At 70.8% G+C, this 450,203-nt stretch carries 416 protein-coding genes, 11 tRNA genes, 3 rRNA genes, 1 other RNA gene, 14 pseudogenes and 2 riboswitches (1 of these 447 running past the window's edge); of the genes and pseudogenes, 222 read left to right on the top strand and 223 right to left on the bottom strand.

The window, feature by feature from the left end; genetic code table 11:
- Positions 1 to 64: the final stretch of a hypothetical protein gene (locus tag OG978_RS23535; protein WP_326770139.1), read on the top strand. The gene continues 641 nt to the left of window position 1, outside the view; only the last 64 of its 705 coding nucleotides appear in the window; its start codon lies beyond the left edge, outside the window; it ends in the stop codon at positions 62 to 64.
- A gap of 67 nt (positions 65 to 131) precedes the next feature.
- Here OG978_RS23535 and OG978_RS23530 read toward each other — a convergent pair whose 3' ends face one another.
- Together OG978_RS23530 and OG978_RS23525 are read right to left on the bottom strand one after the other, a co-directional pair.
- Positions 132 to 2,489 carry an outer membrane protein assembly factor BamB family protein gene (locus OG978_RS23530; RefSeq protein WP_326770138.1) on the bottom strand — a complete coding sequence of 786 codons (2,358 nt, stop codon included), beginning with the start codon at positions 2,487 to 2,489 and terminating at the stop codon, positions 132 to 134.
- Between the two features lie 164 nt (positions 2,490 to 2,653).
- A complete protein-coding gene (locus OG978_RS23525; RefSeq protein ID WP_326767109.1) occupies positions 2,654 to 3,499 on the bottom strand; it encodes a VOC family protein in 846 nt (281 codons plus the stop codon).
- Between the two features lie 345 nt (positions 3,500 to 3,844).
- On the opposite strand from OG978_RS23525, the gene OG978_RS23520 reads away from it, so the two are divergent.
- Positions 3,845 to 4,492 (top strand): TetR family transcriptional regulator, encoded by a 648-nt coding sequence (locus OG978_RS23520; protein WP_124717053.1) that lies wholly within the window; start codon positions 3,845 to 3,847, stop codon positions 4,490 to 4,492.
- A gap of 120 nt (positions 4,493 to 4,612) precedes the next feature.
- Here OG978_RS23520 and OG978_RS23515 read toward each other — a convergent pair whose 3' ends face one another.
- Together OG978_RS23515 and OG978_RS23510 are read right to left on the bottom strand one after the other, a co-directional pair.
- A complete protein-coding gene (locus OG978_RS23515) occupies positions 4,613 to 5,098 on the bottom strand; it encodes a nitroreductase family deazaflavin-dependent oxidoreductase (RefSeq protein ID WP_326767108.1) in 486 nt (161 codons plus the stop codon).
- Complete coding sequence (locus tag OG978_RS23510; protein WP_326767107.1) at positions 5,098 to 6,336, bottom strand: acyl-CoA dehydrogenase family protein; 1,239 nt, start codon at positions 6,334 to 6,336, stop codon at positions 5,098 to 5,100. Before OG978_RS23510 ends, OG978_RS23515 begins: the two co-directional genes overlap by 1 nt.
- Positions 6,337 to 6,521: 185 nt before the next feature.
- Here OG978_RS23510 and OG978_RS23505 point away from each other — a divergent pair, with 185 nt between their 5' ends.
- Positions 6,522 to 7,691, top strand: coding sequence for a thiolase C-terminal domain-containing protein (locus tag OG978_RS23505; RefSeq protein WP_326767106.1), 1,170 nt, complete (start codon positions 6,522 to 6,524; stop codon positions 7,689 to 7,691).
- Positions 7,692 to 7,744: 53 nt separating this feature from the next.
- On the top strand, positions 7,745 to 8,425 hold the full coding sequence (locus OG978_RS23500) for a pyridoxine/pyridoxamine 5'-phosphate oxidase (RefSeq protein WP_326767105.1): 681 nt from the start codon (positions 7,745 to 7,747) through the stop codon (positions 8,423 to 8,425).
- A 55-nt stretch (positions 8,426 to 8,480) separates the two neighbouring features.
- Here OG978_RS23500 and OG978_RS23495 read toward each other — a convergent pair whose 3' ends face one another.
- Positions 8,481 to 8,675, bottom strand: coding sequence for a ferredoxin (locus tag OG978_RS23495; RefSeq protein WP_326767104.1), 195 nt, complete (start codon positions 8,673 to 8,675; stop codon positions 8,481 to 8,483).
- A 44-nt stretch (positions 8,676 to 8,719) separates the two neighbouring features.
- Entirely contained in the window at positions 8,720 to 9,916 is a 1,197-nt protein-coding gene (locus OG978_RS23490; protein ID WP_326767103.1) for a cytochrome P450, read from the bottom strand.
- A 214-nt stretch (positions 9,917 to 10,130) separates the two neighbouring features.
- Here OG978_RS23490 and htpX point away from each other — a divergent pair, with 214 nt between their 5' ends.
- From htpX to OG978_RS23470, 4 genes are all read left to right on the top strand, one after another.
- A complete protein-coding gene (gene htpX / locus OG978_RS23485; protein ID WP_326767102.1) occupies positions 10,131 to 11,060 on the top strand; it encodes a zinc metalloprotease HtpX in 930 nt (309 codons plus the stop codon).
- Between the two features lie 60 nt (positions 11,061 to 11,120).
- Positions 11,121 to 11,705, top strand: coding sequence for a PspA-associated protein PspAB (gene pspAB, locus OG978_RS23480; protein ID WP_326767101.1), 585 nt, complete (start codon positions 11,121 to 11,123; stop codon positions 11,703 to 11,705).
- A 57-nt stretch (positions 11,706 to 11,762) separates the two neighbouring features.
- Positions 11,763 to 12,350 carry a DUF1707 SHOCT-like domain-containing protein gene (locus OG978_RS23475; RefSeq protein ID WP_326767100.1) on the top strand — a complete coding sequence of 196 codons (588 nt, stop codon included), beginning with the start codon at positions 11,763 to 11,765 and terminating at the stop codon, positions 12,348 to 12,350.
- A gap of 113 nt (positions 12,351 to 12,463) precedes the next feature.
- Entirely contained in the window at positions 12,464 to 13,168 is a 705-nt protein-coding gene (locus tag OG978_RS23470; protein WP_326767099.1) for a hypothetical protein, read from the top strand.
- A gap of 25 nt (positions 13,169 to 13,193) precedes the next feature.
- Here OG978_RS23470 and OG978_RS23465 read toward each other — a convergent pair whose 3' ends face one another.
- Together OG978_RS23465 and OG978_RS23460 are read right to left on the bottom strand one after the other, a co-directional pair.
- Positions 13,194 to 13,613 (bottom strand): Zn-ribbon domain-containing OB-fold protein, encoded by a 420-nt coding sequence (locus OG978_RS23465; protein WP_326767098.1) that lies wholly within the window; start codon positions 13,611 to 13,613, stop codon positions 13,194 to 13,196.
- Entirely contained in the window at positions 13,610 to 14,062 is a 453-nt protein-coding gene (locus tag OG978_RS23460; RefSeq protein WP_326767097.1) for a DoxX family protein, read from the bottom strand. Before OG978_RS23460 ends, OG978_RS23465 begins: the two co-directional genes overlap by 4 nt.
- Positions 14,063 to 14,264: 202 nt before the next feature.
- Between OG978_RS23460 and OG978_RS23455 the strand changes: the two genes are divergently transcribed.
- The gene (locus tag OG978_RS23455; RefSeq protein ID WP_326767096.1) at positions 14,265 to 15,452 is read left to right on the top strand and encodes a flavin-containing monooxygenase; all 1,188 of its coding nucleotides are present in this window, start codon (positions 14,265 to 14,267) and stop codon (positions 15,450 to 15,452) included.
- 30 nt (positions 15,453 to 15,482) lie between these two features.
- On the opposite strand, the gene OG978_RS23450 is transcribed toward OG978_RS23455, so the two are convergent.
- Both OG978_RS23450 and OG978_RS23445 read right to left on the bottom strand, forming a co-directional pair.
- Positions 15,483 to 15,749 (bottom strand): hypothetical protein, encoded by a 267-nt coding sequence (locus tag OG978_RS23450; RefSeq protein ID WP_326767095.1) that lies wholly within the window; start codon positions 15,747 to 15,749, stop codon positions 15,483 to 15,485.
- A 49-nt stretch (positions 15,750 to 15,798) separates the two neighbouring features.
- On the bottom strand, positions 15,799 to 16,209 hold the full coding sequence (locus OG978_RS23445; protein WP_442817739.1) for a hypothetical protein: 411 nt from the start codon (positions 16,207 to 16,209) through the stop codon (positions 15,799 to 15,801).
- A 162-nt stretch (positions 16,210 to 16,371) separates the two neighbouring features.
- Between OG978_RS23445 and OG978_RS23440 the strand changes: the two genes are divergently transcribed.
- On the top strand, positions 16,372 to 18,603 hold the full coding sequence (locus OG978_RS23440) for an acetate--CoA ligase family protein (RefSeq protein ID WP_326767094.1): 2,232 nt from the start codon (positions 16,372 to 16,374) through the stop codon (positions 18,601 to 18,603).
- An 82-nt stretch (positions 18,604 to 18,685) separates the two neighbouring features.
- Complete coding sequence (locus OG978_RS23435; RefSeq protein ID WP_326767093.1) at positions 18,686 to 19,525, top strand: enoyl-CoA hydratase/isomerase family protein; 840 nt, start codon at positions 18,686 to 18,688, stop codon at positions 19,523 to 19,525.
- 13 nt (positions 19,526 to 19,538) lie between these two features.
- On the opposite strand, the gene OG978_RS23430 is transcribed toward OG978_RS23435, so the two are convergent.
- On the bottom strand, positions 19,539 to 20,102 hold the full coding sequence (locus OG978_RS23430; RefSeq protein WP_326767092.1) for a Uma2 family endonuclease: 564 nt from the start codon (positions 20,100 to 20,102) through the stop codon (positions 19,539 to 19,541).
- 79 nt (positions 20,103 to 20,181) lie between these two features.
- The gene (locus OG978_RS23425; RefSeq protein ID WP_326767091.1) at positions 20,182 to 21,003 is read right to left on the bottom strand and encodes an SDR family NAD(P)-dependent oxidoreductase; all 822 of its coding nucleotides are present in this window, start codon (positions 21,001 to 21,003) and stop codon (positions 20,182 to 20,184) included.
- Between the two features lie 184 nt (positions 21,004 to 21,187).
- Between OG978_RS23425 and OG978_RS23420 the strand changes: the two genes are divergently transcribed.
- Both OG978_RS23420 and OG978_RS23415 read left to right on the top strand, forming a co-directional pair.
- Positions 21,188 to 22,615, top strand: coding sequence for a sensor histidine kinase (locus tag OG978_RS23420; RefSeq protein ID WP_442817738.1), 1,428 nt, complete (start codon positions 21,188 to 21,190; stop codon positions 22,613 to 22,615).
- A gap of 40 nt (positions 22,616 to 22,655) precedes the next feature.
- The gene (locus OG978_RS23415; RefSeq protein ID WP_326770136.1) at positions 22,656 to 23,342 is read left to right on the top strand and encodes a response regulator transcription factor; all 687 of its coding nucleotides are present in this window, start codon (positions 22,656 to 22,658) and stop codon (positions 23,340 to 23,342) included.
- Here OG978_RS23415 and OG978_RS48360 read toward each other — a convergent pair.
- A pseudogene (locus OG978_RS48360) lies at positions 23,295 to 24,026 on the bottom strand (phosphatase PAP2 family protein); the annotation flags it as partial. The gene OG978_RS23415 and the pseudogene OG978_RS48360 sit on opposite strands and share 48 nt — an antisense overlap.
- 254 nt (positions 24,027 to 24,280) lie before the next feature.
- Between OG978_RS48360 and OG978_RS23405 the strand changes: the two are divergent.
- Complete coding sequence (locus tag OG978_RS23405; RefSeq protein WP_326770135.1) at positions 24,281 to 24,895, top strand: flavin reductase family protein; 615 nt, start codon at positions 24,281 to 24,283, stop codon at positions 24,893 to 24,895.
- A gap of 38 nt (positions 24,896 to 24,933) precedes the next feature.
- Here OG978_RS23405 and OG978_RS23400 read toward each other — a convergent pair whose 3' ends face one another.
- Entirely contained in the window at positions 24,934 to 25,818 is an 885-nt protein-coding gene (locus OG978_RS23400; RefSeq protein ID WP_326770134.1) for a LysR family transcriptional regulator, read from the bottom strand.
- Positions 25,819 to 25,923: 105 nt separating this feature from the next.
- Between OG978_RS23400 and OG978_RS23395 the strand changes: the two genes are divergently transcribed.
- Positions 25,924 to 26,667, top strand: coding sequence for a DUF6585 family protein (locus OG978_RS23395; protein WP_326767090.1), 744 nt, complete (start codon positions 25,924 to 25,926; stop codon positions 26,665 to 26,667).
- Between the two features lie 21 nt (positions 26,668 to 26,688).
- Here OG978_RS23395 and OG978_RS23390 read toward each other — a convergent pair whose 3' ends face one another.
- Positions 26,689 to 28,023: an MFS transporter gene (locus tag OG978_RS23390; RefSeq protein WP_442817737.1), complete on the bottom strand. Its 1,335-nt coding sequence runs from the start codon at positions 28,021 to 28,023 to the stop codon at positions 26,689 to 26,691.
- 185 nt (positions 28,024 to 28,208) lie between these two features.
- On the opposite strand from OG978_RS23390, the gene OG978_RS23385 reads away from it, so the two are divergent.
- Entirely contained in the window at positions 28,209 to 28,541 is a 333-nt protein-coding gene (locus tag OG978_RS23385; RefSeq protein WP_326767088.1) for a hypothetical protein, read from the top strand.
- On the opposite strand, the gene OG978_RS23380 is transcribed toward OG978_RS23385, so the two are convergent.
- Both OG978_RS23380 and OG978_RS23375 read right to left on the bottom strand, forming a co-directional pair.
- A complete protein-coding gene (locus tag OG978_RS23380; RefSeq protein ID WP_326767087.1) occupies positions 28,498 to 28,935 on the bottom strand; it encodes a ribosomal maturation YjgA family protein in 438 nt (145 codons plus the stop codon). The two genes, OG978_RS23385 and OG978_RS23380, sit on opposite strands and share 44 nt — an antisense overlap.
- Positions 28,932 to 30,164: an MFS transporter gene (locus OG978_RS23375; RefSeq protein WP_326770133.1), complete on the bottom strand. Its 1,233-nt coding sequence runs from the start codon at positions 30,162 to 30,164 to the stop codon at positions 28,932 to 28,934. Before OG978_RS23375 ends, OG978_RS23380 begins: the two co-directional genes overlap by 4 nt.
- 187 nt (positions 30,165 to 30,351) lie before the next feature.
- On the opposite strand from OG978_RS23375, the gene OG978_RS23370 reads away from it, so the two are divergent.
- Positions 30,352 to 31,335, top strand: coding sequence for a GlxA family transcriptional regulator (locus tag OG978_RS23370; RefSeq protein ID WP_326767086.1), 984 nt, complete (start codon positions 30,352 to 30,354; stop codon positions 31,333 to 31,335).
- A gap of 12 nt (positions 31,336 to 31,347) precedes the next feature.
- Here the strand turns inward: OG978_RS23370 and OG978_RS23365 are convergent, their stop codons facing one another.
- The 3 genes from OG978_RS23365 to OG978_RS23355 all read right to left on the bottom strand — a co-directional run bounded on the left by OG978_RS23365 (position 31,348) and on the right by OG978_RS23355 (position 34,567).
- Positions 31,348 to 32,397: a Zn-dependent alcohol dehydrogenase gene (locus OG978_RS23365; RefSeq protein ID WP_326767085.1), complete on the bottom strand. Its 1,050-nt coding sequence runs from the start codon at positions 32,395 to 32,397 to the stop codon at positions 31,348 to 31,350.
- A complete protein-coding gene (locus OG978_RS23360) occupies positions 32,394 to 33,590 on the bottom strand; it encodes an acyl-CoA dehydrogenase family protein (protein ID WP_326767084.1) in 1,197 nt (398 codons plus the stop codon). The genes OG978_RS23365 and OG978_RS23360 overlap by 4 nt, the downstream gene beginning before the upstream one ends.
- A gap of 62 nt (positions 33,591 to 33,652) precedes the next feature.
- Positions 33,653 to 34,567 (bottom strand): SDR family oxidoreductase, encoded by a 915-nt coding sequence (locus OG978_RS23355; RefSeq protein WP_326767083.1) that lies wholly within the window; start codon positions 34,565 to 34,567, stop codon positions 33,653 to 33,655.
- An 83-nt stretch (positions 34,568 to 34,650) separates the two neighbouring features.
- On the opposite strand from OG978_RS23355, the gene OG978_RS23350 reads away from it, so the two are divergent.
- On the top strand, positions 34,651 to 35,577 hold the full coding sequence (locus tag OG978_RS23350) for a cyclase family protein (RefSeq protein WP_326767082.1): 927 nt from the start codon (positions 34,651 to 34,653) through the stop codon (positions 35,575 to 35,577).
- Positions 35,578 to 35,603: 26 nt separating this feature from the next.
- On the opposite strand, the gene OG978_RS23345 is transcribed toward OG978_RS23350, so the two are convergent.
- From OG978_RS23345 to OG978_RS23330, 4 genes are all read right to left on the bottom strand, one after another.
- Complete coding sequence (locus OG978_RS23345) at positions 35,604 to 36,143, bottom strand: ATP-binding protein (protein WP_326767081.1); 540 nt, start codon at positions 36,141 to 36,143, stop codon at positions 35,604 to 35,606.
- 517 nt (positions 36,144 to 36,660) lie between these two features.
- Positions 36,661 to 37,614 carry an acyl-CoA dehydrogenase family protein gene (locus OG978_RS23340; RefSeq protein WP_326767080.1) on the bottom strand — a complete coding sequence of 318 codons (954 nt, stop codon included), beginning with the start codon at positions 37,612 to 37,614 and terminating at the stop codon, positions 36,661 to 36,663.
- A 7-nt stretch (positions 37,615 to 37,621) separates the two neighbouring features.
- Complete coding sequence (locus OG978_RS23335) at positions 37,622 to 38,785, bottom strand: acyl-CoA dehydrogenase (RefSeq protein ID WP_326767079.1); 1,164 nt, start codon at positions 38,783 to 38,785, stop codon at positions 37,622 to 37,624.
- Between the two features lie 7 nt (positions 38,786 to 38,792).
- Entirely contained in the window at positions 38,793 to 39,998 is a 1,206-nt protein-coding gene (locus OG978_RS23330) for an amidohydrolase family protein (RefSeq protein WP_326767078.1), read from the bottom strand.
- 144 nt (positions 39,999 to 40,142) lie between these two features.
- Between OG978_RS23330 and OG978_RS23325 the strand changes: the two genes are divergently transcribed.
- Positions 40,143 to 41,681 (top strand): class I adenylate-forming enzyme family protein, encoded by a 1,539-nt coding sequence (locus OG978_RS23325; RefSeq protein ID WP_326767077.1) that lies wholly within the window; start codon positions 40,143 to 40,145, stop codon positions 41,679 to 41,681.
- A gap of 35 nt (positions 41,682 to 41,716) precedes the next feature.
- Here OG978_RS23325 and OG978_RS23320 read toward each other — a convergent pair whose 3' ends face one another.
- Entirely contained in the window at positions 41,717 to 42,238 is a 522-nt protein-coding gene (locus OG978_RS23320; RefSeq protein WP_326767076.1) for an EF-hand domain-containing protein, read from the bottom strand.
- Between the two features lie 79 nt (positions 42,239 to 42,317).
- A complete protein-coding gene (locus tag OG978_RS23315) occupies positions 42,318 to 42,692 on the bottom strand; it encodes an STAS domain-containing protein (protein WP_326767075.1) in 375 nt (124 codons plus the stop codon).
- A 277-nt stretch (positions 42,693 to 42,969) separates the two neighbouring features.
- Between OG978_RS23315 and OG978_RS23310 the strand changes: the two genes are divergently transcribed.
- Entirely contained in the window at positions 42,970 to 43,548 is a 579-nt protein-coding gene (locus tag OG978_RS23310; RefSeq protein ID WP_326767074.1) for an RNA polymerase sigma factor, read from the top strand.
- Positions 43,545 to 44,921, top strand: coding sequence for a zf-HC2 domain-containing protein (locus OG978_RS23305; RefSeq protein WP_326767073.1), 1,377 nt, complete (start codon positions 43,545 to 43,547; stop codon positions 44,919 to 44,921). Before OG978_RS23310 ends, OG978_RS23305 begins: the two co-directional genes overlap by 4 nt.
- Before the next feature lie 41 nt (positions 44,922 to 44,962).
- On the opposite strand, the gene purU is transcribed toward OG978_RS23305, so the two are convergent.
- A complete protein-coding gene (gene purU / locus OG978_RS23300; RefSeq protein ID WP_326767072.1) occupies positions 44,963 to 45,841 on the bottom strand; it encodes a formyltetrahydrofolate deformylase in 879 nt (292 codons plus the stop codon).
- A gap of 28 nt (positions 45,842 to 45,869) precedes the next feature.
- Positions 45,870 to 46,316 (bottom strand): SCO4402 family protein, encoded by a 447-nt coding sequence (locus OG978_RS23295; RefSeq protein WP_326770132.1) that lies wholly within the window; start codon positions 46,314 to 46,316, stop codon positions 45,870 to 45,872.
- 174 nt (positions 46,317 to 46,490) lie between these two features.
- On the opposite strand from OG978_RS23295, the gene OG978_RS23290 reads away from it, so the two are divergent.
- Complete coding sequence (locus tag OG978_RS23290) at positions 46,491 to 47,771, top strand: ABC transporter substrate-binding protein (protein ID WP_326767071.1); 1,281 nt, start codon at positions 46,491 to 46,493, stop codon at positions 47,769 to 47,771.
- A 49-nt stretch (positions 47,772 to 47,820) separates the two neighbouring features.
- On the opposite strand, the pseudogene OG978_RS23285 reads toward OG978_RS23290, so the two are convergent.
- Both OG978_RS23285 and OG978_RS23280 read right to left on the bottom strand, forming a co-directional pair.
- Positions 47,821 to 49,382 (bottom strand): annotated as a pseudogene (locus tag OG978_RS23285) (hypothetical protein).
- A gap of 160 nt (positions 49,383 to 49,542) precedes the next feature.
- Positions 49,543 to 50,925, bottom strand: coding sequence for a transcriptional regulator (locus tag OG978_RS23280; RefSeq protein WP_326767070.1), 1,383 nt, complete (start codon positions 50,923 to 50,925; stop codon positions 49,543 to 49,545).
- 353 nt (positions 50,926 to 51,278) lie between these two features.
- Between OG978_RS23280 and OG978_RS23275 the strand changes: the two genes are divergently transcribed.
- The 3 genes from OG978_RS23275 to OG978_RS23265 all read left to right on the top strand — a co-directional run bounded on the left by OG978_RS23275 (position 51,279) and on the right by OG978_RS23265 (position 54,469).
- Positions 51,279 to 51,950 carry a bifunctional DNA primase/polymerase gene (locus OG978_RS23275; RefSeq protein ID WP_326770131.1) on the top strand — a complete coding sequence of 224 codons (672 nt, stop codon included), beginning with the start codon at positions 51,279 to 51,281 and terminating at the stop codon, positions 51,948 to 51,950.
- Positions 51,951 to 52,049: 99 nt separating this feature from the next.
- Positions 52,050 to 52,820 carry an ABC transporter ATP-binding protein gene (locus OG978_RS23270; protein ID WP_326770130.1) on the top strand — a complete coding sequence of 257 codons (771 nt, stop codon included), beginning with the start codon at positions 52,050 to 52,052 and terminating at the stop codon, positions 52,818 to 52,820.
- Complete coding sequence (locus OG978_RS23265; RefSeq protein WP_326767069.1) at positions 52,817 to 54,469, top strand: transporter; 1,653 nt, start codon at positions 52,817 to 52,819, stop codon at positions 54,467 to 54,469. The genes OG978_RS23270 and OG978_RS23265 overlap by 4 nt, the downstream gene beginning before the upstream one ends.
- Positions 54,470 to 54,524: 55 nt before the next feature.
- Here the strand turns inward: OG978_RS23265 and OG978_RS23260 are convergent, their stop codons facing one another.
- Together OG978_RS23260 and OG978_RS23255 are read right to left on the bottom strand one after the other, a co-directional pair.
- The gene (locus tag OG978_RS23260; RefSeq protein WP_326770129.1) at positions 54,525 to 55,418 is read right to left on the bottom strand and encodes an alpha/beta fold hydrolase; all 894 of its coding nucleotides are present in this window, start codon (positions 55,416 to 55,418) and stop codon (positions 54,525 to 54,527) included.
- 756 nt (positions 55,419 to 56,174) lie between these two features.
- On the bottom strand, positions 56,175 to 56,867 hold the full coding sequence (locus OG978_RS23255) for a metal-dependent transcriptional regulator (RefSeq protein WP_326767068.1): 693 nt from the start codon (positions 56,865 to 56,867) through the stop codon (positions 56,175 to 56,177).
- A gap of 219 nt (positions 56,868 to 57,086) precedes the next feature.
- Here OG978_RS23255 and OG978_RS23250 point away from each other — a divergent pair, with 219 nt between their 5' ends.
- On the top strand, positions 57,087 to 57,842 hold the full coding sequence (locus tag OG978_RS23250; RefSeq protein WP_326767067.1) for an SIS domain-containing protein: 756 nt from the start codon (positions 57,087 to 57,089) through the stop codon (positions 57,840 to 57,842).
- A gap of 41 nt (positions 57,843 to 57,883) precedes the next feature.
- On the opposite strand, the gene OG978_RS23245 is transcribed toward OG978_RS23250, so the two are convergent.
- Both OG978_RS23245 and pdxH read right to left on the bottom strand, forming a co-directional pair.
- Complete coding sequence (locus OG978_RS23245; RefSeq protein WP_326767066.1) at positions 57,884 to 59,242, bottom strand: PAS domain-containing protein; 1,359 nt, start codon at positions 59,240 to 59,242, stop codon at positions 57,884 to 57,886.
- A gap of 371 nt (positions 59,243 to 59,613) precedes the next feature.
- Positions 59,614 to 60,240 carry a pyridoxamine 5'-phosphate oxidase gene (pdxH, locus tag OG978_RS23240; RefSeq protein ID WP_326770128.1) on the bottom strand — a complete coding sequence of 209 codons (627 nt, stop codon included), beginning with the start codon at positions 60,238 to 60,240 and terminating at the stop codon, positions 59,614 to 59,616.
- Positions 60,241 to 60,460: 220 nt separating this feature from the next.
- Between pdxH and OG978_RS23235 the strand changes: the two genes are divergently transcribed.
- Together OG978_RS23235 and OG978_RS23230 are read left to right on the top strand one after the other, a co-directional pair.
- Positions 60,461 to 61,570 carry a citrate synthase 2 gene (locus OG978_RS23235; RefSeq protein ID WP_326767065.1) on the top strand — a complete coding sequence of 370 codons (1,110 nt, stop codon included), beginning with the start codon at positions 60,461 to 60,463 and terminating at the stop codon, positions 61,568 to 61,570.
- Between the two features lie 355 nt (positions 61,571 to 61,925).
- Complete coding sequence (locus OG978_RS23230) at positions 61,926 to 62,570, top strand: hypothetical protein (protein ID WP_326767064.1); 645 nt, start codon at positions 61,926 to 61,928, stop codon at positions 62,568 to 62,570.
- A gap of 69 nt (positions 62,571 to 62,639) precedes the next feature.
- On the opposite strand, the gene OG978_RS23225 is transcribed toward OG978_RS23230, so the two are convergent.
- Genes OG978_RS23225 through OG978_RS23215 form a run of 3 tightly spaced genes read right to left on the bottom strand, consistent with a single transcriptional unit; the run spans position 62,640 to position 63,565 of the window.
- The gene (locus OG978_RS23225; RefSeq protein WP_326767063.1) at positions 62,640 to 63,227 is read right to left on the bottom strand and encodes a hypothetical protein; all 588 of its coding nucleotides are present in this window, start codon (positions 63,225 to 63,227) and stop codon (positions 62,640 to 62,642) included.
- A gap of 15 nt (positions 63,228 to 63,242) precedes the next feature.
- On the bottom strand, positions 63,243 to 63,422 hold the full coding sequence (locus tag OG978_RS23220; protein WP_326767062.1) for a DUF397 domain-containing protein: 180 nt from the start codon (positions 63,420 to 63,422) through the stop codon (positions 63,243 to 63,245).
- A complete protein-coding gene (locus tag OG978_RS23215) occupies positions 63,419 to 63,565 on the bottom strand; it encodes a hypothetical protein (RefSeq protein WP_326767061.1) in 147 nt (48 codons plus the stop codon). The genes OG978_RS23220 and OG978_RS23215 overlap by 4 nt, the downstream gene beginning before the upstream one ends.
- Positions 63,566 to 63,654: 89 nt before the next feature.
- Here OG978_RS23215 and OG978_RS23210 point away from each other — a divergent pair, with 89 nt between their 5' ends.
- On the top strand, positions 63,655 to 63,819 hold the full coding sequence (locus OG978_RS23210; RefSeq protein WP_326767060.1) for a hypothetical protein: 165 nt from the start codon (positions 63,655 to 63,657) through the stop codon (positions 63,817 to 63,819).
- A 62-nt stretch (positions 63,820 to 63,881) separates the two neighbouring features.
- Here OG978_RS23210 and OG978_RS23205 read toward each other — a convergent pair whose 3' ends face one another.
- The 8 genes from OG978_RS23205 to OG978_RS23170 form a co-directional block, all read right to left on the bottom strand.
- The gene (locus OG978_RS23205; RefSeq protein ID WP_326767059.1) at positions 63,882 to 64,475 is read right to left on the bottom strand and encodes a TetR/AcrR family transcriptional regulator; all 594 of its coding nucleotides are present in this window, start codon (positions 64,473 to 64,475) and stop codon (positions 63,882 to 63,884) included.
- A complete protein-coding gene (locus tag OG978_RS23200) occupies positions 64,463 to 65,200 on the bottom strand; it encodes an enoyl-CoA hydratase family protein (protein WP_326767058.1) in 738 nt (245 codons plus the stop codon). The genes OG978_RS23205 and OG978_RS23200 overlap by 13 nt, the downstream gene beginning before the upstream one ends.
- Positions 65,201 to 65,288: 88 nt before the next feature.
- Positions 65,289 to 66,893, bottom strand: a complete 1,605-nt coding sequence (locus tag OG978_RS23195) for an AMP-binding protein (protein ID WP_326767057.1) — start codon at positions 66,891 to 66,893, stop codon at positions 65,289 to 65,291.
- A 50-nt stretch (positions 66,894 to 66,943) separates the two neighbouring features.
- Positions 66,944 to 68,104 (bottom strand): acyl-CoA dehydrogenase family protein, encoded by a 1,161-nt coding sequence (locus tag OG978_RS23190; protein ID WP_326767056.1) that lies wholly within the window; start codon positions 68,102 to 68,104, stop codon positions 66,944 to 66,946.
- Positions 68,101 to 70,050 (bottom strand): ATP-binding protein, encoded by a 1,950-nt coding sequence (locus OG978_RS23185; protein WP_326770127.1) that lies wholly within the window; start codon positions 70,048 to 70,050, stop codon positions 68,101 to 68,103. Before OG978_RS23185 ends, OG978_RS23190 begins: the two co-directional genes overlap by 4 nt.
- A 44-nt stretch (positions 70,051 to 70,094) precedes the next feature.
- Positions 70,095 to 71,702 (bottom strand): acyl-CoA carboxylase subunit beta, encoded by a 1,608-nt coding sequence (locus OG978_RS23180; protein WP_326767055.1) that lies wholly within the window; start codon positions 71,700 to 71,702, stop codon positions 70,095 to 70,097.
- The gene (locus OG978_RS23175; RefSeq protein ID WP_326767054.1) at positions 71,699 to 73,423 is read right to left on the bottom strand and encodes an acyclic terpene utilization AtuA family protein; all 1,725 of its coding nucleotides are present in this window, start codon (positions 73,421 to 73,423) and stop codon (positions 71,699 to 71,701) included. The genes OG978_RS23180 and OG978_RS23175 overlap by 4 nt, the downstream gene beginning before the upstream one ends.
- On the bottom strand, positions 73,420 to 74,229 hold the full coding sequence (locus OG978_RS23170; RefSeq protein WP_326767053.1) for a TIGR03084 family metal-binding protein: 810 nt from the start codon (positions 74,227 to 74,229) through the stop codon (positions 73,420 to 73,422). The genes OG978_RS23175 and OG978_RS23170 overlap by 4 nt, the downstream gene beginning before the upstream one ends.
- Positions 74,230 to 74,695: 466 nt before the next feature.
- Between OG978_RS23170 and OG978_RS23165 the strand changes: the two genes are divergently transcribed.
- Positions 74,696 to 75,655, top strand: a complete 960-nt coding sequence (locus OG978_RS23165; RefSeq protein ID WP_326767052.1) for an AfsR/SARP family transcriptional regulator — start codon at positions 74,696 to 74,698, stop codon at positions 75,653 to 75,655.
- 46 nt (positions 75,656 to 75,701) lie between these two features.
- Here OG978_RS23165 and OG978_RS23160 read toward each other — a convergent pair whose 3' ends face one another.
- The 8 genes from OG978_RS23160 to OG978_RS23125 all read right to left on the bottom strand — a co-directional run bounded on the left by OG978_RS23160 (position 75,702) and on the right by OG978_RS23125 (position 84,730).
- Positions 75,702 to 76,583, bottom strand: a complete 882-nt coding sequence (locus tag OG978_RS23160) for an ABC transporter permease subunit (RefSeq protein WP_326767051.1) — start codon at positions 76,581 to 76,583, stop codon at positions 75,702 to 75,704.
- Positions 76,580 to 77,533 (bottom strand): ABC transporter ATP-binding protein, encoded by a 954-nt coding sequence (locus OG978_RS23155; RefSeq protein ID WP_326767050.1) that lies wholly within the window; start codon positions 77,531 to 77,533, stop codon positions 76,580 to 76,582. Before OG978_RS23155 ends, OG978_RS23160 begins: the two co-directional genes overlap by 4 nt.
- 87 nt (positions 77,534 to 77,620) lie before the next feature.
- Positions 77,621 to 78,136, bottom strand: a complete 516-nt coding sequence (locus OG978_RS23150) for a multidrug transporter (protein ID WP_326767049.1) — start codon at positions 78,134 to 78,136, stop codon at positions 77,621 to 77,623.
- Between the two features lie 52 nt (positions 78,137 to 78,188).
- Positions 78,189 to 80,336: a peptidase domain-containing ABC transporter gene (locus OG978_RS23145; RefSeq protein WP_326767048.1), complete on the bottom strand. Its 2,148-nt coding sequence runs from the start codon at positions 80,334 to 80,336 to the stop codon at positions 78,189 to 78,191.
- Positions 80,333 to 80,845 carry a hypothetical protein gene (locus tag OG978_RS23140; RefSeq protein WP_326767047.1) on the bottom strand — a complete coding sequence of 171 codons (513 nt, stop codon included), beginning with the start codon at positions 80,843 to 80,845 and terminating at the stop codon, positions 80,333 to 80,335. The genes OG978_RS23145 and OG978_RS23140 overlap by 4 nt, the downstream gene beginning before the upstream one ends.
- Positions 80,839 to 84,153, bottom strand: coding sequence for a type 2 lanthipeptide synthetase LanM family protein (locus tag OG978_RS23135; RefSeq protein WP_326767046.1), 3,315 nt, complete (start codon positions 84,151 to 84,153; stop codon positions 80,839 to 80,841). The genes OG978_RS23140 and OG978_RS23135 overlap by 7 nt, the downstream gene beginning before the upstream one ends.
- Before the next feature lie 88 nt (positions 84,154 to 84,241).
- The gene (locus OG978_RS23130) at positions 84,242 to 84,484 is read right to left on the bottom strand and encodes a mersacidin/lichenicidin family type 2 lantibiotic (RefSeq protein WP_266689336.1); all 243 of its coding nucleotides are present in this window, start codon (positions 84,482 to 84,484) and stop codon (positions 84,242 to 84,244) included.
- A gap of 24 nt (positions 84,485 to 84,508) precedes the next feature.
- Positions 84,509 to 84,730: a mersacidin/lichenicidin family type 2 lantibiotic gene (locus tag OG978_RS23125; protein WP_030709583.1), complete on the bottom strand. Its 222-nt coding sequence runs from the start codon at positions 84,728 to 84,730 to the stop codon at positions 84,509 to 84,511.
- 733 nt (positions 84,731 to 85,463) lie between these two features.
- Between OG978_RS23125 and OG978_RS23120 the strand changes: the two genes are divergently transcribed.
- The gene (locus tag OG978_RS23120; RefSeq protein WP_326767045.1) at positions 85,464 to 85,589 is read left to right on the top strand and encodes a hypothetical protein; all 126 of its coding nucleotides are present in this window, start codon (positions 85,464 to 85,466) and stop codon (positions 85,587 to 85,589) included.
- A gap of 28 nt (positions 85,590 to 85,617) precedes the next feature.
- Here the strand turns inward: OG978_RS23120 and OG978_RS23115 are convergent, their stop codons facing one another.
- Both OG978_RS23115 and OG978_RS23110 read right to left on the bottom strand, forming a co-directional pair.
- Positions 85,618 to 86,046, bottom strand: coding sequence for a DUF3592 domain-containing protein (locus OG978_RS23115; protein WP_326767044.1), 429 nt, complete (start codon positions 86,044 to 86,046; stop codon positions 85,618 to 85,620).
- 82 nt (positions 86,047 to 86,128) lie between these two features.
- Complete coding sequence (locus tag OG978_RS23110) at positions 86,129 to 87,106, bottom strand: EamA family transporter (protein ID WP_326767043.1); 978 nt, start codon at positions 87,104 to 87,106, stop codon at positions 86,129 to 86,131.
- Positions 87,107 to 87,256: 150 nt separating this feature from the next.
- On the opposite strand from OG978_RS23110, the gene OG978_RS23105 reads away from it, so the two are divergent.
- Positions 87,257 to 88,159, top strand: coding sequence for a LysR family transcriptional regulator (locus tag OG978_RS23105; protein ID WP_326767042.1), 903 nt, complete (start codon positions 87,257 to 87,259; stop codon positions 88,157 to 88,159).
- 348 nt (positions 88,160 to 88,507) lie between these two features.
- Here the strand turns inward: OG978_RS23105 and OG978_RS23100 are convergent, their stop codons facing one another.
- Positions 88,508 to 89,398 carry an IS5 family transposase gene (locus OG978_RS23100; protein WP_326767041.1) on the bottom strand — a complete coding sequence of 297 codons (891 nt, stop codon included), beginning with the start codon at positions 89,396 to 89,398 and terminating at the stop codon, positions 88,508 to 88,510.
- 51 nt (positions 89,399 to 89,449) lie between these two features.
- Positions 89,450 to 89,977 (bottom strand): sugar O-acetyltransferase, encoded by a 528-nt coding sequence (locus tag OG978_RS23095; protein ID WP_326767040.1) that lies wholly within the window; start codon positions 89,975 to 89,977, stop codon positions 89,450 to 89,452.
- Positions 89,978 to 90,091: 114 nt separating this feature from the next.
- Here OG978_RS23095 and OG978_RS23090 point away from each other — a divergent pair, with 114 nt between their 5' ends.
- The gene (locus tag OG978_RS23090) at positions 90,092 to 91,021 is read left to right on the top strand and encodes a LysR family transcriptional regulator (RefSeq protein WP_326767039.1); all 930 of its coding nucleotides are present in this window, start codon (positions 90,092 to 90,094) and stop codon (positions 91,019 to 91,021) included.
- 265 nt (positions 91,022 to 91,286) lie between these two features.
- Here OG978_RS23090 and OG978_RS23085 read toward each other — a convergent pair whose 3' ends face one another.
- On the bottom strand, positions 91,287 to 94,118 hold the full coding sequence (locus OG978_RS23085; protein WP_326767038.1) for an FAD-binding and (Fe-S)-binding domain-containing protein: 2,832 nt from the start codon (positions 94,116 to 94,118) through the stop codon (positions 91,287 to 91,289).
- A 306-nt stretch (positions 94,119 to 94,424) separates the two neighbouring features.
- On the opposite strand from OG978_RS23085, the gene OG978_RS23080 reads away from it, so the two are divergent.
- From OG978_RS23080 to OG978_RS23045, 8 genes are all read left to right on the top strand, one after another.
- Entirely contained in the window at positions 94,425 to 95,963 is a 1,539-nt protein-coding gene (locus tag OG978_RS23080) for a sensor histidine kinase (protein WP_326767037.1), read from the top strand.
- Positions 95,960 to 96,403, top strand: a complete 444-nt coding sequence (locus OG978_RS23075) for a roadblock/LC7 domain-containing protein (RefSeq protein ID WP_326767036.1) — start codon at positions 95,960 to 95,962, stop codon at positions 96,401 to 96,403. The genes OG978_RS23080 and OG978_RS23075 overlap by 4 nt, the downstream gene beginning before the upstream one ends.
- Positions 96,400 to 96,765, top strand: coding sequence for a DUF742 domain-containing protein (locus OG978_RS23070; protein ID WP_326767035.1), 366 nt, complete (start codon positions 96,400 to 96,402; stop codon positions 96,763 to 96,765). Before OG978_RS23075 ends, OG978_RS23070 begins: the two co-directional genes overlap by 4 nt.
- Positions 96,746 to 97,399 (top strand): GTP-binding protein, encoded by a 654-nt coding sequence (locus tag OG978_RS23065; protein ID WP_326767034.1) that lies wholly within the window; start codon positions 96,746 to 96,748, stop codon positions 97,397 to 97,399. The genes OG978_RS23070 and OG978_RS23065 overlap by 20 nt, the downstream gene beginning before the upstream one ends.
- On the top strand, positions 97,396 to 98,676 hold the full coding sequence (locus OG978_RS23060; RefSeq protein WP_326767033.1) for a cytochrome P450: 1,281 nt from the start codon (positions 97,396 to 97,398) through the stop codon (positions 98,674 to 98,676). Before OG978_RS23065 ends, OG978_RS23060 begins: the two co-directional genes overlap by 4 nt.
- The gene (locus OG978_RS23055) at positions 98,673 to 99,881 is read left to right on the top strand and encodes a cytochrome P450 family protein (RefSeq protein WP_326767032.1); all 1,209 of its coding nucleotides are present in this window, start codon (positions 98,673 to 98,675) and stop codon (positions 99,879 to 99,881) included. The genes OG978_RS23060 and OG978_RS23055 overlap by 4 nt, the downstream gene beginning before the upstream one ends.
- A gap of 96 nt (positions 99,882 to 99,977) precedes the next feature.
- On the top strand, positions 99,978 to 101,096 hold the full coding sequence (serC, locus tag OG978_RS23050; RefSeq protein ID WP_326767031.1) for a phosphoserine transaminase: 1,119 nt from the start codon (positions 99,978 to 99,980) through the stop codon (positions 101,094 to 101,096).
- A gap of 150 nt (positions 101,097 to 101,246) precedes the next feature.
- Positions 101,247 to 101,858 (top strand): Uma2 family endonuclease, encoded by a 612-nt coding sequence (locus tag OG978_RS23045; protein ID WP_326767030.1) that lies wholly within the window; start codon positions 101,247 to 101,249, stop codon positions 101,856 to 101,858.
- On the opposite strand, the gene OG978_RS23040 is transcribed toward OG978_RS23045, so the two are convergent.
- From OG978_RS23040 to OG978_RS23030, 3 genes and pseudogenes are all read right to left on the bottom strand, one after another.
- Positions 101,859 to 102,266, bottom strand: a complete 408-nt coding sequence (locus OG978_RS23040) for a DUF4259 domain-containing protein (protein ID WP_326770126.1) — start codon at positions 102,264 to 102,266, stop codon at positions 101,859 to 101,861.
- Between the two features lie 63 nt (positions 102,267 to 102,329).
- Positions 102,330 to 102,836 (bottom strand): annotated as a pseudogene (locus OG978_RS23035) (GNAT family N-acetyltransferase); the annotation flags it as partial.
- Positions 102,837 to 102,840: 4 nt separating this feature from the next.
- Entirely contained in the window at positions 102,841 to 103,833 is a 993-nt protein-coding gene (locus OG978_RS23030; RefSeq protein WP_326767029.1) for a WD40 repeat domain-containing protein, read from the bottom strand.
- 58 nt (positions 103,834 to 103,891) lie between these two features.
- Here OG978_RS23030 and OG978_RS23025 point away from each other — a divergent pair, with 58 nt between their 5' ends.
- The gene (locus tag OG978_RS23025; RefSeq protein WP_326767028.1) at positions 103,892 to 104,578 is read left to right on the top strand and encodes a GDSL-type esterase/lipase family protein; all 687 of its coding nucleotides are present in this window, start codon (positions 103,892 to 103,894) and stop codon (positions 104,576 to 104,578) included.
- A 21-nt stretch (positions 104,579 to 104,599) separates the two neighbouring features.
- Entirely contained in the window at positions 104,600 to 105,232 is a 633-nt protein-coding gene (locus OG978_RS23020) for a histidine phosphatase family protein (RefSeq protein WP_326767027.1), read from the top strand.
- 12 nt (positions 105,233 to 105,244) lie between these two features.
- On the opposite strand, the gene OG978_RS23015 is transcribed toward OG978_RS23020, so the two are convergent.
- Together OG978_RS23015 and OG978_RS23010 are read right to left on the bottom strand one after the other, a co-directional pair.
- Positions 105,245 to 105,865, bottom strand: coding sequence for a helix-turn-helix domain-containing protein (locus OG978_RS23015; RefSeq protein WP_326767026.1), 621 nt, complete (start codon positions 105,863 to 105,865; stop codon positions 105,245 to 105,247).
- A 46-nt stretch (positions 105,866 to 105,911) separates the two neighbouring features.
- Entirely contained in the window at positions 105,912 to 106,502 is a 591-nt protein-coding gene (locus tag OG978_RS23010) for a TetR/AcrR family transcriptional regulator (protein WP_326770125.1), read from the bottom strand.
- 502 nt (positions 106,503 to 107,004) lie between these two features.
- On the opposite strand from OG978_RS23010, the gene OG978_RS23005 reads away from it, so the two are divergent.
- Positions 107,005 to 107,754, top strand: a complete 750-nt coding sequence (locus tag OG978_RS23005; protein ID WP_326767025.1) for a class I SAM-dependent methyltransferase — start codon at positions 107,005 to 107,007, stop codon at positions 107,752 to 107,754.
- A 31-nt stretch (positions 107,755 to 107,785) separates the two neighbouring features.
- Here the strand turns inward: OG978_RS23005 and OG978_RS23000 are convergent, their stop codons facing one another.
- A complete protein-coding gene (locus OG978_RS23000) occupies positions 107,786 to 108,400 on the bottom strand; it encodes an acyl-CoA-like ligand-binding transcription factor (RefSeq protein WP_326770124.1) in 615 nt (204 codons plus the stop codon).
- Between the two features lie 111 nt (positions 108,401 to 108,511).
- Between OG978_RS23000 and OG978_RS22995 the strand changes: the two genes are divergently transcribed.
- Positions 108,512 to 109,447 (top strand): oxidoreductase, encoded by a 936-nt coding sequence (locus OG978_RS22995; RefSeq protein ID WP_326767024.1) that lies wholly within the window; start codon positions 108,512 to 108,514, stop codon positions 109,445 to 109,447.
- A gap of 109 nt (positions 109,448 to 109,556) precedes the next feature.
- On the opposite strand, the gene OG978_RS22990 is transcribed toward OG978_RS22995, so the two are convergent.
- Entirely contained in the window at positions 109,557 to 110,207 is a 651-nt protein-coding gene (locus OG978_RS22990) for a hypothetical protein (RefSeq protein ID WP_442817736.1), read from the bottom strand.
- 120 nt (positions 110,208 to 110,327) lie between these two features.
- Positions 110,328 to 110,912 (bottom strand): cysteine hydrolase family protein, encoded by a 585-nt coding sequence (locus OG978_RS22985; protein ID WP_326767022.1) that lies wholly within the window; start codon positions 110,910 to 110,912, stop codon positions 110,328 to 110,330.
- 9 nt (positions 110,913 to 110,921) lie between these two features.
- Here OG978_RS22985 and OG978_RS48355 point away from each other — a divergent pair.
- Positions 110,922 to 111,131 (top strand): annotated as a pseudogene (locus OG978_RS48355) (SUKH-3 domain-containing protein); the annotation flags it as partial.
- 92 nt (positions 111,132 to 111,223) lie between these two features.
- On the opposite strand, the gene OG978_RS22980 reads toward OG978_RS48355, so the two are convergent.
- From OG978_RS22980 to OG978_RS22970, 3 genes are all read right to left on the bottom strand, one after another.
- Positions 111,224 to 111,841, bottom strand: coding sequence for a hypothetical protein (locus tag OG978_RS22980; protein WP_326767021.1), 618 nt, complete (start codon positions 111,839 to 111,841; stop codon positions 111,224 to 111,226).
- A 465-nt stretch (positions 111,842 to 112,306) separates the two neighbouring features.
- Positions 112,307 to 114,418 carry a serine/threonine-protein kinase gene (locus tag OG978_RS22975; RefSeq protein WP_326767020.1) on the bottom strand — a complete coding sequence of 704 codons (2,112 nt, stop codon included), beginning with the start codon at positions 114,416 to 114,418 and terminating at the stop codon, positions 112,307 to 112,309.
- Positions 114,419 to 114,642: 224 nt separating this feature from the next.
- Positions 114,643 to 115,146 carry a hypothetical protein gene (locus OG978_RS22970; protein ID WP_326767019.1) on the bottom strand — a complete coding sequence of 168 codons (504 nt, stop codon included), beginning with the start codon at positions 115,144 to 115,146 and terminating at the stop codon, positions 114,643 to 114,645.
- A 262-nt stretch (positions 115,147 to 115,408) separates the two neighbouring features.
- On the opposite strand from OG978_RS22970, the gene OG978_RS22965 reads away from it, so the two are divergent.
- A complete protein-coding gene (locus OG978_RS22965) occupies positions 115,409 to 117,646 on the top strand; it encodes an N-acetylmuramoyl-L-alanine amidase (protein WP_442817846.1) in 2,238 nt (745 codons plus the stop codon).
- A gap of 127 nt (positions 117,647 to 117,773) precedes the next feature.
- The gene (locus OG978_RS22960) at positions 117,774 to 118,769 is read left to right on the top strand and encodes an aldo/keto reductase (protein ID WP_326767018.1); all 996 of its coding nucleotides are present in this window, start codon (positions 117,774 to 117,776) and stop codon (positions 118,767 to 118,769) included.
- A gap of 102 nt (positions 118,770 to 118,871) precedes the next feature.
- On the opposite strand, the gene OG978_RS22955 is transcribed toward OG978_RS22960, so the two are convergent.
- Positions 118,872 to 119,399 (bottom strand): PadR family transcriptional regulator, encoded by a 528-nt coding sequence (locus OG978_RS22955; RefSeq protein WP_326767017.1) that lies wholly within the window; start codon positions 119,397 to 119,399, stop codon positions 118,872 to 118,874.
- Positions 119,400 to 119,503: 104 nt separating this feature from the next.
- On the opposite strand from OG978_RS22955, the gene OG978_RS22950 reads away from it, so the two are divergent.
- Both OG978_RS22950 and OG978_RS22945 read left to right on the top strand, forming a co-directional pair.
- On the top strand, positions 119,504 to 120,283 hold the full coding sequence (locus tag OG978_RS22950) for an alpha/beta fold hydrolase (RefSeq protein ID WP_326767016.1): 780 nt from the start codon (positions 119,504 to 119,506) through the stop codon (positions 120,281 to 120,283).
- A gap of 43 nt (positions 120,284 to 120,326) precedes the next feature.
- A complete protein-coding gene (locus OG978_RS22945) occupies positions 120,327 to 120,665 on the top strand; it encodes a hypothetical protein (RefSeq protein ID WP_326767015.1) in 339 nt (112 codons plus the stop codon).
- 127 nt (positions 120,666 to 120,792) lie between these two features.
- Here the strand turns inward: OG978_RS22945 and thpR are convergent, their stop codons facing one another.
- The 3 genes from thpR to OG978_RS22930 form a co-directional block, all read right to left on the bottom strand.
- The gene (thpR, locus tag OG978_RS22940; RefSeq protein ID WP_326767014.1) at positions 120,793 to 121,368 is read right to left on the bottom strand and encodes an RNA 2',3'-cyclic phosphodiesterase; all 576 of its coding nucleotides are present in this window, start codon (positions 121,366 to 121,368) and stop codon (positions 120,793 to 120,795) included.
- Positions 121,365 to 122,732, bottom strand: coding sequence for an MFS transporter (locus OG978_RS22935; RefSeq protein WP_326767013.1), 1,368 nt, complete (start codon positions 122,730 to 122,732; stop codon positions 121,365 to 121,367). The genes thpR and OG978_RS22935 overlap by 4 nt, the downstream gene beginning before the upstream one ends.
- 95 nt (positions 122,733 to 122,827) lie before the next feature.
- Entirely contained in the window at positions 122,828 to 123,268 is a 441-nt protein-coding gene (locus OG978_RS22930; protein ID WP_072485764.1) for a MarR family winged helix-turn-helix transcriptional regulator, read from the bottom strand.
- A gap of 145 nt (positions 123,269 to 123,413) precedes the next feature.
- Between OG978_RS22930 and OG978_RS22925 the strand changes: the two genes are divergently transcribed.
- The gene (locus OG978_RS22925) at positions 123,414 to 123,629 is read left to right on the top strand and encodes a ribbon-helix-helix protein, CopG family (RefSeq protein WP_072485765.1); all 216 of its coding nucleotides are present in this window, start codon (positions 123,414 to 123,416) and stop codon (positions 123,627 to 123,629) included.
- Here the strand turns inward: OG978_RS22925 and OG978_RS22920 are convergent.
- Positions 123,622 to 125,076, bottom strand: coding sequence for an NCS2 family permease (locus OG978_RS22920; protein WP_326767012.1), 1,455 nt, complete (start codon positions 125,074 to 125,076; stop codon positions 123,622 to 123,624). The two genes, OG978_RS22925 and OG978_RS22920, sit on opposite strands and share 8 nt — an antisense overlap.
- 189 nt (positions 125,077 to 125,265) lie before the next feature.
- Between OG978_RS22920 and OG978_RS22915 the strand changes: the two genes are divergently transcribed.
- Together OG978_RS22915 and OG978_RS22910 are read left to right on the top strand one after the other, a co-directional pair.
- Complete coding sequence (locus OG978_RS22915; protein ID WP_326767011.1) at positions 125,266 to 125,544, top strand: DUF2530 domain-containing protein; 279 nt, start codon at positions 125,266 to 125,268, stop codon at positions 125,542 to 125,544.
- Between the two features lie 99 nt (positions 125,545 to 125,643).
- Positions 125,644 to 128,142 carry an HAD-IC family P-type ATPase gene (locus tag OG978_RS22910; protein ID WP_326767010.1) on the top strand — a complete coding sequence of 833 codons (2,499 nt, stop codon included), beginning with the start codon at positions 125,644 to 125,646 and terminating at the stop codon, positions 128,140 to 128,142.
- A 53-nt stretch (positions 128,143 to 128,195) separates the two neighbouring features.
- Here OG978_RS22910 and OG978_RS22905 read toward each other — a convergent pair whose 3' ends face one another.
- The 4 genes from OG978_RS22905 to OG978_RS22890 all read right to left on the bottom strand — a co-directional run bounded on the left by OG978_RS22905 (position 128,196) and on the right by OG978_RS22890 (position 134,800).
- A complete protein-coding gene (locus tag OG978_RS22905; RefSeq protein WP_326767009.1) occupies positions 128,196 to 128,969 on the bottom strand; it encodes a DUF5707 domain-containing protein in 774 nt (257 codons plus the stop codon).
- A 154-nt stretch (positions 128,970 to 129,123) separates the two neighbouring features.
- Positions 129,124 to 130,011: a DUF5707 domain-containing protein gene (locus OG978_RS22900; protein WP_326767008.1), complete on the bottom strand. Its 888-nt coding sequence runs from the start codon at positions 130,009 to 130,011 to the stop codon at positions 129,124 to 129,126.
- A gap of 190 nt (positions 130,012 to 130,201) precedes the next feature.
- Positions 130,202 to 133,414: a sacsin N-terminal ATP-binding-like domain-containing protein gene (locus OG978_RS22895; protein ID WP_326767007.1), complete on the bottom strand. Its 3,213-nt coding sequence runs from the start codon at positions 133,412 to 133,414 to the stop codon at positions 130,202 to 130,204.
- Between the two features lie 450 nt (positions 133,415 to 133,864).
- A complete protein-coding gene (locus OG978_RS22890) occupies positions 133,865 to 134,800 on the bottom strand; it encodes a DUF3027 domain-containing protein (RefSeq protein ID WP_326767006.1) in 936 nt (311 codons plus the stop codon).
- A gap of 434 nt (positions 134,801 to 135,234) precedes the next feature.
- On the opposite strand from OG978_RS22890, the gene OG978_RS22885 reads away from it, so the two are divergent.
- Genes OG978_RS22885 through OG978_RS22870 form a run of 4 tightly spaced genes read left to right on the top strand, consistent with a single transcriptional unit; the run spans position 135,235 to position 138,774 of the window.
- Positions 135,235 to 136,662, top strand: a complete 1,428-nt coding sequence (locus tag OG978_RS22885; protein WP_326767005.1) for an MFS transporter — start codon at positions 135,235 to 135,237, stop codon at positions 136,660 to 136,662.
- Between the two features lie 27 nt (positions 136,663 to 136,689).
- Positions 136,690 to 137,169 (top strand): DUF2771 domain-containing protein, encoded by a 480-nt coding sequence (locus OG978_RS22880; RefSeq protein WP_326767004.1) that lies wholly within the window; start codon positions 136,690 to 136,692, stop codon positions 137,167 to 137,169.
- 50 nt (positions 137,170 to 137,219) lie between these two features.
- Complete coding sequence (locus OG978_RS22875; protein WP_326767003.1) at positions 137,220 to 137,924, top strand: futalosine hydrolase; 705 nt, start codon at positions 137,220 to 137,222, stop codon at positions 137,922 to 137,924.
- Positions 137,905 to 138,774, top strand: a complete 870-nt coding sequence (locus OG978_RS22870; protein ID WP_326767002.1) for a 1,4-dihydroxy-6-naphthoate synthase — start codon at positions 137,905 to 137,907, stop codon at positions 138,772 to 138,774. Before OG978_RS22875 ends, OG978_RS22870 begins: the two co-directional genes overlap by 20 nt.
- Before the next feature lie 31 nt (positions 138,775 to 138,805).
- On the opposite strand, the gene OG978_RS22865 is transcribed toward OG978_RS22870, so the two are convergent.
- Positions 138,806 to 139,189, bottom strand: a complete 384-nt coding sequence (locus OG978_RS22865; protein WP_072485776.1) for a cold-shock protein — start codon at positions 139,187 to 139,189, stop codon at positions 138,806 to 138,808.
- A 244-nt stretch (positions 139,190 to 139,433) separates the two neighbouring features.
- On the opposite strand from OG978_RS22865, the gene OG978_RS22860 reads away from it, so the two are divergent.
- The 5 genes from OG978_RS22860 (at position 139,434) to OG978_RS22840 (ending at position 145,231) form a co-directional block, all read left to right on the top strand.
- Positions 139,434 to 139,658 (top strand): hypothetical protein, encoded by a 225-nt coding sequence (locus tag OG978_RS22860; protein WP_326767001.1) that lies wholly within the window; start codon positions 139,434 to 139,436, stop codon positions 139,656 to 139,658.
- Positions 139,659 to 139,961: 303 nt separating this feature from the next.
- A complete protein-coding gene (locus tag OG978_RS22855; RefSeq protein WP_326767000.1) occupies positions 139,962 to 140,375 on the top strand; it encodes a DUF6507 family protein in 414 nt (137 codons plus the stop codon).
- A 5-nt stretch (positions 140,376 to 140,380) separates the two neighbouring features.
- Positions 140,381 to 142,654, top strand: a complete 2,274-nt coding sequence (locus OG978_RS22850; protein WP_326766999.1) for a hypothetical protein — start codon at positions 140,381 to 140,383, stop codon at positions 142,652 to 142,654.
- The gene (locus OG978_RS22845; RefSeq protein WP_326766998.1) at positions 142,651 to 143,664 is read left to right on the top strand and encodes a hypothetical protein; all 1,014 of its coding nucleotides are present in this window, start codon (positions 142,651 to 142,653) and stop codon (positions 143,662 to 143,664) included. Before OG978_RS22850 ends, OG978_RS22845 begins: the two co-directional genes overlap by 4 nt.
- Before the next feature lie 88 nt (positions 143,665 to 143,752).
- Complete coding sequence (locus OG978_RS22840) at positions 143,753 to 145,231, top strand: DUF6177 family protein (protein ID WP_326766997.1); 1,479 nt, start codon at positions 143,753 to 143,755, stop codon at positions 145,229 to 145,231.
- Positions 145,232 to 145,596: 365 nt separating this feature from the next.
- Here the strand turns inward: OG978_RS22840 and OG978_RS22835 are convergent, their stop codons facing one another.
- The 3 genes from OG978_RS22835 to OG978_RS22825 form a co-directional block, all read right to left on the bottom strand.
- Positions 145,597 to 145,791 carry a DUF397 domain-containing protein gene (locus tag OG978_RS22835; RefSeq protein ID WP_326766996.1) on the bottom strand — a complete coding sequence of 65 codons (195 nt, stop codon included), beginning with the start codon at positions 145,789 to 145,791 and terminating at the stop codon, positions 145,597 to 145,599.
- A 105-nt stretch (positions 145,792 to 145,896) separates the two neighbouring features.
- Positions 145,897 to 146,076 (bottom strand): DUF397 domain-containing protein, encoded by a 180-nt coding sequence (locus OG978_RS22830; RefSeq protein ID WP_326766995.1) that lies wholly within the window; start codon positions 146,074 to 146,076, stop codon positions 145,897 to 145,899.
- A gap of 11 nt (positions 146,077 to 146,087) precedes the next feature.
- Positions 146,088 to 146,939, bottom strand: coding sequence for a helix-turn-helix domain-containing protein (locus OG978_RS22825; RefSeq protein WP_326766994.1), 852 nt, complete (start codon positions 146,937 to 146,939; stop codon positions 146,088 to 146,090).
- A gap of 196 nt (positions 146,940 to 147,135) precedes the next feature.
- Between OG978_RS22825 and OG978_RS22820 the strand changes: the two genes are divergently transcribed.
- A complete protein-coding gene (locus OG978_RS22820) occupies positions 147,136 to 147,615 on the top strand; it encodes an ATP-binding protein (protein ID WP_326766993.1) in 480 nt (159 codons plus the stop codon).
- Between the two features lie 46 nt (positions 147,616 to 147,661).
- Here the strand turns inward: OG978_RS22820 and OG978_RS22815 are convergent, their stop codons facing one another.
- The 4 genes and pseudogenes from OG978_RS22815 to OG978_RS22800 all read right to left on the bottom strand — a co-directional run bounded on the left by OG978_RS22815 (position 147,662) and on the right by OG978_RS22800 (position 149,659).
- A complete protein-coding gene (locus OG978_RS22815; protein WP_326766992.1) occupies positions 147,662 to 147,880 on the bottom strand; it encodes a hypothetical protein in 219 nt (72 codons plus the stop codon).
- A 111-nt stretch (positions 147,881 to 147,991) separates the two neighbouring features.
- Positions 147,992 to 148,081 (bottom strand): annotated as a pseudogene (locus OG978_RS22810) (IS5/IS1182 family transposase); the annotation flags it as partial.
- A gap of 67 nt (positions 148,082 to 148,148) precedes the next feature.
- The gene (locus tag OG978_RS22805) at positions 148,149 to 148,970 is read right to left on the bottom strand and encodes an isocitrate lyase/PEP mutase family protein (RefSeq protein ID WP_326766991.1); all 822 of its coding nucleotides are present in this window, start codon (positions 148,968 to 148,970) and stop codon (positions 148,149 to 148,151) included.
- 74 nt (positions 148,971 to 149,044) lie between these two features.
- Entirely contained in the window at positions 149,045 to 149,659 is a 615-nt protein-coding gene (locus OG978_RS22800) for an HAD family hydrolase (protein ID WP_442817735.1), read from the bottom strand.
- A gap of 152 nt (positions 149,660 to 149,811) precedes the next feature.
- Between OG978_RS22800 and OG978_RS22795 the strand changes: the two genes are divergently transcribed.
- The 4 genes from OG978_RS22795 to OG978_RS22780 all read left to right on the top strand — a co-directional run bounded on the left by OG978_RS22795 (position 149,812) and on the right by OG978_RS22780 (position 153,822).
- Entirely contained in the window at positions 149,812 to 150,822 is a 1,011-nt protein-coding gene (locus OG978_RS22795; protein ID WP_326766989.1) for a FecCD family ABC transporter permease, read from the top strand.
- Complete coding sequence (locus tag OG978_RS22790; RefSeq protein WP_326766988.1) at positions 150,819 to 151,901, top strand: FecCD family ABC transporter permease; 1,083 nt, start codon at positions 150,819 to 150,821, stop codon at positions 151,899 to 151,901. Before OG978_RS22795 ends, OG978_RS22790 begins: the two co-directional genes overlap by 4 nt.
- A complete protein-coding gene (locus OG978_RS22785; RefSeq protein WP_326766987.1) occupies positions 151,898 to 152,764 on the top strand; it encodes an ABC transporter ATP-binding protein in 867 nt (288 codons plus the stop codon). Before OG978_RS22790 ends, OG978_RS22785 begins: the two co-directional genes overlap by 4 nt.
- A gap of 74 nt (positions 152,765 to 152,838) precedes the next feature.
- Complete coding sequence (locus OG978_RS22780) at positions 152,839 to 153,822, top strand: ABC transporter substrate-binding protein (RefSeq protein ID WP_326766986.1); 984 nt, start codon at positions 152,839 to 152,841, stop codon at positions 153,820 to 153,822.
- Positions 153,823 to 153,936: 114 nt separating this feature from the next.
- Here the strand turns inward: OG978_RS22780 and OG978_RS22775 are convergent, their stop codons facing one another.
- Complete coding sequence (locus tag OG978_RS22775) at positions 153,937 to 155,016, bottom strand: hypothetical protein (protein ID WP_326766985.1); 1,080 nt, start codon at positions 155,014 to 155,016, stop codon at positions 153,937 to 153,939.
- A gap of 270 nt (positions 155,017 to 155,286) precedes the next feature.
- On the opposite strand from OG978_RS22775, the gene OG978_RS22770 reads away from it, so the two are divergent.
- The 3 genes from OG978_RS22770 to OG978_RS22760 all read left to right on the top strand — a co-directional run bounded on the left by OG978_RS22770 (position 155,287) and on the right by OG978_RS22760 (position 160,166).
- Positions 155,287 to 157,755, top strand: coding sequence for a helicase C-terminal domain-containing protein (locus tag OG978_RS22770; RefSeq protein ID WP_326766984.1), 2,469 nt, complete (start codon positions 155,287 to 155,289; stop codon positions 157,753 to 157,755).
- 127 nt (positions 157,756 to 157,882) lie between these two features.
- Positions 157,883 to 158,425 carry a hypothetical protein gene (locus OG978_RS22765; RefSeq protein ID WP_326766983.1) on the top strand — a complete coding sequence of 181 codons (543 nt, stop codon included), beginning with the start codon at positions 157,883 to 157,885 and terminating at the stop codon, positions 158,423 to 158,425.
- Positions 158,426 to 158,522: 97 nt separating this feature from the next.
- On the top strand, positions 158,523 to 160,166 hold the full coding sequence (locus OG978_RS22760; RefSeq protein WP_326766982.1) for a DNA repair helicase XPB: 1,644 nt from the start codon (positions 158,523 to 158,525) through the stop codon (positions 160,164 to 160,166).
- 18 nt (positions 160,167 to 160,184) lie between these two features.
- Here the strand turns inward: OG978_RS22760 and OG978_RS22755 are convergent, their stop codons facing one another.
- On the bottom strand, positions 160,185 to 160,379 hold the full coding sequence (locus OG978_RS22755; protein WP_326766981.1) for a hypothetical protein: 195 nt from the start codon (positions 160,377 to 160,379) through the stop codon (positions 160,185 to 160,187).
- A gap of 436 nt (positions 160,380 to 160,815) precedes the next feature.
- Here OG978_RS22755 and OG978_RS22750 point away from each other — a divergent pair, with 436 nt between their 5' ends.
- The gene (locus OG978_RS22750; protein ID WP_326766980.1) at positions 160,816 to 162,909 is read left to right on the top strand and encodes a HelD family protein; all 2,094 of its coding nucleotides are present in this window, start codon (positions 160,816 to 160,818) and stop codon (positions 162,907 to 162,909) included.
- A gap of 121 nt (positions 162,910 to 163,030) precedes the next feature.
- On the opposite strand, the gene OG978_RS22745 is transcribed toward OG978_RS22750, so the two are convergent.
- The gene (locus tag OG978_RS22745; RefSeq protein WP_326766979.1) at positions 163,031 to 163,720 is read right to left on the bottom strand and encodes a copper homeostasis protein CutC; all 690 of its coding nucleotides are present in this window, start codon (positions 163,718 to 163,720) and stop codon (positions 163,031 to 163,033) included.
- Positions 163,721 to 164,047: 327 nt separating this feature from the next.
- Here OG978_RS22745 and OG978_RS22740 point away from each other — a divergent pair, with 327 nt between their 5' ends.
- From OG978_RS22740 to OG978_RS22730, 3 genes are all read left to right on the top strand, one after another.
- A complete protein-coding gene (locus OG978_RS22740) occupies positions 164,048 to 166,252 on the top strand; it encodes a heavy metal translocating P-type ATPase (RefSeq protein WP_442817845.1) in 2,205 nt (734 codons plus the stop codon).
- Between the two features lie 347 nt (positions 166,253 to 166,599).
- A complete protein-coding gene (locus tag OG978_RS22735; protein WP_326766977.1) occupies positions 166,600 to 167,247 on the top strand; it encodes an HD domain-containing protein in 648 nt (215 codons plus the stop codon).
- Positions 167,248 to 167,348: 101 nt separating this feature from the next.
- The gene (locus OG978_RS22730; protein WP_326766976.1) at positions 167,349 to 168,620 is read left to right on the top strand and encodes a Cmx/CmrA family chloramphenicol efflux MFS transporter; all 1,272 of its coding nucleotides are present in this window, start codon (positions 167,349 to 167,351) and stop codon (positions 168,618 to 168,620) included.
- Here OG978_RS22730 and OG978_RS22725 read toward each other — a convergent pair.
- Together OG978_RS22725 and OG978_RS22720 are read right to left on the bottom strand one after the other, a co-directional pair.
- On the bottom strand, positions 168,609 to 168,890 hold the full coding sequence (locus OG978_RS22725; RefSeq protein WP_326766975.1) for a DUF4031 domain-containing protein: 282 nt from the start codon (positions 168,888 to 168,890) through the stop codon (positions 168,609 to 168,611). The genes OG978_RS22730 and OG978_RS22725 overlap by 12 nt on opposite strands.
- A complete protein-coding gene (locus tag OG978_RS22720) occupies positions 168,887 to 169,255 on the bottom strand; it encodes a hypothetical protein (protein WP_326766974.1) in 369 nt (122 codons plus the stop codon). Before OG978_RS22720 ends, OG978_RS22725 begins: the two co-directional genes overlap by 4 nt.
- 121 nt (positions 169,256 to 169,376) lie before the next feature.
- Here OG978_RS22720 and OG978_RS22715 point away from each other — a divergent pair, with 121 nt between their 5' ends.
- The 3 genes from OG978_RS22715 to OG978_RS22705 all read left to right on the top strand — a co-directional run bounded on the left by OG978_RS22715 (position 169,377) and on the right by OG978_RS22705 (position 172,964).
- Positions 169,377 to 170,294 carry a MurR/RpiR family transcriptional regulator gene (locus tag OG978_RS22715; protein WP_326766973.1) on the top strand — a complete coding sequence of 306 codons (918 nt, stop codon included), beginning with the start codon at positions 169,377 to 169,379 and terminating at the stop codon, positions 170,292 to 170,294.
- A gap of 84 nt (positions 170,295 to 170,378) precedes the next feature.
- Complete coding sequence (murQ, locus tag OG978_RS22710; RefSeq protein WP_326766972.1) at positions 170,379 to 171,344, top strand: N-acetylmuramic acid 6-phosphate etherase; 966 nt, start codon at positions 170,379 to 170,381, stop codon at positions 171,342 to 171,344.
- 66 nt (positions 171,345 to 171,410) lie between these two features.
- Positions 171,411 to 172,964, top strand: coding sequence for a PTS transporter subunit EIIC (locus OG978_RS22705; RefSeq protein WP_326766971.1), 1,554 nt, complete (start codon positions 171,411 to 171,413; stop codon positions 172,962 to 172,964).
- A 66-nt stretch (positions 172,965 to 173,030) separates the two neighbouring features.
- Here the strand turns inward: OG978_RS22705 and OG978_RS22700 are convergent, their stop codons facing one another.
- The 3 genes from OG978_RS22700 to OG978_RS22690 all read right to left on the bottom strand — a co-directional run bounded on the left by OG978_RS22700 (position 173,031) and on the right by OG978_RS22690 (position 174,299).
- Positions 173,031 to 173,636 carry a Uma2 family endonuclease gene (locus tag OG978_RS22700; protein ID WP_326766970.1) on the bottom strand — a complete coding sequence of 202 codons (606 nt, stop codon included), beginning with the start codon at positions 173,634 to 173,636 and terminating at the stop codon, positions 173,031 to 173,033.
- Between the two features lie 191 nt (positions 173,637 to 173,827).
- The gene (locus OG978_RS22695; protein WP_326766969.1) at positions 173,828 to 174,061 is read right to left on the bottom strand and encodes a hypothetical protein; all 234 of its coding nucleotides are present in this window, start codon (positions 174,059 to 174,061) and stop codon (positions 173,828 to 173,830) included.
- Entirely contained in the window at positions 174,051 to 174,299 is a 249-nt protein-coding gene (locus OG978_RS22690) for a hypothetical protein (protein WP_326766968.1), read from the bottom strand. Before OG978_RS22690 ends, OG978_RS22695 begins: the two co-directional genes overlap by 11 nt.
- Positions 174,300 to 174,412: 113 nt before the next feature.
- Between OG978_RS22690 and OG978_RS22685 the strand changes: the two are divergent.
- Positions 174,413 to 175,068: pseudogene (locus tag OG978_RS22685) on the top strand (helix-turn-helix domain-containing protein); the annotation flags it as partial.
- Positions 175,069 to 175,070: 2 nt separating this feature from the next.
- Positions 175,071 to 175,160: a DUF397 domain-containing protein gene (locus OG978_RS22680; RefSeq protein ID WP_442817734.1), complete on the top strand. Its 90-nt coding sequence runs from the start codon at positions 175,071 to 175,073 to the stop codon at positions 175,158 to 175,160.
- On the opposite strand, the gene OG978_RS22675 is transcribed toward OG978_RS22680, so the two are convergent.
- The 3 genes from OG978_RS22675 to OG978_RS22665 all read right to left on the bottom strand — a co-directional run bounded on the left by OG978_RS22675 (position 175,147) and on the right by OG978_RS22665 (position 176,672).
- Positions 175,147 to 175,497, bottom strand: coding sequence for a transcriptional regulator (locus tag OG978_RS22675; RefSeq protein WP_326766966.1), 351 nt, complete (start codon positions 175,495 to 175,497; stop codon positions 175,147 to 175,149). The genes OG978_RS22680 and OG978_RS22675 overlap by 14 nt on opposite strands.
- Positions 175,494 to 176,003, bottom strand: a complete 510-nt coding sequence (locus OG978_RS22670; protein WP_326766965.1) for a hypothetical protein — start codon at positions 176,001 to 176,003, stop codon at positions 175,494 to 175,496. The genes OG978_RS22675 and OG978_RS22670 overlap by 4 nt, the downstream gene beginning before the upstream one ends.
- Before the next feature lie 114 nt (positions 176,004 to 176,117).
- Complete coding sequence (locus OG978_RS22665) at positions 176,118 to 176,672, bottom strand: M23 family metallopeptidase (RefSeq protein ID WP_326766964.1); 555 nt, start codon at positions 176,670 to 176,672, stop codon at positions 176,118 to 176,120.
- Between the two features lie 227 nt (positions 176,673 to 176,899).
- On the opposite strand from OG978_RS22665, the gene OG978_RS22660 reads away from it, so the two are divergent.
- A complete protein-coding gene (locus OG978_RS22660; protein WP_326766963.1) occupies positions 176,900 to 178,510 on the top strand; it encodes an adenosine deaminase family protein in 1,611 nt (536 codons plus the stop codon).
- Positions 178,511 to 178,604: 94 nt separating this feature from the next.
- Here OG978_RS22660 and OG978_RS22655 read toward each other — a convergent pair whose 3' ends face one another.
- Complete coding sequence (locus OG978_RS22655; protein WP_326766962.1) at positions 178,605 to 179,189, bottom strand: TetR/AcrR family transcriptional regulator; 585 nt, start codon at positions 179,187 to 179,189, stop codon at positions 178,605 to 178,607.
- A gap of 112 nt (positions 179,190 to 179,301) precedes the next feature.
- Between OG978_RS22655 and OG978_RS22650 the strand changes: the two genes are divergently transcribed.
- Both OG978_RS22650 and OG978_RS22645 read left to right on the top strand, forming a co-directional pair.
- On the top strand, positions 179,302 to 180,492 hold the full coding sequence (locus OG978_RS22650; protein WP_326766961.1) for a cytochrome P450: 1,191 nt from the start codon (positions 179,302 to 179,304) through the stop codon (positions 180,490 to 180,492).
- Between the two features lie 5 nt (positions 180,493 to 180,497).
- A complete protein-coding gene (locus tag OG978_RS22645; RefSeq protein WP_326766960.1) occupies positions 180,498 to 180,716 on the top strand; it encodes a ferredoxin in 219 nt (72 codons plus the stop codon).
- Between the two features lie 76 nt (positions 180,717 to 180,792).
- On the opposite strand, the gene OG978_RS22640 is transcribed toward OG978_RS22645, so the two are convergent.
- The 4 genes from OG978_RS22640 to OG978_RS22625 form a co-directional block, all read right to left on the bottom strand.
- Entirely contained in the window at positions 180,793 to 183,057 is a 2,265-nt protein-coding gene (locus tag OG978_RS22640) for an ABC transporter permease (RefSeq protein ID WP_326766959.1), read from the bottom strand.
- Complete coding sequence (locus OG978_RS22635) at positions 183,054 to 183,722, bottom strand: ABC transporter ATP-binding protein (protein ID WP_326770122.1); 669 nt, start codon at positions 183,720 to 183,722, stop codon at positions 183,054 to 183,056. The genes OG978_RS22640 and OG978_RS22635 overlap by 4 nt, the downstream gene beginning before the upstream one ends.
- 79 nt (positions 183,723 to 183,801) lie before the next feature.
- Entirely contained in the window at positions 183,802 to 184,008 is a 207-nt protein-coding gene (locus OG978_RS22630) for a hypothetical protein (protein ID WP_326766958.1), read from the bottom strand.
- Positions 184,009 to 184,470: 462 nt separating this feature from the next.
- Positions 184,471 to 184,935: an RICIN domain-containing protein gene (locus OG978_RS22625; RefSeq protein ID WP_326766957.1), complete on the bottom strand. Its 465-nt coding sequence runs from the start codon at positions 184,933 to 184,935 to the stop codon at positions 184,471 to 184,473.
- Positions 184,936 to 185,378: 443 nt separating this feature from the next.
- On the opposite strand from OG978_RS22625, the gene OG978_RS22620 reads away from it, so the two are divergent.
- The 3 genes from OG978_RS22620 to OG978_RS22610 all read left to right on the top strand — a co-directional run bounded on the left by OG978_RS22620 (position 185,379) and on the right by OG978_RS22610 (position 189,117).
- On the top strand, positions 185,379 to 186,302 hold the full coding sequence (locus OG978_RS22620; RefSeq protein ID WP_326766956.1) for a hypothetical protein: 924 nt from the start codon (positions 185,379 to 185,381) through the stop codon (positions 186,300 to 186,302).
- Between the two features lie 82 nt (positions 186,303 to 186,384).
- Positions 186,385 to 187,626 carry an esterase/lipase family protein gene (locus OG978_RS22615; RefSeq protein ID WP_326766955.1) on the top strand — a complete coding sequence of 414 codons (1,242 nt, stop codon included), beginning with the start codon at positions 186,385 to 186,387 and terminating at the stop codon, positions 187,624 to 187,626.
- 156 nt (positions 187,627 to 187,782) lie between these two features.
- Positions 187,783 to 189,117: an alpha/beta hydrolase family protein gene (locus OG978_RS22610; RefSeq protein ID WP_326766954.1), complete on the top strand. Its 1,335-nt coding sequence runs from the start codon at positions 187,783 to 187,785 to the stop codon at positions 189,115 to 189,117.
- 101 nt (positions 189,118 to 189,218) lie between these two features.
- Here OG978_RS22610 and groL read toward each other — a convergent pair whose 3' ends face one another.
- The 4 genes from groL to thrC all read right to left on the bottom strand — a co-directional run bounded on the left by groL (position 189,219) and on the right by thrC (position 193,444).
- The gene (gene groL / locus OG978_RS22605) at positions 189,219 to 190,841 is read right to left on the bottom strand and encodes a chaperonin GroEL (RefSeq protein WP_326766953.1); all 1,623 of its coding nucleotides are present in this window, start codon (positions 190,839 to 190,841) and stop codon (positions 189,219 to 189,221) included.
- A gap of 327 nt (positions 190,842 to 191,168) precedes the next feature.
- Positions 191,169 to 191,375 carry a cold-shock protein gene (locus tag OG978_RS22600; RefSeq protein ID WP_003967346.1) on the bottom strand — a complete coding sequence of 69 codons (207 nt, stop codon included), beginning with the start codon at positions 191,373 to 191,375 and terminating at the stop codon, positions 191,169 to 191,171.
- A gap of 422 nt (positions 191,376 to 191,797) precedes the next feature.
- Positions 191,798 to 192,076, bottom strand: a complete 279-nt coding sequence (locus tag OG978_RS22595) for a MoaD/ThiS family protein (protein WP_114245832.1) — start codon at positions 192,074 to 192,076, stop codon at positions 191,798 to 191,800.
- Between the two features lie 30 nt (positions 192,077 to 192,106).
- Positions 192,107 to 193,444, bottom strand: coding sequence for a threonine synthase (thrC, locus tag OG978_RS22590; protein ID WP_326766952.1), 1,338 nt, complete (start codon positions 193,442 to 193,444; stop codon positions 192,107 to 192,109).
- Positions 193,445 to 193,461: 17 nt separating this feature from the next.
- Positions 193,462 to 193,588: riboswitch (SAM riboswitch) on the bottom strand.
- Positions 193,589 to 193,741: 153 nt separating this feature from the next.
- Here thrC and OG978_RS22585 point away from each other — a divergent pair.
- A complete protein-coding gene (locus tag OG978_RS22585; protein ID WP_326770121.1) occupies positions 193,742 to 194,698 on the top strand; it encodes a glucosyl-3-phosphoglycerate synthase in 957 nt (318 codons plus the stop codon).
- 54 nt (positions 194,699 to 194,752) lie between these two features.
- Positions 194,753 to 196,156, top strand: a complete 1,404-nt coding sequence (locus OG978_RS22580) for an alpha,alpha-trehalose-phosphate synthase (UDP-forming) (protein WP_326766951.1) — start codon at positions 194,753 to 194,755, stop codon at positions 196,154 to 196,156.
- A 177-nt stretch (positions 196,157 to 196,333) separates the two neighbouring features.
- Here the strand turns inward: OG978_RS22580 and otsB are convergent, their stop codons facing one another.
- From otsB to OG978_RS22565, 3 genes are all read right to left on the bottom strand, one after another.
- Positions 196,334 to 197,191, bottom strand: coding sequence for a trehalose-phosphatase (gene otsB / locus OG978_RS22575; RefSeq protein ID WP_326766950.1), 858 nt, complete (start codon positions 197,189 to 197,191; stop codon positions 196,334 to 196,336).
- A gap of 98 nt (positions 197,192 to 197,289) precedes the next feature.
- Positions 197,290 to 197,547, bottom strand: coding sequence for a DUF3263 domain-containing protein (locus tag OG978_RS22570; protein ID WP_326766949.1), 258 nt, complete (start codon positions 197,545 to 197,547; stop codon positions 197,290 to 197,292).
- A gap of 1 nt (position 197,548) precedes the next feature.
- Positions 197,549 to 198,046, bottom strand: coding sequence for a hypothetical protein (locus OG978_RS22565; protein WP_442817733.1), 498 nt, complete (start codon positions 198,044 to 198,046; stop codon positions 197,549 to 197,551).
- Positions 198,047 to 198,276: 230 nt separating this feature from the next.
- Between OG978_RS22565 and OG978_RS22560 the strand changes: the two genes are divergently transcribed.
- From OG978_RS22560 to OG978_RS22540, 5 genes are all read left to right on the top strand, one after another.
- Positions 198,277 to 199,185 carry an SIS domain-containing protein gene (locus tag OG978_RS22560; protein ID WP_326766948.1) on the top strand — a complete coding sequence of 303 codons (909 nt, stop codon included), beginning with the start codon at positions 198,277 to 198,279 and terminating at the stop codon, positions 199,183 to 199,185.
- Between the two features lie 119 nt (positions 199,186 to 199,304).
- Complete coding sequence (locus OG978_RS22555) at positions 199,305 to 200,237, top strand: ROK family protein (RefSeq protein ID WP_326766947.1); 933 nt, start codon at positions 199,305 to 199,307, stop codon at positions 200,235 to 200,237.
- Entirely contained in the window at positions 200,237 to 201,391 is a 1,155-nt protein-coding gene (gene nagA / locus OG978_RS22550) for an N-acetylglucosamine-6-phosphate deacetylase (RefSeq protein WP_326766946.1), read from the top strand. Before OG978_RS22555 ends, nagA begins: the two co-directional genes overlap by 1 nt.
- Positions 201,392 to 201,561: 170 nt before the next feature.
- Positions 201,562 to 202,524 (top strand): 1-phosphofructokinase family hexose kinase, encoded by a 963-nt coding sequence (locus tag OG978_RS22545; protein ID WP_326766945.1) that lies wholly within the window; start codon positions 201,562 to 201,564, stop codon positions 202,522 to 202,524.
- 59 nt (positions 202,525 to 202,583) lie between these two features.
- Entirely contained in the window at positions 202,584 to 203,435 is an 852-nt protein-coding gene (locus tag OG978_RS22540; protein WP_326766944.1) for a class II fructose-bisphosphate aldolase, read from the top strand.
- Between the two features lie 375 nt (positions 203,436 to 203,810).
- Here the strand turns inward: OG978_RS22540 and OG978_RS22535 are convergent, their stop codons facing one another.
- Positions 203,811 to 204,764, bottom strand: coding sequence for a CBM35 domain-containing protein (locus OG978_RS22535; protein ID WP_326766943.1), 954 nt, complete (start codon positions 204,762 to 204,764; stop codon positions 203,811 to 203,813).
- Positions 204,765 to 204,916: 152 nt separating this feature from the next.
- The gene (gene cdgB / locus OG978_RS22530; protein WP_326766942.1) at positions 204,917 to 206,560 is read right to left on the bottom strand and encodes a diguanylate cyclase CdgB; all 1,644 of its coding nucleotides are present in this window, start codon (positions 206,558 to 206,560) and stop codon (positions 204,917 to 204,919) included.
- Positions 206,561 to 206,955: 395 nt separating this feature from the next.
- On the opposite strand from cdgB, the gene OG978_RS22525 reads away from it, so the two are divergent.
- The gene (locus OG978_RS22525; protein WP_124717219.1) at positions 206,956 to 207,462 is read left to right on the top strand and encodes a flavin reductase family protein; all 507 of its coding nucleotides are present in this window, start codon (positions 206,956 to 206,958) and stop codon (positions 207,460 to 207,462) included.
- Positions 207,463 to 207,521: 59 nt separating this feature from the next.
- Here the strand turns inward: OG978_RS22525 and arfB are convergent, their stop codons facing one another.
- The gene (arfB, locus tag OG978_RS22520) at positions 207,522 to 207,956 is read right to left on the bottom strand and encodes an alternative ribosome rescue aminoacyl-tRNA hydrolase ArfB (RefSeq protein WP_093540299.1); all 435 of its coding nucleotides are present in this window, start codon (positions 207,954 to 207,956) and stop codon (positions 207,522 to 207,524) included.
- Positions 207,957 to 208,139: 183 nt separating this feature from the next.
- Here arfB and OG978_RS22515 point away from each other — a divergent pair, with 183 nt between their 5' ends.
- Positions 208,140 to 208,715 carry a TerD family protein gene (locus tag OG978_RS22515; protein ID WP_266913805.1) on the top strand — a complete coding sequence of 192 codons (576 nt, stop codon included), beginning with the start codon at positions 208,140 to 208,142 and terminating at the stop codon, positions 208,713 to 208,715.
- 299 nt (positions 208,716 to 209,014) lie between these two features.
- The gene (locus tag OG978_RS22510) at positions 209,015 to 210,595 is read left to right on the top strand and encodes a M4 family metallopeptidase (RefSeq protein WP_326766941.1); all 1,581 of its coding nucleotides are present in this window, start codon (positions 209,015 to 209,017) and stop codon (positions 210,593 to 210,595) included.
- Positions 210,596 to 210,620: 25 nt separating this feature from the next.
- Here OG978_RS22510 and OG978_RS22505 read toward each other — a convergent pair whose 3' ends face one another.
- The 4 genes and pseudogenes from OG978_RS22505 to OG978_RS22490 all read right to left on the bottom strand — a co-directional run bounded on the left by OG978_RS22505 (position 210,621) and on the right by OG978_RS22490 (position 214,227).
- On the bottom strand, positions 210,621 to 212,030 hold the full coding sequence (locus tag OG978_RS22505) for a M1 family metallopeptidase (RefSeq protein ID WP_326766940.1): 1,410 nt from the start codon (positions 212,028 to 212,030) through the stop codon (positions 210,621 to 210,623).
- Between the two features lie 89 nt (positions 212,031 to 212,119).
- Positions 212,120 to 213,271: pseudogene (locus tag OG978_RS22500) on the bottom strand (hypothetical protein).
- Between the two features lie 243 nt (positions 213,272 to 213,514).
- Complete coding sequence (locus tag OG978_RS22495; protein ID WP_326766939.1) at positions 213,515 to 214,072, bottom strand: GlcG/HbpS family heme-binding protein; 558 nt, start codon at positions 214,070 to 214,072, stop codon at positions 213,515 to 213,517.
- An 11-nt stretch (positions 214,073 to 214,083) separates the two neighbouring features.
- Positions 214,084 to 214,227: a hypothetical protein gene (locus tag OG978_RS22490; protein ID WP_326766938.1), complete on the bottom strand. Its 144-nt coding sequence runs from the start codon at positions 214,225 to 214,227 to the stop codon at positions 214,084 to 214,086.
- 69 nt (positions 214,228 to 214,296) lie between these two features.
- Here OG978_RS22490 and OG978_RS22485 point away from each other — a divergent pair, with 69 nt between their 5' ends.
- The 3 genes from OG978_RS22485 to OG978_RS22475 are packed head-to-tail and all read left to right on the top strand — an operon-like array spanning position 214,297 to position 216,827.
- Positions 214,297 to 215,658: a sensor histidine kinase gene (locus OG978_RS22485; protein ID WP_326766937.1), complete on the top strand. Its 1,362-nt coding sequence runs from the start codon at positions 214,297 to 214,299 to the stop codon at positions 215,656 to 215,658.
- Complete coding sequence (locus OG978_RS22480) at positions 215,655 to 216,284, top strand: response regulator transcription factor (RefSeq protein WP_326766936.1); 630 nt, start codon at positions 215,655 to 215,657, stop codon at positions 216,282 to 216,284. The genes OG978_RS22485 and OG978_RS22480 overlap by 4 nt, the downstream gene beginning before the upstream one ends.
- Before the next feature lie 45 nt (positions 216,285 to 216,329).
- Positions 216,330 to 216,827, top strand: coding sequence for a hypothetical protein (locus OG978_RS22475; RefSeq protein WP_326766935.1), 498 nt, complete (start codon positions 216,330 to 216,332; stop codon positions 216,825 to 216,827).
- Positions 216,828 to 216,852: 25 nt separating this feature from the next.
- Here the strand turns inward: OG978_RS22475 and OG978_RS22470 are convergent, their stop codons facing one another.
- On the bottom strand, positions 216,853 to 217,533 hold the full coding sequence (locus OG978_RS22470) for a pentapeptide repeat-containing protein (RefSeq protein WP_326766934.1): 681 nt from the start codon (positions 217,531 to 217,533) through the stop codon (positions 216,853 to 216,855).
- A gap of 112 nt (positions 217,534 to 217,645) precedes the next feature.
- Between OG978_RS22470 and OG978_RS22465 the strand changes: the two genes are divergently transcribed.
- Positions 217,646 to 218,851, top strand: coding sequence for an NAD(P)-binding protein (locus tag OG978_RS22465; protein WP_326766933.1), 1,206 nt, complete (start codon positions 217,646 to 217,648; stop codon positions 218,849 to 218,851).
- 109 nt (positions 218,852 to 218,960) lie between these two features.
- On the opposite strand, the pseudogene OG978_RS22460 reads toward OG978_RS22465, so the two are convergent.
- Together OG978_RS22460 and OG978_RS22455 are read right to left on the bottom strand one after the other, a co-directional pair.
- Positions 218,961 to 219,452 (bottom strand): annotated as a pseudogene (locus OG978_RS22460) (GNAT family N-acetyltransferase); the annotation flags it as partial.
- Between the two features lie 180 nt (positions 219,453 to 219,632).
- Positions 219,633 to 219,818 (bottom strand): annotated as a pseudogene (locus tag OG978_RS22455) (aminoglycoside phosphotransferase family protein); the annotation flags it as partial.
- Positions 219,819 to 219,851: 33 nt separating this feature from the next.
- Between OG978_RS22455 and OG978_RS22450 the strand changes: the two are divergent.
- From OG978_RS22450 to OG978_RS22435, 4 genes are all read left to right on the top strand, one after another.
- Positions 219,852 to 220,526: a rhomboid-like protein gene (locus tag OG978_RS22450; protein ID WP_326770120.1), complete on the top strand. Its 675-nt coding sequence runs from the start codon at positions 219,852 to 219,854 to the stop codon at positions 220,524 to 220,526.
- Positions 220,527 to 220,590: 64 nt separating this feature from the next.
- Positions 220,591 to 222,000: an NAD(P)/FAD-dependent oxidoreductase gene (locus tag OG978_RS22445; RefSeq protein WP_326766932.1), complete on the top strand. Its 1,410-nt coding sequence runs from the start codon at positions 220,591 to 220,593 to the stop codon at positions 221,998 to 222,000.
- A gap of 182 nt (positions 222,001 to 222,182) precedes the next feature.
- The gene (locus tag OG978_RS22440) at positions 222,183 to 223,820 is read left to right on the top strand and encodes a 5-guanidino-2-oxopentanoate decarboxylase (protein WP_326766931.1); all 1,638 of its coding nucleotides are present in this window, start codon (positions 222,183 to 222,185) and stop codon (positions 223,818 to 223,820) included.
- Positions 223,817 to 225,052 (top strand): Glu/Leu/Phe/Val dehydrogenase dimerization domain-containing protein, encoded by a 1,236-nt coding sequence (locus tag OG978_RS22435; protein WP_326766930.1) that lies wholly within the window; start codon positions 223,817 to 223,819, stop codon positions 225,050 to 225,052. The genes OG978_RS22440 and OG978_RS22435 overlap by 4 nt, the downstream gene beginning before the upstream one ends.
- Before the next feature lie 434 nt (positions 225,053 to 225,486).
- Here the strand turns inward: OG978_RS22435 and OG978_RS22430 are convergent.
- Positions 225,487 to 225,560 (bottom strand) — tRNA-Thr (locus OG978_RS22430).
- A gap of 179 nt (positions 225,561 to 225,739) precedes the next feature.
- On the opposite strand from OG978_RS22430, the gene OG978_RS22425 reads away from it, so the two are divergent.
- The 3 genes from OG978_RS22425 to OG978_RS22415 all read left to right on the top strand — a co-directional run bounded on the left by OG978_RS22425 (position 225,740) and on the right by OG978_RS22415 (position 228,259).
- Positions 225,740 to 226,876, top strand: a complete 1,137-nt coding sequence (locus tag OG978_RS22425; protein WP_266913842.1) for an ABC transporter ATP-binding protein — start codon at positions 225,740 to 225,742, stop codon at positions 226,874 to 226,876.
- Positions 226,877 to 227,100: 224 nt separating this feature from the next.
- Positions 227,101 to 227,514: a hypothetical protein gene (locus tag OG978_RS22420; RefSeq protein ID WP_326766929.1), complete on the top strand. Its 414-nt coding sequence runs from the start codon at positions 227,101 to 227,103 to the stop codon at positions 227,512 to 227,514.
- Positions 227,515 to 227,548: 34 nt separating this feature from the next.
- Positions 227,549 to 228,259: a nucleotidyltransferase family protein gene (locus OG978_RS22415; protein ID WP_326766928.1), complete on the top strand. Its 711-nt coding sequence runs from the start codon at positions 227,549 to 227,551 to the stop codon at positions 228,257 to 228,259.
- A gap of 86 nt (positions 228,260 to 228,345) precedes the next feature.
- Here OG978_RS22415 and OG978_RS22410 read toward each other — a convergent pair whose 3' ends face one another.
- The 7 genes from OG978_RS22410 to OG978_RS22380 all read right to left on the bottom strand — a co-directional run bounded on the left by OG978_RS22410 (position 228,346) and on the right by OG978_RS22380 (position 235,449).
- On the bottom strand, positions 228,346 to 229,977 hold the full coding sequence (locus tag OG978_RS22410) for a DoxX family membrane protein (protein ID WP_326766927.1): 1,632 nt from the start codon (positions 229,975 to 229,977) through the stop codon (positions 228,346 to 228,348).
- A 140-nt stretch (positions 229,978 to 230,117) separates the two neighbouring features.
- Entirely contained in the window at positions 230,118 to 231,074 is a 957-nt protein-coding gene (gene rlmB / locus OG978_RS22405) for a 23S rRNA (guanosine(2251)-2'-O)-methyltransferase RlmB (protein WP_266730848.1), read from the bottom strand.
- An 83-nt stretch (positions 231,075 to 231,157) separates the two neighbouring features.
- Positions 231,158 to 232,561 (bottom strand): cysteine--tRNA ligase, encoded by a 1,404-nt coding sequence (gene cysS, locus OG978_RS22400; protein WP_326766926.1) that lies wholly within the window; start codon positions 232,559 to 232,561, stop codon positions 231,158 to 231,160.
- An 81-nt stretch (positions 232,562 to 232,642) separates the two neighbouring features.
- Positions 232,643 to 233,047 carry a PPOX class F420-dependent oxidoreductase gene (locus OG978_RS22395; protein WP_326766925.1) on the bottom strand — a complete coding sequence of 135 codons (405 nt, stop codon included), beginning with the start codon at positions 233,045 to 233,047 and terminating at the stop codon, positions 232,643 to 232,645.
- Between the two features lie 304 nt (positions 233,048 to 233,351).
- Positions 233,352 to 233,855, bottom strand: coding sequence for a 2-C-methyl-D-erythritol 2,4-cyclodiphosphate synthase (gene ispF, locus OG978_RS22390; protein ID WP_326766924.1), 504 nt, complete (start codon positions 233,853 to 233,855; stop codon positions 233,352 to 233,354).
- The gene (ispD, locus tag OG978_RS22385; protein ID WP_326766923.1) at positions 233,845 to 234,591 is read right to left on the bottom strand and encodes a 2-C-methyl-D-erythritol 4-phosphate cytidylyltransferase; all 747 of its coding nucleotides are present in this window, start codon (positions 234,589 to 234,591) and stop codon (positions 233,845 to 233,847) included. The genes ispF and ispD overlap by 11 nt, the downstream gene beginning before the upstream one ends.
- Before the next feature lie 375 nt (positions 234,592 to 234,966).
- Entirely contained in the window at positions 234,967 to 235,449 is a 483-nt protein-coding gene (locus OG978_RS22380; protein ID WP_006380568.1) for a CarD family transcriptional regulator, read from the bottom strand.
- A 671-nt stretch (positions 235,450 to 236,120) separates the two neighbouring features.
- Between OG978_RS22380 and OG978_RS22375 the strand changes: the two genes are divergently transcribed.
- Positions 236,121 to 236,744, top strand: coding sequence for a DUF461 domain-containing protein (locus OG978_RS22375; RefSeq protein ID WP_326766922.1), 624 nt, complete (start codon positions 236,121 to 236,123; stop codon positions 236,742 to 236,744).
- 109 nt (positions 236,745 to 236,853) lie between these two features.
- Here OG978_RS22375 and OG978_RS22370 read toward each other — a convergent pair whose 3' ends face one another.
- Both OG978_RS22370 and OG978_RS22365 read right to left on the bottom strand, forming a co-directional pair.
- Positions 236,854 to 237,534, bottom strand: coding sequence for a response regulator transcription factor (locus OG978_RS22370; protein WP_072487966.1), 681 nt, complete (start codon positions 237,532 to 237,534; stop codon positions 236,854 to 236,856).
- Complete coding sequence (locus tag OG978_RS22365) at positions 237,531 to 238,802, bottom strand: sensor histidine kinase (protein ID WP_326766921.1); 1,272 nt, start codon at positions 238,800 to 238,802, stop codon at positions 237,531 to 237,533. The genes OG978_RS22370 and OG978_RS22365 overlap by 4 nt, the downstream gene beginning before the upstream one ends.
- Positions 238,803 to 238,999: 197 nt before the next feature.
- On the opposite strand from OG978_RS22365, the gene phoU reads away from it, so the two are divergent.
- Together phoU and OG978_RS22355 are read left to right on the top strand one after the other, a co-directional pair.
- Positions 239,000 to 239,677 carry a phosphate signaling complex protein PhoU gene (gene phoU / locus OG978_RS22360; protein WP_326766920.1) on the top strand — a complete coding sequence of 226 codons (678 nt, stop codon included), beginning with the start codon at positions 239,000 to 239,002 and terminating at the stop codon, positions 239,675 to 239,677.
- Between the two features lie 210 nt (positions 239,678 to 239,887).
- The gene (locus tag OG978_RS22355; RefSeq protein ID WP_177328251.1) at positions 239,888 to 240,037 is read left to right on the top strand and encodes a hypothetical protein; all 150 of its coding nucleotides are present in this window, start codon (positions 239,888 to 239,890) and stop codon (positions 240,035 to 240,037) included.
- An 83-nt stretch (positions 240,038 to 240,120) separates the two neighbouring features.
- On the opposite strand, the gene OG978_RS22350 is transcribed toward OG978_RS22355, so the two are convergent.
- Entirely contained in the window at positions 240,121 to 241,461 is a 1,341-nt protein-coding gene (locus OG978_RS22350) for an MDR family MFS transporter (protein WP_326766919.1), read from the bottom strand.
- Between the two features lie 204 nt (positions 241,462 to 241,665).
- On the opposite strand from OG978_RS22350, the gene OG978_RS22345 reads away from it, so the two are divergent.
- Complete coding sequence (locus tag OG978_RS22345) at positions 241,666 to 242,424, top strand: phosphoglyceromutase (protein WP_326766918.1); 759 nt, start codon at positions 241,666 to 241,668, stop codon at positions 242,422 to 242,424.
- Positions 242,425 to 242,557: 133 nt separating this feature from the next.
- Here OG978_RS22345 and OG978_RS22340 read toward each other — a convergent pair whose 3' ends face one another.
- Entirely contained in the window at positions 242,558 to 243,235 is a 678-nt protein-coding gene (locus OG978_RS22340) for a GAP family protein (protein WP_326766917.1), read from the bottom strand.
- Between the two features lie 457 nt (positions 243,236 to 243,692).
- Between OG978_RS22340 and OG978_RS22335 the strand changes: the two genes are divergently transcribed.
- The 3 genes from OG978_RS22335 to OG978_RS22325 all read left to right on the top strand — a co-directional run bounded on the left by OG978_RS22335 (position 243,693) and on the right by OG978_RS22325 (position 246,931).
- Positions 243,693 to 244,274 (top strand): hypothetical protein, encoded by a 582-nt coding sequence (locus tag OG978_RS22335; protein WP_442817732.1) that lies wholly within the window; start codon positions 243,693 to 243,695, stop codon positions 244,272 to 244,274.
- A 118-nt stretch (positions 244,275 to 244,392) separates the two neighbouring features.
- A complete protein-coding gene (locus OG978_RS22330; RefSeq protein ID WP_326766915.1) occupies positions 244,393 to 245,745 on the top strand; it encodes a Dyp-type peroxidase in 1,353 nt (450 codons plus the stop codon).
- A 55-nt stretch (positions 245,746 to 245,800) separates the two neighbouring features.
- Positions 245,801 to 246,931: a catalase family protein gene (locus tag OG978_RS22325; protein WP_326766914.1), complete on the top strand. Its 1,131-nt coding sequence runs from the start codon at positions 245,801 to 245,803 to the stop codon at positions 246,929 to 246,931.
- A gap of 48 nt (positions 246,932 to 246,979) precedes the next feature.
- On the opposite strand, the gene OG978_RS22320 is transcribed toward OG978_RS22325, so the two are convergent.
- Both OG978_RS22320 and OG978_RS22315 read right to left on the bottom strand, forming a co-directional pair.
- The gene (locus OG978_RS22320) at positions 246,980 to 247,393 is read right to left on the bottom strand and encodes a hypothetical protein (RefSeq protein WP_326766913.1); all 414 of its coding nucleotides are present in this window, start codon (positions 247,391 to 247,393) and stop codon (positions 246,980 to 246,982) included.
- 43 nt (positions 247,394 to 247,436) lie between these two features.
- A complete protein-coding gene (locus tag OG978_RS22315; RefSeq protein WP_326766912.1) occupies positions 247,437 to 248,042 on the bottom strand; it encodes a hypothetical protein in 606 nt (201 codons plus the stop codon).
- 135 nt (positions 248,043 to 248,177) lie between these two features.
- On the opposite strand from OG978_RS22315, the gene OG978_RS22310 reads away from it, so the two are divergent.
- Positions 248,178 to 248,426, top strand: a complete 249-nt coding sequence (locus OG978_RS22310) for a hypothetical protein (RefSeq protein ID WP_124717261.1) — start codon at positions 248,178 to 248,180, stop codon at positions 248,424 to 248,426.
- The gene (locus tag OG978_RS22305) at positions 248,423 to 248,665 is read left to right on the top strand and encodes a hypothetical protein (protein ID WP_093540259.1); all 243 of its coding nucleotides are present in this window, start codon (positions 248,423 to 248,425) and stop codon (positions 248,663 to 248,665) included. The genes OG978_RS22310 and OG978_RS22305 overlap by 4 nt, the downstream gene beginning before the upstream one ends.
- A 37-nt stretch (positions 248,666 to 248,702) precedes the next feature.
- Here the strand turns inward: OG978_RS22305 and OG978_RS22300 are convergent, their stop codons facing one another.
- Together OG978_RS22300 and OG978_RS22295 are read right to left on the bottom strand one after the other, a co-directional pair.
- The gene (locus OG978_RS22300; RefSeq protein ID WP_326766911.1) at positions 248,703 to 249,050 is read right to left on the bottom strand and encodes an SCO0607 family lipoprotein; all 348 of its coding nucleotides are present in this window, start codon (positions 249,048 to 249,050) and stop codon (positions 248,703 to 248,705) included.
- Positions 249,051 to 249,167: 117 nt separating this feature from the next.
- A complete protein-coding gene (locus OG978_RS22295) occupies positions 249,168 to 249,959 on the bottom strand; it encodes a hypothetical protein (RefSeq protein WP_326766910.1) in 792 nt (263 codons plus the stop codon).
- A gap of 181 nt (positions 249,960 to 250,140) precedes the next feature.
- Here OG978_RS22295 and OG978_RS22290 point away from each other — a divergent pair, with 181 nt between their 5' ends.
- Positions 250,141 to 251,151, top strand: coding sequence for a phosphotransferase family protein (locus OG978_RS22290; protein ID WP_326766909.1), 1,011 nt, complete (start codon positions 250,141 to 250,143; stop codon positions 251,149 to 251,151).
- Positions 251,152 to 251,169: 18 nt separating this feature from the next.
- On the opposite strand, the pseudogene OG978_RS22285 reads toward OG978_RS22290, so the two are convergent.
- A pseudogene (locus tag OG978_RS22285) lies at positions 251,170 to 251,442 on the bottom strand (hypothetical protein); the annotation flags it as partial.
- Between OG978_RS22285 and OG978_RS22280 the strand changes: the two are divergent.
- A complete protein-coding gene (locus OG978_RS22280; protein WP_326766908.1) occupies positions 251,389 to 251,559 on the top strand; it encodes a hypothetical protein in 171 nt (56 codons plus the stop codon). The pseudogene OG978_RS22285 and the gene OG978_RS22280 sit on opposite strands and share 54 nt — an antisense overlap.
- Before the next feature lie 141 nt (positions 251,560 to 251,700).
- Here the strand turns inward: OG978_RS22280 and OG978_RS22275 are convergent, their stop codons facing one another.
- Together OG978_RS22275 and mshA are read right to left on the bottom strand one after the other, a co-directional pair.
- Positions 251,701 to 252,234 carry a YbjN domain-containing protein gene (locus tag OG978_RS22275; protein ID WP_326766907.1) on the bottom strand — a complete coding sequence of 178 codons (534 nt, stop codon included), beginning with the start codon at positions 252,232 to 252,234 and terminating at the stop codon, positions 251,701 to 251,703.
- A gap of 36 nt (positions 252,235 to 252,270) precedes the next feature.
- Complete coding sequence (gene mshA, locus OG978_RS22270; RefSeq protein WP_326766906.1) at positions 252,271 to 253,623, bottom strand: D-inositol-3-phosphate glycosyltransferase; 1,353 nt, start codon at positions 253,621 to 253,623, stop codon at positions 252,271 to 252,273.
- A gap of 205 nt (positions 253,624 to 253,828) precedes the next feature.
- Here mshA and OG978_RS22265 point away from each other — a divergent pair, with 205 nt between their 5' ends.
- From OG978_RS22265 to OG978_RS22255, 3 genes are all read left to right on the top strand, one after another.
- Positions 253,829 to 254,605, top strand: coding sequence for a class I SAM-dependent methyltransferase (locus OG978_RS22265; protein WP_326766905.1), 777 nt, complete (start codon positions 253,829 to 253,831; stop codon positions 254,603 to 254,605).
- Positions 254,606 to 254,835: 230 nt separating this feature from the next.
- Positions 254,836 to 255,912, top strand: coding sequence for a C40 family peptidase (locus tag OG978_RS22260; RefSeq protein ID WP_326766904.1), 1,077 nt, complete (start codon positions 254,836 to 254,838; stop codon positions 255,910 to 255,912).
- A 409-nt stretch (positions 255,913 to 256,321) separates the two neighbouring features.
- A complete protein-coding gene (locus OG978_RS22255; RefSeq protein ID WP_326766903.1) occupies positions 256,322 to 257,737 on the top strand; it encodes a PP2C family protein-serine/threonine phosphatase in 1,416 nt (471 codons plus the stop codon).
- On the opposite strand, the gene OG978_RS22250 is transcribed toward OG978_RS22255, so the two are convergent.
- From OG978_RS22250 to OG978_RS22240, 3 genes are all read right to left on the bottom strand, one after another.
- On the bottom strand, positions 257,719 to 258,051 hold the full coding sequence (locus tag OG978_RS22250) for a DUF2516 family protein (RefSeq protein ID WP_326766902.1): 333 nt from the start codon (positions 258,049 to 258,051) through the stop codon (positions 257,719 to 257,721). The two genes, OG978_RS22255 and OG978_RS22250, sit on opposite strands and share 19 nt — an antisense overlap.
- Before the next feature lie 147 nt (positions 258,052 to 258,198).
- Complete coding sequence (locus tag OG978_RS22245; RefSeq protein WP_326766901.1) at positions 258,199 to 258,843, bottom strand: hypothetical protein; 645 nt, start codon at positions 258,841 to 258,843, stop codon at positions 258,199 to 258,201.
- A 27-nt stretch (positions 258,844 to 258,870) separates the two neighbouring features.
- Complete coding sequence (locus tag OG978_RS22240; protein WP_326766900.1) at positions 258,871 to 259,395, bottom strand: helix-turn-helix domain-containing protein; 525 nt, start codon at positions 259,393 to 259,395, stop codon at positions 258,871 to 258,873.
- Positions 259,396 to 259,597: 202 nt separating this feature from the next.
- On the opposite strand from OG978_RS22240, the gene OG978_RS22235 reads away from it, so the two are divergent.
- Positions 259,598 to 260,677, top strand: coding sequence for a MerR family transcriptional regulator (locus OG978_RS22235; protein ID WP_326766899.1), 1,080 nt, complete (start codon positions 259,598 to 259,600; stop codon positions 260,675 to 260,677).
- 213 nt (positions 260,678 to 260,890) lie between these two features.
- On the opposite strand, the gene OG978_RS22230 is transcribed toward OG978_RS22235, so the two are convergent.
- The gene (locus OG978_RS22230) at positions 260,891 to 261,757 is read right to left on the bottom strand and encodes a peptidoglycan-binding protein (protein WP_326770119.1); all 867 of its coding nucleotides are present in this window, start codon (positions 261,755 to 261,757) and stop codon (positions 260,891 to 260,893) included.
- Between the two features lie 307 nt (positions 261,758 to 262,064).
- Here OG978_RS22230 and OG978_RS22225 point away from each other — a divergent pair, with 307 nt between their 5' ends.
- On the top strand, positions 262,065 to 262,700 hold the full coding sequence (locus OG978_RS22225) for a hypothetical protein (RefSeq protein WP_326766898.1): 636 nt from the start codon (positions 262,065 to 262,067) through the stop codon (positions 262,698 to 262,700).
- Here OG978_RS22225 and OG978_RS22220 read toward each other — a convergent pair.
- Positions 262,686 to 263,123, bottom strand: a complete 438-nt coding sequence (locus tag OG978_RS22220; protein ID WP_326766897.1) for a hypothetical protein — start codon at positions 263,121 to 263,123, stop codon at positions 262,686 to 262,688. The genes OG978_RS22225 and OG978_RS22220 overlap by 15 nt on opposite strands.
- 70 nt (positions 263,124 to 263,193) lie before the next feature.
- Here OG978_RS22220 and OG978_RS22215 point away from each other — a divergent pair, with 70 nt between their 5' ends.
- Positions 263,194 to 264,129 carry an oxidoreductase gene (locus OG978_RS22215; protein WP_326766896.1) on the top strand — a complete coding sequence of 312 codons (936 nt, stop codon included), beginning with the start codon at positions 263,194 to 263,196 and terminating at the stop codon, positions 264,127 to 264,129.
- Positions 264,130 to 264,179: 50 nt separating this feature from the next.
- Here the strand turns inward: OG978_RS22215 and OG978_RS22210 are convergent, their stop codons facing one another.
- Positions 264,180 to 264,542 (bottom strand): DUF4180 domain-containing protein, encoded by a 363-nt coding sequence (locus tag OG978_RS22210; RefSeq protein ID WP_326766895.1) that lies wholly within the window; start codon positions 264,540 to 264,542, stop codon positions 264,180 to 264,182.
- Positions 264,543 to 264,643: 101 nt separating this feature from the next.
- Here OG978_RS22210 and galE point away from each other — a divergent pair, with 101 nt between their 5' ends.
- Both galE and OG978_RS22200 read left to right on the top strand, forming a co-directional pair.
- Positions 264,644 to 265,642 (top strand): UDP-glucose 4-epimerase GalE, encoded by a 999-nt coding sequence (galE, locus tag OG978_RS22205; RefSeq protein WP_326766894.1) that lies wholly within the window; start codon positions 264,644 to 264,646, stop codon positions 265,640 to 265,642.
- Positions 265,643 to 265,770: 128 nt separating this feature from the next.
- Positions 265,771 to 266,292 carry a DUF2199 domain-containing protein gene (locus OG978_RS22200; protein WP_442817731.1) on the top strand — a complete coding sequence of 174 codons (522 nt, stop codon included), beginning with the start codon at positions 265,771 to 265,773 and terminating at the stop codon, positions 266,290 to 266,292.
- 37 nt (positions 266,293 to 266,329) lie between these two features.
- Here OG978_RS22200 and OG978_RS22195 read toward each other — a convergent pair whose 3' ends face one another.
- The 5 genes from OG978_RS22195 to OG978_RS22175 form a co-directional block, all read right to left on the bottom strand.
- Complete coding sequence (locus tag OG978_RS22195; RefSeq protein ID WP_442817730.1) at positions 266,330 to 266,971, bottom strand: TetR/AcrR family transcriptional regulator; 642 nt, start codon at positions 266,969 to 266,971, stop codon at positions 266,330 to 266,332.
- An 80-nt stretch (positions 266,972 to 267,051) separates the two neighbouring features.
- Positions 267,052 to 267,858 carry a TetR/AcrR family transcriptional regulator C-terminal domain-containing protein gene (locus tag OG978_RS22190; RefSeq protein WP_442817729.1) on the bottom strand — a complete coding sequence of 269 codons (807 nt, stop codon included), beginning with the start codon at positions 267,856 to 267,858 and terminating at the stop codon, positions 267,052 to 267,054.
- A 118-nt stretch (positions 267,859 to 267,976) separates the two neighbouring features.
- The gene (locus OG978_RS22185; RefSeq protein ID WP_326766891.1) at positions 267,977 to 269,227 is read right to left on the bottom strand and encodes a GNAT family N-acetyltransferase; all 1,251 of its coding nucleotides are present in this window, start codon (positions 269,225 to 269,227) and stop codon (positions 267,977 to 267,979) included.
- A 67-nt stretch (positions 269,228 to 269,294) separates the two neighbouring features.
- The gene (locus OG978_RS22180) at positions 269,295 to 270,278 is read right to left on the bottom strand and encodes an asparaginase (RefSeq protein WP_326766890.1); all 984 of its coding nucleotides are present in this window, start codon (positions 270,276 to 270,278) and stop codon (positions 269,295 to 269,297) included.
- A gap of 46 nt (positions 270,279 to 270,324) precedes the next feature.
- On the bottom strand, positions 270,325 to 270,939 hold the full coding sequence (locus tag OG978_RS22175; protein ID WP_326766889.1) for an RsiG family protein: 615 nt from the start codon (positions 270,937 to 270,939) through the stop codon (positions 270,325 to 270,327).
- 117 nt (positions 270,940 to 271,056) lie between these two features.
- Here OG978_RS22175 and dtd point away from each other — a divergent pair, with 117 nt between their 5' ends.
- Positions 271,057 to 271,506 (top strand): D-aminoacyl-tRNA deacylase, encoded by a 450-nt coding sequence (gene dtd / locus OG978_RS22170; protein ID WP_326766888.1) that lies wholly within the window; start codon positions 271,057 to 271,059, stop codon positions 271,504 to 271,506.
- Positions 271,507 to 271,543: 37 nt separating this feature from the next.
- On the opposite strand, the gene ygfZ is transcribed toward dtd, so the two are convergent.
- The 3 genes from ygfZ to OG978_RS22155 form a co-directional block, all read right to left on the bottom strand.
- Complete coding sequence (gene ygfZ, locus OG978_RS22165; protein ID WP_326766887.1) at positions 271,544 to 272,509, bottom strand: CAF17-like 4Fe-4S cluster assembly/insertion protein YgfZ; 966 nt, start codon at positions 272,507 to 272,509, stop codon at positions 271,544 to 271,546.
- A gap of 88 nt (positions 272,510 to 272,597) precedes the next feature.
- On the bottom strand, positions 272,598 to 273,071 hold the full coding sequence (locus OG978_RS22160) for a Fur family transcriptional regulator (protein WP_326766886.1): 474 nt from the start codon (positions 273,069 to 273,071) through the stop codon (positions 272,598 to 272,600).
- Between the two features lie 80 nt (positions 273,072 to 273,151).
- Positions 273,152 to 273,724: an FABP family protein gene (locus OG978_RS22155; RefSeq protein WP_326766885.1), complete on the bottom strand. Its 573-nt coding sequence runs from the start codon at positions 273,722 to 273,724 to the stop codon at positions 273,152 to 273,154.
- A gap of 346 nt (positions 273,725 to 274,070) precedes the next feature.
- Between OG978_RS22155 and OG978_RS22150 the strand changes: the two genes are divergently transcribed.
- The gene (locus OG978_RS22150; RefSeq protein ID WP_124717294.1) at positions 274,071 to 274,433 is read left to right on the top strand and encodes a DsrE family protein; all 363 of its coding nucleotides are present in this window, start codon (positions 274,071 to 274,073) and stop codon (positions 274,431 to 274,433) included.
- Between the two features lie 15 nt (positions 274,434 to 274,448).
- Here OG978_RS22150 and OG978_RS22145 read toward each other — a convergent pair whose 3' ends face one another.
- The 8 genes from OG978_RS22145 to OG978_RS22115 all read right to left on the bottom strand — a co-directional run bounded on the left by OG978_RS22145 (position 274,449) and on the right by OG978_RS22115 (position 280,005).
- A complete protein-coding gene (locus OG978_RS22145; protein WP_326766884.1) occupies positions 274,449 to 274,706 on the bottom strand; it encodes a DUF3099 domain-containing protein in 258 nt (85 codons plus the stop codon).
- A 189-nt stretch (positions 274,707 to 274,895) separates the two neighbouring features.
- On the bottom strand, positions 274,896 to 275,183 hold the full coding sequence (locus tag OG978_RS22140; protein ID WP_018490348.1) for a DUF1416 domain-containing protein: 288 nt from the start codon (positions 275,181 to 275,183) through the stop codon (positions 274,896 to 274,898).
- Positions 275,184 to 275,235: 52 nt separating this feature from the next.
- Positions 275,236 to 276,081, bottom strand: a complete 846-nt coding sequence (locus OG978_RS22135; protein ID WP_326766883.1) for a sulfurtransferase — start codon at positions 276,079 to 276,081, stop codon at positions 275,236 to 275,238.
- 161 nt (positions 276,082 to 276,242) lie between these two features.
- The gene (locus tag OG978_RS48350) at positions 276,243 to 276,350 is read right to left on the bottom strand and encodes a putative leader peptide (protein WP_350983699.1); all 108 of its coding nucleotides are present in this window, start codon (positions 276,348 to 276,350) and stop codon (positions 276,243 to 276,245) included.
- A 260-nt stretch (positions 276,351 to 276,610) separates the two neighbouring features.
- Complete coding sequence (locus tag OG978_RS22130; RefSeq protein ID WP_326766882.1) at positions 276,611 to 277,300, bottom strand: LmeA family phospholipid-binding protein; 690 nt, start codon at positions 277,298 to 277,300, stop codon at positions 276,611 to 276,613.
- 131 nt (positions 277,301 to 277,431) lie between these two features.
- Positions 277,432 to 278,790: a hypothetical protein gene (locus tag OG978_RS22125; RefSeq protein WP_326766881.1), complete on the bottom strand. Its 1,359-nt coding sequence runs from the start codon at positions 278,788 to 278,790 to the stop codon at positions 277,432 to 277,434.
- A 10-nt stretch (positions 278,791 to 278,800) separates the two neighbouring features.
- Positions 278,801 to 279,055 (bottom strand): MoaD/ThiS family protein, encoded by a 255-nt coding sequence (locus tag OG978_RS22120; RefSeq protein WP_124717298.1) that lies wholly within the window; start codon positions 279,053 to 279,055, stop codon positions 278,801 to 278,803.
- Positions 279,056 to 279,096: 41 nt separating this feature from the next.
- On the bottom strand, positions 279,097 to 280,005 hold the full coding sequence (locus OG978_RS22115; RefSeq protein WP_326766880.1) for an alpha/beta hydrolase family protein: 909 nt from the start codon (positions 280,003 to 280,005) through the stop codon (positions 279,097 to 279,099).
- Positions 280,006 to 280,277: 272 nt separating this feature from the next.
- Between OG978_RS22115 and OG978_RS22110 the strand changes: the two genes are divergently transcribed.
- The 5 genes from OG978_RS22110 (at position 280,278) to OG978_RS22090 (ending at position 285,798) form a co-directional block, all read left to right on the top strand.
- Positions 280,278 to 281,081 carry a response regulator transcription factor gene (locus OG978_RS22110; protein WP_326766879.1) on the top strand — a complete coding sequence of 268 codons (804 nt, stop codon included), beginning with the start codon at positions 280,278 to 280,280 and terminating at the stop codon, positions 281,079 to 281,081.
- Between the two features lie 24 nt (positions 281,082 to 281,105).
- Complete coding sequence (locus OG978_RS22105) at positions 281,106 to 282,146, top strand: LacI family DNA-binding transcriptional regulator (RefSeq protein ID WP_326766878.1); 1,041 nt, start codon at positions 281,106 to 281,108, stop codon at positions 282,144 to 282,146.
- Positions 282,147 to 282,292: 146 nt separating this feature from the next.
- Positions 282,293 to 283,417 carry a S1C family serine protease gene (locus OG978_RS22100; protein ID WP_326766877.1) on the top strand — a complete coding sequence of 375 codons (1,125 nt, stop codon included), beginning with the start codon at positions 282,293 to 282,295 and terminating at the stop codon, positions 283,415 to 283,417.
- Positions 283,418 to 283,642: 225 nt separating this feature from the next.
- The gene (locus OG978_RS22095) at positions 283,643 to 284,374 is read left to right on the top strand and encodes a response regulator transcription factor (protein ID WP_326766876.1); all 732 of its coding nucleotides are present in this window, start codon (positions 283,643 to 283,645) and stop codon (positions 284,372 to 284,374) included.
- Entirely contained in the window at positions 284,371 to 285,798 is a 1,428-nt protein-coding gene (locus OG978_RS22090) for a sensor histidine kinase (protein WP_326766875.1), read from the top strand. The genes OG978_RS22095 and OG978_RS22090 overlap by 4 nt, the downstream gene beginning before the upstream one ends.
- Positions 285,799 to 285,880: 82 nt before the next feature.
- On the opposite strand, the gene OG978_RS22085 is transcribed toward OG978_RS22090, so the two are convergent.
- The 3 genes from OG978_RS22085 to OG978_RS22075 all read right to left on the bottom strand — a co-directional run bounded on the left by OG978_RS22085 (position 285,881) and on the right by OG978_RS22075 (position 290,330).
- Positions 285,881 to 287,182 (bottom strand): hypothetical protein, encoded by a 1,302-nt coding sequence (locus OG978_RS22085; RefSeq protein ID WP_326766874.1) that lies wholly within the window; start codon positions 287,180 to 287,182, stop codon positions 285,881 to 285,883.
- A gap of 242 nt (positions 287,183 to 287,424) precedes the next feature.
- Positions 287,425 to 288,324, bottom strand: a complete 900-nt coding sequence (locus tag OG978_RS22080) for a phosphatidylinositol-specific phospholipase C (RefSeq protein ID WP_326766873.1) — start codon at positions 288,322 to 288,324, stop codon at positions 287,425 to 287,427.
- A 155-nt stretch (positions 288,325 to 288,479) separates the two neighbouring features.
- Positions 288,480 to 290,330: a bifunctional metallophosphatase/5'-nucleotidase gene (locus OG978_RS22075; protein WP_326766872.1), complete on the bottom strand. Its 1,851-nt coding sequence runs from the start codon at positions 290,328 to 290,330 to the stop codon at positions 288,480 to 288,482.
- Positions 290,331 to 290,459: 129 nt separating this feature from the next.
- On the opposite strand from OG978_RS22075, the pseudogene OG978_RS22070 reads away from it, so the two are divergent.
- From OG978_RS22070 to pstB, 12 genes and pseudogenes are all read left to right on the top strand, one after another.
- Positions 290,460 to 290,864: pseudogene (locus OG978_RS22070) on the top strand (DUF1016 N-terminal domain-containing protein); the annotation flags it as partial.
- A gap of 120 nt (positions 290,865 to 290,984) precedes the next feature.
- Positions 290,985 to 291,908: a mycothiol synthase gene (gene mshD, locus OG978_RS22065; RefSeq protein ID WP_326770117.1), complete on the top strand. Its 924-nt coding sequence runs from the start codon at positions 290,985 to 290,987 to the stop codon at positions 291,906 to 291,908.
- A 118-nt stretch (positions 291,909 to 292,026) separates the two neighbouring features.
- Entirely contained in the window at positions 292,027 to 292,437 is a 411-nt protein-coding gene (locus OG978_RS22060; protein ID WP_326766871.1) for a GntR family transcriptional regulator, read from the top strand.
- The gene (locus OG978_RS22055) at positions 292,434 to 293,330 is read left to right on the top strand and encodes an ABC transporter ATP-binding protein (protein WP_326766870.1); all 897 of its coding nucleotides are present in this window, start codon (positions 292,434 to 292,436) and stop codon (positions 293,328 to 293,330) included. The genes OG978_RS22060 and OG978_RS22055 overlap by 4 nt, the downstream gene beginning before the upstream one ends.
- Positions 293,327 to 294,352, top strand: a complete 1,026-nt coding sequence (locus tag OG978_RS22050) for a hypothetical protein (RefSeq protein WP_326766869.1) — start codon at positions 293,327 to 293,329, stop codon at positions 294,350 to 294,352. The genes OG978_RS22055 and OG978_RS22050 overlap by 4 nt, the downstream gene beginning before the upstream one ends.
- 261 nt (positions 294,353 to 294,613) lie before the next feature.
- Entirely contained in the window at positions 294,614 to 296,866 is a 2,253-nt protein-coding gene (locus tag OG978_RS22045) for an RNA degradosome polyphosphate kinase (protein ID WP_326766868.1), read from the top strand.
- Positions 296,853 to 297,851: a CHAD domain-containing protein gene (locus tag OG978_RS22040; RefSeq protein WP_326766867.1), complete on the top strand. Its 999-nt coding sequence runs from the start codon at positions 296,853 to 296,855 to the stop codon at positions 297,849 to 297,851. The genes OG978_RS22045 and OG978_RS22040 overlap by 14 nt, the downstream gene beginning before the upstream one ends.
- Positions 297,848 to 298,297: an NUDIX hydrolase gene (locus OG978_RS22035; RefSeq protein WP_326766866.1), complete on the top strand. Its 450-nt coding sequence runs from the start codon at positions 297,848 to 297,850 to the stop codon at positions 298,295 to 298,297. Before OG978_RS22040 ends, OG978_RS22035 begins: the two co-directional genes overlap by 4 nt.
- Before the next feature lie 210 nt (positions 298,298 to 298,507).
- Positions 298,508 to 299,644, top strand: a complete 1,137-nt coding sequence (gene pstS, locus OG978_RS22030) for a phosphate ABC transporter substrate-binding protein PstS (protein WP_326766865.1) — start codon at positions 298,508 to 298,510, stop codon at positions 299,642 to 299,644.
- A gap of 156 nt (positions 299,645 to 299,800) precedes the next feature.
- Positions 299,801 to 300,796, top strand: coding sequence for a phosphate ABC transporter permease subunit PstC (pstC, locus tag OG978_RS22025; protein WP_326766864.1), 996 nt, complete (start codon positions 299,801 to 299,803; stop codon positions 300,794 to 300,796).
- Positions 300,793 to 301,878, top strand: coding sequence for a phosphate ABC transporter permease PstA (pstA, locus tag OG978_RS22020; protein WP_326766863.1), 1,086 nt, complete (start codon positions 300,793 to 300,795; stop codon positions 301,876 to 301,878). The genes pstC and pstA overlap by 4 nt, the downstream gene beginning before the upstream one ends.
- A gap of 28 nt (positions 301,879 to 301,906) precedes the next feature.
- Entirely contained in the window at positions 301,907 to 302,683 is a 777-nt protein-coding gene (gene pstB / locus OG978_RS22015; RefSeq protein ID WP_266416316.1) for a phosphate ABC transporter ATP-binding protein PstB, read from the top strand.
- A 125-nt stretch (positions 302,684 to 302,808) separates the two neighbouring features.
- On the opposite strand, the gene OG978_RS22010 is transcribed toward pstB, so the two are convergent.
- Positions 302,809 to 303,807 (bottom strand): inorganic phosphate transporter, encoded by a 999-nt coding sequence (locus OG978_RS22010; protein WP_326766862.1) that lies wholly within the window; start codon positions 303,805 to 303,807, stop codon positions 302,809 to 302,811.
- A 5-nt stretch (positions 303,808 to 303,812) separates the two neighbouring features.
- Positions 303,813 to 304,433 (bottom strand): DUF47 domain-containing protein, encoded by a 621-nt coding sequence (locus OG978_RS22005; protein WP_072488031.1) that lies wholly within the window; start codon positions 304,431 to 304,433, stop codon positions 303,813 to 303,815.
- A 199-nt stretch (positions 304,434 to 304,632) separates the two neighbouring features.
- Here OG978_RS22005 and OG978_RS22000 point away from each other — a divergent pair, with 199 nt between their 5' ends.
- On the top strand, positions 304,633 to 304,983 hold the full coding sequence (locus tag OG978_RS22000) for a metal-sensitive transcriptional regulator (RefSeq protein WP_326766861.1): 351 nt from the start codon (positions 304,633 to 304,635) through the stop codon (positions 304,981 to 304,983).
- Positions 304,984 to 305,013: 30 nt separating this feature from the next.
- Here the strand turns inward: OG978_RS22000 and OG978_RS21995 are convergent, their stop codons facing one another.
- Positions 305,014 to 305,208 (bottom strand): hypothetical protein, encoded by a 195-nt coding sequence (locus OG978_RS21995; RefSeq protein WP_326766860.1) that lies wholly within the window; start codon positions 305,206 to 305,208, stop codon positions 305,014 to 305,016.
- Positions 305,209 to 305,370: 162 nt separating this feature from the next.
- A complete protein-coding gene (locus OG978_RS21990) occupies positions 305,371 to 306,294 on the bottom strand; it encodes a hypothetical protein (protein WP_326766859.1) in 924 nt (307 codons plus the stop codon).
- A gap of 132 nt (positions 306,295 to 306,426) precedes the next feature.
- Here OG978_RS21990 and OG978_RS48345 point away from each other — a divergent pair, with 132 nt between their 5' ends.
- Together OG978_RS48345 and OG978_RS21985 are read left to right on the top strand one after the other, a co-directional pair.
- Positions 306,427 to 306,627 (top strand): hypothetical protein, encoded by a 201-nt coding sequence (locus tag OG978_RS48345; protein ID WP_442817728.1) that lies wholly within the window; start codon positions 306,427 to 306,429, stop codon positions 306,625 to 306,627.
- 126 nt (positions 306,628 to 306,753) lie between these two features.
- Entirely contained in the window at positions 306,754 to 308,412 is a 1,659-nt protein-coding gene (locus OG978_RS21985; protein ID WP_326766858.1) for an FAD-binding oxidoreductase, read from the top strand.
- Positions 308,413 to 308,464: 52 nt separating this feature from the next.
- Here OG978_RS21985 and OG978_RS21980 read toward each other — a convergent pair whose 3' ends face one another.
- From OG978_RS21980 to OG978_RS21945, 8 genes are all read right to left on the bottom strand, one after another.
- Complete coding sequence (locus OG978_RS21980) at positions 308,465 to 309,196, bottom strand: phosphatase PAP2 family protein (RefSeq protein ID WP_326766857.1); 732 nt, start codon at positions 309,194 to 309,196, stop codon at positions 308,465 to 308,467.
- Positions 309,197 to 309,486: 290 nt separating this feature from the next.
- A complete protein-coding gene (locus OG978_RS21975; protein WP_326766856.1) occupies positions 309,487 to 310,497 on the bottom strand; it encodes a C40 family peptidase in 1,011 nt (336 codons plus the stop codon).
- A gap of 179 nt (positions 310,498 to 310,676) precedes the next feature.
- Positions 310,677 to 311,291 carry a hypothetical protein gene (locus tag OG978_RS21970; RefSeq protein WP_326766855.1) on the bottom strand — a complete coding sequence of 205 codons (615 nt, stop codon included), beginning with the start codon at positions 311,289 to 311,291 and terminating at the stop codon, positions 310,677 to 310,679.
- A complete protein-coding gene (locus OG978_RS21965) occupies positions 311,288 to 313,573 on the bottom strand; it encodes an alpha/beta hydrolase (protein ID WP_326766854.1) in 2,286 nt (761 codons plus the stop codon). The genes OG978_RS21970 and OG978_RS21965 overlap by 4 nt, the downstream gene beginning before the upstream one ends.
- Positions 313,574 to 313,853: 280 nt before the next feature.
- Entirely contained in the window at positions 313,854 to 314,309 is a 456-nt protein-coding gene (locus tag OG978_RS21960; RefSeq protein ID WP_326766853.1) for a hypothetical protein, read from the bottom strand.
- Between the two features lie 83 nt (positions 314,310 to 314,392).
- Positions 314,393 to 316,189, bottom strand: a complete 1,797-nt coding sequence (locus tag OG978_RS21955; protein ID WP_326766852.1) for an alpha/beta hydrolase — start codon at positions 316,187 to 316,189, stop codon at positions 314,393 to 314,395.
- The gene (locus OG978_RS21950) at positions 316,186 to 316,584 is read right to left on the bottom strand and encodes a hypothetical protein (RefSeq protein ID WP_326766851.1); all 399 of its coding nucleotides are present in this window, start codon (positions 316,582 to 316,584) and stop codon (positions 316,186 to 316,188) included. Before OG978_RS21950 ends, OG978_RS21955 begins: the two co-directional genes overlap by 4 nt.
- 163 nt (positions 316,585 to 316,747) lie before the next feature.
- Positions 316,748 to 316,924: a hypothetical protein gene (locus OG978_RS21945; protein WP_326766850.1), complete on the bottom strand. Its 177-nt coding sequence runs from the start codon at positions 316,922 to 316,924 to the stop codon at positions 316,748 to 316,750.
- Positions 316,925 to 317,351: 427 nt separating this feature from the next.
- Between OG978_RS21945 and OG978_RS21940 the strand changes: the two genes are divergently transcribed.
- The 8 genes from OG978_RS21940 to OG978_RS21905 all read left to right on the top strand — a co-directional run bounded on the left by OG978_RS21940 (position 317,352) and on the right by OG978_RS21905 (position 325,703).
- Positions 317,352 to 318,110 (top strand): DUF4232 domain-containing protein, encoded by a 759-nt coding sequence (locus OG978_RS21940; protein ID WP_326766849.1) that lies wholly within the window; start codon positions 317,352 to 317,354, stop codon positions 318,108 to 318,110.
- A gap of 184 nt (positions 318,111 to 318,294) precedes the next feature.
- On the top strand, positions 318,295 to 318,456 hold the full coding sequence (locus tag OG978_RS21935) for a hypothetical protein (RefSeq protein WP_326766848.1): 162 nt from the start codon (positions 318,295 to 318,297) through the stop codon (positions 318,454 to 318,456).
- A gap of 294 nt (positions 318,457 to 318,750) precedes the next feature.
- Complete coding sequence (locus OG978_RS21930; protein WP_326766847.1) at positions 318,751 to 319,554, top strand: serine/threonine protein kinase; 804 nt, start codon at positions 318,751 to 318,753, stop codon at positions 319,552 to 319,554.
- Positions 319,555 to 319,692: 138 nt separating this feature from the next.
- The gene (locus tag OG978_RS21925) at positions 319,693 to 321,144 is read left to right on the top strand and encodes a serine/threonine-protein kinase (protein ID WP_326766846.1); all 1,452 of its coding nucleotides are present in this window, start codon (positions 319,693 to 319,695) and stop codon (positions 321,142 to 321,144) included.
- A gap of 186 nt (positions 321,145 to 321,330) precedes the next feature.
- Positions 321,331 to 322,326 (top strand): LGFP repeat-containing protein, encoded by a 996-nt coding sequence (locus tag OG978_RS21920; RefSeq protein ID WP_442817844.1) that lies wholly within the window; start codon positions 321,331 to 321,333, stop codon positions 322,324 to 322,326.
- A gap of 13 nt (positions 322,327 to 322,339) precedes the next feature.
- Complete coding sequence (locus OG978_RS21915; RefSeq protein WP_442817727.1) at positions 322,340 to 323,347, top strand: hypothetical protein; 1,008 nt, start codon at positions 322,340 to 322,342, stop codon at positions 323,345 to 323,347.
- Between the two features lie 36 nt (positions 323,348 to 323,383).
- Positions 323,384 to 324,373, top strand: a complete 990-nt coding sequence (locus OG978_RS21910; RefSeq protein WP_326766844.1) for an alpha/beta hydrolase — start codon at positions 323,384 to 323,386, stop codon at positions 324,371 to 324,373.
- A gap of 97 nt (positions 324,374 to 324,470) precedes the next feature.
- Positions 324,471 to 325,703 (top strand): DUF4185 domain-containing protein, encoded by a 1,233-nt coding sequence (locus tag OG978_RS21905; RefSeq protein WP_326766843.1) that lies wholly within the window; start codon positions 324,471 to 324,473, stop codon positions 325,701 to 325,703.
- Positions 325,704 to 325,764: 61 nt separating this feature from the next.
- Here the strand turns inward: OG978_RS21905 and OG978_RS21900 are convergent, their stop codons facing one another.
- Together OG978_RS21900 and OG978_RS21895 are read right to left on the bottom strand one after the other, a co-directional pair.
- Complete coding sequence (locus tag OG978_RS21900; protein WP_326766842.1) at positions 325,765 to 326,160, bottom strand: hypothetical protein; 396 nt, start codon at positions 326,158 to 326,160, stop codon at positions 325,765 to 325,767.
- A gap of 72 nt (positions 326,161 to 326,232) precedes the next feature.
- Positions 326,233 to 326,667 (bottom strand): ATP-binding protein, encoded by a 435-nt coding sequence (locus OG978_RS21895; protein ID WP_326766841.1) that lies wholly within the window; start codon positions 326,665 to 326,667, stop codon positions 326,233 to 326,235.
- 209 nt (positions 326,668 to 326,876) lie between these two features.
- On the opposite strand from OG978_RS21895, the gene OG978_RS21890 reads away from it, so the two are divergent.
- Genes OG978_RS21890 through OG978_RS21875 form a run of 4 tightly spaced genes read left to right on the top strand, consistent with a single transcriptional unit; the run spans position 326,877 to position 328,416 of the window.
- A complete protein-coding gene (locus OG978_RS21890; RefSeq protein ID WP_326766840.1) occupies positions 326,877 to 327,728 on the top strand; it encodes a helix-turn-helix domain-containing protein in 852 nt (283 codons plus the stop codon).
- Between the two features lie 12 nt (positions 327,729 to 327,740).
- Entirely contained in the window at positions 327,741 to 327,932 is a 192-nt protein-coding gene (locus OG978_RS21885; protein ID WP_326766839.1) for a DUF397 domain-containing protein, read from the top strand.
- Between the two features lie 41 nt (positions 327,933 to 327,973).
- Positions 327,974 to 328,168: a DUF397 domain-containing protein gene (locus OG978_RS21880; protein WP_326766838.1), complete on the top strand. Its 195-nt coding sequence runs from the start codon at positions 327,974 to 327,976 to the stop codon at positions 328,166 to 328,168.
- Positions 328,165 to 328,416 carry a DUF397 domain-containing protein gene (locus tag OG978_RS21875; protein WP_326766837.1) on the top strand — a complete coding sequence of 84 codons (252 nt, stop codon included), beginning with the start codon at positions 328,165 to 328,167 and terminating at the stop codon, positions 328,414 to 328,416. The genes OG978_RS21880 and OG978_RS21875 overlap by 4 nt, the downstream gene beginning before the upstream one ends.
- A 9-nt stretch (positions 328,417 to 328,425) precedes the next feature.
- Here OG978_RS21875 and OG978_RS21870 read toward each other — a convergent pair whose 3' ends face one another.
- A complete protein-coding gene (locus OG978_RS21870; protein WP_326766836.1) occupies positions 328,426 to 332,526 on the bottom strand; it encodes a hypothetical protein in 4,101 nt (1,366 codons plus the stop codon).
- 79 nt (positions 332,527 to 332,605) lie between these two features.
- Between OG978_RS21870 and OG978_RS21865 the strand changes: the two genes are divergently transcribed.
- The 8 genes from OG978_RS21865 (at position 332,606) to OG978_RS21830 (ending at position 341,441) form a co-directional block, all read left to right on the top strand.
- Entirely contained in the window at positions 332,606 to 333,040 is a 435-nt protein-coding gene (locus tag OG978_RS21865) for a DUF6892 domain-containing protein (RefSeq protein WP_326766835.1), read from the top strand.
- 137 nt (positions 333,041 to 333,177) lie between these two features.
- Positions 333,178 to 333,804, top strand: coding sequence for a DUF402 domain-containing protein (locus OG978_RS21860; protein WP_326766834.1), 627 nt, complete (start codon positions 333,178 to 333,180; stop codon positions 333,802 to 333,804).
- A gap of 302 nt (positions 333,805 to 334,106) precedes the next feature.
- Positions 334,107 to 334,415: a hypothetical protein gene (locus tag OG978_RS21855; protein ID WP_072489575.1), complete on the top strand. Its 309-nt coding sequence runs from the start codon at positions 334,107 to 334,109 to the stop codon at positions 334,413 to 334,415.
- Between the two features lie 178 nt (positions 334,416 to 334,593).
- Positions 334,594 to 335,466, top strand: a complete 873-nt coding sequence (locus OG978_RS21850; RefSeq protein ID WP_326766833.1) for a hypothetical protein — start codon at positions 334,594 to 334,596, stop codon at positions 335,464 to 335,466.
- Between the two features lie 25 nt (positions 335,467 to 335,491).
- On the top strand, positions 335,492 to 336,814 hold the full coding sequence (locus OG978_RS21845) for a hypothetical protein (protein WP_442817726.1): 1,323 nt from the start codon (positions 335,492 to 335,494) through the stop codon (positions 336,812 to 336,814).
- Entirely contained in the window at positions 336,811 to 338,361 is a 1,551-nt protein-coding gene (locus OG978_RS21840) for an SCO6880 family protein (RefSeq protein ID WP_326766831.1), read from the top strand. Before OG978_RS21845 ends, OG978_RS21840 begins: the two co-directional genes overlap by 4 nt.
- 64 nt (positions 338,362 to 338,425) lie before the next feature.
- Positions 338,426 to 339,844: an ATP-binding protein gene (locus OG978_RS21835; protein WP_326766830.1), complete on the top strand. Its 1,419-nt coding sequence runs from the start codon at positions 338,426 to 338,428 to the stop codon at positions 339,842 to 339,844.
- A gap of 1 nt (position 339,845) precedes the next feature.
- A complete protein-coding gene (locus tag OG978_RS21830) occupies positions 339,846 to 341,441 on the top strand; it encodes a type IV secretory system conjugative DNA transfer family protein (RefSeq protein ID WP_326766829.1) in 1,596 nt (531 codons plus the stop codon).
- On the opposite strand, the gene OG978_RS21825 is transcribed toward OG978_RS21830, so the two are convergent.
- Complete coding sequence (locus OG978_RS21825) at positions 341,433 to 341,999, bottom strand: GNAT family N-acetyltransferase (RefSeq protein WP_326766828.1); 567 nt, start codon at positions 341,997 to 341,999, stop codon at positions 341,433 to 341,435. The two genes, OG978_RS21830 and OG978_RS21825, sit on opposite strands and share 9 nt — an antisense overlap.
- Positions 342,000 to 342,141: 142 nt before the next feature.
- On the opposite strand from OG978_RS21825, the gene OG978_RS21820 reads away from it, so the two are divergent.
- The 4 genes from OG978_RS21820 to OG978_RS21805 are packed head-to-tail and all read left to right on the top strand — an operon-like array spanning position 342,142 to position 345,906.
- Entirely contained in the window at positions 342,142 to 343,092 is a 951-nt protein-coding gene (locus OG978_RS21820) for an ATP-binding cassette domain-containing protein (RefSeq protein WP_326766827.1), read from the top strand.
- A complete protein-coding gene (locus OG978_RS21815) occupies positions 343,089 to 343,907 on the top strand; it encodes an ABC transporter permease (protein WP_326766826.1) in 819 nt (272 codons plus the stop codon). The genes OG978_RS21820 and OG978_RS21815 overlap by 4 nt, the downstream gene beginning before the upstream one ends.
- Positions 343,904 to 345,244 carry a sensor histidine kinase gene (locus OG978_RS21810; RefSeq protein WP_442817725.1) on the top strand — a complete coding sequence of 447 codons (1,341 nt, stop codon included), beginning with the start codon at positions 343,904 to 343,906 and terminating at the stop codon, positions 345,242 to 345,244. Before OG978_RS21815 ends, OG978_RS21810 begins: the two co-directional genes overlap by 4 nt.
- Complete coding sequence (locus OG978_RS21805; RefSeq protein WP_326766824.1) at positions 345,241 to 345,906, top strand: response regulator transcription factor; 666 nt, start codon at positions 345,241 to 345,243, stop codon at positions 345,904 to 345,906. The genes OG978_RS21810 and OG978_RS21805 overlap by 4 nt, the downstream gene beginning before the upstream one ends.
- Before the next feature lie 83 nt (positions 345,907 to 345,989).
- Here OG978_RS21805 and rrf read toward each other — a convergent pair.
- The 4 genes from rrf to OG978_RS21785 form a co-directional block, all read right to left on the bottom strand.
- Positions 345,990 to 346,106, bottom strand: a 5S ribosomal RNA gene (gene rrf, locus OG978_RS21800).
- Between the two features lie 77 nt (positions 346,107 to 346,183).
- Positions 346,184 to 349,309, bottom strand: a 23S ribosomal RNA gene (locus tag OG978_RS21795).
- Between the two features lie 298 nt (positions 349,310 to 349,607).
- Positions 349,608 to 351,133 (bottom strand): 16S ribosomal RNA (locus tag OG978_RS21790).
- The 16S, 23S and 5S rRNA genes sit together here, the layout of an rRNA operon.
- Before the next feature lie 683 nt (positions 351,134 to 351,816).
- Positions 351,817 to 352,374 carry a MarR family winged helix-turn-helix transcriptional regulator gene (locus OG978_RS21785; RefSeq protein ID WP_072488604.1) on the bottom strand — a complete coding sequence of 186 codons (558 nt, stop codon included), beginning with the start codon at positions 352,372 to 352,374 and terminating at the stop codon, positions 351,817 to 351,819.
- Between the two features lie 155 nt (positions 352,375 to 352,529).
- Between OG978_RS21785 and OG978_RS21780 the strand changes: the two genes are divergently transcribed.
- The gene (locus OG978_RS21780) at positions 352,530 to 353,846 is read left to right on the top strand and encodes an MFS transporter (protein ID WP_326770115.1); all 1,317 of its coding nucleotides are present in this window, start codon (positions 352,530 to 352,532) and stop codon (positions 353,844 to 353,846) included.
- A gap of 29 nt (positions 353,847 to 353,875) precedes the next feature.
- Here the strand turns inward: OG978_RS21780 and OG978_RS21775 are convergent, their stop codons facing one another.
- Together OG978_RS21775 and OG978_RS21770 are read right to left on the bottom strand one after the other, a co-directional pair.
- A complete protein-coding gene (locus tag OG978_RS21775) occupies positions 353,876 to 355,681 on the bottom strand; it encodes a SpoIIE family protein phosphatase (protein WP_326766823.1) in 1,806 nt (601 codons plus the stop codon).
- Positions 355,682 to 355,868: 187 nt separating this feature from the next.
- Positions 355,869 to 357,347, bottom strand: coding sequence for an NAD(P)/FAD-dependent oxidoreductase (locus OG978_RS21770; protein WP_326766822.1), 1,479 nt, complete (start codon positions 357,345 to 357,347; stop codon positions 355,869 to 355,871).
- A 340-nt stretch (positions 357,348 to 357,687) separates the two neighbouring features.
- Between OG978_RS21770 and OG978_RS21765 the strand changes: the two genes are divergently transcribed.
- Entirely contained in the window at positions 357,688 to 358,590 is a 903-nt protein-coding gene (locus OG978_RS21765; protein WP_326766821.1) for a TetR/AcrR family transcriptional regulator, read from the top strand.
- A 606-nt stretch (positions 358,591 to 359,196) separates the two neighbouring features.
- Positions 359,197 to 361,182 carry a sigma-70 family RNA polymerase sigma factor gene (locus OG978_RS21760; protein ID WP_326766820.1) on the top strand — a complete coding sequence of 662 codons (1,986 nt, stop codon included), beginning with the start codon at positions 359,197 to 359,199 and terminating at the stop codon, positions 361,180 to 361,182.
- On the opposite strand, the gene OG978_RS21755 is transcribed toward OG978_RS21760, so the two are convergent.
- Both OG978_RS21755 and OG978_RS21750 read right to left on the bottom strand, forming a co-directional pair.
- Entirely contained in the window at positions 361,169 to 364,756 is a 3,588-nt protein-coding gene (locus OG978_RS21755) for an AfsR/SARP family transcriptional regulator (RefSeq protein ID WP_326766819.1), read from the bottom strand. The two genes, OG978_RS21760 and OG978_RS21755, sit on opposite strands and share 14 nt — an antisense overlap.
- Before the next feature lie 104 nt (positions 364,757 to 364,860).
- On the bottom strand, positions 364,861 to 366,972 hold the full coding sequence (locus OG978_RS21750; RefSeq protein WP_326766818.1) for an asparagine synthase-related protein: 2,112 nt from the start codon (positions 366,970 to 366,972) through the stop codon (positions 364,861 to 364,863).
- A 1,208-nt stretch (positions 366,973 to 368,180) separates the two neighbouring features.
- On the opposite strand from OG978_RS21750, the gene OG978_RS21745 reads away from it, so the two are divergent.
- The 4 genes from OG978_RS21745 (at position 368,181) to OG978_RS21730 (ending at position 373,735) form a co-directional block, all read left to right on the top strand.
- Positions 368,181 to 369,908 (top strand): sporulation protein, encoded by a 1,728-nt coding sequence (locus OG978_RS21745; protein ID WP_326766817.1) that lies wholly within the window; start codon positions 368,181 to 368,183, stop codon positions 369,906 to 369,908.
- A 130-nt stretch (positions 369,909 to 370,038) separates the two neighbouring features.
- Positions 370,039 to 371,295, top strand: a complete 1,257-nt coding sequence (gene lhgO / locus OG978_RS21740; RefSeq protein ID WP_326766816.1) for an L-2-hydroxyglutarate oxidase — start codon at positions 370,039 to 370,041, stop codon at positions 371,293 to 371,295.
- Positions 371,296 to 371,299: 4 nt separating this feature from the next.
- A complete protein-coding gene (trmB, locus tag OG978_RS21735; RefSeq protein WP_442817843.1) occupies positions 371,300 to 372,148 on the top strand; it encodes a tRNA (guanosine(46)-N7)-methyltransferase TrmB in 849 nt (282 codons plus the stop codon).
- 66 nt (positions 372,149 to 372,214) lie between these two features.
- Positions 372,215 to 373,735 carry a PrsW family intramembrane metalloprotease gene (locus OG978_RS21730; protein WP_326770113.1) on the top strand — a complete coding sequence of 507 codons (1,521 nt, stop codon included), beginning with the start codon at positions 372,215 to 372,217 and terminating at the stop codon, positions 373,733 to 373,735.
- A gap of 19 nt (positions 373,736 to 373,754) precedes the next feature.
- On the opposite strand, the gene OG978_RS21725 is transcribed toward OG978_RS21730, so the two are convergent.
- The 4 genes from OG978_RS21725 to OG978_RS21710 all read right to left on the bottom strand — a co-directional run bounded on the left by OG978_RS21725 (position 373,755) and on the right by OG978_RS21710 (position 377,974).
- Positions 373,755 to 374,699, bottom strand: coding sequence for an aldo/keto reductase (locus tag OG978_RS21725; protein WP_326766815.1), 945 nt, complete (start codon positions 374,697 to 374,699; stop codon positions 373,755 to 373,757).
- A 212-nt stretch (positions 374,700 to 374,911) separates the two neighbouring features.
- Complete coding sequence (locus tag OG978_RS21720) at positions 374,912 to 376,066, bottom strand: M23 family metallopeptidase (RefSeq protein WP_326766814.1); 1,155 nt, start codon at positions 376,064 to 376,066, stop codon at positions 374,912 to 374,914.
- 11 nt (positions 376,067 to 376,077) lie between these two features.
- Positions 376,078 to 376,230, bottom strand: a riboswitch (cyclic di-AMP (ydaO/yuaA leader).
- Between the two features lie 284 nt (positions 376,231 to 376,514).
- Positions 376,515 to 377,675, bottom strand: coding sequence for a PP2C family protein-serine/threonine phosphatase (locus OG978_RS21715; RefSeq protein ID WP_326766813.1), 1,161 nt, complete (start codon positions 377,673 to 377,675; stop codon positions 376,515 to 376,517).
- Positions 377,676 to 377,900: 225 nt separating this feature from the next.
- Positions 377,901 to 377,974: transfer RNA gene (locus tag OG978_RS21710), tRNA-Met, on the bottom strand.
- 190 nt (positions 377,975 to 378,164) lie between these two features.
- Between OG978_RS21710 and OG978_RS21705 the strand changes: the two genes are divergently transcribed.
- The 3 genes from OG978_RS21705 (at position 378,165) to OG978_RS21695 (ending at position 381,495) form a co-directional block, all read left to right on the top strand.
- Positions 378,165 to 378,593, top strand: a complete 429-nt coding sequence (locus OG978_RS21705) for an SHOCT domain-containing protein (RefSeq protein WP_326770112.1) — start codon at positions 378,165 to 378,167, stop codon at positions 378,591 to 378,593.
- A gap of 230 nt (positions 378,594 to 378,823) precedes the next feature.
- Positions 378,824 to 380,212, top strand: coding sequence for an FAD-binding oxidoreductase (locus tag OG978_RS21700; RefSeq protein WP_326766812.1), 1,389 nt, complete (start codon positions 378,824 to 378,826; stop codon positions 380,210 to 380,212).
- Between the two features lie 395 nt (positions 380,213 to 380,607).
- The gene (locus OG978_RS21695) at positions 380,608 to 381,495 is read left to right on the top strand and encodes a M23 family metallopeptidase (protein ID WP_326766811.1); all 888 of its coding nucleotides are present in this window, start codon (positions 380,608 to 380,610) and stop codon (positions 381,493 to 381,495) included.
- A gap of 117 nt (positions 381,496 to 381,612) precedes the next feature.
- Here OG978_RS21695 and OG978_RS21690 read toward each other — a convergent pair whose 3' ends face one another.
- On the bottom strand, positions 381,613 to 383,379 hold the full coding sequence (locus OG978_RS21690) for a helix-turn-helix domain-containing protein (RefSeq protein ID WP_326766810.1): 1,767 nt from the start codon (positions 383,377 to 383,379) through the stop codon (positions 381,613 to 381,615).
- Between the two features lie 254 nt (positions 383,380 to 383,633).
- Here OG978_RS21690 and OG978_RS21685 point away from each other — a divergent pair, with 254 nt between their 5' ends.
- Positions 383,634 to 384,617: an ArsR/SmtB family transcription factor gene (locus OG978_RS21685; RefSeq protein ID WP_326766809.1), complete on the top strand. Its 984-nt coding sequence runs from the start codon at positions 383,634 to 383,636 to the stop codon at positions 384,615 to 384,617.
- Between the two features lie 71 nt (positions 384,618 to 384,688).
- On the opposite strand, the gene OG978_RS21680 is transcribed toward OG978_RS21685, so the two are convergent.
- From OG978_RS21680 to OG978_RS21650, 7 genes are all read right to left on the bottom strand, one after another.
- Positions 384,689 to 384,761: transfer RNA gene (locus tag OG978_RS21680), tRNA-Lys, on the bottom strand.
- Between the two features lie 91 nt (positions 384,762 to 384,852).
- Complete coding sequence (locus OG978_RS21675) at positions 384,853 to 386,373, bottom strand: amino acid permease (RefSeq protein WP_326766808.1); 1,521 nt, start codon at positions 386,371 to 386,373, stop codon at positions 384,853 to 384,855.
- A 128-nt stretch (positions 386,374 to 386,501) separates the two neighbouring features.
- Positions 386,502 to 388,070 (bottom strand): FG-GAP-like repeat-containing protein, encoded by a 1,569-nt coding sequence (locus tag OG978_RS21670; protein ID WP_326766807.1) that lies wholly within the window; start codon positions 388,068 to 388,070, stop codon positions 386,502 to 386,504.
- On the bottom strand, positions 388,070 to 390,208 hold the full coding sequence (locus OG978_RS21665) for an FG-GAP-like repeat-containing protein (RefSeq protein ID WP_326766806.1): 2,139 nt from the start codon (positions 390,206 to 390,208) through the stop codon (positions 388,070 to 388,072). The genes OG978_RS21670 and OG978_RS21665 overlap by 1 nt, the downstream gene beginning before the upstream one ends.
- A 242-nt stretch (positions 390,209 to 390,450) precedes the next feature.
- Positions 390,451 to 392,634 carry a DEAD/DEAH box helicase gene (locus OG978_RS21660; RefSeq protein WP_326766805.1) on the bottom strand — a complete coding sequence of 728 codons (2,184 nt, stop codon included), beginning with the start codon at positions 392,632 to 392,634 and terminating at the stop codon, positions 390,451 to 390,453.
- 239 nt (positions 392,635 to 392,873) lie between these two features.
- Positions 392,874 to 393,464: a hypothetical protein gene (locus tag OG978_RS21655; RefSeq protein ID WP_326766804.1), complete on the bottom strand. Its 591-nt coding sequence runs from the start codon at positions 393,462 to 393,464 to the stop codon at positions 392,874 to 392,876.
- A gap of 182 nt (positions 393,465 to 393,646) precedes the next feature.
- Positions 393,647 to 393,997 (bottom strand): metallopeptidase family protein, encoded by a 351-nt coding sequence (locus OG978_RS21650; protein WP_326766803.1) that lies wholly within the window; start codon positions 393,995 to 393,997, stop codon positions 393,647 to 393,649.
- A 181-nt stretch (positions 393,998 to 394,178) separates the two neighbouring features.
- Between OG978_RS21650 and OG978_RS21645 the strand changes: the two genes are divergently transcribed.
- The 3 genes from OG978_RS21645 (at position 394,179) to OG978_RS21635 (ending at position 394,464) form a co-directional block, all read left to right on the top strand.
- A tRNA-Glu gene (locus OG978_RS21645) sits at positions 394,179 to 394,251 on the top strand.
- Between the two features lie 39 nt (positions 394,252 to 394,290).
- Positions 394,291 to 394,365: transfer RNA gene (locus OG978_RS21640), tRNA-Asp, on the top strand.
- A 22-nt stretch (positions 394,366 to 394,387) separates the two neighbouring features.
- Positions 394,388 to 394,464 (top strand) — tRNA-Phe (locus OG978_RS21635).
- 38 nt (positions 394,465 to 394,502) lie between these two features.
- On the opposite strand, the gene OG978_RS21630 is transcribed toward OG978_RS21635, so the two are convergent.
- Genes OG978_RS21630 through OG978_RS21620 form a run of 3 tightly spaced genes read right to left on the bottom strand, consistent with a single transcriptional unit; the run spans position 394,503 to position 396,672 of the window.
- Positions 394,503 to 395,354, bottom strand: a complete 852-nt coding sequence (locus OG978_RS21630; RefSeq protein ID WP_326766802.1) for a cytochrome c biogenesis CcdA family protein — start codon at positions 395,352 to 395,354, stop codon at positions 394,503 to 394,505.
- Positions 395,351 to 396,190 carry a DsbA family protein gene (locus OG978_RS21625; RefSeq protein ID WP_326766801.1) on the bottom strand — a complete coding sequence of 280 codons (840 nt, stop codon included), beginning with the start codon at positions 396,188 to 396,190 and terminating at the stop codon, positions 395,351 to 395,353. Before OG978_RS21625 ends, OG978_RS21630 begins: the two co-directional genes overlap by 4 nt.
- A gap of 59 nt (positions 396,191 to 396,249) precedes the next feature.
- Positions 396,250 to 396,672 (bottom strand): hypothetical protein, encoded by a 423-nt coding sequence (locus OG978_RS21620; protein WP_326766800.1) that lies wholly within the window; start codon positions 396,670 to 396,672, stop codon positions 396,250 to 396,252.
- Positions 396,673 to 396,855: 183 nt separating this feature from the next.
- Between OG978_RS21620 and hrpA the strand changes: the two genes are divergently transcribed.
- The 3 genes from hrpA (at position 396,856) to OG978_RS21605 (ending at position 401,350) form a co-directional block, all read left to right on the top strand.
- The gene (gene hrpA, locus OG978_RS21615) at positions 396,856 to 400,776 is read left to right on the top strand and encodes an ATP-dependent RNA helicase HrpA (protein ID WP_326766799.1); all 3,921 of its coding nucleotides are present in this window, start codon (positions 396,856 to 396,858) and stop codon (positions 400,774 to 400,776) included.
- A 127-nt stretch (positions 400,777 to 400,903) separates the two neighbouring features.
- A tRNA-Asp gene (locus tag OG978_RS21610) sits at positions 400,904 to 400,978 on the top strand.
- A 138-nt stretch (positions 400,979 to 401,116) separates the two neighbouring features.
- Positions 401,117 to 401,350 (top strand): DUF6274 family protein, encoded by a 234-nt coding sequence (locus OG978_RS21605; protein WP_326766798.1) that lies wholly within the window; start codon positions 401,117 to 401,119, stop codon positions 401,348 to 401,350.
- A 495-nt stretch (positions 401,351 to 401,845) separates the two neighbouring features.
- Here OG978_RS21605 and bldC read toward each other — a convergent pair whose 3' ends face one another.
- Both bldC and OG978_RS21595 read right to left on the bottom strand, forming a co-directional pair.
- Complete coding sequence (bldC, locus tag OG978_RS21600) at positions 401,846 to 402,052, bottom strand: developmental transcriptional regulator BldC (protein WP_003949541.1); 207 nt, start codon at positions 402,050 to 402,052, stop codon at positions 401,846 to 401,848.
- A gap of 523 nt (positions 402,053 to 402,575) precedes the next feature.
- Positions 402,576 to 403,421, bottom strand: a complete 846-nt coding sequence (locus OG978_RS21595; RefSeq protein ID WP_326766797.1) for a hypothetical protein — start codon at positions 403,419 to 403,421, stop codon at positions 402,576 to 402,578.
- Between the two features lie 175 nt (positions 403,422 to 403,596).
- Between OG978_RS21595 and OG978_RS21590 the strand changes: the two genes are divergently transcribed.
- Complete coding sequence (locus OG978_RS21590) at positions 403,597 to 404,679, top strand: Leu/Phe/Val dehydrogenase (protein WP_326766796.1); 1,083 nt, start codon at positions 403,597 to 403,599, stop codon at positions 404,677 to 404,679.
- A 312-nt stretch (positions 404,680 to 404,991) separates the two neighbouring features.
- Positions 404,992 to 405,246: a DUF3073 domain-containing protein gene (locus tag OG978_RS21585; protein WP_326766795.1), complete on the top strand. Its 255-nt coding sequence runs from the start codon at positions 404,992 to 404,994 to the stop codon at positions 405,244 to 405,246.
- A 188-nt stretch (positions 405,247 to 405,434) separates the two neighbouring features.
- Here OG978_RS21585 and purM read toward each other — a convergent pair whose 3' ends face one another.
- Together purM and purF are read right to left on the bottom strand one after the other, a co-directional pair.
- Positions 405,435 to 406,508: a phosphoribosylformylglycinamidine cyclo-ligase gene (purM, locus tag OG978_RS21580; protein ID WP_326766794.1), complete on the bottom strand. Its 1,074-nt coding sequence runs from the start codon at positions 406,506 to 406,508 to the stop codon at positions 405,435 to 405,437.
- A 60-nt stretch (positions 406,509 to 406,568) separates the two neighbouring features.
- Positions 406,569 to 408,095, bottom strand: coding sequence for an amidophosphoribosyltransferase (gene purF / locus OG978_RS21575; RefSeq protein ID WP_326766793.1), 1,527 nt, complete (start codon positions 408,093 to 408,095; stop codon positions 406,569 to 406,571).
- Between the two features lie 437 nt (positions 408,096 to 408,532).
- Between purF and OG978_RS48340 the strand changes: the two genes are divergently transcribed.
- Together OG978_RS48340 and OG978_RS21570 are read left to right on the top strand one after the other, a co-directional pair.
- Positions 408,533 to 408,631 (top strand): putative leader peptide, encoded by a 99-nt coding sequence (locus OG978_RS48340; RefSeq protein WP_356088694.1) that lies wholly within the window; start codon positions 408,533 to 408,535, stop codon positions 408,629 to 408,631.
- Positions 408,632 to 408,810: 179 nt separating this feature from the next.
- Positions 408,811 to 408,960 (top strand): annotated as a pseudogene (locus tag OG978_RS21570) (twin-arginine translocation pathway signal protein); the annotation flags it as partial.
- A gap of 27 nt (positions 408,961 to 408,987) precedes the next feature.
- On the opposite strand, the gene OG978_RS21565 reads toward OG978_RS21570, so the two are convergent.
- From OG978_RS21565 to OG978_RS21555, 3 genes are all read right to left on the bottom strand, one after another.
- Complete coding sequence (locus tag OG978_RS21565) at positions 408,988 to 409,788, bottom strand: META domain-containing protein (RefSeq protein WP_326766792.1); 801 nt, start codon at positions 409,786 to 409,788, stop codon at positions 408,988 to 408,990.
- 51 nt (positions 409,789 to 409,839) lie between these two features.
- Positions 409,840 to 410,640 carry a maleylpyruvate isomerase family mycothiol-dependent enzyme gene (locus OG978_RS21560; protein ID WP_326766791.1) on the bottom strand — a complete coding sequence of 267 codons (801 nt, stop codon included), beginning with the start codon at positions 410,638 to 410,640 and terminating at the stop codon, positions 409,840 to 409,842.
- Positions 410,641 to 410,741: 101 nt separating this feature from the next.
- Complete coding sequence (locus OG978_RS21555; RefSeq protein ID WP_326766790.1) at positions 410,742 to 411,380, bottom strand: TetR/AcrR family transcriptional regulator; 639 nt, start codon at positions 411,378 to 411,380, stop codon at positions 410,742 to 410,744.
- A gap of 298 nt (positions 411,381 to 411,678) precedes the next feature.
- Here OG978_RS21555 and OG978_RS21550 point away from each other — a divergent pair, with 298 nt between their 5' ends.
- Positions 411,679 to 412,341, top strand: a complete 663-nt coding sequence (locus OG978_RS21550) for a hypothetical protein (RefSeq protein WP_326766789.1) — start codon at positions 411,679 to 411,681, stop codon at positions 412,339 to 412,341.
- Here OG978_RS21550 and purL read toward each other — a convergent pair.
- From purL to purS, 3 genes are read right to left on the bottom strand one after another with little or no spacing between them, the layout of a single operon-like run.
- Positions 412,277 to 414,526, bottom strand: coding sequence for a phosphoribosylformylglycinamidine synthase subunit PurL (gene purL / locus OG978_RS21545; protein ID WP_326766788.1), 2,250 nt, complete (start codon positions 414,524 to 414,526; stop codon positions 412,277 to 412,279). The two genes, OG978_RS21550 and purL, sit on opposite strands and share 65 nt — an antisense overlap.
- Positions 414,523 to 415,203, bottom strand: a complete 681-nt coding sequence (gene purQ, locus OG978_RS21540; protein WP_317863803.1) for a phosphoribosylformylglycinamidine synthase subunit PurQ — start codon at positions 415,201 to 415,203, stop codon at positions 414,523 to 414,525. The genes purL and purQ overlap by 4 nt, the downstream gene beginning before the upstream one ends.
- Positions 415,200 to 415,460 carry a phosphoribosylformylglycinamidine synthase subunit PurS gene (gene purS / locus OG978_RS21535; RefSeq protein ID WP_176729353.1) on the bottom strand — a complete coding sequence of 87 codons (261 nt, stop codon included), beginning with the start codon at positions 415,458 to 415,460 and terminating at the stop codon, positions 415,200 to 415,202. The genes purQ and purS overlap by 4 nt, the downstream gene beginning before the upstream one ends.
- A gap of 384 nt (positions 415,461 to 415,844) precedes the next feature.
- Between purS and OG978_RS21530 the strand changes: the two genes are divergently transcribed.
- The 8 genes from OG978_RS21530 to OG978_RS21495 all read left to right on the top strand — a co-directional run bounded on the left by OG978_RS21530 (position 415,845) and on the right by OG978_RS21495 (position 420,623).
- Complete coding sequence (locus OG978_RS21530; RefSeq protein ID WP_326766787.1) at positions 415,845 to 416,180, top strand: histone-like nucleoid-structuring protein Lsr2; 336 nt, start codon at positions 415,845 to 415,847, stop codon at positions 416,178 to 416,180.
- 161 nt (positions 416,181 to 416,341) lie between these two features.
- Positions 416,342 to 416,413 (top strand) — tRNA-Gly (locus tag OG978_RS21525).
- Between the two features lie 98 nt (positions 416,414 to 416,511).
- Positions 416,512 to 416,584 (top strand) — tRNA-Gly (locus tag OG978_RS21520).
- A 132-nt stretch (positions 416,585 to 416,716) separates the two neighbouring features.
- Positions 416,717 to 417,736, top strand: a complete 1,020-nt coding sequence (locus OG978_RS21515) for an ABC transporter ATP-binding protein (RefSeq protein ID WP_326766786.1) — start codon at positions 416,717 to 416,719, stop codon at positions 417,734 to 417,736.
- Positions 417,736 to 418,575 carry an ABC transporter permease gene (locus OG978_RS21510; RefSeq protein WP_326766785.1) on the top strand — a complete coding sequence of 280 codons (840 nt, stop codon included), beginning with the start codon at positions 417,736 to 417,738 and terminating at the stop codon, positions 418,573 to 418,575. The genes OG978_RS21515 and OG978_RS21510 overlap by 1 nt, the downstream gene beginning before the upstream one ends.
- Positions 418,576 to 418,594: 19 nt before the next feature.
- Entirely contained in the window at positions 418,595 to 419,920 is a 1,326-nt protein-coding gene (locus OG978_RS21505; RefSeq protein ID WP_326770111.1) for a sensor histidine kinase, read from the top strand.
- On the top strand, positions 419,917 to 420,528 hold the full coding sequence (locus tag OG978_RS21500; protein WP_072488568.1) for a response regulator transcription factor: 612 nt from the start codon (positions 419,917 to 419,919) through the stop codon (positions 420,526 to 420,528). Before OG978_RS21505 ends, OG978_RS21500 begins: the two co-directional genes overlap by 4 nt.
- 22 nt (positions 420,529 to 420,550) lie before the next feature.
- Positions 420,551 to 420,623, top strand: a tRNA-Gly gene (locus tag OG978_RS21495).
- Positions 420,624 to 420,685: 62 nt separating this feature from the next.
- Here the strand turns inward: OG978_RS21495 and OG978_RS21490 are convergent.
- The 6 genes from OG978_RS21490 to ffs all read right to left on the bottom strand — a co-directional run bounded on the left by OG978_RS21490 (position 420,686) and on the right by ffs (position 429,374).
- Positions 420,686 to 421,600 carry a phosphoribosylaminoimidazolesuccinocarboxamide synthase gene (locus OG978_RS21490; protein WP_326766784.1) on the bottom strand — a complete coding sequence of 305 codons (915 nt, stop codon included), beginning with the start codon at positions 421,598 to 421,600 and terminating at the stop codon, positions 420,686 to 420,688.
- A 126-nt stretch (positions 421,601 to 421,726) separates the two neighbouring features.
- Entirely contained in the window at positions 421,727 to 423,190 is a 1,464-nt protein-coding gene (locus tag OG978_RS21485) for a N,N-dimethylformamidase beta subunit family domain-containing protein (RefSeq protein WP_326766783.1), read from the bottom strand.
- Between the two features lie 227 nt (positions 423,191 to 423,417).
- Complete coding sequence (locus tag OG978_RS21480; protein ID WP_326766782.1) at positions 423,418 to 425,217, bottom strand: hypothetical protein; 1,800 nt, start codon at positions 425,215 to 425,217, stop codon at positions 423,418 to 423,420.
- 400 nt (positions 425,218 to 425,617) lie between these two features.
- Positions 425,618 to 426,868, bottom strand: coding sequence for a phosphoribosylamine--glycine ligase (purD, locus tag OG978_RS21475; RefSeq protein WP_326766781.1), 1,251 nt, complete (start codon positions 426,866 to 426,868; stop codon positions 425,618 to 425,620).
- 105 nt (positions 426,869 to 426,973) lie between these two features.
- Positions 426,974 to 429,190: a DNA polymerase III subunit gamma and tau gene (locus tag OG978_RS21470; protein ID WP_326766780.1), complete on the bottom strand. Its 2,217-nt coding sequence runs from the start codon at positions 429,188 to 429,190 to the stop codon at positions 426,974 to 426,976.
- A gap of 89 nt (positions 429,191 to 429,279) precedes the next feature.
- Positions 429,280 to 429,374: signal recognition particle sRNA small type (gene ffs / locus OG978_RS21465), an RNA gene on the bottom strand.
- Positions 429,375 to 429,517: 143 nt separating this feature from the next.
- Between ffs and OG978_RS21460 the strand changes: the two genes are divergently transcribed.
- Positions 429,518 to 429,605 (top strand) — tRNA-Ser (locus OG978_RS21460).
- Between the two features lie 627 nt (positions 429,606 to 430,232).
- Here OG978_RS21460 and OG978_RS21455 read toward each other — a convergent pair.
- A complete protein-coding gene (locus OG978_RS21455) occupies positions 430,233 to 430,493 on the bottom strand; it encodes an HD domain-containing protein (RefSeq protein WP_326766779.1) in 261 nt (86 codons plus the stop codon).
- A 123-nt stretch (positions 430,494 to 430,616) separates the two neighbouring features.
- Between OG978_RS21455 and OG978_RS21450 the strand changes: the two genes are divergently transcribed.
- The 5 genes from OG978_RS21450 (at position 430,617) to OG978_RS21430 (ending at position 433,929) form a co-directional block, all read left to right on the top strand.
- On the top strand, positions 430,617 to 431,216 hold the full coding sequence (locus OG978_RS21450; RefSeq protein WP_326766778.1) for a hypothetical protein: 600 nt from the start codon (positions 430,617 to 430,619) through the stop codon (positions 431,214 to 431,216).
- A 222-nt stretch (positions 431,217 to 431,438) separates the two neighbouring features.
- Positions 431,439 to 432,245 carry a WYL domain-containing protein gene (locus tag OG978_RS21445; RefSeq protein ID WP_326766777.1) on the top strand — a complete coding sequence of 269 codons (807 nt, stop codon included), beginning with the start codon at positions 431,439 to 431,441 and terminating at the stop codon, positions 432,243 to 432,245.
- A 26-nt stretch (positions 432,246 to 432,271) separates the two neighbouring features.
- Entirely contained in the window at positions 432,272 to 433,165 is an 894-nt protein-coding gene (locus OG978_RS21440; protein ID WP_326766776.1) for a phosphorothioated DNA-binding restriction endonuclease, read from the top strand.
- A 63-nt stretch (positions 433,166 to 433,228) separates the two neighbouring features.
- Positions 433,229 to 433,507, top strand: coding sequence for a CopG family transcriptional regulator (locus OG978_RS21435; RefSeq protein ID WP_266689675.1), 279 nt, complete (start codon positions 433,229 to 433,231; stop codon positions 433,505 to 433,507).
- On the top strand, positions 433,504 to 433,929 hold the full coding sequence (locus OG978_RS21430; protein WP_326766775.1) for a PIN domain-containing protein: 426 nt from the start codon (positions 433,504 to 433,506) through the stop codon (positions 433,927 to 433,929). Before OG978_RS21435 ends, OG978_RS21430 begins: the two co-directional genes overlap by 4 nt.
- 260 nt (positions 433,930 to 434,189) lie before the next feature.
- Here OG978_RS21430 and OG978_RS21425 read toward each other — a convergent pair whose 3' ends face one another.
- Together OG978_RS21425 and OG978_RS21420 are read right to left on the bottom strand one after the other, a co-directional pair.
- Complete coding sequence (locus OG978_RS21425) at positions 434,190 to 434,456, bottom strand: hypothetical protein (RefSeq protein ID WP_326766774.1); 267 nt, start codon at positions 434,454 to 434,456, stop codon at positions 434,190 to 434,192.
- A gap of 5 nt (positions 434,457 to 434,461) precedes the next feature.
- Entirely contained in the window at positions 434,462 to 434,989 is a 528-nt protein-coding gene (locus tag OG978_RS21420; protein ID WP_326766773.1) for a hypothetical protein, read from the bottom strand.
- 89 nt (positions 434,990 to 435,078) lie between these two features.
- Here OG978_RS21420 and OG978_RS21415 point away from each other — a divergent pair, with 89 nt between their 5' ends.
- From OG978_RS21415 to OG978_RS21375, 9 genes are all read left to right on the top strand, one after another.
- Entirely contained in the window at positions 435,079 to 435,420 is a 342-nt protein-coding gene (locus tag OG978_RS21415) for a helix-turn-helix transcriptional regulator (protein WP_326766772.1), read from the top strand.
- On the top strand, positions 435,417 to 436,094 hold the full coding sequence (locus OG978_RS21410) for a permease prefix domain 1-containing protein (protein WP_326766771.1): 678 nt from the start codon (positions 435,417 to 435,419) through the stop codon (positions 436,092 to 436,094). The genes OG978_RS21415 and OG978_RS21410 overlap by 4 nt, the downstream gene beginning before the upstream one ends.
- A gap of 191 nt (positions 436,095 to 436,285) precedes the next feature.
- Positions 436,286 to 436,972, top strand: a complete 687-nt coding sequence (locus OG978_RS21405; protein ID WP_326766770.1) for a Crp/Fnr family transcriptional regulator — start codon at positions 436,286 to 436,288, stop codon at positions 436,970 to 436,972.
- 148 nt (positions 436,973 to 437,120) lie between these two features.
- Positions 437,121 to 438,029, top strand: coding sequence for a hypothetical protein (locus tag OG978_RS21400; protein ID WP_326766769.1), 909 nt, complete (start codon positions 437,121 to 437,123; stop codon positions 438,027 to 438,029).
- Positions 438,026 to 440,095: a hypothetical protein gene (locus OG978_RS21395; protein ID WP_326766768.1), complete on the top strand. Its 2,070-nt coding sequence runs from the start codon at positions 438,026 to 438,028 to the stop codon at positions 440,093 to 440,095. The genes OG978_RS21400 and OG978_RS21395 overlap by 4 nt, the downstream gene beginning before the upstream one ends.
- Positions 440,092 to 440,994 carry a hypothetical protein gene (locus OG978_RS21390; RefSeq protein WP_326766767.1) on the top strand — a complete coding sequence of 301 codons (903 nt, stop codon included), beginning with the start codon at positions 440,092 to 440,094 and terminating at the stop codon, positions 440,992 to 440,994. The genes OG978_RS21395 and OG978_RS21390 overlap by 4 nt, the downstream gene beginning before the upstream one ends.
- Positions 440,995 to 441,491: 497 nt before the next feature.
- Positions 441,492 to 441,989 carry a SigE family RNA polymerase sigma factor gene (locus OG978_RS21385; protein ID WP_326766766.1) on the top strand — a complete coding sequence of 166 codons (498 nt, stop codon included), beginning with the start codon at positions 441,492 to 441,494 and terminating at the stop codon, positions 441,987 to 441,989.
- Positions 441,982 to 442,431 carry a hypothetical protein gene (locus tag OG978_RS21380; RefSeq protein WP_326766765.1) on the top strand — a complete coding sequence of 150 codons (450 nt, stop codon included), beginning with the start codon at positions 441,982 to 441,984 and terminating at the stop codon, positions 442,429 to 442,431. The genes OG978_RS21385 and OG978_RS21380 overlap by 8 nt, the downstream gene beginning before the upstream one ends.
- Positions 442,432 to 442,518: 87 nt before the next feature.
- Positions 442,519 to 443,778, top strand: coding sequence for a mannosyltransferase family protein (locus tag OG978_RS21375; protein ID WP_442817724.1), 1,260 nt, complete (start codon positions 442,519 to 442,521; stop codon positions 443,776 to 443,778).
- 91 nt (positions 443,779 to 443,869) lie between these two features.
- Here OG978_RS21375 and OG978_RS21370 read toward each other — a convergent pair whose 3' ends face one another.
- Positions 443,870 to 444,028 (bottom strand): hypothetical protein, encoded by a 159-nt coding sequence (locus OG978_RS21370; protein WP_326766764.1) that lies wholly within the window; start codon positions 444,026 to 444,028, stop codon positions 443,870 to 443,872.
- A 43-nt stretch (positions 444,029 to 444,071) separates the two neighbouring features.
- On the opposite strand from OG978_RS21370, the gene OG978_RS21365 reads away from it, so the two are divergent.
- The 6 genes and pseudogenes from OG978_RS21365 to OG978_RS21340 all read left to right on the top strand — a co-directional run bounded on the left by OG978_RS21365 (position 444,072) and on the right by OG978_RS21340 (position 449,193).
- Positions 444,072 to 444,464: a hypothetical protein gene (locus tag OG978_RS21365; RefSeq protein WP_326766763.1), complete on the top strand. Its 393-nt coding sequence runs from the start codon at positions 444,072 to 444,074 to the stop codon at positions 444,462 to 444,464.
- A gap of 129 nt (positions 444,465 to 444,593) precedes the next feature.
- Positions 444,594 to 445,253: a hypothetical protein gene (locus OG978_RS21360; protein ID WP_326766762.1), complete on the top strand. Its 660-nt coding sequence runs from the start codon at positions 444,594 to 444,596 to the stop codon at positions 445,251 to 445,253.
- Between the two features lie 155 nt (positions 445,254 to 445,408).
- Positions 445,409 to 445,852, top strand: a pseudogene (locus OG978_RS21355) (FAD-dependent oxidoreductase); the annotation flags it as partial.
- Positions 445,842 to 445,979, top strand: a pseudogene (locus OG978_RS21350) (cytochrome P450); the annotation flags it as partial. The pseudogenes OG978_RS21355 and OG978_RS21350, both read left to right, overlap by 11 nt.
- A gap of 28 nt (positions 445,980 to 446,007) precedes the next feature.
- Positions 446,008 to 447,690, top strand: a complete 1,683-nt coding sequence (locus OG978_RS21345; protein ID WP_326766761.1) for a helix-turn-helix domain-containing protein — start codon at positions 446,008 to 446,010, stop codon at positions 447,688 to 447,690.
- Positions 447,691 to 447,846: 156 nt separating this feature from the next.
- Positions 447,847 to 449,193, top strand: coding sequence for a diaminopimelate decarboxylase (locus tag OG978_RS21340; protein ID WP_326766760.1), 1,347 nt, complete (start codon positions 447,847 to 447,849; stop codon positions 449,191 to 449,193).
- Positions 449,194 to 449,214: 21 nt separating this feature from the next.
- Here the strand turns inward: OG978_RS21340 and OG978_RS21335 are convergent, their stop codons facing one another.
- Complete coding sequence (locus tag OG978_RS21335) at positions 449,215 to 450,030, bottom strand: discoidin domain-containing protein (protein ID WP_326766759.1); 816 nt, start codon at positions 450,028 to 450,030, stop codon at positions 449,215 to 449,217.
- Between the last annotated feature and the right edge of the window lie 173 nt (positions 450,031 to 450,203).

The raw sequence follows: 450,203 nt of genomic DNA, 5'->3' as shown, positions 1-450,203 counted from the left end.
TACGGCCCCCTACCCCGTCGTGCCGGACGAGGGCCCGGACGCGGACGGGCGCCCGGGCCGCTGAGGCCCTCCGCGCCCGGGGTTCCTTCCTCGAACGCCGGACGGGCTGGATTTCACGTCTTCGACGCGGTCTACGTCCTGGCCCGGCTGCCCGTGCCCGTTCCCTTCAGCGCGTCGAGCGCGTACACGCAGCGGTCCTTGCTGCACGCGTACACGACACCGCCCTGCGCCACCGGCGAACCCGTGATCTCACCGCCCGTCGCCAGCTTCCAGCGGAGCTGGCCGCCCGCCGCGTCCAGGGTGTACAGGACGTGGTCGGCGGAGCCGAAGTGGACCCGGCCGTCGGCGACCACCGGGGCGCCCACCACCTCGCCGCCCGCCGCGAACCGCCACTTCGGGGTGCCGGTGACCGCGTCGAGCGTGTAGAGCGCGCTGCCGCTGCCGACATGGACGTTTCCGGCCGTCACCAGGACCGGTTCGATCGACTGGCGGGCCTCCGTGGCGATGCGCCAGCGGTCCTTGCCGGTCGAGGCGTCGAGCGCGTACACCGTGCCGAGGTAGTCGGCGAGGTACACGCCGCCGCCGGTGACGGCGGGGCCGGGTGCGAACGCGGGCGGGGAGAGGAAGACCGTGGGCGACTCGAAGCGCCAGCGCACATGCCCGGACACGGTGTCCACGGCAAGGACCCGGGCCCCCGCGCTGACGTAGACGAAGCCGTCCGGCGCCGCGGTCACCCGGACCGGCACACCGCCGCAGGAGGCCGCGTCGCCGATGGGGTACGACCAGCGCTCGATGCCGGTACGGGCGTCGACGGCGCGCAGCCGGGCGTCCTGCCAGAGGTAGACCGTGCCGTCGTGGATCGTGGGTCCGGCCTCGGCCGTCTCGAAGTCGGTCTGTACGCCGCCGCTCTCCCACAGCTTCTCGCCCGTGGACGCCTCCCAGGCCTGGACGCCGCCGCCCCTGGTGCCGGTGACGACGGTGCCGCGGTCGGCCTTGAGGGAGTAGACCCAGGCGTCCGTCTGCAGCCGCCACCGCTCGCCGCCGCTCGCCGCGTCCAGGGCGTACAGGGACGGCCCGTCGGAGGCGTGGATACGGCCGCCCTCGACGGCCATCACCCAGGCCACGTCCCGGGTCTTGAACTGGCGCCGCCCGTTGCCGACGTCCAGGGCGTGCACCTCGAACGACGTGACGTAGAGGAGGTCCCCGGCGACGACGGGTGTCCCCCAGACGTCGTTGGACATCCGGAACCGCCAGGGCCGCCAGCGGTCCGGGCCGGGCGGGGGCTCCGGCGGCTGCGCGGGTCCGGGTACAGGTACGGGGGCGGCGGGCGCTGTCTGGGCGGAACCGTTCATCCCGACGGGCGGGCGCACCCAGCCGGTCGCGGGGCCCGCGTCCGCGGTGGCCGTGGCGGTGGCCCGGACGTCCTGGGCCCGCGGGCCGGGGCCGATCGGCACCTTCGCACCGGGCAGCCGCACCGGACCGCCCGCGTCGGACACCGGCGACGGTCCGGGAGCCGGTCCGACGGCCAGGGAGCGCGGGTCGGCGCCCGGCGGCTGCTGGGGCGGCGGCGGAACCGGGGCGGGTGCCGTGGTCTTCCGGCCGCCGCGGCGCTGCTCGATCATCGCGGTGGCGGAGGTCGGCAGCCACGCCGAGGCCGTACCGCTGTCGTCGCCGCCGGAGGCGAAGAGGTGCGGGGCGAGCTGGGCCTGGAGGTCGGCGGGGGTGGGCCGCAGCCCGGCGTCCATCTGCATGCAGGAGTCGATCAGCGGCCGCAGTTCGCCGGGCAGGCCCTCCAGGTCGGGTCCTTCGCGCAGCAGCATGAAGACCGTCTCGACGGGGTTGGCGCCGTGGAACGGCGCGTGACCGGTGGCGGCGAAGACCAGCGTGGAGCCGAGCGAGAAGACATCACTGGCCCCGGTGACGCTGCGCGAGTCCCTGGCCTGTTCGGGCGACATGTACGCGGGCGTGCCCACGGCGACGTTCGTCATGGTCAGCCGGGTGTTGGAGACCCCGGACGCGATCCCGAAGTCGATCACCCGCGGGCCGTCCTCGACGACGAGCACGTTCGACGGCTTCATGTCGCGGTGGACCAGTCCCGCACCGTGGATCGACTGGAGGGCCTCGGCGATACCGGCGGCCAGCCAGCGCACCGCCTGGACGGGCATGGGCCCGCACTCACTCACTATCTCTTCCAGCGAGGGGGCCGGCACATAGGCGGTGGCCAGCCACGGCACGGCCGCGCGCGGGTCGGCGTCCACCACCGCGGCCGTGTAGAAACCGCTGACGGCGCGGGCGGCCTCCACCTCGCGCGTGAACCGGACCCGGAACAGCTGGTCCTCGGCGAGCTCCGTACGGACCGTCTTGATCGCCACGCGTCGGCCCGAAGCCGAGCGGGCGAGATAGACCAGCCCCATGCCACCGGCACCGAGCCGTCCCAGCACCTCGAACGGGCCGATCCGCCTCGGGTCGTGCTGCGTCAGCTGCTCCACCACTTGCCCTGCCACCTCCCCGTACGAGCCTCAGGAACAGAAGCCCGCGAAAACCCGCCCTGCACGGCGTCTCACCACTGGGCACCACCCGGCGGTGCGCACCCCCGATTCTTCCTGGCTGAGGCCCTGGTTGCGAACCCGGGGGCGGATCGGGGTGTCACAGCTCACTCTGCCCCCTTCTCGGACACAGGGGGCTGAAGTACGGCGAAAACGGCACCCTGATCGTCCTGGAGGACCGCGATCCGCCCGTACGGGATGTCGAACGGCGGCGCGGAGATGCGGCCGCCGAGGCGTACGGCGTTCCCGGCGGCGCTGTTGCAGTCCTCGACGGCGAAGTAGCTGAGGAAGTAGCTGGGCATCTCCGCCGGGAACGCGTCGGTGATGACGCTGCGGCCGCCGACCGCGGTGTCGGGTCCTGGCTCGGTGCCCGCCGGGGACCACATGCGGAAGTCGGGGCGGGATGCGGGGCGCGATTCGGCCGTGCCCGGTTCGCCCTCGCCGGATTCGTCGAGTTCGGTGCCCTGGGAGAGATCGGTGCCCTGGAAGCCGAAGACCTCCTCGTAGAAGGCGTCCACCTGGTCCTTCTGCCGGGTGTAGACCTCGGTCCAGCAGAAGGAGCCGGGTTCGTTCTGCTTCTGGAAGCCCTCGCGGTCACCGGCCTGCCAGAGTCCGAAGACCGCTCCGCCGGGGTCGGCCGCCTGGGCGAGCACTCCGGCCCGGCCGGCCCGGACGGGCTCGGTGATCACCTGGCCGCCCGCCTCCCTGATCCGGGCGACGGACGCGACGATGTCGTCGGTGGCGAAGTAGATCCCCCAGGCGGTGGGCATCCGGCCGTCCTGCTTGGCGGCGAGCGCGGCGACGAGCTTCCCGCCGCTGAAGGCGTCCGCGTACGGTCCTTCACCGGCCCGGAAGGTCCAGCCGAACAGCTCACCGTAGAAGCGCTTGCCCGCTTCCAGGTCGGGAAGCTGCACATCCACCCAGCACGGCGCGGATCGCGCGAATGAGGCCATGGGCCCAGGTCCTTCCGTGATCACGCGTCGCTCGCCGTCCGTGGCAGTGACACTCGTCACAGCAAACGTAACCGCGGGTCGCGCGCATCGCGCCCCGACCCGTCCACATCGAACGCATTTTCGATAGAACCCCAACGGAACCCCGGCGGCAGAGTCCCTGCTCACGGCATCACGGAAAGTTATCCACGGAAGTTATCCACAGGCTGTTGATAAGACTTATCGCTCCGTGGCGCACTCCGGGTGCGCATACGTCGAAATCCGGCCACTCCCCCCACCGTTCCTGCGGTGAACCCCATTTGCAGTCGGCCGAATCGCGCTCCCATCACCCCTCGGTAAGCTGACGGCATGACAGGACAAGTGCGCACCGTCGACGGCCGCGTGGCCGGTCGACGCGGACAGGCGACGCGGCAGAAGCTGCTCGACTGCCTCAGCGAGATGCTCAGCTCCTCGCCGTACCGGGACGTCAAAGTCATCGACGTCGCCCGGAAGGCGGGGACTTCACCCGCGACCTTCTACCAATACTTCCCCGACGTCGAGGGCGCCGTCCTCGAAATCGCCGAGGAAATGGCCAAGGAGGGCGCCGGGTTGACCGAACTGGTCGCCGGCCGCTCCTGGGTCGGCAAGGCCGGCTGGCAGACAGCCGAAGAACTCGTCGAGGGCTTCCTCGACTTCTGGCGGCACCACGACGCGATCCTGCGCGTGGTCGACCTCGGTGCGGCCGAGGGCGACAAGCGGTTCTACAAGATCCGCATGAAGATCCTGAACTCGGTCACCAACTCCCTCACCGATTCGGTGAAGGAGCTCCAGGCCAAGGGCAAGGTCGACAAGGAGGTCAGCGCCGCCGCGATGGCGGGCTCGCTGGTCGCGATGCTGGCCGCCGTCGCCTCGCACCAGAAGGGCTTCACGACCTGGGGCGTGAAGCAGGCCGAACTCAAGCCGAATCTCGCCCTGCTGGTACATCTGGGCATCACCGGGAAGAAGCCGACGAGGTAGCACAGGCGCCGACGGCCCCTCCCCCACCGGGTATCGCGCGGCCGTCCCGGGCGCCCCAGGTCCTGTCTCACCGACGGCGGGCCACGCATGTGGTCCGCCGTCGGTGCACCCGGACCGTGTTCACGACGCCCGGATCACCAGTCTGAAGAGCCGGATCTCCCGATCGACCCGCGCCTGGTAAGTCGCGTACGGCGGCCAGAACTTCAGCGCCGCCCGCCACACCTCGTCCCGTTCGGCGCCCTCCAGCATCGTGGCGCGCACCGGAACGTCCCTGCCCTGCCAGTTGACGACCGCCTTGTCGGGACCGGCCAGCAGATTCGCGGTCCAGGCCGGGTGCCCCGTGCGGCCGAAGTTGCTGCCGACCAGGATCCAGCTCTGCACCGCCCCGTTCTCCGGCATGCAGGCCAGTGGAGTGGTTCGGAGCTGCCCGCTCCTCGCCCCCGGCACCGTCAGGATCAGCCCCGGCAGCATCTGGGCGCTGAGCAGCACCTTGCCGCGCGTGAGCCGGTGCACCGTACGGTCCATGACGGGCACGACATGCGGGGCGATCCTCGCGAACGTGCGGGTGGAGGAGACCTTCTGGATCAGCCGGACGCCGGGCGCCATCAGACCGCCACCTGCTCGACCGGTCCGGGAGCAGCCGGTCCGGAAGCAGCCGGCCCCAGGGCCGTTCCCGTGAAGAGTCCGGCCCGCTGCGCCGCGTGGTCGCGGAGCCGGTGGACGGGGCCGAAGAGCAGTTCGTCGGCCGCCGCCCGCTTGAAGTACAGATGCGCCTCGTGTTCCCAGGTGAAGCCGAGCCCGCCGTGCAGCTGGACGGCCTCGGCGGTGGTGATCCGGAGCGCCTCCAGGGCCTGGGCCAGGGCGAGTCCCCCGGCGGCGGCCGGGTCCCAGGCCGCGTAGTACGCGGCGGAGCGGGCCGCCTGCACCTGTACGTACAGATCCGCGAGGCGGTGCTTCACAGCCTGGAACGAGCCGATCGCCCGGCCGAACTGCTCGCGCGCCCTGACGTACTCGACCGTCCGCTCCAGCGCGCTCGCCGCCGCCCCCACCGCCTCCGCTGCGAGCAGCGCGGCAACCGGGTGCCCGGCCGAGGCGAGGGCGCCGGTGACGTCCACGGTGTCGTCCGCGCCGAGGAGTTCGGCCTCGGTGTCGCGGAGTTCGATCCGGGCCAGCGGGCGGGTCTCGTCGAGCGAGGTGAGGCGGGTGCGGACGGCTCCGGCCGCCGCGTCCGGGCGGACCAGGAAGAGGAGCGTACGGCTGCGCGGGAAGCCGCCCGCGTGGGCCGCGACCAGGAGGAGTCCGGCGCTGTGCCCGTCGAGGACCTGCGCGGCCTCCCCGTACAGCCGCCAGCCCTCCGCGCCGGCGACCGGCCTGGCCTGCATGCCGCCCGCCCGGCCGCCGCCCGCCCAGGTGCCGTCGACGGGGTCGCCGGTGAGGCCGAGGGCGGTGGCGAGCGAGCCGCCGGGGACGGCGAGGGTCGCGGTCAGCCCACCGGCCGCGATGCGCGGCAGCAGGGCGGTGCGCTGGGCATCGGTGCCGAGTGCGGCGATCAGGGGCGCGGCGAGCGCGGCGGTGGCGATCAGGGGCGAGGGCAGCAGGGCGCGGCCGGTCTCCTCGCAGGCGACGGCGAGCTCGGTGAGGCCGCAGCCGACGCCTCCGTGCTCCTGCGGGAGGGCGAGTCCGGGCAGCCCGAGGTCCTGGGCGAGCCGTCGCCACAGGTCCGCGTCGTACCCGTCGGCGGTGCGCACGGCGCTCCTGATGTCGTCGGGTGCGCAGCGTGCGGCCAGCAGTTCGCGCAAGGTGCGGCGGATCTCGTCCTGTTCCGCGGTGAAGGCGGCATCCATCGTCGGACTCCTTCCCCTCAGAAGCCTCCGGCCTCTGATCTGACGGTGCGTCATGTTAGGGGTGAATCACCGAGATGCCCAGAGTCGCGCACGGGAGGAGCCGGAAGATCCCGAGCCGGGAAGCCGGAAGATCACCGCACCACCGAGCGGTCCACCCGCAACAGATCTGATGTACCGTCAGATTCATGCCTTCTTCCCACCGCAAGGTCGCTGTCGTCGGCATATCCCTCGCCGACTGCGGACGCGTCGAGACGGCCACGCCATACGCCCTGCACGCCCAGGCCGCCCGCCGGGCGCTGGCCGATTCGGGGCTGGACCGGTCCGTCGTCGACGGTTTCGCCTCCGCCGGGCTCGGCACGCTCGCCCCGGTCGAGGTCGCCGAGTACCTGGGCCTGAAACCCACCTGGGTGGACTCCACCGCGGTGGGCGGCTCGACCTGGGAGGTGATGGCGGCCCATGCGGCGGACGCCATCGCGGCGGGGCACGCCAATGCCGTACTGCTGGTGTACGGGTCGACGGCGCGCGCGGACATCAAGGCGGGCCGCCGGACCTCCAACCTCTCCTTCGGGGCGCGCGGCCCGCTCCAGTTCGAGGTGCCGTACGGGCACTCGCTGATCGCCAAGTACGCGATGGCCGCCCGCCGTCACATGCACGAGTACGGGACGACCCTGGAGCAGCTCGCCGAGGTCGCGGTCCAGGCGCGGGCGAACGCGGCGGCCAACCCGGACGCGATGTTCCGGGACCCGGTCACGGTGGACGACGTGCTGTCCGGGCCGATGATCGCGGACCCGTTCACCAAACTGCACTGCTGCATCCGCAGCGACGGCGGCTGCGCGGTGCTGCTGGCCGCCGAGGAGTACGTGCAGGACACGGCGAAGGCGCCGGTGTGGATCCTCGGCACGGGTGAGCACGTCTCGCACTCCACCATGTCGGAGTGGGACGACTTCACGGTCTCCCCCGCGGCGGTCTCGGGCCGCCTGGCGTTCGAGCGGGCGGGGGTGCGGCCCGCGGACATCGATCTCGCCGAGATCTACGACGCGTTCACCTATATGACGCTGGTGACGCTGGAGGACCTGGGTTTCTGCGCGAAGGGCGAGGGCGGCGCCTTCGTGGAGAAGGGCCGGACCGGGCTCACCGGCGAGCTTCCGGTGAACACCGACGGCGGCGGCCTGTCCGCCTGCCATCCCGGGATGCGCGGACTGTTCCTGCTGGTGGAGGCGGTACGCCAACTGCGCGGCGAGGCGGGCGAACGCCAGGTGCGCAAAGCGGGCGGCCGGCTCCCGGAACTGGCGGTGGCATCGGGGACGGGCGGCTGGTTCTGCTCGTCGGGGACGGTGGTGCTGGGGCGGGGGTGAGGGGTGGGACGAGGGGGCAGATCCCGTACCGGGCCATGCGCTGCAATGGGGGCATGACCGACGCACACCAGAGCTTCCTGGACCTGCTCCACGCCCAGCGCGTCTGGGACGTGGAGCTTCCCGGCTTCGACCCGGCTGCCGCTCCCCCGGCCCCGCTCCCCCTCTTCCACAGCTGGTTCGCCGAGGCGGTGGCCGCCGGGCAGGTGGAGCCGCACACGATGTCGCTGGCCACCGCGGACGACGAGGGGCACCCCGACGTGCGGACGCTGATGCTGCACGACGCGGACGAGCGCGGCTGGCACTTCGCCACCCACCGCACCAGCGCGAAGGGCCGCCAGCTCGCCGCCCGGCCGTACGCGGCGCTCGGCTTCTACTGGCCGGCGCAGGGCCGGCAGGTGCGGGTGCGGGGTCCGGTCACCGCATGCGCGCCCGCCGAGAGCCTGGCCGATCTGCACGCCCGCTCGACCGGGGCGCTCGCATCGGCGCTGACCGGGTCGCAGAGCGAGGTGCTGGGCTCGCGGGAGGAGCTGGCCCGCACCGCCGACGCCGCCTGGGAACGGGCGCGGGCCGAACCGGACGCGGAGGTCGCGAGCTGGACCCGGTACGTGGTGGAGGCGCGGGAGGTCGAGTTCTTCCAGGGCGACGCGGGACGCAGACACGTACGGCTGCGCTACCGCAGGCCGGACGCGGCCCGGAACGACGCGGCCTGGACCCGGGAGCTGCTCTGGCCGTAGCCCCCGCCCCGTGCCCGCACGGCCCCGGCCGTACGGGCACGGCCCCGGCGGCCCGTCAACCGAGGGAGATCGCCTGTACCGGGCAGGCGCGGACGGCCTCCTTCACCATGGCACCGTCGAGGGCGTCCTCGTAGCCGGGCAGCAGTTCGCTGAACCCATCGTCGTCCTGGGTGAATACCTTCGGTGCGGTGAGCGCGCACTGCCCCGCGCCGATGCACCGATCCCTGTCGATACTGATCTGCGTCTGCATCCCAGCTGAACCTTCCGGTCGCATTCCGATCGCCATGTTTCGATTCACCATGTCACGGGAAGTTCGAGCAGGCCCTGGATGGTGTCACCCGGTTTGAACGGGATTTCTTCGGCGGGTACCGCAAGCCGCAGTCCGGGAAGGCGGTCGAAAAGCGCGGGCAGCGCGATCTCCAACTCGGCCCGTGCCAGATTCTGGCCCAGACATTGATGGACTCCGAACCCGAAAGCGACGTGATTGCGCGCGTTCCGGCCGAGGTCCAGCTCGTCCGGTGACGGATACACGGTCTCGTCCCGGTTGATCACCGACGTGGTCAGGATGACGCCGTCCCCCGCCCGGATGGTCACCCCGCCCACTTCGATGTCATCGACGGCCACCCGCGAAAGCCCGTCGGCGATGGACAGGAATCGGAGCAGTTCCTCGACCGCGCTGGCCATCAGCCCATCGGATTCGCGCATCCGGGCCAGCTGGTCGGGGTGCTGGAGAAGCGTGAACGTGCCGAGCGAGATCATGTTCGCGGTCGTCTCGTGCCCGGCGATGAGCAGGATCTGGGCCAGCCGCACCAGCTCCTCGTGGTCCACGGCCCCGGTCTCCAGCTGCTTGACGATGAGCTCGTCGAGCAGCCCATCGCCGGGGGTGACCCGCTTCCTCTCGATCAGCACGCGGAAGTAGTCGTCGAGCGCGTCCCGCGCCGCCTCGACATCCGCGGCCGCCGGGCCGCGGAGCAGCTTGCGCGACTGCGCCTCGAAGAACTCATGGTCGTCGTAGGGCACCCCGAGCAGCGCACAGATGACCATGGAGGGCACGGGCAGGGCGAAGGCGCCGACCAGATCGGTCGGTGGGCCCTGCTCGACCATCGTGTCGAGCAGCCGGTCCACGGTCTCCTGGATCTGCGGCCGGAGCGCGGCCGTCCGCTTGACCGTGAAGCTCGGGATCAGCATCCGGCGCTGGACGTTGTGCTCCGGATCGTCGACGCCGAGCAGCTCGACGCGCCGCAGGGAGCTCCTGGCCAGCCGCTCGGCGAAGATCGGGAACGTGGGGTTCTCCCGGTCGGACGACAGCCTCGGGTCCACCAGGAGCGAACGCGCCTCGGCGTGCCCGGTCACCAGCCAAGCCGTACGGCCGTCGAAGAGCCGGGCGCGGGACACCGGCTGCTGCCCCCGGTGCTCGCTGCGATATTCCGTCGGCGGGTGATAAGGGCAGGTGCGGTTCTGCGGAAAGGAGACGGTCTCGGCGTCTGCCATGGCGGACCTCGCAAAGAGATGGGGGAGTCCTACCGATCCCTTGCCACTAGATGCCTCGGGCACCTAATGGGTCTAGGTGTTGTTCGGCCAAATGTCCTCGGAGAGATCCATTTTCCGCCCGCCGGACCGAGCGGGCATTTCGAGCCACCCGCTCGTCTCCGCTTTCCAAATGAAAGGGGCAAGATGGAAGGCACCAGGGCGACTGGAGGCGAAAATGAGCCGAACCCGTTCCCGTACGCGCACCCACTCCCGTTACGCCCCGGACAGCGGGTTGACCACACGCATGGTCGGCACCATGTTCCTGATCGGCCTGCTGTACGTGGTCCTGGTCGGCGTACTGCTCGCCGTGCTGCGCGGCGCCTGGCCGATCATTCTGATTTTCGTCGGCGGCATGTTCATCGCGCAGTTCTGGTTCAGCGACCGCATCGCCGCTTTCAGCATGGGAGCCCATGAAGTCACCCCGGAGGAGGCGCCGGAGCTGCACGGCGCCGTCGACCGGATCTGCGCTCTTGCCGATATGCCGAAACCCCGCGTGGCCATCGCCCAGAGCGACGTACCGAACGCCTTCGCGACCGGCCGCAGCGAGAAGACCGCTCTCGTCTGCGCCACCACCGGGCTCCTGCGCAGACTGGAGCCCGCGGAGCTGGAGGGCGTGCTCGCGCACGAGATGTCGCATGTCGCGCACCGCGATGTCGCCGTCATGACGATCGCCTCGTTCCTCGGTGTGCTCGCCGGCATCATCACCCGGGTCGCCCTGTGGGGCGGCCTCTCCCGCAACAGCCGGAGCAGCGACCCCGTCGGCATCGCGATCATGCTGATCCCGCTGGTCAGCGCGGTCGTGTACGCCCTGAGCTTCCTGCTGACCCGGCTGCTCTCCCGCTACCGCGAGCTCTCCGCCGACCGCACCGCCGCCCTGCTCACCGGCCGCCCGTCCGCGCTCGCCTCCGCCCTCACCAAGGTGAACGGCCAGATGGCCCGCATCCCGACCGAGGACCTGCGCAAGGCGCAGCCGTACAACGCCTTCTACTTCGTCCCCGCGTTCTCCTCCAAGGAGAGCCTGAGCCGGCTGCTCTCCTCCCACCCGACCCTCGAACAGCGCCTCGACCAGCTGGCCCGCATCTCCGCCGACCTCGCCCGTCCGTGAGGTCCGCAGGGGACGCAAGGAACGCCCTCCCGTCCGCAAGGAACGCCCGAAGGAACGCCCATGGGTCTTCTCGACACCATCCTCGGCCGCAGCAAGCCGGTCCGCCCCGACCTCGACCAGCTCTTCGCCGTACCCTCCGCCGCCCTCACCCTCCAGGCGGGCGCGGGCTTCACACCCACCGGTCTCGGCTCGGTCTGCTTCGCGGGCGTCGAGGGCGGCGCCTTCGCCCGCCTCCAGCAGGACGTACGCGAACTGCTCGACGCCGACACCGGCCGCGGCGGCATCCCGGTGGAGTTCAGCCAGGACACGTACGGCTACACCTGGCTGCTCTCCCGCCGTCCGGCCGACGACACCGCCGCCCTGGTCAACGACCTGCACGCGGTCAACACCCTGCTCCAGGACGGCGGGTTCGGCCCGCACCTGCTCTGCTCCCTGATCGGCTTCCGGGACGAGCGGGACCGTCCGCTGGCCCTGGTCTACCTCTACAAGCGCGGCACGTTCTACCCGTTCGCCCCGGTGCCCGGCGGCGCCGAGAGGCGGGACAACCAGTTGGAGTTGCAGGTCAGGGCGGTACTCGGGGACGACCTGCGCATGGAGAAGGACCTGGCCCGGTGGTTCCCGGTGTGGGGGGCGCCGGGGCTGTGACGCGGGGAGCCCGATGACAGGGGGCCCGGCGGCGTACCCGCCCGTATCATCGCTTCCATGACTGCTGAGCCCGCCCGTTCCGCCCACCGTATGCGCGCTTCGGATGCCGATCGCGAGGCGGTGGTCGAGCAGTTGCGGGAGGCGGCGGCCGAGGGCCGCATCGACATGGACGAGCTGGACACCCGGCTCGGGCAGGCGCTGTCCGCCAAGACCTATGCCGAACTCGCGCCCCTCACCGAGGACCTGGTCCCCATCGAGGTGGCCACGGGCGAGCCGCTGGTCCTCAAGGGCGGCATGCACGGCGTGACGCGCTCGGGCGTCTGGAAGGTGCCTCCGGTGATACGCGCCCAGGGCGGCATCGGCGGCGTCAGGATCGACTTCACCCGCGCCGAATGCCGGCTGCGCGAGATCTCGCTGGAAGTGCGCGGCGAGATGGCCGGGGTGAAGATCGTGATCCCGGAGGGCTGGACCGTACACACCGACAGCCTGGACCACGGCCTCGGCGGCCTGAAGGACAAGACCACGGACAAGAAAACTCCCGGCGCCCCGCTCCTCCGGCTGACGGGCTCCTGCGGCATGGGCGGTGTGGTCGTCCGCCACCCGAACTTCCGCGAACGCCGCAAACTGCGCGGCATCGAGCCCTGAGCCGCGCCGATCCGCACCTGCACCCGGTGCGGATCAACTGAGTACGCATACCTACTCCTTGCGGGTGAACGCGCCCATCCAGCGCCCTCCGCCGACGGCATACCGTCCCCCGTATGCCCGAGGAGACCGCACCCACCGACACCGCCCCCGATCCTGTTCCCGCCCCGACCGGGTCCAGGTCCCCCTCTTCCGTTCTCGGGGCCCTCGGATGCGGCTGCGTCACGCTCCTCGTCGTACCCGTTGTCGCTCTGGTCGTCCTGCTCGCATGGTTCTTGTCCGGGTCGACGGACATGCCCCGGGTCGCACCCGAGGAGATGGCGGACCGTGCCTTCCAGCGTTCCCAGGAGGTGTACGACCTCATGGGGTTCAAGCGCACCGTGGAGCCGGGGGTCGAGGACATCGGCGTCAGCACGGAGAACACACTGAGCTCCGGCTACTGCTACGACGGGGGTCTGCTCGGGCTGGAGGACAAGACCGTCGACGGCGCCTATCGGATGAGCCACCGCTGGGCGCTGGACCACGTGCCCGCGAGCCAGGCCGTCTCCGGCCTCCGCCGACTGCACCGACAGCTCAAGGACGACGGCTGGAAGGTCACGTCCTACCGCGAGGGCGGGAAGAGCAAGACCTGGGACCTGTACGTCCAGCGGGACGACGGGTCCGAGCGGATGTCCTTCACCTGGTACCAGGACCGTGAATACTTCACCGGCGGTGCCTCCGTGCCCTGTGCCTACGACCCCGAGTGGAAGGACGGCGATTCCGGCCCCGCAGAGGTCGACCAGTGGCCGCCCGCTCTCGGTCCCGCACAGCGGAAGAAGTAGGGCGGGCCTGTCCGGCGCAGCGCGCTCAGCAGTCTCCGGGGTGGAAGACCGGAACGGCCTCCGCCCCCTCCTCCCGCCGGAAGGCCACCCGCAGCGCCATGCCGATGGCGAGAGCGGACTCCTCGCACCCCACGATCTCCGTCATCATCCGCGGCCCCTCCGCCAGGTCGACCACGGCGGCGACGTACGGGACGCGGATGCCGAACGGCGGCAGGTCGTTGCGGTGGACGACGGACCAGGTGTAGAGCGTGGCGTCCCCGCTCGCCCGCTCCCAGGTGACGTCCTCGCTCCAGCAGTGCGGGCAGAACTCGCGCGGGTAGTGGTGCGCGCGCCCGCAGGCTGCGCAGCGGCGCAGCAGCAACTGCCCCCGGTCGGCGGCGTCCCAGTACGGGCGGGTGAAGGCGTCGGGCTCGGGGAGGTCGAAACGTACGGCGGACGCGGTCACAGGAAAAGTCCGATCGCTTCGTCGAGGGACCAGGTCTGCCAGGACATCGCGAACAGCGCGACGAGCGAGATGAGCGCCATCATCGCGTTCTGCCCCTGCTCGGCCCAGTCGTGGATCATCAGCACGAGATAGAGAAGGTTGAGGAGGAGCCCCGCGGCCAGTGCGACGGGGGTGAGGAATCCGGCGACCAGGCCGAGCCCCAGAGCGAGTTCGGCGTACACGACGACGTAGGCCATGACCTTGGGGCGCGGAGCGACGATCCGCCGGAATCCGGTACGTACGGCCGCCCACCGGTGCTTGCCCGCGACGTCGGCGGCCCAGGCGATGCCCGTACCGCGCTCGAACCAGCCCTTCTTGTCCTTGTGCCGCCAGCTCTCCAGCCACCACAGGCCGAGGCCTATCCGGAGAACGGCGAGCCACTCGGCTCCGCCGAGCCAGATCGTCTGCATGGGGCCTCCCGTGGCCTCCCGTTCACTGAATCTGACGGTACGTCAGTTCACCCGATGGCAGGCGAGTCGCGCAAGAGGCGTGCAAGGAGTGCGCAAGAGGCGGCCGCGAGGCGAACGAAAAGCGCACACCCGTGATCAATTCGCAATCGATTCCGGTCTTGACCGAGACCCATCAACCGGGGGCGCGATTACGCTCCGAACCATGTCCGACAGTGCACTTACCGCCGGTATCCCCATATCGGCCCCGAGCGACCTCACCGAGGACCGGCCCGTATACGTCATCGGTGGCGGTCCGGGCGGCCTCGCCGCCGCGGCGGCCCTGCGCGAGCAGGGCGTACGGGCGGTCGTGCTGGAGAAGTCCGGGAACGTGGGCGCGTCCTGGCGCCGCCACTACGACCGGCTGCACCTCCACACGACCCGGAGCCGGTCCGCGCTGCCGGGGCTCGCGATGCCGCGCCGGTTCGGGCGCTGGGTGTCCAGGGACGATGTGGTGCGCTATCTGGACAAGTACGCCGAGCACCATGAGCTGGAGGTGGTGACGGGCGTCGAGGTGTCCCGGATCGACCGCGCCCCGGACGGCAGGAGCTGGCAGTTGACCGCGACCGGCGGCCGGGTGCTGACCGGCCGGGCGGTCGTCGTCGCCACCGGCTTCAACCACACCCCGCGCATCCCCGACTGGTCCGGCCTCGACACCTTCACCGGCGATCTGGTCCACGCCTCCGACTACCGCAACCCCGCCCCGTATGCGGGCAAGGACGTCCTGGTCGTCGGCATCGGCAACACGGGCGCGGAGATCGCCGTCGACCTGGTCGAGGGTGGGGCGTCCCGGGTCCGGATCGCCGTGCGCACCGTGCCGCACATCGTGCGCCGCTCGACGGCGGGCTGGCCCGCGCAGTTGACCGGCATCCTGGTACGCAGGCTGCCGGTCCGGCTGGTCGACCGGGCCGGGCGCCTGATGGCCAGGGCTGCCGTGCCCGACCTCACCGCGCAGGGCCTCCCCCGTCCGGACACCGGTCTGTACTCACGGGTCAAGGACGGCGCGATCCCGGTGCAGGACGTGGGGCTGATCGACGCGGTGAAGCGCGGCCGGGTGGTGCCGGTGGCGGCCGTCGAGTCGTTCGACGGGGACGCGGTGGTGCTGGCCGGCGGCGAGCGGATCAACCCGGACGCGGTGATCGCGGCGACCGGCTACCGGCGCGCCCTGGAGGGCCTGGTCGGCCACCTCGACGTACTGGACGCCCGGGGCCGGCCGGTGGTCCACGGCGCCCGCACCCCCAAGCAGGCCCCCGGCCTGTACTTCACCGGCTTCACCAACCCGATCAGCGGCATGCTGCGCGAACTGGCCCTGGACGCGAGGAAGATCGCGAAGCGGCTGGCACGCCGGGGCTGATACCGCGCGGGGCGGGCCTGCCCGTGGGCATCAGGCGTACAGCGGCAGCCCGTCGGTCGAGATCGTCCACTCACCGATGGTGACGTCCTCGCCGTACACGAAGTCCTTGCGGATCGCGTAGCGCGGGCCGTCCGGCGTCGTCTCGTGGGGACGCCCCGGAGCCATCATGTCGTGCACGATCCCTTCTTTGGTGATCTCGAACTTTCCGGGAACGTCGTCCTGCATCTGCTCGATGATGTCGCGCATGGCCCGGTAGTGGAGCGAATCCCGCTGTGCGTGGTCCGGGGCGTTGGCCATGGCGTGCGCTCCTCGTCTGTGCCTGGGGGCAAGGGTCGTCACGTTCATGCTAGGCGGCCTCCTTCAGGTCGGTTCGGCACTCGCGGCAGTGGCCGGGCTCCGGAGCCCGGAAGGCCCGGTCGCAGCCGTCGCAGTTCTGGAGAGGGTCACGGCACGGCGCGGCTTCCTCAGCCGGGGCCGTGGTGGGCAGTGGTGGCGGCAGGAGCGCCCTGAGGCGGTGGGCGAGGAGGCCCGCCGGGCGTGTCAGCGATTCGGGCAGGTCAGCGACGAGGGTGCGGCGTACGGCATCGGGGTGAGCGTCGCGTTCGAACCAGGCGGCGACGGCGGGGGCCAGTCGGCGGATGTCCTCCTCGCCGAGCAACAGCCGGGGCTCGTGGCGTCGCAGGTCTGCCAGGAGACCGGCGGCGATGGCGAACGACGGCCGGTGTCTCCGGCCCGACCGTTGGACGTTCAAGATCACCCGGAAGTTGTACGGCCCCGGCCGCCGCCGCACTCCCTCTCTCAGCCTTTGCCTGCACACCCATTCCTGACGCGCCGTCAGTTCAGTAACCTGACAGAGCGTCAGCTTTGGGCTGGCCGGGCACGATCACCCGACGGACCCCGACCAGGAGTGGGCGGAACGATGCTTGGATCGACTCACGGCACCCTCACCACCGACTTCCGCGCCAGGGTGGTGGCCTGCGGCGAAGAGCCGCATGCCGCCGTCCACAGCATGACGGTCGATGCCGCCACGGAGTGCGTCCTGGACGTCAGCGGCCGGCCGCTGCACGCGGCCGTGCCGGATCTGGACCGGTTCTTCCGGCCCGGGTCCGTGGCCGTCATCGGCGCGTCCGACACCGAGGGGCGGCCCAACACCGGCATCACCCGACAGCTGATCGGCTGGGCCGAGCGGGTCGGGGCGCGGCTGTATCCCGTGCATCCCACCCGGGAGTCCGTGTTCGGGCGGGCCTGTTCCCCTTCCGTCGCCGAACTGCCCGAACAGGTCGATCTGGCTGTGCTGCTGGTCGGCGATCCGCTCCCGGTGATCGAGGAACTCGCGCAGGCCAAGGTGCGGTTCGCCGTCGCCTTCGCCTCCGGATTCGCCGAGACCGGTGAGGAGGGCGCCGCCGCCCAGGCGCGGCTGGCCGCGGCGGTGGAACGGTCCGGGCTGCGGCTGCTCGGGCCGAACACCAACCTCAACGCCTTCGAGAGGTTCCGGGACGATCTGGACGGGCCGGCCATCGCGCTGATCACCCAGTCCGGCCACCAGGGCCGCCCCGTCTACACCCTTCAGGAGCTGGGTGTACGGCTCTCGCACTGGGCACCCACGGGCAACGAGGCGGATCTGGAGACCGCCGACTTCATCTCGTACTTCTCGCAGCGGCCCGAGGTCGGGGCCATCGCCTGCTACGTGGAGGGACTCAAGGACGGGCGCTCCTTTCTGCTGGCCGCGGACCGGGCGGCGCGGGCCGGGGTTCCGGTCGTGGCGGTCAAGGTGGGGCGTACGGAGACGGGGGCCAGGATGGCCGCGTCACACACCGGCAAGCTGACCGGCGCCGACCAGGTGGTGGACGCGGCGATGCGGCAGTTCGGTGTGATCCGGGTGGACGGGCTCGACGAACTCCAGGACACCGCGGCCCTGCTCGCGCGGGCACGGAAGCCGCAGGCCGAAGGGGTCGTCGTGTATTCGATCTCGGGCGGCACGGGCGCGCACTTCTCGGACCTGGCGACCGGCGCGGGGCTGAGCCTGCCCACCCTGTCCGAGGCGAAGCAGCGCGAGCTGCACGAGTGGATTCCCGGCTATCTGAACGTGGCGAACCCGGTCGACAACGGCGGCCATCCGGTCGGCGACTGGCGCGGCCGGAAGATCATCGACGCGATACTCGCCGACCCCGACGTCGGGGTGCTGATCTGTCCGATCACCGGCCCCTTCCCCCCGATGAGCGACAAGCTCGCACAGGACCTGGTGGACGCGGCGGAGACCACGGACAAGCTGGTGTGCGTGGTGTGGGGCTCGCCCGTCGGTACGGAGGAGGCGTACCGCACGACGCTGCTCGGCTCGTCCCGCGTCGCCACCTTCCGTACCTTCGGCAACTGCATCACCGCCGTGAAGGCCTACCTGGACCACCACCGGTTCGCCGCTTCCTACCGCTCCCCCTTCGACGAGGCGCCCCGCACGCCTTCGCCCTCGTTCCGCAAGGCGCAGGCACTGATGCGTCCGGGCCAGCAGCTGAGCGAGCACGCGGCGAAGCAGCTGCTGCGGGCGTACGGAATCCGCGTACCGCGCGAGCAGTTGGTGACCAGCGCCGCGGCGTCCGTCCGGGCCGCGGCGCTGGTCGGCTACCCGGTGGTCATGAAGGCGTCGGGCGCCCGGCTCGCCCACAAGACCGAACTGGGCCTGGTCAAGGTCGGGCTCACCTCCGCGAGCCAGGTGCGGGACGCGTACCGCGAGCTGACCGACATCGCGCGGTTCGAGGGCATCGAGCTGGACGGGATCCTGGTCTGCCAGATGGTCGAGCGGGGCGTCGAGATGATGGTCGGCGTCACGCAGGACGCGCTGTTCGGGCCGACGGTGACGGTCGGGCTCGGCGGTGTGCTGGTCGAGGTGCTGCACGACGCGGCGGTGCGGGTGCCGCCGTTCGGCGAGGACCAGGCGCGGTCGATGCTGGGCGAACTGCGCGGCCGGGCCCTGCTGGAGGGCGTACGCGGCGGTCCGCCGGTGGATGTGGACGCGCTCGTGGAGGTCGTGCTGCGGGTACAGCGGATGGCGCTGGAACTGGGCGACGACCTCGCCGAGCTGGACATCAACCCGCTGATGGTGCTCGGGCGGGGGCAGGGCGCGGTGGCGCTGGACGCGCTCGCCGTCTGCCGCTGACCGGTCGCACCGCCATCGCCCGAATCGCTCGCCATCGTGCCCATCACCGCGTCCACCACCGCGTCCACCCAGGAGCTGTCCCATGCCGTCCTCCCCCGAAGACATCACCGAGTCCGTCGAGTCCGCCGACCCGCTCCATTCATTGGTACTCCACACCACTGACAACGGCGTCTCCTGGATCACGCTCAACCGTCCCGAAGCGATGAACGCCGTCACCTGGGAGCAGCGGGACCGCCTCATCGGCCTGCTCGCCGAGGCCTCCGCAGACCCGGCGGTCCGGGCCGTCGTCCTCACCGCCACCGGCCGCGGTTTCTGCGCGGGCGCCGACCTGCGCGGTGCCCCGGCGACCGGCGAGCGGGTGCCGGGCGATGTGGCCCGTACGATCCGGCTCGGCGCGCAGCGTCTGATCGCCGCGGTCCTGGACTGCGAGAAGCCCGTCGTCGCGGCCGTCAACGGCACGGCGGCCGGTATCGGCGCCCATCTCGCGTTCGCCTGCGATCTGGTGCTGGCCGCCGAATCGGCGAAGTTCATCGAGGTGTTCGTACGCCGTGGTCTCGTGCCCGACGGCGGCGGTGCGTATCTGCTGCCGCGGCTGATCGGCCCGCAGCGCGCCAAGGAGCTGATGTTCTTCGGGGACTCGCTGCCGGCGGCGGAGGCGGAACGCCTGGGACTGGTCAACCGCGTCGTACCGGACGGGGAGTTGGCGGCGACGGCGCGGTCGTGGGCGCAGCGGCTGGCCGAGGGGCCGACCCGTGCGATCGCCCTGACCAAGCAGCTCGTCAACGCGTCGATGGATGCCGACCGGCCGACGGCCTTCGCCGCCGAGGCCATGGCCCAGGAGATCAACATGACGACACAGGACGCCAATGAGGGCGTGGCGAGCTTCGTGGAGCGACGAGTGCCGAAGTACCGGGGGGTCTAGGTTCTTCGGGCGGTCACGCGGGTGACAGGCCGTTGGTGTGCAGGTCCAGGTCGAACGGATGCGGCAGCCTCAGAACCGCACCGAACGGGTGCGGGCCGTCCACGTGGGTGTAGCCCAGGTGGCCGGGCTCGGAGAACAGGGTCACGCTGCCCTCGATCCGGTCGACGAGGAGGTACAGCGGGGCGCGGTACTCGGCGTAGCGTCGCCGCTTCACGACGCGGTCGGTCTCCGCGTTCGACTCCGAGGTGACCTCCACTACGAGCAGGGTCTGATCGGGGAGCAGGGCGCCGCCGCCCTTCGCCAGCTCCTCGGGCACGACGGCGATGTCGGGGACGTACCAGTTCGACGAACCGGGCAGGTCCAGGTTGCCCGAGCCCTCGACGCAGCCGAGTTCGTCCACGCGGTCCTCGATCTGCCGACGGACGACTCGGGCCGCCCGTTCGTGGTCCCAGGTCGGCGTCACGGGCTCGATGATCCCTTCGATGATCTGGGCGCGGTCTCCGCGGATCCGCTGCACCGCGAACTTCAGAGCGCGTTCGGAATCGATGCCCTGGCTGTAGTCGTGCGCACTGGTCATTCGATGTCTCCTCCCGCTCAGCCGGTCCGACGACTCAGAGTAGCGGCCCGTGACCAGACACGGTCACAGCCGCTCACGCTCACCCCGGGGCCATGCGGCTGAGGGATTCCCAGGCGCGGTACTGCTCCTCGCGGGCCCGGTCCATCTCCAGGACGGCGTCGAACGACTTGTCGCCGAGGATCAGGCGTTGCGGCGGGTCCGGCAGTTCGGCCAGTTTCAGGAGCGCGGGGGCCGCCTCGCTCGGGTCCGGGCCCGCGTAGTCGCCCCACATCTCCGTGAGCCGGGTGCGCAGCTCGTCGTAGGCGGGGTCGGGTGCGGTCTCCGTGGTGCCGGAGGTGAACAGGCCCGTGGCATAGCCGCCCATCTGGACGATGGTGACCTTGATCCCGAACTGCTCGACCTCCATCGCCAGTGCCTCGCTGACCGAGTCGAGCGCTGCCTTCCCGGCCCCGTAGAACCCGACGGAGGCCATGCCGCCGCCGCTGCCCATCGAGGTGATCTGGAGGAGGCGCCCGGAGCCCCGCGCGCGCAGGTGGGGGATCACGGCCTGGGCGACCCAGACGGCGCCGAAGAAGTTGACGTCGAGGTGGTCCCGGATCTGCTTCTCGGTGGCCTCCTCGACCATGCCGTACAGCAGGCCGCCGGCGTTGTTGACCACGACGTCGAGGCCGTCGAAGGCCGCCGCCGCCCGTTCCACGGTCTCGAACACGGCTCGGCGGTCGGAGACGTCCAGGGAGAGCCGCAGGAGTCCGTCCGGGTACTTCTCCGCCAGATCGGCGAGCGGACCGATATCGCGGGCGGCTGCCACGACCCGCTCCCCGGCGGACAGGGCGGCCTCGGTGAAGGCGCGCCCCAGGCCGCGGGACGCACCGGTGATGAACCAAGTCCTGGCGCTCGGCACAGAATCCCGCTCCTTCGTCCATGGGGAACGCCGCGTTCGCCACGGCGGTTCTCCCTCTCCAGCGAGACGGAACGCTCCGTCTCGTCAAAGACCCTAGCCGAGCCCGCGTGCCCCGCGCCAGGCGATTGGCAACGGTGACTTTCGGCAGTGTCGGGGCGCTTCTCGGCTGCGTACGGTCGTCCGGGTGGACAGAGTGATGATCAGCGGTGCGGTCCGGCGGGCCGTCGTCGCCCCGGGGAGTCTTCTGACCGTCGGCGCGGCGGTCTGTGTCGGGCTGAGCGCGGTCAGTCTGTGGTGGGCCCTGCCCGCGGCCGCGGCGGCGTTCTTCGCGGGGCGGGAGCCGGGACGGACCGGGCCCACGGTCCTCGTGCTCGTCGCGGTGGTGGCCGGCGGAGTGGTGGCGGTGGCCCTGGTGCCCTCCTGGCTGCTGATGGCGGGGCGGTTCGTCGCGGTGGTGGCGGTGGCCGCGATGCTGCCGTGGTTCGCCGGGCGCTTCTGGCGCCAGTACCAGGAGCTCGTCCGGGCGGGCTGGGAGCGGGCGGGCCGGCTGGAGCGCGAACAGCGGCTCGTCGCCGAGCAGGCACGGTCCCGCGAACGGGCCCGGATCGCCCAGGACATGCACGACGTCCTCGGGCACGACCTCAGCCTCATCGCCCTGTCGGCCGGCGCCCTCAAGCTGGCCCCCGGCCTCGACGAGGCGCACCGGGCCGCCGCCGGGGAGATCCGGGCCCGGGCGGCCGCCTCGGTGGAGCGGCTCGGCGAGGTGATCGGCCTGCTGCGCGAGGAGGCGGGCGACGAGCCGCCGCAGCCGTCCGGCACCGGCATTCCCCGGCTGGTCGAGGAGGCCGCGGCCGCCGGGCTCGCGGTCGGCCTGCGGGTCGAGGGGGACGCCGCAGCCATGCCCCCGTCGGCCGCGCGGGCCGCCCACCGGGTGGTCCAGGAGGCCCTGACCAACGCGGCCAAGCACGCGCCGCAGGCGCGGGTGGACGTGCGGGTGACGCATGCGGCCGAGGAGACGACGGTCCGGGTGGCGAACGGGCCCGCGCCCGCACCGGCGCGCGCCGAGGACGTCCCGGGCACCGGGCGGGGACTGATCGGGCTCGACGAACGGGTGCGGCTGACGGGTGGTGAATTCGCGTACGGCCCGTACGGGGGCGGCTTCGCGGTCACCGCGCGGATCCCGCACACCCCGCCCGCCGTACCCCGGGCGCCTTCCCGGACCGCTCCCCTGGTCCTGCCCCCGGAACACCGGCACGCCCGCAGCCGGGCCCGCCGGGCACTGGCCGTCGCGGTCGTGCTGCCCCTGGTGGCCTGGGCGGGACTGAGTGCCGCCCTGATGGCCTGGGACATCCGCTCGGCCCGGCAGTCCGTACTGGACCCGGGCGACTACGCCCGGCTGCGGGTGGGACAGGATCGGGAGTCGGTCGGACGGCTGCTGCCCGACCGCGAAACCAGGCAGCGGCCGATGGTGGCCGGGGAGCCGAAGGGAGAGGGCATCACATGCGCGTACTACGCGATGACGGCGGACCGCTTCGACGACCGGTCCGGGGACGCCTACCGGCTCTGCTTCCGGGACGGCCGGCTGATGTCCAAGGAGGCGCTGACCCCATGAGTCCGACGTGCGCGAAAGACCCCAGGGCGGTGAGCGGCCGGTGATCCGGGTGCTGATCGCCGACGACGAGCCGATGATCCGCGCGGGGGTGCGCTCCGTGCTGTCCACCGACCCGGACATCGACGTCGTCGCCGAGGCCGCCGACGGGCACGACGCCGTCGAGCTGGTACGCGGCCACCGCCCGGCCGTCGCCGTGCTCGACATCCGGATGCCCGGCATGAACGGCATCGAGGCGGCGGCCGAGATCCGTCGCACCGTGCCGGAGACGGGGGTCGTGATGCTCACGACCTTCGGTGAGGACGACTACATCCTCCAGGCGCTCGGAGGCGGCGCCGCCGGTTTCCTGATCAAGTCGGGCGAGCCCGAGGAGCTGATCGCGGGGGTCCGCGCGGTGGCCGACGGGGCCGCCTATCTGTCACCGAGGGTCGCGGCTCGGGTCGTTGCCCATCTCTCGGCGACGGGCGCGGGTGCTCTGGCCGGCCGCCGCACCGCCGCCCGGGAACGGGTCGGTGCGCTCACCGGCCGGGAACGCGACGTACTGGCCTTCCTCGGCAGCGGGCTGTCCAACGGCCAGATCGCCCGGCGGCTCCATGTGGTGGAAGGGACGGTCAAGGCGCATGTGAGCTCCATCCTGGCCCGGCTGGGCGTGGACAACCGGGCCGCCGCGGCCGTCGTCGCCCACGAGGCCGGGATCGTCGCGCCCGCGCAGCCGCCTCCCGAGCGCTGACGCCGCGGTCCGGGCGAGCGGCAGGAACGCGAGCAGCACGGCCGCCACCACCGAGGCCCCGAGCACCGCACCGGCCAGCACGTCGTGCGGGTAGTGCGCCCCCACCATGACCCGCAGCAGGGCCGCCGCCCCGGCCACCGGCAGGGTGACGGCGGCGAGGCGCGGGCGCAGCACGGCCAGGCCCACCGCGAGGCCGGCCGCCAGGGTGGCGTGGTTGCTCGGGAAGGACCAGTCGCCGGGCGGCGGGCACTCGGCGGCCGTCTCCGCGATGGAGCGCAGAGCCCGACAGGGGCGCTCCTCGTCCACCACCAGCTTCGCCGCCTCGCTGACGGCGTACGCCGCCACGGTGCCGATGCCGGTGAGTACGGTACCGGCGGACATCCGGGTGTCCCCACGGCGTACGGCGCTCCACCAGGCCCACACCAGCAGCAGGCCGAGGACCACCAGGGTGCCGTCGGTGGCCGCTTCCAGCAACGGTCCCGTCCAGGAGGGCGCGTCGGCCACCGCCCCGGTCACCGAGCGGTACATCGACGCCGAGGCACCGCCCGTCACCTCCACCGCGTCGGCCGTGCCCAACCCGCCCGGGGCGAGCCCCACGACGGCTGCCGCGCCCGAGCCAAGTACGACGCAGGCGAGCAGCGGCCGTCCGGTCCTGCGGGTTCTGCTTCCGGTTTCTCGTCTCATGGGACGTGAACCTAGAAGCGGCGGGAGCGGCGGACCCGGGCCGAACGGCAGGGCCCACCCCTGACGATCGTCGGGGGTGGGCCCGGGAACTACGCGGCCGCGGCCTCCACACCTCTCAGCCTTGCTCGCGGTCACCTGGTTCCATGCAATGCCACGTACCTTGCCGCGCACAGGCAGGTCCAAACCGCCTCCTCCCGAGCCTTCCCATCTGACGTACCGTCAGCTCTAATCGAAGGGTGATGGGACACGCAGGCATGGCCGCCATCGCCGTCCGGTACCTCAGGTCCGTCGGCGCCGCCACGACCGCAGGGCCGGCGCCGGTCGATCCGCTGCCGCGCCCCGAACTGCGAGCGGTCGCCGACGGTGAGCGGCCACCCGTCGACCCGGGCGAATTCCGCCGCGTACTGGGGCATTTCGCCAGCGGCGTCACCGTCGTCACCGCACACGCCCCGGACGACGTACAGGGCCCGGCGGGCTTCGCCTGCCAGTCGTTCGCCTCGCTCTCCCTCGACCCGCCGCTGATCACGTTCATGGTCGCCCGTACGTCGACGACCTGGCCGCGCATCGCGCGCGCCGGGGCCTTCTGCGTCAACATCCTCGGCGCGGACCAGGGCGCACTGTGCCGGAGCTTCGCGGTGAGCGGCTCGGACAAGTTCGCGGGGGTGGCGTACGAGGCCGCCCCGGCGACCGGATCGCCGCTGCTGGACTCCGTACCGGCCTGGATCGACTGCCGCATCCAGGCCGTCCACACCGGGGGTGACCATCTGATCGTCGTCGGCCGGGTGGAAGCGATGGGCGCGGTGGACGGGTCCGATCCGCTGCTGTTCCACCGGGGGACGTTCGGGCGGTTCGGGCCGCTCGACGGCTGAGCGCACGCCGCGGGCAGGTCGGCACGCCGGTCGACCTTTCAGCCGGCCGCCTCACGCAGCAGATCCCGTAGTTCCAGTGCCGCCGGGAGCGGGTCGGCGGGCAGCGCCACATGTACGGTCCGGCGCGGGGCGAGGTCGCCGAGCCGGCAGACGGCGAGTTCGGCGGGGACCGCCCAGGCGGCCAGCGAGGGCACCAGCGCCACCCCCAGCCCGGCGGCCGCATAGCCGAACTTGCCGGTCCACTCGGCGATCCTGGTGATCCGCTTCGGCCGGAAGCCGGCCCGGCCGCAGACCTCGGCGAGCATCATGGGCCGGTCGGTGGAGACGTCCTGGAGCCAGGTCTCGTCGCGCAGTTCGCGCAGATCGATCGTCCCGGATCCGGCCAGGCGGTGGTCGCGGGGGAGGACGACGAACAGCTCGTCCGCCAGCAGCACCTCGGTCGTGACGGCGTCGACCGGCGGCAGACCGGACGGGTAGTCGCTGACCACGGCCAGGTCGAGCGCCCCGTCCGCCAGGCGCCGCATCGACTCACCGGTCCGGCCCTCGACCGCGACGACCTCGACATCCGGTCTTGCCCGGGCGAACGCCCGCAGCGCGGCGGGCACCAACGAGACATTGGCCGTGGCGAACGCCCCCACCCGCAGCCGCCCGCCCCGCCCGGCACGGATCACGGCCATCTCGTGTTCCGCGCTCACCAGCCGCGCGAGCACTTCCACCGCGTGCCGGTGCAGCGCGTGGCCGGCCGGATTCAGCCGTACGCCCCGGGCGAGCCGTTCGAAGAGCGGCCCGCCCGACTCCTTCTCCAGCGAGGCGATGCGCCGGGACACCGCCGACTGCGTGTAGTCGAGCCGGGCCGCGGCCTTCGTGAACGATCCGGCTTCGGCCACCGTCACCAGCAGACGCAGCGCGTCGATCTCGAACACATTCCCCCCAGTCATGGCTCACATGCAATCTAGTCGCTGGTGGAATGCCTCGTCCGGCCCTAGTTTCAAGGCGAGTTCGCGAGCTTCGAGACGAGGGACACGTCCATGGCAGCAGCACCGAACACCCTGTCGCCCGAGGCCGCCGAACTGGCCGCCACCCACCAACTTGGCGCCCTGCAAGGCACGTTCACCCCCAAGCGCCTGAACAAGGCGATCTTCGTCCTCTACATCTTCATGATGATCCACCTCTTGGCGATGCTCGTGATACCCGGCCTGCTGTACTTCTGGTGGCTGCGCCGGTATCCGGACTTCAGCCGGAAACAGGCCGCCAAGCGTCTCCACCTGTTCGAGAACGGACTGATCGTGCACCCGGAGTCCGGCGACGGCAGGGTCGTCATCCGCTGGGACTCCGTACGGCTCTACCAGGACATCACCCAGAAGATCATCAACGGCATCCCGTCGACCACCGAGTACGTCTACTCCGCAGTGGGCCCGGGCCGGGACCACGCGAGGATCACGCACTTCTACGAGGGCCCCGAGACCTGGGGACCCCATATGCAGCAGGCCGTCCTCCAGGCGCAGGGCCCGGCGGTCCTGGAATCGATCCTGGCGGGCGAGACGGTCAACTTCGGGGAATTCTCGCTCTCCCGCACCGGCCTGACCGCCCGGGGGAAGGGCCACCTCCCCTGGTCCGGCATCCAGGAGATCCAAGTGTCAGCGGGCTGGGTCAACGCCATGGGGACCGGCGGCTCCGGCCGCCGGTGCAGCGCCGCGGTCAGCGACATCGCGAACCTGCACGTCTTCCTGGCCGTCGCCCAGCACCTTTCCGCCGACAGCTCGTCGGCCTGAAGCGCCGGGCTCCGGGCGCCGTCAGCCGAGTCCGACGACGGCGTCCGAAGGCTCCCGGACCCGTCGGATCACCAGCGCCATCAGCGCCGCCATCGCGCACAGCGCCCCGGACGCGTACCAGACCACGTCGTACGAACCGAACGCATCGCGCGCCACCCCGCCCAGGAACGCCACCAGCGCCGCGCCCACCTGGTGGGAGGCCAGCACCCAGCCGAAGACGATGGCGCTGTCCTCGCCGTACTGCTCGCGGCACAGGGCCAGCGTCGGCGGGACGGTGGCGACCCAGTCCAGGCCGTAGAAGACGATGAAGAACACCATCGGCGGATGCACCGTCGGCGCCAGCAGCATCGGCAGGAAGAGCAGCGAGACCCCGCGCAGCGCGTAGTAGACGGCGAGGAGCCGCCGGGCGTCGAAGCGGTCGGTGAGCCAGCCGGAGAAGACGGTGCCGATGATGTCGAAGACCCCGATGACGGCGAGCAGCGAGGCCGCGGCGGTGATGGGCATGTGGTGGTCGTGGGCCGAGGGCACGAAGTGCGTACGGATCAGGCCGTTGGTCGAGGCCCCGCAGATCGCGAAGGTACCGGCCAGCAGCCAGAACGGTCCGGTGCGCGCCGCGTCGGCCAGTACGCGCACGGTCCGCCTCGCCGCCCCGCGCGCGGGCGCGGGCTTCTCCACGTAGCTGCCGCCGTACGGGGCGAGGCCCACATCGGCCGGGTGGTCGCGGAGCAGGAGCCAGACGAACGGGACGACGACCAGGGCCGCCAGCGCCACCGTCACCGAGGCGGGGCGCCAGCCGTGTTCCTCGACGATCCAGGCGCACAGCGGCAGGAAGACCAGCTGGCCGGAGGCGCCCGCCGCGGTGAGGATGCCGGTGACCAGGCCGCGCCGGGCCACGAACCAGCGGTTGGTGACCGTGGCCGAGAACGACAGCGCCATGGAGCCGGTGCCGAGGCCGACGAGCAGACCCCAGTAGAGCATCAGCTGCCAGGAGGCCGTCATCCATACGCTGGCCAGCGCCCCGGTCGCCACGGTGGTGAGGGCGACCACGACGACCCGGCGGATGCCGAAGCGGTCCATCAGCGCGGCGGCGAACGGTGCGGTGAGCCCGTACAGCGCCATGTCGATGGAGACGGCGAGACCGATCTCCCCGCGCGACCAGCCGAACCGCGCGTTGAGCGGCTCGATGAGGAGTCCGGGGAGGGAGTTGAAGGCGGCGCCGCCGATGATCGTCACGAAGGTGACGGCGGCGACGATCCAGGCGCGGTGAACACGACGGCGGGAGGGGCGCCCGGAGGCTGCCGGGGTGGTGGCCTGCCGGTCGTCGTTCCGGGCGGCGCTTTCGGTTGTCTGGGTCACGTCACTCAGCATCAGGCCGCGGCGCACCCGCTCACGAGTGGCCGGAGGGACACCCTTCGCAGGAATCGGGCCACCGGGATCGTCGCCCGCGGGCCCGAACGAACGGGCCCGTATGCGCGTACGATCGCCAGTCGGCCGACGGGTCGGGCCCGCCGGCCTCGTCGCGCACCGAACCGGGGGATTCCATGCAGTGGGCAGCACGCCAGCACTTCCACCACCGCTCCGCGCTGATGCAGACCTGGGGCGTCGTGCTGCTGCTCATCGCGTGTGCCCTGTGGGTCTGGCTGGGCTTCCTGCTGGCGGAGGATCAGGACATGTACTGCCACCGCACCATGTCGTCGATGTGCGAGGTGGACACCGACGTACCGAAGCAGCTGACCCTCCTGGGGATCTCCGCACCCCTGTCCGTCCTCGGTGCGGGGCTGCTGGTCGCCGGCAGTGTGCGCAGGCAGACCAGCGCCCATGTCTTCGAGGTCATCGAGATGCAGAAGTCCGAGGAACGCAGCCGTCAGAAGTAGCCAGGGCCGTCACCGCCCAGGCGAACCCCGCCCCCACCGCGTACCAGAACAGATCGGGCGCGTTGAAGGTCGAGCCGAGCACCAGCCGCGCCACCGCGCTGTGGCGGGAGAGGTCCGCGGGCACCCCGGTCAGTTGCAGCAGCTCCACCGCCCAGCTGAACGCCAGCGCCGTCCCGGCCTTGACGACCGGCCGGGCGCCGGGCGCGAGCACGGCGACCAGGGCGCAGATCAGCACGGTGTAGAGCGCGTCCCCGGCGTACTTGGCGAGGTCGCCGTCCATGAAGGCCCTGACCCCGAGCCCGGCGAGTACGGTCAGCACCGCGGCCCCGGCCGCGACCGCACGGGCGCGCGGGGCGGTCCGGGACACTGCCGCCGGCCCCCCGCCCCCGGTCATGCGATCCGCTCCAGCCGGCTGATCGGCCGGGCCACCAACAGCGCCGCCACCGCCACCATGTTGATCACCGCTCCGGCCAGCAGCACCTCGGGCGCGCCCACCTCGTCCGCGACCGGTCCCGCCAGCGCCCGGCCCGCCGCCAGCATCAGCAACGAGCCCGCCACGTCGTACGCGTGCAGGCGGTTCAGCGCCTCGGGCGGCACATGGGTCTGGACCGTCGTCGACCACATCACCAGCCAGAACGCGAACGCCGCACCCGCCACGAACTGCCCCGCCCCGAGCGCGGGCACCGGCAGCCCGAGGCCCAGCACCAGCAGGTTCACACAGACCCCGGTCAGCGCGACGGCCCCCGCCGCGAGCGGGCGGCGGGGTCTCAGGCGCAGGGCGAGCAGCCCGCCGACGACGCTGCCCGCGCCGTTCACCGCCATCATCACGCCGTACGTCCCCGAGCCGTGCGCCTCGGTGACCTCTACCGCGGTGAGCGGCAGCATCGGGCCGAGCACCGTGAAGCCGTACACCGTCCAGATCGCGATCACCCCCCACAGCCAGCTGCGGGCCCGGAACTCCCGCCACCCGTCGACCAGTTCGGCGACGAAGCCGCCGCGGTGCGCGTCGTCCGAGGGGGCCGGTGCGAGCCGCAGCAGGAAGAGGCAGATGCCGGAGACGGCGAACGTCGCCGCGTTCGCCGCGTAGACCGCTCCGGCGCTGGCCAGCCCGACGAGCATGCCCGCGAAGGCCGGGCCCGCCATGGTCATCAGCGCCTCGGAGACCCTCAGCACCGCGTTGGCCCGCTGCACGTCGGAGGAGACCCGGGGCACGGTCGAGGCGACGCCCGGCTGGAAGAGCGCGGCGCCCACCCCGGCCACCGCGCTCAGCGTGTACACCGCCCACAGCGGCGGGTTCCCGGTGGTGAAGGAGAAGGCCAGCACCGAGGCCCCGACCAGCCGCAGCGCATCCGCGATGATCATCATCCGGCGGGGGGTGAACCGGTCCGCCAGTACGCCGCCGAAGAGCACGAAGAGCGCCAGCGGCCCCATCCAGGCCGCGAGCGCGAAGCCCACGGAGGAGTGCGGCCGGCCGGCCCCCAGCAGACCCGCGGTGAGCGCCACCGGGATCATGCCGTCACCGAAGAGCGCGGCGGTGCGGGCGACGAAGAAGAGCCGGAAGTTACGGTTCCAGAGCCCCTCCGGCCGACCGTCGCCGAGGCCGGCGCCCAGACCCTCGCCCAGGCCGTCGCCGAGTCCGCCACCCAGGCCCTCGCCCCTCGGGCGCACACCGGTGGAACTGGGCAGAAGAGGCTGCGCACCATCGCGCGCGGCGGCGGGAATGCGCGGGTGTTCCGCTGACTTTTCCTTCACAGGAGTGACATGTATCAGGCTTGAGGTCTATACCACTAGGGGTGAAGGGAGTCCGCCAATGCCGCACCGCATCGCCGTCCTCGCCCTCGACGGGCTGCTCCCCTTCGAACTGGGCATCCCCCAGCGGATCTTCGGCCGCTCGTTCGGTACCGAGCCGCACAACGAGGGCCGCAGTCTGTACGAAGTCGTGACCTGCTCGATCCGCCCGCCGGGCCCGGTCCGTACCGACGCGGACTTCACGATCACCGTCGAGCGCGGCCCCGAAACCCTGGCCACCGCCGACACGGTGGTGATCCCCACCAGTTACGAACTCGGCCCCGTCTACACGGAGGGCAGGCTCACCGACGAGCTGGCCGCCGCGTTCGCCCACATCAGGCCCGGGACCCGGATGGTCTCCATCTGCACGGGCAGCTATGTGCTGGCCGCCGCCGGATATCTCGACGGGCGCCCCGCCACCACCCACTGGTGGCACGCCGACCACTTCCAGCAGCTCTTCCCCGAGGTCCGGGTCGACCCGGACGTCCTGTTCATCGACGACGGGGACGTCCTGACCTCCGCCGGGGTCGCCGCCGGAATCGACCTCTGCCTGCACATCGTGCGCCGCGACCACGGCACCGCCGTCGCCAATGACGTCGCCCGCCGCACCGTCGTACCCCCGCACCGGGACGGCGGGCAGGCGCAGTACATCCAACGCCCCGTGCCCGACGCACAGTTCGCGACCACGACCACGGCACGCACCTGGGCGCTCGGGCGGCTGGAGCGGCCGATCCTGCTGCGCGACATGGCGCAGCAGGAGTCGATGAGCGTGCGGACCTTCACCCGCCGGTTCCGGGAGGAGGTCGGGGTCAGCCCCGTCCAGTGGCTGACCCGGCAGCGGGTCGAACGGGCCCGTCACCTGCTGGAGTCGACGGACCTGTCGATCGACCAGGTGGCACGGGACGCGGGCTTCGGGACGCCCACGTCGCTGCGGCAGCATCTCCAGACGGCGCTGGGGGTGTCCCCGACGGTGTACCGGCGCACGTTTCGCGCCGGTCGGGTGTGAAAGGCCGCGCGCTCAGAACACCAGCACCCCCCGCGCCACCCGGCCGTGGTGCGCGTCGTCCGCCGCCTTGGCGAAGTCCTCCACCGGGTAGGTGGTGGTGACGAGTTCGTCCAGGAGCAGCCGGCCCTCCCGGTACAGCTCCGCGTAGAGCGCGATGTCCCGCTGCGGTCGCGAGGAGCCGTACCGGCAGCCCAGGATCGACTTGTCCAGGTACATCGCCGAGACGAGGAACGACGCCTCCGCCGTCGCCGCCGGGACGCCCAGCAGGATCGCCTGGCCGTGCCGGTCCAGCAGGTCGATCGCGGTCCGGATCAGTTCCGTACGGCCCACGCACTCGAAGGCGTGGTCGGCGCCGCCGGGCAGGATGTCCCGCACACCGTCCGCCGACGTCAGGAAGTGCGTCGCGCCGAACTGCCGGGCCGCCGCCTCCTTCGCCGGGTTGGCGTCGACGGCGACGATCGTCAGCGCGCCCGCGATCCGGGCGCCCTGGATCACGTTGAGCCCGATGCCGCCGGTACCGATCACCACGACCGAGTCGCCCCGGTCGACCTTCGCCCGGTTGAGTACGGCTCCGACTCCCGTCAGCACCCCGCAGCCGATCAGGGCCGCGGAGGTCAGCGGGATGTCCGCCGGGATTTTCACCGCCTGCACGGCCTTGACCAGGGTCCGTTCGGCGAAGGCCGAGTTGGACGCGAACTGGTACAGCGGCTTCCCGCGCCGCGCGAACGGCTGCCCCGGCATCCCGATCGCCTTGCGGCACATGGTCGGGCGCCCCCGGTCGCACTGGGCGCACGCCCCGCAGTTGGCCAGCGTGGACAGCGAGACGTGGTCGCCGGGCGCCACATGGGCGACACCCGCGCCGACCGCCTCGACCACGCCCGCACCCTCGTGTCCGAGCACCACCGGCGACGGGAACGGGATCGTCCCGTCGATCACCGAGAGGTCGCTGTGGCACAGCCCCGCCGCGGCCACCGCCACCAGCACCTCGCCGGGGCCCGGATCGCGTATCTCCAGATCGTCGACGACCTCGGTCCGCTTGCCGTCGAAGACGACGCCTCTCATCTCGGCTCCCTCGGTAGGCCGAGCACCCGCTCGGCGATGATGTTCCGCTGGATCTCGTCCGAGCCGCCGTAGATGGTGTCGGACCGGGTGAACAGGAACAGGCGCTGTGCCTCGTCGAGTCCGTACGGTGCCTTCGCCGACCAGTCGTCCGGGCCGACGGCCGCCGCCGCGCCCCTGACCTGCACGGCCAGCTCGCCCAGGCGCTGGTGCCAGCCGCCCCAGAGCAGTTTCGCCACACTGGGCGCGCCGGGGTCGCCCGTGGAGCCGAGGGTGCGCAGGGCGTTCCAGCGCATGGTCCGCAGCTGGGCCCACTGCCGTACGAGGCGTTCGCGCAGGACCGGGTCGGTGACGGCGCCGCTGTCGACGGCCGCCCGGACCACCCGGCCGAGTTCGGCGGCGAAGCCGATCTGCTGGACGAGCGTGGAGACGCCGCGCTCCAGGGCCAGCAGCCCCATGGCAACCGTCCAGCCGTTGCCCTCGCCGCCGACGCACTCCTCGGCGTGCGCCCCGTCGAAGAAGACCTCGTTGAACTCGCTGGTCCCCGACATCTGACGGATCGGCCGGACCTCGATCCTGCCGGGCTGGTCCATCGGTACGAGCAGGAAGGACAGGCCGTGGTGGCGGCTGGAGCCGGGCCCCGTACGGGCCAGCACGAAGCACCAGTCGGCCTCCTTCGCGAGTGACGTCCAGATCTTCTGCCCGGTCACTCGGTGGCCGCCGCGGCTCCGGTCGGGCACGGCCGCCGTGCGCACCGCGGCGAGGTCCGATCCGGCGTCCGGCTCGCTGTATCCCTGGCACCAGAGCGCGTCGCCGCGTGCCACGGCGGGCAGGAAGCGGCGCTGCTGTTCGTCGCTGCCGTAGGCGATCAGGGTCGGGGCGAGGAGGTTCTCGCCGATGTGGCCGACCCGGGCGGGGGCGTCGGCGCGGGCGTACTCCTCGGCCCAGACGACCTGCTGGGTGAGGCTCGCGCGGCGGTTGCCGTGGCCGGCGCCGTGGTTGTCCCAGCCGAGGCCGATCCAGCCGTCGCGGCCGAGTTCGCGCTCCCAGGCGCGGCGGACCGCGACTCCCTCGTGCTCGCTGCCGGGGCCGCCGGTGCCGGCCGCCGCCGCGTACGCGCCGACCAGGTGCGCCGCCAGCCAGGCGCGCGCTTCCTCGCGGAACGCGGTGTCGTCGGGGCCGAAGCTGAAGTCCACGGGTGCCTCCTGCTGTTGCGGCTCACCATCAAGCCGGTCCGGGGCGGAGCCCCGGCGGGATCTCACGCGTTCGGCCGGGCCTTCGCCGCGGCCGCCGCGGCCATCTCCTCCAGTCGCGCCAGCATCGGCATCGGGTCCGTGCCCACCGTCCCCGGCAGGAAGTCCGCGATCCGTTCCGGGGTCCAGGCCCCCTCGACGTACCCGGCCCGCAGCTCCCTCGGCTGGGCCCAGACCGCGATCTTCGGCCCCGCGACCGTGTACACCTGGCCGGTGATCTTCTCCTCGCGGGCCCGTTCGCTGAGCAGGTAGACGACGAGCGCCGCCACGTCCTCCGGCTCGCCGATCTCCTTGAGCTCCATGGGCACGTTGGCGGACATCCGGGTACGGGCGACCGGGGCGACGGCGTTCGCCGTGACGCCGTACTTGTGCAGGCCGAGCGCCGCGCTCCGTACCAGCGAGATGATCCCGCCCTTCGCGGCGCTGTAGTTGGCCTGGGCGACGCTGCCCTGGTGGTTGCCGCTGGTGAAGCCGATCAGCGTGCCGCCGCCCTCCTGCTTGCGCATCACCGCCGACGCGGCCCGGAAGACGGTGAAGGTGCCCTTGAGGTGGGTGGCGACCACCGGGTCCCACTCCTCCTCGGACATGTTGAACAGCATCCGCTCCCGCAGGATCCCGGCCACGCAGACGACCCCGTCGATCCGCCCGAACCGCGCGAGCGCCGTGTCCACGATCCGCTGGCCGCCCGCCATCGTGGAGATGTCGTCGGCGACCGCCACCGCCTCGCCGCCCGCCGCCTCGATCTCCTTGACGACCGACTCGGCCACCTCGCTGCTCGGCTCGCCGCCCTCGACGGAGACGCCGTAGTCGTTGACGACGACCCTCGCCCCCTCGGCCGCCGCCGCGAGCGCGACCGCCCGCCCGATGCCGCGACCGGCACCCGTCACGGCCACCACCTTGCCTGCCAAGAAGTTCCCCATGCCCGGCCCCTTCCCGCGGTTTCTGACGGACCGTTAGATTTTATGTGCCATCAGGTCCACGAGCACAAGCCCCAGGAGGCGCCATGTCACTGCCGGCCGAGTTCCACGACATCGCCAAGCGGGTCAACAACTGGGGCCGCTGGGGCGCCGACGACGAGATCGGGACGCTCAACCTGATCACCGACGCCGTCGTGCGCGAGGCGGCCGCCACCGTCCGCACCGGTCTGCGGATCCCGCTCGCACTCCCCCTCCAGCAGGACGGCGTGCAGAGCGGGCTGATCCCCGGGCGGATCAATCCGCTGCACACCATGGTCCAGATCAACCAGGAACTCTTCGGCCCCGGCACCGTCGCCACCAGCGACGACACGGCGGTCCTGAGCCTGCAGACGGCCACCCACTGGGACGCCCTCACCCATGCCTCGCACTCGGGAAAGATCTACAACGGCCGCCCGGCCACGACGATCACCGCACACGGCGGCGCGCAGTTCAGCGGGATCGACAAGGCGCCGCACATCGTCTCGCGCGGGGTGCTGCTCGACGTGGCGCGCGCACGAGGTGTGGACCGGCTGCCCGGCGACCACGCCGTCATCCCCGAGGACCTGGAAGCGGCCGAGGAACTGGCGGGGGTACGGGTCCGGTCCGGTGACATCGTGCTCGTACGGACCGGGCAGGTGCAGATCTGTCTGGCGGGCGACAAGCACGCGTACGGCTATCCGTCGCCCGGCCTGTCGATCCGGACGCCCGAGTGGTTCCGCGCGCGCGATGTGGCGGCGGTCGCCAACGACACCCTGACCTTCGAGATCTTCCCGCCGGAGATCGACGATCTGTGGCTGGGGGTGCACGCGCTGGACCTGGTCGAGATGGGCATGCTGCAGGGCCAGAACTGGAACCTGGAAGCGCTGTCCACAGCCTGTGCGGAGGAGAAGCGGTACGCCTTCCTGCTCTCCGCCATGCCGGAACCGTTCGTCGGCGCGACCGGCACCCCGGTCGCGCCGGTCGCCATCCTCTGATTCGCCGGGAGCAACTGCTTCAACCTTTATGCAAGGTTCGTAAAGACTTGCGACACCTTGTGCGCATCGTGGCCCGCATACCCCGCGCCCTGCGCGACACCGTGCACGCCCTGCGCGACACCGTGCACGCCCTGCACGCCGGAGTGCAGCGGCACCTGGATCAGTGGCGCGCCCCGGTCGACCTCGCACCAGATGCGCTTGCCCGCGCCCTCCGGCTGCCAGCCCCAGCGGTCGGCGAGGCCGTCGACCAGCTCCAGGCCCCGGCCGTTGGTGTCCTCGCCCGCCGCGTGGCGCTGCTGCGGCGGGCGACAACTGGTGTCGGCCACCTCGACCCGGACGGTCCCGGCCGAGCCCGTCAGGCCGAACAGCATGCGCAGCACGGCCGGACACCCGGTGTGCACCACCGCATTGGTGACCAGCTCCGAGATCAGCAGGATGAGCGTCTCGGCCAGCGGCTCGTCGTCCCTTATCCCGGACCCGACCAGTCTCGACCGGGCCCATCTACGGGCCCGCCCGACCTCCGCGGGATCCGGCCCGACCTCCAGCTGAACCTGAAGCACCTGCACCGCTCACACCATCCGAACCGGCGGACACATCGCCTCGCGCCTCCTCAGGGTCACGGAACGTGATTCCCTTACGAGACAGCATGGTTGACGTACAGTCACCGCAACAAGCGCTTCGGGCATATTCCATCGCGAAGGAGTACGCGTGGTGCATACTGTGCGACGCGCGCTGCGGGGAGTCGAACAGAGGCGCATCGAGGCCGCGGGAGCCGCCTCCCGGGCACGCCCGGCGCTTCTGCCTGGAACGCGAGCAGGGCACCGCTCCCGGGCCGGAGTCGCCACACCGGCAACACCCGGATCATCCGGTTCCAGTTCCTGTCGCATCCAACGGAGCGTACCCGAGCCCGGCGCCGACTCCGGCCCGTGACGAATGACGTGAAGGACGTGAGCCGGGGCACGCGCTCACCGACTGCACTGCGTAACTCCGCAGCGTGAGGCTCCTACCCCTGCCTGTCACATGCGTGCGCCAGGCATTCGCCCGCTGCCGGGCGCCGGAAGCCTGCACGGAACCCGTCCGGCTTCAGCACAGGTCCCCCGCAAGCACCTCCTCGGCCGCAGCGGCCGCCAGCCACTGCCCGGACCGCAGCCAGGCCCGTTTGAGGTGCAGGTGAACATCTGCCTCCCAGGTGAAGCCCATGCCGCCGTGCACCTGGAGGCAGTCCCGGGCGTTGCGGACCGCCGCGTCGTCGGCCAGCAGTTTGGCGCCCGCGATCTCGACCGGGTCCGCGGTCACGGCCGCCGCGTACACGGCGCAGCGGGCCAGTTCGGCGCGGACCAGCATCCCGGCGCACAGGTGTTTGACCGCCTGGAAGGACCCGATCGGCGATCCGAACTGTTCGCGCTCACCGGCGTGTTGGACGGCCATCTCGGTCGTCCGGGCGGCGCTGCCGAGCTGTTCGGCGGCGGCGAGCAGGGCGCCCTCGTCGCGCAGCCGCTCGCCCCGGGGCAGCGGCTCGCCGCCCTCCACAGGGTCCGCGACCCGCCACAGGGGCGTGAACGGGTCGATCGAACGTACGGGATCGGCGGCGTCCCGTACCCGTACGGCGTCCCGCACCGTGCCGCCGGACGCCCGCGCCGCGTTTCCGGGGCCGAGTACGAGCAGCGCGTCCGCCTCCCCCAGGTGCGCCACCGGCTGCCCGGCGTCGAGCACCGCGACCACCGCCTCGCCCTGCGCCGCGCCCTTCACCGGGCCGGCCGCGAGGTGGGTGGCGATCAGTGGTCCCGGCAGCAGCGAACGCCCCACCTCCTCGAAGAGCAGGACCGATTCGGGCAGCCCGAGACCGACGCCCCCCTCCGCCTCCGGCAGCCGCAGCGCGAAGAACCCGGCTTCGCCGAGCTCCCGCCACAGCGCCCGGTCGACGCCGGTACCGGCGTCGAGCGCGGCCCGCATCCGGTCCCTGCCGAAGCGCCCGGCGAGAAGTTCCCGCACCCCGGCCCGCAGGGCCCGCTGGTCGTCCGAGAGCTGGAAGTCCATGAGTGCGTCAGCGCCCCTTCGGCAGGCCGAGTATGCGTTCGGCGACGATGTTCCGCTGGATCTGCGAGGTGCCCGCGGCGATGGTGTACGAGAGCGAGGAGAGCCGGTCCAGGACCCACTCCCGGTCCAGATCCGCGCTGTCCGCGCCGAGTACCTCGGCCGCCGCCTCGTACAGCTCCTGGCGGGCGTGCGAGTAACGCAGCTTGAAGACCGAGCCGCCTGTTCCGGGCACGCCACCGCCGCCCCCGGCCCGCTGTGCCTCGCTGACGTTCCACTGGGTGAGCCGCCACAGCGCCCGGAATTCGGCGTTCAGCCTGCCCAGCCTGCGGCGCAGCACCGGATCGTCCCAGCGTCCGCTGCGCCGGGCCTCGGCCGCCAGCGCGTCCAGGGTGCGGCGGCAGGCGACGACCTCGCCGACGAAGGCCGTACCGCGCTCGAAGGAGAGGGTGACCATGGTGACCCGCCAGCCGTCGTTCTCCGCGCCGACGCGGTGGGAGACCGGCACCCGCACCTCGTCCAGGAACATCTCGGCGAACTCGGTGGACCCGGCGAGGGTGCGCAGCGGGCGGACGGTGACCCCCGGGGCATCCATCTCCATCGCGAGCCAGCTGATCCCGCGGTGCCTGGGCGCCGCCGGGTCGGTACGCACCAGGAGCTCGCACCAGTCGGCGACCTCCGCGTGCGAGGTCCAGATCTTGCTGCCGCTCACCACGTAGTGGTCGCCGTCGCGCACCGCCCTGGTCCGCAGCGCGGCGAGGTCCGAACCGGCGTCGGGTTCGCTGAACCCCTGGCACCAGATCTCGTCGCCGCGCAGCACCGGCGGCAGCCAGCGCGCCCGCTGCTCGGCCGTGCCCTCGGCCGCGATCGTCGGTCCGGCGTGCAGCAGCCCGACGAAGTTCGCGCCGACGTACGGGGCCCCGGCCCGCTCCGTCTCCTCCAGGAAGATCAGGTGCTGGGTCGGGGTCGCGCCCCGGCCGCCCGCGTCGACGGGCCAGTGCAGACCCGCGTAGCCCGCGTCGTACAGCATCCGCTGCCAGGCCGTGTCGTACGCGCGGCGCCCCGGCCAGTCGTCGGGGCCGGGCTTCGCGGGCAGCCCGGGGAGCACGGCGGCCAGCCACTCGCGCAGCCGCGCCCGGAACTCCTGCTCCTCCTCCGTGTACGCGAGGTCCATCGCGCGCCTACTTCTCGCGGTCCATGTCCAGGTCGAGACCGAGCATCCTGATCGCGTTTCCGCGCATCAGTTTGTAGACGGTCTCGTCGTCCAGTCCCTTGACGTGGTCGAGGGCGACCTCCTTGGTGTGCGGGAAGGTCGAGTCGACGTGCGGGTAGTCGGTCTCGAAGGTGGCGTTGTCCCGTCCGACGACGTCGAGCGAGGCGACGCCGTGCCTGTCGCGGAAGAAGCAGCAGAACATCTGCCGGTAGTAGTACGTGGACGGCGGCTCGGGGATCAGATCGCGCACCCCGCCCCAGGCCCGGTGCTCCTCCCAGACGTCGTCGGCACGCTCCAGGGCGTACGGGATCCAGCCCATCTGGCCCTCGCTGTAGGCGAGCTTCAGCCGGGGGAACTTCACCAGGACCCCGCTGAACAGGAAGTCCATCATCGAGGCCATGGCGTTGTTGAAGGAGAGGCTGGCCTGTACGGCGGGCGGGGCGTCCGGCGACGCGGCGGGCATCTGCGAGCTGGACCCGATGTGCATGTTCACGACCGTGCCGGTCTCCTGACAGACGGCGAAGAACGGGTCCCAGTAGCCGGTGTGGATCGACGGCAGCCCGAGGTAGGTGGGGATCTCCGAGAAGGTCACCGCCCGCACCCCGCGCGCCGCGTTCCGCCTGATCTCGGCGACGGCCAGGTCGATGTCCCAGAGCGGGATGATGCAGAGCGGGATCAGCCGGCCGCCGCTGTCGCCGCACCACTCCTCCACCATCCAGTCGTTGTAGGCGCGGACACACGCAACCGCCACCTCTTTGTCCTGGGCCTCGGCGAAGGTCTGGCCGCAGAAGCGCGGGAAGGTCGGGAAGCAGAGGCTGGCCTCGACGTGGTTGAGGTCCATGTCCTTGAGCCGCTCGGCCGGGTCCCAGCAGCCGGGCCGCATCTCCGCCCGGGTGATCCCCTCCAGCGTCATGTCGTCGCGGTCGAAGCCGACGGCGGCGATGTTGCGCTTGTACGGGAACTTCAGGTCCTCGTAGATCCACCAGTCGGTGGGCGGGCCGTCCGGATCCATCGTGATGACGTACTTGCCGCCCGTGTACGCCAGCTCGCCGATGCCCGCGGTGAGCGGCTGCGGGCCGCGCTCGCGGTATTTGGCGGGCAGCCAGGTCGAGAAGAGGTGCGGCGGCTCGATCACATGGTCGTCGACGCTGACGATCCGAGGCAGTTCCGTCATGGTGTCCCCTTCGGCACGCGCTTTTCTGATGACCCGTCAGATTGACGTCGAACTCAGGCTAGCCCCGCACCCCTGGACCGACAAGGCGCAGCGCTCTACGCTCTCCGCACTATCTGACTGTCCGTCAGCTATGAGGAGTTCGCCGTGTACGAGACCGCGCACGCCCTGGGTGCATCGGGCACCTTCTGGGAACTCGTCGAACGCCGGGCCGGTCTGACCCCGGACCGCCCGTTCCTGATCCAGGACGACCGGACGCTCACCTTCGGCGAGCTGCGCACCCGCGGCGAGCGGGTCGCGGCCGGGCTGTGGGAGATGGGCGTGCGCCCGGGTGGCGTCGTCGCCTGGCAGTTGCCGACCCGGATCGAGACGGTGCTGCTGTCGTTCGCGCTGACCCGGATCGGCGCCGTGCAGTCGCCCGTCATCCCGTTCTACCGGGACCGCGAGGTGGGCTTCGCGCTGCGCGAGTCGAAGGCGGAGTTCTTCGCGGTGCCGGGCACCTGGCGGGGCTTCGACCACACGGCGATGGCCGGCCGGCTGGCGACGGACCGGCCGCCGGTGGTGTTCGAGGCGTACGCGTCACTGCCGGACGGCGATCCGTCGGTGCTCCCGCCGCCGCCCGGTGACGGCACGGCCGTGCGCTGGATCTACTGGACGTCGGGCACCACCTCCGACCCGAAGGGGGTGCTGCACACCGACCGCAGCCTGATCGCGGGCGGCTCCTGCCTGGCCCACGCGCTGCGCCTGTCGGCGGACGACATCGGCTCGGTGGCCTTCCCGTTCGCCCATGTCGGCGGGCCGGACTACGCGGTGATGCTGCTGCTGTACGGGTTCCCCGCGGTGCTGTTCGAGCACTTCGCGATGCCGGACGCGCTGGAGGGCTACCGGCGCCACGGGGTGACGGTCGCGGGCGGGTCCACGGCGTTCTACTCGATGTTCCTGACCGAACAGCGCAAGGTCCCGGACCGGAGACTGATCCCCACCCTGCGGCTGCTGGCGGGCGGCGGGGCCCCGAAGCCACCGGAGATCTACCACGCGGCGGTACGGGAGATGGACGTCCAGCTCACCCACGGGTACGGCATGACCGAGGTCCCCATGATCACGATGGGCGCCCCCGACGACACGGCGGAGCACCTCGCCGGGACGGAGGGGCGTCCGCCCGCGGGCATGGAGATCCGGATCACCGACGAGGACGGCAAGCCGCTGCCGCACGGCACGGACGGCGAGGTGCGGCTGCGCGGGGAGGCGGTCTGCAAGGGCTATCTGGACCCGGCGGCGTCCGCGGCGGCGTTCGACGCCGAGGGGTTCCTGATCACCGGCGATATCGGCCACGTCAGGGCGAGCGGGCATCTGGTGCTCACCGGGCGGCTGAAGGACATCATCATCCGCAAGGGCGAGAACATCTCCGCCAAGGAGATAGAGGACCTGCTGCACCAGCACCCGGACGTCGGGGACGCGGCGGTGATCGGGCTTCCGGACCCGGAGCGGGGCGAGCTCGTCTGCGCGGTCGTGGAACAGCCGGTGGGCGCCGCACCGCTGACGCTGACGGAGGTCGCGGGGTATCTGCGGGCCGAGGGGCTCTCCGTGCACAAGCTGCCGGAACGGCTGGAGGTGGTGGCGGCGCTGCCGCGCAACGAGGCCCTGCGCAAGGTGCTGAAGTACCGGCTGCGGGAGCAGTTCGCCTGACGGAGGGGCGGGGCGGGCCCCGCCCCCTCGTGTGCCTACGCGTCCGGGGCGATCACCGTGAAGTAGTCGGCGAACGCCGACACCGCACCGTCCTCCGTGATCCTGCCGTCCTGGTCCGCGTCCAGGGTCCGCGCCGCGAGCTCCGCCGTCGCGGCGTCCGCGCCCAGCACCCGCAGCGCCCGCTCCACGGCGGGTACGGCCGCCGTGCCCTGGTCGTCCCGGTCCGCCACCGCGATCGCCGCACGCAGGAAGGGGCGGGCGATCTCCGCGAAGCGCTCCGGGTTGTCGCGCAGCCGTTTCACGGCCCCGCCCACGAACTCCTCACGGGTGACGCGCTGGTCCCCGTCGACATCGGCGATGCCCGCCATGCCCTGCCAGAACGCCTCGGCCCCGGTGTAGAGCGCCTGGCCCTTGTCGCAGCGCGCCGTCGTACCGAATTCGGCGAGCAAACGGGCCGCGGCGGCACTGAAATCCGCGCGATCGATGTATCCGTTGCCGTCCTGGTCGAAGGCGGCGAAGCGGAAAGCGATCTTGCGCTCATACTCTGCGCTGTCCATGCGGGGAGCGTACGACGCCGGGAGGCGTCACGTGTCACTTACGCGCTCCACCGGTGTTACAACCCAGTCATCGGCGCCCTCACGCGGAGAGCGGCCGGGCCCCTCCGTCGACGGCCGTGTCCCAGTCGGGGTAGACGTCGAAGAGCCGGCGTACGCCGAGGGCGGCGAGCACCCGGTTGACGTGGGAGCCCTCCTCCGCGCCCCGGGCCGGCAGGATCAGCCGCAGCCGGCCCCCGCAGGAACGCATCAGGCGGCGGGAAGCGATCAGTACGCCGACGCCGCTGGAATCGCAGAACAGGACCTCGGAGAGATCGAGCACCACATCGTGGCGGCCGTCGGCGACCGCGTCGTGGACGGACTGGCGCACGGAGGGCGACGTCACCAGATCCAGTTCGCCGCGCATGTGCAGTACGGTCCATTCACCCTGCACAGTCTCGGCCACTCTCAGCGTCACGCGACCGGCCCTCTCGTTCCGGGGATTCCGACGATCCGGAAGTTTCCGTTCCTTCTCGCGGCTGCCCCGGCCGCACCCCAATGAAACACCGAGCGGCCTGTCAGGACACAGCCGGATTCAGGCAGAAATGATCACTTCAGGTCCGATCCGTCGGCGCCGAGTCCGCATTCCCTACCATCCCGGGCCTCTTCAGGGGCGTACTTGCCGTAAAGGGACGTGCATCTTCGACGCCGCCGACTACATTCGGTGTGACGAGGGGAACAGGGCTGGGGGTCGCATGGCTGGAAACGCACCACCCCGCTGGGACCGCAAGATGCAGCAGCGGCTGGCACGCGGTGAGGCGGCGGCTCTCGGCGAGCTCTACGACCGGTTCGCCTCGCTCGTGCACAGCCAGGCCCACCGGATGCTCGACGACGAGACCGCCGCCGACCTGGTGACCCGCGAAGTCTTCGGCTACGTGTGGGAGAACCCGGACGCGTACGACCCCCAGCAGGGCTCGATGCGTTCCTGGGTGGCCCGGCTCACGCACCGCCAGTCCGTCCGGCGGCTGCGCGAGGAGGACAGCCTCCGCGACGACGGCGCGGACGACGACGGCAGCGGGCTGGAGGAGCGGGTGCACCGGGCCACGGCCGCGGCCCGCGCCGACTACATCGTCGCGTCCATGCCCGCCCCGCTGCGGGCCGCACTGGAGCTCGCGTACATCCAGCGCCGGGACTACCGGCAGACCGCGGCCGACCTCGGGGTCACCGAGGACGAGGCCCGCCGCCGGCTCCGGCTCGGGCTGCAACTGCTCTCCACCGCGCACACCCGCCCGCTCGAAGGGACGTCGCCGCCCGGATACGGACGGCCCCTGTGACCGGCGACGACGCGAACGGACGCGAGGACGGCGGACGCGACGACGAGGTACGGGGCGCGCGGCGCATACCGGGACCCCGGGCCGCCGCGGACGACTTCGACCTCGCCGCCGTACCCCTGCCGCCGCCCGTCCCCGCGACCCCGCCCGAGAAGCCGCGGCCGAGCCCGCAGCCGCCGACACCGGAACCGGAAACCGCCGCGGCACCACCTGACCCATCAGGCCCGTCGGCCCCGTCGGCCCCGTCGGACCTGCCGGTGCTGGCGCACCGCGTCCTCAGGGCGCTCCTCGGCGCGTGGGCCCTGGCGGCCTGCTCGGCGGAGGAGACCGAGGCCGTCGAGGCGCATCTGACCGAGTGCGCCGCCTGTACGGACGAGGCCCTGCGGCTGCGCGACGCGGTCGGGCTGCTGCACACCGACCGCAGCCTGGACCTCGATCCGACGCTCCGCACGCGGGTGATCGACGCGTGTCTGAGCCGCCGCCCGGCCGACATCCCGGTGCCGGACTGGGCCTCCCCGTACGACGCGGAGACCGCGCGGCTCGACGCGCTGCTCCGTGACATCGGCGGCTCGGAATGGCACGCCCCGGTGCGTCTGAAGTGGTTCGAGAACGAGCAGGAGGCCAACCGCAAGACCACGGTCGCGGGCGTCATCGGCCATCTCATGACCGTCGACGGACTGATCGGCACCGCCCTCGACCTCGAAGTGCCGCTCGGCGACGGAGCCCTCGGCCGCGGCGCCGACTGGCCGCTCTCCCCCGTCGCACGTACCGAGAAGTACTGGTCCGCCGACCGGCGGCCGCCCACCCGTGCGGTCCACGAACCGTGGCGCGACCAGACCCACGCCCTCATCCGTACGGTGTCCTTCGCCGGCCGCGGGGTCTCCGAGCTCTCCGTCTCGTACGGGGACTTCGCCCTTCCGATGCACGACGCCCTGCTGGACCGGGCCTTCGAATGCTGGGTGCACGGCGGCGACATCGCGGCAGCGGTGGACTATCCGTACGAGGCGCCGTCCGCCGCCCACCTCAACCGGATGATCGACCTGGCGGCCCGGCTGCTGCCCGCCGCCCTCGCCGAGCGCCGCAGGACCGGTCTTGCCGGGCCCGCCCGCCATCTGGTGACGGCCGGTTCACCGGGCCGTTCGCTGCATCTGGAGGTCGAGGGCTCGGGCGGCGGCGACTGGTACATCCCGCTGGACTCCCCGGCCGCGCTCGGCTCCCCCGCGCACACCGTGGCGCAGGTCGCGCTGGACGGCGTGGAGTTCTGCCAGCTGGTGGCCGGGCATGTGCCACCGGTGGAGGCGGCGGCCGGTCAGGAAGGGGACCGCGAGGCGATCCGCGACGTGCTCTTCGCCGCGGCCTCGCTGAGCCGCCTGTAGGGCCTGTTCGACCCTGATCCGCCGGACAGGCTCTGGGGCCCCTACGCGAAGACCACCGTACGGCGGCCGTTGAGCAGGATGCGGCGCTCCGCGTGCCACTTCACGGCCCGCGCCAGCGCCTGGCACTCCACATCGCGCCCGATCGCGACCAGCTGGTCCGGCGTGACGCCGTGGCCCACCCGCTCGACCTCCTGCTCGATGATCGGCCCCTCGTCGAGGTCCGCAGTCACGTAGTGCGCCGTCGCACCGATCAGCTTCACACCACGGGCGTGCGCCTGGTGGTACGGCTTCGCGCCCTTGAAGCTCGGCAGGAAGGAGTGGTGGATGTTGATGATCCGGCCGCTCAGCTGCTTGCAGAGGTCGTCCGAGAGGACCTGCATGTAGCGGGCGAGGACGACCAGCTCGACGTTCTCCTCGCGGACCAGCTCCAGCAGCTGCGCCTCCGCGGCGGCCTTGTTCTCCTTGGTCACCGGGATGTGCCGGAAGGGAACGTTGTACGAGGCGACGAGCTCGGCGAAGTCCGTGTGGTTGGAGACGACGGCGGCGATCTCGATCGGCAGCGCCCCGATCCGGGAACGGAACAGCAGGTCGTTGAGGCAGTGCCCGAACTTGCTGACCATCAGCACGACCCGCATCCGGTCCGAGGAGCGGTGGATCTGCCAGTCCATCCGGAAGGAGTCGCCGACCGCGGCGAAACTGGCCCGGAGCTTCTCCACGGTCACCGGGGCGTCCGCCGAGAAGTGGACCCGCATGAAGAACAGACCCGTGTCGTGGTCGCCGAACTGCTGGCTGTCCTCGATATTGCAGCCGGTCATGAAGAGATAGCTCGACACGGCGTGCACGATGCCCTTTTTGTCGGGGCAGGAGAGGGTGAGGACGTACTGCTCGGGGGCGGTCTCAGCAGGCTGCGGCGCGGTCATCCCCGTAGCGTGCCACACCGGCCCCGCATCAGGCCGATCTGGTCATGATGCGGAGCACGTCGAGGGAGCGCGGCGGCGTGTCGGGGTCCTCGCCGTCGTTGCCGGCGAGCAGCACATGGGCCTCGCGGGCGGCCCGTACGGCCTCCGGCCAGCCGTGGTGCTCCAGATACGCCGAGACGGGGGCGTCCGCGCCGACCTGGTGCATGATGCGCAGCACCCGGAGCACGGCGACGTCGACGAGGGCGGCCTCGCCGGTGTCGCGGAAGATCGTCCCGATGTACTTCTCGGCGGACCAGTTGTCCAGCCAGGTGTCCTCGACCAGGCGGTACACGGCGTCGGTGACGTCGCCGTACCCCTCCCGGCCGGCCAGCCAGCACTCGTGGTGGAAGACGGGGTCGGAGAGCATGTGCAGCGCCGAGCGCACGTTGCTGCGCCAGCGCCACCAAGGCATGTCATTCAGCGGCATGCCGCCCATGGTGGAGGAGCGACGGCCGCGACGGGAAGAGTTCTCCGAACCTTGCTGCACGGTCATCGATCGTACGTTCCCTTTTCCGCCCCCCGCACCGGCCCCCGCAATTCACCTGGATGTCACCGAGCGTTGAGCGGGGCACACTGCGGCGTTACCCCGCGGCCGGAAATGTTCATGCCCATGACCGGACGGCGACGCCCCACCTCCCCCCGCCCCTACAAGCTCCTCACAAGTACGGCGGCGGTCGGGGCGCTGCTGGTCACCGGTTGCGGCGCACTCCCTGGGGCCACGGGGGGCTCCAGGGAGCCCGTCACCGTGGTGACGTGGGCCCCCAGCGGCGTCGCGGGGCCGGACGCGGTGAACATGGCGGGCATGACCGCCATGGCACGCACCTACGCCCGCTGGGCCAACGCCGACGGCGGGCTGGACGGTCACAAGCTGCGCGTCGTCACCTGCGACGAGGAGGACACCTCGATCGGCGCGGCGAACTGCGCCCGGCTGGCCGTCAAGGAGAAGGCGGTGGCGGTCGTCGGCTCGTACAGCCGGCACGGGACGGCGTTCATGCCGCCGCTGGAGGCCGCCGGAATCCCCTACATCGGCGGATACGGCGCTTCCGACGAGGAGTTGAGCAGCTACAACTCCTACCCGGTCAACGGCGGCCAGCCGGCCCTGCTCGCGGGCAACGCCCGGCAGCTGGCCCGCAGTTGCGAGCGGGTGTCCGTGGTCCGCCCCGACAGCCTGAGCGGCGACGGCCAGGCCTGGCTTCTCAAGACCGGCCTCACCGAGGCGGGCCGGCCCGCGCCCGCCGACATCCGGGCATCGGAGTCGGCCACTTCGTACGACGCGGCGGCCGAGCCGGCGCTCCAGGCGGCGGGGGCGTCCGACGGCTGTGTGACGGCCGTGCTCGGGAAGCGTACGGAGACCTTCTTCGACTCCTTCCGGCGGCTCGAACCGTCGTACGGGAGCGTGCGGATCTCCTCCGTGCTCGGCAGCGTCGACCAGCCGCTGATCGACAGCACCGGCGGCCGGAACAGCCCGTTCGAGGGGGCCTACATCACCGGCTGGTACCCGGACGCGGGCGACGCCCGCTGGGACGGGATGCGACAGGTGATCCGCAAGCACGCCTTCGGCGACAACCGCATCGACCCGGACGACACGGGCGTGCAGACCACCTGGATCGCGTACACCGTGCTGAAGGAGATCGTGACGGCGATCGACTCCCCGCAGATCACCCCCTGGAAGCTCACCTCCGCCCTCAACGAGGGCACCCCGGCCGATACCGGCGGCCTCACCCCGGTGCTGCGCTGGAGCTTCGAGGATGTGCTGGGCTCATCCGCGTATCCGCGGATCGTCAACACCAGGGTGACGTTTCAGGTGGTGCGCGACGGACGGCTCGTCGCGGACAGGAAGGGATTCATGGACGTCACGAAGACGTTGTCGGACGCCAGCGCGAAGAGCTGACCCGCGGCACCCGCCCGGATTCGCGGGACGGGCGCCGCGGGACGGGCCGTCACAGCTCCGTCGCCGCCCGCCGGGTCAGCCCGTACTTCGACGCGATCGAGTTCCACAGCCCCGACGCTTCCCGCTTCGCCTTGCTCGCCTCGCCGCTCTGCACGGTGGCCTGCTGCGTCTCGGAGGTCGTACGCGCCTTCCCGTGCTTGCACACCTTCTTGCCGTTCTTGGCCTGCGCGGCCCACGCGGCGTAGTGCTCGTCGGCAGCGGCGGAGGCCCGCCAGGCCTTGGTGAGGGAGGCGGTCAGCTGGGCGTGGTTCGGCAGCTTGTCGACGGACAGCCCTTCAAGCCGGGTCACCAGATCGCGGCGCTGCTGGGCGGCGCCCTTCAGATCGGTCACGGCCTGGTCCAGATCCGTGCAGCTCTTGGTCTTCTCGACGGCCCCGACGACCGCGGCACGGCTGTTGTTGCTGTCCGCCAGCAGCTTGTCGAGCGCCTCGGCCTGCGGCTTCGCCGGATCGGCCGCGGCCTGCGTGGAGGGCTCCTCCCCGGCGGGTGAACTCGCCGCGGCGACCGGCTGCTTGTCGTCCTCGCCCTTGTCGTCGCCGCCGCTCATCAGCGCACCCGCGCCGAGACCGACGACGGCGCAGCCGACCACGACCGCCGCGATGAGCGTGACATGTGCCCGCTTCTTGCGCGGCGGCCCCTGCGGCTCCTCGTCCATGGGCTGGTACGGGGGCTGCGGCGCCTGCGGAGAATGCGGGGGCTGCTGGGCGCCCTGGTACTGCTGCCTGGAGTCGAACTGGGGCATCTGCTGGGTGGCGCCCGCCGGCTCGTCGCTGCGGAACAGGTTGTCGAACTCGGCGGGCGGCTGCCGGTCACCCGGGGTTCCGGGCCTGATGCCGTACGGGGCGCCGCCGGGGACCGGCGGGATGTACTGGGTCGCCTCGGCGTCGCCGCCCGGAGCGGGCTGCTGCTGGTACGCCTGCGGCTGCTGCGGCGGCACCGCGCGGCCGAGGAGCCGGGTCGACTCGGCGGGGTTCTCCGGCGGCAGCCCGCCCGGCGTGGGCCCACCGGCCACCGGCGCGATGTACTGCGTGGCCTCCGCGTCGCCGCCCGTGCTCATCCCGGGCACGGCCTCGGGCGGCAACGGCTGCGCGAACGACTGCGGGGGCTGCTGGGCGTGCGGCGGCTGCTGCTGGGGCTGCTGCGCGTACGGCGGCTGCTGCTGGGACGGCAGAGGCTGCTGGAACTGCTGCGGCTGCTGGGGCTGTACGGGCGGCAGCGGCTGGGCCTGCGGCATCTGTGCGTGCTGCGGGGCGGGCGGCTGCCCGTACCCCTGCCCCGGCTGCGGCTGGCCGTACTGACCCTGCCCGTACGCTCCCTGCCCCTGGGCGTGCCCCTGGGGCAGGTGCTGCGGCTGGGACTGATGCGAGGCATCCTGGTGCGCCGCCTGCGGCCCCCAGGACTGCCCCCACGGCTGGCCGCCCGCCGGGGCGGCCTGATCCGCGGGCCCCCTGGTATCCAGGGCTCGCCGCCACCCGCGGGCAGCACGACACCTTCGTGCGCGGGCCGTACAGCAGGGAGCTGCTGCTCGTCACCCTGTCCGCTCTGCGTCACCGGGACTCCTACGTGTAAACCTACGGAATCGTCGGCTCACGCTATCGGGTGGTCGCCGCCGTTCGCCAAGCGTGTGTTCTCACTCACCAGCCCTTCACAAGCGCTGTAACGCTCAGCGTTCTCAAGACGCAGTTGAGGGGCGACTTCACGCGCACCCGGGTCAGGCCGCCTGGAGTTCCAGCCGAGCACCGAACTCGCGCACCGCCGACTCGTCCCCGTACGGGATCAGCCGCTGCTGCAGATCGTCCAGATACTCCGCTCCCCGGCTGGAGCGCACCGACCCCAGCAGCTCCATCGCCCGCGTGCCCGTATGGCAGGCCTGCTCCACCTCGCGCATCTGGACCTGGGCCGTGGCCAGAAGCACCAGGCCGATGCCGCGGCGGCGGGTCCGGGACTCCGGGTGGCCGGCCAGGGACTCCTTCGCCCGGCGCGCGGCGGCCTCCGCCTGGCCGAGGTCGCGGTGGCAGTGCGCCAACTCGTCCGCGAGATAGGCGTGGTCGAAGTGGGCGATCCAGTCGGGGTCGTCGCCCGTGCCCGGTTCGGCCTGCTCCATGGCCGTCAGCGCGCGGCCCGTCACCGCCTGGCAGGTGCGGGCGTCGCCGAGCAGGGCGTGGCCGCGTGCCTCCGCCGCGTAGAACATCGCCTCCGCCCTCGGGGTGACGCGCCCGCGCGCGCCCTCCTGCGCGGCCCGGGCCAGTTGGGCGATCTCCCGGGGATTGCCGAGCTGCGCGGCGAGATGGCTCATCGAGGCGGCCAGCACATAACCGCCGTACGCCCGGTCGCCCGCCGCCTGGGCCAGGCGCAGCGCCTGGATGTAGTAGCGCTGGGCGAGTCCCGGCTGACCGGTGTCGACCGCCATGTACCCGGCGAGTTCGGTGAGCCGGGCGACCGCCGCGAACAGCTGCCGGCCGACCGATTCGCGGTACGCCCCGGAGAGCAGCCCGGAGACCACGCTGTTCAGGTAGTGCACCAGGACCGGCCGCACATGTCCGCTGCCGAACCGGTGGTCGAGGTCGACCAGCGCGGCCGTCATCGCCCGCACCGCCGCCACGTCCGACATCCCGACGCGGGCCCCGGCGGCCCGTGCCACCTGCGGGTCGGCGCCGGTGATCAGCCAGTCGCGGCTGGGTTCGACGAGCGCGGAGGAGGCGACCGCCGAACCGGACAGGAAGTCGCGGCGGCCGACATCGCTGCGCCACAGCTCGCAGACCTGCTCGATCGCGCCGATCACGGTCGGGGCGAACTGCAGGCCGACGCCGGACGCCAGATTCTTGCCGTTGGCCATCCCGATCTCGTCGATCGTGACCGTACGGCCGAGCTTGCGGCCGAGCGCCTCGGCGATGATTCCCGGTGCCCTGCCGCGTGGTTGCTGTCCGCGCAGCCAACGGGCCACGGACGTCTTGTCGTAACGCAGATCGAGCCCGCGCTCCGCGCCGACCATGTTGACGCGGCGGGCGAGGCCGGCGTTGGAGCATCCGGCTTCCTGAATGAGCGCCTGGAGCCGTTCGTTCGGCTGGCGTGCGACGAGAGGCCTGGCTGCCATGTTTCCCCCTGAGGCCGCAGTGATCATTGAGCCGATCACTGCCCGGCGAATACGCGGAAAATGCACAGATTCATCGTGTTCGTCACGTGCGTCATGTTCCTTGTCATTCCTGTCGGCATATGACAGAGGCCGACCGTTCCGGACCCGCACATCGGCTGCCCGACGGTTGCCCGTATGTGGCTACCCGCCCGGCCGGGCACCGCCTCACGCGCGCCCCCGCCCATGCATCCATGCGCCCCGTGTGCCGGATCGATACGCCGTGACCGCACCCGTCACGCCCGTAACCCCGGGTGTTGGCCGTAGTTGTGCTGAGCGTGGAAGAGCCCATCGCAGTCGAAGAGCCCGTCGGAGTCATGGAAGCCGCGAAGGTGCCCCGACAGCGGGGCGAGCAACCGCTCGACGCAGCAGTGCGGTACGCGGATGAGCGGCACTGGGACGTGTGCCCGGGCACCTGGCTGGAGGCGGTGGAGGGAGCCGAGCAATGCTCCTGCGGCGACACCGGCTGCGCCGCGCCCGGCGCCCATCCCACCGGCCCGGACTGGGCCGGCCAGGCGACCGGAAGCGGCGCCGCGGCCCGCCGGATGTGGTCCAGGCACCCGAAGGCGTCGATCCTGCTGCCCACCGGGCGCGCCTTCGACGCGATCGACGTACCGGAGTCCGCCGGTTTCCTGGCGCTGGCCCGGATGGAGCGGATGGGCCTGTCCCTCGGCCCCGTCACCTGCAGCCCCGACCGCCGGATGTTCTTCTTCGTGCTGCCGGGCGCGGCGGCCAAGTCGGACGACCTCGTGCGGAAGTTGGGCTGGCGGGCCGCCGCCATCGATCTGGTCGGCCGCGGCGACGGCCACTACGTGACGGGTCCGCCGACCCGGGTCGGCGGTCTCGGAGCGGTGCAGTGGGCCCGCCGCCCCACCCCCGCCAACCGCTGGCTGCCGGACGCGGAGGAACTCATCAGCCCGCTCGCCTACGCCTGCGCCAGGGAAGCGGCCGACGCACGAACACGCCGTCAGCAGAGCCCCCTTTCGTAGGGTGGTCCCGGAAACGGGGCCACCGAAAGGCAGTGCATCATGCAGGACGGAACAGGGACCGACAGAGCGACGCGGGCGGGTGAGGCGGGCGGACCGGCCATGCCGCCGCCCGCCGTTCGCGTACAGGGGCTGTGGAAGCGGTTCGGGGAACAGACCGCGGTGGCCGGGATCGATCTGGAACTGCCCGCGGGCAAGTTCATCGGTCTGGTCGGACCCAACGGCGCGGGCAAGACCACCACGCTGTCGATGGTCACCGGACTGCTCCGCCCCGACCAGGGGGTCGTCGAGGTCGCCGGCCACGACGTGTGGCGCGACCCGGTCGAGGTGAAGAGCCGGATCGGTGTGCTCCCGGAGGGGCTGCGGCTCTTCGAGCGCCTCTCGGGGCGCGAACTCCTCGCGTACACCCACAGGTTGCGCGGGCTGCCGGGCGCCGAGGTCGACAAGCGGGCCACCCAGCTCCTCGATGTGCTCGACCTCGCGGGCGCCCAGCACAAGCTGGTCGTCGACTACTCGACCGGCATGCGGAAGAAGATCGGGCTCGCGGCGGCGCTGCTGCACAACCCCGAAGTGCTGTTCCTGGACGAGCCGTTCGAGGGCGTCGACCCGGTCTCCGCACAGACCATCCGCGAGGTTCTCGAGCGATACACCCGCTCGGGGGCGACTGTCATCTTCTCCAGCCATGTGATGGAGCTCGTCGAGTCCCTATGCGACTGGGTGGCCGTCATGGCGGCCGGCACGATCCGGGCCCAGGGCACCCTGGCCCAGGTGCGCGGCGACGCGTCCTCGCTGCAGAACGCCTTCCTCGAGCTCGTCGGCGCGGGCTCCCGCACCACCGACGACTCCCTGGACTGGCTGGGCGGCCGACGATGAGCGTGTTCGACGCCCCCCTGGGGGCCGCCCCCGGACCGGTCGGCACCGCCGGCGGCGAGGGGCTCGTCGGCGTCTTCGTACGGCTGAAGCTGACCCTGCTGCGCAACGGGCTGCGGCAGTCGGCTGGCCGGCGGGCCGCGTACGTCACCTCCGCCGTCCTCACCCTGCTGTTCGCCGCGGGCCAGCTGATCGGGCTGATCGCGTTGCGCGGGCACGCCCACACCGACTCCCTCGTCGTCCTGCTGGCGGGGGTGGTGGCGGTCGGCTGGGCCGTGATGCCGCTGTTCTTCCCCAGCGGCGACGAGACCCTCGACCCGAGCCGGCTGGTGATGCTGCCGCTGCGGCCGCGCCCGTTGGTGGCCGCGCTGCTGACGGCCTCACTGGTCGGGATCGGTCCGCTGTTCACGCTCTGCCTGACGGCCGGATCGGTGTTCGCGGTGGCGCACGGGGCGGCGGCCGCGGCGTTCGCCGTGGTGGCCGCCCCGCTCACACTGCTGCTGTGCGTGGCGCTGGCACGGGCCGTAGCCACGGCCAACACCCGGCTGCTGACCTCACGCAAGGGCCGCGATCTCGCGGTGCTCAGCGGGCTGGTGATCGCGGTGGGCTTCCAGGTCGTCAACTTCGGTGCGCAGCGGCTCGGCCAGGCGGGCGGGCTCGCCGCGCTCGACCCGGCCGCGGACGTGGTGCGCTGGCTGCCGCCCGCCTCGGCGGTCGGCGCGGTGGACTCGGCGTCGCGGGGCTCGTACGGAGAGGCCTTCGTACAGCTGCTGCTGTCCGTCGTGGCGCTGATCGCGCTGCTGTGGCTGTGGCAGCGGAGCCTGGTGAAGCTGATGACGGCCCCGGACGGTTCGACCCTGGCCGCCGCCGGGCCGGGCCGCGAGAAGGCCGGCAAGGGCGGCTCCGGGCTCGCCGCGCTGCTGCCCCAGGGGCGCACCGGGACGGTGATGGAGCGCAGTCTGCGGTACATCGCGCGCGATCCGAAGACCAAGGCCGCCTGGACCACGGCGCTGGCGATCGGGCTGATCGTGCCGATACTCAACGCGCTCCAGGGCACCGGCTCGATCTACTTCGCCTGCTTCGCCGCCTGGATGCTCGGCATCCAGATGTACAACCAGTTCGGGCAGGACACCTCCGCGTTCTGGATGGTGTCGCTGACGATCTCCTCCACCCGGGACGCCTACCTGGAACTGCGGGCGCGGGCCCTGGCGTTGCTGCTGATCACGTTGCCCTACACGATCGTGGTGACGGTGGTGACCGCGGCGGTGCTCGGCGACTGGGGCGACCTGCCGGAGGCCATGGGCCTGTCGTTCGCCCTGCTGGGCGGGATGCTGGCGACGGGCGCGGTGGCGTCGGCGAACTTCCCGTACTCGATCCCGCAGGACGGGGCGTTCAAGAACGTGGCGCCCGGGCAGGCCGGGCTCGCCTGGATCTCGATCTTCGGCGGCATGGTCGCGGCGGGGCTGCTCTGCGCGCCCCTGATCGCGGTGACGATCTGGCTCCATGTCGCCGATCTGGAGCAGTGGCTGTGGCTGCTGCTGCCCGTGGGGGCCGTGTACGGGGCGCTGATCTCCTGGGCGGGGCTGCGGCTCGCCGCTCCCCGCACGGCGAACCGGCTCCCGGAGATCCTGGCGGCGGTCAGCAAGGGCTGAGGTCACCCGACAGGCTCCGAGGGCGGCCGCCGCAGGACCTGTCCGCGTTGCTGCTCTACGACGGGACGGGCTCGCGGTCGTCCTGGGGGTCCTCGGCGAACTGCTCCAGGAAGGGTTCGACCGCCGCGCGCCAGCCCTCGGGCTGGTCGTAGTGGACGAGATGGCCGGCGTCGGCCACCTCCGCGTACTGCCCGCGCGGCAGTACGCGGACCATCTCCTGGGCCTCCGCCCGGCCCAGCTCGCCGTCGAGGCCGCGGAGCACCAGGGTCGGGCAGCGGACCTGCGCCAGCTCCTCCCAGTGCGCGTCGAACACCCAGGTCGCGCGGGACTGGAGCATCTGGCGGCGGGAGAAGACGGGGCGCCAGCCGTCGGCCCGCTCGGCCATCACCTCGGCGAAGAACTCGCCGCGGGCCGGGTTGGGCCGCTCCACCCAGGGGTCGTCCTCGCCGAACCACTTCCGTACGTCGGAGAGCGTCGCGAACGGCACCGGCCAGGTCTTGAACCAGTCCTCCCACTCGCGCTGCGAGGCCGCGCCGAGGGCGGAGGCCCGCATGTCGCAGATGACCAGGGCCCGGACGAGATCGGGGCGCTTCGCGGCGAGCTGCCAGGCCGTCAGCGCGCCCATCGAATGTCCGACGAGGACGACGGGGGCGAGGCCGAGCTGTTCGATCGCGGCCTCGGCGTCGGCGACGTACGCATCACGGGTGTACGGGCCTTCGGCCGGCTTGTCGCTGCGGCCGTGCCCGCGCTGGTCGAGACCGACGGCCCGGTGCCGCTCGGCGAGCCAGCGGGCGGTCGAGGCCCAGTGCGCGGCCCGGCCCATCAGACCGTGGAGCAATAAGACCCCGCAGGCGCGCTCGCCCTCCGCGCGCCCCTTGGGCGGGTCGGCGAACTCCCAGGCCGCTAGGCGTACGCCGTCGGTCCCGGTCACATCGATGCGCCGCACCATATGTCCTGGCACCCCCTTCTGGTCCTCGATCACCGCTTGAGCACTGCCCGATCACCGTGTGGTCGCGTCACGCCAGACTATCGAACTCGTATTCGAAAACCGGCTCCGCCACTCAACACCGCTCGTTCGAGTGACCACCTCCAAGGATTGATGGCGGCGGTGCAGGGGAGACCTTCTCCGGGAGGCGGGCCACTCGGGGATGAGGGCCCGTGGGGATTGACCTTGAGAGCTCGGGGCTCCAGGTCAAAGCAGGGGAGGACCGGCCCCGGCGCCGCGAGGCGCCGGGGCCTTCTGCTTTCGGGGGAGCCGCCGGCGACGGTGCGCATCGGCGGGCGGCGGCACCGGTTCCGCGGGCGGCGGTGCGCGATTCGCGGGTACTTCTGCGGGCGCCGGCGCGCGATTCGCGGGCGGCCGGGACCGTGGCAGCCACCTTCCGGTGCACGCGCCGGACATGCCGGACACGCCAGTACGACGGGCGCATGCGCCTGCTCCCTCCCCGACCGCGCGACCAGTTGGCCGACACTCTCAGGTATGCCTCAGCCACAGCCTGGCACGCGATCCGTCCCCGCGCTGCAATTCCGGGCGGAAAAAGGGAGAGCGGACGTCACGCTTCAACGCCCCGGCGGCGCCCCGACAACGGCATCCGGCCAACTGGCACCCCGGCGGCATCATCCGCGGCCAGGACGGGCGCCCCCTCAGCGGCATCCACCCCAGGGGCGCCCACCCAGCGGTACTGCTCGGCAGCGAGGCGCTCGGTCAGCGCTTGCCCACGAACACATGCGAGGCGACCTCGGCGTCCAGCTCCGCCGCCTCACCGCTGCTGCCGACCAGCACGCCACCGGGCGACTCGGTCACGCTGACCACGGAGCCGGGCTGCACACCCGCACGCCGCAGCGTGTACATCAGCTGGGCGTCCGTCTGGATCGGCTCACCGATCCGGCGCACGACCACCGTCTTGCCGTCGGCGCCCGGGTCGAGCTCCGACAGGCTCACCATGCCCTCGTCGAGGAAGGGATCGGCCTCGGCCTTCTCGCCCAGCTCCTCCAGGCCCGGGATCGGATTCCCGTACGGCGACTCCGTCGGATGGCGCAGCAGCTCCAGCACCCGCCGCTCCACGGCCTCGCTCATCACATGCTCCCAGCGGCATGCCTCGGCGTGGACCTGCTCCCACTCCAGACCGATCACATCGACGAGCAGGCACTCGGCGAGCCGGTGCTTGCGCATCACACGCGTCGCGAGGCGGCGCCCCTCGTCGGTCAGCTCCAAGTGCCGGTCGCCCGCGACCTGCACCAGCCCGTCACGCTCCATACGCGCCACCGTCTGGCTGACCGTCGGACCGCTCTGGTCCAGCCGTTCCGCAATCCGGGCGCGCATGGGGACCACGCCTTCCTCTTCGAGTTCGAGGATGGTGCGGAGGTACATCTCCGTGGTGTCGATCAGTCCGGACATTCGTGCCCCTCGATGCTGTGACAGGAAAACGTCGTAAGCGCTGCGCGCTGGCCCTGACCCAATTCTGACGCATACCACCGACAACCGTGCCGCGCCCGGCGAACACCGTGCAGCGGAGCCGCCGGGGCGGTATTGACAGGTCACTGGTCCGGACCGCAACGTGATCCGCGGCACGGACACCCGTGAACACTCTCTCTCCCGCCGGAAAGGGCCTCCTCGATGAGCGACAGCAAGCTGGCCGGCCAGTTCTTCGACGCAGCGATCGGCCTGCTGGAGCGGGTACGCGACGAGGAGTCCGGCAACATCGCGGCCGCCGGTGCCGCGATCGCCGACACCGTCGCGGCGGGCGGCAGGCTCTTCGCCTTCGGCGCCGGGCACTCCTCGCTCGCCGCGCAGGACGTCGTCTACCGGGCGGGCGGCCTCGCCCTGATGAACCTGCTGGCCGTACCGGGGGCGGTCGGCGTCGATGTCATGCCCGCGACCCTCGGCTCCGCGCTGGAACGGGTCGACGGACTGGCGGGCGCCGTGCTGGACTCCAGCCCCGCCACGGCCGGCGACGTCCTCGTGATCATCTCGCTCTCCGGACGCAACGCGCTCCCGGTGGAGATGGCACTGAACGCGCGGGCGCTCGGCCTGAAGGTCATCGGCGTGACATCGGTGGCGTACGCGGACGGCACCCGGTCCCGGCACGGCTCGGGCGGCTTCCTGCGGGACCACTGCGACATCGTGCTCGACAGCAAGATCGCCATCGGCGACGCGGAGCTGACCCTCGACGGGATCGAGGCACCGTTCGCCCCCGCGTCGACAGTGGTCACCAGCGCGCTGATGCAGGCCATGATGGCCGCCGCGGCGGAACAGCTCGTGGAGCGGGGCGTGGAGCCGCCGTTGCTGCGGTCGGGGAACGTCGACGGCGGCCACGAGTGGAACGGGCGCGTCATGACGGAGTACCAGGACCGCATCTTCTACCGGCAGTGAGATGACCGGAGCCACCGGGTGACGGGCCGCAGGGCGCACCGTCACCTCGTCGGCGCCAGCACCTGCGCCAGGTCCACCGCCGCCGCCACCCGCACCGCCACGCTCTCCGCGTACGCCGCGTCGGGACGCTCGAAGGCCGCGCGGTGGGCCGAGCGCAGGAACGTCACCACACCCAGCGTGCGCCCCCTGCTCCGCAGCACCGCGCACAGCGCGTGCACGGAGTCGCCCGGCCACTGCCGCTCGGCCGCCCACACCCCGGCCCCGGGCCCGGCCCCCGCACTGGCCCGCACCGAACCCGTCCGGTCCACCGCCTGGAGGGCCGGGTGCCCCGCCACGTACCGCAACGGAATGGAACCGCCCGCCACCGGCAGGCACGGGCCGGGCTCACCGGACGGGGTCGCCGCCACCCGCACCAGCCGCTCCCCCGCCACCAGATCGACCAGCGCATGGTCGGCGAAGCCCGCGAGCGCGTAGTCCAGATAGGACGTCGCCGCCTCCATCGGGTCCTCGCACTCGGACGCCGACCGCGAGGCCCGGTGCAGTTGGTTCGACCTAAACCTCATCCGGTCCGCCTCCTGTGCCGCCAGCTTCTCGGCCGTCACGTCCTGGAACAGCCAGCCGACCCCCAGCGGGACCGGCTCCTCGGCCAGCGGCGACGCCAGCTGCAGAAAACCACTGCGCCAGCAACGCCGCCGCTCCCCCTCCGCCGTCCGCAGCGTCACCCACAACTCGGCGGGCGCCGGTGGTGCGCCCTCGGCGAGCACATGCTGCAACGCGCCCTCCAGATCCTCGACGCCCTGCACGATCAGCTCCCCCAGCGGGCGCCCCAGCAGCGTCGTACGGCCGCCGCCCAGCGCCCGCGCCGCGTGCGCGTTGACGACCGTCGGCCGCAGATCCGCGTCGACGAGCACCACACCCCAGGACGCGTCCTCGAACAGCGCCTCGCTCAGCGCGATCGACCGCTCCAGATCGATCTGCGCATGCACCTCGCTGAACGCGCAGTACACCCCGGCCGGTCCGCCGTCCGCGCCCCGGACCCCGGCCGACTGGGTCCGCACCAGCACCCGCCCGCCGTCCTTGCGCAGCAGCGCGAACTCATGGACCCGGCGGCCCGGCCCGTCCATGGCCGCCATCAGCCGCCCCTGCACCTCACCCGCGTCCGCCCGCCGCACCGCCCACCCGGCGAACCCGGACCGCCCCACGGCCTCCTCGGCGGACCAGCCCAGGATCCGCTCGGCCTCGCGGTTCCAGTGGGTGATCGTGCCGTTCGCGTCGAACGCGCAGAGCGCGGTGTCCATCCCGTCGAGCAACGCGGCAAGCAACGCGGCCCCGGGCCCCGCCTTCGGTCCCTCGTCGGGTCCGAGCGCCTCGGTCGTTCCACTGCTTGTGGACGCACTCATCCCGTACCCCCCGCAGGACGCATCCGGCATTTCCGCACGTCAGACCATTGAACGCGAAGGTGACCCAGCACATACCGACTTCCCGGAAATCAACCGGCACATTAATTCGCTTGTGCGGTGCCAGGGACGTTCCTAGGCTGCTGCCAGCGAAGAAAGGAGGTGTTCCGGAAGTGATTTCTTCTCGGACTCGTGAGGTGGCTGCGGGCTGACGCCCGTTGTCGCGCTCTTTGCAGTGCAGGCCGGTCGTCGGCCAATCCCAAGCAGTCACCGACCCGCAGGCTCGCCGGTAAGTCCGGCCGGCTCCTCCGCAAGGAGGGACCAGAGCCTGCGGGTCTCTGCATGCCCGCAGGGGGCTGCCCCGAAAGGATTCGCTACGGGCACAGGCGCTCGACGCGCCACTGCTCGCCCTCGCGTACGTACCTCAGCCGGTCGTGCAGCCGGTTCTCGTGGCCCTGCCAGAACTCGATCGTGTCGGGGACGACGCGGAAACCGCCCCAGTTCGGGGGCGCGGGGACCTGTTCGCCCTCGGGGTAGCGGGCCGCGAGCTCCTCGTAGCGGGCGAGCAGCTCGTCGCGGGAGCCGATCACCGTCGACTGGGGGCTCGCCCAGGCGCCGAGCTGGGAGCCGTGCGGGCGGGTGCGGAAGTAGGCGGCCGTCTCGTCGCGGCCGGTCCGGTCCGCCCGGCCGGTGACGATGACCTGGCGGGCCATCGGGTGCCAGGGGAAGAGCAGCGAGACGTACGGGTTGGCGGTCAGTTCGCGGCCCTTGCGGGACTCGTAGTTGGTGAAGAAGACGAAGCCGCGCTCGTCGTACTTCTTCAGCAGCACGGTGCGCGAGGACGGCCGGCCCTTGGGGGTGGCGGTGGAGACCACCATGGCGTTGGGCTCATGGAGCAGCCCGCCGACGGCGACCTGCCGGAACCAGTGGGCGAACTGCTGCATCGGGTCGGCGGCCAGCGTGTCCTCGGTGAAGCGCTCGGAGCGGTACTGCTCGCGCATCGCGGCCGGATCGGTGGTGGAATCGGAGGGGGAATCTGCGGTGGGCACGGGGTCATCCTGCCGCAGCGGCAGGCCAGGCCCGGCAAGGAGGGTGTCGGAGGGGCGGGGCCGGTTCGGGGTGCTGTGCCGGATGTCACGCTTCCCCGCGCCCCGGGTGACCCGCCAGTATCTGAGGCAGGCCACTGTGGCCTGCGCAGAGCCGTCGACCGAGGGAGCCGCCATGTCCGACTTCGTACCGGGACTAGAGGGAGTCGTCGCGTTCGAGACGGAGATCGCCGAACCGGACAAGGAAGGCGGTGCGCTCCGTTACCGGGGTGTCGACATCGAGGATCTCGTCGGCCATGTGTCGTTCGGCAACGTCTGGGGTCTGCTGGTCGACGGGGCGTTCAACCCCGGTCTGCCGCCGGCCGAGCCGTTCCCGATCCCGGTGCACTCGGGGGACATCCGGGTCGATGTGCAGTCCGCGCTGGCGATGCTCGCCCCGGTGTGGGGTCTGAAGCCGCTGCTCGACATCGACGAGGAGACCGCGCGCAACGATCTGGCGCGGGCCGCCGTGATGGCGCTGTCGTACGTCGCCCAGTCGGCGCGCGGGCAGGGGCTGCCGATGGTCCCGCAGAGCGAGATCGACAAGGCGCAGTCGGTGGTCGAGCGGTTCATGATCCGCTGGCGGGGCGAGCCGGACCCCAAGCATGTGAAGGCCGTCGACGCGTACTGGACGTCGGCCGCCGAGCACGGCATGAACGCCTCGACGTTCACCGCCCGCGTCATCGCGTCGACCGGCGCCGATGTGGCGGCGGCGCTGTCGGGTGCGGTGGGTGCGATGTCGGGGCCGCTGCACGGTGGTGCGCCGTCCCGGGTGCTCGGCATGATCGAGGAGATCGAGCGGACCGGCGATGCCACCGCGTACGTGAAGAAGGCCCTGGACAAGGGCGAGCGGCTGATGGGCTTCGGCCACCGGGTCTACCGGGCGGAGGACCCGCGGGCGCGGGTCCTGCGGCGTACGGCCAAGGAGTTGGGCGCGCCGCGCTTCGAGGTGGCGCAGGCGCTGGAGAAGGCCGCACTGGAGGAGCTGCACGCGCGGCGCCCGGACCGGGTGCTGGCGACGAACGTGGAATTCTGGGCGGCGATCATGCTGGACTTCGCGGAGGTTCCGGCGCACATGTTCACGTCGATGTTCACCTGTGCCCGTACGGCGGGCTGGTCGGCGCACATCCTGGAGCAGAAGCGGACGGGGCGGCTGGTGCGGCCTTCGGCGACGTACATCGGACCGGGCACGCGGAGTCCGCGGGGGATCCCGGGGTACGAGCAGCTGGCGGATCTGGGGAACTGAGGCCCGGGTCCGGACGGACGGGAGACGCCGCGGCACCCCCGTCCGTGCCGTGTTCGGCGAGGCAGGCCGCAGGAGCCACGCCCTCCGAGCCGTGCCGCGCCCGTCACGCACCTGTGCCGCACCCCTCGCGCGCACCCTGTACCGCACCCGCCGCGCGCCCTGTGCCGTGCCTGTGCCGTGCCTGTGGCGAGTCTGTGTCATTCCCGCCTCAGTCTGGGATGGCGTCGTGGCGCGCCTCGTTGACGCACCGCCGTCGTCGTGCCGCGCCGGCGCGTCCGGTCACATGGCCGGGCGCTTCGCCCAGTTGAACGTTCCGGCTGCCGTATGGGCAGCCCTCACTGCCAGTTAGGCCAAAATGACACACAAGGGACGTATCGCCTCCGCAGTTGCCCTCACCACCCTGACGCTCGGGCTCACGGCCTGCAACGACGGCGAGGACGCGGCATCGGCGCAGGACTCGCCGTCGGCCTCCGCCCCGGCGTCGTCCGACCCGGGCAGCAAGAGCCCGTCCGCGGACCCCAGCGACGACGCTGCCGCTCCGGCCGGTGGTGACGTCGCCGCACCGGGCACGAAGTTCAAGATCGGTGACCGAGCGGTCCTGCCGTTCAAGTACGGGACCGACAAGAAGGGCACCGTCGCCGTGACCGTCACGGCAATCGAGAAGGGCGCCGAGGCCGACATGGCCGCATTCGGTGGCAAGGCGAAGGGCATGACGCCCTACTACATCCGGATGAAGGTGGAGAACGTCGGCGGTACCGACCTGTCGTACGCGTCGCTGAGGCTGCGCGGCAAGCTGGAAGGCGGCGGCCCCACAGGCGTCATTCTGGTCGGCGACCTCCCGGGCAAGTGCGACAGCGAGACGGCACCCCGCGACTTCACCACCAAGGGCGCGTCGTACGAGACCTGCTCGCTCAGCGCCACGAAGACCGATCCCATCGCGGTTGCCTCGTTCGAGGAGGGTGACGCGTACCGCGACAGCCCGGTCCTCTGGACCAGCTGATCAGCCGTTCCCGTGTCCGCGGGCCGGGCATCCCGTCCCTGACGGCACGCCCGGCCCGCGGCCCACGCTCTACAGCTTCCCGGCGAGGAGCACGGTGCGGTGGCCGCCCAGTCTGCGGCCGATCTCCCGGGTGAAGTCGGACGTGAGCTCCGCCCAGCCCCAGAACGTGAACCCGAGGTGCCCGCACGCGTAGTAGTCGTCCTCCCAGCTCCACCGGTCGATCCCGGACGGCCGGGCGCAGGACGGGCAGTGCACGATCCCTTCGCCACCGTCCTCGGCCCAGTCCTGGAACCGCCCCTTGAAGGGACCCCAGGCGGACTCGATGGGCTCCCACACCTCGTCGACCAGCCGGATCTCGGTCCGGCAGAGCGGGCAGGTGGCCGCGCCCGCGTCTCCCTGGCCACTGTCGAAGACCGTACGGCCGGTCTGGACGTGAAACCCGTTGGTCCACAGGTCGACCGGGTCCGGGTCATCGACGGCCTTGGTGAAGTGCGGGCCGGGGGCGTGACCGTATCCGTCACCGCCCAGGACGCAGTCGGTGCGCTCGGCCGCCACGATCCCGTCCGCGATCAGCCAGTCCAGGACCCGGGCCCCGAGCTCCTGTGCGTCCCGCTCGGTGGCGTCGAGGTCGACGATCGTCTGGAAGTAGTCCCCCACGATTCCCCCGGTTCCTCAGCGGCCCACGTGTGCGGTGAAAGCGGCCCAGGCGGCGGGCGGGAGCGCGAGGGCCGGGCCCTCGGGGTTCTTGGAGTCGCGGACGTGTACGGCGACGGGGTGCGCGGCGACCTCGACGCAGGCGCCGCCCTCGTCACCGCTGTAGCTGGACGTGAACCACTCAAGTGCGTTGCTCATTGCTCTCCCAGCAGACGGTCCAACAGGCCCAAGGTGTCTTCGGGGCTGAGGGCCTGGGCTCGCAGCATCGCATACACATGCTGCTGAATTTCCGGGTAGCCAATCATCGTTCGATCCGCGAGGAGCAAGAACTCCAGCTCCACCCCGCCTACGACGCGGACCGCCCGCTGGGTACGGACTGGGCCGCAGTCCCTGTGGTCGGCCTCTTCGGCGCCAACGCCACCGCTTCGAGGTGTGGCTGCTGCTGCACCTCACCGATCACCGCAGGTACGCGCGCTCCTACAACCAGCTCGTTCCGATCCTGGACAAGCACACACCGGGCGGCCACTCCAAGACGGAACTCGTCTTCCGGCACTACGAAAGCGGCTGGCTCCGGAGGGCAAGGAGCGGGAAGTGAATCCCGCCACCGGCATGTGGAAACCAGCGCTCGCCATCGGTGGTCCGGCGTAGCGGAAGCCCTCACCCCAGCGCGTCCTCCACCAGCGCAGCCCACTGCGCCACGACCCTGCGCCGCCGGGCCGTGTCGTCCGTGAGGACGTTGGCGAGGCCCAGGCCGCGGGCCATGTCGAGGAGGCCCTGGACCGTTTCCCGTACGCCGGGGTGGGTCTCGTCGGCGTGCAGGAGGCCGACCGCGATGCGGTGGGTCTCGCGGCCTACGCGGGCTTCGAGTTCGGTGACGCGGGGGCGGAGCTGTTCCTCGTTGGAGGCGGCGACCCAGAGCTGGAGTGCGGCACGGAAGAGCGGGCCGGTGTAGAGGTCGACGAGGGCGGCGACGACGGCGGCCCGGTCCTGGTCGGGGACGGCGCGCAGGGCGGCGGAGCGTTCCTCGGCGACGTATTCGACGGCTGCGGTGAACAGGTCCTCGCGGGTGGGGAAGTGGTGCTGGGCGGCGCCCCGTGAGACGCCCGCGCGTTCGGCGACGACGGAGACGGTGGAGCCCGCCCAGCCGTGTTCGGCGAGGCAGGCGACGGCGGCTTCGAGGAGTCCGCGGCGGGTGGCCCGGCTGCGGTCCTGCTTGGGGGTCCGGTCGGTGGGGGGCGTCACAACACCCATGCGGGGTCCCGTCGTTCGAGGAAGGCCGTCATTCCCTCCCGTGCCTCGGCGGAGGCGAAGAGGGCCGCCGAGCGGGCGATGAGGTCTTCGGCATGCTGGTCGAAACTCTTCAGCACAGTAGCCGTGACCAGCTCCTTCGATGCCGCCAGCCCCTGTGGTGACGCCTTGCGCAGTCCGTCCAGGACGGGTACGAGTGCCTTGTCCACTTCCTCGGCGGCGAGCGTGATCAGGCCGATGCGGGCGGCTTCGGTGGCGTCGAAGCGTTCGCCGGTGAGGTAGTAGCGGGCGGCGGCGCGCGGGTCCGTGCGGGGCAGCAGCGGCATGGAGATGACTGCGGGGGCGAGGCCGAGCCGGGATTCGGTGAGGGCGAACGAGGCTTCGGGACCGGCCACGGAGATGTCGCAGGCGCCGAGCAGGCCGAGGCCGCCCGCCCGGACGTGGCCGGTGACCCGGGCGACGACGGGCTTGGGCAGGGCGACGATCTGCCGCATCAGCGCGACGAAGGCCGCCGGGTCGGGCGGTCCGGTCAGGTCCGCGCCCGCGCAGAACGTGTTGCCGGTGTGGGTGAGGACGACGGCCCGTACGGTGTCGTCGGCCGCGCACGCGTCCAGGGCGGCGGAGACCTCGCCGACCAGGGCCGCGGAGAGTGCGTTGCGGTTGGCGGGCGAGTCGAGGGTGAGCGTGGTGATGCCCCGGTCGTGGGTGGGGCCGGCGAGCGCCGTCATGGGTCGGTCGTCTCCTTCTGGTGGATCCTCGGCTCGTGGGTGCTCGGCTCGTGGATCCTCGGCTCGTGAGTGCTCGGCTCGTGGGTGCTCAGCCGGTGGTCGTTCCGCGGGACTTCTCCCGGTCGCGCAGTTCGCGGCGGAGGATCTTGCCCGAGGTGGCGCGCGGGATCACGTCGATGAATTCGAGCTGCCGGACCTTCTTGTACGGGGCGACGCGCTCGGCGACGTACGCCATGACGTCGTCCGCCGTGAGGTCCGGTGCGGACGGCTGGTGGACGACGTACGCCTTGGGGACCTCGTTGCCGTCGGTGTCGTACACGCCGATGACGGCGGCGTCCGCGATCGCCTCGTGGCCGAGCAGGAGTGCTTCGAGTTCGGCGGGGGCGACCTGGTAGCCCTTGTACTTGATCAGTTCCTTCACCCGGTCGACGACGAACAGCCAGCCGTCGGCGTCGACGTGCCCGATGTCGCCGGTGTGCACCCAGCCGTCGGCGTCGATCATGTCGGCGGTGGCCTCGGGGCGGCCGAGGTAGCCCTTCATCACCTGCGGGCCACGGATCAGGATCTCGCCGTCGGTGCCGGCCGGGGCGTCCTCGGTGTCGTGGCCGAGCGAGGCGATCCGCATCTCGGTACTGGGCAGGAGCCTGCCGACCGCGCCGGGTGGCGGGTTCTCGGCGGCGAGCGGGACGACATGGGTGCCGGGCGAGAGTTCCGTCATGCCGTACGCCTGGCGCACGGGCGGCAGTCCCAGGCGCCGGGAGCAGGCGGCGGCGAGCGCGGCGTCGAGCGGGGCGGCGGCGCTGACGACGTACTCCAGCGAGGACAGGTCGTACCGGTCGACCGACGGGTGCTTGGCGAGTGCGAGGACGATCGGCGGGGCCACGTACAGGCCGGTGATCCGGTGCTTCTCGATCGTGGCGAGGAACTCGTCGAGGTCGAAGCGCGGCAGTACGACGACGGTGGCGCCCATCCGCAGCGGGGCGTTCATCAGGGCGGTCAGCCCGTAGATGTGGAAGAAGGGCAGGACGGCCAGGATGCGGGCGCCGGGGCCCATCGGGATGAAGGGGCGGAGCTGCTCCAGGTTGGTGCCCATGGAGCGGTGGGTGAGCATGACGCCCTTGGGGGTTCCGGTGGTGCCGGAGGAATAGGGCAGGGCGGCGATGTCCTCGCCGGGGTCGACGGTGATGCGGGGTTCGGGGGCGGTGGTGGCGAGCATGTCGAGTACGGAGGTGTGTCCCTCGGCCCGGTCGCAGACGAAGATCTGCTCGATGGAGCCGACGAGTCCGGCGGCCTCGCGCGCCGTGCCCAGGAGCGGGGAGACGGTGACGATCCAGCGGGCGGAGGAGTCGCGGAGCTGTTTGGCGAACTCCTCCGCCGTGGCCAGCGGATGGACGGTGGTGACGGTGGCGCCGGCCCGGGTCGCGCCGAAGAACACCGCCGGGTACGCGATGGTGTTGGGGCTGTGCAGGGCCAGTACGTCGCCCTTGCGCACCCCGGCCTCGGCGAGCGCCGCGGCGATCTTCCGGTGGAAGGCGTCGAGCTGCCGGTAGGTGAGGGTGGAGCTGTCGTCCGTCCCGTCGATCAGGGCCGCCGTGTCGCCGTAGGTGGTGGTGGCCTGTCCCAGGACCGCGTCATGGATGGGCAGGTCGAGTGCCGGTACGGCGGGGTAGTCGCTGTGGAACACGTGCGCCATGGCGGTGGGTCCCTTCGGGGCGGCGGTGTGGGGAGACAGACTGCCGTGTGTCAGTACGACTTGGGGAGCCCCAGGGACTGGTGGGAGACGTAGTTCAGGATCATTTCCCGGCTGACGGGGGCGATCCGGGCGACGCGGGCCGCCGTGATCAGGGACGCGAGGCCGTACTCGCGCGTGAGGCCGTTGCCGCCGAGGGTGTGCACGGCCTGGTCGACGGCCTTGACGCAGGCTTCGCCGGCCGCGTACTTCGCCATGTTGGCGGCCTCGCCCGCGCCGATGTCGTCGCCGTCGTCGTAGAGCCGGGCGGCCTTCTGCATCATCAGCCGGGCCAGTTCCAGTTCGATGTGGGCCTGGGCGAGGGGGTGGGCGATGGCCTGGTGGGAGCCGATGGGGTCCTTCCAGACCTGGCGGGTCTTCGCGTACTCGACGGCGCGGGCGAGTGCGTAGCGGCCCATGCCGATGCCGAACGCGGCGGTCATGATGCGTTCGGGGTTGAGCCCGGCGAAGAGCTGGAGGAGCCCGGCGTCTTCGTCTCCGACGAGCGCGTCGGCGGGCAGCCGTACGTCGTCGAGGACCAGCTCGAACTGCTTCTCCGGGGCCTGGAGTTCCATGTCGATCTGCGAGCGGCCGAAGCCCGGGGCGTCGCGGGGGACGATGAAGAGGCAGGGCTTGAGCCTGCCGGACCTGGCGTCCTCGGTGCGGCCGACGATGAGGGTGGCGTCGGCGATGTCGACGCCGGAGACGAAGACCTTGCGGCCGGTGAGCAGCCAGTCCTCGCCGTCCTTGCGGGCGGTGGTGGTGATGCGGTGGGAGTTGGATCCGGCGTCGGGTTCGGTGATGCCGAAGGCCATGGTGAGGCTGCCGTCGGCGAGGCCGGGGAGCCACTGCTGCTTCTGGGCTTCGGTGCCGAAGCGGGCGATGACGGTGCCGCAGATCGCCGGGGAGACGACCATCATGAGCAGCGGGCTGCCGGCTGCGCCCAACTCCTCCAGGACGATGGAGAGTTCGGCCATGCCGCTGCCTCCGCCGCCGTACTCCTCGGGAAGGTTCACGCCGAGGTAGCCGAGCTTGGCGGCCTCGGTCCACAGTTCGCGCGGGTGGGCGCCGTCGCGGACGACGGAGGTCATGTAGTCGCGTCCGTAGCGCTTTCCGAGTGCGGCGACGGCGGCGCGCAGGGCCTGGTGCTCTTCGGTTTCGAGGACGGTGCTCATTGCTTCGGTTCCTCCTGTACGTCTTGCACGACGGCGAGCAGGGCGCCGACCTCCACCTGGAGGCCGGGTGCGGCGTGGAGTGCGGCGAGGGTGCCGGAGGCGGGGGCGAGGATGCGGTGCTCCATCTTCATCGCCTCCAGCCAGATCAGTGGCTGTCCGGCCGCGACCGGCGCCCCGGTGGTGAGCCCGTCGGCGACGCGGACGACGGTGCCGGGCATGGGGGCGAGCAGGGAGCCGGGTTCGGTCCGGTCGGTGGGGTCGGTGAAGCGGGGCAGGGCGGTGAAGGCGTACGAGCCGGTGGCGGTGTCCACGTACGCCTTGTCCCGGTGGACGGCGATGTCGAAGTGGCGGGTGACGCCGTCGGCTTCGAGGGTGACGCGGTCGGGCCCGGCAGCGATGACGCGTTCGCCGGTTTCGGGGACGGGGCCGGTGCGCGTGGTGCGGTAGGCGGCCTCGTGTTCGGTGCCGTCGGGTTCGGCGCGGTAGCGCTTGGTCCGGGGCTGCGAGGAGAGGTTGCGCCAGGCGCCGAGGCGGGCGGGGCCCGGTCCGGGGCCGTGCTGCCGGGCTGCGGCGTCGGCGAGTGCGGCGGCCAGGGCGGCGAGGCGCGGCTCCGCCGGGTCCGGGGCCGGGGTGAGGGCGTGGAGGTGGCGGTCGTAGAAGCCGGTGTCGGGGCGGGCGGCGAGGAAGTCGGGATGGCGCAGGGACCGTACGAGCAGGTCGCGGTTGGTGACCGGGCCGTGGATGCGGGCGCGTTCCAGGGCGCGGGCGAGGAGGCGTACGGCTTCGGTGCGGGTGGGGGCGTGGGCGATGACCTTGGCGAGCATCGGGTCGTAGTGGACGCCGATGGTGTCGCCGCCGGTGTATCCGGTGTCGAGGCGGAGGCCTGGTTCGTCGGGTACGTCGAGTGTGTGCAGTGCTCCGGTCTGCGGCTGCCAGTCGCGGGCGGGGTCCTCGGCGTAGAGGCGGGCCTCGACGGCGTGGCCGTGCGGTGCGGGGGGTGCGGTGGTGGGCAGCGGTTCGCCTTCGGCGATGCGCAGTTGGAGGGCGACGAGGTCGAGGCCGAAGACCGCTTCGGTGACGGGGTGTTCGACCTGGAGGCGGGTGTTCATCTCCAGGAAGTACGGGCGTCCGTCGGCGGCGAGGAGGAACTCGACGGTGCCCGCGCCCCGGTAGCCGACGGCGTGCGCGGCGGCCACGGCGGCGTCGTGCAGCCGGGTCCGCAGCGCGTCGTCGAGACCGGGTGCGGGGGCTTCCTCGATGACCTTCTGGTGGCGTCGCTGGAGCGAGCAGTCACGGGTGCCGAGCGCCCAGACCCCGCCGTGCTCGTCGGCCATGACCTGGACCTCGACGTGCCGGCCGCGCTCCACGTACGGCTCCGCGAAGACCTCGCCGTCCCCGAACGCGGCCGTGGCCTCGGCGGCCGCTGCCGTCAACTCGGCGGGCAGGTCGGCGAGTTCGCGTACGATCCGCATCCCGCGTCCGCCGCCGCCCGCCGCCGCCTTGAGCAGCAGCGGCAGGTCCTCGGCGGTCGCCTTCCGCGGGTCGACGGGGGCGAGCAGCGGCACCCCGGCGGCAGCCATCAGTTCCTTGGCGCGGGTCTTGGACGCCATCAGCTCGATGGCCTTGACCGGCGGGCCCACCCAGACGAGACCGGCGTCCTGCACGGCGCGGGCGAATCCGGCGTTCTCGGAGAGGAAGCCGTAGCCGGGGTGGACGGCATCGGCACCGGCCGCGAGCGCGGCGCGTACGACGAGGTCACCGCGGAGGTAGGTGTCGGCCGGGGCGGCACCGGGCAGCCGTACGGCGGTGTCGGCCTCCCGCACGTGGAGCGCGTCGGCGTCCGCGTCGGAGTACACCGCGACGGTGGCGATGCCGAGCGCGCGGCAGGTACGGAAGATCCGGCAGGCGATCTCGCCCCGGTTGGCCACGAGCAGTGTGGAGATCATCTTCGCCTTCCCGTCCGTCTGGTTCGTCGAGGTCATCCGTGGCCTCACATCCGGAAGATGCCGAAGCCGCCGCGGGCGCCTTCGACCGGGGCGGTGTGGATCGCGGACAGGCACATCCCGAGGACGGTCCTGGTGTCGCGCGGGTCGATGACCCCGTCGTCGTACAGCCGCCCGGACAGGAACATCGGCAGCGACTCGGACTCGATCTGCTGCTCGACCATGGCGCGCAGTCCGGCGTCGGCCTCGGCAGCCTTGTCGTCGTATGGCAGCCCCTTGGCGGCGGCGGAGGCGCGGGCCACGATGGAGAGCACCCCGGCGAGCTGCTGCGGCCCCATGACTGCGGACTTGCTGCTGGGCCAGGCGAAGAGGAAGCGCGGGTCGTACGCCCTGCCGCACATGCCGTAGTGCCCGGCCCCGTACGAGGCGCCCATCAGCACGGACAGGTGCGGGACCTTCGAGTTCGACACCGCGTTGATCATCATCGCGCCGTGCTTGATGATGCCGCCCTGCTCGTACTCCTTGCCGACCATGTAGCCGGTGGTGTTGTGCAGGAAGACCAGTGGGATGTCGCGCTGGTTGGCGAGCTGGATGAACTGGGCGGCCTTCTGCGACTCCTCGCTGAACAGCACCCCCTGCGCGTTGGCGAGGATGCCGACGGGGTAGCCGTGCAGGGTCGCCCAGCCGGTCACCAGGCTGGTCCCGTACAGCGGTTTGAACGCGTCGAAGTCGGAGCCGTCGACGAGCCGGGCGATGACCTCGCGGGGGTCGAAGGGCACCTTCAGGTCGCCGGGCACGATGCCGATCAGCTCGTCCTCGTCGTACTTCGACGGTTCGGCGGGGCCCGGATCGGCGTGCGCCTTGCGCCAGTTGAGGCGGGCGACGATCCGGCGGGCCTGGCGCAGCGCGTCCTGCTCGTCGACGGCGAAGTGGTCGGCGAGCCCGGAGGTGCGGGCGTGCATCTCGGCGCCGCCGAGCGATTCGTCGTCGCTCTCCTCGCCGGTCGCCATCTTCACCAGGGGCGGTCCGCCGAGGAAGACCTTGGACCGTTCCTTGATCATGACGGTGTGGTCGGACATACCGGGGACGTACGCCCCGCCCGCGGTCGAGTTCCCGAAGACGACGGCGACGGTCGGGATTCCGGCCGCCGACAGCCGGGTGATGTCGCGGAACAGCGCTCCGCCGGGGATGAAGATCTCCTTCTGCGAGGGGAGGTCGGCGCCGCCCGACTCGACGAGGCTGATGCAGGGCAGTCGGTTGGCGAAGGCGATCTCGTTGGCCCGCAGGGCCTTCTTCAGGGTCCAGGGGTTGGAGGCGCCGCCGCGTACGGTCGGGTCGTTGGCGGTGATCAGGCACTCCACGCCCTCGATCACCCCGATCCCGGTGATGAGCGAGGCGCCGATCGCGTACTCGCTCCCCCAGGCGGCGAGCGGCGACAGCTCCAGGAACGGGGTGTCCTCGTCGATCAGCAGCTCGATCCGCTCGCGGGCCAGGAGCTTGCCGCGCGAGCGGTGCCGCTCCACGTACTTCTGGCCGCCGCCCGCCTGCGCCTTGGTGTGTGCGTCGGCCAGCTCGTCGAGTTTCGCGAGCATGGCCGTGCGGTTCGCGGCGTATTCGGGGCTCGCGGTGTCGAGCGCGGTGGGCAGGACGGTCATGCGTTCGCCTCCGGTGCGTGGACGGTCTCCAGCAGCGATACGGGGATGGGCAGGTGCCGGGAGCGCAGCCACTCCCCCACCGCCTTGGCCTGCGGGTCGAACCGGTGCTGGGCGGCGACGCCCTCGCCGAGCAGCCCGTGGACGACGAAGTTCAGGGCGCGGAGATTCGGCAGGAGGTGGCGTACGACGGTGAGGCCGGCGGTCTCCGGCAGCAGTTCCCGGAACCGTTCGACGGTCAGTTCGTGGGCCAGCCACCGCCAGGCGTCGTTCCCGACGGCCCACACGCCCACGTTGGCGTCCCCGCCCTTGTCGCCGCTGCGGGCGCCCGCGATCCGGCCGAGCGGGGCGGACCGGGTGGGCCCGGGGTCCGGCAGGGGTTCGGGCAGCGGCGGTTCGCCGGCGTCCCGGAGCGGCCGCGTGGTCGCGGGAGGTGCCATGCTCAGTCGACGTCCGTCGGGGAGGACAGCGACATGCGGGACCTCGCCCGCCGTTACGTACCGCGCCTCGAACACCCCGTACGGCGCGCCCTTGCCGGGCGGGGCGGTGACGTGGAAGCCGGGGTAGCTGCCGAGCGCCAGCTCGATCGCGGCGCCGGAGACCGCGCGTCCGACGGTCTCCTGGTCCCGGTCGCGGACGACGAGCCGGAGCAGCGCGCTCGCGCTCTCCTCGGTGGCGGCGTCGGCCCGGTCGGTCCGGGACAGCTCCCACCGCACCTCGTCGGGTTCGGCGCCGGAGCGGGCGAGCGCGTCGGCGAACTGTTCCCGCACCAGCCCGGCCTTGGCCTCGATGTCGAGGCCGGTGAGCACGAAGACGACCTCGTTGCGCCAGCCGCCGAGCCGGTTCAGCCCGACCTTGAGGGTGGGCGGCGGGGCCTCGCCGCCCACCCCCGAGATCCTGACCCGGTCGGGTCCGACCTGGGTCAGCCGTACGGTGTCGAGCCGGGCGGTGACGTCCGGTCCGGCGTACCGGGCGCCGCCGGTCTCGTACAGCAGCTGGGCGGTGACGGTGCCGATGTCGACGACACCGCCGGTGCCGTCGTGCTTGGTGATGACGGACGAGCCGTCGGCGTGGATCTCGGCGACGGGGAAGCCGGGCCGGCGCAGGTCGTGGCCCCGGAAGAACGAGTAGTTCCCGCCGGTGGCCTGGGTGCCGCACTCCAGGACGTGTCCGGCGACGACGGCCCCGGCGAGCGCGTCGTGGTCCCCGGGCCCCCAGCCGAAGCGGGCGGCGGCGGGTCCGGTGACGAGGGCCGCGTCGGTGACCCGCCCGGTGACGACGATGTCCGCGCCGGCGGTGAGGCAGGCGGCGATCCCGGCGCCGCCGAGGTAGGCGTTGGCGGTGAGGAACCCCTCGGGTACGGGGAGGCTGTCGCCCTCCACATGGGCGACGCGCACGGGGACGCCGACCTTGCTGGCCAACTCCCGTACGGCGTCCGCCAGTCCGGCCGGGTTGAGTCCGCCCGCGTTGGCGACGATCTTCACCCCGCGCTCGTGGGCGAGCCCGAGGCCCTCTTCGAGCTGGCGCAGGAAGGTGGTGGCGTAGCCGCGCGCGGGGTCCTTGAGTCTGCTCCGGCCGAGGATGAGCATGGTCAGCTCGGCCAGGTAGTCCCCGGTGAGGACGTCGAGGGGCCCGTCGGTGAGCATCTCGCGCACGGCGTCGAAGCGGTCGCCGTAGAACCCGGAGGCGTTGCCGATGCGCAGCGGTGCGGCCGGCCCGGTCACTCGGCGCCGCCACGGGGTGCGCGGCCCGGTCCGGCGGGCCCGGCGAAGGCCTGGGCGATGCCGAGCCACTGGTCGGCGTCGGGGCCGACCGCCCGGACGGCGAGGTCGTCGCGGTGGGCGCGCTGGGTGACGAGGAGGCAGAAGTCGACGAGCGGTCCGGTGACGCGCTGCGGTGCGTCCGGCGCCCCGAAGGTGATCGACTCACCGTCGGGGGCGCGGAGTTCGACCCGGAACTCCTCCTCGGGCGCCTTGATCCCCCGTACCAGATAGGCGTAGTCGCGGGCCCGCACCCCGATACGGGCGACGTGCCGCAGCCGGGCGGTGGGGGTCCTGGTGACCCCGAGGGCGTCGGCGATGTCCTGGCCGTGGGCCCAGGTCTCCATGATCCGGGCGGTCGCCATGGACGCGACGCTCATCGGCGGCCCGTACCAGGGGAACTTCACGCCCGGCGGGGCCGCACCCAGGGCCTCGTGCAGCCGGGCCCGGCCCTCGCGCCACCGGACGAGCAGTCCCTCGGCCGACAGCAGCGCGACGAGCTCCCCGGCGGCCTCGTCGACGAACGTCTCGGGGTGCGCGAGCGCCTTCTCGACCTCGGCGGCGAAGGCGTCCGGTTCGGTGACGGCGATCAGGGCGACCTCGTCGGTCCAGTTCAGGTGCGCGATCTGATGGGCGACGGTCCACCCCTCGGCCGGGGTCGGCCTCGCCCAGTGGGCCGCGTCCACCCCGGCGACCAACCGGTCGAGTTCCTCGCTCTCCTGACGCAGGTCGTCGAGTACGGCGACGGTCACGGCCGATGCATCGGACACGGTGCACTCCCTCGGGGCGTGGCGGTGTGCCCAGGAGCATGGCAGCGGACCAATAAACAATCAAGCATGCTTGCATGATTTTCTGCCCGCAAGCTGCCTCGATTTGGCGGGAACCGATCGGCCGGGCCTCCATGAACGGAAGCGGAGGATCCTACCTCCGAGTAGCCCCGATCGGAAGATTTCCAACCGCAGGATTCAAGTCAATTACGCGCTGCTACTAGCCGGATCTCATTCCCTCTGAAAGCGTGAACGCAGTTCCAACGGGGGAACAAAAGACTGACGCCTGTGCGCGTTCCCCCTGCCCTGACCAAGCAGGAGACGATATGACGCACTTGAGCCGGATCTCGCCAGACATCGAACGAAGGGTCCTCCTCCCTGCCCGGTTCGGCGGCGAGAATCGGACAAAAGAGGTTCCGCGGCTCACCACCGGCACGCCCCTCACTGCGTACCTGTGAGAGGACTCCTGTTGATCCGCTCCCCACAGACCGATCCTCCCGACGGATCCGCTCCCCACACCATCGGGAACGAACCAGCCCCGGCCGGCCGCTCCACCCCGGCGACACCGCCCGGCGCCCACGGCGAACGCCCCGATCCGCGCTTCGGCGTCCTCGGGCAGCTCTCGTTCCACGGCAGGACCATGTCTGTCACCTCACCCGTCCGGCGCGCGGTCCTCACCGCTTGCCTGCTCCGGTACGGGCGGCCCATCGGCATCGCGGAGTTCAGCGAGATCCTTTGGGACGACCCGCCGGTTTCGGCCACGGCGAACCTCCGGAGCCACGTGACGGGACTGCGCCGGGACCTCGACGAGGTCGAGCCCGGGCTCGGCGACCGGATGCGGACCTACCGGGGCGCCCAGTGCGGATACGGACTGGAGATCGCGCCCGACGAGTTCGACCTGCCCCGGTTCACCGCCGCGGTCCAGCGTGGCCGGAACTGGCTGTCACGCGGCTCCCACAAGTCGGCGGTCGACGCCCTGGAACAGGCCGTCGGCCTCTGGAACGGTCCCTTCGGACAGGACCTCCCGCCCACTCGGTGGTTCAACGCCCACATAGCGGGGCTCAACAACGCCCGGCTGGACGCCTATCAGGACCTCTTCACCGCGTCCGTCCTCGCCGGCCGCACCATCATGCTGGCCTACCGCATCGAGAGCGTGATCGCCGAGGCCCCTTACCGCCAGCACCTGTGGGAGCTGCTCGCGGCGGTGCACTGCCTGCACGGCGACACCGTCAGCACGCTGTCGGTGGTCAACCGCTGCCAGAAGCTGTTCGCGGAGGATCTGGGGCTCGACCTGCCCCCCGGTATCGAGGCCATGCGGACGGCGGCGCTCAACTGGGACCGTGAGGAGGCCATGCGGCTCGTCGCGTCCCGGACCCAGGACTCCGCGGAGCGGTGCCAGTGCCGAAGACCTCCGCGTCCTTCTTCCTGACGCGGAGGCCTCGCACCTGAGTCCGGTGGCCGTCCGGCCACCGGACTCAGGTCACGTCCCGCCGGAGCAGCAGCAGCGTTCCCGTGAGGCCGCCGACCAGGCTGTAGGCGACGAGCACCGCGGCGCCCGTCCAGGGAGCGGGGGCCCCGGCGAAGAGCTCACCGGGCGTGGTCATGATCTGGGACGCCACTCCGGGCAGCAGCACCTGGGCCTGGAGCACCCAGTTCTCCTCCAGAACCAGGTCGTGCACGACCTGGAAGGCGAACGCGACGACGACCGAGGACAGGAAGTACAGCACCGCCGCGGTGACGGTGGCGGCGGTCTGGCTGCGGATGAGCACCCCGAGGCCGAAGCCAAACACGCCCCACACCAAGTAGGCGGCCAGGTTCAGCAGAACCGCACCGAGCACGTCCCCGCTCCCGAGCCCGAGACCGGTGCCCTGAGAAGTCAGGAAGATCCCGCCGACCACGAGGCTTCCCAGCGTCGCCGCCAGCCACAGCCCGGCCGAGGAGATGAGAACGACGACGAGCTTGGCCGTGACGACGCGGCCCCGGCGGGGCGCTGCGAGGAACGTGGCCGTCAGGGTCCGGTACTGGTACTCGTTGGTCACCAGCAGGATGGCCAGCACGCCCGCCAGCAGCAGGCCGAGGGTCTGCCCGGAGGTGTAGAGGGTCGCGGCGATGCGGCCGGGGGCCGACTGGGTCTCCCAGAGGTCGCGCATCGTGCTGACCTGCTCGGCGGACATGTCCTCGCGGGGGGTCAGGATCGCCCCTGCCAGATAGTCCTCGAACGGCTGCATGAAGGTGTGGGCCTGCCAGCTGTTCCACAGCGCCAGCAGCACCGCCACCGCGGCCATCGCCGCGCCGGCGATCCACCAGGTGGGCAGCGTACGGAGCTTGAGCAGCTCGCTGCCGATCAGCCCCCTCATCGGATCTCCGCCTGTCCTTGCGTGAGCCGCAGGAACGCCTGTTCCAGATCGGGCGCGTCCTCGGCCAGTTCGTACAGTTCCCCGCCGTGGGTGGCCGCCGCCGCGGCCACCTCGCCCGCCCCGAGGCCGCTCACGATCAGGAGTCCGTCCCCGGCGGGCGGACACGTCACGACCGCTCCCGCCGAGGTGAGCGCCGCCGCCAGTTCCGCGGGCCGTGAGGCGCGGACCCGCACACGGGCCTCGCCCCGCACCCGCGCGGCGATCTCGCGGCTCGACCCCTCGGCCACCAGCCGCCCCTGACTGATGATCACGAGGTCGTCGGCGGTCTGCTCGACCTCGGATATCAGGTGGCTGGAAACGAGCACCGTACGGCCTTCGGCGGCCAGCGTCCGCAGCAGGGCGCGCATCCAGGCGATCCCTTCGGGGTCGAGCCCGTTGGAGGGTTCGTCGAGGATCAGGACGGGTGGATCGCCGAGCAGCGCCTGGGCGAGGTTGAGGCGTTGCCGCATGCCGAGCGAGTACTCCCCGTAACGCCGCCCGCCTGCCTGGGCCAGTCCGACGTGGTCGAGCACCTCGTCGGCCCGGCGGGCCGGCAGGCCCGTCGCCGCGCACTGCACGCGCAGATGGTCACGGCCGGTCCGCCTGCGATGTGTGCCGGACTCGTCGAGCATCGCGCCGACGGTTCTGAGCGGCTGTGCCAGGTCCCGGTACGGCCGTCCGCCGACGGTCGCGGTGCCGGACGTCGGGGCCGTCAGGCCGAGGAGCATCCGGAGCGTCGTCGTCTTGCCCGCCCCGTTCGGGCCGAGGAAGCCCGTGACGCGTCCGGGCGCGACCGTGAAGGACAGGTCCTCCACGGCCCATCTGTCGCGGTACCGCTTCGACAGGCCGCGGAACTCGATCGGCCGGCCGTCGGCCGGGGCCTGCGCGTCCTTCACTTCCGGTGGGGTCATGAACTCTGTTCCTTACGTTCGCGCGGCTGCCGTGCCGGGCGTCACGGGCACGGGCGTCGGGGCCGCTGGAGTCGTGCGTGGAGGCCGTCAGGTCCGTACGTGTCGGTCGCGGTGAGCGCGCAGGTCCTCCGCCAGGTGCGATCTGCGCAGACGGCGAGTGCGCAGCAGCCTGCGCCAGTCCGCCGCGGTGTCGTGCATCAGCTGCCGATGGAAGTAGTTGACGTACTCCGCCAGGCCCAGGCCGTACAGCACGAGGCCGGGGGCCCAGTCGGACGGCGGCCGTCCCGGGAGGGCCGAAACCATGACCGCGAGGCCGGCCGCCAGGGCCAGGGCGCACAGCGGACGGAGCGGACGGAACACCCCGATCGCGGGCGGTTGCCGTGCTCCGGTGCGCAGTTGACGCGCCTTCAGGGCCCAGTACCCGGACCCGATGAGCAAGAGCCCGGCCACCAGGGCGAAGCCCACCGCGTTCGCGGTACTGAAGGGTGCGCCGAGGGCCGCGAACACCGCCCAGCCGATCAGCGCGATGTTCGCCGCTTCCAGGAGGGTCAGCGTGCGCAGCCGCCTCAGAAGCGCCGGCCGGGAGCGTGTCGCAGGGGTCATGCTCCCAGCATCGCGTGCCGCGCCGGGCCGGGGGTACGTGAGCGGGGAACGGTCAGTCATGGACCAGTTGCTGGCCGACGAGGGCCGCGTACGCACCCCCTCGTGCGACCAGTTCCTCGTGGTCACCGTCCTCGACGATCCGGCCGCGGTCGATGACGAGGATGCGGTCCGCGTCGCGCACGGTGCTCAGCCGGTGCGCGATGACGATGCGGGTGCAGTCGAGTTCCGAGAGGTTCTCGTGCACGACCGCCTCGGTGGTCGCGTCCAGGTGGCTGGTGGCCTCGTCCAGCAGCAGAACCCTCGGCCGGTGCACGACGGCGCGGGCCAGGGCGACCCGCTGCCGCTGCCCGCCGGACAGGCCGTTGCCGCCCTCGCCGAGGATCGTCTCGTACCCCATCGGCATGTGCGTGATGTCCTCGTGGACCGCCGCGAGGCGGGCCGCCTCGACGACATCGTCCAGGGTGGCATCGGGCATGACCAGCGCGATGTTGGTCAGCACCGAGCCGCTGAAGATGTCCGCGTCCTGGGTGACGACGCCGCACTGGCGGCGCAGGTGTCCGAGGTCCAGCTCGGTCAGCGGGGTGGAGCCATAGGTGATCTCCCCGTCCGTCGGGTCGTAGAGCCCGAGGATGAGACGGGCCAGGGTGGACTTCCCCGAACCGCTGCTGCCGACGATGGCGATCTTCTCGCCCGGCCGGACGGTGAGGGAGATGCCCGACAGGGCCTCCGGTCCGTCCCCGGAGTAGCGGAAGCTGACGTCGGTCAGGGTGATCGGCTCGCTCAGGTCCGCCTTCCCGGACCCCTGCCCCAAGGACTCCGGGGGTTCGTTCAGCACGTCGCGCAGCCGGTCGAGGTGGACCCGGATGGTCTGGAACGTCTTGATGCTGCGGCCCAGTTGGGCCACCGGGGCGAGTGCGGAGCCGGCCAGGGCGATGAGCGCGAGCATCGTTCCCAGCGACAGGTTGTCGCTGAAGACGAGGTAGGCGCCGAGTACGAGCATGAGCAGCGGAGACGCGGTGCCCAGCATGCCGAGGACGCCGTCGATCGCGTTGTCCAGTCTGCTCCGGCGTACGGAGGACTCCAGCTGCTCGGAGAACTTCTGCGACCACCGGCGCACCACGACGTGTTCGGCGCCGGAGGACTTGACCGTCTCGGCGCCGGTCACCGCTTCCAGGAGCGTGCTCTGCGCCTCTCCGAGTGCCTGGAGTTCGCGTTCGGTCAGCCGCTGGGCGGTCCGGGCGGAGGCGAACATGATCACGAGCTGGACGGTGGCGACGGCGAGGATCGCGGCGACGAACAGCAGGGACTTGAAGCCGATCGCCACGAGGTAGACGCCGAGCAGGGCCACGTCCAGGAGGACCGCCAGGAGCTGGCTGGAGACGGCGTCACGCACGTACGTCATGCTCGACACCCGTACGAGCAGGTCGCCCCCGGTGCGCAGCTGGAAGAACTTGTACGGCAGGGACATCAGGTGTCTGAGGAACGTGCCCATCATCGACCAGTCCATCCGGGTCTGCAGCCACAGCAACAGCTCGGCCCGGGCCAGCGTCATCAGACCGTGACTCACGGTGTACGCGACGAGACCGGCCGCCAGGACGAGCAGGGTGTCCTCGCCGCGCCCGGGCAGGACGCGGTCGACGATGTACGCCGTCAGGAAGGCCGGGAGCAGTCCGAGGAGCGTGAGCGCGGCGGAGGCGCCGATGACCCCGGAGACGACGGGCACGGAACGCGGCAGGAAGGGCCGGACGAAGGACCACAGTCCCGCCTCGGCGCCCTCGCGGCGTTCGAGGTCCTCGGTCGGCTCCAGCTCCAGCGCCACCCCGGTGAAGGACGCGTCCAGTTCCGCGTAGGTGATGTGCCGCCGTCCGGACGCCGGGTCGACGATGTCGACCCCGCGGCGGGTGAAGCGCTCGATGACGACGAAGTGGTTCATGCCCCAGTGCGCGATCAGCGGCAGGACGAGCCCCCGCAGCGCCTCCGGTTCCGCGCGGAAGGCCCGTACCTTCAGGCCCAGTTCGCGTGCCTGCCGGGCGATGGAGGCGGCGCTCGCCCCGTCGCGCGAAAGCACCATCCGGTCACGCAGCTCCGCGACGGTGGTGGAGCGGCCATGGTAGCCGAGCACCATGGCGAGGGCGGCGACGCCGCACTCGACCGAGGTGGACTGCAGCCGCACGGGCACCCTGCGGCGGATGATGGTCACTGGTCGCCCCTTCCGTCCCAGATGTCCATGAGCAGCGGGCGGGTGCCCTGGTCGAGGACCACGGACGCGCCCTCCTTCAGTCCGCCGGCGACGCCACCGGGAAGTTCGACGAGCACCATGGTGACCTGGGACCCGCCCTGACCGGTCTGGAAGTCCTTCACCCGGCCCTCCACACGCCGGCCGTCCACGCGCAGCAGGACGTCACTGCCCTTCGCCGGCGGGCCGAAGCCCGGGAAGGCGAGCACGCCCTGGCGTCCGTTGACGCCGGCCAGGGTGCCGGTCGGCCCGACGGGCACCCGCACCATGAGGCCGGCCACCACCGTGGCGGCGAGCAGCAGGGCCCCGGCCAGGGCCCATCGCCACCGCGGCCGCATCCGTTCGGGGTGGAAGCCGGTACGGGCGGCGCCACGCGGGTTGGCGCGGTAGGCCGCCACCATGCTCGGCCTGTAGACGCCGTCGGAGAGGGCGCCGTCCGGTGGGGCCGCCGGTGCGGACCCGCCGTTCAGCACGTCTTCCCCCGGGTGTCCGGGGCGGCGAGCGTCAGCAGGTCCGGCACCCGCTCGGGTGCGGCCTTGCGCGCCAGTCCCCAGGCGATGCCGGCCAGACCGGTCATGAGACCGGGTGTCTCCACGCCCTTCGGGACGCCGCACAGCCAGCCGTTCTCCCGGCCCTCGTGCAGCAGCGTGTTCCACACCCGGGGCAGCAGGCCGGCGACCTCCGGCTCCTGGTCGGCTCTGCTGCTCTCGTCGATGATGAGCAGATTGCCGATGTCCCCGTGGCACAGGCTGTGGTTGCCGAGACCGGACACCGGGTCGAGGTCGAGGCCCGTCGATATGGCGGCGAGGACCGCCATGTGCCGGTCGCTCTCGATCAGGTCGGCCAGGTCCGGGACGGTGCGCAGCTCCTGGAAGGCGTTGCGGGCCATCGCGATGCCCGGGGCGCCGTGGCACCAGGCGTTCATGACCGTACGCCCACCGAGGTTGGCCGGCCGCAGGTCGCGCCAGGTGCGCAGCTCCGGGTCGAAGGCGGTCCGTTCGTACGTGAGCGCGTGCCGGACGGCCTCCTTGTACTCCGGGCGGGGAGCGGCCCGGTCGAGCCGGGCGAACGCGTACGCGATGCCGGAGGCGCCGTGCGAGAAGCCGGCGAGCGGCTCCTCGGGGTTGATGGGGGTGGCCCAGCCCCATCCCTCGCCGCGTTCCTGCCGGGTGGCCAGCAGGCGGTCGGCGCAGCGCGCCGCGATCCGGGCCGCTCCGGTGCCCGGCCGGGCGGTCTCCAGCGAGAGGAGGGCGAGGATCGCGCCCGCCGAGCCGGAGACGATGTCCAGGAGGGGGTCCTCCTCGACGAGTTCGTCGATGGCGGGCAGCAGGGCGGCGGCGGCTTCGGCGTACTCGGGCCGGTCGTGGCGTACGGCGGCGTGGGCCAGGGCGTAGACGGCACCGCCGAACGGGCCGAACGCGCCGATGCCGAACTCTGCGGCTCCCGGCTTCTTCGCCAGGCTCGCCAGCGTCTCGGCGATGAGCACCGACCGCTTCGCCACCTGGTCGAAGGCGGCCTGGGCCAGCTCGCCGGTCCGCTCGTCGCCGGTCACGGCCGCGACGGCGTCCAGGGCATGCGCGATGCCGGCGGTCCCGGTGTAGAGGCCGATCGGTGCGGGCGCGTACTGCCAGTACTTCTCGTCGACCAGGTCCAGCCCGATCCAGCCCAGCCCGTGTTCGTCGCGGATGCACAGGTCCGACAGCCGGTGCGCCAGCCGCAGGGCCTCCTCGGCGAAGTCGCCGGGGTCGGCCGCGCCGTCCAGCCGGGGGCGGTGCCAGTTGGGCCAGCGGGCGTCGCTCTCGCCCATGGCGGTGGCGGCGACGCACGAGCGGATGACCCGCGCCTGGAAGGCGAGGTCGGCGTCGCCGAGGGCGACGAGGCGTTCGCGTACGGCGGTCAGCGGCGGGTAGCGGGTACCGATCGGCCGGCCGTCCAGTCCGCCGCGCAGGGTCCCGGACTCCGCGTCGACGGTGAACATGGGTATGTCTCCGAGTGTGAGCTCGGCGACCTCGTCCAGGATCATCGCGTTGCGGGACTCCGGCATCTCGACATGTCCGCCCGCCAGCCGGGCGAGCGAGCGGGAGTGGTCGAGGCCGTCGCGCATGAAGTCCGGGTGGGTGCTCTCCAGCAGCAGCCGGCCGTAGATGTGGGTCGGCCTGGCGATGAGCCGGGTCCGGACGAGGCCGAAGGGGGCCAGCGGCCCCTGGGCGGCGAGCAGTTCGTCACGGCCCGCTTCCAGCAGCCGGTAGACGTGGGTGAACCCCTCGACGAACGCGTCGACCCGGCCGACCAGGTCGATCGGTTCGCCGTCGGCGGTCATCGGGTGGTTGCGCTCGGCGTCCATCTCCATCCGGCGCTTGACCAGCCGCATCCGGTCGGTTCCGCTGCCCTCCCAGGTGGGCACCGGCATGGGGGTCAACTGCCCGCCGTGGCCCGCCAGTCCGCTGACGTCCAGGCCGAAGGTGCCGTCCTCGCCGCGCACCAGCAGGTGGTTGGGGAGGATGCCCACGGACTGGACGGAGTCGGCGAGGGTGACCGCGGCGATGTCCGTCTCACCGTCGATCTTGACGACGGCCGCGGTCTTGTCGTTGTGCAGCAGCGCCTCCAGGTCGACGAGAACCGGGTACTCGCCCGCGGCCAGCACATTCTCGAAGTGGAAGTCCGTGGCGTGCAGCAGGTAGAGGAGTGACGTCAGGGCACCGAGCCGCCAGGCGTAACGGTCGCCGCCTTCGGCGTCGGTGGTCGCGGTGGTGTCGACCTGTTCGACCCACCCGTGGCTGCCACGGTCCACGATACCGATCCGGGCCAGGTCATGCGGGGCTCCCTGCCGGTTGACCCAGTCCAGGAGCCCGTCGAAGGCGGTGTCCATGGCCAGCGGGCGGGGCTTGAAGACCAGGGTGGCAGTGTCGAATTCGACCATGGCGACGGAGCGGCCCCGCCGGTGCTTGTCGCCGGCACCGAACTCCAGGCGTTCGAGCCGCCGGGGCCCTGGGGCGGCGAGCAGGCTCTCGCGCAGTGCGGGGAGGTCGGCGACGAGCGCCTCGATCAGCTCGACCCGCGTGTCGATCCAGAAGCGGAGCTGGCCCACGATCAGCCGTGCCAGGACCGGGTATTCGTCCCAGAGCGCGAGGGCGTTGCCCTCCGAGCGGAGCAGTTCGACGTACGAGGAGAAGCGCTCCTCGGGGGTCTCGCCGCCGAGGCGGTCCTCGACGCGGGCGATGTTGAGTTCGAGTACGAGGGTCCGCTGCACATGGCCGAGCAGGTCGGCAGCCGGGGCGGTCGCGCGGACGACGTCGAGGATGTGGCCCGGGTCGGCCATGACGGGGTCGTCGCTGGTCCGCACGCGTTCCTCGACGAGTGCGTCGAGTTCGTGGACGGCACCCTCCACGAGGGGGCGGATCACTTCCAGGAGGCCCATGTCGGGGTCGAGGCGGCGGGTGGTGTCCGTGGTGGCCATGCCCTCGGCCCACCAGCGCCTGAAGACCTGGTGCCAGTCGGGTTCGTCCGTCAGGCGGGCGGCGAGGGACGCGTCGCTCTCGCCGAGCAGAGCGGCCAGTTCGTCGGCGCCGACGCCAAGCGGTGCGAGCCGTGCGTCCAGCGTGGCGCGCTCACCGGTCAGCGGCGCCAGCTCCCTCCACATGGCCAGGCGCTTCTCGCCTCGCACCGGGTCGGACTGCGACGGAGTCCCGCCGAGTCTTTCGCTCAGGGTGGCGGCCCGGTGCCAGGGGAGGTGGGCCCCGGCCGACCCGCTGGTGGGGTGCTCGCTTGCGACGTCAGGCATTCCGCTCTTCCTCCTGGGGCATGAACGTGACCGGCGGGGGCGCACAGTCGCCCGCCCCTGCCGGTCACGCCGTTTCTTCGGTACGCTGCTAGTTCTTGCAGGGCTTACCGGGGTTGCAGGCGAGACCACATACGGTCCAGCCCGAATACCACGGCAGGCACGAGCAGCACCCGAGAGTGCCGAGAACTCCGGAGCCGGCTCCGTTGATCTCGGTCAGCTCCTCGTCGGTGATTGCGGTGAGGCCTTCGCCCGACGGATGGGCGGGGGCCTCACTCCCGAGGGACAGCCGGTAGTCGGCGTCCTTCCAGGACCGGACTATGTCCACGAACATCACTCCTTGTAGGAATCTGTAGGCTCAGCAACAGCCACGCGTGCCCATGCTGCAGCTGCCGCAGAGGGTCCCGGTCGGGGAGCACACCGTCACGGTCAGAGTGATCGTGGCGCACGCCCACGTGGTCCCGCCCGCGACGCCGTCGAGCTGATCGTCGGCCAGCTCGACGAGGCCGGCCGGGTTGGCGGGAGCCTCGCTGAGGGTGGCCCGGTACTCGGGGTCCTTCCATGCGCGAACAAGGTTCATTTGTCTGTCACCTCCTTTCGCTGAGGATGAGAACCGAGCCTGGGAGGCCGGGTTCCGAGTGCCATCCTCAGCGGCCCTCATGCAGCCGGAATACCGCGCGGGCGGCTCAGTGCGCACACGCGACGCATACGCCGGCGATCGCCGCTGCGGACCCGCCGCGACTTTCGAACCCCGCCCGGTGACACCCCACTTGGGCGGGGACGGGGCGTTCCGGAGGAGGTGTTCGGAGGAGGCGCGGGAAGGCAGGGCGTACCGAGGGAGGCGCGGGAAGGCAGGGCGTACCGAGGGAGGCGCGGGAAGGCAGGGCGTACCGAGGGAGGCGCGGGAAGGCAGGGCGTACCGAGGGAGGCGCGGGAAGGCAGGGCGTACCGAGGGAGGCGCGGGAAGGCAGGGCGTACCGAGGGAGGCGCGGGAAGGCAGGGCGTACCGAGGGAGGCGCGGGAAGGCAGGGCGTACCGAGGGAGGCGCGGGAAGGCAGGGCGTACCGAGGGAGGCGCGGGAAGGCAGGGCGTACCGAGGGAGGCGCGGGAAGGCAGGGCGTACCGAGGGAGGCGCGGGAAGGCAGGGCGTACCGAGGGAGGCGCGGGAAGGCAGGGCGTACCGAGGGAGGCGCGGGAAGGCAGGGCGTACCGAGGGAGGCGCGGGAAGGCAGGGCGTACCGGGAAAGGACGCGGGAAGGCGGCGCGCAGACGCGCGTGTGCCGGCCGGGTTCCCGCCCGCGCACGCGCGGTGGATGGCCGGCGCCTCCTACGACGCGCTGCTCCCGGGCCCCGGCCCGGCGGACGGCCTGCCCATGGGGCGGTTCTTCCTCGGCGCGACGGCGGACGGCCTGTACTTCGACACCGTCAACCCGGACTGAGGGCGAACGCGGTCGAGGGTCCGGCAGATCAGGCGACCACGGCGATGACGACCGCCGATATCAGCGCGAAGAAGCAGCCCGCCGCGGTGATCACGGTCCTGGCGTGGCGCATGCCGAAGGACGGGGCCCGGGTGGTCGCGTCCTGCGGGTTCGCGGCGCCGTAGTAGACGGTGACGAAGTCGCCCTCGGCCGGGGTCAGGCGCGACTGGCGCTCCTCGAAGCTGACGGTGCGCCCGTCGCCGGTACGGAACTCCAGGGTGGGGTGGGCGTGCAGGACGAAGCCGCCCTCGGCGTCCTGGGCCTCCTCGGTGCGCACGGCAGTACATCGGGCCTCGGCCGTGAGGCCCTCGGCCCAGGCGGCCCGGAGCCGGGGGCCCTGGAGGTGACGGTCCAGGTTCCTCCCGGACACCACGGCCGCACCCACGGCGATGACGAAATAGACGGCGGCGATGACCATGGGCTCCCCCGGCAGGATCTCGCGTAACGGGCCGCCATGATCCCGTGCGCGGGGGCGGGCCGACAAGGGCCCGCCCCGGGCGTCAGGCGCGTTCCCGGGGCCTCGCGCGCCGGGTCTGGCTGCGTACCGCGCCCATGCTCGCCCCGATGACGAGGGCGATCGCCAGCGCGTCGGTGGTCGTCAGGGCCTGATCGAGGATCAGGAAGCCGGCCGTGGCCGCGATCGCCGGTTCCAGGCTCATCAGGATCGCGAAGGTGGGCGCGGGCAGGCGGCGCAGCGCCATGAGTTCGAGGGTGTACGGAAGCACCGAGCTCAGCAGCGCCACCGCCGCGCCCATCCCCAGCGTGGACGGGACCAGCAGTTTCGAGCCCGACTCCATGACGCCGAGCGGCAGGGAGAGGAGCGCGGCGACGACCAGGGCCATGGCCAGGCCGTCCGCCTGGGGGAAGCGGCGGCCGGTGCGGGCGCTGAAGACTATGTACGCCGCCCACATGGCACCCGCGCCGAGCGCGTAGGCGGCGCCGACCGGATCGAGGCGGTCGAAGCCGCCCCCGCTCAGCAGCACGACGCCGGCGAGCGCGAGCCCGGCCCAGACCACGTTGATCAGGCGGCGGGACACGAACACCGAGAGGGCGAGCGGGCCCAGCACCTCCAGGGTGACGGCCGCACCCAGCGGGATGCGGTCGGCCGCCTGGTAGAAGAGCATGTTCATGCCGCCCATGGCCAGCCCGAAGGCGAGGACCGTGCCCCAGTCGGCGCGCTTGTAGCCGCGCAGCGTCGGGCGGCAGACGACCAGCATCACGATCGCGGCCACGGCCAGGCGCAGGGTGACGACGCCGAGCGCACCGGCCCGCGGCATCAGCAGGACCGCGACGGCGGAGCCGAACTGGACGGAGAGGCCGCCCGCGACCACCAGCGCGATCGGGGCGAGCGCCGCACCCCGACCCCTGGGGCGTGCGGGGCCTGCCGCTTCGCCCAGGGCGGGAGCCGCCTCGGGTACGACGACGGCCGCGGCCTGCTCCACGGCCGCCGCCCCTGCTGCACTGCGCTGGTCGTTCACCTGCGGTGTTCCTCCCGGATCCGAAAGTGCAATTCATTGCACTATTCGATTGAACATACTGCACTCCACTCATGCGGTACGTCCTCTTACGGTAGGTACCTCCGCGTGGCACGTGAAATGTCGATCGGGCCCCGGTTATGCTCCCCGCGCATGAGCATGGGGCCTTCCGGACAAAGCGCTGGTCGCGGCATCGAAGTGCGGCATCTGCGCGCCTTCCTCGCCGTGGCCGACGAGGGCAACGTCACCCGCGCCGCCGCCCGGCTCCGCCTCACCCAGCCCGCGGTCTCCCGCACCCTCGCCGCCCTGGAGCAGTACCTCGGCATCCGGCTCGTCGACCGGTCCACCCACCATCTCGTCCTCACCCCCGAAGGCGTCGCCTTCCGGGACAAGGCCGCCGCCGCGGTCGCCGCCTTCGACGAGGCGCTCGACCCCGGCGGGCGGCGCCGCCGGCCGCTGCGGCTCGGGCACGCCTGGTCGGCGTTCGGCCCGTACACCACACCGCTGCTGCGCCGCTGGCAGGAGCTGTACCCGCAGACCCCGCTCGAACTGCTGCGGATCGACGACCGCACCGCCGGGCTCACCCGCGGCGAGGTCGACGCAGCGCTGCTGCGGGGGCCCGTGGAGGCACCCGGCCTCGTCACCGAGGTGCTGTTCGAGGAGGACCGGGTGGCGGCGGTGGCGGCGGACGGGGCGCTCGCGGGCCGTGCCACGCTCCGCCTCGCCGATCTGGCGGGCGAGACCGTCGTCCTCAACACCGTCTCGGGCACCACCACCGTCGATCTGTGGCCGCCGGGCGGGCGGCCCGCCGCGATCCTCACTGTCGCCAACACCGACGACTGGCTGACCGCCATCGCGGCGGGGCGCGGCGTCGGAGTCTCCGCCGCGTCCACCGCCGACATGCATCCGCACTCCGGCGTCGCCTACCGGCCGCTCGTCAACGCCCCGTCCGTACCCGTACTCCTCGCCCGGCGGGATGTCCCGGGGCATCCGGCACTGCCGAAGCTGGTCGCGCTGGCGCGCGAGGTGGTGGGGCGGGACGGCGGCGGCAGCTGAGGCGGGGTGGCTCGTCGAGAATGCGGACGCGCTCGAACCGCTTGCCGAGCGCGGACCGATCGCGCCGTCCGGCGCACCATGGGTCGTCGAGGTCCCGGTCGACCCTGCCGGAGCAAGTGGGAGCGCCATCCTTATCAGCTCGCGGAGCGCGGCCGCATCCTGGTGCCGAACTCAGCCGAGGGCGCGTGAGCGGGCACGGCGAGCCTCGCCGACCGCGTGGCGCGATCACCGGCCCCGTACCGTCCGTGCGCCTGGGCCTACACCTCGCCTTGCTCCAACTCGCATGCAGCATCATCTGCTTGAGACGACTCAGAACTTCATTCTGAAACGATCAGTAAGGCGTGTCCGTTAAATGCGAGCCCAGACCAGCACTGCGGCGAGGACTGCGGCTGAGCGGTAGACGATCGCGAGCTTGCCGAACCTCGTGGCCAGGCCCCGCCACTGCTTGAGCAGGGCGAAGGACCGCTCGACCACGTTGCGGTTCTTGTAGGCCACCGGATCGAACTTCGACGGACGCCCGCCTGCTGAACCGCGGCGGCGACGGTGCTCCTGCTGGTCACGCCGTTCAGGGATGACCGTGGTGATCCCGCGGGCCTTGAGCGCCGCTCGGATCGCGCGGGAGGAGTAGGCCTTGTCCCCGAGCAGCATGGTCGGGGTCGTGCGCGGGCGGCCTGCTCCGGTCCTGCGGACTCGCAGGTCGCCCAGCAACGGCAGGGACTGGCCGTCGTGCGCCTGCCCGGGCGTCACGACGACGGCCAGCGGTCGGCCCTGACCGTCCACGGCGTGGTGGATCTTCGTGGTCAGCCCGCCGCGGGAACGGCCGATCGCGTGCCCGGCGGGCTCTCGGTGGGCGTCGAGGCCCTGCCCTCGGGCTGCGGCCCGGCACTTCTCGGGGCGGCGGGTGTTGGTGGCGTGCTGGTGGGCCCGGGTGACGGTGGAGTCCACCGCCACCCGCCAGTCGATCAGCCCATCGTCGTCCGCGCGGGCGAGCAGGACGCCGAGCACGCGGTCCCAGGTCCCGTCGGCGGCCCAGCGGCGGTGGCGGGCCCACACGGTCTTCCAGGATCCGAACCTGGCTGGGAGGTCTCGCCAAGGAATACCGGTGCGGTACCGGTAGACGATCGCCTCCACAATGCGGCGGTGATCGGCCCACGGCCTGCCACGACGACCGGTACTGGAGGGCAGCAGAGGTCGGATGCGGTCCCACTGCCGGTCGGTCAGCCGGGCGTGACGAGGCATCAGGATCAGACCGCAGAGGTGCTGCGCACGCGGCCGGCAGCCCGGCCGGGCTCAGTCGATCGTCTTGATCACCCGGGCGGGCACTCCCGCGACCACGGTGCCGGCAGGAACATCACGAGTGACCACCGCACCGGCAGCGACCACCGCACCGGCACCGATGGTCACCCCCTGCGTGATCACGGCAGCCGTCCCGATCCAGACGTCGTCCTCGATGACGATCGGGGCGAAGGAGAGGTACTCGCGGCGCTCGGCCAGGGGCAGCGGATGGCCTCCGGTGATGAGGCTAACCTTTGGGGCGATCATGACGCCGTTGCCGATACGGATGCCTCCCTTGTCCATGAAGGTGCATCCCTGGTTGACGAAGACGTTCTCCCCGAACGTCGTGTTGAGCCCGTACTCGGTAAAGAACGGCGGGTAGATCATCACCGACTCCGGCAGCGGGCCACCGAACACAACAGAAAGTAGTTCCGCGCGACCTTCGCTGTCGCTGAACGGAAGCACGTTCAGTCGAGACGTCGCATCGGTCACCTCCACGATCCGCTCCGCATGACGCGCGAACTCAGGCGTCTGGACATACATGACCTGCTCTGTGCGGGTAGACATGCGCTTATCCCACCACCGCGCAGAACACTCGATCAAACAACCCTGCACCACACCAGACACAACCAATGGTTGTGAAAGTAGGGTGGAAGCGTGGATGTTGAAGCGCTGCGGACGTTCGTGGCCGTCGCCGAGACCGGCCAGTTCCAGGCTGCTGCCGACAAGCTGGGGATCAGCCAGCAGGCGGTCTCCAAGCGGATCGCGGCCCTGGAGAGGCACATCGAGGTCACGCTCCTGGTGCGGACCTCCCGAGGCTCCCGGCTGAGCCTGGACGGGCAGGTCTTCCTGCCGCACGCCAAGAAGGTCCTGGCGGCCATCGAGCAGGCCGAGCAGGCCGTGCGCCCCGGCAGCCGTCCCTTGCGCGTCGATGTCCTCAATCGGCGCATCTCCCCGGCCCAGGCCGTCTACCGGTTCTACCGCTCCCACCCCGAGACGGACCTGGACGCGGTCACGCTGAGCAAGGAGAACGCCGCCCAGGCCGCCCAGGCGGTGCTCGAAGGGACCGTCGACGCGTCTTTCCGTGCCCTGCCGGCAGACCAGGTCCCGGCCGGGATCAGCGCCGAACGACTCCTGGACGCACCCCTGGAGCTCCTGGTCGGACCCGGCCACCCGCTGGCTGACGCGCCCTGGGTCAGCCCTGCGGACCTGACTGGCCACCGCATCTGGATCCCCGGGATCAGGCCGGGCACGGAGTGGGCGGCGTTCTACCAGGCGCTGTCCAAGGCCTTCGGCCTGAGCATCGACGCGCTCGGCCCCAACTTCGGTGACGAGGCCCTGATGGACGCGCTGTCCGACTCGGCCTCGCTGGCCACCCTCGTCGGCAGCGGGGACCGGTACCTGTGGCTCCAGACCCACGACCTACGGCGCATCCCGTTGCACGACCCGACCCCGGTCTACCCGCACGTGCTGCTGTTCCGCAGCGGAGACCAACACCCCGTGCTGACCGCGCTACGCGACCATCTGCGCACTGCAGGCCCGCGAACCCTGCACGACGTGTGGGCGCCGGACTGGGTAGACCGCTGACCAGACGACCGAATTGACAGACACGCCCCAGTCATACTTGCTGGCCGTGACGGGTCGGGGAGGGTGGGGAGGTTTTCCCAACCCCCTTCATTTACCTACCGGTTGTACGACATCGCTCGAATCCCGACGTCTGGATCCCGGCCCCCGAAGCCCGAAGCTCAAGACCCGGACCCGGGCCTCTCCTCGTACCCACGAAAGAGTGAACAAGCCCTCCCCGAAGCTCGGAACCCGGCTCCCGAAGCTCGGGCTCCGGCCGCCCCGCGCCTCAGCCGCAGGAAGTACCCGATTCCGGCGGCAGGCCCTCCGCCAACAGTTCCGCCAGATGCCGTGCCCGTACGCCGGCCAGTTGTTCCAGCTGGGTCCGGCAGGAGAAGCCGTCCGCCAGGAAGGCCGTCCCCGGTTCCGACGCCCGCACCGCGGGCAGCAGGCTCTCCTCCGCGCAGGCCGCCGATACGTCCCAGTGGCCGCGTTCGAAGCCGAAGTTTCCGGCCAGGCCGCAGCAGCCGCCGCTCAACTCGCCGGTCAGTCCGGCCCGGTCGCGCAGTCGGCGGTCCGCCGCGTCGCCCAGGACCGCGTGCTGGTGGCAGTGCGTCTGGCCGGTGACCGGGCGGTCCAGGCGGGGTGGCCGCCAATCGGGGGCGTACTCCTCCAGGTACTGGGCCAGTGTTCTTACCGACGCGGCCAGTTCGGCGGACCTCGGGTCGTCGTGGAGGAGTTCGGGCAGGTCCGTGCGGAGGGTGGCGGCGCAGCTCGGTTCGAGGACGACCAGGGGGGCGCCGAGTGTGCCGCCCAGCCGGTCCAGGGTGCGGCGCATGACCTTGCGGGCCTTGTCCAGCTGGCCCGTCGATACGTAGGTGAGGCCGCAGCACAGCCCTCGGCCGGCGGGGATCGCGTGGCGGCCCGCCGCCTCCAGGACCCGTACCGCCGCCCGGCCCACCTCGGGCGAGAGATGTTCGGTGAAGGTGTCGGGCCAGACCATGGCCACCTCGTCGTTCGAGAAGATGAACGTGCCCTTGCCCCAGCGCCGGTTGAGCCACCGGGTGAACGTCTCCCGCGCCAGGACCGGAATGCCACGCTCCGGTGCGACGCCCGCCAGCCGCTTGGCGAGGGCGGCGAGGAAGCGCACCCGGGCCAGCGCGTTCAGCGGGCCCGCGAAGGGGGACGCGAGGCGCAGCCACACCGGCAGCCGGCCCATCGTGTAGTGGGAGGCCGGGCGCAGCCGCCGCCTGTAGTGGTGGTGCAGGAACTCCGCCTTGTACGTGGCCATGTCGACGCCCACCGGGCAGTCGCTGCGGCAGCCCTTGCAGGACAGGCAGAGGTCGAGTGCGTCGCGCACCTCCTCGGACCGCCAGCCGTCCGTGATCACCTCGCCCGCGAGCATCTCGTGCAGCAGCCGGGCCCGGCCGCGGGTGGAGTGGGCCTCCTCGCCGGTCGCCCGGAACGACGGGCACATCACGCCCGAGCCCGCCGGCTGTGCCGTACGGCATTTGGCGACGCCCACGCATCGGCGTACCGCGGCCGAGAAGTCGCCGCCGTCGTGCGGATAGCCGAAAGCGACGTCCACCGGGCGTTTCGGCAGCACCTCGAAGCGGAGGTTCTCGTCGAGCCGGGCGGGGCGGGCGAGGATGCCGGGGTTCATGCCGCCGTACGGGTCCCAGATGTCCTTGAAGCGGGAGAAGAGTGCGACCAGTTCGTCCCCGTACATGCGCGGGAGCAGTTCGGCGCGGGCCTGGCCGTCGCCGTGTTCGCCGCTCAGTGATCCGCCGTGTGCGACGACCAGGTCCGCGAGCTCCTCGGAGAAGCGGCGGAAGCGGGCCACACCCTCCGTGCTGAGCAGGTCGAAGTCGATCCGGACGTGGATGCAGCCGTCGCCGAAGTGGCCGTACGGAGTGCCGCGCAGCCCGTGTGCGGTGAGCAGGGCGCGGAAGTCGCGGAGGTACGGGCCGAGGCGGGCGGGCGGTACGGCGCAGTCCTCCCAGCCGGGCCAGGCCTCGGTGCCGTCCGGCATCCGGGTGGCGGTGCCCGCCGCGTCCTCGCGGATGCGCCACAGGGCGCGTTGTGCCGCCGGGTCGGTGACGACCGCGCCGTCCAGGGCGTCGGCCGCCCGGAGGACGCGCTCGGCGTGCGCCCGCGCCTCGGCCGGGGTGGTGCCGCCCGTCTCGACGAAGAGCCAGGCGCCGCCGCGCGGCAGCCCGGCCGGTTCCCGTACGAGATCGGCGGCCATGCCCTCGACGGTGAGCGGGTGGTGCGGGAGGAGGCCGGGGGCGGCCTCGGCGGCCGCGGCCTCATCGGCGTAGCCGAGTACGGCCAGCGCGCGGGCGGCCGGTGCCTCGACCAGTCGTACGGTCGCCTCCGTCACCACACCGAGCGTGCCCTCGCTGCCGCAGAAGGCGCGGGCGAGGTCGGTCCCACGCTCGGGCAGGAGGGCGTCCAGCGCGTATCCGGAGATGCGGCGCGGGAGTTCGGGGAATCCGGTGCGCAGCAGGGCGAGGTTCGTGCGGATGAGTTCGGGGAGCCCGGTCAGGGAATCCGGGACCGTTCCCCGGCCCAGTCGCAGGGTGTCGCCGCCGTAGCGGGTCACGGTCAGGGCGTGCGTGTTGTCGGCCGTGGTGCCCCAGGCGACCGAGTGCGCACCGCAGGAGTTGTTGCCGATCATGCCGCCCAGCGTGCAGCGGCTGTGCGTGGACGGGTCGGGGCCGAAGGTGAGGCCGTGCGGGGCGGCGGCGGCGCGCAGGTCGTCCAGGATCACGCCCGGCTGGACGACCGCGGTACGGGAGCCGGGGTCCAGTTCGACGATCCTGTTCAGGTGGCGGGTGAGATCGAGCACAACGCCGGTGCCGGTGGCCTGCCCCGCGATGGAGGTGCCGCCGCCGCGCGGCACCACGGGCACCTCGTGCGCGCGGCAGACCGCGAGTGCGGCGGCCACGTCGTCGGCGTCGCGCGGGAGGACGACGCCGAGCGGTACGCGGCGGTAGTTGGAGGCGTCCATCGTCGTCAACGCCCGTGCGGTGGCACCGAAGTCGGCCTCTCCGCGGACCGCGGTGCGCAGGGCCCGTGCGAGTTCGGCGCGTTCCGTCGGATTCTGTCGTGCGGCCATGGGGCCCAGGATGCCGTTGATCGGGCCACTCGGCCCCTCCGGCGCCGCCCGTTTCCCCTGAATACGTCAATACGTCGGAATACGTCGGACGCGTAGTCACATACGTAACAGAGAACGCCACAAGATCTTCCCAAAGAGAGCGTCAATTCTCATATAGTGACCGAGACTTACCTTGGAATGGTCAGCTCCAGTTGCCGCATTCAGCCCGGCAGTTCCGAACTGTCCCGATCTGAACCGTTCGACCCGCCCGACCTGTCCCACCTGTCCGTTCCGTCCGTCCGCACCCGTCCGCCCCAAGGACTCCCATTGAGCCCCTCATCCCGGCCGACCGCAGTGGCCCTGCTGATATCGCTGGCCGTCACCGGATCCCTGTGTCTGTGGGCGGTCGTCGCCGCCCCCGACTCGGTACGGACCACGCTGGCCTGGGGGGCGGGTGCCGCCGCCGTGCTGCTGTCCGCCGCCGTGGCCGTCGCCGTCCAGGCCCGTGCCAACGCGAACCGTCTGCGCGCCCGGCTCGCCTCGGAGACCCAGCGGTTCACCGGCGAGATCAGCCGCCTCGTGTCCAACTCCGCGGCCGAGGGTCAGCGGTTCACCGCCGAGACCGCCCGGATCAAGGCCGCCGCGGCGGCCGAGACGGCGCGGCTCAGGTCCGCGGCCGAGGCCGAGACCTCGCGGATCACCGCGCAGGCCGTCGCCGAGACCGAACGGCTCACCGCCGAGACCGAGCGGCTCACCGCCCGCGCGACCCGCAGCGAGACCGAGCGCTCCGCCGCGGTCGCCGCCTGCGCCAACGCCGCGGGCCGGATGCAGGCCCTGGCCACCAGCATGCTCGCCGACCTGCGCGAGATGGAGCACCGGCACGCCGCCGAGGAGGTGCTCGGCGATCTGCTCCACCTGGACCACCGCACCGCCCAGGCGGGCCGGCTCGCCGACTCCATCGCCGTGCTGACCGGTGCCCGCTCCGGGCGGCGCTGGGCGAAGCCGATCGTGATGGAGTCGATCCTGCGCGGCGCCATGGGCCGGATCAGCGGCTACCAGCGGGTGCGGCTCCACTCGACCAGCGATGTCGCGGTCGCCGGCCACGCCGCCGAGGGCGTCATGCACGCGCTCGCCGAGCTCCTCGACAACGCCGCCAACTTCTCGCCGCCCACGGCGGAGGTCCATGTGTACGTCGAGGAGGTGCCGGCCGGCATCGTCCTGACCGTCGAGGACAGCGGCCTGGTCATGAGCGATGTGCAGTTGCGCCGCGCCGAGCGCGCGGTGTCGGCCACCCACCAGGACCTGACGGGTCTCTCCGGCACCCGCCTCGGCCTCGCCGTCGTCGGCCGGCTGGCCCGCAAGCACGGCCTGACCGTCTCGTTCCGGCCCTCCGCGCGCGGTGGCACGGGCGCCCTGATGATGCTCCCGCAGGAGCTCCTCACCCGGACCCCCGTAACGGCCCCGGAACCGCTGTCCCGGCCGGTGCCCGAGCCGGAGCCCACGCACGGCACCGCACCGGCGGGCACGACGGCGACGGCCACAGCGTCGGCCACGGCCTTGGCCGACGCGCAGCACCCGCAGCACGCACCGGCCGCCACCGAGCCGGCGGACTTCCCGGCGGACCTCTCCGTGGACTCCCCCGCGTCCGAGACCACCGGCAACCTCCCCCGGTTCGGCGAGAGCGGGCTGCCCAAGCGCGCCCGCGGCCGTACCCTCGCCGCCGCCGAGGCCCGCGCCAACACCGACGGCGCCGCGGCCCCCCGGCCCCGCACCTCCGACCCCAAGGAACAAGCAGCCCGCTTCAGCAGCTTCCGACAGGCTGTTCGGGCCAACTCCCCGCACCCGGAAGAAGGCAACACCCGATGACCGCCACCACCGACGAGAAGCTCAACTGGCTGCTGGAGGGGCTCCTGGAGCGCACCCCCGGCACTCGTCATGCCCTCGTCCTGTCCAGGGACGGCCTCAAGCTGTGCCGCACCCCCGAGCTCTCCGTCGACCAGGCAGACCAGCTGGCCGCGATCTCGGCCGGTATCCAGAGCCTGTCGCACGGCGCGTCCGTCGAGTTCGGTGACGGCACCGGCGGCGTACGGTCCGCAATGGCCGAGTTCTACGGCGGCGTGCTGTTCATCGTCGAGGCGGGCGCGGGCGCCCATCTCGCGGTCGTCGCCTCCGAGGACTCCGACGTCGGCCTCATCGGCCACAACATGAGCGAACTCGTCGAGCAGCTCGGCGAGCACCTCAGCGCCCCGCCGCGCTCCCCGGCGGCCTCCGAGGTCACCGCCGACGACGTGAACGCGGCCGTATGACCCGCCCCCGCCGCCCCGGCCGGGACGACGATCCGGACCGGCTGTACACCCTCACCGGGGGCCGCAGCCGGTCCGACTCGGACGCGTTCGACCTGGTGACGCTGGTGGTCTCCGAGTGCGAGCCGAGCCCCGGCATGCAGTCGGAGCACGCCACGATCCTGCGGATGTGCCAACGGCCCACCGCAGTCGTGGAGATCGCGGCGGCCCTCGGGCTGCCCGTCAGCATCGTGCGGATCATGCTGTCCGATCTGCTGGACACCGGACGGATCAGCGCCCGTCACCCCCGTACTGCCCGTGTCGCGGACCGGCTCCCCGACCCCGAGATCCTGGAACAGGTGCTCGTTGGACTCCGCAACCTCTGACCGTGCCGCCCTGCAGGCGACGGCCGACAACGGACTGAAGATCGTCGTCGTCGGCGGCTTCGGGGTCGGCAAGACCACCATGGTCCGCTCCGTCAGCGAGATCCGTCCGCTGAACACGGAAGAGACCATGACCCGCGCGGGTGAGGCCGTCGACCACCTCGACGGTGTGCATTCGAAGACGTCCACGACCGTCGCCTTCGACTTCGGCCGGATCTCGCTCGACGAGCGCTCCGTGCTGTACCTCTTCGGCGCCCCCGGCCAGGAACGCTTCTGGTTCCTGTGGGACCGGCTGTTCTCCGGAACGCTCGGGGCCGTCGTGCTCGTCGACACCCGCAGGCTCGCCGACTCCTGGTACGCGATCGACCGGCTGGAGCACCACGGCACGCCGTTCATCGTGGCGTGCAACGACTTCGGCGGCCCGCTCCACACCGAGCAGCAGATACGCGAGGCGCTCGCCCTCTCGGACGACGTGCCCCTGGTGGAGTGCGACGCCCGGGACCGTTCGTCCAGCAAGTACGTACTGATCACGCTGGTCGAATACCTCCACACCCTCTCGCAGGGCGGGGCCGCCGCCCCGTCCGACGCCGCCCGTCCGGAGCCCGCGCCGGAGAAGACCCCGGAGCCCACCCCGTGACCCAGCCCCCGGCGCCGCCCTCCGGCTGCCCCGTCTCCCAGGGCCGCGTGCCGCTCTCCGGCCCCCGGTTCCAGACCGATCCGACCGGGCTCTACCGGGACATGCGCCGCGACCACGGGGCCGTGGCACCGGTCGTGCTCGACGGCGACGTCCCCGCCTGGCTCGTGATCGGCTACCGCGAACTGCACCAGGTCACCGGCGACCCGGTGCTGTTCAGCCGCGACTCCGACCTGTGGAACCAGTGGGACCGCATCCCCGACGACTGGCCGCTGCTGCCGATGATCGGCCGCAAGCAGCCGTCGATCCTGTACACGGTCGGCCCCCGGCACACCGAGCGCGCCGCGATGATCAGCAACGCGCTGGAGGCCGTCGACCCGTTCACGCTGAAGCGGTACGCGGAGGAGTTCGCCGACGGTCTCATCGACCGGTTCTGCGCCACCGGAAGCACCGAGATCATCGCCGAGTACACGATGCTGCTGCCCGCCCTCGTCCTGGCGAAGATCTACGGCTTCAGCGACACCATCGGCCACGCGCTCGTCGGCTCGCTCAACGACATGATCGACGGCCGGGAGCGGGCGCTGACCGGCCAGCAGCACCTCGCCTCGTCCATGTTCCAGCTGCTGGCCGACAAGCACGCCGCGCCCGGCGACGACGTCACCTCGCGGATGCTCGCCGACCGCGGCCACTTCACCGACGAGGAGGTCGCGCAGGACCTGATGGTCATGATGGCCGCGGGCCACCAGCCGACCGCCGACTGGATCGGCAACTCGCTGCGGTTGATGCTCACCGACGACCGGTTCGCCGCCTCCCTCTCGGGCGGCCGGCACAGCGTCGCCGAGGCCATGAACGAGGTCCTGTGGGAGGACACGCCGTCGCAGAACATCGCGGGACGCTGGGCCTCGCGCGACACCCGCCTCGGCGGCCGCCACATCCAGGCGGGCGACCTGCTGGTGCTGGGCATCGCCGCCGCCAACGCGGACCCGCAGGTCCGCACCGACGGCTCCGCGATGACCGGCGGCAACAACGCCTTCCTCTCCTTCGGCCACGGCGAGCACCGCTGCCCGTTCACGGCCCAGGAGACCGCCGAGGTCATCGCCCGTACCGGCATCGAGGTACTGCTCGACCGGCTCCCGGACATCGACCTCGCCGTCCCCGCCGAACAGCTCACCCGGCGCCCGTCCCCGTGGCTGCGGGGCCTGACCGGCCTGCCGTTGACCTTCACGCCCACCCTCGCACTGGGACCCGCCACGGAAACCGACACCGGAGGCCAGAGATGACCCGGATCGTCCTCGACCCCTTCGTCACCGACCTCGACGGCGAGAGCGCCCGGCTGCGTGCCGCGGGCCCGCTCGCCGAGGTGGAACTGCCGGGCGGGGTGCACTGCTACGCGGTCACCCACCACGCCGAGGCGCGGCAGCTGCTCACCGACAGCCGGATCGTGAAGGACATCAACGTCTGGAACGCCTGGCAGCGCGGCGAGATACCGATGGACTGGCCGCTGATCGGCCTCGCCAACCCGGGCCGCTCCATGCTCACGGTCGACGGCGCGGACCACCGCCGGCTGCGCACCCTGGTCGCCCAGGCGCTGACCGTGAAGCGGGTGGAGCGGCTGCGGGCCGGCATCGAGGCGCTGACCACGGCGAGCCTGGACCGGCTGGCCGCGCTGCCGAAGGACGAGCGGGTCGACCTGAAGACGGAGTTCGCCTACCCGCTGCCGATGAACGTGATCAGCGAGCTGATGGGTGTGGACAGCGCGGACCACCCGCGGCTGAAGGAGCTGTTCGAGAAGTTCTTCTCGACGCAGACGCCGCCGGAGGAGGTCCCGCAGATGATGGCGGACCTCGGCGAGCTCTTCACGAAGATCGTCGACGGCAAGCGGGAGAACCCGGGCGACGACCTCACCAGTGCCCTGATCGCGGCCTCCGAGAACGGTGACCAGCTCACCGACGAGGAGATCGTCAACACCCTCCAGCTGATCATCGCGGCCGGTCACGAGACCACGATCAGCCTGATCGTGAACGCGGTCGTCGCGCTCCAGACGCACCCCGAGCAGCGCAAGCAGGTGCTGAACGGCGAGGTGCCGTGGGAGAACGTGATCGAGGAGACCCTGCGCTGGAACACCCCCACGTCGCACGTCCTGATCCGGTTCGCCACCGAGGACGTCGAGGTCGGCGACAAGGTCCTGCCCAAGGGCGAAGGGCTGATCATCTCCTTCGGCGCGCTCGGCCGCGACGAGGCGCAGCACGGTCCGACGGCCGGTGACTTCGACATCACCCGCTCCCCCAACCGCCACATCGCGTTCGGCCACGGCCCGCACATCTGCCCGGGTGCGGCGCTCTCCCGGCTGGAGGCGGGCGTGGCACTGCCCGCGCTGTACGAGCGGTTCCCGGAGCTGGAACTCGCCGTACCCGCGTCCGAGCTGCGGAACAAGCCGATCGTCACCCAGAACGACCTGCACGACCTGCCGGTGGATCTGGGCTGACCGGCACTCCCCGTACGCCGTCCACGGACCGGAGCGGGCGTCTCATCCGACGGACACGGTGCTCGACCGTGTCCGTGAGGCACTACGCTCCGGTTCGTGGCCGATATCCAGATTCCCGCTGACATCAAGCCCGCCGACGGACGCTTCGGCGCCGGTCCTTCCAAGGTGCGGACGGAGGCGCTCGACGCGCTGGCCGCCACCGGTACGTCTCTTCTCGGTACGTCCCACCGCCAGGCCCCGGTCAAGAACCTGGTCGGCGCGGTGCGTCAGGGCGTGCGCGACCTCTTCTCCCTCCCCGAGGGCTACGAGGTGATCCTGGGCAACGGCGGCTCCACCGCCTTCTGGGACATCGCGACGCACGGACTGATCGAGACGAAGTCCCAGCACCTCAACTTCGGCGAGTTCTCGTCGAAGTTCGCGAAGGCCGCCAAGCTCGCCCCGTGGCTCGCCGACCCGACCGTGATCGCCTCCGACCCGGGCACCCACCCGGACCCGCGGGCCGAGGCGGGCGTCGACGTGTACGCCTTCACGCACAACGAGACCTCGACCGGTGTCGCCGCGCCCGTGAAGCGCGTCGCGGGTGCCGACGAGGGCTCCCTGGTCCTGGTGGACGCCACCTCCGGCGCGGGCGGCCTGCCGGTCGACATCACCGAGTCGGACGTCTACTACTTCGCCCCGCAGAAGTCCTTCGCCTCCGACGGCGGCCTGTGGATCGGCGTCTTCTCCCCGGCGGCCCTGGAGCGCGCCGCGCGCGTCCACGCCTCGGGCCGGCACATCCCGGAGTTCTTCTCGCTGCCGACGGCGATCGACAACTCCCTGAAGAACCAGACGTACAACACCCCGGCCCTGGCCACGCTCTTCCTCCTGAACGAGCAGCTGACCTGGATGAACACCCAGGGCGGCCTGGACTTCACCACCGGCCGCACGGCCGCCTCGGCGCAGAACCTGTACGGCTGGGCCGAGGAGTCGAAGTACGCGACCCCGTTCGTCACCGACCCGGCGAAGCGCTCGCAGGTCATCGGCACGATCGACTTCGCGGACGAGATCGACGCCGCCGCCGTCGCCAAGGTGCTGCGCGCCAACGGCATCGTCGACACCGAGCCGTACCGCAAGCTGGGCCGCAACCAGCTGCGCGTGGCGATGTTCCCGGCGATCGACCCGTCGGACATCCAGGCGCTGACCGCCTGCATCGACTACGTGATCGAGAAGCTGTAACGGCGTAGTACCCGTACGAGGAAGGGCCCCGCGCCGGTGCGCGGGGCCCTTCCTCGTTCACTCGGTCGGGTGGCGGAACGGCTTTCGGGCGCTGGTGGCCGGATCGGCCTACGATGATGACCTCGACATCACCCCTTCAGGAGGCCCGCAATGTCTGCAGCAGCAGTCGAGCACCCCTGTGACGGTGAGCCGGAATCGCTGCTCGACACGGCCAACAGCCTCATGGAGCAGCACCCGGGTTACCGCGTCGAGATCATCGGAGGCGTCATCACAGTGGCCCCATCCCCGGACGCCCCGCACGCCCGAGTGTTGACCAAGGTCATGCGCCCGTTCATCGCAGCCGGTCTCGATGACGGCGAGGCAGAGGTCCTTCAAGGGATCGGCGTGTGGCTCCCCGGCGGCCCGGCCGACTACGCCATCCCCGACCTGGCGGTCGTCGACGCCGATCTCGACGAGCATCTGGTCGAGAACAACTGCTACGACCCCGCCGTCTTCCGCCTCGTCCTGGAGGTCACCTCCAGCAACTACAACAACGACCTGCGCAACAAGGTCGCTGCCTACTCCGAGGCCAAGATCCCGGTGTACGTGATCATCGACCGCAGGCACGGCCGGGTGCATGTCCTGACCGAGCCCATGGGCGGCGGTTACGACAGCCACCAGGTCTACGCCCCCGGGCAGACCGTCACCCTCCCCGAGTCGATCGGCGCCCCGGTGACCCTCGACGTCGACAAGCTCGTCCAGGCCGGCCGCCCCCGCGCCTGATCACCCGCCCGCCGCCACCAGCACCTCCCGGAGGCGGGCTATGCCCGGGGCCCACTCCTTGTCCCCCGCCTCGTCCCACAGCTCGCGCAGCTCCGAGTTCTCGCCCAGCACCGCGTCGAGGGCCTTCACCGCGAGGGGGCGCAGGTCCGTCGCGAGGACGGGCAGCGGCTTGTCGGGGCCGTACGCGGTGGTCACCGGCTCGCCACCCGGACACTGAGAGGCGACCAGCGCGGCCGACGCGACGGCGATCACGGCTTCGTCGCTGTCCAGGTAATCCGTGGGGGCGATCGCCGCCTCCAGGGCCTTGCGAATCACCGCTTCCCGCCCGGCCTCCGGCGTGTCGTCGATCTTCCCGGAGAAGTCCGCAGCGGTGTCGTTGTCGAAATGGCCGGTGTCCCACGTACCCATGAGGTTCCCTCCACAAGTGCTGTCCGTACGTGGGCCACTCTCGCATCCACCACTGACAACGGCCGTGCGCTGCCAGCGCCGTTCGCCGTCGCACCACTCCTCCGTCGGCACCAGTCCCGCCGCGCCGGCCACCGCGGCGGAGGCGTCGTGGTCCGGATGGATGTGGGCGAGGACGGTACGCACCGCCCCCGGCCCCGACGCCAGCAGGTGCGCCACCAGCCCCGCCGCGGCCTCCTTCGCGTACCCGCGCCCCTGCCACCGCGTCCCGACCACCCAGGCGATCTCCGCCTCCGCGCCCGGCACGTCCACCGTCGCCTGGACGTATCCGGCCAGGCGGCCATCGTCGCGTACCCGCAGCACCCAGTTCCACCACCGCACCCCGGGGTCCGGCGAACCGGCAGTCTGGCGTCGGTAGCGGGCCCGCAGCCCGTCGGCGGTCTCCGGGGCGCCTCCGGTGTACGTGTGCAGGACCGGGTCGCCGAGCACCGCCACCATCTCGTCCGCGTGCGCGACCCTCAGCGGCAGCGCGTCCAGCCGCGCGGTGCCGAACGGCTCTGGATCGAGGATCATTCCCTCAGTTCCCCTTCCGGCGTCGCCCCATGAGCACGAGGAAACCGATCCCGGCGAGGACGAGCACCCCGGTCAGGGTAGTCCCCTTCACGTCCCCGGCGCCCCCGCTCCCCGCTCCGGCGGACGAGGCCGACGAGTCGCCGCCCCGGGACGGCGACTGCCCGCCGCCGCCCTCGCCGCCGTCCACGTCCACCCGCTCCACGTCGCTCTGCTCCCCCTCCGAGCCGAACATCAGCGCCGAGCCGTCCGCCGTGTACGTCACGGACTCCGCCTGCCGCTGGATCGGTGCCCGGACCGCGTGGTCGGCGCCGAGCCTGCCGTTCTCGAAGACGTAGCCGCGGGCGCTGAAGTACGAGCGCAGCACCAGTTCCTTGCCGTCGGGTGAGAACGCCCCGTCCGTCACCCACGGCACCTCGCCCACCCGCCGGAAGACATTGGCGGCGCCGGTGGTCAGCTTCGCCGGGCCCTCGTACAGCCCGCCGCCGTCCTCGTTCTTCGACGCGATGTAGACACGCCCGGTCGTGGGGTGGACCATCAGCGCCTCGGCGTTGCGCGGGCCGTCCGCGTACTTCACGTTGAACTGGGTGGCGTCGACCGTCGCGTCCTTCAGCTGCTTCGGCTCCGGGAAGCGGTAGATCCAGACGTGGTCCCAGCTGCCGTTCAGGTTGTCGCCGATGTCACCGACGTACAGATTGCCGTCGGGTCCCAGCGAGATGGCCTCCACGTCGCGGGGTTCGCCCACCCCCTTCATGGTGATGGTCGCGACGGTCTTCCCGGTCCGGGAGTCGACGGCGTAGACGTACGGCCCGTCGTCGCTGTCGTTGTGCGTCCAGTAGATGCCGGGGTGGGCGCGGCTGGCGGCGAGGCCGCTGGACTCGGTGATCCGGGGGTCCTCGATCGTGAAGCCACGGTCGGCTCCGTCGTCGGCCACGGCCGGAGCCGCCCCGGTGAGGAGGAGCAGCGCGGCGGCTCCGGACACAGTCAGGTACGAACGCATGGCACAAGTGTCCATCGTCACGTCGCAGGTGGCAGGAGTGATCCGCGATGATGACGCCATGCGGTTCACGTTTGTCGGCGATTCCATGACCATCGGCTGCGCCGGCGACTTCACCTGGCGCTACCGGATGTGGCAGCACCTCACCTCCACCCTCGGCACTCCGTTCGCGATCGTCGGGCCGCGCAGCGAGCTGTACGACACGGCGGCGGGTGCCCCGGTCGGTCACGAGTACGGCGCGCCGGACTTCCCCGCCGAGGCCCGCGCCCACCTGGCCGGCTGGGGCGAGGGCTGGCTGCACATGGCCCCGGTGATCGCCGACACGGTGGCCGGACACCGCACGGACGTGCTGCTCGTCTCGCTCGGCCTGATAGACCTCGGGTTCTACACGGACAGCGGTCAGACCGCCCTGAACGCAAGGGCGTTCATCGCGGCGGCGCGCACCGCGAACCCGCACGTCAAGATGGTCCTCATGCCCGTGATACCGAACATCCGGGCCGAGTCGGACGCCCCGTTCGCCGCCGAGTGCGACCGCTTCAACGAGCTGCTGGCGAAGGCCGTCGCCGACCTCGACGACCCGATGTCCCCGGTCCTGCTGGCCTCCCGCCCTCCGGGGTACGACATCCACGAGGACACGTACGACGGAACGCACCCCGGGCCCACCGGCGAGCACGCGCTGGCGGGCGCGTTCGCCGACGCGATGCATCAGGCGTGGGGGCTGGGCGGCCCGTACACACCCCGGCCGTGAGCGGACGCGAAAGGGACTGACATGACAGGGACGGCCACCCGGCACCTCTATCTCGTCCGGCACGGTGAGGCGGCGCCGGAGGACGACGACGACGGCACGCTGACGGAGGCCGGCCGCCGCCAGGCGCAGCTGCTCGGCAGGCGGCTCCGCGAGCACCCGATCTCGGTGGTGCGCCACGGCCCGCTGCCCCGCGCCGCCCAGACCGCGCAGCTGATCGGCGAACAGCTCGGTGACGTCCCCGTCGTGGTCACGGAGACCGCCGACGACTACGTTCCGCACTTCCCGGACCGGGCCGATCTGCCGGCCGCCGGCGCCGACCGCTATCTGCGGTTCCTCGAACCGTGTACCGCCGAAGAGCGGGTGCGGGGACCGGAGTTGGCGCGTCGCGCTCTGAAGGAGTTCACCGGTCCGCCTGCGGGCGACGAGGACGTCCATGAACTGGTCGTCACGCACAGCTTCCTGGTGTCGTGGCTGGTGCGGGACGCCATGGCCGCACCGGAGTGGCGCTGGCTCGGCCTCAACCACGGCAATGCCGCGCTGACGGTGATCCGCTACGGCCCGGACCGCCCGGCGTCGATCCTGGTCTCCAACGACATGCGGCATCTGCCCGACGAACTGTGCTGGACGGGTTTCCCGCCCGACCTCCGGCTCTGAGCCCGGGGCGGCTCACCGCTCCGAAGAAGGCCGGGCCCTCACATGCATCCGCTCGCCCTGCTGCCCGAACAGGCTGAGGAATTCGACCGGATCGGGCCCGGCACTGGCCCACGCGTGCGGCGTACGCGTGTCGAACTCGGCGACCTCACCGGCCGTGAGCACCAGATCGTGTTCCCCCAGCAGCAGCCGCAACCGCCCCGCCAGCACGTACAGCCACTCGTATCCCTCGTGCACCCGCTGCTCCAGCGGCCCCGTGGACCCGCGGCCGCCGGGCAGGATCTGCTTGTACGCATGCAGCCCGCCGAGATGCCGGGTGAGCGGTACGAACGTCATGCCGTCGCGGGTGAAGGGGCGGAAGTGGATGCGCGGGTCGCCGGTGGCCGGGGCGCCGACCAGTTCGTCCAGCTGGACCCCGTACGCCTTGGCCAGCGGCAGCAGCAGTTCGAGCGTGGGCTTACGACCGCCCGACTCCAGGCGCGACAGCGTGCTGAGGGAGATCCCGGTCGTCTCGCTGAGCTGCGCCAGGGTCGTGCCGCGTTCCTGGCGCAGGGCCCGCAGGCGCGGGCCGACGCCTGTCAGAACGGTCGTGATCTCGTCGTCCGGTCGTTCCGCGTGCTCCGCGCCGTCTTCCATGTCCCCATCATGTCCCCACTATTTGCCGTCCCGGCAACCGGGCGCGTCAGGACGACAGGATCATGGAAAGCGAGAGCCGGGTCAGCTCGTCGGTCAGCCACTCCGCGTCGACCTGGCGGGGCCGGCGGCCGTGGTGGGCCATGAGTTCGTCCACCGCGTGATTCAGCACCGTGACGGTCACCGTGTGGTCCCTCGCCACCGCCTCGCCCCGGCGCACGGCGCGCTCGGCCTCGGACGTCAGGAACTCGATCCACATCGCCCGCCAGGTCGCGAGGTGGTTGTCCACCTCCCGGCTCACCCCGAGCACCTCGACGAAGGCCACCCGGGCCGCGCACTTGTCCTCGGTGACCGCCTGCACATAGGCCTCGAAGAGCAGCCGGACCCGCTCCGTCGTCGAGCAGTCCTCCATGCCCTCCGCCATCAGGGCGTTCTCGGCCGCGCGCAGCCCGTGGGTCGCCACCTCGTCGTACAGCGCCATCAACAGCACCTCCCGGGAGAGGAACTCCTGCTGGAAAACGTGGGTGGGCACCTTCGCCCGGGCGCACAGCTCCTCGACACCCGTGTGCGCGTACCCGTAGGCGCCGAACAACTCGCGCCCTGCCCGCAGGAGTCGGTCCCGTGCTCCCAGGAGCTCCATGGGCTGCCCGACCGCCCCGCTCCGCCGGCTCGCCACGACACCCGTCATCGGTCCTCCTTCGTCGTCCGTACCGCTGCCCCCCACTCTCCCCGCTCCGCCCCGCCGGTGGTGGCTCCGCCACGCACTCCGGCCCGCGCAGGGTGGTACCTCGGCCAAGTCCGATTACCCATCGAACCGTTGCTGGTATGAGGCCCTTCGCGGCCCCGCGTCCGCCCACGTGGGTACCCCACGGCAACGTGACACCTCGCACCCCATGTGTCACGTCGACAGCCACCCTCACCTCCGGAACTCCCGAAGAAACAGCCGTCGGGGGGGCGCGAAACCTGCCCTTCCACGCCCCTGCGCGGGCGCCCCCGCACCCGAACCAGGCGCGCACAACAGGGGTTTCGGCCGCGCCTCCTCCCGCCCGTCACGCTGCCGCCGGCAGGTTTCGCCGGCGCCTTCCCAACTGGGCCCCGGGGCCCCGCGGATCTACGATTTCCCCTGGCGGAAGGGGGTCCACGTGGACCGGAACATACGCACGGTCGACGACGTACTGAGGCTCATGGACAGCCTGTTCGCACGGGATGCCGACCGGTGGACGGCCGACGCGGGTTCCTGGTGGGACGGCTTCTACGCGGACCGGGAGAAGCCCGTGCCGTTCTTCGTGGCGAAGCCGGACGAGAACCTGGCCTCGTACGCCGACCGTGGCCTGATCGCCCCGGGCCGCGCCCTGGAGCTCGGCTGCGGGCCGGGCCGCAACGCCATCCATCTGGCCTCCCTGGGCTTCGAGGTCGACGCGGTGGACCTGTCCCCGTCGGCCCTCGCCTGGGCCGAGGACCGCGCCCGCGAGGCCGGGGCCGACATCCGGTTCCACCACGGCGACATCTTCGCCCTCACGACGGCGGAGCTGTCCGGCCCGTACGACCTCGTCTACGACTCCGGCTGCTTCCACCACCTGCCGCCGCACCGCCGCGTCAGCTACCTCGCCCTGCTCGACGGCGTCCTCGCCCCCGGCGGCAGCTTCGCCCTCACCTGCTTCGCCTCCGGCGAGGGCGGCATGGGCTCCGAACTCCCCGACGCGGCCTTCTACGACCGGGGCGGGCTGCAGGGCGGCCTCGCCTACACACCGGAGTCGTTGCGCCGGATCTTCTCGGACCTGACCGAAATCGAGCTCCGCCGAATGCACGACGAACCGTCCGACTCCCCGCTCTTCGGTGAACCCTTCCTCTGGACGGCCCTGTTCAGCCGGAACGCCGAGAAGGACGCCTGACCGCCTGAACGCGGGCGGCAGGAGCCGCCGTTCAGGAAGCCGCGGCGCCGCTCCGGCCCTCTCCGCCGTCCAGCGCCGGGGCGATCACGGCGAAGGCCCGGTCCAGCAACGCGACGGGATCCTCGGTGCCGTCGCTGACACTCCATCGCTGCAGCACGGCGTCGAAGGCGGTCAGCGCCATCCCGGCGGCCAGCTGCGGGTACAGATCGGTGTCGGGTCCGAGCCCCGTCCGGCGCGCCAGCTCCGCCGTCAGATCGTCGCGCCACTGCGCCTGACGCTCCATGAAGCGTGCCCGCAGGGCGGGCGTACGCAGGATCAGCTGGACCACGCGCAGCGCCCGCTCGGAGTGGTCGGGGTGGGCGCAGGCGGCGAGGGAGACCGAGACGGCCCGCAGCAGCGACACCGAGGGCTGCTCCTCGACCGGGCGGGCCGCCAGCTCTTCGCGCATACCGGCGCCCATGTCGGCCAGGAACTGGACGACCACGTCCTCCTTGGACGCGAAGTACCGGAAGAACGTCCGCTTGGACACACCGGCGGCGGTCACGATCTCGTCGATGGTGACCGCGTCGAACCCCTTCGACGCCAGCAGTTGCAGCGCCGCTTCGGTCAGCTCGCCCGAGACGAGACGACGCTTGCGCTGGGCCATGGTCACTGTCACTTCAGGGCGGGAACTCACCCCCCAATGGTAACCCCATGCCCTTCACGACACCAAGACACTTTCTTGACACCGAGTGCCACTAGGGGCAACGTGTGTCACATGACACGGCAACAGCAGTGGGCCACCGAGCAGATCCCGGACCAGACCGGCCGGGTGTTCGTCGTCACCGGAGCCAACAGCGGCCTGGGCCTGGCGACCACCCGGGCGCTCGCCCTCCGGGGCGGACACGTGATCCTCGCCGTACGCGACGAGGAGAAGGGCCGCCGGGCCGCCGCGGAGATCACCGCCGAGCAGCCGGACGCCGGCCTGGAGGTGCGCCGTCTCGACCTGGCGGACCTCGACTCCGTCCGGGCCTTCGCCGGCCGGCTGCACGCCGACCATCCGCGACTGGACGTGCTCGTCAACAACGCCGGGCTGATGGCACCGCCCCGGTCACTGAGCGCGCAGGGCCATGAACTCCAGTTCGCCTGCAACCACTTGGGCCACTTCGCGCTCACCGGGCTGCTGCTCGACCTGCTGTCCGTCGGGCGCGACCCCCGCGTGGTCACGGTGAGTTCGCCCAATCACCGGCAGGGGCGCCTCTTCTTCGACGACCTGTCCGGTGAGCGGAAGTACTCGCCGATGGGGTTCTACAACCAGTCGAAGTTCGCCAACGCCGCCTTCGGGCACGCACTCCATCTGCGGCTGACCGCGGCCGGCAGCCCGGTGCTCAGCCTGCTCGCCCACCCCGGTTACACCGCCACCAACCTGCAGACGAGCGCGCCGGTCGGCCTGGTGAAGCTGCTGTACGGCCGCGTCCTCGCCCCGCTCGCCCAGACCCCGGCGCGCGGCGCACTGCCGCAGCTGTACGCGGCGGCCCACCCGGACGTGCGGGGCGGCGAGTTCATCGGGCCGGACGGCCTGGCCGAGCTGCGCGGCAAGCCGACCCGGGTACGGCTGTCGTCCGCGGCAGCGGATGCCGAGACCGGCCGCCGTCTGTGGGAGCTGTCGGAACGGCTGACCGACGTACGGTTCACGTTCCCGGCGTCGGTCTAGGAGGCCATCGGTTCCGGGACGCAGCACGGCCGGTGAAGCGTGCGCTTCACCGGCCGTGCTGCGTCGTGGGCACGGCACCTACCGGCGCCGACCAGTCAGTCCTTGCCGGTCAGGCCTTGCCGGTGCAGATCGCGTCGTACGGCCGGCCCGGGCTCGGGAACAGCTCCAACGGCTTGCTTCCGGTCGGGCACTGCTCGGCGGTCTTCGTCAGGTCGAGCACCTTGCTCACACCGCTTCCCCCGCTGCCGCAGGCGACCTCCTTGGCCTTGTCGTCCACGCAGTCGCCCTTCACCAGCTGACCGCCGCCCGCACCGGCGTCACCGGGGTGGTCGCCGGTCAGGTTGCGGCTGCAGATGGTCTTGCTGGGGATGCCGGACTTGGCGTCGCCGGAACCGATGGAGACCTTCACGGAGATGATCGCGTCCGTGCCGGCCGGGCACTGGATGGAATCGGAGAAGATGGCGCCGTCCTTGATCTCCAGGGCCTTGATCGTCGCCTTGGAGTCGCCGCAGTCCAGGGGCTGGTAGGCGTCCTTGGCGCTGCTGTCGGGCCCTGCACAGTCGCCGACCTTCCATTCCTTGGCCGCGTGGGTCCCGTCACTCGACGACTTGTTGCAGGCAGTGGCTGCCCCCAGGACGAGCGCGACGGCCAGCACTGCCTTCGAACCGTTCAGAAGAGCCGCACGAGAGCTGCGTCGCGGTGAGGAAACGGTGCTGCTGCGGCTGCCGCTGTGGGGTCGCGTGCTGCCGTTGACTCTCATGCTGCTCCTTGTGTCCGTGTGTGTGGCGCGGCCCGCGCGACTACTCGGCGTGGGCCCCCGCATGGTGGCGCGCGCGTGATGACGACAGGAACGGGCACCGCGGTTCCCGCTCCGGCCGATTCAGCCGGTCCGCGAGGGCAGGGCGGCGAACGCGACGTCCGCGGCGTGCGCCACGACCTCCAGCTCACTGCCGAGGGCCCATTCGGCGACCCGTGAGACCGCGGCGGCCGGGACCCCGTCGCTGATCCCGGGCGCGGCCGGGATGTCGTGCGTCGCGTGGGCGTCGTGCGGCATGACGACCCGGTACCCCAGCGCCAGCGCCGTACGAGCCGTCGCCTGTACGCACATCTCGGACATCACGCCGCAGATGGCGAGCGCCCGCACCCCCGAATCGGTCAGCAGGCTCTTCAGGGCCGTCCCGTGGAACCCGTCGTCCCTGACCTTGCGGATCACGACCTCCGTGGGCGAGGCCTCGACGAAGTGGTGGAGCTCCCATCCGGGCGTACCCGGCTCGTCCCCCGCCCCGGGCTGCCCGTCGTTCTGCACGTGGACGACGAGCGCCCCGCCCCTGCGCGCCCTCGCGATCAGATCCGCCGTCCGGTCCAGCAGCCGGGCCGCCTCGGGCACCGCCCGGTCACCGCCGACCGCGTCCGCCTGGACGTCCACAACGATCAGTGCCTCTACGGGAAGTGCGCGCTCGGTCATGCGGCCATCATGGCCGCCGTCCCCGGCCCCCTCCACAGGATTTCGAACCGCCCCTGGCTCCCCGCCCCGGCCCGGAGGGCGTACCCGTGCACCCTCGAAGTCGGCAGCGAGGCCCTCGAAGACGGGATTCTCCTCGTCGATGGAAGAGGACGCTTCTTCCGACTCCGTCACACCGGCGGGTATTGCATGGGGGAGAACGAGTCGGACGCATTTTCTCGATTCTTGAACGGGGCGGCTCTCCTGGACGCGGAGGATTTCTTTGTCCGAGCAGGCCACGCGCCGCTCGGGCAGAGGAGATCAGCCGCCCCGCCCTATTCGCTCAGCCCCACGACACCCCAGCCCCGCCGGGCCGCTTCGGTGAGGATGCGGCCCCATTCCGCCAGCAGGAGGGCGAACTCGTCGAAGTCGCCGCCCCGGCCGTCGGGGACCGCGGAATACACGGTGAAGGCCTCGCGCAACCCGCCGAGCTGTGGCCGTACGCCCTCCCATGTCGCGGCCAGTTCCCGGACGCCGGCCGGTGACCGTGCGACCAGCAGGCCGTACGAGACTTCCGGGTCTTCGGAGAAGAAGTCGCGATCCGTTTCCCCCGACTCGCCGTCCATGCCACCCCAGATCAGCCCGAGCAGGAAGGTGTCCAGCCCGGTCCGCAACAGCGGATCGGCGTGGTCGCGGACGCGCTCCCAGTAATGCGTGGCCCAGAAGTGCGGCTTGTACGAACCGAGGGTGTGCAGGAACTCGTAGACGGCGAAGTGGGCACCGTTCGGCCCCGTCGGCCACTCCCAGTCGCCTTTGACCACCGGGGCGTCGTAGTCCCACAGCCCGCTCTCGTCGGCGTACCAGGCGTCCCTCAACCGCAACAGCCGGTCACGCTCGGGCACTTCGCCCAGCCATGACCAGTCGGTGATCATCACCGTGATGTCGAGCCCCATGGTGTGAGGCTACCGAGTACGGTCAGGTCGCCGCCCCGTCCGGTTCCGCCGCGAGTGCTGCGACGCGTTCGCGCCCATGGTGGTCTGCTGCCCGGCCTCGGGGGACACCGCGGCATCGCTTCCCCGGTCCGCGGTGTGAGATCGTCCTGCGCATGGTGGAACCGGTGGAGTCGGCGGCGGAGTCGTGGGTCTTTGTCGATGACCGCATCGCCGTGTCCGCCGATGCGGCGGCGGAAGCGCTCCGGGCGAGCACGCCGCGGACCCCGGGGCGGAGGAGTGGAGCGACGGCTTCGTCCTCTCGAACGGGCAGGCCGACGAGTACCCCGACGCGGACACCGTGCCGCTCGACGAAGCCCTCCGGATCGTCCTCCACATCCTCGCCACCGGCCGGCCCCCGGCCGACGCGGCGTGGGTGGTCGACCGCTGAGTCGACCGGCGGAGAGGACCGGTCCGCGAATCAGGGCGTCAGGACGGGCATTCCGCCAGCTTCGGCTTGTTCGGCGGGTTCGTCCTGTTCAGCAGCGGGGCGAGGTGGCGGGCGTACAGCTGCTCCCAGACGCCGTCGGTCATGATCTTCTTCAGCGACGAACACACCTCCCCCTTCAGCCCCTTCTCGTCCGGATTCATGGCGACGCCGTAACCCTCGGCCCCCGGACCGCTGTCCAGCCGCTTGAGCTCGGTGGGGTTGTTCTTGACGAACCCGGCGAGGATGACGTCGTCCGTGCTCACCGCGTAGACCGACGACCTCGGGTCCAGCAGGTCGCGCACGCACCTGTCGTAGCCGTTCGGCAGCGACCCCGTCATGTTGTAGCCCGCCTTGGGCAGCCATGTCTCGTACGTCGAACTCCTCGCGGTACACACCTCGAACTGCTCCTTCCGCAGCATCCTGGAGTCGTCGATCGACACCGTCTTCGCCTTCTTGCGGACCATGAAGCTCCGGCTGGCCACGTAGTACGGGCCGGCGAACGCGACGCTGTAGTCGGGCGCCTTCGCGTGCTTGCGCTCCTCCGTGATGCTGTAGGTGGCGATGACCAGATCCACATCGCCCTTCTGCAGTATCGTGCTCCGGTTCTCGCTGCTCACGGGCTCGAAGGCGACCTGATCACGGCTGTAGCCCATGTCGCGCGCGATGGCATGGGCCACTTCGATCTCGTACCCGCGGTACTTGCCGTCCTTGGTCTTCTCGCTCAGTCCGGGCTGATCGGCCTTGACGCCCACCTTCAGAATCGGGTGCGTCTTGATGTACGGCTCCGGCTCGGGCCCCTGGCCCGACCGGCCGCCCGCGTCCGGCTCGCCGTCCCCATTCATCCGGTCCACGGCGAACCATCCGAGACCGGCCACCAATGCCGCGCACACCACGGCCGCCGAGGCTTTCTGCCATGCCCGGATGCGCTGCTTCGGCTCCTGCGGACCCTGAGGCTTCTGGGGTGGCAGGGGCGGGGGCTCGGGCGACGATCGGGGTTGCGCGGCGGCGGGCGCCTCCGCCGGCTCTGCCTCCGCCTCCTCCCCCGCCTCTGCCTCTTTCCGGACCTCTTCCTGTACGGGTACGGGGTCCGGCTTCGCGGCGGAATTGCGGAGGACCTCCCGAAGCATGTCCTCCGCGCTCGCCGCGCTCAGGCGCCGGCGCGGGTCCTTGTGCATCAGCCGGCCCACGACCCCGGCCAGGCCCCCGCCGTGTTCCATCGGAAGGGGGTCGGACTGGCAGGCGGCGACCAGGACCTCGTATTCGCTCGGCCGGTCGAAGGGGTGCCTGCCCTCGACCATCTCGTACAGCGTGACGCCCAGCGACCACAGGTCGGACGCGGGTGTCGCGGCGCTCTCCTGCGACGTCTGGCCGAGCAGCTCGGGCGCCAGGTACTTGTAGGTACCGATGAGCTCACCGGCCCTGGTGAGCGGGGCGGCGCCGTCGAAGGTGGCGATCCCGAAGTCCGCCAGGATCGCGAAGTCGTCCTTGGCGAAAAGAATGTTGGCCGGCTTCACATCGCGGTGGACCACCCGCGCCTCGTGCACCGCCCGCAGCCCGCCCAGCACCTGAAGGCCGATCGCGGCCGTCCGCCGCACCGAGAGCCGCTGCTCCTCGCGCATCAGGTCCGCCAGCGAACGCGCGTTGAGCAGGTCCATCACGATCCAGACCTGGTTGCCGGACTCGACCCGGTCGTGCACCGCCACCACGTTCTGGTGCCTGATCTTGGCGATGGCCGCGGCCTCCCGCCGGGCCCGCTGCATCATCTGCTCCTGCGTGGCCGCCCCGATGGCGTCCCGGCCGAGCAGGCCCTTCACCGCGACGTGCCGGTCGAGACGGGTGTCCAGGGCCTTCCAGACCTCGCCCATGCCACCGCGCCCGAGGCTGTGCAGGAGCTCGTACCGGCCGTCAATCACGTGGTGCGGTGCGGGGGCCGCGGCCTGGTCCGACGGGTCCGACGACTCCTGCGTCGGCTGCGTCTCCGGCCACGACTGTGCGTGCTCGGTCGAGTCGCTCCGGAGGAAGTCGCCCGCCAAACCGCCGTCGGCCCCGCGGGGGGAGCCATCGCCCTGTCCGTGGTCCGAATCGCGACCGGCCGTACCCTCGCTGTGCATGCGACCCCCTGTGGACTACATGGAGGCAACAGACTAGACGCTCGGTCATATGCGAAGTGGCCCACAGGCACTTGCGATTCGGTCACTTCGAGAGCGTCTTCCGGACCGCTGCCGGACGAGGCCGTCGCCCGTCAGGCCGAGCTCGGTTACCGCACCCTGCAGCGCCGCCCGCAACGCGCTGATGGAACGGGCGGCGGCGCGTAGACCCCCTCGGCCGCCCGCGCTCACCCTCCGTCGAACCGCTCCCCGCACCGGCTGCAGAACACCGGCTCCGGGTCCTGCGAGAGCCGGCCGCACTCCGGGCAGACCCGGTCCAGCATGCAGGGGGTCTCGCCACCCTCGTACGACAGGGCGGGGGCGGCCGGGGCGGCCGCGGACTTGATGGTCAGGCCGGGGCGGCGGCGGTGGACGGTCAGGTAGGTGAGGCCGTCCGGGCCGGCGGCGAGGGCGCGGCGGGAGGTGCGGGGAAGCCAGGCGACGGTGGTGGGGGTCAACTCCAGCGAACCGTCCCCCGCGTCGATCCGGCCGTTGCCCGCGACGACGACCAGGAGGACGTCCAGTACGTCCTCCTGGTGCGCACCGACCTCGCCACCGGGCGGCAGGCGTACCAGGTTGGCATCCAACTCCCGGCCCTGCTCCGCCAGTTGCCACAGCGCCCCGCGTTCGTCACGGGTCGCGTCGCGGAGCAGCTCGTCGAGTACGGCCAGAACACGCGGTACGGAATTCACGGAACCCAGGCTACGCGTCGGCAGGGGGCGGTGCCGGGCCGTCACACGGGCATGGGAAGCTGTGCGTCCGCTGTATGCGCGCGGTAGCACTCGTACCCCCCACCGGTCACGTGTGACCTGTGCTTTCGCCTGTCGCAGCGGTTCATGAAACGAACATCGAAGACGATCCTTGGGGTACGACTTGAGATCGAAGCGCAGAATCACGAAGCACACCATCTCGAAACGAAGAATCTGGATCACGGCCGCCGTGGCTACGTCGGCCGTGACCGGTGTCCTGGTCTTCGAGGGGGTGACGGGCAACTCCTCGGTGAACACCGACGCCAAGTCCGGCCCCACGAAGGCCGATGTGCGCGCCACCTCGCTGAAGGTCGGCGGTGACGGCACGTCCGCCGTTCTCGGCAAGCGGGACACCGCACCGTTCAGCATGCTGGGCATCACCTGGACCGACCCGGCGGCCAAGGTCACCGGCGCCGTCGAGGTACGGACCAAGTCCGCCACCAGCGGGAACTGGACGTCCTGGGTGCCGCTCGAAACCGACGCGGACGGGCGTACGGAGGCCGGCCGGTCCGGCGTACGGGGAAGCACCGAGCCCCGCTGGGTGGGCCCCTCCAACGGTGTGGAGGTACGGATCAACGCGGGCGGCAAGGTCTCCACGAAGCTGCCCGCGGGGCTGCGGCTGGACACCGTGGACCCGGGCCGGGGCAGCACGCCCGCCGCGGAACCGGCCGCCTTCGCGGCCGATCTGCCCGCTGAGGACCCGTCGGCCACGCCCACCACCGACCCGGCGGACCCGACCCCGTCCGAACCTGCGGCCACGCCGGGCGACGGCACGGAACCGCCCGTCGAGCCCACGCCGTCCGAACCGGCGTCACCGGCCCCGTCCGAGCCGGCCACCGAGGAGCCCACTCCCCCGGCGAGCCCGAGCCCCTCGGCCTCGCCGAGCTCCTCCCCGGCCGAGACCCTGCCGCCCGCGCCGCCGTCGACCGTGCCGAAGCCGCCGATCACCTCGCGGGCCGGCTGGGGCGCCGACGAGTCGATCAGCCCGGAGGCGCCGGAGTACCTGGACGGCATCAAGGCCGTCTTCGTCCACCACACCGCCGGGAGCAACACCTACTCGTGCGCCGACTCCGCGGCGGTCGTACGCAGCCTGTACGCGTACCACGTCAAGAGCCAGCAGTGGAAGGACATCGGCTACAACTTCCTGGTCGACAAGTGCGGGACGATCTTCGAGGGCCGCAAGGGCGGTGTGGACCGGCCGGTGTTCGGCGCGCACACCTACGGCTTCAACCGGGAGTCGACCGGTATCGCGGTCATCGGCACGTACACGGACTCGACCGCGCCCGGTGCGGTGACCACGTCGGTGGCCCGGATCGCCGCGTGGAAGCTCGGCCAGTACGAGGGCGACCCGGCGGGCAGCACCCTGCTCACCGCGGGCGCCACCGGCAGCAACTACTTCGGAAAGGCGTTCACCTCCGGTACGAAGTACTCCTTCAGCCAGATCTCCGGGCACCGTGACGGCTTCAACACCCAGTGCCCCGGCAACATGCTGTACGGGCAGCTGAAGTCGATCCGCGACCTCGCCGCGGGCCCCGTCACCGGGCTGACCGTCAAGTCGGTGACCGGCGCCGGGCGCTCGGGCACGACGTACTACACGAAGTCCGCGGTCACCGTGGGCTGGTCGGCGAGCACGCCGAGCGCGTTCGTCTCCAAGTACGAGCTGCTGGTCGACGGCAAGTCCGTCGCCACCACCGCGGGCACCGCCACCTCCGCGCCGGCCACCCTCGCCATCGGCTCCCACCAGGTCCAGGTCCGCGCCACCCACCAGTCGGGCAAGGTCACCACGTCCGCGGCGGCCACCGTGGTCGCCGAGCAGACGGCGCCCACGTTCTCCACCAAGCCGAACCTGGCCCTGCGCACCGGCACGGTGAACACCACGGCCGTCCCGGTCACCCTGAAGTGGAAGGCCACCGACTCCGCTTCGCTGAAGGAGGTCCGGCTCACCGCACCGGTCGCCAAGACCTACGGCCCGACGACCACCAGCGCCTCGCACACCGCCAAGTCCGGCGTGGCGACCACCTGGTCCATGAAGGCGTACGACCAGGCGGGCAACACCGCCACCGCGTCGGTCGCCGGAACGCCGGTCATCGTGCAGGAGAGCTCGGCGACGAAGAGCGGCACCTGGACGACGCGGTCCTCGTCCAGCTACCTCGGCGGCAAGTCGTACTCCAGCTCGTCGAAGGGTGCCAGTCTGAGCTGGACGTTCACCGGCCGCTCGGTCGCCCTGGTGGCCTCCCGGGCCACCACCTCCGGCCAGATGTACGTCTACGTGGACGGGGTGAAGGTGTCCACGGTGGACCTGAAGTCCAGCACCACCAAGTACCGCGACGCGCTGTGGACGAAGAGCTGGTCGTCCAGTGCCAAGCACACCGTCAAGATCGTCGTCGTCGCCACATCGGGCCGGCCGACGGTCACCACCGACGGCATCGTGTACCTGAAGTAACCGCCGTTCCGCATCCTCATCCGCATTCGCATGACGCACTGCCCCCGGCACTCCGCTACTCCGCCGGGGGCAGCCGCGTTCCCGTCACCCTTGCTTCGAGCGGACTCGAAGGCGTTGGCTTGGCGCCATGGAGTACACGCAGCTCGGACGCACCGGACTCAAGGTCAGCCGCCTCGTCCTCGGCACCATGAACTTCGGCCCGCAGACCAACGAGGTGGACAGCCACGCCATCATGGACGCGGCGCTGGACACGGGTCTGAACTTCTTCGACACCGCGAATGTGTACGGCTGGGCCGAGAACAAGGGCCGCACCGAGGAGATCATCGGCACCTGGTTCGCCAAGGGCGGCGAACGGCGCGACAAGGTGGTCCTGGCCACCAAGATGTACGGGAACATGGGCACCGACGGCGAGGCCTGGCCCAACCACGACAAGCTCTCCGCCGTGAACATCCGGCGCTCCGTCGACGCCTCGCTGAAGCGGCTCCAGACGGACTACATCGACCTCTACCAGTTCCACCACGTCGACCGGAACACCCCCTTCGAGGAGATCTGGCAGGCGATCGACGTCCTGGTGCAGCAGGGCAAGATCCTCTACGCGGGCTCGTCGAACTTCGCCGGTTACAAGATCGCCCAGGCCAATGAACTGGCCACGCGGCGGGGCTCGCTGGGCCTGGTCAGCGAGCAGTGCATCTACAACCTGATGGAGCGCCGCGCCGAGATGGAGGTCATCCCGGCCGCGCAGGACTACGGCCTCGGCGTCATCCCGTGGTCCCCGCTGCACGGCGGGCTGCTGGGCGGTGTGCTGAAGAAGGAGCGCGCGGGCACGGCCGGGCGCTCGGCCTCCGGCCGCAGCGCGGACGCGCTGAAGGACGCGGCACAGCGCGAGAAGATCCAGGCGTACGAGGACCTGCTCGACGAGCACGGCCTGGAGCCGGGCGAGGTCGGCCTGGCCTGGCTGCTCACCCGGCCGGGGGTGACGGGGCCGATCGTCGGACCGCGCAATCAGGAGCAGCTGGACTCGGCGCTGCGGGCGCTGGAGCTCGATCTCTCCGCGGAGCTGCTGGCGTCGCTGGACGAGATCTTCCCGGGTCCGGGGCCTTCGCCGGAGGCGTTCGCCTGGTGAGGCCGACCGTCTGACGGACCGCCGGACCGCCGGACCGCCGGGCCGTCGCTGCCTCGTCCCCGTCGGGGGCGAGGGCGGCGGCGGCCCGTTTCCGTACCCGTTTCAGGGCGCGTCCAGTTCCTTCAGCATCTGGCCGAGCCAGCTCAGCTCCGCCTCGCTGGTCGCGCGGGCGATCCTCAGCAGCCCCCGCCGGAACGGGTCGTCGAACGACTCGGCGCCGAGCGGCCGCTCCCCCTCGTAGAAGAAGCTGCTCGGCTCCTCCAGGAACGCGAGCCGCCGCCGCAGCACGTCCGCCTGCTCGGCCGGGGACGGCAGATGGCGCAGGAAGGCGAGGACGGTGAACCAGCGGTTCTCGTCGCTGATGTCCACCTCGTCGGCCTCCCGCAGGCGTCGCCGCAACTCCTCGCGTCCCGGGCCGGTCAGGGTGAGGGTGTGGCGGGGGGCGGCCCTGCTGCCGGGTTCGGTGCGGCGCTCCAGCCATCCGGCGCGCTCCAGGCGCTTGATCGCCGGGTACAGCGTGCCGTCCGCGATGGGGCGGACGTGTCCGGTGAGGTGGGCGACCCGGCGCTTCAGCTCGTAGCCGTGCAGCGGTTGCTCGTACAGAAATCCAAGGATGGCCAGTTCCAGCATGTGCGTATCCTCCCCGACTCCTCTCCGACGACCTTATACATCGACGCCGATGTATAGTCGTCCCGATGCTTGGCGATGGCCAGGGCGATGGCGAGGAGGACGACATGCACAACGCACAGGTGACCGCCGACGGCGCGCGCATCAGGTGGGTGGAGCTTCCCGGCCGGCCCGGCAGTACCCGTACCCGGGTCTATCTGCACGGGCTCGGGGCCTCGTCCGGCCCGTACTTCACCACGAGCGCCGTCCATCCCCTGCTGGCCGGCAACCGGTCGCTGCTCATGGACCTGCTCGGCTTCGGGATCAGTGACCGCCCCACGGAGCTCGGCTACACGCTGGAGGAGCACGCCGACGCGGTGGCGGCGGCGCTGGAGGCGGCCGGCGCGTACGACACGGACGTGATCGCGCACAGCATGGGCGGCGCGGTGGCCATCGTGCTCGCGGCGCGCCATCCGCGCCTGGTGGCCCGGCTGGTGCTGGTCGACGCCAATCTGGACCCGATCGCCCCCGACCCCGCCCGGCCGGGCAGCAGCGGCATCGCGGCGTACTCGGAGGAGGAGTTCCTGTCGCACGGCTGGTCAGAGGTGCGCGACCGGGTGGGGCCGCACTGGTGGGCGACCATGCGCCTGGCGGGCCGCGAGGCGCTGCACCGCAGCGCGGTGCAGCTCGCCCGGGGGACGACGCCGACGATGCGCGAACTGCTGCTGGAGCTGAAGATTCCGCGCACCTTCTTGCGGCCGCAGGGCGACGGGCCGCTGCCCGGCGAGGAGACGCTCGTCGAACACGGGGTACGGGTCGTGGCGGTCCCGGAGTGCGGGCACAACATCATGCTGGACAACCCGGAGGCGTTCGCCGGGGAGACCGCGCGGGCCCTCGCCGTCCGATGAGGAGGGGGTGCGCGGCCGGGGCGGGCGCTCTTGCCCTCATGCCATGGGTGAACTCGTTCCGCCGCTCGTGATCGTCACCGCGCCGGCCGCCGTGATGGGCTTCTTCACCTGGCTGGCGATCGTCGCCCGGCGTCGCGGCGTCGCGGGCTCGGCCCTGAGCGCGGCCCTGGCCTCCTACAACGAGGCCTACCAGGGCACCGCCCACCAGGCGTACCACGAGATCAGGGCACAGGCGGAACGCCAGGTCCCGGTCCTGTCGCCGGATGGCGCATGGCGGCCGGTGCCGCCTGCCGGGGAGGGCGTACGCCGTCGGCGGGAGACCGCGCGCCGGCCGCTGCGGGGCCTTCGTCGCCGGATCCGCCGACTGCGGCACGGACGCTGACGGAGGTCGGCCGGATCACGCCCCGGCGGCGGCCGCCACGGCGACGACGACGAACATCAGCACGAGCACGGCCGCCATGATGCGGTTTCTGGTCTTCGGATCCACCCTCCGAGAGTAACCGCCGCCCTCAGTGCCCCAGCGACCAGGATGCGACCACCTCGTACCTGGGCTGCTCGCCCGGCACCCCCGAGTCCGGCAGATTGCTGCGTACGAGGGCCATCTCGCCCACCTCCCAGCCGGTTCCCTCGAAGCTCCCGAGCGCCTCGACGCAGGGCCGCAGGTCGACCTCGGCGCGGCGGCTGCGGGCGAGGGTGAGGTGCGGGTGGTAGCGGCGGTGCTCGTCCATCGGGATGCCGGTGCGGCGGGCGGCGGCGTCGGCGCGCTCGGCGAGGAGCCGCAGCGTGTCGATCGCGCCCGCGGCCCCGACCCAGAGCGCCCGCCCGCCGAACCGGCCGACGCCGTGGATGCGCAGCGGGAAGGGGTCGGTGCGGCGGGCGGCCCGCGCGAGGCGCTCCTCCAGTTCGGGCAGCAGTTCCTCGTCCACGGGCCCGAGGAAGGCGAGCGTGAAGTGCCAGCCGGGCACACCGGTCCAGCGAAGACCCTCGGCCTCGGGAAGCGCGTGCAGTGGGGCGACGGCGCGGCGCAGTTCCTCGACGGCGGGGGCGGGCGGCAGCACGGCAACGAAGAGTCTGAGACGGCTCATGCGCCGAGTGTCGCACCGTACCGGCGCGTCTCGGCCGCCGTGGCCAGCTCCTCCCGTGGGACGAACCGGACGTGCGGGCGGCCCGGTCGCAGGTCGACGCGGAGGCGCAGGCCGCCGACGCGGGCCAGCATCAGGCCGACGCCGAGCGCGGCCACCAGCGAGAACGCGCCGCCGACGGCCATGCCCGTACGGACCCCGTAGGCGTCGCTGATCCAGCCGACGATCGGGGCGCCCACCGGCGTACCACCGGCGAAGACCATCATGTAGAGGCTCATGACCCGGCCGCGCATGGCCGGGTCGGCGGCCATCTGGACGCTCGTGTTCGCGCTGATGTTGGTCGTCAGGCCGATCATGCCGATCGGGACCAGCAGGATCGAGAAGAGCCAGACGGACGGCGACAGGGACGCGATGATCTCCAGCAGACCGAACGCCGTGCCCGCGGCCACCAGCATCCGCAGCCGGGAGGAGCGGCGGCGGGCGGCGAGCAGGGCACCGGCGAGGGAGCCGGCCGCCATGAGGATGTTGAAGAACGAGTACATCCCGGCGCCGCCGTGGAAGATCTCGTCCGCGAAGGCCGTGAGCCAGATCGGGAAGTTGAACCCGAACGTGCCGACGAAGCCGACCAGGACGATCGGCCAGATCAGCTCGGGGTGGCCGGAGACGTAGCGCAGGCCCTCCCTCAGCTGTCCCTTGGCGCGCGGTACGACGACGGCCTTGTGCAGTTCGCTCGTACGCATCATCAGCAGGCCGACGAGCGGGGCGAGGAACGACAGGCCGTTGAACATGAAGGCCCAGCCGCTGCCGACCGTGGTGATCAGGACACCGGCGACGGCCGGGCCGATGAGCCGGGCGGACTGGAAGTTCGCCGAGTTGAGGCTGACCGCGTTGCGCAGCTGGGCGGGTCCGACCATCTCGGACACGAACGACTGGCGGGCCGGGTTGTCGACCACCGTCACCATGCCGAGCAGGAACGCGATGAGGTAGACGTGCCACACCTGCACGACACCGGAGAGCGTGAGCACCGCGAGGGCGATCCCGCACAGGCCGAGCGCCGCCTGGCTGAAGAGAAGGAGCTTCCGCTTCGGGAGGCGGTCCGCGATGACACCGCCGTAGAGGCCGAACAGAAGCATGGGGAGGAACTGGAGGGCCGTGGTGATGCCGACGGCGGCGGCGGACCCGGTGAGGCTCAGGACGAGCCAGTCCTGCGTGATGCGGGACATCCAGGTACCGGTGTTGGAGATCACGGCGCCCGTGGCGAACAGGCGGTAGTTACGGATCTTCAGCGACGAGAAGGTCCCGCCGGGCTTGCTCTCGTGGGTGGAAGTCGGTGCGGGGGCGGAGTCTGCTCCGGATCCCGTACTCAAAAGGGTTCGCCTCCTCGGGCGTATACGTTTCGCTGACCGACGGGGTGCGGCGGTACGGGCGGTGCGCCGGCTGTGGTCCGGCGCGGCCTGCCCCGCTACAGGTGGGCGAGCTTCTCCAGCACGGGCGCCGCCTTGCGGAGCGTCTCCCACTCGTCCTCGTCCAGGCCCTCGGCGAGGGCGGTCAGCCAGGCGTTCCGCTTGGAGCGGCTCTCTTCGAGCATGGCTTCCGCCTGCTCGGTCTGGCTGACCACCTTCTGGCGACGGTCATCGGGGTGCGGTTCCAGTCTGACCAGCCCCTTCGCTTCCAGCAGCGCGACGATGCGGGTCATCGACGGAGGCTGCACATGCTCCTTGCGGGCCAGCTCGCCCGGCGTGGCCGAGCCGCACCTGGCGAGCGTGCCGAGCACCGACATCTCGGTGGGGCTCAGCGACTCGTCGACACGCTGGTGCTTGAGGCGCCGGCTGAGCAGCATCACGGCGGAGCGAAGGGAGCTCACGGCGGCCGCACTGTCGCCGTCGTGGATCAGGTCAGGCATGTTTATTAGCGTAACTCATTAGTCGCCCTAAAGACCATTCGTGTTACACGCGCGAGAGGCACTTCACCCAATCGGTCACCCGAACGAGTGAGTCGGCTCCGGAAAGTGACACGAAACGACGCACTGGACCGTAACCCTGCTTGCCATGGGATCGACTGTGCTCAGCCTGCGGATAGACGGTGAGCTGCTCGACCGGCTCCGGCAGCATGCCGCCAAACGCGGAATGAGCGTCCAGGACTATGTGGTCCGGACGCTCATTCGCGATGACTTCGACGAGCGCTTCAAGGCGGCCGTCGACGAGACGGAGAGGTTCTACGGCCCGGAAGGGACCGCGGGGATCAGGGCCGAAGAGGTCACGTGAGGCCGAGGGCCGGCATCGCGTAGTAGAAGACGAAGACCAACGACACCACGTACATGGCCGCTGGCACCTCGCGCCAGCGCCCGGCCGCCACCCGCAGCACGGAGAAGGCGATGAAGCCGATTCCGATGCCGTTGGTGATCGAGTACGTGAACGGCATCATCACCATGGCGAGGAAGGCCGGGATGGCGAGCGTGTAGTCGCTCCAGTCGATGTCCCGCACCGAGCCCGAGATGATCAGGAAGCCCACCGCCAGCAGCGCGGGGGTGGCCGCCTGCGAGGGGACCATGGTCGCCAGCGGTGTCAGGAACAGCGCCACCGTGAACAGCAGACCCGTCACGATGCTCGCGAAGCCGGTGCGGGCGCCCTCGCCGACACCCGCAGTGGACTCCACGAAGCAGGTGCCCGCGGAGGCGGAGCTCGCACCGCCCGCGGCGACCGCGATGCCGTCCACGAACAGCACCTTGTTGATGCCGGGGAAGTTGCCGTCCTTGTCCGTCAGCTTCGCCTCGTCGCCGACGCCGAGGATGGTGCCCATCGCGTCGAAGAAGCAGGACAGCAGCACGGTGAAGACGAACAGGATGCCGGTGAGCACGCCCACCTTGCTGAAGCCGCCGAACAGACTGACCTGACCGACCAGCCCGAAGTCGGGCGTGGCGACAGGATTGCCCGGCCACTGCGGGACGGTCAGGCCCCACGCCCCGGCCGGCAGATCGGCGACGGCGTCGATGATCAGCGCGACGGCCGTCATCGCGACGATGGAGATCAGGATCGCGCCCGGCACCTTGCGGACGATCAGCGCGAGGGTGAGCAGCGCGCCGATGACGAAGACCAGGACCGGCCAGCCGTTGAGGTGGCCGTCGCCGCCGAGCTGGAGCGGCACGGTGGTGTGCGCGGCGTCCGGGACGCGGGAGACGAAGCCCGAGTCGACCAGGCCGATCAGCAGGATGAAGAGGCCGATGCCGATCGCGATGCCCTTGCGGAGCGACATCGGCACGGCGTTCATCACGCGTTCCCGCAGACCGGTCGCGACCAGCAGCATCACCACGATGCCCGCGAGGACGACCATGCCCATCGCGTCCGCCCAGCTCATCCGGGGAGCGAGCTGGAGGGCCACCACGGTGTTGACGCCGAGACCGGCGGCCAGCGCGATCGGCACGTTTCCGATGACGCCCATCAGCAACGTGGAGAACGCGGCGGTCAGCACGGTGGCGGTGACCAGCTGGCCACCGTCGAGCTGATGGCCGTACATGTCCTTGGCGCTGCCGAGAATGATCGGGTTCAGCACGATGATGTACGCCATCGCGAAGAACGTGGCGAATCCGCCGCGGATCTCGCGTGCGACCGACGACCCCCGCTCGGAGATCTTGAAGAAACGATCCAGGCCACCTTGCGGCTGGGGAGCCGCGGGCTGCTTGGCATCGACCGGAGCGGTGGCCGAGGGGGACATGTATGACCTCAGTCGTGCGTAGAGGGGGAATGAAAGTGGTCAGCTTTGGACTTTTACACGAATAATTCGAGCCAGCCGTAAGCAGATTCAGTATGAATACATAAGGCGAAGATCGCTATCTCCGCGCGTAGACCCTTGGGCCGCCTGGACCGAGGAGCCCCTGCGCAGGGGGCCCCATACACTGAGGTCATGGCGAAGTGGACACCGAAGCACGAGGCACCCGAGCCCCTGGAGGGGCCCGTCGTCGCCACCATCACCGGCGGCACGATCCTCTGGTTCGTCCTCTTCCTGGTCCAGATCCCGTTCTACGGCTGGTTCGACGACCACGGGCACCTGTGGTGGGTGTGGACCTGTCTGGCCGGTGCGGGGCTCGGCCTGATCGGCATCTGGTACGTGCGGGGGCGCGACGCCGCGATCAAGCGGGCGGCCGCCGAGGCCGCGGTGTCGGCCGGCACCGAGTCCTCGTAGCACCTCAGGACCATTCCCTTCACGTTCCCCTCCTCCCCCGGTCTGATCTTCGGACCCCTCAGTGGGTGAACCGGAGCATCCACCCGTACCGTCGAAACCATGACGCAGCGGGCACCCCATTCCTTCGGTGAGCAGACCCCCGAAGCAACCGGTTCCACCAGCTCCATCGACTCCACCGGCTCCCCCGGTTCGGCCATGATCGACGCCGGGGCCGAGCTCGACCCGGTCCACCCGGTGAGACTGCCCGCACCGGCCGTGAACCCACGCGGGCTGACCGCTGCCGAGGTGGCCGAGCGGATCGCCCGCGGTGAGGTCAACGACGTACCCGTCCGCTCGTCCCGCTCCATCCGCGAGATCGTCCGGGCCAACGTCTTCACCCGGTTCAACCTGATCATCGGCGTGCTCTGGCTGATCATGCTGTTCGTCGCGCCGATCCAGGACAGCCTCTTCGGCTTCGTGATCATCGCCAACACCGGCATCGGCATCATCCAGGAGTGGCGGGCCAAGAAGACCCTGGACAGCCTCGCGGTCATCGGCGAGGCGAAACCCACGGTGCGGCGGGACGGGGTCTCGGCCGAGATCTCCACCTCCGAGATCGTCCTCGGCGACCTCGTCGAGCTGGGCCCCGGCGACAAGGCCGTCGTGGACGGCACGGTCGCCGAGGCCGACAGCCTGGAGATCGACGAGTCGCTGCTCACCGGCGAGGCCGACCCGGTGCTGAAACAGCCCGGCGACCCGGTGATGTCCGGCAGCTTCGTCGTCGCGGGCGGCGGCGCCTTCACCGCCACCAAGGTCGGCCGCGAGGCCTACGCCGCCCAGCTCGCCGAGGAGGCGTCCCGCTTCACCCTCGTCCAGTCCGAGCTGCGCACCGGCATCTCCACGATCCTCAAGTACGTCACCTGGATGATGGTGCCGACCGCGATCGGCCTCATCATCAGCCAGCTCGTCGTCAAGGACAACGACTTCAAGGAGTCGGTCGCCCGGACCGTCGGCGGCATCGTCCCGATGATCCCCGAGGGCCTGGTGCTGCTCACCTCGGTCGCCTTCGCGATCGGGGTCGTACGGCTCGGCCGCAAGCAGTGCCTGGTGCAGGAGCTCCCCGCCATCGAGGGGCTGGCCCGGGTCGACGTCGTCTGCCTGGACAAGACCGGCACCCTCACCGAGGGCGGCATGGACGTCACCGAGGTGCGGACGCTGGGCGGTGCGGACGACACGTACATACGCGGCGTGCTGGGCGCCCTCGGCTCGTCCGACCCGCGGCCCAACGCCAGCCTCCAGGCCATCGTCGACGCCTACCCGGACGGGGAGAAGTGGCGGTGCACGCAGACGCTGCCGTTCTCCTCCGCCCGCAAGTACAGCGGCGCCGCGTTCGACGAGGGCGGCGGCCGGGAGTCGTCCTGGCTGCTCGGCGCCCCCGATGTGCTGCTGCCCGAGCAGGACCCGGCGCTCACCGAGATCGAGCAGCTCAACGAGCAGGGGCTGCGGGTGCTGCTGCTGGCCCGCGCCGAGGGCGCGCTCGACGGGCCGGACATCGCGGCCGGAGCCGTACCGAGCGCGCTGGTCGTCCTGGAGCAGCGGCTGCGGCCCGACGCCGGGGAGACCCTGTCCTACTTCGCCGACCAGCGGGTCGCCACGAAGGTCATCTCCGGCGACAACGCGGTCTCCGTCGGCGCGGTCGCCGGAAAGCTGGGCCTGCCGGGCGCCGAGCACACCCTGGACGCGCGCCGGCTGCCCACCGACCCGGACGAGATGGCCACGGCCATGGAGGAGAACGCGGTCTTCGGCCGGGTCACCCCCCAGCAGAAGCGCGACATGGTCGCCGCCCTCCAGTCCCGCGGCCACACCGTCGCCATGACCGGCGACGGCGTCAACGACGTACTGGCGCTGAAGGACGCCGACATCGGCGTCTCCATGGGTTCGGGCTCCGAGGCGACCCGGGCCGTCGCCCAGATCGTGCTGCTGAACAACAGCTTCGCGACGCTGCCGTCCGTCGTCGCCGAGGGCCGCCGGGTGATCGGCAACATCACCCGGGTCGCCACCCTGTTCCTGACCAAGACCGTCTACTCGGTGCTGCTGGCGGTCCTGGTGGTCTGCACACAGGTCGACTACCCGTTCCTGCCGCGCCATCTGACCCTGCTGTCGACGCTGACGATCGGCGTCCCGGCGTTCTTCCTGGCCCTCGCCCCCAACAAGGAACGCGCCCATCCGCACTTCGTGCGCCGGGTCATGCGGTACGCGATCCCGTCGGGCGTCATCGCGGCCGTCGCCACCTTCGCGACGTATCTGCTCGCCCGGCACCACTACTCCGGTCCGGGCGCCCTCGACGCGGAGACCAGCGCGGCCACGCTCACGCTGTTCCTGGTCTCGATGTGGGTGCTGGCGATCATCGCCCGCCCGTACACCTGGTGGCGGGTCGCACTGGTGGCGACGATGGGGCTGGCGTTCCTGATCGTGCTGGTGGTGCCGTGGCTCCAGGAGTTCTTCGCGCTGAAGCTGGTCGGGACGACGATGCCGTGGGCCGCGGTGGCCATCGCGGTGGTGGCGTCGGCCGGCCTGGAGTACGCCTGGCGGCTGGTCGGCCGACGCTTCCCGGTGTAGGCCGACGCTTCCCGGTACGGGGGGCGGTCCCCCGCCCCCCGTACCGGACGTCGTTACTTCACGTCGACGAAGTCACCGGCGGTGGTGACGGCCGGGGTGGTGGACGTACCGGCGAAGCTGTAGCGCCAGTAGCCGTCGACCGAGGCCGTGACCGTGGTCTTCAGGTTCCCGGTGCTGTTCGTCTTGATCGTCTTGACCGTGGTGTACGTGGAGCTGGTCTTCTTGCGGAACTGGAGCTTCACCGACTGCGTCGCGTAGCCGTGGTACGCGTGGTCCTCCCAGTTCGCCCGAGACAGCTTCCCGGTGACCGTGATCGTCCCGCCCTTCTTGACCGGCTCCGGCGAGGCGTTGACCGTCAGCTTCGAGTAGCGCTGGACCTTCGCCGTGGAGGCGAAGTCGGAGTAGTAGCTGGAGCCGTCCTTGGCCTCCGCGCCCGCGAGCACGTGCCAGGAGCCCGCCAGCACGTTCTTCGGCAGGTCGACCCTGGGGTCGACGGTGATGGTGAAGGAGCAGGTGCTGGTGGTCGCGCTGGCGGCCTTGCAGGTGGCCTCGTCCTCGTTCGGCAGCAGGGCGCCGTCCATGCCCTCTTCCTGGTCCTTGCCGTGCCACAGGATCAGCCAGCCGGTTTCGATGCCGGAGGCGTGCGAGGCGGTGACCGAGACGGTGATGGTCCTCGGCGCGGTCGTCCCCAGGACGGTGTTCTTGCCGCCATTGATGGTGATCTTGGAGATGACGGGGTCGGCCGTTGCCGCGTGCGCCGCCGGAACGGCGAGGGCGGACAGGACCAGGGCGCCGGAGGCTGCGGCGACAGTGGCACGTATGCGCATGGTTCTCTCCGTGGAGAAAGGCCTTGGGGGCCGGATGAGGATGCACAGGACGGATGCGTGAGCAGCGGGACCCCTCGCGGAGGGATCCCGCTGCTCACGGGTGGCCACGGGTGACCACAGGTGTGGCCGGGTGGGACTACTTCACGTCGGCGGACTAGCGCACGTCGACGAAGTCACCGGCGGTGGTGACGGCCGGGGTGGTGGACGTACCGGCGAAGCTGTAGCGCCAGTAGCCGTCGACCGAGGCCGTGACCGTGGTCTTCAGGTTCCCGGTGCTGTTCGTCTTGATCGTCTTGACCGTGGTGTACGTGGAGCTGGTCTTCTTGCGGAACTGGAGCTTCACCGACTGCGTCGCGTAGCCGTGGTACGCGTGGTCCTCCCAGTTCGCCCGAGACAGCTTCCCGGTGACCGTGATCGTCCCGCCCTTCTTGACCGGCTCCGGCGAGGCGTTGACCGTCAGCTTCGACAGCCGCTGCACCCGGGCGGTGCTGTAGAAGTCGGTGTAGGCGATGTCGGTCTGGTTACCGGCGAGCGCGCCCGCGGAGACGTGCCAGGTGCCGGCCAGGGAGTTCTTGTACAGGTCGTAGCGCGGGTCGATCGTGAACGTCAGCTTGCAGGTCGAGGTCGTCGCGCTGACCTTGGTGCACGTCGACACGTCCTCGTTCGGCAGGATCGCGCCGTCGATGGTGTCCTCCGACGACGGGTCGGTGCCGTGCCACAGGTCGGCGTAGGCGTCGACGACACCGGACGCGTGCGAGGCGGTGACCGAGATGGAGATCGTCTTCAAGGCGGTGGTGCCCAGGACGATGTCCTTGCCGCCGTTGACGACGACCTTGGAGATGACGGGTTCCGACGCGTCGGCGGCGGTGGCCGCGGCGGCCTTCGAGGCGCCCCGGGCGGCGGCGGTGCCGAAGACCTCGGCACCCGACGTCGGCTTGTTCAGGTTCGGGACGGAGTGGTCGCCCGCGTGGGCGGCCGGGACAGCCAGAGCAGACAGGGCCAGGGCGCCGGAAACGGCGGCCACGGTGGCACGAATACGCATGTGTTTCCCCAGTGGAGAAAGGCCCCGCGGGCACGTGATGCGCCACGGGCGGGGCTAGTTCGGACTGTGAGTCTGCTGACTCGAGAAACCAGACCCGCAACACATGTGAAGGGTTGTACCCCGAGATGAACTTCTTGCGAAGATCCCTCCGCCGGTGCCCGTGACCGCCCGCGATCGCCGTGACCGCCCGTCAGTCGAACCAGCGGTCCCGGGCCAGTTCCTCCGTGCGGGACGGGTCCTCCAGCAGTGCCGCGACCTCGAAGCGGCGCGGCCACTGCCCCGCCGCCCAGGCCAGGCCCGCCGCGACGCCCTCCAGCGTGGCGGCGTGGACCGTGCCGTCGGGGGTGCGGCGCCAGTCCAGTTCGACGCCGCCCGCGCGCAGTTCGCCGTGCTCGACGTACGCGTCCGGAGTTCCGGCGCCGAGCAGGACCCGTACCGCGTCCGGCACTCGATGCTCCTCGCCCTCCGTCGACACCTTCGCCTCGACGCTCTCGCCGAGCCGGCGCACCTGGAACAGCTCGGCCAGGTCCGCCGCGCGCGTCGGGGCGACCGGGAGCAGCGGGAGCCCGTCGGTGAGCGGCAGCAGATCGGGGGCGTCCGCGATCACGGCGTCCGCCGCGTCGACGACCCGCACCTCGCCGTCGACCACGGCCCGCAGTTCGTCCGGCAGCGTGACCTGTTCCGGGTCGAGATCGGCCAGGGCCGTGTACAGGGAGTGCAGTTGTACGGGGCCGACCGGGCGGTCCTCGTCCGCGAGCCGGCCGAGGAGTTCGGCGGCGCCGCCCGGCTCGTCGAGCAGGGCGGCCACGGAGGTCCGTACGCCGAGGGCGCGCAGCACCTGCGCGTCGTCGAAGCCGGTCGCGTCGGCGGAGTCGTACAGCCCGGCCAGCCGGGGGTCGCCGCCCGCGGCCCGCAGCCCGGCGGGGCGGCGGCCGTCGAGCACCGGGTGGTCGCGCAGCCACCAGGCCGTGTACGGGCGCACCGACTGCGTGGTGCCGTCCGGCAGCAGCACCCGCACCGGCTGGGTCAGCGCGTCGCGCAGCGGCGGCCGGGCGAGCATGGCGAGCGCCTGCGGCCAGGCGTCGTCGTCGACCAGGTCCAGATCGCGGACGGCGACGATCTCGGTGGCGACCGGCGGCACGGGGGTGTCGGGCAGCTGGTCGAGGATGTCCTCGCACCACACGTCCACGGCGTCCAGCAGACCGGCGTCGTCGGGCTCGGCGAAGTCGCCCTCGCGCGGCTCCAGTTCGTCCGGGTCCAGCACGACATCGGTGGTCCGTACGAGGGCGAAGGTGGCGAGCACTCCGCAGGCGGTGAGCGGCTGCTCGCCCCAGCGGTCGGCCAGCTCCTGGTCGCAGAGGGCCAGTTCACCCTCCCGCATGATGGCCGCGAACGGGCTCGCGGGCAGCACGAGTTCACCGGCGGGAGCCGGTTCGCCGTCCTCGTCGGGGAGGGCGAGCGCACCGAGCCAGGGCTCGTCGCCGGGTGCCAGTTCGGCGTCCCGTACGAGGGTGAGGACGGTCTCGGCGAGCTCGTCGCCGTCCAGCGCGTCCTCGTCCCAGATCTCGCCCGCGTCCAGCGACCCTGCGACGGCGGCCCGCACCTGCGGGGTCGTGAGCACGGCTCGCGGGGTGGCGGGCAGGGCGCCCAGCTTCTCCAGCAGCGGATGGGCGGCGTCCGGGTGGGCGACCTTCAGCCCGAGCCGGGCGAGGCGTTCCAGCACCGGTCCGGCAGCTGCGTCGGGGAGCGGGAGAAGGACCTGGCGGGGGCCGATGGTGGTGCGGGGCGCGGCCGGGGTCCCGGTCGCGGAGTCCGCGGTCTCCGGTGTCCCGGCCAGCGGTACGGGCAGGCCGGAGAGGCGGTCCGGGTCGATGCCGGACAGGCTGTCGTACAGCCGCCGCCACCAGCCGGGGTCGCGTTCCAGACCGGCGAGCCGGTCGATCGCCTCGGTCAGCGGGACCCGGGCGATCCGGAGCGTACGCAGTTCGCTGCGGCGCTCCAGTCCGGCGGGCAGCAGACACGGCAGGACCTCGGCGAGCACCCGTACCGTCTCGGCGCCGACGCCTTCCAGCACCTCGGCCTCGATGGGCCGCAGCGCCGTGGTGGCCGCCTGGGGGAGGCCGTCCGCCTGCACGTCCCAGGTGTCCCACCGGTCCGCCTCGGCGGTGGTGTCGCGGGGGGCCGCAGGGGCCAGGAACGCGACGCGCGGCAGCCGGTCCAGGATCGCGCCGCGCAGCACGCCGTCCAGTTCGCCCTTGCCGAGCGGTCCCGGTACGAGGTCGATGGTGTCGACGGACACCGGCCGCCAGCCCGCGAGCAGTTCGGCGTACGCGTCGGCGGCGCGCTGCACCAGGAAGTCGGTGAGCGGTCCCGGCGCGAAGTGGCGGCGGGCGGTGTCGAGCGGCAGCGAGGCGATGAGCAGCGCGGGGATGCCGAGGGGTTCGTCGGTGGGGGTCGGCGCGTGGACGACGGGGAGGGTACGGGGGCGCACCGGGGCGCCCTCCGCGTCCACCGGGACCGCCCAGGTGACCGACCAGTGCGGACGCAGCCGCTCCTCGCGGGGCCGGTCGGAGAGCAGCTCCGGTTCGACGGCGCCGTGGTGGGTGACGGTGCGCCAGCGGTTCGTGCCGTGCGCGGAGTCCTCGACGTGGGTGTACGGGCCGTGCTCGGAGCGGCGCAGCGTCCGTACGGTGTCCGGGGTCTCGATCACGATCTCGTCGAGGCCGCGCAGGGTGAGGAGCAGGGCGTCGTCGACCGCGTCGAGCAGCCGGGCCACGAGGTCCTCGGCGCCGCCGTCGCGCAGCGGGAGGACGACGACGGTGTCGTACCCGTCGGGTGCGGTGCCCTCGGCGGGCAGCGGGAGCCGGAGCAGGGGTACGTGGCCGTCGCGGCGGCGCAGTTCGTCGCCGAGGCCGGGACTGGCGACGGCCGTGCGCGCGGCGAGGTCGCGGGCCTCGGCGAGGGACCAGCGGACGCCGCCGTGCCGGCCGACGACGGCGGGCTCGTCACTCACCGCGAGCACGGCGGCGAACCCGACGCCGAACCTGCCGACGGCTCCTTCGTGCCCCTCGCGCTTGGCGGAGGCGCGCAGGGTGGAGAGCGACTCCACGCCGGTGGCATCGAGGGGCGCGCCGGTGTTGGCGGCGGCGAGGACCGCAGGGGTGTCCGGGGCCGCCGGGTGCAGGGTGAGGCGGAGGCGGCCGGGGACCTGGGCGCGGGCGGCGGCGTCGGCGGCGTTCTGGGCCAGCTCGACGACGAGGCGGTCGCGGTAGCCGCCGAGCGCGAGGTCCTCCTCGGCGTTGGCGTCCTCGCGGAACCTGGCGGGGCCGGCGCCCCAGGCGTCGAGCACACCGCGCCGCAGCCGTGCGGTCCCGAATGGATCGGCCCCCTCGGTCGCATTCATGCTCACGCTCTGACTCCGCTCTTTCCGGTTACGCACTGCCCGTGCCGCCAAGTGTGCGCCCGAAGGTACCGGGTCCTCGCGCCGGACGGGGGCCGCCGAACAGCGCTTCGGCCAGTTCGAGCCCTTGGCTCCGCGCGCGGCTCCGCGCCTGGCCCCGCCTCTGGGCCGGAGGGTTGCCGCACCGCCCTCCGCAGCAAGGGTTCCGTCCTCAATCGCCGGACGGGCTGGGGTTGCCGGGCCGACCCGGATTGCCCGGACGGACGGGAAGTCCCCGAACCCGCAGAAAATCCCCGGACGGGCGGCAAAATCAAGCCCGTCCGGCGCTTGAGGGCAAAGCGGTTCGCCAGGGGCGCCCGGCATCCCGCTCAAGCCCGTCCGGCGCTTGAAGACGGAACCGGTCCACCGGAGCAACCCGCACCCCGAGCGAAGCCACACCGCCCCGGCCACCGCCTACGAGTGGCCGAGGTCCTCCGTAGGCTCATCCGGCTCCGCCGGGACCGAGCCGGAGTCCCGGGCCGGCCGCAACGGATACTCGTCCGCCTGCACCGTGTCCAGCGCATGCGGCGCCGGCTTCGGCGGCTTCGGCATCACCGCCGCCTCCGAATGCCCACCGCACCCGTACGACAGCGACACGACATGCCCGTCCGCCGGGCCGAACTCGTTCGCGCACACCCCGAACGCCTGCCTCAGCGAACCCGCCAGTGGCACCAGGAAGGCGCAGGTGACGCACGAGGCCGGGGCCGCCTGGGCCATCGGCGTCTTCGCGCCGAACGCCTCGTCCCACCGGTCGGCCGCCGCATGCAGCCCGTACCGGGACAGCACCCGCGCCCGCCGCATGCCGAGCTCGTCCGCGACCGCCGCGATCGAGCCCCGGCTGGTCGTCGCGGGGCGCGTCGTCAGCTCCGCGTCCTCCGCATCGACGAGGTCGGCCATCTCCTGCGACATCTCGGAGACCGCGGAGTTCGGCGGCGGCTCGTCCTCGCCGGTGTAGCCGGGCTCCAGGCGGATGTCGTCCGCCTCGGTGGGCAGCAGATCGCCGGGCCCCATGTCACCGGGGCGCAGCCGCTCGCTCCACGGCACCCACTCCGGGGCGAGCAGCGCGTCGCTGCCGGGCAGCAGCACCGCCTCGTCGAGGGTGACGTACTTCGCGCGGGAGGCGCGGGCGACGGTCACCGCCCAGCGCCAGCCCCGGTAGCCGGGCTCCTGGCACTCGAAGAAGTGCGTGACGACCCGGTCCCCCTCGGAGACCACGGCCACATGCTCGCCGACGATCCCCGGCGCGGCTGCCTCCTCGGCCGCCGCGCGGGCCAGGTCTACCGCCTCGGCGCACAGACGGTCGGGAACAGGGGTACGGGCCGTACGGCTTCGCGTCGTCGCAGCACTCACAGGTCTCGCTTCTCTCCTACGCCAGTCTCACGAGCGCGCCAGCACATCCATCGGTTTCGGCCATGACGGATGCGGGCGGAGCGGACCTGAGGGCCGCGTCGACGTCCACACCCGTTGCTGCCTGCCTCGGGCACACCTTCTGCAACCCATTCTGCGGGATCGCCGAGAGGCGCGCGGCCGAGAACAACCGCCGGTGGCGCGCTACGCACGCTACCCTCTCCGCCGCCCCCCGCCCACCTGCCCGTCCCAAACAAAGCCGTATCCGGTGTCGTGTCCCCTGCAAAGACCGCCCTCGGGCTCTCACATTCGGCCACGGCCCCGGGCCGGGTCCGCCCCGCCCGACAGCGGTGAACCACTGGCCCGACAGGGCGGAGTGCGCTGTGCCCCGCGCCGATGCTGGTTCGCCGCCACGGCGGCTGGGGCACTATGACGAGGTGACTTCCGCCAGGTCGCACGAGGAATCCGGCCCGCTCCGGAGGACGGGCCGGGCAATCGGTCATGCCCTCCACATGCCGTTCACCGGCACCGCCAAGGGAATCCGGAAGGCGACGCACGCCCATGGCGCCGGGGAGTCCGGGCTCGGCAAACTGATCGAACTGCATGCCGTGAACGGCGCGGGCGACGTGATGATCACGATCGCGCTCGCCTCGACGGTGTTCTTCTCCGTGCCGACGGACGAGGCCCGTGGCCGCGTCGCCCTCTACCTCGCCGTCACCATGGCGCCCTTCACGCTCCTAGCACCCGTGATCGGCCCGCTCCTGGACCGGCTGCCGCACGGCCGGCGTGCCGCGATGGCTGGTGCGATGCTGGCCCGCGCGGTGCTCGCACTCACCATGTCGGGCGCGGTCGCCACTGGTGGCCTGGAGCTGTATCCGGCCGCGCTGGGCGTCCTGGTCTGCTCGAAGGCGTACGGAGTCGTGCGCAGCGCGGTCGTGCCGCGTCTGCTGCCGCCGCGTTTCTCCCTGGTGAAGGCGAACTCCCGGGTCACGCTCGCCGGGCTCCTGGCGACCGGAATCGCCGCCCCGATCGGGGCGGGGCTGCAGACCATCGGGCCCGGCTGGCCGCTGTACGGCGCGTGCGTGATCTTCATCGGCGGGACCGTCCTCGCCTTCACGCTGCCGCACAAGGTCGACTCCTCGAAGGGTGAGCGGAAGGCCCAGCTGGTGCCGCCGCACGGCGTGGCGGCCCCCGCGCCCGGGACGAAGGGGAACGGGAAGAAGGGGTCCCGGTTCGGGCGGGGCAAGGAGCGGAACGGCGAGAAGCGGCCCGGTCTGCGGTCCGTGGGACCGTCCGTGCTGAACGGGCTCCAGGCCAACGCCGCGCACCGTGCGCTCTCCGGCTTCCTGATCTTCTTCCTGGCGTTCCTGCTGCGCGAGCATCCGCTCGCCGGGCAGAGCGCCGCCGTCTCGCTCGGCATCGCCGGCGTCGCGGCCGGCGTGGGCAACGCGTCCGGTACGGCGGTCGGCTCCTGGCTGCGGGCCCGCGGCCCCGAGGTGATCGTCGTCTCGATGCTGGCCCTGGCCCTGGGGGTCGCGGTGCTCGCCGCGCTCTTCTTCAGCACGGTCATGGTCGCCGCGCTCAGCGCCACCGCGGGTTTCACGCTGGCCCTGTCGAAGCTCTCGCTGGACGCGATGATCCAGCGCGACGTACCCGAAGAGGTTCGCACCTCCGCGTTCGCCCGCTCCGAGACCGTGCTCCAGATGGCCTGGGTGGTCGGCGGCGGCATCGGCATCGTCCTCCCCCTCAACGGCGTACTGGGCATGTCGGTCGCCGCGGGCATCCTCGCCCTCGGCGCCGCAACGTCCGTACGGGGTCTGCTGGGCGCCGCGCGACGCGGCTCGCCGCACCCCCGCGTGGCATGAGCCGGAGCGACCGATAGCCTTCGGCCCATGACCGTTGCGTTCTTCTCCGGTAAGGGCCGCCGAATCGGCGTCGCTCTTGGTGCCGTGTCCGCGGGACTCCTTGTCCTCTCCGCCTGCGACAAGCCGACGCCGCTCGCGACCGTAACGGTCGGCGGCAACTCGGTGAGCTCCGAGGCGGCCTGCTACAACGACGGCGAGCCCCTCAAGAAGTCCGAGTACCAGAGCTGCCTCAACAAGAAGGCGGAGAAGTCCGTCGAGGTCGCGATGGACGACAAGGTCCGCTTCGGCGTCGACCCCGAGGTCGCGGACAACGGCTGGACCCTGTTCATCAACGGTCAGCAGGCCGAGCAGGAGCCGTACAAGAAGACCTACCGGTCCATCCCGGGCAGCGCGTTCTTCTCCAGCCAGACCGGCGAGACCACGGACAAGACGCAGATCAGCATCGTGGAGACCAAGGGCAAGCAGCTGACCGGCGTCTGGCACTTCGAGCTGAAGAAGTCCTCCTGACGCCCTCCTGACACCCGCTTGACCCCCTCCTGGCCTCGGAGGCTCCCCCCGTGCGTGTGCTCGTCGTGACCGCTGTCCCAGCAGAACGGGACGCGGTCACACGCGCGTTCGGGGACGTTCCCGAAGCGCCGGTGCACTGGGTTCCGGGCGCGGAGATCCACCGCACGGGCCCCTTCGACGTCCTGGCGGGCGGCGCGGGGCCGGGCGCCGCGGCGGCCTCGGCTGCCTTCGGTCTGGCCTCGGACCGCTACGACCTGGTGATCTCGGCCGGCATCGGCGGCGGGTTCGCCGGCGTCGCACCGGTCGGCTCCCTGGTGGTGGCCGACCGCATCGGCGCGGCGGATCTGGGCGCCGAGACCGCGACGGGCTTCGTGCCGGTCACCGGGCTCGGCTTCGGCCGGGTCCTGCATTTCCCTCCCCGGTCGCTGGTACGGGACGTGGCCGCCGCCACCGGCGCGGTCACCGGCGACATCCTCACCGTCTCCACCGTGACCGGCACCGCCAAGCGCGCCGCCGCCCTGCTCGCCGCGCACCCGCGGGCCGCCGCCGAGGCCATGGAGGGCTTCGGGGTCGCGGAGGCCGCCGAGCGCGTCGGCGTGCCCGTCCTGGAGATCAGGGCGGTCTCGAACGCCGTGGGCCCGCGCGACCGGGACGCCTGGCGCATCGGCGACGCGCTGGCCGCGCTCGCCGAGGCGTTCGGGAAGCTCGTACCCGTACTGGAAGGTTGGACCCACCATGACCGACACGACTCCTGACCCGTCGAACCCGCTGCGGATCGCTTTCTCGCCGTGCCCGAACGACACCTTCGTCTTCGACGCCTGGGCGCACGGAAGGGTCCCCGGCGCGCCCGCCCTCGATGTCACCTTCGCCGACATCGACATCACCAACGGGATGGCCGAGCGCGGCGAGTTCGACGTCCTCAAGGTCTCGTACGCGGTGCTGCCCTGGGTGCTCGACGAGTACGCGCTGCTGCCGTGCGGCGGGGCGCTGGGCCGGGGCTGCGGCCCGCTCGTCCTCACGAGGGAGGGGGCGGACACGGACCTGACGGGCCGGACCGTCGCCGTACCGAGTGAGCGTTCCACCGCCTACCTGCTGTTCCGCCTCTGGGCGGCCGAGGTGGTGCCGGGCGGTGTGGGCGAGATCGTCGTGATGCCGTTCGACGAGATCATGCCCGCCGTGCGCGACGGGAAGGTGGACGCCGGTCTCGTCATCCACGAGGCCCGGTTCACGTTCCAGAACTACGGGCTGCACAACCTCGCCGACATGGGCCGGCACTGGGAGGAGACGACCGGGCTGCCGATCCCGCTCGGCGCGATCATCGCCAAGCGGTCGCTGGGCGCGGACACGCTGAAGCGGCTCGCCGAGTCGGTGCGCACCTCGGTACGGATGGCGTGGGACGCCCCGGAGACGTCCCGGCCGTACGTGCTGGAGCACGCCCAGGAGATGGACCCGGCCGTGGCGGACCAGCACATCGGGCTGTACGTCAACGAGTTCACGGCCGACCTCGGCGAGGACGGCTACGCGGCGATCCGCGGACTGCTGACGCGCGCGGCGGCCGAGGGGCTGGTACCGCCCCTCGGCCCCGACGCACTGTCATTCGTCTGAGCTACGCGCTCACCCGAGCTACGCCCGGGATTCAGACATCGAGCTGGTCGGCGACCGCGCGCAGCAGGCCGCCGATCTTCTTGCCGGCCGCCTTGTCCGGGTACCGGCCGCGCTCCAGCATCGGTGTGATGTTCTCCAGCAGGGTGGTCAGGTCCTGCACGATGGACGCGAGCTCGTCCGGCTTGCGGCGCTGCGCGGCCGCGACGGACGGGGTCGGGTCCAGGATCGCCACCGAGAGCGCCTGGTCTCCACGCTGACCTGCGACGACTCCGAACTCGACGCGCTGCCCCGGCTTGAGGGCATCGACGCCGTCGGGGAGCACGGAGGAGTGCACGAAGACGTCGCCGCCGTCGTCGCGGGAGAGGAAACCGAAGCCCTTCTCGCTGTTGAACCACTTGACCTTGCCAGTCGGCAAAGCACGCACCCCATCTCAACCCGTATGCCGGAACAAAGCCTCAGCAGGTCAGGCTATCCAGTGGTGGTGCTCCCCTGCTGGCAGCAGCCTCCCCAGGGGGAGTACCCCTAGTCAAGCCTGGTCATCCGGACTCTGTCCGGAAACGGCGCTTGCTTCGCGAACCGGTCGCCGCAGGTTGACCGCGGGGTCGGCCTCAGGGTTGACCGCTGGGCGGTTCGCCGCTGCCGGGAACTACCCTGACGGGGTGAGTACTACACCTTCTGGCGCAGGTGACCGGCTGGTCCGGATCGGCGCGATCGTCTTCTTCGTCGGCGCACTGTCCACCCTGGCCACCATGGCCCCCCTCTTCCTCGGCACCCATCCGCTCCCGTCCATCGCCTGGTCGCTGTGCATGCTGATGGGCGTCGGCTTCCTGATCGCCGCGGCGGGCGTGATCCGCTCGATCCGGGCGGGCTCGCCGAAGCGGTAGCGCGGGTCGGACACCCACAACCCTCTCTTCCCTGGCGCAAACATCACCAGCCGCGCCGCCCAGCCGTCCCACCGCCGCCTCGCGGAGCGGCGACAGGAGACGAAAAAGGTGGGTCCAAGCTGCTCACCCGGCAGCGAGCCTCGGTCGCCACGGCACTCCGACACCACATTGCGTGTTCAATCCAACACGCGTTTGGCTTGAAGTGCGTTGCCATTGCTATGAACCCCTTGATACAGATGAAGCTCCTGTCGCCAGTGGCACGCGTGTTGCCGGGCGCAGTTGACACAACGTATTCACCGGGGGATGCAGGGGGACGGCATGACGGGGTGGGACATCAGGCCGAGTGGAGTGGAGTCCATTCTGTCGCTGGTGGGTCTGGCCGCCGACGACTTGAGCAAGGACGTCAGGGGCTACGGCGAGAGCGTGCAGGACGCCGCGCTGCACGCGGGGACGATCAGCGGGCCGTACTGCGGTGAGGCGCCCGCCGGACCGGTGGGCGCCGCGGTGGCGAACTTCATCTCGGACACCCAGCACCGGATCAGGTTCATGGCCGCCCGCACGAAGAAGTCGATGGACGGAACGGTCAAGGCCACCACCGAGTACATCGAGGGCGACCTGGCCATGGCCGCCCAGGCCCAGCGCGACGCGGCGAAGGCCCCCACTCCCGCCGAGATCAGGGCGGTCGGGCAGAAGCCCGGCCACCGGGGCGGGGAGTAGCCGACATGATCGAGCCGGGTGGGATACCGCAGTACACGGGTGACTTCGGCCAGTTGGAGAAGGCCGCGTCCAGTCTCCGTACGCGTGCCACGGGCATTCGGACGGGCGGGAAGGACGTCCACTCCCGTTTCCAGGCGACGGCCGCCTATTACAAGGCTCCCGAGGCGGACAAGCTGTTCTCCTCCACCCAGCCTGTGATGGACACGGCGGAGGAGTTCGCGGGGAACATCGAGTCGCTCGCCGACGCCCTGGACACGTTCATCTACGAGGCCAAGCCGCACGCCGACCGGCTCAAGCAGCTCAAGCTGGACGCGATCGACTTCGTCGACGGTGTCCGGGGCGACGACGACTGGACCGAGGACAAGGACAAGACCGACAAGCATCAGGCGTTGATGGACGGTGTGGCGACGGCATGCGAGGGCTTCCAGGAAGCCGAGCGCAACGCCGCCAACAAGATCAACGCGATCAGTCCGGGGGCGTGCCGCCCCGCGTGGATCATCGACGACGGCACCCACGGGCTCGGCATGTACGGCCAGAGCGCCGACACGCTCAAGGGCATGAAGGACCTGCCGTGGGGCAGCCCCGAAGGACGCACCTATGAGCGCTGGAGCCTGGAGTGGTGGGGGCACGGCGCCAAGAGCTGGGCGTGGGACGGCATAGCCAAGGACAGCATCTGGGGCGGCATCGACGGCCTGGGGACCCTCGTCGGCTTTCACGGGGGCGAGGCCCGCGACCAGGCCTGGGACGGTCTGCGACGCACCGCCGTCGGCGGCTACGCCTACGGCATGGACCTGTTCGGACAGGACGAGCACCTGTCCGACTGGCAGCGCGACAGCAAGGCGTACGCGAAGGAGTTCGGCAAGCAGTTCATCGCGTACGACATGGCGAACGAGGATCCCGCTCGCGCCCACGCCGTGGTCTCCTTCAACATCCTCACCCTCGCCACCGGCCCCTTCGCCGTTGCCGCGAAGCTCGGCAAAGGCGGCACGATCGCGAAGGCCGCCGGCACCATGGCGAAGATCGGCGACGCCCTCGACCCGCTCTCCGGCACGTTCAAGGCCGCCAAGGCACTTTCGGACCTGCCCAAGGTCTCCCAGGTCCTGGCCAACGTCAGCGACCACCTCCAGATACCGAAGACCAAGTTCCCCGACGGCGCCTTCGACCTCAGCGACCGTTTCCGGGTCGACAAGGACGGCAACTTCATCCCGCTCAACCGGGACGGCACACCCAACCTGGACCCGGCCAAGCACGAGCCCTCCGCCGCCGAACGGGGCGTCGGCCAACCACATGGCGATCGCGAACCGGTCGGCGTCGGCGGCCGTGCGCCCGGAGCGACCGCCCACGCGGGCGACGGCCAAGGTACAGGAAGCGCGCCACACGGACCGGGAGGTGAGGGCGGCCATGCCGCTGCGGGGCAGCACGGCCCCGGGGATGGTCACGGCGCAGGACCAGGCGAACATTCGGGCGACGGCAGTCACTCGGGCGAAGCTCCGGATTCCAGCCATGGAGATGCGGCGCACGTGGACACCCCAGCGGCAGGGGGTGGTGGAGACGGTCCAGGGCACGCGGATGACGATCGCGGGTCCGACTCCCCCTCCGGATCCGCCGGCTCCGGGCCCATGGAGTTGGGAGGTGAGGCGGAGCGTCAATTCCGCGAAGCAATGCGCAGAATCCCCAATAACAATATTAAGCCCAAGGTTCTGGAGAAGATCGTCACCCGAATGGGCGCATACCCTCAGGGCCGGGAAATTAGCGACATAATCACCTCTGGTCGCCTCTCGCAGACACACAAATTCAGGGACGTTGTATCCATGCTAGGGTCCGGCGTTCGCGGCCAGGATATTCGAGCCATGGACCAGATCCGACTCGGCGATCAGTTCTACAGGAGCGGGCTGCGCGACATCGAATTTGAGATCAAGAACCAAGCTTACAAGGCAGATCTGGACGTTCGGGTGACTGACGCGAACGGGGAGAGTTACGGATACCAGATGAAGCGGCTGGAAAATCCCAAGAACCCATTTGAATCGATCGCGAAGGCGGATCATCTGGGCCAGCTATCGAAGTCGACCGCCGATCACAAGATCATGCTTGTGGACGGACAGGGAACCGTAGCCGAGTGGCATGCCAGAGGAATCCCCGAAGAGCTGCTTCAGGTTCACCGAGGGGAACACGCCCTCAAGAGTGGAAAGGGGCGTGGCATCCTGTTTGTCATCCGGCTCGAAGACGGGACGATCACGATCCCTCCGGGCGCCAAGGCCGACCCGCGAGGTGTCCTGTGATTACAACGAATCCTGTGGGTGGCTGGTCCTGGGAAACCAAGGAAGACAAACCGGGACAGGACCTCGCACTGCGCTGTGGCCGCACAGTCCTCAAGGTGTGGGCAACGATGCACGCTCTCGGCATCGTCAACGGAGACGCAACGGCTGACATCAGTACGCGCGCCGAGGATGACCACGCCGTCTTGTTCACGCGCAAGCAAATACACGCGACCCTGGCCGACGCCGCAGATGACAGCGGGCTCTTCGCCGTCCTGCGGTCGACGGACCTGGAGCGAGTCGGCGTGGTGGAGGTAAACCTGACCACGCCAGGCACCTGCATGCGCAATGGGAAAGCCCACCGGGTCGAGAAACTCTTCGTGATTTCGGCCGAAGAGTGGGCAAGCGGCGCTGGAACCGTAACACTTGACACCTACAGTGATGCCTGGATGTCTCACGATCTGCGCGGCCATCGGCAGCCAGAGATTCAGAAAGAGAATGCTCCACGCCTCAAGGCTGCGCTCACTGCTATTACACGGATGGTTGGAGTTGAGGTCGTTGCCTCGGACTTCACCTCCTACGGAATCCCAACCAAGGACGGGTTCGAAGATCTCCCGGACGAAGACCCTGACATTCTGGATTCCTGGTATATGGCAGAAGTCCCGCGTCGGACCGGGTGGCTCCAGTCATTCCTGCCGCCGAACTCACCTCGCTTTGCGGCAGAGACTGATGCACCGGTCAGCTTCGTCGAAGTGGCTAGAGGTGGACGTACAGTCGGCTATCTCTGGGCAGCAGAGGACGGAGTTGCCGCAGGGTTTGAACCTCGCACCCCGGCCGGTGATGAGGCACTCGACGCCGGACAGGATTGGCTGATGCGCCTCAGCGAAGCGAAGCAGCGCGGGCTGACACCTGCCCAAGCGCTGCATGAATTGGCGTCCTGGCCCGGCAGCACTCGTTCCGGAACCGTTGTGCCTGGGACTCAACAAGAAGCCTCCTCCCTGGAAGACCTGCAGGACCTCTCGGGACGCGAGTGATGTTCCAACACCACGAACAAGAAGTCCGGACCGCTCGCGAGGGCAAACCGGCCTCCCTGCCTCCTGGCTCCGGCTGCACGGAGCGCACATGACCCAGGACGTCATAGCCCTCACCCCGCAGATGCCGGACACAAGCACGCTGCTGGCCGGGCTCCTCGCCGGCGGTCCCGATCTGCTCGTGAACCGGGCGGGCGACGGGTCCGTCGCGCAGCTGTGCACGGCTGCCGGGCAGGCGTTGGTGTCGGTCGAGGCGCCCCGGTACGTCCCAGTGCCGGGCGAGGTCGCCCGGTTGCTCGGACCGGACGTGCGCGCGGAGGCGCCCGTGTGGTGGACCGAGGCGCGGGCGACCAGTTCTGTGGAGGAGGCCGCGCGGCTGGCCGCATCCGTCGCCGGGCGGCTGGTCGCCGTGCACGGGGGCACCGTCTGGCCGCGCGAGGCCGGCCGTACCGACGTCGTGACCGATCTCGCCGACGCCGCCGCGGACACCGTCCCCCTGGGCGTCGACCTGCTCACCGAGAAGGCAGCCGTCGTCATCCAGGGCCGCCCCGTGATCGCTGCCACGACCTGGCTGACCGACGTGGTACGCAACGCGACCCGCACCGAACGCGAACTGCAGATCGTCACCCCGCCCAGCACCCGGCTCACCTTCCCCGCCCACACGCTGCTGGACGGGCTGCCCTCCCGCTGGGTCGTGAGCGACCCCGAGTGCGGGTACTACGACGGCCTCTCCGGAGCCGTACTGCACTGGCACGACGGGCGGTTCACCCACACCGCCGACGACAGCCCCCAGATCGCGGACGCCTTCCGACCCCGACCCGGCACTGAAGGCGAACGGCAACTGTTGATCTCCATCCGTACGGTCCACCCCGCCGACGAGCATCTAGTCCTGGGCGGCGCCCTGGAACAGGCCTGGCGCACGCTCACCGGAGCCCCGCCCGCCGGATGGGCCACCGCCGAGCCGGTCAGCGTTCCTTGGTCACCACGGCAGTTGACCGACCTGGCCCGCACCCGCGCTCGGCAGTCCCTGCCTACCTGGGCCGTCGCGATCGGCACACCCGACCACCCGGCGATCGCCACCGTGCGCACCGCCCGCACCCACCTCGGCGTCGAGGAGCACATCACGCTGGCCGTCGGCTACCGCGCCGATCAGCACGCTCCGGCGGACGCCATGCCCGAGCTGGCCGAATCCCTGGCTGCCAGGCACAACCTCGCCACGATGGTCAGCCAACTGCGCACCGCACGCGCGGATCTGACCACACCGGCCCACCACGAGCCACCCCCGGTGCCCCTCTCCTTCACCCTCGGCCCCCACGCCGTAGCCGACCTCGGTCTCGACCACGCCCGCAAAGCCCTCGCCGACACCGCACCCGCCCACCTCGGCCCGGCCGCCCGACCTGCCCTGCACTACACGCTCGGCGACGGCACCAACCCCGCCGCCTGGCAGCGCCTGCGGCAGATCAACGACCACGTGAATGGCGCCCGTCAGACGGAACAGGCAGGCGAGTCCGTGGTGCGCATGGAAACCACGACGGTGGGTGGCCCAACGCCGCTACGTCAAAGGACCTGACAGCGGGCTTCTGGATGGGGGCCACACGGCACGACTACGCGGGAAATCCTGCGGCTGCTCGACGCCCGCCAGGTACTCGTCCAGCACCTGTCCTCGAAGCTTCCGCTCTACGGCTGCTGCGATGAACGCGGAGAACTCCCGTTTACCCGCCCGGGATCGAATCGCTTCAGCGGTCCCTTCGGGCAGAGAGAAGCTTACCCGCTTCGCCGGTCCTTCGCCGAAGCCGTAAGTCGTCTCGGACATGAGCCCATCCCATCAAACGAGTAGGAATTGAAAACCTCGCTGACAACTTCGCAACCCTGCGCGCCTTCCACTCCGGGACGGTTGCCCTCACCGCCCTGGCGTGGGCGATAAGGATGCGGGCGTCAGCCCTGGCGGTGGCCCTCCTTGAGGGTGCGTACAAGGGCAGCCCAGGCGGCGGGGGTGGTGCGGAGTATCGCTCCGGTGGGGTCGCTGCTCTCGGTGACCTTGACTCCGCCGCCGACATCCGTGGCGACGTGAACGCAAGAGTCGCCCTGGGCGCAGTGAGATGACTTCTGCCAGTGGTCGTATGCGGGCATGGGCGTTCCTCTCACAGCTGCTGACTGATGCGACGGATCGGATTCCGGGTGCTCTCGGGGCCGGATCAGACCCAAGCGAGGCCGGTGGGGGCGTCAGCCATGGGCTCAGTTCTCCTTGAGAGTGCGTACGAGGGCAGCCCACGCGTCGGGAGTGGTGCGGAGTACCGCCCCGGTGGGGTCGGCGGACTCGGTCAGGCTGACCGTGCCGGGGGCGGAGGCGGCTACGTGTATGCAGGACTCGCCCTCGCCGCAGTACGAGGACTTCTGCCACATGTGACTCGACAATTCGGATCCCTTCACAGGTTCTGGGCGACGGCGTGTATCAGGTCTCGCGACCCGGAAACGTCCAGGGCAATCGACTCCAGACGGGCCAGGACCTGGCGGTATTTGTTGAGTTGGGCTTCGGCGTCCAGGAGGACGATGCCATGTGCCTGATCCAGCTGAACGGTGTCCAGCTGTGGCACGGGTCCGTGGACGTAGTAGATGGGCTGGCCCGCTCCTGGGTACGCACCCGCCCTGAACGGGATCACTTGAATCGCGACCCGTTCACGCTCGCTCATGGTCAGGAGATGCGCCAGTTGCTGTCTGGCCACGGTCGGCCCGCCGAATTCCATGTGCAGAGCTGCTTCGTGGATGACCGCACGGTAAGGGGGCGGATCCTCCCGGAAGACGACGCTTTGACGCTTGATACGAAAGGACAGGCGGTGCTCGACCTCCGGAGGAGGAAGAGCGGGAACGACCTGGCGGAATACCTCACGCGCATGGTCCGTGGTCTGGAGCAGCCCAGGCAGTCCGGCTGTATGCGAGGTGCGCAGCGCGGCCCCGTGGTGCTCAAGCTCTGCCAGGTCCAGCAGGCCGTTGGAAAGAATCTCGCGGTACTCCTCCCACCAGCCACGCTTGCGATCGCCGGTCATGGCCGCCAGCGCGTTGACCAACTCGTGGTCCGAGCAGTCGTAGTGGCAGGACAGCGTGCGCACCCGCTCGGCACTGACGCCGTAGCGGCCGGCTTCGATGTTGCTGATGCGAGCCTGGTTGCCGCCAAGGAGCCTGGCGGCCTCGGTCGCGGTGATCCCGGCACGCTCACGCAACCTGCGAAGTTCCACTCCCAGCCGTTGTCGGCGGGCCGTTGGTGTCGTACTGGCCGACATCACTCGCTCCCGTGCCTGGTCACCCACATGAGGGTATCTATAATGCATTCCGCGAACTTCATGGAATGCATTACATGTTGCACTCTAGTGTGTGACCCAGGCCACCCGCCCGGAAGTACCCCGCTCGACGGAGCGGCCTCGTCACCGGGCAACTCGAAGTGCATCCTTCAACTTCCCTCCGTGAACGGAGACTTCCATGGTCGGTTCCACGGTATCCCCGCCCTGGACATACACACTCCAACTCCCGCAGGATCCCCGCGCCCCCGGCGTCGCCCGCGCCACCCTCCGCAACGTCCTACGCGTGCACGGCATGCCCGAACTCACCGAAATCGCCGAGCTGTTGGCCAGCGAGCTGGTCACCAACGCCTACCTGTACTCCTCGGGGCCGTACTCCCTGCGCCTGCGCGACGCCGGACGCAGCCGCATCCGGCTGAGCGTCTGGGACACCGATCCGCACATCCCGGCACCGTTCCGGTGGGGCGCCCATACGCCGGAGGAACTGGCCGAGCGTGGACGGGGGTTGTACCTCGTCACTCTGTACGCGGAGTGTTGGGGCGCGTACCCCATGCGCGGCGGGCTGCCGGGGCAGGGCGGGAAGCTGCTCTGGGCGGAGTGCGCGGCGAAGACGGAAGAGACTCCGCCGTACGGCGCACGGTGGACCCGCCCGACGGCCTGACACCGCAACCTCATGCGACGTCGCGCTGCGGCGAGCGGCCGCCGTGTCAGGGACTGCCCACGTAGGCGGCGACCGTGTTCAGGGCAGCCCGCTTGATGGAGCCCCAGCACGCGCGGTCCGGCAGGCCGCTCCAAGGCCACTTGTCGCCCACCGTGGACCAGACGGCGACGAGCAGCGCGGCCGTTCCCAGCGCGACGGCCGCTCGGAGTCGCTTGGTGCGCAGGACGCCGCTGCCGCGCCTCGCCGCATATTCGAATTCCCCCATGGCCGTGGCCTGGGGCACGGAACTGGCCGGTCTCGATCAGTCGGCGTTTCCGACGCTGGGGCACCTGTTGCCGTTCGCAGACACTGTCTTCAACAGTCGCCAGGTGTCCACGCTGCTCCGCTGGTCCTTCGGTTCGGGGATCGTGTGCTTGATCTGTCGTCTGTGCAGGTAATCGCGGTTACGGCGTGAGCTGTATGCCTTATGCCTTGGCGCCGCTGATGCGGTCCCGTCGCGGCGACCCGGCTGTGGCTGCGCTCCTGACCGCGCTTCAGTTCGTCGGTTCGGCCAGGAGCAAGGCGTTGAGCGTGGCGTAGTCGTATCCGCCTTCCAGGGCGGCGGTCGTGCCCTGGGTCAGCAGTTCGCGGGCCGCTCGTCGCACCAGCCCGTAGGCCGCCTCGGCGATGGCGGATCCCGCGCTGATGCGGGCGACTCCCGCGTCGGCGAGCTCGGACACGGTTGGTGCGCCGGGGCCGGTCAGGACGTTCAGCGGCAGGGGGGCGGATCCGGCGAGCGTCCTGACCGTCGGGGTGTCCGGCGCGCCGAGGACGAAGATGCCGTCCGCACCGGCCGCCGCGTAGGCGCCGGCACGGGTGAGTGTCTCGTCCAGCCATGCCACGCGGTCACCGGGGGGCAGGCGGTGCGTGTCGATGCGGGCGTTGATGAACAACGGGACGCCTGCCTCGTCCGCGGCCCTGCGGGCCGCCGCGATCCGTGCGACCTGCTCGGCGACGGGACGAAGGGTGTCCTCGATGTTGATGCCCACGGCTCCGGCCGCCAGGACGCCGCGCACGGTCTCGCCCACACCGGCGGGGTCGGTCGCGTAGCCGCGTTCGATGTCGGCGGTGACCGGCACGTCGACAGCGGCCGTGATCCGGGAGATCGCGCCCAGTGCCTGGTCCCGGCTCAGATGGTCCCCGTCGCCGTGGCCCAGCGACCACGCGACCCCGGCGCTGGTGGTGGCGATCGCGGAAGCACCCGCGTTCGCCACCACCCGGGCGGATGCCGCGTCCCAGGCGTTGGGCAGGATCAGCGGATCGCCGGGAACGTGCAAGGAGCGGAACAACTGTGCCTTGTCGAGAAGTGTTGCCATGAGCGGCATTGCACCACGTGCGCCCGATCGGCGATCACTGTTTTCTCTGCGCCGTGATCCGGCGGACAGCACTCCTAGGCCGCGTACCCCTCCAGCCACGACGGGAACTCCGCCAGGGACGACAGGACGAAGTCCGCCCCCGCCGCCCGGAGTTCCGTCGCGTCGCACGGGCCCGTGGTGACCGCCACCGACAGGGCGCCGGCCGTGCGGGCGCCGCGTACGTCGCCGGTGTGGTCGCCCACGTAGATGTGCGCGCCGTGCTCGCGCAGGGCCTGACCCTTGGCCTCGGCCCACAGGCCGCCGATGATCGCGTCGGGCTCGATGCCGAGGTGCGCCATGTGGAGTTCCGCGCTCGGCTGGTGCTTGGCGGTGACGACTATCGTCCGGCCGCCCCGCTCGCGGATCGCCGCGACCGACTCCCGGGCGCCCGGCAGCGCGAGGCTGGGGGCGATGGCGTGTGTGGGATAGATCTCGCGGTAGCGGTCGGCGGTCGCGGTCACCACGTCGGCCGGGAACCAGTTCCGCAGCTCCTCGTCGACCGGCGGGCCGAGCCTGCTCACCACCAGGTCGGCATCGATCGGCGTCCCCGTTTCGACGGAAAGCGCCAGGTAGGCGGCCTTGATACCGGGCCGGGTGTCGATGAGCGTCATGTCGAGGTCGAAGCCGACCGTCAAGGGGTGTGAGGGCATGGCAACCATTGTCGTGGGGGTGGGTGGCGTACCCGTCCCCGGAGCGGGTCATCGGGTCCGAAATGGCGGTGCTTAGACTTAGCCAAGCCTTACCTTCGCACCGTTCTTCGCCACTTGTTCTTCGCCACTTCTTCGCCACTTGATTGGGTCCGATGTCAGCCGCCGCACCACGCCGCCCCAGACGCGCATTCGCGACGGCGGCGGCCGTCGTGGCGCTGCTCGTGGCGGTACTCCTCAGCCTGGCCGTGGGGGCCCGTTCCATACCCCCGTCCGAAGTGTTCGACGTCCTGCTGCACGGCGGGCACTCCGACAACGCCGAAGTCATCCGGAACATGCGCGTGCCGCGCACCCTGATCGGGCTGATGGTGGGCGCCGCACTGGCCCTCGCGGGCACGGTGCTCCAGGGCATCACCCGCAACCCCATCGCCGACCCCGGCATCCTCGGCATCAGCCAGGGCGCCTCGGTGGGTGTGGTGCTGGCCATCGCGTTCGCCGGGATCCACACCCTGACGGGGTACGTGTGGTTCGGCTTCGCGGGGGCGGCGATCGCCTCCGTCGCCGTGTACGCGATCGCGTCGAGCGGACGCGGGGGCGCCACCCCCGTGAAGCTCGCGCTGGGCGGCGCCGCCATCAACGCGCTGCTGGTCTCGGTGGTCTCGGCGGTGCTGACGACCAAGGCGTCCGCGCTGGACGAGTTCCGCTTCTGGCAGGTCGGCTCGATCGCCGGACGGGAGGCCGAGGTGGCACAGCAGATCTGGCCGTTCCTGTTGGTGGGGACCGTGCTCGTGCTGTCCGTCGCCCGTGGGCTCGACGCGCTGGCGCTCGGCGAGGACGTCGCGAAGGGGCTCGGGCAGAACGTCGCGACCGTACGGATCGTCGGCGGTGTCGGTGCCACGGTGCTGACCGGGGTCGGTGTCGCGGCGGCCGGGCCGATCGCGTTCATCGGGCTCGCCGTCCCGCACATCGCCCGCGCGGTCGTCGGCTCCGACCACCGCTGGGTGCTGCCGATGGCGGCGCTGATCGGGCCCGTGATGCTGCTGGTGTCGGATGTGATCGGCCGCGTCCTCTTCCCGCCGAGCGAGGTCCCGGCGGGCGTGATGACGGCGCTGATCGGCGTTCCGTTCCTGGTCGCCCTCGTACGCCGGAAGGCGGTGCCCGCATGAGTGCCGAAACCGCGGTCCGGGTGCGGCCCGCCGGGTATCACGTCGTACGGATCGGGGCGCGGGCGCGGTTCCTGCTGCACCGGCGGGCGGCCCTGGTCGCCACCGCCCTCGTCGTGCTGCTGGCCGCCGTCTGTGTCGCGTACCTCTGCGTCGGCGAGAGCTTCGTCGCGCCCGGCGAGGTCGTGAAGGTGGTGCTGGGGCAGCCGTCCCCGGACGAACTGGTCGTCGGCACGCTGCGGCTGCCGCGGATGACCGTGGGGCTGCTGGTCGGTACGGCCTTCGGGATCGCCGGAGCGCTGATCCAGACCGTCGCCCGCAATCCCCTCGCAAGCCCCGACATCATCGGCATCAGCCAGGGCGCGAGTGCGCTCACGGTCGGCGCGATGACCTTCGGCATCACCTCGTACACCGTGCTGCCGTACCTCTCCGTCATCGGCGGGGTGGCCGCGGCGGCGCTCGTGTACGTCTTCGCCTGGCGCGGCGGGCTGCACGCCACCCGCTTCGTCCTCATCGGCATCGGCTTCGCCATCGCGCTGCGCTCGGTGACCACGCTGTTCCTGACGAAGGGCGACTACCTGGTCGCCCAGCAGGCGCAGATCTGGATGACCGGCTCGCTCAACGGCCGCGGCTGGTCCGAGGCCGCGCCGATCGGCTGGACGCTGCTGATCCTGCTGCCCGCCGTGCTGTGGGCCGCCCGCGCCCAGCGCACCGTCTCGATGGACGACGACACCGCGACCGCGCTCGGGGTGCGGCTGGGGCGGGTACGGCTGGGGCTGGTCGCGCTCGGAGTGGTCCTGGCGTCCGTGGCGACGGGGACGGCCGGGCCGGTCGACTTCGTGGCGCTCCTCGCTCCGCAGATCGCCCGCCGGATGACCCGCACCGCACAGATCCCGCTGCTCTGCTCGGCGCTGCTCGGCGCGGTGATCGTGGTGTTCGCGGATCTGCTGGCGCGCAGGCTCTTCTCGCCCACCGAGCTGCCGGTGGGCGTACTGACGGCGGCGGTCGGCGCCCCGTATCTGATCTGGCTGATCATCCGCGGTCAGGGCGGCGGTCGCGGTCGTAGTGGAGGCACAGCATGAGTTCGACCCCGATGTCCGACACCAAAGGTGCCGGGACGGCGACATCGACCGGCCGGCTCGCCGCGCGGGGGCTGACGCTCGCGTACGAGGACCGCACCGTCGTCGACACCCTGGACCTCGACGTGCCGGACGGCCGGGTCACGGTCATCGTCGGCCCGAACGCCTGCGGCAAGTCGACCACCCTGCGCGCGCTCGGCCGGCTCCTCAAACCGCGCGGCGGGGCCGTGCTCCTCGACGGCACCGAGCTGTCGAAGATCCCCACCCGGAAGATCGCCCAGTCGATCGGACTGCTGCCGCAGACCCCGGTGGCCCCGGAGGCGATCACCGTCACCGACCTCGTCGCCCGCGGGCGTCAGCCGCACCAGCACTGGTGGCAGCAGTGGTCGGAGGAGGACGAGCGGGCGGTGACGGACGCGATGGAGCGTACGGACATCACCGCGCTCGGCGACCGGTCCGTGGACGAACTGTCCGGCGGTCAGCGCCAGCGGGTCTGGATCGCGATGGCGCTCGCCCAGGAGACCGATCTGCTGCTGCTCGACGAGCCGACCACGTACCTCGACATCGCGCACCAGGTCGAGGTACTGGACCTGGTGCGCCGACTCACCGCGCCGGCGGCGGACGGCACCCGCGGCCGGACCGTCGTCACCGTGCTCCACGACCTCAACCAGGCCGCCCGGTACGCGGACCACCTGGTCGCCATGAAGGCAGGCCGGATCGTCGCCGAGGGCCGCCCGGAGGACATCGTCACGGCCGCTCTCGTACGCGAGGTCTTCGGCCTGGAAGCGGTGATCGTCCCGGACCCGGTGACCGGTTCGCCGCTCGTTGTGCCGGGCGCTCCGTGGCGGGCCGAACCGGCTTCGTGAACCCGCGCCCCGCTCCCGGTCGCCCCGGCGCTCACGCGACCGACGACCACCCCCATCCCTACGAAAGGCACCCCATGGCCATCTCCCTCCGCCGCCGCGGCCTCGCTCTCGGCGCTCTCTCCCTGGCCGGCGCGCTCACGCTCTCCGCCTGCGGATTCTCGGAGTCCGGCGGGAGCGCCAGCGGCTCCTCCGACTCCGCGAGCGCCAAGACCCACACCGTCAAGACGGCCATGGGCGACGTCAAGGTCCCCGTGAGCCCCAAGCGCGTCGTGGTCCTCGACACCGGTGAGCTGGACTCCGCGCTGACCCTCGGCGTGCAGCCCGTCGGCGCGACGCACTCGGCGTCGGAGGACAGCTTCCCCTCCTACCTGCCCGCGGACCGGACGAAGGGCATCGAGGAGGTCGGCGAGATCGCCAACCCCAACCTGGAGACCGTCGCCTCGCTGAAGCCGGACCTGATCCTCACCAGCAAGGTGCGTGACGGCGACCGCTACGAGCAGCTGAAGGCGATCGCCCCCACCGTGATGACGGAGTCCACCGGAACGGCCTGGAAGGAGAACTTCCAGCTGCACGCGGAAGCGCTCGGCAAGCAGGCCGAGGCGAAGAAGGTCGTCGCCGACTACGACGCCCATGTCGCGAAGGTGACCGAGGCGGTCGGCGGCAAGGAGAAGGCCGCCGACACCGACGTCAACTTCGTCCGCTTCGTCGAGGGCGCCGACATCCGCATCTACGGCAAGCAGAACTACATCGGCTCGATCCTCGCCGACCTCGGCATGGGCCGCCCCGCGATCACCGACAAGGCCAAGGACGGCTTCTCGTACGACGTGTCGCCCGAGAAGATCGACCTGGCGGACGCGGACGTCGTCTTCACGTCGACGTACGGCGACCCGGCGAAGGCCGGGACGACCAAGACGATGAACAGCGGCCTGTGGAAGGGGCTGAAGGCGTCCAAGGACGGCAAGGTCTTCAAGGTCGACGACCGGCTGTGGATCGCGGGCATCGGCTACACCGCCGCGGACAAGATCCTCGACGAGTTCCAGGCCAAGATGACCGGCTGACATTCCGAATGAAGCCGACCGGCCGACGTTACGAATGAGGCCGACCGGCCGATGCTTCAGGCGAAGCCGACCGACTGGCGCTTCAAACGAAACCGACCGGCCGACGCCCGGCCGTCACGACCGTGGCCTCCGCGATCTCCACACCAGGTAGAGCGCGGAGGCGACGGCCGCCCCCCGCACCACCCACGGCCACATCTGGCCGATCGCGTCACCCATCTGCCCGGTTCCGATGGGCTCGCCCCACCGGCCGTCGCTCCTGCCCCACAGCCAGACCAGAGCGCCCGCCGCGACCACGCCCGGCAGCCCCATCGCGGCCCACTTCGCCTCCGCGCGGGACAGCGTGCGCGAGCTGTACGCCAGGAGCCAGCCACCCGCCAGGGCCAGCCAGGACCCCGTCACGGCGCCCGCCACCAGCAGCACGGCGGCGAGCAGCAGCAGCGGGTGGGAGAACCCGTGGCCGCCCGCCCCGTCCTCGCGCGGCGCACGGCGGCGAAGCTGCGGAAGCCGACGGCGCCGCGGCGCCGACTCCTCCGCTTCCTCCTCGGTATCGGGCTCCTCGTCCGGCTCCTCGTCCCCCGCCGCGCGCGGGCGCGGCACCGCGCCCCGGGACGGCGGCGGCCTCATCATGTCCGGGATCTCGACACCGCCGACGAACCCCGGCACATCGACCCCGGCGTCGGACGGCCCCGGCTCGATCCGCCACCAGTCGGGCTCGCTCCCCGACGGCCCCAGCTCGTCCGTACCGGCCATGTGCGGCGGCGAGGGCACCCGGCCGCCCACCGCTTCCGGCGTACCGGATCCGGGCTCCTCCGGCACACCGGAGCCGGACTCCCGCGCCTGCGACGCGCCCTTGCCGGAACTGTCTTTCCGGAGCATCCCCTTGCGCGGACGGGGGATTCCGCGCCCCTCTTCCGGTACGGCTTCCGTCCGCTCGGGCCGCTCCGGCAGCTCCACCGTGCCGTCGCCCGACGTGGCCGCGGCGGCCACCAGTTCGCCCGGTGTACCGAGCCGCCCGATGATGCGGCGGACCGCCGCCGGACTGTCCCCGGACTGCTTTCCGCGCTGCCGGTCGATCTCGCCCCGGAGCGTCGACACGAGCCTCATCCGGGCGGCCGAGGACAGCTGTTGCTGCTGTGCCAGGTCCCCGACCCGGCTCAGATAGTCGTAGACCAGCTGGTCGCTCTCGATCCCCACGCGATCGTTCCCCTCTACCGCCCTGCACCGACCGTAGCGCCCTCAGAGCCTGCCGGGTGGCCTCCGACCGGGCGGCCACGCCCTGGCACGCACTCCCCCAAGGCCTCAAGGGCCAGGGGGGACCCCCCTCCGCGTTGTCGTCGGTCGCCAACGCTCCGCGTTGACTCCCTCCTCCGCCTTGGAATCGCACGCACCAGACCGCGTCCGCTATCCGATCGGAGGCCACTCGACAGGCCCTCGGGCCTGTCCGGAGCGACTACCGTGGGACGGATGGGGATGACCACACCACCGCGGACGCTCGCCGAAGCGCTCCGGGCCCGGGACGACGAGTCGTTGGCCGGGCTGCTGCGCGCCCGCCCCGATCTCCTCAACCCGGTGCCGGGCGACATCACCCAGCTCGCGACGAGGGCCGGCACCCGCGCCTCCGTCATACGCGCGCTGGAGCACCTCGACAAGTTCGCCCTGCAGACCGCCGAGGCGCTCGCGGTGGCCGCCGACCCCGCCCCGTACGAGACGCTGCTCGGCCTGCTCACCGGCGACGGCCGGGAAGACGGCGAGCACCGCGACGACGCGGACGCGGCGATCGCGGACGCACTGCCCGGCGCCCTGGCCACGCTGCGCGAACAGGCCCTCGTCTGGGGCGAGGACGAGCGGCTGCGGCTGGTGCGCACGGCGCGCGAAATCCTCGCGCCGTCCCCGCAGCACGCCTCCCCCACCGGTCTCGGGCCGACCGTCGCCGAGGCGACCTCCGGCATGTCCCCGGGCCGCCTCCAGGAGATCCTGGCCGCCGCCGGGCTGCCCGCCACCCACGACCCGGTCTCCGCAGTGACGTCCCTGTCCGCGCTCTTCACCGACCGGGCCAGGATGGGCGAGTTGCTGGACTCCGCCCCGGCCGAGGCCCTGTCCGTACTGGACCGGCTGGTGTGGGGGCCGCCGTACGGGGAAGTGACGCCGAACCCCACCCCGCCCGTGAAGTGGCTCCGCGACCACGGGCTGCTGCTGCCCGTGTCGACCCGCACCGTGGTGCTGCCCCGCGAGGCCGCCCTGCATCTGCGGGCCGGGCGCGCCCACCGCGTACCGGAACCGCGGCCGCCGGCCGTGGAGGCGGTCGCCAATCGCGATCCACAGGCTGTGGACAGCGCCGCGGCCGGCCAGGCGTTCCTGGCGGTGAACACCGTCGAGGAGCTGCTGAAGAGCTGGAACGGCGGCGGCCCCGCGATACTGCGGGCCGGCGGACTCAGCGTCCGCGAGCTGAAGAAGACCGCCACCGCCCTGGAGGTCCCCGAGCAGGTCGCCGCCTTCTGGGCCGAACTCGCCTACGCGGCCGGGCTGCTGGCCTCCGACGGGGAGGCCGACGAACGCTACGCGCCGACGCCCGCGTACGACGACTGGGCCGAACTCCCCGCCCAGGAACGCTGGGCGGCTCTCGCCACCGCCTGGCTCTCCGCCACCCGCACCTCCGGCCTGGTCGGCGGCCAGGACGCCAAGGGCCGGGCCCTGTCCGCGCTGGGCCCCGAGCTCGACCGCTCCGCCGCCCCGGAGGTGCGCCACCGGGTCCTCGCCCTCCTCACCGACCTGGAACCCGGCACCGCCCCCGACCCGGAGACCGTCCTCGCCCGGCTGCGCTGGGAACGCCCCCTGCGCGGCGCCTCCGCCTCCGCCGGGGACACCACCGATCTGCGGTCCCTGATCGCCCTGTGGACGCTCAACGAGTCCGAGCTCCTCGGCATCACCGGCCGCGGCGCGCTCGCCACGCACACCCGCGCCCTGCTCGACGCCGGACCGGCCGAGGCCGCCGCGCTGCTCGCGCCCCTCATCCCGGAGCCGCTGGACCACGTCCTGCTCCAGGCCGACCTCACGGCCGTCGCCCCCGGCCCGCTGGAACGCCCCCTGGCGGACATGCTCTCCGCCCTCGCGGACATCGAGTCGAAGGGCGGCGCGACGGTCTACCGCTTCACCCCCGGCTCCGTGCGCCGCGCCCTGGACGCCGGGCAGTCCGCGGCCGACCTGCACGCGTTCCTCGCCGCCCACAGCCGCACGCCCGTCCCGCAGCCGCTCAGCTACCTCATCGACGACGTCGCCCGCCGCCACGGCCATCTGCGGATCGGCGCCGCCTCCTCGTACGTGCGCTGCGACGACGAGGCCGTGCTGAACGAGATCCTCGCCGACAAGCGCTCGGCCACCCTGCGCCTGCGCCGCCTCGCGCCGACGGCCCTGGCCGCCCAGGTCGACCCGGCGTCCCTGCTCGAAGGGCTGCGCGAGATGGGCTACGCCCCGGCCGCCGAGTCCGCCGAGGGCGACGTCCTGATCACCCGCGCGGGCGCCCGCCGCACCCCGCCCCGCACGGCCCCCGTCCCCGTGCCCGAGGGCCCTCCGGTGCCGGACGCCACGCTGCTCGGCGCGGCGGTACGGGCGATCCGCGCCGGGGACACGGCCGCCACGGTGGTCCGCAAGGACACCCCGGAATCCCCCGGCGCCCCCGCGGCCGCGCCCGGCTCGCTGCCCCGTACGACCTCCGCCGAGACCCTCGCCACCGTCCAGGCCGCCGCGATGACCGGCTCGGCGCTCTGGATCGGCTACGTGAACGCGGACGGCGCCGCCAGCCAGCGGGTCATCGCCCCGGTCAGGGTCGAGGGCGGCTTCGTCACGGCGTACGACCACACGGCGGACGAGGTCCGCACGTACCCGCTGCACCGCATCACCGGCGTCGCCGAACTGGCCGACGACACCACGGCCTGACCCTCAGCGCGTCCCCGTCCCCGTCCTCATCGGCCACCGCCGGGCGCGGCAGTGCGTCCGAATCGGGGGCGGGCCGGCCGATCGAAGGGCACACTCTGACGTGTCCACGACGCTGGAGGGGGATGTCATGCGGCGCACCGATGCGGCCAGACAACTGGGGGGATTCGTCCGTGAACACCGTACCGACGGGGGCAGACGGCTGCGGCACGCCGGAATCATGCTCCTCGTCGGAGCGGCGGGCATGGCTTCCGGGGTGCCGGTGACCGTCGCGTCGATCGGCACCACCGACGGGGCTCCGGAGCTGGCCGGCCTGCTGCTCGGCGTCGGGCTGGTGGGGCTGGGCCTCGGCATCTGGCGGCTGGTCCAGGGGTTCCGTACCCGTGAGCAGAGCTTCGACATCCACGAGCGGGGGCTGACCCACCGCGTGGCGGGCACCGCCACTCTGATCCCGTGGCAGGACATCGCGTCCGTCGGCGGGCGCGGCGAGGACGGCCGGCCGCTGGCCGAGGCCCGCGGCATGGGTTTCACCTGCGACATCACTCTGACCGACGGACGCAGGATCCGCGTCGACACCTTCACCGAGGACGCCCGGCAACTGGCAGAGACCGCCCACCGCGCCGTACACCTGGGTCAGCTCCCCGAAGGACGCGGCCGCCGCCGGGCGGACTGACGGACGGGCCCCGCACCCAGCACAACCGCGCCCGCATGCGGCACACTGGACGTTTGGCCGCATCCGTGGCCGCACCCCGCAGAAAGGGCCGACGCGCGTGACCGGACCCCTCATCGTCCAGAGCGACAAGACGCTGCTCCTCGAAGTCGACCACGACCAGGCCGACGCCTGTCGTCGTGCCATCGCACCCTTCGCGGAGCTGGAGCGAGCGCCCGAGCACATCCACACCTACCGGCTGACCCCGCTCGGGCTGTGGAACGCGCGCGCAGCCGGGCACGACGCCGAGCAGGTCGTCGACGCGCTCGTGCAGTACTCGCGCTATCCCGTGCCGCACGCGCTGCTCGTCGACATCGCCGAGACGATGGCCAGGTACGGCCGCCTCACCCTCTCCAAGCATCCGGTGCACGGCCTGGTGCTGACCTCCACCGACCGGCCCGTGCTGGAGGAGATCCTCCGGTCGAAGAAGGTGCAGCCGCTGGTCGGGGCGCGGATCGACCCGGACACCGTGGCGGTGCACCCGTCCGAGCGCGGGCAGATCAAGCAGACACTGCTGAAGCTGGGGTGGCCGGCCGAGGACCTCGCGGGTTACGTGGACGGCGAGGCGCACCCCATCGAGCTGGCCGAGGACGGCTGGGCGCTGCGGCCGTACCAGAAGCAGGCCGTCGAGGGGTTCTGGCACGGCGGCTCGGGTGTCGTCGTACTGCCCTGTGGTGCGGGGAAGACGCTGGTCGGGGCCGGTGCCATGGCCCAGGCGAAGGCGACCACGCTGATCCTGGTGACGAACACCGTCTCGGCCCGGCAGTGGAAGCACGAGCTGGTGAAGCGGACCTCGCTGACCGAGGACGAGATCGGCGAGTACAGCGGTACGCGCAAGGAGATCCGGCCGGTCACCATCGCCACGTACCAGGTGCTGACGACCCGTCGCAAGGGCGTCTACCCGCACCTGGAGCTGTTCGACTCCCGCGACTGGGGGCTGGTGATCTACGACGAGGTGCATCTGCTGCCCGCGCCCGTCTTCAAGTTCACCGCCGATCTGCAGGCCCGGCGGCGCCTCGGCCTCACCGCGACGCTGGTGCGTGAGGACGGGCGCGAGTCGGACGTCTTCTCGCTGATCGGGCCCAAGCGGTTCGACGCCCCGTGGAAGGAGATCGAGGCGCAGGGCTACATCGCGCCGGCCGACTGTGTCGAGGTGCGGGTCAATCTGACGGACTCGGAGCGGCTCGCGTACGCGACGGCCGAGACCGAGGAGAAGTACCGGTTCTGCGCGACGACCGCGACGAAGCGGAAGGTGACGGAGGCGCTGGTGCGCAAGCACCGCGGTGAGCAGACCCTGGTCATCGGGCAGTACATCGACCAGCTCGACGAGCTGGGTGAGCATCTGAACGCCCCGGTGATCAAGGGCGAGACGAGCAACGCCCAGCGCGAGAAGCTCTTCGACGCGTTCCGGGAGGGCGAACTCAAGGTCCTGGTGGTCTCGAAGGTCGCGAACTTCTCCATCGACCTGCCGGAGGCGACCGTCGCCATTCAGGTGTCGGGGACGTTCGGCTCGCGCCAGGAGGAGGCGCAGCGGCTCGGCCGGGTGCTGCGGCCGAAGGCGGACGGGCACGAGGCGCGGTTCTACTCGGTGGTCGCGCGCGACACGATCGACCAGGACTTCGCGGCGCACCGCCAGCGGTTCCTGGCCGAGCAGGGGTACGCGTACCGGATCGTGGACGCGGACGAGCTGCTGACCGAGAACTGACCTCTGACCTGTCCGTTCTCAGTGTGCGCGGTGGCGGCGGACGCCCGCCTCCTCCGCGTACTCGCCGAGCACGACCACGCCGAACGCGGCGCGGGCGAAGACCTTGACGGCGCGCGCGGCGTCGCCGACGCGGTGGGTGCGGTGGTGACCGGTGACCGCGGTCGCGCCGTGCGCGGGGCCGGTCCTGCGGGGGTTCAGGAGGACTGTGCTCATGTGTTCCATGGTCCTGCGCCCGGCCCGTGCGGGCATCGGCCCGCGGGCGGAATCCGGCGACGGTGCGAGTAGGCCTGCGGTCGCATGCCGTCCCCTACGGGATGGACCCGGCGGCCGAGGGGACGGTCCTGGCGACCGGGGGGACGGTCCCGGCGGCCGGGGGACGGCCCCGGGAGTAATTCGTTCGCCCCCGACGGACGCGGTCGATACAATCGCCGGTCTGCCCGCCTCCCGCACCGTGGTACTGGCAGCGGCCCGCAAGGGCGCGCCGGCAGCCGGGGGAGCGCCGCCGACCGGACGGAAACCGGCCGACAGCCGTACACGCACCTGCTGTGCGTACCCGTGATCGATCCCCGAGCGGACCGCATCGCCCCCGAGCACCGGCCGGGGTGAGGTGCGGTCCGCCGTCCTGCGTTGAAAAGCCGGAGGCAACACCGTGCCCGCGCACGAACACGAAAGCGACACCACCACCGATCCCCTGGCTCGCGAACGCGCCCATCTCACCGCGTCCCGCGCCGCGCTGCGCGCCATGCGTGAGGACGCCCAGGCCCTGGACATCCGCGATGTCACCGCGAACTGGGTCAACGCGGCCGTCCTGCAGGCCCAGATCGACGAGCGCATCAAGTCGCTCGCCGATCTCGCCCACACCCCGCTCTTCTTCGGTCGCCTGGACTATCTGCACCGGGTCGGTGCCGAGCAGGCCGAGGGCGCGGAGGGCGAGCAGTTCTACATCGGACGCCGCCATGTCCACGATGCCGACGGCGACCCGATGGTCATCGACTGGCGCGCGCCCGTCTCGCAGCCGTTCTACCGGGCCTCCAAGAAGGACCCGCAGGACGTGGGGCAGCGCCGCCGCTTCGGCTACACCGGCGGTGAGCTGACCGCGTACGAGGACGAGCACCTCACCGACCCCGACGAGGCCGAGCAGACCAGCAAGCTCCTCCAGGCGGAGATCGAGCGGCCGCGTGTCGGTCCGATGCGGGACATCGTCGCGACGATCCAGCCCGAGCAGGACGAGATCGTCCGTAGCGAGCTCGGCGGGACGGTGTGTGTGCAGGGAGGTCCCGGCACCGGCAAGACGGCCGTCGGCCTGCACCGGGTCGCGTATCTGCTGTACGCGCACCGCGAGCGGCTGGCCCGTACCGGCACGCTGGTCATCGGGCCGAACCGGTCCTTCCTCCAGTACATCGAGCAGGTGCTGCCGGCCCTCGGTGAGCTGGCGGTGAAGCAGGCGACCGTCGACGATCTGGTGGCGGCCGGCGTCGAGGTGCGCGGCACGGACGCGGCGGACGCCGCCGTGGTCAAGGGCGACGCCCGGATGGCCCAGGTGCTGCGGCGGGCGATCCGTTCGCATGTGACGCCCCCGACGGAGCCGGTCGTGGTGGTGCGCGGTTCGCGGCGCTGGCGGGTGCCCGCGTACGAGCTGGAGGAGATGGTCACCGAGCTCCTGGCCCGCGACATGCGGTACGGGGCCGCCCACGACGCGCTTCCGCAGCGCATCGCGCACTCCGTCCTGGTCCGGATGGAGGAGGCGGGCGAGGCGCCGGACGACCGGGTGCAGAACGCGGTGGCCCGTAACCCCGCGGTGAAGGCGGCCGTGAAGGCGATCTGGCCGGCCGTCGACCCGGCGAAGCTGGTGCTGCGGCTGCTGTCGGACGCGGAGTTCCTGGCCGCGCACGCGGAGGGGCTGCTCACCGAGGACGAGCAGAAGACGATCCTGTGGACGAAGCCTGCCCGGAGCGTGAAGTCGGCGAAGTGGTCGGCGGCGGACGCGGTGCTGATCGACGAGGCGAACGATCTGGTGGCGCGTACGCACTCGCTCGGCCATGTGGTGCTCGACGAGGCGCAGGACCTGTCCCCCATGCAGTACCGGGCGGTGGGCCGCCGCTGCACGACCGGTTCGGCGACGATCCTCGGTGACCTCGCGCAGGGCACGACGCCGTGGTCGACGGAGAGCTGGGCGCAGGCCCTGCACCATCTCGGCAAGTCGGACGCGGTGGTGGAGGAGCTGACGGCGGGCTTCCGTGTGCCGCGCGAGGTGATCGCGTACGCCTCCCGCCTGCTGCCGGTGATCTCGCCGGGCCTCGCTGCGGTGGAGTCGGTGCGTGAGTCGCCGGGTTCGCTGGAGGTGCGGGAGGCGGCCGGTCCGGCGGAGCTGGACGCGGCGGTGCTGGCGGAGTGCGAGGAGTCCCTGAAGCGGGAGGGTTCGATCGGCCTGATCGCGGCCGACGCACGGATCCCCGCGCTGGCGGAGGCCCTGACCGCGGCGGGCCACGCGTACCTCTCCCCCGGCGAGGAGACGACCGCCGAGTCCCGCCTGACCCTGGTCCCGGCGTCGCTGGCGAAGGGCCTGGAGTACGACTACGTGGTACTGGACGAACCGGCCGCGGTGGTGGACGGCGAACCGGACGAACGAACGGGCCTGCGCCGGTTGTATGTGGCGCTGACGCGTGCGGTGTCGGGATTGACGGTGGTACACGCGGCGGAACTGCCGGCCGAGCTGGCAAAACCCGGCCCCTCCGGCGTTTGAGGAGCGGGGGTCCGGGGGCGGAGCCCCCGTTACGGGAAGGGGCGGGCAGCGGAACAAGCCCGCCGCAGGCGCCCCGCCCCACCCGGCCCCCGCCCCGCCACCGCACCCCTCCCCCGCCCCGCTACGCGTCAAGCACCGCCCTCCACTCCCGCACCGCCGCCGCGTCCACCGGCCCCGACCACCCGTGCGGCCGCGCCGCACCGCCGATGTGCACCGCGTCGATGCCCGCGGCCAGCAGCTCCGGCAGGTGTTCGAGCCGCAGTCCGCCCCCCACCAGGATCTGCGGCTCGTAACCGGGCTCGCCCTTGCGCGCCGCCTCGACCAGCAGCGTCGGGATGCCGTCGTCGACGCCCTTCGGCGAACCGGCGGTGAGGTACGTGTCCAGGCCGGGCAGGTCCGCCAACTGCTTGCGCAGGGCGTCCCGGTCGGCGGCCCGGTCGATCGCGCGGTGGAAGGTCCAGCGGCAGCCGTCCAGCTCGGCGACGAGCCGTTCGACGGCGACCAGGTCCGGGCGGCCCTCGGCGTCGAGGAAGCCGAGGACGAACTCCTCGGCGCCCGCCTCGCGCAGCTCGCGCGCCTTGGCCACGAGCACCTCGATGTCGCCGGCCGCGAAGCCGTCCGCCACCCTGAGCATCACCCGCAGCGGAATGTCCACCGCCGCCCGGATCTCCGCGAAGGTCGCACAGGACGGGGTCAGGCCGTCCGCCGCCATGTCGGTGACCAGCTCAAGCCGGTCCGCACCACCCGCCTGGGCAGCGACCGCGTCCTCCGCGTCGAGAGCGATCACCTCCAGGACTGCACGGTTGCTCATGGGATCCCAATCCTTCAGGAAGCATCAATAGGTCTAGTCCAATGACCAGCCTACGGGCCGGTACACCGAGGATGCAGCCTCAATGCCAGGCGAAGATACGTGAGGCCAGACGCACATCGAGTGACCGAACGCGCACGGTCCGGACCCGAGCGGCATATCCACCCTTGCGTTTTATAGGGGAGGGGGGTATACCTGAATCAGTAATAGATACCCCCTAGGGGTATCACCGTCTCCGCCAGGGAGGACATCGTGTCCGCGCACACCGCCACAACCGGCACCGGCGCCGCCACCGGCACCGCCGCAGAGGTCGAGCTCGCGATCGGCGGCATGACCTGCGCCTCCTGCGCGGCCCGCATCGAGAAGAAGCTCAACCGGATGGACGGTGTCGAGGCCACCGTCAATTACGCCACGGAGAAGGCCAAGGTCAGCTACCGGGGCGAGGACATATCCGTACAGGACCTGATCGCCACCGTCGAGAAGACCGGCTACACCGCGCACGAGCCCACTCCCCCGGTCCGCGCCGAGAACGACGCTCCCGGGGCCGCGGACACCGACGAACTGCGGCCCCTGCGGCAGCGGCTGCTGACCGCCGTCGCCCTCGCCGTGCCGGTGATCGCGATGTCGATGGTCCCGGCCCTCCAGTTCGACTACTGGCAGTGGCTCTCGCTGACGCTGACGGCCCCGGTCGTCACGTATGCCGCCTGGCCGTTCCACAAGGCCGCGTTCACCAACGCCCGGCACGGCGCGGCGACGATGGACACGCTGATCTCGGTCGGCACCACGGCCGCGTTCCTGTGGTCGCTGTGGGCGCTCTTCTTCGGTACGGCGGGCATGGTCGGCATGACGCACCCGTTCGAGCTGACCATCGGGCGGAGCGACGGCGCCGGGAACATCTACCTGGAGGCGGCCGCCGGAGTCACCGCGTTCATCCTGGCCGGGCGCTACTTCGAGGCCCGCTCCAAGCGGAAGGCGGGCGCGGCCCTCAAGGCGCTGCTCGAACTGGGCGCCAAGGAGGTCACCGTGGTGCGCGGCGGCCGCGAGGTGACCGTGCCGACGGCCGAACTCCAGGTCGGCGACCGGTTCCTGGTCCGCCCCGGCGAGAAGATCGCCACCGACGGCACCGTCGTCGAGGGTGCCTCGGCCGTGGACGCGTCGATGCTCACCGGTGAGTCCGTGCCCGTGGAGGTCGGCGTCGGCGACTCCGTCACCGGGGCGACGCTCAACGCGGGCGGCCGGCTCGTCGTCGAGGCCACCCGGATCGGCGCCGACACCCAGCTGGCCCGGATGGCGAAGCTCGTCGAGGACGCCCAGAACGGCAAGGCGGCGGCCCAGCGCCTCGCGGACCGGATCTCCGCCGTCTTCGTACCCGTCGTCATCGCCCTGGCACTCGGCACGCTCGGCTTCTGGCTCGGCAACGGCGCGGGCCTGACCGCCGCGTTCACCGCCGCCGTGGCCGTACTGATCATCGCCTGCCCCTGCGCCCTGGGCCTCGCCACCCCCACCGCCCTGATGGTCGGCACCGGACGCGGCGCCCAGCTCGGCATCCTGATCAAGGGTCCGGAGGTCCTGGAGACCACCCGCCGCGTCGACACGATCGTCCTGGACAAGACCGGCACCGTCACCACCGGCCGCATGACCCTCCTCGACATCCACACCGCCGAAGGCACCGACGAAACCGACGTACTCCGGCTCGCCGGCGCACTGGAGCATTCCTCAGAACACCCCATCGCCCAGGCCGTCGCCGCCGGAGCCACCGAACGCACCGGCGCACCCCTCCCCACCCCCGAGGACTTCGCCAACATCGCCGGACTCGGCGTCCAGGGCGTCGTCGAGGGTCACGCCGTCCTCGTCGGCCGTGAGCAGCTGCTCGCCGAGTGGGAGATCCACCTCCCCGTGGAACTGGCCCGGCGCAAGGCCGACGCCGAAGCCGCCGGCCGGACGGCCATCGCGGTCGCCTGGGACGGCGAGGCACGGGCGGTGCTCGAAGTCGCCGACGCGGTGAAGGACACCAGCGCGGAGGCCATCGAGCGGCTGCGCGCCCTGGGGCTCACTCCGATCCTGCTGACCGGCGACAACCGGGCGGTGGCCGAGGCGGTCGCGGCCGAGGTCGGGATCGAGAAGGTGTACGCGGAGGTCATGCCGGAGGACAAGGTCGACGTCGTCAAGCGCCTCCAGGCGGAGGGCCGTTCGGTCGCCATGGTCGGCGACGGCGTCAACGACGCGGCCGCCCTCGCCCAGGCCGATCTGGGCCTGGCGATGGGGACCGGCACGGACGCCGCGATCGAGGCCGGTGACCTGACGCTGGTACGCGGCGACCTGCGGGCCGCGGCGGACGCCATCCGGCTGTCGCGCAAGACCCTCGGCACCATCCGCACGAACCTGTTCTGGGCCTTCGCCTACAACGTGGCCGCCCTGCCGCTCGCCGCGGCCGGGCTGCTCAACCCGATGATCGCGGGCGCCGCGATGGCGTTCTCCTCGGTCTTCGTGGTCGGCAACTCGCTGCGGCTGCGGGGCTTCAGGGCAGCGTCGTAGGGCCTGCGCTCAACCCACCCGCTTCTCGACCCGCCCGCACGAACCGCACCCGGGTTCCCGGCACCGCCTGTGCCGCGCCCGCGAGTGCGGTTTCGTGCACGACGCCGAGCTACTGACTCGCACAGCCGGGCAGCACGCGGGCGCTGGGCGCGGACCATGCGCGATCACGCACCGTACGGGCCGACCTGGCGCGCCTGCGCCGTGGGTTGATCGTGATGGTGCCCTCGCACGACGGGGCCGCGTCCAGGCGGGTTGTCGTGAACGGCAGCTGATGGTCTCCACGTCGCCGGCCCCTTGAGGTGGCCATCCAGGGTCGTCCCATGGCCGACAAGGCCTAGGGTCGTCCCATGACCGATACCGACGACCCCCTCCGCGACCGCTGGCAGGAGGCGCTCACCCGCGCCCGGGGCGGGGCGCCCGGGCCCGACCCGGCGCCGTACGCCGACAACCTCCTGGCGCGCTGGGCCGAGCCGCAGCGGCGGTACCACACCACCGCGCACCTGGTCGCGGTGCTCGATCACATCGACACGCTCGCCGGGTACGCGGCCGACCCGGACGCGGTACGCCTCGCCGCCTGGTTCCACGACGCGGTGTACCGGCCCGACCGGTCCGAGAACGAGGAGCGCAGCGCCGCGCTGGCCGAGCGCGCCCTTCCGGAGGCCGGTGTGCCGGACGGGGTCACGGCCGAGGTGGCCCGGCTCGTGCGGCTCACCGTCACCCACGACCCGGCGGCCGGCGACACCGACGGCGAGGTTCTCTGCGACGCGGACCTGGCCATCCTCGCGGCGGCCCCGAGGGAGTACGCGGCGTACGCGGCGCAGGTGCGCGAGGAGTACGGCTTCGTACCCGACGACGCGTTCCGGGAAGGGCGGGCGACGGTGCTGCGCCAGCTGCTCGGGCTGCCGCGGCTGTTCCGTACGCCGTACGGGGCGGAGCACTGGGAGCCGCGGGCGCGGCAGAACCTGATGACCGAATTGGAGCTGCTCAGCCACTAGGGCAGGCCTGGGCAGGCCCTGGTCCGCGGCGGCGGGGAATGCGCGGGGCCCGATCGCTGTTGGCAGCTGTCATGCCCGACTCTGCCTCTCGCCGCTCTCGCATGCCCCTGGCCGTATACATCCTGGGGCTCTCGGTCTTCGCCCTGGGAACCAGCGAGTTCATGCTCTCCGGGCTGTTGCCGCCCATCGCCGACGACATGAACGTCTCGATCCCCCGTGCCGGACTTCTCATATCCGCCTTCGCGATCGGCATGGTGATCGGCGCCCCGCTGCTCGCCGTGGCCACGCTCCGGCTGCCACGCCGCACCACGCTGATCTCCCTGATCTCCGTGTTCGGCCTCGGTCAGGTCGCGGGCGCGTTGGCCCCGACGTACGAGGTGCTCTTCGCGTCCCGGGTGGTGAGCGCGTTCGCCTGTGCCGGGTTCTGGGCGGTGGGGGCGGCGGTCGCCATCGCGATGGTGCCGGTGAACGCGCGGGCCCGTGCGATGGCCGTGATGATCGGCGGTCTGTCGATCGCCAATGTGCTGGGTGTGCCGCTGGGCGCGTTCCTCGGGGAGAACCTCGGCTGGCGGTCGGCGTTCTGGGCCGTGGGCGCGGCCTCGGCCGTGGCGCTGGTCGGGGTGACGACGCTGATTCCGCGCATTCCGCTGCCGGAGCAGAAGCCGCGGCTCAAGCAGGAGATGAGCATCTACCGGGACCGGCAGGTGTGGCTGTCGATCGTGATCACGGCGCTCGCCGCGGGCGGTGTCTTCTGCGCGTTCAGCTATCTGGCCCCGCTGCTGACGGATGTCGCCGGGCTGGACTCGGGCTGGGTCCCGACGGTGCTCGCGCTCTTCGGGATCGGCGCGCTGGTCGGTACGACAATCGGCGGCCGGGTCGCGGACGCGCATCTCTTCGGGGTGCTGATGAGCGGTATCGCGGCCTCGACGGTCTTCCTGGTCGCGCTGGCGCTGTTCGCGTCGAACCAGGTCGCGGCGGTCGGGCTCTCGTTCCTGCTGGGCCTGTCGGCGTTCTACACGGCCCCGGCGCTGAACGCCCGGATGTTCAATGTCGCGGGCGCCGCCCCGACGCTGGCCGGTGCGACGACGACCGCCGCGTTCAACCTGGGCAACACGGGCGGCCCCTGGCTGGGCGGCACGGTGATCGACGCGGACTTCGGTTTCGCGGCGACCGCGTGGGCCGGGGCGGCGATGACGGTACTGGCGCTGGTGGCCGTGGTGTTCTCGCTGCGGCTCCAGGGCGGGAGCAGGTCGCGGCGGGTGACGGGGTCGCCCGCCACGGTGCCGTCGGAGGCGTCGGTGAAGGAGGGAGCGTCCCTGACGAAGGGCGCGCCCGTGGAGGCGTGCGCGGACGCGAGTCCCTCAGCCGGCTGACCCGGGCGCGGGCCGGCCCTTGGGCCGGCGCAGCCCCGCCTCCGTGATCCGGCGGACGAGTTCCTTCGAGCCGATCTCCTTCGCCCCGGCCCGTACCGCGTCCCCGTACCGCGCTTCCGGTATGTCGTAGTGGTCGCGCTCGAACGCGCGCGGCGGGCAGCCGATGGACGCCGCGAAGGCGTGCAGCTCGTCGAAGGACACATCGCTGACCAGGTGCGACCAGAGCCGCCCGTGCCCCGGCCACTGGGGCGGGTCGATGTAGACGGTCACCGCCGCAGTATCCCGCTCAGCGAACCGACCGGTGCCACGGCCACCGCGGCCTTGGTGCACACCCAGTGCGGGTCCGTGCCCAGTTCGGGTTCGACGTCCAGGGCGTGCGGGTCGCCCGCGTCACAGACCGGGCAGAGCGGCCACCGACCGTACCGTTCGAGCAGGGCGTCCTGTACGTCCTGGGCGACGAGGCCGACCACGAACGCGACACCGTCCGGCCACTGCTCGACCCACCAGCGGCGGTGCGTCACCGCGTCCTCGACCAGAGAGACGATCCCGGCCTCGGCGACGTCACCCGCGGCGAGATCGGCCATGACCAGCGCGCGAGCCGTGTGCAACGCCTGTTCCAGGGGGTTCATCTCCATGGGCCCATTGTCACCCGCCCGCGAACCCGCCTCGCCCGCCCGCCGCCGCCGAATCCGCGCTGTCGGCGGCAGGGACCAAAGGGGGGTTGACGGGCAACGTGGTTGAAAATATCTTTCAAAGGTGACCCATGACCTGAAGGAAAGTTTCAGCGCTGACTCCCCGCCCGCCCCGGCGGCCCTCGCGGCCAAGGTGCGCACGCTCGCGCCGTCCATGACCCGTTCCATGCAGCGCGTCGCCGAGGCCGTCGCCGGTGACCCGGCAGGCTGCGCAGCCCTCACGGTCACGGGTCTCGCCGAGCTCACCGGCACCAGCGAGGCGACCGTGGTCCGCACGGCCCGCCTCCTCGGCTACCCCGGCTACCGCGATCTGCGCCTGGCGCTCGCCGGGCTCGCCGCGCACCAGCAGTCCGGCCGGGCCCCCTCCGTCACCGCCGACATAGCGGTCGACGACCCCATCGCCGACGTGGTCGCCAAGCTGGCCTACGACGAGCAGCAGACCCTCGCCGACACGGCCGCGGGGCTCGACACCGTCCAGCTCGGTGCCGCCGTGGCCGCCGCCGCCACCGCCCGGCGGATCGACATCTACGGCGTGGGCGCCTCCTCCCTCGTCGGCCAGGACCTCGCGCAGAAGCTGGCCCGGATCGGCCTGATCGCGCACTCCCACACGGACCCGCACCTCGCGGTGACCAACGCCGTGCAGCTCCGCTCCGGCGATGTGGCCATCGCGATCACGCACTCCGGCTCCACGGTCGACGTCATCGAGCCGCTGCGGGTCGCCTTCGACCGCGGTGCGACGACGGTCGCGATCACCGGCCGGCCCGACGGCCCGGTCACGCAGTACGCCGACCACGTGCTGACCACGTCCACCGCTCGGGAGAGCGAGCTGCGGCCCGCCGCCATGTCGAGCCGTACGAGCCAGCTCCTCGTCGTCGACTGCCTGTTCATAGGCGTCGCGCAGCGCACGTACGAGACGGCCGCACCGGCCCTCGCCGCCTCCTACGAGGCGCTGGCCCACCGCCACACCCCGCGCCCCCGCTGACCGGCCCGCCGATCCACAGCCCCCCGCACCCGCTGAACCGTACGAGCCGAACCGTACGAGACCGAGAAAGCAGAGCCGCCCTCCATGACCTCCACCACCGACGCCGACCCCACCGCCCCCGACGGATACGGCGAGCTGCGCGCCCAGCTCGCGACGCTCACCACCGAGGCGTTCCGGCCCGAGCTCGCCGAGATCGACCGGCTCGGCACGCTTGAGATCGCCCGCATCATGAACGGCGAGGACCAGTCCGTCCCGGCCGCCGTCGGCGCCCGGCTGCCCGAGATAGCCGCCGCCATCGACAGCACCGCGGAGCGCATGGCCCGCGGCGGCCGGCTGATCTACGCGGGCGCGGGCACCGCCGGCCGGCTCGGCGTGCTGGACGCCAGCGAGTGCCCGCCCACCTTCAACACCGACCCCTCCGAGGTCGTCGGCCTGATCGCGGGCGGCCCGACCGCCATGGTCAAGGCCGTCGAAGGCGCCGAGGACAGCAAGGAGCTGGCCGCCGCCGACCTCGACGCGCTGGACCTCACCGCCGACGACACCGTGGTCGGCATCTCCGCCTCCGGCCGTACGCCGTACGCGATCGGCGCCGTCGAGCACGCCCGCCGGAAGGGCGCGCTGACCATCGGTCTTTCCTGCAACGCGGACTCCGCGCTGGGCGCCGCGGCCGAGCACGGCATCGAGGTCGTCGTCGGCCCGGAGCTGCTCACCGGCTCCACCCGGCTCAAGGCGGGCACGGCCCAGAAGCTCGTCCTCAACATGCTCTCGACGATCACGATGATCCGGCTCGGCAAGACGTACGGGAATCTGATGGTCGACGTCCGCGCCTCCAACGAGAAGCTGCGCGCCCGCTCCCGCCGGATCGTCTCGCTCGCCACCGGAGCGTCCGACGAGGAGATCGAGGCCGCCCTCGCCGCGACCGACGGCGAGGTGAAGAACGCCATCCTCACCATCCTCGGCCAGGTCGACGGCCCCACCGCCGCCTCCCTGCTGACCGCGTCCGACGGCCATCTCCGCGCCGCCCTCGCCGCCGCCCCCCGCACCACCTGACCCACCTGCTCCACCTGCTCCACCTGCTCCACCTCCGCACCCCCGCACAGCAAGGCACCACGCACCATGGCAACAGAAGACAAGAACCGCGCCACCGCCGCCGCGATCCTTCCGCTCGTCGGTGGCGCCGCGAACGTCAGCTCCATCGCCCACTGCATGACCCGGCTCCGGCTGGGCCTGCACGACCGCTCGCTCGTCGACGACGAGGCCCTGAAGGCGGTCCCCGCCGTCATGGGTGTGGTCGAGGACGACACGTACCAGATCGTCCTCGGCCCCGGCACCGTCGCCCGGGTCACGCCCGAGTTCGAGCAGCTGGTCGAGGAGGGCAAGGCGGCGGCCCCTGAACCGGCCGCTGCCCAAGCCCCCGACCCCACCGCTTCGGCTGCGGTATCGGCGGACGAACTGGCCGCTCAGGGCGCCGCGATGAGGGCGGCACGGAAGGCGAAGAACGCCACCCCGTTCAAGCTGTTCCTGCGCAGGATCGCGAACATCTTCGTCCCGCTGATCCCGGCGCTCATCGGCTGCGGCATCATCGCCGGTCTCAACGGCCTGCTGGTGAACCTGGGCTGGCTGACCTCGGTCACCCCCGCCCTGGCCGCGACGGCATCCGGCTTCATGGCGCTGATCGCCGTGTTCGTCGGCTACAACACGGCGAAGGAGTTCGGCGGTACGCCGATCCTGGGCGGTGCGGTCGCCGCGATCATCGTCTTCCCGGGCGTCGCGAACATCGAGGCGTTCGGCCAGAAGCTCTCCCCCGGGCAGGGCGGCGTGCTGGGCGCGCTCGGTGCGGCGGTGCTCGCGGTGTACGTGGAGAAGTGGTGCCGGCGCTGGGTGCCGGAGGCACTGGACGTACTGGTCACCCCGACCCTGACGGTCCTGATCTCCGGCCTGGTGACGATCTTCGGCCTGATGTACGTGGCCGGTGAGGTCTCCACCGCCATCGGCACGTTCGCCGACTGGCTGCTCTCCAACGGCGGCGCGGGCGCGGGCTTCGTGCTCGGCGGCCTCTTCCTGCCCCTGGTGATGCTGGGCCTGCACCAGGCGCTCATCCCGATCCACACCACCCTGATCGAGCAGCAGGGCTACACCGTGCTGCTCCCGATCCTCGCGATGGCGGGCGCCGGCCAGGTCGGCGCGGCGGTCGCGGTCTACTTCCGCCTCCCCCGCAACGAGTCGATCCGCCGCACCATCAAGTCCGCCCTCCCGGCCGGTCTGCTGGGCGTCGGCGAGCCCCTGATCTACGGCGTCAGCCTCCCGCTCGGCCGCCCGTTCATCACGGCTTGCGTGGGCGGCGCGTTCGGCGGCGGCTTCATCGGCCTGTTCAACCAGCTCGGCGACAAGGTCGGCTCCACGGCCATCGGCCCGTCCGGCTGGGCCCTGTTCCCCCTCCTCGACGGCAACCACGGCCTGGGCACCACGATCGCGATCTACGCGGGCGGCCTGCTGGTCGGCTACTTCGCCGGGTTCCTCGCGACGTACTTCTTCGGCTTCAGCAAGGACCTGCTGACGGAGTTCAACGTCTCGCAGGAACCGGCTGAATCCACGGTCGCGGCAACGGGCGGCCCGGCGTCCCCGACGACCGGCCCCGACAGCCCGACGAAGGAACCGGCCGGGGTCTGACTCCGGGCACGCGGACAGGGATGAGGGCGGTACCCGACACCGGGTGCCGCCCTCGTCCCTGTCCGCTCAGACCGGGAACTCATCCGTGAGGAGCGTCGTACCGAACGGCTCCGGCAGGGTGAGCGGCTTCCCGAACGGCACCGGGTCGGAGTGCTTGTAGGTCCCGTCCTCGTTGGGCTCCGTGAACAGGGTGGCCATCGCCCCGCGCGTGTCGAACCGGTCGATGAGCAGATACATCGGCACGCCCGCGCGGGCATAGGCGCGGTACTTCTTCGTCCGGTCGTCCCGGGCATTGCCTTTCGAGGTGACCTCGACGATGAGCAGCGCGTCCGCCGCGTCCATCGGGTCGCTGGTCTCCGAACCGGCGGCCATGACCAGCTCGCGCTCCATGATGACCAGGTCGGGGACGTAGAGCTTGTCGAGTGGCACGACATGCACGCCGAGGGTCTGGTAGACACCCACCCCCGCAGGGCGTGCCCGATACAGGCACTCCTGCACCAATTCAGCGATGCCGTTGTGATGCGCATGAGGCGGAGGTACCAAGACGATCTGCCCTTCGTCGATCTCGGCGCGCCACCCCTCGGGCACGTCCAGTTCACGCCATGTCTGCAGCAGGTAGTCCCACGGGCGGCCCTCAGAGGCCTGGTCGTTCTCGACCATCGCGGCAGTCATCGCGGGTCCCTTCTCCTGTGGCCTGTCAAAGGAGCGTAGATCGACGGTTCCGCAGCATTTCGCTGCTCCCATCAGCGTCCCACGATCGTGTGAGGTACGCAGCGACCCACCACGATCGAAGGGCGGCACCCATCCAGGGCGTCGCCCTTCCGTACGTCCACCGCCGAGTCACACCCGGCGCCCCGACGCCGTCAAGGCAGCCTCCCCTCCCTGTTGACCTCCCGGACCCGGGCCCGCAGCACCTCCCCCAACGGAGCCGGGCGCACCGACTCCGGCGGACATTCCCACTTCGCCCCACCCCCCGGCGCCCGCAGTTGTACGTACGGCCCGACGCTCCCCATCACGCGCCCGACCCGCCCGTCCCGGGTGTCCACCGCGAACGACCCCGGCTCCGGCGCGCACCGCTCAAGGCCCTCACCCGCCATGACCGGCCAGCCCCTGCGCCTCCAGCACCACGCTCAGCCGCAGCGCCGTATCGAGGTTGCACCGGCCGAGGTCGACCAGCGGCGACACCGGGTCGCTCCCCGCGTATGACACCGGGTCGATCCGCAACGACGGCAGCGTGATCCCGACACCCGAGAAACCCTCCTTCAACCGCGCCACCGCGTCCTCCGCTGCCCGCACTCTGCCCTCCGCCGCCCTGCGCCGTTCCTTGATCGTCATGACCCATTCCTTTCCACGCTGAGTGATGACAATGCATACCCAGCGTGTCCAACGGTCGCCAACCTGGAAGAGGCGCAGAACCAACAACCGCACATGTGTCACAGGGAGTTGTCATGCCGGGTCCCAAGAGATTCGAATCCTCTCCTCTCCACGCGCCCTGCTCGGCGCCGAACTCCGCCGTCGAAGGGAAAGCGCGGGCTTCTCGCAGGAGGAGTTGGGGCTCCTGCTGTTCGTGAGCGGCTCCTTCATCGGACAGCTGGAATCCGGTACGCGCCGGATGCAGTTGGACCAGGCCCAGAAGCTGGACGAGATCCTGAAGGCGGACGGGTTCTTCGTCCGCAATTGCGCCGCCGTGAAGAAGTCGAAGTACCCGGATCACTTCGCCGAAGCGGCCGAGGCGGAGGCCGTCGCGAAGGCGATCAGGGAGTACGCGCCACTGCTGATCCCCGGCCTGTTGCAGACGGAGGCGTACGCGAGGGCGGTGTTCCGCGCGTACCAGCCGACCGCGCCGGAGGAGGAGATCGACGACCTGGTGGCGGCGCGACTGGAGCGTGGCCAACTCCTCGCGCACCCAACAACGCCGCAATTGTGGACGGTTCTGGACGAGGCGGTGCTGCGACGAAGGGCAGGCAGCTCTGCGGTGATGGCCGAGGCGCTGCACCACCTGGCGTCGCTGATGCGCCAGCACCGGGTCATCGTGCAAGTACTGCCCTTCAGCGAGGGCGCACACGCCGCCATGGGCGGCGGCCTGAAGTTGATGTCGTTGTCCCCGTGCGCGACTCCAAGGTGACCGAGGGCCCGACGCTCGTCTTCCGAGCCACGGCCTGGACGTCGTTCATCGCGGACCTCAAGAACGCCTAGCCTCTGCCCCCGCCTCCGCACCCGCTTGCCGGGCCGTGGCAGCGATGCCCTGGAGTGCCGCGATGTGCAGGGCCAGGGCTTGCTGTCCGGCAGGGGTGAGCGAGAGCCAGGTCCGGGGGCGCTTGCCGACGTAACCCTTGCGGATGGCGAGGTATCCGATCCCCTCCAGGGCAGAGGCGATCTTGCTGAGCATCGAGTCGGACACCTGGCAGCTACTGCGCACGATGGCGAACTCGGCCTCGTCGCACGCCGAGAGGAAGGCGACGACCGCCAGCCGGGTGGGGTGGTTGATCGCCGCGTCGATCGCGGGCTCGCCCGGCGCGGAGGCGGCGGTCATCCGGTCGCCCGGAGCTTCTGCTTGATCGTCGCGTTCCGCGCGGCGAACACCGCCCAGACGCCGAGCCCCAGGACGGCGAACAGCGCGATCTTGCTGACCGCCTGATCGGCCCCGAACTGCCGGCACAGTCCGTACGTCGCACCCCCCGCGGCGAGAAGGGCCAGGAGGGGAGCCCCGGTCCGGCGCAGACGCGCGGACCAGGGCAGTGTCACCATCACGCCCGACCGTCGCCGGGCAACGTTGACGAGCACCACCAGTACGGCCAGGCCCGCGAACGCGATCAGCAGGGACAGGAGCACCGCCCAACCGCCCCGCCCCTGGGCCCAGGCGTCGACGAGGGCGGGAACGATCAGGGCCACGGCCGCCGCGGGGCCGTACCAGGCGGGAGTCAGTCCGGCCGTCAGACGGGCCCGCTCCCTCACCGTGTCGACGCTCTGCAGAGCTTCGGCCGCGAGGTCGGCGTCCACCACGTGCATTCCGCCCGGGGTGTTCTCCTGCTGCGCCATCGCGCCTCCCGTACCTGCTGATCACTGCGTGAACGATCTACCGCCTCATCCTGACATCTACTTTCCCGAAAGGAAAGTACTTTCCTTTCGCTCCGCCGCGGCCGGCCACCGGGATCAGGCCCTCGTGTTGACGCTCACCGGCCAGGACCCCTGGGGAGGCACCCACCCCTGGATGGCGGCCGGGATGCCCACGCGGGTGTTGCAGTCGATGACCTGGAAGTGCAGGTGCGCCCCGGCCGCCGCACCCGTGGCGCCCGACCAGCCGATGATCCGGCCCTGCGGGACCCAGTCACCCGTGTTGTAGAGCGCCCGGTTGAGGTGCGCGTAGTGGGTGCACTGGCCGTTCGGGTGGCGGATGATCACCTCGATGCCGTTCTGCCAGTACGGCGACCAGTCCGAGACGAGGACCGTGCCGCCCTGCGCGGCGGAGACCTCGTAGTTCGCCGGGAGCCCCAAGTCCCAGGCGTAACGGTTGTACGCGTCGGTATGCGAGTACCCGCCCCCGTTCCCCTGGGTGACCATGTACGCCTCGCCCGCCGGATAGGGAAGTTCGTAGTAGTAGTCGACGGCCGCGGCGGGCGAGGCCCCCACCAGTCCGACCCCTGCCACCATCAGTACCGCGCCCGCCATTGCGGCGATACGGCCGAGCACTCTCCTGGTGTTGCGCACTGCACGCCTCCCATTGGGTGTCCGATCCAAACCACGAACACAGTTGCCCCAACTTCCCTACAGGACAAGGTTGTTGGCACACAGCTGCCAGCAGTGCGCACCCGTGGACGATGTCCACCCACGGGACCGGGAAAAGAAGGGCGGGAAATCGCTCGAACGGGTGGAGCTTTCGGGCCATACATGCGGTTTGGGTGAGGAATGGCCTCTCCGAACGCGATCATTCGGCGGTGATCTCAACATTTCGGACGGCACGCCGTCCCAAGTCCCTGCGCACGGCCGGGTTCGGCGCCCTCGCCGTACTGACTCTGCTTCCGGCAATCCCGGCCGCTGCCGCTCCTGCCAAGGACCCGGCGCCACGTCCCGCCGCTCATACCCTGCCCCGCCTTGTCACCCCGGCCGAGGCCAGGACCACCGCCCACCTCGCCTCGTTGCAGGGCAGGCCGGAGCGGCTGAAGGACTTCTTCAAGGCACTGCCCAAGGGTGGCGACCTCCACAACCACCTGTCGGGTGCGGTCACCACCGAGTATCTGATCGAGCTCGCGGGCGAGAAGGGGCTGTGCATCGACGCGACGACGACGGCCGTGGCGCCGCCGTGCGGGCCGGGCACGAGGCCCGCGATCGACGCGCAGAGCGACGCCGCGTTCCGGCAGCGGATCGTCCGGGCCTGGTCCATGCAGGACTTCCCGGCCGGCGAGTCCGGGCACGACCACTTCTTCGACACGTTCGGCAAGTTCGGCATGGCCACCTGGTACGCCCGCGGCAAGATGCTCGCCAACGTGGCCAACACCGTGGTCGAGCAGAACCAGTTCTACCTGGAGACCCTGGTCACCCCCGCGTCGGACAGCGGCAGGAAGCTTGCCGACAAGGTGGGTTACGACGCCGACCTGGCCGCCCTCCACCGCAAGCTCGTGGCCGACGGCCAGCTCGACCGGGTGGTGGACGAGGCGGTCCAGGAGGCCGACGACACCGATGTGCAGTTCCGGGCGGCCGCGCACTGCGACACGGCCCGCCCCGACCCGGGCTGCAAGCTCCCCGTCAGGTGGATCTCCCAGGTGTCCCGGGGCAGTTCCCCGGTACGGGTGTTCACGCAGATGGCGGTCGGCATGCGACTGGCCGAGCGCGACCCGAGGTTCGTCGCGGTCAACCTCGTACAGCCCGAGGACAGCGAGAGCTCGCTGGCCAACTACAGCCTCCAGATGCGGATGCTGAAGTACCTGCGCGGGCAGTACCCGGACTCCCACCTCACCCTGCACGCCGGTGAGCTGGCCCCCGGCCTGGTCAAGCCCGAGGACCTGACCTTCCACATCCGCGAAGCCGTACTCGTCGCCGGAGCCGAACGCATCGGCCACGGCGTCGACCTGGTCCACGAGGACGACTGGCGGCAGCTGGCCCGGACGATGGCGCAGCGCAAGGTGGCCGTCGAGGTGCCGTTCTCCAGCAACAAGCAGATCCTCGGCATCGCGGGCGACGACCACCCGTTCAACGCCTACCGCCGCTACGGTGTCCCGATCGTGCTGGCCACCGACGACCCGGGCGTCTCCCGGATCGACATCAGCCACGAGTACCAGTACGCGGCCAAGACGTACGGCCTCAACTACGTCGAGCTGAAGGACCTGGCCCGCGCCTCGCTGGAGTACGCGTTCCGTGACGGCCGCAGCCTGTGGGCCGCCGGTTCCGCCCCGTCCGGCTACCGCCCGGTCTCCGCCTGCCTGGGCAACCGGCCGGGCACCGACCGCCCGAGCGCGCGCTGTGCCCGCTACCTCGCGGACAACCCGAAGGCGGCGACCGAGTGGCGTCAGGAGGCGGCCTTCGCTGCCTTCGAACGCAACAACCGCTGAGAGCACGACAACCGCTGAGGGCACGCTGCCCTCTGTGCCGGGCCCGGGGCTCAAGTCCCGGGCCCGGCGACGCTTGAGCCCCGGGCGCCTTTCCCTACTGCGGCTCGGACCAGAGATGGCTGAGCGTGCCGAGCACGAGGCGGCAGACCTCGTCCGGTTCGGCACCGGCCAGGGGTTCCCGCGGAACGACCGTTCGCATCAGGCCTATTCCCAGCAGCCAGGCCATGGCGAGGTCCGCGCGCAGCTCGCTGTCCGGAGCGCCGGAGAGCCCGGCCAGCGCGTTCCGGTACTCCTCCCCCAGCTCCCGCAAGGTTCCGGCCGCTTCGTCGCCCCGCCCGACCGACCGCAGGTAGACCTCCAGGGAACGGTCCTCCGTACCCTCCGCGCTTCGGGTCAGCATCGAACGCAGGGCGGTCTCGAAGAGCTCCTCGGGCGGCGTCGCCCGCAACTGCTCCAGCCCGCCCAGCGCGACGACCTCCGTCAGCAGGCCCCGCTTCGAGCCGAAATACCGGAACAGCAGGGCCTGGTTGACCCCGGCGCGCGCCGCGATGCTCCGCACCGTCGCCCCCTCGTAGCCCCGCTCCGCGAACAGGTCACGGGCCGCCTCCAGCAGCCGGCGGCGGGTGGCCGCGGCGTCCCTGCGGCGCTCTTCGGACGGCGGGACGGAACCGGGCTCCATGGTGGCATTCCTCTCGGACGGCCCGTCAGGATAACGGCCTTAAAGCGTCGTTGACTGCCCGCGAGGGCCACTCCTACCGTTGTAAGCAGCTGCTTACATCCGGGAGGCCGCAGTGACCACAGCAGATGTCGCACCCCTCGCCTACCCCTTCAACACCCCCGACGGACTCCAGCTCGCCGAGGCCTACGAGCGCGTCCGCGATCGGCCGGGCCTCTTACGGGTCCAGATGCCGTACGGCGAACCGGCCTGGCTCGTCACCCGTTACACCGATGCCCGGCTCGTCCTGGGCGACCAGCGCTTCAGCCGGGCCATGGCCGCCTCGCACGACGAGCCCCGGCAGTCCGAAGGACAGCGCGACGGCGGCATCCTCGGCATGGACCCGCCGGACCACACCCGGCTGCGCTCCCTGGTCGCCAAGGCGTTCACCGTCCGCCAGGTCGAGAAGCTGCGCCCCCAGGTCCGGGAACTGACCGCCGGCCTCCTCGACGAGCTGGAAACGGCCGGGCCGCCCGCCGACCTGGTCGACCTGTTCGCGCTGCCGCTGCCGGTCGCCGTGATCTGCCGCATGCTGGGCGTACCCACCGAGGACCGGCCGCGCTTCCGCGTGTGGAGCGACGACGCACTGTCGACCAGCTCCCTCACCGCCGAGGAGTTCGACGCGAGCCGCGAGGAACTGCGCGCCTACATGGCCGGGTTGATCGACCAGCACCGCCGGTCACCACAGAACGACCTGATGACGGCGCTCATCGAGGCCCGCGACGGCGGCGACCGGCTCTCGGAACTCGAACTCATCGATCTCTGCGTGGGCATCCTGGTCGCGGGCCACGAGACCACCGCGTCCCAGATCCCCAACTTCGTCCTCACCCTCCTCGACCACCCGGACCAGCTGGCCAGGCTCAGGGCCGAGCCCGAACTCGTCCCGAACGCGGTGGAGGAGCTGCTCCGCTTCGTGCCGCTGGGCAGCGGCGCCGGTCAGCCTCGTTACGCCACCGAGGACATCGAGGTCGGCGGAACCCTCGTCCGGGTCGGCAGCCCGGTCCTGGTCGCCGTCGGCGCCGCCAATCGCGACGCGCTGCGGTTCGCCGCCCCGGGCGTGCTCGACATCGCCCGCGAGAGCAACCAGCACCTGGGATTCGGCCACGGGGTCCACCACTGCCTGGGCGCCCCGCTGGCCCGACTGGAACTCCAGGAGGCGCTGGCCGCCCTCATCACCCGCCTCCCCGGCCTGCGCCTGGCCGGTGACGTGACCTGGAAGTCCGAGATGCTGGTGCGCGGCCCGCGCGTCATGCCGGTGGAGTGGTGAGCGCCATGACCTGGAACGTACGCGTCGACCCCCAGCTCTGCCAGGGGTCGGGCATGTGTGCCGGGACCGTCCCCGAGGTGTTCGCCCTGGACGGCGATCGCGCCCGCGCACGGGCCGACGGGGCCGAGCCGGACGAACTGATCCTGGATGCCGCCGACATCTGCCCGGCCCTGGCGATCACCGTGCACGACGGCAACACCGTCATCGGCCCCCGCCGCGACTGACCCGCCCTGCCCGGTGTGCCGGAACAGGGACAGGCTGTTCCTGCCCCTTCCGGCACACCAGGCCCCGGACCACGGATCAGTCCCGTCTGATCAGCTCGGGGTTCACCCGCCGCCCCACCAACGGCAACGCCCCCACCGCCGCGACCACCACCACACCCAACGCCGAGAACAGCAACAACGGAATGCCCTCCCCGTCCCAGAACACCGCACCGCCACCAGTGATCAGATAGCTGGACTCGGTGAGCTTCCCGGTCACCAGGGCGAGCACGAGCCCGACCATCAGCGGCAGAACCACCTGGGCGCACTGCACCGCACGCAGCGTCCGAGGGCGCGCGCCGAGCAAGGAGAGCGCGGTGACCTGAGCTCTGCGTTCAACGGCCCGGTCGGTCACGGACACCAGGTAGGCAGCGACGCCGATCACCAGCCCCAACACCATCCCTGCCCCGAGCAACGCCTTGACGACCGCGATCTGCTGCATACCCTCGACGTTCGTCCCCACCAGATCGACGGCGGCGGTGGGCGCGATACCCCCGATACCGTCGAGCACCTCACGCACGACCGCCGGATCCGGACTGCTTGTCAGGACGAGTGTGGAACTGTCCGGCCGGGCACCCCTGGGCAACTTCGACGGGGGCACCAAAATTGCCGAGCCCACGGCCGACAGCGCATGGGCTTGGAAACGGACCTCCTGGTGCGGAACGGTGAAGGTCACGGTCCTTTGCCGCGAGCCCTGCCGGAATCGGAAGGGGTACGCCTCGCCGGGCCGGTCCGCCTCGGGCGGCAGGCCGACCTGCGTGAGCCGCATGACCTGTCCGTCCACGCACCCCGTGGTGTCGATCACCACCTCGGCGAGCTGTGCGCAGGTGGCCACCGTGGCGGAAATCTCCGGCGGGGGCTCATCCACGTTCGGGTCGAACCAGGACCGCAGCTCGGTAACGCTTCCCTTCACACCGGGCAGGAGTGTCAAAGCATTCTCGTCAGCTGCGTCGACACTGTCGAGCGGGATGCGGTAGTCCTGCTGGACGGTGTTCGGACGGGACACCTGGTTCAACTCGACCAGCACGCCTTGGGCGAGGGAGGCGGCGAAGACCAGCAACACCAGCCCGGAGGCGACCCTGAGCGCGCTCCCCGGCTCCACCTCGTTCCGGCGCATCGCCAGCCCGAGCGACAACGAGCCGGTGACGCCGGCCACTCGCCGTGAGAGCCGGTGGCTGAGGATCGGAAGCGTCAGCACGAGGCCGCCACCGACCAGGACAACGGCGACGGGCACCAAGACAGCAGACACTGATGTGTCTCGCGGCGGCCGGTCCAGCACACCGAGCACGCAGTACCCGGCAACGATCCCCATGCCTGCGATCAGTAGCAGCGCACCCCAGGCCCGCGGCGGTTTCGCCACCGCACTTCGCCGGGTGGCCAACGGATTCACCGCCGCCCTCCCCGCCCCGGCTCTCCCCACGAACCACGCCAGCACCGGGCAGCCGATGAGGCACACGGCCATCGTGGTGGCCGTGAGGGCGCCATCGTCCACGTACCACTTCAGACCAGGCAGCCCGACGCGGGCGACGAGCTGGTTCACGGCCCAGTACTCGGCGAGCCCGAGCACCGCCCCGAGCAAGGCGGCAACCACCGTCTCGGCGGCGTTCACCCGCTGAATGCCCTTGATGCTCAGACCGAGCAACCGCAGTGCCGCGAGACGACGAAGCCTGGTGGCCGCGGAGAGCCGGGCGCACACGGAGAGGAAGACGGCCAGGGGCAGCAGCACCACGCCGGCCAGGGTGAAGCGGAGGATGTCGAGAGTCGACGGCTCGACGGCCGGGCTGTCGGCGTATCTTTTCCCGAACCCGGCAACACTCGTTCCCTCGGGAAGCTGATCAGGGCGCATCCCGATGTACGCGAAGAGTTCGTTCGGGTGCCCGAGGCCTTCGGGGCCGATCAGACCGTGCACCTTTCCCGGCAGCAGACCGCTCAGGCCCGGCTCCCGGTCCAAGACTTCCTGCAATCGTGGCGAGACGAACACAACGCCGGGCCGAGGCACTTCAAGAATGCCGGGCGGCGGCTCGGGGGCGTGCTCGCCTCGTGCCAAGAAGACCCGGCGGAAAGGTTGTGATCCGTACGCATCATTCTGGGTGAGCTCCAGCGTTGCGCCCGCCGACTCCTTGCCCAACCGGGGTTCCCGGCCCATGGTCCGGCCGTCCCGGGCGTCAAGAATGGACGGGATGGTGAGGACCGCCGCGAGGCAGCACACCCCGATCGATCCGCCCAGCACCATCAGTAAGAAGCGCGTTCGGTTGCCACGCCCTGATCCCAGCAACAGCCGTAATCCCAGGAGGAGTTCCCTCATACCCCCACCTGCGCTGCGGTAAGGGTGCCGTCCGTCATCGTGTAGCGACTGTCGGCCCGATCCGCCACCGCAGGGTCGTGGGTGACGAGCACCACCGCCGTTCCCTGCGATCGGGCGAGCTCCAGAAACTCCTCCAGCACTGCCGTGGCGTTCGCGCTGTCCAGGGAACCGGTCGGTTCATCGGCGAAGACCACGGCGGGCCGATGGACCAACGCACGTGCCACAGCCACTCGTTGGCTCTGCCCGCCGGACACCTGTGAGGGCCTTCTCTGGCGCAGGTCGCCGAGGCCCAGCCGCCCGAGCACTACGCTGGCCGCCGCGTGTGCCTGCGCCTTGCGTTGACCGGCGAGCCGCAGCGGCAGTGCCGTGTTTTCCTCGACCGTGAGCTCGGGCAGCAACTCGCCGTACTGGAAGACAAATCCGAATCGGTCCCGCCGGAGCGCACTCAGTTCCTCGTCCCCGAACTCCCGCAGCGAACGCCCCTCAAAGCGGATGACCCCGCGACTGGCCGGCAGAACTCCCGCGAGGCAATACAGCAGAGATGACTTGCCTGAACCGCTCTGCCCGCTGATCGCCACGACCTCGCCCCGACTGACGGAGAGCCGAGCACCTCTGACCGCGAGCGTGCTGCCGTAGGAAAGGTCGACGCCCTCTACTGACAGGATCTCCGAACCACTGACCTGGTTGATCTGAACCCCCTCGGGAGAGCGGATCCAGGCGCTTCCGCCCGGATCCTGGCGGTAGCTACTTCTTGTAGTGCTTGGTCGGTGAGCAGTTGTCCGGACGGAGCGAACCGCGGTCACGGCATGCGCGGATGAAGGCTTGGCCGGTGTACTGGGCCGCACCGTCATAGACGGTCTTGTGGAGATGAACTGCCTTCTTCTGCTTACCGTTGAAGCGATTCCAGCTGTACCCCTCGACACCGCACTTGGACGTACACGTTGTGGCCATCGCCCGGATCGGCGTCCACTAGATCGCCCAACCATTCGAATCCTCCGTGATTTTGACCCGCAGGATTGAAGCGGTATTTCGCCCTGGAGAGCTCTACGCCCGTACTGCCCAGGCCCGAAATCTTCTGCCACCCGGCAGCCATCGCAGCCCCTGCCCCGCCGAAGAACAACCCGGCCGCGAGCAACGCACACGCCACTGACTTCGACTTCATCATCTGCGCCTCCCGTTCACTTCCCACCGGACCGCCCCACGGCAGCCGGTGATTACAGAACGTAGCGGCACCACACGCAACGATACCATCACTCTCCGTGATGTTCACCGCATCGAGTGGTTCCGAGGCACAGTCGGCACGGCGCCGCGCTCCCCCACACTCCGAGCCGCCGCTGCCAGGAACAACGCCCGCAGAAACGTGACCGGGCCCGGAGCTCAAGCCCCGGGCCCGGTCACGCAATGTGCGGCGAACTAGCCGAGCCGCTGCAGGGACCACTGGGGCCTGTCGCCGGGGAGAAGGACCACGCGGTTGCCCTCCGTGGTCAGGTAGCCGAACGCGCCCCGTTCGAGGGCGATGGAAACCGGCTCGCCGTTGTCCGGGCCCAGGATCGACCACTGGTCGGGGCTGTTGCCGCACTGGTCCACCCACACCACCGGCGGGTAGATCCGGACCGGCGAAAGCGCCAGGCAGCGGTCCTCGCTTCGCGGGTCGACGATCCGGACCTGGCCGTCGCCCTGATTGCGGATCTCCCACACGGTGCCGGGGTTGCACGGCTCGACATGGCCCCCGAGCGGGCCTTCGCCGCCCGCGAGACACTGACCGCTGCGCAAGTCACGGATGAGGTAGGCGCCGTCGTCGGCGGCCTGGGCCGGGGTGGCCAGCGCCACGGCCGCGACGGCGGACACGGCGAGAGAGAGGATCGAACGGATACGCACGGGACTCCTCGTACGAGTTGAGTGGGGGAATTATGGGCCAGTCGGCCCGGCACCCAAGATCACAGGAGCCCGCCGCCCCTTTCCCGTTTTCCGCGTCGCGCCCCACCGGTCCACCCCGTCAGCGGCGGCGCATTCGGAGCGCACCCGGCGCATTCGGATCACTGCGCACGCCCCTCCCACCTGGGATGTTCCACCCGGAGCTCAAGCCGCGAAGTCCGAGCGCTCTTTCCGAGGAATGGGAGGTGGGCCACTTCCCACCCACCCACCCCGAGCGGCGAGTTGACTTCTCGTGACCGACTTGCCACGGATGGTGGCGACGCTCTAGCGTGCCGAATACAGAACGAAGAATGCAGAACAACGTAAAACGCAGAACGGCCCCTGCAGGTGCTGGAACACCGAAACCAGGGGCCTGACCACTTCGATCGTTCAGGAGGAGCGATCTGATGGCTGACAGCCAGCTTAGTGCTGCCCCGTGCGCACCGCACGTATCCCTGCCCACACCCCCGCACCCGATGGCCAATCCGGGTTACGGCAAGCGCTCGGCCTCCGATCAACGTCCGCGTACCGAACGCGCTTTCACTCACCTCCCAGCCCGCGAGGCGTCCATCGCCGCGTACATCGACCGGCTGCCCGAGGGCGCCGACATCTCCGTGAAGACGCTGGCCAAGGTCCTCCCGTACGGGCAGTGCGCGCTGCGTACCGCACTCAACCGGCTCCAGGACGCCGGGCACCTGCGGCGCGGCAGCGAGTGCGTCGCCAACGACGAGGTGCTGCTCTGGGTGACCCGGACGTTCTTCTCCCGGACCGCGCGGGACGACGAGTGGTGGGCGGCTTTCACCCGGGGCGACGTACCGCCCGAGCGGCCCCAACGACCTACCCGCTCCCGCGCGTTCGCGCTCCTCGCCGCGCTGGGCCGTACCGCACCCACGCTCACGCTGTCGGCGGCGGACTGCACGGCGCTCGAACCGCAGGTCACCGACTGGTTCGAGCGCGGCGCCACGGAAGCGGAGCTGCTGCACGCGCTCACCGACGGGCTCCCCACCCCCGTTCACCACGCGGCGGCCCTCGTCCAACGGCGGCTCACCGACAAGATGCCACCCGAACGAGTCACTCCGGCGCAACAGCGAACGGTGTTGCGCACCCTCGAATGCAGCGAATGCCGCTCACCGGGCAGCGCGGAGGCCCTGATCGGCGGCCGGTGCAGGCCGTGCCGGGGCGAAGCGGTCGCCGTACCTACTAGGCCCAGCGGGGCCGTACCGGCGGAGGGCGTACGCAACCGGATGAACGACGTACGGGCCGGGCTGGCCCGACGGTCCGCGAGAACGCGCCAAGTGTCCAAAACCGGCTCCCACCTGGGAGTGGTTTGATCCGCTTCCCCTCCCCTGGCCACTACGTTGCGTGCTCCTCTTGGCGCGCATCGTAATCAACCGTCCCAAAGGGGAACGAACCATGTCCGAACCGTCCCACGAGCAGATCGTCTCCGAGCTCCGCGACAAGCCCCCCATCGCCCTGGCCCCCGGCCCCCGCCTGGACGCGGAGAAGCCCGTCTCCCTCCCGCTGCCGCCCAGCACCGTGTGGGACCTGCCGGGCGGTACCGCCTGGGTCTACTACGGCGAGGGGAACACCGGCCTCGTACGGCCGGTCATCTTCGCCGACGGCTTCAACACGGGGCCGAGCGAGCTGGAATTCTCCTGGGAGATCATGGAGTTCGGCGACTACGCGCTCATCAGCGAGCTGCGCCGCCGTGGCCATGACGTCATCCTTCTCGGCTTCCACGAACGCAGTGCATCGATTCTGGACAACTCCCGCACCGCGCAGGCCGCGATCATGCGGGCCATCGAAGAACGACAGGACTTCACTCCGCTGGCCGTCGGCGGGTTCAGCATGGGCGGGCTCGTCACCCGGCATGCGCTGGCCAAGTTGGAGTACGAAGGCATCGACCACCAGACGGCGCTGTACTTCTCGTACGACAGCCCGCACCGCGGCGCCTGGATCCCGATCGCGCTCCAGGCGTTCGCGCACTACATCAAGGATCTCGACAGCCGGTTCTCCGACCAGATCAACAGCCCGGCCGCCCAGCAGCTGCTGTGGCGACACATCGAGAAGTGGGACGACACACCGGACCAGAGCGTCTTGCGCGCCCAGTTCCTCGCCGAGATGGCAGCCGTCGGCCAATGGCCGCGCCGGCCCCGGCTGATCGGCGTCGCCAACGGCGTGGCCGACGGCACCGGCACCGATGTGCGGGCGGGCGAACTGGCCCTGGAGGGCAAGGGCCTGTCGGTCGTGGGAACCAAGCTCTACACCCAGGCGCCGGGCCCCGACGAACTCGTCGCGAAGCTGCGAGTGGTGACGCTGAAGACCAACGAGGTCCGCACGAAAGGGCTCCCGTCGATCGACGGCGCACCCGGCGGCTCACTCGAAGGCTTCGGCATCCTCGCCGACGGGCTGAACGCCCTGAGCCCGATCCTCGGCTTCAAGACCGACGTACGCATCCGGTCGCACTGCTTCGTGCCGTCCGTCAGCGCGGTCGATGTCGGCGATCTGGACACGGACGAGGAGCTGTACAAGAACATCTCGGAGCCCTCGGAGGACGCGAGCGGGCTGGACGAGTTCAAGCTCGCTTCCCGGAACGAGGGACACACCCTCGTGACGGAGGAACTCTGCACCTGGCTCCTCGACCGCCTGCCGTAGGACGGGACGTAACGCGGAAGCGTCGCGGTGTCCGACGTCCCGTCATACCGGGGAGCCAGGCGCTCACGACGAAGTGGGGACTGCGGTATCACGCGCTCACGATGCTCCGGCGGGCATCGTGGGCGCGTCGACCGCAGACCTACGGGGGAGCCCCACGTGACAGCCGTCCCGCACATTCCGAGTCGCGACCGCAGCCGCAGCCGTAGTCACAGCCGTCGTCAGGTGCTCGTCACCGGACTGGCGGCTTCGGCGTTGCTGGCCACGAGCGCCCTGCCGTCACCCGCCGCCGCGACCGGGCGGACCTCCGGGGGGCCGGCCACCCGCCGGTCCTCGCTACCGAAGGCCGAACTCCCGCGTCCCACCGGTCCGTTCGCCGTCGGAAGCGTCGCGCTCCACCTCGTCGACCGCTCGCGGACCGAGCCCTGGGTGCCGGGCACCTCCGCCCACCGGGAGCTGATGGTCAGCCTCTGGTACCCGGCCCGGCCGGGCGGACCGGGGCGTGCCGTGTCGCAGATGACGGCCGGGGCGGCGGCCCACTTCGGGAGCGCGGAGGGAGCCGCGGCGCTCAACCTGGGACTGGCGCCCGGGAGCGTCGACTGGGGCGCGACGCTCACCCACGCGCACGAGGACGCACCCGTCGACCACCGGGCCGGGCAACTGCCCGTGGTGTTGTACTCTCCCGGGCTCGGTGACCCGCGAACCTGGAACACCGCGCTCGTGGAGGACCTGGCGAGCCGGGGGTACGCCGTCGTCACGATCGACCACACCCACGAGGCGACCGAGGTCGAGTTCCCCGACGGCCGGCTGGCCACCATGCGGATCTTCGACGGGACGCCGCCGACCGACCCGGAGGCGATCAGCGCTCTGCTGGAGAAGGTCGTGGCGGTACGGGTCGCCGACAGCAGGTTCCTGCTCGACGAGCTGGCCCGGCTGAACCGGACACGGTTCGGCGGAGCGCTCGATCTGCGCCGGGTCGGCATGTTCGGCCAGTCCGCGGGCGGGTTCACCACGGCGCAGACGATGCACGACGACCGGCGCGTCCGGGCGGGCATCAACATGGACGGCGTAATGGACTACGTCGGCGGGCGGGAACCGGACGGTACCCACCTGAGCAGCGTGGCCCTGGACGGGCTCGACCGGCCGTTGCTGCTGATGGGGACCGGGAGCGAGGGCTCGGGCGACTACCGGCAACAGCCGTCGTGGGCGGCGTTCTGGGCGAACACCCGCGGCTGGAAGGCCGATGTGACGCTGACCGGTTCGCGGCACGCCTCGTACACGGACGCCGAGGTGCTGCTGCCCCAGCTGGCCCGGCAGGGCGCGGTGCCGGAGGGCGGGCTCGCCGGAGCGGTCGGGACGGTGCCGCCGGGCCGGGCGCTGGCCGCGAACCGGGCGTACGTGGCGTCGTTCTTCGACCGGTGGCTGCGCGGGCGCGACGACCATCTGCTGGACGGGCCCTCGCAACGCTTCCCGGAGATGGTGTTCGCGCGGTAGCGCCGACAGGTGGGGAACGCGCGTGGGCCCCGGGACCAGCTGGTCCCGGGGCCCACGCGGCAGAGCTGTGAAGCTGTGCCGGAACTACCGATCCGTCAGGATCAGAAGTCCATGTCACCGCCCGGCATGCCGCCCGGAGCGGCCGCGGTGGCCTTCTCCGGCTTGTCGGCGATGACGGCCTCGGTGGTGAGGAACAGCGCGGCGATGGACGCGGCGTTCTGCAGGGCGGAGCGCGTGACCTTCGCCGGGTCGAGAATGCCCTCGGCGATCATGTCGACGTACTCGCCGGTCGCGGCGTTCAGACCGTGGCCGACGGCCAGGTTGCGCACCTTCTCGACGACGACGCCGCCCTCGAGACCACCGTTGACGGCGATCTGCTTGAGCGGGGCCTCCAGCGCCAGCTTGACGGCGTTGGCGCCGGTCGCCTCGTCACCCGAGAGCTCCAGCTTCTCGAAGACGGCCGAGGCCTGGAGCAGAGCCACGCCACCACCGGCGACGATGCCCTCCTCGACGGCGGCCTTGGCGTTGCGCACCGCGTCCTCGATGCGGTGCTTGCGCTCCTTGAGCTCGACCTCGGTCGCGGCACCGGCCTTGATGACGGCCACGCCGCCGGCCAGCTTCGCGAGGCGCTCCTGGAGCTTCTCGCGGTCGTAGTCCGAGTCGGAGTTCTCGATCTCGGCGCGGATCTGGTTGACGCGACCCTGGACCTGGTCGCTGTCACCGGCACCGTCGACGATCGTCGTCTCGTCCTTGGTGATGACGACCTTGCGGGCGCGGCCGAGCAGGTCGAGACCGGCGTTCTCCAGCTTGAGGCCGACCTCCTCGGAGATGACGGTGCCACCGGTGAGGATGGCGATGTCGCCGAGCATGGCCTTGCGGCGGTCACCGAAGCCCGGGGCCTTGACGGCGACGGACTTGAAGGTGCCACGGATCTTGTTGACGACCAGGGTCGACAGGGCCTCGCCCTCGACGTCCTCGGCGATGATCAGCAGCGCCTTGCCGGACTGCATGACCTTCTCCAGCAGCGGAAGGAGGTCCTTCACGTTGCTGACCTTGGAGTTGACGATCAGGATGTACGGGTCGTCGAGGGACGACTCCATGCGCTCCATGTCGGTGGCGAAGTACGCCGAGATGTAGCCCTTGTCGAAGCGCATACCCTCGGTGAGCTCGAGCTCCAGACCGAAGGTCTGGGACTCCTCGACGGTGATGACGCCTTCCTTGCCGACCTTGTCCATGGCCTCGGCGATGAGCTCGCCGATCTGGGTGTCGGCGGCGGAGATGGAGGCCGTCGAAGCGATCTGCTCCTTGGTCTCCACGTCCTTGGCCTGCTCCAGGAGGGCGGCGGAGACGGCCTCGACGGCCTTCTCGATACCCCGCTTGAGGGCCATCGGGTTGGCACCCGCGGCGACGTTGCGCAGGCCCTCGCGGACGAGAGCCTGGGCGAGAACGGTGGCGGTGGTCGTACCGTCGCCGGCGACGTCGTCCGTCTTCTTGGCGACCTCCTTGACCAGCTCCGCACCGATCTTCTCGTACGGGTCCTCCAGCTCGATCTCCTTGGCGATGGAAACACCATCGTTGGTGATCGTGGGGGCGCCCCACTTCTTCTCAAGGACGACGTTGCGACCCTTGGGGCCAAGGGTGACCTTGACGGCGTCGGCGAGCTGGTTCATGCCGCGCTCGAGACCGCGCCGGGCCTCCTCGTCGAACGCGATGATCTTGGCCATGTGAAGTGGTCCTCCCGGACAGGGGTGGATTTCTCCGGACCGAGTGGCGCCCGCGACGGACGGCCTGCGTGACCGGTGGTTCCTTGCCCCATCGGCCCTGCGGGCCTCACCGGCCCGATCCAAGTTCTGTCACTCTCACCTGGAGAGTGCTAACGCCAATGATTAGCACTCGACCCCCGAGAGTGCAAGCGTCCCCCTCGGGATGTGGACACTGCGCCGGGGGGCGGCTCGGGGCGCTCAGGGCGCACCGGGACGCACTGAGGGCCCGTACCCCCGGGGTACGGGCCCTCAGTGCGTGAGTGGTGTCGTTGGCCGACCGCGCCGAACTCAGCCGACGGCGAGCTTGACCATGTCTGCCTGCGGCCCCTTCTGGCCCTGCGAGATCTCGAATTCAACTCGCTGACCCTCTTCGAGGGTGCGGTACCCGTCCATCTGGATCGCGCTGTAGTGGACGAAAACATCCGCACCACCGTCGACCGCGATGAAGCCGTACCCCTTCTCCGCGTTGAACCACTTGACGGTGCCCTGAGCCATGCCTAACTCCCCTATTACTGGCCCTTGCGCAGGACCGCACTTCGCGGACCCGGGTCAGAACTCACCCTCCGACAGGAGAGGGTGTGTGCGCCGGAACGCGTCGACCGCGGCTGAATGTATCTGCCCAACTGCCCTCTGCAACAGGTCAATCGGACGAGAATTCTAGGCAGCACCGAACGCCCGGATATGCGGAATTCATGAGATTCCTGGGCAAGTCGGGCCAGGCAAAGGCGACTTATGCCTCAAGCGGATCGCGCACTTTGGCTGCATCTTGTCGTGGCCGGGCGCATTCTCATATGCGGGCGGCACGGGCAGCTGGGGGGACTTCCCACACTGTACCGCGCTCAACCATGCAGAATTGCCCCCTCCGCTTCAATAAGCGGAGGGGGCAATTCGATAACGCGGTGCGGTCGGACGGGGCGTCAGCAGCCGCCCGCCACCGCCGGGATGATCGAGATGCCGGCGCCGTCCGGCGTCGCCGTCTCCAGGCCACCCTCGAAGCGCACGTCGTCGTCGTTGACGTACACGTTCACGAAGCGGCGCAGCTTGCCCTGGTCGTCCAGGACGCGGGCGGCGATGCCCGGGTGGTTCTGCTCCAGGGACTCGATGACCTGGGAGAGGGTCGAGCCCTCGGCCGGGACCTCGGTCTGGCCGCCCGTGTAGGTGCGGAGGATGGTGGGGATGCGGACCTTGACGCTCATGGTGGGTGCCCTTCCTGGAGTCTCGGGTGGTCAGCTGGTGGCGAGGCCGGCGGCGCGGAACGCGTCCAGGCTGGGGCGGATGGTCGCGGTCGCCTGTGAGGTATCGGCCACCGCGTCGAGGGTCTTGAGGCCGTCACCCGTGTTGAGTACGACGGTGGTCAGCGACGGGTCGATCAGACCGGCCTCGATGAGCTTCTTCGTCACGCCGACCGTCACACCGCCCGCCGTCTCCGCGAAGATGCCCTCGGTGCGCGCCAGCAGCTTGATCGCGTCGACGACCTGCTCGTCGTTCACATCCTCCACCGCGCCGCCGGTTCGGCGGGCGATGTCCAGGACGTACGGGCCGTCGGCCGGGTTGCCGATGGCGAGGGACTTGGCGATCGTGTTCGGCTTCTGCGGCCGGACGACGTCGTGGCCGCCCTTGTACGCGACCGAGACCGGCGAGCAGCCCTCGGCCTGGGCGCCGAAGAGCTTGTACGGCTTGTCCTCGACGAGGCCGAGCTTGATCAGCTCCTGGAGGCCCTTGTCGATCTTCGTGAACTGCGAGCCGGACGCGATCGGGATGACCAGCTGGTCCGGGAGCTGCCAGCCGAGCTGCTCGCAGATCTCGTACGCCAGGGTCTTGGAGCCCTCGCCGTAGTACGGGCGCAGGTTGACGTTGACGAAGCCCCAGCCCTCGCCGAGCGGGTCGCCGATGAGCTCGGAGCAGAAGCGGTTGACGTCGTCGTAGTTGCCCTCGATGCCGACCAGCTCACCGCCGTACACCGCCGCCATGACGACCTTGCCCTGCTCCAGGTCGTGCGGGATGAACACGCAGGAGCGGAAGCCGGCGCGGGCCGCCGCGGCGCCGACGGCGCCGGCGAGGTTGCCGGTGGAGGAGCAGGAGAGGGTGGTGAAGCCGAAGGCGCGGGCGGCCTCGATGGCCTGGGCGACGACGCGGTCCTTGAAGGAGTGCGTGGGGTTGCCGGAGTCGTCCTTGACGAACAGTTTGCCCTGCTCGACACCGATCTCACGGGCGAGGTTGTCGGCCTGGACGAGCTTGGTCCAGCCGGGGTTCAGGTTCGGCTTCTCGGCGACATCGGCGGGGACCGGCAGCAGCGGCGCGTAGCGCCAGATGTTGGCCGGTCCGGCCTCGATGCGCTTCCTCAGCTCTTCGGGGGAGCCGCTCGGCAGGTCGTACGCCACTTCGAGCGGCCCGAAACAGGACGCGCAGGCGAAAATGGGGCCGAGCTCGAAACGCTCGCCGCACTCGCGGCAGGAAAGCCCCGCGGCGGGACCGAGGTCGACGGCGTGGGCGCCGGTGGATTCCGCGGCTTCGGTGGCTTCGGCGGAAGAATTGGTGCTTACTGCAACGGTCTGCGCAGCCATGGTGGCGAGGCCCTTTCTCCTCATCTTCCTCGCGGCGCGTTTCGCCACGAGACGGAATTGGCACCTTCCCCACCTGACCTCGCGGTCGGCGGGAGGGTTGCCGGGACTTCAACGGGCCGTTCCCTCAGTCCCTCTGGATGAGCGCTGTGGCACCGGATCTTCGATCCGGGCATTTATCGGCGGACGGACCCCGGCATGCGATGGTCGTCCGCGTTGTTCAAGACTGTAACCGAAGCATCGGACTGTTGAGATAGTCGTCCGAACCGCGAGATGGATCACATACAGGGAGTATCGACCGTGCTGGAAGAGGTCGAATGCTGGCTGGCCAGGCGCTCCTGGTCGGCCGCCGACCGCCCGATGGACCGCCTGCTGGCCGCCAGGGCAAGAGCCGGGGAAGCGGGCCGCGGCAGCGTCAGTGTCGTACTGCCCGCACTGAACGAGGAGGCGACGGTCGGCGAGATCGTCGCGACGATCCGGCGCGAGCTGATGGAGAAGATCCAGCTGGTCGACGAGCTCGTGGTGATCGATTCCGGTTCCACGGACGCCACCGCGAAAGTGGCCCGGGAGGCCGGCGCCCGGGTGGTGCACCGCGACGCGATACTCCCCCGGATTCCGGCCGTGCCCGGCAAGGGCGAGGTGCTGTGGCGCTCGCTCCTGGTGACCGGCGGCGACATCGTGTGCTTCGTCGACGCCGACCTGAAGGACTTCTCGGCGGACTTCGTCTCCGGCATCGTCGGCCCGCTGCTGACCGACCCTGACGTGCAGTTCGTGAAGGCGATGTACGACCGCCCCTTCGGTGACACAGCAGGCCAGGGCGGTCGTGTGACCGAGCTGGTGGCGCGTCCGCTGCTCAATCTGCACTGGCCGCAACTGGCCGGTTTCGTCCAGCCGCTGGGCGGTGAGTACGCCGTACGCCGCTCCCTGCTCGAACGGCTGCCCTTCCCCGTCGGCTACGGCGTGGAGCTGGGCCTCCTGGTCGACGCGCTGCACACGGTGGGGCTGGACGCGCTGGCCCAGGTCGACGTGGGGGTGCGCAAGCACCGGCACCAGGACGGGCAGGCGCTCGGCCGGATGGCGGCAGCGATCTACCGGACCGCACAACTGCGGCTGTCCCGCGGCCACTTGGTGCGCCCGGCGCTCACCCAGTTCGAGCGCGGCCCGAACGGTTTCGTACCGCGCACCCATGCCGTGGACACCGAGGAGCGGCCCCCGATGTGCGAGATCGAGGAGTACGTTTCGCGGCGCGCGGCCTGACGTGGCCTGACTTCGCACGTTTGGGCGGTTCGTGATCGGGCTAGATTCCGCAACATGGTCTCCGCGCACGATGCCCAGCCCGCTGCCCGGTCCGACGCCCAGGTCCTCGTCGCGTCCAACCGCGGCCCGGTCTCGTACACCCTGGGCACGGACGGATCGCTCGACGCGAGACGGGGCGGCGGCGGTCTCGTCTCCGGGCTGAGCGCCGTCGACGACAAGCTGTGGGTGTGCGCCGCGCTCGGCGACGGGGACCGGGAGGCGGTCCGGCGCGGGGTCGGTGAGCCGGGTGTACGGATGCTCGACATCGACGCGGACGTCCACACCGACGCGTACAACGGCATCGCGAATTCGGTGCTCTGGTTCGTCCACCACATGCTGTACCAGACACCGCTGGAGCCGGTCTTCGACGCGGAGTTCCGGCGGCAGTGGGCCTCGTTCGAGACCTACAACCGGGCCTTCGCCGAGGCGCTCGCCGAGGAGGCGGGGCAGGGCGCCGCGGTGCTGGTGCAGGACTACCACCTGGCGCTGGTGCCCGGCATGCTCCGCGAGCTCCGCCCCGACCTGCGGATCGGCCATTTCTCGCACACCCCGTGGGCGCCCGTCGACTACTTCCGGCTGCTCCCCGACGACATCGCCGAGCAGTTGCTGCACGGCATCCTGGGCGCGGACCGGGCGGCGTTCCTGACCCGGCGCTGGGCGGACGCGTTCATCGGCTGCTGCACCCAGATTCTGGGCGGCACCGGGCGGACCAGGATCGGGGTGCACGGGCTCGGCGCGGACGCGGACTTCCTGCGCCGCCGGGCGCACGAGGCGGACGTGGACGAGCGGATGGCGGCGCTGCGCGAGCAGGCCGGCCCCGGCCGGAGGACGATCGTACGGGTGGACAGAACGGAACTGTCCAAGAACATCGTGCGCGGCCTGCTCGCCTACCGCGAGCTCCTGGCCGAGCGGCCCGAATGGCGCGAGCGCGTCGTCCATGTCGCCTTCGCGTACCCCTCCCGGCAGGACCTCGCGGTGTACCGCGACTACACGGCCGAGGTGCAGCGGGTCGCCGACGAGATCAACGCCGTGTACGGCACGGAGGGCTGGACGCCGGTCGTGCTGCACGTCAAGGACGACTTCGCCCGCTCGCTCGCCGCGTACCGGCTGGCCGACGTGGCGCTCGTCAACCCGATCCGGGACGGCATGAACCTGGTCGCCAAGGAGATCCCGGTCGTCTCCGACCACGGCTGCGCGCTGGTGCTGTCGCGGGAGGCGGGGGCGTACGAGGAGCTGGGCAGCGACGCGGTCGTGGTGAACCCGTACGACGTCTCGGCGACGGCGGTGGCGCTGCACGAGGCGCTGACGATGGCGGAGGACGAACGAGCCGCACGCACGGAACGCCTGGCCGCGGCGGCGGTAGCGCTGCCGCCGCAGCAGTGGTTCCTGGACCAACTGGACGCGCTGCGGCGGGAGTGAGAGCGTCCGGCAGTAGGCAGCGCGGGTGAAGGAGCGGGGCTGGGGTGCGTGCATCGCAAGGCAGAGGATTGAGGCAACGCGGAGCGTTGGTGATTGACGACAACGCCGCGAGGTGCGTGCCCCAGCCCCCGCGACGCCGCGAGGCCTACTGCCGGACGCTCTGAGCGTCCGGGGCTGTCAGATTCGCCGGGCCAGTGCCGCCAGGAAGGCGACGACGTCGCCCGGTCCGGTCAGCAGCAGGTCGGCCCGCTCGGCCAGTTCGGGCACCTCCGCGCTGCCGCTGCAGACCAGCAGGCCGGGGATGCCGTCGGGGCCCTCGGTGCGGAACTTCTCCACCGCGGCGTAAGCGGCGAGGTCGCCGAGGTCGTCGCCCGCGTACAGCACGGACTCGGCGTCCGTCTCCCGTAGGTACTGAGCGAGCGCCACGCCCTTGTCCATGCCCGGCGGGCGCAGTTCCAGGACCAGCCGGCCCGGTTCGACGATCAGTCCGTGCCGGGCGGCGAGGTCGCCGAGGGGGCCGCCCAGCGCCTCGAACGCGGCCTGCGGGTCGGAGGCGCGGCGGGTGTGGACGGCGATCGCCCGGCCCTTCTCCTCGATCCAGGTGCCGTGCCACGAGCCGGACCGGTCCAGCACGCCCGGGAGTTCGGCGCGGACCGCGGCGATGCCGGGGTGCGGGGCGGGGGCGTGGACGGTGCCGGACACGGCGTCCCAGCGTTCGGCGCCGTAGTGGCCGAGGACGACGAGGTGGTCGAGGCCGGGTACTCCGGCGAAGCCGCCGTGCCGGACCGCGACACCGGCCGGGCGGCCGGTGATCACGGCGACGGAGGCCACTTTCGGGGCGAGCGCGACGAGGGCCTCGACGGCGCCGGGGTGGGCGCGGGCCTGTTCCGGGTCCGGGACGATGTCGGCGAGGGTGCCGTCGAAATCGAGCGCGATGACGGCGCGGTCGGGGCGCGCGAGGATCGCGGCGAGGGCCTCTTGGCCGGCGGGGGTGGTGGGGGTCGGGAGTGTGGGTGCTTCGGGGTTGCTGCCCATGGGGGGAGCCTATAGCTGGGGCGCGCGGTTGGGGCAGGTGTGCGTTGCCGGGGGCGCTGTCCCGGGCCCCCGCTCCTCAATCGCCGGAGGGGCTTGAGCTAGCGGCGGCCGCGTCTTGCGGCCCTGACCCGGCGGAGGCGGTTCACCGTCACCGGGTCCTCCTCCAGGGCGCGGCGGTCGTCCAGCAGGGCGTTCAGGAGCTGGTAGTAGCGCGTGGGCGAGATGCCCAGCTGTTCGCGGATCGCCCGCTCCTTCGCCCCGGGGCCGGACCACGACTGCCGTTCGACGGCGAGCACGGCGCGGTCCCTGTCGGAGAGGCCGTCCGGGTCGTCGGGGCCATTCGTGGGGGCGGTCATATCAGCCAACATATCGCCCGCCCGAAGGGCCGCCACCTGCCAGACCCCGATCCGCCGGACAGGCCGCTGGTCCTCGTCCGCTGGTCCTCGTCCGCTGGTCCTTGTCCGCTGCCGCGGCCGAATCGCGTGCGATCCGGCCCAGCACGCTCGCGGGGCTGCCGTTCGGCTCGACCGCCTTGCCGATGTTCTCCTTGATCGACTCGCTGGACCGGGCCCAGGACGTCTTGCCGTACGGGTAGAACTGCGAGTCCGGCAGCGCGGCCAGGAACTTCCACAGCGGCTTGTATTCGGCGTCGGACTCCATGGCCGCGGAGGCGCTGTCGGTGACCGGGAGCAGGTCGTACTCGTCGGCGAAGTCGATGACGTTCTTGTCGGTGAACAGATAGTCGAAGAACTTGCCCAGCTGCACGCGGTGGCCGTGCTGCTTGAAGCCCGTGATCCAGTCGGCCACTCCGAGCGAGCCCTTGCTGGGGCCGTCGCTGCCGGGCATCGGCACCATGCCGACGGAGACGCCCTTGCGCTCGCCGATGGTCTACACCACAGCCGGTATCGCTTTCGCAACGCAACCGGGCCGGTGCCCGGCCCCGCGTACCTGAGAGCATTGCCCCCGAGCTGTGCCTACTGCTAAGTAGGTTCCGGTGCAGGGCTCTTCGGGCCCATCTGCCCCGCACCGCCGCTGTGCCGTACCGCCCGCATCGTTACGTTCCACGCCGCAAGGAGCCGTCCAGCATGTCGCGTACCGCATCTGAAATTGCCACCCAGCCCGGCTGCTGGCGGCGTGCCGCGGAGGCGGGGGCGGTGTTCGACGGGCTGCCGCGGCCCGGCGAGCGGGTCGCCGTCACCGGGTGCGGCACCTCCTGGTTCATGGCCATCGCGTACGCGGCGCTGCGCGAGGCGGCCGGGCAGGGCGAGACGGACGCGTACCCGTCATCGGAGTTCCCGGCCGGGCGCCCGTACGACCGGGTGGTGGCGATCACCCGTTCCGGCACCACGACGGAGGTGCTGGAGCTGCTGGGCGAGCTGCGCGGCAGGGTCGCCACCGTCGCGCTGACCGCCGACCCGAAGACGCCGGTCATGGACGCCGCCGACGCCGTGGCCGTACTGGACTGGGCGGACGAGGAGTCGGTCGTCCAGACCCGGTTCGCCACCACCGCGCTGGCCTTTCTGCGGGCCGGCCTCGAGGCATCGGGTCCGCTTCCGGCCGGGGTGAAGACGGTCGCCGCCGCCGCGGTGGACGCGGAGCTCGCGGTGACGGAGCCGCTGGACGAGGCGGTGGTCTCGGCCGAGCAGTGGACGTTCCTGGGGCGCGGCTGGACGTACGGGCTGGCACAGGAGGCCGGGCTGAAGATGCGCGAGGCGGCGGGCGCCTGGACGGAGTCGTACCCGGCGATGGAGTACCGCCACGGCCCGATCTCGATCACCGGGCCGCACCGGGTGGCGTGGGTGTTCGGCCGGCTGCCGGAGGGGCTCGCCGGTGATGTGGCGCGGGTGGGCGGAACGCTGGTCGCGCACGCCACGGCGGACCCGATGGCGGATCTGATCCGGGCGCAGCGGCTGGCGGTCGAGCTGGCGGAGTCGAAGGGGTACGACCCGGACCACCCGCGCAACCTCTCGCGCAGCGTGATCCTTTCGCCCTGAGCTGTCCCGGACGGCCCGGTTCCGGTGCCGCGAAGTCGTGGTCGCGATTTTGTATGCATCCGCAACAAACCGGGATAGTGGACTAGACCTTTTTGCCTCCTCGGGCGAAACTGTTTCCCGTGAAACACGTCATCGCCCTCGATGTGGGCGGCACCGGAATGAAGGCCGCACTGGTCGGGGCCGACGGCGCCCTGCTGTACGAGGCACGGCGGGCGACCGGCAGAGAGCGCGGCCCCGAAGCCGTCGTGGAGTCGATCCTCGGCTTCGCCGCCGATCTGCGGGCGTACGGCGAGGAGCACCTCGGCGAGAGCGCCCTCGCGGCCGGTGTCGCCGTGCCCGGCCTCGTCGACGCCGAGAACGGGATCGCGGTCTACGCCGCGAACCTGGGCTGGCGCGACGTACCCATGCGGCAACTGCTCGGCGAGCGGCTCGGCGGCGTTCCCGTCGCGCTCGGCCACGATGTGCGCACCGGCGGGCTCGCCGAGGGCCGGATCGGCGCGGGCAAGGGCGCCGACCGCTTCCTCTTCGTGCCGCTGGGCACTGGCATCGCCGGGGCCATCGGCATCGCGGGCACGATCGAGGCGGGCGCGCACGGGTACGCGGGCGAGATCGGCCACATCGTGGTCCGGCCGGACGGGCCCGACTGCAGCTGCGGACAGCGCGGCTGTCTGGAGACCCTGGCGTCCGCGTCCGCCGTCAGCCGCGCCTGGGCCGCCGCCTCCGGCGACCCCGAGGCGGACGCCGCGGACTGCGCGAAGGCCGTCGAGTCCGGCGACCCGGCAGCGGTGGAGGTCTGGCGGAACGCGGTGGACGCGCTCGCCGCCGGGCTGGTCACCGCGCTGACGTTGCTCAACCCGCGCGCGCTCATCATCGGTGGCGGTCTCGCCGAGGCCGGGGAAACCTTGTTCACACCACTCCGTGCGGCCGTCGAGGAACGCGTCACGTTCCAGAAGCTGCCCCACATCGTCCCGGCGGCCCTCGGGGACACCGCCGGATGCCTGGGCGCAGGGCTGCTCGCCTGGGATCTTCTCTCCACGGAGGTATCCGCCTGATGGCCGGACGCGCAGACAGCACAGTTCTCGCAGGTGCCCGGGTGGTGCTTCCCACCGGGACGGTCGAGAACGGCCGGGTGATCGTCGAGGGCACCCGGATCGCCGGTTCCACGGCGGAGGGCGCACCGACCGTAGACCTGAGCGGCCACTGGGTGGTCCCCGGCTTCGTCGACATGCACAACCACGGCGGCGGCGGCGCGTCCTTCACCTCCGGCACCCTGGACGAGGTCCTCACCGGCATCCGCACCCACCGCGAGCACGGCACCACCACGCTGGTCGCCTCCACGGTCACCGGCGAGATGGACTTCCTCGCCCACCGGGCCGGCGTCCTGTCCGAGCTGGTGGAGCAGGGCGACCTGGCCGGTATCCACTTCGAGGGGCCGTTCATCTCGCCGTGCCGCAAGGGCGCGCACAGCGAGGACCTGCTGCGCCACCCGGACCCGGCCGAGGTCCGCAAGTTGATGGACGCGGCGCGCGGCACCGCGAAGATGTTCACGCTCGCCACCGAACTGCCGGGCGGCATCGACTCGGTGCGGCTGCTCGCCGAGCACGGCGTCATCGCCGCGATCGGGCACACCGACGCCACGTACGAGCAGACCGTCGAGGCGATCGACGCGGGCGCCACCGTCGCCACCCACCTCTTCAACGCGATGCCGCCGCTCGCCCACCGCGAGCCCGGCCCGATCGCGGCGCTGCTGGAGGACGAGCGGATCACCGTCGAGCTGATCAACGACGGCACGCATCTGCACCCCGCGGCCCTGGAGCTGGCCTACCACCACGCGGGCGCCCACCGCGTCGCGCTGATCACCGACGCCATGGACGCGGCCGGCTTCGGCGACGGCCTGTACCAGCTCGGCCCGCTCGCGGTCGAGGTCAAGGACGGCGTCGCGCGGCTGGTCGAGGGCGACTCGATCGCGGGCTCCACGCTCACCCTGGACACCGCGTTCCACCGGGCCGTGACCATCGACCGGATCCCGGTCGGCGACGTCGTGCAGTCCATCTCCGCCAACCCGGCCCGGCTGCTCGGCGTGTACGACAAGGTCGGCTCGCTGGAACCGGGCAAGGACGCGGACCTGGTGGTCCTGGACGAGGACTTCGGGCTCAAGGGCGTCATGCGCAAGGGCGAATGGATCAAAGAGCTCCAGGTCGGCTGATCTGCCCCGTTATTGACGGTGAGTCGAATTCGTAACGAAGAGACGGCGGTTGGTCCGGAGGTCTGGGCCGACCGTCACCTCTTTGGCATGATCGCCTGGAGAACAGCCAGAGAAAGCGCATTCCGTCCACGGTCTCGCGCTTCGGAGCAGGGATCGAGGGAGCGGCCGCGGTGATCCTCACGGTCACACTGAATACGGCACTCGACCTGACGTACGGCGTCCCGGAACTCGTCCCGCACGCCAGCCACCGCGTCAGCGACATGTCCGAGCGCCCCGGCGGCAAGGGACTCAACGTGGCCCGGGTGCTCTCCGCGCTCGGCCACGAAACGGTGGTCACCGGCTTCACCGGAGGCTCCACCGGAGCCGTGCTCCGCGAGCTGCTGGCCGGCCTGCCCACGGACGCCACCTCGCCGAACGCCCCCGCACCGATCACCGATGCTCTCGTCACCGTCGCCGGGAACACCCGCCGCACCATAGCCGTCGTCGACCGGGCCACCGGCGACACCACCCAGCTCAACGAACCCGGACCGCTCGTCACCGCCGACGAGTGGACCGCCCTCCTCGGCCGGTACGAGGAGCTCCTCACCGGGGCCGACGCCGTCGCGCTCTGCGGCAGCCTGCCGCCCGGCATCCACGTCGGCGCCTACGCCGAACTGGTCCGCCCGGCCCGCGCCGCCGGTGTCCCCGTGCTCCTGGACACCAGCGGCGAACCGCTCCGCCGCGGCATCGCCGCCCGCCCCGACCTGATCAAGCCGAACGCCGACGAGCTCGCCCAGCTCACCGGCTCCCGCGAACCGATGCGCGCCACCCGCGACGCCCGCCGCCGCGGCGCGCGCGGGGTCATCGCCTCGCTGGGCCCGAACGGCATGCTGGCGGTCACCCCCGAAGGCAGCTGGCAGGCAGCGCCGCCCGCCAAGGTCCTGGGCAATCCGACCGGCGCGGGCGACTCCGCGGTGGCCGGGCTGCTGTCCGGCCTCGTCGAGGGGCTGAGCTGGCCGAACCGGCTACGGCGGGCGGTGGCACTGTCGACGGCGACCGTGCTCTCCCCGACAGCCGGTGATTTCGACCGCGCGGCGTACGAGGAGCTGCTGTCGCGCGTCGGCATCGAGGAACACGCACCGGCGGCCCGATAGGCCGCGCCCGTCCCGGACCGGCCCGTCCGCCGGTCCGAAAGAAGTAGCAAGAGGTCAGCATGCCGCTCGTCAGCACCGGTGAACTCGTCTCCGCCGCCCAGGCCGAGGGACGCGGGATCGCCGCCTTCAATGTCATCACGCTGGAGCACGCGGAGGCCATCGCGGCCGGCGCGGAGCGCGCCGGAGCCCCCGCCATCCTCCAGATCTCCGAGAACGCCGTGAAGTTCCACGGCGGACGGCTCTCCGCGATCGCCGCCGCGGCCGCCGCCGTCGCCCGCGCGTCCAGTGCCCCGCTCGCCCTCCACCTCGACCACGTCGAGTCCGTGGAGCTGCTCCACCAGGCGCACACCGAGGGCTTCGGCTCCGTCATGTTCGACGCGTCCAAGCTGTCGTACGAGGAGAACGTGCGGGCCACGGCCGAGGCGGTGGCCTGGGGCCGTGAGCGCGGCATCTGGATCGAGGCCGAGCTCGGCAAGGTCGGCGGCAAGGAGGGCGAGGCCCCGCTCGACGCCCACGCCCCCGGTGTCCGCACGGACCCGGCCGAGGCCGCCGCGTACGTCCGCGACACCGGGGTGGACGCGCTGGCCGTCGCCGTCGGCTCCTCGCACGCGATGACCGAGCGCACCGCCGCCCTGGACCACGAGCTGATCGGCCGGCTCCGCGAGGCCGTCCCGGTCCCGCTGGTGCTGCATGGCTCCAGCGGCGTCCCGGACGACGAGATCCGCCGGGCCGTGGCCTCCTCCGGCATGGTCAAGATCAACGTGGGCACGGCGCTGAACACCGCGTTCACCGGCGCGGTGCGGGCCTATCTGGCCGAGAACACCACGGGCGTGGACCCGCGGAAGTACCTCGCCCCCGGGCGCGAGGCGATGGCCGCGACGGTGGCGGGGTTCCTCGCGCTGATGGGCTGACCAGGCGCGCAGCGCGTCGCGCGCGCCGAGCAACGGAGTTTTCTCATCCTGGCTCGCCGCGAGGTCGGACGGTCTTGAACAGCTGAGTGCCTTCCGGGTTCAGTGTCCCGATCCCGGACCGAGGACCGGGTGCACCCGGTCCTCGGCTTCAGAGCGCCAACCAAGCAGCGCATCAAGCACATCCTGAAAATAAGATATGAAAAGCCGTGGCCAGGCGCGAGGTGCGGGAACTGCGCCGGGCGAGCGAGGTCCTGCGGACGGCCTCGGCTTTTTCGCCGCGCAGCTCGACCCGACCCGGCCTAGGTGAGGGTGCTCACGCGACCTCTCCCGGGTTCGGGCGCCGGGAGAGGCCGCAAAGCGTTCGCCCTCAATGGGCTAACCCTTCGCAGGGGTGACTTGCAGCCAATCCAGGATCACGTCGCACTGATTCCCTTCCTGGCACGAGATGCTGACCTCGTTCTCACCCTTGATCAGGTCGACCGGCGCCCAGGTGGTCTGCCAGTTCTTTTCCCAGTTCGAGTCGGACGAGTGGATGAAGTTCTTGAGGCCGATGGGCTGCGAATTAGGCTTCCCGTTCACCGTCAGCGTCGCATTAGCGTCCTTGGCGGGAATCGCATAGCGCACCGTCAAGCGGTACTTGCCTTTCTCCTTCATCGCTGCCTTCCACGTCACGGATGACCCAACCGCGTTGAAGCCCGTGACGTATGAGCCGTTCGGGCCTTCCGCGCCCTTGGTCGTGTTGTCCAGCTGGGCCGTGCCGCCCAGCTTCAGCGTCGCCGCGTCCTGCTTGGGCAGCTCGGCCGGGGCCTCGGAGCTGGGGGACTGCTGGGGCTTCGGGGACTCCTCGACCTGGCCGCCGGGACCGGCGGAGGAGGTGGCCTCGTCCTTCTTCTTGTCCTTGTCCGGGTCGCCCGTGATCAGCGCGGCGCCGATGCCGATGAGTACGACCAGGACCACCGCGACCGCACCGATCAGCAGGCCCTTGGTGTTCGGGCCGCCCCTGTCGGGGCCGCCGGGACGGCCGCGGCCGCCCTGATGCTGCGGGACCTGCGCGGTGGCGGCGCCGGGGTACGTCTCCGGGGCGGCGTACTGCGCGTTCGGCTGGCCGTACGCCTGCTGCTGCGGCACCTGCTGGCCGTACTGGCGCTCGCCGACGGTGCGCACCTGGTTGTACGAGGTCCGGGGCACACCGGGCTGCGGTGCCGCCGGCGGGTAGCCGTAGCCGCCCTGCCGCGGCGGCTGGGCGCCCGCTGCCTGACCGTCCTCGTAGAGGTAGCCGAACGGATCGTCGTCCTCGGGCGTGTTTGCGCCGTTGTTCCCGGCCGTCATCCCTGGGTCACTCCTCACCATGTCGCCAGCCGTCGCCGAATGCTGCCAGCCGTGGCCGACCGGCCGAGCCTACCTCGAACGGCCCACCCCAAGAATTGCCGTCGCAGCTACCGGAAGCGCGGCGGAGCACAAGGACCGCGCCGCGGTGAACGTCAGCCGGCCCTGCGGTGAACCTTCGACCGGGACCGCTTCTCCACGTACATCCGCTGGTCGGCGGAGCGCAGCACCTCTTCGGCGGTCATGCCGCAGGCGGCCCAGCCGATGCCGAAACTCGCCCCCACGCGCACCGCCCGGCCGTCGACCCGGATGGGCGGAATGATGGCGTTACGGAGGCGTACGGCCAGGTCCGCGGCGTCCGCGTCGCCCAGCCCGTCGGCGAGGACGACGAATTCGTCACCCCCGAGCCGGGCCACGGTGTCGCCGTCGCGGACACAGGTGGTGAGCCGACGGGCGACCTCGATCAGCACGGCGTCACCGGTGTGGTGGCCGAAGCGGTCGTTGATCGACTTGAAGCCGTCGAGGTCGCAGAAGAGGACCGCGAGCCCCTTCGCCCCGTCGTCGTGCTCGGTGTCGGGTGCGACGGCATGCACATGGTGGTCGTACGGGCCGCCGGGTGCCGAGTCCACCTCGTAGCCGTGCGTCCGCGCGTCCGGATCGTCGGCGCCACCGAAGGCCGCGTCCAGCGCCTCCACCGGGGTGGTGGCCGCCGCGTTCGGGCGCTCACAGAGCCGGGCGCTCAGCCGGGAGCGCAGCTCGGCGCTGTTGGGCAGGCCGGTGAGCGCGTCGTGCGAGGCACGGTGCGCCAGATGCAGCTCGTGGCGCTTGCGCTCCTCTATGTCCTCGACGTGGGTGAGCAGGAAGCGGGGGCCGTCCGCGGTGTCGGCGACGACGGAGTTGCGCAGCGAGACCCAGAGGTAGGTGCCGTCCCGCCGCCCGAGCCGCAGCTCGGCACGGCCGCCCTCGGCGGAGGTGCGCAGCAGGGTGCCGATGTCCTCGGGGTGGACCAGGTCGGCGAAGGAGTAGCGGCGCAGCACGGACGCGGGACGGCCCAGCAGCCGGCACAGGGCGTCGTTGGTGCGCAGCAGCCGGCCGTGCTGATCGCCGCCCATCTCGGCGATGGCCATGCCGCTGGGCGCGTACTCGAAGGCCTGGCGGAAGGACTCCTCGCTGGCCCGCAGCGCCTGCTGCTCCCGTTCGAGACGGACCAGCGCCCGCTGCATGTTTGCTCTGAGCCGGGCGTTGCTGATCGCAATGGCGGCCTGTGATGCGTACATCTGGAGGGCCTCGCGGCCCCAGGCGCCGGGGCGGCGGCCGCCGCGTGGGCGGTCCACGGAAATGACGCCCAGGAGATCGGCACCGCCGCCGGACGCGTACATCGGGGCGTAGAGGCGGTCCTGGGGGTGCCACTCGTCCTCGAAGCGGGGTTCCGGCCCGTCGGTGTGCCACTGCGGTACGTCGTCGTCGAGGAGGACCCAGCCGTCGGTGTGCGGTATGAAACGGAGCTCGTCCCAGGCCCGCCCCATCGTCAGCCGGCGCTCCCAGGAGGCGCGCGAGCCGACTCGGCCGGTGATCAGGGCTTCCGCCGCGCTGTTGCCCGCGAAGGCGGCGACGACGAGATCACCGTCGGGGCGAACCAGGTTCACACAGGCCAGCTCGTAGCCGAGACCGGTGACGATTCCGTCGGCCACGGTCTGCAGCGTGTCGGCCAGGCTCCGCGCCGTATTGAGATCGGCCACGGCCTGGTGCAGCTGCCGCATCGTCGCAAGACGGACGTACGGCTCCGACTCGGCCTCCATTGCTCGCAACTCCCCGAGACCTCGACAGCACTCCAGGTTTCATATCGACGTACTTACTGCAGTGTCACGGCAACTGAATCACAGTGAGCTGTGCAGCCGGTACACAGGGTCAACAAATATTGCACTCTGTGACTCAAGTCACAACAGATGGTGAAGGGTCGCGAGTGCCTCACGGATTCGCCCCATCCTTTTCTTGAACGCAAATCTGTACGTTCTCCTGAACGCGAATCCGTACGTCGCGCAGCGCCGCCGCGCCCGTCGCGGACCACAGGTCCTAGGACCAGGCTGGTCCCCTGGCCCGATGCGGGGTCACTCGTTCCGCGGCTAGCGTGCCCGATGTGTCACAGACGAAGACCCCCGCCCCGCGTTCCCGGCCCATCCCCCATGCTGAGGGGGTGAGCAACGATGAGTTCCGAGGCGCCCTCGCCCGGCTGGCCGCCGGTGTCGTGCTGATCACCGCCCAGGAGCCGCCGCTGGACGAGAACGGACGCGGCGAGGACGTCGGCATGACGGCGACCGCCTTCATGTCGGTGTCGCTGGACCCGCCGCTGGTGATGGTCAGCCTGCGCAACGACTCCCGGATGGACGACCTGCTGTCGGAGCAGCCGCTGTGGGCGGTGTCCGTGCTCGCCGAGAGCCAGCGGCACGTCGCCGGGCGGTTCGCGATGAAGGGCCGGATCAGCGACCGGCTGCTGTTCGAGGACATCCCCTACACCCGGGGGGAGGTCACCGCCGCGCCGCTGATCGGAGGAGCACTGGCCACGCTGGAGTGCCGCACCGAGCAGCGGGTCGTGGCGGGCGACCACACGCTGGTGATCGGCCGGGTGCTGAGCGCGGCCCTGCCCAGCGGGGACGGGTCGCCGCTGACGTACTTCCGGGGGCGGTACCGGCAGCTGGGCTGAGGACGGCGGGGCCGCGCCCCGGACGGCCGGTCCCGGAGCCCGGGTGAAGACCCGGCCCGTCACCAGTCGCGGCCGGAGCGGCCGCGCTTGGTCTCGCCGCGCTGCTTCTTCTCACGCAGCCGGCGTTCGTTGATGCCCCGCGGAATCCTGGTCTTGCGGCGCGGCCTCGGGGGCGGCGCCGTCGCCTCGGCGAGCAGGGAGGCGAGCCGTACGAGAGCCGTCTCGCGGTTGCGCCACTGGGAGCGGTGCTCGGAGGCCCGTACCGCGATCACGCCGCCCACCAGCCTGCTCTCCAGGCGCTGGAGCGCCCGCTCCTTCCACACCTCGGGGAGCGACTCGGTCGCCGCGAGGTCGAAGCGGAGCTCCACCTGGGAGTCGCTGGTGTTGACGTGCTGACCGCCGGGTCCCGAGGACCGCGAGAAACGCCACATGAGCTCGGCCTCCGGCAGGGAGACCGAACCGCGGATGACATAGGGCCCGGACATGACACCCATGTTCCCCGGACCAGAGGGTGTTCGTCACCTTCTTTTGCCGTACAGGCCGTCCGCCCGACCGGGGGACTTCGGTAAAGAAAGTAAAGGGATCAGGAACCTCCTGGTCCCTTGTCCGCGTTATGACCTGTGACGGTAGCTTCGTGATGACATGAAGCCCGCAATCGACGATGAAAGGGACTTCCCATGGCTGTAAGCCTGTCCAAGGGCGGCAACGTCTCCCTCACCAAGGAGGCCCCGGGCCTGACCGCCGTCACGGTCGGCCTCGGCTGGGACGTCCGCACCACCACCGGCACCGACTTCGACCTCGACGCCTCGGCGATCGCGGTCAACCCGGCCGGGAAGGTCGTCTCCGACGGCCACTTCGTCTTCTTCAACAACAAGTCGACGCCCGACCAGACCATCGTCCACACCGGTGACAACGTCACGGGCCAGGGCGAGGGCGACGACGAGCAGATCAACGTCAACCTGGCGGGTCTGCCGGCCGACGTCGACAAGATCGTCTTCCCGGTCTCGATCTACGACGCCGAGACCCGCAGCCAGAACTTCGGCCAGGTGCGCAACGCGTTCATCCGCATCCTCAACCAGGCCGGCGGCACCGAGATCGCCCGCTACGACCTGAGCGAGGACGCCGCCACCGAGACTGCCATGGTCTTCGGTGAGCTGTACCGCAACGGCGCGGAGTGGAAGTTCCGCGCCGTCGGTCAGGGTTACGCCTCCGGCCTGCGCGGCATCGCGCAGGACTTCGGCGTCAACCTCTGACGCACGAGCACGACCACAGAAGCCCCCGGCCGTTGCGGCCGGGGGCTTCTGCATGCGCGCCCGGAAGCATGCGCGCCACCGGAGCGTGTGCGCGACCGAGGCATGTGCCCGGCGTCCGGTATGCGGTGCCACCGAGCACCGAGCCCCAACTCCCGCCGATTAACGAACACATGTGTATTCCATTCGGACAAGAAGTGGTCAAATAAATGTGAGGTATTTGTTAGTACTCCGTCAATGCTGGTCATTCGGTGGCACGCTCTCGGCTCGTAACCCCCCACGGAACGAGCAACGGAGAGCGCATGACCCCCCACATGAACACCCGTCGCGCCGCAGCCCTGGCCGCCGTGGCCGCGATGGTCGCCGTCGGCATGCAGACCGGTGCGGCAAACGCCGTGCCCGACAACGGCAATGACGGTCCCTCCGCCACTCGCAGCGTCGTCCCCTTCGGCGCCAACAAGGCCTCGCAGCGCACCATCGCCATCAAGTCCGCACAGAGCGACGCCTCTTCGACCGCCGACTCGCTCGGGCTCGGCGGCAAGGAGAAGCTGATCGTCCGTGATGTGATCAAGGACGCCGACGGCACCGTCCACACCCGCTACGAGCGCACCTACGACGGGCTGCCGGTGCTCGGCGGCGACCTCGTCACCCACACCGCCCGCGGCGGAAAGCTCAAGGGCGTCACCAAGGCGACCAAGGCCCGGATATCCGTGCCGTCCACGACGCCGAAGATCAAGACCGCGGCCGCCGCCCGCAAGGTGATCTGGGCGGGCTCCGGCAAGCCCGTCCTCGCCCTGGAGACGGTGAAGACCGGCGTGCAGAAGGACGGCACGCCGAGCCGTGTGCACACCATCACCGACGCGATCACCGGCAAGAAGCTCCAGAGCTACGAGGCGGTCGAGACCGGCGTCGGCCACAGCCAGTACAGCGGCGACGTCGATCTGACGACCACCGAGTCCGGCTCCGGCTTCGAGCTGACCGACGGCGACCGCGGCGGCCACAAGACGTACGACCTGAACCAGGGCGAGAGCGGCACCGGTGACCTCGTCACGGACGACGACGACACCTGGGGCGACGGCACCGGCGGCGACCGCCAGACCGCCGCCGTGGACGCCGCCTACGGCGCCGCGCAGACCTGGGACTTCTACAAGTCGGCGTTCGGCCGCGAGGGCATCGCCGGTGACGGCAAGGCCGCGTACTCGCGGGTCCACTACGGCGACGGATACGTCAACGCCTTCTGGGACGACAGCTGCTTCTGCATGACGTACGGCGACGGCGCCGACAACAAGAGCGCGCTGACCGCCCTCGACGTCGCGGGCCACGAGATGAGCCACGGCCTGACCTCGTCCACCGCCAACCTCGACTACTTCGGCGAGTCCGGCGGCCTGAACGAGGCGACCAGCGACATCCTCGGCACCTCGGTCGAGTTCGCCGCCGACAACAGCACCGACATCGGCGACTACCTCATCGGCGAGAAGATCGACATCAACGGCGACGGCACCCCGCTGCGCTACATGGACAAGCCGAGCAAGGACGGCGGCTCGGCCGACTACTGGGACAGCAGCGTCGGCGACCTCGACGTGCACTACTCCTCCGGTGTCGCCAACCACTTCTTCTACCTGCTGTCCGAGGGCAGCGGCGCGAAGACCATCAACGGGGTCGACTACGACTCCCCGACCTCCGACGGCTCGACCGTCACCGGCATCGGCCGGGACAAGGCCGTCCAGATCTGGTACAAGGCCCTCTCCGAGTACATGACGTCGTCCACCGACTACGCGGGCGCCCGCGAGGCGACCGAGAAGGCGGCGACCGACCTGTACGGGGCGGACAGCGCCGAGCTCACCGCCGTCTCGGCGGCCTGGAGCGGCGTCAACGTGAAGTAGTTCGGCCAGGTACTCCGGGAGCCGGTCAGCCCTTCGAGGCGGGCCGGCTCCTGCCGTACAGCCAGGTGTTCCACAGCTCCGTCAGGTCCTGACCGGTCGTCTTCTCCACATAGGCGGTGAAGTCGGCGGTCGACGCGTTGCCGTGCCGGTGGGCCTTCGTCCAGCCCCTGACGAGTGCGAAGAAACGCCGGTCGTCGTCCACAGCCTGCCGGATCCTGTGGATGACCATCGCCCCGCGCCCGTACACCGGCGCCTGCGAGATGTCCGCGGCCGTCGGCGGATCGGCCGGCGGGAAGGCCCAGTTGTCGTCGTCCTCGAAGGCGGCGTCGAACCGGTCCTGGACCGGGCTGCCGTCCTTGTCGTCCTCCCACAGCCACTCCGCGTAGGTCGCGAAGCCCTCGTTGAGCCACATGTCCCGCCAGCTCTCGGGAGTGACGGAGTCCCCGAACCACTGGTGGGCCATCTCGTGGACGAGGAGCCCGGTGTCCGGCGGGCCGGGGAAGACGGGCCGGTCCTGGGTCTCCAGGGCGTAGCCGGCGTCCCCGGGGCGCTCGACGATCGCGCCCGTGGCGGAGAAGGGGTACGGGCCGAACCGCTCCGCCCCCCACTTCACGACCTCGGGGATCCGGGCGAGGATCCGTGCGCTGTCCGCCGCCACGGTCGTGTCCGCGGCGGTGAACACCTTGATGCCGTCCGGGGTCGTCGACGCCTTCGTGTCGAAGCGGCCGATGGCGACGGTCGCCAGATAGCTCGCCATCGGTTCGGCGGTGTGCCAGCGGTACGTGGTGGTACCGCCCGAGGTGCTGCGGGAGGCCGGCTCGCCGTTGGACACCGCCGTCAGCCCCTTGGGGACGGTGACGGCGATGTCGTACGACGCCTTGTCGCTCGGGTGGTTGTTGCCGGGGAACCAGGCCATCGAGCCGGTCGGTTCGCCGAGCGCGACCGAACCGTCCGCGGTCCTCAGCCAGCCCTCCTCGGACCCGTCGGAATCGGTGAGGGTCCGCGGGGAACCCGAGTAGCGGACGACCGTACGGAACGTCCTGCCCTTGCGCAGGCGGCTCATGACCTCGGCGTCGGGACGCAGCGTCAGCTCGTGCCCCGCCCGGTTGACGGCGGCGGGGCGGCCCTCGACGGTCGCGGAGTCCACGGTGAGTCCGTCGAGATCGAGGTTGAAGGCGCTGAGGTCCTGGGTGGCGCGCGCGGTGATCGTGGCGGTGCCGCGCAGCCGGTGGGCGGCGGGGTCGACGTCGAGTGCGAGGTCGTAGTGCGTGACGTCGTAGCCGCCGTTGCCGAGCTTCGGGAAGTACGGATCGCGCAGGCCGGCGGCGCCGGGCCTGCCCTCGACACCGCCGGTGCAGCCGTTGGACGTCGTCAGCACCAGCAGGACGAGAGCGGCGGCGCATGCCGTGCGGCGTACAGGTGTTCGCTGATCCACAGCGGCAATCCTAGGCGCGGAATGTCCGATTGACGGGATATCGGCTCACGAGACATCGGCTCGTGGGCATCGGCTCGCGGGATATCGGCTCAGAGGAATGCGATCCCCAGGGGGCGGGCGCCGGCAGCCACCTCGAACGGCCGCTTCCTGCCCGTGAGATCGACGACGGTGATGCCGTTGCCGTACCCGTCGCGGGTGAAGCCCTCGGTGACGTACGCCGTACGGCCGTCGCCGGACACCGTCACGTCCTCGTGCGGCCCGTCCGGCGGCACGACGCGCTCGGAGCCTTCGGGGGTGCGGATGGTCAGCGACGGGCCCTTGTCGTCGGAGAGGATCGGGCCGGTGCCGACGACGAGCAGGGTGCCGTCGGGGGCGAGCGTCGCGCCGTGCTGGTGGGTGTTGGCGGTCATCGGCTCGATGGTGCTCCTGCCGGTGCGCGGATCGAGGACGACGAGCCGTTCGCCCTCGAACGGCAGCAGCAGCTTGCCGTCCGCAGGGCGTACGACGGCGTAGTGCGGCTTCAGCCAGGAGCCGAGGCCGCCCTCGGTGCCGTACGGGGCGACCTCGAAGCGCCGCGTCCTGCGGCTGGCCGTGTTCACGGCCGTGACGTCGAAGGAGTCGTGGCCGGTGGCGTACACCTCCTTGCCGTCCGGCGAGACGTCCACGTCGAAGGGGCGGCGGCCGACCGGAACCGTGCCGGTCACCTTGCGGGTCGCGGTGTCGACGATCTCCAGCACACCGTTGCGGCCGGGCACATTGACGCCGACGTAGACGTGCCGGCCGTCGGGGGCCAGCGCGATCCCCATGCCACCGCCCCGGTACTCGCCGGTCGTGACAGGGCCGGTCCCTGTCTCGTACGGGATCCGGGCGAGGCTGGTGCGGGTCGCGCGTGTCGACGACCGCGACGCCCTCGGCGGTCGCCACCCAGGCCAGCCCGTCGTCGTCGACGACGAGGCCGTAGGGGGCGGTTCCGACCTCGACGGAGCCGAGCGTGTGCCGGTCGTGGCCGGGATCCGGGTCGACGAACGTCACGGTGTCGCCGCCGAAGTCGGCGACGAGGAGCGTGCCGTGCGGGGTGGCCCGGCCGGCCTTCCCCGCGGAGGGGGCGGCGACGGGGCGGCCTGACCGGCCGGTGCACTGCCCGGCGTACGGGTCGCGGTCGGGGCGGCCTGCGTACCGCCCGCACAGCCCGCGAGGGCCGTCGCCGCAACGAGGGCCACCACCGCGCGGCGCACGTTCACCTGTCGCCGGTGCGTGCGGCGTCGAGCAGTTGTCGATCGAGGGCGTTCATGTCCTACTCCTCCTGCTGGGCGTGCCCGGTGCTTAGACCGACCGGCAATTGGGGGGTGGGAGAAGGAGCGGGGCTGGGCGCGTGCAGCTGCAAGGCGGAGGATTGAGGCATGGCGGAGCCATGGTGATTGACGACAACGCGGCAGATGCGCGCACCCAGCCCCGCGACGCCGCCCCCCAATTGCCGGTCGGTCTTAGTTGTTGAGCGCGGCCACGCCGGCCTGGGCGAACTTCTCGTCGAGGTCGCCGGACGGGGCGCCGGCGACGCCGATGCCCGCGATCGGGGCGCCCTTGACCGCGACCGGGGCGCCGCCGGCGAGGAAGAGGGTGCCGGGGATGTCCTTCAGGGTGGGGGCGTTCGTCAGGCGCTTGGCGAGCTCGGAGGTGGGGGCGTTCCAGGCGACGGCGGTGTACGCCTTCTTCACGGCCGACTCGTAGGCCTGCGGGCCGGCACCGTCGCCGCGCAGGGTGACGATGGTGTTGCCGTTGCGGTCGACGACGGCGACGGAGACCCGCTGGTTCTCCTTCTTCGCGGCGTCGAGGGTCGCCTGGGCGGCCCTGGTGGCGGCGGCCACGGTCAGGTGGGTGGTCTGCTGAAGGTTGTCGTTCGCGGCGTCGGCCTTGACGACGGCGGCGGGGGCGGCGGCCGGGGTGGAGGCGCTGGCGGACATCGCGCCGAAGGTCCCGGCGCCGATGGCGGCGACGACAGCGGCACCGGTCAGGACACGGGTGCGCAGCGACAGCTTCTTCATGGTGGGACTCCTCAGCAGCGGTGGGTGAGCGTGTTCGGCTCTGCCATCGATCCTCCGGCCGCCGCCCGCACCGCACGGTCGACGGACCGGCTCGACGCCGCACGCGGGACGGTCGACGGCCCCATCAGCCGATCGGTCGATGCGGGGGTGGTCATCCGGGGTGACCATGGTTGTATCCGTGCAGCTCAGCGGCGCCGCTGACGGTGAGGAGCGAGAGGTACGAGGTGAAGCACCGAACCCGATCGGCACCCGGCACCGGCACGGGAAGAACGGCCGGCGACCCCGGCGCGGGACGGAGAGCGAACCTCTCCACCGCGGGGCGGACGGCCGGCGCCGCCTCGGACAGGGCCGGCGCCCCGGACGCCCGGTGGCTCACGTTCCTGATGCACGCCGCGTTCTTCCTGCTGCTCGGAGCCTCGCTCACCCGCTTCCTGCTGCGCCACCCCGGCGAGGCCCGCGCCCCGTGGATCATCGCGCTCTCCGTCGCCGCCGCCGTGCTGTACGTGGTCGGGCCGGTGCTCGGCTCGCGTCCGACACCTCGCTCCCTGGTGTGGCTGGGGGTGCTGGTCACCGTGTGGATGGTGCTGGTCGTCCTCGCGCCGAGCTTCGCGTGGTGCGCAGTGCCGCTCTTCTTCACCGGGCTGCGCATCCTCCCGCCGCGCGCCGCGCTCGCGCTCGTCGCCCTGCTCACGCTGTTCGTCGTCGCCGCGCAACTGCGGCTGGCCAAGGGCTTCGACCCGAATCTGGTGCTCGCCCCGCCCGCCGTGGCCGCGGTCGCGACGGCGGTCTTCGTCCATATGCAGCGTCAGGCCGCACGTCAGCGCGAGCTGTCCGAGCGGCAGGGCGAACTCATCGACGACCTGCTGCGCACCCGCCGCGAACTGGCCGCCACCGAACGCCGCGAGGGAACCCTCGCCGAACGCCAGCGGCTCTCCATGGAGATCCACGACACCCTCGCGCAGGGCCTCTCCAGCCAGCAGATGCTGCTCCAGGCCGCCGACCGCACCTGGGACGCCGACCCGGCGACCGCCCGCAGCCACGTCCGTACGGCCACCGGCATCGCGGAACGCAACCTCGCCGAGGCCCGCCGCTTCGTCCACGACCTGGCGCCGGCCGATCTCGCGGAGGGCGGCGGCCTGGAGGCGGCCCTGTACGCACTGGCCACCCGTGAGACGGCCCAGGGGCAGGGGCGGCTCACCGTCCGCTGCCATGTGGAGGGTGAGCCGCACACCGCGCTGCCCGACCGGGTGCAGTCCGCGCTGCTGCGCATCGCGCAGGGCGCACTGGCCAATGTGAAGGAGCACGCGAACGCGACGGAGGCGGCGCTGACGCTGACCCACCTCGACGACCGGGTCGTCCTGGACATCGCCGACAACGGGCAGGGCTTCACACCGGCCGAACGCACCGGGGCCACCCGGGTCACCGGCAGTGTGCGCGGTCACGGGCTGCCCGCGATCCGGGCCCGGCTGCACCAGCTCGGCGGCACGCTGACGATCGAGTCGGTACCGGGTGAGGGTACGGTGCTGTCCGCCGCCGTCCCCCTCACCCCCGCCGCCCCGCCACCCACCCCGGAGGACCTCGCATGACCGCGACGTCGCCCGTACGCATCCTGCTCTGCGACGATCATGTCGTCGTACGCGCCGGTCTGCTCGCCCTCCTCGGCAGCGAACCGGACATCGAGGTCGTCGGCGAGGCCGGCAGCGGCGAGGAGGCGGTCGCCCTGGCCGCCAAGCTCACCCCGGACGTCGTCCTGATGGACCTCCAGCTCGGCGAGGGCATCGACGGCGTCGAGGCCACCCGCCGCATCGCCGCCACCGGTGTCCATGTGCTGGTCCTCACCACGTACGACACGGACGCCGACATCACCCGGGCCATCGAGGCGGGCGCCACCGGCTATCTGCTGAAGGCCGAGCGCCCCGAGGAACTCTTCGCCGCGATCCGCTCGGCCGCCCAGGGCCGTACGACGCTCTCCCCGCCGGTGGCCAGCCGCGTCATGGCCCGGATGCGCAAGCCCCTGCCCACCCTCACCGACCGCGAGCTCGACATCCTGGCTCAGCTCTCCCAGGGCCTGGGCAACCGCGACATCGCCCGCGCCCTGTTCATCAGCGAGGCCACGGTCAAGACCCACCTCGGCCGGATCTACGACAAGCTCGGCGTCGACACCCGCGCGGGCGCCGTCGCCGTCGCGAAGGAGCAGCGGCTGCTGCCGTAGGGCCTCTCGGCGTCGACGCCCCTTCGGGCATGACACCATCGAAGTGTGCTCGACATCGGCTACTCCCTCTCCCGACGCTTCCCCGATCCCCCGCAGACCGACTACCGCCGCGCGGACGTCCACGCCCTGCGGCACGATCTGTTCTCCGGGGACGTCTACCTCGCGGACACCAAGGAGGACCGCGAAGTATCCACGGCCTGGGGATGGGTGCCGGTGCTCGACTTCGCGTGGGCGCTGTGCGACATCGTCGAGCAGATCGACCAGGACCCACGCGGCAACCGCTCGCACCGGCAGCAGTTCGCCGAGCTGGACTTCACCGAATCGTCCGACCGGATGCTCTTCGAGCGCCGCTTCGGCTGGGTCGACGTCGAGGCCGACTGGATGCCCGGCGAGGAGCCCCCGCTCACCTTCAGCCACTCGTTGCTGCGCCGCGAGGCCCGCGACTTCCTGCACGATCTGATCGCCGACCTCTCCGACATGCACGAAGGTCTCGCCGACAACCCCGTGATCTGGGACCTCCAGGCCCGCTTCCCCCGTATCTGAACCCGGTCCGGGCCGCGGACACGTCCTACGCCTCCACGCGCACCCCGATCTGCGCCGCGAACGCCGGCGCCAGCTCCATCAGCTGCGCCGGGCTGATCACCGCACCCGCCAGCCGCTCCACCCCACGCGCGATGTCCAGCTCCGCGACCGTGCGCAGGTCCACCGACTCCATCCGTACGGAGCTGAAGTCGGCCCGCTTCAGCACACAGTCGCGGAACTCCACCCGCACCAGCTGCGCGTCCCCGAAATCCGGCTCGGACAGCACACAGCCCTCGAACACCACGTCCTTGAGCCGCGCCTTCCGCAGATTCAGATAGTCGATCTTCCCGCCGCGCACCAGCACCCGCTCCAGCACCCCGCCGTGCAGCTGCACCCCGCCCAGCCGGGCGTCCACCACCTCCACGTCACGCAGCGAGGCCCCCGCGAGATCGGTGCCCACCCCCCGTACGCCCGTCAGCACCGAGTCGATGAAGCGGGCCCTGACCAGCTCCGTGCGGTCCAGCGCGCAGCCGTCCAGCGCGCAGTCCATGAACCGGGCTCCCGGACCCGACTCGTCCGCCAGATCCGTCCCCTCGAACCGCACTCCGTCGTAGTCCCCGTCCGGCTCCAGGCCTTCGCCGTCGTACGGAACGAGTGGTGGGAGCCGCACCTCCGGCCGTCGCGCCGTCGCGATGGTGTCCGTCTTCCTGCTGTTGCTGCGTGCCATGCCCTCCATCGTGACCCATGCCACTGACAACACCCGCTCGCCGATGTCACGGACGGGGCCCCGCGAACCGTCCCGTACACAACAGCGCCCGTCAGCGAAGGAGACCGGGACCATGCAGCGCATCCACATCATCGGCGGCGGCCTCGCCGGGTTCACCGCGGCGATCACCGCCGCCGAGTCCGGCGCCCTGGTGACCCTCCACGAAGCCCACCACACCCTCGGCGGACGGGCCAGGACCGCCGAGGGCCCGTACCGCACCAACGAAGGACCCCACGCCCTCTACCGCCGCGGACCCCACTGGGCCTGGCTCGACCGGCGCAAGCTGCTGGGCCCGGTCGCCACCGTGCCGCTCCTCGAAGGCACCCGGCTCCGCTTCCGCCTCGGCGGCACCCTGCGCCGCACCCCGCCCCTCGCCCTCGTCCGCCTCGGCCGCCGCCGCGCCGAACACGCCCCCGTCGACACCGACTTCCGCACCTGGGCCACCGAGCAGGCGGGCGAGGCAGCCGCCCACGCGGCCGCGCACTACGCCGCCGTGGCGCTCTACCACCACGACCCCGGCGCGCTCTCCGCCGCGTTCGTCCAGGAACGGCTGCGCCGCGCCGCCGCACTGCCGCCCGAGGCCCGCTACCCCGTCGGCGGCTGGGACCAGGTCATCGACCGGATGGCGGCCCGCGCCTGGAATCTCGGCGTCCGGATCGAGACGGCGTCCCGCGTGGACGCCGACGCGCTCGACGCCCTGACCCGGCAGGGCCCGGTGGTCGTCGCCACCTCTCTCGACGCGGCCCGTACCCTGCTCCGCGACCCGTCGCTGACCTGGGACAGCGGCCGGACCGCCCTGATCGACCTGGCCCTGCGCACCCGGCGCGGCGACGCCTTCGCCGTCTCCGACCTCGATGCCCCCGGCTGGATCGAGCGCTTCAGCGCCCAGGACCGCACCCTCGCACCCGCCGGGCAGCAGCTCGTCCAGGGGCAGTTCCCGCTCGCCCCCGGCGAGCCCAGGACCGTCGGCATCGCCCGCGCCGAGGAGCTGCTCGACCTCGGCCACCCGGGCTGGCGCGAGCGCGTCGAATGGCGACGGGAGGCCGTCTCCTCGGGCCGCACCGGCGCGGTCGACCGGCCGGGCACCACATGGCGCGACCGGCCCGCGATCGACCGCGGCAACGGCGTGTTCCTCGCGGGCGACCAGGTCGCGGCGCCCGGACTGCTCAGCGAGGTGTCGTTCAACAGCGGGCTGGAGGCGGCCGTGCTCGCCCTCAGGGCGTCGGAGCCCCGGAGCGGCCGCACAACGGCGAAGGGGCTTGGCCTCAAGCGGACTTGAGACCGCCGGTAGGCGGGCCGCGAAAGACCCGCTGCCCGCCGTATCGCTGTCCGGCCACCACTGCCCGCCTACCGCTGCCCCCTACCGCCGTCCGGCCATCTCTCTCCGCCTACCGCTCCCCGACGAGCTCCGCCAACGCCCCGTCCGTCAGCCGGTACACCGTCCACTCGTCCTGAGGCCGCGCGCCCAGCGACTCGTAGAACGCGATGGACGGGGCGTTCCAGTCCAGCACCGACCACTCCAGACGCTCGTAGCCGCGCTCCACACAGATCCGCGCCAGCTCCGTCAGCAGCGCCTTCCCGTGCCCGCCGCCGCGCCGCTCCGGGCGTACGTACAGGTCCTCCAGGTAGATGCCGTGCACCCCGCGCCAGGTGGAGAAGTTCAGGAACCACAGCGCGAAGCCGACCACCTCGCCGTCGTCCGACTCGGCGATGTGCGCGTACGCGGCGGGCCGCTCGCCGAACAGCGCCTCGTGCAGCTGCTCCTCGGTGGCGTTCGCCTCGTGCAGGGCCTTCTCGTAATCGGCCAGCTCACGGACCATGGCGTGGATGGCGGGGACATCGGCGGGGACAGCGGTACGAATCATGGGGGCAGCGTAAGCAAGGGCACGTCTCCCCCTCGTTCCACCCCCCTCGCGCCGCCCCGGTCAGCCCCGCCCCAGCAACTGCCGGGCGATCTCCGCCTGGTTCGGTTCCAGCCGCCGCCGGCCGTCCGCCACGTCCCACAGCGCGTTCTGCAGCAGCCGCCCCAGCGTCCAGGCCAGCGCCCGTTCCCGGTCCAGGTCCAGCACCCGCACCACCGGAAGCACCAGCGCGCACATCCCGTGGAACGCCTCGCCGTCCCGCCGCAGCCCCCACCGCTCCAGGAACCCGGCGGCCCGCCCCGGCAGCGCCGCCAGGAATGCCCGCCCGGCGGCGCCGTTGTACTTGGACTGGGTGGCGATCAGGCCGTCCGGAATGTCGATCACGCCGACGATCGTAGGGCCGTGCGTCAATCGGTTATGACTCCGAGCAGCCCCGCACCGCCCGCCCGGCAGCGCACCACCGCCGGCGTGTGGCTCCGCAGCGCCGGCTCATGGATCCGCAGCGCACCCGGCACCTACATCTGGCTGGCCGCGCTCTTCGTCACCACGGTGATCGTCCACCAGATGTCACCGGAGTTCGAAGAGGACTTCCTGCGCCAGCGCTCGACCAACATCCACGAACTCACCCAGGACCCGGTGCGCGTCCTGTTCGCCAGCGCCTTCTGGATCGACGGCGGCCACTGGATCCCCTACGCCTTCCTGTACACCGTCTTCCACGCCCCCGCCGAACGCTGGCTCGGCACCCTGCGCTGGCTCACCGTCGCCCTCCTGGCACACGTCCTCGCCTCCCTCGTCAGCGAAGGCGTCCTGGCCTGGGCGATCCGGCACGGACACGTACCTTCGTCGGCCGCCAACACCCTGGATGTCGGCGTCAGTTACGCGCTCGCGGGGGTCGTCGCCGTCCTCACGTACCGCATCCCGCCGCCCTGGCGGTACGTGTACCTCTTCGCCGTCCTCGTCGTCTACGGCGTCCCCCTCATCACCGGCCGCAGCTTCACCGACCTCGGCCACTTCACCGCCGTGCTCATCGGCCTCGCCTGTCACCCACTGACCCGTTCCCGGCAGGGGACGAAAGCGGCTGTCGCGCAGTAACGTCCCGCCCGAGAGGCAACAGGGCTTCACGACAGGGCTTCACACCGGACAAAGCAGGGGCAACATGAGCACCGTCAGCACCGTCAACGGCGGCATATCGTTCTGGTACGCGGACCAAGGCACCCCCCTCGCCCGGGAGCCCCTGCCCGGCGACGCCACCGCCGACATCTGCATCGTCGGCGGCGGATACACCGGGCTGTGGACCGCCTACTACCTCAAGAAGGCCGTCCCCTTCCTCAACATCACCGTCCTCGAAGCCAAGTTCTGCGGCTACGGCGCCTCCGGGCGCAACGGCGGCTGGCTCTACAACGGCATCGCGGGCCGCGACCGCTACGCGAAACTCCACGGCCACGAAGCCGCCGTCCGGCTCCAGCAAGCGATGAACGAGACGGTCGACGAGGTCGTACGCGTGGCCGCCGAGGAGAACATCGACGCCGACATCCACCAGGGCGGCGTCCTCGAAGTCGCCTACACGCCCGCGCAGCTGGCCAGGCTCAAGGACTTCCACTCCGTCGCGATCGCCTTCGGCGAGACGGACCGCGTCCTGCGCGGCGCCCGCGAGACCTGCGAACGCGTCAACGTCACCGGAGCCGTCGGCTCCTCCTGGACCCCGCACGGCGCCCGGCTGCACCCGGTCAAACTCGTCCAGGGCCTCGCCGCGACCGTGGAGGCGCTCGGCGTCACCATCCACGAGTCGACGCCGGTCACCGAGATCAAGCCCAAGCACGCGCACACCCCGTACGGCACCGTCCGCGCCCCGTACATCCTGCGCTGCACCGAGGGCTTCACCGCGAACCTCAAGGGCCAGCGGCGCACCTGGCTCCCCATGAACTCCTCGATGATCGCCACCGAGCCGCTCCCCCGGTCGGTCTGGGACACCATCGGCTGGGACGGCCGCGAGACCCTCGGCGACATGGCCCACGCCTACATGTACGCCCAGCGCACCGCCGACGACCGCATCGCGCTCGGCGGCCGCGGCGTCCCGTACCGCTTCGGCTCGGGTGCCGCGCACTTCAACGACACAGCCCGCACCCAGCCCGCCACCGTCGAGGCCCTCCGCGACATCCTCGTCCGCCTCTTCCCCAGCACCGCGGGCGTCCGGATCGACCACGCCTGGTCCGGCGTCCTCGGCGTCCCCCGCGACTGGTGCGCCACGGTCACCCTCGACCGCTCCACCGGGCTCGGCTGGGCGGGCGGCTACGTCGGCTCCGGCGTCGCCACCACCAATCTCGCCGCCCGCACCCTGCGCGACCTGATCCAGCAGGACTCCGGCCAGTCGGGCCCCACCGATCTGACCACCCTCCCCTGGGTCGGCCACAAGGTCCGCCGCTGGGAGCCGGAACCCTTCCGCTGGCTCGGCGTCCACGGCATGTACGCCGCCTACCGCGCCGCCGACCGCCGCGAACTCACCTCGCCGCGGGCCGGCACGGACCCGGTGGCGAAGGCCGCGGACCGACTCGCGGGGCGGCACTGAGCCACCGGCACCAGACGTGACGAGGCCGGTGCCCCCGCTGGGGCACCGGCCTCCGACCTGGGCGGACTCCACCCGGGCAACTGAACAATTGTTCAGTACCCGCACACATTGACACGGGCGATCCACACTCCAAATACTGACTACTCATTCAGTAAGGAGCCTGTGCAGTGCCTGGAGACGCCATGCCGGAACCGCCCCCGACCACCCACACCCGCCCCCCGCGGGACAGCCTCACCGGCGGGGAAGCCCTGGTCCGGGCACTCGCCGCACACGGCGTGACCCAGGCATTCGGCATCCCCGGCACCCACAACCTGGAGATCTACCGGCACCTGGCCGCCCACCGGATCGACCACATCAACCCCCGCCACGAACAGGGCGCGGGCTACGCCGCCGACGCCTACGCCCGGGTCAGCGGCCGACCCGGCGTGGCGATCACCACCACCGGACCGGCCCTGCTGAACATCGCGGCCGCCGTCGGCCAGGCGTACTCCGACAGCGTCCCGCTCCTCGTCGTCTCACCCGGCATGCCGCTGCGCCACCCCCGGCAGTCGACCGGACTGCTGCACGAGATGCGCAGCCAGACCGAAGCGCTGCGGGGCGTCGCGGCCATCAGCCACCGGGTGTCCTCGGTCGAGGAGATCGGCGTCGCCGTCGCCCGCGCCTTCACCCTCTTCCGTACGCGGCGCCCCCGGCCCGTCCACATCGAGGTACCACTGGACCTGCTCACCGCCGTGGAACCGGCCGGGCCGGCACGGACCGCCCCGCCGCTCTCCCTCACGACGGCGGACCCGGACGCGCTCTCGGCCGCCGCCGAGGCGCTGCGCTCGGCCGCCCGGCCCGCGATCGTGCTCGGCGGCGGAGCGCGCGGAGCCGCCGCCGAGTGCCTGCGGCTGGCCGTGGAGCTGGGCGCCCCCGTGGTGACCTCCGCCAACGGCAAGGGGATCGTCGCGGAGACCCACCCGCTGTCGCTCGGCGTCTCCCTGCACAGCCGGGCCGTCCGGCACTGGCTGGCGGAGCGCGACGTGGTGCTCGCCGTCGGCACGGAGCTCGCCGAGTCCGACCTGTGGGAGCCCCTGCCCACGCTCGGCGGCACCCTGGTCCGGGCCGACATCGATCCGGCGCAGATGTACGCGGGGCCGCCCGCCGACATCCCCCTGGTCGGCGACGCCCGCCACACCCTGCGCTCGCTCCTCGCCGCCCGCCCCGGCGCCGCTGAGGCGCACCTCGACGCGCACCGGGCCGTCGCAGCACTCCGCAACGAGCGAAACGCCGAGACACGGAGCGAGGACGCGCACCTGCTGCCGTACCTCGCGGCCATCAGGTCGGTGCTCCCCGCGAACACGGTGCTCACCTCCGACAGCGCCCAGTGCTGCTACTACGGCGCGATCCCGCACCTGCCCGTCGCCCCCGAGGGCCGCTATCTGCACCCGACGGGCTTCGGCACGCTCGGCTACGCGCTGCCCGCCGCCATCGGCGCCAAGGCCGCCGACCCCACCCGGCCGGTCGTCGCACTCAGCGGCGACGGCGGCCTCCAGTTCTCCGTACAGGAACTGGCCACCGCCGTACAGCTGCGACTCCCGCTGCCCGTCGTGGTCTTCGACAACGGCGGCTACGGCGAGATCCGCGACGAAATGGTGTCCCGCGGCGACCACCCCACCGCGGTCGACCTGCCACCGGTCGACCTGCCCGCCCTGGCCCGCGCCTACGGCGGCCACGGCGTACGCGCCGACTCGCCCGAGGCGCTCGCCGAGGCGCTGCGCCGGGCCCTGGACACCGCGGGCCCCACCCTCATCACCGTCCCCGAGGAGCAATCCCGATGACCACGTCCCCCGCAACCACGTCCCTCACGACCTCGCAGCCCGCGCCGGTCACCCCCACCGCCCCCCTGATCTCCCTCACCTGGACCGACCAGGAGACCGGGCACCAGGGGCACCTGGTCATCGACCGCCTGGTGCGCGGCGTCTCCAGCGGCGGCCTGAGGATGCGCTCCGGCTGCACGCTGGAGGAAGTCGCCGGACTGGCCCGCGGCATGACGATGAAGGAGGTGCTGCACTACAACCCGCAGGGCCGCTACATCCCGTTGGGCGGCGCCAAGGGCGGCATCGACTGCGACCCGCGCGACCCCGCCGCCTACGGCGTCCTCGTCCGCTACCTGCGTGCCGTACGCCCCTACATCGAGCAGTTCTGGACCACCGGCGAGGACCTCGGCCTCACCCAGGACCTCGTCGACCGGGCCGCCGCCGAGGCGGGCCTGGTCTCCTCCATCCAGGCGGTCTACCCGCTCCTCGACGACGAGGGGGCCGCCCGGCGGCGCCTCGCCGACGCGTTCGCCATCGACGTGGACGGCATCGGCCTGGACGAGCTGGTGGGCGGCTGCGGCGTCGCCGAATCGGTGCTCACCGCACTGGACCGGGCCGGCGTCGCCCACCGGGGCACCCGGGTCGCGGTGCAGGGCTTCGGCACCATGGGCGGCGCCACCGCCCGCTTCCTGGCCCGCGCCGGACTGCGCGTCGTCGCAGTCGCCGACTTCAAGGGCACCGTCGCCAACCCCGCCGGCCTGGACGTCGAGGCACTGCTCGCCGCCCGCGACGGCCACGGCGCGGTGGACCGCGCCGCACTCCGCGCCGAGGACCGCGAACTGCCGGCCGACGCCTGGCTGACCGCCGACGCCGAGGTACTGGTGCCGGCCGCCGTCTCGTACGCCGTGGACGCCGCCAACCAGGCGGGCATCACCGCCCGTTGGATCGTCGAGGCCGCCAACATGCCGGTGGTGCCCGAAGCGGAGGCGCTGCTGGCCGCCCGCGGCATCACCGTGCTGCCGGACGTCGTCGTCAACTCCGGCACGAACGCCTGGTGGTGGTGGACCCTGTTCGGCGACATCGGTGCCGACGCCGACGAGGCGTTCGCGTACACCCGCCGGTCGATGCGCGTCCTCGTCGACCGGATACTGGCCCGCGCCGAGACCGAGGGCAGCACCCCCCGAGCCGCCGCACACGCCCTGGCGGCGGACCGGCTGCCGATTGTCGCGGAGCGCTTCGGATCGTTCCGCTGACAGCGCCGGCCGAGTACGGCCCCTGGCTCCACCACGTCCGCACCCGGCTCGCCGGACGTGATCTCAGGGCCCTGATCCGGTACGTGACCACCCTCGTCCCGCGCCGAGGGGACTTCCCCGACTTCCTCACCCCGTCGGGCGCCGACAGCTTCAACACCTCGCTCGACCTCATCCACACCACCCCGGCCGCCCGGCTCCGCGACGAACTCGCCACGCAGTTCCGGCGCCGCACCCCACCGCCATGGGTCCGCCTCCTCGCCGACGGCGCCCCCTCCGCCCGACGGGAACTCCGGGACGCCCTCACCACGTACTTCCACGAGCGCACGCGCCGAGCACGCCCACTGCGGCGCATGACCCGCTCCCGCCGTCGCCGTCGCGGCATCTCCGAACGACAAAACCCCGGCTCGGACAGCGTCCGAGCCGGGGTTTCCCTGAGCCCCCTGTCGGATTCGAACCGACGACCTACGCATTACAAGTGCGTTGCTCTGGCCAGCTGAGCTAAGGAGGCGTGCCGGAGCAGTGTAACCAACACCGCACCCTGCGCGGTCCCAAAATTTCGCGCCCGTCGAACTACTGACAGATTCGAAATGGCCAGGTAGCGTCGCTGAAGGTTCACTCAAGTGGACCAGACCACTCCCGCACTCGGATCGTCCGGCACGTTCCTGCCGGTGGAGGAGAAGATCCAGCATGGCCAGTGTCACGTTCGACAAGGCGTCCCGCGTCTACCCCGGCTCCACGAAGCCGGCTGTGGACCAGCTCGAGATCGACATCGCGGACGGTGAGTTCCTCGTCCTCGTCGGTCCTTCCGGTTGTGGCAAGTCGACCTCCCTGCGCATGCTCGCGGGTCTCGAGGACGTCAACGGCGGCGCGATCCGCATCGGTGACCGCGACGTCACGCACCTGCCCCCGAAGGACCGGGACATCGCCATGGTGTTCCAGAACTACGCGCTGTACCCGCACATGACCGTCGCGGACAACATGGGCTTCGCGCTCAAGATCGCCGGTGTCAACAAGACCGAGATCCGGGCGAAGGTCGAAGAGGCCGCCAAGATGCTGGACCTCACCGAGTACCTGGACCGCAAGCCGAAGGCGCTCTCCGGTGGTCAGCGTCAGCGTGTCGCGATGGGCCGTGCCATCGTGCGTGAGCCGCAGGTCTTCCTCATGGACGAGCCGCTGTCGAACCTCGACGCCAAGCTCCGTGTCTCCACCCGTACGCAGATCGCCTCGCTCCAGCGCCGCCTGGGCATCACGACCGTGTACGTCACGCACGACCAGGTCGAGGCCCTGACCATGGGTGACCGTGTCGCGGTACTCAAGGACGGTCTGCTCCAGCAGGTCGACTCGCCGCGCAACATGTACGACAAGCCGGCGAACCTCTTCGTGGCCGGCTTCATCGGCTCCCCGGCGATGAACCTGATCGAGGTCCCGATCACCGACGGCGGTGTGAAGTTCGGCAACAGCGTCGTCCCGGTCTCCCGCGAGGCGCTCACCGCCGCCGCGGACCGTGGTGACACGACCGTCACGGTCGGTATCCGCCCGGAGCACTTCGACATCGTCGAGCACGGCGGCGCCGCCGCGAAGTCCCTCTCGAAGGACAGCGCCGATGCCCCGGCCGGTCTGGCCGTCTCGGTCAACGTCGTCGAGGAGCTCGGCGCCGACGGCTTCGTCTACGGCGCCGCCGAGGTCGGTGGCGAGCACAAGGACCTGGTCGTCCGCGTCGGCGGCCGTGCCGTCCCGGAGAAGGGCACCAAGCTGCACGTCGTGCCGCGCCCGGACGAGCTGCACGTCTTCGCGACGTCGACGGGTGAGCGTCTCACCGACTGACGCCCCGCACACCCGCACCACAGCGGCCCCGCACGTTCTGCGTGCGGGGCCGTTCGCACGCCATGGGGCGCCGGAGGGTTTGGATCCGTACGGCGGCGGATTCCCCGGCACACCGGTCATTTCGCCACCGTTCGTCAACACCGGATTCGAAAAGCACCCTCGAACCATCCCCCTCAGGGGTGACGAATTGTCGCCATATCATCACTGCCCGCTACGCTCGCTGCGTGACCCACACTGCGCGCCGCATCGGCCGATCCCTCGCCTTCGTCCTGCCCGTCGTGATGGTCCTCTCCGGGACCCTCGCCGTCACCAGCGTGCCGTGGGCAGCGCACGGCTCCGAGCCGCAGGTGCTGACCGCGTCGGCCCACGACATCTCCAAGCGCGCCAAGACGCGCACCCCGCAGGACGCCCTCCGTGACCGGCTGCTCCTGGAGCTCCGGGAGAAGGACCCGGGTGTCGCGCTGACGGACCTCCAGCGCTCCGTCGAGGGCCGCCCCTCGCTCGCCCGGCACTGCATGTCGATCGCCAGGGCACTGGGCCGCGCCGCCGTCGAGAAGTACGGCCCCACGCACGCCCACCGGTTCTCGCGCCCCGTCTGCGACACGTCCTTCGCCTCGGGCGTCGCCCGGTTCAGCTGACCGGCCGGTCCGGGCACCGCATATCGTGCCTGGCATGCATACGTATCCGACGCAGGCCGTGGTCCTGGCGGGTGGCCAGGGGTCGCGGCTGCGCCCGTACACCGATGACCGCCCCAAGCCGATGGTCGAGATCCCGGGCACCGGGACTCCGATCATCGGCCATCAGCTTTCCTGGCTGGCCGCCGAAGGCGTGACCGACGCCGTGGTGTCGTGCGGTCATCTGGCCGAGGTGCTGCAGGAGTGGCTGGACTCGGCGGTGCTGCCGCTGCGCGTGACGACCGTCGTGGAGTCCGAGCCGCTGGGCCGCGGCGGCGGTCTGAAGTACGCCGCCGCCCGGCTGCCCGACCCCGAGCAGCCCTGGTACGCCACCAACGGCGACATCTGGACGCGCTTCTCCCTGCGCGAGATGGCCGCGTTCCACGCCGAGCGCGATGCGACCGCCACCCTGGCCCTGGCCCGTCCCCGCATCCCGTGGGGTGCCGTGGAGACGGACGCGTTCGGGCACATCACCGACTTCATCGAGTCGCCGCCGTCGCCGTATCTGATCAACGCCGGTGTGTACGTCTTCTCCCCGGAGTTCACAACGCTGCTGCCGGACCGGGGCGACCACGAGCGGACGACGTTCCCCCGGCTGGCCCGCGAGCGCAGGCTGGCCGGGTACCCGCTCCCGCACGGGGCGTACTGGCGGGCCATCGACACGGCGAAGGACCTCACCGAGGCCGCCAAGGAGCTCGACGGGCAGTAGAAGAACCCTGGCGCATGGCGAAGGGGCGGTCACCGGTACGAGTCCGGTGACCGCCCCTTCGCCGTGTGCCGGGCGGTGCGCGACGCTCAGCCGAGCAGGCCGCCGATGGGGTTCTGTCCGCCGCCGGAGGTACCGCCGCTGGAGTCGCCGCCGTCCGAGCCGCCGGTGGAGCCGCCGGTGGAGCCGCCGGTGGAGCCGCCACCCGTACCTGTGGTGCCGGAGGACGACGGGCCGGAGCTGCTGGACGGGGGCTGCTGCGGTGTCGTCTGCTGCGGGGTCGTCTGGCCGGTGCCCTGGGTCTGGCTGGGCTGTCCGGCACCGGCCGCCTGGCCGGACTCGCGGACGGTGCCCGCGGCGGGCGTGGACGGCGCGGTGGAGGGGGTCGTGGCGACGCTGCTCCGGGACGGCACGGGGCGTCGGCCGTCCGGAGTGTGCGAGGCCCGGCCGCTGTGGGACTCCTGCGGGAGCGGGGAGCCGGGGAGCTGGTTGGTCGGGTCGTTCGGGCCGGGCACGGTGACGACCCCGGTGGAGCGGACCGCGCCGCCGAGCACGGAGCCCACGAGAAGGGTGAGACCGACGACGACGGCGGCGACGAGGGCGCCCCGGCGCAGCACCCGGCGGCGCAGGTCCCAGATCGCCGAGCGCGGGCCGAGCCTGCGCCAGGCCTCGCCGGCGAGGCGTCCGTCGACGGAGTAGACGGGCGCTCCCGCGATGATCAGCGGGCTCCAGGCGGCGAGGTAGATGATGTCGGGCGCGTCGTAGACGGCGACGGTGCGCCAGCTCACGGTGACCAGCAGGGCGGCGGAGAGCAGCGCGCCGACCGAGGCGGCGACCCTCTGCCAGAGGCCGAGGACGGTGAGGACGCCGACGACGACCTGGAGGAAGGCGACGGTGAGCCCGGCGCCGACGGGGTGGGAGAGCGCGAAGTCGCGGAGCGGCTCGGCCAGCGCCCAGGGGTGCAGCGAGGTCAGCCACTTGACCATGGAGCCGCGGTCGCCGCCGTCGAAGTAGACGGGGTCGCACAGCTTGCCCATGCCGGCGTAGATGGAGATGAAGCCGAGGAAGACGCGCAGGGGAAGCAGTACGACGCCGAGGTTCATCCGGCGGCCGGGGTAGTAGGCGTGCCGTACGGAGTCGCTGGTCTGGCGCCCGTTCCGGGCCTCGGTCCCGTCGTCGAACTCGTCCTCGTCGTACGCCTCGTGTGCGTACGGCGCGCTGTCGTAGGCGCCGACCGCCTGGCGCATGGGCGGCAGCAGCGGTCCGTTGCCGCGGCGGCCGGGCTGGTGGGGGGCGGTGATGACGGGGTTGGGCTGGGTCTCTTCGAGGAGCTCGATGACCTGGGTGCCGCCCGTGCCGTGTCCGCCGTCGAACTCCGGGGCCGCGTAGGGGTCGTAGGCGTCGCGCCTGGTGGCCGGGCGGCCCGCGGTGGAGTTCCGCACGGCCTGGAGGAGCCCGGTGGCGCCGGGGTCGCCGGGGGCGGACCTGCCGCTCCACACGACGGGCGAGCGCCTTCCGCGGGCCGCTCCTGCGCCGCTCATGGCGGGAACCCTGGGCGCGCCGGCGGGGGCCAGACCGCGCAGCCGCGGGCGCTGGCCGGGGGCGAGCTGCACCCGGAAGCTGGCGTGGTTGACGATGACCTGCGCAGGGTCGCAGTCCACCTTGGTCATGCTCAGGGCGGGTTGTTCGTCGAACCGAGGCGTTCTGGTGTCCACACTCATCTAACCGAGTGATGTGTGTTTAGGACACTGCCTTGACGGGCCCGATGTGTCCGAGGCCCGTCAACGGGGTCCGGCGGGGGGAGGCAGGGCCTGATCCGCCGGACAGGCCCTGGTCGGTCGTCCCCCGGCCGGGTGGACTTTCAGGCCCGGCGCCGCGCGACCTCGTACAGCACGATCCCGGCCGCGACACCCGCGTTCAGCGACTCCGCGCCGCCCGGCATCGAGATGCGGACCCGGTAGTCGCAGGTCTCGCCGACGAGGCGGCCGAGGCCCTTGCCCTCGCTACCGATGACGATGACGACGGGCCCGGCGAGCTCTTCCAGGTCCTCGACGGTGTGCTCGCCGTCGGCAGCCAGGCCGACGACCGTGAGGCCGGCCTTCTGGTAGCCCTCCAGGGCCCGGGTCAGGTTCGTCACCCGGGAGACCGGCGTACGGGCCGCCGTGCCGGCGGAGGACTTCCAGGCGCCCGCCGTCATCCCGGCCGCGCGCCGCTCGGGCACGACCACGCCGTGGCCGCCGAACGCGGAGACGGAGCGGACGATGGCGCCCAGGTTGCGCGGGTCGGTGACGCCGTCGAGGGCGACGATGAGGGGGTCCTCGCCGTTGTCGTACGCGGCGGCGGTGAGGTCCTCCGGGTGCGCGTACTCGTACGGCGGAACCTGGAGGACGAGGCCCTGGTGGTTCAGGCCGTTCGTCATCCGGTCCAGCTCGGGGCGCGGGGCCTCCATCAGGTTGATGTTGCCGCGCGCGCCGGCGAGCTGGAGCGCCTCGCGGACCCGCTCGTCGTTGTCGATGTACTGCTGGACGTAGAGGGTCGTCGCCGGGACGCCGTCGCGCAGGGCCTCGTAGACCGGGTTGCGGCCGACGACCATCTCGGACGTGCCCTTGACGCCGCCGCGCCGCGGTGCGGGGCGGCGGGCCGCGGCCTGCTTGGCCTGGGCGTTGGCGACGCGGTTCTTCTTGTGTCCCTTGCGGGCGGAGGCGGGCGGCGTCGGCCCCTTGCCTTCGAGGCCACGGCGTCGCTGCCCGCCGCTGCCGACCTGCATGCCCTTCTTGTTGGACGTGCGGCGGTTCCTGCGCTGGCTGTTCCCGGCCATGACCTACCTGTTTCGTTGCTTCTCAGACATGCGTACGTAAGTGAAGTGTGCCGCCCGGAACGCCGGGCGGCACACGGTGGGGACTACTGGCGCGGGCCGAGTGTCCACCGCGGTCCGGTGGGGCTGTCCTCGATGACGAGTCCGGACTGGTTGAGCTGGTCGCGGATGGCGTCGGCGGCGGGCCAGTCCTTGCGCTCGCGGGCCGACTGGCGCTGGTCCAGGACGAGCCGTACGAGCGTGTCGACGACCCCGTGGAGATCGTCGCCGCGGTCGCTCTCGCCCGCCCAGTGCTCGTCGAGCGGGTCGAGGCCGAGAACGCCGAGCATCGCGCGGACCTCCGCGAGCCGGGCGACCGCGGCCTCCTTGTCGTCGGCGGCCAGTGCGGAGTTGCCCTGGCGGACCGTGGTGTGGACGATCGCGAGCGCCTGCGGGACGCCCAGGTCGTCGTCCATCGCCTCGGCGAAGGCCGGCGGCACCTCGGTGGCGGGCTCGACCGTCTCGCCCGCCTTCTCGGTGACGCGCTGGACGAAGCCCTCGATCCGCGCGAACGCGGACTCGGCCTCGCGCAGGGCCTCCTCGCTGTACTCGATCATCGACCGGTAGTGCGGGGTGCCGAGGTAGTAGCGCAGCACGATGGGGCGCCATGCCTTGACCATCTCGCTGACCAGCACGGAGTTGCCCAGCGACTTCGACATCTTCTCGCCGGACATGGTGACCCAGCCGTTGTGCACCCAGTACTTCGCGAACTCGTCGCCGTAGGCCTTGGCCTGGGCGATCTCGTTCTCGTGGTGCGGGAAGATCAGGTCGATGCCGCCGCCGTGGATGTCGAAGGCGGTGCCGAGGTACTTGTGCGCCATGGCGGAGCACTCCAGGTGCCAGCCGGGGCGGCCGCGGCCCCACGGGGTCTCCCAGCTGGGCTCGCCCGGCCTGGTCGCCTTCCACATGGCGAAGTCGCGCTGGTCGCGCTTGCCGGTCTCGCCGTCGCCGGACGGCTGGCGCAGATCGTCCAGGTCCTGGTTGGAGAGCTCCAGGTAGCCGGGGAACGAGCGCACGTCGAAGTAGACGTTGCCGTCGGCCGCGTAGGCGTGACCGCGTTCGATCAGGCCCCGCATCATCTCGATCATCTCGGGGACGTGACCGGTGGCGCGGGGCTCGTAGGTGACCGGGAGGCAGCCGAGCGCGTCGTAGCCGGCGTTGAACGCCCGCTCGTTCTCGTACCCGATGGCCCACCACGGGCGGCCCTGTTCCGCGGACTTCGCGATGATCTTGTCGTCGATGTCGGTGACGTTCCGTACGAACGTGACGTCGTAGCCGCGGTACTCGAACCAGCGGCGCATGATGTCGAAGTTCAGCCCGGAGCGGATGTGCCCGATGTGCGGGGCGGCCTGGACGGTCGCGCCACAGAGGTAGATCGAGACACAGCCCGCTGTGAGCGGTACGAAGTCACGGATCTGCCGGGCGCTGGTGTCGTACAGGCGAATAGTCACGCCTCAAGGGTAGTGGGCGCGCACCAGTGCCCCGCGACCCCTTGGGGATCGCGGGGACAAGTTTGTGACGGCGGGGGTGTCTCAGATGCGTCCGACGACCTTGCGCGGGGTGATCCGGACGACCACGCGTTCGGCGTCGTCGGCGGAGGAGGGGTTGAACTCCGCGTACTTCTTGCCGGTGTACTTCACGGACAGCTCGTCGATGAGCTCCTCGCCGCCCTCGGTGGTCAGGGCGGCGGTGCCGCGGATCTCGGCGTACGTGTACGGGGCGGCGAAGGGCTGCACGACGACGGAGACCCGCGGGTCGCGGCTGAGGTTCTGCTCCTTGCGGCGGCCGACCGTCGTCGAGATGAGCACGTCGTCGCCGTCGCGCTTGACCCAGACCGGGGAGACCTGGGGGCTGCCGTCGGGCTGGATGGTGGCGACGGTGACGAAGACGGGGGTGTCGAGCAGCGCCTTGAGTTCTTCGGAGAGTGCGGCGGGCATGGCGTACGTCCTCCCAGTGGGATCGGTGGTGCCTCTACCCGTACCCCAACCCCGTTTCAATGCTCCCGCTTCCCGTTCCTGCCCACCGGAAGGGTCAAGGCGAGCGCGGCACCCGTGAGCGGCGGGGGTGGCGGTGCGCAGTACGTACCCGTCGGCTCCGGCCGTACCGGCGCCTCCGCCATCGTGCTCATCCACGCGCCCACCGCCCTCGTACGACACATCGCTTGCCGCACCAGCGTATGTGCAAGTGATGTGCAACAAGGCTGTGGCCCTGGAATACCGGCAGGTCAGGGCCGCGACCGGGTCAGCCGGTGCGGTAGACCAGCGCGGTCGCGATCCCGGCGATGCCCTCGCCCCGCCCGGTGAAGCCGAGCCCGTCGGAGGTGGCCGCGGAGAGCGAGACGGGCGCCCCCACGGCGGCCGACAGCACCTTCTGCGCCTCGTCGCGCCGCTTGCCGATCTTCGGCCGTACGCCGACGACCTGAACGGCGACATTGCCGATCTCGAAGCCCTCGGCCCGCACGATCCGGGCCGCCTCGGTCAGCAGGGTCACCCCGGCCGCGCCGGACCACTCGGGCCGCCCGGTGCCGAAGTGCTGCCCGAGGTCGCCGAGCCCGGCGGCCGAGAAGAGCGCGTTGCACGCGGCGTGCGCGACGACATCGGCATCCGAGTGCCCGGCCAGACCGGGACCCTCGCCCTCCCAGAGCAGCCCCGCGCACCACAGCTCGCGGCCCTCTTCGAAGGCGTGGATGTCGGTGCCGATCCCGACCTGCGGGATCACCGGAGCGTTCCGTTCCTCAGAAGCCATCGTTCGCCCTCCTGCGTGCGAGTACCGCCTCGGCCAGCACCAGATCCAGCGGCCGGGTCACCTTGAACGCCTCTTCGTGCCCGGGTACGACCACGACGGGCGCCCCGAGCTGCTCCACCATGCCCGCGTCGTCCGTCGCGCCCTCACCGCTGACGGCGACGGCGGCGTGCGCCCGTACGAGCGTGTCGCGGTCGAAGCCCTGCGGGGTCTGCACGGCACGCAGCCTGGCCCGTACGGGCGTGCCGAGCACCGGCTCCGGCTCCCCCGGCGCACCCGGCTCGACCTCCTTGACGGTGTCGGCCAGCGGCAGCGCGGGGACGACGGCGGGCGCCCCGTCCCGTACCGCCTCGATCACCGCGTCCACCGTGTCGACGGGCACCAGCGGGCGCGCCGCGTCATGGACGAGGACGGCGGAGATGTCCTCGGGCAGCGCGTCGAGGCCGAGCCGCACCGACTCCTGACGGGTGTCGCCGCCGGGCACGACGAGGTAGTCGGTGCGCTCGGGCAGGGCGTGCTCGTCGAGCAGGTTCTTGACCTCGGGGGCGCCGTCCGGCGGTGCGACGACGACGACCAGGGAGACGGAACGGGACGCCGCCATGGCCCGGACCGCGTGGATGAGCATGGGTGTCCCGCCCAGCGCACGGAGCGCCTTGGGGGCACCCGGACCGAGCCGTACGCCGCGGCCGGCTGCGGGAATCACGGCGGCGGTGCGGTACGGACGCGATTGATCAGACATCGGTTGCACTCCGGAGCTTCGGCATGTTTGTTTCCACAGCCGACATGGGTATGGCCACAAGCGAGCCGGGCGCCATGCCACGACTCGACCGGGCCCTTTCCGTGACACCCGGTCGATTCGGACAAGCCGCACCGGTCGCTCGGGATCGGCTACACAAGATCGCGAGCAACGTATCGGGGGTATCACCGATGAAGCCAACGCATCGGTGAATCGGGACGTAATCCGGACAGGCTGCGCCAGAAATTCAGCCACGCCGCGGCCGCACCCAGCCATACCGCAGCTGAATCCGGACATGCGGCGGCGCCCGACGACATACCGTGAATACGGTTGTCAGCGGGCACCGCGGCACATTGATTACGACCGGCGCGAGCCGGTTCAGGACGCGAGAACCTCGTCGAGCAGAGCCTCGGCCTTGTCTTCGTTCGTGTTCTCCGCGAGCGCGAGCTCGCTCACCAGAATCTGGCGAGCCTTGGCGAGCATGCGCTTCTCACCTGCGGAGAGTCCACGCTCGCGCTCACGACGCCACAGGTCGCGAACCACTTCGGCGACCTTGATGACATCGCCGGAGGCGAGCTTCTCGAGATTTGCCTTGTAGCGCCGGGACCAGTTCGTCGGCTCCTCGGCATACGGTGCACGAAGCACCTCGAAGACCCGGTCCAGCCCTTCCTGCCCGACCACGTCGCGCACACCCACGAACTCCGCATTGTCCGCCGGCACGCGAACCGTCAAGTCGCCCTGGGCGACCTTGAGCACCAAGTAGGTCTTGTCCACGCCTTTGATCTGGCGAGTTTCGATAGCCTCGATCAGCGCGGCCCCGTGATGGGGATAGACCACGGTGTCGCCAACCTTGAACGTCATGTGACAGGTACCCCTTCCGTGGCTATCAAGAGTAACACGAGAACAGCTTCTCCTGAATGACGTTTTCGCAGGTCAGGGCATATCTCGGGGCTTGACAACAGCGACGCGTACGTGCTGCGGAAGGTTCACGGGGGACGGTATTCGCAGGTCGGAGCGGTTGCGCGGGCGGGGCGAAACGCGCACGTCACACACATCGGAACCACCCCACGAAGGGGTTGAACATCCCGTTTTGCCGGATTCCGGATGGTGAACTTTCCGTACTCCGTTCGAAGACCGATCACCCGTACGGAGCTAAGTGCCGCTGATCAATGGAATTGATCAACAACCCCGCTCGATCGCTTATACGCACGGAATGCGCCACGCTCCATGAATTGATCACCGGCGATATGTGAACGGCATGTGTCAGCCCGTTTCGGCGTGCGCCGACCCGCGAGCCTTTGCCGGGCAGCAGGCCTCCGAACGGCACGACCGCAGGAAGTACCGAGGCGCCCAGGGCCTCTCGTTCGGATCACGCCGGGCTCGCGTGATCCGAACGAGAGGACCTAGAGGCGGGTCGGGTGCGGGGCGGGCCGGGCGGCTCGGTAGCCTAAGGCCGCTGACACACCCTTAGGGCGGCTTTACGTCGCTCCCCTCCCGTCCGCAGTCCGAACGTTCAAGGAGATGCCGCCGCCGTGAGCCGCAGCCTTCGACACGGCGCCCTCGCCGCCACAGCCATCGTGTTCTCGATCGCCTCGCTCACCGCGTGCGGTGCGGGCAATGACGCCGCGACGCTCAAGGTCAGGCCGGACACTGCTGCCACCACCATCGGTGACATCAGCATCCAGAACGCGAACGTCGTCACCCAGCCCGAGCGCACGGCCGAGGGCCCGGCCGTCGTCGCCGCGACGCTGTTCAACAACGGCACGAAGCCGCAGACCCTGGAAGCCGTCACGCTGCCGGGTTCGAGCGCCTCAGTGCAGCTGCACGCCGCCAAGGGCGCCGGACCGGTCGTCGTCCCGGCCGGCGGCACGGTGATCCTCGGCGGCGAGGGCAACGCGTCCGCCGTGATCGAGAACGGCCGCGAGGCCGCCCAGGCGGGCAATGTGCAGCCTGTCGTCTTCAAGTTCAGCTCGACCGGGGAGATCCCGCTCGGCGCGTTCGTCGTCCCGGCGACGGGCTACTTCGCGGACTCCGGCCCGAGCGCGCTGCCGGTGGCGCCGGAGAAGTCGCCCGGGGCGAAGCCGACCGGTTCCGCCTCCGGGACGCCGGAGGGCACCCCGACCGACGCCGCGTCCGCCTCGGCGCAGTCCCACTGACCGCACGCGGACAGCGGCGCGCGGACACCTGACGCGCCGGTACGTGAACGAACGGCGGAGGGCGCCTCCCTTTCGGGGAGCGCCCTCCGCCGTTCGCACACCTGACGGTTTACGGCTCGAACTTGTACCCCAGGCCCCGCACCGTCACCAGGAAGCGCGGAGCACCCGGGTCGGGCTCGATCTTGGCGCGCAGCCGTTTGACGTGAACGTCGAGGGTCTTGGTGTCACCCACGTAGTCCGCGCCCCACACCCGGTCGATCAGCTGCATGCGGGTCAGGACCCGGCCCGCGTTGCGCAGCAGCATCTCCAGCAGGTCGAACTCCTTGAGCGGGAGGTCGACCTTGCCGCCGGCGACGGTGACGACGTGGCGGTCCACGTCCATCCGCACCGGGCCCGCCTCCAGGGCGGCCGGGGTGACCTCCTCCGGCTCGCCGCGACGGCGCAGCACCGCGCGGATGCGGGCGACCAGCTCCCGCGAGGAGAACGGCTTGGTCACGTAGTCGTCGGCTCCTATTTCCAGGCCGACGACCTTGTCGATCTCGCTGTCCTTCGCCGTGACCATGATCACGGGGACATTGGACCTGCTGCGCAGCTGACGACAGACCTCCGTGCCGGGCAGGCCCGGCAGCATCAGGTCGAGCAGTACGAGGTCGGCGCCGTTGCGCTCGAACTCGTCAAGCCCGTCCGGGCCCGTGGCCGCGATGGCGACCTCGAAGCCTTCCTTGCGGAGCATGTAGGACAGGGCGTCGCTGAAGGATTCCTCATCCTCGACGACGAGCACTCGGGTCACGGAAGGACCTCCGGGGCAGGGAATGATTCAAGGGTGTCGGGGTGAGCGGGTCCATGGGGGCCCTCGTCGCCGTTGACGACGGGCGGTCCCGAGCTGCGGTCCCGTTCCCGTACGGAGCCCGCTTCGGGCAGCCGCAGGGTGAAGGTGGAGCCCTGGCCCTCCGAGCTCCAGACCGTGACCTCCCCGCCGTGCGAGGCGGCCACGTGCTTCACGATGGCGAGGCCGAGGCCGGTGCCACCGGTGGCCCGTGAGCGGGCCGGGTCGACGCGGTAGAAGCGTTCGAAGACCCGCTCGCGGTCCTTCTCCGAGATGCCGATGCCCTGGTCGGTCACGGCTATCTCGATCTGGTCCCCGCCGGGCACGGACAGTCGCCTGGCGGCGATGCCCACTCGGGTACGGGCGGGGCTGTAGTTGACGGCGTTCTCGACGAGATTGCCGAGCGCCGCGGCGAGCTGGCCGCGGTTGCCCCAGATACGAAGCTCCGCGGTGCCGCCCGCCGCCATGGTGATCTGCTTCGAGCCGGCCTGCTGGCGGCAGCGGTCGATGGCCTCGGCCACCAGCTCGTCCACCCGGACCGGCTCGGCGTCCTCCAGCGGGTCGTCGTTCTGCACCCGCGAGAGGTCGATGATCTCCTGTACGAGGTTGGTCAGCCGGGTCGCCTCGATCTGCATCCGGCCCGCGAACCGTTCCACCGCCTCCGGGTCGTCGGAGGCGTCCATCACGGCCTCGGAGAGCAGCGAGAGCGCGCCGACCGGGGTCTTGAGCTCATGGCTGACATTGGCGACGAAGTCGCGCCGTACCGCTTCTATCCGGCGGGCCTCGGTGAGGTCCTCGACCAGCAGGAGCACCAGCCGGGAGCCGAGCGGGGCGACCCGGGCGGAGACCGCGAGGGCCTCGCCGCGGCCCGTGCCGCGCCGGGGAAGGTCCAGTTCGCCCTGCCGTATCTCACCGTCACGGCGGGTGTCCCTGGCCATGTTCAGCATCGCGTCGACGGCGAGCCGTCCGCCCCTGACCAGTCCCAGCGCATAGGCGGCGGAACTGGCCTTGACCACACTGTCGCTCTCGTCGAGCACGACCGCCGAGGAGCTGAGCACGGACAGGACCGTGTCCACCCCGGGCGGCAGGGGCGCGTTGCTGTCGGGCCGCATGGAGGTTCGCGTCGGCTTCTTCTGGTCGCGCTCGCTCCAGCGGAACGCAAGCATGGCGATGACGCCGGTACACGCACCGCCGATCGCCGCAGCTGCGGCGACTGCCGCGTTCACGTCCATACGTCAAGGTTATGCGGGTCCGGGAGGACTCTCCCAGCCATCCGAGTGCGTATCCGAACACTCGTCGCCCAGAGTTCACCGAGGAGCAAGGGTTGGTTCACTTGGGCGGCCGGAAGCCGACGCGTACGCCACTCAGGGTGGCAGCGTGGGGTTCGAAACCTGGCCCCGGCCTTACCAAGGACTGGAGAGGGACTTCCATGCGTGACGCGTACCACGAGGAACTCGACTCGATCGGCGAAGGGCTGGTCGAGATGGCCCGCCTCGTCGGGTCGGCGATCGGCCGGGCGACGACGTCCATGCTCGATGCCGATCTCAAGCTCGCGGAGAGCGTGATCGCCGCCGACCAGAAGGTCGACGACCTTCAGCACGACCTGGAGGCGCGGGCCATCGCCCTGCTCGCGCGTCAGCAGCCCGTGGCGACGGATCTGCGCATCGTGGTCACCTCCCTGCGGATGAGCGCCGACCTGGAGCGCTCGGGCGACCTCGCCCAGCACGTCGCCAAGCTGACCCGGCTGCGGTTCCCGCAGTCGGCGGTGCCGAACGACCTGCACGCCACCATTCTGGAGATGGGGCAGCTGGCGCAGCGCCTGATGGCCAAGGCCGCGGAGGTGATCATCACCAAGGACGTCGACCTGGCGCTCCAGCTGGAGCAGGACGACGACGAGATGGACCTGCTGCACCGCACGCTGTTCCAGCACCTGATGGACGACCGCTGGAAGCACGGCATCGAGACCGCCGTCGACGTGACCCTGCTCGGCCGCTACTACGAGCGCTTCGCGGACCACGCGGTGTCGGTCGCCAAGCGGGTCGTCTATCTGGTGACGGGCGAGCACGCCGACGAGATCCAGCAGCAGACGCCGGTAGAAGGCGCGTGACCGGAGGCGCATGAAAGACGCGTGACCAGAGCGCGTACGGGCGTGCGTGGGCGCATCGGGGTCGTAAAAGTGTTTCTGCGCGTATGCGCCGTTGATGCGCCCGCCCGGGTGGGCATGCAATGGGGTGGGGCGGCACGCCTTGTCCGTACGCCCCGGTCGTACGCGCGTCTTCGTGGCGTACGGCCCTGTCGTACGCCTTGAGGAGGAACCATGGCCGATTCCCCCACGACCGACCCTCAGCAGGAGGCACCCGCCGAAGTGGTGCACCTGACCCTGCTCGGCGCCTGCGGCTGCGGCTCGGGCTGCGGCTGCGGCTGCCAGTCCGGGGCCCCGTGCCAGTGCGGTGGCTGCTGCGGCTGACCGGCTGCCACGAATGCCGAATGCGCCCCGCGCGGAGACGAACCGCTCCGCGCGGGGCGCCTCCGTGTGCGGGGCGGCGGCGCTCAGACCGTCCGCTCGACGGCGGGCCCGGTGCCGGAAGCCGCATCCGCCCCGGAAGCGACCGGGGCCGCGCTCCCCTCGCCACCGCCGCTCTCCGCCACCCGGCTGCCGCTCTCGGCCGTCCCGTCCTCCCCCGGAAGGTTCCGCATCAGCAGCCAGTACCCCAGCGCGGCCCCGGTCCCCAGGACGGCGCACGCGCCCCACAGCCACTGCGCCCCGAACCGGTCGATCACCAGGCCCGACATCAGCGGTGCGACCAGCGCGGCCGCGGACCACGACATCGTGTACATGCCCTGGTAGCGGCCCCGGCCCCGGGCCGGCGACAGCCGGACGACCAGGCTGCTCTGGATGGGCGAGTTGACGATCTCGGCGACCGTCCAGACGCAGATGGTCAGCGCGTAGACGGCGACCGAACCGGCGAACGCGGTCAGCCCGAATCCGTACCCCGCCAGCAGCGACGACACGATGAGCAGCCGGCGCGGATCGCGATGCTGGATGAAGCGGGTGACGGGGATCTGGAGCACCACGATCAGCACCCCGTTGACGGCGACCGCGGTGCCGAAGTCGGAGCTGGAGAACCCGTCCGTCCCCATGGCCACCGGCAGCCCCACGTACCCCTGCTGGAAGATCAGGGCGATGACGAAGGACAGCCCGACGACGCTCATGAACCGGCCGTCGCGCAGCACGGTGGAGAGCCGGACCTCGTCCGCACCGTCGTCGACCGCGCGGCCGGACACCACCGGCTTCTCCGGCCGCGACTCGGGCACCTTCATGAAGACGACGACGGCGCAGACCAGCGTCATCGCGGCCTCGCCGAGGAACCCGGCGAGATAGCTGTACTCGGCGACGAACCCGGCACCGGCCGACGAGACGGCGAAGCCGAGGTTGATGGCCCAGTAGTTGAGCGAGAAGGCCCGCACCCGGTCCTCGGGCCGGACGATGTCGGCCATCATGGCCTGCACGGCGGGCCGCGACGCGTTGCTGGCCATGCCGACGACGAAGGCGACCGCCGCGATCGCCACCGGGTGGACCATGAATCCGAGCACGGCCACGGACACGGCCGTCGACGTCTGCGCGATGAGCATGGTGGGCCGGCGGCCGAGCCGGTCGGTCATCACCCCCGCCCCGAGCGAGGACACGACCCCGCCGAGCCCGTGCAGCGCGGCGACCAGACCGGCGTACGAGGCCGAGTAGCCCCGGTCCAGGGTCAGGTACAGCGCCATGAAAGTGGCGACGAACGCTCCGAGACGGTTGACCAGCGTGCTGGTCCACAGCCACCAGAACTGTCTGGGGAGCCCGGACACGGATTCGTGTGCGGCCCGTCTGAGACCGGCGACAGACATGCGGCATCCCCCCAGGGAAGTACGGAACGGACACCGCGGTAAGAGTCCCGGTGGCTGTACGAACGTTACGAATCCTGGATTCCGGTACGCCAGTCAATTGACGCCTGCCGTCAATCGTCCCCGTTCCCGGCCGTCCGCCCCGCCCCCTGTCCGCTCTGTGACCGGCCGCACGGAGCCCACAGGGGTTCGATTACGCTCGGGCCCATGGCCGACGCACCGTACAAGCTGATCCTCCTCCGCCACGGCGAGAGCGAATGGAACGCGAAGAACCTGTTCACCGGCTGGGTGGACGTCAATCTCACGGAGAAGGGCGAGAAGGAGGCAGTCCGCGGCGGTGAGCTGCTCAAGGACGCCGGTCTGCTCCCCGATGTCCTGCACACCTCCCTCCAGAAGCGCGCCATCCGCACCGCGCAGCTCGCGCTGGAGTCCGCGGACCGCCACTGGATCCCGGTCCACCGCACCTGGCGGCTGAACGAGCGCCACTACGGCGCCCTGCAGGGCAAGGACAAGGCCCAGACGCTCGCCGAGTTCGGCGAGGAGCAGTTCATGCTCTGGCGCCGCTCCTACGACACCCCGCCGCCCGCCCTGGAGGACGGCACCGAGTTCTCGCAGAGCGACGACCCGCGCTACGCGACGATCCCGCCGGAGCTGCGCCCGCGCACCGAGTGCCTCAAGGACGTCGTCGTCCGCATGCTGCCGTACTGGTACGACGGCATCGTCCCGGACCTCCTCGACGGCAGGACCGTCCTGGTCGCCGCCCACGGCAACAGCCTCCGGGCCCTGGTCAAGCACCTCGACGGCATCTCCGACGCCGACATCGCGAGCCTGAACATCCCGACCGGCATCCCGCTCGTCTACGAACTGGACGCCGACTTCCGCCCCTTGAAGCCGGGCGGCACCTACCTCGACCCGGACGCGGCGAAGGCCGCCATCGAGGCCGTGAAGAACCAGGGCAAGAAGTAGCCCGGAACGATCAAGCCCCCTGCCTGCGGACTCTCCGCGAGTAGGGGGCTTTGTCACTGCCCTGGGGCCGTATCTGGGCCGTCAGGTGCGGGAGGAGCCGGACCGGGCCGTATCGAAGACGGCGGCAGGTCTGTCAAGAGGTGAGGATGGAGATGCCGTCTCCGAGCAGTTTCAACCCGAGAACGAAGAACAGGACGGCCATCACTGCGACATTGTGCTGAGCTGCCCAGTCCTTCCAGTTGCCGAGCGTGGTCTTGGCTCGTTCTCCCCCGAGCAGGAAGACTCCCAGCGGGGCCAGCAGGCCGAGGGTGGCGATCAGGACGAAGATCGCCAGCGATGCGATCTGCTGCCCGACCGGCAGTCCGGCCGAGCCGATCGCGGCGCCCGCGGCGATGGTCAGCGGGGCGTTCTTGGCGTTGAGCGCGGCCAGGGCCAGCCCGAGTGCGAAGACCTTGACCGGCGTGAGGCGGTCGATCACGCCCATCCACTTCGGCAGCTGGGCCTGCGAGGGATCCCTGGGACGCCGATGCCATTGCCGAGCGCCGAAGAGGACGAGGAACAAGCCCAGAGCGAGCTTGAGGGCTCCCACCCAGGTGGCCGGGTGATTGTGGACGGAGGCACCTGCGGGGGAAGCGATCGCCAGCATCACCGCGCCCAGCGCCGAGAGTCCCAGGATCCAGCCGACGGTGAAGAGGACTCCGTTGAGACGTCCCCGGGGCGTGGCGAGTATGAGGATGATGGCGATGATCGGGAGCGGGCTGACCGCGACGGCAGCCGCGAAACCCAGCACGTCACCGAGAACTGCGCCCATGGTTGCCTCCGTACGGGAGTCAGAGCGGCGGTCCGCAGCAGGGCTCGGCGGGAGGGGGTGCCACGACCGCCTGGGCGGCGCGATGGGCGGTTGCGTGATCGGCTGCGCCGCTGTGGCCAGGGCCGCGAAAGGGGCTGCGAGGAGTGGTGACGCCGACGCACTCGGCATGTCCCGGTTCCATCTTCCTTCGCCTGGCCCGATCTGTCCTCGGGAACGGACGCGGCACGGAACGCGATCGGCTCCGGTGGGGTGATCGGGAAGTGATCAGGAGGCCGGGCTTCGCGGTGCCGGGGGTTCCTCACGCATCCGCCCCGGGTGGCCATCCCGCCCAAGAGCCGAGATGCGAGGCAGCGCACCCGTGGTGAGGATTGATGCGTGAGGGCGATGGCGTCCCATGATTCGGGCGCTTGGCGACCCTCGCATCGATCCGTGGCAGGAGAATCTCACGATGACTGCGGTGACAGGTGCAGCCCAGACAGCTCACCCCGAGCGGCCGGGCAGGTCGGACGGGGTCTGCAGCGAGTTCACCGTCTTCACCAAGATCAAGCCGGGCGAGGCGGATGCTCTGCGTGAGGATCTCGCCACCCTCTCCGACGCGGCGGACGACGAGAGGGTCCATGCAGCGGTGCGCCAGATCGGCACCCTGCACGACGCACGGCACGTGATCTTCGACAACGACACCCGGTTCATGTTCGCCAGCGTCTTCGACGGCTCCTGGGACACCTACATCGACGACTTCGCCAAGACGGTGGTCGGGGCCCGCTTCGACAAGGTCTTCTCGCACAGCGAAGGGTTCCCCGGCGTCTCAGATCCGGGAGCCAAGGACTGGTTCGTCGCCCACCAGGCGCCTGCGGGGGTCTTCGTCAGCGCCTACCCCGATCTGACCGTTCAGCAGATCTACAAGGACCAGCGCGTGGACGACGCGTTCCAGGACGTGCTGGACACCGCCGAGTTCCGGGCAGCGCTGGACAACCCGGCGAACGCCGAGTTGGTGGCCACCCCGGCCTTCCAGAAGCTGCTGGCGGAAGCCTCGGCCTAGCACCAGGACACAACCGACTCTCGGAGCCGACCCCACATCTGTGGACCGCGTCGGCGGGCGCGGACCAGTCGCTGCCGGGGCTGTCCAGGCGGAGACCGATGTGGAGGCACAAGAAATCATGAATGCGACGGGAAGCAGCAGTCCGGCCGACGTGCGCGTCGAGATCGACGACGTCCAGAGCGGGGCACTGCGCCCACGGCCCGTCCCGTACGAGGGGAAGTTCATCTTCCTGCGCGTCGATGACCGCCACGCCGGGCGCGCCCTGCTGCGGCGGCTGCTTCCGGTGACCGCGGGTGGTCTGCCGAGCGTGGACCGGAGCCAGGATGCCTGGGTGGCGGTGGCGCTCACCTACCAGGGGCTGAGGGCCCTGGGGGTGCCCCAGGATTCGCTGGACAGCTTTCCGCGGGCGTTCCGTGAGGGCATGGCCGCCCGGGCGGAGATGATCGGCGACGTGGGCGAGAGTGCACCGGCCCACTGGGAGGCACCGTTCGGAACGGGCGAGGTCCACATCGCGTTGAGCGCCCTCTCCTCGGACACGGCCCAGCTGACCAAGGAGTTGGAGCGGGCCCGGGTCGCCTACGAGGACACGCCCGGTGTCCAGGTGATCTGGCAGCAGGACGTCCACCAGCTCCCGACCGGGCGCACCACCTTCGGCTTCCGTGACGGCATCAGCCAGCCGAACATCGAGGGCGTCGGGCTGCCCGGCTCCAACCCGCAGGAAGTCCCCATCAAGGCAGGCGAGTTCATCCTCGGCTACCCCGACGAGACCGGCAGCCTGCCGCCCATGCCCAGCCCCGATGTGCTGGGGCGCAACGGGACCTACGCTGCCGTGCGCAAGGTCCACACCAATGTGGCGGCCTGGCGCCGGTACCTGCGCGCGAACAGCTCCGGCGCCGAGGAGGAGGCGCTCCTGGCGGCGAAGATGGTCGGGCGCTGGCCCAGCGGGGCGCCACTGACGCTGACGCCGGAGCACGATGATCCGGAGCTGGCAGCAGATCCGCACCGCGTCAACAACTTCCTGTACCGGGAGAACGACGACCGAGGGTTCCGGTGCCCCGCCGGTGCGCACATCCGGCGTATCAACCCCCGTGATTCCACCATCATCGGCGACGTGCGGATGCACCGCCTCATCCGCCGTGGCACCACCTACGGGCCGCCGCTGCCGGAGGGCGTGCTGGAGGACGACGGTGCCGACCGGGGCCTGGTCGGAGTCTTCCTCGGCGCCCACCTGGAACGGCAGTTCGAGTTCATCAAGGCCGAGTGGGTCAACGACGGCAACTTCATCGGCTACCCCGGCGAGAAGGACCCGGTGGCCGGGCACCACGACGGAACCGGCAGCGCCACCATTCCCGAGAAGCCTGTCCGGCGCCGCCTGCAGAACCTGCCCAGCTTCGTGGTCACCCGCGGCGGCGAGTACTGCTTCCTGCCGGGTCTGCGTGCCTTGCGCTGGCTCGCCGAACTGGAGGACTGACAGCGATTCCCACCCCCTGAGGTCCGTTCATGCTCTCCGAGGAGAGGTCGAAGTCATGCCAGCACAGTTCGTCCGCTACACACCTGATGTCGAAGACGACGACCCGCACTTCGACCAGAACCTGCAGACGGTGATCGAGAAGACCGAGAGCTACATCGCCGAGTCGGTCGAGGCCGGTGGCACCGGACGGGCACTGCGCGACGCCCATGCCAAGGGCTACGGGCTGGTCCGGGGGGAAGTGGAAGTCCTGGACGGACTGCCACCCGAGTACGCCCAAGGAATCTACGCGACTCCGGGAACCCACGATGCGCTGATCCGCTTCTCCAACGGCTCGCCACACGCCGGAGCCGACGCGCGACTGGGCGCCGCCACCGGACTGGCGCTCAAGATGTTCGACATCCCCGGCCCGACCCTGCTGGAAGACGAACCGGACACAGGCACATTCGACTACGCCAACATCAACGGACCGATCTTCTTCTGCAACACGGTCGAGCACTACCTGTTCATCCAGGAATTGTTCCTGAACGCGCCGGCCTACTTCTCCCAGGGCCGCCCCGGCGCACATCGTTTCTTCACCGAGTTCGTGACCGGAAAGGGAACCCTGGACCAGGACAACTGGGCGTGGGACGAGTTCCTCGCCTTCCTGCGCCTGTCGAAGACCCCTCCGGTCAATGTGCTGCTGTCGAGCTACTGGACGATGGGCGCGGTCCGGCACGGGGAGTACATCGCCAAGGTCCGCATCACCCCCGACCCGTCCTCCGCCGCCGCGGTGGTCCGGCGCGACCTCGACCCGGCCTCGGCCGCGGAGGTCTTCCGACCGGCCCTGCAAGCCGAGTTGCAGGAGCGCCCCTACGCCTTCGACATCCAGGTCCAGCTCTGCACCGACCTGGATCGCATGCCGGTGGAGGACACCACCGTGGAGTGGCCCGAGCAGCTCTCACCGCCCACCACCGTGGCGAAACTGCGGCTGCCGCGGCAGGACATCTCCGGCCCGGAGAACCTGGAGAAGATGGACGCGCTGTCCTTCACGCCCTGGCGGGTCACCGCCGAGCACGCGCCCCTCGGCAACATCATGCGGGCCCGCAAGGAGGTCTACCGGCGATCCTCCATCGAGCGCCACAAGCTCAACCAACAGCCGCGGACAGAACCCCGCAGCGCCGACGAGGTACTCGGCCCACTGCGATGAGGCCGACCGGTACCAGGGCAAGCGACCACCCCGGTCGCAACGGCCCCCTCACCCGCCCTGTTCGTCCGGGGTGTCGCAGAGGCTGCCGAGTTCGGCGATGAGTGCCGCGTCCCGCATGCCCGGCAGGGCGTATCCCTCCTTCTCGTCCCACGGGACGTCGACGTCATCCGCGTGGACGTGCCACTCCGCTCCCCCGACGGCGCGGCGCAGCTCGGTGACGGAGTCGAGGACATGGGCTATCACCGGCATCCACCGACCGGGGTCGATCGGCAGCTTCGTCGACCCGGCGACGATCTCGTCGTCCTGGTCGCCGTCACCGCCCAGGCCGTACAGATACAGGCTCTCCTCGTCGTCGTACGGGAACGACTCCGCGTGCGCGGCGACCACGCGCTCGACGGCGGCCGACTCGGCCCCGGTCAGCGGCTCCGCCCGGCGGGCGCTGTAGTAGACAGAAACGCTCATGGTCCGAGCGTAAGGCGGGGGTGTGACAACACCGTCCCCCGTCCTACCCCAACGCCCGTACCACGCGCCCCGCGAGGCCGTCCCAGGGGCGGCACTCGACCACCGGCAGTCCGTGCCGGGCCGCCTGGCCGGCGAGCCAGTGCGAGTACGCGGCGCTGACCTGTGCCCGGTGCCGCTGTTCGCCGCTGTCTGGCTCCCGGGAGGCGTAGTTGGCGGTGATCCGGTCCGGGTCGCCTTCGTGCAGGAACACCGCCCGCACCCGGCGGCCGGCTGCCCGTCCCTCGCGGATCGCTGCCGCCGCGGCGGCCGGGGTGAGGTAGTCGCCCTCGATCACGGCGGGTACGTCGACGGTCAGGCGGTTGCGGACCACGCCCAGCACCGCGGGTTCGAGGGCCCTGGCGGTGGCGATCTGGAGGTCCAGCACCTGGTCGACGGTGAGTTGCGCCGTGTCGGGGATGTCGTCGAAGTGATGGAGCGCGGGGTGGTGTTCGGCCGTCGTCATGGCCTCGACGGCGCTGACGATGTCGTCGAACTCGACCACGAAGCCTTTCGACTCGTCCGATTCACCGGCCAGTTGGGCCGCTGCCCGGCTCTTGCCGACACCTGAAGCCCCACCGATCAGCAATATGTCCCATGTTGTCGCTGTCACGGGGCGAACGTATCGCGTGGGCTTCCGTGTTCGTCGTCGGGCCTGGCGCTACGGTGACCCGAGTACCGGCCCACGCGAGGGCGGAGCCGACCGGACGGGCCGTGCGGAGAGAGCAGGAGAGCGGGGAGAGCAATCATGGGCGAGCCCCTGAAAACCTTCGTCGGCGGCGCCGAGGTCGACGTGCCCAACAGCATTCCGGCCATCCGTGCCGCGTTGCCCGAGGAGAGACGCGAGGAGTTCGACCGCGCCATCAACGACGCCGGTGTGGGCGAGATCCAGGCGGTCATGCGGCACTGGATGCTGGAGGCCGTACCCGATCCGGAGGCCGAGAAGATCCTGGACCGGCTGGCGCAGGACGAGGCCGAGAGGCGGAGCGTCGCTTGAGCTTCCGCATCTCCTACGCACCGCCCGCCGACGACTCCCTGGCCAAGATGCGCGACGGCGAGACCTTCCGCGCCGAGATGGCCCGCACCCTGGGCCTCGACCCGTACGGACACGGCTCGTCGGCCGTCAAGAGCGAGCGCGACCGCCGCGAGGCGACGGTCGCCGGGGCGATCGTGCTCTATTACGTCTCCGGGTCCGTCCTGATCGTCACCGTGGTGAGGCTCGTCCCGCTGCCCTGAACCGGTGCCGACACAGGCACCGGCCCCGGCACCGGCCTCACTGCTCGGAGGCGTCGGGGACTTCGATGATCCTGCCGTTCCTGTCCACGCTGTGGGTCCGCCAGTACATGTCCCACTTGTCGTCCACGTGCTCGGGGACCTTGCCCTCCGGGTACCGGACGTACCCCTTCGGCGGGTCCTCGTCGTCGGGCACGCAGGCCGATCCGGTGGCCCCGATCGTCATGACGGGGTACTCGCCGCCGCCACAGATCGCGTCCTCCATCGAGCATCCCGTGGTCAGCACCGCCACGGTCGCGCAGGCCAGGGCGAGTCCCGCTGCGGAACGGCTCGGGCGGCGCCCGCTCCTCGCGGACGCCACCCGGCCGAATCGGCTGATCCCGTACATAGTCGCTCCTCCTGCTGGCTAGTACTACCAGCCTGCACGGAGCGTGAATCACCGATCATGAGTACGAATACTCACGTGCGGGGCGCCCGGTACTCGTCCGCCCCGCACCCGGCGGCCCTACGCCAGCTTCGCGGCCTGCGCCTCGACCACCGCGGTCGGCAGCTCGAAGTCCCCGCCGCCGCCCATCGCGGCCAGGTTCATCGAGGAGAACGAGGCGAACGAGGCGCCCTGGCGCATCGCCACGAGCTTGAACTCGGCCTTCTCCCCGCCCTGTTCCATCTGCACGGTCCAGGCGGCCGCCTCCTCGCCGCCCTTGATCTGCTCCTCGGTGATCTTGGCGACCTTCTGCTTCTCACCGGCCGCCGTGAACTCGAAGCCGCCGGCGCACTCGGTGGCCGCGGTGCGCAGCGAGGCGACCGACTCCTGCGCGCCCTTGCCGTCGTACGAGCCGAGGGCCAGCTGCGTCGTCGTGATGTCGAACGCCGCCTTGAACGCCTCCTCGGCGTCCCCGCTGTCCTGCTTGCCCAGGCTGTCCTTCTTCGGCTCGCTGACGACCGTGCGCTTGGTGAACGCTCCCGGCTCACCGACCTGAGCGCCCATCAGCGCGTCGGCGAGCGGGGCGCAGACCTCCTTCTCGACCTTGATGTCGTCGGCGGCGACCACATCCTTGGCCGCGGCCTTGGAGATCTTGTGCCCCTTGACGTCGCCCTGGGTCAGCGCAGCCTTCTCCAGCTCGGCGGCGCTCAGCGCCTTGGCCGCGGGCGCGGCGGCCGCGGACTCCTTGCCCTTGGCGTCCGCCCCCTTGTCCCCGGAGCCGGAGTCCGAGTCGCCGCCGCACGCGGTGGCGAGCAGGGCCAGGGACACCGCGGTGGCGGCAACAGCGGTACGGCGTATGGCGGTGGAACGCATGGTCCGGTCCGTCTCTATGAGCAGGGTGTTCGGTTTTGCTCACTGTATGAGTGAAAAATGGTTTGATGATCAATCAAGTCGGGCACGGGATGTGATCGTGACGGCGCCGTGATCATCCTGTGAAGGCGCTGTCCGACGCCACGATCCACACCAGAACGAGACACAGAGGTGCAATCACCCCATGCAGGCTGACTCGACAACCTCGGCCGTTCTCCGCTCCGTTGGCCTGGCGGAGGACCGGATCGCCGCATGCGTCCCGCTCACCGGAGGCACGTTCAACGCGGTCTCGCGGGTGACGCTCACGGACGGCAGCGACTGGGTGGTGAAGATACCGCCGCCCGCGACTCCCGGAACCCTGATGGGTTACGAGCGCGATCTGCTGGTCAACGAGGCCACGTTCTACACCTCGGCGGGCGATTCGGCACCGGTCCCCCGCGTCCTGCACAGCGAGCTCGACCCGGCCGCGCCGACCGGCCCGTACGTGATCATGTCGGCCTGTCCGGGCCGGCCCTGGAGCGAGTTCACTCCCGGCTCGCTGTCTGCCGCGGAAGGGCGCCGGCTCCGCAACGACCTGGGGCGGATCGTCGCCCGGTGCCACGCCGTCACCAACCCCGCCGGCTTCGGTTACCCCTCCCTGGCGGTGGGCCCGTTGGCCCCGTCGTGGCGGCAGGCGTTCACCGCGATGACCGACGCCGTCCTCGCCGACGCGGACGCCTACCGGGCCCGGCTGCCGCGCCCGACGGCGGGAATCCGTGCCCTGCTCGCCGCCGCGTCGCCCGTGCTCGACGACGTCACGCGACCCTCCCTGGTCCACTTCGACCTGTGGCAGGGCAACCTGCTCGTCGACGGCGGGCCCGGTGCACGGACCATCGGCGGGATCGTCGACGGCGAGCGGATGTTCTGGGGCGACCCGGTCGCCGACTTCGTATCGCTCGCCCTGTTCGGGAACATGGCGGAGGACGAGGACTTCCTCGCCGGGTACGCGGACGGCAGCGGGCGACCGGTGGTGTTCGGCGCGTCCGTGCGGCTGCGGCTCGCGCTCTACCGCTGCTACCTCTACCTGATCATGCTGGTGGAGACCGTCCCGCGCCGCGCCCCCCAGGAGGACCTGGAATGGGCGTGGACACAGGTCGCCCCGCAGCTCGAATCGGCCCTGGCGGACGTGGAGTCGGCGCTGCGGGCAACGGACTGAGCGCGGCGCCCGTCGGCGTCAGCCGGCCAGGGCGCGCTGGGCGTCGTACAGGTTGGGCGGCCACACCGCTTCCGGTGTGCCGTACGCCTCCAGCCGGGTGTGCAGATCGCCGGTGAAGTCGGGGACGTCGATCTGGTCGAACTCCGTCACCTCACTGATGCCGACCGTCGCGCTGTACGGGGCGAGTCCGTCGATCCGTATCAGGCCCGCACGGCTGTTGGTGACCCGGATGTTCCAGTGCGTGAAGCGGGCGCCGAAGAGCGGCCCCGCGCTCGCGTCGCCGCCGTGCCGCTGCGGGTGGCGCCGGTGGCCGCCGTCGCGGCAACAGCCACGGCACCGGCCAGCAACCCGCGCCTGCTGATGTTCCCCTTGATCGCCATGAATCCGAGCCGCCTTTCACCCATGTGAACGACGTTCATATCTGCGTCGGCGGCGAGCATGCCACGGCTCCCCGGCGCACCGAAAGGGGCGTGCACCGGAGAATCCTCAGGGGGAATCTTCCGGCAGGGCCGGTCAGTTGGGCCAGTCGGTCGAGCCTCGACCCACGGGTCATCCGGCCGGGCGCCGGGTCAGGTGTGTGAACGCGTCCAGGTTCCGGGTGGATTCGCCGCGCGACACCCGCCACTCGTACTCCTTGCGGATCGCGCTCGCGAAACCCAGCTCCAGCAAGGTGTTGAAGGAACCGTCGGCCGCCTCGAGGACCGTGCCGAGCAGCCGGTCCAGCTCCTGCGGGGTGACCACGGAGAGCGGCAGCTTGCCGACGAGGTAGATGTCGCCGAGCCGGTCGATCGCGTAACTCACTCCGAAGAGGCGGAGGTTGCGCTCCAGCAGCCAGCGGTGGACCGCGGCGTCGTTCTCGTCCGGGTGGCGGACGACGAAGGCGTTGAGGGAGAGCGAGTGCTTGCCGATGCGCAGCGAGCAGGTGGTGGACAGCTTGCGCGTGCCGGGCAGCTTGACCACGTAATCGCCCGGCTCGGGGCTCTCCCATTCGAGCCCGGCGTCCTTCAGGGTCGCCTCGATGACCTGCGCGACCTGCGTCGTCGCCGCTTCGGTCGGTGCCGCTCCATCGGGTACGTCAGCCATGGAGCGAGCGTACGTCAGCCATGGAGCGGGCAGAGGTCAGGCGTGGTGCGAGCGGACGCGGCGGCGGTGTTCGTGCATCGCGGCCGTGTACACGTCGGCGGTCGCGGACGCGGCGGTGTCCCAGCCGAAGCTCTGAGCGTGCGCGGCGGCCGCGGCGCCCATCCGGGCGACCAGTTCCGGCGCGTCGGCGAACCGGGCCAGCGCCTGTGCGTACGCCTGCGGGTCGTGCCCGGGTATCAGGAAGCCGCTGACCCCGTCCCGTACCGCCACCGGAAGACCGCCCACGGCCGCCGCGACGACGGGGGTGCCCGCCGCCTGCGCCTCTATGGCGACCAGCCCGAAGGACTCGCTGTGCGAGGGCATGACCAGCACGGAAGCGGCCCGGAACCAGTCGGCGAGCTGCTCCTGCCCGACCGGCGGCTGGAACCGTACGACATCGGCGATGCCGAGCCGCGCCGCCAGCTTCTGCAGCCCCTCCGGCTTGGCGAGCCCGCTGCCGCTCGGGCCGCCGACGACCGGTACGACCATCCGGGAGCGCAGGGTGGGATCGCGGTCCAGCAGGACGGCGACCGCCCGCAGCAGCACGTCGGGGGCCTTCAGCGGCTGGATGCGGCCCGCGAAGAGCGGGATCAGGGCGTCCTTCGGCAGCCCGAGGCGCGCCCGCGCCGCGGCCCGCCCGTCGGCGGGGCTGAAGCGGTCCAGGTTGACCCCGGGGTGGACGACGGCGACGGACCCGGGATCGGCCTCGTAGAAGCGGACCAGCTCGTCCGCCTCCCCGGTGGTGTTGGCGATCAGCCGGTTCGCCGCGCTGACGATCTGGGTCTCGCCGATGACGCGGGCCGCCGGCTCGGGGGTGTCGCCCTCCGCGAGTGCCGCGTTCTTGACCTTCGCCATGGTGTGCATGGCGTGGACGAGCGGGACGCCCCAGCGCTGGGCGGCGAGCCAGCCGACATGGCCGGAGAGCCAGTAGTGGGAGTGGACGAGGTCGTAGTAGCCGGGGCGCTGGCCGGCCCACGCCTGCATCACGCCGTGCGTGAAGGCGCAGAGCTGGGCGGGCAGCTCCTCCTTGGCCAGACCCTCGTACGGCCCCGCGTCGACGTGCCGGACCAGGACGCCGGGCGCCAGATCGACCGCGGGGGGCAGCCCGCCGGTGGTGGACCGGGTGAAGATCTCGACCTCGATGTTGATCGCGGCGAGGCGCCTGGCCAGCTCCACGATGTAGACATTCATGCCGCCCGCGTCGCCCGTGCCCGGCTGGTGCAGCGGTGAGGTGTGCACGGAGAGCATCGCGATGCGGCGGGGTTTGCGGTGGCCGCCGGGGAACGCGGCGGGGAACCTGAGGCGCGGCGCGACACGGCTGCTGCCGAGCCGGGAGACGTACTGATTCACGTCGTCCGGTCCTCCTCACTCAGGGCATGACACCGAAGGGACCCGAGCCCCTGCGAACGGCTGCAACAGCGGAATCTCTCCTTTCATTTCCGCTTTACCAAATCATTACGGTGCGCGTGCCGCACTCCGGGCGGGCCGGACCCGCCCACCGGACCGGACCCCCGCGCCGCCCGCCGCCCGGCGCGAGATCGTTACGCTCGCTGTCATGCGCCCCATCGGCACCGCGACCCGCGGGACCACCAACCCGAACCGGCTCCGCCGCATGGACCGCTGGATCGCCGCCACCCACGGCCCGGCCCTGCGCCGCGCCGACCACCCCGTCGCCGTCGACCTCGGGTACGGCGCCGCACCCTGGACCGCCGTCGAGCTGCTGCACCGGCTGCGCACCGCCGAGCCGCGCACGGCCGTGGTCGGCATCGAGATCGACCCGGAACGGGTCGCGGCGGCGAAGCCGTACGAGTGCGAGGGCCTGACCTTCCTGCACGGCGGCTTCGAGATCCCGCTCCCCGCGCGCCCCGACCTCATCCGGGCGGCGAATGTGCTGCGCCAGTACGACGAGGGCGAGGTCACCGCGGTCTGGCGGCGGCTGTGCGCCCGCCTCGCGCCGGGCGGGCTGCTGGTGGAGGGCACCTGCGACGAGATCGGGCGCCGGCACGTATGGGTGGCGCTCGGCCCGGAGGGTCCGCGCACGGTCACGTTCGCGACCCGGCTCGCCTCCCTGGACCGCCCCTCCGACCTCGCGGAACGCCTGCCCAAGGCGCTGATCCACCGCAATGTGCCGGGCGAGCCGGTCCACGCGTTCCTGCGGGACTTCGACCGGGCCTGGGCCGCGGCGGCCCCGTACGCCTCGCTGGGCGCCCGGCAGCGCTGGATCACGGCGGTGCGGTCGCTGTCGGGCGACTGGCCGCTGGCCGACGGGGTACGGCGGTGGCGCCAGGGCGAAGTCACGGTGAAATGGACCGCCCTCCAGCCCAACCCGTAGCCCAACTCGCGCTGAACAGGACCGGCGAGGACGTGTCCCGGGCGGCGGACGGGAACGGGAACGGGGCATCGTTCGTCCAGACAGTGGAGAGCAGGGGGCTTCGGTCGCGATCCGTGTGACCGTCAGGACAGCGGGCGTGCGCCTCTGTTGCTTTTCGGTATGGCATGGCACGATCTCGACATCGGCGAAAAGTTACTGACGGTAAATCAGATTCATTCGGGGGGAATCTCGTGAACCGACGTCACTGTGCCTCAGCCGCGATCACTCTGGTCTGCGCGCTGTCCGTACTCATCACGCCGGTCCAGGCCTTCGCCACGCCCGCGCCCCCATCCCCCTCCGATGCGCGGTCCGACTCCGGCTCCAAGGCGCCGGAGAAGAGCCTCGAAGAGGTACGCAAGGAGATCGACGCCCTCTACCGCAAGGCCGGGGCGGCCACCGACGCGTACAACCTCGCCGAGGAGAAGGCCGAGAAGCAGTCCGGCGAGATCGTGAAGCTGGCCCGCGCCATAGTCGTGGGCCAGTCGAAGATCTCCGAGCTCAAGAGCCAGGCGGGCGCCCAGGCCCGCGAGCAGTACCGCACCGGCGGGCTGCCGCCCGGCGCCCAGTTCATGCTCAGCGACGACCCGCAGCTGTTCCTGGACGGGGTGAGCCGGGTCAGGGAGGGCCAGCAGGCCGCCCAGGGCGTGCTCGGCGAACTGACCAGGACCCAGCAGGACCTGGAGACGTACACCAAGGACGCGAGCACCAACTGGAAGAAGCTCGAAGCCAACCGGGTCAAGCAGGCCAAGGCCAAGAAGAAGATCAACGCGCAGATCGCCGCGGCGAAGAAGCTGGAGTCGCGGCTGAAGAAGGAGGAGCGGGCCCGCCTGCTCAAGCTGGAGCAGGCGGCCGAGTACAAGCTGCAGACGGCCTGGCTCAGCTCCGGCGCCCTGAAGGACATCAACCGCAAGGCGAGCGCGAGCGGCAAGAAGGCGGTGGCCTTCGCGACCGCGCAGATCGGCAAGCCGTACGTCTGGGGCGCCGAGGGCCCCAAGTCGTACGACTGCTCGGGGCTCACGTCCCAGGCCTGGCTGTCGGCGGGTCGGCCGATCCCCCGCACTTCGCAGGAGCAGTGGCGGCTGCTGCCGCACATCGCCATCAAGGACATGCGCCCCGGCGACCTGATCATCTACCACGGTGACGCCAGTCACGTGGGCATGTACATCGGCGACGGCGCGATCGTCCACGCTCCCCGCCCCGGCCGCAACGTCACCCTGGCGGGCGCGGGCTCGATGCAGATACTCGGCGTCGTACGCCCGGACAAGTAGCCGGAGCTCAGGCCTGCCCGGCAGGACAAGCCCTCCCGGCAAATCCTGCCGACCCGGCTAAATCAAGCCCGTCCGGCGATTGAGGACAAAGCGTTCCCCGGACGCCCCCCGGGACCCTCGCCGAACACCCCACGGCACCCCGCAGAGCACCCCGCACCCCCACGGAGTGACCCGCACCACCCGCCGCCCACCACCCCGCGTGACCTTTGTCATGCCCGGACCCCCGCCCCCACCCCGGCACATCTCGCCGGATCCGTGACCTGACGCGGCTTATGGCTGTGCATATGCCAGAGGCCGATCGCGGAACGCCATTCCGTTCCCCCGCCGCGGCCCGCTATCGTCCCCGTCTGGCGGGTCGTCGATCGTCGTCCCGCCGCGCCCTCGGGGGGAGGGAAGGAAACCCGAACCGATGCCCGTACCCGTACCGCAGCAACGTGCCGACGCCGCTGCGGAGGCCTCCCATGGCGCCGACCTCACCCTCCTGGTGATCGAGGACGACCCGGCGGGCACCTTCACCGTCCCCGAGCTCCCGGCCTCGGCCGGCACGAGAGTGCGCCTCCGAACCGCCCGCAACCTGACCGAGGCGGGCCGGCTCCTCACGGACGACGTCGACTGCATCCTGCTGGACCTGGCCCTGCCCGTCGGCAGCGAGACCCGCGCCTCCGGGGCCGGGGACGCGGAGGGAGCCGACCGGCTCGCCACCCTCAAGCACGTCCTGCGGATCGCCCCGCGCCACGCCGTCCTCGCCCTCACGGCGGAGGACGACACCGAGCTGGCCGCCGCGGCGGTACGGGTCGGCGCCCAGGACTACCTCTTCCGCGACGAACTCGACGGCCGGCTGCTCAGCCGCGCCATCCGGTACGCCGTCGAGCGCAAGCGCGCCGACGTCGCCCAGCACCAGCTCACCGAGTCCACACTGCGCGCCCAGGAGAACGCCCGCCTCGAACGCGGCCTGCTCCCCACGCCCCTGCTCGACGGCTCCGATCTGCGCTTCGCGGCCCGCTACCGCCCCGGCCGCAGCCGCGCGCTGCTCGGCGGGGACTTCTACGACACGGTCCGTACGCCCGACGGCACCGTCCACGTGATGATCGGCGACGTCTGCGGGCACGGCCCCGACGAGGCGGCGCTCGGCGTCGAACTGCGCATAGCGTGGCGGGCGTTGACCCTGGCCGGGCTCTGCGGCGACGAACTCCTCTCCACCCTCCAGCAGGTCCTGGAGCACGAACGGGAGAGCGAGGAGATCTTCGCGACCCTCTGCACCGTCGACATCGCCCCCGACGGACGGCGCGCCGGGCTCTGCCTGGCGGGCCACCCCGCCCCGCTGATCGCCCGGCACGGACGGGCCGCACACCTTCTCCCGCACGAGGACGGCGGCCCGGCCCTGGGCCTGCTTCCGCGCAACGCCCTTCCCCAAGCTCTTCGAGCAGGGGATACCCCATGGCCGCGCCGGCAGGTGGACCTCGGCGGCACCTGGAGCCTGATGATGTACACGGACGGGCTGATCGAGGGGCGTGTGGGCCCGACCGGCACTCAGCGGCTGGGCCAGGACGGCATGGTCGCGATGATCAACCAGCAGCTGGCGGAGGGGCTCACCGGCGAAGATCTCCTGGAGGCCGCGGTCACCCAGGTGCGGGAGCTGAACGGCGGCGAACTGACCGACGACGTCGCGGTCCTCCTGCTCGACCGCGACCAGGAACACGTCCGCCGCCGGCTCCCCGACGGCGACCGGGGCCGGAGCATCCCGCGCCCCCGCCCCGGATCGGCATCACCCACGGCCCCCGTCGGCGCCGCGAACCCCGCGGACGCTCAGCGCCCGCCGTTGTAGGGCCCGTACGGCCCGTCGCTGCTGGAGCCGCCGCGTCGGCCGCCGCCCGAGACCGCACGCAGAGCGGGCCGCACGTCCACCAGGAAGACGATGGAGGCGACCGCGCCCGCAAGCTGCAGGAACAGCATCGGCACGAAGAGGTTCACGGCGACGGTGACGCCGAGGATGATCAGCCAGAAGGACTTCTTCTGCTTGTCCGCGGCCCGGTAGGCGTCCTCACGGGCCATCGCCGCCATGATCAGTGCGGCCACGGCCAGCACGAGCATGACCATGTAGAGCAGCCAGACAAATGTGCTGAATCCTGTGAGCAACATGGTGTGTGCACCGCCTAATAAGTGGATGAGCGCCTCGCGGCCAAGGTACCGGGACAACGGGCCGGGCACCCTTGAAGGTGCCCGGCCCGCGCCCCGCTACACACTGCGGCGCCACAGCACCGGCGAGGGTGCTGTGGCGCCGGGTTCCTACTTCGCGCTCGGCGGAGTGGTCTTCTTCGCGGCGGGCTTGCGCGCGGGCGCCTTCCCGGCGGGCGCGGCCGGGGCCTTGCTCTCCGGCTTGGCGGGCTTCGGCGCGGGCTTCGGCGCGGGGGCGGCCTTCGCCTGACCGGGCTTGGCGGCCGGCTGGGCCTTCGTGGTGCCCGCCGGCTTGGACTCCTTGCGCGGCTCGACGACGACGGCGATCTCGACGATCTCGTCGGCCGTCTCGCCACGCCAGTGCTTCACGGTCTGCTCGCCGCGCTCGGCGACCTTCTCGTACGTCTCCCGGGCCCGCACCGCGTACTCGGCGGCCACGCCCAGGCTCCGCAGCGCCAGGTCCTGCGCGTTCTCGCCCAGCTTCCGCAGGTCGCTGTCGAACGACCCGATCACCTCGGTGACCTTGGCCTGCACGGTGGCCTGCGCCTCCTTGGCCTGCGAGGTCACCTTCTCCTGCACGGCCTTGGGGTCGGTGTTGCGCACGGCCTCGATACGCTCCGGCGCCTCGGCACGCAGCTGCTCGATCAGCGCCGGGACCTTGCGCGCCTGCTCGACGGCGAGATCGGCCGTACCGGCGGCGAAGTAGAGGGGGGTCGGGTCGGTGAGGGTCTTGCGCAGGTCATCGGTGATGGCCATGACTGTGGTCCTCCCGGATCATCAGACTCAGTGTGAGGGTTTCTCTGGCGTTGAAGGCTTTGAGGGCTTTGAGGGCTCGGAGGACTTCGACGACTTCGAAGGCGTCGAAGCCCTGCAGGCACCGGGGCCGCCGTCCGCACCGGCATCCGCCCCGGACTCGTCGCCGGTCTCCGATCCGGCCGCGACGCCGGATTCCGGTCCGGGCTCGAACCCGTTCTCCCTGCGGAAGGAGTCGTAGATCTGCAGCAGAACACTCTTCTGCCGCTCGTTTATGGACGGATCGGCCAGAATCACCGCCCGCGTCTCCAGCTCCTCCCGCTCCCGCTCGTCCAGAATCCCGGCCCGTACGTAAAGGGTCTCGGCGGAGATCCGCAGCGCCTTGGCGACCTGCTGCAGCACCTCGGCGCTGGGCTTGCGCAGCCCGCGCTCGATCTGGCTGAGGTAGGGATTGGACACCCCGGCGGCATCGGCGAGCTGCCGCAGCGACAGCTGCGCGTTGCGCCGCTGCTCGCGCAGGTACTCGCCGAGATTGCCGACGTTGAGTGAGGCCATACCCCGATGGTGCGCCACCTTTGCTAACTTTTGCAAGCAGGTGCTTGCAAAAGTGCGCCATACCACTCGCATGGCCCTGTGGGACCGAGCCCGTGGCGACCATCGGACGCAGTCGGGCAGAGCCCTTGGTTGACCTTCACCTTGGGGGAAGCCACAGCATCGGTGGGGCCGGGCGATGTGCTCGGCATGAGGAGGAGCGAGCATGGGGTTGCTGACCATCGGGACGTTCGCGAAGGCGTCCCGCCTGTCGCCGAAGGCGCTGCGTCTCTACGACGAGCTCGGACTGCTGACCCCCGCTCGCGTCGACCCGGTGAGCGGCTATCGCCTCTACGCACTGGAACAACTGGACCAGGCCCGACTGGTCGCCTGGCTCCGGCGCCTGGGGATGCCCCTGGCCCGCATCCAGCAAGTCTGCGCACTGGAGTCAGCCGCGGCGGCACAGGAGATCCGCGCGTTCTGGGCCCAGGTCGAGGCCGACACCGCCGCGCGGCGGGACCTCGCTTCCTTCCTCATCGACCATCTTTCCTGGAAGGACCCCGCCATGTCTCCGACCACCGAGCCCCTGGGAATCCGTTACGCCGCCCTTTCCGACTCGGGCCTTGTCCGCGGGAGCAATCAGGACACCGCCTACGCCGATTCCCGCCTGCTCGCCGTCGCCGACGGCTACGGCAGCGCGGGAGCCCCGGCCGGCGCGGCCGCCATCGACGTGCTCAGGCGCCTCGAAATCGACCGTATCCCCGCAGGCGATCTCCTCAACGTCCTCGAAGACGCCATCGAGCAGGCCAAGCAGGCCGTCAACGGCGTCGCCGGACCCGGCCCATCACCCGAAGAGACCGGCACCACACTCACCGCGATGCTCTGGACCGGATCGCAGCTGGCCCTCGTCCACATCGGCGACTCCCGAGTCCATCTCCTGCGCGACGGAGAGCTGTTCCAGATCACGCACGACCACACCATGGTGCAGTCGATGGTCGACGAAGGGCGCCTCACCCCGGAGGAAGCCGCCTCCCATCCCCAGCGGTCGCTGTTGCTACGAGCCCTGGGCCAAGGAGCCGATGGCAGCCCCGACATGCGCCTGCACGATGCCCGGCAGGGAGACCGGTACCTGCTCTGCTCCGACGGTCTGTCGACCGTCGTGCCGACCGATGAGATCCGTCGGGTGCTCTCCGGGATCAGGGATCCCGAGCAGGCCGTCCTCGAACTCATCGCCCTCGCCAACGGCTCCGGCGGCCCCGACAACGTCAGCTGCGTGGTCGCCGACGTCGTGGCGCTCCAGCAATAGGAGCGGACGGCATGCACTTCGAGTTGCACCGAATCCGCTCCCGGGAACTCATCCACGAAGCCGACGAATACCGACTCACCCAGCAGGCCAGAGAACCTGAGCCGGAACCGGAACCGCCCGAGGGCCGAGGGGCCGTCGCTCGCACCGAGTAGGGAAGGTGCGGCGGGAGGAGGGACGAGCGGTTCCGGTGGTGCGTACGTGGCTGCCGGGCCGTCAGCCGACGAGGGCCTCCCAGGTCTTCGGGCCCGCCTGGCCGTCGACGGCCAGGCGGTTGACGCTCTGGAAGGCGCGGACGGCGGAGTGGGTCACCGAGCCGAAGCCGCCGTCGACGGCAAGTCCCGCGCTGTGCTTGTTCAGCACCACCTGAAGGCCGCGCACATGCGCTCCGGAGCTGCCCCGCTGGAGCGAGTAGACCAGGCCCGGCCAGGTCTTCGGGCCGACCTGGCCGTCTGCCACCAGACCTCGGGAGGACTGGAACTTCTTGACCGCGTCGACCGACACCGAGCCGTAGTTGCCGTCGGCGACCAGCGCGGTGCCGCGCCGGGTGATCAGGTACTGGATGGCCTTCACGGTCGCGCCCCCGGCACCGGGGCTGATGGCCGGCCAGCCGCCGCCCAGATCCACGCCCCGGGCGGCGAGGTAGGAGACCGGGTCGACCGTGGAACCCAGCCCTCCGCTGTGGGTCTCGAAGTGGAGGTGGGGGCCGGTCACATTGCCCGTGGCGCCCATGTCGGCGATGCGCTGACCTGCGGCGACCTTGGCGTTGAGCGGGACCCGGAACGCGCTGAGGTGCCCGTAGTAGGTGTACCGCCCGCTGCCGTGCGAGATGACCAGGCCGTTCCCGGTGCGTCCCGACAGGACGCCGGTACCGCGGCGTATCACGGTGCCGGCGGCCGCGGCGTAGACGGCCGTGCCCGTCGAGTTGGTGACGTCCTGGCCAGCGTGCGGGTAAGGGCCGCGCGGGGCCCCGTAATAGCCGCCTGCGGGGAAGTGGCCCCGGGCGGGATTGCACCACCGGCCGTCCTTGAGCGTCGCCGCCGAGGCCGACGAGGTCAGGGCCGGTACGCCCGTCAACGCCACCCCGAGCCCGGCGCCGACGCCGAGCAGCAGCTTTCTGCGTGACGGGCCCGCCGGTCGGATGTCCCGCAGTTCTTCCGCCGCGCCGTCGGCCGGACCGCACTGCTCACACATGTCCCGTCCTCCTTGGGTTTTTCCGCTCGTTCTACGCGCGTTGCTTGTCGAGAGCATGCCAGAGAGAAGGGCCCGCCGTCCGCGAAGCTTTCCAATTCGGGTGACACCGACGGGTTCTCCCGGTGGCGGGGGACGACGCTGGGTAACGTATCCGGAAATATCCCCATGCCGGAGACGGATCCCCGTGGATGACGACATGGATGACGGCGACGCCCGATCCGCAGGCCGAGGCGAGGAGGCGGGTGCAGGAACCGCGGCGCAAGGGCACGACCAAGGGCACGGGCTCGCGCGCGGTGGCGCCTCGGTGGTGCCGAGGACCGCCGTGATCGCGGGCGGTGGAGCGCTGGCAGTCTGGGAGCCCGCGTTCACGCTCGGCGCCTACAACGTCATCTTCTACTACCAGATGCTCACCCTCTGGGCGGTGTCGACGGCCGTGCTGCTGGCCGGCTTCCTGATGCGCGAGCGCGGGCCGCGCCACGGCTGGGTGTACTGGGCCTGCCTGGCACTGCCCAGCGCCTGGCTCGTCCTCGCCGCCGTCGTGCCGCGCAGCGGCAACTGGCAGGGCGAGGCGCTCTTCCTGATCGGCGGCATCATCAGCGTCATCGGCACCCCGCTGTTGACCTGGGTACTCCTCCAGCTCCTGCTGTTCGGCGAGTCGGAACTCTCCGTACGCCAGCGGAGGATGGTCATCGGTGTCGTCGCGCTCGTCGGCGTGCTGGCCTTCCTGCTCGGCCAGTTCAACGATTTCTTCCTCACCTGCGGAGACTTCGACATCAGCGGCAACAGCGTCCCCTCCGGATGCAGGCCGGGCCACGCCTCACCGCTCGGCTGACCCGCGACGGCGCTTGGGCCGGGGCGGCGGCCCGTACGCCTGCACCAAGGCGTTGCGCACGGCGACGCGTCCGGCCGCCAGGAACGCCCCGCGGTGGGAGTCGGCTTCGTGCACCTTGATGCGCCGCAGAACGACCGCCACCGCGACGGCCGTTGCGGGCTCACGCTCGGCGAGGGCGGCCAGCTCCTCGCGCACCCCCTCGATGAAGCCCTCGTGGAACGAGGCGATCTCCTCGGCCGGCCGGCCCTTGACCGACGCGGTGCCGACGACCTCGAACTCGACCCCTTCCTCCCAGGGCTCGAAGTCCGCGACGACCTGCGCGAAGTCGGAGGGGCAGCCGGCCTGACGGGCGTACGTCGCCTGGACGTCCCGGATCGGGTGGGGCGGGAAGACTCCGGCTACGGGGGTCGGTTCGGGGGCCATCGGCCCACGGTAGCCGAGGCCGAGAAGAATGGATGTGGCGATCCGGCCCCTTGGGCGCGATGCTGCCCCCATGACCTCCTCATCTATCGACCCGGCCCCGGACTCCGGTCCCACACCCACCGCCGGCGCCTCGGGCCCCGGCGTCTTCGAACTGGGCGGCACCGTCACCATCCCGCGGCTCGGCTTCGGGGCGATGCAGCTGCCGGGGCGGTGGAGCGGCCCGGCCGGTGACACGGCGAACGCCATTGCCGTGGCGCGGCGCGCCGTCGAGCTCGGGGCCCGGTACATCGACACCGCCGCCTTCTACTTCTCCGACACCCACCGGGCCAACGACCTGCTGCGCGAGGCGCTGTTCCCGTATCCCCCGGACGTCATCATCGCCACCAAGGTCGGCCCGCTGCGGGACGAGACCGGTGAGATGTACGCAGAGGCCCGCCCCGATCAGCTGCGCGGGGAGGTGGAGCGGAATCTGGAGGACCTGGGGGTCGACACCCTCGACCTGGTGCATCTGCGGGTGGGGCGGCTGGGCTCGGGCGTCGCCGAGTCGCTCGGCGAACGGTTCGCCGTGCTGGCCGCACTGCGCGAGGAAGGGCTGATCCGGCAGCTCGGCGTCAGCAATGTGACGAGCGGGCAGCTCGCGGAGGCCCGGTCGATCGCGCCGGTCGCCGCCGTCCAGAACCGGTTCGGCGTGCTCGACCAGGCCGACGCCGCGCTCGTCGACGAGTGCGCGGACGCCGGTATCGCGTACATGCCGTTCTTCGCGCTCGGCGGCGGTCACACCGAACTCGACGGCGAGAACCTCCGGAAGGTGAGCGAGCGGCACGGCGCGACGGCGTTCCAGGTGGCCATCGCGTGGGGCCTGGCCCGCTCCCCCTCGATCGTGCAGATCCCCGGCACCGCTTCGCTCGCCCACCTGGAGGAGAACATGGCCGCCGGACGCCTGACCCTCGACGAGGACGACATGGCGCTGCTCGGGCGCCGCGGCCAGGCCCTGTCGGGGGCTTGATTCGGATCGTGCCGGGCTCACACACCCACCCCGGCACGATCCGGACGGCTCTAGTTCTTCAGCCGCTCCCCCAGCTCCTCGACATCGGCGAGGAACCACGTCTGCCGCCCCCGGTTGCATTCCCGGACGAAGTCCTGCAACGCCGAACTGGCCTCCGTGTGGCGGGAGATGTCGCCGAGAATCACCATCCCCATGCGGTAGTTGACGAACTTCTGGATGATGTCGCCGGCGACACGGGTACTCAGCCGGAAGAACTTCTCGTCGAACCGTCCGGCGGGGACGACCACCCACTGGGCACCCTGGTATCCGGCATCACCGATGAGATCCAGGGCGTCCCGTTCGCCGCCGATGACCTCGCCCTCCTCGGCGCACATCAGCACGGGCACGTCATGGATGGTCTGCAGGATGCTCATGGAGACCGAGGCTAATCGCGTAAGCGGACGAGGTCGACGTAATTCCCGGAGCTCCGCGTCGGTCTACGATCGCCCCACGATCCCAGAGAGGCAGGCACGGAATGAAGGTCCTGATCGCCGGAGGCGCGGGGTACATCGGCAGTACGGTCGCATCCGCCTGCTCGGACGCCGGGATCACTCCCGTCGTCCTCGACAACCTGGTCACGGGCAGGCGGGAGTTCGCGCGGGGGCGGGCCTTCCACGAGGGCGACATCGCGGACGGTCCCCTGATCGACCGGATCTTCGCCGAGCACCCGGACATCGACGCCGTCGTCCACTGCGCGGCGCTGATCGTGGTCCCGGAATCAGTCGCCGACCCGGTCGGCTACTACCGGGCGAACGTGGCCAAGAGCCTGGAGTTCGCCGGCCACCTGATGCGCAACGGCTGCACCCGCATGATCTTCAGCTCGTCCGCCTCCATCTACGCCGCCGGTGCGGATCTGACGGTCGACGAGGACTCCCCGGTCGCCCCGCAGAGCCCGTACGCGCGCACCAAGGCGGTGTGCGAGGCGATGTTCGCCGACATCGCCGCCACCCAGCCGCTCCGGGTGCTGTCCCTGCGCTACTTCAACCCGGTCGGCGCGGACCCGAAGATGCGCACGGGACTGCAGTTGCCGCGCCCGAGCCATGCCCTGGGCAAGATGATCCAGGCACAGGAGGAGGGCGTTCCGTTCCAGGTCACCGGGACCGACTACCCGACGCGTGACGGTTCCGGCATCCGGGACTACGTCCACGTCTGGGACCTGGCTGCCGCACACGTGGCCGCGCTCGGTGCCTTCGACACCGTCCTGCCTGCGGCCGGCTCCACCGTCATCAACCTGGGCACCGGAACAGGCACCACCGTGCGCGAACTCCTCGACGCCTTCAACGATGTGATCGACACCCCCGTGCCGGCGGTCGACGCCGGAGCGCGGCCTGGCGATGTCGCGGGGGCGTACACCCGGAGCGACCGGGCGGAGCGGCTGCTGGGGTGGCGGCCGCGGTACTCGCTGGCGGAGGGCATTCGCCACTCCCTGGATTGGGCCGCCGTACGCGAGGACGTGCTCGACGGCTCCGCGTAGGCCGACGGCTCGGCGCGTACACGGACGCGTGACGCGGGCGGGTGGGCGGCACGGGGGCGTGTTCCGAAAGCGGTGCCGTCCGCCCGGGAGGCAGGCGGGACCTCCGGAACACGTCCTAGGATCCGCCCATGGCTATCGACCCCGGCTACACCTGCTCCCGCTGCGGCGAACACCACGCGGAACTCCCGATGGGGTACTCGACCATGGCACCCGACATCTGGGACGCGGGTCTGGAGAGCGACCCCGACAGCATGCTCTCCTCCGACCAGTGCATCGTCAGACACGAGCACTACTTCATCAAGGGTCTGATCGAGATACCCGTGTTCGGCAGCGAGGAGCCCTTCTCCTGGGGTGTCTGGGTCTCGCTCAGCCGGGAGAACTTCACCCGCGCCCTCGATGTGTGGGAGACCCCCGGCCGTGAGTCCGAGCAGCCGTACTTCGGCTGGCTGAGCACCGAGCTGGGGCTGTACTCGCCCCGTACGACCAACCTCAGGACGAACGCCCACACCCGCCCGATCGGCCGGCGCCCCCGCATCGAGCTGGAGCCCACCGACCACCCCCTCGCCGTGGAGCAGCGCACCGGCATCACGCGGGACCGGGTGCGGGAGATCGCCGAAGCGGTGCTGCACGCCGACGACGTCCGGGCCTGAGCGCCGCGGGCCGGGCGCCCCGTCCCTCCGGGCCCCGCTACCCCTGCTCCCCGAGCCCCGACCGCAACTGCGCGAAGGCGAGCTCGGCCGCCTCGACCGCGTCCCCGTACACCTGGTCCGCACTCTCCCCCGCGTCGATCCGCCGCCAGTTCTCCAGGGCCAGGATGCGCAGTACGGCGATGATCTGGCCCGCGGCCAGCCTGTCCTGCACCCGGTCGCCCAGCGCACGGGCGAGCGCCGCCTCCGAGCGGCTCTGATAGGCGTACAGGCGGGCCACCAGGGACGGCGTCCCGTACAGCAGCCGCTGGAACGCCAGCACCTGAGGCACATCGCAGAGCCCGGTCACCGGGTCGCCCCGCTCCAGACCGTCCAGGAAGTTGCGGCGCAGGGCGTCCAGGGGGGATTCGGCCTCCGCACGGGCGGCGACGACGCGGGCCGCCTCGTCCTCGTGGTCGGCGAACCGGTGCAGGACCAGGTCCTCCTTGGCCGGGAAGTACCGGAACAGTGTCGGCTTCGAGATATCGGCCGCTGCCGCCACCTCCGCCACCGAGACCTTGTCGAAGCCCCGCTCCAGGAACATCGCGATCGCGGCCTCGGAGGCCGCCTGATAGGTCAGCCGTTTCTTCCGCTCCCGCAGACTCGTCTGCTCGTTCCCGGGCTTCTCTCCGTCCATGACCATGAAGCGTACGCCCTTGACCTCAACCGAACTTGACGTCCGAGAGTGGTCGCACGGGCGTGACGCGCCAGGTCCGCCCGCCCTCAGGCCCCGGACCTCGCCCGCGCCTCCACCAGAACCTCGATCCCGTCCAGCACCCGCTCCAGCCCGAACCTGAATTCGTCATCGGGCTCGCGCGGCGCCCCCAGCACCTCGGAACCCAGCAGCCGGGAGAGCGACGGATGGCGTACGGGGTCGACGAGCCGGTTCAGGGTGCGGGTGTACCCGTCCGTCACCTCCTGCGCCGGAATGCCGCGCGCTTCCACGGCGGCCGCGAGATCGCCCATCAGCAGCGCTTCGTTCCGTACGAACCCGTTGATGAGCAGGATGACGGAGACCTCCTCGCGCGCGTCCAGGCCGGTGCCTTCGAGTGCCTGGAGGCCCTGCTCCCACCAGGCGACGGAGTTCGGACTGGCGGGCGGGCCCGAGACGGGGATGCGGAGCATCCACAGATTGCGGTGGAACACCCGGCGCTGCGCCCACGCCCACTGCGTGAGCGCCTCCCGCCAGCCGGCCCCGCTCTCCAGCGCGGGCAGCGGGGGCGGCGGGCCCATCGCCGCCTCCTGCATCAGGACGTACAGCTCCCCCTTGGCGGACACATACCGGTAGAGCGACATCGTCGAGGCCCCCAGGTCCTTGGCGACCCGCCCCATCGACACCCCACCGAGCCCCTCAGACGCCGCCACCGCCACCGCGGCGTCCACGATGCGGGCCAGACTCAACCCCGGCTTCGGCCCCTTGACCGGACGCGCCCGCAGCCCCCAGGCGGCCTCGATACTGGCCGGCAGGCCCGTACCGCCCGACGGGCCCTTCTCTTCAGTCACCTGAACCCCACCTTCCCTCGATCCCATCCTAGATATGCGTAATGCGTACACAGTTATGCGTACTACGCACACGGACGGGCGGTTCAGGAGGCGGAGGTGGTGGCGATGCGCGGGTGCGACTGCGACTGAGCGGGTGGGCGCGCCCTCAGAACAGGTCCGGGCACCAGGCCCGCCGCCCCGCCCGGAACATCCCCTCCGCCACCGCCACCGCGCCGGGCGTGAGTTCCTCGATGTGGCCCAGGGCCGCCAGCCGGGACGGTGATTCGTCGCCCAGGTAGAGGGTGCCCAACTCCCGTACGTCCAGCGCGAGGTCGGCGTCGGCCGTGGTGGGGGTGCAGGTCGCGGCGGAGGCGGACGCTTCCAGGCGGTAGCGGCCGGTGGTCAGGCCCGTGGTGTCGTGGATGTCGAGGGTGAGCGTGCCGGGTACCGCGTAGGTGCGGGCCTCCAGGGCGCGTACGACGTCCAGGACCCGTACCCACAACCAGTCCGCCTGGGTCACGATGCGGGCCGCGCGCGGGTCCGGGAGGAGGAGGGGCAGCAGGTCGTCGGGGGCGCGGTAGCCGGAGCGGACCGTGGTGATCCAGTCGATCGAGCAGACGAAGTGCCACAGCGTGCGCTCGGCGGCCGGGGTGACGGCGATCTGCCCGAGCACCGTGGCCCCGTTCAGCGGCTGCTTGGCATCGCCCCACTTGTTGTCGGCGCGGTAGGCGATCAGGCCCTCGGCCTCGCCGGCCGCGTTGCTGTAGACCGCGTAGTAGGGCTCCGTCCAGCTACCTGGTCCGAGTTCGACCTCGCCGGTGTTCACTTCCCACCAGCGCGCGTCGCGGTCGATCACACCGTGCTGCCGGGCGCGCAGCCGCTCGTGGAGGGCCGGGCCCAGCTTGCGTACGTCCGCGCCGCTCACCAGGTCGATCCGGCCGCCGTCCTGCGCGGACGGGCCCGACCAGCGCGGGTCGAGACCCGCCCTCGGTACGTCGATCTCCCACTCGGTGGTCCATGCCGCCGGGCCGAAGCCGTACCGCCCGTAGATCGGGTACTCGGCGGCGATCAGCGTGGCGACCACGTCACCGCGCTCCTTCGCCGCCGCGAGGTCCGTGGCCATCATCCGGCTGAGCAGCCCGCGGCGGCGGTGCGTGGGCGACACCGTGACGTTGCAGATCGCGTCGGCCGGCACCGTGGCGCCGCCGACGACCGTGAGTTCCTGCGCGAAGGAACGGAAGGTGGCCACGCACCGCCCGCCGTCGAACGCGCCCTGCGCGCGGATGAGATCTGTGTGCGGGAGGCGCCGTTCCGCCTCCTGTTCCGTCCCCGTCGGCTGCTTCAGAAATCCGGTGTGCTTGGCACGCAGCCAGTCGGGGAACTCGGCGGCGGTGATCGTACGGACGTCAGAGGCCATGCGAGCCACGCTAGACACACGGCGCACGGGATGTCTCCCGGTTTTCCGCCGCCGTGGAACGGACGGGTCAGAAGGCCGCCCGGATCTCGCCGACCTCCCCGCCGCCGCCCAGCAGCGGCGCGTGTCCGATCCGGGAGACCACCGGGGCGTCGATGCCGAGCAGCCGCAGCGAGCGGGCCAGTACCGGCCCGAGCGCCCGCGTCGCACCGTCGTCGACCTTGAAGGCCAGCGCCCGGCCGTCCGCCAGCGCCACCGCCTGCACCGCCTCGGCGCCCATCTTGGAGAGCGTGCCCGGCACCTCCCGCATCAGCCAGGTGTCGGGGCGGCGGGTTCCGGCCACGTACTCGGGGTGGGCCCGCATCGCGTCCCCGACCCGGCGCTCCGCCGTCCCCGGCCCCGCCAGTACGAACGTGCGGAAGGCCCGCGCCAGGCCCACCAGGCTGATCGCCATCAGTGGCGCACCGCACCCGTCCGTGCCGACCGCCGTGACCGGCTCGCCGGCCGCCTCCTCCACGACCTGGTGGACCAGCTGCTGGAGCGGGTGCGCCGGGTCGAGGTAGGACTCCTGGTCCCAGCCGTTCACCGCGCACACCGCGAGCATCGCCGCGTGCTTGCCGGAACAGTTCATGGTGATCCGCTCCCGGGCGTGGCCCGCGGCGAGATACGTCTCCGCCTCGACCGGGTCCAGCGGCAGATCGGGCGGGGTCTGCAGATCACCGGGCGTCAGTCCGTGCTCGGCGAGCATCGTGCGGACGAGTTCGAGGTGGAAGTCCTCGCCGGAGTGGCTCGCGGCGGCCAGTGCCAGCCGCTCCCCGGACAGATCGAGCCCGGCCCGCAGCACGGCCGCTGCCTGCATCGGCTTGTTGGAGGAGCGCGGGAAGACCGGCACCGTCGGGTCGCCCAGGGACCGCTCCACGCTGCCGTCGGCGGCCAGGACGACCAGCGAGCCCCGGTGATGGCCCTCCACGAAGCCGGACCGTACGACCTCGGCCAGGACGGGGAGAGCGGAGGATATGGCGGATGGGGCAGCGGGGGCGGCGCTGGAGGTCATGGTGGCCTTCCGGGGACGGGCGGAACCCGCCCCCGGAAGGATCGCTTCAGGCGAGCAGGTCGTCTACTTGTGCTTCACCGTCACGGTACCTGCGGGCGATCTCCGCGCTGCAATCGTCAGTGGTGCGTTGCAGCTGGTGACGGCGGCGGGAGACCTGCTGTTCGTAGCGGACCAGGCGTCCCATCGCGGTGTGCAGCTCTTCGTCCGTACGGGCGTCGAGGTCGGAGAGCTCGACCTCGGCGAGCGTCTCGGCGGCCAGCCGGCGGTACTCGTCGCTGCGGGGCGTGGTCAGCGTGACGTGCCGGGCGGAGGAGCGGTGCTGGGACGGGGTGTCGGCGAGGATCTCCGAGAGCCGGTCCACCACCGGTGTCTCCGGATCCAGCCGCCGGGCCAGCTCGGCCCGCAGGATGTCGATCCGGCCCTGGACGAGCCGGCGCACATAGCTGAGGTCCGCCTCGTCGCGCTGCGCATCGCGGCGCAGCGTGCGCAGTTCCGGCAGCCGCAGGGCGCCCAGCTCGGGCTGCGGCCCGGCGGACAGGCCGTCCGCCGGGCCGTGACCGTTTCGCTGCACGGGTGGGCGCATGGTGCTGGTGCTGGTGCTGGCGCCGGTACGCGTGACCGGTACGGCGCCGGGGGACTGCCCGGTTCCATAGATGCTCATGCTTGTGTCCATCCCCTCGACCGGTGCGTCGGCACACCGCCTTCCGAGCATGGTGCCACTCCGGTGGGGCTTGTGTGGATGCTCTGTACCCGTTCAGCCCAAGATAGGTTGGTCTGTATGCGTGCAGTGATACAGAGGGTGGACGGCGCGAGCGTCACGGTGGCGGACGGCGCGGACGGGGCGGGCGGGCCCGAGGTGGTCGGCGAAATCGTCGGCGAAGGGCTGTGTGTGCTGGTGGGAGTCACCCACGGGGACACCCCGGAGAAGGCGGCGCAGCTCGCCCGCAAGCTCTGGTCGCTCCGCGTCCTGGAGGGCGAGAAGTCCTGCTCCGATGTGAATGCACCGCTTTTGGTGATTTCGCAGTTCACTCTCTACGGGGACGCCCGGAAGGGCCGCAGGCCCACCTGGAACGCCGCGGCGCCCGGCGAGATCGCCGAACCGCTGGTCGACGAGGTGGTGAAGCAGTTGCGGGCACTGGGGGCGCAGGTGGAGACGGGCCGGTTCGGAGCGGACATGCGGGTCTCGCTCACGAACCACGGCCCGTTCACCGTCATCGTCGAGGTCTGATCCGACCGGGATCCGGTCGAGGTCTGAACCGAGGACCTTACGGTTCGACGACCGTCTCCTGGGCCGCGGCCGTGTCCCCGGCGAGCAGCTCGGCGTCCACCGCGACGTTCCGCTTGACCAGGGCCAGGGCGATCGGCCCCAGCTCGTGGTGGCGGGCGGACGTGGTGATGAAGCCCAGCTGGCGCCCCTCGGCGCCGTCCGCGGCGAGCCGCACCGGTGTGCCGTGTCCGGGCAGCAGGACCTCGCTGCCGTCGAGGTGCAGGAAGACCAGCCGACGCGGCGGCTTGCCCAGGTTCTGCACCCGGGCCACCGTCTCCTGGCCGCGGTAGCAGCCCTTCTGGAGATGTACGGCGGTGCCGATCAGGCCCAGCTCGTGCGGGATGGTGCGGTGGTCGGTCTCGAAGCCGAGGCGCGGGCGGTGCGCCTCCACGCGCAGCGCCTCGTACGCCAGGATGCCGGCCACCGGGCCGTGCGCCGCCGCGTACTTCTCCAGGTCGGCGCGGGGCAGGAACAGGTCCCGGCCGTACGCCGTCTCCCGTACCGTCACGCCGTCCGGGACCTCCGCGATGGAACCGGCCGGCAGATACACGACGGCGAAGTCCTCGGTGCGGTCGGCGACTTCGACCCGGTAGAAGAACTTCATGGACTCCAGGTAGGCGATGAGGTCGCCCTGGGTGCCCGGTTCGGCGTGCATCCACACGGTCTCGCCGTCGTCGACGAGGTAGAGGGCGTGCTCGATGTGCCCGTTGGCGGTGAGGATCAGGGCCTCGGTGGCCTGGCCCGGGGCGAGTTCGCTGACGTGCTGGGTGAGCAGGAGGTGCAGCCAGGCCAGCCGGTCGCTGCCGGTGACGGTGACGACGGCGCGGTGCGAGAGGTCGACGAGGCCGGAGCCGTCGGCGAGGGCGCGCTGCTCGCGGAACAGGTCGCCGTAGTGCGCGGCGACGCCTTCGTCGCGGCCTTCGGCGGGGACGGCGCCGGGCAGGGACAGCAGGGGGCTCTTCATGCGACCAGCGTACGACGCGGCATGAACGACACGGCCGGAGAGGCCGTCGGGCGGCTACTGGACGAGCACTGGACGGCTCCCGCGCGCCCTACGGCTTGGGACCGGCCGTTTCGGCGGACGCCCGGTCGGCTTCCTCGGACGCCGCCTTCGCCGTGCACTCGGCACAGCGGCCGAAGATCGCGAAGTGCTTCATGTCCGTCTCGAACCCGAAGCTGTTCTGCAGCTTCGCGGTGAACTCGGCGACGACGGCGACATCGGCCTCGATGACGTTCGTGCAGTCGCGGCAGACCAGATGGATGTGGTGGTGACGGTCGGCCAGGTGGTACGTGGGCGCCCCGTGTCCCAGATGGGCGTGGCTGACCAGCCCCAGCTCCTCCAGGAGTTCGAGCGTCCGGTAGACGGTGGAGATGTTCACGCCGGACGCGGTCCTGCGCACCTCGGAGAGGATGTCGTCGGGTGTCGCGTGTTCCAGCGCGTCGACGGCTTCCAGGACAAGCTGCCGCTGCGGCGTCAGCCGATAGCCGCGCTGTCGGAGATCGGTCTTCCAGTCGGTGCTCACCACACGCCCAGTGTAGGACCGGGTGAGCACCTGTCCGCAGCTGTGTGCGAGGGGAACCCGTGAGCCGGCGGACTGCCCGCGGACTACTTGAAGAAGGCGATGCCGTCGTCCGGCAGGTCGCCGAGGCCCTTCGCCATCGCCTCGACCTCTTCCGGGGTGACGACCTTCTTCAGGTGCGCCGACATGTACGGGCGCAGCTCCACCTCGGGGGTGGCCTTCTCGCCGACCCACATCAGGTCGCTCTTCACATAGCCGTACAGACGCTTGCCACCGCTGTACGGGCCGGAGGCCGCGGTCCGGGCCACCGCGTCGGTGACCAGGTCGATCTGCGGCTTCTTGTCGGCCAGCTCGCCGTACCAGATCTCGATGACGCCCTGGTCGCGGACCATGACGACCTCGACCTTGCGGTCCTTGTCGATGCGCCAGTAGCCGGACTCGGACTCCAGCGGCCGGACCTTCTCGCCCTCGGAGTCGAGCACCCAGCTGTGCGAGACGTACTCCAGGAAGTCGCGGCCGTCGTGGCTGAAGGAGACTTCCTGGCCGAAGTTGCACTGCTCGGCGCCGGGGAAGTCGGAGACACCCGCGCCCGCCCAGTTGCCGAGGAGGAAGGCCAGCGGGACGAGGTCCGGGTGGAGGTCGGACGGGATCTCGATCATGAGCGGCTCAGACGATCTGTGAGGTGGGGGTGGCTGCGGACGTGACACATGGGGTGCGAGGTGTCACGTTGCTGTGACGGGGCACCCGCGCGGGCCGGTGCGGGGAGCGCGGAGCGGTCAGCGCTGACCCTGGTACAGCTTCTTCACGGTCAAACCGGCGAAGGCGAGAACGCCGACGCAGACCAGGACCAGCAGGGCGGAGAAGAATGCCTCGAGCACGGGAACTCCTTGCAACAAGCGTTATGGCAGCAGTACGGGGCCGGGCCCCAGCCTAATGGGTTGGGGCCCGGCCCGCCGGTCCGGGGCTTCGCCGGGCCCGACCCACCCGGCGATTACAGTTCGGCGTATGCCGAAGAAGCTCGTGATCAAGGTGACCGCAGGTGCCGACTCCGCCGAGCGCTGCTCGCAGGCGTTCACGGTGGCCGCGGTCGCCGTCGCCAGTGGTGTGGAGGTCTCGCTCTGGCTGACCGGGGAGTCCTCGTGGTTCGCGCTGCCGGGGCGCGCCGCCGAGTTCGAACTGCCGCATGCCGCGCCGCTGCCGGATCTGATCGAGTCAATCCAGGCGGGCGGCCGGATCACCCTGTGCACGCAGTGCGCGGCCCGTCGTGACATCACCGAGCAGGACGTCCTGGAAGGCGTACGGATCGCCGGTGCGCAGGTCTTCGTCAGCGAGATCATGGCCGACGGCGTCCAGGCCCTCGTCTACTGATCCAAACGAAAGACCCTAGCGCCGTTTCTTGCCGTCGAGTTCGTCCCACCACTCGTCGGACTTCGGGTCACCGGACGGATCGTCCCACCAGCGGTCATCCGGCCCCCGCCGGTTGGCGACCATGGCCGCGATGGGCGGGATGACCATCGCGACGAGGCACATCACTATCGCGGCGGGCATCGACCACAGCCTGACAAACGACCAGGCCGATACGAAGAGGACGATGCAACCGCCCATCATCAGGAAATAGCCGCGACGGCGCCGCGCGTACATGCCTCCAGGGTAGGCCTCATGCCCGCCCGTGCGAGCGGCCCGAACGGGTCCGACCGGGTCCGGACGGCGCGAAGGGCCGTACCCCGTCCAGGAAGGCGTCCAACCCCCTGGGGTACGGCCCTTCGGCCGATCTGTGTCGCGGCACGCGGGCCGCGGCGGGAACTACGGGAACCAGGGCCTGCCCGGCTCCTAGACGGCGATCGCGACCTCGGAGAGGCCACCGGTCTGCGCCACGACCGTGCGGTCGGCGCTGCCGCCCGGGACGAGGGCGCGCAGCGTCCACGTGCCCTCGGCCGCGTAGAAGCGGAACTGTCCGGTCGCCGAGGTCGGGACCTCGGCGGTGAACTCGCCGGTCGAGTCCAGCAGGCGCACGTAGCCGGTGACGGGCTCGCCGTCGCGGGTCACGCTGCCCTGGATGGTGGTCTCACCGGGCTTGATGGTCGAAGCGTCGGGGCCGCCGGCCTTTGCTCCACACATGTGTTTCGTCCTTCGGGTCGGGGGGGGGCGTGCTGGTCCGGGTCGTGCGGAGTTACTTGTTGGCGCCGAGCTCGATCGGCACACCCACGAGGGAGCCGTACTCGGTCCACGAACCGTCGTAGTTCTTGACGTTCTCCTGGCCGAGCAGCTGGTGCAGCACGAACCAGGTGAGCGCGGAGCGCTCACCGATGCGGCAGTACGCGATGGTGTCCTTCGACAGGTCGACCTGCTCGGCCTCGTAGAGGGCCTTGAGCTCGTCGTCCGACTTGAAGGTGCCGTCGTCGTTGGCGTTCTTCGACCACGGGATGTTGCGGGCACTCGGCACGTGGCCGGGGCGCTGGGACTGCTCCTGCGGGAGGTGCGCCGGGGCGAGCAGCTTGCCGCTGAACTCGTCGGGCGAACGCACGTCGACCAGGTTCTGGTTGCCGATCGCCTTCACGACTTCGTCGCGGTAGGCGCGGATCGACTCGTCCTGCGGCTGGGCCTTGTACTCGGTGGCCGGGCGGGACGGGATCTGGTCGCCGTCGACCAGGTCGCGGGAGTCCAGCTCCCACTTCTTGCGGCCGCCGTCGAGCAGGCGGACGTCCTGGTGACCGTAGAGCTTGAAGTACCAGAACGCGTAGGACGCGAACCAGTTGTTGTTGCCGCCGTACAGGACGACCGTGGTGTCGTTGCCGATGCCCTTGCCGGACAGCAGCTCCTCGAAGCCGGCCTGGTCGATGAAGTCGCGGCGGACCGGGTCCTGGAGGTCCTTGGTCCAGTCGATCCGGATCGCGTTCTTGATGTGGTTCTTCTCGTACGCCGAGGTGTCCTCGTCGACCTCGACGAGAGCGACCTTCGGGTCGTCGATGTGGGCCTCGACCCAGTCGGCGTCTACCAGGACGTCACTGCGGCTCATTCTGTTCTCCTCCGGGGCAGTCTGCGGCGAGATGATGCGAGACGGTGCGTGATGCGGGTGTACGGCGGCGCGGCGTGCGGCACACGTACAACGGCTATCGGGATGGACCCTGACGCGTCGGTCGAAGGGCCGGGGGAATGCGGGGTGCCGAAGGCTCCCGCTCAGACAGTGCGACAGAGCATGGCGGCGACGCGGCACAGGTCCACTGCCCGCCGCTTCGTGAGATCCGCCCGTCCCCGCTGTGGGAGACCGCCAATAGAGCACTGCATGGGACCGATCGTAGGGAGGTGCGGGCGGACATGTCACCGCCGTGTCGCATCCTGAGACGAGATCGTCCGTCATGCGAGATGAGAATGGGGGCGGGGCACCCCCGGCGCCGCTCCCGTGCCACCGGAGGCCGTCGGCCATCTACGGATCGGACACGGCCGTCTCAATATGTGGCGCGCGGGGCTGTCGAAGCCCTGCCCGGCTTCGGCGGGAGACAGGCCCTGAGGGGAGAGGGGAGATAAGACCGACCGCGGTCTAAGCCCTAACCGGCGAGCTGCACGTCCGTGCCCGTGACCGAGATCTCCAGGCCGTCGGCGGTCGGCTGGATCTTCTGGAGCTTCAGACCGCTCGGCAGGCCGCCGACCTCCCGGTCGAAGTCGGTCTTCTGCCGCACCAGCTCCTCCAGCCCGGGGATGCTCTCGCCCGGCACCTTGTCCGCGTGCACCCGGAGCGTGTGGCCGTCGACCAGGGTGACGGTGGAGAGCACGCTGCGCGAGATCGGGCGGCCGAGGATGTCGACCGAGCCGGTCACCTTCACCTTGTTGTTGCCGCCGTACTCGACGGCGACGCCGTCACTGGCGGCCTCGGTGAGGTCCTTGTACGAGATGACGGCGGTGCCCGTGGCACGGGCGGCGGTGGCGCTGGAGTAGCCGTCGGCCAGCTTGACGTCGTGCAGCGCGGCGTTCATTTTGCTGATCCGGAGCCTGCGGCCGTTGGCGGCGGTCTCGATGCCGGTGATCTCGACGTCGACCTCGTCGAGCTGGTCTCCGGCGACCTGTGTCAGGAACGGGAATCCCTTGATGGAGACGTCCGTCGAGCCGATCGTGGCACCGGTGATCCGGATCTTCCCCGCGGCCTCCGACTCGGCGAAGTACACCGCCGCCCGGTCGACGGCGACGAAGATCCCGCCCAGAACCACCACGATGACCAGCAGTATCCGCAGTGCACGCATGCCCGCTCTTTCCCCCACCCTGCAATCCGGCCGGACCCCCGGCGCCCCGCACATCCACCGAACGTGCACGGCGCCCCGGGTGATCGACGAGCGGGCACCCCTCTTCGGTTCCCGGGGCGGTCGGTCCCGCGCTACGAGATCGCGCGGCCGATCAGGTACACGGCGGGCGCCGCGGCGGTGAGCGGCAGTGCCACACCGGCGGTCATGTGGACGAAGCGCGACGGGTAGTCGTAGCTCGCCACCCGCAGCCCGATCAGTGCGCAGCCACCCGCCGCGAGGCCGAGCAGCGCGCCCTTCGTGCCCAGGTCGGTGAGCGCCCCGGCCACGGCGCCACCGCCCGCGGCGGCGAGCAGCGCCACCACGACCGAGACCGGTCCGGGCAGCGGCAGCGCGCGGGCGAGCACGGCGACCGCGACGGCCACTCCGCCCACCGTCACCGCGTCCGGGACCGCCGCGAGGTGTCCGGCGGCGAGGACCGAGAGCGCGGCCGAGGCGACGGTGGCCATCAGCCCCTGCATCCGCTCGTCGGCGCTCGCGTGGCTGCGCAGCTGGAGGACCACGGTGAGCAGCACCCAGATGCCGAGGGTGCCGAGGACCGCGGCCGGTCCGTTCTCCCGGCCCGCGGCGAGCAGCGCGATGTCGGCGACGAGGCCGCCCGCGAATGCGAGCGCGATGCCCTGCCGGGCCGGCCACATGCCGTTGAGCCGGAACCAGCCGGCCGCGGTCACGGCCTGGAGCAGCACCAGCGGTACGACCAGGGCGTACTGCCCGATCGCGGCCCCCAGGGCGAGCAGCAGCCCGAGTCCGGCGGTGATCGCGGCGGGCTGCATGCCCGGCGCGATGATGGGCGAGCGGCCCTCGGCGCGGGCCCGCTGGGCGTCGGTGATGCGGCTGTTGCCCAGGGTGGTGGGTGCGCTGTAGCCGTCCGCGTCGTGCGCGGAGGCGGCGGGCCCGGCCGGCTCGGCGGCGAGGGGGGCTGCCGGTGCGGCCGGCGTCTCGGGCGGCAGCGGGTACGAGCCCGAAGCGCCCTGCGGCGACAGGTAGGCGGTCTCGGCGGCGTCCGGAACGGGCTGGGCGGGCTGGGCGGGCTGGAGGACCGGCTGGTACTGGGTGTCCCAGGTCTGGCCCTCCCACGTCTGTGCGACGCCGGGGTCCTGCGGGCCGTGGGCCGCGGGCGCGGCGGGCTCCTGCGGGTACCCGGCCGGCCAGGCCTGCCCGGGGCTCGACCGGGGCGCCTGGTTCGGGTCGTACGGACCCTGCGCCTGCTGCGGGGCTCCGTACGAGGGCTGCTGGCCGTACGGCTGCGCGCCGTAGGACTCGCCACCGTACGACTGCGCACCGTAGGACTGGTCGCCGTAGGACTGGTCGCCGTACGACTGGTTGCCGTGCGGGTACGACTGCGGCTGCCCGCCGTTCGACGGGTCGTGGCCGGGGCCGTACCCGTAACGCGGGTCCTGTCCGTACGGATGCTGCTGATCGTTGCTGCTCATGTTCTGCGGTTCACCCTCCTGCGAACGGCGGGAGCACCTCGACCGTGCCGCCCTCGGCAAGGCGTACGGTCTCATGGCCGCGGGTCCCCACGGGGTCACCGTCGATGAGGAACGAGCACCTTTGCAGCACTCGGGTGAGCTCTCCGGGGTGTCGTTCACGCACCGCGTCGAGCGCCTCGGCGAGGGTCGCAGCTGTGTACGGCTCCTCCGCGGTCCCGGCGGCGGCCTTGGCGGCGGCCCAGTAGCGGATGGTTCCCGCGGGCATGGTGCCACTCCTCTCGTCTCGCGTCAGCAGTCCATCATCGGTCACGGCGCCACCGCCCAGTCCGCGATGCGGGTGAGCAAGGTCTCGTCCGCGGCGTTCTCCGCATGCCCCATGCCGTGCTCCAGCCACAGCTCGGCGCCGTCGCCCGCCGCGTCGGCCAGCGACCGCGGGTGATCCAGCGGGAAGTACGGGTCCCGGTCGCCGTGCACGATCAGCAGCGGCGTCGGGGCGATCAGCCCGGCCGCCTCGACCGGCGGGAGCGGCACCGGATCCCACTCGTCGCGGTCGATCCGGGTGCGCAGGCCGTAGCGGCCGACCAGGCGGCCCATGGGCCGGGTGACCACCCAGTGCAGACGGCGCATCGGGGCCGTGCCCCGGTAGTACCAGCGGGCGGGGGCGCTCACGGCCACCACCGCATCCGCGTGCGCCTCCGTACGCGCCCCAATGCGCCCCTCGCGCTCCGCAGCGCCACCGGCTTCCGCGCCGTCCGCCGCCCGCCCCGGATACAGCGCCCCGTGCCGCAGCACCACGGAACCGCCCATCGAGAACCCGACGGTCACCACCCGGCGGTGTCCGAGCGCCCGCGCCCACGCCACCGCGGCCGTCAGATCCAGCACCTCGCGGTCGCCCACCGTCGACCGCCCGCCGGACCCGCCGTGCCCCCGGAACGAGAACGTGATCACGGCCGCACGCCGGGCGAACACCCCGGCGGCACGTCGCACCGCGGGCCGGTCCACCGAACCGGTGAACCCGTGCGCGAGCACGATCGCAGTACCGTCGAAGGGTGATTCCGCAACGACCCCGGCAGCGGCCCCGGCGCCTGCCGTACACGGCTCGTACACCGCCTCGATACGCACCCCGTCATCGGTACGCAATGTGGTGCGCAGGGGACCAGACGTGATCGAGGGAACAGCGGAACTCCGAAATCGCCCCTCGGACACAGAACTCATGTGGGCTATTGTGCTGGGAAGAGGATCCGGGCAAAGCAGCCCCCGGGTCCTTTTGTGCTTTCCAGGCGTTGTTACGGCGACGTTTCCACAAGCTCAGCGGTCCCAGGGCGCGGGACCGCACCGCAGGACCAGCACGACGTACGAAGCAGTGCCGCATACTCCCCCGGGCCGGGCCCGGGAGTGCCCCTCTCGCAGGGAACGAGGAGGACCGACGTAATGGGCGAGCGAACCGTGCACGATCATCGACCGACGACCCAGGCAGGTGGGCGGCGATGAGTTCACTGCTGCTCCTGACGAATGCCCTTCAACCGTCGACGGAGGTGCTGCCCGCCCTCGGTCTCCTGCTTCACAGCGTGCGGGTGGCGCCGGCCGAAGGCCCCGCTCTCATCGACACCCCCGGTGCCGATGTCATCCTGATCGACGGCCGCCGCGATCTTCCCCAGGTGCGGTCGCTCTGCCAGCTGCTGCGGTCCACCGGACCGGGCTGTCCGCTGCTCCTCGTCGTGACGGAGGGCGGTCTCGCGGCCGTCACCGCCGACTGGGGCATCGACGACGTGCTGCTGGACACGGCGGGACCGGCCGAGGTCGAGGCCCGGCTGCGGCTGGCCACCGGCCGGCAGCAGATCACCGCCGACGACTCCCCGATGGAGATCCGCAACGGCGACCTCTCGGTCGACGAGGCCACGTACAGCGCGAAGCTGAAGGGCCGGGTCCTGGACCTGACCTTCAAGGAATTCGAACTGCTCAAGTACCTGGCGCAGCACCCGGGCCGGGTCTTCACCCGCGCCCAGCTGCTCCAGGAGGTCTGGGGCTACGACTACTTCGGCGGTACGCGCACGGTCGACGTCCACGTGCGGCGGCTGCGCGCCAAGCTCGGCCCCGAACACGAGTCGCTGATCGGCACGGTCCGCAACGTCGGCTACCGCTTCGTGACACCCGAGAAGGTGGAGCGCGCGGCCGAGGAGGCCAAGGCCAAGGCCGCGGCGGAGACGGCCGCCGAGCCCGTAACCCGTTCGGAGCAGTCGCAGAGTGCCGAGATGACGGAAGAAGCCCCGGTCCGACCTGCCGGGAGGTAGGTATATCCGCGTAGACTGCCGCGCGTGGCCAAGGTGACGCGGGACGATGTGGCGAGACTGGCGGGGACGTCGACCGCGGTCGTCAGCTACGTCATCAACAACGGACCGAGGCCGGTCGCCCCGGCCACGCGCGAGCGGGTACTCGCCGCGATCAAGGAGCTGGGCTACCGGCCCGACCGGGTTGCCCAGGCGATGGCCTCGCGGCGGACCGATCTCATAGGAATGATCGTGCCGGACGCCCGGCAGCCGTTCTTCGCGGAGATGGCGCACGCGGTCGAACAGGCCGCCGCCGAGCGCGGGAAAATGGTGCTCGTCGGCAACTCCGACTACCGCGACGAGCGCGAGGTCCACTATCTGCGGGCCTTCCTCGGCATGCGGGTCTCCGGCCTGATCCTGGTCAGCCAGGGCCCCAGCGAGCGGGCAGCGGCCGAGATAGAGGCATGGGACGCGCGGGTCGTGCTGCTGCACGAGCGGCCGGAGGCGATCGACGACGTCGCGGTCGTCACCGACGACGTCGGCGGCGCCCAGCTCGCCACCCGGCACCTGCTGGAGCACGGCAACGAGTACGTGGCGTGCCTCGGCGGCGTGGAGTCCACCCCGGCGGTCGGTGACCCGGTCGCCGACCACGTCGAGGGCTGGCGCCGTGCGATGCACGAGTCGGGGCGCTCGACGGAGGGCCGGCTCTTCCAGGCCCCGTACAACCGTTACGACGCCTATCAGGTGGCGCTGAAGCTGCTCGCCGGGCCGGACCGGCCGCCGGCGATCTTCTGCTCGACGGACGACCAGGCCATCGGGGTGCTGCGGGCCGCGCGCGAGCTGCGGATCGATGTGCCCGGGGAGCTCGCGGTGGCGGGCTTCGACGACGTGAAGGAAGCGGGTCTGACCGATCCGCCGCTGACGACGGTCTCCTCGGACCGGCCCGCGATGGCGCGGGCGGCGGTGGACCTGGTGCTCGACGACTCGTTGCGGGTGTCGGGGTCGCGGCGGGAGCGGCTGAAGCAGTTCCCGTCGGCGCTGGTGGTCCGGCGCTCGTGCGGCTGCGGGGAGCCGACGCTCCGGGCGTGACGGCCCGGGGCGGGACGGGGCGGCCCGGGGCGGGATCCTGGTCCGTCCCCGTGCCGGCCGCTCCTTATATCGGGCATACGAGGTTCTGCCGGGCTTCTCAGCGCGTGCTCAGGCTTCTCTCATCTTCGCCGGACACGCTCGTAGACATGACAGAGAGCCAGCGCCCGAGCGGCGAGTACCCGATGTACCCCTCGTACGGCAACGGCGACGCGGCCTACCCGCCGCCGCCGTCATACCGGCCCGCGCAGCCGATCGCGACGGGCCCCGGAACCACCGTGTGGCCCAGCAGCGGCGGAGACGGCGGGCACGGCGGCGGGGACGGCGGCAACGGGCAGGCCTTCCCGCCGCCCGCACCGCCCGAGCCGGCCGCGCCCCGGCACCGGGCCAGGCGGCCGGTCGCCCTCCTCGCGGCGGTGGCGATCGCGGCGGCGATCGTCGGCGGCGGCACCGCCACCGTCATCGAGCAGCTCACCGGCAACGACTCGAACAGCGCGGGCAGCGTCGTCCCCGGCACCACCGTCTCGCAGAGCAGCAAGGGCACCGTCTCGGGTGTCGCCAAGGCCGTCTCGCCGATGATCGTCGAGATCAACGCGACCTCGACCGCGGGCGAGTCCACCGGCTCCGGCGTGGTCATCACGTCCGACGGCGAGATCGTCACCAACAACCACGTCATCTCCGGCGCCTCGTCGATCAAGGTGACGCTCAGCACCGGCCGGACGTACACCGCCGATGTCGTCGGCACCGACCCCGACAAGGACCTCGCGCTGATCAAGCTCCAGGGCGCGAGCGGGCTGAAGACGGCCACGCTGGGCGACTCCTCGGCGGTCGCGGTCGGCGACCAGGTAGTCGCGATCGGCTCGCCCGAGGGCCTCACCGGCACCGTCACCAGCGGCATCGTCTCCGCCCTCGACCGCGATGTCACCGTCGCCAAGGAGGACGACAGCGGCCGGGGCCAGGCCCAGGGCGGGCAGAGCGGCGGCGAACAGTGGCCGTTCGAGTTCGGCGGCCGGCAGTTCAACGGCGACACCGGCAACTCCACCACCACGTACAAGGCCATCCAGACCGACGCCTCGCTCAACCCCGGCAACTCCGGCGGCGCGCTCATCAACATGAACGGCGAGATCATCGGCATCAACTCCGCGATGTACTCGGCGAGTTCGTCCGGCGGGTCGAGCGGTTCGAGCGCGGGCAGCGTGGGTCTCGGCTTCGCCATCCCGGTGAACACCCTCAAGGCCGACCTCGACACCCTGCGGGCCGGCAACAACTCCTGAGGAGACAGACATGCACCACCCCGCCCACACCCCCACCGGCCCGGCAGACCTTGCCCTCCCCCTCACCCTCGTAGCGGAACAGGCCGCACACGGGCCGCGCCGGGCCCCGGAAATCCGTGCCACCACTGCCCGCGGGCGCCGGGCCGCACGACGACGTGCCGCAGCCGTGCGAGGCTGAGAGCCGGAAGGCACAGCCATACGGGAACGAGAAGAGGACAACGAGCGATGAGCCCCGCCGAAGACGATCCGCAGCGCATCCTGATCGTCGACGACGAGCCCGCCGTACGCGAGGCCCTGCAGCGCAGTCTCGCGTTCGAGGGCTACGGCACCGAGGTCGCCGTCGACGGTCTCGACGCCCTGACCAGGGCGGAGTCGTACGCCCCCGACCTCATCGTCCTCGACATCCAGATGCCACGGATGGACGGCCTGACCGCCGCCCGCCGGCTCCGCTCCACGGGCACCACCACCCCCATCCTGATGCTCACCGCCCGCGACACCGTCGGCGACCGGGTCACCGGTCTCGACGCGGGCGCCGACGACTACCTGGTCAAGCCCTTCGAACTGGACGAGCTCTTCGCCCGCATCCGGGCCCTGCTGCGCCGCAGCTCGTACGCGGCCGCGGCGGGCGGCGGCGTCCCCGACGACAATGTGCTGGCCTTCGCGGACCTGCGGATGAACCTCGCCACCCGCGAGGTCACCCGGGGCACCCGCCGGGTCGAGCTGACCCGGACCGAGTTCACCCTGCTGGAGATGTTCCTGGCCCACCCGCGGCAGGTCCTGACCCGCGAGCAGATCCTGAAGGCGGTGTGGGGCTTCGACTTCGAGCCGAGCTCCAACTCCCTGGACGTGTACGTGATGTACCTGCGCCGCAAGACGGAGGCGGGCGGCGAACCGCGGCTCGTCCACACGGTGCGGGGTGTCGGCTACGCGCTCCGCTCCGGCGGCGGTGACGGATGACCGGGGCGCTGCGCCGGCTCCGCGCCCTGCCGCTGCGCTCCCGGCTCGCGCTGCTGGTGGCGACGGCGGTGGCGGTGGCGGTCGCGGCGGTCGCGGCGGCCTGCTGGTTCGTGACGAGGGTGCAGCTGGAGAACCAGCTGGATGCCTCGCTGCGCAATGTCTCGGTCAGTGACGACTTTGTGCAGGCCCTGTTCGCCGCCTGTGCACGCCCCGACCGGGCGGCCGCCCCGCAAGTCGGAGGGACGTACACCGTGCAGCTCGTCACCGTGTCCGGGAGCACCTGTACCGCCGCCGAGACGTCGCCGATCGGTGTGACGGCCGCCGACATCGCCGTGGCCGCCGGTGCGCGGGACAGCGACCTGCACACGGCCAGGACGAAGAGCGGCAAGAAGATGCGTGTGTACACGTACACGTACGAGCCCCGCCACCCGGTGCCCGGCCTGGTCCCGGAAAGCTTCGCGGTCTCCGTCGCCCGCCCGATGAGCGAGATCGACGACCCGCTCTCCACCCTCGCCTGGATGCTCCTGGCCGTCTCCGGCATCGGCGCCATCGGCGCCGGCGCGGCCGGTCTCTGGGTGGCCCGCACCGGCCTGCGCCCCGTCGACGAGCTCACCGAGGCCGTGGAGCACGTCGCCCGTACCGAGGACCTCACCGTCCGCATCCCGGTCGAGGGCGAGGACGAGATCGCCCGGCTGTCCCGCTCCTTCAACTCGATGACCGCGTCCCTGGCCAGCTCCCGCGACCGACAGGCCCAGCTGATCGCGGACGCGGGCCACGAGCTGCGGACCCCGCTGACGTCCCTGCGCACCAACGTCGAGCTCCTCGCCCGCAGCGACGACACGGGCCGCGCGATCCCGCCCGACGACCGCAGGGCCCTGATGAAGTCGGTCAAGGCGCAGATGACCGAGCTGGCCTCGCTCATCGGCGACCTCCAGGAACTGTCCCGCCCCGACGCCCCCGCCCCCGGCCCGCTCCAGGTCGTCGCGCTGCACGACATCGCGGACACGGCCCTGGAACGCGCCCGGCTGCGCGGCCCCGAGCTGACCATCAGGGCGGACCTGACCCCTTGGTACGTACGGGCCGAGCCCGCCACGCTGGAACGGGCGGTGGTCAACGTCCTGGACAACGCGGTCAAGTTCAGCCCGGCCCGCGGCACGATCGAGATCGCCCTGCGCGACGGCGAGCTGACCGTACGGGACCAGGGCCCCGGCATCCCCGCCGACGAACTCCCCCACGTCTTCGAACGCTTCTGGCGCTCCCCGTCCGCCCGCCAGCTCCCCGGCTCGGGCCTGGGCCTGTCGATCGTCGCCCGCACGGTCCAGCAGTCGGGCGGCGAGATCACCCTGCGCCCGGCGGCGGACGGTCCGGGCACGGTCGCGTCGATCCGGCTGCCGGGGGCACCGACGCCGCCGCCGGGGCTGTGAGCGGGGGCCTCAGACCCCCGGATTGTGCCGGATCAGGAACCAGTACGCGGTGCTCTTGGGAGACGGCTGGCCCGTCGGTGGGTCACCGTCGGGGATAGACGCTGAGGATGGCATGGGTGGCTGGTTCGGCCCCCGGGTCCTTCTCGTTGACGGGCGTCGCTTCGTAAAGCGCTACGTCGCCGGTCACACGGGTCGGGAGCGGCACGTTTCCGTCGAGCTCGGTGGGCTTCCCGGTGGCGAGATCAAGAGCGACGGGGCCCGCTGATCCGGATGTCGTCACAGTGCCGTACGCCGTGCCGGAGTTGTCGACACCCTTGAATTTCACCCCGGAACGGGACTCCGTCTCGCCGAAGCAGTAGCCCTTCTTGGCCTGGAGATCGAAGGCCACATCTCCGTTGACCAGGTAGCGGCCGTTGTCACTGAGGAGCGTGTCGGCTTCACCACCGGTGGGAAGAGCGTCGGTCAGGCCGTCGCACTTGACGCTGAACGCCGGCTTTCCGGTGCGCTCGTCGTGCACCGCCCACACGTAGTTCATCGCCAGCCCGGAGACGGTGTAGTCCTGATTCTTGGACGGCCATCGGGCCACGAGGTAGCCACCACGGAATCCATAGGCCACTCCCTTGTCCATGCCGTCCTCCGAAACCGCGCCCGGAGGTACCTGCTGCCGCCCGGTCCAGACGTCGGCAACGTCGAGCGTGGGATAGGTGGCACTCCTTACACGGAGCATGAATTCGGGAGTGTTCTTGCCGGGGGAGGACTTGGTCGTGCCGTCGGCAGCGTCCACGACTGCCATTCCGTCGCGGGTCTCCACAGCCACGGTGCCGTCGGTGTCGTGGGGAACGGCGCCGCCGTCTGTCCCGGGGACGGTGACCTGGTGCAACGGGGCCACGCCGGTACCGGAGGAGTCCGCGGGATAGACAGCGAGATGAGCGGTGGGCTTCCCGCGGTTGATCGCGTCCTTGCCCTCCTGGACTGTCGCGGCCAACACGACGTAGTCCTTCCCGTCCTTGCTGGTAACCACCAGTTCCGCGTCCTCGGCCCGGAATTCCGCGGGCCGGGGGCTCGGTTTCCAGGGTGCGCTCGACCAGCGAACGGCACCGGTGGCTGCGTCGCGTGCTTCCACACCGAGCGCCTTGCCGTCCGCATGTGTCTTGAGGAGCAGCACCAATTTCGAGTGCGGCGCGACGGTTGGCCGGTCCAGCCGCTCCGTCTGCATGACAGCCCACCCCTTGGCACCGTCGAACGCGGGCGGGACCTGCTGCTGCCCCGCCCGAGGCACTGCGGGCTTCTGCGCTGAGGAACCCTTCGGCACCGCGCCGGGCGTCCCGGACCTTCCCGAATCGTCGTCCGACGAACCGCAGCCTGCCACTGCCAGTACGGTCATGGCTGCGAGTGTGCCTGCCAGTAACTTCTTCACGGTCCGCCCCACCCTCATCAACCCTGCATGTCCATGAAAACTACCCTGCTGGAAAGGCGGTTGTCGTCGGGCGAGAGGACGAGAAGACGTGGATGTGTACGAAGCCGTGGAGTGCAGTGACCGGGCATGACCAACGGACCGCAGTGGCCATGCGGTGCCTGGTACTGCTGGGCGAGCCCGGCCGGGTCGATCGCGAGGGTCCAGGGCCCTCAGACCCGCAGCCCCGGGTTGTGCCGGAGCAATGACTCCACCAGGCCGGACCGGGTGGCGGGGAAGTCCAGCGGGACGATGCCGAGGCCGGTCCAGCCCGCAGCCTCCGAGCCGTCCAGGAACGACTGGACCTGCGGGTTGAGCCGGTCCGCGTTCCAGCGCGGGGGCATCAGGGCGGCCGTGCTGACGTAGTTCATGAACAGCTTCCCGGGCTGCTGCGCGGCCTTGCGGAACTGGGCCTCGATCTTCGGGTACTTGGCGAACGGCTCCGCCATGTAGTCGTCCTGGATGTCGAAGAGCTCCGAGTCGGCGTACCGGACACCGGGCAGCCCGCCGTTGTCGGCCAGCAGCACGACCTTGCCCCGCGCCTCGCCCAGCGAGGGCAGTGCCGGGTCGATGCGGAACAGCGGCCGCCAACCCCTGTTGTCGAGGTAGTCGTCGAAGATCGCCCGGAACGTCGCGTCGCTCTCCTCCGAGTACTCCTGCTTGACCCGCATCAGCACGGTCTCGGTGGGGTGCGCCGCCAGGAAGTCCCAGCAGGCGCCCAGCACATCGCCGAACATCAGGTTCTGGTACGAGGCCCCGTGATGGATCGCGAAGGATCCGCCGGTGGCCCGGCACCGTACGTCGAGGAAACGGATGCCGCTGTTCAACTGCTCGGCGATCGTGGTGTTCTGGCACTCGGTCCAGGGGCCGCCGTAGCGGGCGCCGGAGTCGTGCGATCCGGGGATCGTGAGGCGTTGCAGCGCGGTGGCGTCGGGGACGGCGCCCATCCAGTCCTGGGTGGTGAGGACTTGACGGGTGGCGGCACCCGCGGGAGCCGTGCCGATGACGACGGTGGCGGTGGCGGCGAGGGCGCCGGCCAGGAAGTTCCGGCGAGTGGCGGTGTACGGGCTCATGCGGGGAGTGCCTCCGTCTGCCGTGGGGGGCCTGGGGGGTCGGCCGTCAGATTATGGCGGGTGCACGTCACTGAGTCACTGGCGGAACAGGCCACGGAAACGCAGAAGGGCGGTGGGCCCGCCGGCCCACCGCCCCGCTCACCCGCGTACGGGAGTTACTGGATGACCGTGATCCGGTCCGCCGCAGGCGGTGCCAGCGGTGCGGCGGCCGTGGAGTGGGCCGCCAGGTAGGCGTTGAACAGGTCCAGGTCGGAGGGGCCGACCAGCTTGTTCGTGCCCTGGCCGAGCGCCGCGAAGCCGTCGCCGCCGCCTGCCAGGAACTCGTTCATCGCAACGCGGTAGCTCTTGGCCGGGTCGATCGCCTCACCGTTGAGCTTGATGGTGTCGGTGACCACGCGGGCCGCGCCCGTCTTCGTCATGTCCAGGGTGTAGGTAAGGCCCTTGGACACCTGGAGGATCTTCGGGCTGGCCTCGTTCGAGCCGCTGACCTGCTGCTGGAGCGCCTCGACCAGCTGGGCGCCGGTCAGGTCGACGACGTTCATCATGTTGGTGAAGGGCTGCACAGTGAAGGACTCCCCGTACGTCACCACCCCGTCGCCCTCGGCGCCGCTCGCCTTGTGCACCAGGTCCGCGCGGATGCCGCCCGGGTTCATGAAGGCGACGACCGCCCCGCCCTTGTCCGCCGGGGCCAGGCCCTCCAGCTGGGCGTCCGCGATCAGGTCACCGAGCGGCTTCTCTGGGGCCGTGGAGCCGCGGCCGTTGATGTCCGCGGTGATGTAGCCCTGCGGCTTGTTCGCGATGGGCGCCGCGAGGGTGTTCCAGCGGGCGATCAGGGCCGTCATGTCGTTGGCCTTGGGCTGGTCCCGGCTGACGATGTGGTTCGCCGAGGTGGGGTTCGAAGAGCTCGACGACTTCACCGACGTACGGACGATGTCCTTGGTGCGGCGGTCGTACGTGAGCGTCGTGTCGGTGTAGAGCTTGCCGAAGGAGGACGCCGAGGTGACCATGCGCGGGTTGCCCGCCGGGTCCGGGATCGTGCACACGTACGCCTGGTGGGTGTGGCCCGTGACCAGGGCGTCGACCTTGGGCGTGATGCCCTTGGCGATGTCGGTGATCGGCCCGGAGATGCCGTCACCGGCGCCGGAGCTGTCGCAGTCGTAGTTGTACGAGGTGGAGGCCGGGGCCCCGCCCTCGTGGATCAGCGCGACGATGGACTTGACGCCCTGCCGGTTCAGTTCCTTGGCGTACTTGTTGATCGTCTCGATCTCGTCGTGGAACTCGAGGCCCTTGACGCCGTTGGCCGTGACGATGTTCGGCGTGCCCTCCAGGGTCACCCCGATGAAGCCGATCTTGACGCCCTTCTTCTTCCAGACCGTGTACGGCTTGAGGATCGGCTTGCCGGTCTTCTCGTTCGTCACGTTGGCGGCGAGGTAGGGGAAGTCGGCGCCCTCGAACTTCTTGTCCTTCTCGTAGCACCCCTCGACCGGGTGGCAGCCGCCGTTCTGGAGGCGGGCCAGCTCGGTGGCGCCCTCGTCGAACTCGTGGTTGCCGACGGTCGTCACATCGAGGTCGATCCCGTTGAGCGCCTCGATGGTCGGCTCGTCGTGGAAGAGACCGGACAGCAGCGGGCTCGCGCCCACCATGTCGCCACCGGCCGCGGTGATCGAGTACGGGTGCCCCTTGCGCGCGGTACGCAGCGAGGAGGCGAGGTACTCGATGCCACCGGCCGGAATCGCCTTGGTCGTACCGTCGGCCTGCGTCTCGGTGACCGAGCCCGCCGAGCCGGCCGGCGGCTCCAGGTTCCCGTGCAGGTCGTTGAAGGACAGCAGCTGTACGTCGACGGTACGGCCCGGCTTGTGGTGGCCGTGCCCGTGCCCGTGTCCGTGGCCGTGGCGGTCCTGGGCGCCGGCCGGCATCGCGGCGACGAGCGCGCCGACGGTGGCGAGCCCGGCTGCGGCGGCGAGCACCCGCCGGGATGCGCGGTTCTTCTGCGGTGTCGCTGACATCGGTCCCCTTGTGAGTTCAGCGGGAGTTCGAAAGTGGTGACGAGTCTGGAGACTTCGTGCGCAGCCTAGGGTCAACGCGCGTAGCGCGACAGGTGTCCGGGGTTACGAACTGGTTGCCGTGCGGTGGGAATGGCCCCAAACAGCCACACGTCACTCGTAAGGCGCGGCGCGCATGTGCCGGGCCCAGCTGAAGGTCAACACCGAGTGCTCCAGATGTACTGGGAGATCGGGCAGACGATCCTGGCGCGACAGCGGGAGGAGAGGTGGGACGCCAAGGTCATCGCCTGCATTGCCGCCGAGTTGAAGGCGGAGTTCCCGACCCGGTCGGGGTTCAGCACGCGGAGCCTTCAGTACACGCAGCAGATGGCTCGAACACGGCCCGAACGATTTGCGCAGCAGGCCGTTGCGCAATTGCCGTGGGACCGCATCGTCACCCTCATGACTGCCTACAAAACCTGCCCTGAACAGGATTTCCTCCTCCAGCACGCAATCCGCAACGGCTGGTCCCGGGACGAGCCGACCTCGGCGATCCACCACGCCCTGCATCGCTCCCACGCCTTCGCGATCAACAACTTCGACGCCGTGCTGGAACTGAAGACCCGAAGCACCCGCGCACCACCCCGGTACCCACCCCGCCCCCGTAGGCTCGTAGACATGACGACTGACGCGCCCTTCCCCGCCCCCGGACGTGAGATCCGGACGCTCGACGTGCTCTCCCCCGAGCAGGCGGAAGCCGTATCCGATCTGCTCGCCGAGGCGGCCCGGTCCGACGGCAGGCAGGCCGTGTCCGAGCAGGGGCGGCTGCAGCTGCGGGGCGGGCGGCGCGAAGGGGTGCGGCATCTGCTGCTGAGCAGCGGGCCGGACCTGGTCGGGTACGCGCAGCTGGAGGACACCGACCCCGTCGAGGCCCCGGCCGCCGAGCTGGTCGTGCATCCGTCGCACCGCGGGCAGGGCCACGGGCGGGCGCTGGGCGCGGCGCTGCTCGCCGTGACCGGGAAGCGGCTGCGGGTGTGGGCGCACGGCGGGAAGTCCGCGGCGCGGCATCTCGCGCAGGTCCTCGGCCTCTCGCTCTTCCGCGAACTGCGCCAGCTGCGCCGCCCGTTGGCCCCGCTGGACATCGGGGAGCCGGCACTGCCGCCCGGCGTCACCGTCCGCACCTTCGTGCCCGGCGAGGACGACGCCGCCTGGCTCGCGGTGAACCGTGCCGCCTTCGCCCACCACCCGGAGCAGGGTTCGCTGACCCAGCGCGACCTGGACGACCGCAAGGCGGAGCCGTGGTTCGACCCGAAGGGGTTCTTCCTGGCCGAGCACGACGGCGAGCTGATCGGCTTCCACTGGACGAAGGTGCACGCCGAGGAGCAGCTCGGTGAGGTGTACGTGGTCGGCATCCGGCCCGACGCGCAGGGCGGCGGGCTCGGCAAGGCGCTCACCGCGATCGGGCTGCGCCATCTCGCCGCCGAGGGGCTGCCGACCGCGATGCTCTACGTGGACGCGGACAACAAGGCGGCCCTGGCCGTCTACGAGCGGATGGGCTTCGCGACGCACGAGGTGGACCTGATGTACCGCACGGAGTCCTGAGGCAGGGGTCCTGAGGCAAGGGCCGGACCAGGCACAACTCCCCCTGGGGGCGGCGTCGCTTGACGTCGCCCCCGCTTTACGCCACCCTTTCACTACTCAATTAGTGAAAGGGGTGAACATGGCAGAGTCCGCAGCGGTCGAGTACCGCATCGACCGGCGCAGCGGCGTCGCCACGTACCTCCAGATCGTCCAGCAGACCAAGCAGGCGCTCCGCCTCGGCCTGCTGGAGCCCGGCGACCGACTGCCCACCGCGCGCGAGGTCGTCGAAGCCACCGCCATCAACCCGAACACCGTGCTCAAGGCCTACCGGGAGCTGGAGCGCGAGGGCCTCGTCGAGGCCCGGCGCGGGCTCGGCACCTTCGTCACCCGGACCCTCGGCGGCGCGGCGGCCGCCGATGACGCACCCCTGCGCGCCGAACTCGCCGACTGGACCCGCCGGGCCCGCGCGGCCGGGCTGGAGAAGGACGACGTGAGCGCGCTCTTCACCGCCGTACTGGACAGGACTTTCGAGGGGGATCAGGACGGATGACAGGCGCTGCGATCGAGGCCACCGGCCTCGGCATGAAGTACCGGAGCAGAGACAGGGGCTGGGCGCTGCGCGACTGCTCCTTCCGGCTGCCCGCCGGGCGGGTGTGCGCCCTCGTCGGGCCCAACGGCGCGGGCAAGTCCACCCTGCTCGCCCTCGCGGCCGGCTTCCTGCGGCCGTCGGAGGGGGCGGTACGGGTGCTGGGCGCGGCCCCGGGGGAGGCCCGTGCCCGGGTGGCCTTCGTGGCCCAGGACAAGCCGCTGTACCCGCAGTTGACGGTCGCCGCGACGCTCTGGGCGGGCGCCGAGCTGAACCCGGAGACCTGGGACCAGGACATCGCCGAACGCATCGCCGGGGAGCTCCCGCGCGACGCCAGGGTCCGTGACCTCTCCGGCGGCCAGCGCACCCGGCTCGCCCTGGCCCTCGCGCTGGGCAAGCGGCCCGAACTGCTCCTGCTGGACGAACCCATGGCCGACCTCGACCCGCTCGCCCGCCACCAGCTGATGGGCGCGCTGATGGCGGAGGCCGCCGAGCACTCCACCACCATCGTGATGTCCTCGCACATCCTCACCGAGCTGGAGGGCGCCTGCGACTACCTTCTGCTCGTCGACGGCGGCCGGGTCCGCCTCGGCGGCGAGACGGAGGACATCCTCGCCGCGCACACCCTGCTCACCGGTCCGGTACGGGACACCGCACCGCACACCGTCGTCGAGTCCCGCACCGCGGGACGTCTGCAGACCGCACTCGTACGGAGGCAAGGCGCCGTGGACACCACCGTCTGGGAGGCCACCGAGCCTTCGCTGGAGGAACTGCTACTGGCGCATCTGCGCTCGCCGGAAGCGCCCGCGCTGCTGACGCCCAGCGCGGAGGCCGGTCAGGAGGTGGCCGCCGTATGAGCGCGATCAGTACCCCTTCCTCGTCGCCCGCCCCTCGCGCGGCCACCGCGTCGCGCGGCCGTCTGCGCGGCCCGGAGCGGGTCGTCGTGGCCCAGCACCGATGGGCCCTGTGGATCATGGGAGTGCTTCCCGTCCTGGCCACCGTCTCGCTCGTCGGCGCCTGGCTGTGGACCGAGCATGTCCTGGACACCTTCGCCGCCACGGGCTGCTCGGTCATGCACACGACGCCCGACTGCGGTGACACGGTCAACGCGTACCTCGACCGCCAGATGTGGTTGCGGGAGGTCCTCAACTGGGCCGGCCTGCTGATGATGGCCCTCCCCGCGCTCATCGGGATATTCGTGGCGGGGCCGGTCATCGCCCGTGAGCTGGAGAGCGGCACGTACAGGCTGGCGTGGGCACAGTCCGTGACGCCCGCCCGCTGGCTCGCCGCCAAACTCGCCGTGCCCACCGTCGTGACGCTGGCCTCCGTCTCCCTGCTGTCGGCCGCCTGCACCTGGGCCCAGGGCCGGGCCGACAGGGCGTACCAAGGACAGGAGTGGCACGAGCGCACCGCGTACGGCTCGATGGGCACCGTCCCCGTCGGCTACGCCCTGTGCATGCTGGCCCTCGGCGCGCTCGCCGGCCTGGTGCTGCGGCGGACCCTCACCGCGATGGCCGTGACGGTGATCGGGTACGGCGCCCTGGTGGCGGCCTTCAACTCCGTGCGCAACAACCTGTGGCCGACCCTGACGGACACGTTCGAGCAGGGGAGCCACTACCGGTTCCCCGACGGGGCGGTCAACGTCGGGACGGGCTGGCTGACCGACTCCGGCCGACGGCTGCCCCACAGCGCGTGCCTGGAGTGGGACCCCGGCTTCAAGCAGTGCCTGACCGAAAAGAACATCGAGTTCCGCTACTTCGACTACCACCCCGCCTCGCACTTCTGGCCCCTCCAGCTCGTCGAGACCGGCCTCCTGCTCGTCCTGGCCGCCCTCGCCGTCGCCGTCGCCTTCCGGGTGCTGCGCCGCCGCCACGGCTAGGGCCGCCGGCCGTGTCCGGGCCGTGTCCGGGTGCCTCTCTGGGCACCCGGGCACGGCCACACCGCTTCCTGCATGTCATGTCGCCGTTACCAGCCATTCAGAAGCGCTTGCGACCCTCTCGAAATGCAGCCAGCTGTGCCGACCCCCCGCAACGGGAGAAATCCCGGCGGAGACCGCGCGAACGCCGTCAACCGTGCGTTCCCCGCGATCTCCGCACCCTCCGGCGCGCCCCCGGAGCCGTCCGCGCGGAACAATAGGGCCATGAGCCAGCAGCCCAGCTCCGAGGTACCGGTCCAGTCCACCGTGCAGCCGTCGGTCGGCTCACTCGCCGCGCACCGGCCGCACGCCGTCGCCACCGCCGCGTCCAACGGCGCGCTGTCGACCGCCGCCGACCTGGATCCCGATATCGACGCCGACGTCGACGCGTACGAACCCGACGTCGACGGCGACGAACTGCCCCAGGGCCGCTTCCTGGACCGCGAGCGCAGTTGGCTCGCGTTCAACGAACGTGTGCTCGAACTGGCCGAGGACCCCGCGACCCCCCTCCTCGAACGGGCTAATTTCCTCGCCATCTTCGCCTCGAACCTGGATGAGTTCTTCATGGTCCGGGTGGCCGGGCTGAAGCGCCGTATCGCCACCGGCGTCGCCACCCGTTCCGCCTCCGGACTCCAGCCCCGCGAGGTCCTGGACCTGATCTGGACCCGCTCGCGCGAACTCATGGCCCGGCACGCCGCCTGCTACCAGCAGGACGTCGCCCCCGCACTGTCCGACGAGGGCATCCAGCTGATCCGCTGGCCCGAGCTGACCGAGAAGGAGCAGGCCCGCCTGTTCACCTTCTTCCGGCAGCGGGTCTTCCCCGTGCTGACCCCCCTCGCCGTCGACCCGGCGCACCCCTTCCCGTACATCTCGGGGCTCTCGCTCAACCTCGCCGTCGTCGTACGCAACCCGGTCAGCGGCCACCGCCACTTCGCCCGGGTCAAGGTGCCGCCACTGCTGACCCGCTTCCTGGAGGCGTCGCCGCAGCGGTACGTGCCCATAGAGGACATCATCGCCGCCCACCTCGAAGAGCTCTTCCCGGGCATGGAGGTCCTCGCCCACCACATGTTCCGGGTCACCAGGAACGAGGACCTGGAGGTCGAGGAGGACGACGCCGAGAACCTCCTCAAGGCCCTGGAGAAGGAGCTCATGCGGCGCCGCTTCGGCCCGCCGGTCCGCCTGGAGGTCGAGGAGTCCATCGACCCGTACGTGCTCGACCTGCTGGTGCGCGAGCTGAAGGTGTCCGACGCCGAGGTCTACCCGCTGCCCGGACCGCTCGACCTCACCGGGCTCTTCGGCATTGCCTCCCTCGACCGGCCCGAGCTGAAGTACCCCAAGTTCATCGCCGGCACCCACCGCGACCTCGCCGAGGTCGAATCCGCCTCCGCGCCCGACATCTTCGCCGCGCTGCGGGAACGCGACGTGCTCCTGCACCACCCGTACGACTCGTTCTCCACCTCCGTACAGGCGTTCCTGGAGCAGGCCGCCGCCGACCCCGACGTCCTCGCCATCAAGCAGACCCTGTACCGGACCTCGGGCGAATCCCCGATAGTGGAAGCCCTGATCGACGCCGCCGAGTCCGGCAAGCAGGTCCTCGTACTCGTGGAGATCAAGGCCCGCTTCGACGAGCAGGCCAACATCAAGTGGGCCCGGAAGCTGGAGGAGTCGGGCTGCCACGTCGTCTACGGTCTCGTCGGCCTCAAGACCCACTGCAAGCTCTCGCTCGTCGTCCGGCAGGAAAACGACACCCTGCGCCGCTACTCCCACGTCGGCACCGGCAACTACCACCCCAAGACCGCCAGGCTATACGAGGACCTCGGCCTGCTGACCGCGGACCCGCAGGTCGGCGCGGACCTCTCCGACCTCTTCAACCGGCTCTCCGGCTACTCCCGCCGCGAGACCTACCGCCGTCTCCTGGTCGCCCCGAAATCCCTGCGGGACGGGCTGATCGCCCGGATCAACAAGGAGATCACGCACCAGCGGGCCGGGCGGACCGCCTACGTCCGCATCAAGGCCAACTCGATGGTCGACGAGGCGATCATCGACGCCTGCTACCGGGCCGCGACGGCCGGCGTGCCGGTGGACATCTGGGTACGCGGCATCTGCGCGATCCGCCCCGGTGTCGCCGGCCTCTCCGAGAACATCCGGGTCCGCTCGATACTGGGCCGCTTCCTCGAACACTCCCGGGTCTTCGCCTTCGGCAACGGCGGCGAGCCCGAAGTGTGGTTCGGCAGCGCCGACATGATGCACCGCAACCTCGACCGCCGGATCGAAGCACTGGTCCGGGTCACCGATCCCGCCCACCGCGCCGCGCTCGGCCGTCTCCTGGAGACCGGCATGGCCGACACCACCTCCTCCTGGCACCTCGGTCCCGACGGGAACTGGACCCGGCACGCCACGGACGCGGACGGCCAGCCGCTGCGGCACGTACAGGAAATGCTCATTGACGCCCGGAGGCGCCGGCGTGCGACGCCATGACCACCAGACGACGCAGGCGGACCTTACGGCAGGCGCGGTTCTCGCGCCCTACCTGCAGGAACAAGCCGCCGAATTCCTCCGCAGCCTGCGCCTGCACCGCGAGAACAGCGCCCCCACGGACGCCGGAACCCACGGAACCGAGGAGGCCGCCGGTGCGCTGCGCCGCTCCTCGCGCCGGATCAGCGGCACGCTGCACACCTTCCGGGCGGCGCTGGACGCCGCCTGGGCCGAGCAGCTCCGTACCGAACTGGCCTGGCTCTCGGGCACTCTGGCCAGGGAACACGCCTACGCGACCCGGCTGAGCCGGCTCCTCGAAGCGCTGCACGCCCTGTCCGGCACCTCGCTGCCCACCGCCCGCAACGGGGCCGGCCCCGACAGCGCCGCCGACAAGGAGCGCGCCGCCCTCGGCGTCGGCGCGGCCCGCGCCGGAGCACTCCTCGAACGGCAGCTGACCCTCGCCCGGACCCGCGCCCACTCCGCGGCGCTCCAGGCGCTCGGCTCCTCCCGCTTCCACGCGGTGGCCGACGCCGTCGCGCTGCTGGCCTCGGAGGTCCCGCTCGCCCCGGCGGCCGCGGCCCCGGCCGAGGAGATGCTGTACCGGCCCGCCGACCGGGCCGAACAGCAGCTGCTCGGCGCGGTGGCGGCGCTCCCGTCCGCCCAGGCGGTCGAGCCGTACAACGAGGCGCAGGACGCGCCCTGGCACCGGGCCCGGCTGCTGCTCCGGCTGCACCGGTACGCCCACGAGGTGGTACGGGGCGCCCCCGACCCGGTCCTGGCCGCGCCGGGGCACGCGCTCGATCTGCACCGGGACGCCTCGGAGGCGGCCGCGGCGGCGGCATCGGCGGCCCGCACGCCCCGTATCGCGCCCGCGACCGCGTACGCCCTGGGAGTGCTCCACGCCGACCAGCGCCATGAGGTGGAGGCGGCCCGCACCGTGTTCCGGACGAGCTGGCCGTACACCGCCGCGGCCGTGATCGCGCCATGAGCGGGGCGGTGGGCGCCCGCGGCGGCAAGCGCGCCGTGAACGGGCCGGTGCTCGCCGCGGGGTGCGTGCTCTGGCGCCGGTCGGAGCGCACCGCCGAGCTGGAGATCTGCCTGGTCCACCGGCCCCGCTACGACGACTGGTCACACCCCAAGGGCAAGCTGAAGCGCGGCGAGCCGGCGCTGGACGCCGCCCGGCGCGAGGTCCTGGAGGAGACCGGCCACCACTGCGCCCCCGGCACCCCGCTCCCCACGGTCCGCTATCTCGCGAACGGCCGGCCCAAGGAGGTCGCCTACTGGGCGGCCGAGGCGACCGGCGGCTCCTTCGTACCCGGCACCGAGGTCGACCGGGTGAGCTGGCTCTCCCCGGCGGCGGCCCGTGCCCGCCTCACCCAGGACCGCGACCGGGATCTGCTGGACGCCCTGCTCGCGACGCTGCCGAACACCTGACCGAACAACTGACCGAGGGCCTGACCGAGGGCCAGAACCGCACCGTCCGACACGGTTCACCTTCCGTTCACTCTCCCCCGTAGGCCGCTTCACCTGTTCTGCCTAACTTCGGCAGTGCACGGGGCACGGCGCAACGCCGGAGCACCCACCACATCGCACGCCGTCGTAGAACGAAAAGACCTCGGCGGCTCCTGGAAGGAACACCCGAAAGTGAAGCTTCAGCGCAAGAACCTGCTTCGTGCCACCGCGCTCGGTGCCCTCGCCGTTTCCGGCGCCCTGGTCCTCACGGCGTGCGGTTCGGACGACAACAGCGGCGGCACGACCGGCGGCAACGGCGGGAAGACCAGCGCCGCGTCGAACATCAAGTGCGACGACGCCAAGGGCCAGCTGCCCGCCTCCGGGTCCAGCGCGCAGAAGAACGCCATGGACCTCTGGGCCAAGAACTACATGGCCGGCTGCTCCGGCGTCGAGATCAACTACAAGTCGTCCTCCTCCGGTGAGGGCATCGTCGCCTTCAACCAGGGCACGGTCGGCTTCGCCGGTTCCGACTCGGCGCTGAAGCCCGAAGAGGTCGCCGACTCGAAGAAGATCTGCAAGGGCGGCCAGGGCATCAACCTCCCGATGGTCGGCGGCCCGGTCGCCATCGGCTTCCACCTGGAGGGTGTCGACAGCCTCACGCTGGACGCCCCCACACTCGCCAAGATCTTCGACGGCAAGATCAAGAAGTGGAACGACCCGGCGATCGCCAAGCTCAACACCGGCGCGAAGCTCCCGGACAAGCCGATCCAGGCCTTCCACCGCTCCGAGGACTCCGGCACCACGCAGAACCTGGGCAAGTACCTGGGCGCGGCCGCCCCGAGCGACTGGAAGTACGAGGCCGAGAAGAAGTGGCCGGCCCCCGGTGGCCAGGCCGCGTCCGGCTCCTCCGGTGTCGCCGCCCAGGTGAAGCAGGTCGACGGCTCGATCGGCTACTTCGAGCTGAGCTACGCCACCTCACAGTCGATCTCCACCGTGGACATCGACACCGGTGGCGCCACCCCGGTCAAGGCCACCCCGGAGAACGCCTCCAAGGCCATCGCCGCCGCCAAGATCAAGGGCACCGGCAAGGACCTGGCGCTGGAGCTCGACTACACGACCAAGGCCGAGGGTGCCTACCCGATCGTCCTGGTGACGTACGAGATCGTCTGCGACAAGGGCAACAAGGCCGAGACCCTTCCCACGGTCAAGTCCTTCCTGAACTACACCGCCGGTGACGAGGGCCAGAAGCTCCTCACCGAGGCCGGCTACGCGCCGATCCCGACCGAGATCAACGCCAAGGTCCGCGAGACCATCGCCTCCCTCTCGTAACCGGGACGGGCAAGCCCCACCAGTAACACCTTCAGCAACACCAGCAACATCCGGCAGACCGGTCCGGTGCACCCCTCCGGACCGGTCCGCCACCACCCATCCGGTGCACCGCCGCCAGGGGAGCCAGACCGCTCCCCCACACAGACCGGAAAGACCATGGCTTCCACCACACCGATAGAAACGCCGCCGGCACCGCCGGTGGCGCGCAAGCGCGCCGGGACCAAGTCCGGGCGCGTGGGCGACAAGGTCTTCCTGGGCCTCTCCAGGGGCTCGGGCATTCTGCTGCTCGTGATCATGGCGTCGATCGCCGTGTTCCTGACCTATCGCGCCTCGCTCGCCGTGTCCGAGAACGAAGGCAACTTCTTCACCACCTTCGACTGGAACCCGGCCGGCGACCCGCCGGTCTTCGGTATCGCGGTCCTCCTCTTCGGCACGATCGTCAGCTCGATCATCGCGATGGCCATCGCCGTCCCGGTCGCTGTCGGTATCGCCCTGTTCATCTCGCACTACGCGCCGCGCAAGCTGGCCGCGCCCCTCGCGTACGTCGTCGATCTGCTCGCCGCTGTGCCGAGCATCGTGTACGGCATCTGGGGCGCCCTCGTCCTGGTCCCGTACCTGGAGGGCCTGAACCTCTGGCTCGACCAGTTCTTCGGCTGGACGTACATCTTCGAGAAGACCGAGGTCGGCGTCGCCCGCTCGCTCTTCACCGTCGGCATCCTGCTCGCGATCATGATCCTGCCGATCGTGACCAGCGTCAGCCGCGAGGTCTTCCTCCAGGTCCCGAAGATGAACGAGGAAGCCGCCCTCGCCCTGGGCGCCACCCGCTGGGAGGTCATCCGCCTCTCGGTGCTCCCCTTCGGCCGCTCCGGCGTGATCTCCGCCTCGATGCTGGGCCTGGGCCGTGCGCTCGGCGAGACGATGGCCGTCGCCACGGTCCTGTCGCCGAGCTTCATCATCTCCGGGCATCTGCTCAACGCGGGCGGCGGCACCTTCGCCCAGAACATCGCCGCGAAGTTCGACGAGGCCAACGAGTTCGGGCGCGACGCCCTGATCGCCTCGGGTCTCGTACTCTTCGTCCTCACCCTGCTGGTCAACGGCGCGGCCCGGCTGATCATCGCCCGCCGCAAGGAATACTCGGGGGCCAACGCATGAGCCAGGCAGCCAACACCGGCATACAGGAGCGCCCCGCCCCGACGGCGCCCGCCCGCCCGACCAGCCTGAGCAGCCGGGCACTCCCCCGCTGGGCCCCGATCGCCTTCGCGGTCGTCGCGCTCGCACTGGGCGTGGGCACCGGCGCGGTGGCGGGCTGGCAGAGCCGCACCCAGTGGGGGCTGTTCTCCGCCCTCCTCTTCGTCGTCATCTCGTACATCACGACCTCGGTCGTCGAGAACCGGCGCCAGGCCAAGGACCGGCTCGCCACCAGCATCGTCTGGGTCTGCTTCCTGCTGGCCGTCGTGCCGCTCGCCTCGCTGCTGTGGACGACGATCAGCCGGGGCGCGGAGCGCCTGGACGGGTACTTCCTGACCCACTCGATGGCCGGCGTGCTCGGCTCCGAGCCGACCGGCGGCGTCTATCACGCACTGATCGGAACGCTGGAGCAGGTCGGCATAGCCACCCTGATCTCCGCCCCGATCGGCATGCTGACCGCCGTCTACCTGGTGGAGTACGGCAAGGGCGCCCTGGCCAAGGCCGTGACCTTCTTCGTCGACGTCATGACGGGCATCCCGTCCATCGTCGCCGGTCTCTTCATCCTGTCGATCATGCTGATGACGAAGACCCAGCCGTCCGGTCTGATGGGTGCGCTCGCGCTCACGATCCTGATGCTCCCGGTCGTGGTCCGCTCCACCGAGGAGATGCTCAAGCTCGTCCCGAACGAGCTCCGCGAGGCATCGCTCGCCCTCGGCATCCCCAAGTGGCGCACCATCCTGAAGGTGGTCCTGCCGACCGCGATCGGCGGCATCACCACCGGTGTGATGCTCGCGATCGCCCGGATCGCCGGTGAGACCGCGCCGATCATGCTGCTGGTCTTCGGCAGCCAGCTGATCAACACCAACCCGTTCCAGGGCGCACAGTCCTCGCTCCCGTTCTACATCTGGGAGCAGTACAAGGTCGGCACCGACCAGTCGTACGACCGTGCCTGGGCCGCCGCGCTGGTCCTGATCGCCTTCGTCATGATCCTCAACCTGGTGGCCCGCGGCATCGCCCGCTGGAAGGCCCCGAAGACCGGCCGCTGACCGCGGCACGAAAGAAGCAGTGATTCAGATGGCCAAGCGCATCGACGTCAGCGGCCTGTCCGCCTACTACGGCTCCCACCTCGCCATCGAGGACATCTCGATGACCGTGGAGCCCCGCTCCGTGACCGCCTTCATCGGCCCGTCCGGCTGCGGCAAGTCCACCTTCCTGCGCACCCTGAACCGCATGCACGAGGTCACCCCCGGTGGCCGCGTCGAGGGCAAGGTGCTGCTGGACGACGAGAACCTGTACGGGGCGAACGTCGACCCGGTCACCGTGCGCCGCACGGTCGGCATGGTCTTCCAGCGTCCGAACCCGTTCCCGACCATGTCGATCTTCGACAACGTCGCGGCCGGCCTCAAGCTGAACGGCTCGTACAAGAAGAGCCAGCTGCCCGACATCGTCGAGAAGTCCCTGCGCGGCGCCAACCTGTGGAACGAGGTCAAGGACCGGCTGAACAAGCCCGGCTCCGGCCTCTCCGGCGGTCAGCAGCAGCGCCTGTGCATCGCCCGCGCGATCGCGGTCGAGCCGGACGTGCTGCTGATGGACGAGCCGTGCTCCGCCCTGGACCCGATCTCCACCCTCGCCATCGAGGACCTGATCGGCGAGCTGAAGGAGCGGTTCACGATCGTCATCGTGACGCACAACATGCAGCAGGCGGCCCGCGTCTCGGACCGCACGGCGTTCTTCAACCTCGCGGCGGTCGGCAAGCCCGGCAAGCTCGTGGAGATCGACGAGACGGAACGCATCTTCTCCAACCCGTCCGTCCAGGCCACCGAGGACTACATCTCGGGACGCTTCGGATAGACCCCAGACGGCCTTGAGGTGCTGCATGGCGGTGCCACCGCAAGGCGAAGGGGCCGCCCCCACTCCCCGCAGAGGGAGTGGGGGCGGCCCCGTTTCCGTACCGCCGTGATCATCATGGCGGGCCGTCAGCCGAAGAGCAGAACCACGACCCCGTAGCTCGCGGCGGCGACCAGCCCCGCGGCCGGCATGGTGATGAACCAGCCCAGGATGATGTTCTTGGCGACACCCCACCGCACGGCGTTCACCCGCTTCGTGGCGCCCACACCCATGATCGCGGAGGTGATCACATGCGTCGTGGAGATCGGCGCGTGGAACAGGAACGCCGAGCCGAACATGATCGACGCGCCCGTCGTCTCCGCCGCGAACCCCTGCGGCGGGTCCAGCTCGATGATCTTCCGGCCGAGCGTCCGCATGATGCGCCAGCCACCCGCGTACGTACCCAGCGAGAGCATCAGCGCGCAGACCAGCTTCACCCAGACCGGGATCGGGTCGCTCGGGCTCTCGACGTCGGCGATGACCAGGGCCATCACCACGATGCCCATGGTCTTCTGCGCGTCCTGGAGACCGTGGCCGAGCGCCATGCCCGCTGCCGAGACCGTCTGTGCGATCCGGAAGCCGCGCTTGGCCTTGTGCGGGTTGGACTTCCGGAACATCCACATGATCGCGACCATCACCAGATAGCCGACGACCAGACCGATGACCGGGGAGACGAACATCGGGATGACGACCTTGTCGAGCACCCCGTCCCAGTGCACCATCGTCCCGCCGGCGAGCGCCGCGCCGACCATGCCGCCGAACAGGGCGTGCGAGGACGAGGACGGCAGCCCGAAGTACCAGGTGACGAGGTTCCAGATGATCGCGCCGACGAGCGCGGCGAAGAGGATTCCCATCCCCTTGCTGCCTTCGGGCGTCGCGATCAGACCCTCGCTGACGGTCTTGGCGACACCGCTACCGAGGAACGCACCGGCCAGGTTCATCACCGCGGCCATCGCCAGCGCCGCGCGGGGGGTGAGCGCACGGGTGGAGACGGATGTGGCGATGGCGTTCGCCGAGTCGTGGAAGCCGTTCGTATACGTGAAGCCGAGCGCGACACCGATGGTCACGATCAGCGCAAAGGTGTCCACGTGGTTCAGGACTCCTTGACCGCGATGGTCTCCACCGTGTTGGCGACGTGCTCGAACGCGTCGGCCGCCTCTTCCAGCACGTCCACGATCTGCTTGAGCTTCAGCACCTCTATGGCGTCGTACTTGCCATTGAAGAGATGAGCGAGCAGTTTGCGGTGGATCTGGTCCGCCTGGTTCTCCAGACGGTTGACCTCGATCCAGTACTCGGTGAGATTGTCCATCGTCCGCAGACCGGGCATCGCCTCGGCGGTCAGCTCGGCCGCACGGGCCAGCACCTCGATCTGCTGGGCAATGCCGTTGGGGAGTTCCTCGACCTGATACAGCACGACCAGGTCGACGGCCTCCTCCATGAAGTCCATGATGTCGTCGAGCGACGACGCGAGGTTGTAAATGTCCTCGCGGTCGAACGGCGTAATGAAAGAGGAGTTCAGCTGGTGGAAGATCGCGTGGGTGGCATCGTCCCCCGCGTGCTCCGCTGCCCGCATGCGCTCCGCGATCTCGACTCGGGAGGCAGAGTCCGCCCCGAGCAGTTCCATCAGGAGTTTCGAGCCCGTGACGATGTTGTCCGCGGATGCGGAGAACATGTCGTAGAAGCTCGTCTCCCTGGGGGTCAGACGAAAGCGCACGTGGGGTCCTCGGGTGCTTTGGATTCGGTCAGGCTGATGCTAGGCGCATCATCCGGCCACGGCTAACCGGCGTTCTTCAGTGTCGCGCATCGGGCACAGTGATCAGCACGGGCCCCCGGTCACGTTTCAGCTGAATTCGTTAGGATATACCCACCAGGGGTATATAAACGGCAGGGTAAAGGGAAAACGGGAGGCAGTAATGACCACCACCGAGACCGCCGGGACCACCGCGGAGACGGAATCCGCCGTCACCGATCACGACCGGGGCATACACGGTTATCACCACCAGAAGGCCGAGCACCTCAAGCGGCTGCGCCGGATCGAGGGCCAGATCCGCGGCCTGCAGCGCATGGTCGACGAGGACGTCTACTGCATCGACATACTGACCCAGGTCTCGGCGTCCACGAAGGCGCTCCAGTCATTCGCCCTCCAGCTGCTGGAGGAGCACCTGCGGCACTGCGTCGCGGACGCGGCGGTCAAGGGCGGCGAGGAGATCGACGCCAAGGTCGAGGAAGCCACGAAGGCGATCGCCCGGCTGCTCCGTACCTGATGGCGGCGGCTCGCGGGCGCGGGGCCGCGCTCACCCCCGGTGGTCGCCCTGCCGGGGGACGGTGGTCCGGTCGGTGATCACGTGGACGTTGAGCACCTCGTCGATACGGTCCGCACTGAGCCGTTCCCCGATCGCGGCCGACGCGGCGATCATCAGCTCGCCGCAGAGCTCGATCTCGGCGAGGGCCACATGGTCGGATACGGTCCGCGCGCTGAGCGTCACCACGTCACTCGCCTCTCACTTCCGTCGCCGACTTCCTAGCGTAGGGAGCGGACCACACGCCGCGCATGGCACGGACGGACCATTTCGCCACTGCCGGCATGCCTATGTCACCGCCCGCATCCACACCCGCGCCCACCTCCACACCCGCGCCCGTCCGCCGCTCGGCTATTCCTGTCGGATCTGCCCGGTATAGATGTCGCGACCGTCCGGCAGCCGTACGGAGACCGGCACCCCGAACCCGTACAGCAGTGTGGTCGACACCACCTCCGCCGCCGGCCCCTCGTTGGCGAAGCTGAACCGGTGGCGCACCTTGCGCAGCCGCCCCTGCTCGTCGAGGTACGCGTCGAACGGCACCGTGTCCTTGCGGAACCCTTTCGCTGCCGCGGCCAGCGCCGCCCGCGATCCCGGCGCGGCCTCGCGCGCGGCCAGCCCGATGTCCGCCGTCCCCCGGTAGTGCCGCACGGGGACCCCGGCGAGCACGGTCTTCTCCACGTACGTCACCTGCCGCGCCCCGCGCAGCAATTCGGCGGCGGCCATCGGATCGGTCACCCCGCCGGTGACGAGATTGCCGTCCTCCAGGGCCGTCGTGTCGACCCTGACCCATTTGTCCGCGGGCACTCCGGCGCCGCGGTTCATCATGTAGAGCGCGCCGGGGGCCAGCAGCTCGGTGATGGGACGGTGCTCGTCCTGACCGGCGGCATCCTTGGGCAGCACGACCGTGAGCCGGCCACTCCGGCTGCGGAAGTCGTACGTGCCCCGGCCCCGGATGGTCACCCGCGTCCCGCCCGCCGCGGTCTCCATCGACGTGAGCACCTCGGCGGTCCCGGCGGCGGGGTCGGCCCCTGAAGCGGGGGCGGGGGCGGCCCCGGCCACTGCCGCCGTTCCGGTCCCGCTCACCGTCCCCGCGAGCACCGCGGCCGCTCGGTGGACAGCGTCGAGGGCGTCAGCCCCGCCCCGCTCATCGGCCACGGCACGGTCACCGCCGCCACCGCTGCCCGAACATCCGGCGGTCGCCGCCATCACGCCCACCACGGCAAGGGCGCAGACAGCGCGCGCCCCGCCTCCGGACCTGTGCTGCTGCACCACCATCGCCTGCCAACCCCCAACGCGTAACGCCTGCCCGAGAGGCCCGTCCGTTCCGCATAACGACGGCCCGTGTCCCCCGTCACGCCGCCCCCATCGGCCACACCGCCGGGTGGCCGTGCCCAGTACCGTGGATGGGTGTATGACCAACGCACCGACGAGGTCCCGCCGACCGCTCCCGCCCCCGCTTCCGCATCCGCATCCGTCGGGCACGAGCCCACGACCGTGGAGCGCGGCTCCTTCTGCACCGCACGCTGCGCCTGTGGCTGGTCCGGACCAGCCCGCCGCTCCAGAGACCGGGCACGCACGGACGCCGCGGAGCACCGCGCGGCACCCTGACATCTCTCCCAGTACGTCCGCCGGCCCCGGCTTCTCCAGCTGATCCCCCCGCACCCGGCTTCCTCCGCACCCGGCCTCCGCCACCCCCCACCGTCCGGCCCGTCAGCGTCAAGACTCGGAGATCCGATGAACCTGCCGCCCCTGCCCGCCCGGCGCACCCTGCCCGCCCGGCGCACCCTGCTCACCGCGGGCGCCGCAGTGGCGCTCACCGGCGTCACCACCACCGCCTGCAGCGGCACTTCCGCTTCCGGCGGCGACTCCACGGGCACGTCCGGCACTTCCGACGCTTCCGGCACCTCGGGCAGCGCGGACAGCACGGGAAGCTCACCCGCCTCACCGACCCCGCCGAAGGCCTCCCCCGCCGGGCCGGCGGACTGGTCCGCCCTGGCCAAGAGCCTCGACGGCAGCCTCGTACGGCCCCAGGACGCCGCCTATCCGACCGCCCGTCAGCTCTACAACACCCGCTTCGACGGCCTGAAGCCCGCGGCCGTCGCCTACGTCCGGCACGAGGCGGACATCCGCGAATGCCTGGCCTTCGCCCGCCGTACGGCCACCCCCGTGTCCATCCGCAGCGGCGGTCACTCGTACGCGGGCTGGTCAAGCGGGAACGGACGCCTCGTCCTTGACGTCTCGTCACTGTCCCGCGTCGAACGGAGCGGCACGATCGGCGCGGGCGCCAAACTCATCGATGTCTACCAGGGCCTCGCCCCGGGCGGCCTGACGATCCCCGGCGGCTCCTGCCCCACCGTTGGCATCTCCGGCCTCACCCTCGGCGGCGGCCACGGCGTCGCCTCCCGCGCGTACGGCCTGACCTGCGACAGCCTGACCGCGGCGACGCTCGTCACGGCCGACGGCAAGACCCTCACCGTGGACGCCGATCACCACCCGGACCTCTTCTGGGCGCTGCGCGGCGCGGGCAACGGCAACTTCGGCGTGGTCACCGAGCTGACGTTCCGCACCCGCCCGGCCCCGCAGACCGTCACCGCGTACATGTCGTGGCCGTGGTCACGCGCCCGGTCCGTCGTCTCGGCCTGGCAGGAGTGGGGCCCGTCCCAGCCCGACGAGATCTGGTCCTCCGCACACCTCGCGGCCGGCCCCGGGGGCGGCAACCCGACCGTTTCGGTCGCCGCGTTCAGCCTCGGTACGTACGGCGACCTGCAGAACGCCGTCGACCGCCTCGCCGACCGGATCGGCGCTTCGGCCTCCTCCGTCTCGCTGCGCCGCCGCAGCTACCAGGAGTCGATGCTCGTGTACGCGGGCTGCTCGGGCATCACCGACGCCCAGTGCCATCTGCCGGGGACGACGCCCGGCCGCACCACCCAGGGCACGCTCCAGCGCGAGACGTACGCCGCCGCGTCCGACTTCTACGACCGCCCCCTGTCCCCGGCGGGCGTGCAGGCCCTGCTCGACCGGACCGAGGCGTTCACCCGGATCCCGGTGACACAGAACGGGGGCGGCGGCTCCATCGCGCTCACCGCACTCGGCGGGGCGATCAACCGGGTCTCCCCGCAGTCGACGGCCTTCGTCCACCGCGGCTCGCGCGTACTTGCCCAGTACATCGGTGCCTGGAGCCCCGGCACGGCGGGCAGCGCCCAACAGAACTGGCTGAAAAACACGCACGCGGCGATGCGCCGGTACGCCTCTGGAGCGGCGTACCAGAACTACACCGACCCGACGCTGACCGACTGGCGCCGGGCCTACTACGGCTCGGCGGCCGACCGCCTCACCGACCTGAAGAAGCAGTACGACCCGCAGCGCCTCTTCGCCTTCCCGCAGGCGCTCTGACAGGCGCTCGCGGGGCGCGTGGTGCTGGGACGCGCGGCAGGAGGACGCCGTCCTACGCGGCCAGGTCCTTCTCGCCGTCCCCGCCGCCCGTGCCCGGCCGGGGCTCGGGGATTCCGAACGCCCCGGTCCGGCTCCCGGCCGCCGTCAACGGCACCGGTCGGCGCGACCGTACGAGCCATCCGAACCGGTCCGAACGCGAGACTGCCGCCGTCAACGGGGTCAGCAGCATCATCGCCAGCGGGGCGAGCAGCAGAGCGACCGCCGTGCCGAGCGCGAATCCGCCGATGACGTCGGTCGGGTAGTGGACGCCCATGTAGACCCGGCAGAAGCCCTCCACGAGGGCGAGCGCGATCGCGGCGATACCGAACTTCCGGTTGGCCACGAAGATCCCGACGGCCAGCGCCATCGCCATCGTGGCGTGGTCGCTCACGAAGGAGAAGTCGTTCTTCCCCGCCACCAGGACGTCCAGCCCCTGGTGGTCCTTGAACGGGCGGGGCCGGTGCACGAATCCGCGGATCGGGATGTTGATCAGGAGCGCGATCCCGGCGGCGAGCGGCGCCCAGACGATCCCGGAGACCGCCGTCACCGAGTCGTCGGCCGTGCCGCGCCGGCGCACGCTCCACCAGCACCACAGGACCACGAGGACCATGCCGAGCATGATTCCGTACTCACCGACGAACTCCATGACCCGGTCGAACCAGGTGGGAGCGGACTTCGCGAGTCCGTTGATGTCGTAGAGCAGGCTGACGTCGGGGTTCGACCCATCCAGTGCGAGTCCAGCCATCTGCTGCGGCCCCTTGCCTTGTCTGCTGCCGCGGGCACACCCGTGTGCACCGCTTTGACGAACCCCCGTGTCGGTTCGATCACTGCGTGGATCACTACTGCGTAAATCGGTGCCGCGCCGCATGGTCGGTCTCGATGCGCCGTCACCCCGGTCCACCCAGGGAACGACGTCCGCTGTGCGTGCGTTCCACTCTCCACCGAATGATCACCATGACGTTATCGAAGAGTGACTCATCGTCGCAGCTCAGGGCCCAGGCTTCACAGAGAGTTCCGGCCACCGCCGTCGCTGCGTCATGGCGCCGGCCGGGTCGTCGGAAGGGCCGCGGCCCCGTCCTTGGTCACGCGCGTCGCGCCGAAGTAGTCGGGCGTGTCGATCTTGTCGAACCGGATCACGGCCCCTGTGTACGGAGCGTTGATCATGTACCCGCCTCCGACATAGAGCCCCACGTGATGGATGGCCCGCGAGTTGGTCAGGTCGTCGGAGAAGAACACGAGGTCGCCCGGGAGCAGCTCGTCCCGGGAGGGGTGCGGCCCGGCGTTGTACTGATCGTTCGCCACCCGGGGCAGCTCGATGTCCACGGTCCGGTACGCGGCCTGGGTCAGCCCCGAGCAGTCGAACCGCCCGTTCTGCTCCGGCGTGCCGTTCCCGCCCCAGAGGTACGGCGTACCGAGCTTCTTCTGCGCGAAGTAGATCGCCCCGGCCGCCTGCTGCGAGGGCTGCACACGCCCGACGGGCCTGGCGAAGCTCTTCTCCAGGGAACGGATGATGGTGACGTAGTTCTGCGTCTCTGAAATGTCCGGAACTCCACCGGCCCGGATCACCCGGTACGCGCCGGCGTTGTACGCGGCGAGCATGTTGTCCGTCTGATCCCCCGGCACCTTCTTCACGTAGCCGGCCAGTTCGCAGTCGTACGAGGCGGCGGACGGGATCGCGTCAGCCGGATCCCATACGTCCCGGTCGCCGTCCTTGTCCCCGTCGATCCCGTGTCCGGCCCAGGTGCCCGGGATGAACTGGGCGATGCCCTGCGCAGCGGCGGGGCTCTCGGCCCGGGGGTTCCACCCGCTCTCCTGATACAGCTGGGCGGCCAGCAGGGCCGGATTGATGGCGGGACAGAGGTTGCCCCACTTCTCCACCAGCGGCTGGTACTTAGCGGGCACGGCCCCCTTGGCCAGCGCAACGGCTCCGCCGCCACCGGAACCTGCAAGTCCGGCGGCGGCGGAGTACGTACCGACGACGAGCAGCGCCACGAAGCACATGGCCATGCCGACACCGATGCCACCGACCACCCAGAATTTCCGCACCCCTCAACCATCCCCCATCGGGGCCCCGTTCATGGGCGTTTTCGAGGGTGTGTGCGAGTCTTCCGAATCACCGGGGCTCACCGACCGGCCGTACCGGCGCACGGAGCCACCGACACGGCGCATTCGGTGCACCGGCCGGATCGACCGGCGCACCGAATGGTCGTGTGACCGAGTGGCCGTCAGGATGCCCCGGCGGACCAGTAGTCGGAGCGCACATTGGGGCTCGGGAGCGGGTAGACGCCCTTGTAGGCCGGCCCGTTCGGCTGGGACGCGGAGTCGGCGACCTCCGACGCCTTCACACAGGGGCTGTCCGCCTCGAAGAAGGCCTGCCCCTTGGCGCGGATGCTCACGCTGATGCCGAAGCCGTCCTTCGTCACCGCGTAGACCGCCGGGAACTGCTCGTCGGTGTTCTTCGCCTTGATGCGGTAGTCACCGGCGCGCCAGAACTTCTCGACCTGGTCCAGGAAGCTCTGCCGGCGGTCCGCGGACACGATGGTCATGACGGTGCGCCTGCGCGTCACATCGCAACTGCCCTTGGTCGTCTGGCCGTGGGCCCACTGCACCTCGGGGTCGATCTTCTTCAGTACGGCGTCGAGCATGCCGTCGGCCCGATCGGCGGCCTCCTGCATGTTCATGCCGTTCCCCTTGGTGCCCTCGGTGCTCTTGTCGCTCTTGTCGCTCTTGGTGGCCGTGGTGCTCGTGCGCGCACCCGACTGCGCATTCTCGCTGCCACAGGCGGACAGCGTGAAGCCGACAGCCAGAGCCACCGCGACGATCTGGAACCTGCGCCTCATCGCTGTTCCTCCATCTTGAGCCGGTCGGAGTGTCCCGACACGATAAGGGCGATGCTGTCGGCGGACATGGCGTCCCGTACCGGGTTGAAGTAGTTGGAGTGCGAGTCGAAGCTCATGGGCTTGCCCGGGTCCACCGGGAACCGCGTGGCCCCGAACGCCTTGCTCGCCGGGTCCTTGCCGAACCAGAGGTCGTCGTCGCCCGGGTCGGCCAGGTCCCCTGCGGCGTACGCGCCGGCCGGACCGCCCAGGAGCATCCCGATCCCACCCACGACGACCTGCGTCTTGGACGGGAGCTTGGTCACCGGGTCGTTGGCCGCGGCGCCGACGAAGACGTGCCCGGCACCGACGCCGAGGTCCACGGCACGGTCCACGCCCACCCCGGGGCTGCCGACCAGGACGATGTCGTCCACCCCCGGGATCCCCCCGAGCTTCTGGGTCGCGGCGCCGAGGGTGCGCGAACCGTAGGAGTGCCCGATGGCCGTGATGTGCGGGTCCCTGTAATGGTTGGTGGCCGCGATGCCGCCCATGAAGTCGTAGTAGGCCGCGCCGCCCTTCTCCGCCCGGCCGGTGCCCGCGACCGCCAGGCTCGACAGCCCGTCCGGCGTCTGCGGTGCGTCATACCCGAGCCAGACGATCGACGCGCTGGACGGGTTGTAGCCCTGGGCGCCGATCGCGGTGTCACGGGCGCGCTTGAGGTCGTTCTTCGCGAATTCCTCGTCGAGGGAGGTGTTCAGACCCGGCACGTAGGCCGACACGTTCTTCGAGCGGTCGGGGTTCCCGTAGGAGACGATCGCCCGCCCGTTGCCCTCGTCGCTGATGCCGATGAGGTACATCGGGGGCTGGCTGCCCTCCTTCAGCTGCCGGTCGATCTCCCGCAGCCCGGCCAGCTTTTCCTGCGACGCCTTGTCGCTCCGGCCCTCCAGCTTCGAGATCAGACCGGGCAGGTTACGGCGGTTGGCCGTGTCCCGGTCCGCCACCGGAATCCCGTCCAGACCGCCGATCTGGTCCGGGGAGAGCTCCAGGTACCGGTCACGCTGCGCCTGCGTCAGCCCGTGCCACCACGCCCTGCGGCCGGCCGGGCTGGAGCCGCGCGGGATGCGGTCGTTGAGGTACTGCCGCTCCCCGTCCCGTACCGCGGACTCGACGCGCGTACCGGACCCGGGCAGCCCGGTGAGCGCGCTGCCGCCTCCGCCGGAACCCTTGGCCACGTCCAAGGCGCCGGCCACGTACTTGCCCTTGTCCCACTTGCCGCTCGCCTTTTTCGCGGCCTGTGCGTACTGGTCGGCGACGCCCTTGGCGGTGTCGACGGGGTGCGCGATCGTGTCGATGGCCCCGGTGACGTCGCCCAGCAGACCGTCGTCGCCCACGACGCCGTCGAGGAAGCCGCCCTTCGACTTGTCGGTGGAACCGGGGACCGGGGTTTGTCTACCCGCGTTGACCTCTGTAGAAGAACCGCCGGTTCCCTCTGAACCACCAGCACCGCTGGCACCGCCCGAGCCCCCGGACCCACCGGCCCCGCTGCCACCGGAGCCACTACCGCCGGACCCGCTGCCCCCGGAAGCACCGCTGCCCCCGGTCGAGTCCGACCCGCCGGAGCCCGTTCCACCGGTCACGGTCGCACCTTCGGACCCGGCACCGCTGCCGCCGCTGCCGTTCCCGCCCCCGCTGCCGTTCCCGCTGCCGTTCCCGTTGCCGCCGCCACCGGCGACGGCACCAGGCGGCGGGCAGGCGCTTCCGGTCAACTGGCAGATGGCGTTCCGGAGTTGGCCGGACACCTGCCCGCCGATCCCCGTGGCCACCAGCCCGCCGATGAGGGCCACGACCACGAGGATCATGCCCAGGTACTCCATCGCGGTCTGCCCGTTGTCCCGACGCGCCTTGATCAGCCGCCGTACGGTGCTGAACGACCGGTGCTCGACGCGCTGTTCGGGCGTGAGCCTGAACCATGCGCGGGAGCTGGACCGGGTCAGCAGGACGAGGAGGACGACAGGCAGCACCAGTTGCGTCACGCCTCGGCCGTTCTCGGCGTCGTTCAGCGTCGCCAGCGCACCGAGCAGGAGCCAGGCGTGCACGGCCAGGAGCCCGCGCCAGACCCAGACGCCACCGGTCCGCAGGTACAGCGACAACACGAACCCGGCGATGCCGGGAAGCGACGCGTACAGCACCATGCCCAGCAGCCGGCCGTCCACCGCGTCGACGGACGAGGCCACGACCAGCGCGTCGAACGCGCCTACGACCGTGAGGACGAAGAGCAATCGGACGAGAATCAGTACCGCCTGCAAGGGGCGCGACAGTGGCTGTCTGCCCGGAGGGACCTCGGCGGTGCTCAAGGCGGCACCACCCGGTACCGCTAGTTCTCGTATGCCAGACACGGCGAGTCTCCCCAGCTTTGTGAGTGGGCGCAGCGACAGTTCCCCCGGTATCCGTATGCGACCACAACAACGCGGGGCCCGGCATGGGCCCCAGGGCCCAATGCCGGACTCAATGTCCGTGCTCCCGCCCCACCCTTCCGTTTCCCCACCGACCGCCCCGTTACGGGTCATTGGGGACAGCAACGGGGCGTCAGGACGCTCCGGCGGACCAGAAGTCGGAGTGGACGTGGGGGCGGGGAATGATCTCGGCGTCCGCATAGGTCGGCCCATTGGGCTCAGTGACGGGATCCGCGACTTCAGACTCCTTCACGCATGGGCTGTCGACCTCGAAGAACACTTGCCCTTCGCCCCCAACGATCAGAGTGACACCGAAACCATCTCGCGTCTGGGCATAGATGGCCGGGGAGTCCATGTCGCGATTGACACTCTTGATCCTGTATTCACGACTCCGCCACATGCGCTCCACCAAGCCCAGAAAGTTCCCTCGGCGCGCTGCGGACACAACAGTCATCACCACACGCCTACGCGTCACCGCGCAGCCCCCCGTGGTTGTTGGCCCATGAACCCATTCCACCTCCGGCTCAATACCATTTACTGTCGCGTCCATGATTTCATCCGCATAGTCCGCAGCCCCCTGCATATCCATGTCAGCCTCCTTTCCGTCACTCACACATCCAGCGAGTGGCACACAGAAAATGAGCGCCACAATCATCGTTCGAAACTTGATCCTCATCGATGCTCCTCAACCTTGACCCTCTCAGGCTTTCCTGCAGCAATCAGGGCGATGCTGTTGGCAGATGAAGCATCCCTTTCTGGGTCGAAGTATTGGCGATGTGCATCGAATGTGATTCGCCCGCCACTGAGCAGACTCGGTCCTTCGTCAACAGGGAAACGCCTCGCGCCGAATCCCTCGCTCGCCGGGTCCTTGCCGAACCACAGATCGTCGTCACCCTGATCCGCGAGGTCTCCCGCCACATATCCGACCACTGGACCAGCGGCGATCGTCCCCACAATGCCCACGGTGCTCTCTTGCCTAGATGGAAGCTTGGTCACCACATCGTGCTCTGCTGCACCAACAAAAACGTGGTCACTTCCAACTCCGAGGTCTTCCGCGCGACCGACTCCTACTCCGGGGCTCCCCACGAGAACGATGTCGTCGACTCCCGGAATCCCGCCACCCTGCTGTGTTGCCGCACCCACCGTGCGCGATCCATAAGAGTGACCGATGGCTGTGAAGTGAGGATCGCCGTCATGATTCGTAGCTGACAGGCCGTCCATAAACCCGTTGAAGGCACGTCCACCCTTTTCAGCCCGCTCATCACCCATGACTGCCAAGCTGTCCAACCCGTCCGGGGACTGTGGTGCGTCGTAACCAAGCCATACAATCGACGCACTCGAGGCATCATGGATGCGAGTACCGATGGCGGTGTCACGGGCACGCTTGAGGTCGTTCTTCGCGAAGTCCTCGTCAAGGGACGTATTCAACCCCGGCACATAGGCCGATACATTCTTCGAGGTATCGGGATTCCCGAAGGAAACGATCGCGCGCCCATTTCCCTCGTCGTTAATACCCAACAGATACATTGGCGGCTCACCAGGTTTACTGCCGACCCGCAACTGCCGGTCGATCTCCCGCAGCGCCGCCAACTGCGTCTCCGACTTCGTGTCGTCCCGCCCCTCCAACTTGCCCATCAACAGCTGGATGTTGTCCCGGTTCGCCGCATCCCGCACCAAGGCCGGAATGCCGTCCAAGTTGCCGATCCGGTCCGGGTACACCGCGAGGTACTCCTCGCGCTGTTCGTCCGTCAGGGCGGCCCACCAGGCCTTCCGCTCGGCCGGTGACGCGTCGTACGGGATCGCGGCTTTCAGGTAGCCGCGTGCCGCCTCCCGTACCGCTGCCGCGTCCCCCGCCGCGTCCTTCCACGTCGAGTTCGGGACCTTCAGGCCCTCCTCGGCCTTCAGCTTCCGCAGGATCCGGGCGTACCGCCAGTCGATCTCGGCAGCCGTCCGCACCGCCTTCGCCACCCGGTCCGCGATGTCCTGCGCCTTCGCCACGTTCGGGTTGGGGGCGACCATGCCCGGAGGAGGATGCAGGCCGGGCGCCTGGGCCCCCACCGTCGCCGTGCCGCCCGGCAGTGGTTTGCCGTCGATCAGGCCCTCGCCCGCCGCCGGATACGTCACCGAACCGTCCGCGTGCACGGTGAACTTCAGGGCCTCCGCGTCGTCCAGCGCTTCCCGCAACGCCCGTTGCTGGGCCCGCAGTTCATGGGCCAGGCTGTTCAGCGTCGTACGGAGCAGGCCGCACTCCGTGTAGACGTAACTCAGGTTCCGGCTCATCTGCCGCAGCCGTCCGACCGCCGCCTTCGCCGCCTCGCCGTGCTGCGTATCGCGCAACCCGTTCAGCAGCTGCGTCTCGATCCGGTCCCGGCCCGCGTCGGCGCGGTTGCTCGCCTTGCCCCACCCGTCGGCCGCGCCCTCCAGTTCGCCGCACTTCAGGTCCCGCAACTGCGCCCAGGTCAGGGTCATCGCGTCCCGTCCCCACCAGTCGAAGCCGACGAAGCCACGGGAGCGAAGGCGGACTTCACGGTCTCGTTCGTCTCGCCCTGGGCCCGGGCGACGGCCCGCAGCTTTCCGGCCAGCGCCCGGCACTCCCCGCTCGCCGCCTCGAACCTCCGCGTCCACGACTCCCGTACAGCGCACAGCTCCCCCAGCGCGGTCAGTCCGCCGGTCCCGGCAAGGAGGCCCTCGTGTGCGGTCTCCAGTTCCGACTTCACCGGGCCCAGGTGCGTACACATCCCCTCCGCACCACCGGCTGCCCGCAGCCAGGCACCGTCGCTGTGCTTCAGTACGTCCCCACCACCCACCAGGTCGCTCAGCCGCTGCCGGCCCCCCGGCTGCCCCACCACTGCCACGCCGCTCACCCCGTTCCTTGATCGCGGAGCGGCACTGTGCCAAACCCGGCGGACGCGACACGCCACGCACCCGGGCCCGCCGAGCGGAGCAGCCCCTGTTTCCCGGGCGTCCCGGCGCAGCGCCCCCGAGCGTGGATCACCCGAACGATGGACGGGCGACGGGCGACGCGACCTACCCTCGTCCGACGACGCCACCGCCGTACGTCCTCGGGTCCACCGTGGCGAGGTGGTGCAGCGCAGCGGCAGCCCGGTCCTCGGGAGCGGTTCCGTCCTCCGGGATGTGCCACATGAAGTGCTGCCAGGGGGCGTCCTCCCCGCTCTGCCCGGCAGCCGACGCCGCGCGGTACAAGAGGGAGACGGCGGTGCGGCCCCAGTCCCTGAAATCGGTGCCGATCCAGCCCAGCTTCGCGTCCCAGCGGGTCAGCAGATCGGGCCGGTCGCGCAGGCCTGCCGCGATGAGCCGTGCGGTTCTGCGGGCCGGCCACGTCCACGAGTGGTCGTTCTCGGCACGCGCGATCTCGGCGTCGTACGCGGCTGCCTCGAAGCGGTACTCGGGAAGCTCGTGCGGGGGCAGCCGGGAAGGCGGCGGCGGGGCCAGCCGGACCAGACGACATCGGGAGCGCCTCCGGAGGCGCTCCCGAGGACATCAGCAGGACGTCAGTGTGGCGTCAGCGGAACGTGAGCGATCCACAGGATGCTTTGGTTGTCAAGAGGTCAGAGAGAGCGGTTCGCCGCAGGATCCGGGCCTTGCCTCACCCTCATCCTGGGAGAACTCCATGCGCACGATCCGTAACCGCAAGCACACTGCTGCTTTCGGCGCCCTCACCGCGGTACTCGCTCTCGCCCTCACCGCCTGCGGCGGGGACGACACCGGTACGAAGTCCGCCGGCCCGGCGAGCAACGCCGCATCGGCCGGCGCTTCGGCGGACGCCTCCCAGTCCGACGACGGCGCGAAGACCACGGACGACTCGAAGACCGGCGGTGCCGCGCAGAACACCGGAGCCACGAAGGCGGGCACCTCGAAGACAGGCACCTCCGGCGGCGGCAGCGCGGCGGGCGGCAACACCAGCGACAGCTACGCCTACAAGCACCCGTGCAAGAGCTCGGACCTGTCGGTGCGCGTGTACCCCCGGGAGGGCTCGGCCACCCAGCAGGTGATCGAGATCAACAACACCGGCGCGAACTCCTGCGGCCTGAGCTACTTCCCGCAGGTCAGCCTTGGTGCCTCGAAGGCCTCGGACCACAGCGGGGACATCAAGCCGGCGGTTCCCGGTGGCCTGGGCGGCGCGCCCGCGTACCCGGTCAAGCCCAAGACGGCCGCCATCGCGGTGATCGACCTCAACCCGAGCGGCAAGAACGGCGTGACCTGGGTCGACGAGATGAACGTGCTGCCCGACAGCGAGCACATGGCCAACGCGGACACGCAGAACTTCGAGCTCGGCCCCGACGTCAAGGTGGGCGACCCGAAGCTGGGTCTGTACCGGAGCACGGTTGCCGACGCGGTGAGCTCCATGCAGTCGGCGGGCAAGTCCTGACCCGCTGAACCGGGCCGTACGACGGACTTCGCAGGACGCACCATCTCCCGCTCGTCCTTCGCCGTACCCCCCGCACCCCCACCCGACGCCGAGGGCCCGGATCCACCGTGATCCGGGCCCTCGGCGTCGATCGCGGACGAGACCTCCGCTGCACGGCGGAGAACTGGACGTTCCGAACGAGGACATGACACACACCGGCAACGTACTCGTCGGCATCCTCTACCAGCCGCTCGTTCTCTGGGGGCCGCTGGTCGCCGCGATCACCGTCTCCTACTACCGGCGCCGCCGCGCAGTCACCGGGACCGGCCCCGAACCGCGTGCGCCGCATACGCCGTACAGGCGCTAAATCGAGCCAGTTCGCCAAAGCGGACAAAGACGTGCTCCAGGTCGGATACTCCCTGTCGGACACCGGGTTCCGCCCGGACCGCGCCCGTCCCGGGCTCTCCTCACCGCGCAAGAACCTGAAGCTGGGCGCCTGGCGCGAGCCCCGATGACGTCCGTTCCCCAAGCGCCCCCGCACCGCGGCGGACGACCTGACAACGGTCCGAAAACGACCAGAATCCGGACGGGGACCGCTACTCGGGATGGGTAACGTTCGACGGGTGTGAGAGTCGTTGCCACGGGGGGCGAGGTGAGGGCAGTGAGCGGCATAGTTGTCCATCTGCCGCGGGTGGGCGGTGACGTCGGAGGGGTGCCGTGCGGTGACCCGGTGACATTGCGGCTCGGCCCGGGGGAAGTGGCGCGTTTCGGACGGGGATCGGCGACGATCCCGGTCGAACTGCGCCTCGACGACGAGGCCATCTCCCGGCTGGCCGGCGAGATCCGGGTGACCGACGACCACTGGCAGCTCAGCAACCACAGCGCGACGCAGAGCTACCTGGTGGAGAACCCGGAGGGAGCGGGAGAGTACCTGCGGGTCCCGCCCCGGCGGGCCGGCGCCCCCATCCCCTTCGAGTTCTCCCGGGTCGTGCTGCCCACCCGCCGCGGCACCACCGTCGCCTTCCAGGTGTTCGCACCCGACCACGTCTATCTGGACCCCGACGGCATGGCGGGCCAGTGGGGCAGCCGCACCGTCATGGCGTACTCACTGGACGAGACGGCCCTCTACTTCCTGGTCCTGGTCGCGCTCTGCGAGCCGCGGCTGCGCGACGAGTCGCCGGTCGCGGTGCCGACAACCCCGCAGATCGTCGAACGGCTCAGGGGGCACGCCGCGTGCGGCCAGTTGAGGGCCCGGGCGGTCAGCTCGCACATCGACTACCTCGCCGAGGAGAAGATGCGGATCAGCGCTCCGCCCGAGCGCGGATCCGGAGGAGCGCGCCGCAACGGAAAGCGGGAGGCCCTCGTCGGGATCGCGCTGCGGTTCGGACTCGTACGGGAGGAGCATCTGGCGCTGCTGCCGCCCCGGGCCGCAACAGGCCTCCGGGACCGGGAGACAGACCGTTGACGAGGAACGGACGCACTGAGTGTGCGGGGCTCGCGAAGTGTGCGGGGCTCGCGAAGTGCGCCGGGCCCACGGAAGGCACCAGGCTCACGGAATGCGGCGGCCCGCACCGGTGCGGGCCGGGGACCGGAGGGGGCGACGGTGCCTGGCCGTGGCGACACATCGGGAAGTGACCGTACGGAGCTGCTCCCGCGCGGCTACCGGGTCGGCGGCTGGGAGGTCACCGAACCGATCGCGTCCGGCGGCTGGGCAACGGTGTACGCGGGCCGCTCGGCCGACGGCTCGGCGCAGGAGCCGGTAGTAGAGGTCGCGCTCAAAGTCCTGCCGACCGCGGGGCTCGCACCGCGCCAGGCCCGCAAGGTCGCGGAGACCGCCCGGCGCGAGGTCGAACTGGACCGCCGGGCCGGGCATCCGCGGCTGATCCACCTGCTGGACTCCGTCGTGATCAGCGATCCGGACCGGGCGTTCCTGGACGGTGCGATCGTGCTGGTGATGGAGCGGGCCGAGCGAAGTCTGCGGGACCTGTTCGACGCCGGAGCCGCCAAGAACGCCGGAACCGCGAAGAACGCCGGAACCGCGAAAGACGCCGGAGTCGCGGAGGCGGACGTCGCCCGGCTGTTCGCCGAGATCTGTGAAGGCCTCGCCCACCTGCACGGCAGCGGCTGGGTACACGGCGACCTCAAGCCGGAGAACATCCTGCTGATGGCCGACGGTGCGCTCAAGCTCTCGGACTTCGGGCTCGCCACCGAACTAACCGGCACCGACGGCACCCACGGGTACGCGCCGCCGATGGGCACCCTGGACTACCTCCCGCCCGAGCGCTGGCAGGCCCCGCTCGGCGAGCACGGCGTGGAGGTCCGGCCCAGTGCCGACATCTGGGCCCTGGGCATCATGGTCCACGAGGTGTTCGCGTCCGGCGCCTCGCCGTTCCCCGGCGCGACGCCGGTGGCGCGCGGCGCGGCGTTACAGGAGTACGCCGAGGGGCGCGCACCGCTGCGGATCGACAGTGCGGTGCCGCCGTTCTGGCGTGCGCTGGCCATCGACTGCCTGGCCCCGACCCACGCCGACCGCTGCGCGCACAGCGCCGAGAGCCTCCTGGCCCGCATCACCGCACGGTCGGCGCCGCCCCGCCGGGTACGCCGCCGGTGGCGAACCCGCGCCACCCTCGTGACCGTCGCGGTGTGCGCGGTGGCCGCGACGATCTGGTCGTACGCCGTCGGCGACGCCGCATCGGGCGCGAGAGGTGAACCTCCGGGCCGACTCCGGGTGTTCAACGCCGACGACGGCTGCCGGGACCGTACGGACCGGAACCCGCAGTGCAGTCTCGGCCTGGCGATCGACCCCCTTCAGCCGTACACCGTCGACAACGTCGTACCGACACGGGTGTGGCACGGCGACGTCCTCGCCGTCGACTGCCGCCTCCCCCAAGGGATACCCATCATCGACGAGTCGGACGCGAGCTCCACCGAGTGGTACCGCGTCCGCCTGCCGGCCGGCTCCGCCCGGACCTCGGCCTGGCTGCCCGCCGTACGCACCACGGACCACCCCCGGGTCCCCGACTGCCCGCGGCCCACACCCACACCCACACCGTGAGTGTCGGCGTTCGCGGCGCGGGCTGTCACTCCGGATCGTTCCGGATATGCCGCCCGGCACCCCACGACTACTTTGCGGACCGTTGGCCGACGGGCCGCGCCCTCACCAGTTTTCTCCCCTTCTCCACCCGGCTATTCCGACACACGAAGGAGCAGACACGTGCGTGGCTCGACCGAACGACGCGCGATTTGGAGATCAGCGGTCCTGCTGGTCGTAGTGGCCACCGTGACCGGCCTCGGCAACCCGGCATTCGCCCGGAGCGCCGACGACGTGCCGGGCCCCCTCGGGCACGCCGCCCCGGCCACGCTGTACTGCGACATTCCGGCGGACCGGGACATCGCCGTGACCCGCAAGGTGTACGAGGTCGGGCAGCGCCGCGGCGTGTCCGACAAGGTGATGCTCGCCGGCTTCGAGACGGGCTGGGTCGAGTCCCGGATGAACAACCTGGCGTGCGGGGACCGGGATTCGCTCGGTGTCTTCCAGCAGCGGCCCTCGATGGGCTGGTGCGAACCCGCCCAGTGCCTCGACGTCGACTACGCGGCGAACAAGTTCTTCGAGGTGGCCCAGCAGATGGAGCCCGACTGGGACACCGCGGGCGAGCTGGCCCAGGCCGTCCAGCGTTCCGCATACCCGGAGCGCTACCCCCAGGCGGAGGGCTCCGCCCGGGAGTTGATGGCCGAGGCGTTCCAGCCGTACGGCACGATCGGCACGAAGTACGCCGCTCTGGGCGGCCCCAATGGCCCGCTCGGCGGGCCGGTCCGCGCCGAGGAGAACTCCTCGCTCGGCGGACGGTTCCAGCTCTTCCAGAACGGGATCATCATCTGGCACCCGGACGAGGCCCACGCGATCTACGGGGACATCCTGACGAAGTTCTGGGACACGGACGCAGAACGCCGCTGGGGCTTCCCCACCACCGACGAAGCGGACGCGGCACAAGCACCCGACGGCACCCGAGGCCGCTACCAGTTCTTCGAACGCGGCCTCTTCCTCTGGTCACCCCAGACCGGCGCCCACACCGTCCACGGCGCGATCTACGACGCCTTCCACGCCGCCGGACACGAAAGCGCACTCGGCTACCCCATCACCGACGAGATGGACGAAGCGGGCGGCAAGGCACAGAAGTTCCAGAAGGCCACCATCCACTGGAACGCCGACCGAGGCACCTGGATCACCGACAACTGACCGGGAGACAGCTATGAGACCGCTGATCCTTCGGCGTGCGATCGGGGCGGTGACGCTGATCCTGGCGGCCCTCGCGGTCATGTTCACCACGGCGCCGGCCGCGAGCGCGTCGGAGCCGGGCGGGCCGATCGGGCGCGGCGAGGCGATGGACCGCGCATGGTCGTGGATCGCCGAGCAGGTCCCGTACAGCCAGAGCGGCTGCCACGAGAACCAGTTCGGCTGCTACCGGCCGGACTGCTCGGGATACGTATCGATGGCCTGGAACCTCGGCACGTCCCTGACCACCTGGGCCCTGTGGGACGTCACCTTCGACATCCCCGCGAGCGACCTCCAGCCCGGCGACGCCCTGCTGCGCGACTCGGGCGGCACGGACCACGTGGCACTGTTCCTCCGCTGGGCGGACCCGGCCCACACACAGCCGGTGGTGCGCGAGGAGTACGACTTCGGGCACGTCGCCGAGGAGCGGGTGTGGGCCGACGGACTCAGGGGCTTCACGCCCCGCCGCTACAACAACCTCGACGACCTGATTCCGTACGGCACCATCGCGACGAAGTACGACAGCACGGGCGGCCCCAACGGCCCGCTCGGCCGGCCGATCACGGGTGAACGCGACTCCTCGCTCGGCGGACGGTTCCAGCAGTTCCAGAACGGGATCATCATCTGGCACCCGGACGAGGCCCACGCGATCTACGGGGACATCCTGACGAAGTTCTGGGACACGGACGCAGAACGCCGCTGGGGCTTCCCCACGACCGACGAAGCGGACGCGGCACAAGCACCCGACGGCACCCGAGGCCGCTACCAGTTCTTCGAACGCGGCCTCTTCCTCTGGTCACCCCAGACCGGCGCCCACACCGTCCACGGCGCGATCTACGACGCCTTCCACGCCGCCGGACACGAAAGCGCACTCGGCTACCCCATCACCGACGAGATGGACGAAGCGGGCGGCAAGGCACAGAAGTTCCAGAAGGCCACCATCCACTGGAACGCCGACCGAGGCACCTGGATCACCGACAACTGACGTCCCTTCACTGCCACTTACGACCCGGAGGTCGTGTTGAGCAAGCACCAACCCACCCGCAGGAACGTCCTGAAGACCGCAGGCGGGCTCTCCGCCGCGCTGGCGCTCGGCGCCGGGAGCGTCCTCGCGACGGCCACGACGGCGAGCGCGGCCGGTGACGGCTTCGGGCTGCACATCGTGAACCACGACGAGCGCGATCGCCGCATGAAGTACTACCGGTTCCAGACCGGCGCGATCGGCTGGAACCCCGGCGTCAACGTCCTGCTCCCCGACGACTACGACACCAGCGGCCGCACCTACCCGGTGCTCTACCTCTTCCACGGCGGCGGTCTCACCTCGGACTTCATCGAATTCGACCGGGCGGGTGTCCGCGAATGGACCGCCGGGAAGCCGATCATCGTCGTGATGCCCGACGGCGGCCACGCCGGCTGGTACTCCAACCCGGTCAGCTCCAACACCGGCCCCCGTAACTGGGAGACCTTCCACATCGCCCAGCTCGTCCCGTGGATCGACGCGAACTTCCGGACGTACGCCGAGTACGACGGCCGGGCGGTCGCCGGGTTCTCCATGGGCGGCTTCGGCGCGCTGAAGTACGCGGCCAAGTACTACGGCCACTTCGCCTCGGTCAGCGCCCACTCCGGCCCGGCCAGCCTGCGCCGCAACCTCGGCGCGATCACGCACTGGGCCAATGTGTCCTCCGCCGCCGCGGACCTGGCGGGCGGCACCGTCTACGGCGCTCCGCTGTGGGACGAGGCCAGGGTCAGCGCCGACAACCCGGTCGAGCGCATCGAGAGCTACCGCAACAAGCGGGTCTTCCTGGTCGCCGGCACCGGTGGCCAGCCCGTGCCCTGGTTCAGCCAGGTCAGCGAGGACAACGTGCTCCAGGGCCAGCGGGAGTTCCGCGGCCTCCTCGACGGGGCCGGCATCCCGTACGAGGCGCACGAGGAGCCCGGCAGCCATGAGTTCCGCGTCCCCCTGTTCCTCCGCGACCTCGACGGCATCATCGGGCGCCTGCGCAAGGCGTAACACGGCGTTGTGAAACCCGGGGCGGGGCGGGGCTGGGCTGGTTCGCGCCCGGCCCCGCCCCGCCCGCCCCATCCCCCAGACACACGGAGGATCGAACATGTCCACCCCTTCGCAGCCGGAGCGCCGAGCCGCCACCCGCCGGTCGGCTCTCAAGGCCGGTATGGGCTTCGTCCTGGGCGCCGGCCTGCTGGGCGCTGCCCCCGGTACCGCAGCCGCCGGCGACCGGTCCACCCCGACCGCCACCGGGCGCCCGACTGCGCGACTGCTCCAGACCGGTACGCCGCTGTGCGAGCAGCCCGGCGACTCGGCGAGCGCACAGGGGCTCGGCTCCGGGGACCTGGCGATCCCGTACTACCGGGAGCACGACAACACCTGGGGCTACGTGTTCGGCGACGCGTTCGGCGGAATCGCCCAGGCCGACCCCTACCTCGGGTCTCCGGTGATCCTGAACCAAGACAACTTCGACGCCTCCGGCGGGACTCCCATCTCGTTCTCCTGGGCGATGCCCACCGGGGGCGCCGCCAAGCAGTGCTTCGACTACGCGCACTGGGCGGACAACGGGCACGGCTTCGAGATCTCCCGCATTCCCAACGACTGCATCGAGTTCGGCGGGCGCACCTACATCCAGTACACGTCCGTGGCCCTGTGGGAGAACATCCCGGCCGGGTACGACGGCTCGCTGATGTCGGGCGTCGCGTACTCGGACGACTACGGCGTGACCTGGCAGGACTACCCGTACCACTGGGCCGGCGACACCCAGGGGACGAACCAGTCCATGTACGGGATGTGGTCGTTCGCCGGCATCGACCCCGACGGCTGGCTGTACATCTTCTCCAAGCGCTGGAACGGCACACACGTGAACACCGCCGACGGCGGCGCGATCCAGCTGTTCCGCATCTGGCCGGACGAGTTCCGCGCGGGCAACTTCGGGGCCCAGGAGAACTGGGCCTTCCTGGACGGCCGTTGGCAGTGGACGAGGGCGGTGGGGCCATCGATCATGCTGTCCGGGAACAAGATCGGCGAGTTCTCCGTCAAGCGGATCGGCAACACGTACTGCATGAGCTACTTCGATGTGGACGACTACTCGATCTGCACACGCACCGCGCCCCGCCCGGACGCCGTGTGGACCGCCCCCAAGCCCCAGATCGTCGGCGATGGCCTCCCGCCGCACCACTGGAGCAAGCCCCAACTCCCGTTCCTCTACGGCGGATACATCCACCCCGGCAGCGCGAGCGCCACGTCCCTGACCCTGATCGCCTCGCAGTGGCAGTCCGTGAACCACGGAAAGACGCCCTACCGCGTCCTCCAGTACGACGGCATCCAGCCCTGACGTCCCCTGTCCCCGGAGGGGACGTCCCGGCGGCCTCGCTCCGGAAGCGAGGCCGCGCGGATCACTTGGCGGGCAGTGGCACCGAACCGTGGATGGAGTAGTGGTCGGACAGCCCGACGTACGCCGTCACCGAGCACGCGCTGAACTGGAACGGGCTGAAGATGTAGTCGATCTTCTCGCCGTCCTTGGTGTTGGGACCGTCGTACACACCGTCCTTCTCGGCGCATTCCTGGTACCGGTCGTACATCGTGGTCAGCACGTCGAGGTTCCGGGCGGGCGGGCTCACGTTCAGGTCGCCCCCGAAGACCGGCCGGTAGCCGCGCTGGTCGGCCTTCTCCATGAGCGTCGCCGCCTGCTTCTTCTGCCAGGTGCGCTCGGGGTCGTCCCAGCCCTTGCCCCCGGTGCTGAAGTGCGCGGCGCAGAACGCAGCGATCCAGCTCGTTACTCTGCGGAACAACTTTCCCTGCCTCCCTGGCATTTACAAACGGTCCGGGATCATTTCACGCAGCTTTCTCCCGCCGCCCCTCCCTTACGCCTTCGCCGCGCACTCGGCCCAGAGCAGCTTCCCGCCCTGCCCCGGCAGCCCGCCCCGCATCGGATACGCGCCCCAGCACTCCGCGTAGAGCGTGACGAGATAGAGCCCGCGCCCCCGCTCGGCCAACTCCTCCGGCGTCTCGGCGCCCCACCGGAACGGTGCCGGGATGTGCGGATCGGTGTCCCAGACGCTCAGCCGGACCCGGCTGCGTCCGGCGTCGCGCAGGCGCAGGGAGTACGGCCCCGAGGAGTACAGGTAGGCGTTGGTGACCAGCTCACTGGCCAACCGCTCGGCCACTTCGGTGAGTTCGGGCATGCCGTGCACGCGCAGGACGTTGCGGAGGGTGGCGCGGGCGACGCCGGGGGCGCGGGGATCCTGCGGGAGTTGGAGTGTGTATGTCCAGGGCGGGGATACCGTGGAACCGACCATGGAAGTCTCCGTTCACGGGAGGAAGTTGGATCGCGGATTTCCGGTTGCCCGGTGACGAGGCCGCTCCGTCGAGCGGGGTACTTCCGGGCGGGTGGCCTGAGACCGAGACTAGACTCACGGCAAAGAGATTTTGCCGAATAGCGAGAAAATGCAGGCCGATTCCCTCGTGTGAGTGACAGCCCAACCATCCCCACATCAGGAGGAGTTCGATGGCAGCGAGGCCACCACTCACGGCCCGTCGCAGTCGTCTTGGAGCTGAGCTCCGCAAGCTCAGGGAGCAGGCGGGGATGACCGCGACCGAGGCCGCGAAGCGGGTGGGAACCAGCTCAGGACAGTTGAGCAACGTGGAGTCCGCCCGTTTCGGTGTGAGCCCCGAACGGGTGCGCGCGATGGCGCGCATCTACGCCTGTTCCGACGACGCGTACGTCAATGCGCTGGCCGCCATGGCGATCGAGCGGTCATCCGGCTGGTGGGAGCAGTACCGGGACATCCTCCCGACAGGGCTGCTGGACCTGGCAGAGTTCGAACACCACGCGGTCGCCCTGCGAACCGCCTACACCTGCCACATTCCAGGGCTGCTCCAGACCCCGGACCACGCACGCGCCGTGTTCGGCCAGGTCGTACCGCAACTGACGCCGCCAGAGATCGAGCACCGCGTCTCCCACCGCATCAAGCGCCAGGACGTCATCTACCGGGCATCTCCCGTCACATACTCGGCCGTCATACACGAGGCGGCTCTCCGAATGAAGTTCGGCGGACGCAACGCAGCACGCAAGCAGCTGGAGCACATCTTGTCGATGAGCAGCCAGTCTCATATCAACGTCTCCGTGATCCCGTTCGACGCCGGCGCCTACCCAGGATCCGGACAATCGGTCGCGTACGGGCTCGGCCCGGCTCCTCAGCTGGACACGGTGCATCTCGACCAGTCCCACGGGCCGGTGTTGCTGGACGCCGAGCACCAGCTACTGAAGTACCGCACGCTCCTCGACCGGATGGAAGCCGTCGCGCTCACCCCGAAGAAATCGCAGAACTTCATCCGCCGTATCGCACAGGAACTGTGAAAGGACGCCGCCGTGCCCACATCCCCCTGGCAGAAGTCGTCGTACTGCGGGGAAGGAGATGCGTGTATACACATATCCACCTCGCCCGGGCGCACCGTTCGCCTCACCGAATCCGGCGACCCCAGCGGAGCGGTGCTCCGCACCACACCCACTGCCTGGGCCGCCCTCGTACGCACCATCAAGGAGAGCCGCAGCCTTGACTGACACCGTCGGCATCCCCACCAACCTCGCGTGAAGGAACCGAAATGTGCTCCGCCGCATGGCAGAAGTCGTCCTACTGCGCACAGGGCGAGGCATGCATTCACGTGACTACAGCCAGAACCAGAACCGGCACGGTCAGCCTCACCGAGAGCAGCGACCCCGCCGGAGCCGTACTCCGCACCACGCCCACCGCCTGGGCCGCCCTCGTACGCACCATCAAGGATGGACCGCACCCATGACTGACACCCCCGGCATCCCCGCCGACCTGACCTGGGTCCGCGCCGCCCCCGAAGGCGAGGAGGGGCCCGGCCCCTGGATCGAGATCGCCTTCGGTCCGGACGAACTCGTCTACCTCCGCGAGACCGGCGACCCCACCAACATCGTCACGACCACTCGGACGAAATGGGTGGCCTTCACCAAGGGCGTCATGGCAGGCGAGTTCGACCACTTCGCCGAACTCGGCGGGGAGGCCCCGGCCACCGGCTAGTGCCGGGCCTCACCGCCGAGGAGGAGCGCCTGCGTCCGCCCAGGCGCGGACGAACCGTTCGTGCGCGGGCGGCGGGACGGCGGCGGCCGGAGGCGTCGGCACGGGGCGCGGGGCCTTCGCGGCGGTGAGTTCCTTGCGGACGGCGCGGTGGTGGTCGAGGGTCCAGGTGTTCCAGCGGCGTACGGTGCGGTCGGCCGGGCGGTCGAAGGCGTGCAGTTGGAGGTGGAGGGCCGCCGCGTCGCGGCCGACGCCGAGGGACGCCGCCACCTCGTCCACCAGGGCCGGGACGCTGAACAGCGGGTTGGCCTCGTACTGGCCCGGTGGGACCGGGGTGTCCGTCGAGCGGTCCGCCAGGGCGCGCAGGGCGGTGAGCTGATCGGCGGGGATGTCCGTGAGCTGGTCGAGCAGCAGGCGGGCACCCTCCGCGACCGGGTCGCCGACCGGTCGTTCGCTGAACGCCCAGGTGAGGGCGGTGACGGCGGACCGTATCTCCTCGGTGTCCAGCGGCGCTTCCGCCAGGCGCCCGGTGAGGAGGGCGGTGGCCCAGGTTTCGGGCAGGCCGTGGTCCTTGGCCAGCGCGGCGGCATGGCTGCCGTCGTCGGTGTACGGGGTGATCGCGAGCCGGTCGGACCATTCGGCGGCCATCCGGTCCGCGGCAGCGGTCATGCCACCGGGGGCCCAGAGGTCCGCCGGATCGGCGGGTACGGCGGCGGCGAGCACGGCATGCCGGCCGGCGAGGCCGAGACGCCCCTTCAGCTCGTCGTACGCGTACACGGTGGTCCGGTCGGCCTTGTACGGCTTGGCGCGGCACAGCTTCAGGTGCGCCGCGTAGTCGTCGCTGCCGGCGAATCCGTCGAGGACCAGGGCGGCGATCGCGCGGGGCACCCCCGTACGCCACCGGAACAGGTCCACGGCCTCCTCGGGCACCGGCAGCGGGCCGCGTTCGGCGAGCACGGCTAGCAGGCGGGGGAGCCGGATGGTCTCGTCGGCCGCGACGGTGCGGGTCTCGCACTCCTCGGCACCGGCGGGCGCCGGGTCGGCGGACCGCTGGAGGAAGGGGGCGAGGTCGCTGCGGACCGGGCCAGAAGCCACCAGAGCGCCGGACGAGCGGAGTTCGGCGATCCCGGGTTCCGGGGCACGGCCGGTGCGCCAGGTGGTGCCCGGTTCCGCGAACGGCTGGCGGCTCCACACGTCGAGCAGCGCGGTGAGTGCCTGCCGGTGCTCGCCCGGGGTGGCGGCGACGGCGGCCCGCCAAGCCACGGCGTCGATCCGGCCGGTCAGCACCGCCCACTCGGACGGAGGCGCGGGCAGCGCCAGCACCCGTACCTCGTCGTCGATCTCGCCGCGCAGATACCGGCCGTCGGCGGCGACCGCGGTGAGGAGGGCGGGCTGCGGCTGCGGAGGCCGTTCCTCGTACCCCCGCAGCTGGGCCAGCAGGCCGTGCAGGGCCGGGACGAGCCGGGTGTCGGGCTCCGGGTCGGGCAGCTCGACGACCGGTCCGGAGCGCATGACGGCCACCCGGTGCGACAGCTCCTGGCGGCGGCGCAGCACATCGGCGGCGAGCTGCGCGGCGCGGGCCACACCCTGCCGGATCCGGGGGTCGGTCACCCCGGGCAGTGCGTCCTCGACGCCGGACCGCAGCAGCTCGCGTACGGCCTCGTCGGGGACCGCGCGCAGAGCGCGGGAGGAGGGCTCGTCGCGCGGGGTGAGGAAGTGCCAGAAGGCGGGCGGCGGTACGGGCCCGGCCTGCTCGCCGAGGGTGGCCCGGACCGGTCCGCGGTGACGGCTGCCGGCAAAGCCCCGGACCTGCCAGAGCAGTGAGTTGTCCTCGGCGGCATGGCAGCGGACGGTGGTGCTGCCGACCACGACGGCGTCCTCGCCGCCGGCCGGGAGGGCGAGGATGCCCCACGGGCGGCGGCCCCAGACGGTGGTGCGGTAGGAAGCCGTACGGCCGTCGGCGGACTCCAGCACGAACTCGCGGGGCGAGGGGCCCGCGTAGGGGGTGTGGTAGTTGACCCGGCAGCCGGTGAGGCGGCCGTCCTGGCCGAGCGGGGACGGCGGGGCGCCGGGCGGCAGTTCGGCGAGGATGCGGTGGTCGGGGAAGGGCCTGGTGCCGTCCGGGAACGAGTCGGGGCGGTGGAAGTCGGGCAGGGTGCGGTCGGCGGTGGGCACGCCGGTGGCGGGGTCCAGGCGGGCCCACTCCCTGCCGCCGCGGTCCTCGCTGAACACCTCGGTGCTCCAGAAGTCCCGGCCGTCGTACATCTGGTAGTCACGGTGGCCGATGCCCGCGGTGTCTCCGGGGCGCAGGACGCTCTCGCCGTCGAACCGGCCGCCGCCATCCGGGGTCTGGAACTGGTAGCCGAGGCCGCCCTGGATGCTGCCGCCGTAGGGGCGCAGCCCGTAGGACTGTTCCGGTTCGAACGTGTCGGCGGGGCTGTCGGACCAGTACGCCGTGCTGATCCCGTTCTCGTCGCCCGAGCCCGTCCAGGCGACGAGGAACTGGCCACCGACCCAGTGCACCGTGGGATGGGCGGCGCCTTCCGGCAGCTCCAGGGTGTGCTCGCCGCGCCGGCCCGCGTGGTCGACGGCGAACGCGCGGGTCTCCCCGTACACGGTGAGCACAGGCCAGGTGCAGGTGGTGTACACCGTCTCGTCCGGCCGGAATTCGGCGAGGGCCTCCTCCAGGGCGGTCCAGCCCAGCTCCTCGGGCAGGCCGGCGCGCAGGGCACGGGCCAGCGGGCCGGTGAGGTCCACCGCGTCGAGGGCCTCCTCGATGCCGTCCAGGACGATGGCGGTGGGCCGGTCGAGGAGGCCGTGCAGCTCGTCGACCGCCTCGTCGGCCGCGGCGAGCCCGCCGCCGCGCAAACTGTCGAGCAGCTTCTCGATCCGGCCGTGCACCTCGGCCGCGATGCCCGGATTGTGCGGGAGCCGGCTGATGGCGGAGCCGCCCCCGGACCGGAGCCCGGCGTGCACCGTGCCTTCGAGCCGGGAGCCGAACACGGGGTCGGCGGCGAGGGCCCTGAGGTCGCGCTGCGCGTCCTTGTCCCAGAACTCCAGGGAGATGGTGGGGCCGGGGTCGTGGACAGGGATCCCCTCGGCGAGGCACACGTCGAGCAGGTCGGCGTCCAGATGCGGCCACCGGTAGCGGTCCTCGTGGAGCCGGACCGGGGTGCCGTCCTCCTTCAGCAGCGGCGCGAACCGGGCCACCAGGTCGAACAGCTCGGCGGGCATGGCCTGGCGGGTCACCCCGCCGCCGGCGACGGTGCGGTGGGAGTACTGGGTGGCGTACCGCCGCAGCCACTCGCCGAGGCCGCCCTCCGGGGCGATCCGGCCGACCGCGGCGGCGTCGGCGACCCCGCAGCCGAGGAGCAGCCGCAGCCAGGCGGCCGCGTCGTTCTTCGACTCGGGGAACAGGTCGAGCAGGGCGGCGGCCCGGTCGTCGGCCGGCGAGTGAGCGGCGAGTGGGCCGAGCGCCGCGTCGAACAGCCGGTCCGGCACGGCCTTTCCGCGGGCGGACGCGAGCGCCTCGCCCAGCACCCGCGCCTCCTCGTCGGCGCCGAGACCGGCCGCACGCGCGGAATCCCGGACCCGGCGGGCCAGATCGGCGGGGAGCTCGCCCGGCGACGCCGCCCAGACGGCCAGCAGCCGCACGAACTCGCGGTGCGCGTCGCCCGGTTCGAACACCTCGGCCAACCAGGCCGGGGCGCCGCCGAGCTCGGTGGCGGGAAGCGCGCCGAACCGGGCGAACAGCTGCAGATTCGCCCACCGCCAGTCGGGGTCGACGGGCAGCTCGTGGGTACGCTCCGCAGCGCGCGCGTTCGCGTACGCGCGGGCGGCGGAACGGCGGTGCGTCTCCAGCATCCAGTGCCCGATGGTGTCCCAGAACCACGGCAGATGGGCGGCCGGCAGACCCCGGGCCAGGCGCCCCGCCTCGTCCACGAACCGTCCGGGCTTCTCCCAGGACCTGTACCGGCCACGGTCCGCCTGCTCCAGCACGTCGCGGGCACCGGCCTCGGCGCCGGGGACCCGGGCGCGCGCCCAGTCGGCGTACGTCTCGGAGATGCGGTGATTGGCCGGGAGCGGGACGGGAGTTCCGGTGCTGCTGGTCATGTGTACGAGTCTGGCAGGCGGCACTGACAACCGATCTCGAGAGCCCGGGTAGAGCAATGACCTTGTGTAGGGTCCCGGCATGCCTGCCTTCCGCGACTTCAACTTCAAGCTGCTGGTCATCGAGAAACTCATGTACGAGGACGAGACGCTCACCCCGGCCTTCAGTATCGATGAATGCCTGCGGGCAAAGGGGATCGAGGACGCGCAGCTCTACGCGTTCGACAACGATCTCGCCTACACGGTGCTCGACGAGGCCCGCGCCCACTTCGAGGCACTGGAGATAAGCGAGGAACTGCTCGCGACGGTGGAGAGCCTCCTCGTCGACGGCGGGCACCAGGTGTACTACGAGTGCTCCCCGGTCTGGGACGGCGAGGACGAATTGTTCGACGTGGGTTCACTCGACGACCTCGACCTGCTGCCGAACCTGCGGCGGATCACCGGCACCAAGAATTGCGGGCTGGGCGTCCCGTTCAAGGAAGAGATCCTCACCGCCCGGGGCATCGCCGCCGACTGAGGCGGGCGGGCACACGGCTGCGGCTCCGGTGACTCCGGCTCCGGTGACTCCAAGTCACGTGACTCCAGGTCAAGTGACTCCGGGTCAAGTGATCGGACAACGTGTCCGGTCACCGCACCGCGGGCATGATCAACGGCATGAACGACGAGCCGGGCAGGATCCTCCGCTGGAACTTCTTCATCGGCGGCCACCTGAGTGCGTCGGTGCCCGTACGCCTCGTCGAGCGCACCGACCGGGGCCAACTGGTGTGGATGGAGACCGGCACGCCGATGTGGCGTACGAAGCTTCCGCGCGGGGCGCATCTGCGGGACATCGCCCCGGACGACCGCCCGCCCTGCGGCTACCCGGTGGTCGCCGACCGCTGGCCGATGGGCAGCGCGCTCTTCTACCAGCCGACCGGCGCCGCGCACTCGGTGCTCTGGCTCTTCGGCCGCAGACGGAAGTTCCGCGGCTGGTACGTAAACCTGGAGCGCCGGATCCATCACGGTGACGACATCGACATCACCGACCACGAACTCGACATCAATGTCGCGCCGGACCGGAGCTGGCAGTGGAAGGACGAGGAGTCCTTCGCCGAGAAAACCGGCCACCCCGTCTACTGGTCCGCCGACGAGGCGTCCGCGATCCGGGACGAGGGCGCCTCGGTTGCCCGACTCGCCGAGGCCGGAACGTTTCCCTTCGACGGGACCTGGTGCGATTTTCGGCCGCCGGCCACCTGGACCACACCGCCCCGGCCACCCGTCCCACGCCATCCTCTGCTCTGACCGCCCCTGCTCCGACCAGGCCCGGCGCGCTGACCAGGGCATGTGCAAAATTCTCGGACAGGGTGGCGGGATGGCAATCATTGCCCGGGGTCACACCCCGTGATACACAGAGTAACCATACATATTCGGTCATACATCGTTTCGATCCGCAGGTCAGGGCGTTCGGACCGGTCAAATGTGCGGGATCCGGGTAAAGAGAGCCGTCAAGCCGTCGTACGAGAGCAGTTTCATCAGCGAAGATAGAGAGCGACCCGTGCCAAGTGGCAGGGGCAATGAACTACCCAACAGGGGCGGTGACTTACATGATCCTGGCAGCTGAAAAGGGCGACATCACCACCATCATCGGCGGAATCGCCCCGAACTGGGGGCCGTTCGGGACCTTGGGCAACGAGGCCCGCGTAATGATCGAGGTCGTGATGGCCATCGCCATCCTGCTCTGCCTCGGCATCGCGGTCTGGGGTGCGGCGAAGCAGCGCATCGGCGCGACGGCACTGCGCGACACGTTCAGCGCGGAACAGGGCAAGGGGCTGATCGTTGCCGGTTTGACCGGTGTGTTCATCATTGGATCACTCGGAACCGTGTTCACCATCGTCTACGGGATGGCCGTCTGACCGGCTGTCATCCCACGCCAGGGGCAGTCCCGCCCACCCCCACACCATCCGTCCGTCGTGCCCACCGGCAGAGGTTGCGTTCCCTGATGTCGAGTCACCACACCGCGTCCGCGCGGAATCCCGCACGGCTACCGTCGTACTACCCGGTTCAGGCAACGGTTGAGGGGGCGTACGCGGCATGAGCCTCGGCGACGACAGCGACTACGGCAACGACTCAGGCCGTACGGACGATGGATACAGCACCATCGGCGGTACGCGCCAGACCCGTACCCGCCTCCCCGACGGCGAGGGCGGCGACGGCTACGGCACCCCGCGCCGCCCCGCCCGCAAATCCCGCTCCCTGGTCATGATGGTCGGCGTGGTCGCCCTCCTGATCGCGGCTATCGCGTTCGCGAACATGGGCGGGGGCGGCGGGAAGGGCAGCGATGGTGGTTCGGGGAGCGGGGGGAGCAGCCCGAAATCTTCGTCCACCGCGGCCACGGGGACAAAGCCGGTGGCGGGGAAGAACGGGGCGATTCCGTCGGGGTTCGCGCATGACGAGCAGGGGGCGCAGAGCGCGGCGTCCAACTTCGCGGTGGCACTGGGTTCTGTCGGGATGTTCAAGAAAGACAGCCGCCACGAGATCGTGGACACCATCTACACGCCTGAGGCAGCAGCAAAGCTCAGAGGCCCGCAGGACACCGCGTACTCCACTGATTTCCTCGGGAAGCTGGGCCTGGATGCCGTTGGAAATGCGCCGCAGGGCAGCACATTCGTCTCGCGGACGATCCCTGTGGGAACGAAACTGGAAGCCTTCGAGGGCGATACGGCCAAGGTCTCGGTCTGGTACACGGGACTGATCGGCATGTCCGGGGCCGGGTCCACCGATCCCGTCAGAACCACTTGGAAGACCTGGACCGTTCAGCTCAGCTGGACGAGCGACGGCTGGAAGGCTGTCAGCGACACTCAGAAGGACGGGCCGGCCCCGGTCCCCGGGGATGTCGCCGCCTCCAGCTCGGACGAGATCAGCAAAGCCGTCGAGGAGTACGGAGGCTTCACTTATGCCCGGTAGCCCTCGCCTTCGAACCGGCTCCATCATGGCCGCACTGGCAGCGGCCCAAACAGCCGTTGTCCTCTTCTCGGCTCGTGCTTTCGCTGCGCCCACCCCGAGCCCGAGCCCGAGCAACGAAGCATGTGATCTGCTGATCGGGCCTGCCAAGCAGTACTGCGAGGACGGCGACGCCGCCCCCAAGGCCGACGCCCCCTCCACCCTCGACAGCTCCCTCGACCCCCTCTCCTCCCTCGCTCGCGGCTGCGCCGACGCCGCCGCGTGGATCGTCGGCAAGCTCAGCGAGGCCGTGAAGAGCACCGCCAACGTCGACTTCACGAACACCAAGTTCCTCCAGCAGTACGCGATCGTCTTCGCCGCCTCCACCGTCCTGACGCTCATCCTGTGGCTGCTCGCCGTGGCCAAGCGGGCGATCCGTGGCGTGCCGCTGACCACCGCGATCTCCGAAGCCATCGGGTTCCTGTGGCTGACGGTCCTCGCGTCCGCGTTCACTCCGCTGATCCTCTACACGATCGTCTCCGCGACCGACGGCGTCACCGAAGTCATCGCCACGTCCTCCGGCGGGCAGACCGACGTCTTCTTCGGGTCGTTCGCCGAAGCCCTCAAAAAGGGCTCCGACATCGGCGGCGGACCGATCATGCTGATCGTCGTCTCACTCGTGTCGATCCTCGCCGCGGGCATCCTCTGGCTGGAGCTCGTCATCCGGGCCGCCCTGCTCTACGTCGGCGCCCTGCTCGGCACCGTCGTCTACGCGGGGCTCGTCGACAAGAACATGTGGGGCCACGTCCGGCGCTGGGCGGGCATCATGATCGCGGTGATCATGGTGAAGCCGGTCATCGCCGTCGTGCTCGGGCTGGCCGGTGCGCTCTCCCAGAACGAGGGGCCGAACGCGATCTCCGCCGTCGTGTCCGGTCTCGCCATCATCCTGCTGGCGATCTTCGCCTCCGCGATGATCTACCGGTTCGTCCCCGGCTTCGGCGACGAGATCCAGGGCGCCCGCACCAACCGCAAGCAGGCCACCGACGGCTCCCAGGCCGCCGCGATGATCAGCTCCCCCGCCGCTCTGGTCTCCCAGGGCATCAAGACCCACAGCAGCCGCAGCGGGCAGAACAGCGGCGACAGCGGCAGCGGCGGGGGCCGGCCCGCCAACGCGGTCAGCGGCGGTGTCGCCGCGCACAGCTCCCGCAACTCCGGCGGGAGCGGAGTCGGCGGCGGATCTGTCCCCTCCGCCGCACCTCCGCCGCGCAGCGGATCGGGGCCGACCTCCGGCACCCCGCACGGCAGCCGCTCCCACCGTGGTGGCGGATCAGGCAGTTCAGGTAACAACAGCACGGGAGGTGGAGGGCGTTGACGACTCAGTCCCACACGATCGCGCCCCGCCGTACGTATCTCATCGGCCGGGCCCGGCCGAACGCGATCGTCGGCAAGAACCGCGAGACCGGCGAGATCGCCCTGATCATCGTCGGCGCGTTCCTCGGCATGATGAGCGGGCTGATCGTCCCGATCCTGTCCCTGCGGATCGTGCTGCTCACGGGCTTCCCCCTCCTCGCCCTCGCGATCGTGTACCTCCCGTACAAGCACCGCACCTTCTACAAATGGTTCGAGATCAACCGCAGCTACAAGCGCTCCCTGCGCCGCGGTACGGCCTACCGCTCCGCCGCCATGGAAGCGGGCGTCGGCGCCGACGGGCGCGAGGTCGAGATCGGACCGCCCCCCGGCATCGGCCGGATCAACTGGCTCGCCGCCCCCTTCGGCCCGGACGAGATCGCCGTGCTCCTGCACGCCGACCGCCGCACCGTCACCGCCGCGATCGAGATCGAGGGCCCCGGCGTCGGGCTGCGCGACAGCGAGGACCAGGAAGCGCTCGTCGACCGGTTCGGCACGCTGCTGAAGCACGTCGCCAACGGCGACGGCTTCGTGACCCGCATTCAGATGCTGGCCCGCACGCTGCCCGCCGACCCCGACGCGCACGCCAAGGACGTCGCCCAGCGCGGCGACAAGACGTCCCCGGGCTGGCTGCAGGAGTCGTACGACCAGCTCCAGTCCATGGTCTCCACCTCCAGCGAGCAGCACCGCGCGTACCTCGTGGCCTGCATGCACTTCAACCGCGAACTGGCCGCCGAGGCCAACGCCATGGCCCGCGCCGCCCGCCCCGAGGCCGGTCGCAGGCTCGACCGGGACGCGGGCCTCGCCGTCGTCATGGCGCGCGAGCTCACCGACATCTGCGCCCGCCTCGCCGAGGCCGACATCCGGGTCCGCCAGCCGCTCGGCCAGAGCCGGCTCGCCTCCCTCGTGCACTCGATGTACGACCCCGACCACCCCATCGACCACATCCAGGCCATGACCAAGCGCAACGCCTGGCCGGCCGAACTGGACGCGGTCGAGCCGACGTTCCTCCAGGCCAAGACCCGCGAGTCGGTCACCCGCGCTCCCTGGTGTCACTCCACGGCCTGGGTGAAGGAGTGGCCGATGACCCCCGTCGGCGTCAACTTCCTGGCCCCGCTCCTCGTCCACACGCCCGATGTGATCCGTACGGTCGCGGTCTGCATGGATCTCGAGCCCACCGAGATCGCCATCGAGCGGATGCTCACCGAGAAGACGAACGACGAGGCGGAAGCCAGCCGTCAGGCCAAGATGAACCGCACCGTCGACCCGCGCGACATCGCCGCACACGGCCGGCTCGACCAGCGGGGTGAAGATCTCGCGAGCGGGGCGGCCGGGGTGAACCTGGTGGGCTACATCACCGTTTCGTCGCGCTCGCCGGAAGCCCTGGCCCGCGACAAGCGGACGATCCGGGCCTCGGCCGGCAAGTCGTATCTCAAGCTGGAGTGGTGCGACCGCGAGCACCACCGCGCCTTCGTGAACACTCTGCCGTTCGCCACCGGCATCCGCCGCTAGCCGCACAGCACCAGCACCAGCACCAACACCAACCGAGAGAACCGAAAGGGAGGTCGGTCACGCCATGCGAGATCCGCTGTCCGCGCTGTCGGACGCCTTCACCGCCTTCCTCTTCGGGAAGGTGGAGACGACCAGGCTGCCCGTCCGCACATCGACCGGACAGGCCCAGGCCGTCTACCTGCCCACCGCGGCCCCCGGCCTCGGCGACTCCGGCGTGATCATCGGCCGCGAGGTCTACTCCGGCAAGGGCTACATCTACGACCCCTTCCAGCTGTACGGACAGCAGCTGCCCGCCCCGCACTGGCTGGTGCTCGGCGAGTCCGGCAACGGCAAGTCCGCGCTGGAGAAGACGTACGTGCTGCGCCAGCTCCGCTTCCGCGACCGCCAGGTCGTCGTCCTGGACGCCCAGGGCGAGGACGGCGTCGGCGAGTGGAACCTCATCGCCCAGGAGCTCGGCCTCACCCCGATCCGCCTCGACCCGACCGCCGCCCTCAACGGCGGCATCCGGCTCAACCCGCTCGACCCCGCGATCACCACCACCGGCCAGCTCGCCCTGCTCCGTACGATCATCGAGGTCGCGATGGGGCACGGGCTGGACGAGCGGTCCGGCTTCGCGCTGAAGGTCGCCCACGCGTACGTCAACGAGACGATCACCGACCGGCAGCCGGTCCTGACCGACATCGTCGACCAGCTCCGTCACCCGGAGCCCGAGTCCGCCGAGGCGATGAACGTCGACATAGACGATGTACGGGCCTGGGGCCTGGATGTCGCCCTCGTCCTGGACCGGCTCGTCGACGGTGACCTGCGCGGCATGTTCGACGGACCGACGAGCGTCGGCATCGACCTCGACTCCCCGCTGATCGTCTTCGACCTCTCGCACATCGACCGGAACTCCATCGCGATGCCGATCCTGATGGCGATCGTCGGCGTCTGGCTGGAGCACACCTGGATCAGGCCCGACCGGAAGAAACGCATCTTCCTGGTGGAAGAGGCCTGGCACATCATCAACTCGCCCTTCGTGGCGCAGCTCTTCCAGCGGCTGCTGAAGTTCGGGCGCCGGCTCGGTCTGTCGTTCGTGGCCGTCGTCCACCACCTCAGCGACGTCGTCGACGGAGCGGCTGCCCGCGAGGCCGCGGCGATCCTCAAGATGGCATCGACCCGCACGATCTACGCCCAGAAGGCCGACGAGGCCAGAGCCACGGGACGCGTGCTCGGCCTGCCCCGATGGGCGGTCGAGATCATCCCGACCCTCACCCCCGGCATCGCGGTCTGGGACGTCAACGGCAACGTCCAGGTGGTCAAACACCTGATCACCGAGGCGGAACGCCCCCTGGTCTTCACCGACCGCGCGATGACCGAGTCCTCCGCCACCGAACTCCTCCCCGAGGACGTACGCGCCGCGGACCTGGAGGCGGAGCAGCGCGCGGCACGGATCGAGCACCAACAACGGCTGAACGAGTCGTCCGAGTCAACGGTGGCATGACATGGCGGGGCGCCCTGAAGAACGTACGGGTGGCAGCGGAAGCGGCGGCGGCATCCCGGACGGCCTGCTGATCGGCCTGCTGGCCTTCCTGCTCGGGCTGACGCTGCTGGCGTGGACGGCCACCGGGCTGGCCGGACTGTTCGCGCACGGTGCCTGGCCGGAGGGGGTAACGCTCCCCGAGACACCTCTGGCGTTGCGCCGGCTCGTCGCCGCACCGCACGACCTTCCGGCCGCCTGGCCGAACACCCCGGCGGGCGAGCTCTCCGGGTACGGGCTCTTCTGGGGCCTGTTCATCGGCGAACTGATGGTGCTGCTGGTGCTGACGGTGTTCGTGCTGGGCGTGGTGGCCCGCTGGCGGGCCGTACGGGCACGGCAGCGGAGCGAGCGGTACGTGGACGCGTACGGGGACGGAGACAGGGACAGGAGCGAGTCCGTACGGTCCCGTCAGCGGCAGGAACCCCGCCGCCAGGCACAGCCCCCCGCAATCTCCGCCACTGCCTCCACCACTGCCCCTGCTCCGGTCCCCGCCGCCGTTCCCATAGAGCACACCCCGGCCGAGACCATTCCGGTCGCCGAAACCGAAGCCGAAGCAAAAGCCGACCCCGCCCACGGAACCGGAACCGGAACCGAAGTGCCCACCCCCGTCCTCCCCCCGCTCCCCTCCCCCCGTGCCCCCCTCGTCGTCTACGGACCGGCCGCGACCCGCCGCCCCACCGTCGTCCAGGCCATCCGCGAAGCCGGCGGCCCCGCGCTCGTCGTCACCTCCGACCCCACCGTCTGGGCCGAGACGAAGGACGCCCGCGCCAAGCTCGGCCCGGTCCTCGTCTACGACCCGGGCCACCTCTGCGACACCCCGGCCCGCCTGCACTGGTCCCCCACCGCGGGCTGCGAACAGCCCGACACGGCCGCCGCCCGCGCCACCGCGCTCCTGGCCCCGGTCCGACCGCAGGCCCGGATCGACGCGGCGACCGCCGACACCGCGGAAACGCTCCTGCAGTGCTGGCTGCACGCCGCCGCCGTCGACGGCCGGCCCTTCCGCCAGGTCCACCGCTGGGCCCTCGGCGGCAGCGCCCACGAACCGGTGCGCCTGCTCCGTACCCACCCCAAAGCGGCCTCCGGGCTCGCCGGCCTGCTGGAGTCGGCGCTGACCGCCCACCCCGAACGCCGCGAAATGGCACAGGAGTTGACGGTACGGGCATTCGGCGCGCTCTCGTCGGTCCACATCCGCGAGGCCTGCACACCGAACCGGGCCGATTCGCTCGCGCTGGAATCATTCGCGGGTGAGGGGGGCACCCTCTATGTGGTGGGTGAACCGATCGAGGACCCCCGCTCGGGACCAGGAGCAATGCCCCTGCTCACGGCACTCGCCTCATACGTGGTCGAGCACGGCCGCCGCATGGCCGCACGGTCAACCGACGGTCGGCTCGACCCACCAATGACGCTCGTCCTCGACGACGTCGCCGCGGTGGCACCCCTCCCCCGGCTCCCGGAGCTGCTGGCGACCGGCCAGGCCATGGGGCTGCCGGCCCTGGCCCTCCTCCGCTCCCAGGAACAGGCCCGCGCCCGCTGGACCCAAGAACTCACCACCTCACCCTGATGGAACGCGCTCCACCGCGTACTCGAGCTCCCGCGCGGACGGGTCACCCGGCACGGGCACCGAGCACCCGGTCGCCACGAACCCGATCCGCCGGTAGAACGCCGCCGCCCGCGCGTTGCCCTCGTGCACATACAGCCGCACCCGTTCGATCCGCGGCTCCGCCAGCGACCGGGCCCAGTCCGTCCCGGCCCGGAAGAGTTCCTCGGCCAGACCCGCACCCCGCGCCCCGGGCCGTACGAACACGCCCACCACATGCGCCTGGTGGACACTGACCGTCTCCCCGAACCGCACCTCCACGTCCGGCCGCTCGATCAGCACGGTGACACCGCCGTCCCACCGCCCGTCCGGCGCGACGGCGACGAACTGCCGCGCGTCACCGCTCCCGGTCCCGGACGCGCCGAGCGCCCGGTCCTGCCAGAACTCGTCGGAGCGGGCCGCGCCCTGCTCGTACGTCTCCAGAAACGCCACAGGTGCGGCCGGATCCCGCAGAGCGGCCAGCCGCAACTCCTTGACCAGGGGCCATTCATCGGCGCGTACGGCTCGAATCACATGTTCCATCCGCCGATCCTGCCCCTGCCGCCCGACCTGCGCAAACATCATTTCCCGCACCGCGTGACGTCGTACCCCGGTACTACGCACACCGCCACGTCCCGCCCCGGGTCCGACGCCTGCCTCGGGCCCGCTCCGTAACGTCGACGGCATGATCAGGGCATACGAACTCACCAAGAAATACGGGGACAACACCGTCGTCCAGGGCCTCGACTTCACGGTCCGGCCCGGCACCGTCACCGGATTCCTCGGCCCGAACGGCGCCGGGAAGTCGACGACCATGCGCATGCTGCTCGGCCTGGACGCGCCCACCCGGGGCCGCTCGACGATCGGCGGACGGGCGTACGCCGCCCACAGCGCACCGCTCACCGAGGTCGGCGCGCTCCTGGAGGCCCGCTCCGTCCACCCCGGCCGCACCGCCTTCAACCACCTCATGGCACTGGCCCACACCCACGGCATCCCGCGCAGCCGCGTCGAGCACGTGCTCGACCTGGCAGGGCTGACCGCGGTCGCCCACAAACGCATCAAGGGCTTCTCCCTCGGCATGGGTCAACGGCTCGGCATCGCCGCCGCGCTCCTCGGCGACCCGGCAACGCTCATCCTGGACGAGCCCGTCAACGGCCTCGATCCGGAGGGCGTGCTGTGGATCCGTAACCTCCTCAAATCCCTTGCGCAGCAAGGCCGTACGGTCCTGGTCTCCTCGCACCTGATGAGCGAGATGGCACTCACCGCCGACCACCTGATCATTGTCGGCCGCGGCCGGCTCCTCGCCGACACCACGGTCGCCGAACTCGTCGCCACGGCCGGTGGCGCCTCGGTCAAGGTCGTCACACCGCAGGCCCGGGCCCTGCGCGACCTCCTCACCGGGCCCGGCGTCGACATCAGCATCGAGATCACCACCGGTCCGGCCGCTTCCGCCGACGAGCTGGAGATCCGCGGCACGGACGCGGCACACATCGGCCGCACCGCGGCCGCCCACGCCATCCCGCTGTACGAACTCACCCCGCAGACCGTCTCCCTGGAGCAGGCCTTCATGGACCTGACCCAGGAGTCGGTCGAGTACCGGATCACCGCCCCCGAACCGACCGGAGTCCTCGCATGACCACCGAAGCCCCCCACCCGGGCCACCGACCGCACCCGGACCAGAGGCGCCCGTACCGGGTCACACCCGCCCGGGTCCTGCGCTCCGAGTGGCACAAACTCCGGTCCCTGCGCTCCTCCTGGATCACTCTGGTCTCGGCGTCCGTCCTGATGCTCGCCGTCGGCGTGGCCATGGGCGCGACGTACACCTCCGACGGCGGCGACTCCGACGTCGACACCGTGGTCCTGGTCCTCTACGGCTCGTTGCTCAGCACGCTGTGCACCGTGGTCCTGGGCATCCTGGTCACCGCGGGCGAGTACTCGACGGGCCTGATCCGCGCCTCGCTCGCCGCGGTCCCCCGCAGGCTCCCGGTCCTGTGGGCGAAGGCGGCGGTCTTCACCGTCACGGTCCTCGCCGTCATGCTCACGACCTCCCTGCTCACCTTCCTCGTCGCGCAGTTCTTCCTCCACGACACCGACCAGGCGGCCTCGCTCGGCGACCCGGGCGTGTTCGGCGCGGTCGTCGGCAACTCCGCGGGCATCACCCTGCTCAGCCTGATCGCGCTCGGGCTCGGCGCCCTGCTCCGCTCGGTGCCGGGGGCGATCGGCGCCTACATCGGCGGCGTGCTGATCCTGCCGGAGGTCCTCTCCATGCTTCCGTACGACGTGGTGGAGAGCGCCATCAAGTACTTCCCCACCCAGGCGGCCGGCGTCCTCGGCTCCGCAACCCCGCTGGAGGGCGATGCCTCCGTGGGCGGCGCCGTGCTCGCCCTGTGCCTGTGGGCCGGGGCGGCCCTGGGCTCGGCCGCCCTGCTGCTGCGTCGACGAGACGCATGACCCCGGGGGCGGCGGGCCGCGAGGATGGACATGTGACGAACGACGACGAGAGCGGGGCTCAGGCCCGGCACAACGCCCCAGGCACCACATCCGGCAACACATCCGGAACCACCCCGCTCACCGGTCACATCCAGCGCCTGCTCCAGCGCGTCCGCGCATTCGACGTGCGACGGCCTGTGGTCTGGGACGGGCTGCTGACCACGTCCTGGATCCTGTTCGCCGTACTCGACGTCACTTCGGGCGGCTGGCGCACGGTGGCCATCGACCCGAATGTGTCCGGGACACTGGTTCTGCTGATGAGCGTGGCCTTCTCCGCACCGCTGCTGTGGCGACGTACGCATCCCCTGGCCGTGCTGGCGTTCATGGCACCGGTCTCGCTGGTGAACGCCTGGTCCGGTGCCGTCATCCAGGCCGCCTTCCTGCAGGAAATCGTCGTCTTCAACATCGCGCTGCGACTGCCCGGTCGGTCCCTGGCGTGGGCGGGCGCCCTGGTGGCCGCCCCGCTCCTGGCCGGCGCGGTCCACCACCCGCACAGCTGGGACCCGCTGACCGTCCCCCACCTCTGGGCGTTCGCGCTCTCGGCGCTGCTCGGGATCGTGGTCCGTACCCGCAAGGAGTACACCGAGGCCCTCGTCGACCGCGCCCACCGGCTGGAGCTGGAACGCGACCAGCAGGCCCAGCTCGCGGCCGCCGCCGAACGGACCCGGATCGCCAGGGAGATGCACGACATCATCGGCCACAACCTGTCCGTCATCACGGGCCTCGCGGACGGCGGCGCCTACGCGGCGGCCAAGAGCCCGGAACGGGCCGCCCAGGCCCTCGAAGCCATCGGCACCACGAGCCGCCAGGCCCTTACCGAACTCCGCCGTCTGCTCGGCGTCCTGCGCGACCACCCCGCCGAGGCGGACCGCACCCCGCAGCCGACCCTGGACGACATGGACGAGCTCCTCACCGGCGTACGGACAGCGGGCCTCCCCGTACGCCTGCACATCCGCGGCACGCCCCCGTCCGCCCCGCCCACCGCGGGGCGGCAGTTGACGATCTATCGGGTGGTGCAGGAGGCTCTGACGAATACGCTGAAGCACGGCGGCACGGACCCGTCGCCGACCGCAGACGTCACTCTGACCTACCGGGCCACCGAACTGGAGGCCGTCATCACGGACACGGGCGCCGCCGCCCGTCACGGCCTCGAGTGCGGCGGACAGGGAATCACCGGGATGCGCGAGCGGGCATCCCTCTACGACGGCACACTCGAAGCGGGCCCGCTGCCGGACTCCGCGGCCGTGACCGGCTGGCAGGTACGACTCCGACTTCCTCTGGAGGACACACCCTCGTGACGACCGTGCTCATCGCGGACGACCAGCCGATGCAACGTTTCGGCTTCCGCATGCTGTTGGAGAGCCAGGACGACATGACCGTCGTGGGCGAGGCCGGCAACGGCCACGAAGCCCTGGGCCTCGTCCAGCAGCATCGGCCGGACGTCGCACTGATGGACATCCGTATGCCGCTCCTGGACGGCATCGAAGCCACCCGCCGCATCGTCAAGACCGGTGCCCGCACCCGCGTCCTCATCGTCACGACCTTCGACCTCGACCGGTACGCGTACGACGGCCTCCGCGCCGGCGCCAGCGGCTTCCTCATCAAGGACGCGCTGCCGGAGGAGCTCCTCTCCGGCATCCGGGCCGTGGCCGGCGGCGACGCGGTGGTGGCCCCGAGCCTCACCCGCCGTCTTCTGGACGCGTACGTCCAGCATCTCCCGAGCGTTCCCGGCGGCCCAGCGACCCTGGACGCACGCATCGCGTCCCTCACCGAGAGGGAGCGGGAAATCCTCACCGTCATCGGCCAAGGCTGGTCCAACACGGAGATCGCCGAACGACTCCACCTCGCCGAATCAACGGTGAAGACGCATGTCACGCGCATCCTCGCCAAGACCGGATCCCGTGACCGCGTCCAGGCGGTCATCCTGGCGTACGACACCCACCTGGTCACCCCCGCCTGACAGCAGGCCGGTAGAACGGCAGAAAACGCTCGGAACGCAGAAAAGCCCCGTGCCACAAGGGCACGGGGCTTTCCACAATGATTGTTCGGCGGCGTCCTACTCTCCCACAGGGTCCCCCCTGCAGTACCATCGGCGCTGAAAGGCTTAGCTTCCGGGTTCGGAATGTAACCGGGCGTTTCCCTAACGCAATGACCACCGAAACACTATGAAATTAACCAACACCGGAAAAACACGGCCGTTCGTTATTTCAGAACTAACACAGTGGACGCGAGCAACTGAGGACAAGCCCTCGGCCTATTAGTACCAGTCAGCTCCACCCGTTACCGGGCTTCCACATCTGGCCTATCAACCCAGTCGTCTACTGGGAGCCTTAACCCCTCGAAGGGGGTGGGAATACTCATCTCGAAGCAGGCTTCCCGCTTAGATGCTTTCAGCGGTTATCCTTTCCGAACGTAGCCAACCAGCCATGCCCTTGGCAGAACAACTGGCACACCAGAGGTTCGTCCGTCCCGGTCCTCTCGTACTAGGGACAGCCCTTCTCAATATTCCTACGCGCGCAGCGGATAGGGACCGAACTGTCTCACGACGTTCTAAACCCAGCTCGCGTACCGCTTTAATGGGCGAACAGCCCAACCCTTGGGACCGACTCCAGCCCCAGGATGCGACGAGCCGACATCGAGGTGCCAAACCATCCCGTCGATATGGACTCTTGGGGAAGATCAGCCTGTTATCCCCGGGGTACCTTTTATCCGTTGAGCGACAGCGCTTCCACAAGCCACTGCCGGATCACTAGTCCCGACTTTCGTCCCTGCTCGACCCGTCGGTCTCACAGTCAAGCTCCCTTGTGCACTTACACTCAACACCTGATTGCCAACCAGGCTGAGGGAACCTTTGGGCGCCTCCGTTACTCTTTAGGAGGCAACCGCCCCAGTTAAACTACCCATCAGACACTGTCCCTGATCCGGATCACGGACCCAGGTTAGACATCCAGCACGACCAGAGTGGTATTTCAACGACGACTCCACAACCACTGGCGTGGCCGCTTCAAAGTCTCCCACCTATCCTACACAAGCCGAACCGAACACCAATATCAAACTGTAGTAAAGGTCCCGGGGTCTTTCCGTCCTGCTGCGCGAAACGAGCATCTTTACTCGTAGTGCAATTTCACCGGGCCTATGGTTGAGACAGTCGAGAAGTCGTTACGCCATTCGTGCAGGTCGGAACTTACCCGACAAGGAATTTCGCTACCTTAGGATGGTTATAGTTACCACCGCCGTTTACTGGCGCTTAAGTTCTCAGCTTCGCCGACCCGAAAGTCAGCTAACCGGTCCCCTTAACGTTCCAGCACCGGGCAGGCGTCAGTCCGTATACATCGCCTTACGGCTTCGCACGGACCTGTGTTTTTAGTAAACAGTCGCTTCTCGCTGGTCTCTGCGGCCACCCCCAGCTCGGAGAGCAAGTCTCCTCACCAGTGATGGCCCCCCTTCTCCCGAAGTTACGGGGGCATTTTGCCGAGTTCCTTAACCATAGTTCACCCGAACGCCTCGGTATTCTCTACCTGACCACCTGAGTCGGTTTAGGGTACGGGCCGCCATGAAACTCGCTAGAGGCTTTTCTCGACAGCATAGGATCATCCACTTCACCACAATCGGCTCGGCATCAGGTCTCAGACTATGTGCACGACGGATTTACCTACCGTGCGTCCTACACCCTTACCCCGGGACAACCACCGCCCGGGCTGGACTACCTTCCTGCGTCACCCCATCGCTTACCTACTACCACCTTGGTTCATCGGCTCCACCACTACCCTCAACTCCGAAGAGATCGGGCCGGCTTCACGGACTTAGCATTAATGGGCTCAGTACTGGGCGTTTCAAAGCGGGTACCGGAATATCAACCGGTTGTCCATCGACTACGCCTGTCGGCCTCGCCTTAGGTCCCGACTTACCCTGGGCAGATCAGCTTGACCCAGGAACCCTTAGTCAATCGGCGCACACGTTTCTCACGTGTGTATCGCTACTCATGCCTGCATTCTCACTCGTGAACCGTCCACAACTCGCTTCCGCGGCTGCTTCACCCGGCACACGACGCTCCCCTACCCATCCGTACTCCCGTTGGGGATACATGTACGAATGACACGACTTCGGCGGTACGCTTGAGCCCCGCTACATTGTCGGCGCGGAATCACTTGACCAGTGAGCTATTACGCACTCTTTCAAGGGTGGCTGCTTCTAAGCCAACCTCCTGGTTGTCTCTGCGACTCCACATCCTTTCCCACTTAGCGTACGCTTAGGGGCCTTAGTCGATGCTCTGGGCTGTTTCCCTCTCGACCATGGAGCTTATCCCCCACAGTCTCACTGCCGTGCTCTCACTTACCGGCATTCGGAGTTTGGCTAAGGTCAGTAACCCGGTAGGGCCCATCGCCTATCCAGTGCTCTACCTCCGGCAAGAAACACACGACGCTGCACCTAAATGCATTTCGGGGAGAACCAGCTATCACGGAGTTTGATTGGCCTTTCACCCCTAACCACAGGTCATCCCCCAGGTTTTCAACCCTGGTGGGTTCGGTCCTCCACGAAGTCTTACCTCCGCTTCAACCTGCCCATGGCTAGATCACTCCGCTTCGGGTCTTGAGCGTGCTACTGAAACGCCCTGTTCGGACTCGCTTTCGCTACGGCTTCCCCACACGGGTTAACCTCGCAACACACCGCAAACTCGCAGGCTCATTCTTCAAAAGGCACGCAGTCACGACTGCATGTGCAAGCACATACAGCGACGCTCCCACGGCTTGTAGGCACACGGTTTCAGGTACTATTTCACTCCGCTCCCGCGGTACTTTTCACCATTCCCTCACGGTACTATCCGCTATCGGTCACCAGGGAATATTTAGGCTTAGCGGGTGGTCCCGCCAGATTCACACGGGATTTCTCGGGCCCCGTGCTACTTGGGTGTCTCTCAAACGAGCCGTCAATGTTTCAGCTACGGGGGTCTTACCCTCTACGCCGGACCTTTCGCATGTCCTTCGCCTACATCAACGGTTTCTGACTCGTCTCACGGCCGGCAGACCGTGAAAGAGAGATCCCACAACCCCGCATGCGCAACCCCTGCCGGGTATCACACGCATACGGTTTGGCCTCATCCAGTTTCGCTCGCCACTACTCCCGGAATCACGGTTGTTTTCTCTTCCTGAGGGTACTGAGATGTTTCACTTCCCCTCGTTCCCTCCACACTGCCTATGTGTTCAGCAGCGGGTGACAGCCCATGACGACTGCCGGGTTTCCCCATTCGGACACCCCCGGATCAAAGCTCGGTTGACAGCTCCCCGGGGCCTATCGTGGCCTCCCACGTCCTTCATCGGTTCCTGGTGCCAAGGCATCCACCGTGCGCCCTTAAAAACTTGGCCACAGATGCTCGCGTCCACTGTGCAGTTCTCAAACAACGACCAGCCACCCATCACCCCGCTCCGAAGAACAGGTTCACTGGGGCCGGCAACTGAAGGCGACCATACGGCCGTACCCTCAGATACCCAACAACGTGCCCGACCCGATCCCCCAGAATTCATGTTCCACGCCGAAGCAGTACTAATGATCCCTGAAGAACCGTGCCGAATAGTCAACGTTCCACCCATGAGCAACCACCGTCGGACATTTGCCGACGTAGTGGCCTCTGACCAGGCAAGCCTGGTGAGAAGTGCTCCTTAGAAAGGAGGTGATCCAGCCGCACCTTCCGGTACGGCTACCTTGTTACGACTTCGTCCCAATCGCCAGTCCCACCTTCGACAGCTCCCTCCCACAAGGGGTTGGGCCACCGGCTTCGGGTGTTACCGACTTTCGTGACGTGACGGGCGGTGTGTACAAGGCCCGGGAACGTATTCACCGCAGCAATGCTGATCTGCGATTACTAGCAACTCCGACTTCATGGGGTCGAGTTGCAGACCCCAATCCGAACTGAGACCGGCTTTTTGAGATTCGCTCCGCCTCGCGGCATCGCAGCTCATTGTACCGGCCATTGTAGCACGTGTGCAGCCCAAGACATAAGGGGCATGATGACTTGACGTCGTCCCCACCTTCCTCCGAGTTGACCCCGGCAGTCTCCTGTGAGTCCCCATCACCCCGAAGGGCATGCTGGCAACACAGAACAAGGGTTGCGCTCGTTGCGGGACTTAACCCAACATCTCACGACACGAGCTGACGACAGCCATGCACCACCTGTACACCGACCACAAGGGGGGCACCATCTCTGATGCTTTCCGGTGTATGTCAAGCCTTGGTAAGGTTCTTCGCGTTGCGTCGAATTAAGCCACATGCTCCGCTGCTTGTGCGGGCCCCCGTCAATTCCTTTGAGTTTTAGCCTTGCGGCCGTACTCCCCAGGCGGGGAACTTAATGCGTTAGCTGCGGCACCGACGACGTGGAATGTCGCCAACACCTAGTTCCCAACGTTTACGGCGTGGACTACCAGGGTATCTAATCCTGTTCGCTCCCCACGCTTTCGCTCCTCAGCGTCAGTAATGGCCCAGAGATCCGCCTTCGCCACCGGTGTTCCTCCTGATATCTGCGCATTTCACCGCTACACCAGGAATTCCGATCTCCCCTACCACACTCTAGCCTGCCCGTATCGACTGCAGACCCGGGGTTAAGCCCCGGGCTTTCACAACCGACGCAACAAGCCGCCTACGAGCTCTTTACGCCCAATAATTCCGGACAACGCTTGCGCCCTACGTATTACCGCGGCTGCTGGCACGTAGTTAGCCGGCGCTTCTTCTGCAGGTACCGTCACTCTCGCTTCTTCCCTGCTGAAAGAGGTTTACAACCCGAAGGCCGTCATCCCTCACGCGGCGTCGCTGCATCAGGCTTTCGCCCATTGTGCAATATTCCCCACTGCTGCCTCCCGTAGGAGTCTGGGCCGTGTCTCAGTCCCAGTGTGGCCGGTCGCCCTCTCAGGCCGGCTACCCGTCGTCGCCTTGGTAGGCCATCACCCCACCAACAAGCTGATAGGCCGCGGGCTCATCCTTCACCGCCGGAGCTTTCAACCCCGTCCCATGCGGGACAGAGTGTTATCCGGTATTAGACCCCGTTTCCAGGGCTTGTCCCAGAGTGAAGGGCAGATTGCCCACGTGTTACTCACCCGTTCGCCACTAATCCACCCCGAAGGGCTTCATCGTTCGACTTGCATGTGTTAAGCACGCCGCCAGCGTTCGTCCTGAGCCAGGATCAAACTCTCCGTGAATGTTTTCCCGTGATCGGGACAACACAACACGAGAGCGGAACGACCGGACGGAATAAGACCGGTCGTTCACAGCGTCCTCGCTGTGTAATTGCCTACCGGGTCAGTGACCCCGTAGGACTTTCAAAGGAACCTCCAACCTGCCGAAGCAGGCCGGGGTATCAACATATCTGGCGTTGACTTTTGGCACGCTGTTGAGTTCTCAAGGAACGGACGCTTCCTTTGTACTCACCCTCTCGGGCTTTCCTCCGGGCTTTTCCCTTCGGTCTTGCGTTTCCGACTCTATCAGACTCTTTCGTGTCCGATTCCCGGTCGAAGCGGGCCCTGCTTCGCTTTCCAGTTCTTCGCTTTCGCGTTTCCCCTTCCGGCGAGTCCGACTCTATCAGATCCTTTCGGGCCTGATTCCCAGTCAGCGGGGTTTGTCTTCCCGGCCGTTGGGCCGTTCCGACGTCCGAACTCTAGCGGATTTTCCCGGCGACTCATAATCGAGTCTTCGAAATCAATTTCGGCATGCCGAAATTGCCCCGAATGGGAGATCGTGCTGAGTTTGGTTGCCGCATTCGCGGCGGGATCGGCTGTCGCAGAACCGTTTCCGGCTCCGTGACAACTCGAAGAACCTTACGGATCGAGGTGGGGTGTGTCAACCTCGCCAGGTCAAGCCCTTTTCCCACGTGTCGGACACGGGTTCAGTCCAGGTCCGTGAGGCGGCCGCCGGCGTCCGGCTGGGCGTGCTCCACGCGACGCAGGAGGCGGATCAGCATGTCGCCGAGGCCTCCGCGTTCATCACCCGTGAGGTCCTGGAGCAGGTCCTCCTCGAAGTCGGTGGCCATGCGCATCGCCTCCAGCCACTTCGTACGGCCCTCGTCGGTCAGCTCGACGATCACGCGCACCCGGTTGTTCTCGTCCCGGTCGCGGGTGACCAGGCCCTCGCCCGCCATGCGGTCGATGCGGTGGGTCATCGCCGCCGGGGTGAGGCCCAGGCGCTTGGCCAGCTCTCCCGGACCCAGGCGGTACGGGGAGCCGGCCAGGACCAGGGTTTTGAGGACCTCCCACTCGGCGTTGCTGATGCCGAGGGCGGCGAGCTGGCGTCCGTACGCCACGTTCATCCGGCGGTTCAGCCGACCCAGGGCCGAGACGACCTGCTCGACCTGGGGATCCAGGTCCCGGAATTCGCGCTGGTAGGCGGCGATCTGCTCGTCGAGGCTCGGCTCCTGTGGTCCGGGCTGCTCGGTGGTGTCAGGCATGGCGGGCAGTATGGCACGCCCTCCAAAGCCATCGAAGTCCTTCGAGCTGTATTGTTGATGTTCTAACTTTAATGCTAAAGTCTTCGGGTTCGAGTCGTTCGGATGGCTCGACATGTCGCTTCGAGACCTTGAGGTAGGTGAGTGTGACCAGGGAGATGGGTGCAGCACTGCGGCGGATCCAGCTGGGGAGCGCGCTGAGCGCGTTCGGGCTGGGGTTCACCGTTCCGTATCTGTACGTCTACGTGGCACAGGTACGTGATCTTGGTGCTGGCACCGCGGGAGTCGTACTGGCGGTCTTCGCCATGGCGGCGCTGGCCGTTCTGCCGTTCACCGGGCGGGCCATCGACCGGCGCGGGCCACTGCCCGTGCTCGTCGTCGCCTCGGCCGTCGCTTCCCTGGGCGCTGTCGCCCTAGGTCTGTCGTCGGGCGTGACCGCCTCCGTGCTGTCGGCCGCGGTCCTCGGCGCTGGTACGGCGGTCATGCAGCCGGCGCTCGCCACCATGCTTGTGTGGTGCTCCAGCACCGCCACCCGTACGCGCGCCTTCGCCATGCAGTTCTTCCTGCAGAACCTCGGGCTCGGTGTCGGCGGGCTCGTCGGCGGGCAGATCGTCGACACGAACCGGCCGGAGACCTTCACCCTGCTGTTCCTCATCGAGGCCGCGATGTTCGTCGTGCTCGGTGTCATCGCCTCCACGGTGCGGCTGTCCCGTGCGCCGTCCTTCTCGGACGCCAGGCCGACCGACGGGTCCAAGGCGCCGGGCGGGCTGCGGGCGCTGCTCTCGCACCGGGCCATGGTGCAGCTGTGCGTGCTGGGCTTCGTGCTGTTCTTCGCCTGCTACGGACAGTTCGAGTCCGGGCTCGCGGCATACGGCACCGAGGCTGCCGGGATGCAGCCGTCGACGCTCGGGATCGCGCTGGCCGCCAACACCGCCGTCATCGTCGTGGCGCAGTTCGTCGTGCTGCGGTTCGTCGAGCGCCGCAGGCGCAGCCGGGTCATCGCCTCGGTCGGTCTGATCTGGGCGTTCGCCTGGATCGTGGCGGGATACGCGGGGCTCGGGCACGGCAGCCAGACCATGGCGACGGCCGCGATGATCTCCACGTACGCACTGTTCGGACTCGGTGAGTCGATGCTGTCGCCGACCGTGGCCCCGCTGGTGGCCGATCTGGCGCCGGAGTCGATGGTCGGGCAGTACAACTCCGCGTTCGCCCTGTGCAAGCAGCTCGCGCTGGCGGTCGGTCCGGCCGTGGGCGGGCCTATGGGGGCGACGCTGCACGGGCCGTACATCGTGACGTTCGTGCTGTTCTCGCTGGGCATCACGGCGCTGGCGCTGCGGCTCGGCCGACAGCTCACCCCCGTACAGGACCAGCCTTCGCTGGAGACGGTGCCTTCCAGGGTGGTGGCCGTGTCACTGCCCGATGCCGAGCCCGGCTCCGCTGCCGCCTCCGCCTCCGCGGCTGCCGCCGCGCGCTGAGCGGCCGGGCCCTGTCCTCGGCAGGGCCCTCACTGCGGCAGGGCGAATTCGCACCAGACCGCTTTGCCGCCGCCCGGTGTGCGACGGCTCCCCCAGGACGAGGCGATCGTCGCGACGATGGAGATGCCGCGGCCCGCTTCGTCCGCCGGGTCGGCCCGGCGGCGGCGCGGCAGGTGGTCGTCTCCGTCGGTCACCTCGATGATCAGGCGACGGTCGGTACGTCGCAGGCCCAGCCGCATCGGCGGGGTGCCGTGCTTGAGGGAGTTCGCGACGAGTTCACCGGCGGCCAGGACACCCAGGTCGCAGAGCTCGACCGGGAATCGCCAGGACGTCAGGACGCCGGTCGCGAAGGCGCGGGCGCGCGGGGCCGCTTCGATGCCGCCGAGGAGATCGAGCGAGGCGTTGTGGAACAGCTCCGCGTTCGCCCCCGTGCGGGCGGGGTGCTGGACCACCAGCACGGCCACGTCGTCGTCGTGTTCCGCGGTGACGCCCAGGGAGCGGATCAGCCGGTCGCAGACCACCTGGGGTGAACCCTTGGCGCCGGAGAGGGCCCGTTCCAGCGCGGCGACGCCCTCGTCGATGTCCTCGCTGCGGCGCTCCACCAGGCCGTCCGTGTAGAGGACGGCGGTGGAACCGGGCGGCAGCGCGATCGTGCCCGAGGTGTGGATCCAGCCTCCGGTGCCGAGCGGCGGTCCCGTCGGGTCCTCGGCGCGGTGGACCGTGCCGTCCTCGTCGCACACCAGGATCGGGAGGTGGCCGGCCGAGGCGTAGACGAGCCGGCCCTCGTTGGGGTCGTGGACCGCATAGGCGCAGGTGGCGATCTGGCTGGCGTCGATCTCGGCGGCGAGACCGTCCAGGAGCTGAAGCACCTCGTGCGGCGGGAGGTCGAGGCGGGCGTAGGCGCGTACGGCCGTACGGAGCTGGCCCATGACGGCGGCGGCTCGCACCCCCCGGCCCATCACGTCCCCGATGACCAGGGCGGTGCGGCCCGCGCCGAGGGTGATGACGTCGTACCAGTCGCCACCGACCGCGGCGTCCGTCCCGCCGGGCTGGTAGGTGGCGGCGATCCGGAGGTCGTCGGGCTGCTCCAGCTCCTGAGGGAGCAGGGAACGCTGGAGGGTGACGGCCGTTTCGCGGTGGCGGCGCTCGCTGGCGCGGAGCCGTTCGGCCGCTTCGGCGTGGTCGGTGACATCGGCGGCGTACACGAGCACGCCGCCCTCGCCCCCTCTGCCCCTGCCCTTGTTGCTCCTGCTGCTCTTGTTGGTCTTGCTGGTCCTGTTCGGCTTTTCGGGGCCGCCGTCGTCGCCCTCGCCTTCGTTCTCCGTGTCCCGGTGCACCGGGGTGCAGGTCACGGTGTACGAATTGCCGCTGCGGGCCTTGCGGGACTTGACCGTGCGGGGGGTGCCGCTGCGCAGGACCTGGTCCATGAGGGGCAGCAGGCTGAGCTCGTCGAGCTCGGGCATGGCCTCGGCGGCGGTGGCGCCGGCCGGGCGGGGCCCGAAGGCGGCGGCGTAGGCGTCGTTGACGTAGGCGATCCGGTGGTCGGGGCCGTACACCAGGGCCACCAGGGCGGGCAGCTGGCCGAGGATGTCCCGGGCGGAGAGATCCTCCGGGCCGGGGCCGCCCGGCAGGGGAACCGCCCCGCGCGAGTCGTCCTGCGGATCGTGACTCGTCCCGCCGTGCGTGTCGCTGTGCGTGTCGCCGTCCGGCGGGCGGGGCCCGGTCTCGGGCTGTGCGTACTCGGCGCGGGCCGGGGGCACGGAACTGCGGTCGTCCCGTGCGGCGGCGCGGCGCTGCGTTCCGGGTAGGCGGGCGCTCCAGCGCGTGAAGTTCACGGAATTTCTGGCCTCGTGTGTCGGTCTGGTCCGCTCTTGCGGCCTGCTCGCTGTCGGTCACTGCCGGCCGGGTCACTCTGTGCAGATGTGGGCCCACCTATGGTCACACGTCCAGTGTGGCGGACCGTACTGACAGTCGTCGGTACGGCCCGCCCCCGGGCGGGCGCATGGGCGGGTCGACGGCTCGTCAGCCGCCGTTCCCCGGCGGGCCGTCGGGCCCGGAGGGGACACCCGGCCCCGGCGAGTTGCCGGGTCCCGGAGGGGTGTGCGGGTTCGGCGGTCCGTTCGGCCCGGGGCGTCTGCCGCCTGCGGCGAGCTCGAACTCGGCGCGCGGGTGTTCCAGCGAACCGAGGGAGACGATCTCGCGCTTGAAGAGCCCGGCGAGGGTCCATTCGGCAAGGACACGGGCCTTCCGGTTGAACGTCGGGACACGGCTGAGGTGGTACGTACGGTGCATCAGCCAGGCCGGATAGCCCTTGAGCTTACGGCCGTAGACATGGGCGACGCCCTTGTGGAGGCCGAGCGAGGCGACGGAGCCCGCGTAGCTGTGCCGGTACTCCTTGAGGGGCTCTCCGGCGATCGACGCGAGGATGTTCTCGGCGAGGACCTTGGCCTGGCGCACCGCGTGCTGGGCGTTGGGGGCGGTCTCCTTGCCCGGTTCCGCGGCGGCCAGGTCGGGTACGGCCGCGGCGTCCCCGGCGGCCCAGGCATGCTCGACGCCCTCGACGGCGAGTTCCGCCGTGCACCTGAGCCTGCCGCGTTCGTTGAGCGGCAGGTCGGTCGCGGCGAGGACCGGCGCGGGTTTGACGCCCGCGGTCCACACGAGGGTGCGGGTCGGGAACCGGGAACCGTCGCTCAGGACGGCGATCCGGTCCTCGCAGGACTCCAGCCGGGTGTCGAGGCGTACGTCGATGTTGCGGCCGCGCAGCTCACGGATGGCGTAGGTGCCCATCTCCTCGCCGACCTCGGGAAGGATGCGGCCGGACGCCTCGACGAGGATCCACTTCAGGTCCTCGGCCTTGATGTTGTGGTAGTACCGCGAGGTGTAGCGGGCCATGTCCTCCAGCTCGGCGAGGGCCTCGACGCCCGCGTATCCGCCGCCGACGACGACGAAGGTGAGCGCGGCGTCGCGGATGGCGGGGTCGCGGGTGGCGGAGGCGATGTCCATCTGCTCGATGACGTGGTTGCGCAGGCCGATGGCCTCCTCGACGGTCTTGAAGCCGATGCCGTGGTCGGCGAGGCCGGGGACGGGGAGGGTGCGCGAGACGGAGCCTGGGGCGAGGACGAGTTCGTCGTACGGGATCTCGACCGCGCCGGTGCCGTCCTCCCCCGTGGCGAGGGTGGTGACGGTGGCCGTGTGCTTGGCGTGGTCGATGGACTGCGCCTCGCCGATCACGATCTTGCAGTGCGCGAGGACGCGGCGGAGCGGCACGACGACATGGCGCGGTGAGATCGAGCCGGCGGCCGCTTCGGGCAGGAACGGCTGATACGTCATATAAGGCTCGGGGGTGACGACCACGATCTCGGCCTCACCGCTTCTGAGTCTCTGCTTCAGCTTGCGCTGGAGACGCAGCGCTGTGTACATCCCGACGTAGCCGCCACCGATGACGAGAATGCGCACACCCGGTGGGGGGCCGGGGGGTGTTCCCCCGGAATCTGAAGCCATCACCACCCCATGACGCAACGCGCTCAAGAGTTTGTCCACAGCCTCGGCAAATTGTGTGACCGGAGGTTCTGGATGTGCGGTTGTCGCGGGACTCGGCGGTGATACGCAAGCTGCGCAGGTCAGGGGTTGAGGTGGGGGTGCCGGCCGGGGGCCGAATCAGTGACCAACCGGTCCTTGCGCCGGTCGGGGGGCGCTCCGTGCGGAACTACCCCCTTCTGAATTGAGCCGGGCTCAACTATGTTCGTATGTCGTCGGGGTGTCGGGTGGGGACCATGATCCACTCCCCGGCTCAAACGGCGGGAAGTCTCCGGGGGGAGACGTCATTACCGGGGGAACAGTTATGCACATTCAGGATTCTCATTGGCAGACTGCTGCTGCGGTTCCGTCCCATTCGTCCGACGGAACAGGACGAAACGGAGCGGTGGGAACGGTCGGGACGGTGGCGCCGACGAGTTCGGTCGGCACGGTCGGAGCCAACGGTGCGAACGGGGCGAATGGAGCGGCCGGGGCCAACGGCCGCTCGACTCCGCTTCGCGTGGACGCACAGCGCAATCTGGAACATGTCCTGCGAGCCGCGCGCGAGGTGTTCGGCGAGCTGGGATACGGGGCTCCGATGGAGGACGTGGCGCGTCGCGCCAGAGTCGGCGTCGGCACGGTGTACCGGCGCTTCCCGAGCAAGGACGTGCTGGTCCGGCGGATAGCCGAGGAAGAGACCTCCCGGCTGACGGACCAGGCCCGGACCGCGCTCGGTCAGGAGGACGAGCCGTGGTCGGCGCTGTCGCGCTTCCTGCGGACGTCCGTGGCCTCGGGCGCGGGGCGGCTGCTGCCGCCCCAGGTGCTGCGGGTCGGCGTCGATTCCGAGGGCGACGGCTCGACGGTGGTCGGGGAGTCGGTGACCATATCGGGCTCGGCATCGGGCAGCGGTCGGGACGAGGTCCGGGTGCCTCAGCAGCGGCAGGGCGCGGACCAGGCCGACCTCCGGCCGGCCGAGGAGCGTTCCGCCGCGGAGACCGGTATCGAGGACGACGACACGGGAGCCGGAGAGCTGTTGGAGGTGGTCGGCCACCTGGTGGACCGGGCACGGGCAGCCGGTGAGCTGCGCCGCGACGTGACGGTCGCGGACGTACTGCTGGTGATAGCGACGGCGGCGCCTTCGCTGCCCGACGCGGCCCAGCAGGCCGCCGCTTCGAGCCGGCTCCTGGACATCCTGCTGGAGGGGCTGCGCTCCCGGCCGGTCGCCTGAGCAGAGTGCGCGGGCGCAGTGGCGTGTGCTGCTGCGCCCGGCGTGCTGCCTGCGGTTCTTCCTGACGAACGCGGGAGCGCGGGAGCGTGGCGTCGAGCCCGCCGAGCTTGCATGCGTGAGCCGCGGTCCGGTGCGTGCTTGTGCTGTCTCCCTGAGCCTCTCCGGGGCCTCCGGGGGCGGGTGGGTCGGGGCGCCGGGTGGTGGGTGATCGGGGGCAGCGGCGACGGTCGACGCGAATGGTTGATGTGGCCCGTTTTGATGGGGTCTTGGTGGGTGGTCCGTCATCGCTCGTCATCGCTCGTCATCGTCTGTCATCACCCGTCCGACCTCCGCGTCCGGCGTCCGGCGGCTGCCTCTCTCGCTGCCGGAACCCGTGTCCCCCTGCGGTCCTGGCGCGTCCGCCACTCTCGAATCGCGCACTGTGGCGATGACTCGCCCGCGCAGGAAGAGATTGTCGCGCTTTCCCCAAATGAATGGCTGTTAGTACTCACATTCGAGAAAACGCCCCGGATGAGTGGTTGCGGGGGCCGAGAGTCCGGCGTGATTGCGCCATGTGGCACTCTTGCCCGATGTTCGGGTCCGACAGCGCATACGGGGGCTACCGCGATGAGCGGTGACGGGCAGCAGGAAGAGTCGTTCGACGACGTCTCCGCCGTGGGCGGTGTCACCGAGGCCGGTGGGCTGTCCGCCCAGCAGGTACCGAGTCAGGCCGGACCAGGGCGGTCGAGTGGTGACGCCGAGGGCGGCACCATCCTGCCGGGTCCGTGGTCGACACCGGTCGATCCCGATCCCGGGGCCGACGCCTCGGTGCCGATGCAGCGGGAGGGCGGCAGCACCAGCGCCACCGATGCCTCCGGCACCGCTCCCTCCGACGCCGATCTGATCCGGCAGATGCGGGACGGCGACGATCTCGCGTACGAGGAACTCTTCCGCCGGCACTCCGACGCGGTGCGACGCTACGCGCGAAGCTGCTGCCGGGATGCCCACACGGCCGACGACCTGACGGCCGAAGTCTTCGCCCGCACGCTGCAGGCGGTACGGCGGGGCAAGGGGCCCGAGGAAGCCGTACGGGCCTATCTCATGACGGCCGTCCGCCACGTCGGCGCCGCCTGGACCAAGACCGCGAAGCGGGAGCATCTGGTCGACGACTTCGCGGTGTTCGCCGCGCAGGCGTCCCAGGCCTCCCAGGTGTCGGACGCGGACACTCTCGACCTCGGTGCCGATGTGCTGGCGATGCATGAAGCCGAGCAGTCGATGGCGATGCAGGCGTTCCGCAGCTTGCCGGAGCGCTGGCAGGCCGTGCTGTGGCACACCACCGTCGAGGAGGAGTCGCCCAGCGAGATCGCCCCGCTCTTCGGGCTGACCGCCAATGCCACGGCGGTGCTGGCCAGCCGGGCCCGCGAGGGCCTCAAGCAGGCCTACCTGCAGGCACATGTGAGCCAGGCCCTGACCTCGGGAGGCGACTGCGCGCGCTACGCCGACCGGCTCGGCGCGTATGCCCGTGGCGGGCTCCGTATGCGGGCCGAGCGCGGCCTGCGCGGACACCTGGAGGAGTGCTCGAAGTGCCGGCTCGCCGCGGGCGAACTGGCCCATGTCAACGCCGGGATTCCCGCGCTGCTGCCGGTCGCGGTCATCGGCTGGTTCGCCGCCGGGTACTCGCTCAAGGCTGCCGGGATCGTCGCCGGTGGCGCGGCGGGAGCCGCGGGTGCGGGTGCCGCCGCCGCGGCGTCCGGAGGGAGCTCCACCGGGGGTGCGGCCGGCGGTGCCGCGGCCGAGGGGCTCGGTGCCCCGGCGAAGGCCGGTATCGCGGCGGCGGTCGTCGTGGCCGCCGCGGCCGGGCTGGCCTGGGCGCTGGTCGGCGACGACCAGCCGAAGCCCGAGGCCAGGCATGTGGCGAAGCCGGCTGCCGTGGCGCCCGCGGCGCCGACACCGCCGCCCGAGCCGGCGCCGCCCGCGCCGAAGCCCCCTCCGCCGGCGCCGCCCGCGCCCCCGGCGCCCACACCGCCGCCCAAGCCCAGGCCCAAGCCGACGCCCACCCCGACACCGCCCCCGAAGCCCGCTCCCAAGCCGACGCCACCCTCGCCGAAGCCCGAGCCGAAACCGACGCCCACTCCGACGCCCACTCCGACGCCGACCCCGACCCCGCCGCCCGCGCCGACCGTCTACCAGGTCAGCGAGCTGAACTACTCGCTCGTGGGTGACCACACCGAACCGGAGTTGGTAATAGGTGAGAGCAGTTGGGTCTGGCAGCGTTCCAACGTGTCGATCGGCGGCACGACGTACGCGCACGGGGTGACGGTCAACCGCAATTCCTCGGTCACCATCCAGCTGAACAGGCAGTGCACGCAGTACGAGGCGACGGTCGGGATCGACGACATGACGATGGGGCTCGGCTCGGTGCGCTTCTCCGTCTTCAACGGCGACGGGGCGCGGCTGTGGCAGTCCCCGGTGATGAACGACAACGACCCGGCCGTGCCCGTGGGCGTCGGTATCGCCGGCCAGGCGAGTATCCGGCTCGTCGTCGAGCCCGCCCGGCCCGGTGGCGTCATGGCGCTCGCCGACTGGGCGAATGCGAGGATCAGTTGCCGCTGAGCCGGTCCGGGGTGAGGCCGGAGGTGAAACCCGGCGCTTCCGTGCGCTGCGGGGCATCCTCACACCCCGGGATATCCGTGCACCCCGGCGTTTCCGGGAGCTCCTCGGTGATCCGGGTCAGGAGCTCGATGACGTCGTCGACGGTCAGTGTGCGGCCCGCGGCGCGCTCGGCCTCGTACAGCTGAGGTCCGAGTTCCTCGCGCGCCTGTCGCTCGGCCTCGTCCACCTCGGCCTGTTGCGCATCGGTCCTGGGGCTGAACAGGCGCCAGTCGTCCGCCGCCGCCAGGATCCGTACAGCGGCTCCGTGCCGGCCCACCATCGGCAGCACGGTCGCCACGCCGTCTGCCAGATGCCCCGTGACGAGTTCGGCGCAATTGGCGTCCCTCGCCGCGCGGAGTGCCGCCGTCAGACCTCGCAATCCGGCGACCGGGCCACGACCGGGTCCCGGCTCGTGCACCGCGATCCGGGCGGCCAGCCCCTCGACCACAGCGTTGAAGTGCGACGGCGGGCTGCCCCGCCCGACCGCACACGCCGCCTCGGTGACCAGCCGCCGCGCCTCTGCGATCTCACCCCGCTCCAGGGCCACGGTGGCGCGCAGGAAGCGTCCGTAGGCGTGGGCGTCGTGCACCTGGTAGCGGTCCGCCTCGCTCTCCGCCGCAGTCAGCATCCGCTCGAATTCCGCCAAGTCCCCGGTCCGGTAGGCGAGTTCCGCGAGGCGTGCGAGGAGGAACGGCGCCTCGGCATGCGCCCCGACCTCGCGGGACAGCAGCAGCGCCTCCTCGTACGCCGCTCGGGCCTGCGGGTACCGTCCGCGCATCACACCCGCCTCCGCGGCCGCGCCCGCGACCTGCGCGCGGATCCAGCGGTCGCCGACACGGCGGCTCAGCTCGCGCAGTTCCGCGAGATCGGCGTCGACCCCGAGCATGCCGCCCGCCATGTCGACGACCATGTGGGTACGGAACATCAGGGCGAGGCAGTACTCCCAGTCGCTGCCGTGGATGCGGGTGTTGTCGACCACTCTGTCGATCAGCATGTGGGTCTCGGCCGCCGTGCGGGTCGCGAACAGGGCCATCGGCCAGAGCAGTCCCGGGAAACGGGCGGCCTGCCGGGCCGAGGACATGAACGCGTCGGCCACCCGGCCGATCAGCGCCCGATGGCGCTCGTCGCCGTGAACGTCCGCGGCAGGTCGGCTCTCCACGGCGAGGAAGTACCGCAGCATCTCCAGTTGCATGCGCGGCCAGTAGCGGGGATCGCTGTCATCGGCCGGTTCCGGCCCGAGCGCCACGGCACGCTCGGTCCAGATGAGGCCCTCGGAGCGGAAGTTGCGCAGCCACCAGAACCATCCCATGCCGAGCACCAGTCGTACAGCTTCGGGTTCGGACGGGCTGGTGACGACGGTCCGGTGGAGGACGGCCCGGATGTTGTCGAGTTCCGTCTCCAGGCGTTCGATCCAGGGCAGCTGGTCACCGGAGCGCAGGCGGGGCTCGGCCTCCTCGACGAGCGCGACGAAGTGTGCGGTGTGCGCGCTCGCGGCGGCGGCGCGTATCTCCGGGGCCTCGGCGGCGCGTTCGGTGGCGTACTCGTGGATGGTCTCCAGGAGGCGGTAGCGCATCTCGCCGGTGGCGGTCGGAGTGGCGACGACGAGGGACTTGTCGACGAGAGCGCCGATCAGATCTGCGGTGGAGAGCCGGGCGGGGGCTTCGGCGGTACGGACCCCACCGGCTGGGACCGACCCGGCCGGCGCTGCTCCAGGTGTGATGACGGCTTCCGCGGCCTGCAGATCCCAGCCGCCCGCGAAGACCGAGACCTGTCGCAGAGCCGTGCGTTCGTCCTCGTCGAGGAGGTCCCAGGACCAGTCGACGACGGCACGCAGCGTCTGCTGACGCGGCAGTACGGTCCGGCTTCCGCCGGTCAGCAGGAGAAAACGGTCGTCGAGCCGGTCCGCGATCTGACGCGGACTGAGCATCCGCAGCCGGGCGGCGGCCAGCTCGATGGCGAGTGGTTGCCCGTCGAGCCGCCGGCAGATCTCGGCGACGGCCTCCAGATCGTGCGCGGTCTCCTGCTCGGGGTCGAAATCGGGGCGCACGGCGCGGGCACGCTCGGCGAACAGCCGGTGGGCGGGATCGGCCGGCAGCGGACCGACCGGGCGTACGGATTCGCCGGGGACGCCGAGGGGTTCGCGGCTGGTGGCGAGGATGCGCAGCTGCGGGCAGTGGGTGAGCAGGGTCTCGGCAAGCGTGGCGGCGGCGTCGATGACGTGCTCGCAGTTGTCCAGGATGAGCAGGTAGGGGCGGATGCGGGAGCAGTGCGCCAGGTGCTCGACGAGGAGGCCGGTCGGGTCGGTGCGCGGCGGCTGTCCGTCGCGGTTGTTGTCCCGGAGGAGGGCCGTCTCGCGCAGCCCGAGAGCGGAGAGTACGGCTCCGGGTACGTCGACGGGGTCGTCCACGGAGGCGAGTTCGGCGATCCAGGCGTCCGAGGGGGACGTCGGGGATGTGGAGGAGGCGGGGGATGTGGGGGACGTGGGGCCGGTGGGAACCGGGTCTCCGTGGGCGGCGGCCTCCTCGGCGAGCCGGGTCTTGCCGGAACCACCGGGTCCGGTGAGGGTGACCAGGCGGGAGCGGGTCAGATCGGCGCGGATGGACCGCAGTTCGGGCTCACGCCCGACGAACGAGGTGAGCCGGGGCCGGAGGTTGCCGTGGACGACAGCGGGGCCGGACGGGTCGAACGGGCGCGGGTCGAGTGGGCGCGGGTACTGCAAGTACTGCGGATGCTGTTGCCGCGCTGTCGACGGTGCCGCCGGTATGTGCGCTATGTGCGGTGGAGCGAGCAACTCCCCGTGGAGTGCGGTCAGTTCCGGTCCGGGATCGGTCCCGAGATCGTCGGCGAGGGCTCGGCGGGCGTCCTCGTAAGCGGCCAGCGCATCGGCCTGGCGGCCTTCGGCACGCAGGGCACGGATCAACTGGGCCCGGAAGCGTTCGTCGTACGGGTGGGCCGCCGTGAGCTCCATGAGTTCCGGCACCAGGGTCCGCGGTCCCGCGTCGGGCCCCGCGCCGCCGTCCGTGCCTGTGGCCGCGCACCGCAGGTCGGCCTCGATACGGCGTTCCAGCGCGGCCAGGCGGTGGCCCTCGGGGCGCAGGCCGTGGCCGTGGTCCCGGTCCGGCAGGTCGGCCAGCACGGGGCCGCGCCACAGGGCGAGCGCGGTACGGAGCGTGCGCGCGGCCGTCACGGGATCGCCCGCGTCGAGCTCCTCGGTCCCCTGGCGGGAGAGCCGCTCGAACACGTGCAGGTCGACGTCGTCGGGCCCGGCCTCCAGGCGGTAGCCCCCATGGGTGCTCGCGATCGCGTCCCTGCCCAGCACCCGGCGCAGCCTGCCGACGAGGGCCTGGAGCGCGGCGGGAGCGTCGTGCGGGGGGTCCGCGGCCCATATGTCGTCGACCAGATCGGCGACGGGGACGGGACGTCCCGCACGCAGCGCGAGGGCGGCGAGAAGGGCGCGCAGTCGCGTACCGCCCACGGGCAGGACACTGCCGTTCTCGTCTCGCGCCTCGGTGGCGCCCAGGATCAGGTACCGCATCGGGCCATTGTGTCCCGCGAGCACAGCAACCGCCCCACGCCTCGGCCCGCAACCACTGCTGCCGAGCCGCCCCGCGCAACCCCGCGCGGCCCCGCCGCCCGCGCCTATGGCTGCAGCGTCCGCCTGGCCGGGACGACCCCGCCCGCGACCGCGCGCTGGCGGGGCGCCGCCGTGCCCGTCCAGCAGGTGCCGCGTCGCGACACGAGGCGGCGGAGCCAGAGCTCCGTGGACGCCAGGTGCGCGAGGCCGTCCAGCGGGAGCGGTTCGCCCTCGGAGGCCGCCCGCAGGGCCTTGCGTACGACGCGGGCCTCGACCAGGCCCGCGTCGGCGAGCAGCGGGGCGTCGAAGAGGGCGATCAGTTCCGGGAGGGCGGCGCGCAGACCGGTGCGGGCGGTTGCATTCGACGTGGCGAGGGAGGGCGTGCCCCAGCCGGGCGGCAGCTCGTGGATACCCGCGCCGGCGAGCACCCGGCGCAGGATCGCGGCGCGGGCGCCCGGCTGGACCCGGAGCGATTCGGGGAGCGCGCGGGCGGCGCGTACGACCTGGTTGTCGAGGTACGGGGCGTGCAGCCGCTGGCTGCGGTTCTCGGCGGCCTGCTCCAGGATCCGGTGGTCGGCGGCGTACCGCGCCAGGGCCGCCCGGGCGCGGGCCTCGCCGGGGCGCTGGACGGAGACGGGGCGGATGGCCGCCTCCTGGAGCCGGACCGACACCTCTGCCAGGGCCTCCCCCGTGAGCCAGCGGGCGGCGGGGCCGGGCCGCGACCAGGCGAGGGCGGCCAGCGACGCGTCGGCGGGGGTGTCGAGGTCGGGGGCGTGCCGGTTGGCGTCCGGCAGCCGGTCGGCCGCCACTTCGAGGCCGGTGCGGTACGACGTACGGGACAGTCGGCGGGCGGCGCGGTAGACGGTCAGCGGGACGAACAGGGAGTGCGCGCTCGGGCCCTCCGCCTTCGCGAGCGCGGCGACCGGGCGCAGCAGATGGCGTCGGCGACGGTCCATCAGCAGGTCGGCGAGGCGGGCCGGGTGGGCGTCGAGGACCTGTCGGGCGCCGCCGCCGACGAAGTGGTCGGCGCTGCCCGAGGCGAGGCGCCGGCGGTGGCGCTCGGCGACGACGAGGGAGGGGGCGGGTTCGTCGGTGAGCGGGCCGCTGCCCAGGTCGGCGTAGGGCAGGGCCTCTTCACCGGCTGCGACGACCACATGGTGCAGGCGCGGGTTGGCGGCGATCACGCGGGCGCGTTCGAGTTCGTCCTCGTGTCCGCGCGCGGTGAGGTCGTTCAAGGTGACGGCGAGCAGCCGCTCCCCCGCGCCGGTGCCGTGGCCGAGGAGGGTGCCGGGCAGGCCCGGAAGTCCGGCGGCGAGCAGGGCGAGGGTGGCGGAGGCGCTGCCTCCGGACAGGTCGGCGCCGATGCCGGGGACCGGCGCACCCCGGGCGGCGCGCCGTTCGGCGGGGCCCATGCCGGGGACCGGGCCGGGGTCGGGCGGCAGGGTCTCGGGAGCGTGGCGCGGGGCCAGGAGCCTGGCGCGTACGGCTTCGACCAGTGCGTCGCGTACGCCGTCGACGGCGCTGACCGGGTCGATCTGCGGTGCGGCCACGGCGAGGGAGGCCACCGCCTCGTAACCGGTGATCTCGCGCGAGCCCTCGCGGAGGATGAGTGCATGGCCCGGCGGGATGCGTTTCACCCCGGCGTACGGGGTGCCGTCGCGCAGCGCCTCCGGCGTTTCGGGGCAGGCGAGCAGGGCGGCCAGGTGGCCGATGTCCAGCTGGGCCTCGATGAGGTCGGCGAGCGGGAGTGCGGCGGTGGCGTACGCCGTGCCGCCCGCCCAGGGCGTGTAGAAGACGGGGCGGGCACCGGCGAGGTCGCCGATGACGGTGATCCGGCGGCCGATCTGGACGACGGTCGTGTAGCTGCCGGGCCAGGAGGTGAGATGGCGCAGGGCTCCGCCGCGGGCGGCGAGGAGGCCGGAGCGCAGCTGTTCGTCGGTGGCGCTGCAGCAGCCGAGGACGGCCATCCGGGCGGTGGGCGCGCCTTCGGCGGTCTCGACCGCGGTGATCCGGATCTCGTCGGGGCGCCAGTCCCCCACGGCCCAGAGCGGATCCGGGTCGCCCCACAGGAGTTGGGAGCCCACGGGGTGCATCGTGCGCCCCTCGTCACTGGGGCCGACCGCACCGGCCGTGCCGAAGCTCGCGGCGATACTGCTCCACCCCACCAACCAACGCATCGCCGCCTCCACAGGCTGTGGACAAATCGGCGCAGCAGAAAAGTATCGGGAGAACTCCGGTAACGCGCGGCGCCGTTGCGAACATGCTGCCACGACAACGGCGCACAGGAGGGGCTACGTACGGCGCACGTCGGAAGGGCATGCGCCCCTGGCAAAGGCCAGGCCGGACGGGAGGCCGGGCCGGACGCGGACGGCGTACGCGCCGAACAAGAAACGGCGGCACTTCCGACGGCACGCCGTCACACGCATCGCGCAGCAGGAGCCTCATCCGCCAACTGACCTATGGAACAGGCACGTTGACTTCCCCGTACGAGCCAGATCCACCGGTCGAAATCCAGCCACGTTCGAGCCCCCCACGAACCGCCCGCGGGCCGTCGGCGGACGACCGTCGGGCGGTCGACGAGATGTCCGCGAAACGGGCGGCCCAACCTCGGACGACCGACGATATTCAGCCATTCTCAGGGAGCGCTGGAACCCCGCGACGGGGAACTCGCCGCATCAGAAGTCCGCTTTCGCCCCACTTCATTCCCCGGCTCTCCCCCAATGCCTCCCGGGCCCCTCCTGGATCTCTCCGGCAGCCGCGAAAGATCTCGACCGGGACCGCCGATGCACAGTCCGGGAGGCGTCGTTCACCTCCCGGACCGGTCCGCCGCCTGCGGGGAATGAGGCGGCAGTGTCCCCCAGCCCACTGAGTCCTATGCAGTGGGCCGACCCACGCAGCACCCATGGAAACGCTTCCGAAACGGCCGGACGAGAGCGCACGGCCGGGCGCACGGCCACACACCAGGAGCACGTACGGGGGCTCGACGCGCAGCCCCGGCACCACGCACGAACGGCGCCTCCACGTGCCATTCCCGTGCGCCGTCGAGCAGGGATCCGGGCCCGGTTCGCGAGGCGTCCGATCCACATCCGGACCGCCTCCGCACCGCCTCCGGACCGCCTCCGGACCGCCTCCGATCCGAGTCCGGACCGCCGCCCGCGTCCGTACGGACAACAATCCCGCCATACGGACGTCTGCCCCTTAACGGTAGGGATGCGGCGAACTACGCTGGGTTTACTGAGGTTCTCTGCAGGAGGCATATTCCTCGGGGCTCGGCCATTTGCGTGTGCGGCCGGAGTGCCGGGGTTCGTCGCTGGGGAGGACACGGTACGAATGCCGCGCGCCGCAACGGTGACGCGGCGGCCGTCTGTGTGTCGAGGGGTGGCGCATGTCCAGGGAGCAACGCGGACCGAACGAGAAGCTCGGAACCGTTCTCGCCCTCGCGGGAATCAGCAACGCCGGGCTGGCCCGGCGGGTCAATGACCTCGGGGCGCAGCGCGGTCTGACACTTCGGTACGACAAGACCTCGGTGGCCCGGTGGGTCTCCAAGGGCATGGTGCCGCAGGGCGCCGCGCCCCATCTCATCGCTGCGGCGATCGGCGCCAAGCTCGGCCGGCCGGTCCCGCTGCACGAGATCGGGCTCGCGGACGCCGATCCGGCACCGGAGGTCGGGCTGGCCTTCCCGCGCGACGTGGGCGAGGCGGTCCGCTCGGCGACCGAGCTGTACCGGCTGGATCTGGCCGGGCGGCGGACGGGCAGCGGCGGGATCTGGCAGTCGCTCGCGGGCTCGTTCTCGGTGAGCGCGTACGCGACGCCCGCGTCCCGCTGGCTGATATCCCCCGCCGACGCGACGGTGGCACGAGACGCGACAGCGGCCGGGGCGCCCGCCTTCGACACCCCGGGGGCACGGGGCGCACGCAACGGGGCAGGGGCGCAGAGCCCGTCGGGCAAGGCGGCGAAGAGAGCGGAGGCGATGCCTGGCGCCCAGACCGCGCTGAACGCACAGGCGGCCCGGACGGCGCTCGGAACGCTGGGAGCGCTGGGTACGCGACAGGCCCCCTCCATCCCCGCCCAGCCACGCCCGGAAGCCACATCCGCATCGGCATCCACGTCCTCATCCGCATCCACTCCCGCCGGCGCGATCACCAGCAGCGCCGGCAGCACCGGTATCACGGCCACCACCAGCGACATCTCCCCGCTGCGGGTCGGCCACAGCGACGTCTCCAAGCTGCGCGAGGCGGCCCAGGACGCCCGCCGCTGGGACTCCAAGTACGGTGGCGGGGACTGGCGTTCCTCCATGGTTCCCGAGTGCTTACGGGTCGACGCCGCACCGCTGCTGCTCGGTTCGTACAGCGACGAGGTGGGCCGGGCCCTCTTCGGCGCAGCGGCCGAGCTGACCAGACTCGCCGGGTGGATGGCCTTCGACACCGGTCAGCAGGAGGCCGCGCAGCGCTACTACATCCAGGCGCTGCGACTCGCGCGGGCCGCAGCCGACGTACCCCTCGGCGGCTACGTCCTCGCATCGATGTCGCTGCAGGCGACCTACCGCGGCTTCGCCGACGAGGGGGTCGACCTCGCGCAGGCCGCCGTCGAGCGCAACCGGGGCCTCGCCACGGCCCGCACCATGAGCTTCTTCCGTCTGGTGGAGGCGCGTGCCCATGCCAAGGCGAACGACGCGTCTGCCGCCGGATCCGCACTGAAGGCCGCCGAGGGCTGGCTGGAGCGCTCCAGGGACGGCGACGGGGACCCGTCCTGGCTGGGCTTCTACTCGTACGACAGGTTCGCGGCCGATGCCGCGGAGTGCCACCTCGATCTGAAGGCGCCCCGGCAGGTGCGGCGCTTCACCGAGCAGGCGCTGTCCAGGCCCACCGAGGAATTCGTCCGCTCGCACGGGCTGCGGCTCGTGGTGTCGGCGGTGGCCGAGCTGGAGTCGGGCAATCTGGACGCGGCCTGCGCCGCGGGCACCCGGGCGGTGGAGGTCGCGGGCCGCATCTCCTCGGCGCGGACCACGGAGTACGTACGGGATCTGCTGCACCGGCTCGAACCGTACGGGCACGAGCCGCGCGTCGCCGAGCTGCGTGAGCGGGCCAGGCCGCTCCTGGTGGCACCTGCGTAAACGGAATACCACGTAAACGGAATACCACACTCCAGGAGCCGGGCCGTAAAGATTCGGCGCCACGCTGGGCCACGCTGGTTTGAGTGCGTTGTCAGTGGGTCAGTGCACTATCGGGGTGGGAGGTGGCGTGATGATGACGCGCGCGGCATACGACTGCGATGTGCTGGTGATCGGCGGCGGGATCGTCGGCCTGTCGACGGCGTATGCGATCACACGCACCGCTCCGGGCACCCGGGTGACGGTCCTGGAGAAGGAATGGGGCCCGGCCCGGCACCAGACCGGGCGCAACAGCGGAGTGATCCACAGCGGCATCTACTACCGCCCCGGCTCGCTCAAGGCCCGCTACGCGGTGCGCGGCGCCGCCGAAATGGTCGACTTCTGCGCCGAGCACGGCATCGCGCACGCGGTGACCGGCAAGCTGATCGTCGCGACCGAGCGGTCCGAGCTGCCCCGGCTGCACGCCCTGGTCCAGCGCGGCCGGCAGCACGGGCTGCCGGTGCGCGAGCTGGGCCCCGCCCAGATCACGGAGTACGAGCCGCAGGTGAGCGGCCTCGCCGCGATCCGGGTCGGGTCGACCGGGGTGTGCGACTTCGGGGCGGTCGCGGCCCGGTTCGCCGCCGAGGTGAGCGGGGCCGGCGGGGTGATCCGCTACGGGGCGGAGGTCACCGCGATCGACCGGCGCCCCTGGGGTGTGGCGGTGCGTACGGCGGACGGCACGGTGGTGCGGGCCCGGGTGCTGGTCAACTGCGCGGGGCTGCACTGCGACCGGGTGGCACGGCTCGCGGGCGACGACCCCGGGATGCGGATCGTGCCCTTCCGGGGGGAGTACTACGAGCTGGCGCGGCCGGAGCTGGTGCGCGGCCTGGTCTATCCGGTGCCCGATCCGGCGTTCCCGTTCCTCGGGGTCCATCTGACCCGGGGCCACGACGGCAGCGTCCACGTCGGGCCGAACGCGGTGCCGGCCCTGGCCCGCGAGGGGTACGGCTGGCCGGTCGTGCGCCCGCGCGAGCTGGCGGACACCCTGGCCTGGCCCGGCACCTGGCAGATCGCGCGCAGACACTGGCGGTACGGGGCGGGCGAGGTGCGCCGTTCGCTGTCGAAGCAGGCGTTCACCCAGGCCGTGCGGCGGCTGCTGCCCGAGGTGACGGAGGCCGATCTGAGACCGGCCCCGGCCGGAGTCAGGGCCCAGGCCGTGCTGCGGGACGGCACCCTGGTGGACGACTTCCTGATCCGCGAGGCCCCGCACACCGTCCACGTACTGAATGCTCCGTCGCCTGCCGCGACGGCCTCGCTGCCCATCGGGCGGGAGGTGGCACGCAGGGCGCTGCTCCGGGCACGGGAGACGGGGTGGAGACCGCCCGCCGTAGAATCGGGGCATTGTGTCTGAGCCCATGAACCCCTCCGAGAGCCCTTCCGAGCGTCTCTCCGAGAACTCCCCCGAGAACCCCTCCTCGTCCGCTGCCGGGATTCCGGACGATCTGCGCGCCGCCTCCTTCGAGCGGCAGCGCAGGCTGCGCCAGGAGCCGCGCTTCCCGGGCGGGCCCGCCATCGACCCGGCCGGTTCACACCACGAGCGCCGGATCCGCAGCTTCCAGCCGCGCCGCAGCCGCGTCACGCCCGGCCAGGAGGACGCCCTGCTGCGGCTCTGGCCGAAGTGGGGCCTGGACATCGACGGGCAGCGCGTCCTCGACCTGCCCGAGCTGTTCGACGGGCTCCCGGCCGTGCTGGAGATCGGCTTCGGGATGGGCGAGGCCACCGCGCAGATGGCCGCCGACGACCCGGGCACGGGCATCCTCGCCGTCGATGTGCACACCCCGGGCCAGGGCAACCTGCTCGGTCTCGCGGACCGCAACGGCCTGTCCAACGTCCGGGTGGCCAACGGCGACGCGATCATCCTGCTGCGCGAGATGCTCAAGCCGGACTCGCTGGACGGACTGCGGGTGTACTTCCCCGACCCGTGGCCCAAGAAGCGCCATCACAAGCGGCGGCTGATCCAGCCGGAGTTCCTCGATCTGGTGGCGCAGCGGCTGAAGCCGGGGGCAGTGATCCACTGTGCGACCGACTGGGAGCCGTATGCCGAGCAGATGCTGGAGGTGCTGACCGCGCACCCCCTCTTCGAGAACACCCAGGCGGACGGCGGCTACGCGCCCCGGCCCGCGTTCCGGCCGCTGACCCGGTTCGAAGGGCAGGGCCTGGACAAGGGCCATGTCGTGCACGACCTGCTCTTCGCCCGCAGCTGAGACGGGGTCGTGGGCGCCGGCGCCCCATGGCCAGGTGTCAGTGCTGCTGGTTAGGGTCATTGCGTGGTGTCCGACGGGTCTGTCCAGCAGTGGCAGTCGCAGCCGGCCGTCCCGCTCCTCGAGGAGCAGCGGGTCGGCGAGATCCTGGCTGCCGTGCCGGAGCGCAGGCACTGGCGCTACCGGCCGCGCCGCGTCGGCATGGTGTGGCGCAGCCGTACGTTCCGCCTCGCGGCCGTGTTCACGGTGCTCGCGCTCTGCGGTCTGGCGATCCTGGCCCTGGTCCGCGATCAGACGGGCACTCAGGGATTCCTCGTCGGCCTCGGGCTCGCCGTGCTGCCCGTGCCGCTCCTGATGGCGGCGTTCCGCTGGCTGGACCGGGTCGATCCGGGCCCCTGGCGGAATCTGCTGTTCGCCTTCGCCTGGGGTGCGTTCGCCGCCGCCCTGGTCGCGATCCTCGCGAATTCGTTCGCGACCCGCTGGATAGCCACGGCCACCGCCGACCCGTCGAACGCCGACACCCTCGGCGCCACGGTCATAGCCCCGGTCGTCGAGGAGAGCGCCAAGGCCGCCGCGGTCCTGCTGATCTTCCTGTTCCGAAGACGGGACTTCACCGGGATCGTCGACGGCGTCGTGATCGCCGGCATCACCGCGAGCGGCTTCGCCTTCACGGAGAACATCCTCTATCTCGGCAACGCCTTCGGCGAGGATCAGCAGACCGGCACCTCGGGCGTCGTATCGGTGACGGCCGCGACGTTCTTCGTACGGGCGGTGATGTCGCCGTTCGCGCACCCGCTCTTCACGGTGCTGACCGGCATAGGTTTCGGGCTCGTCGCGGCCGGCGCACGGCGCCGACGGATCCGCCGCATCGTGCTGCCGCTGCTGGGGCTCGTCCTCGCCATGGGCATGCACGCGCTGTGGAACGGGTCGGCGGTCTTCAGCCCGTACGGCTTCTACGCCGTGTACGGGGTGTTCATGGTCCCGGTCTTCGGCCTGGTGACCTGGCTGGCGATCTGGTCGCGCCGGCGGGAGCTGCGTACGCTCTCCGCCGAGCTGCCCGCCTACGCGGCGGCCGGCTGGCTGAGCCCGGCGGAGCCGCTCGCCCTCTCCTCGATGCGTGCCCGCGGCCTGGCCCGCGACGCGGCCCGCCGACGGTACGCCATCGAGGCCGGGGGGAGCTGGCAGAACCCGTACGGTCCCGCCCCAGGGTCCTGGCCCCCTGCTCAGCCGAGTGCTCAGGCGAAAGCCGCGGCGAAGGCCCACGGCAAGGCGGCCGCGCAGGCCGTCGCCGAGTACGAATCGTTCGCGACCTCACTGGCCTCGCTGCGTCTGCGGGCCCGCCGCGGGGCGGCCGGCCCGGACTTCGCCGAACGCGAGCTGGAGCTGCTGCACCACCTCTGGCAACGCAGAGAGGTGGCCGCCCCCGCCCTGAGGTACGCGGCCCAGGCAACGGGCCGCCTGCGCCCCCAGCTCCCGCCGCCGCCCCCGTACGCCCAGCCGTTCCCTCCGCACACGCAGTACGGCGGCTACCGCAACGGCCCCGGCCCCGGTTACAACCCCTATCTGCTGCCGCAGCAGCCACCGCACTAGACAGCAGCAGCATGCACGATCAGGCGGATGCCTCGGTGAGTTCGGCCAGCTCCTGCTCGGTCAGCGAGAGGTCCGCGACGGCCAGCAGCGCGGGCAGCTGCTCGACCGTACGGGCCGAGGCGATCGGCGCGGCCACGGTCGGCCGGGACGCGAGCCAGGCCAGCGCGACGGTCGCGATCTCCGCATCGTGCGCCTGGGCAACCTTGTCCAGCGCGACCAGGACCTTCTGTCCCCGCTCCGACTTCAGGTACTGACCGGCACTCGCGGCCCGCGCGCTCTCCACCGAAGCGCCCGGACGGTACTTGCCGGTGAGGAAGCCGGAGGCCAGGGCGTAGTACGGCACCGCGGCGAGCCCGGCGCGGGCTGCCGTGTCCTGGAGTTCGCCCTCGTACGTGTCGCGGGAGACCAGGTTGTAGTGCGGCTGAAGGGCGACGTAGCGGGCCAGCCCCTCGCGCTCCGAGAAGTCCAGGGAGGCCTGGAGCCGCTCGGGGCTGATGTTGGAGGCGGCGATCTCCCGGACCTTGCCCTCCTTCACCAGCTGGTCCAGAGCGGTGATGATCTCCTCGACCGGCACGGTCTCGTCGTCGAAGTGCGTGTAGTAGAGATCGATGTGGTCGGTGCCGAGCCGGCGCAGCGACTCCTCGGCCGCGGCCTTGATGTTGGCGGGGGCGAGCCCCTTGTACTCGGGGTGGGCACCGACCTTCGTGGCGACGACGATGTCGGAGCGGTTGGCGCGGGCGGCGAGCCACTTGCCGATGACGGTCTCGGACTCGCCGCCCTTGTTGCCCGGGATCCAGGCGGAGTACGCGTCGGCGGTGTCGATGAAGTTGCCGCCGGCCGCGGCGTACGCGTCCAGCACGGCGAATGACTGCGCCTCGTCGGCGGTCCAGCCGAAGACGTTGCCACCGAGAGCGAGCGGGAAGACCTGAAGGCCGGAAGAGCCCAGTTCACGAAGAGAAGTCATAAGTGGATCAACGGATTCCGGCGAGTCCGCTATTCCAGGTGCCCGCCGTTTTCTCCACCGACCGCTCTTCCCGGCCGACCGCTCTTCCCCGCCGCTCACAACAGACCGGCAGCCCTGACGTCGGGGGGTGAGCGTCAGGGCTGCCGGGGTTCATCGGCCGGCGAACCGGCTCGGACCATGAGCCCCGCGAGGTGGGCGGGGCAGGCGTCGCCTCAGATGTTGAGGCCCTTGCCGCGGAGCCAGGCCATCGGGTCGATGCCCGTACCGTCGGCGGTGTGGACCTCCAGGTGGAGGTGGGGTCCCGTCACATTGCCGGTCGCGCCGACCCGGCCGATGGTCTCGCCGGTGGTGACCTTCTGGCCCGCGCTGACGCCGATCGAGGACTGGTGGCAGTACCAGATCTCCGTACCGTCCTCCAACTCCAGCACGGTGCGGTAGCCGTACGAGCCTGCCAGGCCGGCCGACTTGATCGTGCCGCCGTGAACGGCCTTGATCGGGGTACCGGTCGGAGCGGCGAAGTCGAGGCCGGTGTGGTAGCCGGAGGACCACATCGAACCGGCCTGGCCGTAGGTCGAGGTGATCGTGTACGAGAAGGTCGGGATGGCGTAGCTGGCGGCGAGCTTGGCGAGCCGCGCGGCCTCCGCCTTCTTCTTGGCCTCCTCCTCCGCCTTCTTCTTCTCGGCGGCGGCCTTGGCCTCGGCCTCGTCCTGCTGCTTCTTGGCCTCGGCGGCGGCCTTCTCCGCGGCTTCCTTCTCCTGAGCAGCCTTGGCCTCGGCGTCGGCGGCGTCCTGCTGCTGCTCGGCCTGCTGGAGGATGCGGGCGCGGAGCGCCTCGCCGGCGTCCGTCGCACCCTGCTCGGCCTCGGCGGTGGTGAGGCCGGCGGTGGTGAGCGGGGCGGAAGCGGCGGCGATCTCGGCCTTGTCCGGCTCGGACTCGTCGGAGAACAGGGAGCCCACGCCGGGAAGGGACTTGGCGTCGGGGAGGTTGTCCGAGATGGAGTCGGGCACGGAGATGGAGACCGGCGGCTTGCTCTGCGCGCTGGCCATGCCGCCCGCGCCGACCGCCGCGATGACGCCGACACCCAGCACCGTGGAGCTGCGGGCAAGTCCGTTGCGCTGCTTGGCGACGCGGTGCCTGCCGCGCACGGGGCGGACGGACTCCTCGGTGGGGTTCCACTCGTCCCAGCCGCGTTCGGGTTCACCGTTGCCGTCGGCGCGGAAGTCGTTGCCGAACTCGCCGGTGAACTCGGTGGTGAACTCACCCGTGAAATCGGCGGTGAACTCGGTGGTGAAGTCGCCACCCGGCTCGGTGCCGTAGCCGGGATTGAACCGAGACGGGGCCTCGGGGGCAGGCTTGTTGGACGCCACGGGGGCGCACTCCTTTCCTTCCTTCTCGCCTACCGGGTTAGCTGACGGGTTCGGAGCAGGAAGGTCTCCTACGGGCCCCTCTGCCTCTCACGAGACACAGGTGTCCGATTCACCCCATGTAGGTGGTTCCCCGGTTCCCTTGCGGAATTCGGCGCTCGCGCACGGTGCCGCCACTGATGACGGCTGGGACGACCGCGCTGCGTTATCGAACGTTAATAGACACCGGGGCCGTATTCCAAGCTGTTCCCACTGATCGTTCACGTCTTTGGCCTGAGCCTTACGGGACATAAGCGGGTGGAAACGGACGAGTTGACCGACCCTCAGCCATTACCCCGTTTCTGACGTTGCGTCAAATGTTATGCGGAGCGGCGTCTTTCGGTTACGCACGGTGGCATCGCGTCCGCCACATCACAGCCCCTCGTGCAGCCCCCCGCACCAGACCCGCCCCTCACGCCTCCTCCGCGCCGACGATCCGCACGGTCCTTCGCCGGTCCGGCTGCCCCTCCGCAGGACGTACGACCGCGAGCAATGCCATGTCGTCGGTCGACTCACCCCCCGTGTGCAGGCGCACGTCATCGGTCAGCGCGGACAGCAGTTCCTCGGGCCCGGGGAAGATCCGCCCGCGCAGCCGGGCCGCCGGATCGTAGAAGACCCCCTCGGCGTTCCGCGCCTCGGAGAGGCCGTCCGTGTAGAGGAGCAGGGTCGTCCCGGCCGGCAGGTCCCACTCGTCCGTGTGCTCCGGCCACACCCCCAGATCCATCCCGAGCGGCAGCGCGGGCACGGAGGGCTTCAGTACCTCCAGTGCCCCGTCCGGGTGCAGCAGGATCGGCTCGGGGTGGCCGCGGTTGACGATCCGCACCCGGGGCAGCCCGGACGGGATCTCGGCCAGCACGGCGGTGATGAAGCCCTCCAGCACGTCGAGCCCGCCCCGTCGCGCCTCCTCCCGCCCCAGCGCCCGTTCCAGCCGCCTCGCCACCCCCTCCAGCGAGGGTTCCTGCTCGGCCGCCTCGCGGAACGCCCCGATGACCACCGCCACCGTCTCCACGGCGTCGAGCCCCTTCCCCCGCACGTCCCCGACCACCAGCCGCACCCCCCACGGGGTGTCCGCCACGGCGAACAGATCGCCGCCGACGAACTCGTCCGCCTGTGCCGCCTCGTACCGCGCCGCGACCTGCAGCCCGCCGGTCCGGTCGGACGGCTGCGGCAGCACCGCGCGCATGGCCGTCTCCGCGATGAACCGCGCCGAGGCCAGCTGCTCGTTGCCGCGCCGCACGACCCCGTTGATCACGACCGCCAGGACCGAGACGGTGGCCAGGGTGAGCAGCTCGATCAACGGCACGACCTCCGGCAACGCGCCGCTGTACAGCCGCATCGCGATGACGGCCAGCATCGAGGCGATCCCGGTGCGGATGGTGCTGGACAGCGAGAAGAACGGGGCGGCGATCAGCGGAGCGGCCACGAACAGCGGAATGGCGGTGAAGGTCGGCGGGGTGAGGGCATCGAAGACCAGCCCGCCGAGAATCATCAGCGCGGGCAGCGCGCGCACGAACCGCCGGGTACGGGCACCGCCCCCGACATGGCTGCCGCGCCGCTTCTCCCGCTTCCACACCTGTGGTCTCCTGCCCGGTACGCGCGCGGCTGCGGACGGTACCGCGCCCCACCCCAGGCTCGCCGGAGCGGAACGGGGCGGCGACTCCTCGTCGGCCAATGGGGGGACATGTGTGGTGCGGCTCACGTACCGCCCGGCCCCTGCCGCTGCGTGGACCCGCAGACTCCCGGCCCGAAACGAATCAGGCCCGGCACGCTGTGTGCGTGCCGGGCCTGATCTCTTCAGTAGCGGGGACAGGATTTGAACCTGCGACCTCTGGGTTATGAGCCCAGCGAGCTACCGAGCTGCTCCACCCCGCGTCGGTGAACACAACTCTACGCCATGTCCGGCGCCCTTCTGACCACTCGGGTTCGACCGGCCTTCACCCCGGCCGCATCAGGGACAGGTTCTCCCAGGAGATACGGGGAGCGGGAGTAGATATGTGGTGATATGACTGATTTATCATTTATCTGCCGCCGCGATGAACTCGCGCTGATCGAGGAGCGATCCGTGGACGACTTCCCGTTGCTCGACCTCTTCTGGACCATGCTCTGGTTCTTCCTCTGGGTCATGTGGCTCTTCCTGCTGTTCAAGGTCATCTCGGACATCTTCCGCGACCACGAACTCGGCGGCTGGGGCAAGGCCGGCTGGCTGATCGTCACGCTGCTGCTGCCGTACATCGGCGTCCTGGTGTACGTGATCGTGCGCGGCAAATCGATGAGCAAGCGGGACATCAAGGAAGCAAAGGACCGTGATGCGGCCTTCAAGGCGTACGTACGGGAAGCCGCCGGCACCTCCGACGCGAGCGGTGCCGACGCCGCCGGCGCCGCGAAGAAGGGGAGTCACGTCGACGACCTGGCGAAGCTCGCCGAGCTCAGGGACAGGGGCGCCATCACGGACGAGGAGTACCAGCGGGCGAAGACGAAGCTCCTCGTCTGACCGCCCCGTCCGGCCCGGTCCCCGCACGGCGCGTATGTCTCTCTCCCCCAGGTCCGGCGAACTGGCAGGGCGCCAGGACCACGGGGAGGCTTGATACGAGGTGGCCGTTTCCGCCCACGGTTCTCGGGGGTGCCGGAGCCACGGCGTACATCTGCTCGCACCGACGGCCCGACAGGGGAGGCCGAGCGGGGTGCGGTCCCCATCTCGACGCCTGAGGAGATGGCCCGGCCATGAACGGCACCACGCTCGGAAGCCTGGACGCGATGCGGACCGCGCTGCGCGGTCCCGTCATCGGCTCGCAGGACCCGGAGTACCGCCAGGCCCGCACGGTCTACAACGCCATGATCGACAGACGCCCGGCGGCGGTGGTGCGGTGCACCGACGCGGCGGACGTCATGGCCGCGGTCGGCTTCGTCCGGGACGAGGGCGTCGCGCTCGCGGTCCGCGGCGGCGGGCACAGCGGTGCGGGTCTGTGCCTGGTGGACGACGGCGTCACCATCGACCTCTCGCCCATGCGCTGGGCGCACATCGACCCCGGCGCACGGACGGCCATGGTCGGCGGCGGCGCCACGCTCGGCGACCTCGATCACGCCGCCCACGCGTTCGGGCTGGCCACCCCCTCCGGCATCCTGTCGTCCACCGGCGTCGGCGGCCTCACCCTGGGCGGCGGCCACGGCTACCTCACCCGCAGATACGGCCTGACGATCGACAACCTGCTGGCCGCGGACGTGGTCCTGGCGGACGGCACCTCGGTGACGGCGAACAGCACCACCCACCCCGACCTGTTCTGGGCGCTGCGCGGCGGTGGCGGCAACTTCGGCGTCGTCACCTCCTTCACCTTCCGACTGCACCCGGTGGACACCGTGGGCGTCGCCATCACGGTCTGGCCGGTCGACCGGATCCCCGACGTACTGCGCTGGTACCGCGGCTTCCTGCCGCAGGCCCCCGAAGACCTCAACGGCTTCTTCATCGCGCTCACGGTGCCGCCCGGTCCCCCGTTCCCGGAGGAGATCCACGGCCAGAAGATGTGCGGCGTGGTGTGGTGCTGGACGGGCGACCCCGACCTCCTCGAAGCCACCCTCAAGCCTGTCGAGGACCCCGGCCCGCCCGCCTTCCACTTCACGGCTCCGATGCCGTACACCGCCCTGCAGTCGATGTTCGACGAGCTGCTCCCCACCGGTCTGCAGTGGTACTGGCGCGGCAACTTCTTCGACCGGATCACCGACGACGCCATCGACGTACACGCCAAGTACGCCGAGAACCTCCCCACCGACCTGTCGACCATGCACCTGTACCCGATCGACGCGGCCGCCCACCGGCTCGGCCCCGACGACACGGCCTGGGCCTACCGGGACGCGGTCTGGTCCGGCGTCATCGCGGGCATCGACCCCGACCCGGACAACGCCGAGAAGCTCAGGCAGTGGTGCGTCGACTACTGGGAGGAGCTGCACCCGCACTCCATGGGCGGTACGTACGTGAACTTCATCGGCGCGGACGAGACCCCGGACCGGATACGCGCCACCTACCGTGACCACTACGAACGCCTCGCGGCCATCAAGCGGACCTACGACCCGGACAACCTCTTCCACGCCAACCAGAACATCGAGCCGGCGGCGTGATCCGGGGGCTCACCATGCGGGGGGAACGACACCGGCATCATCCGATTTGACCCTGCCGTCGTCCGTCGAGAACCGGGAACAGAGCCCGCAGAAGTTCGCCCAGGCCGGCGTGGCCGCCCTCGCCCGGTAACGGCTCCCCCTGACTCCGGCGGCGCCCGCTCCCCCGTACGGGTGCCGCCGGTCTTTTCGTACCCGCGCCCGGGCAGGAGGCCTCCCGCCCCCTGCCCGCCGCGGGCACAGGCACGTCGGGGCCCGCCGAAGGGGTCGTTTCGGCCACGCCCGAAACAACTTTCCGCCCCGTCCCCGGCTCCCTAGCGTCTTGTCTGCGCCGCCCGTACAGCGGCGTCGGGATCGCGCCCACCGCTCTCCGGGCGCACCAACGGGGGACAGCTCACATGAACAACCGCACACGCATGTCCATCGGCGTCATCGCTCTCGCCCTGGCAGGGGGAACCCTGGGCACCAGCACCGCCGTGGCCGGGAACAACGCGGCCTCCACCACGGACGCCCGGATCGCCGCACAGAGCCCCCGGGCCGCCGCGGCCGTCACGCCCCGGCTCTTCCTGCCGTTCCCCTGCGGGACCAAGTGGCGGGTGTCCTCCGGCGCCTCCTCCCACTCCCCCGCCCTCGACATCGACAAGGGAAACGCGAAGGCGGAAGGCAAGCGGGTGCAGGCCGCGGCCGACGGCGTCGTCGTCTTCTCCACCCGCTTCGCCCGGGGCTCGGGCAACACCATCCAGATCAAGCACAAGGGCGGCTACTACACCACCTATCTCCACCTGAAGTCGCGCAGCGTCAGCAAGGGCGACAAGGTCAAGCGCACCACGAAGATCGGCACCCTCGGCAAGGACGGCCCCACCGCCAACAACCACCCGCACCTGCACTTCGAGGTCGCCAAGGGCAAGAAGAACGCGGACCGTTGGGGAGGAGCGGACGGCGGGGCGCACCGGAGCACCGCCAACCTCTACCCGAAGGCGTACAAGGGCGCCGGCCACACCTGGTCGAACCAGGTCTCCCACTCCTGCTCGGCCCCCAAGCCGACCAAGTGGGCACTGTTCAAGGTGGTCAAGCCGGTCACCAAGCGCGCCTGGGCCGGCACCAAGTACAAGTCCTTCGGCAAGCTGAGCAAGGGCAAGACGGTCATGCTGGGCTGCAACCACACCCGTAGGCCCGACGGAAAGCTCTACCGGCGTCTGGACGGCGGCGGCGGTGCGGACGGCAGGGGCATGTGGGTGCGGTCGTCGACCACGTACGTCAAGCAGATCAAGGGCTGCACGAAGTAGGACGGCCGGGCCTCTTCCGGCTGCCTCCGGCCCCGGCCCGCCGCACTCTCCCGCCGGAGCCCCGTACAGCGGGCTCCGGCGGGAGAGGCATGTGTTCCGGACCGGGTCCCCGGGGCCTCATCCCGTGCGGTACTCGACCATCACCGGCTCCTCGCCGAACCCGATCCGGCCGCCGGTCCGGAGGGGGACCGTCCGGCCGTCCATGCGGCGCAGGCGGTACGCACCCTCGTCCACCGGCACGTCCGCGCGCCCCTTCGTGGTCCAGCGGACGAGGAACGGTCTGCCGTCCCGTTCGAAGCGGCAGGTGTACGCCCCTTCCGGCAGGCCCAGCTGGGCGCCCTGCCCGCAGGCGGCGATCCGTGCACCGTCCAGCCACTGCCACAGTCGTCCCATGCGCAGCCCGGCCTGCGTGGGCCGTCCGCCGACGGGCTGCACCACGAGCGGCACGCCGGTGCTCCCCCAGCTGTAGAAGTACATCCGCTGCACTCCGTAATGCCGGCTGTAGAGCCCCGCCAGATAGAAGCGCACCGCGTAGTCGCGGGCGCGGCGGGCGTCCAGCGGCGGAGTGACGGCGACGCTCCGGTCCGGCCCGGTGTTCCACACCTCGATCTCTCCCAGCCCCTCCTCGAACATGGTGTCGTGCACCTGCCGCGCGAGATCGATGATCTCCTCCGGCGGCGAATCGGCCCTGCTCGGCGGCAGCTTCAGCGCCGCGGCGTCGCAGCTCTCGTACGCGCCGGTGCGCGCGAATTGCCGCAACAGCTCGCGGCCCCGCTCCTTCCACAGCTCCCCGAAGGACGGGCAGGCCACCAGCGCCCCGGGGTCGACGCGGCGGATGATCGTGGCCGCCCGCTCCACCATCTTCGCGAGGACGGCGATGCTTCCGGCGTAGTGCAGCGGGTGACTGGGATAGTCCCAGAGCTCGTACGACTCGATGCGGCCGCGGTAGCGCGTGACGACCTCCTCCACGAAGCGGTCCCAGTCCGCCAGGTCGGCCGGGGGCGAGGCGAGCGAATCGGCGTAGCCGGACCTGCGTCCGCCCGGGGCAGCCCACAGCGGGGTGCCGGAGAGGGTGAGCAGGACCGGCAGCCGGTGCCGTTCGGCGGAGTCGACCGACCGTTCCAGGACCGACCAGCTGTAGCGGCCGCGCCGGGGCTCGATGGCGCCCCAGCGGGTCCCGCTCTCCCACAGCCGTACGGCACCGGTGCGGAACGCGGGCATCTCTCCCGTATCGGTGTTCATCGTCAGCCCGAAGAACTCCGGCTGCACCCGGCGCGGTGCGACGGACCAGAGCGGCCCGTCGAACCGCTGACCGGCGGAGGCGGGGCTCCCGCGTCCGGCGCCCAGGGCCGGGGCCGTCCCGCCCGCGCCGTTCCCGCTGTCTCCCGGCAGGTACGCACTCGCGGCCGAAGCGACGACGAGGACGACCAGCAGGGCCACCACGCGCAACGAGGAAATCAAGCGGCGCAGCGGCAGCCGCGCCTCCCACAGGCTCTCGCCGGAACCGTCCCCGCTCGCACCGGCCCCGTCCCCGCTCCCGCTCCCGCTCCCGCCGGTACCAGCCCCGTCCTCGTCCGGACGTTCCCTGTCTTCGTCCGGGCGTTCCCCGTCACCGTCCGGGCGTTCCTTCCGGTCGTCCGGGGCCTCCTCGGCGGTCGTCCGCGACCAGACCCGGTACAGCCGGTCCAGTTCGGCCGGGCTCGCCCCACAGACCCGCGCCACCCGTTCGACCGCCCCGAAGCTGCCGGGGACGGTCAAGCCCTGGCAGTAGCGGTGGAGCGTGGACCGGCTGAGGCCGGTGCGGTGGGCGAGCGCCGTGTAGCTGCGTCCGCTGCGCCGCTTCAGCGCCTCCAGCAATTCGGCCAGTTCCGATGGTTCCGGCATTTCCGTATCGGACGTCATCGCCCTCCCGTTGCCCCGATTCCCCCTGGGGACGCGGGACGCGCGTCCCGCGTCGTCCCACTCGGCCCGAACGTGGCAGCTGAGGCCCCTTCAGGTGTCCCGTTGTCCCATCTCCCCGCTTCTCCTTGCCTTCGAACCCACCGCCGTCGCAAGGTCGCAGCACCGACGCCGACAGAACGTGGAGTCGTCGGCGCCGCTCGGGGGAGCGGCGATCGCGTCTTGCACATGGGGGACATATGCTGCGCATCCACTTCACGGCCGGGGACCTGGTCCGTACACGTGTCGCCGACAATCCCGATCCGCTCTGGGAATCCGTACTGAGCCTGCACCAGTTGCAGGAACGGCAGTCGGACCCCGTCATGGTCCGCTGGCAGAGACACGTCATCAGCAACGGCCGGGCCCCGCTGCGCCTGCTGTTACCCCTGGTCCCGGCCCGTGGCTACTTCCCGGACTTCCTCACGCCGGCCGAGAGCGCCGAGGGGTTCGAGGCGGGGCTCGACGCACTGCTGTCGACCCCGCGGACCCAATTGTGCGGTCAGGTCGCCCAGTTGGCGCAGGACAAGCCGCTCGACGCCTGGGCCCGGTCGGTCGCGGAGGGCAGGTCGCCCGTGCTCCACCGCCTCGGGGATGCCCTGCGCGCATACCGGCACCACGCCCTCGGCGGGATATGGCAGCGCATCCGTGCGCGGATCGAGGCCGACCGTGCCTGGCGGTCGCGCACGCAGTGCTTCGGCGGCACCGACGCGATGCTGCGCACGTTCGGGCCCGGTCTGCGCTGGCGCCCGCCCGTCCTGGAAGCCGACTACCCGGTCGAGACGGACATGCGCCTGGAGGGCAGGGGGCTGCTCCTGATCCCGTCGTACTTCTGCCACCGGGCTCCGGTCGCCCTGGCCGATCCGTCCCTGCCGCCGACCCTCGTCTATCCCGCACGGGCCGTGGTGCCAGGACCGACACCCCCGCCCCCGTCGGGGGGACCGCGCCTCGCGCGGCTCCTGGGACACACCAGGGCCGCCGTCCTGGAATCCCTCGACGGCGAGTGCACCACGAGTGAACTGGCCCGGCGCGTCGGGGTCTCCGTCTCCTCGGCCAGCGAGCACGCGGCCGTCCTGCGGAACGCCGGCCTGGTCTCCAGCAACCGCCTGCGCAACTCCGTGCACCACAGCCTCACCCCGGTGGGCTTCGCGCTGCTCGGTGCCGGGGTACGCGAGCCCGGCGTGTGATCCGAATGTCGCACCGGCTCATGGCAGAGCCCCCTGCCTCGGTCTTGTTTCCGAGTCAGGGGGCTGTTCGGTAGGCCGTGTGGGACTCGAACCCACAACCAACGGATTAAAAGTCCGCTGCTCTGCCAATTGAGCTAACGGCCCTCGGCGAATCACCCCTGAGCATAGCCCGCCGGGGCCCGGCCGCCGATCGGGTATCGGTTACCGGGCCCCGTCGCGGTGAAATCCCGGGCCGTCAGAGGGGTTCGTCCGGGGTGATCGTGCGCTTGTGATCCGGTTTGAGGAACCAGTGCCTCGCCGATGCCAGCCACCATGTCGCCGCGAAGCCCAGGACCACGAGCACCGCGACGGGCGCGTAGTTGAACGTCTCCCAGGTGACCGGCGAGAGCTGCGGCAGCATGAAGAGCACCGTGATGATCACGACCCAGGCCACCGCCACGATGCCGATCGGGCGGGACCAGCGGCCCAGGTGCCAGGGGCCCGGGGTGAAGTCGTCGCCCCGGAGCAGGCGGAGCAGCGTGGGGATGACGTAGGCGATGTAGAGACCGATCACCGCGATCGAGGTCACCGCCGCGTACGCCGTGACGTTGATCAGATACGGGAGCCCCAGTACGAGGGCGCCGGCCGCGGCGAGCCAGACCGCGGCGACGGGGGTGCGGGTGCGTGGGCTGACCGTGTGCCAGAGCCGGGAGAAGGGCAGGGCCCCGTCCCGCGAGAAGGCGTAGATCATGCGGCTGTTGGCGGTCACGGACGCCATGCCGCAGAAGAGCTGGGCGCCGATCACGATCAGCAGCAGGAGCTTGCCGGTGGTGGCGCCGAGGGCGTCCAGGAGGATCTGGGCGGGCGGGGCGCCGGTCGGCGAGTCCAGCGCTCCGTCGTACGACTGGATGGCGAAGGTGAAGCCGAGGAGCAGGACGAAGCCCGCGATCCAGGAGGTCCAGATCGACTGGACGATGCCCTTCGGGCCGGCCGTCGCCGCGTCGTGGGTCTCCTCCGTCATATGGGCGGAGGCGTCGTAGCCGGTGAAGGTGTACTGCGCCATCAGCAGGCCGATCATCACGACGTAGAAGCCGCTGCCCCAGCCCGTGTTGTTCACGAACTCGGTGAAGACGAAGGACGCCGACTGGTGCGAGTCCGGTACGAAGGTCAGGGCGCCGACGATGACGGCGACGCCGACGACGTGCCACCAGACGCTCACGCTGTTCAGGATCGCGACGATCCGCACCCCGAAGGTGTTGAGCAGGCCGTGCAGCAGCAGGATCGCGGCGAAGAGCAGGATCGTACGGGTGGGGGTGACCCCGAAACCGAACTGGAGGTTCAGATACGCGCCCAGGAAGGACGCCGCCCCGAAGTCGATCCCGGCGGTGACGGCGACCTGGCCGAGTACGTTGAACCAGCCCGTGAACCAGGCCCAGGCCGCGGCCGAGCGCTGCGGGGCCAGCCGGTGGGCCCAGAAGTAGAGGCCTGCGGAGGTCGGGTACGCCGAACAGATCTCGGCCATCGCCAGGCCGACGAACAGCGTCATCAGGCCGACACCGACCCAGCCCCAGGTGATGACGGCGGGGCCGCCGGTGTTCATGCCGAAGAGGTAGAGCGTGAGGCAGCCGGAGAGCACCGAGATGATCGTGAACGAGACGGCGTAGTTGGAGAACGCGGACATGCGCCGGGCCAGCGTCTGCGTGTACCCGAGCTGCGCCAGGCGCTCCTCGTCGGAGATGCCCGGTGGTGGGCGGTCCTCACTTGCGTCGATTGTCATGCACCCAGCAATTCCCGCGCTCCGGGGCACACATGCGGTCGCCGGGGTCACGACTGGGAAAACCCGCCCCGGCAACGGAGGAGGGCGCGGCCCGCAGGCCACGCCCTCCCTCTGAAGCCCGCCGTCGCTCAGGTGATCTTCGTGTACTTCTTCCAGCGCGTGTCGGCCAGCTTCCTCGGCGCCGAGAAACCCCCGGTGTGGTTCGCGTTGTAGAGGTACACCGCACCCGCCGGCGTCCGCGCGAGGATGTCCTGCCGCCCGTTGTGGTCCATGTCCCCGCTGCCGACGATCACGTTGTACCTGCCCCAGCCCGAGCCGATCTTCGTACGTGGCGCGAAGCCGCCCTTGCCGTTGCCCCGGTAGAGCCAGAGCACCCCGGCGCCGTCCCGCGCCACGATGTCCGCACGCCCGTCGCCCGACAGGTCGCCGCGTCCGGCGATGGCGGAGTAGCTCTTCCAGGTGGTGACCTTCGTACGGCCCGCCAGGGAGCCGTCGCTCTTGCCGCGGTAGAGCCAGATCACGCCCGAGGCGTCCCGGGCGAGGATGTCGGGGAGACCGTCCCCACTGAGGTCGCGGGCGGCCACGATCCTGTTGTACTTGGACCAGCCGGTGCCCAGTTTCACCTTCGGGGCCCTGCCGACCTCGCTGTGGCTCATCGGGCTGGGAATGCGGTAGAGCGTGCCGCCCGGCGTACGGGCGAGCAGGTCGCCCTTGCCGTCGCCGCCCAGGTCGCCCAGTTCGGTCATGAAGTCGAATTCGTCGCGCCAGTCGAGCATCGAGCCGATGCTGTCGACGTAGCAGTCGTCGAGCCTGCCCTGCTGGTCCGTCGTGCAGAGGTCGATGAGGTCGCCGGGCTCCCGCGCCAGGACCGAGCCGCTGATTCGCTCGTCGAGGTCGACATCGCGGGTCCAGTCGATGACCGTGGACCGGTAGGAGGAGATCCGGGTGTAGAGCCGCACCCCTCCCGCCACGCAGCCGGTGGCCCTGGTGGCCGAAACGGCGATGAGCTTGCCGCCACCGACGAGCGCCCCACCCGCGTCGCCGAAGCACTGGTCCTCGTCCGCGACGGGCGGCGCGCCCGGGGCGGGTACGGTGCAGAGCGTGCTGCTCGGCAGCGTACGGCCGAGCAGTGCGGCGCAGGACGCCGCCGACTTGAGCACCACCTGCTCGCTGTGACGGACCCGCGGGGCGTCGACCAGGTCCAGCCCCGACCACGAGTAGAACGTCGCCCTGGCCTCCGCGGCGTACAGCGCCGTATCGGCCGACGACGCGAGCACCGGCTTGCCGTACGAGGCCGGCGTCGCCCGGATCGCCACCGAGACGGCCCCCTGGCGGGTGGCCGCGTCGTACGTCGGGTGGCTGCGATAGCGCGGATCGCTGCCGCCGCTCGACAGCTGACCGCTCGACAGGTCGTGGTCCCACTCCATGTCGGCGTGGCTGCGGCCGGTGAAGCAGTCGGGCGTGGCCAGGGTCCGGGTCTTGGACAGCGTGATGCCCGTGCAGGCCCGGTGGGAGCCGTCCGCTTCGTCGGTGTAGTGGAGCGGGATGAGCCACGAGGGCACCGTCGTGGCCGCCCTGGCCTGCGGCGCGGAACCCAGCAACCCGGCGAGCACGGCTCCGGACGCGGCCAGGGTGGTGAGCGCCCTGCCCGCCCCCGGCACCGCGAGCCGGCCCCGCACCGAACGTCCCTCGGTCATCAGAAGACCCCCTTGTAGCCCTGCCAGCCGGTGGCGATCTTCGTGCGCGAGCCGAACGATCCCTTGCCGTTGCCGTTGTTGCGGAAGAGGTTGCCCGAGCCGTCCCGCTCGACGATGTCGGCCTTCCCGTCACCGGTGATGTCGCCCACCCCGACGATGGTGTTGTACGAGGTGCCCCACGCGCCGAAGACCTTCACGCGCTCCTTCAGCTTCCCGGCGGCGGTGCCGTCGTAGCGGTAGAGCGTGCCGTCCTTGTGGTGGGCCAGCACATCGCCGTAACCGTCGCCGTTGAGGTCACCGACGCCCACGACCTTCGAGTAGCCGGTCCAGGACGAGCGGATCTTCACCCCGGCCTTCAGCTTGCCGTGGCCGTCGTCGGCGAAGAGATGGACGTCGCTGGTCGACGCCTTGCGCGCGAGCAGGTCGGGCCGGCCGTCACCGGTCAGATCACCGGGCACGGTCAGCACGTTGTACGCGTTCCACCCCGCGCCCAAGGAGGTGTGACTGCTGTTCGGCGTGTACGGGGAGCCGCACTTCCCGGCGTACCGGCGCAGCTCCCCGCCCGGCATCCGTACGAGCATCTCGGCGCACCGGTCGCTGCCCATGTCCCCGAACGGGACCGCCACCGTGCCCTTGGGCCAGCCGGCGCCGGAGCGCTTCCAGTCGAACTTCCCCTTGCCCTCGGTGTAGTGCAGGGTCAGCTCGCCGACCGAGTTGAGCGTGACCAGCTCGCCGAAGTCGAGGCCGCCCTGGTCGTGGTGGCCCTGGAGGCCGCCGCTGACCGAGATCTTTCCGCTGCTGGTGTACGTGCCGTCGCCCTCGGCCGCCCTGGCGGTCAGCGTCCAGGTGTGGTTCTCGTTGGACGGGTAGCCGCCCGCGTCGGTCCTGCCGTCCCAGGCGACGTCGACCTCGGCGCCCGGCCCCCCGGACAAGGTGCGCACCGTACGACCGTGAGCGTCCTTCACGGAGAAGGTCCAGGTCACGGGCCTGTTCAGCTGCCAGGTGCTCTCCCACCTCTGCCCGCCGCTGGTGTCCTTGAGATCGATGTACCCGGCGTTGAGATCCGACTCGATCTTCGCCAGGGGCTGCGCGGGCACCCCGCTCGGCACGATCCGGATCGCCTTGTCCGGGCCGACGTACGCGATGTCGCCGCCGAACTTGTCCACGGCCCAGGTCAGCCGGCGCTGGTCGGCGGTGGTGCCCGCGGGCAGGTCCGCGATCTCCCGGGGCGGTGCGGCCGTCCCGGTGTGGAAGTCGGTGAGCACCAGCTTCCCGGCGGTGCGGTCGTGCCGGACGAGATAGCCGTCGCCGACGAGCACGGCGCCGGACGGCACGGTGAAGCTCTTCTTCGCCGTACGGTCGTACACCCCGGCGACGCCGCTCGTGCCGCAGTTCCAGTAGATCCAGCGGCCGACGGTCTGGAGTTCCTTGATCACGCACGGGGCGCCGGTGGCGGCGGTGGCGACGACCTTCTTCTGTTCGAGGTCGGTCGCGGTGATCGCTCCGGCGGTGGAACTCGCCGTCCACAGCGCCGATCCCCATACCGAGGCGGCGGTGATGGACCGGGTCATCCGCACATCCGTCCTGCGGTATTCGCCGACGGCGTCGACGTACTGCTTGCCCGTCGATGCCGCGTTGTAGACGAAATAACGTCCGGTCGCGTCCACGAACTGACCGCCGGTCACAGCAGGTTCGTCGGAGCTGTGGAAACTGCCCGCCGTCAGCCAGATCTGGGCACGCTCCTGGCCGTTGTCGACGAAGAAGCGGCCCACATGGCCGTTGCCGGTGGCGCGCAGCGGTACGCAGGAACCGGCGTCGCACGGCACACGCTTGACATGCGCACCGGTCGCGTAGGTGTCGGCGTATCCCATCGAGGTGGGAGCGCCCACCGTCGCCCCGTCCGCGGCGACCTGGCGGGCGAACACGAACTGCGGTCCGCTCGGGGCGATTTCCACGGTGTTGAGCACTCCACCGGCGAAGTCGATGCCCCAGACCCCGCCGGTCTGCACCGGGGTCGGCGTATCCGCCGCGACGGCACTCGGCATCGAGCCGAGACCGGTGGCGACCACGGTGAGAGCGGCCAGCGCGGCGATACGGCGCCGGGCGCCACGACCGCTTGGAGAAGCAAGGCGAGCCAAAAGGGTTCAGTCCTCCCCGAAATACCCGAAGGCATGAAGGGCACAGGTGATCAACGGCAGCCCGCCGCAAAGGAATCACGCAAAGCTCGCAAAGCCCCCCGGCCCCGCCCCTGTGCAAGTGGCCGGATGCTAGCAGCGGTTACTCATGTGAGGGAAGTGAAAAGAAAAGCGGGCCCGCTCGTGAAGAGCGGGCCCGCTTTCCGCAGACCTTTCAGCGGACCTTCAGCAGGTCCTCACCGCGTTCAGCCGTTGCGCTTCCAGCGCGGCTTGTCGTCGCGGCGGCCGAAGGAACCGGTGTTGGTGCCGGTGCCCCGGTGGTCGTCGCGGCGGCCGGTCGGACGGTCGCTGCCACCGGAGCGGAAGCCGCCGGAGGGGCGGTCGTCACGACGGTCGCGGTTGAACGGACGGTCGCTGCCGCCGGAGCGGAAGCCGCCCGACGGACGGTCGTCACGACGGTCGCGGTTGAACGACGGGCGGTCGTTGTCGCGGCGGTCGAAGGAGCGGCCGCCACGGTCGTCACGGCGGTCGTTGGAGCGGAAGCCGCCCGACGGACGGTCGTCACGACGGTCGCGGTTGAACGACGGACGGTCGTTGTCGCGGCGGAAGCCACCGGACGGACGGTCGTCACGACGCTGGAAACCACCACGGTCACCACCGCGGTCGTCCCGGCGGTCACGATTGAAGGACGGACGGTCGTTGTCGCGGCGGAAGCCACCGGACGAGCGGTCGTCACGACGCTGGAAACCACCACGGTCACCACCGCGGTCGTCCCGGCGGTCGTTGCCGCGGTAGCCACCGCGGTCGCCGCCACGGCTGTCCCGGCGGTCGAAGTTGCCCCGGTCGTCGCGACGGTCGTCACGGGCGGCGGGCTGCTCCGGCACGGAGACGGCGGCCTCGATCGCGGCCTCCGCCTCGGCGGCGACCTCGGCCACCGCGGCCTCGGGGTCGTCGCCCCGCTCGCGCGCGGCACGGGCGACGAGGCGGTCGGCCTCCTCGCGCAGCTCACCGGCACGGCGCTGGACGCGCTCCAGCTGCTTGGTCAGGTCGGCGACCTCGCGCTCGGCCTGCTTGGCGGCGTTGTTCGCGGAGTCGGCCTGGACCTCGGTCAGCGAACGGGCACCGGTGATCTCGGCGACCTCCGGGTCGAAGGCACCCGCGCCGCCGACGATGTGACGCGAGGCGTCGACGCCCGCGTCCTCCATCAGGCGGAAGATCTGACGGCGCTGGTGCGGCAGCGCCAGCGAGACGACGACACCGGACTTGCCGGCCCGCGCGGTACGGCCCGAGCGGTGCAGGTAGTCCTTGTGGTCACCGGCCGGGTCCACGTTCAGCACCAGGTCGATGCCGTCGACGTGGATACCGCGGGCGGCGACGTCGGTCGCGACGAGCGCGTTGACGTAGCCGTCCTTGAAGTCGGCGAGCACCCGGGTACGGGCACCCTGCGTCATGCCGCCGTGCAGCGCGTCCGCCTTGACGCCCGCCTCGACGAGCTGCTCGGCGATGCGGTCGGCGCCCAGCTGGGTGCGGACGAAGATGATGGTGCGGCCCTTGCGGGCGGCGATGGCGGAGGTGACCGGCGCCTTGTCCTTCGGCTTCACGACGAGGACGTGGTGCGTCATGGTCGTGACGTTGCCCTGGGCGCTGTCGACCTCGTGGCTCACCGGGTTGTCCAGGTAGCGCTTGACCAGCGTGCCGATCTCGTTCTCCATCGTGGCGGAGAAGAGCATGCGCTGACCGCCGACCGGAACCTGGTCGAGCAGCTCGGTGACCTCGGGCAGGAAGCCCAGGTCCGACATCTGGTCGGCCTCGTCGAGGACGGCGACCTGGACGTTCTCCAGGGAGCAGGCGCCCCGGTTGATGATGTCGCGCAGCCGGCCCGGGGTGGCGACGAGGATGTCGACACCGCGCTCCAGCGCGTAGATCTGGTTGCCCATCGACGTACCGCCGCAGACGACCTTCATCTTCAGGCCGAGCACGTCGCCGTACGGCTGGAGCGCGTCCGCGACCTGCATCGCGAGCTCACGGGTCGGCGTGAGGATGACCGCGCGGGGCTTCTTCTTCTCGGTGTGACCGCCGGCCAGCGTGGCCAGGGTCGGCAGACCGAAGGAGAGCGTCTTGCCGGAGCCGGTACGGCCGCGGCCCAGGATGTCCTTGCCGGCCAGGGCGTCCGGGATGGTCGCGGCCTGGATCGGGAAGGGCGCCGTCACACCGTTCTGCGCGAGCTTGCGGACGATGCCCTCGGGCAGGCCCAGGTCGGCGAAGGTGATGGTCGGCTCGGCGTCCGCGTCGGCGTCGGCGTCCACGTCGGCGGAGTCGGTGTCGGCCTGCTCGGCCCGGGTGGCGTCCGCCTCGATGGAGTCGGCGGACTCGGCGACTACGGCCTCAGCGGCCTCGACGAGCTCGTCGTTCTCGATGTTCTCGGGCATGACGGTGTGGTCAGAACTGGAAATTGACATGCGAAATGCGAAACCTTCCGGAGTCTCGGCACGCGCCCGTAACTCCGTGATTCGCAATTTCGACCGCCTCAATGCGGTCCAGCCACGGCAAGGGAGAGTACGCGCCACACGGCGCGCTTCTGTTTCGGCGCCGGGCAATGGGATCAAACGATCTACTACCATACGCACTCCCCCCCACATCGCGCAAACCGGCCTTTCCCCGCACCCCGCTATACCGGCCCCACCTGCGGCGATACCTCCGGCGTCCGCAGCGGCACCGACTCCGCCGACGCGCCCCTCACCTCATTGCGGAGCTGCGCCGCAGACGAGGCGGACGGCTGCGGCTGCGACGGCGGTCCGGACGGCTCCGGCTCAGGGGAGCCCGGCGGCTCGGGGGTCGCCGGCCCGGACGGCACCGGCGATTCGGACTGCTGCGGCACCCCGGGCCCCGGCCGCGAGGCCGAGGGCGTCGGCAGCGGGGTGCCCCGGGGCGGCTCCCCGCCGCCGGGCTCGACACCGCCGGGCTCCGTACCCGGGCGCACGCCACCGGGGGCGGCCGAGGGCGCGCCGGAGCCGCCCGGCTCCGGCGATTCGGCGGCCTCCCGCTCGGAGTGCGCCTCGGCCCGGCCACCACCGGTACGGACCCGGCCCGTGCCCGCCACGGTGCCGCCGTCCGGTCGGGCGGCGTTCTTCCCGTGCTCGGGCGACGGTGACGGCGCCGGTTTCCCTCCGTCGTCGCCGATGCTCATGCAGCCGGTGGACGCGGCGACCGTCGCGGCGACGACGGCCGCCCATCGGACGGGGACGGACAACTGGCGCACGGGAGGCACCTCCGGGGTACGAAGAAGGGGCGGAGCGGTACGGAAAGGAGTGGGGGCGCCGTGCCCAACTCCCGTTGCCCCGCCGGGGACACGCCCCGGACCGGGCCCGCACACCACCCGCACGACTCCCACGCCCCGTCCGCACGCCGCCGGGCACCACCCGGCGGACGCCCGGGACGCGCTCAGCCGTAGCCGAGCGCGTGCAGCCTCTCGTCGTCGATGCCGAAGTGGTGGGCGATCTCGTGGACGACGGTGATCTCGGTCTCGGCGACGACCTCCTCGCGGGACTCGCACATCCGGAGCGTCGGCCCGCGGTAGATGGTGATCCGGTCCGGCAGCACCCCGGCGTACCACTCGCCGCGATCGGTCAGCGGCGTGCCCTCGTACAGCCCGAGCAGCTCCGGATCACCCGGGTCGGGCTCGTCCTCGACGAACACCGCGACGTTGTCCATCAGCCGCGTCAGCTCCGGCGGGATCAGGTCCAGCGCCTCGGCGACCAGTTCTTCGAACTCTTCGCGCGTCATCTCCAGCACCCCGCCATTGTCCCGTACTGCCGGCCCCGGCGCCCCGGTCCGGACCGGCAGGTGACCGCCTCCGCAGGGGTGCGCGCTCCCCTGCCATGTCCTCGCCGTAAACCGTTTTGGCGATAGCCGCTGCCATCCCATATGCTTCTCACGTCCCCGACGCGCTGGAAAGCGCGCAGGTGGGCCCTTAGCCCTCATCGTCTAGTGGCCCAGGACGCCGCCCTTTCAAGGCGGTAGCACGGGTTCGAATCCCGTTGGGGGCACGCTTAACCGTGTGCGAGACTTGTCTCGCACATTAGCTTGGTCCTGTGGAGCAGTTTGGAGTGCTCGCCACCCTGTCAAGGTGGAGGCCGCGGGTTCAAATCCCGTCAGGACCGCTGCAGCCCTTATGAGCTGCGTGGCTGGGTAGCTCAGTTGGTACGAGCGATCGCCTGAAAAGCGATAGGTCGCCGGTTCGATCCCGGCCCCAGCCACCACCCGAAGGCCCCGTCCACCGGACGGGGCCTTCGTCGTGTCAGGCCTCTTCCCGGTCCGTCGAGTTCACGCCGCCCCGGCGGCGCCACGCCCGTACCGCCAGAACCAGCAGCACCACCGCGACCACGGCCACCAGCGCCATGGCGTCCGGCACGTGCTCGCCGATGCGCTGGGCCCACTGCTCGACGGCGAACGAATCGTCCACGTCCAGCAGCCCGGGCAGCGCCGTCGTCCCGTCGTACGCGAGGAACAGCGCGCCGAGACCGATGAAGAAGAGCCCGGACAGCAGGGTCGTGGTGTGCAGCTCGAAGCGGCCGAGCCGGAAGGCGCGACCGCGCAGCCAGGCCCGTCGGCCCAGGTCGAAGCGTTCCCAGAGCAGCGCGAGCAGGAAGAGCGGGACCGCCATGCCCAGGGCGTAGACGGCGAGCAGCAGTCCGCCGTAGACCGGGCTGCCGCTGACCGCCGCCACGGTGAGGACGCTGCCGAGGATCGGGCCCGCGCAGAAGCCGGCCAGTCCGTAGACGGCACCCAGCGCGTAGACCGATACGGCGGTGGTCGGGCGGATCCGGCCGCTGAGGGCGGCGATCCGGCGCGAGGCGAAGCCCAGACCGACGATCTGGGCGATGCCGAGCGCGATGATCAGCCAGCCCGCGCCGAGGACGAGGGCGTCGCGGTGGCGGTAGAAGAGCCGTCCGGCGTACGAGCCCGCGGCGCCGAGCGGCACCAGGGTGGTGGCCAGTCCGGCGTAGAAGATGCCGGTACGGGCCAGTAGGCGCGAGGTGGAGTCGATGGAGTAGGCGAAGAAGGCCGGCAGCAGCAGCGCGCTGCATGGGCTGACCAGGGCGAGCAGCCCGGCGAGGAAGGCCGCGAAGTAGCCGATGTCAGCGGTCATTTCGCGTCGTCCCCGGAGCCCTGGGAGCCCTTGCCGCCCTCGGAGTCCTTGCCGCTCTTGGCGTCCTCGGTGTTGCGGGCCTCCTCGGCCGCCGCCTCGATGGCCTGGGTGAAGGTCTCCATGGGCTGGGCTCCGGCGATCGGGCGGCCGTTGATCAGGAACGACGGGGTGGAGGTCGCGCCGATTCCGTACCCCTGTTCCTGGTCCTTGCTCACGGCGGCGGAGGCGGCGGAGCTGTCCGCGTCACGGGCGAAGCGGTCGAGGTCCGCGACCCCGGCCTGCTGGGCGAGCGCCTTCAGCCGGTCCTTGCCGAACCCCTTCTCCTTGGCCCCCTCGGCGTACGCGGCGGCGTGGAACTGCCAGAAGCGGTCCTGCTGCCCGGCGGCCCAGGCGGCGCGGGCGGCGGCCTCGGACTCGGCGCCGAAGATCGGGAAGTTGCGCCACTCGATGCGCAGGGTGCCGTTGTCGACGTACTTCTTGACCAGGGCGGGTTCGGTGTCGCGGGCGAACTTGCCGCAGTAGCCGCACTTGAAGTCGGCGTACTCGATGAGGACCACGGGTGCGTCGGCGCGGCCCTGCGCGAGCTTGTCACCGGCGTCGCGGCGGGCGAGCTTCGCCAGCTCCGGATAGACGCCGGCGTCCGGGTCGGAGGTGACATCGGCGGCCGAGGGGGAGGAGGCCGAACCCGAGTGGTCGGGGGCGGTGGCCTGGTAGGAGACGAAGCCGAGCAGCGCGGCGGCGAGGACGACTCCGGCGCCGTAGATCACCGGCTTCCGGGACGAGGACTTGCGTGTGGGCGCGGACTTGCGCGCGGGCGTGGGCCTGGACTTGGGCATGCGGGACTCCGTGCTGGTGATGCGGGAGGGAAGAGGAACGGCCGGGTGGGGGCGGCCGGCTACACCCTCAGCACGGAAAGTTCGACGGGAGTGGGTGCGGCGGGCCCGGGGGCGCGCAGTTTCAGCCGTACGGGTGGGTGGACCGGTCCCTGTCCGATGGCGGCGGGCAGGCCCCACTCGGCGAGGCCGGGCGCCTGGTCGTACGCGGCACGGGCCCGGCCCGGGAGCGCGGGTTCGCCGTCGTGCTTCCTGGTCTTGCCGCATCTGGGCGCCGAATGCCGGTCGTCGGCCGTCACCACCGCCGGACCGGAGTCGGCCCGGGCGTCCGCACTCGTCGCGTCGGCCACAAGGGTGGTGACGGTGGCGGGTGCGACAGCGGTGGCGGGTGCGCCGCCGCCGGGCACGGCCGTCGCCGGTCCGCAGAACAGCCCCAGCACGACCGCGAGCACCGCCATCAGGCAGCACCACTGTGTACGGGACACGGCGACCGGCCTTTCCGGACAGGGGCAACGGGTGGTCAGCTGCCCGAAATGGTACGTGCTGTGATCTCGCGCCTCCGCGCGGTGCCCATGGGGTGAGCCGGACTGCACGAAAACATGGGGTGACCCGGACCGCACGAAATACGTTCGCCGTTCGTCGGGCCCGGGTGAGATCCTGGGCTCCGTATGTCTACTTCCTTCGCTGATCTCCAGAACCGGCTCGGACAGATCTCGCTCCGCGATGCGCACCGGCTCGGCCGCCGTCTCGAAGGGGCGCGCCGCATCCGTAAGCCCGAGGCCCGGCAGTCCGTGCTGGACGAGATCGCCGCCGAGGCCGGAAAGGCAGCCGAGCGGCTTTCGCTGCGTGCCGCGCGGATGCCCGCCCTGTCGTACCCGGAACAGCTCCCGGTCAGTCAGAAGAAGGACGAGATCCTGAAGGCGATACGCGACCACCAGGTCGTGATCGTCGCCGGGGAGACCGGCTCCGGCAAGACCACGCAGATCCCGAAGATCTGCATGGAGCTGGGGCGCGGTGTCCGGGGCATGATCGGGCACACCCAGCCGCGCCGGATCGCGGCCCGTACGGTCGCCGAGCGCGTCGCGGACGAGCTGAAGACGCCGCTGGGCGAGGCGGTCGGCTGGAAGGTCCGCTTCACCGACCAGGTGAACCCCGACGCGACGTTCGTCAAACTGATGACGGACGGCATCCTGCTCGCCGAGATCCAGACGGACCGCGAGCTGCGCGCCTACGACACGATCATCATCGACGAGGCCCACGAGCGGTCGCTGAACATCGACTTCCTGCTCGGCTATCTGGCCAGGCTGCTGCCCAAGCGCCCGGATCTGAAGGTCGTCATCACCTCGGCGACGATCGACCCCGAGCGGTTCGCGAGCCACTTCGGCGAGGCGCCGATCGTCGAGGTCAGCGGGCGTACGTACCCGGTCGAGGTGCGCTACCGCCCCCTGCTCGAGGAGGAGGGCGACGACTCCGACCGCGACCAGATCACCGCGATCTGCGACGCCGTGGACGAGCTCCAGACCGAGGGTCCCGGCGACATCCTGGTCTTCCTCTCCGGTGAGCGGGAGATCCGTGACACGGCGGACGCGCTGAACAAGCGGAACCTCCGCCACACCGAGGTGCTCCCGCTCTATGCCCGGCTCTCGCACGCCGAGCAGCACCGCGTCTTCCAGCGCCACACAGGCCGCCGGATCGTCCTGGCGACCAACGTCGCCGAGACCTCGCTGACCGTCCCCGGCATCAAGTACGTGATCGACCCGGGCAATGCCCGGATCTCCCGCTACAGCCACCGCACCAAGGTCCAGCGGCTGCCGATCGAGCGGATCTCGCAGGCCAGCGCCAACCAGCGCAAGGGCCGCTGCGGCCGTACGTCGGACGGCATCTGCATCCGGCTGTACTCCGAGGACGACTTCCTGACCCGTCCGGAGTTCACCGACCCGGAGATCCTCCGTACGAACCTGGCCTCCGTCATCCTCCAGATGACCGCGGCCGGCCTGGGCGACATCGAGAAGTTCCCCTTCATCGACCCGCCGGACCACCGGAACATCCGCGACGGCGTCCAGCTCCTCCAGGAGCTCGGCGCGCTGGACCCGGAGGAGAAGGATCCGAAGAAGCGGCTCACCCAGCTCGGCCGGAAGCTCTCGCAGCTGCCCGTCGACCCGCGCCTGGCCCGCATGGTCATCGAGGCCGACCGCAACGGCTGTGTCCGCGAGGTCATGGTCATCGCCTCCGCGCTCTCCATCCAGGACCCGCGCGAGCGGCCCTCGGAGAAGCAGACACAGGCCGATCAGCAGCACGCCCGCTTCAAGGACGAGACGTCCGACTTCCTGGCGTTCCTGAACCTGTGGCGGTACATCCGCGAGCAGCAGAAGGAGCGCGGCTCGTCCAGCTTCCGCCGGATGTGCAAGCAGGAGTATCTGAACTTCCTGCGCATCCGCGAATGGCAGGACATCTACACCCAGCTGCGTACCGTCGCCAAGCAGATGGGCATCCACCTCAACGAGGAGGACGCGCCGGAGCAGTCGGTGCACACCTCGCTGCTGGCCGGGCTGCTCTCGCACATCGGTCTGAAGGACACCGAGAAGAACGAGTACCTGGGCGCCCGCAGCGCCAAGTTCGCGATCTTCCCCGGTTCGGCGCTCTTCAAGAAGCAGCCGCGGTTCGTGATGTCGGCCGAGCTGGTCGAGACGTCCCGGCTGTGGGCGCGGGTCAACGCCAAGGTCGAGCCGGAGTGGATCGAGCCGCTGGCCCAGCATCTGCTGAAGCGCACCTACAGCGAGCCGCACTGGGAGAAGGACCAGGCGGCGGTGGTGGCGTACGAGCGGGTCACGCTCTACGGGGTGCCGATCGTCGCCCAGCGCAAGATCAATTTCGGCCGGATCGACGCCGAGACCTCCCGCGATCTGTTCATCCGCAACGCCCTGGTCGAGGGCGACTGGCGGACCCACCACCAGTTCTTCCACGACAACCGCAAGCTCCTCGGCGAGGTCGAGGAGCTGGAGCACCGCGCCCGGCGCCGCGACATCCTCGTGGACGACGAGACGCTCTTCGACTTCTACGACCAGCGGATCCCCGAGCACGTGGTCTCCGGGGCGCACTTCGACTCCTGGTGGAAGCACAAACGCCGGGACGAGCCGGACGCGCTGGACTTCGAGCGCTCGATGCTCATCAACGAGAAGGCCGGGGCCGTCACCAAGGACGACTACCCGGACTCCTGGCGCCAGGGGAAGCTGAAGTTCAAGGTCACGTACCAGTTCGAGCCGGGCGCGGACGCCGACGGTGTGACCGTCCACATCCCGCTCCAGGTGCTCAACCAGGTCACCGCCGAGGGCTTCGACTGGCAGATCCCCGGCCTGCGGGAAGAAGTGGTCACCGAGCTGATCCGCTCGCTGCCCAAGCCGATCCGCCGGCACTACGTCCCCGCGCCGAACTACGCGGACAAGTTCCTCGACCGGGCCGTACCGCTGCAGGAGCCGCTGCCGGTCACTCTGGCCCGGGAGCTCCAGCGGATGGTCGGCGTCCCGGTCGCGGCCGACGACTTCGACCTGGGCCGTATCCCGGACCACCTGAAGATCACTTTCCGGATCGTCGACGAGCGGCGCCGCAAGGTGGCCGAGGACAAGGACCTGGAGGCGCTGAAGCTCCAGCTGCGCCCCAAGGCCCGTCAGGCCCTCTCCCAGGCCGCCGCGGCCACCGCGGGCCCCGCGGGCGAGTCCATCGAGCGTTCGGGCCTCACGGACTGGACGATCGGCACGCTGAACCGCGTCTTCGAGACCCGGCGTGCAGGTCAGCCGGTGAAGGCGTATCCGGCGCTGGTGGACCGGGGCGAGACCGTAGCCGTACGGCTCTTCGACACCGAGGCCGAGCAGCAGCAGGCGATGTGGCTCGGCACCCGGAAGCTGATCATGCTGAACGTGCCGGTGAACCCGGCGAAGTTCGCCTCCGACAAGCTGACGAACCAGCAGAAGCTGGCCCTGTCCCGCAATCCGCACGGCTCCATCCAGGCCCTCTTCGAGGACTGCGCGACGGCGGCCGCCGACCGGCTGATCGGCGCGCACGGCGGCCCGGCCTGGGACGAGGAGTCGTTCCGGAAGCTGTACGACAAGGTGCGCACCGACCTCGTCGCACTGACCGAGCACACGGTCAAGCAGGTCCAGCAGGTGCTGGCCGCCTGGCAGGCCTGCGAGCGGCGCCTGAAGGCCACCAACAGCCTGGTCCTGGTCAACAACGTCACCGACGCCCGGGACCAGCTCGCGGCCCTCGTGCCGCCGGGCTTCGTCACGAAGACCGGGCTGCGCAGGCTGCCCGACCTGATGCGCTATCTGGTCGCGGTGGACCGCCGGCTCCAGCAGATGCCGACGGCCGTCCAGCGCGACACCACGCGCATGGAGAAGGTCCACGAGATGCAGGACGAGTACGCCTGGCTGCTCGAACAGATGCCGCAGGGCAGGCCCGTGCCGCAGGAGGTCCTGGACATCCGCTGGATGATCGAGGAGCTCCGGGTCAGCTATTTCGCCCACGCGCTGGGGACGGCCTACCCGGTCTCCGACAAGCGGATCGTGAAGGCGATCGACGCGGCGGCCCCGTGAGAGGGCCCGCTCGGACGGGCCGTTCCGGCCGTGACGGAGCCGCCACCTTCGGTGAGTTCGACCTGACCCTCTGACCTGCTGTACAGTCTGGTTTCGCAGCCAGCCGCAAGGCAAGCAGCGAAAACCTGGTCCTGTGGAGCAGTTTGGAGTGCTCGCCACCCTGTCAAGGTGGAGGCCGCGGGTTCAAATCCCGTCAGGACCGCAGTAACGAAAGCCCGGATCCTTCTGGATCCGGGCTTTCGCGTGTCTTGACTCCGGCCACCGCCGACGAGTAGTCAGACAGCAGAGGCCGCCCCTGTTTTCCCGGTGCGGGGCGGCGGTCCACCGGGAGGTGGCGCGGATGGCTGCGTCCGCCGCACAGGAGACCCGCGCGCTCCTGCGCGCCCATCTGGCCGCCGCTTCCGGCTGCCGCCATCTCACCCGCCACTGTCCGGTCTGCCATCGGCTCCTGCGGCTCGCCATGGAGCCCGTGACGGCCCGCCGGACCGATTCCGCCCCCGAACCGCCACCCCTGCCCCGCGGACGCCAGGACGGCGCTCCGGGAGCCGAGGACCAAAGTCCCCCGGGCGGGTGACCAATGGCGGGGACTTCCGCTTCCCGGCGGTGGCAGGCTCGTACTTGGCAAGACTCGCGCAGTGTGACGGGAGTCACCGAAAGAGTTTCGAGAAGGGGTGACCTTACACCCTTCCTACAACTGGCGAATTTAATATGTGCAATTGCACCACTCGGACGAGAGCGCCACGGGACCATTCGAACCATGCCGCCCCGGCCTCCCCGGACGGTCCGGAACAGTCCCGCACAGACCCGCTCAAGCACGCACGGCGACCCGACCACACCCGACCGGACGCGCGGTTTCCGGCGCCCCTGATGAACGGCCCCGCGCCCGGGGCCGTGTGGGCACAAAAAAGATCGCGCTGGACCCGGCGGAGTCCAGCGCGATCGAACGACGCACCCGTATTGCACAGGTATGGCGCCCGTTGGGGCGGGCGCCCGTCATTTGGAGCTATGGGCGGGCCTGTACGGGTTGGGGGACCCGGAAGCCCGGTTGTTGCGCGGCGACAGGGGTGTGTCAGGCCTCGCTGCGCTGCTGCGGAATACCCGCAAGCAGTGCGCGGACCTCTGCCTCGCGGTACCGGCGATGTCCACCGAGCGTGCGGATGGACGTGAGCTTGCCTGCCTTGGCCCAGCGGGTAACCGTCTTCGGGTCCACGCGGAACATCGTGGCAACCTCAGCCGGGGTCAGCAGCGGCTCGGCATCAGGGGTGCGAGCGGTCATGAGCGGCCTCCTCGGGAGAACCGAACCATCTCGGTTCTTTCCTCTAAATTCTGCACCTTGACCCGCGTTGCCCGAAATGGCGGACGCGGGCCGAGTCGGTTATAGGACGAACGGCTTGTCCTCGGCACTACAACTACACCATCCGTCCAGCCACGTCGGCCAAACCGATGGAATTGCCCTCCCAGGTGTTCATCAGCGACGGAAGCCGATGGACCATGCCATAGCGGACAGTCACACCGCCGTGACGATCAGTCACAGAGCGATCAGGAGCCACCAGACCCCCCATAGCGTGCAATGCTGAGCATTCCGCCCTTAGTTGGACGGACAGAGCCTTCCCCGGGCTCCTTGTCCTATTTTGGCATGAGGAGTAGGGAAGGGCGCAAGAGCCCAGTTAGTGCTATCCATCACGCTTGAGGCAAAGGCCCGGTTCGGGACGTAGGTCCCGAGACCACAGGAGTACGCTTCCGCCTCTCCACTCCCACACGTCACACAGGACACAGGGAGAGACGCGGATATCGCCCCGTCAGTTCGCGAACTGACGATCTCTTACGGCCCGCCAGCGCTCCGCCAGCCGGCCGTACGCCTCGCTCGCCCCTTCGGTGTCACCGGCCTGCAGCGCCGCGATGCCCTCGGCCACATCGGCGGCCGACCGGTCCCCGGCGAGCTCCTTCGCCGACAGCGCGTGCACCAGCCCGGCATAGTCCAGCTCGACCAGCGCCCGCGGATGGAACTCCTCCAGCCAGCGCCCCACGTCCACGAGCCCCTCGGTCAGCGGCCCCTCGTCCACCGACTCCCGCAGCACCTTCAGCGCCCGGGCCAGCCGGCGGCGGGCCTGCACCATCGGCGTCCGGTACCGCAGCACGGGCGCCGCACCGTCCTCGCCCGCCTCCGCGTACTCCCGCTCCTCGTCGGAGAAGAGCACGAACCACCGCACCGGCACCTGCCACACCGAGGTACGGATCCACGGCCTGGCGTCCGGATTCCGCTCCGCCCACCGCTCGTGGTCCGCGACCGCCTGCCCGCGCACCACCGGCGGCAGCACCGCGTCGAGCACCGGACCGGGGAACATCTCCCCCAGCTCCTCCAGCGCCAGCCAGCCGCGCAGCCTGGTCCGCCACGGACAGACGCACACCACCCCGTCGACCTCGGCGACGAACGCGTCCGCGCTCTCGTGCACCGGCACGGCGACCGGCGGGGTGGCCGCCAAGTCGGCCAGCGAACGGCGCAGTTCGTCCTGGGCCGTGGGGATGCGGGGCCGCCCGGCGTACCGGGCCCAATGGGCGCGTTCCGGCTCCGGGAAGGCGGCCAGCGGCTCGTACACCCGGAGGTAGGACGCGTAAGGGACGAGCACTGAGGACACCACCGACATGCAGCAGATCGTGTCACGCCGGTACTCCGCCGGGGGGTGATCCTGGGCACTGGAACAGATCTACGTCCGCGTAGGACTTACGCTCTTGCCCAGTCGGACCGGCCGTGCCGGCCGGTCCACGGCCCTCCCCACCTTCAGGAGGGTCCTCGCCGCTTCGTACTTGGGAGTCACCACAGTGACCGATGTGACCGACGGCGTCCTGCACACCCTGTTCCAATCGGAACAGGGGGGCCACGAGCAAGTCGTGCTCTGCCAGGACCGTGCCAGCGGCCTCAAGGCCGTCATCGCCATCCACTCCACCGCCCTGGGCCCGGCCCTCGGCGGCACCCGCTTCTATCCGTACGCCTCCGAGGAGGAGGCCGTCGCGGATGCGCTGAACCTCTCGCGCGGCATGTCGTACAAGAACGCCATGGCCGGTCTCGACCACGGCGGCGGCAAGGCCGTCATCATCGGCGACCCCGAGCAGATCAAGTCGGAGGAACTGCTGCTGGCCTACGGCCGGTGCGTGGCCTCGCTCGGCGGGCGGTACGTGACGGCCTGCGACGTCGGCACCTATGTCGCCGACATGGACGTCGTCGCCCGCGAGTGCCGCTGGGCCACCGGCCGCTCCCCCGAGAACGGCGGCGCCGGCGACTCCTCGGTCCTCACCGCGTTCGGTGTCTTCCAGGGCATGCGGGCCTCGGCACAGCACGTCTGGGGCGACCCGACGCTGCGTGGCCGAAAAGTGGGGGTCGCCGGGGTCGGCAAGGTCGGTCACTACTTGGTCGAGCATCTGCTGTCGGACGGTGCGGAGGTCGTGATCACGGATGTGCGGGAGGAATCCGTACGCCGGATCACCGAGAAGCACCCCGGGGTCGCCGTCGTCGCGGACACCGAGGCGCTGATCCGTACCGAGGGCCTCGACATCTACGCCCCGTGCGCGCTCGGCGGTGCGCTGAACGACGACACCGTTCCGGTGCTCACGGCCAAGGTGGTGTGCGGCGCGGCCAACAACCAGCTCGCGCACCCCGGCGTCGAGAAGGACCTCGCGGACCGGGCGATCCTTTACGCACCCGACTACGTGGTGAACGCGGGCGGTGTCATCCAGGTCGCCGACGAGCTGCACGGCTTCGACTTCGACCGGTGCAAGGCCAAGGCGTCGAAGATCTTCGACACCACGCTGGCCATCTTCGCACGTGCGAAGAGTGACGGCATTCCGCCGGCCGCCGCGGCCGACCGGATCGCCGAGCAGCGGATGGCCGAAGCGCGCCGCCGCTGACAGTGGCGGACGCGTCACCCCGCGTCCGAACCGCCCGTGGCCTGCCGACCCGCCGACCGGCGAGACAAGACTCACGCCGGTCGGCGGGTCGCATGCCAAGAAGAGGTTAAAATCGCAGTTGACCAGCGAGGACGGGGCTTCTCGCCGGTCTTCTTCCGGGGCGTGTGATGCGGGCGGCGTACCGTATGGCCGCGGAAGCAGGTACCGTTAAAGCCCTACGGGCACGGTCTCTCAGCCGAGAGTCCGTCCTGAAACATGAACGCGTGTCAAGACTCTGGGGCCGTCGAGCCCCGTCACCGAGGGGGTCGAGCCATGGGGCGCGGCCGGGCAAAGGCCAAGCAGACAAAGGTCGCCCGCCAGCTGAAGTACAGCAGCGGCGGGACTGACCTGTCGCGTCTGGCCAATGAGCTGGGCGCATCGCCTTCGAGTCAACCACCGAACGCAGAGCCGTTCGAGGACGACGACGAGGAAGATGACCCGTACGCACAGTACGCGGATCTGTACAACGACGAGGACGAGGACGAGGACGACAAGTCCGGTCCGTCGTCACAGCGCCGCGGCGCTTGACCTCGCGCTGACACATCAACCCGGTCCGGGCCTGTCCCGGACCGGGTTCTGTGCTGTCCCGGCCCGGTCCGGCCGATCGTGCGGCATCCGGTTTCCCCGAGGCTTCTCCCCGACCGCCGGAACTGCTGGAATTCCGGCGGCCGAGGACGTGGCAGCCACCGGGTCGCCCCGGTGTGCCCGCCCCGTGTCTATCGCGCGTACCCGCCGACGAGCTCCGCGCCCGAGGTGTGTGCCCCGCGCTCGGTGATCTCGCCCGCGACCCAGGACTCGACCCCGCGGTCGGCCAGCGTCGTCAGTGCCACGTCCACGGACTCGGCCGGGACGATCGCGATCATGCCGACGCCCATGTTCAGCGTCTTCTCCAGCTCCAGCTGCTCGACCTGTCCCGTCCGGCCGACCAGGTCGAAGACCGCGCCGGGCGCCCAGGTGGAGCGGTCGACCCTGGCGTGCAGACCGTCCGGGATGACCCGGGCCAGGTTGTTGGCCAGGCCGCCGCCGGTGACGTGGCTGAAGCCGTGCACCTCGGTCGTGCGGGTGAGCGCCAGGCAGTCCAGCGAGTAAATCTTGGTGGGCTCCAGGAGCTCCTCGCCGAGCGTGCGGCCGAACTCCTCGACCTGCCGGTCCAGCGACCAGCCGGCCCGGTCGAAGACCACGTGCCGGACGAGCGAGTACCCGTTGGAGTGAAGACCGGACGACGCCATGGCGATCACCACGTCACCCTTACGGATACGGTCCGGGCCCAGCAGCCGGTCGGCCTCGACCACGCCCGTGCCGGCGCCGGCGACATCGAAGTCGTCGGGGCCGAGGAGGCCGGGGTGCTCGGCGGTCTCGCCGCCGACCAGGGAACAGCCCGCGAGGACACAGCCCTCGGCGATGCCCTTCACGATGGCCGCGACACGCTCGGGGTGCACCTTGCCGACGCAGATGTAGTCGGTCATGAAGAGCGGCTCGGCGCCGCAGACGACCAGGTCGTCGACGACCATGCCGACGAGGTCGTGGCCGATGGTGTCGTACACGCCCATCTTGCGGGCGAGGTCGACCTTCGTGCCGACGCCGTCGGTGGCGGAGGCGAGCAGCGGACGCTCGTAGCGCTTGAGGGCCGAGGCGTCGAAGAGCCCGGCGAAGCCGCCGAGGCCGCCGAGGCCCGCGACCTCGGGGCGCTGCGTCTTCTTCACCCACTCCTTCATCAGCTCGACGGCGCGGTCGCCGGCCTCGATGTCGACGCCCGCTGCCGCGTAGGAAGCACCTGTTGTCTCAGACATTGCCTGGGATCTTTCGTGTGGAAATACGGGGCTGGTGGCCAGAGGTGTACGGCTGTGCCGTCACGGACGACGCAGTGCGTCGGCCGCGGCGGTCGCCGCAGGGCCTGCCGCCAGCTCGGTCTCCAGCAGCTGCTTGCCGAGCAGCTCCGGGTCCGGGAGCTCCATGGGGTACTCACCGTCGAAGCAGGCGCGGCACAGGTTCGGCTTGGCGATCGTCGTCGCCTCGACCATCGCGTCGAGCGAGATGTACGCGAGCGAGTCCGCGCCCATCGACGTGGAGATCTCGTCGACCGTCATGCCGTTGGCGATGAGCTCGGCACGCGTCGCGAAGTCGATACCGAAGAAGCAGGGCCATTTCACCGGCGGGGACGAGATCCGGATGTGGATCTCGGCGGCACCGGCCTCTCGGAGCATCCGGACCAGTGCGCGCTGGGTGTTGCCGCGGACGATCGAGTCGTCGACGACCACCAGGCGCTTGCCCTTGATGACTTCCTTGAGCGGGTTCAGCTTGAGGCGGATGCCCAGCTGCCGAATGGTCTGGGACGGCTGGATGAAGGTCCGGCCGACGTAGGCGTTCTTCACCAGTCCGGCGCCGAACGGGATGCCGCTGGCCTCCGCGTAACCGATGGCGGCGGGGGTGCCGGACTCCGGGGTCGCTATGACCAGATCGGCCTCGACCGGGGCCTCGGCGGCCAGCTTGCGGCCCATCTCCACCCGGGAGAGGTAGACGTTGCGCCCGGCGATGTCGGTGTCGGGGCGGGCCAGATAGACGTACTCGAAGACACAGCCCTTGGGCTTCGCTTCCGCGAACCGCGAGGTGCGCAGGCCGTTCTCGTCGATGGCGACGAGCTCGCCCGGCTCGATCTCGCGGACGAAGCTGGCACCGCAGATGTCGAGGGCGGCGGACTCGGAAGCCACCACCCAGCCGCGCTCCAGCCGGCCGAGGACCAGCGGGCGGATGCCCTGCGGGTCACGGGCGGCGTAAAGGGTGTGCTCATCCATGAAGACGAGGGAGAAGGCGCCCCTCACATCGGGAAGCACCTTCGCGGCGGCCTCCTCGATGGTGAGCGGCTTGCCGTCCTCATCGGTCTGGCCGGCGAGCAGCGCGGTCACCAGATCGGTGTCGTTCGTCGCGGCGACCTGGGTGGCGCGGCCGTCCTTGCGAGGAAGGTCGGCGACCATCTCGGCGAGCTGGGCCGTATTGACCAGATTGCCGTTGTGACCCAGGGCGATCGAGCCGTGCGCGGTCGCACGGAACGTCGGCTGCGCGTTCTCCCACACCGAGGCACCGGTGGTGGAGTAGCGGGCATGACCGACCGCGATATGGCCCTGGAGAGATCCCAGAGACGTTTCGTCGAAGACCTGCGAGACCAGTCCCATGTCCTTGAAGACCAGGATCTGGGACCCGTTGCTCACTGCGATGCCCGCGGACTCCTGTCCACGGTGCTGCAGGGCATACAGTCCGAAATAGGTGAGCTTGGCGACCTCTTCGCCCGGAGCCCAGACACCGAAGACGCCGCAAGCGTCCTGGGGGCCCTTCTCTCCGGGGAGCAGGTCGTGGTTGAGTCGTCCATCACCACGAGGCACGCCACCGAGTGTAGGCGAGATCGACCACTGGTCCGAATTCGGGATACCGGGCCGGACCACCGGGGAAGCGCTCCCAGGGGTGGTCCGCAAGGCGCTTCGGACGGTCACGGGGAGTGATCATCCTCGGGTCGTGACGGGGTGCGGATCGGGCCACAGGGCGGCGGCCGCCCGGATCAGCACCCGGTTACCGTCGGGTTCCGGCCACTCGGGCCGGGGAGTCCGCCGGGCCGGATGGTGGCGCTCGGTGAGGCGGTCGGCGGCCCGGCGCGAAGCCCGACCGAACGCGCGTTTCGTGGCGAGCCTCACACCGGGATGCCCGGGATGCGGCCTTCCGGAACCCTGGGGTTCCGGCGATGCTGCCCGGCGGCCGGGTCCAGAGGTCCGCAGTACGAGACCGCCGTTGACAGGCGCATGGCCGGTTGGCAGGCTCCAGCACCATGCAGCCCCGGCCCCTCGGTGACCGCTCGGTCACGCTCGTGGAGCGCCGCCACGTCGATCTGGGACGTGTCGCGAGCGCCATCTGTCGCTGCGCCTGATTCCACCGGCGCGCTTTCGGCTGCCCTTCGCTTCCGCGTTTCCCCGTCGTCTGCTCGTTGGCTGACGCGGCTTTCGGCCCTCCGCCGCGCGCCGGTCCGCCCGCTCTCGCACCCCTCGCCCGTCCACAGCCATGCGCACAGCCGTGGTCGCGTCGGCACGCCGTGGCCACAACCGTGTCCGACCTCCGACGGGCCAGCTGTTCCAGCTCGCCCGTGACCAGCGCGAACAGGCCGACCGGGCGGCCGCCGAGCCGGAACTGCCGGCCGAGCTGCGGGCGTCCTGGGAGCGGACCGCCGCGGGACTGCTGCCGTACCCGACGGGGGCCTGAGTCACGCCCTGATTCAGATCCTGGGTCTCATTTTCCGGGTGCCGGGGCCGCCGCGCCGAGGCCCTCGCCGTTCGCCGCGGTGAGGGACAGCGTGCGGTGGTCGATCCGGTATGTCGTCCTCCCGTCCAGGATCGCCAGCAGGGCACGCTCCAGCTTCATCAGAGGATCCGGGCACATCATCCTGGTGCTGGTGATCCGGCCGAACGTGACAGTGGAGCCGGTGACTGTCACGTTGCCGCGGAACGAGTTGCAGCCGAGAGTGCCCCGTACGGAGCCGTCCTTGCCGAAGCTCAGCCGCGCCTTCTGTTCCGTACCCGAGGGCAGCGACGAGGCGGTCGAGCCGGACACCAGGGAGGTGACGGTCCAGGTGGTGCCGGTGAGCGGGGCCGGGGGCTCCGAGGTGAGGGCGATGGCGTCGCCGGCCTCCGTGGTCAGGGTCAGGGTCCTGCCCGTGACGGCGGCGGTGAGTTCACCGCTGAACGCGCGGGACATGGCCGTCTCGAACCGCTGGACGCCCTTCTCGCAGCCCATCTGCGTGGTCGTGGCCTGCCGCACGGTGATCGTGTCGCCGTCCGTACGGGTCTCGGCGGTGAAGTGGTTGCAGCCGAAGTTCCCCGTGGCTCTGCCCTCGGGGTCGATCACGACATGGGCGCCGTCCGGAGCTTCGGTCCTCCGCCCTCCGGCCGTCACCGAATCGACGCTCCAGTGGACGCCGGTGAGGCGCGGCCCGGTCCGTACCGAACCGCTGCCGTCGCCGGACCCCGAACCGGTCCCCGTCTCCGTACCGCAGGCGGCAAGGGCGAGGAGGGCGATGACTCCTACGACCATCCGTTGATTCCGCATGGACCTGGGACGGTCCGGCCGGTCGTACGGTTCCCCTCACCCCATCAGGGGCAGCAGGGCGGCGAGATCGGCCCGCTCCCCGCTGGCGCCGACCTTCGCCTCGTCGAGCGCCCGCGCCCACTCCGTACGTCCGGTGGCGAGCCGGATCCAGGTGAGCGGATCGGTCTCGACGACGTTGGGCGGCGTACCGCGGGTGTGCCTGGGGCCCGGCACGCACTGGACGACGGCGAACGGCGGGACCCGCACCTCGACCGAGCCGCCCGGCGCCTTCTCCGCGAGGGCGTCGGCGAGCAGCCGGGTGCAGGCGGCGAGGGCTTGCCGGTCGTACGGGATGTCGAGGTCGGCCGCCTCGTTCAGATCGTCGGTGTGCACGACGAGTTCGACGGTACGGGTGACGAGGAAGTCGGCCAGCCGCATCGCTCCGACCCGCGTCGGCAGCAGCCGCTCGTCGCCGGCCCCGGGCACCAGCTCCTCGAACTGCTCCGCGACCTCCCCGTACAGCGCGTCCAGGTCGGGGCGGTCCACGGCGAGCGCCCTGGTGTCGTCCGCGATGTCCGCGGCCCGGTCCGCGGTCGCGAACGGCCACTCGACGAGCGTCAGATCCGGCTTCGCCGCAGCGGGTTGTGGCAGCTCCAGATTCCGGGTGACGCTCGAGAGCACCATGGTCAGATGTACGGCCAGTTCGCGCACGGTCCAGTCGCCGAGCCGGGTCGGCAGCGCGAGCTGTCCGGGCGTCAGGGCGCGGACGGCTTCTCGGACATGGGCGAACTGCGCCAGGACCGCGCTGCGGGTCCTGACCGGGTCGTAGCGGCGGGCACGTTTCTGGGACGGCGGCATGTCCGGGAGCCTAAGGCCTGCCCGGCGGACACGGCGGACAGCCCAGGTCGGCTCAGGACCAGGTCGCCTCAGGACCAGGTCGCCTCAGGACCCGGGTCGCCTCAGGACCGGGTCGCGAAGTCGGCCAGACCGTTGGCGAGCAGGCCGAAACCGCGCTCGGCGAGCGCGACGGCCTCCGGCGCGATCGCGTCCGCCGGCTCCCCCTCCAGCAGCCGCAACTGGTTCGCGAATATGAGGGCGTTGCGGGTGCCGATCAGCTGGGTGGCCGCGATCCGGGCGATGGACGGCTCCTCCCCCTCCTCGATCAGCACTTCGGCGAGCAGGTCGAAGGAGCGCATGGAGAACGCGTGGGCCCGGGTGAGCAGCGCCGGGGTCTCCATGATCAGCCGGCGCACCCCGAGCACCACCGGCTCGTCGCTCATCCCGACCGAGGGATCGCGGCGCTCGACGCCGGCCAGGAACTGTCCACGCACGGCGGCCAGGGCGGACTCGCCGGGGGCCCGGTCCCGTACCGCGCGCGCGACATCGCCGATGTGCTCCTCCATGGGGGCGAGGACCAAGTCCTCCTTGCCGGCGAAGTAGTTGAAGACAGTCATCTTCGACACCTCGGCCGCCTCCGCGATCTCGGCGACCGAGACCTTGTCGAAGCCGCGCTCGGCGAAGAGCTCGGTGGCCGCGGCCAGCAGGCGGTGTCGCGTCTGGAGCTTCTTGCGCTCGCGCAGGCTCATCCCCTCGGTCATGGCATCACTGTACCAGGATGAATGTTGATCCCAGATTAATTCTTGACTCGATACATTTTCTTGGGCATGGTGGTGCCCGACCACAGCGGCGCCAGCGCCGCTCCGGAGGGGAGCCCCGCCATGTCCGCAATCAGCCCCACCGTCATGACCGACCGTCAGCGCTTCATCGGATTCGTGCTCTGCATCGCCACGATCCTGCTGGCCGTGCTCGACACGGACATCGTTTCGTCGGCGACCGTGCGCCGTCGGCCTGCTCTCCGGCAAGCCGGCCGCGGTCGGCTGGTCGCAGAAGACCTTCGTGGTCAGCGGTACCGTCTGCGCGTCCGCCGCCCTGGCCCTGCTCGCCACGCTCTCCACGGACACCAGCTTCTGGACGGTCCGCGCCGCGCTGCTGCTGATGGGGGCCGGCTTCGGACAGCTCATCGGCCAGCTGATCCAGTTGGTCCAGGACACCGCGCCGGCCGAGCAGTTGGGCGTGGCCACCACGGGCGTCCGGTTCTTCCAGACCCTCGGCGGTGCACTGGGCGCCGCTCACTTCGGCACCGTCCTCAGCCGGGTCTACGCGGACCGCGGTCCCGGCGGCACGACCAGCACCATCGGCCGCCTGACCGGCCACGCCCACCAGCAGGCGCTGGACGCCTTCGTCTCCTCGACGAAACGTGGTCTTCTGGTCGGCGACCGGAGTGATGCTCCCGGCGGCCGTTCTGGCGACCCGGCTGCCGGCCCGGCGGGAACCGGAACCGGTGGACGTGAATGCCGCCGAATTCACCACGCCGCAGTCAGTCACGCCGCTCCACCGATGAAACGGAATTCCGCCGGAATTTCCGCACCCGGACGATACGAGGACGGCCCCGCCCATGAACAGGGCGGGGCCGTCCTCGTCAGGAACCTGCGGGTCAGGCGAGCAGAGCCGGAATGGTCGCCTCGTGCGCCGTACGCAGCTCGTTCAGCGAAATGCTGAACTCACCCTGGATCTCGATCTCCTCGCCGTCCACGACACCGATACGGGAAACGGGCAGACCACGCGCCCCGCACATGTCGTTGAAGCGAAGCTCCTCGCTCCGGGGAACGGAGACGACCGCGCGCCCCGCCGACTCGGAGAAGAGGAAGGTGAACGCGTCCAGACCGTCCGGCACGACCAGCCGGGCACCCTTCCCGCCACGCAGGCAGGACTCGGTGACCGCCTGGATCAGACCGCCGTCGGAGAGGTCGTGCGCCGCGTCGATCATGCCGTCGCGGGAGGCCGAGATCAGGATCTCGCCGAGCAGCTTCTCGCGGCCCAGGTCGACCTTGGGCGGCATGCCGCCGAGGTGGCCGTGAACGACCTCGGACCAGGCCGAGCCGCCGAACTCCTCACGCGTGTCGCCCAGCAGGTAGAGGAGCTGTCCCTCTTCCGCGAAGGCGACCGGCGTACGCCGGTTGACATCGTCGATCACACCGAGCACGGCCACGACCGGCGTCGGGTGGATCGCGGTCTCACCGGTCTGGTTGTACAGCGACACGTTGCCGCCGGTGACCGGGGTGCCCAGCTCCAGGCAGCCGTCCGCCAGACCACGGGTGGCCTCGGCGAACTGCCACATGACGTCCGGGTCCTCGGGCGAACCGAAGTTCAGGCAGTCCGAGATGGCCAGCGGCTTGGCGCCCGAGGCGGCGACATTGCGGTACGACTCCGCCAGCGCGAGCTGCGCGCCGGTGTACGGGTCGAGCTTGGCGTACCGGCCGTTGCCGTCGGTCGCCATGGCCACGCCCAGGTTCGACTTCTCGTCGATCCGGACCATGCCGGCGTCCTCGGGCATCGCGAGCACGGTGTTGCCCTGCACGAACCGGTCGTACTGGTCCGTGATCCAGGACTTCGACGCCTGGTTCGGCGAGGCGACCAGCTTGAGGACCTGCTCGCGCAGCTCCGCACCGTTCGCCGGCCGGGCCAGCTTGCCCGCGTCGTCGGCCTGCAACGCGTCCTGCCAGGACGGGCGCGCGAACGGGCGGTGGTACGTCGGGCCCTCGTGGGCGACGGACCGCGGCGGCACGTCCACGATCTGCTCGCCGTGCCAGAAGATCTCCAGCTGGGAGCCCTCGGTCACCTCACCGATGACGGTGGCGATGACGTCCCACTTCTCGCAGATCTCCAGGAAACGCTCGACGTACTGCGGCTCGACGATCGCGCACATGCGCTCCTGCGACTCGCTCATGAGGATTTCCTCCGGCGAGAGGGAGGAGTCGCGCAGCGGCACGGTGTCCAGCTCGACGCGCATACCGCCGGATCCGGCGGAGGCCAGCTCGGACGTGGCGCAGGAGAGCCCGGCACCGCCGAGGTCCTGGATGCCCGCGACGAGCTTCTCCTTGAAGATCTCCAGGGTGCACTCGATGAGGAGCTTCTCCTGGAACGGGTCGCCGACCTGGACGGCCGGGCGCTTGGCCGGGCCGGTCGACTCGAAGGTCTCCGAGGCCAGGACCGAGACGCCGCCGATGCCGTCGCCGCCGGTGCGGGCGCCGTAGAGGATCACCTTGTTGCCGGGGCCGGAGGCCTTGGCCAGATGGATGTCCTCGTGCTTCATCACGCCGATGCAGCCGGCGTTGACGAGCGGGTTGCCCTGGTAGCAGGCGTCGAAGACGACCTCGCCGCCGATGTTCGGCAGACCCAGGCAGTTGCCGTAGCCACCGATGCCCGCGACGACGCCCGGCAGGACGCGCTTGGTGTCGGGGTGGTCGGCCGCGCCGAAGCGCAGCGGGTCGACGACGGCGACCGGGCGGGCACCCATGGCGAGGATGTCGCGGACGATGCCGCCGACGCCGGTGGCCGCGCCCTGGTAGGGCTCGATGTACGAGGGGTGGTTGTGCGACTCGACCTTGAAGGTGACCGCGTAACCCTGACCGACGTCGACCACACCGGCGTTCTCGCCGATGCCGACGAGCATCGCGTCGTTGACGGGGACCTTCTCGCCGAACTGCTTGAGGTGGACCTTGCTGCTCTTGTACGAGCAGTGCTCGGACCACATCACGGAGTACATGGCGAGCTCGGCGCCGGTGGGACGGCGGCCCAGGATCTCGCGGATCCGGGCGTACTCGTCCTCCTTGAGGCCGAGCTCCTTCCAGGGCTGCGCGACGTCCGGGGTCTCGGCCGCGTGCTTGACCGTATCCAGGCTCATGCGTTGACCAGCTTCTTGATGATCGAGGTGAAGAAACCGAGACCGTCGGTGCGGCCGGTTCCGATCAGCGGCTCGACGGCGTGCTCCGGGTGCGGCATCAGGCCGACGACATTGCCCGCGGCGTTGGTGATGCCGGCGATGTCCCGCAGCGAGCCGTTGGGGTTCATGTCCAGGTAGCGGAAGGCGACCCGGCCCTCCGCCTCCAGCTCGTCGAGCACGCGCTCGTCGGCGACGTAACGCCCGTCCATGTTCTTGAGCGGTACGGAGATCTCCTGGCCCGCGGAGTAGTCCGAGGTCCAGGCGGTCTCCGCGTTCTCGACGCGCAGCTTCTGATCGCGGCAGATGAAGTGCAGGTGGTTGTTCTGCAGCATCGCGCCGGGCAGCAGATGCGCCTCGGTCAGGATCTGGAAGCCGTTGCAGATGCCGAGGACCGGCATCCCCGCCTTCGCCTGCTCGATGACGGTCTCCATGACCGGCGAGAAGCGGGAGATGGCGCCGGCCCGCAGATAGTCGCCGTAGGAGAAACCGCCCGCCAGGATGACCGCGTCGACCTGGTGCAGGTCCTTGTCGCGGTGCCACAGCGATACGGGTTCGGCGCCCGCGACCCGTACGGCCCTCAGGCTGTCCTTGTCGTCGAGCGTGCCGGGAAAGGTGACGACTCCGATACGAGCAGTCACTTCGACTCCTCGGCCTTCTCCACCTTCACGGTGAAGTCCTCGATGACGGTGTTGGCGAGGAAAGTCTCGGCCATCTCGTGAATACGGCTGAGGGCGGCGTCGTCGACCGGCCCCTCTACCTCGAGCTCGAAACGCTTTCCCTGACGTACGTCCGCGATTCCCTCGAAGCCGAGACGGGGCAGTGCGCGCTGCACCGCCTGTCCCTGCGGGTCGAGGATCTCGGGCTTGAGCATGACGTCGACTACGACGCGTGCCACTGGCACTCCCGGTGGTGGTGTGGTGCGGCTGTTTCTCCGGGGGGCTCCCCAGACCCCCGCAGGTCCCCTCAGCGTACCTGGCCAGAAATTCTACGCGGGTAGATATCGAAGCCCCTTGATCACGCCCAGATATCGGACGCGACAACACATGGGGAAAGTCCTGCAAAAAAAATCCTCACCAGCAGCACACACAGAAGGCTGACACGCGGAGGTAATTGGGTGGGCTTCACAATGCGGCACCCACCGCTGTACAAATGATTACCGGGGAATGCAGCATTGCCCCTAAACAGTCGGCACCCGTCGACGCCGTATCCGCCTGGCAGCCGGAAGGCCGGTATCAGCGCATACCAGAAGCGCCGATACCGTAGGAAAGGACCGATATCCGTGGCTCAGCGCGTAGTGGTCACGCTCTCCGACGACATCGACGGGGGAGCAGCGGCGGAAACGGTCTCCTTCGCCCTGGACGGGAAGTCGTACGAGATCGACCTCAATCCGTCCAATGCAAAGAAACTGCGCAAGGTCCTCGCGCCGTACATGGCGGCAGGCCGAAAGCAGACAAACGCCAGTAAGCACGGCAAGACTCCCGTGTCGTTCCGGCACACTTCGCTCGCACCCGACCCGGCGGCCGTGCGCGCCTGGGCCCGCTCCCACCGGATGGAGGTGCCGGCCCGCGGCCGGATCCCCAAGAAGGTCTACGAGGCGTTCCGCGAAGCGAGTTGACCGGCCGTCCGGATCCGGCCCGTCCGCCCAGCCCGCCGAGAGCGGTCGGCGCCCCTTCGGCGACACCCTGCGGGAGCCGACTTGCGCTACACCCCCGCAGGTCGGCTAAAGTCTGGAGCACGCCGAGGGGCAAGGCCGCAAAGCCGAACCTCACGCAGCGTGCGGGTGTAGTTCAGTAGTAGAACATCCCCCTTCCAGGGGGAAGGCGCAGTGTGCAATTCCTGTCACCCGCTCTGCATCGCTCTTATCGACCACTCCGGTGGATCGGGTAGAGTGATGCTCACGCCGCCCGATGGATCTCCTCTCGAGGAGTACAATGAGCGGCAGTAATGCGGACGTGGCTCAGTTGGTAGAGCATCACCTTGCCAAGGTGAGGGTCGCGAGTTCGAATCTCGTCGTCCGCTCTTGATCGAAATGAAGGCCCTGGTCGATATCGACCAGGGCCTTCGTCGTGCCCCTCATCACATGACGTTTGTCATGAGCAGTGATGACAGCTCGCACTGATCTCAGCGTCGATCCCGCGGAAATCTGTAGGCATGACCAGCGACGACATTCCAAGCAACCGCGCGGACCGGGCTGTGGCACCCGCCACATCCACCTCCGCTGCCGCCTCCGTCTCCGCTTCCACATCCGCCTCCGGTGCGGTGATCGAGGCGAACGGTGTGCGGCGGCGTTATGCGGGTGGCTTCGAGGCCGTGGCCGGTGTCTCCTTCTCGGTGGCGCGCGGCGAGCTCTTCGCCCTGCTGGGTACGAACGGTGCGGGAAAGACCTCCACCGTCGAGCTGCTGGAGGGCCTGGCCAGGCCCGACGCCGGCACGGTGCGGGTGCTCGGCCACGACCCGTTCCGCGAGCGCGCCGCCGTCCGGCCGCGTATCGGGGTGATGCTCCAGGAGGGCGGGTTCCCGTCCGACCTGACGGTCACCGAGACGGTACGGATGTGGGCGGGCTGCACCAGCGGCGCGCGCCCGACCGGCGAGGCGCTGGCCCTGGTCGGGCTCACCCACCGGGCGCGGGTGCGGGTCAAACAGCTCTCCGGCGGCGAGCGGCGCCGCCTCGACCTGGCGCTGGCCCTGCTCGGCCGGCCCGAGGTGCTGTTCCTGGACGAGCCGACCACCGGGCTCGACGCCGAAGGGCGGCGCGACACCTGGGATTTGGTGCGCGAGCTGCGCGACGGCGGCACCACGGTCCTGCTCACCACCCACTACCTGGAAGAGGCAGAGACGCTCGCCGACCGGCTGGCGATCATGCACCGGGGGCGGATCGTGACGGCGGGCACCACCGCCGAAGTGACGGCCGCCCGCCCCTCCCGCATCCGGTTCGAGCTGCCGGAAGGAGTACCGGCGGCACGGATTCCGCTGGGGCTGCGAGCCGCCGCTGACGACCGCCGGATCGAGATACGTACCCACCGGTTGCAGGAGTCCTTGGACGAACTGCTGACCTGGGCGAGGGAGTCGGACGTCCGACTGCTCGGCCTCGATGCCCGCTCGGCCTCGCTCGAAGAGGCGTTTCTCGATATCGCGCAGAGCGCGTCGGAGTCCGAAAAGGTGGCTGCGTGATGACGACCACGACGACCAGCACGACCGGTACGACGACCGGTACGACCAGCACGGCCAGCACGAGCACGGCGGCCGGCACGACGCTCCGGGGCCGGCTGACCGCCCTCGGGCGCGCCGAAGTCGCCCTGCTCGCCCGCAACCGGACGGCGGTATTCGTCTCGCTGCTGATGCCCGCCGCCATGGTCCTGGCGATGAAGTCGACGCTCAAGCAGTCCGTTCTCGACGGGACCGGCCTGAGCGTCGCCGGGGCGGCGCTCACCGGCGGCATCGGCATCGTGCTGATGCAGGCCGTCTACATGAACCTGGTCTCGTCCTATGTGGCACGGCGTGAGGACCTCGTCCTGAAGCGGCTGCGTACCGGCGAGGTCACCGACCGGGAGATCCTCATAGGGACCGCCCTGCCGTCGGTCGCGCTGGCTCTGGCCCAGACCGCCGTGATCGTGGTGGCGGGGACGGCCTTCTTCGGCCTGGACGCACCGCAGCGGCCCGAACTGCTGCTGGCGGGCCTGCTGCTGGGTGTGGTGCTGCTGGCGGCGCTGGCCGCGGCCACCTCCGCGCTGACCCGCACCGTGCAGACGTCGCAGCTCACCACTCTCCCGCTGTTCTTCATCTCGATGATGGGCTCGGGGCTCTTCGTGCCGCTGGAGGTCATGCCCGACCGCATGGCGTCCGTGTGCGAACTGCTGCCGGTGACCGGGGTGATGACGCTCGTCCGGACGGGCTGGCTGGGCGGGGCCGAGGGCTCCGACCTGCTCGTGGCCGCTCTGACGGGGCTGGCCTGGACCGCGTTCGCCGTGTTTGCTGTGCAACGTCGGTTCCGCTGGGATCCGCGACGCTGAGGAGGGACGTGCCGTGTCGGTGCTCGTACGGGGCTGGCGCCGCAGCTGGCAGCAGCGCAGCAAGCTGGAGCGGATCGACCTCTACTCGCGGCTGACCCTCTCGGTGATCCCCTGGCTCTTCACCCTGTCGTGGCAGCTGGTCCCCTTCAAGTCGGACATCCGCCATGCGCCGCTCCCGATCGCGCTGGGCGTGGCACTGCTGCTCGTGAGTCTTGCGCAATGCCTGCTGAGCAACCGCAACGTGGAGCTGTCGTACGCGCACTACCTCGGCACCGCCGTCTTTCCCCGGCGGCGGCAGCTGCCGCCACTGGTGCTGCTGCTGGTGAGCCTGGGGCTGCTGGCGACGATGGCCGGGGTGGACGGGGTGGAAGACGCCGGGCTGCTCATCATGACCATGAACGCGCCGGTGGCGTTCGCGATAACGCAGACCCTGCTGGTCCCGGTCCGCACCTTCCTGATCCAGTCGTTCGCCGTCACCGCGCTGAACGTCGGCGTCTTCGCCGCGGTCGGAGTGCGGGGCGGGATACTCGCCGGGGTGGTGCCTGCTTCGCTCTTCGGCTGCGTGCTCGTCCTGGTCTCCGTACGGCCCAGTGCCTGGAGCCTGGGCGTGATGTGGCAGGCCGAGGAGGCCCGAGACCTCCAGGCCCGGCTGGCGGTCGCCGAGGAGCGGCTGCGGTTCGGGCGGGACATGCACGACGTTCTGGGCCGCAACCTCGCTGTGATCGCGCTGAAGAGCGAACTCGCCGTGGAACTGGCACAGCGCGGCAGGCCGGAGGCGGTGGACCAGATGGTCGAGGTGCAGCGGATCGCCCGCACCTCCCAGCAGGAGGTGCGGGATGTCGTGCGGGGATACCGGGAGGCCGATCTGAGTACGGAACTGGCCGGCGCCCGGGGAGTGTTGAGTGCGGCCGGGATCGAGTGCGAGGTCGCGGGGGACATCGGCGGAGAGCTGCCCGCGCCCGTGCAGTCGGCGCTCGGCTGGGTCGTGCGGGAGGCGGCGACCAATGTGCTGCGGCACGGCGATCCGCGCCGCTGCACGATCCGGCTCAGATCCTCGGCGGACGCGGTCGTGCTGCAGGTGGAGAACGACGGGGTGGCGGTGGCCGCCGCGGGGCCGGGCGGGAGCTCCGGGGCGGGCGACGGACCCGGATCGGGCGGTTCCGGGCTGGCCGGGCTGCGGGAGCGGCTTCGCGTGTTCGACGGTTCGCTGGACGCGGGCCCGGCGGGGAACGGCTTGTTCCGGCTCACGGCGACGATCCCGCTCGGGCCGGCGGCGCCCTCGGCCCGACACGAGGAGCCACCTGCCGCCCGGCAGGCGCCCGCCCTTCAGGAGGAACGACGATGACGACCGTACGGGTGCTGCTGGCCGACGACGAGCATCTGATCCGGGGAGCGCTGGCCGCGCTGCTGGCCCTGGAGGACGACCTCGTGGTGGTAGCGGAGGCTGCGACCGGCCCGGAGGCGCTGGCCATGGCACGGGCCCACCGGCCGGATGTGGCGGTCCTCGATCTGGAGATGCCGGGCGCCGACGGTGTGAGTGTCGCCACATCACTGCGGGCCGAACTGCCCGGCTGCCGGACGATGATCGTGACGAGTCACGGCCTGCCCGGACACCTCAAGCGGGCGCTCGCGGCAGGCGTGCGGGCCTTCGTCCCGAAGACCGTCAGCGCCCGGCAGCTGGCCGGCATCATCCGTACCGTGCATGCCGGAAACCGTTACGTGGACCCGGAGTTGGCGGCCGACGCGATCTCCGCCGGGGACTCGCCGCTGACCGCGCGCGAGACCGAGGTGCTGGAGCTGGCGGCGGACGGGGCGCCCGTCGCGGAGATCGCGGAGCGGGCGTCGCTGTCGCAGGGAACCGTACGGAATTACCTCTCCGCGGCCGCTTCGAAGCTCGGGGCGGAGAACCGCCATGCCGCGGTGCGTCTCGCACGGCAGCGGGGATGGGTATAGTGGTTCTCGCGCTTCGGCGCTTGCGGACGTAGCTCAGTTGGTAGAGCGCAACCTTGCCAAGGTTGAGGTCGCCAGTTCGAACCTGGTCGTCCGCTCGGTTCAGCAAGAAGCCCCCGGCCTTCCGGTCGGGGGCTTCTTCGTGTTCGGTCGGGCAGGCCTACTGCCAGGACGTGCCGGTGAGGAGTTCGTACGCCTCCAGGTACTTCGCCCGGGTCGCGTCCACGATCTCCTGGGGCAGCGCCGGCGGCGACTGCTCGCTCTTCCGGTCCCAGCCGGAGGCCGGCGAGGTCAGCCAGTCGCGTACGAACTGCTTGTCGTAGCTGGGCTGGGCCCTGCCCGGCTCCCAGGTGGCCGCGGGCCAGAAGCGCGAGGAGTCCGGGGTCAGCACCTCGTCCGCGATGATCAGCTCCTCGCCTCCGTCGGCCGTGGGAGCGAAACCGAACTCGAACTTCGTGTCGGCGAGGATGATGCCGCGCTCGCGCGCGATGTCACGTGCCTTGCCGTAGACGTCCAGCGTGGTGCGGCGCAGCCGGTCGGCGGTCTCCTCGCCGACCTGGCGGGCCACCTCCTCGAAGCTCACGTTCTCGTCGTGGTCACCGACGGCCGCCTTGGTGGCGGGGGTGAAGATCGGCTCCGGGAGCTCGGAGCCGTCGACGAGCCCCTCGGGCAGCGCGAGACCGCAGACCGTGCGGGACTCGTTGTACTCGACGAGGCCCGAGCCGGTGAGATAACCGCGGGCGACACACTCGACCGGGACCATCCGCAGCGACTTGCAGATCAGGGTGCGGCCGGCCCAGTCCGCGGGGGCTCCGGCGGGGAGGTCCGTGGACAGGACGTGGTTCGGAACGAGATCGGCGAGCTGGTCGAACCACCACAGCGAGAGCCGGGTGAGCACCCGGCCCTTGTCCGGGATCTCGGTCGGCAGGACCCAGTCGTACGCGGACATGCGGTCGCTGGCGACCATGACGAGGTCGCCCGCCTCGTTCCGGTACAGGTCGCGCACCTTGCCCGTGTGCAGGTGGGTGAGCCCCGGGACCTGTACTGGCTCGGGCTTTTCTACAAATCCGGACACGCTGCCTCCGCGTAGGTTGATCCAGGAGTCGTTCCGATTCTCCCGTATCGGGGTGCGGTGGGGTGGAGCGGGGGCGTCCGTGGCGCCGACTTCCGTGGCCCCGGCCCGCGTTGCGACGAGCCGGGTTCAGTCGCGCTTGCAGATGCGGTCGAGGAGATTGGCGGTCGCCCGCTGGATGCGGGGGTCCACATGGCCGGGGCGGTCCAGTGCCGGGGACCAGGCGAAGGTGCCCGAGGCGAAGACGATCGCCCCGGACGGGGCCCGGTACACGGATGTCTCCTGGTGACGCTTGACGCCTTCGCTGTCCAGGTACGGGGAGTGGGCGAGCAGGATGCGGCTCTCGTGCTCGGGGAGCGTGGTGCGCGGGAAGTAGCGGTCGGCCTCGCCCGCGACCAGGCCGTCGAGCTCGTCGCCCTCGCCCGCGCCCGTCGCCTCCCAGAGCCAGTGCTCGGCGTTCCGTACGACCAAGGGGTGCGGATCGGGGACCCGGCCCGCGTACTGGATCCCGAGGAGCTGCTGCTCGGGGCGGTCGATCTCGCGCCAGAGGGCGGGCTTCCCGGGGCCGCGCCGCTTGCGGCAGGTGAGCAGGCGGTCCGGGACGCCGGACGGCGACGGCGAGAGGCTGACCTGCCAGTACATGGTGTTGGCGGAGAGGAAGACCAGCGAGGTGCCGCCGTCGCGGGCGCGTTCGACGGTACGGCGCATGGGCACCGACCAGTACTCGTCGTGGCCGGGGAAGACCAGGCCCCGGTAGCGGGCCGGATCGACGCGGCCGGCGTGCAGATCGCGGGTGTCGGCGTACGCGATGTCGTAGCCGTACCGCTCGGCCCAGCGGATGAAGTCGTAGGCGTGGCCGACGTGGAGCGGAAGGCCGGCACCCGCGTAGGGGCGGTCGAAGGAGACGGTGACCGCGGCGTCCTCCTCGCCCAGGAGGCAGCCCTGCTCGTCCCAGGCGTGGTAGAGGCTGGCGCCGGTGCGGCCGTCCTCCGGATAGAGGTTGTACGCCTGCCAGGTGACGTCCGGCAGGACCAGCAGCAGATCGGCCGGGTGGTCGTCGCGGACCGTGAAGGGGATGTGGGAGCGGTAGCCGTCCACCGTGGTGAGCACGGCGACGTACGCGCCGATCGACCAGTAGCTGGGGATCTGCAGCCGCCAGGACTGCCACCAGTGGTGGCAGGAGACCGTGCGGTCGGCGGTGAGCGGCGCGGGCTGGACGATGCCGGAGAGCCGGGGGCTCGTGGTGATCTGGGCGGCGCCGTCGCCCCCGTAGTGACCGATGCGGTAGATGTCCACGGAGAACTGCTGGGGCGGGTCCACGGTGATGTGGAAGTCGATCGCCTCGCCGGGGGCCGCGGCGCCCGTGGAGATGAAGCCCTTGATCTGGCGGTGCACATCGTCGGCCGTACGCGTACCGCCGTCGGTGGAGCCGCGGGCCAGGGCCGGATCGGCGTACCAGGGGACGACCTGCCCGGTGTCGTCGAAGTAGTTCTCACTGCCGCGCAGCCAGGGCAGGGGGCCCTGGCCGAAGGGGTCGGAGACGGCGTGCGCGAGGGCACCCGACTCCCAACGTCGGATCTGCTCCGCCCCCATAACGCTTCCCTCCCTCAAGTCCCCCGAGACAACAGTCGATGGTCGATGGGTGATGGCCGATCGCCAGTGGTCATGCGTCATCAGTGCGCCAACAGTGATGCGCCGACTGTCAGCGTTGATCCCCAGCACATCACATAACGCATGCACTCCGTCACCGTTCGTCGCGAATTGAAGTGAACGGAACCTGCCATTCCGGATGTTGGGGTGTGACGGCCGGGGCCGGTGGTTCAGACGAGGCGGACGGGCTTGTCGGTGCGTACGCCGATCGAGGCGAGCCAGGAACGCAGCGGCTCCGCGTCCCCGTCCTCGACCAGGCTGAGCACGGGACTGCCCAGGTCCGCCCGGCGCTCGCCGTCGACCAGCAGCGCGGGACCGTCGAGCCAGTCGAGGCCGGGCGCCGCGCCCGCCGTGTCCACCGCCGCGCAGCAGACCATCGCCGCGACATGGTCGGCGAGCAGTTCCGTACCCGTGCGGGGCGGCTGGAGCGGGAAGAGCGGGAGGGGGTCGGGGCCCCAGAGGTCCAGGACGTCCCCGCCCGCGCCGGCGGCGGCCTGGGCGCCCGCCGGGCTCGACGCGCCGTCGGCCGCCCGGTGCTGCTGGGCCGCCTCCTCCTCACGGGCCACCGCGGCGCTGATCCCGGCGGCGAGCTCCTCGCCGCCCCCGGTCCGGCCTGCCAGGTGCTCGACGACACGGGCCAGTGTGGGCACCCCCGCGTCGATGGGGCAGACAGTGCGGGAGGGGTCGTGGGAGCCGTCGAGACCGTCACGGTCATCGCGGCCGGGGCCGGTGGCGGCCTGGTGGGGCTCGGCGGTCATCGAGTCGAGGACGCGGTGCAGGCGCGCGGCCTCGGTGCGCCACTTCCGGTCGACGACCTCTTCCGGGTATTGCTGCCAGTCGACCGGCGACCAGTCCGGGCCCGTACGGGCCGGGCCGCCGTGGAACAGGCGGGCCGCGAGCAGCGATGCCGCCTCGTCGGCCGCGCCCGGCTCCTCCAGGAGGTCGCAGGCGGGGCGCTCGCCGAGCCGCGAGGCGAATCCGTCGGCCAGCCGGTCGCGCCGGGACAACTCGGTGAGGGCGGATACGACGCCCGCGTCCAGCCGGGACGGCCAGCGGCCCATCCGCCAGGCGGGCAGGGCGACCCGGGTGAGAAGCCGGTCCCAGCCCGCGTAGGCGAGGCCGACCTGCTCCTGGGCGACGATCCGCAGACCGTAGTCCACACCCTGTGCACGGACCGAAGCGGCGGCGGCGACGCTCCGCTCCATCTCGGCAGCATGGCCGCGACAACTGCGCAGCAGCAGCCTGGCGATCCGGCCGACGAAGGCACGGGGCACTCCACGCACCCGGGCCAGCGGCCCCGGCACGGGCGCCGCGGCGTCGGCAACCGCTCCGTCGAGCCCCCGTACGAAACGACGGGCCGCGGCTATGTCGGGATGCGCGGACGGGCCCGTGCCCGCGACGACCGGGGCGAGCACCGCCCGTAGCTCCGCGACCCGCATCCACCACAGGAACGGTGATCCGATGACCAGCACCGGAGCTGCCTGGACCCGGCGGCGGGACCGGGCCGCGGAATGCGCGGGCAGGTCCGGGTCGGCGCCCGCCGCGGGCTGCGCCGAGGGGTGGGTGCGGTCCTCCAGCCAGCTGTCGCAGTCGGGCGTCAGGGCTATCGCCGAGGGCGCGGGGACCCCGAGCCGGTCGGCGAGGTCCCTGACCAGGCGATAGAGATCGGGGGCGGCCTTCTCCGGGAGCGGGACGGTCGGACTGACCGCCGGCCTCGCCCGTACGATCGCGACCGCGACCGCCGCGGCGAGCAGGAGCACGACGACCGCGCAGGCCGACACGGCCCAGCGTGCCGTGTCCCAGCCGCTGCCCACGGCGAGGCCCTGGGCACCCGCCACCAGCAGCACGACGGCCACCGCCGCCGGCAGGATCGCCACGGCTGTCGCCCTGCCGCGGATGCGCAGCAGGGCATGAGCTCGGGCACGCGCACTCAGCGCACCCAGCTCCTCACTTGTACCGGTACCGGACACGTCCGGACGTCACCCCCTCTGCCCCCGCGGCGGTGTAGTTCACTCCCCCACTGTGGCACCCGTCACTGACATCGCAATGCCAGTGGGCCAAGTGCCGGAATGCTTGCGCCGCACCCTAGTTGGGGCCTCGGCGGACGTCATCCGGATGGCCCAGCCGTCACTCGATGGAATGGCTTTGGGTAAAGGTGCTGACGCGCCGCTGTCTTTGAGGCAGCGGCGCGTCAGTGCTTGTCAGGGGGTGTTCGGTGCTTGCCAGAGCGTGTAAGGACGTGCCAGTGGAGGCAGCCGCTGCCGGTTTGCAGCGGGGCGGGGCGGGATCGGGGCCTGGGTGGGGCCGCCCCGGGGCCGGTCCCTCCTGAGGGCCGGCCCCGGGGCTGCGCGGCCTTCACCGCGGCCGGTCTCAGCCCTCTGCGGCCTTCCGGGCAATGTCCGTACGGAGGTGCGAGCCGTCGAGCCGGATCCGGGCCGCCGCCGCGTAGGCGCGCTCCCGGGCGCCCGCGAGGTCCTTGCCGGTCGCGGTCACGGACAGCACCCGGCCGCCCGCGCTGACGATCGTGTCGCCCTCCCGCCTGGTGCCCGCGTGCAGGACGTACGCATGCGGGGCATCCTGCGCCGCCACGTCGTCGAGCCCTTCGATCGGGTCGCCCGTCCGCGGCGTACCCGGGTAGTTGTGCGAGGCGATGACCACGGTGACGGCCGCGTCGTCGCGCCACTTGAGCGGGGGCAGCTCGTCGAGCGTGCCGTTGGCGGAGCCGAGCAGGACGCCGGCCAGCGGGGTCTTCAGACGGGCCAGGACCACCTGGGTCTCGGGGTCACCGAAACGGGCGTTGAACTCGATCACCCGGACGCCGCGCGAGGTGATCGCGAGGCCCGCGTACAGCAGCCCGGAGAACGGGGTGCCGCGGCGGCGGAGTTCGTCGACGGTCGGCTGGAGCACCGACTGCATGACCTCGTCGACCAGCTTGGGGTCGGCCCACGGGAGCGGGGAGTACGCGCCCATGCCACCGGTGTTCGGGCCCTCGTCGTCGTCCAGGGCGCGCTTGAAGTCCTGCGCGGGCTGGAGCGGCAGCACGGTGGTGCCGTCCGTGATCGCGAAGAGGCTCACCTCGGGACCGTCGAGGAACTCCTCGATGACCACGCGGTCGCAGGCCAGGGCGTGGGCGCGGGCCGCCTCGACGTCGTCGGTGACGACGACTCCCTTGCCCGCGGCGAGACCGTCGTCCTTGACGACGTACGGGGCACCGAAGGCGTCGAGGGCGGCGTCGATCTCGGCCGGGGTGGTGCAGACGTAGCTACGGGCGGTCGGGACGCCGGCCCCGGCCATCACGTCCTTGGCGAACGCCTTGGAGCCCTCCAGCTGGGCCGCCTCGCCGGAGGGGCCGAAGCAGAGGATGCCCGCGGCGCGCACGGCGTCGGCGACCCCGGCGACGAGCGGCGCCTCCGGGCCGACAACCACCAGTCCGGCGCCCAGGTCGGTGGCGAGGCGCGCGACGGCGTCGCCGTCGAGGGCGTCGACCGGGTGCAGTTCGGCCACCTCTGCGATACCGGCGTTGCCGGGAGCGCAGTACAGAGTGGTGACGTCGGGGTCGAGGGACAGAGAGCGGCACAGGGCGTGTTCGCGGGCGCCGCCGCCGATGACGAGGACCTTCACGGGATGCAGCCTAGCCGCCGGGGCGCGGCGCCCTTGACGGACGCCGCTCCGTGGACACCCCGGGGCGCTGTGACGGGCGTCCCGGGAGCCCCGGAGCGCGGCCCGCTATTCGTTGGTGAACTCCTCGACGACCGTGGCGCCCAGCTCGCGGACGATCAGGTCGTGCCCGGAGAGCGCCGAGTCGACGAGGTCCGGGTCATCGGCCTCGGGGGTGTCGTCCTCGGGAGCGACCGCGCGCGGGGGCTCGGGCGCGGAATACGACTGCTGCGGTGCGGCCTCCGCGGCGGGCCCGGCGCCCGGCTGCTGGTGGCCCGGCTGCTGGTGGCTCGGCTGCTGCTGGTGCGGCGAAGCGGCCGACCGGGGTTCATAGCTCTGCTGGGGCGCGGGGGCCTGATGCTGCTGCACGGGAGGCGCGGCGGGGCGGCCGCCGCCGGTCTGCGGAGGTGCGCCGGCGCCGCCCGACGGGTCGACGATGGCCTCGATCTTCCACTGCGCGTTGAACCGCTCGGCGAGGGCCTGCCTCAGCACGTCCTCGCTGCCGCTGCTCGCGAAGTTGTCGCGCGCGCCCGCGTTGAGGAAGCCGATCTGCAGGGTGGTGCCGTCGAAGCCGGTGACCTGGGCGTTCTGGCTGAGCAGGATCCAGGTGAACCGGCGGCGGTTCTTCACGGCCTCCAGGATGTCCGGCCACATGTTCCGCACCTGGCCGGCGCCCTGGGCCATTCCCGGACTCGGCTCGGCGGCGGCCGGTACCGGTGCCGCGGGCGCGGCCTGGACCGGCGCGGCGGCCGGAGCGGCCTGCGGCACGGGCGACTGGCCCGGGGCGGATGCGGTCGGCCAGCCGCCGGGACGTCGGCCCGATTCCGGCGCGGCCGCGGTGGGCCAGGCGCCGGGACGCTGACCGCCCGCGGGAGCCGGGGCCTCGGCCGGCGGCTGCGGGGCGACGGGGGCGGCGGTCGGCGCCGCGGCGGGGGCGGGCGGCGCCGCGTGGACCTGCGCGGGGGCGGGGGCGGGCACCTCGCCCCGTACCGCCGCACGCGCGGCGGCGGGTCCCGTACCGGGCTGAACGACGGGTGCAGCAGGTGCGGTGGGCACGGGCGCATGGGCCAGCGCCTCCGGACCGGGTACGTACCCCATGGCGGGCCCCGGGCCCGTGGTCGCGAAGGAGGCGCCCCGCTCCAGCCGGTCGAGCCGGGCCTGTAGCGAACGCTCGTCGTCGAAGGCCGCGGGCAGCAGCACCCGGGCACAGATCAGCTCGACCTGGAGACGCGGCGAGGTCGCCCCGCGCATCTCCGTGAGCCCCTCGTTGACCAGGTCGGCGGCGCGGCTCAGCTCGGCGGCGCCGAAGACGGACGCCTGGGCCTGCATCCGCTCGACGACATCGGCGGGGGCATCGATCAGCCCCTTCTCCCCGGCGTCCGGCACAGCGGCCAGGATCACCAGGTCGCGCAGCCGCTCCAGAAGATCCGCGACGAAACGGCGCGGGTCGTTGCCTCCCTCGATCACCCGGTCCACGACCTCGAACGCCGCGGCCCCGTCGCCCGCCGCGAAGGCGTCCACGATCGAGTCGAGCAGCGAGCCGTCCGTATAACCGAGCAGCGAGGTCGCCATGGCGTATGTCACACCGTCGTCGCCCGCGCCGGCCAGCAGCTGGTCCATCACCGACATCGAGTCACGCACGGACCCGGCGCCGGCCCGCACGACGAGCGGCAGCACGCCGTCCTCGACGGGGCTGTTCTCCTTGCCGCAGACCTCGGCAAGGTATTCGCGCAGTGTCCCCGGCGGCACGAGCCGGAACGGGTAGTGGTGCGTACGCGACCGGATGGTGCCGATGACCTTCTCGGGCTCGGTGGTCGCGAAGATGAACTTGAGGTGCTCCGGCGGCTCCTCGACCACCTTCAGCAGGGCGTTGAACCCCGCCGACGTGACCATGTGCGCCTCGTCGATGATGTAGATCTTGTAACGACTCGACGCGGGCCCGAAGAACGCCTTCTCCCGCAGATCACGGGCGTCGTCCACGCCTCCGTGCGATGCGGCGTCGATCTCGATGACATCGATCGACCCCGGCCCGTTGCGCGCGAGGTCCCGGCAGGACTGGCACTCCCCGCACGGCGTGGGCGTCGGCCCCTGCTCGCAGTTCAGACAGCGGGCCAGGATGCGCGCACTGGTCGTCTTGCCACAGCCGCGCGGACCGCTGAACAGGTACGCGTGATTGACCCGGTTGTTCCGCAGCGCCTGCTGCAGCGGGTCGGTGACATGCTCCTGCCCGATGACCTCGGCGAACGACTCGGGGCGGTAGCGGCGGTACAGCGCAAGGGACGACACACATACGAGGTTATCCGGGCGGACCGACAACCGGCCCCGGACCGGGCGAAGCGCCGCCCGTCCCCAGGAAACGCAGGGGCTCCGGAAACACAAGGGCCCCCCACGCACCCGCCAGAGCCAACCTACCCTTGCTGCCTTCCGGCCCTGGGGGAGTTCAGTCAGATAGCGCCACGTGAGGGGCTGACGCCCACCTTAGCCGATCCCCACCCCTGCCGGTCCACTCCCCCCAACCCACGAAGCCCCCGCGAACAAATCCGAACGAGTCCGAGGGGGGTCCGAACGGAACAGGTTCGCGAGCACTCCTCAACGTCTTGTATTGTTTGCCGCGGAGGATTCGCCTAGTGGCCTAGGGCGCACGCTTGGAAAGCGTGTTGGGGGCAACCCCTCACGAGTTCGAATCTCGTATCCTCCGCCATTGCTCTCACCGGGCAATACGTCGAAGGCCCCCGCTGCTCGCAGCGGGGGCCTTCGACGTTGGTGGTCTCAGTTGGCTGGCGAGGCCCTGGTAGATCCCCGAGGGCAGAAGGCGACAGATGTCCGGGCACCGCTCTGCACTGCCGGGACCTCGGGGAGGCCAGGGTCCGGCGCCCTCTGGGTTACTGCCGGTACGGCGAAACGAGCTCGGCCTAGGCGTACTGGCGTCCGGCTACTGGCGGATCATGCGCGCTCTGGAGCCAGTCGTGAGCGATCGCGCGGTGGCCCCACAGCCTGGCAGCTCGCACTGTCCTGGAGGACAAGAAGGTGTGATCAATGACAAACGCGGCTCGTGGAGCACGGCGCTTCTACAAGGTGGCCTTCCCAACTGGGAGTCGACGAACCGACCGATCACGAGGATGGCCTCTGCCACGCTTGGCCAACACCACCGGAAGTCAGAGAGCAGGACTGAGTTGAGCACCCTGGGTAACTGAATCGCCCCGGCTCGAATGGAGACTCGATTTCATGAAGGATCGAGTCATCGAATCTCGCATCCTCCGCACCTGCCCATCAGGGCAGACGAAGGCCTCGACCGATCAGCGGCCGAGGCCTTCGCCGTTGCTCTCAGTTACGTGGAGCGGACAGCCGCCTCGGGCATGTGCAGATGACGTGCCCCGTCGAGGGGGTGGTAGCCGGTGTCGACGAGCGGTGGAGCGTACCCAATGTCATGCAACACAGCCGCCGCATCCAGGACCTCAGCCCCACCACCCACGAAGGGCGTGAGCTTCTTGGCGCAGGCCGCCACGCCCCGCATGTGGGCCCACCGCCGCGGGAGGCTCTCACGCAGCAGTGATTCCGCCAGCTCGTACGCATACCCGACTATCGTCACGCGGGGGAGGATGCGTCCTCCCTTAACGGCCCGAGGCGCAGCCCATACTCCTTGTCGATCGCAACGCCTTTGTCATTGCTTACTGACAGGCTTAGCGCCTCACCTCGTCGCCTGGAGGACAGCATGAGTGCCGATCTTGGTCCGCTGGTCATAGCGCGCAGCAGCGGCAGCGAGCCGATACGGGCCAATGGCGAGACAGTGGGCAAGCTCGCTGACTTCTGGAGCTGGGCATGCTCCGACTTGGCCAACAACACCATGCGTGGCGTCCTGGCTGAGTACCTCGTGGCCACAGCACTGGGCGCCGCCACCGGTACCCGCACAGAATGGGACACGGTTGACATCCGTACGCCCGAGAAGTGGCGCATCGAGGTGAAGTCGACGGCCTACCTGCAGTCGTGGGCACAGTCCCAGCCGTCGAAGGTCTCGTTCGACATCGCGCCTGCCTCCGGCTGGGACGCCCAGACCGGTGCCACCTCAGCCGAAGTTCTGCGCCGCTCAGACGTGTACGTCTTCTGCCTGCTGCACCACCAGGACAAACAGACGCTCGATCCCCTCGACCTCGACCAGTGGACTTTCTACGTCCTGCCCACCCGAGTCCTGGACGAACGCTGCCGGATCCAGAAGACCATCAGGCTGTCCAGCCTGGAGCGCCTCAGCCCGCTGAAGACCGACTTCACCGGCCTGCCGAAGGCAGTGTCCGCGTGCGCGGAAGATACGCGATAGCCCCAGGTCAGCGGGCTCACCCCGTGCGGTGAACCCCGTCGCGGCCTTCCCTGCTCGCCGCTCCTTGACCCCAAGCGAGAGCAGCAGTGGTGGCAGGGGCGCCTGCGGCTACCCGGGGACTGCTTGAGCGGCGGGCGAGTCACGAGACCGGACAACCCGAGTCCCCGACGGAGTTCGTCATCCTCAGGGTCCCCGGAATCCCACACGCCGACGCCAAGCCGGGTGCTCGCTGGGCGCTGGAGCGGGGGCTGCTCGTCCAGGACCGTCGCCGGTACGGAGCCACCCGTATGCCTGCCGAGGTGGCACTCGCCCTGCGCGGGGCCGACTGGCACGCCCCGTTCGGGCCCGTCCCGCCCCCGTCCGTTCGACGCCCGTCACCTCGGCCGAGGTGGACCGGGAGGCCGCGGCCGCGGCGGTGAGAAGCCCGTACCGGGCCTGAACGCAGCCGAACTCGCCGCCCACCGAAAGCTCGCCGGCCTCGGCCTGCGGCAACTGGCGCCAACCGTTCTGGTCAGCTGTACCCCGCTCGACAAGACCCTCGCCGCGCTCCGGGCCACGGGCTATGCCCCCGTCGCCGAGACCGCCGACGGCACCGTACGTGTCGAACAGGCACCGCGCCGCCGCGCAGCCGCCCCGGTACCGCACCCGCGTCCGCCCCTTGGCACGCGCGCGCGTGCCAAGGGGACCCCGGCCGTCGTCGACGTGAGCGCGCTGGCCGCCAGGCTTCGGGCTGCCCCGCCCATCGCGCCGGCGCCCGGTCCAGCGGGTGGAATCCCCTTCGGCACCAACACCGACACCGAGGAAATCGTCGCCGACCACGCGCGTCTGCTGTCCCTCGCCGACGTCCGTCACGCCATCGACGAGGGACAAGCAGTCACCATCGAATACGTGGCCGCCTCGGGCAGCCGCACCGTACGCACCCTCGGCGAACTCGATCTCGACCCGCCCTACTTGTACGCCTGGTGCCATCTGCGAGGCGACGAAAGCGTCTTCGCCCTCTCCCGCATACACGGCGTCATGCCCGCGTAGCCGAGGCGCCACTACGATCGCCGGTCATGGACTGGCTGGAGCGCACCGCGAAACTGAGGCAGTGGACCAGAAGCGGGACCCGCGCTCCACACAAGCCACTGCTGTTCCTGTACGCCCTCGGCCGGTTCCAGCAGGATGCCGGCGGCGAACTGCGGTACAGCTCGGTGGAGGAGGATCTGAAGCGGCTGCTGGACGAGTACGGTCCGCCCAACAGGACGACTCCCGCCTACCCGTTCCACCATCTGGTGAGCGACGGCGTGTGGGAGGTGCGCACCGACCACGGACCGGGCAGCCCCGGCAGCGGGGTGCGGGAGCTGCGGGCGGCAGGGGCCGCAGGGCGGCTGGCGCCGGAACTGCGGGCGGCGCTGCGGCGCGAGCCGTCGCTGCTCGGCCGAATGGCACGGGTCCTGCTCGACCTGCACTTCCCGCCCTCGCTCCACGGCGAACTGTGCGAATCCGTCGGCCTGGAACTGGAGCCGGCGGAGGCCGAACAGTTCTCGGTCGTGCGCAGGAAGCGGGACCCGCGGCTGCGGGAGCTGGTCCTGACGGCCTACGAGTACCGGTGCGCCTTCTGCGGCTACGACGGCAGGATCGGCGCGGTGCCGGTCGGACTGGAGGCCGCGCACGTGCGCTGGTGGGCGTTCGACGGCCCGGACGACGTCGACAACGGAGTGTGCCTGTGCTCGCTGCACCACAAGCTCTTCGACAAGGGAGTCCTCGGCATCGGTGACGGTCACTGCATCCTGGTCTCACAGCGCTTCGTCGGCCACAGCCCAGCCGCCCGCGAGCATGTCATAGCGCTCGCCGGTCGCCCGCTCATCGGACCTCAACCGGGCACCCACCCCGTCGCAGCGATGCACCGCTCCTGGCACACCAGCCAGGTCTTCCACAGCAGGCCACGCCCCGCCACCGCCGCCTGATCCGAGTCGTCGACCCTGCGACGCACTGGTAAGGAGTGCGACACCAAGAGTATGGTCTCTTGTATGGCGACGAAGAAGGTGACGGTGACGATTCCCGAGGATCTCCTGGACGAGATCCGTGCGGAGGCGGCAGAGCGGGGCCTGTCGGCGTACGTCGCCGAGGCGCTGCGCTTCAAACGGGACAGAGACCGCCTTGGGGAACTGGTCGACTGGCTGCAGGCAGAACACGGCCCCGTCACCGAGGACGAGCGTGCGGCAGCTCTCGACGAGTTGGAGGACCTCGACGCCGAACACGAGCGGCGCCGCGCCACAGGACAGCACAACGCCGGAGAAGCGGCGTGAAGAAGCGGGGCGCTGAGCAGAGGCAGCGGCCCCTGCGCGTCTTCGTACTCGACTGCGAAGCCCTGTCCCTGGCCGTGCGCGGCGATCGGAAGATGATCGCCTGGCTCGATCTCGCGGCCCGGGGCGAGGCCGAGGTGGTGACGTCTCCCCTGACGCTGGTCGAGGCGTACGACGGCAGAACCACCGAGCAGCGTTGGGACTGGGTACTCTCCCGGCTCAAGGTCGCCGACATCGGAAAGGACGAGGCCCGCCAGGCCCGACGCCTCCTGGCCGATGCCAAGCTGCACGGTCACAAGTACGCAATCGATGCCGTGCTCGCTGTGATCGCACGCCAGCAGAAGGGGCAGGTCACCGTCTTTACCTCGGACGTGGACGACCTGGAGAGGCTGGTCCCGGACACGATCGTCGTCAGGAAGGTATGACCCGGCGCCCTGGTCTCGGTTCTGGTCTCATTCACCCCCGTCCAGCACCATCCACCACCTGCCCGGTGGCCCACTCCGCCGCAGGTCAGGACGCCCCCGAGCGGCGCCGAACCCCCAGACAAACATGTGGAAAGCGTGTTGGGGGCAACCCCCTCACGAGTTCGGATCTCGTATCCTCCGCCATTGCTCTCACCGGGCAATACGTCGAAAGGCCCCACCGGGAAACCGCTGTGGCCCTTCGACGTTTCCCGTGTCGCCCCTCAGCTACTGCCCCGGAGCCCCTTCTCCTCGGCGTCCGCCAGCCAGAAGAACAGCGGCGACAGCACCAGTTCGACGGCTGCCAGCACCACCTGGGAACCAGTGCGTCCACCCGAGCGCGGCAAGTGACAGCAGCCGCCCGAGCGCACCCAGCAGGAACACCCCGGCCCCAGGGATGTGATCACCTCGGTATGCACGGTGAAGACGTTGACCAGGAGGAACGTCAGAGAAACAGCCTCGACTCCGGTCGCGATCCGCAGTGTGCGCATGGCGGTCAGGCTCCCGTCGTGGAGCCGGGGCGCACGATCATCAGGACGACGACGACCGCCCACAGCAGGTTGAAGATGCCTGTGATCATGGCCAGCCGGGCAGCCGCCGAGCGCCTCGCCTCCACCGTGCCAATACCGGTGCCGGTGGCGGTCTCGCTATCGGTGTCGCCATCAGTGAGTCGGGCGAGCAGTCGCTGTTGCCCGGGCAGGATCGCCAGCAACAGCAGAGCCGCCGCCGCGGCGGTCAGCATGACCGAAGCCAGCAGCCAGGCGTCGGCCAGAACACCGAGCTGGGCGCCGGTGGCGACACCGAAGGCCGGAACGGCAACGCCGACGACGGTGTACCCGCGGCAGACCCGGTGCAGGAGGGCAGCCGTACGGGCGTTCTCCCCCTCCGGGCCGTTCCCCTCCGGGCTGTCGCCCTCGGCGGCCCGGGGCCGGACGTAGCGGGGAAACATCGACGCCGCGACCGTGATCGGCCCGATCGCCAGGATCGCCGCCAGGACATGTACCGACAGCAGAAATTTGGTCACCAGGGGCCCCTTAAGGATTGCCTGCCAATGGATTGGCTACCGACCCATGGATAGCATGCCCATGCGCTCCATGGGTAGGCTGTCTAACCATGAAGGCGAGTGCGGTACGCGGGCATCTGGACGGGCTTCTGCTCTCCGTACTGGAATCCGGCCCGCTGCATGGCTACGCGGTCATCACCGCGGTTCAGGAGCGCAGCAACGGAGTGCTGGAGCTGCGCAAGGGCACCATCTACCCCGCCCTCAACAAGCTGGAGCGGCTCGGACTGCTGCGCAGCGTCTGGGAGTCCGAGGGCGAACGACGGCGGCGTTGCTACGAACTCACCGACGCCGGACGGCGCAGCCTGGCGGCGGAACGGTCGGTGTGGAACGAGTTCACGACCGCGATCGGCGCCGTACTGGCCCCGGCACCGAATCCCGGGCACTCGACGTGACCGCGCCCGGGGCCGGCGCCGATCCCATCGACGCCCACATCGCGGACCTGACGGCGGCGCTCCACGGACCCGTCCGGGCCAAGTCCCGGATGGTGACCGAACTTCGCGAGGGCCTCATCGACGCAGCGAGGGACCTTTCGTCCGGGCGCGAGCCCGACCATCACGCCGCCCGCCAGGCGGTGCGCGAGTTCGGCACCGTGGCCGAGATCGTGCCGAGCTTCCAGCGTGAACTCACCATCGCCCAGGCCCGTCACACCGCTCGCAGGGTCATGCTGATCGTCCCCCTGCTGCTCGTGTGCTGGTACATGGCGCAGACCTGGGACGGTTCCACAGGGCACCGACCGCCCGGCCCGATCCAGTTGCTGGTGGCTCACCTGGGCGGCGTCGCGGCGTCGGCCTCGTTCCTGGCAGCCGCGGCTCTGGCCGCCACCGGAGCCCTCGCACGCCGACTCCCCACCCCTGACCAGCTGCCGATCATGGTCGCCTGGACGGGCACCACCGCGGCGGCGGCCCTGGCCATCAGCGCGATCGCCCTCACTCTCGCCTCGGTCCTCGCGACGAACTGGCCGCTGAGCCTGCTCGCGGGCCTGGTGACCATCGTCTTCCACGCCAAGATCGCCGCCTCGGCACGCGCCTGCCGCGAATGCGCCAGCCTGTCCCTCGCCGGACCGTGACGTTCCGGCCGGGGGCGCGCGGCCCTGCGGCGTGAGCCGTCGCCGCTCGGGCGGCAGCCGTTCTCGGACAAGGTCGCGCGACTCACGGCGGAAGAGGCCGGGGCGGCGTAGAACTCCTGGAGGTGGGCAGGCTCAGGAGGTCGCGTACGGGGCAGCACGACCTCGTACGGGGCGGACGGGGAAGGCGACAGGTGCTGTCGGACGAGACTTGGCGCGAGCTACGGGGCCAAGGGGCGACCCGCACCTTTCGCGAACGCAGCGTGATGCTGAGACAGGGCTCCGCGGGAACACACCTGCTCGCCCTCACCGACGGGCTCGCCAAGGTCGTGTGCCGGGAGCCGGGCGGTGTCGTGACCTGGCTGGCCTTCCGGGGGCCGGGTGACCTGCTGGGCGAGGTGTCCGTCTTCCACGGCACCCCGCGCACGGCGGAAGTGGTCGCCCTCACCCCCTGCACGGCTGTCGTACTGGAGGCGGAGCGGTTCCGCAGGTTCATCGAACAGCGCGGGCTCGTCATGGACTTGATGCGCCAGGCGCTCTCCCGGCTGCGGGAGTCCGACGCGCACCGGACCGAACTGCTGACCCTTCCGTTGGTCGCCCGGCTGGCGCGGGCACTCCTGAGACTGGTCGAACTCACCTCGCCCGGACGCGAATCGGAGGTCGTACGGCTGACCGGCCTGAGCCAGGAGGAGATCGCCCAGGCGACCGGAGTGACCCGCAACGCGGTCATCACCGGGCTGCAACGGCTGCGCGAGTCCGGCGCGGTGGAGACGGCCCGCAGAACGATCGTCATCAAGGACATGAAGGCGCTGCGCGGTTGGGCGATGGCCGACCCGGGATTCACGCCCGCGTCGCCGTTCGCGCCGCCCACGACTCGATGAGCACGCCCACGCTGTGACGTGGGACACCCATGAACTGCCCTGCGCTGTGCAGTCGGGCGGGCGGAACCGGCGGAACCTCGAATCAGCCGGCCACCGGCTTCGTCACCGTCACACCGCTCACCGCTCACCGCTCGCGAGGAGATCCCGCATGCCCAGGCCCGTTCCCGCCCCGTACGCCGAGAGCCGACCGCTGCCGCCCTACCGTGCCCTGTTCGCCGTCGACGCAAAGGACTTCACCGGCCTTCCCGCCGTGCAGCACGGTCCGGTGAGCCAGTTGATCCCCGAACTCGTCGACCAGGCTCTGGACCGGGCCGGGCTCCACGAACTGCGCGACTCCAAGCGGTTTCCGGCCAACACCGGGGACGGCGTGGTGTTCGGCTTCGATCCGGCACTGCTGCCCTTTGTCCTCTGGCCGTTCCTGGGCGTGCTGGACGACACGCTCGGCGCGTACAACAGGCAGTGCGTGGGCCCCCGCATCCGGCTCCGGGCCAGCGTCCACGTCGGACCGCTGCCGGACACGGACGGTCCCGGCGACGGCAACGGCACCGCCCGCAACGACACGCACCGGCTGCTGGACTCCCGTCCGGTCAAGGCCATCCTGACCGCGGCGAGCGAGCAGGTCACCCACCTTGCGGCGGTCATCTCCCAGCGCGTCTACGAGGACGTCGTGCTCGGCGCTTACACCGGGCTGCACCCCGACCGCTGTGTGGAGGTCCCGGCCACCGTGGAGGGGAAGGACTTCGCGCAGCGGGCCTGGCTGTACGTCCCTTCGCCGTCCGGAAACCTCGTGCAGGCCGGTGTGCGACCGCGCGAGGAATCCGCGGCGCCGGCCGGCCCACCCGCCGGCCAGGAACAGGACCCGGCGACGTCGCCCGGCACGCACTACAGCGGCAACACGCAGCACGTGGGCGAGGGCGCCGCCGTGATGGGGAGCGTCGGGCGGGACCTCACGTACACCGGCGGTTCCACCACGAACCACGGCACCAACCAGCACTGGGGCGGCGGCGACAACGTTTCGGGCGACAAGCGGGTCGGTGGCGCCGGGGACCCGCGGTGAGCGCCGACGCGGGGGCCGCTCCCGGCCCGGACTGCGAGGATTCCGAAGGCAGTCCCGGCCCGGGGAACTCCTACCGCGACAACCAGCAGCGGGTGGGCCAGGGTTTCGCGGTCATGGGCGGGATCGCGGGCGACACCAACGTGTTCTTCGGCGTCCAGCCCGACGAGGACATCCCCAAACCCCGTCTGCGGGAGGGCCCGTACCCCGCGGACGACGTGCACGTCCGCTTGCGCGGATTCGTCGAACCACCCACCCACACACAGTGCCGGAAGGTGCTGGACAGACACGTCCTGGTGCTGCGGGCCGGAAGCGGTACGGGGGCGGGCACGGCCGCGTTCGCGCTGCTGGCGGAGCGGTACGGAGCCGGCGGCATCACCGGTCTGGACTCGCCCGACGACCTGTCGCGGTGGCGTCCCAAGGAACGGCGCGGCTACCTGCTCCAGGGGCTTTCCCCGGTGGCCGCCGCCTCGCTCGGCGAGGTCGCGCTCACCGCGCTGGCCTCGCTGCTGCGCCGTACGGGCGCCCATCTGGTCATCACCGTACGCATGGAGACGGCGCTGCCCGGCGACACGGTGCCCTGGCAGGTCACGCACCGCCCGCCGCCACCGGCCGAGGTGGCCGCGAGGCGCCTGAGCACCATGGCCGAGGCGGGTGAACTGACCGCCGGACAGGAGGTCGACGCGCTGCGCTACCTCGCCTCGCCGGACTTCACCGGCTACCTGGACGCCCACCCGCTGCCGGGGGACGGTGTCGACGTTGCGGAGGGGCTGCGCGACCTCGTCGTGGCGGGGAAGTCCGCCGCGTCCGTGCTCGACGACCTGCGGGCGGGCAGCCCCGCGGCGGCCCGCAAGGCGCTCGCGGAAGCACGCCACCGGGCCGACCGGATCTCGCTGATGGCGGCGATCTCGCTGCTGCCCGAGCAGGACCGTACGGTCGTCGAGCAGTTCGGCGCGGTCCTGCGCCCGCTCATCGACGGTCGCGGCGGCCCGGCACCGGTCATGGCCGGGGGGCCGGAGCACGCCGGTACCCGCGGGCCGTCCGGGGAGCCGCCGGCCCGGCACGACGTGCTCGGTCCGGCCCTGGAGGACCGGCTGACGGCCGTGGGCGCGCGGCTGCTGCCACCCCGGTTCGGGGCGAAGCAGCGCTATCCGGTCCAGCCGGTCGCCTTCTCCGGCCGGCACCGGTCGGACGCCCTGCTCCGGTCCCTGTGGCTGGACTACGAGGGCATGGCGGACCTGCTCTGGAAAGGCCTGGACGAGGTTTCCCATCGCCCGGGCATCGAACTGGCGGCGGGCGAGGCGATCGGGAAGGTGCTGGCCCACGCGACCGGCCCGGACACCCTGCGCCAGCTGCACCCCTTCGCCGCGTCGGAGAAGCGCTGGCGCCGCCGTCTGGTGGCCTACGCGCTCGGGGAGATGGTCCAGCACCCCGCCCTCACCGGAGCGGTTCGGGAGCAGTTGCGGAATTGGAGCCAGGCCGCCCCCGTCCCCCTCCGCTGCACCGTGGCCGAGACCTGCGCGGGCAGCTACGGCCTGGCCCGCCCCGCCGCCGCCCTGAAGCTCCTGGACACCGCGCTCGACAGGCCGGTCGAGAAACCGGAAAGCCCGTTGCGTACCGCGGTGTCCTTCGCTCTCAGCACCCTTCTCTCCGAGGACGCCAACCACACCCTCGTCCTCGACTTCCTCCGGGAGTGGCAGGGGGCCGGTGCCGGCACGCAGCGCCACGCCCAGGCGGTTCACGTCATCCAATCGATGAGCCGGGCGTCCTTCCCCCCGCCCAACGCTCCGGGCGTACGGCGTCTGCGCCTCGCCGATCTGCTCGCGATCCACCCCGAGCGGGCCCACGGCCTCGTGGTCGCGGCCCTGGACGACCCCGCCACCCACGATGCGACGGTGGAGGGCCTGTCCCTGATCGAGAGCGACCCGGACCTTAGGCAGCGGGCCGGCTTCCCGCACCTCCTCGCCGTGCTCGCCGCGGTGGCCCAGAACCACCGCGGCGTCCTGCGCTACGTCCTGCGCCGCCATCGCGCCCGTACGGCCTCCTCGACGGAAAGGCTCGCCTCATGACCGGCCCGCTCATCTCGCCGCTGGACTCCTCGGCGGCCTGGCAGTTGTTCCGTCTTCGGTTCGGTGCCCCGGAGGGCCGGGCCCTGGTGTTCCTCGCGCACGACGGGCAGGACGCGATGGTGCCGCCCGGGGAGGGCGACTACTGGGGCTACCCGCAGCCCACCCGGCGCGGGGTGCGCGAGGGCGGCTTCTTCGACATCGTGTGGGTCTCGCTCGCGGAGCGGCGGATCTCGGTCGACATCCCGCGCCGGCCGCCGAAACCCCCGGCCCGTTACGGAGTCGTCTGGAAGATCAGCAACCCGGTCGTCGCGGCGAGAGACCAACTCACCGAGGAGCGGGCCCGGCAGCTGGTCGTCGGCCACATCAGCGAGAACGCCACACTGCCCGGCACCCCCGACCCGTTGCGGACGCCGCCGCCCCACTTCGGTACGACCGAGGTGGAGCCTCCCGGCCGGCTGCGGGTGATCGAGGGCTCCGGTCTCACGTACTGGTTCCTGGACCCGCCGGCCGCGCTCCTGCCCGCTTCCGGCGTCGGCGCGGGGCCGACTCTTCCGTCGGGCTTCGGCGAGGCCCACCGTGAGGCGTACCGCTTCTACCGGGAGGTCGTCGCGGGCGGTCCGGTCGGGCTCGCGGCCCTCTGGCTGCTGCACCGGCCGGAAGAGGCGAAGGACGTACTCGACTGGACGGTGACCCATCGCGGTCTGCTCTCCGACCGGAACGACTGGGAACACACCCTCGCGGCGGCGCTCCAGTCGCTGACACCGGAGGACCGGGGCTTCGTCGGCGCCAACATGGCGCGGGTGCTCAGCGACGTGGGGGTCCCACAGGGCGACGAGGTGCTGCGCCGGATCGGCGACGCCGACCCGTCGTCGGGCGAAGGGGGCACGGGGCCGCGGTAAGTGCGGCAGGGCGCAGACAGAAGGACACCCGCGGTGTGTGCACGCGGGTGTCCTTCGTCTGCCCTGAGCAACAGGGGCGCGCCGAGTGCAATAGGCACGCCCGGCGCGTTCGCGGAGGTGCACACATGCAGTCCCCGGTAGTCCTTATCGGTGCCGGGACTTCCAACCGTCGCTGAAAGCTCCGGATCCGGAGGAGCTGCCGGGGGCCTGGCCAGAGCCAACGAGAGGGTCACTCGGGTCGGCGGACGTCTCCGTCGACGGTGCGGCTCGCTCTGGTTTTCTGGTGTATTGACGATTCTCCTCCCAATTTCCTACTGGTCAAGGGTTTCATCGCACCTTTCTGTTAAATGTCCGGATGCCGGTGATCAGGGATCCCGGCGCACCCCGGTCCGGGGCCGTGTGATCACCGTCACCCGATTTCTTCGGGTTCGGTGTCGTCCGGACGAGGGGTGCCGGGCGTATGCCCGGTGAGACCGAGGAGATCCAGGAGTTGTTTGTTGACCGTCGACGAGTTCGAAGAGTTCTACGCGCAGACGGCTGCCCGGCTGACAGGGCAGTTGTTTGTGATGCTCGGCGACCAGCACGAAGCGCAGGACGTGGTGCAGGAAGCTTTCATCAAGGGCTGGAGCCGGCGGCGTCAGCTCGACCGTGACGGGCAGCCCGAGGCGTGGGTCCGTACGGTCGCCTGGCGGCTGGCGGTGAGCCGGTGGCGGGGGCGGCGGCGGGCGGCGGATGCCTGGCAGCGCAGCGGGGCGCCTCCCCATACGGAGGCGCCCGGGCCGGAGACGGTGGCCCTGGTGGAGGCGTTGCGGGAGCTGCCGTCCAAGCAGCGCCGCACGCTGGCGCTGCACTACGTCTGCGATCTGACCGTCGGACAGATCGCCGCGGAGACCGGTCTGGCGGCCAGCACCGTCAAGACGCATCTGGCCCGGGGCCGGGCCGCGCTCTCTCATCGTCTGCAGGATCCGCGTACCGAGGAGGGGCCCTGTGTCTGAATCCCACGACCCGCTGAGGTCCGTGTTCAAGGAAGCCGCCGCCGTCGGGCAGTCGCGCGCGCGTTCCGCTCCGCCCTCGTTCATCACCGAGCGCGGGGAGCGGGCACGCAGGCGCCGGATCGTCGCTCTGGCTGTCGGGGCCTGTCTGGTCTTCTCGGGCACGGGCGCGGCCGTGGCCTCGCTGGTGCCGGACAGCACGGGCACCACCGTCCCTGCCACCACTCCGTCGCCCGTTCCCTCGCCCCGGCTCTCTCCCTCGCCGAGCTCTCCGAACTCTCCGAACCCCACGAGCTCCTCGCCCTCCTCGCCCTCCTCGCCGCGGATCAGTCTGCCGCCGTCACACACCCCTTCCTCCGGCCAGAGCTCGTCGTCCACCCCCACCGAGAGCCCGTCGACCTCACCGGCCACGCCCAGCGGGAGCGTCACCCTCCCGCCGCCCTGACCTCCCGCCCGACCGACCTCGCGTGCCGCCCGGTGACGCCTGCCTGGGCCATTCGGTGTGCGCTGAACCGACCCTGGAGATTGTGTTGTGAGCCTCTCGACCCCCCACCGGCCGCGCGAGTATCCGCGCGGCCGGGCCCCCAGGACCACTCCCGGGCCGCCCCGCGACGCCCCGGCACCGGGCAGGAAGCCCTTCGCCCGGCTGCTGCGCCGGATCGATCCCGCCGACCGCGAGGTGCTCTGGCTCTACCTGCTGACCCGGGCGGGCATCTGGACCATCGCCTACTGCACCAGTTGGCTGTTTCCCGACGAACAGGGAACCCGGCACGCCGCCTCGGCCCTCTCCTCGTGGCAGCGGTGGGACTGGTGGCACTACCTGCACATAGCCCAGCAGGGTTACTTCCCAGGTCAGGCCGGTCCCTGGACGTCCGACTGGGACAACAGGGAGGCCTTCTTCCCCGGCTTCCCGTTCCTGCTGCGGGCCGTGCACACCGTCGTCCCGAGCTGGGCGGCGGCCGGTGCGCTGATATCCCTCGTCGCCGGCGGCGTCGCCGTGCTGGCCCTGGCCCGTATCGCCCGGCTGCACCTGCCGCAGGCCGGCGCCGGGCCGCGCGCGGCCCTGTTCTTCCTGCTCTCGCCATGTGCGGTCTTCCTGGCCGCCGGCTACACCGAAGCGCTCTTCCTCGCCCTGGCCCTGCCCGCCTGGCTGGCCGCCCAGCGCCTCAACTGGCCGCTCGCGGCCGTCCTGACCTGCCTGGCCACCACCGTCCGGGTCAGCGGCCTCTTCCTCGCCGCGGCCCTCGCGGTCCACTTCCTGGTCACCGCACGTACCGCACGTACCGCCGCCCACTGGCGCCGTCTGCCCTGGCTGGCGCTGCCCGCCCTGCCGCCGTTCCTCTACAGCTGGTACCTGCACGCGCACACCGGCGACTGGATGGCCTGGAAGCACGCCGAGGAACGCGGCTGGTACCGCGACTTCCACGCTCCCTGGGAAGCCTGGAAGAACACCTGGCACGCCGCCTTCGGACACTCCCAGGCCACCGGCCACGCCCTGATGAACCAGGCCGAACTCCTCACCATGCTGGTCGGCATCGTCCTGTGCGGCCTGCTGATCCGGCGGCGGCGCTGGGCCGAGGCCGCGTACATCGGCCTCAGCCTGTGGGCCCTGGGCACCTCCTACTGGTACACCTCCATGCCCCGTGCGACGCTCCTGTGGTGGCCGCTGTGGACCGGTCTCGCCGCCTGGAGCCTGCGAAGTCCCCGCGTCAAGACCGCCTACCTCGCCATCGCGGCACCGCTGATGACCGTCTTCGCCATCACCTTCCTCTCCGGACGCTGGGCCGGCTGACCCGAGCGTCGCGGCAATGGCACCAGGGCCCCGCCGGGGGAACGGTGGGGCCCCGGTACGTCGCCCGGTACGTCGTCCGGTTCGCTCGCGGTCAGCTGTGGTTCTTCCAGAACCGGTGGTGGTGGTCCCGTGCGAAGTCCGCGCGCTCCCAGGTGTCCGGGGCCAGCGTCTGCACACATCCGTCCGCCCCGCGGAAGCGGGGCCAGTCCGTCCGGCCCGATTCGGCGAAGCCCACCCAGGTGCTGATCATCCGGTCGCGGAACCCGGCAGGCCCTGTTCGAGATCCTCGACGAATGGGGGGCTCCATGGGCCGGGCGCTCGTCCCCGACGCCGACGGGTCCTCGAAGCGGTACTTCGAGCAGATGTGGGAGAGCCTGATCGCGGACTTCACCGCCCACCCCGATCTCTGGCCGGCCTCGATGGAGCTGTTCATGCAGGCCCAGCGCCAGCCGGAGCTGCGCGCCGCACTCGCCGAGGGCACCGCGCAGGGCCGCCGCGGAATGGCGGCGATCCTGGAGAGCGTCCCCGAGGACGAGGTGCCGGAGGCTTCCGTCCGGACCCTCGGCACCGTCCATGTGGCGTTGCTGTCGGGCGTGGTGATCCAGTGCCTCAGTGACCCGGCCACCGCCCCCTCCGCCGCCGAAGTGCTCCAGGGGCTGCACGGTCTGGCCGACCTTGCGCGCTGAGCCGGCGGGGGCCGCGGCTCACCCTCCCGCCCGGTCCGGGTGGCACCGGGGCCCGCTTGGGTGCTTGCTGGTCCCGGGGGGGTGGCGGGCCGTAGAGGGCCCCGGAGCGGAGGAGGCGAGCGACCGCCCATGGAGACTCGAGGCCGGGCTCTGCGCACACCGCGGGCCGCGGGAACAGCCGGGGTCATCTTCGCGCTGCTGCTCGCCGCCGCCATCGTCATGATCCGACTGGCGATCCCGTCCGAGCCGGGCAAGGGCACCGGTGAGTGGCTCACCGATGCCTCGCGCCGGCGCGAGGTGCGCACCGCGCTCGAACTCGTCCCGTTCGCGGGCATCTCCTTCCTGTGGTTCATGGGCGCTGTACGCGCACACATCGGGGACGCCGAGGACAAGTTCCTCGCGACCGTCTTCCTGGGCAGCGGACTGGTCTTCGTGGCGACCCTCTTCGGGGCCGCGGCGGCGGCCGGGAGCCTGCTGGCGACGGCCGACACGCCCGGGGCCGACCCCGGCGGTCAACTGTGGCTGTTCGGCGGGCACTTCACGTACGGCCTGCTGACCACCTACTCGATGCGCATGGCCGCCGTCTTCATCTTCTCGACCTCCGCCATCGGGCACCGGCTCGGCGTCCTGCCGCGCCCGCTGACGGTTCTGGGCGCCCTCGTCGGCCTGACGCTGCTCTTCGTAACGGGCAGCGTCGCCTGGTCCGAGCTGGCGTTCCCGCTGTGGGCCCTGGTCGTCGGCATCCACATCCTCGTACGCACCACGGCGAACCCCTCGGACAGCCGGTGACTCCATAACTCCATCGGGCCGCCTGTGCTCGCAGATCCGGAACGGCCCTCGCACGCTGAGGCGGGTGCTGCGCGCCGCCACCGCGTGTCCGGTACAGGCCATCCTGGTGGAGGACCCGGACGACGCACCGGTCGCGGTCGGAGAGGGGTTGTCCGGTGTCCGGTGACGGTGCTCTGGAGCGGCTGAGGCGCGAGGGGCGGATCGTGGTCGTAGGCGCCTCGCCGGCCGGCCTCCGGGCCGCAGAGACCCTGCGGCAGGAAGGCTTCACCGGTTCGCTCACGCTGATCGGTGACGAGCCCCATGAGCCGTACGACCGTCCGCCGCTCTCCAAGCAGGTGCTGCTGGGCCACGCGTCCGCCGATCGCACCGAGCTGCCCCGGCGGCACGGGCTCGACGCGCACTGGCGGCTCGGGGTCGCCGCCACCGGGCTGGACATGGCGGCCAGGCGGGTGCGGCTGGCCGACGGCGACGAGGTGGAGTACGACCGGCTGCTGATCACCACCGGGGTACGTGCCCGGCCGTGGCCGCACCAGGCGGAGGCCGAGCTGGACGGGGTCTTCGTACTGCGCACCCGCGAGGACGCGGCCCGCCCAACTCGCGCTGACCGCACTCGCCCACCGGCTCGACGCCCCGCGGCTGGTGGAGGACCCGCCGCCGTACCGGCAGAACGCCGTGCTGCGCGGGCCCCGTCATCTGAACGTCGCGTTCGACGGTCTCCGTATCTAGGGCCGGTTGTTTGGAACATGATGGGCGGATGCCGACGCACGAACCGGACCGGCGCGACACCGGCCCCTCGCTGGAGCAGATCCTCGGGCTGATCGCCCCCGGGATGCTCGATGTCGTCGTGGCGCCGCGCGGTACGAATGTGCCGGTGGCCGATGTGGTGCTGCACGACGCCGGCGAGGAGCGGGACGACGGCACGTGGGCGGCGTCCGGGCTGATCCTGCTCGCGGTCGGTGTGGAGGTCGCCTCGCCCGAGGCGGTCGACGTGCTGCGCGGCGCCGACCGGGCCGGGGCCGCCGCCGTGGTGATGCGGCGGGGCGGCCGGGGACCGCGGGCCGCGCTGGTGGAGGCGGCAGGCCAGGGGCGTACGGCGCTGCTGACCCGGCGGCCGGGGCAGGGGTGGACGGAGGTGCTCGGGCAGTTGCGGACCGCGCTGGCGCACAGCGCCCCGGCCGGGGCGGGCGGGACGGCCGGGGTGGCGGGGCTGCGGCTCGGCGATCTGTCCGGGCTGGCCAATACGGTGGCGGACCTGGTCGGCGGAGCCATCACGATCGAGGACCCGCAGTCGCGGGTGCTGGCCTATTCGCGGATGGACCACGAACCCGATCCGATGCGCCGGCTGACGATCCTGGGTCAGGAGGTCCCCCGCTGGCGGGTCGTCGAGCTCCGCGAGAGCGGCTTCTTCCAGGCGCTGTGGAGCACCGACGGCGTGGTGCGGCTGCCCGCCGACGCCCGGTACGCCGAGCGGCTGGCCATCGCGGTGCGCCACGGGACCGAGGTGCTCGGGTCCATCTGGGCCGCCGCCGACGGGCGGCCGCTCGCCGAGGACGCGGCGGCCGCGCTCCGGACGGCGGCGCGGGCCGCCGTACCCCATCTGTCCCACCATCAGACCTGGGGCCGGGCGGCGGCCCGGGCGCGGGAAGGGGCGGTGCACGCGCTCCTGAAGGGCGACGTCCGGGCCGCGCACGAGGCCGGGGTCACGGCGGACCGGCCGTACGCGGTGGTGGTCGCGGAGGCGTACGACGGGCGGGGATCCGGCGCCGACGAGGCGCCCGGCGCCGCCGGACAGCGGGTGCTGGATGTGCTCGCGCTGCAGGCCGCCGCGTACCGGTCGGGGTGCGTGACCGCGCGGTCCGGGCGGCAGCTGTACGTCCTGGTCCCGGCCGGGGACGGGGAGACCGATCCGGCCCGCACCCTGCTGGCGACGGCACGCTCGGTGCCACGCAGTGTGGTCCTCGCGGGCGCCGGGCCGGTGGCGGCGGGCCTGTCGGGGCTGCCCGCCTCGCGGGAGACGGCGGAGCTGGTGGTGCGGGTGCTGCGAGAGCGGGCCGCGAGGCTGCCGGCCGGGGACGTGGTGTCGGCGGTGGCGGCGCACGGCGAGGTGGTCCCCGAGACGACGGTGCTCCGGCTGCTCGACCGGGTGGAGCCGTTGTGGGATTCGCTGTCGGGGCCGGTGCACGCGATGGTGGAGCACGACCGGGTGCACGGCTCGGCGTACGGCGATTCGGTCACCGCCTACCTCGACGCGTCCTGCGACACGGGTACGGCCGCGCGGCGCCTCAATGTGCACCCCAACACCCTGCGGTACCGGCTGCGCCGGGCGCGGGAGCTGTTCGGCGTCGATCCGGCCGACCCCGCCGTGCGGCTCCTGGCGGAGATCGGACTGCGGCTCGCGGCCCGTCGGCCGCGCGGGACGGACAGCCGTAGCCGTTGATCGTTCGGCTGTCCGGTACGGCAAAGGAATCGGGCAGGCGTCGTCGTGTCGGTCGAAGACGCGCCGTCCCCTCCGCGCCGAAGCTGTTCGTACAGCCGGTTCGAGGCTGTCCGTACGTAATGGCGTGGCAGACGGAGGGGTGTTGTGGTGGTTGGCATGACTTCAGGCTCGAAGGCCCGGCAGCGCGGTGACCGCCGCACGGCGGCGCTGGCGCGCGCCGTCGAGGACGGGCTGCTCGGTCCGCACTCGCCCGTCGTCGGTCTCCTCGACGTGGACGGGGTGCTCGCCGCGGTGGACGCGCTGAACGAGGCGTTCGAGGGGCCCGCCCCTGTACGGCACACGTTCGCGGCCAAGGCGTGCGGCCTGGTGCCGGTGCTGCGGCTGCTCGCGGACGCGGGGATGGGGTGCGAGGTGGCCTCGCCCGGTGAGCTGGAGCAGGCGCTTGCCGCCGGGTTCGCGTACGACCGGCTGGTCTTCGACAGCCCCGCGAAGACGGTCGAGGAGCTGGAGTTCACGCTCGCCCACGGCATCGCGATCAACCTGGACAACTTCCAGGAGATGGCCCGGGTGGACCGCCTGCTGGCCGGCCGGGAAGCCGCCGGACCCATCGGGCTCCGGGTGAACCCGCAGGTGGGGGCGGGGGCCATCGGCGCGATGAGCACCGCGACGGCGACCTCGAAGTTCGGCGTCGCGCTGCGCGACCCGGGGGCCGTCGACGCGGTGATCGAGGCCTTCGAGCGTCGGCCCTGGCTCAACCGGCTGCACGCGCACGTCGGTTCCCAGGGCTGCCCGCTGCCGCTCATCGCCGAGGGCATCCGCGCGGCGTACGAGCTGGCCGAGCGGATCAACACCCGGCTGGGCCACACCCGGATCACCGGGATCGACATCGGCGGTGGCCTGCCCGTCAACTTCGCCGACGAGGACGACCGGCCCACGTACGCCGATTACGTCGCCGAACTCCGCGAAGCCGCCCCGGGGCTCTTCGACGGCCGCTACACCCTCGTCACCGAGTTCGGCCGCTCCCTGCTCGCCAAGAGCGGAACGATCGGAACCGTCGTCGAGTACACCAAGTCCGCCGGGGGGCGGCAGATCGCGGTCACGCACGCGGGTGCCCAGGTCGCCACCCGTACCGTGTTCATGCCCGGCTCCTGGCCGCTGCGCGTCGGGGTCTTCGACGCCGCGGGCCACCCCAAGCAGGGCCCGGCCCAGGTCGTCGACATCGCGGGCCCCTGCTGCTTCGCCGGGGACCTCGCCGCGACCGGGGTCGAGCTCCCCGCCATCGAGCCCGGCGACGTGGTGGCGCTCTACGACACCGGGGCGTACTACTTCTCCTCGCACTTCTCGTACAACTCACTGCCCCGGCCCGCGGTGTACGGCTACCGCACCGATGCCGACGGGCGGGTGCGCTTCGCGCTGGTGCGCGAAGCGCAGAGCGTGCGCGGGGTCGTCGAGGAGAGCGGTCTCGCGCAGGCGGACAACCTGGTGGCGCTGTCCGCGGGGTGAGCTCCCGTCAGGGCCGCTCCTTCAGGACCTCCGGCCGAAGAACTCGATCTCGGCGACGGCGAGCCGGCGGCCGGGACCCGCTCCGTACGTGGTGTCGGTCGTCAGCCGGGCCTTGACGATCTCCGAACCGCGCAGGTCGAAGGTCTGCTGGCCCGGCTGGTCCTTGACCCGCAGCTTCTTGTTGACACTGGTTCCGTCGGCGGAGGTGAGCTGGACGGTGATCCTGGCCGGGCGGGCCTGGGTGAGGAACTCGTCCATCTTGGCCGACGTACCCGAGAAGACGACCAGCTTCAGTACCCGTACCGGGTGCTCGAAGTCGCACTCCAGGTACTGGCCCACCCCGGTGTCGGGCCCGGCCGCCGAGGGCGCCCAGTAGCGGTTGTTGAAACCGTCGAACGCCGCACCCGCCGGGTGCCCCGGAGCCCGGCTGGACGCCCGGAACCGGGTGGGCGGCACCGCCTCCGGCGTCCCGGTCTCGTCCTTGGCGAAGCCGAACCACCCGGACACGTGCGGAAGGGCGAACCAGACGCCGCACGCCAGCACGATCAGCACGATCGGCAGCGCCAGACCGGGGCGGCGCCACAGCCGGCGCCTCGGCCGGGTGCCCGCGGTGGGCGCCTGACGCGGTCGCCGCCGGAGGAGCCGGCGCCACCAGGGAGGCCGGACATCGGGCGGCGGCCCCGGGTCCAGGAGCAGTGCGCAGCGGATGCACAGGGTGCGGTCCGGGGCGTTCTCCGTACGGCAGTTGGGGCAGCGGACGGGCACGACGGGCGGTGGGCCCGGGGGTGTGTTCGCGGTTTCGGGCGGTACGTCGGGCAGCGCCTCGGGCCCCGGCACCCGCTCGTCCGTCTCGTCGCCGGGACGACGCGGGGCAGCGGTCGCGGCAACGGGGGGCTGCGGGGAGGGCTGCGGGGACGGTTGCGGCTGGGGCTGGGGGGTCGGCTGCGGTGAGGGGTGTGGCTGGGGCTGGGGGGCGGGGGCGGCCGGAGGAACGTGGAGATCCCAATGTG

The organism is Streptomyces sp. NBC_01591 (genome assembly GCF_035918155.1).
Classification (GTDB): Bacteria; Actinomycetota; Actinomycetes; order Streptomycetales; family Streptomycetaceae; genus Streptomyces.
Note: the sequence above shows the minus strand (reverse complement) of the source record. Positions and strands in the feature narration are given on the sequence as shown.

Bases quoted from the DNA above. Each gene is read 5' to 3' on its own strand.
- OG978_RS23040 (WP_326770126.1), bottom strand. From the start codon at position 102,266: ATGGGTACGTGGGACACCGGCCATTTCGACAACGACACCGCTGCGGAC.
- OG978_RS22000 (WP_326766861.1), top strand. From the start codon at position 304,633: ATGACCACCACCGAGACCGCCGGGACCACCGCGGAGACGGAATCCGCC.
- thrC (WP_326766952.1), bottom strand. From the start codon at position 193,444: ATGGCTGCGCAGACCGTTGCAGTAAGCACCAATTCTTCCGCCGAAGCC.
- OG978_RS23160 (WP_326767051.1), bottom strand. From the start codon at position 76,583: ATGAGGGGGCTGATCGGCAGCGAGCTGCTCAAGCTCCGTACGCTGCCC.
- OG978_RS23100 (WP_326767041.1), bottom strand. From the start codon at position 89,398: ATGCCTCGTCACGCCCGGCTGACCGACCGGCAGTGGGACCGCATCCGA.
- OG978_RS23470 (WP_326767099.1), top strand. From the start codon at position 12,464: ATGCCCGAGGAGACCGCACCCACCGACACCGCCCCCGATCCTGTTCCC.
- OG978_RS23185 (WP_326770127.1), bottom strand. From the start codon at position 70,050: ATGATCTCCACACTGCTCGTGGCCAACCGGGGCGAGATCGCCTGCCGG.
- OG978_RS22790 (WP_326766988.1), top strand. From the start codon at position 150,819: ATGAGTGCCGAAACCGCGGTCCGGGTGCGGCCCGCCGGGTATCACGTC.
- OG978_RS23385 (WP_326767088.1), top strand. From the start codon at position 28,209: ATGCAGTGGGCAGCACGCCAGCACTTCCACCACCGCTCCGCGCTGATG.
- OG978_RS23265 (WP_326767069.1), top strand. From the start codon at position 52,817: ATGAGCGTGTTCGACGCCCCCCTGGGGGCCGCCCCCGGACCGGTCGGC.
- OG978_RS23180 (WP_326767055.1), bottom strand. From the start codon at position 71,702: ATGACCGTCCTGCCCACCGCGCTCGACACCGCGAGCCCCGAATACGCC.
- OG978_RS21625 (WP_326766801.1), bottom strand. From the start codon at position 396,190: ATGCCCAAGTCCAGGCCCACGCCCGCGCGCAAGTCCGCGCCCACACGC.
- OG978_RS21895 (WP_326766841.1), bottom strand. From the start codon at position 326,667: ATGGTCGGTTCCACGGTATCCCCGCCCTGGACATACACACTCCAACTC.
- OG978_RS23275 (WP_326770131.1), top strand. From the start codon at position 51,279: ATGGAAGCCGCGAAGGTGCCCCGACAGCGGGGCGAGCAACCGCTCGAC.
- OG978_RS23290 (WP_326767071.1), top strand. From the start codon at position 46,491: ATGACCGGACGGCGACGCCCCACCTCCCCCCGCCCCTACAAGCTCCTC.
- OG978_RS22445 (WP_326766932.1), top strand. From the start codon at position 220,591: ATGAGCACCGTCAGCACCGTCAACGGCGGCATATCGTTCTGGTACGCG.
- OG978_RS23220 (WP_326767062.1), bottom strand. From the start codon at position 63,422: ATGAGCAACGCACTTGAGTGGTTCACGTCCAGCTACAGCGGTGACGAG.
- OG978_RS21750 (WP_326766818.1), bottom strand. From the start codon at position 366,972: ATGCGTTGGTTGGTGGGGTGGAGCAGTATCGCCGCGAGCTTCGGCACG.
- OG978_RS21695 (WP_326766811.1), top strand. From the start codon at position 380,608: ATGAACAACCGCACACGCATGTCCATCGGCGTCATCGCTCTCGCCCTG.
- OG978_RS22365 (WP_326766921.1), bottom strand. From the start codon at position 238,802: ATGGACGTGAACGCGGCAGTCGCCGCAGCTGCGGCGATCGGCGGTGCG.
- OG978_RS21685 (WP_326766809.1), top strand. From the start codon at position 383,634: ATGCTGCGCATCCACTTCACGGCCGGGGACCTGGTCCGTACACGTGTC.
- OG978_RS22895 (WP_326767007.1), bottom strand. From the start codon at position 133,414: ATGAATGCGACCGAGGGGGCCGATCCATTCGGGACCGCACGGCTGCGG.
- lhgO (WP_326766816.1), top strand. From the start codon at position 370,039: ATGATGACGCGCGCGGCATACGACTGCGATGTGCTGGTGATCGGCGGC.
- OG978_RS22480 (WP_326766936.1), top strand. From the start codon at position 215,655: ATGACCGCGACGTCGCCCGTACGCATCCTGCTCTGCGACGATCATGTC.
- OG978_RS22560 (WP_326766948.1), top strand. From the start codon at position 198,277: ATGTCGCGTACCGCATCTGAAATTGCCACCCAGCCCGGCTGCTGGCGG.
- OG978_RS21855 (WP_072489575.1), top strand. From the start codon at position 334,107: ATGATCCTGGCAGCTGAAAAGGGCGACATCACCACCATCATCGGCGGA.
- OG978_RS22425 (WP_266913842.1), top strand. From the start codon at position 225,740: ATGGCCAGTGTCACGTTCGACAAGGCGTCCCGCGTCTACCCCGGCTCC.
- OG978_RS22310 (WP_124717261.1), top strand. From the start codon at position 248,178: ATGGGCGAGCCCCTGAAAACCTTCGTCGGCGGCGCCGAGGTCGACGTG.
- OG978_RS21555 (WP_326766790.1), bottom strand. From the start codon at position 411,380: ATGACCGAGGGGATGAGCCTGCGCGAGCGCAAGAAGCTCCAGACGCGA.
- OG978_RS22295 (WP_326766910.1), bottom strand. From the start codon at position 249,959: ATGCGTTCCACCGCCATACGCCGTACCGCTGTTGCCGCCACCGCGGTG.
- OG978_RS22570 (WP_326766949.1), bottom strand. From the start codon at position 197,547: ATGACCGCCCCCACGAATGGCCCCGACGACCCGGACGGCCTCTCCGAC.
- OG978_RS22300 (WP_326766911.1), bottom strand. From the start codon at position 249,050: ATGTACGGGATCAGCCGATTCGGCCGGGTGGCGTCCGCGAGGAGCGGG.
- OG978_RS23510 (WP_326767107.1), bottom strand. From the start codon at position 6,336: ATGGATGCCGCCTTCACCGCGGAACAGGACGAGATCCGCCGCACCTTG.
- OG978_RS23195 (WP_326767057.1), bottom strand. From the start codon at position 66,893: ATGGCGCACGTGTTCCACAGCGACTACCCCGCCGTACCGGCACTCGAC.
- OG978_RS23525 (WP_326767109.1), bottom strand. From the start codon at position 3,499: ATGGCCTCATTCGCGCGATCCGCGCCGTGCTGGGTGGATGTGCAGCTT.
- OG978_RS22495 (WP_326766939.1), bottom strand. From the start codon at position 214,072: ATGAAGAAGCTGTCGCTGCGCACCCGTGTCCTGACCGGTGCCGCTGTC.
- OG978_RS22900 (WP_326767008.1), bottom strand. From the start codon at position 130,011: ATGCGTATTCGTGCCACCGTGGCCGCCGTTTCCGGCGCCCTGGCCCTG.
- pstA (WP_326766863.1), top strand. From the start codon at position 300,793: ATGAGCCAGGCAGCCAACACCGGCATACAGGAGCGCCCCGCCCCGACG.
- OG978_RS21940 (WP_326766849.1), top strand. From the start codon at position 317,352: ATGCGCACGATCCGTAACCGCAAGCACACTGCTGCTTTCGGCGCCCTC.
- OG978_RS22515 (WP_266913805.1), top strand. From the start codon at position 208,140: ATGGCTGTAAGCCTGTCCAAGGGCGGCAACGTCTCCCTCACCAAGGAG.
- trmB (WP_442817843.1), top strand. From the start codon at position 371,300: ATGAACCCCTCCGAGAGCCCTTCCGAGCGTCTCTCCGAGAACTCCCCC.
- OG978_RS22740 (WP_442817845.1), top strand. From the start codon at position 164,048: ATGACCTGCGCCTCCTGCGCGGCCCGCATCGAGAAGAAGCTCAACCGG.
- purU (WP_326767072.1), bottom strand. From the start codon at position 45,841: ATGACCGCGCCGCAGCCTGCTGAGACCGCCCCCGAGCAGTACGTCCTC.
- OG978_RS22465 (WP_326766933.1), top strand. From the start codon at position 217,646: ATGCAGCGCATCCACATCATCGGCGGCGGCCTCGCCGGGTTCACCGCG.
- OG978_RS22050 (WP_326766869.1), top strand. From the start codon at position 293,327: ATGAGCGCGATCAGTACCCCTTCCTCGTCGCCCGCCCCTCGCGCGGCC.
- OG978_RS23520 (WP_124717053.1), top strand. From the start codon at position 3,845: ATGACAGGACAAGTGCGCACCGTCGACGGCCGCGTGGCCGGTCGACGC.
- cdgB (WP_326766942.1), bottom strand. From the start codon at position 206,560: ATGGAGGCCGAGTCGGAGCCGTACGTCCGTCTTGCGACGATGCGGCAG.
- OG978_RS22210 (WP_326766895.1), bottom strand. From the start codon at position 264,542: ATGAGCATCCTGCAGACCATCCATGACGTGCCCGTGCTGATGTGCGCC.
- OG978_RS21700 (WP_326766812.1), top strand. From the start codon at position 378,824: ATGAACGGCACCACGCTCGGAAGCCTGGACGCGATGCGGACCGCGCTG.
- OG978_RS22470 (WP_326766934.1), bottom strand. From the start codon at position 217,533: ATGGCACGCAGCAACAGCAGGAAGACGGACACCATCGCGACGGCGCGA.
- galE (WP_326766894.1), top strand. From the start codon at position 264,644: ATGAAGGTCCTGATCGCCGGAGGCGCGGGGTACATCGGCAGTACGGTC.
- OG978_RS22075 (WP_326766872.1), bottom strand. From the start codon at position 290,330: ATGTCAGCGACACCGCAGAAGAACCGCGCATCCCGGCGGGTGCTCGCC.
- OG978_RS23495 (WP_326767104.1), bottom strand. From the start codon at position 8,675: ATGCAGACGCAGATCAGTATCGACAGGGATCGGTGCATCGGCGCGGGG.
- OG978_RS23320 (WP_326767076.1), bottom strand. From the start codon at position 42,238: ATGGACAGCGCAGAGTATGAGCGCAAGATCGCTTTCCGCTTCGCCGCC.
- OG978_RS23455 (WP_326767096.1), top strand. From the start codon at position 14,265: ATGTCCGACAGTGCACTTACCGCCGGTATCCCCATATCGGCCCCGAGC.
- OG978_RS22215 (WP_326766896.1), top strand. From the start codon at position 263,194: ATGACCTCCTCATCTATCGACCCGGCCCCGGACTCCGGTCCCACACCC.
- OG978_RS23105 (WP_326767042.1), top strand. From the start codon at position 87,257: ATGAGCATGGGGCCTTCCGGACAAAGCGCTGGTCGCGGCATCGAAGTG.
- OG978_RS21915 (WP_442817727.1), top strand. From the start codon at position 322,340: ATGAGACCGCTGATCCTTCGGCGTGCGATCGGGGCGGTGACGCTGATC.
- OG978_RS23515 (WP_326767108.1), bottom strand. From the start codon at position 5,098: ATGGCGCCCGGCGTCCGGCTGATCCAGAAGGTCTCCTCCACCCGCACG.
- OG978_RS22130 (WP_326766882.1), bottom strand. From the start codon at position 277,300: ATGCGTGCACTGCGGATACTGCTGGTCATCGTGGTGGTTCTGGGCGGG.
- OG978_RS21585 (WP_326766795.1), top strand. From the start codon at position 404,992: ATGGGGCGCGGCCGGGCAAAGGCCAAGCAGACAAAGGTCGCCCGCCAG.
- OG978_RS21630 (WP_326766802.1), bottom strand. From the start codon at position 395,354: ATGACCGCTGACATCGGCTACTTCGCGGCCTTCCTCGCCGGGCTGCTC.
- OG978_RS22135 (WP_326766883.1), bottom strand. From the start codon at position 276,081: ATGAGCCGCAGTGACGTCCTGGTAGACGCCGACTGGGTCGAGGCCCAC.
- OG978_RS22800 (WP_442817735.1), bottom strand. From the start codon at position 149,659: ATGCCCTCACACCCCTTGACGGTCGGCTTCGACCTCGACATGACGCTC.
- OG978_RS22450 (WP_326770120.1), top strand. From the start codon at position 219,852: ATGACTCCGAGCAGCCCCGCACCGCCCGCCCGGCAGCGCACCACCGCC.
- OG978_RS21845 (WP_442817726.1), top strand. From the start codon at position 335,492: ATGGCCGCACTGGCAGCGGCCCAAACAGCCGTTGTCCTCTTCTCGGCT.
- OG978_RS23055 (WP_326767032.1), top strand. From the start codon at position 98,673: ATGACCCGGATCGTCCTCGACCCCTTCGTCACCGACCTCGACGGCGAG.
- OG978_RS22510 (WP_326766941.1), top strand. From the start codon at position 209,015: ATGACCCCCCACATGAACACCCGTCGCGCCGCAGCCCTGGCCGCCGTG.
- OG978_RS23085 (WP_326767038.1), bottom strand. From the start codon at position 94,118: ATGGCCGCACGACAGAATCCGACGGAACGCGCCGAACTCGCACGGGCC.
- murQ (WP_326766972.1), top strand. From the start codon at position 170,379: ATGACCTCCACCACCGACGCCGACCCCACCGCCCCCGACGGATACGGC.
- OG978_RS22220 (WP_326766897.1), bottom strand. From the start codon at position 263,123: ATGGCCCCCGAACCGACCCCCGTAGCCGGAGTCTTCCCGCCCCACCCG.
- OG978_RS22960 (WP_326767018.1), top strand. From the start codon at position 117,774: ATGGAGTACACGCAGCTCGGACGCACCGGACTCAAGGTCAGCCGCCTC.
- OG978_RS21565 (WP_326766792.1), bottom strand. From the start codon at position 409,788: ATGGTCGTAGGAGTCATCGCCCTCCTCGCCCTTGCCGCCTGCGGTACG.
- pspAB (WP_326767101.1), top strand. From the start codon at position 11,121: ATGGGTCTTCTCGACACCATCCTCGGCCGCAGCAAGCCGGTCCGCCCC.
- OG978_RS22255 (WP_326766903.1), top strand. From the start codon at position 256,322: ATGCCCGTACCCGTACCGCAGCAACGTGCCGACGCCGCTGCGGAGGCC.
- OG978_RS23310 (WP_326767074.1), top strand. From the start codon at position 42,970: ATGGCTGGAAACGCACCACCCCGCTGGGACCGCAAGATGCAGCAGCGG.
- OG978_RS22440 (WP_326766931.1), top strand. From the start codon at position 222,183: ATGCCGGAACCGCCCCCGACCACCCACACCCGCCCCCCGCGGGACAGC.
- bldC (WP_003949541.1), bottom strand. From the start codon at position 402,052: ATGACCGCTCGCACCCCTGATGCCGAGCCGCTGCTGACCCCGGCTGAG.
- OG978_RS23075 (WP_326767036.1), top strand. From the start codon at position 95,960: ATGACCGCCACCACCGACGAGAAGCTCAACTGGCTGCTGGAGGGGCTC.
- OG978_RS21905 (WP_326766843.1), top strand. From the start codon at position 324,471: ATGTCCACCCCTTCGCAGCCGGAGCGCCGAGCCGCCACCCGCCGGTCG.
- OG978_RS22415 (WP_326766928.1), top strand. From the start codon at position 227,549: ATGCATACGTATCCGACGCAGGCCGTGGTCCTGGCGGGTGGCCAGGGG.
- OG978_RS23245 (WP_326767066.1), bottom strand. From the start codon at position 59,242: ATGAGTGCGTCCACAAGCAGTGGAACGACCGAGGCGCTCGGACCCGAC.
- OG978_RS22225 (WP_326766898.1), top strand. From the start codon at position 262,065: ATGGATGACGGCGACGCCCGATCCGCAGGCCGAGGCGAGGAGGCGGGT.
- OG978_RS22110 (WP_326766879.1), top strand. From the start codon at position 280,278: ATGAGTTCACTGCTGCTCCTGACGAATGCCCTTCAACCGTCGACGGAG.
- OG978_RS23330 (WP_326767078.1), bottom strand. From the start codon at position 39,998: ATGACGGAACTGCCTCGGATCGTCAGCGTCGACGACCATGTGATCGAG.
- OG978_RS23135 (WP_326767046.1), bottom strand. From the start codon at position 84,153: ATGCCTGACGTCGCAAGCGAGCACCCCACCAGCGGGTCGGCCGGGGCC.
- OG978_RS22150 (WP_124717294.1), top strand. From the start codon at position 274,071: ATGCCGAAGAAGCTCGTGATCAAGGTGACCGCAGGTGCCGACTCCGCC.
- OG978_RS22785 (WP_326766987.1), top strand. From the start codon at position 151,898: ATGAGTTCGACCCCGATGTCCGACACCAAAGGTGCCGGGACGGCGACA.
- OG978_RS22765 (WP_326766983.1), top strand. From the start codon at position 157,883: ATGCGGCGCACCGATGCGGCCAGACAACTGGGGGGATTCGTCCGTGAA.
- OG978_RS22995 (WP_326767024.1), top strand. From the start codon at position 108,512: ATGACACGGCAACAGCAGTGGGCCACCGAGCAGATCCCGGACCAGACC.
- OG978_RS22820 (WP_326766993.1), top strand. From the start codon at position 147,136: ATGGTCGGTTCCACGGTATCCCCGCCCTGGACATACACACTCCAACTC.
- OG978_RS21485 (WP_326766783.1), bottom strand. From the start codon at position 423,190: ATGGGGGCGGAGCAGATCCGACGTTGGGAGTCGGGTGCCCTCGCGCAC.
- OG978_RS22905 (WP_326767009.1), bottom strand. From the start codon at position 128,969: ATGCGCATACGTGCCACTGTCGCCGCAGCCTCCGGCGCCCTGGTCCTG.
- OG978_RS21780 (WP_326770115.1), top strand. From the start codon at position 352,530: ATGGGTGCAGCACTGCGGCGGATCCAGCTGGGGAGCGCGCTGAGCGCG.
- OG978_RS22705 (WP_326766971.1), top strand. From the start codon at position 171,411: ATGGCAACAGAAGACAAGAACCGCGCCACCGCCGCCGCGATCCTTCCG.
- OG978_RS21810 (WP_442817725.1), top strand. From the start codon at position 343,904: ATGACCCCGGGGGCGGCGGGCCGCGAGGATGGACATGTGACGAACGAC.
- OG978_RS22645 (WP_326766960.1), top strand. From the start codon at position 180,498: ATGACCTGGAACGTACGCGTCGACCCCCAGCTCTGCCAGGGGTCGGGC.
- OG978_RS22085 (WP_326766874.1), bottom strand. From the start codon at position 287,182: ATGACCGTACTGGCAGTGGCAGGCTGCGGTTCGTCGGACGACGATTCG.
- OG978_RS22880 (WP_326767004.1), top strand. From the start codon at position 136,690: ATGACCGTTGCGTTCTTCTCCGGTAAGGGCCGCCGAATCGGCGTCGCT.
- ygfZ (WP_326766887.1), bottom strand. From the start codon at position 272,509: ATGAAGAGCCCCCTGCTGTCCCTGCCCGGCGCCGTCCCCGCCGAAGGC.
- OG978_RS22125 (WP_326766881.1), bottom strand. From the start codon at position 278,790: ATGAGCAGCAACGATCAGCAGCATCCGTACGGACAGGACCCGCGTTAC.
- OG978_RS22325 (WP_326766914.1), top strand. From the start codon at position 245,801: ATGCCAGCACAGTTCGTCCGCTACACACCTGATGTCGAAGACGACGAC.
- OG978_RS23475 (WP_326767100.1), top strand. From the start codon at position 11,763: ATGACTGCTGAGCCCGCCCGTTCCGCCCACCGTATGCGCGCTTCGGAT.
- OG978_RS22245 (WP_326766901.1), bottom strand. From the start codon at position 258,843: ATGGCCATCACCGATGACCTGCGCAAGACCCTCACCGACCCGACCCCC.
- purL (WP_326766788.1), bottom strand. From the start codon at position 414,526: ATGAGCCTGGATACGGTCAAGCACGCGGCCGAGACCCCGGACGTCGCG.
- OG978_RS22290 (WP_326766909.1), top strand. From the start codon at position 250,141: ATGCAGGCTGACTCGACAACCTCGGCCGTTCTCCGCTCCGTTGGCCTG.
- ispF (WP_326766924.1), bottom strand. From the start codon at position 233,855: ATGGCTTCTGAGGAACGGAACGCTCCGGTGATCCCGCAGGTCGGGATC.
- hrpA (WP_326766799.1), top strand. From the start codon at position 396,856: ATGTCTACTTCCTTCGCTGATCTCCAGAACCGGCTCGGACAGATCTCG.
- OG978_RS23505 (WP_326767106.1), top strand. From the start codon at position 6,522: ATGCCTTCTTCCCACCGCAAGGTCGCTGTCGTCGGCATATCCCTCGCC.
- OG978_RS21725 (WP_326766815.1), bottom strand. From the start codon at position 374,699: ATGACTTCTCTTCGTGAACTGGGCTCTTCCGGCCTTCAGGTCTTCCCG.
- OG978_RS23190 (WP_326767056.1), bottom strand. From the start codon at position 68,104: ATGAGCACCGTCCTCGAAACCGAAGAGCACCAGGCCCTGCGCGCCGCC.
- OG978_RS23370 (WP_326767086.1), top strand. From the start codon at position 30,352: ATGCCGCACCGCATCGCCGTCCTCGCCCTCGACGGGCTGCTCCCCTTC.
- OG978_RS21745 (WP_326766817.1), top strand. From the start codon at position 368,181: ATGTCCAGGGAGCAACGCGGACCGAACGAGAAGCTCGGAACCGTTCTC.
- OG978_RS21850 (WP_326766833.1), top strand. From the start codon at position 334,594: ATGAGCCTCGGCGACGACAGCGACTACGGCAACGACTCAGGCCGTACG.
- OG978_RS23255 (WP_326767068.1), bottom strand. From the start codon at position 56,867: ATGTCCGGACTGATCGACACCACGGAGATGTACCTCCGCACCATCCTC.
- OG978_RS21670 (WP_326766807.1), bottom strand. From the start codon at position 388,070: ATGACCGAGGGACGTTCGGTGCGGGGCCGGCTCGCGGTGCCGGGGGCG.
- OG978_RS23030 (WP_326767029.1), bottom strand. From the start codon at position 103,833: ATGCGTTCGTACCTGACTGTGTCCGGAGCCGCCGCGCTGCTCCTCCTC.
- OG978_RS22045 (WP_326766868.1), top strand. From the start codon at position 294,614: ATGAGCCAGCAGCCCAGCTCCGAGGTACCGGTCCAGTCCACCGTGCAG.
- OG978_RS22930 (WP_072485764.1), bottom strand. From the start codon at position 123,268: ATGCCTGACCTGATCCACGACGGCGACAGTGCGGCCGCCGTGAGCTCC.
- OG978_RS21830 (WP_326766829.1), top strand. From the start codon at position 339,846: ATGGCGGGGCGCCCTGAAGAACGTACGGGTGGCAGCGGAAGCGGCGGC.
- OG978_RS22920 (WP_326767012.1), bottom strand. From the start codon at position 125,076: ATGTCCCCCTCGGCCACCGCTCCGGTCGATGCCAAGCAGCCCGCGGCT.
- OG978_RS22700 (WP_326766970.1), bottom strand. From the start codon at position 173,636: ATGACTGCCGCGATGGTCGAGAACGACCAGGCCTCTGAGGGCCGCCCG.
- OG978_RS21770 (WP_326766822.1), bottom strand. From the start codon at position 357,347: ATGGCTTCAGATTCCGGGGGAACACCCCCCGGCCCCCCACCGGGTGTG.
- OG978_RS21815 (WP_326766826.1), top strand. From the start codon at position 343,089: ATGACCACCGAAGCCCCCCACCCGGGCCACCGACCGCACCCGGACCAG.
- OG978_RS22240 (WP_326766900.1), bottom strand. From the start codon at position 259,395: ATGGCCTCACTCAACGTCGGCAATCTCGGCGAGTACCTGCGCGAGCAG.
- OG978_RS22435 (WP_326766930.1), top strand. From the start codon at position 223,817: ATGACCACGTCCCCCGCAACCACGTCCCTCACGACCTCGCAGCCCGCG.
- OG978_RS23440 (WP_326767094.1), top strand. From the start codon at position 16,372: ATGCTTGGATCGACTCACGGCACCCTCACCACCGACTTCCGCGCCAGG.
- OG978_RS22055 (WP_326766870.1), top strand. From the start codon at position 292,434: ATGACAGGCGCTGCGATCGAGGCCACCGGCCTCGGCATGAAGTACCGG.
- OG978_RS23435 (WP_326767093.1), top strand. From the start codon at position 18,686: ATGCCGTCCTCCCCCGAAGACATCACCGAGTCCGTCGAGTCCGCCGAC.
- pstB (WP_266416316.1), top strand. From the start codon at position 301,907: ATGGCCAAGCGCATCGACGTCAGCGGCCTGTCCGCCTACTACGGCTCC.
- OG978_RS21825 (WP_326766828.1), bottom strand. From the start codon at position 341,999: ATGGAACATGTGATTCGAGCCGTACGCGCCGATGAATGGCCCCTGGTC.
- OG978_RS22735 (WP_326766977.1), top strand. From the start codon at position 166,600: ATGACCGATACCGACGACCCCCTCCGCGACCGCTGGCAGGAGGCGCTC.
- OG978_RS23025 (WP_326767028.1), top strand. From the start codon at position 103,892: ATGCGGTTCACGTTTGTCGGCGATTCCATGACCATCGGCTGCGCCGGC.
- OG978_RS21990 (WP_326766859.1), bottom strand. From the start codon at position 306,294: ATGGTGGTGCAGCAGCACAGGTCCGGAGGCGGGGCGCGCGCTGTCTGC.
- OG978_RS21870 (WP_326766836.1), bottom strand. From the start codon at position 332,526: ATGACCAGCAGCACCGGAACTCCCGTCCCGCTCCCGGCCAATCACCGC.
- OG978_RS22100 (WP_326766877.1), top strand. From the start codon at position 282,293: ATGACAGAGAGCCAGCGCCCGAGCGGCGAGTACCCGATGTACCCCTCG.
- OG978_RS22120 (WP_124717298.1), bottom strand. From the start codon at position 279,055: ATGCCCGCGGGAACCATCCGCTACTGGGCCGCCGCCAAGGCCGCCGCC.
- OG978_RS23115 (WP_326767044.1), bottom strand. From the start codon at position 86,046: ATGGTCATCGCCGCCGTCTATTTCGTCATCGCCGTGGGTGCGGCCGTG.
- OG978_RS22180 (WP_326766890.1), bottom strand. From the start codon at position 270,278: ATGACCTCCAGCGCCGCCCCCGCTGCCCCATCCGCCATATCCTCCGCT.
- OG978_RS22745 (WP_326766979.1), bottom strand. From the start codon at position 163,720: ATGAGCAACCGTGCAGTCCTGGAGGTGATCGCTCTCGACGCGGAGGAC.
- OG978_RS22580 (WP_326766951.1), top strand. From the start codon at position 194,753: ATGGTCTCCGCGCACGATGCCCAGCCCGCTGCCCGGTCCGACGCCCAG.
- OG978_RS22200 (WP_442817731.1), top strand. From the start codon at position 265,771: ATGGCTATCGACCCCGGCTACACCTGCTCCCGCTGCGGCGAACACCAC.
- OG978_RS22695 (WP_326766969.1), bottom strand. From the start codon at position 174,061: ATGGCGGGTGAGGGCCTTGAGCGGTGCGCGCCGGAGCCGGGGTCGTTC.
- OG978_RS22955 (WP_326767017.1), bottom strand. From the start codon at position 119,399: ATGCTGGAACTGGCCATCCTTGGATTTCTGTACGAGCAACCGCTGCAC.
- OG978_RS22535 (WP_326766943.1), bottom strand. From the start codon at position 204,764: ATGACGGCCGGGAACAACGGCGCAAACACGCCCGAGGACGACGATCCG.
- OG978_RS22985 (WP_326767022.1), bottom strand. From the start codon at position 110,912: ATGACCGAGCGCGCACTTCCCGTAGAGGCACTGATCGTTGTGGACGTC.
- OG978_RS22655 (WP_326766962.1), bottom strand. From the start codon at position 179,189: ATGGAGCCCGGTTCCGTCCCGCCGTCCGAAGAGCGCCGCAGGGACGCC.
- OG978_RS22345 (WP_326766918.1), top strand. From the start codon at position 241,666: ATGGCCGACGCACCGTACAAGCTGATCCTCCTCCGCCACGGCGAGAGC.
- OG978_RS22190 (WP_442817729.1), bottom strand. From the start codon at position 267,858: ATGGGATCGAGGGAAGGTGGGGTTCAGGTGACTGAAGAGAAGGGCCCG.
- OG978_RS48340 (WP_356088694.1), top strand. From the start codon at position 408,533: ATGCAGCCCCGGCCCCTCGGTGACCGCTCGGTCACGCTCGTGGAGCGC.
- OG978_RS22410 (WP_326766927.1), bottom strand. From the start codon at position 229,977: ATGAGTGTGGACACCAGAACGCCTCGGTTCGACGAACAACCCGCCCTG.
- OG978_RS21390 (WP_326766767.1), top strand. From the start codon at position 440,092: ATGACCGGCCCGCTCATCTCGCCGCTGGACTCCTCGGCGGCCTGGCAG.
- OG978_RS21820 (WP_326766827.1), top strand. From the start codon at position 342,142: ATGATCAGGGCATACGAACTCACCAAGAAATACGGGGACAACACCGTC.
- OG978_RS22770 (WP_326766984.1), top strand. From the start codon at position 155,287: ATGGGGATGACCACACCACCGCGGACGCTCGCCGAAGCGCTCCGGGCC.
- dtd (WP_326766888.1), top strand. From the start codon at position 271,057: ATGCGTGCAGTGATACAGAGGGTGGACGGCGCGAGCGTCACGGTGGCG.
- thpR (WP_326767014.1), bottom strand. From the start codon at position 121,368: ATGAGCCGTCTCAGACTCTTCGTTGCCGTGCTGCCGCCCGCCCCCGCC.
- ispD (WP_326766923.1), bottom strand. From the start codon at position 234,591: ATGTCTGATCAATCGCGTCCGTACCGCACCGCCGCCGTGATTCCCGCA.
- OG978_RS22640 (WP_326766959.1), bottom strand. From the start codon at position 183,057: ATGAGGGAACTCCTCCTGGGATTACGGCTGTTGCTGGGATCAGGGCGT.
- OG978_RS21605 (WP_326766798.1), top strand. From the start codon at position 401,117: ATGGCTGCGTCCGCCGCACAGGAGACCCGCGCGCTCCTGCGCGCCCAT.
- OG978_RS22350 (WP_326766919.1), bottom strand. From the start codon at position 241,461: ATGTCTGTCGCCGGTCTCAGACGGGCCGCACACGAATCCGTGTCCGGG.
- OG978_RS21340 (WP_326766760.1), top strand. From the start codon at position 447,847: ATGACTTCAGGCTCGAAGGCCCGGCAGCGCGGTGACCGCCGCACGGCG.
- OG978_RS22320 (WP_326766913.1), bottom strand. From the start codon at position 247,393: ATGAGCGTTTCTGTCTACTACAGCGCCCGCCGGGCGGAGCCGCTGACC.
- OG978_RS21880 (WP_326766838.1), top strand. From the start codon at position 327,974: ATGTGCTCCGCCGCATGGCAGAAGTCGTCCTACTGCGCACAGGGCGAG.
- OG978_RS23380 (WP_326767087.1), bottom strand. From the start codon at position 28,935: ATGACCGGGGGCGGGGGGCCGGCGGCAGTGTCCCGGACCGCCCCGCGC.
- OG978_RS22850 (WP_326766999.1), top strand. From the start codon at position 140,381: ATGATCGAGCCGGGTGGGATACCGCAGTACACGGGTGACTTCGGCCAG.
- OG978_RS22825 (WP_326766994.1), bottom strand. From the start codon at position 146,939: ATGTCGGCCAGTACGACACCAACGGCCCGCCGACAACGGCTGGGAGTG.
- OG978_RS22595 (WP_114245832.1), bottom strand. From the start codon at position 192,076: ATGAGCGTCAAGGTCCGCATCCCCACCATCCTCCGCACCTACACGGGC.
- OG978_RS23150 (WP_326767049.1), bottom strand. From the start codon at position 78,136: ATGACCCCTGCGACACGCTCCCGGCCGGCGCTTCTGAGGCGGCTGCGC.
- OG978_RS21345 (WP_326766761.1), top strand. From the start codon at position 446,008: ATGCCGACGCACGAACCGGACCGGCGCGACACCGGCCCCTCGCTGGAG.
- OG978_RS23405 (WP_326770135.1), top strand. From the start codon at position 24,281: ATGGCCGCCATCGCCGTCCGGTACCTCAGGTCCGTCGGCGCCGCCACG.
- phoU (WP_326766920.1), top strand. From the start codon at position 239,000: ATGCGTGACGCGTACCACGAGGAACTCGACTCGATCGGCGAAGGGCTG.
- OG978_RS22540 (WP_326766944.1), top strand. From the start codon at position 202,584: ATGCCGCTCGTCAGCACCGGTGAACTCGTCTCCGCCGCCCAGGCCGAG.
- OG978_RS21400 (WP_326766769.1), top strand. From the start codon at position 437,121: ATGCCCAGGCCCGTTCCCGCCCCGTACGCCGAGAGCCGACCGCTGCCG.
- htpX (WP_326767102.1), top strand. From the start codon at position 10,131: ATGAGCCGAACCCGTTCCCGTACGCGCACCCACTCCCGTTACGCCCCG.
- OG978_RS23340 (WP_326767080.1), bottom strand. From the start codon at position 37,614: ATGGACTTCCAGCTCTCGGACGACCAGCGGGCCCTGCGGGCCGGGGTG.
- OG978_RS23490 (WP_326767103.1), bottom strand. From the start codon at position 9,916: ATGGCAGACGCCGAGACCGTCTCCTTTCCGCAGAACCGCACCTGCCCT.
- OG978_RS21955 (WP_326766852.1), bottom strand. From the start codon at position 316,189: ATGACCCTGACCTGGGCGCAGTTGCGGGACCTGAAGTGCGGCGAACTG.
- OG978_RS21425 (WP_326766774.1), bottom strand. From the start codon at position 434,456: ATGCGCACACTGCGGATCGCGACCGGAGTCGAGGCTGTTTCTCTGACG.
- OG978_RS22490 (WP_326766938.1), bottom strand. From the start codon at position 214,227: ATGACCACCCCCGCATCGACCGATCGGCTGATGGGGCCGTCGACCGTC.
- nagA (WP_326766946.1), top strand. From the start codon at position 200,237: ATGGCCGGACGCGCAGACAGCACAGTTCTCGCAGGTGCCCGGGTGGTG.
- OG978_RS21755 (WP_326766819.1), bottom strand. From the start codon at position 364,756: ATGCGGTACCTGATCCTGGGCGCCACCGAGGCGCGAGACGAGAACGGC.
- OG978_RS21985 (WP_326766858.1), top strand. From the start codon at position 306,754: ATGAACCTGCCGCCCCTGCCCGCCCGGCGCACCCTGCCCGCCCGGCGC.
- OG978_RS21765 (WP_326766821.1), top strand. From the start codon at position 357,688: ATGCACATTCAGGATTCTCATTGGCAGACTGCTGCTGCGGTTCCGTCC.
- OG978_RS21660 (WP_326766805.1), bottom strand. From the start codon at position 392,634: ATGCCCGAGAACATCGAGAACGACGAGCTCGTCGAGGCCGCTGAGGCC.
- OG978_RS22340 (WP_326766917.1), bottom strand. From the start codon at position 243,235: ATGGGCGCAGTTCTCGGTGACGTGCTGGGTTTCGCGGCTGCCGTCGCG.
- OG978_RS22835 (WP_326766996.1), bottom strand. From the start codon at position 145,791: ATGCCCGCATACGACCACTGGCAGAAGTCATCTCACTGCGCCCAGGGC.
- OG978_RS22355 (WP_177328251.1), top strand. From the start codon at position 239,888: ATGGCCGATTCCCCCACGACCGACCCTCAGCAGGAGGCACCCGCCGAA.
- OG978_RS21515 (WP_326766786.1), top strand. From the start codon at position 416,717: ATGACCAGCGACGACATTCCAAGCAACCGCGCGGACCGGGCTGTGGCA.
- OG978_RS22090 (WP_326766875.1), top strand. From the start codon at position 284,371: ATGACCGGGGCGCTGCGCCGGCTCCGCGCCCTGCCGCTGCGCTCCCGG.
- OG978_RS22915 (WP_326767011.1), top strand. From the start codon at position 125,266: ATGGCGAAGTGGACACCGAAGCACGAGGCACCCGAGCCCCTGGAGGGG.
- OG978_RS22155 (WP_326766885.1), bottom strand. From the start codon at position 273,724: ATGATCGAGATCCCGTCCGACCTCCACCCGGACCTCGTCCCGCTGGCC.
- OG978_RS22175 (WP_326766889.1), bottom strand. From the start codon at position 270,939: ATGAGCATCTATGGAACCGGGCAGTCCCCCGGCGCCGTACCGGTCACG.
- OG978_RS23260 (WP_326770129.1), bottom strand. From the start codon at position 55,418: ATGGTGCGGCGCATCGATGTGACCGGGACCGACGGCGTACGCCTAGCG.
- OG978_RS22115 (WP_326766880.1), bottom strand. From the start codon at position 280,005: ATGAGTTCTGTGTCCGAGGGGCGATTTCGGAGTTCCGCTGTTCCCTCG.
- OG978_RS22730 (WP_326766976.1), top strand. From the start codon at position 167,349: ATGCCCCTGGCCGTATACATCCTGGGGCTCTCGGTCTTCGCCCTGGGA.
- OG978_RS21560 (WP_326766791.1), bottom strand. From the start codon at position 410,640: ATGCCGCCGTCCCAGAAACGTGCCCGCCGCTACGACCCGGTCAGGACC.
- purM (WP_326766794.1), bottom strand. From the start codon at position 406,508: ATGTCTGAGACAACAGGTGCTTCCTACGCGGCAGCGGGCGTCGACATC.
- OG978_RS23000 (WP_326770124.1), bottom strand. From the start codon at position 108,400: ATGGCCCAGCGCAAGCGTCGTCTCGTCTCGGGCGAGCTGACCGAAGCG.
- OG978_RS21960 (WP_326766853.1), bottom strand. From the start codon at position 314,309: ATGGATATGCAGGGGGCTGCGGACTATGCGGATGAAATCATGGACGCG.
- OG978_RS22690 (WP_326766968.1), bottom strand. From the start codon at position 174,299: ATGACGATCAAGGAACGGCGCAGGGCGGCGGAGGGCAGAGTGCGGGCA.
- OG978_RS22990 (WP_442817736.1), bottom strand. From the start codon at position 110,207: ATGAGAGTCAACGGCAGCACGCGACCCCACAGCGGCAGCCGCAGCAGC.
- OG978_RS23500 (WP_326767105.1), top strand. From the start codon at position 7,745: ATGACCGACGCACACCAGAGCTTCCTGGACCTGCTCCACGCCCAGCGC.
- OG978_RS48350 (WP_350983699.1), bottom strand. From the start codon at position 276,350: ATGCAGTGCTCTATTGGCGGTCTCCCACAGCGGGGACGGGCGGATCTC.
- OG978_RS22670 (WP_326766965.1), bottom strand. From the start codon at position 176,003: ATGGCGCAGCAGGAGAACACCCCGGGCGGAATGCACGTGGTGGACGCC.
- OG978_RS22780 (WP_326766986.1), top strand. From the start codon at position 152,839: ATGGCCATCTCCCTCCGCCGCCGCGGCCTCGCTCTCGGCGCTCTCTCC.
- OG978_RS23295 (WP_326770132.1), bottom strand. From the start codon at position 46,316: ATGGGCGGCATGCCGCTGAATGACATGCCTTGGTGGCGCTGGCGCAGC.
- OG978_RS22720 (WP_326766974.1), bottom strand. From the start codon at position 169,255: ATGGAGATGAACCCCCTGGAACAGGCGTTGCACACGGCTCGCGCGCTG.
- OG978_RS22630 (WP_326766958.1), bottom strand. From the start codon at position 184,008: ATGGCCACAACGTGTACGTCCAAGTGCGGTGTCGAGGGGTACAGCTGG.
- OG978_RS22910 (WP_326767010.1), top strand. From the start codon at position 125,644: ATGACGCAGCGGGCACCCCATTCCTTCGGTGAGCAGACCCCCGAAGCA.
- OG978_RS21595 (WP_326766797.1), bottom strand. From the start codon at position 403,421: ATGTCGGTGGTGTCCTCAGTGCTCGTCCCTTACGCGTCCTACCTCCGG.
- OG978_RS22945 (WP_326767015.1), top strand. From the start codon at position 120,327: ATGGGTGAACTCGTTCCGCCGCTCGTGATCGTCACCGCGCCGGCCGCC.
- OG978_RS21785 (WP_072488604.1), bottom strand. From the start codon at position 352,374: ATGCCTGACACCACCGAGCAGCCCGGACCACAGGAGCCGAGCCTCGAC.
- OG978_RS21415 (WP_326766772.1), top strand. From the start codon at position 435,079: ATGAAGGCGAGTGCGGTACGCGGGCATCTGGACGGGCTTCTGCTCTCC.
- OG978_RS22275 (WP_326766907.1), bottom strand. From the start codon at position 252,234: ATGGCTGACGTACCCGATGGAGCGGCACCGACCGAAGCGGCGACGACG.
- OG978_RS22870 (WP_326767002.1), top strand. From the start codon at position 137,905: ATGACCGACACGACTCCTGACCCGTCGAACCCGCTGCGGATCGCTTTC.
- OG978_RS22140 (WP_018490348.1), bottom strand. From the start codon at position 275,183: ATGTGTGGAGCAAAGGCCGGCGGCCCCGACGCTTCGACCATCAAGCCC.
- OG978_RS22380 (WP_006380568.1), bottom strand. From the start codon at position 235,449: ATGACGTTCAAGGTTGGCGACACCGTGGTCTATCCCCATCACGGGGCC.
- OG978_RS22675 (WP_326766966.1), bottom strand. From the start codon at position 175,497: ATGACCGCCGCCTCCGCGCCGGGCGAGCCCGCGATCGACGCGGCGATC.
- OG978_RS21365 (WP_326766763.1), top strand. From the start codon at position 444,072: ATGGGGGGCTCCATGGGCCGGGCGCTCGTCCCCGACGCCGACGGGTCC.
- OG978_RS21440 (WP_326766776.1), top strand. From the start codon at position 432,272: ATGGACTGGCTGGAGCGCACCGCGAAACTGAGGCAGTGGACCAGAAGC.
- OG978_RS21860 (WP_326766834.1), top strand. From the start codon at position 333,178: ATGAACGACGAGCCGGGCAGGATCCTCCGCTGGAACTTCTTCATCGGC.
- OG978_RS21500 (WP_072488568.1), top strand. From the start codon at position 419,917: ATGACGACCGTACGGGTGCTGCTGGCCGACGACGAGCATCTGATCCGG.
- groL (WP_326766953.1), bottom strand. From the start codon at position 190,841: ATGGCCAAGATCATCGCGTTCGACGAGGAGGCCCGGCGCGGTCTCGAG.
- OG978_RS21370 (WP_326766764.1), bottom strand. From the start codon at position 444,028: ATGATCAGCACCTGGGTGGGCTTCGCCGAATCGGGCCGGACGGACTGG.
- OG978_RS23430 (WP_326767092.1), bottom strand. From the start codon at position 20,102: ATGACCAGTGCGCACGACTACAGCCAGGGCATCGATTCCGAACGCGCT.
- OG978_RS22855 (WP_326767000.1), top strand. From the start codon at position 139,962: ATGCAGGGGGACGGCATGACGGGGTGGGACATCAGGCCGAGTGGAGTG.
- arfB (WP_093540299.1), bottom strand. From the start codon at position 207,956: ATGGGTGTCATGTCCGGGCCCTATGTCATCCGCGGTTCGGTCTCCCTG.
- OG978_RS21690 (WP_326766810.1), bottom strand. From the start codon at position 383,379: ATGCCGGAACCATCGGAACTGGCCGAATTGCTGGAGGCGCTGAAGCGG.
- OG978_RS22615 (WP_326766955.1), top strand. From the start codon at position 186,385: ATGTCCGAACCGTCCCACGAGCAGATCGTCTCCGAGCTCCGCGACAAG.
- OG978_RS23235 (WP_326767065.1), top strand. From the start codon at position 60,461: ATGTCCGACTTCGTACCGGGACTAGAGGGAGTCGTCGCGTTCGAGACG.
- OG978_RS21875 (WP_326766837.1), top strand. From the start codon at position 328,165: ATGACTGACACCCCCGGCATCCCCGCCGACCTGACCTGGGTCCGCGCC.
- OG978_RS23355 (WP_326767083.1), bottom strand. From the start codon at position 34,567: ATGGGGAACTTCTTGGCAGGCAAGGTGGTGGCCGTGACGGGTGCCGGT.
- OG978_RS21450 (WP_326766778.1), top strand. From the start codon at position 430,617: ATGAGTGCCGATCTTGGTCCGCTGGTCATAGCGCGCAGCAGCGGCAGC.
- OG978_RS23460 (WP_326767097.1), bottom strand. From the start codon at position 14,062: ATGCAGACGATCTGGCTCGGCGGAGCCGAGTGGCTCGCCGTTCTCCGG.
- OG978_RS23335 (WP_326767079.1), bottom strand. From the start codon at position 38,785: ATGGACCTCGCGTACACGGAGGAGGAGCAGGAGTTCCGGGCGCGGCTG.
- otsB (WP_326766950.1), bottom strand. From the start codon at position 197,191: ATGGGCAGCAACCCCGAAGCACCCACACTCCCGACCCCCACCACCCCC.
- OG978_RS23270 (WP_326770130.1), top strand. From the start codon at position 52,050: ATGCCGCCGCCCGCCGTTCGCGTACAGGGGCTGTGGAAGCGGTTCGGG.
- OG978_RS21435 (WP_266689675.1), top strand. From the start codon at position 433,229: ATGGCGACGAAGAAGGTGACGGTGACGATTCCCGAGGATCTCCTGGAC.
- pstC (WP_326766864.1), top strand. From the start codon at position 299,801: ATGGCTTCCACCACACCGATAGAAACGCCGCCGGCACCGCCGGTGGCG.
- OG978_RS22950 (WP_326767016.1), top strand. From the start codon at position 119,504: ATGCACAACGCACAGGTGACCGCCGACGGCGCGCGCATCAGGTGGGTG.
- OG978_RS21675 (WP_326766808.1), bottom strand. From the start codon at position 386,373: ATGACAATCGACGCAAGTGAGGACCGCCCACCACCGGGCATCTCCGAC.
- OG978_RS23205 (WP_326767059.1), bottom strand. From the start codon at position 64,475: ATGGGTGTTGTGACGCCCCCCACCGACCGGACCCCCAAGCAGGACCGC.
- OG978_RS22565 (WP_442817733.1), bottom strand. From the start codon at position 198,046: ATGGTGCCGATGCCCGGCAGCGACGGCCCCAGCAAGGGCTCGCTCGGA.
- OG978_RS22975 (WP_326767020.1), bottom strand. From the start codon at position 114,418: ATGCACAGCGAGGGTACGGCCGGTCGCGATTCGGACCACGGACAGGGC.
- OG978_RS22925 (WP_072485765.1), top strand. From the start codon at position 123,414: ATGGGATCGACTGTGCTCAGCCTGCGGATAGACGGTGAGCTGCTCGAC.
- OG978_RS21760 (WP_326766820.1), top strand. From the start codon at position 359,197: ATGAGCGGTGACGGGCAGCAGGAAGAGTCGTTCGACGACGTCTCCGCC.
- OG978_RS23020 (WP_326767027.1), top strand. From the start codon at position 104,600: ATGACAGGGACGGCCACCCGGCACCTCTATCTCGTCCGGCACGGTGAG.
- OG978_RS22145 (WP_326766884.1), bottom strand. From the start codon at position 274,706: ATGTACGCGCGGCGCCGTCGCGGCTATTTCCTGATGATGGGCGGTTGC.
- OG978_RS22795 (WP_326766989.1), top strand. From the start codon at position 149,812: ATGTCAGCCGCCGCACCACGCCGCCCCAGACGCGCATTCGCGACGGCG.
- mshD (WP_326770117.1), top strand. From the start codon at position 290,985: ATGACGACTGACGCGCCCTTCCCCGCCCCCGGACGTGAGATCCGGACG.
- OG978_RS23125 (WP_030709583.1), bottom strand. From the start codon at position 84,730: ATGAACCTTGTTCGCGCATGGAAGGACCCCGAGTACCGGGCCACCCTC.
- OG978_RS23095 (WP_326767040.1), bottom strand. From the start codon at position 89,977: ATGTATGTCCAGACGCCTGAGTTCGCGCGTCATGCGGAGCGGATCGTG.
- OG978_RS22755 (WP_326766981.1), bottom strand. From the start codon at position 160,379: ATGAGCACAGTCCTCCTGAACCCCCGCAGGACCGGCCCCGCGCACGGC.
- OG978_RS23365 (WP_326767085.1), bottom strand. From the start codon at position 32,397: ATGAGAGGCGTCGTCTTCGACGGCAAGCGGACCGAGGTCGTCGACGAT.
- rlmB (WP_266730848.1), bottom strand. From the start codon at position 231,074: ATGGCCGGGAACAGCCAGCGCAGGAACCGCCGCACGTCCAACAAGAAG.
- OG978_RS22330 (WP_326766915.1), top strand. From the start codon at position 244,393: ATGAATGCGACGGGAAGCAGCAGTCCGGCCGACGTGCGCGTCGAGATC.
- OG978_RS22815 (WP_326766992.1), bottom strand. From the start codon at position 147,880: ATGGGGGAATTCGAATATGCGGCGAGGCGCGGCAGCGGCGTCCTGCGC.
- OG978_RS22840 (WP_326766997.1), top strand. From the start codon at position 143,753: ATGACCCAGGACGTCATAGCCCTCACCCCGCAGATGCCGGACACAAGC.
- OG978_RS21360 (WP_326766762.1), top strand. From the start codon at position 444,594: ATGGAGACTCGAGGCCGGGCTCTGCGCACACCGCGGGCCGCGGGAACA.
- OG978_RS22395 (WP_326766925.1), bottom strand. From the start codon at position 233,047: ATGCCCGCCGCACTCTCCGAAGAACTCAAGGCGCTGCTCGACACCCCC.
- OG978_RS23450 (WP_326767095.1), bottom strand. From the start codon at position 15,749: ATGGCCAACGCCCCGGACCACGCACAGCGGGATTCGCTCCACTACCGG.
- OG978_RS23070 (WP_326767035.1), top strand. From the start codon at position 96,400: ATGACCCGCCCCCGCCGCCCCGGCCGGGACGACGATCCGGACCGGCTG.
- OG978_RS22600 (WP_003967346.1), bottom strand. From the start codon at position 191,375: ATGGCTCAGGGCACCGTCAAGTGGTTCAACGCGGAGAAGGGGTACGGC.
- pdxH (WP_326770128.1), bottom strand. From the start codon at position 60,240: ATGCGCGAGCAGTACCGCTCCGAGCGCTTCACCGAGGACACGCTGGCC.
- OG978_RS21835 (WP_326766830.1), top strand. From the start codon at position 338,426: ATGCGAGATCCGCTGTCCGCGCTGTCGGACGCCTTCACCGCCTTCCTC.
- OG978_RS21865 (WP_326766835.1), top strand. From the start codon at position 332,606: ATGCCTGCCTTCCGCGACTTCAACTTCAAGCTGCTGGTCATCGAGAAA.
- OG978_RS21980 (WP_326766857.1), bottom strand. From the start codon at position 309,196: ATGGCTGGACTCGCACTGGATGGGTCGAACCCCGACGTCAGCCTGCTC.
- OG978_RS21935 (WP_326766848.1), top strand. From the start codon at position 318,295: ATGACACACACCGGCAACGTACTCGTCGGCATCCTCTACCAGCCGCTC.
- OG978_RS23130 (WP_266689336.1), bottom strand. From the start codon at position 84,484: ATGTTCGTGGACATAGTCCGGTCCTGGAAGGACGCCGACTACCGGCTG.
- OG978_RS23045 (WP_326767030.1), top strand. From the start codon at position 101,247: ATGTCTGCAGCAGCAGTCGAGCACCCCTGTGACGGTGAGCCGGAATCG.
- OG978_RS22980 (WP_326767021.1), bottom strand. From the start codon at position 111,841: ATGGGGCTCGACATCACGGTGATGATCACCGACTGGTCATGGCTGGGC.
- OG978_RS22095 (WP_326766876.1), top strand. From the start codon at position 283,643: ATGAGCCCCGCCGAAGACGATCCGCAGCGCATCCTGATCGTCGACGAC.
- OG978_RS23350 (WP_326767082.1), top strand. From the start codon at position 34,651: ATGTCACTGCCGGCCGAGTTCCACGACATCGCCAAGCGGGTCAACAAC.
- OG978_RS22235 (WP_326766899.1), top strand. From the start codon at position 259,598: ATGGGGTTGCTGACCATCGGGACGTTCGCGAAGGCGTCCCGCCTGTCG.
- OG978_RS21510 (WP_326766785.1), top strand. From the start codon at position 417,736: ATGACGACCACGACGACCAGCACGACCGGTACGACGACCGGTACGACC.
- OG978_RS22265 (WP_326766905.1), top strand. From the start codon at position 253,829: ATGCGCCCCATCGGCACCGCGACCCGCGGGACCACCAACCCGAACCGG.
- OG978_RS23395 (WP_326767090.1), top strand. From the start codon at position 25,924: ATGGCAGCAGCACCGAACACCCTGTCGCCCGAGGCCGCCGAACTGGCC.
- OG978_RS23200 (WP_326767058.1), bottom strand. From the start codon at position 65,200: ATGACGGCGCTCGCCGGCCCCACCCACGACCGGGGCATCACCACGCTC.
- OG978_RS22805 (WP_326766991.1), bottom strand. From the start codon at position 148,970: ATGGCAACACTTCTCGACAAGGCACAGTTGTTCCGCTCCTTGCACGTT.
- OG978_RS22195 (WP_442817730.1), bottom strand. From the start codon at position 266,971: ATGGTCATGGACGGAGAGAAGCCCGGGAACGAGCAGACGAGTCTGCGG.
- OG978_RS22620 (WP_326766956.1), top strand. From the start codon at position 185,379: ATGGCTGACAGCCAGCTTAGTGCTGCCCCGTGCGCACCGCACGTATCC.
- OG978_RS23155 (WP_326767050.1), bottom strand. From the start codon at position 77,533: ATGACCCCACCGGAAGTGAAGGACGCGCAGGCCCCGGCCGACGGCCGG.
- OG978_RS21890 (WP_326766840.1), top strand. From the start codon at position 326,877: ATGGCAGCGAGGCCACCACTCACGGCCCGTCGCAGTCGTCTTGGAGCT.
- OG978_RS22250 (WP_326766902.1), bottom strand. From the start codon at position 258,051: ATGTTGCTCACAGGATTCAGCACATTTGTCTGGCTGCTCTACATGGTC.
- OG978_RS22185 (WP_326766891.1), bottom strand. From the start codon at position 269,227: ATGGCCTCTGACGTCCGTACGATCACCGCCGCCGAGTTCCCCGACTGG.
- OG978_RS23230 (WP_326767064.1), top strand. From the start codon at position 61,926: ATGACACACAAGGGACGTATCGCCTCCGCAGTTGCCCTCACCACCCTG.
- OG978_RS23010 (WP_326770125.1), bottom strand. From the start codon at position 106,502: ATGGAGCTCCTGGGAGCACGGGACCGACTCCTGCGGGCAGGGCGCGAG.
- OG978_RS23120 (WP_326767045.1), top strand. From the start codon at position 85,464: ATGGCCGGCGCCTCCTACGACGCGCTGCTCCCGGGCCCCGGCCCGGCG.
- OG978_RS22080 (WP_326766873.1), bottom strand. From the start codon at position 288,324: ATGAGCCCGTACACCGCCACTCGCCGGAACTTCCTGGCCGGCGCCCTC.
- OG978_RS22035 (WP_326766866.1), top strand. From the start codon at position 297,848: ATGAGCGGGGCGGTGGGCGCCCGCGGCGGCAAGCGCGCCGTGAACGGG.
- OG978_RS23250 (WP_326767067.1), top strand. From the start codon at position 57,087: ATGAGCGACAGCAAGCTGGCCGGCCAGTTCTTCGACGCAGCGATCGGC.
- OG978_RS21970 (WP_326766855.1), bottom strand. From the start codon at position 311,291: ATGAGGCGCAGGTTCCAGATCGTCGCGGTGGCTCTGGCTGTCGGCTTC.
- OG978_RS22060 (WP_326766871.1), top strand. From the start codon at position 292,027: ATGGCAGAGTCCGCAGCGGTCGAGTACCGCATCGACCGGCGCAGCGGC.
- OG978_RS23015 (WP_326767026.1), bottom strand. From the start codon at position 105,865: ATGGAAGACGGCGCGGAGCACGCGGAACGACCGGACGACGAGATCACG.
- OG978_RS23280 (WP_326767070.1), bottom strand. From the start codon at position 50,925: ATGGCAGCCAGGCCTCTCGTCGCACGCCAGCCGAACGAACGGCTCCAG.